Annotated in this window: 402 protein-coding genes, 8 tRNA genes, 1 other RNA gene, 3 pseudogenes and 2 riboswitches (1 of these 416 running past the window's edge); of the genes and pseudogenes, 233 read left to right on the top strand and 181 right to left on the bottom strand. The window is 64.9% G+C overall.

What is annotated here, in order from left to right:
• Together JYK05_RS04420 and JYK05_RS04415 are read left to right on the top strand one after the other, a co-directional pair.
• Nucleotides 1-934, top strand: partial view of a sensor histidine kinase gene (locus JYK05_RS04420; RefSeq protein WP_206467902.1) — the 3' portion only. It extends 527 nt beyond the left edge of the window; only the last 934 of its 1461 coding nucleotides appear in the window; its start codon lies off the left edge, out of view; its stop codon occupies nucleotides 932-934.
• A 153-nt stretch (nucleotides 935-1087) separates the two neighbouring features.
• Entirely contained in the window at nucleotides 1088-1222 is a 135-nt protein-coding gene (locus JYK05_RS04415) for an entericidin A/B family lipoprotein (protein ID WP_175939954.1), read from the top strand.
• Between the two features lie 133 nt (nucleotides 1223-1355).
• Here the strand turns inward: JYK05_RS04415 and JYK05_RS04410 are convergent, their stop codons facing one another.
• The gene (locus JYK05_RS04410; RefSeq protein ID WP_206467901.1) at nucleotides 1356-2138 is read right to left on the bottom strand and encodes a DUF4397 domain-containing protein; all 783 of its coding nucleotides are present in this window, start codon (nucleotides 2136-2138) and stop codon (nucleotides 1356-1358) included.
• 318 nt (nucleotides 2139-2456) lie between these two features.
• Complete coding sequence (locus JYK05_RS04405; RefSeq protein ID WP_206467900.1) at nucleotides 2457-3392, bottom strand: EamA family transporter; 936 nt, start codon at nucleotides 3390-3392, stop codon at nucleotides 2457-2459.
• 306 nt (nucleotides 3393-3698) lie between these two features.
• Nucleotides 3699-3841: riboswitch (TPP riboswitch) on the top strand.
• Between the two features lie 127 nt (nucleotides 3842-3968).
• Between JYK05_RS04405 and thiC the strand changes: the two genes are divergently transcribed.
• The 6 genes from thiC (at nucleotide 3969) to JYK05_RS04375 (ending at nucleotide 10426) form a co-directional block, all read left to right on the top strand.
• Nucleotides 3969-5915, top strand: a complete 1947-nt coding sequence (gene thiC, locus JYK05_RS04400; RefSeq protein WP_206467899.1) for a phosphomethylpyrimidine synthase ThiC — start codon at nucleotides 3969-3971, stop codon at nucleotides 5913-5915.
• Nucleotides 5916-6171: 256 nt separating this feature from the next.
• Complete coding sequence (locus JYK05_RS04395) at nucleotides 6172-6384, top strand: glycine zipper 2TM domain-containing protein (protein WP_175939950.1); 213 nt, start codon at nucleotides 6172-6174, stop codon at nucleotides 6382-6384.
• Nucleotides 6385-6595: 211 nt separating this feature from the next.
• The gene (locus JYK05_RS04390; RefSeq protein ID WP_175939949.1) at nucleotides 6596-7129 is read left to right on the top strand and encodes a hypothetical protein; all 534 of its coding nucleotides are present in this window, start codon (nucleotides 6596-6598) and stop codon (nucleotides 7127-7129) included.
• A 267-nt stretch (nucleotides 7130-7396) separates the two neighbouring features.
• On the top strand, nucleotides 7397-7534 hold the full coding sequence (locus JYK05_RS04385) for a hypothetical protein (RefSeq protein WP_175939948.1): 138 nt from the start codon (nucleotides 7397-7399) through the stop codon (nucleotides 7532-7534).
• A 207-nt stretch (nucleotides 7535-7741) separates the two neighbouring features.
• Complete coding sequence (locus JYK05_RS04380; protein WP_206467898.1) at nucleotides 7742-9343, top strand: L-lactate permease; 1602 nt, start codon at nucleotides 7742-7744, stop codon at nucleotides 9341-9343.
• Between the two features lie 144 nt (nucleotides 9344-9487).
• Nucleotides 9488-10426 (top strand): DMT family transporter, encoded by a 939-nt coding sequence (locus JYK05_RS04375; RefSeq protein WP_206467897.1) that lies wholly within the window; start codon nucleotides 9488-9490, stop codon nucleotides 10424-10426.
• Between the two features lie 1116 nt (nucleotides 10427-11542).
• Here JYK05_RS04375 and arfB read toward each other — a convergent pair.
• The 5 genes and pseudogenes from arfB to recC form a co-directional block, all read right to left on the bottom strand.
• A complete protein-coding gene (gene arfB / locus JYK05_RS04370) occupies nucleotides 11543-11950 on the bottom strand; it encodes an alternative ribosome rescue aminoacyl-tRNA hydrolase ArfB (protein WP_175939945.1) in 408 nt (135 codons plus the stop codon).
• Nucleotides 11951-11980: 30 nt separating this feature from the next.
• On the bottom strand, nucleotides 11981-14536 hold the full coding sequence (locus JYK05_RS26265) for an AAA family ATPase (protein ID WP_241269846.1): 2556 nt from the start codon (nucleotides 14534-14536) through the stop codon (nucleotides 11981-11983).
• Between the two features lie 169 nt (nucleotides 14537-14705).
• A pseudogene (locus tag JYK05_RS04360) lies at nucleotides 14706-14897 on the bottom strand (hypothetical protein); the annotation flags it as partial.
• Nucleotides 14898-15136: 239 nt separating this feature from the next.
• The gene (gene recB, locus JYK05_RS04355) at nucleotides 15137-18859 is read right to left on the bottom strand and encodes an exodeoxyribonuclease V subunit beta (RefSeq protein ID WP_371826413.1); all 3723 of its coding nucleotides are present in this window, start codon (nucleotides 18857-18859) and stop codon (nucleotides 15137-15139) included.
• A 5-nt stretch (nucleotides 18860-18864) separates the two neighbouring features.
• Nucleotides 18865-22257 carry an exodeoxyribonuclease V subunit gamma gene (recC, locus tag JYK05_RS04350; RefSeq protein ID WP_206467894.1) on the bottom strand — a complete coding sequence of 1131 codons (3393 nt, stop codon included), beginning with the start codon at nucleotides 22255-22257 and terminating at the stop codon, nucleotides 18865-18867.
• Between the two features lie 184 nt (nucleotides 22258-22441).
• Between recC and JYK05_RS04345 the strand changes: the two genes are divergently transcribed.
• Complete coding sequence (locus JYK05_RS04345) at nucleotides 22442-24967, top strand: FUSC family membrane protein (RefSeq protein WP_206467893.1); 2526 nt, start codon at nucleotides 22442-22444, stop codon at nucleotides 24965-24967.
• Nucleotides 24968-24977: 10 nt separating this feature from the next.
• Here the strand turns inward: JYK05_RS04345 and JYK05_RS04340 are convergent, their stop codons facing one another.
• Together JYK05_RS04340 and JYK05_RS04335 are read right to left on the bottom strand one after the other, a co-directional pair.
• Nucleotides 24978-25196 carry a hypothetical protein gene (locus tag JYK05_RS04340; RefSeq protein ID WP_206468213.1) on the bottom strand — a complete coding sequence of 73 codons (219 nt, stop codon included), beginning with the start codon at nucleotides 25194-25196 and terminating at the stop codon, nucleotides 24978-24980.
• A 296-nt stretch (nucleotides 25197-25492) separates the two neighbouring features.
• Nucleotides 25493-25960, bottom strand: coding sequence for an Lrp/AsnC family transcriptional regulator (locus JYK05_RS04335; protein WP_206467892.1), 468 nt, complete (start codon nucleotides 25958-25960; stop codon nucleotides 25493-25495).
• A gap of 96 nt (nucleotides 25961-26056) precedes the next feature.
• On the opposite strand from JYK05_RS04335, the gene JYK05_RS04330 reads away from it, so the two are divergent.
• A complete protein-coding gene (locus tag JYK05_RS04330; protein WP_371826401.1) occupies nucleotides 26057-26659 on the top strand; it encodes a cysteine dioxygenase in 603 nt (200 codons plus the stop codon).
• Between the two features lie 13 nt (nucleotides 26660-26672).
• Here the strand turns inward: JYK05_RS04330 and JYK05_RS04325 are convergent, their stop codons facing one another.
• Together JYK05_RS04325 and JYK05_RS04320 are read right to left on the bottom strand one after the other, a co-directional pair.
• Nucleotides 26673-29330, bottom strand: coding sequence for a mechanosensitive ion channel family protein (locus tag JYK05_RS04325; RefSeq protein WP_206467891.1), 2658 nt, complete (start codon nucleotides 29328-29330; stop codon nucleotides 26673-26675).
• A gap of 103 nt (nucleotides 29331-29433) precedes the next feature.
• Nucleotides 29434-29901 (bottom strand): hypothetical protein, encoded by a 468-nt coding sequence (locus JYK05_RS04320; RefSeq protein ID WP_241269845.1) that lies wholly within the window; start codon nucleotides 29899-29901, stop codon nucleotides 29434-29436.
• A 238-nt stretch (nucleotides 29902-30139) separates the two neighbouring features.
• Between JYK05_RS04320 and JYK05_RS04315 the strand changes: the two genes are divergently transcribed.
• The 6 genes from JYK05_RS04315 to JYK05_RS04290 all read left to right on the top strand — a co-directional run bounded on the left by JYK05_RS04315 (nucleotide 30140) and on the right by JYK05_RS04290 (nucleotide 40593).
• Nucleotides 30140-30448: a hypothetical protein gene (locus tag JYK05_RS04315; protein ID WP_206467890.1), complete on the top strand. Its 309-nt coding sequence runs from the start codon at nucleotides 30140-30142 to the stop codon at nucleotides 30446-30448.
• A gap of 452 nt (nucleotides 30449-30900) precedes the next feature.
• Nucleotides 30901-31740: an IclR family transcriptional regulator gene (locus JYK05_RS04310; RefSeq protein ID WP_206468210.1), complete on the top strand. Its 840-nt coding sequence runs from the start codon at nucleotides 30901-30903 to the stop codon at nucleotides 31738-31740.
• A gap of 276 nt (nucleotides 31741-32016) precedes the next feature.
• The gene (locus JYK05_RS04305) at nucleotides 32017-33384 is read left to right on the top strand and encodes an MdtA/MuxA family multidrug efflux RND transporter periplasmic adaptor subunit (RefSeq protein ID WP_206468209.1); all 1368 of its coding nucleotides are present in this window, start codon (nucleotides 32017-32019) and stop codon (nucleotides 33382-33384) included.
• Between the two features lie 16 nt (nucleotides 33385-33400).
• A complete protein-coding gene (locus JYK05_RS04300) occupies nucleotides 33401-36526 on the top strand; it encodes an MdtB/MuxB family multidrug efflux RND transporter permease subunit (protein ID WP_206467889.1) in 3126 nt (1041 codons plus the stop codon).
• 3 nt (nucleotides 36527-36529) lie between these two features.
• A complete protein-coding gene (locus JYK05_RS04295) occupies nucleotides 36530-39865 on the top strand; it encodes an efflux RND transporter permease subunit (RefSeq protein WP_206467888.1) in 3336 nt (1111 codons plus the stop codon).
• Between the two features lie 68 nt (nucleotides 39866-39933).
• Nucleotides 39934-40593 carry an SDR family oxidoreductase gene (locus JYK05_RS04290; RefSeq protein ID WP_175939933.1) on the top strand — a complete coding sequence of 220 codons (660 nt, stop codon included), beginning with the start codon at nucleotides 39934-39936 and terminating at the stop codon, nucleotides 40591-40593.
• A 6-nt stretch (nucleotides 40594-40599) separates the two neighbouring features.
• Here JYK05_RS04290 and kdpE read toward each other — a convergent pair whose 3' ends face one another.
• From kdpE to JYK05_RS04270, 4 genes are read right to left on the bottom strand one after another with little or no spacing between them, the layout of a single operon-like run.
• On the bottom strand, nucleotides 40600-41298 hold the full coding sequence (gene kdpE / locus JYK05_RS04285) for a two-component system response regulator KdpE (protein ID WP_206467887.1): 699 nt from the start codon (nucleotides 41296-41298) through the stop codon (nucleotides 40600-40602).
• 49 nt (nucleotides 41299-41347) lie between these two features.
• On the bottom strand, nucleotides 41348-42322 hold the full coding sequence (locus JYK05_RS04280; RefSeq protein WP_206467886.1) for a quinone oxidoreductase: 975 nt from the start codon (nucleotides 42320-42322) through the stop codon (nucleotides 41348-41350).
• A 32-nt stretch (nucleotides 42323-42354) separates the two neighbouring features.
• The gene (locus JYK05_RS04275) at nucleotides 42355-42744 is read right to left on the bottom strand and encodes a methylglyoxal synthase (RefSeq protein ID WP_206467885.1); all 390 of its coding nucleotides are present in this window, start codon (nucleotides 42742-42744) and stop codon (nucleotides 42355-42357) included.
• 33 nt (nucleotides 42745-42777) lie between these two features.
• Entirely contained in the window at nucleotides 42778-43557 is a 780-nt protein-coding gene (locus JYK05_RS04270; RefSeq protein ID WP_206467884.1) for an SDR family oxidoreductase, read from the bottom strand.
• 277 nt (nucleotides 43558-43834) lie between these two features.
• Here JYK05_RS04270 and upp point away from each other — a divergent pair, with 277 nt between their 5' ends.
• The 9 genes from upp to rng all read left to right on the top strand — a co-directional run bounded on the left by upp (nucleotide 43835) and on the right by rng (nucleotide 51911).
• The gene (gene upp / locus JYK05_RS04265; protein WP_206467883.1) at nucleotides 43835-44488 is read left to right on the top strand and encodes a uracil phosphoribosyltransferase; all 654 of its coding nucleotides are present in this window, start codon (nucleotides 43835-43837) and stop codon (nucleotides 44486-44488) included.
• A gap of 294 nt (nucleotides 44489-44782) precedes the next feature.
• A complete protein-coding gene (locus JYK05_RS04260) occupies nucleotides 44783-45511 on the top strand; it encodes a YebC/PmpR family DNA-binding transcriptional regulator (protein WP_206467882.1) in 729 nt (242 codons plus the stop codon).
• A gap of 198 nt (nucleotides 45512-45709) precedes the next feature.
• The gene (gene purD / locus JYK05_RS04255) at nucleotides 45710-46999 is read left to right on the top strand and encodes a phosphoribosylamine--glycine ligase (protein ID WP_206467881.1); all 1290 of its coding nucleotides are present in this window, start codon (nucleotides 45710-45712) and stop codon (nucleotides 46997-46999) included.
• A 110-nt stretch (nucleotides 47000-47109) separates the two neighbouring features.
• Nucleotides 47110-48069 carry an oxygen-dependent coproporphyrinogen oxidase gene (hemF, locus tag JYK05_RS04250; RefSeq protein ID WP_206467880.1) on the top strand — a complete coding sequence of 320 codons (960 nt, stop codon included), beginning with the start codon at nucleotides 47110-47112 and terminating at the stop codon, nucleotides 48067-48069.
• On the top strand, nucleotides 48060-48758 hold the full coding sequence (locus JYK05_RS04245) for a nicotinate-nucleotide adenylyltransferase (RefSeq protein ID WP_206467879.1): 699 nt from the start codon (nucleotides 48060-48062) through the stop codon (nucleotides 48756-48758). The genes hemF and JYK05_RS04245 overlap by 10 nt, the downstream gene beginning before the upstream one ends.
• A gap of 13 nt (nucleotides 48759-48771) precedes the next feature.
• On the top strand, nucleotides 48772-49233 hold the full coding sequence (rsfS, locus tag JYK05_RS04240) for a ribosome silencing factor (protein WP_206467878.1): 462 nt from the start codon (nucleotides 48772-48774) through the stop codon (nucleotides 49231-49233).
• Nucleotides 49234-49247: 14 nt separating this feature from the next.
• Nucleotides 49248-49718, top strand: a complete 471-nt coding sequence (gene rlmH, locus JYK05_RS04235) for a 23S rRNA (pseudouridine(1915)-N(3))-methyltransferase RlmH (protein ID WP_206467877.1) — start codon at nucleotides 49248-49250, stop codon at nucleotides 49716-49718.
• A gap of 89 nt (nucleotides 49719-49807) precedes the next feature.
• Nucleotides 49808-50434 (top strand): nucleoside triphosphate pyrophosphatase, encoded by a 627-nt coding sequence (locus JYK05_RS04230; protein WP_206467876.1) that lies wholly within the window; start codon nucleotides 49808-49810, stop codon nucleotides 50432-50434.
• Nucleotides 50435-50441: 7 nt separating this feature from the next.
• A complete protein-coding gene (rng, locus tag JYK05_RS04225; RefSeq protein WP_206467875.1) occupies nucleotides 50442-51911 on the top strand; it encodes a ribonuclease G in 1470 nt (489 codons plus the stop codon).
• 10 nt (nucleotides 51912-51921) lie between these two features.
• Here the strand turns inward: rng and JYK05_RS04220 are convergent, their stop codons facing one another.
• From JYK05_RS04220 to msbA, 5 genes are all read right to left on the bottom strand, one after another.
• The gene (locus JYK05_RS04220) at nucleotides 51922-53202 is read right to left on the bottom strand and encodes an O-antigen ligase (protein ID WP_206467874.1); all 1281 of its coding nucleotides are present in this window, start codon (nucleotides 53200-53202) and stop codon (nucleotides 51922-51924) included.
• 58 nt (nucleotides 53203-53260) lie between these two features.
• Nucleotides 53261-54265: a glycosyltransferase family 4 protein gene (locus JYK05_RS04215; RefSeq protein WP_206467873.1), complete on the bottom strand. Its 1005-nt coding sequence runs from the start codon at nucleotides 54263-54265 to the stop codon at nucleotides 53261-53263.
• Between the two features lie 48 nt (nucleotides 54266-54313).
• Nucleotides 54314-55453, bottom strand: coding sequence for a glycosyltransferase family 4 protein (locus JYK05_RS04210; protein ID WP_206467872.1), 1140 nt, complete (start codon nucleotides 55451-55453; stop codon nucleotides 54314-54316).
• Nucleotides 55450-56418, bottom strand: a complete 969-nt coding sequence (gene waaC, locus JYK05_RS04205; protein ID WP_206467871.1) for a lipopolysaccharide heptosyltransferase I — start codon at nucleotides 56416-56418, stop codon at nucleotides 55450-55452. Before waaC ends, JYK05_RS04210 begins: the two co-directional genes overlap by 4 nt.
• Before the next feature lie 71 nt (nucleotides 56419-56489).
• Nucleotides 56490-58208, bottom strand: a complete 1719-nt coding sequence (msbA, locus tag JYK05_RS04200) for a lipid A export permease/ATP-binding protein MsbA (protein WP_241269880.1) — start codon at nucleotides 58206-58208, stop codon at nucleotides 56490-56492.
• Nucleotides 58209-58494: 286 nt separating this feature from the next.
• On the opposite strand from msbA, the gene JYK05_RS04195 reads away from it, so the two are divergent.
• Nucleotides 58495-59262, top strand: a complete 768-nt coding sequence (locus JYK05_RS04195; RefSeq protein ID WP_206467870.1) for a glycosyltransferase family 2 protein — start codon at nucleotides 58495-58497, stop codon at nucleotides 59260-59262.
• Here the strand turns inward: JYK05_RS04195 and dnaE are convergent.
• Nucleotides 59256-62771: a DNA polymerase III subunit alpha gene (dnaE, locus tag JYK05_RS04190; RefSeq protein ID WP_241269844.1), complete on the bottom strand. Its 3516-nt coding sequence runs from the start codon at nucleotides 62769-62771 to the stop codon at nucleotides 59256-59258. The two genes, JYK05_RS04195 and dnaE, sit on opposite strands and share 7 nt — an antisense overlap.
• A gap of 225 nt (nucleotides 62772-62996) precedes the next feature.
• Between dnaE and JYK05_RS04185 the strand changes: the two genes are divergently transcribed.
• Together JYK05_RS04185 and gluQRS are read left to right on the top strand one after the other, a co-directional pair.
• Complete coding sequence (locus JYK05_RS04185; protein WP_206467869.1) at nucleotides 62997-63860, top strand: sulfurtransferase; 864 nt, start codon at nucleotides 62997-62999, stop codon at nucleotides 63858-63860.
• A gap of 10 nt (nucleotides 63861-63870) precedes the next feature.
• The gene (gene gluQRS / locus JYK05_RS04180) at nucleotides 63871-64743 is read left to right on the top strand and encodes a tRNA glutamyl-Q(34) synthetase GluQRS (protein WP_206467868.1); all 873 of its coding nucleotides are present in this window, start codon (nucleotides 63871-63873) and stop codon (nucleotides 64741-64743) included.
• A 51-nt stretch (nucleotides 64744-64794) separates the two neighbouring features.
• Here the strand turns inward: gluQRS and JYK05_RS04175 are convergent, their stop codons facing one another.
• The 4 genes from JYK05_RS04175 to purT form a co-directional block, all read right to left on the bottom strand.
• Nucleotides 64795-66276: a DEAD/DEAH box helicase gene (locus JYK05_RS04175; protein WP_206467867.1), complete on the bottom strand. Its 1482-nt coding sequence runs from the start codon at nucleotides 66274-66276 to the stop codon at nucleotides 64795-64797.
• 436 nt (nucleotides 66277-66712) lie between these two features.
• A complete protein-coding gene (locus tag JYK05_RS04170; protein ID WP_206467866.1) occupies nucleotides 66713-67078 on the bottom strand; it encodes an MliC family protein in 366 nt (121 codons plus the stop codon).
• Between the two features lie 37 nt (nucleotides 67079-67115).
• Complete coding sequence (locus JYK05_RS04165; protein ID WP_175939897.1) at nucleotides 67116-67286, bottom strand: DUF6726 family protein; 171 nt, start codon at nucleotides 67284-67286, stop codon at nucleotides 67116-67118.
• Nucleotides 67287-67317: 31 nt separating this feature from the next.
• A complete protein-coding gene (purT, locus tag JYK05_RS04160) occupies nucleotides 67318-68565 on the bottom strand; it encodes a formate-dependent phosphoribosylglycinamide formyltransferase (RefSeq protein ID WP_206467865.1) in 1248 nt (415 codons plus the stop codon).
• A gap of 281 nt (nucleotides 68566-68846) precedes the next feature.
• Here purT and JYK05_RS04155 point away from each other — a divergent pair, with 281 nt between their 5' ends.
• Together JYK05_RS04155 and JYK05_RS04150 are read left to right on the top strand one after the other, a co-directional pair.
• Nucleotides 68847-69407, top strand: coding sequence for an META domain-containing protein (locus JYK05_RS04155; protein WP_206467864.1), 561 nt, complete (start codon nucleotides 68847-68849; stop codon nucleotides 69405-69407).
• 217 nt (nucleotides 69408-69624) lie between these two features.
• Nucleotides 69625-74376, top strand: a complete 4752-nt coding sequence (locus JYK05_RS04150) for a DNA translocase FtsK (RefSeq protein ID WP_206467863.1) — start codon at nucleotides 69625-69627, stop codon at nucleotides 74374-74376.
• Nucleotides 74377-74392: 16 nt separating this feature from the next.
• Here the strand turns inward: JYK05_RS04150 and JYK05_RS04145 are convergent, their stop codons facing one another.
• From JYK05_RS04145 to JYK05_RS04135, 3 genes are all read right to left on the bottom strand, one after another.
• The gene (locus JYK05_RS04145) at nucleotides 74393-75448 is read right to left on the bottom strand and encodes a transporter (protein ID WP_206467862.1); all 1056 of its coding nucleotides are present in this window, start codon (nucleotides 75446-75448) and stop codon (nucleotides 74393-74395) included.
• Between the two features lie 103 nt (nucleotides 75449-75551).
• Nucleotides 75552-76130, bottom strand: coding sequence for an antimicrobial peptide resistance and lipid A acylation PagP (locus JYK05_RS04140; protein WP_175939892.1), 579 nt, complete (start codon nucleotides 76128-76130; stop codon nucleotides 75552-75554).
• Nucleotides 76131-76211: 81 nt separating this feature from the next.
• On the bottom strand, nucleotides 76212-77540 hold the full coding sequence (locus JYK05_RS04135) for a lactonase family protein (protein ID WP_206467861.1): 1329 nt from the start codon (nucleotides 77538-77540) through the stop codon (nucleotides 76212-76214).
• A gap of 179 nt (nucleotides 77541-77719) precedes the next feature.
• On the opposite strand from JYK05_RS04135, the gene JYK05_RS04130 reads away from it, so the two are divergent.
• Complete coding sequence (locus tag JYK05_RS04130) at nucleotides 77720-77872, top strand: DUF3096 domain-containing protein (protein ID WP_206467860.1); 153 nt, start codon at nucleotides 77720-77722, stop codon at nucleotides 77870-77872.
• A 140-nt stretch (nucleotides 77873-78012) separates the two neighbouring features.
• Here JYK05_RS04130 and JYK05_RS04125 read toward each other — a convergent pair whose 3' ends face one another.
• Nucleotides 78013-78261: a hypothetical protein gene (locus tag JYK05_RS04125; protein WP_175939890.1), complete on the bottom strand. Its 249-nt coding sequence runs from the start codon at nucleotides 78259-78261 to the stop codon at nucleotides 78013-78015.
• 334 nt (nucleotides 78262-78595) lie between these two features.
• Here JYK05_RS04125 and JYK05_RS04120 point away from each other — a divergent pair, with 334 nt between their 5' ends.
• A complete protein-coding gene (locus JYK05_RS04120; RefSeq protein WP_206467859.1) occupies nucleotides 78596-80464 on the top strand; it encodes a glycoside hydrolase family 15 protein in 1869 nt (622 codons plus the stop codon).
• 133 nt (nucleotides 80465-80597) lie between these two features.
• On the opposite strand, the gene JYK05_RS04115 is transcribed toward JYK05_RS04120, so the two are convergent.
• Nucleotides 80598-80777, bottom strand: coding sequence for a hypothetical protein (locus JYK05_RS04115; RefSeq protein ID WP_206467858.1), 180 nt, complete (start codon nucleotides 80775-80777; stop codon nucleotides 80598-80600).
• A gap of 32 nt (nucleotides 80778-80809) precedes the next feature.
• On the opposite strand from JYK05_RS04115, the gene JYK05_RS04110 reads away from it, so the two are divergent.
• Nucleotides 80810-82081: a polyhydroxyalkanoate depolymerase gene (locus JYK05_RS04110; RefSeq protein ID WP_175939888.1), complete on the top strand. Its 1272-nt coding sequence runs from the start codon at nucleotides 80810-80812 to the stop codon at nucleotides 82079-82081.
• Nucleotides 82082-82209: 128 nt separating this feature from the next.
• Here JYK05_RS04110 and JYK05_RS04105 read toward each other — a convergent pair whose 3' ends face one another.
• On the bottom strand, nucleotides 82210-82842 hold the full coding sequence (locus tag JYK05_RS04105; protein WP_175940626.1) for a TetR family transcriptional regulator: 633 nt from the start codon (nucleotides 82840-82842) through the stop codon (nucleotides 82210-82212).
• A gap of 340 nt (nucleotides 82843-83182) precedes the next feature.
• On the opposite strand from JYK05_RS04105, the gene rsxB reads away from it, so the two are divergent.
• The 3 genes from rsxB (at nucleotide 83183) to JYK05_RS04090 (ending at nucleotide 85186) form a co-directional block, all read left to right on the top strand.
• Nucleotides 83183-84037, top strand: a complete 855-nt coding sequence (gene rsxB / locus JYK05_RS04100; RefSeq protein ID WP_206467857.1) for an electron transport complex subunit RsxB — start codon at nucleotides 83183-83185, stop codon at nucleotides 84035-84037.
• The gene (gene nth / locus JYK05_RS04095) at nucleotides 84034-84678 is read left to right on the top strand and encodes an endonuclease III (RefSeq protein WP_206467856.1); all 645 of its coding nucleotides are present in this window, start codon (nucleotides 84034-84036) and stop codon (nucleotides 84676-84678) included. Before rsxB ends, nth begins: the two co-directional genes overlap by 4 nt.
• A gap of 76 nt (nucleotides 84679-84754) precedes the next feature.
• The gene (locus JYK05_RS04090) at nucleotides 84755-85186 is read left to right on the top strand and encodes a DUF1841 family protein (protein ID WP_175939885.1); all 432 of its coding nucleotides are present in this window, start codon (nucleotides 84755-84757) and stop codon (nucleotides 85184-85186) included.
• An 89-nt stretch (nucleotides 85187-85275) separates the two neighbouring features.
• On the opposite strand, the gene JYK05_RS04085 is transcribed toward JYK05_RS04090, so the two are convergent.
• The gene (locus JYK05_RS04085; RefSeq protein WP_206467855.1) at nucleotides 85276-85692 is read right to left on the bottom strand and encodes a c-type cytochrome; all 417 of its coding nucleotides are present in this window, start codon (nucleotides 85690-85692) and stop codon (nucleotides 85276-85278) included.
• Nucleotides 85693-85842: 150 nt separating this feature from the next.
• The gene (locus tag JYK05_RS04080; RefSeq protein ID WP_175939883.1) at nucleotides 85843-86208 is read right to left on the bottom strand and encodes a c-type cytochrome; all 366 of its coding nucleotides are present in this window, start codon (nucleotides 86206-86208) and stop codon (nucleotides 85843-85845) included.
• Nucleotides 86209-86655: 447 nt separating this feature from the next.
• Here JYK05_RS04080 and JYK05_RS04075 point away from each other — a divergent pair, with 447 nt between their 5' ends.
• The 7 genes from JYK05_RS04075 (at nucleotide 86656) to JYK05_RS04045 (ending at nucleotide 92669) form a co-directional block, all read left to right on the top strand.
• Nucleotides 86656-87498, top strand: a complete 843-nt coding sequence (locus tag JYK05_RS04075) for a MoxR family ATPase (protein WP_175939882.1) — start codon at nucleotides 86656-86658, stop codon at nucleotides 87496-87498.
• Nucleotides 87499-87526: 28 nt separating this feature from the next.
• Entirely contained in the window at nucleotides 87527-88117 is a 591-nt protein-coding gene (locus JYK05_RS04070) for a GNAT family N-acetyltransferase (RefSeq protein ID WP_206467854.1), read from the top strand.
• 25 nt (nucleotides 88118-88142) lie between these two features.
• Nucleotides 88143-89318, top strand: coding sequence for a VWA domain-containing protein (locus JYK05_RS04065; RefSeq protein ID WP_206467853.1), 1176 nt, complete (start codon nucleotides 88143-88145; stop codon nucleotides 89316-89318).
• A gap of 25 nt (nucleotides 89319-89343) precedes the next feature.
• A complete protein-coding gene (locus tag JYK05_RS04060; RefSeq protein ID WP_206467852.1) occupies nucleotides 89344-90543 on the top strand; it encodes a benzoate/H(+) symporter BenE family transporter in 1200 nt (399 codons plus the stop codon).
• Between the two features lie 75 nt (nucleotides 90544-90618).
• Nucleotides 90619-90864, top strand: coding sequence for an energy transducer TonB (locus JYK05_RS04055; protein ID WP_206467851.1), 246 nt, complete (start codon nucleotides 90619-90621; stop codon nucleotides 90862-90864).
• A gap of 212 nt (nucleotides 90865-91076) precedes the next feature.
• A complete protein-coding gene (tal, locus tag JYK05_RS04050) occupies nucleotides 91077-92030 on the top strand; it encodes a transaldolase (RefSeq protein WP_206467850.1) in 954 nt (317 codons plus the stop codon).
• Nucleotides 92031-92207: 177 nt separating this feature from the next.
• Nucleotides 92208-92669, top strand: a complete 462-nt coding sequence (locus JYK05_RS04045) for a VOC family protein (RefSeq protein ID WP_206467849.1) — start codon at nucleotides 92208-92210, stop codon at nucleotides 92667-92669.
• A 12-nt stretch (nucleotides 92670-92681) separates the two neighbouring features.
• Here the strand turns inward: JYK05_RS04045 and JYK05_RS04040 are convergent, their stop codons facing one another.
• The 6 genes from JYK05_RS04040 to JYK05_RS04015 all read right to left on the bottom strand — a co-directional run bounded on the left by JYK05_RS04040 (nucleotide 92682) and on the right by JYK05_RS04015 (nucleotide 97944).
• Nucleotides 92682-93788, bottom strand: coding sequence for an FUSC family protein (locus tag JYK05_RS04040; protein WP_206467848.1), 1107 nt, complete (start codon nucleotides 93786-93788; stop codon nucleotides 92682-92684).
• A gap of 130 nt (nucleotides 93789-93918) precedes the next feature.
• On the bottom strand, nucleotides 93919-95469 hold the full coding sequence (gene mctP / locus JYK05_RS04035; protein WP_175940625.1) for a monocarboxylate uptake permease MctP: 1551 nt from the start codon (nucleotides 95467-95469) through the stop codon (nucleotides 93919-93921).
• Nucleotides 95469-95723, bottom strand: coding sequence for a DUF3311 domain-containing protein (locus JYK05_RS04030; protein ID WP_175939874.1), 255 nt, complete (start codon nucleotides 95721-95723; stop codon nucleotides 95469-95471). The genes mctP and JYK05_RS04030 overlap by 1 nt, the downstream gene beginning before the upstream one ends.
• 216 nt (nucleotides 95724-95939) lie before the next feature.
• Complete coding sequence (locus JYK05_RS04025) at nucleotides 95940-96824, bottom strand: spermidine synthase (protein WP_206467847.1); 885 nt, start codon at nucleotides 96822-96824, stop codon at nucleotides 95940-95942.
• Nucleotides 96821-97303: a DNA-deoxyinosine glycosylase gene (locus JYK05_RS04020; RefSeq protein ID WP_206467846.1), complete on the bottom strand. Its 483-nt coding sequence runs from the start codon at nucleotides 97301-97303 to the stop codon at nucleotides 96821-96823. Before JYK05_RS04020 ends, JYK05_RS04025 begins: the two co-directional genes overlap by 4 nt.
• Nucleotides 97300-97944 carry a chorismate lyase gene (locus tag JYK05_RS04015; protein WP_206467845.1) on the bottom strand — a complete coding sequence of 215 codons (645 nt, stop codon included), beginning with the start codon at nucleotides 97942-97944 and terminating at the stop codon, nucleotides 97300-97302. Before JYK05_RS04015 ends, JYK05_RS04020 begins: the two co-directional genes overlap by 4 nt.
• Before the next feature lie 120 nt (nucleotides 97945-98064).
• Between JYK05_RS04015 and JYK05_RS04010 the strand changes: the two genes are divergently transcribed.
• On the top strand, nucleotides 98065-98322 hold the full coding sequence (locus JYK05_RS04010; RefSeq protein WP_175939870.1) for a hypothetical protein: 258 nt from the start codon (nucleotides 98065-98067) through the stop codon (nucleotides 98320-98322).
• Nucleotides 98323-98379: 57 nt separating this feature from the next.
• Here the strand turns inward: JYK05_RS04010 and htpG are convergent, their stop codons facing one another.
• On the bottom strand, nucleotides 98380-100284 hold the full coding sequence (gene htpG, locus JYK05_RS04005) for a molecular chaperone HtpG (RefSeq protein WP_206467844.1): 1905 nt from the start codon (nucleotides 100282-100284) through the stop codon (nucleotides 98380-98382).
• Between the two features lie 177 nt (nucleotides 100285-100461).
• On the opposite strand from htpG, the gene JYK05_RS04000 reads away from it, so the two are divergent.
• Nucleotides 100462-101004 carry a Rhs element Vgr protein gene (locus tag JYK05_RS04000; protein ID WP_206467843.1) on the top strand — a complete coding sequence of 181 codons (543 nt, stop codon included), beginning with the start codon at nucleotides 100462-100464 and terminating at the stop codon, nucleotides 101002-101004.
• Here the strand turns inward: JYK05_RS04000 and JYK05_RS03995 are convergent.
• Nucleotides 101001-102449, bottom strand: a complete 1449-nt coding sequence (locus JYK05_RS03995) for a PLP-dependent aminotransferase family protein (protein WP_206467842.1) — start codon at nucleotides 102447-102449, stop codon at nucleotides 101001-101003. The genes JYK05_RS04000 and JYK05_RS03995 overlap by 4 nt on opposite strands.
• Nucleotides 102450-102636: 187 nt before the next feature.
• On the opposite strand from JYK05_RS03995, the pseudogene JYK05_RS03990 reads away from it, so the two are divergent.
• The 6 genes and pseudogenes from JYK05_RS03990 to JYK05_RS03965 all read left to right on the top strand — a co-directional run.
• Nucleotides 102637-103299 (top strand): annotated as a pseudogene (locus JYK05_RS03990) (VOC family protein); the annotation flags it as partial.
• Nucleotides 103300-103489: 190 nt separating this feature from the next.
• Nucleotides 103490-104443 (top strand): DMT family transporter, encoded by a 954-nt coding sequence (locus JYK05_RS03985; protein WP_206467840.1) that lies wholly within the window; start codon nucleotides 103490-103492, stop codon nucleotides 104441-104443.
• A gap of 85 nt (nucleotides 104444-104528) precedes the next feature.
• Nucleotides 104529-105725 (top strand): PLP-dependent aminotransferase family protein, encoded by a 1197-nt coding sequence (locus tag JYK05_RS03980; protein WP_206467839.1) that lies wholly within the window; start codon nucleotides 104529-104531, stop codon nucleotides 105723-105725.
• A 49-nt stretch (nucleotides 105726-105774) separates the two neighbouring features.
• Entirely contained in the window at nucleotides 105775-106236 is a 462-nt protein-coding gene (locus JYK05_RS03975; protein ID WP_206467838.1) for a RidA family protein, read from the top strand.
• Between the two features lie 81 nt (nucleotides 106237-106317).
• Nucleotides 106318-107208 (top strand): PhzF family phenazine biosynthesis protein, encoded by an 891-nt coding sequence (locus tag JYK05_RS03970; RefSeq protein WP_206467837.1) that lies wholly within the window; start codon nucleotides 106318-106320, stop codon nucleotides 107206-107208.
• 355 nt (nucleotides 107209-107563) lie between these two features.
• Nucleotides 107564-110002 (top strand): EAL domain-containing protein, encoded by a 2439-nt coding sequence (locus JYK05_RS03965; RefSeq protein ID WP_206467836.1) that lies wholly within the window; start codon nucleotides 107564-107566, stop codon nucleotides 110000-110002.
• Nucleotides 110003-110024: 22 nt separating this feature from the next.
• Here the strand turns inward: JYK05_RS03965 and JYK05_RS03960 are convergent, their stop codons facing one another.
• The 5 genes from JYK05_RS03960 to JYK05_RS03940 form a co-directional block, all read right to left on the bottom strand.
• Complete coding sequence (locus JYK05_RS03960; protein ID WP_206467835.1) at nucleotides 110025-110483, bottom strand: CopD family protein; 459 nt, start codon at nucleotides 110481-110483, stop codon at nucleotides 110025-110027.
• A 145-nt stretch (nucleotides 110484-110628) separates the two neighbouring features.
• On the bottom strand, nucleotides 110629-112950 hold the full coding sequence (parC, locus tag JYK05_RS03955; RefSeq protein WP_206467834.1) for a DNA topoisomerase IV subunit A: 2322 nt from the start codon (nucleotides 112948-112950) through the stop codon (nucleotides 110629-110631).
• Between the two features lie 33 nt (nucleotides 112951-112983).
• The gene (locus tag JYK05_RS03950; protein WP_175939858.1) at nucleotides 112984-114963 is read right to left on the bottom strand and encodes a DNA topoisomerase IV subunit B; all 1980 of its coding nucleotides are present in this window, start codon (nucleotides 114961-114963) and stop codon (nucleotides 112984-112986) included.
• 276 nt (nucleotides 114964-115239) lie between these two features.
• Nucleotides 115240-117174 carry an ATP-binding cassette domain-containing protein gene (locus JYK05_RS03945; protein WP_206468207.1) on the bottom strand — a complete coding sequence of 645 codons (1935 nt, stop codon included), beginning with the start codon at nucleotides 117172-117174 and terminating at the stop codon, nucleotides 115240-115242.
• 136 nt (nucleotides 117175-117310) lie between these two features.
• Nucleotides 117311-117712, bottom strand: a complete 402-nt coding sequence (locus tag JYK05_RS03940; protein WP_206467833.1) for a DUF4399 domain-containing protein — start codon at nucleotides 117710-117712, stop codon at nucleotides 117311-117313.
• Nucleotides 117713-117904: 192 nt separating this feature from the next.
• On the opposite strand from JYK05_RS03940, the gene JYK05_RS03935 reads away from it, so the two are divergent.
• Complete coding sequence (locus JYK05_RS03935) at nucleotides 117905-118087, top strand: rubredoxin (RefSeq protein WP_159835653.1); 183 nt, start codon at nucleotides 117905-117907, stop codon at nucleotides 118085-118087.
• 31 nt (nucleotides 118088-118118) lie between these two features.
• On the opposite strand, the gene JYK05_RS03930 is transcribed toward JYK05_RS03935, so the two are convergent.
• The 3 genes from JYK05_RS03930 to JYK05_RS03920 all read right to left on the bottom strand — a co-directional run bounded on the left by JYK05_RS03930 (nucleotide 118119) and on the right by JYK05_RS03920 (nucleotide 120686).
• Nucleotides 118119-118862: a class I SAM-dependent methyltransferase gene (locus tag JYK05_RS03930; protein ID WP_206467832.1), complete on the bottom strand. Its 744-nt coding sequence runs from the start codon at nucleotides 118860-118862 to the stop codon at nucleotides 118119-118121.
• A complete protein-coding gene (locus JYK05_RS03925; protein ID WP_206467831.1) occupies nucleotides 118862-119665 on the bottom strand; it encodes a hypothetical protein in 804 nt (267 codons plus the stop codon). Before JYK05_RS03925 ends, JYK05_RS03930 begins: the two co-directional genes overlap by 1 nt.
• Before the next feature lie 103 nt (nucleotides 119666-119768).
• Nucleotides 119769-120686, bottom strand: a complete 918-nt coding sequence (locus tag JYK05_RS03920; RefSeq protein WP_206467830.1) for a LysR family transcriptional regulator — start codon at nucleotides 120684-120686, stop codon at nucleotides 119769-119771.
• 111 nt (nucleotides 120687-120797) lie between these two features.
• Between JYK05_RS03920 and JYK05_RS03915 the strand changes: the two genes are divergently transcribed.
• The 3 genes from JYK05_RS03915 (at nucleotide 120798) to JYK05_RS03905 (ending at nucleotide 123557) form a co-directional block, all read left to right on the top strand.
• A complete protein-coding gene (locus JYK05_RS03915) occupies nucleotides 120798-121961 on the top strand; it encodes an alpha/beta fold hydrolase (protein WP_206467829.1) in 1164 nt (387 codons plus the stop codon).
• A gap of 103 nt (nucleotides 121962-122064) precedes the next feature.
• On the top strand, nucleotides 122065-122901 hold the full coding sequence (locus JYK05_RS03910; RefSeq protein ID WP_206467828.1) for a helix-turn-helix domain-containing protein: 837 nt from the start codon (nucleotides 122065-122067) through the stop codon (nucleotides 122899-122901).
• Nucleotides 122902-123008: 107 nt separating this feature from the next.
• Nucleotides 123009-123557, top strand: coding sequence for a carboxymuconolactone decarboxylase family protein (locus JYK05_RS03905; protein WP_206467827.1), 549 nt, complete (start codon nucleotides 123009-123011; stop codon nucleotides 123555-123557).
• Nucleotides 123558-123601: 44 nt separating this feature from the next.
• Here JYK05_RS03905 and JYK05_RS03900 read toward each other — a convergent pair whose 3' ends face one another.
• From JYK05_RS03900 to JYK05_RS03890, 3 genes are all read right to left on the bottom strand, one after another.
• Nucleotides 123602-125221 carry a histidine kinase famiy protein gene (locus tag JYK05_RS03900; RefSeq protein WP_206467826.1) on the bottom strand — a complete coding sequence of 540 codons (1620 nt, stop codon included), beginning with the start codon at nucleotides 125219-125221 and terminating at the stop codon, nucleotides 123602-123604.
• 102 nt (nucleotides 125222-125323) lie between these two features.
• Nucleotides 125324-125698, bottom strand: a complete 375-nt coding sequence (locus JYK05_RS03895) for a cupin domain-containing protein (protein WP_206467825.1) — start codon at nucleotides 125696-125698, stop codon at nucleotides 125324-125326.
• A gap of 85 nt (nucleotides 125699-125783) precedes the next feature.
• On the bottom strand, nucleotides 125784-126674 hold the full coding sequence (locus JYK05_RS03890) for a LysR family transcriptional regulator (RefSeq protein ID WP_175939848.1): 891 nt from the start codon (nucleotides 126672-126674) through the stop codon (nucleotides 125784-125786).
• Nucleotides 126675-126800: 126 nt separating this feature from the next.
• On the opposite strand from JYK05_RS03890, the gene JYK05_RS03885 reads away from it, so the two are divergent.
• A complete protein-coding gene (locus JYK05_RS03885) occupies nucleotides 126801-127664 on the top strand; it encodes an SDR family oxidoreductase (RefSeq protein WP_175939847.1) in 864 nt (287 codons plus the stop codon).
• 87 nt (nucleotides 127665-127751) lie between these two features.
• Here the strand turns inward: JYK05_RS03885 and JYK05_RS03880 are convergent.
• Nucleotides 127752-127826, bottom strand: a tRNA-Arg gene (locus JYK05_RS03880).
• A gap of 187 nt (nucleotides 127827-128013) precedes the next feature.
• On the opposite strand from JYK05_RS03880, the gene JYK05_RS03875 reads away from it, so the two are divergent.
• Nucleotides 128014-128325 carry a hypothetical protein gene (locus JYK05_RS03875; RefSeq protein WP_241269843.1) on the top strand — a complete coding sequence of 104 codons (312 nt, stop codon included), beginning with the start codon at nucleotides 128014-128016 and terminating at the stop codon, nucleotides 128323-128325.
• Nucleotides 128326-128337: 12 nt separating this feature from the next.
• On the opposite strand, the gene JYK05_RS03870 is transcribed toward JYK05_RS03875, so the two are convergent.
• Together JYK05_RS03870 and JYK05_RS03865 are read right to left on the bottom strand one after the other, a co-directional pair.
• Complete coding sequence (locus tag JYK05_RS03870) at nucleotides 128338-128520, bottom strand: hypothetical protein (RefSeq protein ID WP_206467824.1); 183 nt, start codon at nucleotides 128518-128520, stop codon at nucleotides 128338-128340.
• An 84-nt stretch (nucleotides 128521-128604) separates the two neighbouring features.
• Complete coding sequence (locus JYK05_RS03865) at nucleotides 128605-130497, bottom strand: bifunctional sugar phosphate isomerase/epimerase/4-hydroxyphenylpyruvate dioxygenase family protein (RefSeq protein WP_206468206.1); 1893 nt, start codon at nucleotides 130495-130497, stop codon at nucleotides 128605-128607.
• Nucleotides 130498-130763: 266 nt separating this feature from the next.
• On the opposite strand from JYK05_RS03865, the gene JYK05_RS03860 reads away from it, so the two are divergent.
• Complete coding sequence (locus JYK05_RS03860) at nucleotides 130764-131630, top strand: shikimate dehydrogenase (protein ID WP_206467823.1); 867 nt, start codon at nucleotides 130764-130766, stop codon at nucleotides 131628-131630.
• A gap of 52 nt (nucleotides 131631-131682) precedes the next feature.
• Here JYK05_RS03860 and JYK05_RS03855 read toward each other — a convergent pair whose 3' ends face one another.
• A complete protein-coding gene (locus JYK05_RS03855) occupies nucleotides 131683-132384 on the bottom strand; it encodes a TetR family transcriptional regulator (RefSeq protein ID WP_206467822.1) in 702 nt (233 codons plus the stop codon).
• 170 nt (nucleotides 132385-132554) lie between these two features.
• On the opposite strand from JYK05_RS03855, the gene JYK05_RS03850 reads away from it, so the two are divergent.
• The 7 genes from JYK05_RS03850 (at nucleotide 132555) to JYK05_RS03820 (ending at nucleotide 138426) form a co-directional block, all read left to right on the top strand.
• The gene (locus JYK05_RS03850; RefSeq protein WP_241269842.1) at nucleotides 132555-132923 is read left to right on the top strand and encodes a hypothetical protein; all 369 of its coding nucleotides are present in this window, start codon (nucleotides 132555-132557) and stop codon (nucleotides 132921-132923) included.
• A 231-nt stretch (nucleotides 132924-133154) separates the two neighbouring features.
• The gene (locus tag JYK05_RS03845) at nucleotides 133155-133658 is read left to right on the top strand and encodes a YbhB/YbcL family Raf kinase inhibitor-like protein (protein WP_175939842.1); all 504 of its coding nucleotides are present in this window, start codon (nucleotides 133155-133157) and stop codon (nucleotides 133656-133658) included.
• Nucleotides 133659-133768: 110 nt separating this feature from the next.
• Nucleotides 133769-135136 (top strand): MFS transporter, encoded by a 1368-nt coding sequence (locus JYK05_RS03840; protein ID WP_206467820.1) that lies wholly within the window; start codon nucleotides 133769-133771, stop codon nucleotides 135134-135136.
• Nucleotides 135137-136247: 1111 nt separating this feature from the next.
• Nucleotides 136248-136799 carry a type 1 glutamine amidotransferase domain-containing protein gene (locus JYK05_RS03835; protein ID WP_206467819.1) on the top strand — a complete coding sequence of 184 codons (552 nt, stop codon included), beginning with the start codon at nucleotides 136248-136250 and terminating at the stop codon, nucleotides 136797-136799.
• A 36-nt stretch (nucleotides 136800-136835) separates the two neighbouring features.
• Nucleotides 136836-137399, top strand: coding sequence for a DUF4142 domain-containing protein (locus JYK05_RS03830; RefSeq protein ID WP_206467818.1), 564 nt, complete (start codon nucleotides 136836-136838; stop codon nucleotides 137397-137399).
• A gap of 83 nt (nucleotides 137400-137482) precedes the next feature.
• Entirely contained in the window at nucleotides 137483-137770 is a 288-nt protein-coding gene (locus tag JYK05_RS03825) for a DUF1488 domain-containing protein (RefSeq protein WP_175939838.1), read from the top strand.
• Between the two features lie 101 nt (nucleotides 137771-137871).
• The gene (locus JYK05_RS03820) at nucleotides 137872-138426 is read left to right on the top strand and encodes a hypothetical protein (protein WP_175939837.1); all 555 of its coding nucleotides are present in this window, start codon (nucleotides 137872-137874) and stop codon (nucleotides 138424-138426) included.
• A 96-nt stretch (nucleotides 138427-138522) separates the two neighbouring features.
• Here JYK05_RS03820 and JYK05_RS03815 read toward each other — a convergent pair whose 3' ends face one another.
• Nucleotides 138523-138780: a hypothetical protein gene (locus tag JYK05_RS03815; protein WP_206467817.1), complete on the bottom strand. Its 258-nt coding sequence runs from the start codon at nucleotides 138778-138780 to the stop codon at nucleotides 138523-138525.
• Nucleotides 138781-138971: 191 nt separating this feature from the next.
• Between JYK05_RS03815 and JYK05_RS03810 the strand changes: the two genes are divergently transcribed.
• Complete coding sequence (locus JYK05_RS03810; RefSeq protein ID WP_206467816.1) at nucleotides 138972-139424, top strand: PA2169 family four-helix-bundle protein; 453 nt, start codon at nucleotides 138972-138974, stop codon at nucleotides 139422-139424.
• 94 nt (nucleotides 139425-139518) lie between these two features.
• On the opposite strand, the gene JYK05_RS03805 is transcribed toward JYK05_RS03810, so the two are convergent.
• Nucleotides 139519-139749, bottom strand: coding sequence for a hypothetical protein (locus JYK05_RS03805; RefSeq protein ID WP_206467815.1), 231 nt, complete (start codon nucleotides 139747-139749; stop codon nucleotides 139519-139521).
• A gap of 288 nt (nucleotides 139750-140037) precedes the next feature.
• The gene (locus tag JYK05_RS03800) at nucleotides 140038-140400 is read right to left on the bottom strand and encodes a BON domain-containing protein (protein WP_175939833.1); all 363 of its coding nucleotides are present in this window, start codon (nucleotides 140398-140400) and stop codon (nucleotides 140038-140040) included.
• Between the two features lie 496 nt (nucleotides 140401-140896).
• Between JYK05_RS03800 and JYK05_RS03795 the strand changes: the two genes are divergently transcribed.
• Entirely contained in the window at nucleotides 140897-142384 is a 1488-nt protein-coding gene (locus JYK05_RS03795; RefSeq protein ID WP_206467814.1) for an RNA polymerase factor sigma-54, read from the top strand.
• 125 nt (nucleotides 142385-142509) lie between these two features.
• Here the strand turns inward: JYK05_RS03795 and JYK05_RS03790 are convergent, their stop codons facing one another.
• The 8 genes from JYK05_RS03790 to JYK05_RS03755 form a co-directional block, all read right to left on the bottom strand.
• Nucleotides 142510-143418, bottom strand: a complete 909-nt coding sequence (locus JYK05_RS03790; RefSeq protein WP_206467813.1) for a YihY/virulence factor BrkB family protein — start codon at nucleotides 143416-143418, stop codon at nucleotides 142510-142512.
• Between the two features lie 136 nt (nucleotides 143419-143554).
• Nucleotides 143555-143917 (bottom strand): chemotaxis protein, encoded by a 363-nt coding sequence (locus JYK05_RS03785; RefSeq protein WP_206467812.1) that lies wholly within the window; start codon nucleotides 143915-143917, stop codon nucleotides 143555-143557.
• Nucleotides 143918-144036: 119 nt separating this feature from the next.
• Nucleotides 144037-145485, bottom strand: coding sequence for an alpha,alpha-trehalose-phosphate synthase (UDP-forming) (gene otsA, locus JYK05_RS03780; RefSeq protein WP_175939829.1), 1449 nt, complete (start codon nucleotides 145483-145485; stop codon nucleotides 144037-144039).
• 192 nt (nucleotides 145486-145677) lie between these two features.
• Nucleotides 145678-145914, bottom strand: coding sequence for a hypothetical protein (locus tag JYK05_RS03775; protein WP_175939828.1), 237 nt, complete (start codon nucleotides 145912-145914; stop codon nucleotides 145678-145680).
• A gap of 211 nt (nucleotides 145915-146125) precedes the next feature.
• On the bottom strand, nucleotides 146126-146332 hold the full coding sequence (locus JYK05_RS03770) for a hypothetical protein (protein ID WP_175939827.1): 207 nt from the start codon (nucleotides 146330-146332) through the stop codon (nucleotides 146126-146128).
• A 232-nt stretch (nucleotides 146333-146564) separates the two neighbouring features.
• Complete coding sequence (locus tag JYK05_RS03765; RefSeq protein WP_175939826.1) at nucleotides 146565-147968, bottom strand: sigma-54 dependent transcriptional regulator; 1404 nt, start codon at nucleotides 147966-147968, stop codon at nucleotides 146565-146567.
• A gap of 623 nt (nucleotides 147969-148591) precedes the next feature.
• The gene (locus JYK05_RS03760; RefSeq protein WP_175939825.1) at nucleotides 148592-148909 is read right to left on the bottom strand and encodes a YqjD family protein; all 318 of its coding nucleotides are present in this window, start codon (nucleotides 148907-148909) and stop codon (nucleotides 148592-148594) included.
• A 69-nt stretch (nucleotides 148910-148978) separates the two neighbouring features.
• On the bottom strand, nucleotides 148979-149335 hold the full coding sequence (locus tag JYK05_RS03755) for a hypothetical protein (protein WP_206467811.1): 357 nt from the start codon (nucleotides 149333-149335) through the stop codon (nucleotides 148979-148981).
• A 581-nt stretch (nucleotides 149336-149916) separates the two neighbouring features.
• Between JYK05_RS03755 and JYK05_RS03750 the strand changes: the two genes are divergently transcribed.
• From JYK05_RS03750 to JYK05_RS03740, 3 genes are all read left to right on the top strand, one after another.
• Complete coding sequence (locus tag JYK05_RS03750; protein ID WP_175939823.1) at nucleotides 149917-150981, top strand: sigma-54-dependent Fis family transcriptional regulator; 1065 nt, start codon at nucleotides 149917-149919, stop codon at nucleotides 150979-150981.
• 257 nt (nucleotides 150982-151238) lie between these two features.
• Nucleotides 151239-151793, top strand: coding sequence for a hypothetical protein (locus JYK05_RS03745; protein WP_175939822.1), 555 nt, complete (start codon nucleotides 151239-151241; stop codon nucleotides 151791-151793).
• The gene (locus JYK05_RS03740) at nucleotides 151790-152314 is read left to right on the top strand and encodes a hypothetical protein (RefSeq protein WP_206468205.1); all 525 of its coding nucleotides are present in this window, start codon (nucleotides 151790-151792) and stop codon (nucleotides 152312-152314) included. The genes JYK05_RS03745 and JYK05_RS03740 overlap by 4 nt, the downstream gene beginning before the upstream one ends.
• Before the next feature lie 176 nt (nucleotides 152315-152490).
• On the opposite strand, the gene JYK05_RS03735 is transcribed toward JYK05_RS03740, so the two are convergent.
• Both JYK05_RS03735 and JYK05_RS03730 read right to left on the bottom strand, forming a co-directional pair.
• Nucleotides 152491-153879, bottom strand: a complete 1389-nt coding sequence (locus JYK05_RS03735; protein ID WP_241269840.1) for an AAA-associated domain-containing protein — start codon at nucleotides 153877-153879, stop codon at nucleotides 152491-152493.
• Nucleotides 153880-153891: 12 nt separating this feature from the next.
• The gene (locus tag JYK05_RS03730; RefSeq protein WP_206467810.1) at nucleotides 153892-155643 is read right to left on the bottom strand and encodes an ABC transporter permease subunit; all 1752 of its coding nucleotides are present in this window, start codon (nucleotides 155641-155643) and stop codon (nucleotides 153892-153894) included.
• Between the two features lie 501 nt (nucleotides 155644-156144).
• Between JYK05_RS03730 and JYK05_RS03725 the strand changes: the two genes are divergently transcribed.
• The 3 genes from JYK05_RS03725 (at nucleotide 156145) to JYK05_RS03715 (ending at nucleotide 158509) form a co-directional block, all read left to right on the top strand.
• Nucleotides 156145-156444, top strand: a complete 300-nt coding sequence (locus JYK05_RS03725) for a hypothetical protein (RefSeq protein ID WP_206467809.1) — start codon at nucleotides 156145-156147, stop codon at nucleotides 156442-156444.
• Nucleotides 156445-156466: 22 nt separating this feature from the next.
• Nucleotides 156467-158149, top strand: coding sequence for a sensor domain-containing diguanylate cyclase (locus JYK05_RS03720; protein ID WP_206467808.1), 1683 nt, complete (start codon nucleotides 156467-156469; stop codon nucleotides 158147-158149).
• A gap of 96 nt (nucleotides 158150-158245) precedes the next feature.
• Complete coding sequence (locus tag JYK05_RS03715; RefSeq protein WP_175939818.1) at nucleotides 158246-158509, top strand: hypothetical protein; 264 nt, start codon at nucleotides 158246-158248, stop codon at nucleotides 158507-158509.
• 24 nt (nucleotides 158510-158533) lie between these two features.
• On the opposite strand, the gene JYK05_RS03710 is transcribed toward JYK05_RS03715, so the two are convergent.
• The gene (locus JYK05_RS03710; protein WP_206467807.1) at nucleotides 158534-159877 is read right to left on the bottom strand and encodes an ATP-binding protein; all 1344 of its coding nucleotides are present in this window, start codon (nucleotides 159875-159877) and stop codon (nucleotides 158534-158536) included.
• A complete protein-coding gene (locus JYK05_RS03705; protein WP_175939816.1) occupies nucleotides 159861-160583 on the bottom strand; it encodes a response regulator in 723 nt (240 codons plus the stop codon). Before JYK05_RS03705 ends, JYK05_RS03710 begins: the two co-directional genes overlap by 17 nt.
• Before the next feature lie 220 nt (nucleotides 160584-160803).
• Between JYK05_RS03705 and JYK05_RS03700 the strand changes: the two genes are divergently transcribed.
• Nucleotides 160804-161388 carry a periplasmic heavy metal sensor gene (locus JYK05_RS03700; protein ID WP_206467806.1) on the top strand — a complete coding sequence of 195 codons (585 nt, stop codon included), beginning with the start codon at nucleotides 160804-160806 and terminating at the stop codon, nucleotides 161386-161388.
• A gap of 64 nt (nucleotides 161389-161452) precedes the next feature.
• Here JYK05_RS03700 and JYK05_RS03695 read toward each other — a convergent pair whose 3' ends face one another.
• Nucleotides 161453-162151, bottom strand: a complete 699-nt coding sequence (locus JYK05_RS03695) for a pirin family protein (RefSeq protein ID WP_206467805.1) — start codon at nucleotides 162149-162151, stop codon at nucleotides 161453-161455.
• 490 nt (nucleotides 162152-162641) lie between these two features.
• Here JYK05_RS03695 and JYK05_RS03690 point away from each other — a divergent pair, with 490 nt between their 5' ends.
• From JYK05_RS03690 to JYK05_RS03670, 5 genes are all read left to right on the top strand, one after another.
• A complete protein-coding gene (locus JYK05_RS03690) occupies nucleotides 162642-163328 on the top strand; it encodes an ABC transporter permease (protein WP_175939813.1) in 687 nt (228 codons plus the stop codon).
• A gap of 54 nt (nucleotides 163329-163382) precedes the next feature.
• Entirely contained in the window at nucleotides 163383-164096 is a 714-nt protein-coding gene (locus JYK05_RS03685; RefSeq protein WP_175939812.1) for an ABC transporter permease, read from the top strand.
• A 28-nt stretch (nucleotides 164097-164124) separates the two neighbouring features.
• Nucleotides 164125-164904, top strand: coding sequence for an ABC transporter ATP-binding protein (locus JYK05_RS03680; protein WP_206467804.1), 780 nt, complete (start codon nucleotides 164125-164127; stop codon nucleotides 164902-164904).
• Between the two features lie 531 nt (nucleotides 164905-165435).
• Nucleotides 165436-166590 (top strand): porin, encoded by a 1155-nt coding sequence (locus tag JYK05_RS03675; protein WP_175940619.1) that lies wholly within the window; start codon nucleotides 165436-165438, stop codon nucleotides 166588-166590.
• Between the two features lie 249 nt (nucleotides 166591-166839).
• The gene (locus tag JYK05_RS03670) at nucleotides 166840-167961 is read left to right on the top strand and encodes a porin (protein WP_206468203.1); all 1122 of its coding nucleotides are present in this window, start codon (nucleotides 166840-166842) and stop codon (nucleotides 167959-167961) included.
• Between the two features lie 122 nt (nucleotides 167962-168083).
• On the opposite strand, the gene JYK05_RS03665 is transcribed toward JYK05_RS03670, so the two are convergent.
• From JYK05_RS03665 to zwf, 3 genes are all read right to left on the bottom strand, one after another.
• Nucleotides 168084-170000, bottom strand: a complete 1917-nt coding sequence (locus JYK05_RS03665) for a bifunctional transcriptional regulator/glucokinase (RefSeq protein WP_206467803.1) — start codon at nucleotides 169998-170000, stop codon at nucleotides 168084-168086.
• Nucleotides 169981-170703, bottom strand: coding sequence for a 6-phosphogluconolactonase (pgl, locus tag JYK05_RS03660; RefSeq protein ID WP_175939808.1), 723 nt, complete (start codon nucleotides 170701-170703; stop codon nucleotides 169981-169983). Before pgl ends, JYK05_RS03665 begins: the two co-directional genes overlap by 20 nt.
• A 133-nt stretch (nucleotides 170704-170836) precedes the next feature.
• Nucleotides 170837-172297, bottom strand: coding sequence for a glucose-6-phosphate dehydrogenase (zwf, locus tag JYK05_RS03655; protein WP_206467802.1), 1461 nt, complete (start codon nucleotides 172295-172297; stop codon nucleotides 170837-170839).
• Between the two features lie 604 nt (nucleotides 172298-172901).
• Here zwf and JYK05_RS03650 point away from each other — a divergent pair.
• From JYK05_RS03650 to JYK05_RS03630, 5 genes are all read left to right on the top strand, one after another.
• Nucleotides 172902-174155 carry an ABC transporter substrate-binding protein gene (locus JYK05_RS03650; protein WP_206467801.1) on the top strand — a complete coding sequence of 418 codons (1254 nt, stop codon included), beginning with the start codon at nucleotides 172902-172904 and terminating at the stop codon, nucleotides 174153-174155.
• Between the two features lie 209 nt (nucleotides 174156-174364).
• On the top strand, nucleotides 174365-175306 hold the full coding sequence (locus JYK05_RS03645) for a carbohydrate ABC transporter permease (protein ID WP_206467800.1): 942 nt from the start codon (nucleotides 174365-174367) through the stop codon (nucleotides 175304-175306).
• Complete coding sequence (locus JYK05_RS03640; protein ID WP_175939804.1) at nucleotides 175296-176153, top strand: carbohydrate ABC transporter permease; 858 nt, start codon at nucleotides 175296-175298, stop codon at nucleotides 176151-176153. The genes JYK05_RS03645 and JYK05_RS03640 overlap by 11 nt, the downstream gene beginning before the upstream one ends.
• Before the next feature lie 49 nt (nucleotides 176154-176202).
• The gene (locus tag JYK05_RS03635) at nucleotides 176203-177321 is read left to right on the top strand and encodes an ABC transporter ATP-binding protein (RefSeq protein WP_206467799.1); all 1119 of its coding nucleotides are present in this window, start codon (nucleotides 176203-176205) and stop codon (nucleotides 177319-177321) included.
• 111 nt (nucleotides 177322-177432) lie between these two features.
• On the top strand, nucleotides 177433-179559 hold the full coding sequence (locus tag JYK05_RS03630; RefSeq protein WP_206467798.1) for a prolyl oligopeptidase family protein: 2127 nt from the start codon (nucleotides 177433-177435) through the stop codon (nucleotides 179557-179559).
• A gap of 431 nt (nucleotides 179560-179990) precedes the next feature.
• Here the strand turns inward: JYK05_RS03630 and JYK05_RS03625 are convergent, their stop codons facing one another.
• Nucleotides 179991-181202 (bottom strand): Bcr/CflA family multidrug efflux MFS transporter, encoded by a 1212-nt coding sequence (locus JYK05_RS03625; protein ID WP_206467797.1) that lies wholly within the window; start codon nucleotides 181200-181202, stop codon nucleotides 179991-179993.
• A 160-nt stretch (nucleotides 181203-181362) separates the two neighbouring features.
• Between JYK05_RS03625 and JYK05_RS03620 the strand changes: the two genes are divergently transcribed.
• The 10 genes from JYK05_RS03620 to JYK05_RS03575 all read left to right on the top strand — a co-directional run bounded on the left by JYK05_RS03620 (nucleotide 181363) and on the right by JYK05_RS03575 (nucleotide 189476).
• A complete protein-coding gene (locus tag JYK05_RS03620; protein WP_206467796.1) occupies nucleotides 181363-181923 on the top strand; it encodes a hypothetical protein in 561 nt (186 codons plus the stop codon).
• Nucleotides 181924-182075: 152 nt separating this feature from the next.
• Nucleotides 182076-183359 carry a glutamate-1-semialdehyde 2,1-aminomutase gene (gene hemL / locus JYK05_RS03615; RefSeq protein WP_206467795.1) on the top strand — a complete coding sequence of 428 codons (1284 nt, stop codon included), beginning with the start codon at nucleotides 182076-182078 and terminating at the stop codon, nucleotides 183357-183359.
• 27 nt (nucleotides 183360-183386) lie between these two features.
• Nucleotides 183387-184508 (top strand): bifunctional diaminohydroxyphosphoribosylaminopyrimidine deaminase/5-amino-6-(5-phosphoribosylamino)uracil reductase RibD, encoded by a 1122-nt coding sequence (ribD, locus tag JYK05_RS03610; RefSeq protein ID WP_206467794.1) that lies wholly within the window; start codon nucleotides 183387-183389, stop codon nucleotides 184506-184508.
• A 29-nt stretch (nucleotides 184509-184537) separates the two neighbouring features.
• Nucleotides 184538-185170, top strand: a complete 633-nt coding sequence (locus tag JYK05_RS03605; RefSeq protein ID WP_175939797.1) for a riboflavin synthase — start codon at nucleotides 184538-184540, stop codon at nucleotides 185168-185170.
• Between the two features lie 89 nt (nucleotides 185171-185259).
• Nucleotides 185260-185505, top strand: coding sequence for a type II toxin-antitoxin system CcdA family antitoxin (locus JYK05_RS03600; RefSeq protein WP_206467793.1), 246 nt, complete (start codon nucleotides 185260-185262; stop codon nucleotides 185503-185505).
• A 180-nt stretch (nucleotides 185506-185685) separates the two neighbouring features.
• Nucleotides 185686-185808 (top strand): CcdB family protein, encoded by a 123-nt coding sequence (locus tag JYK05_RS26260; protein ID WP_241269839.1) that lies wholly within the window; start codon nucleotides 185686-185688, stop codon nucleotides 185806-185808.
• A gap of 297 nt (nucleotides 185809-186105) precedes the next feature.
• Nucleotides 186106-187272 carry a bifunctional 3,4-dihydroxy-2-butanone-4-phosphate synthase/GTP cyclohydrolase II gene (gene ribBA, locus JYK05_RS03590; RefSeq protein WP_175939796.1) on the top strand — a complete coding sequence of 389 codons (1167 nt, stop codon included), beginning with the start codon at nucleotides 186106-186108 and terminating at the stop codon, nucleotides 187270-187272.
• 49 nt (nucleotides 187273-187321) lie between these two features.
• Entirely contained in the window at nucleotides 187322-187831 is a 510-nt protein-coding gene (gene ribH / locus JYK05_RS03585) for a 6,7-dimethyl-8-ribityllumazine synthase (protein ID WP_175939795.1), read from the top strand.
• Nucleotides 187828-188262, top strand: a complete 435-nt coding sequence (gene nusB, locus JYK05_RS03580) for a transcription antitermination factor NusB (protein WP_175939794.1) — start codon at nucleotides 187828-187830, stop codon at nucleotides 188260-188262. Before ribH ends, nusB begins: the two co-directional genes overlap by 4 nt.
• Before the next feature lie 20 nt (nucleotides 188263-188282).
• Nucleotides 188283-189476, top strand: a complete 1194-nt coding sequence (locus tag JYK05_RS03575; RefSeq protein ID WP_206467792.1) for a pyridoxal phosphate-dependent aminotransferase — start codon at nucleotides 188283-188285, stop codon at nucleotides 189474-189476.
• 77 nt (nucleotides 189477-189553) lie between these two features.
• On the opposite strand, the gene JYK05_RS03570 is transcribed toward JYK05_RS03575, so the two are convergent.
• Nucleotides 189554-190702: a lytic transglycosylase domain-containing protein gene (locus tag JYK05_RS03570; protein ID WP_206467791.1), complete on the bottom strand. Its 1149-nt coding sequence runs from the start codon at nucleotides 190700-190702 to the stop codon at nucleotides 189554-189556.
• 587 nt (nucleotides 190703-191289) lie between these two features.
• Between JYK05_RS03570 and JYK05_RS03565 the strand changes: the two genes are divergently transcribed.
• The 3 genes from JYK05_RS03565 to JYK05_RS03555 are packed head-to-tail and all read left to right on the top strand — an operon-like array spanning nucleotide 191290 to nucleotide 194560.
• Nucleotides 191290-192900: a UbiD family decarboxylase gene (locus JYK05_RS03565; RefSeq protein WP_206467790.1), complete on the top strand. Its 1611-nt coding sequence runs from the start codon at nucleotides 191290-191292 to the stop codon at nucleotides 192898-192900.
• Nucleotides 192897-193892, top strand: coding sequence for an asparaginase (locus tag JYK05_RS03560; RefSeq protein ID WP_206467789.1), 996 nt, complete (start codon nucleotides 192897-192899; stop codon nucleotides 193890-193892). The genes JYK05_RS03565 and JYK05_RS03560 overlap by 4 nt, the downstream gene beginning before the upstream one ends.
• On the top strand, nucleotides 193889-194560 hold the full coding sequence (locus JYK05_RS03555; RefSeq protein WP_206467788.1) for a LysE family translocator: 672 nt from the start codon (nucleotides 193889-193891) through the stop codon (nucleotides 194558-194560). The genes JYK05_RS03560 and JYK05_RS03555 overlap by 4 nt, the downstream gene beginning before the upstream one ends.
• A gap of 9 nt (nucleotides 194561-194569) precedes the next feature.
• Here the strand turns inward: JYK05_RS03555 and JYK05_RS03550 are convergent, their stop codons facing one another.
• The 3 genes from JYK05_RS03550 to JYK05_RS03540 all read right to left on the bottom strand — a co-directional run bounded on the left by JYK05_RS03550 (nucleotide 194570) and on the right by JYK05_RS03540 (nucleotide 196462).
• Nucleotides 194570-195535, bottom strand: coding sequence for a threo-3-hydroxy-L-aspartate ammonia-lyase (locus JYK05_RS03550; protein ID WP_206467787.1), 966 nt, complete (start codon nucleotides 195533-195535; stop codon nucleotides 194570-194572).
• A gap of 129 nt (nucleotides 195536-195664) precedes the next feature.
• Entirely contained in the window at nucleotides 195665-195985 is a 321-nt protein-coding gene (locus tag JYK05_RS03545; protein WP_175939787.1) for a hypothetical protein, read from the bottom strand.
• Nucleotides 195986-196300: 315 nt separating this feature from the next.
• Nucleotides 196301-196462, bottom strand: a complete 162-nt coding sequence (locus JYK05_RS03540) for a hypothetical protein (RefSeq protein WP_016344705.1) — start codon at nucleotides 196460-196462, stop codon at nucleotides 196301-196303.
• Between the two features lie 736 nt (nucleotides 196463-197198).
• On the opposite strand from JYK05_RS03540, the gene JYK05_RS03535 reads away from it, so the two are divergent.
• From JYK05_RS03535 to trmB, 3 genes are all read left to right on the top strand, one after another.
• Nucleotides 197199-197759 (top strand): YggT family protein, encoded by a 561-nt coding sequence (locus tag JYK05_RS03535; protein WP_175939786.1) that lies wholly within the window; start codon nucleotides 197199-197201, stop codon nucleotides 197757-197759.
• 62 nt (nucleotides 197760-197821) lie between these two features.
• Nucleotides 197822-197896 (top strand) — tRNA-Gly (locus JYK05_RS03530).
• A gap of 116 nt (nucleotides 197897-198012) precedes the next feature.
• Nucleotides 198013-198762, top strand: coding sequence for a tRNA (guanosine(46)-N7)-methyltransferase TrmB (gene trmB, locus JYK05_RS03525; protein WP_206467786.1), 750 nt, complete (start codon nucleotides 198013-198015; stop codon nucleotides 198760-198762).
• A 67-nt stretch (nucleotides 198763-198829) separates the two neighbouring features.
• Here the strand turns inward: trmB and JYK05_RS03520 are convergent, their stop codons facing one another.
• The 3 genes from JYK05_RS03520 to JYK05_RS03510 form a co-directional block, all read right to left on the bottom strand.
• A complete protein-coding gene (locus JYK05_RS03520) occupies nucleotides 198830-199663 on the bottom strand; it encodes an undecaprenyl-diphosphate phosphatase (protein ID WP_175939784.1) in 834 nt (277 codons plus the stop codon).
• A 61-nt stretch (nucleotides 199664-199724) separates the two neighbouring features.
• Nucleotides 199725-200312, bottom strand: coding sequence for a DUF1439 domain-containing protein (locus tag JYK05_RS03515; RefSeq protein ID WP_206467785.1), 588 nt, complete (start codon nucleotides 200310-200312; stop codon nucleotides 199725-199727).
• A 50-nt stretch (nucleotides 200313-200362) separates the two neighbouring features.
• Complete coding sequence (locus tag JYK05_RS03510; RefSeq protein ID WP_206467784.1) at nucleotides 200363-200644, bottom strand: YkgJ family cysteine cluster protein; 282 nt, start codon at nucleotides 200642-200644, stop codon at nucleotides 200363-200365.
• 123 nt (nucleotides 200645-200767) lie between these two features.
• On the opposite strand from JYK05_RS03510, the gene hemN reads away from it, so the two are divergent.
• The 10 genes from hemN to JYK05_RS03460 all read left to right on the top strand — a co-directional run bounded on the left by hemN (nucleotide 200768) and on the right by JYK05_RS03460 (nucleotide 214023).
• Nucleotides 200768-202150: an oxygen-independent coproporphyrinogen III oxidase gene (gene hemN, locus JYK05_RS03505; protein WP_206467783.1), complete on the top strand. Its 1383-nt coding sequence runs from the start codon at nucleotides 200768-200770 to the stop codon at nucleotides 202148-202150.
• A gap of 213 nt (nucleotides 202151-202363) precedes the next feature.
• Nucleotides 202364-203743, top strand: a complete 1380-nt coding sequence (locus tag JYK05_RS03500) for an amidase (RefSeq protein ID WP_206467782.1) — start codon at nucleotides 202364-202366, stop codon at nucleotides 203741-203743.
• 140 nt (nucleotides 203744-203883) lie between these two features.
• Nucleotides 203884-204402: a disulfide bond formation protein B gene (locus JYK05_RS03495; protein WP_206468202.1), complete on the top strand. Its 519-nt coding sequence runs from the start codon at nucleotides 203884-203886 to the stop codon at nucleotides 204400-204402.
• A 243-nt stretch (nucleotides 204403-204645) separates the two neighbouring features.
• Nucleotides 204646-206172 carry a xanthine dehydrogenase small subunit gene (gene xdhA, locus JYK05_RS03490; protein ID WP_206467781.1) on the top strand — a complete coding sequence of 509 codons (1527 nt, stop codon included), beginning with the start codon at nucleotides 204646-204648 and terminating at the stop codon, nucleotides 206170-206172.
• On the top strand, nucleotides 206169-208562 hold the full coding sequence (xdhB, locus tag JYK05_RS03485) for a xanthine dehydrogenase molybdopterin binding subunit (RefSeq protein ID WP_206467780.1): 2394 nt from the start codon (nucleotides 206169-206171) through the stop codon (nucleotides 208560-208562). The genes xdhA and xdhB overlap by 4 nt, the downstream gene beginning before the upstream one ends.
• Before the next feature lie 46 nt (nucleotides 208563-208608).
• Entirely contained in the window at nucleotides 208609-209625 is a 1017-nt protein-coding gene (gene xdhC, locus JYK05_RS03480) for a xanthine dehydrogenase accessory protein XdhC (RefSeq protein ID WP_175939777.1), read from the top strand.
• Nucleotides 209626-209670: 45 nt separating this feature from the next.
• Nucleotides 209671-210693: an adenosine deaminase gene (locus JYK05_RS03475; RefSeq protein WP_206467779.1), complete on the top strand. Its 1023-nt coding sequence runs from the start codon at nucleotides 209671-209673 to the stop codon at nucleotides 210691-210693.
• Nucleotides 210694-210726: 33 nt separating this feature from the next.
• Complete coding sequence (locus JYK05_RS03470; protein WP_175939775.1) at nucleotides 210727-212097, top strand: NCS2 family permease; 1371 nt, start codon at nucleotides 210727-210729, stop codon at nucleotides 212095-212097.
• Nucleotides 212098-212126: 29 nt separating this feature from the next.
• Entirely contained in the window at nucleotides 212127-213455 is a 1329-nt protein-coding gene (gene guaD, locus JYK05_RS03465; RefSeq protein WP_206467778.1) for a guanine deaminase, read from the top strand.
• Nucleotides 213456-213582: 127 nt separating this feature from the next.
• Nucleotides 213583-214023, top strand: coding sequence for a hypothetical protein (locus tag JYK05_RS03460; RefSeq protein WP_175939773.1), 441 nt, complete (start codon nucleotides 213583-213585; stop codon nucleotides 214021-214023).
• A gap of 9 nt (nucleotides 214024-214032) precedes the next feature.
• On the opposite strand, the gene JYK05_RS03455 is transcribed toward JYK05_RS03460, so the two are convergent.
• The 8 genes from JYK05_RS03455 to JYK05_RS03420 form a co-directional block, all read right to left on the bottom strand.
• A complete protein-coding gene (locus tag JYK05_RS03455; RefSeq protein WP_175939772.1) occupies nucleotides 214033-215097 on the bottom strand; it encodes a 2-aminoethylphosphonate aminotransferase in 1065 nt (354 codons plus the stop codon).
• On the bottom strand, nucleotides 215097-216263 hold the full coding sequence (gene aepY, locus JYK05_RS03450) for a phosphonopyruvate decarboxylase (RefSeq protein WP_206467777.1): 1167 nt from the start codon (nucleotides 216261-216263) through the stop codon (nucleotides 215097-215099). The genes JYK05_RS03455 and aepY overlap by 1 nt, the downstream gene beginning before the upstream one ends.
• Nucleotides 216256-217953 (bottom strand): phosphoenolpyruvate mutase, encoded by a 1698-nt coding sequence (gene aepX / locus JYK05_RS03445; RefSeq protein ID WP_175939770.1) that lies wholly within the window; start codon nucleotides 217951-217953, stop codon nucleotides 216256-216258. The genes aepY and aepX overlap by 8 nt, the downstream gene beginning before the upstream one ends.
• Complete coding sequence (locus JYK05_RS03440; protein ID WP_206467776.1) at nucleotides 217950-218726, bottom strand: NTP transferase domain-containing protein; 777 nt, start codon at nucleotides 218724-218726, stop codon at nucleotides 217950-217952. The genes aepX and JYK05_RS03440 overlap by 4 nt, the downstream gene beginning before the upstream one ends.
• Nucleotides 218727-218751: 25 nt before the next feature.
• Entirely contained in the window at nucleotides 218752-219768 is a 1017-nt protein-coding gene (locus JYK05_RS03435; RefSeq protein WP_206467775.1) for a flippase-like domain-containing protein, read from the bottom strand.
• A complete protein-coding gene (locus tag JYK05_RS03430) occupies nucleotides 219765-220577 on the bottom strand; it encodes a 2OG-Fe(II) oxygenase (protein WP_206467774.1) in 813 nt (270 codons plus the stop codon). Before JYK05_RS03430 ends, JYK05_RS03435 begins: the two co-directional genes overlap by 4 nt.
• Complete coding sequence (locus JYK05_RS03425; protein WP_206467773.1) at nucleotides 220574-221305, bottom strand: CDP-alcohol phosphatidyltransferase family protein; 732 nt, start codon at nucleotides 221303-221305, stop codon at nucleotides 220574-220576. The genes JYK05_RS03430 and JYK05_RS03425 overlap by 4 nt, the downstream gene beginning before the upstream one ends.
• A gap of 95 nt (nucleotides 221306-221400) precedes the next feature.
• The gene (locus tag JYK05_RS03420) at nucleotides 221401-222120 is read right to left on the bottom strand and encodes a DUF4136 domain-containing protein (protein ID WP_175939765.1); all 720 of its coding nucleotides are present in this window, start codon (nucleotides 222118-222120) and stop codon (nucleotides 221401-221403) included.
• Nucleotides 222121-222298: 178 nt separating this feature from the next.
• Between JYK05_RS03420 and pepN the strand changes: the two genes are divergently transcribed.
• The 5 genes from pepN to JYK05_RS03395 all read left to right on the top strand — a co-directional run bounded on the left by pepN (nucleotide 222299) and on the right by JYK05_RS03395 (nucleotide 227821).
• Nucleotides 222299-225055: an aminopeptidase N gene (gene pepN, locus JYK05_RS03415; protein WP_241269838.1), complete on the top strand. Its 2757-nt coding sequence runs from the start codon at nucleotides 222299-222301 to the stop codon at nucleotides 225053-225055.
• A gap of 38 nt (nucleotides 225056-225093) precedes the next feature.
• On the top strand, nucleotides 225094-226113 hold the full coding sequence (locus tag JYK05_RS03410) for a class 1 fructose-bisphosphatase (RefSeq protein ID WP_175939763.1): 1020 nt from the start codon (nucleotides 225094-225096) through the stop codon (nucleotides 226111-226113).
• A gap of 53 nt (nucleotides 226114-226166) precedes the next feature.
• Nucleotides 226167-226242: transfer RNA gene (locus tag JYK05_RS03405), tRNA-Thr, on the top strand.
• Between the two features lie 612 nt (nucleotides 226243-226854).
• Complete coding sequence (locus JYK05_RS03400) at nucleotides 226855-227004, top strand: hypothetical protein (protein WP_175939762.1); 150 nt, start codon at nucleotides 226855-226857, stop codon at nucleotides 227002-227004.
• A 217-nt stretch (nucleotides 227005-227221) separates the two neighbouring features.
• Nucleotides 227222-227821 (top strand): chorismate mutase, encoded by a 600-nt coding sequence (locus JYK05_RS03395; RefSeq protein WP_175939761.1) that lies wholly within the window; start codon nucleotides 227222-227224, stop codon nucleotides 227819-227821.
• Here JYK05_RS03395 and JYK05_RS03390 read toward each other — a convergent pair.
• Nucleotides 227740-228972 carry an exonuclease domain-containing protein gene (locus tag JYK05_RS03390; RefSeq protein ID WP_206467772.1) on the bottom strand — a complete coding sequence of 411 codons (1233 nt, stop codon included), beginning with the start codon at nucleotides 228970-228972 and terminating at the stop codon, nucleotides 227740-227742. The two genes, JYK05_RS03395 and JYK05_RS03390, sit on opposite strands and share 82 nt — an antisense overlap.
• A gap of 655 nt (nucleotides 228973-229627) precedes the next feature.
• Between JYK05_RS03390 and JYK05_RS03385 the strand changes: the two genes are divergently transcribed.
• Entirely contained in the window at nucleotides 229628-229867 is a 240-nt protein-coding gene (locus JYK05_RS03385) for a hypothetical protein (RefSeq protein ID WP_175938248.1), read from the top strand.
• A gap of 528 nt (nucleotides 229868-230395) precedes the next feature.
• Nucleotides 230396-231532, top strand: coding sequence for a porin (locus JYK05_RS03380; RefSeq protein WP_175939759.1), 1137 nt, complete (start codon nucleotides 230396-230398; stop codon nucleotides 231530-231532).
• 81 nt (nucleotides 231533-231613) lie between these two features.
• Here the strand turns inward: JYK05_RS03380 and greB are convergent, their stop codons facing one another.
• On the bottom strand, nucleotides 231614-232165 hold the full coding sequence (gene greB / locus JYK05_RS03375; protein ID WP_175939758.1) for a transcription elongation factor GreB: 552 nt from the start codon (nucleotides 232163-232165) through the stop codon (nucleotides 231614-231616).
• A gap of 154 nt (nucleotides 232166-232319) precedes the next feature.
• Between greB and JYK05_RS03370 the strand changes: the two genes are divergently transcribed.
• Both JYK05_RS03370 and JYK05_RS03365 read left to right on the top strand, forming a co-directional pair.
• Nucleotides 232320-232396: transfer RNA gene (locus JYK05_RS03370), tRNA-Arg, on the top strand.
• Nucleotides 232397-232483: 87 nt separating this feature from the next.
• Nucleotides 232484-232560: transfer RNA gene (locus JYK05_RS03365), tRNA-Arg, on the top strand.
• 66 nt (nucleotides 232561-232626) lie between these two features.
• On the opposite strand, the gene JYK05_RS03360 is transcribed toward JYK05_RS03365, so the two are convergent.
• The 5 genes from JYK05_RS03360 to JYK05_RS03340 form a co-directional block, all read right to left on the bottom strand.
• Nucleotides 232627-233118, bottom strand: a complete 492-nt coding sequence (locus JYK05_RS03360) for a phage protein NinX family protein (RefSeq protein WP_175939757.1) — start codon at nucleotides 233116-233118, stop codon at nucleotides 232627-232629.
• A gap of 63 nt (nucleotides 233119-233181) precedes the next feature.
• A complete protein-coding gene (locus JYK05_RS03355; RefSeq protein ID WP_175939756.1) occupies nucleotides 233182-235578 on the bottom strand; it encodes a bifunctional (p)ppGpp synthetase/guanosine-3',5'-bis(diphosphate) 3'-pyrophosphohydrolase in 2397 nt (798 codons plus the stop codon).
• Nucleotides 235579-235683: 105 nt separating this feature from the next.
• Complete coding sequence (gene rpoZ / locus JYK05_RS03350; protein WP_006025620.1) at nucleotides 235684-235887, bottom strand: DNA-directed RNA polymerase subunit omega; 204 nt, start codon at nucleotides 235885-235887, stop codon at nucleotides 235684-235686.
• Nucleotides 235888-235956: 69 nt separating this feature from the next.
• Nucleotides 235957-236631 (bottom strand): guanylate kinase, encoded by a 675-nt coding sequence (gmk, locus tag JYK05_RS03345; RefSeq protein WP_175939755.1) that lies wholly within the window; start codon nucleotides 236629-236631, stop codon nucleotides 235957-235959.
• Between the two features lie 9 nt (nucleotides 236632-236640).
• On the bottom strand, nucleotides 236641-237570 hold the full coding sequence (locus JYK05_RS03340; RefSeq protein WP_206467771.1) for a YicC/YloC family endoribonuclease: 930 nt from the start codon (nucleotides 237568-237570) through the stop codon (nucleotides 236641-236643).
• A 266-nt stretch (nucleotides 237571-237836) separates the two neighbouring features.
• Here JYK05_RS03340 and rph point away from each other — a divergent pair, with 266 nt between their 5' ends.
• The 7 genes from rph to JYK05_RS03305 all read left to right on the top strand — a co-directional run bounded on the left by rph (nucleotide 237837) and on the right by JYK05_RS03305 (nucleotide 244706).
• Nucleotides 237837-238595 (top strand): ribonuclease PH, encoded by a 759-nt coding sequence (gene rph / locus JYK05_RS03335; RefSeq protein ID WP_206467770.1) that lies wholly within the window; start codon nucleotides 237837-237839, stop codon nucleotides 238593-238595.
• Complete coding sequence (rdgB, locus tag JYK05_RS03330; protein ID WP_241269837.1) at nucleotides 238588-239217, top strand: RdgB/HAM1 family non-canonical purine NTP pyrophosphatase; 630 nt, start codon at nucleotides 238588-238590, stop codon at nucleotides 239215-239217. The genes rph and rdgB overlap by 8 nt, the downstream gene beginning before the upstream one ends.
• Nucleotides 239214-240437, top strand: coding sequence for a radical SAM family heme chaperone HemW (gene hemW, locus JYK05_RS03325; RefSeq protein ID WP_206467769.1), 1224 nt, complete (start codon nucleotides 239214-239216; stop codon nucleotides 240435-240437). Before rdgB ends, hemW begins: the two co-directional genes overlap by 4 nt.
• Nucleotides 240434-241657, top strand: a complete 1224-nt coding sequence (locus JYK05_RS03320) for an MFS transporter (protein WP_206467768.1) — start codon at nucleotides 240434-240436, stop codon at nucleotides 241655-241657. Before hemW ends, JYK05_RS03320 begins: the two co-directional genes overlap by 4 nt.
• A gap of 44 nt (nucleotides 241658-241701) precedes the next feature.
• Nucleotides 241702-241791: transfer RNA gene (locus JYK05_RS03315), tRNA-Ser, on the top strand.
• Nucleotides 241792-242559: 768 nt separating this feature from the next.
• Nucleotides 242560-243627, top strand: coding sequence for a ParA family protein (locus tag JYK05_RS03310; RefSeq protein WP_206467767.1), 1068 nt, complete (start codon nucleotides 242560-242562; stop codon nucleotides 243625-243627).
• Between the two features lie 761 nt (nucleotides 243628-244388).
• Nucleotides 244389-244706, top strand: a complete 318-nt coding sequence (locus tag JYK05_RS03305) for a hypothetical protein (RefSeq protein ID WP_206467766.1) — start codon at nucleotides 244389-244391, stop codon at nucleotides 244704-244706.
• An 18-nt stretch (nucleotides 244707-244724) separates the two neighbouring features.
• Here JYK05_RS03305 and JYK05_RS03300 read toward each other — a convergent pair whose 3' ends face one another.
• On the bottom strand, nucleotides 244725-244883 hold the full coding sequence (locus JYK05_RS03300) for a hypothetical protein (protein ID WP_175939749.1): 159 nt from the start codon (nucleotides 244881-244883) through the stop codon (nucleotides 244725-244727).
• 133 nt (nucleotides 244884-245016) lie between these two features.
• Between JYK05_RS03300 and JYK05_RS03295 the strand changes: the two genes are divergently transcribed.
• Together JYK05_RS03295 and JYK05_RS03290 are read left to right on the top strand one after the other, a co-directional pair.
• Complete coding sequence (locus JYK05_RS03295; protein ID WP_206467765.1) at nucleotides 245017-245526, top strand: TonB family protein; 510 nt, start codon at nucleotides 245017-245019, stop codon at nucleotides 245524-245526.
• A 291-nt stretch (nucleotides 245527-245817) separates the two neighbouring features.
• Nucleotides 245818-247122, top strand: coding sequence for an MFS transporter (locus JYK05_RS03290; protein WP_206467764.1), 1305 nt, complete (start codon nucleotides 245818-245820; stop codon nucleotides 247120-247122).
• A 756-nt stretch (nucleotides 247123-247878) separates the two neighbouring features.
• Here the strand turns inward: JYK05_RS03290 and opgC are convergent.
• Nucleotides 247879-249048: an OpgC domain-containing protein gene (opgC, locus tag JYK05_RS03285; protein WP_206467763.1), complete on the bottom strand. Its 1170-nt coding sequence runs from the start codon at nucleotides 249046-249048 to the stop codon at nucleotides 247879-247881.
• Nucleotides 249049-249283: 235 nt separating this feature from the next.
• Here opgC and JYK05_RS03280 point away from each other — a divergent pair, with 235 nt between their 5' ends.
• Nucleotides 249284-249463 (top strand): hypothetical protein, encoded by a 180-nt coding sequence (locus tag JYK05_RS03280; RefSeq protein ID WP_175939744.1) that lies wholly within the window; start codon nucleotides 249284-249286, stop codon nucleotides 249461-249463.
• A 263-nt stretch (nucleotides 249464-249726) separates the two neighbouring features.
• Nucleotides 249727-251106, top strand: a complete 1380-nt coding sequence (locus JYK05_RS03275; RefSeq protein ID WP_206467762.1) for a chloride channel protein — start codon at nucleotides 249727-249729, stop codon at nucleotides 251104-251106.
• Between the two features lie 106 nt (nucleotides 251107-251212).
• Here JYK05_RS03275 and minE read toward each other — a convergent pair whose 3' ends face one another.
• The 5 genes from minE to map form a co-directional block, all read right to left on the bottom strand.
• Nucleotides 251213-251467, bottom strand: a complete 255-nt coding sequence (gene minE, locus JYK05_RS03270; protein WP_106855712.1) for a cell division topological specificity factor MinE — start codon at nucleotides 251465-251467, stop codon at nucleotides 251213-251215.
• 9 nt (nucleotides 251468-251476) lie between these two features.
• A complete protein-coding gene (gene minD / locus JYK05_RS03265) occupies nucleotides 251477-252292 on the bottom strand; it encodes a septum site-determining protein MinD (RefSeq protein WP_175939742.1) in 816 nt (271 codons plus the stop codon).
• A gap of 78 nt (nucleotides 252293-252370) precedes the next feature.
• Nucleotides 252371-253153, bottom strand: coding sequence for a septum site-determining protein MinC (gene minC / locus JYK05_RS03260; protein WP_206467761.1), 783 nt, complete (start codon nucleotides 253151-253153; stop codon nucleotides 252371-252373).
• A 117-nt stretch (nucleotides 253154-253270) separates the two neighbouring features.
• Nucleotides 253271-253795, bottom strand: a complete 525-nt coding sequence (locus JYK05_RS03255) for a GNAT family N-acetyltransferase (RefSeq protein ID WP_175939740.1) — start codon at nucleotides 253793-253795, stop codon at nucleotides 253271-253273.
• Nucleotides 253796-253955: 160 nt separating this feature from the next.
• The gene (gene map / locus JYK05_RS03250) at nucleotides 253956-254738 is read right to left on the bottom strand and encodes a type I methionyl aminopeptidase (RefSeq protein ID WP_175940617.1); all 783 of its coding nucleotides are present in this window, start codon (nucleotides 254736-254738) and stop codon (nucleotides 253956-253958) included.
• Between the two features lie 220 nt (nucleotides 254739-254958).
• Here map and JYK05_RS03245 point away from each other — a divergent pair, with 220 nt between their 5' ends.
• Nucleotides 254959-255309, top strand: coding sequence for a hypothetical protein (locus JYK05_RS03245; RefSeq protein WP_206467760.1), 351 nt, complete (start codon nucleotides 254959-254961; stop codon nucleotides 255307-255309).
• Nucleotides 255310-255433: 124 nt separating this feature from the next.
• On the opposite strand, the gene JYK05_RS03240 is transcribed toward JYK05_RS03245, so the two are convergent.
• The 3 genes from JYK05_RS03240 to JYK05_RS03230 all read right to left on the bottom strand — a co-directional run bounded on the left by JYK05_RS03240 (nucleotide 255434) and on the right by JYK05_RS03230 (nucleotide 258365).
• Nucleotides 255434-255524, bottom strand: a tRNA-Ser gene (locus tag JYK05_RS03240).
• A 110-nt stretch (nucleotides 255525-255634) separates the two neighbouring features.
• A complete protein-coding gene (gene serS, locus JYK05_RS03235) occupies nucleotides 255635-256930 on the bottom strand; it encodes a serine--tRNA ligase (protein WP_175939738.1) in 1296 nt (431 codons plus the stop codon).
• A gap of 118 nt (nucleotides 256931-257048) precedes the next feature.
• Nucleotides 257049-258365: a replication-associated recombination protein A gene (locus JYK05_RS03230; RefSeq protein WP_206467759.1), complete on the bottom strand. Its 1317-nt coding sequence runs from the start codon at nucleotides 258363-258365 to the stop codon at nucleotides 257049-257051.
• Between the two features lie 230 nt (nucleotides 258366-258595).
• Between JYK05_RS03230 and cytX the strand changes: the two genes are divergently transcribed.
• Nucleotides 258596-259900 (top strand): putative hydroxymethylpyrimidine transporter CytX, encoded by a 1305-nt coding sequence (gene cytX / locus JYK05_RS03225; RefSeq protein WP_206467758.1) that lies wholly within the window; start codon nucleotides 258596-258598, stop codon nucleotides 259898-259900.
• A 248-nt stretch (nucleotides 259901-260148) separates the two neighbouring features.
• Here the strand turns inward: cytX and JYK05_RS03220 are convergent, their stop codons facing one another.
• Nucleotides 260149-260568 (bottom strand): hypothetical protein, encoded by a 420-nt coding sequence (locus JYK05_RS03220; protein WP_206467757.1) that lies wholly within the window; start codon nucleotides 260566-260568, stop codon nucleotides 260149-260151.
• Here JYK05_RS03220 and JYK05_RS03215 point away from each other — a divergent pair.
• Nucleotides 260558-260740 carry a hypothetical protein gene (locus JYK05_RS03215; RefSeq protein WP_206467756.1) on the top strand — a complete coding sequence of 61 codons (183 nt, stop codon included), beginning with the start codon at nucleotides 260558-260560 and terminating at the stop codon, nucleotides 260738-260740. The genes JYK05_RS03220 and JYK05_RS03215 overlap by 11 nt on opposite strands.
• Nucleotides 260741-260785: 45 nt before the next feature.
• On the opposite strand, the gene lolA is transcribed toward JYK05_RS03215, so the two are convergent.
• Both lolA and JYK05_RS03205 read right to left on the bottom strand, forming a co-directional pair.
• Nucleotides 260786-261457, bottom strand: a complete 672-nt coding sequence (gene lolA / locus JYK05_RS03210; RefSeq protein WP_206467755.1) for an outer membrane lipoprotein chaperone LolA — start codon at nucleotides 261455-261457, stop codon at nucleotides 260786-260788.
• A 30-nt stretch (nucleotides 261458-261487) separates the two neighbouring features.
• On the bottom strand, nucleotides 261488-263815 hold the full coding sequence (locus JYK05_RS03205) for a DNA translocase FtsK (RefSeq protein ID WP_206467754.1): 2328 nt from the start codon (nucleotides 263813-263815) through the stop codon (nucleotides 261488-261490).
• A 344-nt stretch (nucleotides 263816-264159) separates the two neighbouring features.
• Between JYK05_RS03205 and trxB the strand changes: the two genes are divergently transcribed.
• The 5 genes from trxB (at nucleotide 264160) to JYK05_RS03180 (ending at nucleotide 267983) form a co-directional block, all read left to right on the top strand.
• Nucleotides 264160-265167, top strand: a complete 1008-nt coding sequence (trxB, locus tag JYK05_RS03200) for a thioredoxin-disulfide reductase (protein WP_175939732.1) — start codon at nucleotides 264160-264162, stop codon at nucleotides 265165-265167.
• Nucleotides 265168-265385: 218 nt separating this feature from the next.
• A complete protein-coding gene (locus tag JYK05_RS03195) occupies nucleotides 265386-266177 on the top strand; it encodes a Smr/MutS family protein (protein ID WP_206467753.1) in 792 nt (263 codons plus the stop codon).
• A 10-nt stretch (nucleotides 266178-266187) separates the two neighbouring features.
• Nucleotides 266188-266808: a trimeric intracellular cation channel family protein gene (locus JYK05_RS03190; RefSeq protein ID WP_175939730.1), complete on the top strand. Its 621-nt coding sequence runs from the start codon at nucleotides 266188-266190 to the stop codon at nucleotides 266806-266808.
• Between the two features lie 115 nt (nucleotides 266809-266923).
• Nucleotides 266924-267577, top strand: coding sequence for a protein-L-isoaspartate O-methyltransferase (locus tag JYK05_RS03185; protein ID WP_175939729.1), 654 nt, complete (start codon nucleotides 266924-266926; stop codon nucleotides 267575-267577).
• Nucleotides 267578-267659: 82 nt separating this feature from the next.
• The gene (locus tag JYK05_RS03180) at nucleotides 267660-267983 is read left to right on the top strand and encodes a rhodanese-like domain-containing protein (protein ID WP_175939728.1); all 324 of its coding nucleotides are present in this window, start codon (nucleotides 267660-267662) and stop codon (nucleotides 267981-267983) included.
• A 109-nt stretch (nucleotides 267984-268092) separates the two neighbouring features.
• Here JYK05_RS03180 and JYK05_RS03175 read toward each other — a convergent pair whose 3' ends face one another.
• Genes JYK05_RS03175 through hemC form a run of 3 tightly spaced genes read right to left on the bottom strand, consistent with a single transcriptional unit; the run spans nucleotide 268093 to nucleotide 272344 of the window.
• On the bottom strand, nucleotides 268093-269286 hold the full coding sequence (locus tag JYK05_RS03175) for a heme biosynthesis protein HemY (RefSeq protein ID WP_206468200.1): 1194 nt from the start codon (nucleotides 269284-269286) through the stop codon (nucleotides 268093-268095).
• Nucleotides 269286-271334: a fused uroporphyrinogen-III synthase HemD/membrane protein HemX gene (gene hemDX / locus JYK05_RS03170; RefSeq protein ID WP_206467752.1), complete on the bottom strand. Its 2049-nt coding sequence runs from the start codon at nucleotides 271332-271334 to the stop codon at nucleotides 269286-269288. Before hemDX ends, JYK05_RS03175 begins: the two co-directional genes overlap by 1 nt.
• Nucleotides 271334-272344 carry a hydroxymethylbilane synthase gene (gene hemC / locus JYK05_RS03165; protein ID WP_206467751.1) on the bottom strand — a complete coding sequence of 337 codons (1011 nt, stop codon included), beginning with the start codon at nucleotides 272342-272344 and terminating at the stop codon, nucleotides 271334-271336. The genes hemDX and hemC overlap by 1 nt, the downstream gene beginning before the upstream one ends.
• A gap of 281 nt (nucleotides 272345-272625) precedes the next feature.
• On the opposite strand from hemC, the gene ppc reads away from it, so the two are divergent.
• Entirely contained in the window at nucleotides 272626-275733 is a 3108-nt protein-coding gene (gene ppc, locus JYK05_RS03160) for a phosphoenolpyruvate carboxylase (protein WP_206467750.1), read from the top strand.
• 25 nt (nucleotides 275734-275758) lie between these two features.
• On the opposite strand, the gene JYK05_RS03155 is transcribed toward ppc, so the two are convergent.
• Nucleotides 275759-276523 carry a class I SAM-dependent methyltransferase gene (locus JYK05_RS03155; protein ID WP_206467749.1) on the bottom strand — a complete coding sequence of 255 codons (765 nt, stop codon included), beginning with the start codon at nucleotides 276521-276523 and terminating at the stop codon, nucleotides 275759-275761.
• A 158-nt stretch (nucleotides 276524-276681) separates the two neighbouring features.
• On the opposite strand from JYK05_RS03155, the gene JYK05_RS03150 reads away from it, so the two are divergent.
• The 15 genes from JYK05_RS03150 to JYK05_RS03080 all read left to right on the top strand — a co-directional run bounded on the left by JYK05_RS03150 (nucleotide 276682) and on the right by JYK05_RS03080 (nucleotide 292675).
• Nucleotides 276682-277506: a helix-turn-helix transcriptional regulator gene (locus tag JYK05_RS03150; RefSeq protein ID WP_175939724.1), complete on the top strand. Its 825-nt coding sequence runs from the start codon at nucleotides 276682-276684 to the stop codon at nucleotides 277504-277506.
• A 54-nt stretch (nucleotides 277507-277560) separates the two neighbouring features.
• Nucleotides 277561-278964, top strand: a complete 1404-nt coding sequence (gene argH / locus JYK05_RS03145) for an argininosuccinate lyase (RefSeq protein WP_206467748.1) — start codon at nucleotides 277561-277563, stop codon at nucleotides 278962-278964.
• Between the two features lie 403 nt (nucleotides 278965-279367).
• Nucleotides 279368-281446: a glycosyl hydrolase family 18 protein gene (locus JYK05_RS26615; RefSeq protein ID WP_371826400.1), complete on the top strand. Its 2079-nt coding sequence runs from the start codon at nucleotides 279368-279370 to the stop codon at nucleotides 281444-281446.
• Between the two features lie 117 nt (nucleotides 281447-281563).
• Entirely contained in the window at nucleotides 281564-282049 is a 486-nt protein-coding gene (gene gspG / locus JYK05_RS03135) for a type II secretion system major pseudopilin GspG (protein ID WP_241269836.1), read from the top strand.
• The gene (locus JYK05_RS03130; RefSeq protein ID WP_241269835.1) at nucleotides 282046-283251 is read left to right on the top strand and encodes a type II secretion system F family protein; all 1206 of its coding nucleotides are present in this window, start codon (nucleotides 282046-282048) and stop codon (nucleotides 283249-283251) included. Before gspG ends, JYK05_RS03130 begins: the two co-directional genes overlap by 4 nt.
• A gap of 4 nt (nucleotides 283252-283255) precedes the next feature.
• A complete protein-coding gene (locus tag JYK05_RS03125) occupies nucleotides 283256-284902 on the top strand; it encodes a GspE/PulE family protein (RefSeq protein WP_206467747.1) in 1647 nt (548 codons plus the stop codon).
• A gap of 13 nt (nucleotides 284903-284915) precedes the next feature.
• The gene (locus tag JYK05_RS03120; RefSeq protein WP_241269834.1) at nucleotides 284916-285716 is read left to right on the top strand and encodes a hypothetical protein; all 801 of its coding nucleotides are present in this window, start codon (nucleotides 284916-284918) and stop codon (nucleotides 285714-285716) included.
• A complete protein-coding gene (locus JYK05_RS03115) occupies nucleotides 285713-286420 on the top strand; it encodes a hypothetical protein (RefSeq protein WP_206467746.1) in 708 nt (235 codons plus the stop codon). The genes JYK05_RS03120 and JYK05_RS03115 overlap by 4 nt, the downstream gene beginning before the upstream one ends.
• Complete coding sequence (locus JYK05_RS03110) at nucleotides 286417-286938, top strand: hypothetical protein (RefSeq protein WP_206467745.1); 522 nt, start codon at nucleotides 286417-286419, stop codon at nucleotides 286936-286938. Before JYK05_RS03115 ends, JYK05_RS03110 begins: the two co-directional genes overlap by 4 nt.
• A gap of 334 nt (nucleotides 286939-287272) precedes the next feature.
• Nucleotides 287273-287497 carry a hypothetical protein gene (locus tag JYK05_RS26245; RefSeq protein ID WP_241269918.1) on the top strand — a complete coding sequence of 75 codons (225 nt, stop codon included), beginning with the start codon at nucleotides 287273-287275 and terminating at the stop codon, nucleotides 287495-287497.
• A complete protein-coding gene (locus JYK05_RS03100; protein ID WP_206467744.1) occupies nucleotides 287494-289446 on the top strand; it encodes a secretin N-terminal domain-containing protein in 1953 nt (650 codons plus the stop codon). Before JYK05_RS26245 ends, JYK05_RS03100 begins: the two co-directional genes overlap by 4 nt.
• A 22-nt stretch (nucleotides 289447-289468) precedes the next feature.
• The gene (locus JYK05_RS03095; protein WP_175940612.1) at nucleotides 289469-289936 is read left to right on the top strand and encodes a type II secretion system protein; all 468 of its coding nucleotides are present in this window, start codon (nucleotides 289469-289471) and stop codon (nucleotides 289934-289936) included.
• Entirely contained in the window at nucleotides 289936-290313 is a 378-nt protein-coding gene (locus JYK05_RS03090) for a type II secretion system protein (RefSeq protein ID WP_371826399.1), read from the top strand. The genes JYK05_RS03095 and JYK05_RS03090 overlap by 1 nt, the downstream gene beginning before the upstream one ends.
• A complete protein-coding gene (locus tag JYK05_RS03085; RefSeq protein WP_206467743.1) occupies nucleotides 290288-290770 on the top strand; it encodes a type II secretion system protein in 483 nt (160 codons plus the stop codon). The genes JYK05_RS03090 and JYK05_RS03085 overlap by 26 nt, the downstream gene beginning before the upstream one ends.
• A gap of 33 nt (nucleotides 290771-290803) precedes the next feature.
• Nucleotides 290804-292675 carry a glycoside hydrolase family 19 protein gene (locus JYK05_RS03080; protein WP_241269833.1) on the top strand — a complete coding sequence of 624 codons (1872 nt, stop codon included), beginning with the start codon at nucleotides 290804-290806 and terminating at the stop codon, nucleotides 292673-292675.
• 44 nt (nucleotides 292676-292719) lie between these two features.
• Here JYK05_RS03080 and JYK05_RS03075 read toward each other — a convergent pair whose 3' ends face one another.
• A complete protein-coding gene (locus tag JYK05_RS03075) occupies nucleotides 292720-293442 on the bottom strand; it encodes a lytic transglycosylase domain-containing protein (RefSeq protein ID WP_241269832.1) in 723 nt (240 codons plus the stop codon).
• A gap of 147 nt (nucleotides 293443-293589) precedes the next feature.
• Here JYK05_RS03075 and JYK05_RS03070 point away from each other — a divergent pair, with 147 nt between their 5' ends.
• Nucleotides 293590-294489 (top strand): 2OG-Fe(II) oxygenase, encoded by a 900-nt coding sequence (locus JYK05_RS03070; RefSeq protein WP_206467741.1) that lies wholly within the window; start codon nucleotides 293590-293592, stop codon nucleotides 294487-294489.
• Nucleotides 294490-294534: 45 nt separating this feature from the next.
• On the opposite strand, the gene JYK05_RS03065 is transcribed toward JYK05_RS03070, so the two are convergent.
• Entirely contained in the window at nucleotides 294535-295992 is a 1458-nt protein-coding gene (locus tag JYK05_RS03065; RefSeq protein WP_206467740.1) for a lytic polysaccharide monooxygenase, read from the bottom strand.
• Between the two features lie 360 nt (nucleotides 295993-296352).
• Between JYK05_RS03065 and JYK05_RS03060 the strand changes: the two genes are divergently transcribed.
• Both JYK05_RS03060 and gstA read left to right on the top strand, forming a co-directional pair.
• The gene (locus JYK05_RS03060) at nucleotides 296353-297282 is read left to right on the top strand and encodes a bestrophin family protein (protein WP_206467739.1); all 930 of its coding nucleotides are present in this window, start codon (nucleotides 296353-296355) and stop codon (nucleotides 297280-297282) included.
• A gap of 141 nt (nucleotides 297283-297423) precedes the next feature.
• Nucleotides 297424-298029 (top strand): glutathione transferase GstA, encoded by a 606-nt coding sequence (gene gstA / locus JYK05_RS03055; protein ID WP_206467738.1) that lies wholly within the window; start codon nucleotides 297424-297426, stop codon nucleotides 298027-298029.
• 76 nt (nucleotides 298030-298105) lie between these two features.
• Here the strand turns inward: gstA and JYK05_RS03050 are convergent, their stop codons facing one another.
• From JYK05_RS03050 to apbC, 4 genes are all read right to left on the bottom strand, one after another.
• Nucleotides 298106-300391, bottom strand: a complete 2286-nt coding sequence (locus JYK05_RS03050) for an arginine/lysine/ornithine decarboxylase (protein WP_206467737.1) — start codon at nucleotides 300389-300391, stop codon at nucleotides 298106-298108.
• A 104-nt stretch (nucleotides 300392-300495) separates the two neighbouring features.
• Nucleotides 300496-301065, bottom strand: a complete 570-nt coding sequence (gene dcd, locus JYK05_RS03045) for a dCTP deaminase (RefSeq protein WP_014190693.1) — start codon at nucleotides 301063-301065, stop codon at nucleotides 300496-300498.
• A 159-nt stretch (nucleotides 301066-301224) separates the two neighbouring features.
• Entirely contained in the window at nucleotides 301225-301770 is a 546-nt protein-coding gene (locus JYK05_RS03040) for a superoxide dismutase family protein (protein ID WP_206467736.1), read from the bottom strand.
• A 119-nt stretch (nucleotides 301771-301889) separates the two neighbouring features.
• The gene (gene apbC / locus JYK05_RS03035) at nucleotides 301890-302978 is read right to left on the bottom strand and encodes an iron-sulfur cluster carrier protein ApbC (protein WP_206467735.1); all 1089 of its coding nucleotides are present in this window, start codon (nucleotides 302976-302978) and stop codon (nucleotides 301890-301892) included.
• A 259-nt stretch (nucleotides 302979-303237) separates the two neighbouring features.
• Here apbC and JYK05_RS03030 point away from each other — a divergent pair, with 259 nt between their 5' ends.
• The 4 genes from JYK05_RS03030 to JYK05_RS03015 all read left to right on the top strand — a co-directional run bounded on the left by JYK05_RS03030 (nucleotide 303238) and on the right by JYK05_RS03015 (nucleotide 307646).
• On the top strand, nucleotides 303238-303894 hold the full coding sequence (locus JYK05_RS03030) for an OmpA family protein (RefSeq protein ID WP_175939705.1): 657 nt from the start codon (nucleotides 303238-303240) through the stop codon (nucleotides 303892-303894).
• Nucleotides 303895-304388: 494 nt separating this feature from the next.
• Nucleotides 304389-306527 (top strand): methionine--tRNA ligase, encoded by a 2139-nt coding sequence (gene metG / locus JYK05_RS03025; RefSeq protein WP_206467734.1) that lies wholly within the window; start codon nucleotides 304389-304391, stop codon nucleotides 306525-306527.
• Between the two features lie 275 nt (nucleotides 306528-306802).
• Entirely contained in the window at nucleotides 306803-307195 is a 393-nt protein-coding gene (locus JYK05_RS03020; protein WP_241269831.1) for a hypothetical protein, read from the top strand.
• A complete protein-coding gene (locus JYK05_RS03015; RefSeq protein ID WP_206467733.1) occupies nucleotides 307188-307646 on the top strand; it encodes a DUF2846 domain-containing protein in 459 nt (152 codons plus the stop codon). Before JYK05_RS03020 ends, JYK05_RS03015 begins: the two co-directional genes overlap by 8 nt.
• Nucleotides 307647-307773: 127 nt before the next feature.
• Here the strand turns inward: JYK05_RS03015 and JYK05_RS03010 are convergent, their stop codons facing one another.
• Both JYK05_RS03010 and JYK05_RS03005 read right to left on the bottom strand, forming a co-directional pair.
• Entirely contained in the window at nucleotides 307774-311916 is a 4143-nt protein-coding gene (locus tag JYK05_RS03010) for a translocation/assembly module TamB domain-containing protein (RefSeq protein WP_241269830.1), read from the bottom strand.
• 7 nt (nucleotides 311917-311923) lie between these two features.
• A complete protein-coding gene (locus JYK05_RS03005) occupies nucleotides 311924-313651 on the bottom strand; it encodes an autotransporter assembly complex family protein (RefSeq protein ID WP_206468193.1) in 1728 nt (575 codons plus the stop codon).
• 463 nt (nucleotides 313652-314114) lie between these two features.
• Here JYK05_RS03005 and JYK05_RS03000 point away from each other — a divergent pair, with 463 nt between their 5' ends.
• The 4 genes from JYK05_RS03000 to panD all read left to right on the top strand — a co-directional run bounded on the left by JYK05_RS03000 (nucleotide 314115) and on the right by panD (nucleotide 316497).
• Nucleotides 314115-314303, top strand: a complete 189-nt coding sequence (locus JYK05_RS03000; protein WP_206468192.1) for a DUF3460 family protein — start codon at nucleotides 314115-314117, stop codon at nucleotides 314301-314303.
• 59 nt (nucleotides 314304-314362) lie between these two features.
• On the top strand, nucleotides 314363-315190 hold the full coding sequence (locus JYK05_RS02995; protein WP_175940607.1) for a ScpA family protein: 828 nt from the start codon (nucleotides 314363-314365) through the stop codon (nucleotides 315188-315190).
• A gap of 72 nt (nucleotides 315191-315262) precedes the next feature.
• The gene (gene panC, locus JYK05_RS02990) at nucleotides 315263-316096 is read left to right on the top strand and encodes a pantoate--beta-alanine ligase (protein ID WP_206467732.1); all 834 of its coding nucleotides are present in this window, start codon (nucleotides 315263-315265) and stop codon (nucleotides 316094-316096) included.
• Nucleotides 316097-316110: 14 nt separating this feature from the next.
• A complete protein-coding gene (gene panD, locus JYK05_RS02985) occupies nucleotides 316111-316497 on the top strand; it encodes an aspartate 1-decarboxylase (RefSeq protein WP_206467731.1) in 387 nt (128 codons plus the stop codon).
• 57 nt (nucleotides 316498-316554) lie between these two features.
• Here the strand turns inward: panD and JYK05_RS02980 are convergent, their stop codons facing one another.
• A complete protein-coding gene (locus tag JYK05_RS02980; RefSeq protein ID WP_206467730.1) occupies nucleotides 316555-317181 on the bottom strand; it encodes a ParA family protein in 627 nt (208 codons plus the stop codon).
• A 177-nt stretch (nucleotides 317182-317358) separates the two neighbouring features.
• Here JYK05_RS02980 and JYK05_RS02975 point away from each other — a divergent pair, with 177 nt between their 5' ends.
• On the top strand, nucleotides 317359-317775 hold the full coding sequence (locus JYK05_RS02975) for a PaaI family thioesterase (protein ID WP_175939698.1): 417 nt from the start codon (nucleotides 317359-317361) through the stop codon (nucleotides 317773-317775).
• A 5-nt stretch (nucleotides 317776-317780) separates the two neighbouring features.
• Here the strand turns inward: JYK05_RS02975 and JYK05_RS02970 are convergent, their stop codons facing one another.
• A complete protein-coding gene (locus tag JYK05_RS02970) occupies nucleotides 317781-319253 on the bottom strand; it encodes a cobyric acid synthase (protein WP_206467729.1) in 1473 nt (490 codons plus the stop codon).
• Between the two features lie 56 nt (nucleotides 319254-319309).
• On the opposite strand from JYK05_RS02970, the gene cobU reads away from it, so the two are divergent.
• Genes cobU through JYK05_RS02950 form a run of 4 tightly spaced genes read left to right on the top strand, consistent with a single transcriptional unit; the run spans nucleotide 319310 to nucleotide 322691 of the window.
• Nucleotides 319310-319858 (top strand): bifunctional adenosylcobinamide kinase/adenosylcobinamide-phosphate guanylyltransferase, encoded by a 549-nt coding sequence (cobU, locus tag JYK05_RS02965; RefSeq protein WP_175939696.1) that lies wholly within the window; start codon nucleotides 319310-319312, stop codon nucleotides 319856-319858.
• 13 nt (nucleotides 319859-319871) lie between these two features.
• Nucleotides 319872-320813, top strand: a complete 942-nt coding sequence (gene cbiB, locus JYK05_RS02960) for an adenosylcobinamide-phosphate synthase CbiB (protein WP_206467728.1) — start codon at nucleotides 319872-319874, stop codon at nucleotides 320811-320813.
• Complete coding sequence (cobD, locus tag JYK05_RS02955) at nucleotides 320806-321801, top strand: threonine-phosphate decarboxylase CobD (RefSeq protein WP_206467727.1); 996 nt, start codon at nucleotides 320806-320808, stop codon at nucleotides 321799-321801. The genes cbiB and cobD overlap by 8 nt, the downstream gene beginning before the upstream one ends.
• Complete coding sequence (locus tag JYK05_RS02950; RefSeq protein ID WP_175939693.1) at nucleotides 321798-322691, top strand: cobalamin-binding protein; 894 nt, start codon at nucleotides 321798-321800, stop codon at nucleotides 322689-322691. Before cobD ends, JYK05_RS02950 begins: the two co-directional genes overlap by 4 nt.
• A gap of 7 nt (nucleotides 322692-322698) precedes the next feature.
• On the opposite strand, the gene cobC is transcribed toward JYK05_RS02950, so the two are convergent.
• From cobC to JYK05_RS02920, 6 genes are read right to left on the bottom strand one after another with little or no spacing between them, the layout of a single operon-like run.
• Nucleotides 322699-323268, bottom strand: coding sequence for an alpha-ribazole phosphatase (gene cobC / locus JYK05_RS02945; protein WP_206467726.1), 570 nt, complete (start codon nucleotides 323266-323268; stop codon nucleotides 322699-322701).
• Nucleotides 323253-324014 (bottom strand): adenosylcobinamide-GDP ribazoletransferase, encoded by a 762-nt coding sequence (locus JYK05_RS02940; protein WP_206467725.1) that lies wholly within the window; start codon nucleotides 324012-324014, stop codon nucleotides 323253-323255. Before JYK05_RS02940 ends, cobC begins: the two co-directional genes overlap by 16 nt.
• Nucleotide 324015: 1 nt before the next feature.
• Nucleotides 324016-325068, bottom strand: coding sequence for a nicotinate-nucleotide--dimethylbenzimidazole phosphoribosyltransferase (gene cobT / locus JYK05_RS02935; RefSeq protein WP_206467724.1), 1053 nt, complete (start codon nucleotides 325066-325068; stop codon nucleotides 324016-324018).
• 12 nt (nucleotides 325069-325080) lie between these two features.
• Nucleotides 325081-325860, bottom strand: a complete 780-nt coding sequence (locus JYK05_RS02930; RefSeq protein ID WP_206467723.1) for an ABC transporter ATP-binding protein — start codon at nucleotides 325858-325860, stop codon at nucleotides 325081-325083.
• The gene (locus JYK05_RS02925) at nucleotides 325857-326855 is read right to left on the bottom strand and encodes an iron ABC transporter permease (RefSeq protein ID WP_206468191.1); all 999 of its coding nucleotides are present in this window, start codon (nucleotides 326853-326855) and stop codon (nucleotides 325857-325859) included. The genes JYK05_RS02930 and JYK05_RS02925 overlap by 4 nt, the downstream gene beginning before the upstream one ends.
• Nucleotides 326856-326890: 35 nt before the next feature.
• Nucleotides 326891-328762, bottom strand: a complete 1872-nt coding sequence (locus tag JYK05_RS02920) for a TonB-dependent receptor domain-containing protein (RefSeq protein ID WP_206467722.1) — start codon at nucleotides 328760-328762, stop codon at nucleotides 326891-326893.
• Nucleotides 328763-328846: 84 nt separating this feature from the next.
• Nucleotides 328847-329142: riboswitch (cobalamin riboswitch) on the bottom strand.
• A 238-nt stretch (nucleotides 329143-329380) separates the two neighbouring features.
• On the opposite strand from JYK05_RS02920, the gene JYK05_RS02915 reads away from it, so the two are divergent.
• The 5 genes from JYK05_RS02915 to JYK05_RS02895 all read left to right on the top strand — a co-directional run bounded on the left by JYK05_RS02915 (nucleotide 329381) and on the right by JYK05_RS02895 (nucleotide 331738).
• The gene (locus JYK05_RS02915) at nucleotides 329381-329770 is read left to right on the top strand and encodes an ATPase (protein ID WP_175939687.1); all 390 of its coding nucleotides are present in this window, start codon (nucleotides 329381-329383) and stop codon (nucleotides 329768-329770) included.
• Nucleotides 329767-330081 carry a cell division protein ZapA gene (locus tag JYK05_RS02910; RefSeq protein WP_175939686.1) on the top strand — a complete coding sequence of 105 codons (315 nt, stop codon included), beginning with the start codon at nucleotides 329767-329769 and terminating at the stop codon, nucleotides 330079-330081. Before JYK05_RS02915 ends, JYK05_RS02910 begins: the two co-directional genes overlap by 4 nt.
• Before the next feature lie 118 nt (nucleotides 330082-330199).
• A non-coding RNA gene (ssrS, locus tag JYK05_RS02905) (6S RNA) lies at nucleotides 330200-330382 on the top strand.
• 92 nt (nucleotides 330383-330474) lie between these two features.
• Entirely contained in the window at nucleotides 330475-330933 is a 459-nt protein-coding gene (locus JYK05_RS02900) for an EVE domain-containing protein (protein ID WP_206467721.1), read from the top strand.
• A 115-nt stretch (nucleotides 330934-331048) separates the two neighbouring features.
• Nucleotides 331049-331738 carry an SIMPL domain-containing protein gene (locus JYK05_RS02895; protein ID WP_371826412.1) on the top strand — a complete coding sequence of 230 codons (690 nt, stop codon included), beginning with the start codon at nucleotides 331049-331051 and terminating at the stop codon, nucleotides 331736-331738.
• A 54-nt stretch (nucleotides 331739-331792) separates the two neighbouring features.
• Here JYK05_RS02895 and lgt read toward each other — a convergent pair whose 3' ends face one another.
• On the bottom strand, nucleotides 331793-332689 hold the full coding sequence (gene lgt / locus JYK05_RS02890) for a prolipoprotein diacylglyceryl transferase (protein ID WP_175939684.1): 897 nt from the start codon (nucleotides 332687-332689) through the stop codon (nucleotides 331793-331795).
• A gap of 36 nt (nucleotides 332690-332725) precedes the next feature.
• Nucleotides 332726-333682: a LysR family transcriptional regulator gene (locus JYK05_RS02885; protein WP_175939683.1), complete on the bottom strand. Its 957-nt coding sequence runs from the start codon at nucleotides 333680-333682 to the stop codon at nucleotides 332726-332728.
• Nucleotides 333683-333788: 106 nt separating this feature from the next.
• Here JYK05_RS02885 and ilvD point away from each other — a divergent pair, with 106 nt between their 5' ends.
• A complete protein-coding gene (ilvD, locus tag JYK05_RS02880; RefSeq protein ID WP_206467720.1) occupies nucleotides 333789-335462 on the top strand; it encodes a dihydroxy-acid dehydratase in 1674 nt (557 codons plus the stop codon).
• Between the two features lie 76 nt (nucleotides 335463-335538).
• On the opposite strand, the gene JYK05_RS02875 is transcribed toward ilvD, so the two are convergent.
• The 3 genes from JYK05_RS02875 to JYK05_RS02865 are packed head-to-tail and all read right to left on the bottom strand — an operon-like array spanning nucleotide 335539 to nucleotide 337925.
• A complete protein-coding gene (locus JYK05_RS02875; RefSeq protein ID WP_241269828.1) occupies nucleotides 335539-335919 on the bottom strand; it encodes a DUF2486 family protein in 381 nt (126 codons plus the stop codon).
• Nucleotides 335920-335959: 40 nt separating this feature from the next.
• On the bottom strand, nucleotides 335960-336376 hold the full coding sequence (locus JYK05_RS02870) for a DNA polymerase III subunit chi (RefSeq protein ID WP_206467719.1): 417 nt from the start codon (nucleotides 336374-336376) through the stop codon (nucleotides 335960-335962).
• Between the two features lie 7 nt (nucleotides 336377-336383).
• Nucleotides 336384-337925, bottom strand: a complete 1542-nt coding sequence (locus tag JYK05_RS02865) for a leucyl aminopeptidase (RefSeq protein ID WP_206467718.1) — start codon at nucleotides 337923-337925, stop codon at nucleotides 336384-336386.
• A 160-nt stretch (nucleotides 337926-338085) separates the two neighbouring features.
• Between JYK05_RS02865 and lptF the strand changes: the two genes are divergently transcribed.
• The 5 genes from lptF (at nucleotide 338086) to JYK05_RS02840 (ending at nucleotide 341711) form a co-directional block, all read left to right on the top strand.
• Entirely contained in the window at nucleotides 338086-339183 is a 1098-nt protein-coding gene (lptF, locus tag JYK05_RS02860; RefSeq protein WP_206467717.1) for an LPS export ABC transporter permease LptF, read from the top strand.
• Between the two features lie 4 nt (nucleotides 339184-339187).
• Nucleotides 339188-340336 carry an LPS export ABC transporter permease LptG gene (gene lptG / locus JYK05_RS02855; protein WP_206467716.1) on the top strand — a complete coding sequence of 383 codons (1149 nt, stop codon included), beginning with the start codon at nucleotides 339188-339190 and terminating at the stop codon, nucleotides 340334-340336.
• Nucleotides 340337-340361: 25 nt separating this feature from the next.
• A complete protein-coding gene (locus JYK05_RS02850) occupies nucleotides 340362-340727 on the top strand; it encodes a sirohydrochlorin chelatase (RefSeq protein WP_206467715.1) in 366 nt (121 codons plus the stop codon).
• 154 nt (nucleotides 340728-340881) lie between these two features.
• Nucleotides 340882-341316: a hypothetical protein gene (locus JYK05_RS02845; protein ID WP_206467714.1), complete on the top strand. Its 435-nt coding sequence runs from the start codon at nucleotides 340882-340884 to the stop codon at nucleotides 341314-341316.
• Nucleotides 341313-341711, top strand: a complete 399-nt coding sequence (locus JYK05_RS02840; protein WP_175939674.1) for a hypothetical protein — start codon at nucleotides 341313-341315, stop codon at nucleotides 341709-341711. Before JYK05_RS02845 ends, JYK05_RS02840 begins: the two co-directional genes overlap by 4 nt.
• 12 nt (nucleotides 341712-341723) lie before the next feature.
• Here the strand turns inward: JYK05_RS02840 and cobA are convergent, their stop codons facing one another.
• The 6 genes from cobA to JYK05_RS02810 all read right to left on the bottom strand — a co-directional run bounded on the left by cobA (nucleotide 341724) and on the right by JYK05_RS02810 (nucleotide 347853).
• Nucleotides 341724-342482 (bottom strand): uroporphyrinogen-III C-methyltransferase, encoded by a 759-nt coding sequence (cobA, locus tag JYK05_RS02835; protein WP_206468189.1) that lies wholly within the window; start codon nucleotides 342480-342482, stop codon nucleotides 341724-341726.
• 24 nt (nucleotides 342483-342506) lie between these two features.
• Complete coding sequence (locus tag JYK05_RS02830; RefSeq protein ID WP_371826398.1) at nucleotides 342507-343820, bottom strand: sulfate adenylyltransferase subunit 1; 1314 nt, start codon at nucleotides 343818-343820, stop codon at nucleotides 342507-342509.
• Between the two features lie 28 nt (nucleotides 343821-343848).
• Entirely contained in the window at nucleotides 343849-344811 is a 963-nt protein-coding gene (gene cysD / locus JYK05_RS02825; RefSeq protein WP_206467713.1) for a sulfate adenylyltransferase subunit CysD, read from the bottom strand.
• 80 nt (nucleotides 344812-344891) lie between these two features.
• Nucleotides 344892-345623, bottom strand: coding sequence for a phosphoadenylyl-sulfate reductase (locus JYK05_RS02820; protein WP_206467712.1), 732 nt, complete (start codon nucleotides 345621-345623; stop codon nucleotides 344892-344894).
• Between the two features lie 3 nt (nucleotides 345624-345626).
• The gene (locus JYK05_RS02815; protein WP_206467711.1) at nucleotides 345627-346166 is read right to left on the bottom strand and encodes a DUF934 domain-containing protein; all 540 of its coding nucleotides are present in this window, start codon (nucleotides 346164-346166) and stop codon (nucleotides 345627-345629) included.
• A 10-nt stretch (nucleotides 346167-346176) separates the two neighbouring features.
• A complete protein-coding gene (locus JYK05_RS02810) occupies nucleotides 346177-347853 on the bottom strand; it encodes a nitrite/sulfite reductase (protein ID WP_206467710.1) in 1677 nt (558 codons plus the stop codon).
• 217 nt (nucleotides 347854-348070) lie between these two features.
• Between JYK05_RS02810 and JYK05_RS02805 the strand changes: the two genes are divergently transcribed.
• The 8 genes from JYK05_RS02805 to JYK05_RS02770 all read left to right on the top strand — a co-directional run bounded on the left by JYK05_RS02805 (nucleotide 348071) and on the right by JYK05_RS02770 (nucleotide 359714).
• Nucleotides 348071-349012, top strand: a complete 942-nt coding sequence (locus JYK05_RS02805; RefSeq protein ID WP_175939669.1) for a CysB family HTH-type transcriptional regulator — start codon at nucleotides 348071-348073, stop codon at nucleotides 349010-349012.
• A gap of 61 nt (nucleotides 349013-349073) precedes the next feature.
• Nucleotides 349074-350243 (top strand): ABC transporter substrate-binding protein, encoded by a 1170-nt coding sequence (locus JYK05_RS02800; protein ID WP_206467709.1) that lies wholly within the window; start codon nucleotides 349074-349076, stop codon nucleotides 350241-350243.
• A gap of 64 nt (nucleotides 350244-350307) precedes the next feature.
• A tRNA-Leu gene (locus tag JYK05_RS02795) sits at nucleotides 350308-350392 on the top strand.
• A gap of 1864 nt (nucleotides 350393-352256) precedes the next feature.
• Nucleotides 352257-353219, top strand: coding sequence for a transporter (locus tag JYK05_RS02790; protein WP_371826397.1), 963 nt, complete (start codon nucleotides 352257-352259; stop codon nucleotides 353217-353219).
• Nucleotides 353220-353655: 436 nt separating this feature from the next.
• Nucleotides 353656-355029: a DUF1214 domain-containing protein gene (locus tag JYK05_RS02785; protein ID WP_206467708.1), complete on the top strand. Its 1374-nt coding sequence runs from the start codon at nucleotides 353656-353658 to the stop codon at nucleotides 355027-355029.
• 804 nt (nucleotides 355030-355833) lie between these two features.
• Nucleotides 355834-357504, top strand: coding sequence for a hypothetical protein (locus JYK05_RS02780; protein WP_206467707.1), 1671 nt, complete (start codon nucleotides 355834-355836; stop codon nucleotides 357502-357504).
• A gap of 398 nt (nucleotides 357505-357902) precedes the next feature.
• A complete protein-coding gene (locus tag JYK05_RS02775; RefSeq protein WP_206467706.1) occupies nucleotides 357903-358613 on the top strand; it encodes a pseudouridine synthase in 711 nt (236 codons plus the stop codon).
• Between the two features lie 924 nt (nucleotides 358614-359537).
• Entirely contained in the window at nucleotides 359538-359714 is a 177-nt protein-coding gene (locus JYK05_RS02770; protein WP_206467705.1) for a hypothetical protein, read from the top strand.
• Here JYK05_RS02770 and JYK05_RS02765 read toward each other — a convergent pair.
• A complete protein-coding gene (locus JYK05_RS02765; RefSeq protein WP_206467704.1) occupies nucleotides 359711-360739 on the bottom strand; it encodes an NAD-dependent epimerase/dehydratase family protein in 1029 nt (342 codons plus the stop codon). The two genes, JYK05_RS02770 and JYK05_RS02765, sit on opposite strands and share 4 nt — an antisense overlap.
• Nucleotides 360740-360820: 81 nt before the next feature.
• On the opposite strand from JYK05_RS02765, the gene JYK05_RS02760 reads away from it, so the two are divergent.
• From JYK05_RS02760 to JYK05_RS02750, 3 genes are all read left to right on the top strand, one after another.
• Nucleotides 360821-361852, top strand: coding sequence for a CDP-6-deoxy-delta-3,4-glucoseen reductase (locus JYK05_RS02760; RefSeq protein WP_175939662.1), 1032 nt, complete (start codon nucleotides 360821-360823; stop codon nucleotides 361850-361852).
• 279 nt (nucleotides 361853-362131) lie between these two features.
• Nucleotides 362132-363316, top strand: coding sequence for an acetylornithine transaminase (locus JYK05_RS02755; RefSeq protein ID WP_206467703.1), 1185 nt, complete (start codon nucleotides 362132-362134; stop codon nucleotides 363314-363316).
• The gene (locus JYK05_RS02750) at nucleotides 363313-363735 is read left to right on the top strand and encodes a GNAT family acetyltransferase (RefSeq protein ID WP_206467702.1); all 423 of its coding nucleotides are present in this window, start codon (nucleotides 363313-363315) and stop codon (nucleotides 363733-363735) included. Before JYK05_RS02755 ends, JYK05_RS02750 begins: the two co-directional genes overlap by 4 nt.
• A gap of 806 nt (nucleotides 363736-364541) precedes the next feature.
• Here JYK05_RS02750 and JYK05_RS02745 read toward each other — a convergent pair.
• From JYK05_RS02745 to JYK05_RS02715, 7 genes are all read right to left on the bottom strand, one after another.
• The gene (locus JYK05_RS02745) at nucleotides 364542-365246 is read right to left on the bottom strand and encodes an ABC transporter ATP-binding protein (RefSeq protein ID WP_159837870.1); all 705 of its coding nucleotides are present in this window, start codon (nucleotides 365244-365246) and stop codon (nucleotides 364542-364544) included.
• Nucleotides 365247-365264: 18 nt separating this feature from the next.
• Entirely contained in the window at nucleotides 365265-366041 is a 777-nt protein-coding gene (locus JYK05_RS02740; RefSeq protein WP_175939658.1) for an ABC transporter ATP-binding protein, read from the bottom strand.
• A gap of 15 nt (nucleotides 366042-366056) precedes the next feature.
• Nucleotides 366057-367226 carry an ABC transporter ATP-binding protein gene (locus tag JYK05_RS02735; RefSeq protein WP_206467701.1) on the bottom strand — a complete coding sequence of 390 codons (1170 nt, stop codon included), beginning with the start codon at nucleotides 367224-367226 and terminating at the stop codon, nucleotides 366057-366059.
• 24 nt (nucleotides 367227-367250) lie between these two features.
• Nucleotides 367251-368201, bottom strand: coding sequence for a branched-chain amino acid ABC transporter permease (locus tag JYK05_RS02730; protein WP_206467700.1), 951 nt, complete (start codon nucleotides 368199-368201; stop codon nucleotides 367251-367253).
• A gap of 221 nt (nucleotides 368202-368422) precedes the next feature.
• On the bottom strand, nucleotides 368423-369640 hold the full coding sequence (locus JYK05_RS02725; RefSeq protein WP_206467699.1) for a branched-chain amino acid ABC transporter substrate-binding protein: 1218 nt from the start codon (nucleotides 369638-369640) through the stop codon (nucleotides 368423-368425).
• Between the two features lie 347 nt (nucleotides 369641-369987).
• Nucleotides 369988-370956 carry a 4-hydroxy-3-methylbut-2-enyl diphosphate reductase gene (ispH, locus tag JYK05_RS02720; protein WP_175939654.1) on the bottom strand — a complete coding sequence of 323 codons (969 nt, stop codon included), beginning with the start codon at nucleotides 370954-370956 and terminating at the stop codon, nucleotides 369988-369990.
• Nucleotides 370957-370958: 2 nt separating this feature from the next.
• Nucleotides 370959-371414 carry a peptidylprolyl isomerase gene (locus tag JYK05_RS02715; RefSeq protein ID WP_206467698.1) on the bottom strand — a complete coding sequence of 152 codons (456 nt, stop codon included), beginning with the start codon at nucleotides 371412-371414 and terminating at the stop codon, nucleotides 370959-370961.
• Between the two features lie 204 nt (nucleotides 371415-371618).
• Here JYK05_RS02715 and radC point away from each other — a divergent pair, with 204 nt between their 5' ends.
• The 4 genes from radC to nadB all read left to right on the top strand — a co-directional run bounded on the left by radC (nucleotide 371619) and on the right by nadB (nucleotide 374948).
• Nucleotides 371619-372482, top strand: a complete 864-nt coding sequence (gene radC / locus JYK05_RS02710) for a DNA repair protein RadC (protein WP_206467697.1) — start codon at nucleotides 371619-371621, stop codon at nucleotides 372480-372482.
• Nucleotides 372483-372721: 239 nt separating this feature from the next.
• Nucleotides 372722-372955, top strand: coding sequence for a 50S ribosomal protein L28 (gene rpmB / locus JYK05_RS02705; RefSeq protein ID WP_175939651.1), 234 nt, complete (start codon nucleotides 372722-372724; stop codon nucleotides 372953-372955).
• Nucleotides 372956-372966: 11 nt separating this feature from the next.
• Nucleotides 372967-373134 carry a 50S ribosomal protein L33 gene (rpmG, locus tag JYK05_RS02700; protein ID WP_007180630.1) on the top strand — a complete coding sequence of 56 codons (168 nt, stop codon included), beginning with the start codon at nucleotides 372967-372969 and terminating at the stop codon, nucleotides 373132-373134.
• 215 nt (nucleotides 373135-373349) lie between these two features.
• A complete protein-coding gene (gene nadB, locus JYK05_RS02695; protein WP_206467696.1) occupies nucleotides 373350-374948 on the top strand; it encodes an L-aspartate oxidase in 1599 nt (532 codons plus the stop codon).
• A gap of 3 nt (nucleotides 374949-374951) precedes the next feature.
• Here nadB and nadC read toward each other — a convergent pair whose 3' ends face one another.
• From nadC to purN, 6 genes are all read right to left on the bottom strand, one after another.
• Nucleotides 374952-375824: a carboxylating nicotinate-nucleotide diphosphorylase gene (gene nadC, locus JYK05_RS02690; RefSeq protein WP_206468186.1), complete on the bottom strand. Its 873-nt coding sequence runs from the start codon at nucleotides 375822-375824 to the stop codon at nucleotides 374952-374954.
• Entirely contained in the window at nucleotides 375824-376951 is a 1128-nt protein-coding gene (gene nadA / locus JYK05_RS02685; protein ID WP_206467695.1) for a quinolinate synthase NadA, read from the bottom strand. Before nadA ends, nadC begins: the two co-directional genes overlap by 1 nt.
• 102 nt (nucleotides 376952-377053) lie before the next feature.
• Nucleotides 377054-378253, bottom strand: coding sequence for an acyl-CoA desaturase (locus JYK05_RS02680; RefSeq protein WP_206467694.1), 1200 nt, complete (start codon nucleotides 378251-378253; stop codon nucleotides 377054-377056).
• Nucleotides 378254-378503: 250 nt separating this feature from the next.
• Nucleotides 378504-379880, bottom strand: a complete 1377-nt coding sequence (locus JYK05_RS02675; protein ID WP_206467693.1) for a mechanosensitive ion channel family protein — start codon at nucleotides 379878-379880, stop codon at nucleotides 378504-378506.
• A gap of 7 nt (nucleotides 379881-379887) precedes the next feature.
• Nucleotides 379888-381195, bottom strand: a complete 1308-nt coding sequence (locus tag JYK05_RS02670) for an RsmB/NOP family class I SAM-dependent RNA methyltransferase (protein ID WP_206467692.1) — start codon at nucleotides 381193-381195, stop codon at nucleotides 379888-379890.
• Nucleotides 381192-381842, bottom strand: a complete 651-nt coding sequence (gene purN, locus JYK05_RS02665; RefSeq protein ID WP_206467691.1) for a phosphoribosylglycinamide formyltransferase — start codon at nucleotides 381840-381842, stop codon at nucleotides 381192-381194. Before purN ends, JYK05_RS02670 begins: the two co-directional genes overlap by 4 nt.
• Nucleotides 381843-382008: 166 nt before the next feature.
• Between purN and JYK05_RS02660 the strand changes: the two genes are divergently transcribed.
• The 6 genes from JYK05_RS02660 to dut all read left to right on the top strand — a co-directional run bounded on the left by JYK05_RS02660 (nucleotide 382009) and on the right by dut (nucleotide 389167).
• Nucleotides 382009-383004 carry a bifunctional riboflavin kinase/FAD synthetase gene (locus JYK05_RS02660; RefSeq protein WP_175939644.1) on the top strand — a complete coding sequence of 332 codons (996 nt, stop codon included), beginning with the start codon at nucleotides 382009-382011 and terminating at the stop codon, nucleotides 383002-383004.
• Between the two features lie 99 nt (nucleotides 383005-383103).
• Nucleotides 383104-385935 carry an isoleucine--tRNA ligase gene (gene ileS / locus JYK05_RS02655; protein ID WP_206467690.1) on the top strand — a complete coding sequence of 944 codons (2832 nt, stop codon included), beginning with the start codon at nucleotides 383104-383106 and terminating at the stop codon, nucleotides 385933-385935.
• Nucleotides 385935-386441, top strand: a complete 507-nt coding sequence (lspA, locus tag JYK05_RS02650) for a signal peptidase II (RefSeq protein WP_175939642.1) — start codon at nucleotides 385935-385937, stop codon at nucleotides 386439-386441. The genes ileS and lspA overlap by 1 nt, the downstream gene beginning before the upstream one ends.
• Nucleotides 386441-387703: a bifunctional phosphopantothenoylcysteine decarboxylase/phosphopantothenate--cysteine ligase CoaBC gene (coaBC, locus tag JYK05_RS02645; RefSeq protein ID WP_206467689.1), complete on the top strand. Its 1263-nt coding sequence runs from the start codon at nucleotides 386441-386443 to the stop codon at nucleotides 387701-387703. Before lspA ends, coaBC begins: the two co-directional genes overlap by 1 nt.
• Nucleotides 387704-387710: 7 nt before the next feature.
• Complete coding sequence (locus tag JYK05_RS02640) at nucleotides 387711-388718, top strand: LLM class flavin-dependent oxidoreductase (protein WP_175939641.1); 1008 nt, start codon at nucleotides 387711-387713, stop codon at nucleotides 388716-388718.
• A 2-nt stretch (nucleotides 388719-388720) separates the two neighbouring features.
• Complete coding sequence (dut, locus tag JYK05_RS02635; protein WP_206467688.1) at nucleotides 388721-389167, top strand: dUTP diphosphatase; 447 nt, start codon at nucleotides 388721-388723, stop codon at nucleotides 389165-389167.
• Nucleotides 389168-389238: 71 nt separating this feature from the next.
• Here dut and clpA read toward each other — a convergent pair whose 3' ends face one another.
• Both clpA and clpS read right to left on the bottom strand, forming a co-directional pair.
• Nucleotides 389239-391542 (bottom strand): ATP-dependent Clp protease ATP-binding subunit ClpA, encoded by a 2304-nt coding sequence (gene clpA / locus JYK05_RS02630; protein ID WP_206467687.1) that lies wholly within the window; start codon nucleotides 391540-391542, stop codon nucleotides 389239-389241.
• Nucleotides 391539-391853 carry an ATP-dependent Clp protease adapter ClpS gene (gene clpS / locus JYK05_RS02625; RefSeq protein ID WP_008351199.1) on the bottom strand — a complete coding sequence of 105 codons (315 nt, stop codon included), beginning with the start codon at nucleotides 391851-391853 and terminating at the stop codon, nucleotides 391539-391541. Before clpS ends, clpA begins: the two co-directional genes overlap by 4 nt.
• Before the next feature lie 515 nt (nucleotides 391854-392368).
• Between clpS and JYK05_RS02620 the strand changes: the two genes are divergently transcribed.
• The gene (locus JYK05_RS02620) at nucleotides 392369-392575 is read left to right on the top strand and encodes a cold-shock protein (RefSeq protein ID WP_175939638.1); all 207 of its coding nucleotides are present in this window, start codon (nucleotides 392369-392371) and stop codon (nucleotides 392573-392575) included.
• 91 nt (nucleotides 392576-392666) lie between these two features.
• On the opposite strand, the gene icd is transcribed toward JYK05_RS02620, so the two are convergent.
• Entirely contained in the window at nucleotides 392667-393923 is a 1257-nt protein-coding gene (gene icd, locus JYK05_RS02615; RefSeq protein ID WP_175939637.1) for an NADP-dependent isocitrate dehydrogenase, read from the bottom strand.
• Nucleotides 393924-394141: 218 nt separating this feature from the next.
• Between icd and JYK05_RS02610 the strand changes: the two genes are divergently transcribed.
• The 10 genes from JYK05_RS02610 to JYK05_RS02565 all read left to right on the top strand — a co-directional run bounded on the left by JYK05_RS02610 (nucleotide 394142) and on the right by JYK05_RS02565 (nucleotide 405238).
• Nucleotides 394142-394708, top strand: a complete 567-nt coding sequence (locus tag JYK05_RS02610; protein WP_175939636.1) for a pseudouridine synthase — start codon at nucleotides 394142-394144, stop codon at nucleotides 394706-394708.
• Between the two features lie 347 nt (nucleotides 394709-395055).
• Entirely contained in the window at nucleotides 395056-395268 is a 213-nt protein-coding gene (locus tag JYK05_RS02605) for a hypothetical protein (RefSeq protein WP_175939635.1), read from the top strand.
• A gap of 333 nt (nucleotides 395269-395601) precedes the next feature.
• Nucleotides 395602-396072, top strand: a complete 471-nt coding sequence (locus tag JYK05_RS02600; RefSeq protein ID WP_371826411.1) for a DUF192 domain-containing protein — start codon at nucleotides 395602-395604, stop codon at nucleotides 396070-396072.
• Nucleotides 396073-396348: 276 nt separating this feature from the next.
• A complete protein-coding gene (gene fusA / locus JYK05_RS02595; RefSeq protein ID WP_206467686.1) occupies nucleotides 396349-398454 on the top strand; it encodes an elongation factor G in 2106 nt (701 codons plus the stop codon).
• 102 nt (nucleotides 398455-398556) lie between these two features.
• Entirely contained in the window at nucleotides 398557-399036 is a 480-nt protein-coding gene (locus tag JYK05_RS02590) for a cupin domain-containing protein (RefSeq protein ID WP_206467685.1), read from the top strand.
• A 114-nt stretch (nucleotides 399037-399150) separates the two neighbouring features.
• The gene (locus JYK05_RS02585; protein ID WP_206467684.1) at nucleotides 399151-400812 is read left to right on the top strand and encodes an ABC transporter substrate-binding protein; all 1662 of its coding nucleotides are present in this window, start codon (nucleotides 399151-399153) and stop codon (nucleotides 400810-400812) included.
• On the top strand, nucleotides 400809-401828 hold the full coding sequence (locus JYK05_RS02580) for an ABC transporter permease (RefSeq protein ID WP_371826396.1): 1020 nt from the start codon (nucleotides 400809-400811) through the stop codon (nucleotides 401826-401828). The genes JYK05_RS02585 and JYK05_RS02580 overlap by 4 nt, the downstream gene beginning before the upstream one ends.
• Nucleotides 401825-402676 carry an ABC transporter permease gene (locus tag JYK05_RS02575; RefSeq protein WP_206467683.1) on the top strand — a complete coding sequence of 284 codons (852 nt, stop codon included), beginning with the start codon at nucleotides 401825-401827 and terminating at the stop codon, nucleotides 402674-402676. The genes JYK05_RS02580 and JYK05_RS02575 overlap by 4 nt, the downstream gene beginning before the upstream one ends.
• On the top strand, nucleotides 402673-404754 hold the full coding sequence (locus tag JYK05_RS02570; RefSeq protein WP_206467682.1) for an ABC transporter ATP-binding protein: 2082 nt from the start codon (nucleotides 402673-402675) through the stop codon (nucleotides 404752-404754). The genes JYK05_RS02575 and JYK05_RS02570 overlap by 4 nt, the downstream gene beginning before the upstream one ends.
• A gap of 76 nt (nucleotides 404755-404830) precedes the next feature.
• The gene (locus JYK05_RS02565) at nucleotides 404831-405238 is read left to right on the top strand and encodes a Rap1a/Tai family immunity protein (protein WP_206467681.1); all 408 of its coding nucleotides are present in this window, start codon (nucleotides 404831-404833) and stop codon (nucleotides 405236-405238) included.
• 130 nt (nucleotides 405239-405368) lie between these two features.
• On the opposite strand, the pseudogene JYK05_RS02560 reads toward JYK05_RS02565, so the two are convergent.
• From JYK05_RS02560 to aspT (JYK05_RS02550), 3 genes and pseudogenes are all read right to left on the bottom strand, one after another.
• Nucleotides 405369-406214 (bottom strand): annotated as a pseudogene (locus JYK05_RS02560) (aldo/keto reductase).
• A 67-nt stretch (nucleotides 406215-406281) separates the two neighbouring features.
• Nucleotides 406282-407970, bottom strand: coding sequence for an aspartate-alanine antiporter (gene aspT, locus JYK05_RS02555; protein WP_206467680.1), 1689 nt, complete (start codon nucleotides 407968-407970; stop codon nucleotides 406282-406284).
• A gap of 22 nt (nucleotides 407971-407992) precedes the next feature.
• Nucleotides 407993-409675, bottom strand: a complete 1683-nt coding sequence (aspT, locus tag JYK05_RS02550; protein ID WP_206467679.1) for an aspartate-alanine antiporter — start codon at nucleotides 409673-409675, stop codon at nucleotides 407993-407995.
• A 509-nt stretch (nucleotides 409676-410184) separates the two neighbouring features.
• On the opposite strand from aspT (JYK05_RS02550), the gene JYK05_RS02545 reads away from it, so the two are divergent.
• Both JYK05_RS02545 and JYK05_RS02540 read left to right on the top strand, forming a co-directional pair.
• A complete protein-coding gene (locus JYK05_RS02545) occupies nucleotides 410185-411192 on the top strand; it encodes a LysR family transcriptional regulator (protein ID WP_206467678.1) in 1008 nt (335 codons plus the stop codon).
• A 69-nt stretch (nucleotides 411193-411261) separates the two neighbouring features.
• Nucleotides 411262-412293 (top strand): 2-hydroxyacid dehydrogenase, encoded by a 1032-nt coding sequence (locus JYK05_RS02540; RefSeq protein ID WP_206467677.1) that lies wholly within the window; start codon nucleotides 411262-411264, stop codon nucleotides 412291-412293.
• Between the two features lie 15 nt (nucleotides 412294-412308).
• On the opposite strand, the gene JYK05_RS02535 is transcribed toward JYK05_RS02540, so the two are convergent.
• A complete protein-coding gene (locus JYK05_RS02535; protein ID WP_206467676.1) occupies nucleotides 412309-412806 on the bottom strand; it encodes a hypothetical protein in 498 nt (165 codons plus the stop codon).
• Between the two features lie 218 nt (nucleotides 412807-413024).
• On the opposite strand from JYK05_RS02535, the gene JYK05_RS02530 reads away from it, so the two are divergent.
• The 6 genes from JYK05_RS02530 to pdeM all read left to right on the top strand — a co-directional run bounded on the left by JYK05_RS02530 (nucleotide 413025) and on the right by pdeM (nucleotide 420411).
• A complete protein-coding gene (locus tag JYK05_RS02530; protein WP_206467675.1) occupies nucleotides 413025-414074 on the top strand; it encodes a ligase-associated DNA damage response exonuclease in 1050 nt (349 codons plus the stop codon).
• On the top strand, nucleotides 414071-415738 hold the full coding sequence (locus tag JYK05_RS02525; RefSeq protein WP_206467674.1) for an ATP-dependent DNA ligase: 1668 nt from the start codon (nucleotides 414071-414073) through the stop codon (nucleotides 415736-415738). The genes JYK05_RS02530 and JYK05_RS02525 overlap by 4 nt, the downstream gene beginning before the upstream one ends.
• A 529-nt stretch (nucleotides 415739-416267) precedes the next feature.
• Nucleotides 416268-418967 carry a ligase-associated DNA damage response DEXH box helicase gene (locus JYK05_RS02520; RefSeq protein WP_206467673.1) on the top strand — a complete coding sequence of 900 codons (2700 nt, stop codon included), beginning with the start codon at nucleotides 416268-416270 and terminating at the stop codon, nucleotides 418965-418967.
• 160 nt (nucleotides 418968-419127) lie between these two features.
• Nucleotides 419128-419283 carry a hypothetical protein gene (locus JYK05_RS02515; RefSeq protein WP_206467672.1) on the top strand — a complete coding sequence of 52 codons (156 nt, stop codon included), beginning with the start codon at nucleotides 419128-419130 and terminating at the stop codon, nucleotides 419281-419283.
• Nucleotides 419280-419729: a hypothetical protein gene (locus JYK05_RS02510; RefSeq protein WP_206467671.1), complete on the top strand. Its 450-nt coding sequence runs from the start codon at nucleotides 419280-419282 to the stop codon at nucleotides 419727-419729. Before JYK05_RS02515 ends, JYK05_RS02510 begins: the two co-directional genes overlap by 4 nt.
• A 13-nt stretch (nucleotides 419730-419742) precedes the next feature.
• Nucleotides 419743-420411: a ligase-associated DNA damage response endonuclease PdeM gene (pdeM, locus tag JYK05_RS02505; RefSeq protein WP_206467670.1), complete on the top strand. Its 669-nt coding sequence runs from the start codon at nucleotides 419743-419745 to the stop codon at nucleotides 420409-420411.
• Between the two features lie 10 nt (nucleotides 420412-420421).
• On the opposite strand, the gene JYK05_RS02500 is transcribed toward pdeM, so the two are convergent.
• Nucleotides 420422-420862: a hypothetical protein gene (locus JYK05_RS02500; protein WP_206467669.1), complete on the bottom strand. Its 441-nt coding sequence runs from the start codon at nucleotides 420860-420862 to the stop codon at nucleotides 420422-420424.
• 279 nt (nucleotides 420863-421141) lie between these two features.
• On the opposite strand from JYK05_RS02500, the gene JYK05_RS02495 reads away from it, so the two are divergent.
• A complete protein-coding gene (locus JYK05_RS02495) occupies nucleotides 421142-422314 on the top strand; it encodes an MFS transporter (RefSeq protein ID WP_175939615.1) in 1173 nt (390 codons plus the stop codon).
• A 19-nt stretch (nucleotides 422315-422333) separates the two neighbouring features.
• Nucleotides 422334-423497 carry an MFS transporter gene (locus tag JYK05_RS02490; RefSeq protein ID WP_206467668.1) on the top strand — a complete coding sequence of 388 codons (1164 nt, stop codon included), beginning with the start codon at nucleotides 422334-422336 and terminating at the stop codon, nucleotides 423495-423497.
• Between the two features lie 15 nt (nucleotides 423498-423512).
• On the opposite strand, the gene JYK05_RS02485 is transcribed toward JYK05_RS02490, so the two are convergent.
• The 4 genes from JYK05_RS02485 to hmgA form a co-directional block, all read right to left on the bottom strand.
• On the bottom strand, nucleotides 423513-425126 hold the full coding sequence (locus JYK05_RS02485) for a hypothetical protein (RefSeq protein WP_206467667.1): 1614 nt from the start codon (nucleotides 425124-425126) through the stop codon (nucleotides 423513-423515).
• A 318-nt stretch (nucleotides 425127-425444) separates the two neighbouring features.
• Nucleotides 425445-426782, bottom strand: a complete 1338-nt coding sequence (locus tag JYK05_RS02480) for an MFS transporter (RefSeq protein WP_206467666.1) — start codon at nucleotides 426780-426782, stop codon at nucleotides 425445-425447.
• Between the two features lie 10 nt (nucleotides 426783-426792).
• Complete coding sequence (gene fahA, locus JYK05_RS02475) at nucleotides 426793-428085, bottom strand: fumarylacetoacetase (protein WP_206467665.1); 1293 nt, start codon at nucleotides 428083-428085, stop codon at nucleotides 426793-426795.
• The gene (gene hmgA / locus JYK05_RS02470) at nucleotides 428082-429419 is read right to left on the bottom strand and encodes a homogentisate 1,2-dioxygenase (RefSeq protein WP_206467664.1); all 1338 of its coding nucleotides are present in this window, start codon (nucleotides 429417-429419) and stop codon (nucleotides 428082-428084) included. The genes fahA and hmgA overlap by 4 nt, the downstream gene beginning before the upstream one ends.
• 190 nt (nucleotides 429420-429609) lie before the next feature.
• On the opposite strand from hmgA, the gene JYK05_RS02465 reads away from it, so the two are divergent.
• Nucleotides 429610-430437: an EAL domain-containing protein gene (locus tag JYK05_RS02465; RefSeq protein WP_206467663.1), complete on the top strand. Its 828-nt coding sequence runs from the start codon at nucleotides 429610-429612 to the stop codon at nucleotides 430435-430437.
• A 15-nt stretch (nucleotides 430438-430452) separates the two neighbouring features.
• On the opposite strand, the gene JYK05_RS02460 is transcribed toward JYK05_RS02465, so the two are convergent.
• Nucleotides 430453-431997, bottom strand: coding sequence for an FGGY-family carbohydrate kinase (locus JYK05_RS02460; RefSeq protein WP_206467662.1), 1545 nt, complete (start codon nucleotides 431995-431997; stop codon nucleotides 430453-430455).
• Nucleotides 431998-432328: 331 nt separating this feature from the next.
• Between JYK05_RS02460 and dalD the strand changes: the two genes are divergently transcribed.
• From dalD to JYK05_RS02445, 3 genes are all read left to right on the top strand, one after another.
• On the top strand, nucleotides 432329-433729 hold the full coding sequence (gene dalD, locus JYK05_RS02455; protein ID WP_206467661.1) for a D-arabinitol 4-dehydrogenase: 1401 nt from the start codon (nucleotides 432329-432331) through the stop codon (nucleotides 433727-433729).
• Nucleotides 433730-433845: 116 nt separating this feature from the next.
• Nucleotides 433846-435327 carry a xylulokinase gene (gene xylB / locus JYK05_RS02450; protein ID WP_206467660.1) on the top strand — a complete coding sequence of 494 codons (1482 nt, stop codon included), beginning with the start codon at nucleotides 433846-433848 and terminating at the stop codon, nucleotides 435325-435327.
• Between the two features lie 71 nt (nucleotides 435328-435398).
• A complete protein-coding gene (locus tag JYK05_RS02445; RefSeq protein WP_206467659.1) occupies nucleotides 435399-436346 on the top strand; it encodes a sugar-binding transcriptional regulator in 948 nt (315 codons plus the stop codon).
• 4 nt (nucleotides 436347-436350) lie between these two features.
• Here JYK05_RS02445 and JYK05_RS02440 read toward each other — a convergent pair whose 3' ends face one another.
• From JYK05_RS02440 to JYK05_RS02410, 7 genes are all read right to left on the bottom strand, one after another.
• Nucleotides 436351-437214 carry an MOSC domain-containing protein gene (locus tag JYK05_RS02440; protein WP_206467658.1) on the bottom strand — a complete coding sequence of 288 codons (864 nt, stop codon included), beginning with the start codon at nucleotides 437212-437214 and terminating at the stop codon, nucleotides 436351-436353.
• A 78-nt stretch (nucleotides 437215-437292) separates the two neighbouring features.
• Complete coding sequence (locus JYK05_RS02435; protein WP_206467657.1) at nucleotides 437293-438447, bottom strand: ABC transporter ATP-binding protein; 1155 nt, start codon at nucleotides 438445-438447, stop codon at nucleotides 437293-437295.
• A gap of 62 nt (nucleotides 438448-438509) precedes the next feature.
• Nucleotides 438510-439178 (bottom strand): HAD family phosphatase, encoded by a 669-nt coding sequence (locus JYK05_RS02430; protein ID WP_206468184.1) that lies wholly within the window; start codon nucleotides 439176-439178, stop codon nucleotides 438510-438512.
• 40 nt (nucleotides 439179-439218) lie between these two features.
• On the bottom strand, nucleotides 439219-440070 hold the full coding sequence (locus JYK05_RS02425; RefSeq protein WP_175939603.1) for a carbohydrate ABC transporter permease: 852 nt from the start codon (nucleotides 440068-440070) through the stop codon (nucleotides 439219-439221).
• Nucleotides 440067-441002, bottom strand: coding sequence for a carbohydrate ABC transporter permease (locus tag JYK05_RS02420; protein WP_206467656.1), 936 nt, complete (start codon nucleotides 441000-441002; stop codon nucleotides 440067-440069). The genes JYK05_RS02425 and JYK05_RS02420 overlap by 4 nt, the downstream gene beginning before the upstream one ends.
• 75 nt (nucleotides 441003-441077) lie before the next feature.
• Nucleotides 441078-442445, bottom strand: coding sequence for a sugar ABC transporter substrate-binding protein (locus tag JYK05_RS02415; protein ID WP_206467655.1), 1368 nt, complete (start codon nucleotides 442443-442445; stop codon nucleotides 441078-441080).
• Between the two features lie 198 nt (nucleotides 442446-442643).
• Entirely contained in the window at nucleotides 442644-443417 is a 774-nt protein-coding gene (locus JYK05_RS02410) for an L-iditol 2-dehydrogenase (protein ID WP_206467654.1), read from the bottom strand.
• A 240-nt stretch (nucleotides 443418-443657) separates the two neighbouring features.
• On the opposite strand from JYK05_RS02410, the gene JYK05_RS02405 reads away from it, so the two are divergent.
• The 4 genes from JYK05_RS02405 to JYK05_RS02390 are packed head-to-tail and all read left to right on the top strand — an operon-like array spanning nucleotide 443658 to nucleotide 446710.
• Nucleotides 443658-444143 carry a Fur family transcriptional regulator gene (locus tag JYK05_RS02405; RefSeq protein WP_175939600.1) on the top strand — a complete coding sequence of 162 codons (486 nt, stop codon included), beginning with the start codon at nucleotides 443658-443660 and terminating at the stop codon, nucleotides 444141-444143.
• On the top strand, nucleotides 444140-445033 hold the full coding sequence (locus tag JYK05_RS02400) for a metal ABC transporter solute-binding protein (protein ID WP_206467653.1): 894 nt from the start codon (nucleotides 444140-444142) through the stop codon (nucleotides 445031-445033). Before JYK05_RS02405 ends, JYK05_RS02400 begins: the two co-directional genes overlap by 4 nt.
• Nucleotides 445030-445929, top strand: a complete 900-nt coding sequence (locus JYK05_RS02395; protein WP_371826395.1) for a metal ABC transporter ATP-binding protein — start codon at nucleotides 445030-445032, stop codon at nucleotides 445927-445929. The genes JYK05_RS02400 and JYK05_RS02395 overlap by 4 nt, the downstream gene beginning before the upstream one ends.
• Nucleotides 445922-446710 carry a metal ABC transporter permease gene (locus JYK05_RS02390; protein ID WP_206467651.1) on the top strand — a complete coding sequence of 263 codons (789 nt, stop codon included), beginning with the start codon at nucleotides 445922-445924 and terminating at the stop codon, nucleotides 446708-446710. The genes JYK05_RS02395 and JYK05_RS02390 overlap by 8 nt, the downstream gene beginning before the upstream one ends.
• A gap of 27 nt (nucleotides 446711-446737) precedes the next feature.
• On the opposite strand, the gene fghA is transcribed toward JYK05_RS02390, so the two are convergent.
• The 4 genes from fghA to JYK05_RS02370 all read right to left on the bottom strand — a co-directional run bounded on the left by fghA (nucleotide 446738) and on the right by JYK05_RS02370 (nucleotide 451474).
• On the bottom strand, nucleotides 446738-447586 hold the full coding sequence (fghA, locus tag JYK05_RS02385; protein WP_206467650.1) for an S-formylglutathione hydrolase: 849 nt from the start codon (nucleotides 447584-447586) through the stop codon (nucleotides 446738-446740).
• 14 nt (nucleotides 447587-447600) lie between these two features.
• Nucleotides 447601-448707, bottom strand: a complete 1107-nt coding sequence (locus tag JYK05_RS02380; RefSeq protein WP_206467649.1) for an S-(hydroxymethyl)glutathione dehydrogenase/class III alcohol dehydrogenase — start codon at nucleotides 448705-448707, stop codon at nucleotides 447601-447603.
• Nucleotides 448708-448741: 34 nt separating this feature from the next.
• Nucleotides 448742-449956 carry an AGE family epimerase/isomerase gene (locus JYK05_RS02375; protein WP_206467648.1) on the bottom strand — a complete coding sequence of 405 codons (1215 nt, stop codon included), beginning with the start codon at nucleotides 449954-449956 and terminating at the stop codon, nucleotides 448742-448744.
• Between the two features lie 96 nt (nucleotides 449957-450052).
• Complete coding sequence (locus JYK05_RS02370) at nucleotides 450053-451474, bottom strand: FGGY family carbohydrate kinase (protein ID WP_206467647.1); 1422 nt, start codon at nucleotides 451472-451474, stop codon at nucleotides 450053-450055.
• Between the two features lie 344 nt (nucleotides 451475-451818).
• Between JYK05_RS02370 and JYK05_RS02365 the strand changes: the two genes are divergently transcribed.
• The gene (locus tag JYK05_RS02365; protein ID WP_206467646.1) at nucleotides 451819-453210 is read left to right on the top strand and encodes a nucleobase:cation symporter-2 family protein; all 1392 of its coding nucleotides are present in this window, start codon (nucleotides 451819-451821) and stop codon (nucleotides 453208-453210) included.
• A 202-nt stretch (nucleotides 453211-453412) separates the two neighbouring features.
• On the opposite strand, the gene JYK05_RS02360 is transcribed toward JYK05_RS02365, so the two are convergent.
• The gene (locus JYK05_RS02360) at nucleotides 453413-454558 is read right to left on the bottom strand and encodes a two pore domain potassium channel family protein (protein WP_206467645.1); all 1146 of its coding nucleotides are present in this window, start codon (nucleotides 454556-454558) and stop codon (nucleotides 453413-453415) included.
• A 172-nt stretch (nucleotides 454559-454730) separates the two neighbouring features.
• On the opposite strand from JYK05_RS02360, the gene JYK05_RS02355 reads away from it, so the two are divergent.
• Nucleotides 454731-457409, top strand: coding sequence for an excinuclease ABC subunit UvrA (locus JYK05_RS02355; protein ID WP_206467644.1), 2679 nt, complete (start codon nucleotides 454731-454733; stop codon nucleotides 457407-457409).
• Nucleotides 457410-457825 lie beyond the last annotated feature (416 nt).

The raw sequence follows: 457825 nt of genomic DNA, 5'->3' as shown, positions 1-457825 counted from the left end.
GCTCTCGCTCTTGCGCCTGAACGAAGAGCAGCGCGCGCAACACGCGCTCGACGCGAGCCGCGCCGATCAGCGCATTTCGACGCTGTGCGTGGCCGCGCTCTGCGCGCTGAACATCGTGTTGTTTCTGCTGCTGTTCCGCAATCTCGGCATCCAGCTCGATAAGCAAGATCGCGTTCAGCGCGAACTCATCACGCAGCAGGAGGAACTGGATCGGCTCGTCTTCGAACGCACGCGGCAACTGGAAGCGCTCGCGTGGCATTTGCAATCGGTCAGCGAGGATGAAAAGACGCAACTCGCCCGCGAACTGCACGACGAACTCGGCTCGATCCTGACCGCGAGCAAGATGGATGTCGCGTGGGTGCGCGGCAAGCTGCGCGAATCGGAGCCGGCAATGGCCGAGAAACTGTCGCGCGCCATCGGCAATCTGGATCAGGGCATCGCGCTCAAGCGGCGGATTATCGAGGACATGCGACCGACGGTGCTCGCCAACTTCGGTCTCGTCACGGCGCTGCGTTCGCTCGTGGACGAAGCCGCGCAGCGCAACGGCTGGACGGTCGAAGCCGATCTGCCGGACGACGAAGTGAAGCTCGGCGAAGCCATCGAAATCGCGCTCTTTCGCGTGGCGCAGGAAACGCTGACAAACGCCGCGAAGTACGCGCATGCGAGCCGCATTCGCATTGCGCTCACGCTCGACCCGGCGAACGTCGCGCTTTCGATCGACGATGACGGCATCGGCATCCGGCCGCAGGATTTGAAGCGCACGCAGACGCACGGACTGGTCGGCATGCGGCAGCGCGTGTCGGCGCGCGGCGGGCGCTTCGAGATAGAGCGCGCGACGCCGCATGGAACCAGCATTCGGGTGTCGATGCCGCGCGACCGCGTGCATGCGGATGCGGACGTGGATGACGGCCCGCCGGCACGCGCCGCCGCGTAGGACGATGCCGACGCGAAATACGGAATCCGCCGACACAAAAAACACATGTGTGCTTACAGCGCGCGCTCCGGCGCTTTTTTAAGATTATTCACACCGGTGAGGCCCATCGATAAGCAGCGGCCAATCCAGACATTTACTTCAAGGGGATTGAACATGACTCGAATCATCGCTTTGCTGCTGATCGCGGGCACCGCTGCGCTGGCAGGCTGCAATACCATCTCGGGCGCAGGTCAGGACATTTCGAAGGGCGGCCAGGCTATTTCGAACTCGGCGGAAGAACATAAATAAGCTGAGGCGCTCTATCAACGTAGCGTAGTTCCTGTCATCTCGCCGCCTTGCGCGGCGAGATTTTTTTTGTGCGTTAAAAAACCCGCCCGAGACCGCTCGGGCGGGTTTTCGTGACGGCCTGACGCGCAAGCGCTTACTGCGTATCCGGCAACTCCAGCGCCGGCGTCTGGGTGTTGCCGCCCTGCGCCACCAGCACCCGAATCTTGTCCGGCACGACCTGCGACAGCGCGTTGCCCGAAGGCAGCGTCGTCACGAGCCAGTCCGCGTTATTGCCGAGATTGAACGAAGCCGACTTGTACACCGGCGTCTTCGAACCCGGAAGCGTCGCGATCAACTGATACGTGCCGCCCGAAACATAGATCGAGTCCTGCGTGCTCGCCGGGACCGCGCTCTTGAAGGCGAGGCTCGGCATCGTCGCGTTGACCGTCGCGATGTTCGTCCCCGGCGCGACCAGATACAGATCGAGATTCTGCGCGTTCGCCGATGCGTTGAAGCCGCGCACGCGCGCGCTCGTCGACAGGAGACCTTTGTCGAACGGATCGTCGATCACGGCGATCGACGGCAGGAAGCCCGCGTCCGGCAGCGCGATGACCGTGTATTCGTGGCCTTTCGCCGCGTTGCTGATGCTCGAATCGGACGCGAGCTGGGTCGTCGTGTTCACGGCCGCGTAGCCGAAGTTGTGCTGGCCCGTGCCGATGTTCGCGAAGTTGGTCACCGCCTTGTAGCCGATGTTCGGTTGCAGCACCTTGCCGTTATCGTAGAAATCGACGTTCGGGCCGCTCGGAATCGCGTGGACGAAATGAACCTGCGCTTGCGTGAGGCCGAGTTCCTTGCCGACGTCGTCCGAACTTCCGCCGCATGCGGACAGGAGCGAAGCGACGGCAGCGAGCGCCGTGACGGTGCGGATGAGCTTCATGTGCCACCTTCCTTTTTGTGATCGTTGATGGTGTCGTGAAGGCTGCGGACGGCGGGCGGATGGCCCGCAACGCCGCGTCCTCGCCGCGAAGAACGCGTCTTGGTTTCATCGGAATGACGCGCCTCGCGGGTGGCGCACATGGAGCAACAGCCGTGCCCTTTTGCGGTGCGCGAGTGGCGCGACTTCGCCAGCAAGCCTTATCGCGCAAGGCTGCGGCTTTCATTAGAGGATTCGTTCGGGGCGCGAGAGCGAGGCGGCATGCGCGCCTCGAATCGCGGCGCGAGCGTGTTTCTTACAAGCGCGGCGAAAGGAAGGCACTCACACCAACCCCCGCCTTCGATAATCGAACCAGAAAGAAAGCCCCACGCTCAGCAGAATGACGACCGTCGCAATGACGGTCCAGCGCGTGATCGCCTCGCCGAGCAACAGCGCGCCGAGTAACACCGCGACCACCGGATTCACGTACATGCAGCTGCTCGCGATGATCGGGCTCGTATGCCGGATCAGAAAGCCGTAAGCGACATACGCGGCCATCGTTCCGACGAGCATCAGATACAGAAACGACAGCCCCGGCACGAAGCCGATGCCCGCCAGCCGCTCGCCCGAGAGCAACGCGACCGTCGTCGAAATGGAACCGCCGAGGCCGATCTGAAGCGCCGTCGACATGAAGAGGTCCGACGGCAGCTTGACGCGGCTCGCGAGGTGCGCCCCGCCCGCCCAGAAGATCGCGCCGCAGAGAATCGCGATGCTGCCCGCGGTCGAGCCGGAGGACGAATCGCCGTGGTTCAGCAACACGATGCCGACGAGCCCGAGCCCGACCGCCACCCACTCGCCCTTCGCGATGCGCCGGCCCGTGAGCGCGGCGATGATCGTCGCGAAAAGCGGCACGGTGGCGACCATCACGGCGGCCGTCCCGGTCTCGACGGTCCGCATGCCGTAGGCGAGCATCCCGCTGGACAAGCCGACGAGCAGCGTGCCGACGAGCGCGGCATTACGCGCTTCGGCCAACGTCGGCCAGACCGGCTTGCGGCGCGCCGCGAACACGAAGAGCCCGATGCCCGCGAACAGATTGCGCAAGCCGGAAAGCAAAAGCGGCGGAAACGACGCGAGCGACAGATGCACGGCGAGATATGTCGATCCCCACACGAGATAGACGACGGCCAGCGCGAGCGCGACTTGTCCCTTGTGCGAACGCGGCGCGCGAAACGGAAAACAATCGGGCAACGAAAACGGCAGGCGCGGCGGCTTGGACATGCGTTATCCGGCCAGCGTGCAAGACCGAGCCGTGTCTTCGATCCGACAGACGGCAATTGAACGGGCGAAAGCTCCGGCGCGACAAACGAGACAGGACGACATGGCGAAACAGTTGGAATGCGAACGCGGACGCAGAGGAGAAACAGCACAAGACGCGGGGCGTCGATTGCGGCTGCCGGGCGGTCAGGGAAAACACGCAGGCCGGGGCGAGCGACATTATGCAGTAAGCGCCCCGCGCGATCGACGAATCGCCGGACGAATTTTCGGATGGTTGCCAACACGCCACGCTGCGGTGTATGGTGGCGGCTGCTAACGCGGGGGTCCTGCGTTGCGCATCGCGATTGCGGCCGGTTTCATCGAGCGCAGTCGCCTCGCGCGGCGCGGGTGAGAAATACCCTTTGAACCTGATCTGGATAATGCCAGCGCAGGGAAGCGTTCGGGTTTCGACAGTCGCGCCGCATCAGACTACTTCTTCCGAACCCGTACCTTTCCGTCTCGTTCCTCCCTGTTTAGCTCCTGAGTCAGCCGAGCGCTGCAACGCTCGCATGTCAACACGTCCCACAGGAGAGACAGCACATGAATGCCAATCCCAAGTTTCTGTCGGAAAACGCCGTCGTCGACGCCGCCGCCATCGCCCCGCTGCCGAACTCGCGCAAGGTCTACGTGACCGGCTCGACGCCCGACATTCGCGTGCCGATGCGCGAGATCACGCAGTCGGACACGCCGGACGGCTTCGGCGGCGAGAAGAATCCGCCGGTGTACGTGTACGACACCTCCGGCCCGTACACCGATCCGGACGCGAAGATCGATATTCGCTCCGGACTGCCCGCGCTGCGCGCCGGCTGGATCGAAAAGCGCGGCGACACGGAAGAACTGGCGGGCCTGTCGAGCGAATTCGGCCGCGAGCGCGCCGCCGATCCGAAAACGGCCGAACTGCGCTTTCCCGGCCTGCATCGCAAGCCGCGCCGCGCCGTCGCCGGGAAGAACGTCACGCAGATGCACTACGCACGCGCGGGCATCGTCACGCCGGAGATGGAATACATCGCCATCCGCGAAAACCAGCGTCGCGCCGAGTATCTCGAAAGCCTGCGCAAGAGCGGCCCGAACGGCGAAAAGCTCGCGCAGATGATGGGCCGCCAGCATCCCGGACAGGCGTTCGGCGCGGCGGCGTTCGGCGCGGCGGCGTTCGGCAAGGACGCGCTCAAGGAAATCACGCCTGAGTTCGTGCGCGAAGAAGTGGCGCGCGGCCGCGCGATCATTCCCGCGAACATCAATCACCCGGAAAGCGAGCCGATGATCATCGGCCGCAACTTCCTCGTGAAGATCAACGCGAACATCGGCAATTCGGCGGTCACGTCGTCCATCGGCGAGGAAGTCGACAAGATGACGTGGGCGATCCGCTGGGGCGGCGACACGGTGATGGACCTGTCCACCGGCAAGCACATCCACGAGACGCGCGAGTGGATCATCCGCAATTCGCCGGTGCCGATCGGCACGGTGCCCATCTATCAGGCGCTCGAAAAGGTCAACGGCAAAGCCGAAGACCTCACGTGGGAAATCTTCCGCGACACGCTCATCGAGCAGGCGGAGCAAGGCGTCGACTACTTCACGATCCACGCGGGCGTGCGGCTGCAATACGTGCCGCTGACGGCGAACCGCATGACCGGTATCGTGTCGCGCGGCGGCTCGATCATGGCGAAGTGGTGCCTCGCGCATCATAAGGAGAGCTTCATCTACGAGCATTTCGAAGACATCTGCAAAATCATGAAGCAATACGATGTCTCGTTCTCGCTCGGCGACGGCCTGCGCCCCGGCTCCATCTACGACGCGAACGACGAAGCGCAGTTGGGCGAGCTGAAGACGCTCGGCGAACTCACGCAAATCGCGTGGAAGCACGACGTGCAGGTGATGATCGAAGGTCCGGGCCACGTGCCGATGCAGCTCATCAAGGAGAACATGGACCTGCAGCTGCAATGGTGCGACGAGGCGCCCTTCTACACGCTCGGGCCGCTCACCACCGACATCGCGCCGGGCTACGACCACATCACCTCGGGCATCGGCGCCGCGATGATCGGCTGGTTCGGCACCGCGATGCTCTGCTACGTCACGCCGAAGGAGCACCTCGGCTTGCCGAACAAGGACGACGTGAAGGAAGGCATCATCACGTACAAGCTCGCGGCGCACGCGGCGGATCTGGCGAAGGGCCATCCCGGCGCGCAGGTGCGGGACAACGCGCTCTCGAAGGCGCGCTTCGAATTCCGCTGGGAAGATCAGTTCAACCTCGGCCTCGACCCGGACAAGGCGCGCGAATTCCACGACGAAACGCTGCCGAAGGACTCCGCGAAGGTCGCGCACTTCTGCTCGATGTGCGGCCCGCACTTCTGCTCGATGAAGATCACGCAGGACGTGCGCGACTTCGCCGCGAAGCAGGGCGTGAGCGAAACCGACGCGCTCACCCACGGCATGCAGACGAAGGCGATCGAGTTCGTGAAGAAGGGCGCGGAAATCTACCAGCCGACGTGATGCGCCGTTTCTGACGGACTGAAACCTCACCGGAAAAACGGCCTGTCGCGCGGCGAGCGCGACAGGCCGTTTTGCTTGCTGCGTTCCGCTCAAAGCCTTCTGCGACAAGGCTGAACGCTCATTCAGACGATTCGGGCATCTTTCCTGCTACCTATCGAACGAACCGGCGAAAAAACGCGGCATGCGCGCCGGACCGTCGTCTTGTCCGGGAAGTCACGCCGCAGCCGATTCGTTCCATCATCACTGGAGAGTCGACATGAAAAACATCAAACAAATCGGCGCCGCAGCACTGCTCATCGCTTCTTTCGCCGGATTGACCGGTTGCGACAACATGACCACGCGTCAGCGCGACACCGCCATCGGCGCGGGCGTCGGCGCAGCGGGCGGGGCCGTGATCGGCGGCAGCGCGCTTTCGACGCTGGGCGGCGCGGCCGTCGGCGGGGTCATCGGCAATCAGGTCGGCAAGTAAGGGCCGCAGCGCATCGAGCGTGCGGCGCGACATCGTCGGGGCCGCACGTGTTTCAAGTCTGTTACAGGAAGCGATACCAGCCATCGTTCCTCACCGGGCGCATGCCACGCGCCATGCATCGATCGACTAAGCTCCTCTTTAACGGACCGGATCGGTTCTATCGAGACCATTGAACCCGAAGAGTCCCGCAGGCAATTCAAGGAGCAGCATCATGACGTCCGCACGCATCGTCCACGCAAAGAGCGGCATGGCCGCGCTCGCTGTGGGACTTCTGGTTAGCGGCTGTTACTACCCGTATCCCGATTACCCCGGCGCGGGTTACCCCACGGTCAGCGCCATCTATGCGCAGCGTGAATTCGCGCTACCGGCCAACGGAGCCTCGGGCGCATCGGCGGTGCCGGGGACCGGCATCGTCTACTCGACCGAACAGGTGCCCTACTCCGCCGTCTACCCTTATGCCGGCTACTACGGCGCTTATCCGTCCTATGGCTATCCGTATTACCCGTACCCGTATCCGGCGTATTACGGCTACGGCTATCCGGCGATCTCGGTCGGCTTCGGCTACTGGGGCGGCGGATGCTGCTGGGGCCACGGATACGGCTGGCACCACGGCGGCTGGCACCACGGCGGCGACTGGCATGGCGGCGGATGGCACGGCGGTGGCGGCTGGCACGGCGGCGGGACGTGGCAAGGCGGCTACGGCGGACATGGAGGCTTCGGCCACGGAGGCGGTCGCGGCCACTGAGTCGGGCGAGCGTGTTCATCTTCGTTACGAAATTGGCGTGTTCACCGGCGTAAGTCCGGTGCCCAGTAACGAACCTGAAACATTTTCCGACGCCGCGCGCCCGATGCGCCGCGTCGCCGGCTCGGTGCGCCTTCTCTCTTTCCTTTTCTGACAAGCCTTTGGCGGAATTGGACAGACAATTGGCACGTTTCTGGCTATTCACCGTCCCTATTTACCGCGATGCGACGGCGCCGCTGTCGCCCACTTCACGTTCTCGGGGAACAGGACATGATGGCCTTCGTGTTTTTTCTGCTTTGGATGCTTGCGTCGATCGCGCTTCTGACTGTCTGGGTGTTCCGGCAGACGCCGCCCGCGAACCGCGACAGCGGCGCAGCAACGGCCGCAGCCGCAGCCGTGGAAGGCTGATTCGCAGCTGACCCAATCCGACGAACCACGGCGCGTACGCGGGCTTTCACCGCTTGACGCGGCTCATCGGTCACCTATTCTTAGTGGGCGTGTTACGCCGGCGCTTAAGACGGCGCACGTCGCCGGCGTGCGCGACTGAAACATCGAACTCCGCGCGCATGGCGGCTGCGGCCGCCGCTTCGCCAACAAGAGAAAAAAGGAGACTCGATGTTCCATCAGCTACTCACACCCATTGCCGATTCACTGGCGCTGTCGTTCATCGTGGCGGCGCTGCCGATCATCATCGTGCTGGTGCTGCTCGGCTGGGCGCGCCGCCCGGCGTGGCAGGCATCGCTCGCGGGATTGATCGCCGCGCTCATCATCGCCGTCGCGGGCTGGAAGTTCCCGGTTGGCCTCGCGCTGAATTCGGTCGCGGCGGGCGCCGTCTTCGCGCTGTGGCCGGTCATGTGGATCGTGTTCGCGGCGATCCTGCTCTACAACGTCGCGCAACGCTCCGGGCGCTTCGAAGCGTTTCGGCTCTGGATGGTCGATAACCTGCCGAACGACAGGCGAATCGTGCTGGTGGTCATCGGCTTCTCGTTCGGCGCGCTGCTCGAAGGCATCTCCGGGTTCGGCACGCCGATCGCGATCACGAGTTCGCTTTTGATCCTGCTCGGCTTTCCGACGCTCGAAGCGCTCACTTTCACGCTCATTTTCAACACGGCGCCGGTGGCCTTCGGCGCGCTCGGCGTGCCGATCACCGTGCTCGGCGCGGTCACGCACCTGCCGACGGACGCGCTTGCGAAGATGGTCGGCCGCCAGTTGCCGCTTTTCGCATTCTTCCTGCCCTTCTACGTGATCGCGGTGTACGCCGGCTTTCGCAACATGATGCGCGTGTGGCCGGTGCTGCTCGTCTCGGGCGGCGCGTTCGCGCTGACGCAGTTCGTCACGTCGAACTACATCAGCTACGCGCTCACGGACGTGCTGTCGTCGCTCATCTCGCTCATTCTGACGATTGCGTTCCTGCGCGTCTGGAAGCCCGCGCCCGACGAACGCTTCGCGGTCAACGTCGATCGCGCGGGCGCCACGCGCGCCGCGCTCTCGGGCGGGCAAGGCTGGCTGCCTTGGATCGTGGTGTCGATCGTCGTGATCGTGTGGACGGTCGCGAAGATCTTCCTGATCGGCGACGTGAAGGTGTCCTGGCCGGGGCTCGACAAGGCCGTCTACATCACGCTGTACAACCAGCCGTACGGCGCGATCTGGGACTTCCAGCCGCTCGCCACGGGCACGGCCATTCTGGTGGCGGCCATCATCACGGCCGCGCTCGTCAAGCTGCCGGCGCGTGAATTCGGCGCGGCGATCGTCGATACGTGGGTGCAGACGCGCATCGCCATCCTGACGGTGGCGACCATCGTCGGTCTCGCGTATCTGATGAACTACTCGGGCATGAACTACACGCTGGGTCTGGGCGTGGCGTCGGTCGGGCCGCTGTTTCCGCTCGTGTCGGCGTTTCTCGGCTGGGTCGCGGTCTTTCTCTCCGGCAGCGACACGTCGGGCAATGCGCTTTTCGGCAACCTGCAAGTGGTGGCGGCGCACCAGCTCAATCTGAATCCGGTGCTGATGGCGGGGACGAACTCGTCCGGCGGCGTGATGGGCAAGATGATCTCGCCGCAGAACATCTCGACGGGCGTGGCGACCACCGACCTGAAGGGCAAGGAAGGCCTCGTCTTCGCGCGAACTTTCAAGCATTCCATTCTGCTCACCATCATTCTCGGCGTGCTCGTCTGGCTGCAACAGAACGTGCTCACGTGGATGATTCCCCCGCACTAACCACGCCCCCGCGCCCCGTTCGGCGACGGGGCGCGTTCCTGCTTTGTTCCTGCTTCTTGCGCTCTCTTTCGACGAACGCTTCCCGGCGCGCGGCGCGGTGTAACATGCGCGGACTTTTATCAGCAGGAAGAAGTCCGCAACGTCATGTCCATCGTCAATTTGTTTCAATTAGTCGTCCTGGCCGCCATGTGGGGCGCGTCGTTTCTTTTCATCCGCGTGGGTGTCGTCGAGTTCGGTGTCGCGCCGCTGATGGCCGTGCGCGTGGGCATCGGCGCGCTGTTTCTGATCGCGATGCTGCTCGCGCGACGCCCGTGGGCCGACACGCTTTCGACGATGCGCAAGCGCGCCGTGCCGCTTTTCGTCGTCGGCATTCTCAATTCGGCCGCGCCCTTCTGTCTTTTCGCATTCGCGGAACTCACGCTGTCGGCGGGCGCGACGTCCGTCATCAACGCGACGACGCCGCTCTGGGGCGCGCTCGTCGCGTACGTGTGGTTGAAGGACCGGCTGACGACGATGCGCACCATCGGCATGGCGATCGGCTTCGCGGGCGTGCTGCTGCTCGTGTGGAACCAGATTGCGACGCCGGGCGCGCACGACGCGGGCGTGTCGGCGCTGCCGGTGCGCGGGCTGCTGGGGGCCGCGGCGGCGCTGGCGGCGTCCGCGCTCTACGGCGTGGCGGGCAACTTCGCGAAGAAGTACCTGATGGATGTCGACGCGACCACGAATGCGGCCGGCAGCATGATCGGCGCGACCATCGCGCTTGCCCCGCTCGCCGCGATGACGTGGCCCGCGACGCCGATCTCCGCGCATGCGTGGGAGGCGGTCATCGCGCTCGGCGTGTGCTGCACGGGCATCGCGTATTTCCTCTACTTCGGGCTGGTGGCGTCGGCCGGCCCGGCGCGCGCGATGACGGTCACGTTCGTCATTCCGCTTTTCGGCATCTTGTGGGGCGCGCTTTTCCTGGACGAGCACGTCTCGCTCGTGATGATGGAAGGATGCGCGGTCGTGCTCGCGGGCACGGCGCTGGCGACGGGCGTGGTCAAGCGGATGCCGTTTGGCGGGAGGAAGTCGCTTGCGCGGTAGTGTGTGCACTCGTCGGACTACGTCGGCCGGGATGGCGCTCTGCGTTGGCGGCGGAGTGCGGGCCGCGCTTCTCTCGATAAACGCGTGTCGCTCGTGATGAAGGATGCGCGGGCACGGCGCTGGCCACCGGATTGTCGAGCGGATGCCGGGTCGGCATCCACGCTTGGCTTTCGCGGCGCTCGTCGCTGAGCGGCTGGCGTCTAGGGCGCGACAGGCGCTTGCCTGCTCATCTTCCTACCCATTCACATGAGTCGCGCGGTTTGCGCTCGGCTTTCGCGACGCCCATTGTTGAGCGGATGCCGTCCAGCGCGCGACAGGCGCTTACCCGCTCATCTTTCTGCGTGTTCGAATGAGTCGCGCGGGTTTGCGCTCCACTTTCGCGGCGCAGCGCGGGCCGCGCTCCGCTCCCGCGACGCCCGTTGTTGAGCGGATGCCGTCCAGCGCGCGACAGGCGCTTACCCGCTCATCTTTCTGCGTGTTCGAATGAGTCGCGCGGGTTTGCGCTCGCACTTTCGCTACGCAGCGCGGTATGCGCTCCGCTCCCACGACGCCCGTTGCTGAGCGGATGCCGTCCAGCGCGCGACAGGCGCTTACCCGCTCATCTTTCTGCGTGTTCGAATGAGTCGCGCGGATTTGCGCTCGCACTTTCGCTACGCAGCGCGGTATGCACTCCGCTCCCACGACGCCCACTGCTGAGCGGATGCCGTCCAGCGCGCGACAGGCGCTTACCCGCTCATCTTTCTGCGTGTTCGAATGAGTCGCGCGGTATGCGCTCCGCTCCCACGACGCCCGTTGCTGAGCGGATGCCGTCCAGCGCGCGACAGGCGCTGGCGCGGTAGTCCTTGTGCTCGTTCGAACGAGCCGGTCGAGTTTTGCGCTCCACTTTCGCGGCGCAGCGCAGCCGCCATTCCCGATGAACACGTGTCGCTCGTGAACTCGGAGAAATGCGCAGATGTGGTCGCGGGCAAGCGGATGCCGGCTCGGCATCCACGCTCGGCTTTGCGGGCGCATTAGAAGCCTCGAGCACGTCCTGCTCGGAATGCTCGCGCGAACGACGCTAGCGACGGACGTCACCTAGCGCATGCCTTCCCACGCGCAAGGATCGGCACCGCCGCCCTACTCGTCCCGCACCCGTCCGCGCCCCGCTTTCACCGCGCCGCGTTTCACTTTCCCTTCGACACGGCGGACCTGCGACGCACGCGTGGGCTTCGTCGCGATGCGTTTGCGACGCGTGACGCTCACGCTGCGAATGAGTTCGTCCAGCCGCGCGAGCGCCGCGGCGCGGTTCATGTCCTGCGTGCGATGCTCCTGTGCTTTGATGACGATGACGCCGTCGCGCGTCACGCGGCTATCGGCGAGCGCGAGCAGACGCGCCTTGATGTGCTCCGGCAGCGACGACGCGCGAATGTCGAAGCGTAGGTGAATGGCGCTCGACACCTTGTTGACGTTCTGGCCGCCCGCGCCCTGCGCGCGCACGGCCGTCAACTCGATCTCGCCCGGCGCGATCGCGAAGCTATCGGTCATGAGAGTGACTCCTTCGAATAGGCACGCGCCTCAAGTCCCAGCGCTGGCGCTCATCAACCGCATCATTCTCGCCGCGAGGCCGGAATCGCGGCGCGTCGGCGCATTCACCGCCTGCGCGAAGATCTCCGCCGAGCCGATCACCTCGATCCGGCGCTTGGCCCGCGTGATGGCCGTGTACACCAGCTCGCGCGACAGCACGCGCACGAAGCTCCCCGGCAAGACGAGCGCCGCCTCGTCGAACTCCGATCCCTGCGACTTGTGGACCGTGAGCGCGAACGCCGTATCGTGCGGCGGCAGCGCGGCGGGCGAGACGTAGCGCACCGAGCCGTCGGCCATGCGGAAGGCCACGCGAAGCGCGCCGTCCGCGCCCGGCAGCGCAATGCCGATATCGCCGTTGAAAAGCCCGAGCGCGTAGTCGTTGCGCGTGACGATCACCGGCCGCCCGGCGAACCATTGTGCGCCGAGCGCAAGCGCAATGCCGGCTTGCTCCCGCACTTTTGCCGCGATGCGGGCGTTCACTTCGTCGACGCCGCGCGGGCCTTTGCGCGTCGCGCACAGCACGCGAAAGCGGTTCAGGGAGTCGAAGAGCCGGGCTTCGTCGGCCTGCGCGGTGATTGAAGCGGAGCGCCGCGCCTCGAGTACCGAGGAGAGCGCGTCGGCGTATGGCGCGAATCCTGTCGCCAGATGCGCGAGCGTGCGCTCGGAAAGCACGGCGTGCGCGTCGTCGAAGAGAACGGCGGCTGCGTCTTCAACTGTCGCGGGCGATTGCCGGATATCGAGCGCTGCGAGGGCAGCCTGCGCATCGCCGTCGCGGATGGCGATCGACAAGCGGCCGATCGCCGAATCCAGCCCGAAGCGGTAATTGCGCGCAAGCCAGAGGACGCAATCGGTGAGCGGGGCGTCGGTGTGGCTCGGATCGTCGGCCGCGGTGCGCCTGTCGTTTTCGCTGGGTTCGTTCAGATTAGCGTGCTGTTTGGGCACGTCGCGTTCCCTTTGGCCGTCATGCTCGTTGTGGCCGTGGTGCTCGTGGTGCCGATCCTGCTCACTGCGTCGGTCCCGCTCGCTGTCGTCGGTTTGCTCGACGCGCTGGTTTCCCTCGTCGCGGTCTTTACGCTCAACTCGACGGTCGCGCTTATCAGACTCATCGGCTTCGCGTTGCTCGTTGAACTCGTCCCGCCGTTCGCACTCGGCGTTGTCGACCCGCTCATTGCGCTTGTCCGGTGCCTTCCGCTGACTTCTCTCGTCGTCGACGTTCCGCCGCGCCCCGTCGCCAGGTTCGTCTTCCGGATACGTCTCCGTATCGATGGTCGCGAAAAGGTCGGCGTAGCCTTCGTCATCGAAAACGGCTTGCGTGCGCGACCCCGATCCCGCGCGCAACGCCGCAGCGCTACCGGCCGGCCCAACGGGAGTTCGCTCATCGCGTCGCGCGTCTCGCGGCGCGAGCAGGTCGCCCTTGTCTGCGCTTTGCTCCGCTCCGACCGCTTCGCCATCCCAATCGTCATCTGTCGACGAAGCCGCAGCCGAGCCCGACGGCAACGCCGCCCGCAAGCGCGCGTAGTCCACGCCGAGCGCCTCGGCGATGCGCCGCGCGCCGCCCTGACTGAACGACGGCTGCGCGCTCAGTTCCGCGAACACCGCGCCCGCCTCGACCGCGGACAGCTGGTCCTTGTCGCCGAGCATCACGAGCCGGCTCGTCGGCGCGACGGCTTCGAGCAAATGCGCCGCGAGCGCGACATCGATCATCGACGCTTCATCGACGACGATCACGTCGTACGGCAGCGGATTGTCCCGATGATGCCGGAAGCCGCCATCCGGCAGCACACCCAGCAGTCGCTGCAGCGTGAAGGACGTGCGCGGCAAGCGTTGCGCGAGTTCGGGCGGGAGCTTGTCCGCGCGCTCGATCAGCGCCTCCTGCATGCGCTGCGCGGCCTTGCCGGTCGGGGCGGCAAGCGCGATGCGCAGGTTGGGATCGGCGTCGAGCAGACAGGCCAGCACGCCGACCACCGTCGTCGTCTTGCCCGTGCCCGGACCGCCGCTCACGATAGTCAGCCGTCCCGCCAGCGCCACGAGCGCCGCGACGCGCTGCCAGTCGATGTCATCGCCCGCGCTCGGCCCGAAATAACGCGTAATGCGCTCGGCGTGCGCCGCAAGCTCACGCCCGGACACCGTGATCCGCGCGGCCCACGCCCGCTCGACGAGCGCGAGCGCGAGACGCCGCTCGTAGTCGAAGTAGCGCGCGAGATAGAGGCGGCCGTCCTCGTCGATGACGAGCGGCAGCAAATCCGCCGCCTGCATCGGCGACTGCGTGCGCGCGAGGCTCGCGACGCCGCTCGCGAGCAGCGCCTCGCGGACCTCGCGCGCGCGTCCGCCGTGACGGCGCGCGACCGCGGCGAGCGGCATGCACACGTGCCCGAGCGCCGTCGCGCTGCTGATTGCGAGCGCCGCGCGTTCGGCCCACGCCACTGCGTTTGCGTTCGCACCGGAACGCCGCGACAGTTCGGCCATGCGCCGCGCGAAACCTTCGGCCAGTGCCGCGCTTTCGTCCGCGAAACGCGATGCGGGCGCGGTCGACTCAATGGTGCTCATGCCGCGCCTCCGGACATCAGCCGGTCGTGCGCGGCGCCTTCGTCTGCGAAGCGCGATGCCGGTGCCTTCAGGTTCATCGTGCTCATGCCACGCCTCCGCACATCAGCCGCCGGAGCGCAGCGCCCTTCATCCGCGAAGCGCGACGCCGGCGCGTACAACGGGACCTTGCTCATGCCACGCCTCCCAACATCAGCCGGTCGAGCGCCTCGACGAGCGCGAGCGGCGGGCGCCCGCGATGCACGCCGCTCGGCGCGCCGCTGTCGTCATCGCGCCAGTTGGGTCGCACGCCACGCACGAACGAATACAGATAGCCGCCGACGTGCGTTTCATAGTCGTATGCAGCGAGCCGCGCGCGCAGATACATGAGCCGCCGGAGCGCAGCGCCTGCGTCCGCGAAGCGCGATGCGGGCGCGTTCGACTCGATCGTGCTCATGCCACGCCTCCACACATGAGCCGCCGGAGCGCAGCCCCTTCGTCCGCGAAGCGCGATACCGACGCGTACAACTGGATCGTGCTCCGCCACGCCTCCGCACATGAGCCGCTCGAGCGCAGCGCCTTCATCCGCGAAGCGCGATGCCGGCGCGTACAACTGGACGTTGCTCATGCCACGCCTCCAAACATCAGCCGGTCGAGCGCCTCGACGAGCGCGAGCGGCGGGCGTCCGCGATGCACGCCGCTCGGCGCGCCGCTGTCGCCGTCGCGCCAGTCGGGCCGCACGCCACGCACGAACAAATACAGATAGCCGCCGACGTGCGTCTCATAGTCGTATGCAGCGAGCCGCGCGCGCAGATACCGGTGCAGCGCGACTACATAGACGAGCGCCTGAAGGTGATACGCGTGATGCGCCATCGCTTCGGCGAGCGGCGCGGCGCTGTAGTCCGCGGCGCGCTCGCCGAGATAGTTCGACTTCCAGTCGATGATCCAATAGCGCCCGTCGTGCTCCACGATCATGTCGATGAACCCCTTGATGAAGCCCCGCAACGCGCCCGCCTCCAGCGCGACGTCGGGATAGCCGTGCGCGGCGAGAATCCGCCGCAGCGCCGCGAAGTCCAGCGACGGCGCGGGAAAGAGAAACTCCAGCTCGTTCATGCGACGCGCGGGCGGAATCTGCGACAGCCGAAGACCCGGCGCGATCTCGGTCGAGAGCGTGTCGGCGAGCAGGCGCTGCATCATCGGCCGAAGACGCCGCGCGAGCGGCTCAGGCGCGGGCGTCGGATGCTCGCGCAACGCGCGGTCGATCGCATCGGCCCACGTCGCAGGCTGCGTGAAGTCCGCCAGTTCGTACATGCGATGCAGACATTCCCCCGCCGCCGCGCCGCGCGGGAACGCGAGGATGTCGTCGTCGGCGAGCGCGGTCTCGTCGCGCGGCGCGGCTTGCTGGAGAACCGGCACGTCGAGGTCGGCGAGTTCGTCGTGATCGGGCCGCGCGTCGACCGGCTGCGGCTGATTCGCCTCGTCGCGGACGCCCGCCGCGATCAGCGAACTGAAGCTCGCCATGCGCCAGCGGTCGCGCAACAGGCGCTGATTGGTGCGCGCGGTCATCTCGTGCGAGCCGGCGGCCTCGGCGGCGAGCGGCTCGCGCGCGCCGATCACCGGCAACGGCGCCACGCCGATCGCGCCATCCGCCTGCGCTTCCAGCGCGTGCCACGCCGCGACGATTCCCGCTTCGTCGGGTGGCTCCTCGCAGAACGCGTCGAAGTCCTGCCCCGCGCCCGCGACGAGCCAGTTGAGCACGCTTCGCCGCGACTCCTTCGTCGACTTGTTCGAGACGTTCGACATATACACGCCCGCGACGACATAGCAGCGATACACCGCCCGCGTCAGCGCCACGTAGACGAGGCGCGCGCGCTCGGCCGCCTGCTCGCGGGCGATGGCGGCGCTCACCTCCTTCGATTCGTCCTCGTCGATGCCGTAGTGCAGCACCGCCTCGCCCGCTTCGTCGTGATACTCCTTCGCGTCGGGCAAGCCGGACTTCGGCGCGTCGCGCGATGCGCCGTCGTTCAGGAACGGGCAGAACACGACCGCGTACTCCAGCCCTTTCGACTTGTGGATCGTCACGATCTGCACGAGATTGCGGTCAGACTCCAGCCGCAACTGCGCGTCCTCGCCGCCGCCTTGCTGGGCGCGCTGCGCGGCCAGCCAGCGCAGCGTCGGCGCGATGCCGGGCTGCTCGGCCGAGCGCGCCTGCAACAGTTCCGCCAGATGGTTGATGTTCGTGAGCCTGCGCTCGCCGTCCGGCCGCGTGACGAGGCGCGCGGCGATCGACAGTTCGCGCGTCAGCGTGCGCCACATCACCGCGAAGCCGCGCTCGTGCCAAATGGTGCGATAGCGCGAGAAACGCTCGACCCAGTTCGTTGAATCATTGGCGCCGTCATTCGAATCCGCTGCGGAGACCGCATGCTCCAGACGCCAAAGCGCGCCGGCATCGAGCCCGAACCAGTCGGTCGCGAGCGCGGCGCGCAGCCGCCGCAAGTCGCCCGGCGTGTCGATGGCGGCGAGCACGCGTTCGATCTGCTCGGCGTCGAGCGAGCCGAACACCGACGCCTGCGCGAGTTCCACGCTACCGACGCCCCACGCCGCGAGCACGCGCTTCACCATGCTGCCCTGCCGGTGCGTCTGCACGAGCACCGCGATATCTCCCGCGCGAAGCGGCTCGTCGCCGATGCTCACTTCGCCGCGTTGCGCGCCGCGCAAGAGCCGCGCGATTTCGGCGGCGCACGCTTCGGCCGCATCGCGCTGCGCGTTCCCCTTCGAGAGCGCCGAATCGCCGTGCGGCAGCATCCACACGCAAAAATCAGCGAAATCGGAGTACGCGGCGGCGGGCGTCGCATCGACGAACGGGCCGCGCGAGCGCGTGCCCGCGCGCACCGGCTGATAGTCGAGCCCTTCGAGGATGAACGCCGACGGATTCGCGCCGAACACGCGGTTGCACGCCTCGATGATCCGCGCCGTCGACCGCTGGTTCACCGCAAGCGTGTAGCGCGCGCTCGCGCCCTCGCGCGCCGCGAGATATGTGTGGAGATCGGCGGCGCGAAAGCTGTAAATGGCCTGCTTCGGATCGCCGACGAGAAAGAGCGGCCCGTGCGGCGCGAAAACGCGATTGAAGATGGCGTATTGCAGCGGGTCCGTGTCCTGAAACTCGTCGATGAGCGCCGCCGGATAACGCTCGCGCAACGCCTCGGCAAGCCATGCATGTTTGACGAGCGCGTGATGCAGGTTCGAGAGCAGGTCGTCGAACGAGACGACGCGGCGCGCGCGCTTTCTTGCCGACAACTCGCCCGGCGCGTAGTCGAGCCACTCGCGCACGAGATCGAGCCACAGCGCGCGCTGCGACGCTTCTGCAGCAGCGGCTGCCGCGGCGAGCGTCTCCGCGTGTTCGAAAAACGGATGCGCGGGCGGCGTGTGCTTGACCTTCGTGCCCTTCGCCAGCGCCGACGCGGTGATCTTCAGCGCGTCTTTCGGCGGCGGCGCGTGACAGTCGGCATCGGCGAAATACTCGGCCCACGCGTCGATGGCCGCTTCGATCATCGACCGTTTGTGCGAGGTCTGCTTCAGCATGGCCTCGGCGTCGAAGAGCAGCTTCGCGATCGCGTCGCGCTCGGCGTGCCACAGCGCGCAGGCTTCGTCGAACAGCGCCTTTGCGTCGGCCGCTTCGGCGGCTTGTCCATCGGCGAAATTGCCCCAGCGCAGTGTCGCGAGCGGTTTCTTCAGGCGTCGCGCGAGCTGTGCATCGAGCGATGCAGGCCCCGCGCCCTTCGCGACAAGCCACGACGCGAACGAAGGCACGCGCGCCGCCGCAGGCTCAACGCGCTCGCGCCAGAAATCGGCGGCGAGTTCGAAGCGCAGCGTGCTGTCGTCGGCTTCCATGTCGAACGCGAACGGCATGGCGGCGGCGAACGGCGCTTCCTGCAATGCGCGCTGGCAGAACGCGTGGATCGTGTGGATCGCGGCCTGATCGAAGCTATGCAGCGCGATGCGGATGCGTTGCAGCGCCTCTTCCGGGTCCATCTGTTCGAGCGTGGTTTCGAAGAGCCGCTCGATGAACGGATCGCCCGCCGCGTCGCCGTTTTCGATGGCATGCGCGACACCCGCGAGCCGCGTGCGAATGCGCTCGTGCAGTTCGGCGGTCGCGGCCTTCGTGAAGGTGACGACGAGGATGCGCTCGACGCTCAACTGCTCTTCCAGCAGCAGGCGCACGTACAGCGCGCAGATGTTCCACGTCTTGCCCGTTCCGGCCGACGCCTCGATCTGGTTGACGCCATCGAGCCCACAGGCGAAGACGTCGAGTTCCCGCACGGTTTCGTGATTCACAACGTCAGTCATGGTGGTCATGCGCCGCTCCGCAGATGCTCTCGAAGCGGTTCGAAGACGATGCGCGCGAGCGCGGCGAAGCGTTCGTCGAGCGCTAGAGATTCACCGCGAAACACGATGCGATACGCCGGATCGTCGGACTCTGCGCGCGTGCGATCGGACTCCCACGCGGCATGCGCTTTGGCATCGCCTTCGGTCAGCTTGAGCCATGCGCTCTTCGGAAAGAAACGCAGCGGCATGCGTCGTCCCGCGCGATACAGCGCCGCGAGCGTGCCGAGATGCGCGAGCGGATCGGCGACGGGCGCAAGTTCGAAATCCGCCGACTGCGCGCCGCGCCCGTGCCAGATGGTGCGGCGCGGACCGTCCGGCAGCGCCGCGCAATAGGCCAGATGCGCGAGCCACGCCGACAGGTAATCGCGGGCGCGCGGCTGATCGTAGCGGTAGATCACCTGCCCTTGCGGCGTCAGTCGACTCAGCGTGCCGGCGAGCGTGAACGGCCGCTCGTCGATGAGCGCGTCGTCGTACTTCGCGAAGAGTGGCACGCCGGCCGTGTCCGGCCAGCGCGGCGCGATGTCGAGCACGAACGGCAGCCGCGTCACGCCTTCCGCCACCGACACGCGGATGCGGTCCGCCAGATGCGCGAGCGCGTGCATCTCGCGCGCCTGCCAGACCGCGCCCGTCGCGCCGCCCGGCATCTCGGGGCTCGTGCGCGCGACGTGGCGGGCGCGTTCGCGGGCGCGCGCGGCGGCATCGTCCGTGGCATCCAGCAGCGACGGCAGCACGCGGGCCGCGAGCGCATCGCGGCCCGCGAAGCCCAGTTCGAACGGCTCGGTGATGTCGAGCTCCGCATCGGCATCGACGAGCGCAATACCCAAGCGATCGCGCAACAGGGCCCGCGCCGGGTGCCGCCAGAAGCGCACGAAGTCGTCGAACGCGACGATGTCTTCGTCCTCTTCCTGCGGCAGCGGCGCATCGAAGAACGGCGGGCTGCCCTGCGTGCGCCCTGCCGCGAGCGCGCGCGCCAGTTCCGCCCGCTCGGGCTCGTACGTGAAAAGGCGGCCGCCGGGCTCGAAATACTCGGGCGCGAACGGCTGAAGCGGATGCTCGTGGACGAACAAGGCGCGCGCCTCGCGCAGCGCTTCCGGCGCCGCATGCTTGCCCACGACCGCCTGCGCCAGATAATCGAGCAATTCGTCGATGAGCGCGGCAGGCGGCAGCACGGCGTTGTCGCGAATGCTGCGCCCCGTGTACGCGATCATCAGCCGGTCGCGCGCGGCCAGCATCAGGTCGAGGAAGAGATTGCGCTCGTCGTCGCGCCGCTGACGGTCGCCGAGCTTGCCGAAGCGCGCCATCAAATCGAACTCGTCGGCGCGCGCGAGGCTCGGCAGCATGCCGTCGTCCATGCCGAGCAGGCACACGACGCGATACGGCAAGCCGCGCAAGCTCGTGAGCGACGAGAACGTGACGCCGCCCCACGGCACGCCGCCGCGCGCCGGATCGTCGAGCGTATCGGTGAGCGCGGTGCGGATGACGGCGGCCGGCACTGGCGTATCGCGCGCGCCTTCGTCGATCGCGGCGATCAGCGCGTCGATGGCGTGGCGCACGTCGCCGATGGTGTCGTTGAACGCGACGCCTGCATCGAAGAAACGTTCGAGCGCGCCTTGCAGCAACTCGCCCCACGCACGCGCGTTGCGCGGCGTTTCGATCTCTTTCGCGAAGGCGTCGATGTCGTCGATGAAGCGCGTCAGCCGCCCGAGCAGTTCGGCCTCCGAGCCTTGCGCGCCTTCCACCGGCAACCAGTCCGCGACCGGCGCGCCGCCGCCGGGCAGCGCATAGCCGAGGTAGAGCCGCGTGAGCGCGTCTGCGAAGGTGTGGCGCGCGGCGGGCACATGCTCGCTCGTGACCTCGTCGGGCCGCAGCCCGCGACGCGCGCCCGCCTGCGCCAGCCACTCCTGCGCCGTTTCGAGCGATGCGGCGTCGATGCCGTAGCGCGTGGCGATCGCATCGACGCGCAGCCATTCGATCAGCTCCGGCGCACCGACGCCGCGCTCGGCGAGCGCGAGCCAGTCGAGCATCGCGCGCGCGACGGGATTCGCCTGCGACGGCGGCAAGCCCGTGATGCGATACGGAATGCGCCGCCGCTCGTGGCTCGCCCCGGCGGGCGCGGTGCCGAAGATGCCGTCGATCAGCGGGCCCGCCGCAGCAAGATCCGGAAAGGCGACGAGCACGTCGGACGGTTCCAGGCCTTCTATCGAGTCGAACCAGTCGAGCAGGCGATCGTGGAGCACTTCCAACTGCCGCGAGAGGCTATGGCAAACGTGGACTTCGACGCCCGTATCGACGATCTCTTCCGGCAGCGGCGAGGCGTTGTCTTCATCGAGCGTGAGGATGCCGTTCTGCACGCGCGCGAGCCACGTCGGCGCGGGGTTCTCTTCGAACAGTTCGCGTTCGCTGGACGCGGTGCTTTCCGTCAGCTCGTTGAGCATATGCAGCTGCGCTTGCGTCTGCCGGCCCCACTCCGCGAGCAGCGGATGACCGACCTCCTGAAAGTCCGCCTCGCCCTTCAGCTGCAATTGCTCGACGCGCGCCTCGCTCACGATGTCGAACCAGAATTCGCCGCACGGATTGAGCGCGTAGATACGCACGTCGATCCAGCGCGACAGCTCGCGCAAGAGCGCGATATGCAGCGGCGGCATGGTCGGCAGCGCGAAGACGCTGATGCGGCGCGGCCACTCGGCGCGCATCGCGGTATCGAGGTCGAAGCGCGGCGCTTCGGCCAGAAAACGGTAAGCGGGCGGCGTCGGGTCATGCTCGCGATCGGGCGCTGCGAGGTCTTCCAGCAACGCGCGCCACAGCGCCGCCTGCCAGTGTTCGTCCTGACGCTGGATGTCGCTTGCGCCGGCAAGACGCGGCCCGCGCGCGTCGATCTGCGCGCCGCCGCCCGCGAGGATCGAGCCGCCTGCCTGCCAGTGCGTGAGCCATTCCGGGCGATACGTCAGATAGTGATCGAACACCGTCGCGATGCGGCGCGCGAGTTCGTAGCGCATTGAATCGTCGGCGGCGTTCAGATACGTCGACAGGCGTGGCGCCTCGCGGAACGCGGGTTCGTCGAACAGGCGATAGCAGCGCCACGCGAGCCGGTCCGGCGCGAACGGCGAATGCGCGGGAACCGGCAGCACGCGCCCGATTTGCGACCATAGCCACTGCGCGAGATAGCAGAACTGCACGTTCGCGCAGATGCCGAAACGCTCGGCCATGTCGAGTTCCAGGCGGCGGCGCACGGCCGCGCTCGGCACGATCACGGCCTCGCTCGCGCACGGATCGCTCTCGCGCATGGCGAAGGCGTCGAGGTCTTCGAAGAGCGCGGCAGCAAGCGTCTCGTGGCGATTCGAGTAGAAGAGTTCGAGCATGGAAGGCGGTCGGGATGCGCGCTGAAAGCCGCGAAAGGCAAAGCTTTGTCAAATCAAGCGCCAGCATAACAAAGGGTCGCGCGTGCCGAGAACTCGGCCATTCGGCCGAGGTCCGAAGGCCCGGTGAGTTGGGTTAGACTCGACAACGCCGTTGCCCGCCCCCGAGCGTCCACACAGGAAGTCGATGCGTTACTCGTTCGAAATCAGGAAGTTCATCTACAGCCAGTACTTCTTTGGCGGCTTGCGCTGCGCGCTCGGCATCTCGCTGCCCGCAGTGCTCATGCTCACGGTGTTTCACAACCGCGAGCTCGGCTTCACCATCGCGACGGGCGCGCTCGGCGCATGCGTCGTCGACATGCCCGGCCCGCTCAAGCACAAGCACAACGAGATGCTGGCGTGCACGTTCATCGGCTTCTTCTCGGCGCTTGCCACCGGCATCGCGACGGCGCATCCGCTCACGCTCTGGCTGACCGTGGTACCGCTCACCTTCGTGCTCTCGCTGATCGTGGTCTACGGCAACCGCTGGCCGCAGATCAGCTTCGCCACGCTCTTCATGATGATCGTGACGCTGGAAGAGCATTTCACGCCGATGCAGGCGCTCATCAACGCGTCGTGGATTCTGCTGGGCGGGCTCTGGTACACGTACTGGGCCACGCTCGTGTCGCATCTGCTCGTCTATCGGATCGAGCGGCAGGCGCTCGCGCAGAGCATCTTCAGTTGCGCGGAGTACCTTCAGGCGCGCGCCGAGTTCTATGACAACGACGCCGATCTCGACGAGTGCTACAGGAAGCTGATCGAAAAGCAGATCGCGGCGGTCGAGCAGCAGGAAGGCGCGCGCGACATCGTGCTGCGCAATCTGCCCAAGGTGAAAAGCGGCAAGCTGGATGCGCGGCGCGCGCGGCTATTCAATCTGTTCATCAACATCGTGGATCTGCACGAGTTCTTCGTGGGCGCGCACACGGACTATCCGCTCGTGCGCAAGACGTTCGCGGGCTCGGACGTGCTCGTGTTCTATCGCGACCTGATGCGCAAGGCGGGCGAGGACTTGCAGGAGATCGGGCTCGCGGTGCTGCAAAATCGTCCGGCGCCGAAGCAGATCAGCACGAAGGCCGAACTGCGCGCGATCGAATACGAACTGGAACTCATGCGCAAGCACGCGCTGCCGGAGAAGAATCCCGAAGCGTATGCCGCGGCGGCGGCAGTGTTCCGGCGGCTCTGGAGCGCGACGCGCCTCATCGACAAAATGCGCCGCCGCACGCGCGACGACGCGAGCCCGACCGAAACCGAATTGCAGATCGACCACGCGCTCTCGCGATTCATCTCCAGCCGGCGCGTGCCGTTCAGGCAGATCTTCTCGAACCTGACCATGGCATCGCCGAGCTTTCGGCATGCGCTGCGCGTGACCATCGCGGTGGGCGTCGGCTTCTGGCTCGGCAGGCTCTTGCCGCTCACCAATGCGTACTGGATCGTGATGACCACGGTCATCATCCTGAAGCCCGGCTATTCGCTCACCAAGCAGCGCAACACGCAGCGGATCATCGGCACGGCGATCGGCTGCGCGGTCACCATCGCGCTCATTCTGCTCGTGAAGGACCCGCACATTCTGCTGGTCGCCATGTTCGCGTCGATGGTGATGAGCTACAGCCTGCTGCTTTTCAATTACGCGGGCAGCGTCGTGTTCACGTCCAGCTACGTGTTGCTGATGTTCCACCTGCTCGCGCCGGGCAGCTTGCGGCTCATAGGCGAGCGGGCCATCGATACCGTCGTCGGCTGCGCGATCGCCATCGCAGCGAGCCACCTGTTCCCGTACTGGGAATATCGGCTGATGGGCAAGCTCGTGAAGGACCTGCTGGCCGCGACGCGTAATTACCTCGAAGCCAGCTGGGGTTGGAAGGCGAAGGCGGCAGCGGGCGCGGCGCGCGCGGCGGCCGCGGCAACGGCAACGGCCGCGGCAACCAGCGCGCCGAGCGCCGTCTTCGCCGACGGTCAGGCGCGCGCCGCGTTCGCCTCGTCGATGCAGCCGGTCTCCGTCGCCGCCGAAGCCGCCAGCGAGCCATCGGAAGCCACCGCGACGGCCGAAGCCGAAGCGGTCGCGGCTAGCGCGATCAAGGCCGCGAGCGCAACGGCCGAGCGGCTGTCGTCGGCGGGCATCGGCGAGAGCACGGCTGCGACCGCGAGCAAGGGCGCATCGGCCGCCGCCACGGTCGTCGCGTCCGCGCTCGATCGCGACTACGGTTATCGCCTCGCGCGCAAGAACGTGCACGTCGCCTTCGCCAATCTCGCGCAGGCATTCCAGCGCATGATGCTGGAGCCGAAGGCGCAGCAACGGTATGTCGCCGAGCTCAACGATCTGCTCGTGCAAAGCCACGTGCTCGCGTCGCAGATCACGGCGGCCGCGCCGCTCTTGCAGTCGCTCAACGGCGCGGACGGCCAGTCATTCGAACCCGTGCAGCGCGCGTTCGCCGTCGTGCGGGACAACTTGGCGGAAGCGCAGGCCGTTGTCTCCGAGGAAGACGGGGCTGCATCGCCCGATGCGATCAAGACGCTCCGTCGCGATCTGGATTCCATGGTCGCCGCAGCGGAACGCGCGCAGAGTCTGCCCGCCGATGCCATTCAGGATCTGAAACTACTCGCGCATCAATGCAAGCAGATGCTCACGGCGTCGGCGCTCATCCGCAAGGACGCGACGCAGATTCATCTACCCGCGTAAATGAAACGCTTTACTGCGAGGCGCCGGTGGCCGGCAGTGCCGGACGCGCGTCGCTCGCGGCGGCGGGCGGAGCGTTGTGTTCGTCAAACTCGCGTTTGTCGCGGATCGCGTTGAAGAGCAGCGTAAAGATCACCAGCAGCACCACGACCACGATAAACACGGTGATGCCCAAGGTCGGATTCTTCTTGCGCGGGAGGTTCGGGCGGTCTTGGCGAGGGTTGTCGGTCATGGCGGGCGGAGCGGCTCGTTGCGGATTTCGAGATAAAGCCAGCATCGTACCCGCACTGCTTTTCAGTTGGATTGCGGGCCGCTCCCGTTATTTCGCCCGGCGAACGGCGTGCGTGAAATTGACTGCTGCATCGCCCGGCTTGTACGAAGCGCGCCCGAATGGCCATACTCAACGCGATTCCATGCGCGTCCGATTCCGGCGAGGGCTTGAAGGGGCAAGACCGGAATACCTAGTGACCGGACGTGTTGCGCCGCCCTCCCCGGGCGGCTTTTTCTTGCGCGTCCTAGGTTGCGAGTTCAGGCGTCGGCGGCGGGCCGCACCGGCAGCGCCGTCGAATACTTGATTTGCTCCATCGCGAAGCTCGAACTGACGTCGTAGAGCGGCACCGCGCGAATGAGCTGCTTGTAGACGCGGTCGTAATCATCGATATCGGATACCACCACGCGCAGCAAGTAATCCGTCTCGCCGCTCATTCGATACACCTCGACCACTTCCGGGATGTCGCGCACGGCGCGCGTGAATTCGTCGGCCCAGCTTTGCGTGTGCTGATTCGTGCGTACCGCGACAAATACGGTCGTGCCGACGCCGAGCTTTTTCGGATCGCACAGCGCGACCTGCGCGCGAATCACGCCGGTCTCCTTCAGACGCTGCACCCGCTTCCAGCACGGCGTCTGCGACAAATTCACCCGCGACGCCAGTTCCGCGATAGGCATCGTCACGTCGCCTTGCAGCAGTTCGAGCAGCTTGCGGTCGATGAGGTCCATTCCCATACTGCACCCCCGATAGGAAAATTTTCTATTTTTGCTTCTCCGAGCGGAATTATATGGAAACCGTTTCCGGATGCAAGCCGGTATAAATTCGTGATCGACATCACCGGCACGCACGTCATCATGAAACCCGAACTCGCCACTCAACGCAGCGTGCATTTCCCGGCTGACCGGAATGCTGCCGTCACCCGCCTGTGTCACGAAATCGATGCCGCGCTCCATGCGGCGCAAGCCGATGGCGGGATGTCGTTCGGCGTGCGTCTGCATGCGGCGCTCTCCCGCGCGATCGCCGATCCGGCGCTTCTGCGTGCCGATCAGCGCGCCGGCAGTCCGCAGGGCTACCAGCGTCATCTGCTCGCCGCCGATCCGCTCGGCCGTTACGCGATCGCCGCGCTCGTCTGGGAGCCGGGGCAGTCGAGCCCCGTGCATGCGCATCGCACATGGTGCGGTTATGCGGTCATCGACGGTGCGCTCGCCGAGACGCAGTATCGCTGGGACGCGAACACGCATCGCGCCGTCGAGACGCGCCGGCATCCGCGCGAAGCCGGCGCCGTGTCGTATGCGGACGCGGGACGCGGCGCGATTCACCAGCTCCGCAATCCGGCCGACGCGGCAACGCGCGCCGTATCGATCCACATTTACGGCGTGGCCGGCGAGCATATCGCCACGCACGTCAACGATCTTCTCGCCGCCTGATCGACCGGTCGACTCAGCCTTTGCCGGGCTCGGGCGCCGTCGTGATCTGCGGCGGAATCGGCACCGAGAGGTCCGTGGCGGGCGGCGCGGGCCGCGGCTCGTGCGATACGTCCACGGCCTTGACCGTCGCCGCCGGGCCCGACTCCGCGTCGGCGAGCGGTGGCTCGTCGTCTAGCCAGATGCGCTTGGCCTTCGCCGCGTGGGCCGCATCGCCCGCATCGTGCACGCCGCGCTGCGCCATCTGCACCTGCATTTGCGGCACGGGAATCTCCATGCCCGCTGCGTCCATTTTCCGCTTGATGCGCAGATTGAACGCGCGCGCGACGCTCCATTGCAGAAGCGGCCGCGTCTTGATCTGGCCTTTGACGACCATCCAGTTCGGATCGAAACGGTCCAGTCCCCACACCTCGACCGGACCCAGCATCTCGCGCCGATAGCGCAGATCGTCCATGAGCTCGGCGCCGACCTCGCGGATCATCTCCGTCACTTCGTCCACGTCCGCCGAGAACGGCACGCGCACTTCGAACACCGCGTAGGCGAAGTCGCGCGACAGGTTCTTCACCGTCTTGATCTGCGAAAACGGAATGGCGTGAATGGCGCCCTGCCCGTCGCGCAGCCGCACGGTGCGTATCGTCAGGCTTTCGACGATGCCCGCGTGACCGCCTTCCACTTCGATCGAGTCGCCGACCGAAATGGTGTCTTCGATGATGATGAAAAGCCCCGTGATGAGATCCGCCACCAGCGATTGCGCGCCGAAGCCGACCGCAAGACCGATCACGCCCGCGCCGGCGAGCAGCGGCGTCACGTTCAGCCCGAGATTGGCCGCCGTCACAATGGCCGCGACCAGGAAGAGCACGACGAACACGACGTTGCGCAACAACGGCAGCATGGTGCGCGCGCGCATGCTCGGCCCGCGTCCGCTGCGCCGCGCGGAATCAGGCTTGAGCGCCTCCTGAATGCCGGTGTCGATCAAAATCCACACGAGCCACACGACGAAGAACGTCAGCACGATCATGCTGACCGCGTGCGTGATGCCGCGCGCCGCCACGCTGCGCTCGGCCATCTGCGCGAGCGAGAAGCCCCAGAAGCGCGACGAGACTTCGAGAAACGCGAGCCAGATGCCGACGACGATCATCGTGCCGACGAACTTCACGAGCCGCCGCACATACGCCGATTGACGGCGCGGCCTGCGCGATTTGGGCCGCGTGATGCGAATGACGATAGCCGAGAGGAAGAACGCGACGACGAGCAAGCCGGCCGTGGCGATCGCCATTTGCAGCACGTTTTCGGACGTGCCGATGCCCGCGAGCGTCGCCACCACCGACGCGCACGCGAGCAGCAAGAGCGGCACTTGCCACAACGACGCGACGACGTCGAAGGTTTCGGTCGCGGCCTTGCGCGTGTTGCGCTGCTCGTAAGTGCGGCTGCGGATCAGATGCGCGACGGGCCGCTGGAACGCGAGCGCGAAGTACGCGGTGAGCCCGGCCGCGACCATGTTCGCGAACGTCGAAATGAGCGCCGACAGATTAGTGCCCAGTTGCTGCGCGACGTCGTAATTGGCCGCGGCATCGCCGAGCGCGCCGAACGTGCCGATAGCGAACAAGAGCCGCCGCGCGTGCAGAATGAGCACGTTCACCGCGACACGCCGGTGCGCCGACCCGAAAAGCGAGAACATGATGAGACAGATCGCCGAGAACACCGCGCCCGCGACGATCGCGTAGGCGGTGACCATCGCGAGCGTCCGGCCGAGCGACTGCGGCATCATGTGCACGAACGTCAGCGCCGCGACGAACGCGAAGAGATAGGGCGCCACGCGCCGCATCGTGAAGAGAAGCAGCTCGCGCGTGGTCGGATTCGAATGCAGGCCGGCTTCGATGCCATAGCGCCTGTGCACGCGGCGCTGCAGGCTCACGAGCACAAACGCGCAGGCGCCCCAGCCCGCGAGCGTCGCGAAGTAGTTGAAGAGCGTGCGGCCGAAGGGCTCGCGGCTCTGGCTCGTGACGATGGTGAAGAGCTCGTTGCCCGCCGCGTTGAAGCGCCCGCTCCAGTACGCGACCGGCGTCTTGCCGCGCTTCACGTCCGCTTCTATGCTCGTCAGCGCCGACGCAATTGCGCCGAGCAAACCGGCGTTCTGCGCGATGGCGGCCACCACGGATGAGGCCGCGTTGGTCGTGGCGATCGGCGGCGTGGTCGGCGACGGCGCGGCAGCGTCCGTCGATGCCGGCTGCGTGGCGGCGGCGGTTGCGGTCGGCGGCGCGGCCGCAGCGGCTTCGGCCGCGCGCTTGGCGTCGCGTAGCTTCTTCAGCTGCGCAACCAGCGCGCTGCGCTGACGGTCGCTGTCGAGCGTCGAAATGACGGTGTCGAGCGAGCGCACCATATCGGCATCGGAGGGAACGGACGCGGATGCGCCCGATGCCGCGTCGGCTGACGCTGCCGGCGCGGGCGGCGCGATCAGTTCCTGGAGCGACGGCAGGTCGAGCGCCGGCGCGGCTTGTGCGGCGGGGATCGTCAGAGAGAAAAACGCGATGAGGATGAGCGTCGTCAAAAACGATATCGCACGGATTCCGGGGATGTCCGTCTGCTGTACGCCGCGCCGCAGCGCGAGAGCGGAGATCCGGGATATCGCGACGAACGCCAGCGCGCCGCGATCCGCGAGCTTGCGTAGTTTCATAACGGTCTCGATTTCCGAAAGACCGCCAGTTTAGCGGCTGAGCTGCGCGCGCCGCGCACTGTCGAGGTAACCGAATGTTAAGCGCGCCTATTCGAGCGGCCGCTTATTTATCCATGTCCGTGCGCGTGCCGGCATCGCTCGCCGAGTCGGAACCCGAGGCCTGCGTGCCCGATGCGCCGCCGTCCTTGGCCGACCACTCCTGCAACTTGCGGCCCGCCGTTTGCAATCCCGCGCCGGTGGCGCTCGCGGCATCGGCGATGGCGGCGTTCGTCGCGCTCGCCGCGTTCTGCAGATTCGCGCGCGCCGACGCGGCCACGCTGCTCGCGGACAAGTCCGGCGCGGAGCCGGCGTGATCGAAACTCTGTTGTGCCGACTGCTTCGCTGCGTCGACCTTCTGGCCGACATAGCTCGCCGCCTGATCGAGCTTCTGCGTCGTCTGACTCGCAAGATTGTTGTAGGCGTTGGCGGCCTGGCCGGCGGCGGCGTCGTGCTTCTCGCATGCGGCGAGCACGCCGAGCACGGCGAGCGCGAATGCGATACGCGCGACCGGAGTCATCGAGTTGGGCTTCATGGTCCTGCCTCCTGCTTCATCCTGAAATTCGGGCGCATCCCGAAACGCGGGCTCATCATACGCCTCGAACCCGGCAACTCGCGAAAGCTTGCATTGCAAGCGAACTGCGGCGACTTCGGCGCGGCGCCGGACGCGCTCAATAGAATGTTTCCTCTACATTTAGGACACTTCTGCTTTTGGCATCGTTCGGTCCGGTCTATATTCGCCGCAGTCTCGCCCCTCCCACCGAAACCCCGCCATGATTTACATGAACCTCGCCATCGCCCTCGTCGCTGGGTTGATGCTCTTCGAACCCTTCACGCGCGCCCCCGTCTCCCGTTTCACCACGCATCGCATGCGCCGCATTCTCGCGAAACGCTCGTACTATCAGGCGGGCGGCGCCTTCTTCGCCGCGCTGGTGGTCGCAACGAGCCAGCCCGCGCCCGAACGCGTATCCCCGCTCCTCGTGATGGGCGTCGCCTCCGCGCTGCTCGCAGCGAGCCTGTACTGGATCGTGCGCGGCAAGCTGCTTCTCCGGCAACGTCGCGTGTTCACCGAACTGCACTGACCTCTCCGCGCGGCGCATTCTGACGCCGCGCTCGCCTGTCGCGCGAATTCAATAAACACTCCATACGTTTTCGGCGTATATTCGTGCCGAACCGGCTCAAAAGCACCCGACGAAAAAAAAGGCGCCACGTTTCCGTAGCGCCTTAAAAGTTCTAGCCATTCCGAGGGCCGTGCTAGAACCTGAGAGACTGTGATCGAAGCCTGGAGCGGAAAGCGGTCGCGCACATCGCCCAGTCCTTTCGAAATCGGATTCCATTTTTTCCGGGATCACTGCTCAAGTCAAGCAAAATTTCAGCGTCCGGGCATCTGCCCAACGATGTCTTTCGGAATCGGTTCCGATTACACCGACTCGGCGCGTGCGGCTTATCATCCGGCCTTGCATCGCTTGCAAGCTTCAGGCGTCGCCTGAATGGAATGTTCCACTCAGCATTCGAAACGATGTTTCACAAAAAGATGCCCACGATGAGCGACCGGTCGTCCAGCCGCACGAAAACGAAAGACAGGGATAGCGACGAAGTCACCGCCCTTGCGCGCGGTCTCGATGTGTTGCGCCGCATTGCCGCTGCGGACGCCCCGGTCAGCAACCGCGAACTGACCGAATGGACCGGCATTCCCAAACCTACCGTATCGCGGATCACGGCGACGCTCGTCGGCGCGGGACTGCTGCTGCGGCTGCCCGACAGCGAGCGCTTCGTCCTGACCGCGTCGGTGCTGGAACTCAGCAACGGCTTCCTGCGCAACTTCGACATCCGGGCGCGAGCGCGGCCGTTTCTGATCGCGCTAGCCGAACGGACCGGGCTCAGCGTGCATCTGGCCGTTCGCGACCGGCTCGAAATGGTCGTCATCGACGCCATCCGGCCGCGCTCCGCCGTGCTCGTCTCGCGGCTCGAAGTGGGCGGCCGAATGGACCTGAGCCGCACGGCGGTCGGACGCGCGTATCTCTCCGTTCTGTCGGACGCCGACCAACAGGCGCTGATCGGCAGCCTACAGACCGCATCCGGCGACGACTGGCCGAGCATCGCCGGCGGCTTGCAGCGCGGTCTCGACGACGCGCGCCGCCGTGGCTTCGCAATTTCGCTCGGGGAATGGCACCACGGGCTAAACGCGGTGGCCGCGGGTTTCGTCGGGCCGTCGGAGGAGCGCTATTCGGTCAACTGCGGCGGCGCGGCGCACCAGTGTCCACACGAGACGCTGATCACGACCGTGGTGCCCGCCCTGCTGGATTGCGTCGCCCAGATCGCGCGCGAGATCGGCGGCACGGCGGGCGCCGCGCCATCTGCCGTAAGCCATTAAACTTACGCGCTTTGCCGCACGCGTCCGGGCCTTTGCCGACGCGTGTAACGCTCGTAATCATCCGAAAGAAAGCCCGGTGGACGGGCATGGGCGCGCGACGTAGCATCATGCTTCGCGCGCACCGGGGCCGCGCCGGACTTCTGACTCAGGCTGTGTCCAGCCTGAAACGCGCGGGCCGCGCCCGCCGCCTTTCCCCGGCTCTCCCCCGACCGCATCGCGAGATGCCGCCCATCCGCGCCCCGTACGACAGACTTGGAAAGACCCAGCCACCACACGATGGACGACCGAAAGAACCCTCCCGCCGAGCCGCGCACGACGCCCGCGCGCCCCGCCGATCCCACTCCGACTGCCCCGCCCGTCACCACCGCCGCGCCGCGCCGCCGCCGTCTCGTGCCGCTCGTCGTGGCCGTCCTGATCGTCGCGGGAGCGGTCGCGTGGTGGCATCCGTGGAATCGCGGCGGCACAGCGGGTTCGCCGCAGCAGGCGAGTCAGGGCGGACGGCGCGGCGGCGCGAATGCGATGAACCAGCCTCAGCCGGTGCATGTGGCGACCGTGTCGCAGGGCGAGATGCCGGTCGTCATCAATGCGCTCGGCACGGTCACGCCGCTCGCGAACGTCACCGTCAAGACGCAGCTCAACGGCACGCTGATGGAAGTCGCGTTCCGCGAAGGTCAGATGGTCAAGAAGGGCGATCTGCTCGCGCAAATCGACCCGCGCCCCTACGAGATTTCGCTGCGCAACGCGCAAGGCACGCTCGCGCGCGATCAGGCGCTGCTGCAAACCGCGCGGCTCGATTTGCAGCGGTATCAGACGCTGCTCTCGCAGGACTCCATCGCCAAGCAGCAGGTGGACACGCAGGCCTCCCTCGTCAAGCAGTACGAAGGCGCGGTGAAGTCGGATCAGGCCAACGTCGACACGTACAAGCTCGATCTCGCCTATGCGCGCATCACGGCGCCGGTTTCCGGGCGCGTGGGCTTGCGCCAGGTCGATCCGGGCAACTACGTGACGACGGGCGACACCAACGGCGTCGTCGTCATCACGCAGTTGCAGCCGATCAGCGTGATCTTCACGACCTCGGAGGACAACCTCGCCGCGATCATGAAGCCGCTGCGCGCGGGCGTGAAGATGTCGGCGACGGCCTATGACCGCGCGAACACCACCGCGCTCGAATCCGGCTATCTCGAAACCGTCGACAACCAGATCGACACGGCCACGGGCACCGTGAAGCTGCGCGCCACCTTCGACAACAAGGAAAACCGGCTCTTCCCGAATCAGTTCGTGAACACGAAGCTGCTCGTCGACGTCATCAAGAACGCGACCATCGTGCCGACGTCGGCAGTGCTCAACGGCTCGTCCGGTTCGTTCGTGTATGTCGTGAAGCCAGACAACACGGTGACCGTGCGCAACGTGAAAACCGGCCCGGTCGATGGCGAGCGCACGAGCATCAAGTCCGGCCTGCAAGTGGGCGAGCGCGTCGTGATCGACGGCTCCGACCGCCTGAAGGAAGGCGCGAAGATCGCGATTCCGGCCGAACGCGCCAAGGCTGCGTCGGGGGCGTCGGGCGCATCGGCCGCGGCGGCAGCTTCGGGCGCATCGGGCGCGCAGCACGGCGGGCATCATCGCCGTCAGCAACAGCAGCAGTGAACTCTAAGCCTCGCGCATGAATCCCTCCCGCATATTTATTCTGCGACCGGTCGGCACGGCGCTGCTGATGGCGGCGATCATGCTCGTCGGTCTCGTCGCGCTGCGCTTTCTGCCGCTGTCCGCGCTGCCCGCCGTCGACTATCCGACGATTCAGGTTCAGACCTTCTACCCCGGCGCGTCGCCGGACGTGATGACGTCTAGCGTCACCGCGCCGCTCGAAAAGCAGTTCGGGCAGATGGCGAGCCTGAACCAGATGTCGTCGCAGAGTTCGGCGGGGGCATCGGTCATCACGTTGCAGTTCAGCCTCGACTTGCCGCTCGATATCGCGGAACAGGAAGTGCAGGCCGCCATCAATGCGGCGGGCAATCTGCTGCCGTCCGACCTCCCCGCCCCGCCGATCTACGCGAAAGTGAATCCCGCCGACGCGCCGATCATGACGCTCGCGATCAGTTCGAAGACGCTGCCGCTCACGCAGGTGCAGGATCTCGCGGACACGCGACTCGGGCAGAAGATCTCGCAGGTCGCGGGCGTGGGCCTCGTGTCGGTGAGCGGCGGCAACCGGCCGGCCGTGCGCATTCAGGCCAATACGCGCGCGCTCGCCTCGTACGGGCTCAATATCGACGATCTGCGCACCACGATCTCGAACCTCAACGTCAACACGCCGAAGGGCAATTTCGACGGCCCGACGCGCGCCTACACCATCAACGCGAACGATCAGCTCACCGACGCGAACGCGTACAAGAGCGCGGTCGTCGCGTACCGCAACGGCCGGCCGGTGATGCTGACGGACGTCGCGACCATCGTGCAGGGACCGGAGAACACGAAGCTCGGCGCGTGGGTCGATTCGACGCCCGCCATCATCCTGAACGTGCAGCGGCAGCCGGGCGCGAACGTCATTCAGGTGGTGGACGGCATCAAGAAGCTGCTGCCGCAGTTGCAGCAGTCGCTGCCGGCCGCGCTCGACGTGCGCGTGGTCACCGACCGCACCACGACCATCCGCGCCTCCGTGCGCGACGTGCAGTTCGAGCTGGCGCTGTCCGTCGTGCTGGTCGTGCTCGTCATCTATCTCTTCCTCGCGAACGTCTACGCGACCATCATTCCGAGCTTGTCGGTGCCGCTCTCGCTCGTCGGCACGCTCGCGGTCATGTACCTGTGCGGCTTCTCGCTCGACAACCTTTCGCTGATGGCGCTCACCATCGCGACGGGCTTCGTCGTGGACGACGCCATCGTGATGATCGAAAACATCGCGCGTTACGTGGAGGAAGGCGAATCTCCGCTCGAAGCGGCGCTGAAAGGCTCGAGGCAGATCGGCTTCACGATCATTTCGCTCACCGTGTCGCTCATCGCTGTGCTGATTCCGCTGCTCTTCATGGGCGACGTCGTCGGGCGGCTCTTCCATGAATTCGCGATTACGCTCGCGGTGACCATCGTGATTTCGGCGATCGTGTCGCTCACGTTGGTGCCGATGATGTGCGCCAAACTGCTGCGCCATACGCCGCCGAAGGACAGCAAGCGGTTCGAGGCGCGCGCGCATCAGTTCATCGATTACGTCATCGGCCGCTATGCGGTGGCGCTCGAATGGGTGCTCGACCGGCAACGTTCGACGCTCGTGGTCGCGCTGCTCACGCTCGTGCTGACCGGCGTGCTGTACGTGTACATTCCGAAGGGCTTCTTCCCGACGCAGGACACGGGCGTGATTCAGGCGATCACGCAGGCGCCGCAGGCCGCGTCGTATCAGGCGGTCGCGGAGCAGCAGCAGGCGCTCGCGGCGAAGATTCTGCAGAACCCGGACGTCGAGAGTCTCACCTCGTTCATCGGCGTGGACGGCACGAACATCACGCTCAACAGCGGCCGCATGCTGATCAATCTGAAGCCGCGCGACGACCGCAGCAATACGTCGAGCGAAATCATCCGCTCCATTCAGAACGAAGTTGCGGACATTCCGAGCATCAAGCTCTACATGCAGCCGGTGCAGGATTTGACGATCGACTCCACGGTCAGCCCGACGCAGTATCAGTTCATGCTGACGGACCCGAATCCTTCCGAGTTCGCGCAATGGGTGCCGAAGCTTGTCGACCGGCTGCAACATACGTCGATTCTCACGGACGTCGCGACCGATCTTCAGCAGAATGGGCAATCGGTGTACGTGGAGATCGACCGCGAAACGGCGGCGCGCTTCGGCATCACGCCCGCGACCGTGGACAACGCGCTCTACGACGCGTTCGGCCAGCGCATCATCTCGACCATCTTCACGCAGTCGAACCAGTACCGCGTGATTCTGGAAAGCGAGCCGACGGACGCGCACTACAGCGAGACGCTCAACGGCATCTATCTGCCCTCTTCCACCGCGACGAACGGACAGGTGCCGCTCTCGGCCATCGCCAAGTTCCACGAACGCGCCGCGCCTTTGCTCGTCACGCACCTCGGGCAGTTTCCGGCGACCACCGTCTCGTTCAATCTCGCGAAGGGCGCGTCGCTCGGCGCGGCGGTGAAGGCGATCGAAGAAGCGAAGAACGAGATCGGCTTGCCGGCGTCGTTTCAGATCCGCTATCAGGGCGCGGCGCTCGCGTTCCAGGCGTCGCTCTCGAACGAACTGTTCCTGATTCTCGCGGCCATCGTCACGATGTATATCGTGCTCGGCGTGCTGTACGAGAGCTTCATCCATCCGATCACCATTCTCTCGACGCTGCCTTCAGCAGGCGTCGGCGCGCTGCTCTCGCTGATGATCACCGGGCACGATCTGGACATCATCGGGATCATCGGCATCGTGCTTCTGATCGGCATCGTGAAGAAGAACGCGATCATGATGATCGACTTCGCGCTCGAAGCCGAACGCGAGCAAGGCAAGCCGCCGCGCGAGGCCATCTTTCAGGCGTGTCTGTTGCGCTTCCGCCCGATTCTGATGACGACGATGGCCGCGCTGCTCGGCGCCCTGCCGCTGATGCTCGGCTGGGGCGCGGGTTCCGAGCTGCGGCATCCGCTCGGCATCGCGATTGTCGGCGGGTTGATCGTGTCCCAGTTGCTCACGCTCTTCACGACGCCCGTGATCTACCTCGGCTTCGATTCGCTCGGACGAAAGCTGCGCGCGCGCTTCGGAGGCGACGGCATGAGCGCGGCGCGTGCGGCCGGCGACGTGGAGTAACGCATGAACCTGTCGCGCCTTTTCATCGACCGGCCGGTGGCGACGACGCTGCTCGCCGTCGGCATCGCGCTCGCCGGCATGTTCGCGTTCGTCAAGCTACCGGTCGCGCCGCTGCCGCAGGTCGATTTCCCGACCATCTCCGTGCAGGCGTCGTTGCCGGGCGCGAGCCCGGAGACCGTGGCGACGAGCGTGGCGAGTCCGCTGGAGCGGCATCTCGGCAGCATCGCGGACGTGAGCGAAATGACGTCGATGAGTTCGGTCGGCAGCACGCGCATCACGCTGCAATTCGGCCTGAATCGCGATATCGACGGCGCCGCCCGCGACGTGCAGGCCGCGATCAACGCCGCGCGCGCCGACCTGCCGACTTCGCTGCGCAGCAATCCGACGTACCACAAGGTCAATCCCGCCGACGCGCCGATTCTCGTGCTCGCGCTGTCGTCGCCCACGCGCACGGCGGGCTCGCTGTACGATTCCGCCGCGACCGTGTTGCAGCAGACGCTTTCGACGGTGCCGGGCGTCGGCGAAGTCGACGTGAGCGGGTCGGCAAATCCGGCGGTGCGCGTGGAACTGGAGCCAGGGGCGCTGTTCCATTACGGCATCGGGCTGGAGGACGTGCGGGCGGCGCTCGCGTCGGCGAACGCGAACAGCCCGAAAGGCGCGATCGAGTTTCAGGGCACGCACGTCCAGCTCTACACCAACGATCAGGCGAGCAAGGCCGCGCAGTACAAGGACCTCGTGATCGCGTATCGCAACGGCTCGGCAGTGAAGCTCTCGGATGTCGGCGAAGTGGTCGATTCCGTCGAGGACCTGCGCAATCTCGGCCTCATCAACAACAAGCACGCGGTACTCGTCATTCTGTACCGGCAGCCCGGCGCGAACATCATCGAGACGATCGATCGCGTGAAGGCGATGGTGCCGCAATTGCAGGCCGCCCTGCCCGCCGACGTCGAAATCACGCCGACGGCGGACCGCTCGACCACCATCCGTTCGTCGCTGCACGACACGGAGCTCACGCTCGTGATCGCGGTCGCGCTCGTCGTGATGGTCGTGTTCCTGTTCCTGCGCAACTGGCGCGCGACGCTGATTCCGAGCGTCGCGGTGCCGATCTCGATCATCGGCACGTTCGCGGCGATGTACCTGCTCGGTTTCTCGCTCGACAATCTCTCGCTGATGGCGCTGACCATCGCGACGGGCTTCGTGGTAGACGACGCGATCGTCGTGCTCGAAAACATCGCGCGTCATGTCGAAAAGGGCGTGCCGCGCATGCAGGCCGCGATCATCGGCGCGCGGGAGGTCGGCTTCACTGTGCTGTCCATCAGCGTGTCGCTCGTCGCCGTGTTCCTGCCCATCTTGCTGATGGGCGGCATCGTCGGGAGGCTGTTCCGCGAATTCGCGCTGACGCTCTCGCTCGCCATCGCGGTGTCGCTCGTCGTGTCGCTCACCGTCACACCGATGATGTGCTCGCGCCTGCTCGAAGAACCCCGCGAAAAGCGCGAGGAAGGACGCGTCGCGCGCTGGCTCGAACGGCAATTCGAGCGCATGCAGCGCGGTTACGCGCGCACGCTCGGCTGGGCGCTCGGGCATCCGCGCACCATCCTGCTGATTCTGCTCGCGACCATCGGACTCAACTTCTATCTGTACGTGATCGTGCCGAAGGGCTTTTTCCCGCAGCAGGACACGGGGCGCATCATCGGCGGCATACAGGCGGACCAGAGCACGTCGTTTCAGGCGATGAAGGTCAAGTTCTCCGAGATGATGCGCATTGTCGAAGCCGATCCCGCCGTGGATAGCGTCGCGGGTTTTACGGGCGGACGCTCGACCAATTCGGGCTTCATGTTCATCTCGCTCAAGCCGAAAAGCGAGCGCAAGATTTCGGCGGATCAGGTCATCAACCGCCTGCGCCGCCCGCTCGCCAATGTCGCGGGCGCGCGCACGTTCCTTCAGGCGGTGCAGGACATTCGCGTGGGCGGCCGGCAGTCGAACGCGCAGTATCAGTTCACGCTGCTCTCGGACACGACCTCCGACCTGTACACATGGGCGCCGAAGATCACCGAGGCGCTGCAACACCGCCCCGAGCTGACCGACGTGAATTCGGATCAGCAACAAGGCGGCCTCGAAGCGATGGTGACGTTCGACCGCGCGACCGCCGCGCGCCTGAACATCAAGCCCGCGCAGATCGACAACACGCTCTACGACGCCTTCGGCCAGCGGCAGGTCTCGACCATCTATAACGCGTTGTCGCAGTATCACGTGGTAATGGAAGTCGCGCCGAAGTACTGGCAAGACCCGGAAATGCTGAAGCAGATCTACATCAGCACATCGGGCGGCACGGCGAGCGGCGCGGCATCGACCAATTCCACGACCACATCGAGCGCGACGAGCACGGCATCCACATCCGCGACGGGTTCGACCGGCGCGGGCGGCTCGTCCACCAGCACGAGCGACACCACCGCCGCGCTCGCGCTCGAATCCGTGCGCAATTCCGCGACCAACGCTATCGCGGCGAGCGGCAAGTCGGGATCGTCGTCGGGCGCGGCGGTGTCCACGTCGAAGGAAACGATGGTCCCGCTCTCTTCCATCGCGAAGTTCGGGCCGGGCAACACGCCGCTTTCGGTGAATCACCAGAGCCAGTTCGTCGCCTCGACCATTTCGTTCAACTTGCCGCCGGGCAAGTCGCTCTCGGCCGCCACCGCCGCGATCTACGAAACGATGGCCGAACTGGGCGTGCCGCCGACCGTTCACGGCAGCTTTCAGGGCACGGCGCAGGCCTTCCAGCAATCGCTCAACGATCAGCCGCTTCTCATTCTCGCGGCGCTTGCGGCGGTGTATATCGTGCTCGGCATCCTGTACGAGAGCTACATCCACCCGATCACGATTCTCTCGACGCTGCCGTCGGCCGGCATCGGCGCGCTCCTCGCGCTGCTGCTCTTTCACACGGAGTTCAGCATCATCGCGCTGATCGCGGTCATTCTGCTCATCGGCATCGTGAAGAAGAACGCGATCATGATGGTGGACTTCGCGATCGAAGCGACGCGCCACGGCGCGAAGACCTCGCGCGATGCCATCGAGGAAGCGTGCCTGCTGCGCTTTCGCCCGATCATGATGACGACCGCCGCCGCGCTGCTCGGCGCGCTGCCGCTCGCGTTCGGCACCGGCGAAGGCTCGGAGATGCGCGCGCCGCTCGGCATTGCGATTGTCGGCGGCCTGATCGTGAGTCAGATGCTGACGCTCTACACCACGCCTGTCGTCTATCTGTACATGGACCGCATCCGCGTGCGCGGGGAAGCGCGGCGGGCGCGTCGCAAGGGCGGCGGGAGTCCTGCAAGCGCGGTCGAATGACGTTACGCTGGCATGGGCCGCGAAAATGGCCTACGGTGTTCTGACCGTCCACGCAAGGAGCGTCTCGAATGAAGGCGATGAAAGTCCTGCTGATCGGCGCGCACGGCCGCACGGGCCGCCATGTCGCGCGGCGTTTGCATGAAGAAGGCATTCCGTTTCGCGCGCTGTTGCGCAAGTCTGCGCACAAGAGCGAGTTCGCGGCGCTCGGCGCGGAGATCGTGCTCGGCGACCTGACGCACGACTTCTCGCATGCGCTGGACGACATCACGCACGTCGTCTATGCGGCGGGTTCGGCGGAATCGGAAGGCGTGAGCGAGGAACGCGATATCGACCGCGACGCCGTCATGCGCACCGCCGATTACGCGAAGCGCCGGCGCGTGCGGCAACTTGTCGTGGTGAGCGCGTTGTCCGCGTATCAGCCGCAGCGCAGTCCGCTCGCGCTGCGCCACTATTCGCGCATGAAGCGCGAAGCCGACGATTACGTCGCCCGACGCGGCGTGCCGTACGCGATCCTGCGGCCGGGCCCGCTTTCGGATGCGCCGGGGCGCGGGACGATCGCGCTCGCCGACGAACGCGTCGAACAGATGCCGGCGGTGTCGCGCGAAGACGTCGCGGAAGTCGCGATGCGCTGCCTGCTGCTCGGCGTGACGAATCGCACGATCGGCTTCGTCGGCGGCGACGTGCCTATCGACGATGCGCTCGATGCGCCCGCTGCCGCTACGGCGTAAGCGCCTTCAGTTCGCGCCGACCAGACGATATCCGACGCCCGTTTCGGTGACGATATGCTCCGGCTGCGCGGCGTCGCGTTCGAGCTTCTGCCGCAGATGCGCCATGTAGATGCGCAGGTAATGCGGACTCTCGACATGCGACGGCCCCCACACTTCGCGCAGCAAATGCCTGTGCGTCAGCACGCGCCCCGCGTCGCGCACGAGCGTCGCGAGCAGGCGATATTCGATCGGCGTCAGATGCACGCTTTCGCCGTTTCGCGTGACGCGGCGTAGCGCGAGATCGACCGTGACGTCGCCGAAGCTCACCACGGGCGTTTCGCTCGCCGCCGTCTGATTGCGCCGCCGCAGATGCGCGCGGATACGCGCCATCAGTTCGGAGACGCCGAAGGGCTTGGTCAGATAATCGTCCGCGCCGGCATCGAGCGCGGCGACTTTCTCCTCTTCCTGCGTGCGCGCCGAGAGCACGATCACCGGCACTTCGGTCCAGCTTCGCAATTCGCGGATCACGTCGATGCCGTCCGTGTCCGGCAGGCCGAGATCGACGATCACGAGATCCGGCTTGCGCGTGGCCGCCGCGACCAGTCCTTGCTGGCCGGTTTCGGCTTCGAACACGGTCATCTGCTGCGCTTCGAGCGACACGCGCACGAAGCGCCGGATCTGCTTTTCGTCTTCGATCAGGACGACAGTGAAGGACGGCTCGCTCATCGCTTGTTATCGGTTATGGAGTCGAGCCGGCCGCGCGGCGTCGTCGCGCTCAAGGCAAAAGTATCGTCGAGCCGGTCGTCTTGCGCGCTTCGAGTTCTTCGTGCGCGCGCGCCGCGTCCGCGAGCGGATAGCGCTGCCGCACGTTGGTCTTCACCTTGCCCGACGACACGACGTCGAACAGTTCGGCGGCCATCGTGTCGAGATCGCTGCGTTTCGCGATATAGCTGAAGAGCGTCGGACGCGTGAAGAAGAGCGAGCCGCGCCCGGCGAGTTCCGACGAATCGATCGGCGGCAGCGGCCCCGACGAATTGCCGAAGCTCACGAAAAGACCGAGCGGCGCGAGGCAATCGAGCGAGCCCACATAGGTGTCCTTGCCGATCGAATCGTAGACCACGGGCACGCCCGCGCCGTTCGTGATCTCGCGCACGCGTTGCGTGAAGTTCTCGCGCGTATAGACGATCGCGTGATCGCAGCCGTGCTCTTTCGCCAGCGCCGCCTTTTCGTCCGATCCGACCGTGCCGATGACCGTCGCGCCGAGCGCCTTCGCCCACTGGCACGCGAGCATGCCGACGCCGCCCGCCGCCGCGTGAATCAGCACGGTGTCGCCCGCCTTCACGCGGTACGTGCGGCGCAGCAGATACTGCGCCGTCAGCCCTTGCAGCATGATGGACGCGGCATCCTCATAGCCGATCGCATCCGGAAGCTTGACGACGTAATCCGCCGCCATCACGCGTTCTTCCGCATACGCGCCCGGCGGACGCGACGCATACGCCACGCGGTCGCCCGGCATGAACTGCGTGACGCCCTCGCCTACCGCGGTCACCTCGCCCGCGCCTTCCATGCCGAGGCCGCCGGGCAGCGGCATCGGATAGAGGCCGGTGCGGAAATACACGTCGATGAAGTTGAGCCCTACCGCATGATGCTTCACGCGGATCTCGCCCTTGCCCGGCTCGCCCACGTTCACATCGACCCATTTCATGACTTCCGGGCCGCCGGTTTTGTCGAATCGGATTGCCTTGGTCATCGCTCGAACGTCTCCTTCGTTTCGTGGATGCTTCAGCGCGCCTTCACCAGCCGGGCGCGCAACTCGTCGAGAATCATGCGCGCGGTCGACACGTTGGTCGCGCACGGCACGTTGTGCACGTCGCAGGCGCGCACCAGCGCGTTGATGTCGGGCTCGTGCGGCTGCGGCGTCATCGGATCGCGCAGAAAGATCACGACGCCGACGCGCCCTTCCGCCAGTTCCCCGCCGATCTGCAAGTCGCCGCCATGCGGGCCGGACAGCTTGCGCTCGACGTCCAGCCCGTGCGCCGCTGCGATGCGCGCGCCCGTGGTGCCGGTCGCGACCAGCTGGCATCGCGCCAAAGTGTCGACATACTCGCCCGCGAGCGCGACGATGTCGTCCTTTTTCATGTCGTGCGCAATCAGCGCGACGCGTGTGCTCATGTGCTGCCTTCTCCCCTCTTTTGGTGTCGCCGGTCAGTAGGTGCCAGGATAAGCGCCGCCGTCGATCAATATGTTCTGGCCGATGATATAGCCAGCATGCACGCTGCACAGGAACGCGCAGGTTCTGCCGAACTCGTCCGGATTGCCGAAGCGCCCGGCCGGAAGGCTCTGCGCGCGACGCGCACGCGCCTCTTCGATGGAGATGTTTTGCGCTTTGGCTTGCGCCTCGAAGGTGACGGCGACGCGGTCCGTATCGAACGTGCCCGGCAGCAGATTGTTGATGGTGACGCCGGTGGCCGCCACCTTACGCGCCACGCCCGCGACGAAGCCCGTGAGCCCCGAGCGCGCGCCGTTCGACAGACCGAGCACGTCGATAGGCGCCTTCACCGACGAACTCGTGATATTGACGATGCGCCCGAAGCCGCGATCGATCATGCCGTCGATCGTCCGCTTGATGAGCTCGATCGGCGTCAGCATGTTCGCTTCGAGCGCCTTGATCCACATGTCATGCGTGAAGTTGCGGAAGTCGCCCGGGGGCGGGCCGCCCGCGTTGTTCACCAGAATGTCCGGCTGAGGACAGGCCGCGAGCGCGGCGTTGTGGCCTTCGGGCGTCGTGATGTCGCACGCGACGGCCTGCACGTTGACGCCGTATTGCGCGCGGATGCTCGCCGCCGTCGCTTCGAGCGTCTCGGCCGTGCGCGCCGTGATGACGAGATTCACGCCCTCGGCGGCCAGCGCCTCCGCGCAGCCGCGCCCGAGTCCCTTGCTCGCGGCGCACACGAGCGCAGTGCGCCCTGCGATTCCCATATCCATCGTCCGTCCTCCATGTTCGTCGTTTAGTGTTCGAATCGGTCTGAAGCGTGGCAGCGTGGCATCGTTGCACGCGTCGAAACCCTCTCGCGCATTCTAGAAGAATCGGGGCGGCAACGTCGGCGCTCGCATGGGCGCGGCGCGGGCGATTATTCTTAGGTCATGGCGGCCTTTTCGGTAAACTGTCGCCACTGTCGGCCCGGCGCTCTCTGAAGCGCGCCGCGCGCGACCGCCCACGGCAGGACCATCACCCGAGCAGGACGCGCACTGCGCGAGACCCATGAAACAAGACAGCCGCTTTCCCAACCTCTTCATCCTCAATCACCCGCTGATCCAGCACAAGCTCACGCACATGCGGGACAAGGACACGTCGACGCGCACGTTCCGCGAGTTGCTGCGGGAAATCACGCTGCTGATGGGCTATGAAATCACGCGCAACCTGCCGTTGACGACCAAGCGCGTGGAAACGCCGCTCGTCGAAATCGACGCGCCGGTGATCGCCGGCAAGAAGCTCGCGATCGTGCCGGTGCTGCGCGCGGGCATCGGCATGTCGGACGGCCTGCTCGACCTCGTGCCGTCGGCGCGCGTCGGGCATATCGGCGTGTATCGCGCGGACGATCATCGGCCGGTGGAGTATCTCGTGCGCCTGCCGCCCGATCTGGAAGAGCGCGTCTTCATTCTCTGCGATCCGATGGTCGCGACCGGCTACTCCGCCGTGCACGCCGTCGACGTGATGAAGCGGCGCAACGTGCAGGACGAGAACATCATCTTCGTGGCGCTGGTCGCCGCGCCCGAGGGCGTGAAGGTGTTTCAGGACGCGCACCCGAACGTGAAGCTCTACGTGGCGTCGCTGGACTCGCATCTGAACGAGCATGCGTATATCGTCCCCGGTCTCGGCGATGCCGGCGATCGCCTCTTCGGCACCAGGAACTGACCGCCCGTCCGCTTTTGCCGCCCGACCGCCGCCCGACCGCCGCGCCCTCGCGCGGCGGTTTCGTTTTCACGGCGGGCCGGCGCGCACGCCCGCTGTCCGGGCTTTGCGCCATGCTAAAATTTTGGTCTGTTTCCCATTCGGAATCGACGCGCGTTCGAGCATCGCGCCGCGTCGCCGGACGGACCCGGCAGCCGCTTTGAAGCACTCAGCGAGGCAGCGCGCAGGCCGGTCGATAATCACGCAACACAGCACACTAGGCGCACGAATTCACGCGGCGCGCGACGGAGAAAGGTAATGGCGGGTCATTCGAAATGGGCCAACATCAAGCATAAGAAAGCAGCGGCCGACGCGAAGAAAGGCAAGATCTGGACGCGCCTCATCAAGGAAATCCAGGTCGCGGCCCGCATGGGCGGCGGCGACATCGACTCGAATCCGCGCCTGCGGCTCGCCGTCGACAAGGCCTACGACGCGAACATGCCGAAGGACAACGTCAATCGCGCGATCCAGCGCGGCGTCGGCGGCGTCGATGGCGCGAACTACGAAGAAATCCGCTACGAAGGCTACGGCATCGGCGGCGCGGCGATCATCGTCGACACCATGACGGACAACCGCACGCGCACGGTCGCGGAAGTGCGCCACGCATTCTCGAAGTTCGGCGGCAACATGGGCACGGACGGCTCGGTGTCGTTCATGTTCGACCACGTCGGCCAGTTCCTGTTCGCGCCGGGCACGCCCGAAGACAAGCTGATGGACGCCGCGCTCGAAGCCGGCGCCGACGACGTCGTGACGAACGAAGACGGCAGTATCGAGGTGCTCTGCCCGCCGAACGATTTCCAGAAGGTGAAGGACGCGCTCGAAGCCGCGGGCTTCAAGGCCGAACTCGCCGAAGTGACGATGAAGCCGCAGACGGAAGTCGAGTTCAGCGGCGATGACGCAGTGAAGATGCAAAAGCTGCTCGACGCGCTCGAAAATCTCGACGACGTGCAGGAAGTCTATACGAACGCCGCAATTAACGACGAGTAACGAGGAGCACGCAGCCGCCGCGCTGGGTGGTTTAGCCGCGCCACGACTGGAACGGCTTTCGCTTTGCTTCGACGATTGGAAGGCGCGTGACGCAGCCGATGTCCGCGCGAGCCGCCTTTCGACCGCTCTGACTGCGCCGCAACCAGGCGCGCACGCGTGCGCGGCCACAGTTTTCATTCAAGCTTTTCGGGGATTCAAATGAAGTTACTCGTCGTCGGTTCGGGCGGTCGGGAACATGCACTGGCATGGAAGCTCGCGCAGTCGCCGCGCGTGCAGATCGTCTACGTGGCGCCCGGCAACGGCGGCACCGCGCAGGACGAGCGCCTGCGCAACGTCGATATCACGGACCCGGCCGCGCTCGCCGATTTCGTCGAGAAGGAGCACGTTTCGCTGACCGTCGTCGGTCCGGAAACGCCGCTCGCGGCGGGCATCGTGAATCTGTTCCGCTCGCGCGGGCTGAAGATCTTCGGGCCGACGAAGGAAGCCGCGCAGCTCGAAAGCTCGAAGGACTTCGCGAAGGCGTTCATGAAGCGCCACAACATTCCGACTGCCGAATACGAGACCTTCACGGACGCCGCCGCCGCGCACGCGTACATCGACGCGAAAGGCGCGCCGATCGTCGTGAAAGCGGACGGACTCGCCGCCGGCAAGGGCGTGGTCGTCGCGATGAGCGCCGAAGAAGCGCATGCCGCCGTCGATTCCATGCTTGCCGACAACCAGTTCGGCGATGCAGGCGCGCGCGTGGTCATCGAAGAATTCCTGACCGGCGAGGAAGCGAGCTTCATCGTGATGGTGGACGGCAAGCACGTGCTGCCGCTCGCCTCCAGCCAGGACCACAAGCGCCTGCTCGACGGCGACAAGGGCCCGAACACCGGCGGCATGGGCGCGTATTCGCCCGCCCCTATCGTCACGCCGCAACTGCACGCCCGCGTGATGCGCGAAATCATCCTGCCGACGGTGCGCGGCATGGAAAACGAAGGCATCCGCTATACCGGCTTTCTGTACGCGGGCCTGATGATCGACGCGAACGGCAATCCGAAGACCCTCGAATTCAACTGCCGAATGGGCGATCCGGAAACGCAGCCGATCATGGCGCGCCTGAAGGGCGATTTCTCGAAGGTCGTGGAAATGGCCATCGACGGCAAGCTCGACGGCGCGGAACTGGAATGGGATCGCCGCACCGCGCTCGGCGTCGTGCTGGCCGCGCACAACTACCCGGACGCGCCGCGCAAGGGCGACCGCATCAACGGCATTCCGGCCGAAACGGACAACGCCGTGACGTTCCACGCGGGCACGACGCTGGCTGACGGCAAGCTGACGACCTCGGGCGGACGCGTGCTGTGCGTCGTCGGGCTGGCGGATTCGGTGCGCGGCGCGCAATCCGTGGTCTACGATACAGTGAATCAGATCTCGTTCGACGGCATGCAGTATCGCCGGGACATCGGTTACCGGGCGGTGAGCCGCAAACAGGCCGACCGCCACGGCTGACGCGGAATTTCCGCTTCGCCGAACCCGCGCTGCCGGACCTCGCGTCCGGCAGCGCGTTTTGCAGAGAACCACGACTTACGCGCCAGCCGGCTGGCGCAGTGCATCCATCGATGAGTGAACCGAAACGCAGCGCGGACCGCGAGGCACAAAGAGACGCATCGCACGATATCGCGGCGGTGCGCGACTATCTGACCGGCCTGCAAACGCGCATCGCCGACACGCTCGGCGCGTTCGACGGCACGCCCTTCGCCACCGACGCCTGGACCCGCGAGCCGGGCGCGCATCTGCGCGGCGGCGGCGTGACGCGCATTCTCGAAGGCGGCGGATTTTTCGAGCGCGCCGGCATCGGTTTCTCGGACGTCGCGGGCGACACCCTGCCGCCATCGGCCAGCGCGGCGCGTCCGCAACTCGCGGGGCGCGGCTTCGAGGCGCTCGGCGTGTCGCTTGTCATGCATCCGCGCAATCCGCACTGCCCGACCGTGCACATGAACGTGCGCATGCTCACAGCCGTGAAACCCGGCGAAGCGCCGATCTTCTGGTTCGGCGGCGGCATGGACCTCACGCCGATCTACGGCTATGAGGAAGACGCGGTGCATTTCCATGGCGTATGTCGCGAAGCATTGCAACCGTTCGGCGCGGACTTGTACCCGCGTTTCAAGACGTGGTGCGACGAGTATTTCTACCTGAAGCATCGGAACGAACAGCGGGGCATCGGCGGGATCTTCTTCGATGATTTCTCCGAGCCCGGCTTCGAGCGTTCGTTCGCGATGATGCGAAGCGTCGGCGACGCATTTCTGGACGCGTATCTGCCGATCATCGAGCGGCGGCGCGACACGCCGTACAGCGAGCGCGAGCGCGAGTTTCAGGCGTACCGGCGCGGGCGCTACGTCGAATTCAACCTCGTCTTCGATCGCGGCACGCATTTCGGTCTGCAAAGCGGCGGCCGCACCGAGTCGATTCTTATGTCGATGCCGCCGGTCGCGAACTGGCGCTACGACTGGCAACCGGAACCCGGCACGCCGGAAGCGCGGCTGTACCGGGACTTTCTGGTGCGCCGCGAATGGCTGTGATCTTAGCCGCCACTCCGGGCGCGCCGTGCGAGAAGCGCGTCGGCCTGCTCGGCGGCACGTTCGATCCGATTCACAACGGACATCTCGCGCTCGCCCGGCGCTTCGCCGCGCTGTTGCAGCTGACCGAGCTCGTGCTGCTGCCGGCCGGCCAGCCGTGGCAGAAGGCGGGCGTATCGGCGCCGCATCATCGGCTGGCGATGACGCGCGCGGCGGCGCAATCGCTCGATCTCGGCGGCGCGAAAATTACCGTCGCGACCGATGAAATCGAGCGCGATGGCCCCACTTACACCGTCGACACGCTCGCTCAGTGGCGCGAGCGCGAAGGCCCGGAGGCGTCGCTTTCGCTTCTGATCGGCGCTGATCAGCTCGTGAAGCTCGACTCATGGCACGACTGGAAGCGGCTTTTCGACTACGCGCACATTTGCGTCGAGGCGCGGCCGGGCTTCGATATGAGCTTGCTGCCTGATGAAGTGGCGCGGGAAGTCGCCGCGCGCAGCGCGCCGGCGGACGTGCTAACCGCGAGTCCGCACGGCCATGTGCTGATCGACGAATCGCTTTCCCTCGACGTCTCCGCCACGGCGATCCGCGAGCACGCTCGCGCGCAAGACGGCACGCGCGAACTGCGCGCTCAGGTCCCATCCGCCGTATGGGACTATATTGTTCAACATCACCTGTACCGGACACGGTAAAGACACAGCAACCATGGAACTTCAAAAGCTGCAACGCGCGATCATCGACGGTCTGGAAGACGTCAAGGCGCAAGACATCAAGGTGTTCAACACGAGCCACCTGACGTCGCTGTTCGACCGCGTGGTCGTGGCGAGCGGGACGTCGAACCGGCAGACCAAGGCGCTTGCCAACAGCGTGCGCGAAAAGGTCAAGGAAGCGGGTGGCGACATCATCAGCACGGAAGGCGAAGAGATCGGCGAATGGGTGCTGGTCGATTGCGGCGACGCGGTCGTTCATATCCTGCAACCGGCGCTGCGCCAGTACTACAACCTCGAGGAAGTCTGGGGCGACAAGCCCGTGCGCGTGAAGCTGCAGAAGCCGAACATGTTCGGCGGCGCGAGCGTCACCGACGACGAAGACGAGGAAGAAGACGAGGCAGACGATAAGCCGGCGGTGAAACGCCCGGCGCGCAAGACCGCGCGCAAGCAGGCCTGAAGGCTCGCGCATTCATGAAGCTCTATATCCTGGCCGTCGGACACAAGATGCCCGACTGGATCGGAACCGGCTTCGACGAGTACGCGAAGCGCATGCCGCCCGAGCTGCGCATCGAACTCAAGGAAATCAAGCCCGAGCAACGCTCGTCCGGACGCAATGCCGAGAGCGTGATGACTGCCGAGCGGCAGCGAATTGAAGCCGCCTTGCCGAAGAACGCGCGCGTCGTCGCGCTCGACGAACGCGGCCGCGACTGGACCACGATGCAACTCGCGAACGCCCTGCCCGGCTGGCAGCAGGACGGGCGCGATGTCGCGTTTGTGATCGGCGGCGCGGACGGCCTCGCGCCCGAAGTGAAGGCCCGCGCCGAACTGATGTTGCGCGTCTCCAGCTTAACGCTGCCTCACGGCATGGTTCGCGTGCTGCTGGCCGAACAGCTTTACCGCGCGTGGAGCATCACGCAGAATCACCCCTACCATCGCGCGTGAGTCGTTGGGCTCTTTGACTCGGGCTTCCCGTCGTGTCGACGATTTGTGCGGTCCGACCGCGCGCGCAATTCTTCGAGACCTTTTCGCCGATGTCCGCTCACTCCTCCGCTTACCCCTTCGTTTATCTCGCCTCGCAAAGCCCGCGCCGTCAGGAGTTGCTTCGGCAACTGGGCGTTCAATACGAACTGCTGCTGCCGCGCCCCGATGAAGACGCCGAAGCACTCGAAGCCGAACTTCCGGGCGAAGCCGCGGACGCGTATGTCGTGCGCGTCTGCGCGCTGAAGGCGAAAGCGGCCCGCGCGCGTTTGCTTGCCGGCGGACACGCATCCGCGCCGATTCTTGTCGCCGATACAACCGTCACCATCGACGGCCTGATTCTCGGCAAGCCTTTGCATGAAGCCGATGCCGTCGCGATGCTCGAACGCCTCGCCGGTCGCGAGCACGAAGTGCTCACCGCGCTCGCCGTGGTGGATGCCGAAGGCACGCTGCTCGAAGTCGCGCTGTCGCGTTCGACGGTGCGCTTCGCCGCTGTGGACCGTGCTGCGCTGCAACGCTATGCCGCGACCGGCGAGCCGCTCGGCAAGGCGGGCGCGTATGGCATTCAGGGCCGCGCGGCGGCGTTCATCGAGCGAATCGAGGGGTCCTATTCGGGTATCATGGGTCTGCCCCTTTTCGAAACCGCAGCACTCTTGCGCGTGGCGCGCGTCGAATTCTAAACAGGCCATGAACGAAGAAATCCTGATCAACGTCACACCGCAGGAAACCCGCGTCGCACTGGTTCAGCAAGGCGCCGTTCAGGAGCTTCACGTCGAGCGCACGCTTTCGCGCGGGCGCGTCGGCAATGTGTATCTCGGCAAGGTCGTGCGCGTGTTGCCGGGCATGCAGTCCGCGTTCATCGATATCGGTCTGGAGCGCGCCGCGTTCCTTCATGTGGCCGATATCTGGCATCCGCGCATCGCGGGCGAGGCGCATGGCTCCGCCGCGCATGTGCCGATCGAGAAGATCGTGTTCGAAGGCCAGGCGCTGATGGTGCAGGTCGTGAAGGACCCCATCGGCACGAAGGGCGCGCGGCTGTCGACGCAGGTGAGCATCGCGGGACGCACCCTCGTGTATCTGCCGCAAGAGCCGCATATCGGCATCTCGCAGAAGATCGAGAGCGAAGCGGAACGCGAGGCGGTTCGCGCTCGCCTCACCGCCGTGTTGCCCGCCGACGAGAAAGGCGGCTATATCGTGCGCACCATCGCGGAAGATTCATCCAGCGAGGAGCTGGCCGCCGATGTCGCCTATCTGCGCAAGACGTGGGCGACCATTGTGACGCAGGCGCAGCGCGTGCCGCCGACCACGCTGCTCTATCAGGATCTGAACCTCGCGCAGCGCGTGTTGCGCGATTTCGTGAACGACGAGACCACGCGCATTCAGGTCGATTCGCGCGAGACGTATCAGATGCTCGCGGACTTCGCGGCCGAGTTCACGCCCGCGGTGGCGTCGCGCGTGCATCACTACACCGGCGAGCGGCCGCTTTTCGACCTGTACAACATCGAGGCGGAGATTCAGCGGGCGCTGTCGCGGCGCGTCGATCTGAAGTCGGGCGGCTATCTGATGATCGACCAGACCGAGGCGATGACGACCATCGACGTGAACACGGGCGGTTATGTCGGCGCGCGCAATTTCGACGACACCATCTTCAAGACCAATCTCGAAGCGGCGCATACCATCGCGCGGCAACTGCGTTTGAGGAATCTCGGCGGGATCATCATCATCGATTTCATCGACATGGAGAATGTCGAGCATCGCGATCAGGTACTGGGCGAACTCAAGAAAGCGCTGTCGCGGGATCGCACGCGCGTGACGGTGAATGGCTTCTCGCAACTGGGGCTCGTCGAGATGACGCGCAAGCGCACGCGTGAATCGCTCGCGCATGTGTTGTGCGAGCCTTGCCCGACGTGTCAGGGCAAGGGACAGGTCAAGACGCCGCGCACTGTCTGCTACGACGTGCTACGCGAGATCATGCGCGAATCGCGGCAGTTCAATCCGCGGGAGTTTCGCGTGGTGGCGTCGCAGCAGGTCATCGACCTGTTTCTCGAGGAAGAGTCACAGCATCTCGCGATGCTGATGGATTTCATCGGGAAGCCGGTTTCGTTGCAGGTGGAGTCGAATTTGAGTCAGGAGCAGTATGACATTGTGTTGATGTAAATCCACGCCCTTACGCCCCGACGCGTTCGCAACGGGGCGCGGCGCTGATCAGTATGCCGATGAGAAAGATGAACAGATTTCCCTCGGTGAAGTTCAGCAACAAAGAATTGGCGAGACAGCCGAAGACGAACGCGAAAAGATAGCCGTTCGCCACATCGCGCGCAGGCTGGACCAGGCGCTGACATTCCCTGGCGACCGCAATCAGAAACCACACGAAGAGCGCGACGCCGATCAACCCGAGCTGTACGCCCATCAAGAAGAACTCGTTGTGCGGATTGCCCGCCATGGCCGCCCGCGCGCCGGTCTGCGCGCTCGCGAGCCGTTCGAACTGGCTGCGCACGCTTCCGACGCCATAGCCTGCAATCGGCCGGTGCGCCATGAGTTCGATGCTGCGCCGATAGAATTCGAGCCGCACGCCCATCGACGTATTCTTGTTTTGCGTCTCGAACTGGGTGATTTCCTGCGCCGTATCGGCAAGACGCGAATCTTTCGAATAGAACACAAACGCGGCGACGCACGCACACACCGTCAATGCGCCGAGCGCCACGACCCAGCGCGTGCGCTTGTCGTAGCGACGAAACCGCGTCGCGTGCACCACCAGAAAAATCGCGATATACGCGATCGCCACCACTTGTCCCGTGCGCCCCTGCAGCACGAAGAGGACGTTCACCATCGCGGCAAGCGCAACCAGATAAAGCGCCTTGCTGCCCACGTTCTTCGTCGCTTTGGCGAGCGAAAACGACAGGCATACGAGAAACGCCATCATGAGGCCGCCTGAAATGTGGTCTTTGAACACCCAAGGTCTGGTCAAGGCGTCAGTGCCGTGCATTGGACCGACCGCCGTCCAGCCGAAGTAGTTCGTGTACGTGAGCACCATCGCCAGAACGAGCGTCGCGAAAAGGCCCCACACGGCCGCCTTCGCCCAAGCGGACGAGTTGTCATCGCCGAAAACGAGAATGAGCAGCGGAATGAACAGGAGCTTGCGGTACTTCATCAGAAAGTCGAAGGCTTCGTGTATGCCGGGCGAGCTATACGCGAGACTCAACGTCAGCGCCAAGAAAAGCACGAGAGCGGCAAAGCCGGCTGTCGAGCGCATGCGCAGCGCCGGCGCGCGCCGCCAGACTTCGGGGGACGTCAATGCGAGCAAGGCGAAGGCGCCCGAGGCGAGATTCACTCCCGCAGTCGAGATGGGTACGAGCCAAAGTGTGACGATGGCGAACCATCTCGCGAGAACCAGTTGGTAGGACTCAGTGCCCGTGCGGCCCAGCCTCGAAATTGTGTTGACTTGCATTATGTTGTTCCGCTACCCCGTTTTTCGGGCGTCGTCGCGTCCGCCTCGATTCTCTTGTTCACTGCGCCGGTCGCAAATAGAAGTCTGCGCGGTGTCGTAACGCTTCATCGGAATATAGCGATTCGACCGTGCGACGAGCGCGTTCCCCGATCGATGCACGCAGCGCAGGATCCGCGAGCAAGCCGTCGACGAGCCCGCGCGCTTGCTCGGTCGTATCGAACAAGAAGCCGTTCTCGCCATGCCGAATCCAGTCTGCGTACCCGCCGCGCCGGTGACATACCACCGGCAGGCCGCATGCCATGGCTTCAAGGACGACGCGCCCGAACGTTTCCACATGGGCGCCCGTCCGATAATAAAAGACATCGATGCTGCGCAGAAAGTCGACTGCCGCAATTGCCCCTTCGGGCAGGATCTCGACGTGCGGTGTACCAGTGAGCGCGCCTGCCGCCGCCGCGCGCAGACTCGTCGCGCCCTGGAGCCGTATGTCCGCGCCCCCGTCGGCCCACGCGCGATAGAGCGGCACGTCGTCGAGATCGTGCTTGTCGAGCGTGTCGCGGCTCAGGCGCCCGATGACGAGCCGTCCACCGGACCGCGGCCGAGACAAGGGCGTGAACCGTGCGATGTCGATAGGAGAAGGCTGCACCTCCCCTTCCACGCCGAGCAGCTTTCGCTGAAACTCGGAAATGAAAACGTACTCGGTCCGCGGCCAGCGAAGCATCGGCCGATGCGTCGCGGTAAGCGTCAGTATCTTCGGGTGAAAAGTGTTGAAGACATAGATCAGGCGTTGCGGCGCCCGGCTCAGATATGGCCACAGCCTGTTGCGCCAGTGCGTGCCGACGAAGACGAACGTACCGCCGTGAGGACGGTTCGCCCCGCCGATACCCATGCGGATGCGTCGAATCCCGTGGCGACGGGCCAGCTCCGGCGAGCACCGCGACGAAGGCGACCACAGCGACAGCTCGCTGCGGTCCCTCAACAGACGCGCGAGATGCAGGGCTTCCTGCTCGCTGCCGCCGTATTCATTCATGAATCCGTTGATGAGGTGAATGACCGGCTTCGGCATTGAGTTGGGCACCCTGTTGGACACTGAAGATAACGATGACCGAGCGCGTCAGCCGGCGAGCGCCGTCGTGGCACGCCGATACACCGCCTCGGTCTCCGCGACGAAGCGGTCGCTCGAAAACTCGCGTACGGCTTTCTCGTGCGCACGAGCGCCCATCACCGGCAGGCGCGCGCGATCGGCGACGATCTCACGCAGTACCGCCTCGATGCCACTTACGTCGCGTGGCTCGACGATCCAGCCGTCGATGCCGTCGTCGATATTCTCAGGCAGGCCCGCGTAACGCGTGACCATTACGGGCTTGCGCATCGCCATCATTTCGCGGCAGGCGAACGACACCGTCTCCACGGCATACGAAAGCACGAAACCAATGTCGAACGCGGCGATATAGTCCGGCACGTTCTCCACGAATCCGACGACGTGCACACTGTCTCGCATGCCGAGATCGTCGATGGTCCGCCGTTGCTCCTCATTCGGCTCAGTGCCGACCACGACCACGATCACCTGTTCGCGCTCTTCGCCCGGAAGGCCCGCGACGGCCGCGATCATGTCCATTGTTCCCTTGTACGAGTCGAAGCCGGTGACGGTGCCGAGCACGAGCCGCCTCGCGCGATCCGGACCGAGCATCGCCAGCCGCTTCGCAGCGGCGCTTGTGGCATCGCGCGGCGCATATTTTTCCATGTCGATGCCGTTTTTCACCACCGTCAGCGGACAATGTGCGTACACCGATTTCCGCACGAGTTCCGCCGTGGAATCCGACACGGCGATCACTTCGTCCGTCGCGCGGGTCGCGCGCAGCCGGGTCAGGAAGTCGCTCTTGATGGCGATGGAGTTGTGCTTCGTGAAAACGATACGCGGCCGCGGGCCCTTCCAGCGCAACATGACGAGCAACAGCAGGCGGTGGTCCGGCGAGCCGTTCACGTGTATGACATCGAATTGCTCGCGCTGAAGCAGCGCTCGCAGCGCGCGCCACGCCGCGCGCATGCGCGAGACGTCCTTTAGCTTCGCGGGAAATTCCATCGGCACGGCCGTGACGCCTTTCACCGCGCACGCATGTTCATAGAGACGACTAGATCCCGGCGCCGCGATGAAGACCTGATGGCCGACAGACAGCCCGCGTGCGATTGCGACGATATACGTATCGTGGCCGCCACCGCGGCCGTAATGGAAGTTAGTGAAAAGAATCTTCAACGACGCTGTCTCACTGAATCAATGGATGAAAGCACCTGATCGACCGATGGCGGATGACCGCTGTCGCCGACTGAAACGGACAAGCCGGGAACATCCACGCCGAAAAGCGGCCGCGAGGTCGCGCTGAATATCATCACGGTCGGTCGCCGAAGTTCGCTTGCGAGGTGCACGAGGCCCGTGTCGGTGCCGACGACGAGCGCCGCGCGCGCAATGTGCTGCGCGACCTCCTCGATGCTCAGCTTCGGCAGCACGTGTGCGCTCGACAAGCCCTCGGCGATGGCTTCCGCGTCCAGGCGTTCGGCATCCGAGCCCCACGGCAGAAGGGGCGTCATGCCTTGCTCGCCGATAGCCTTCGCCACCGCTATCCAGTTCTCGACCGGCCATTTCTTCTCCGGCTTCGACGTCGCGTGGAACAACAGCGCGAAAGGCACGTCGGCCCTCACCGCGAGCGGCTTTGCCGGCTTCGGAATGGCGAACACGCTGGGCGGAGCGGCGTCGATGGAATAACCTAGCGTGTCGGCGAGCGTCTGGCGCATGCCCTGCCACGCATTCGCATCGTGACGCGGCGCGAAGCGATGCGTGTACGCGAACGCGGCGCCGCGCTCGCCGAGGTTGACGTTCGCATAGCCGAAGCGGCGCCGCGAACGTGCGAGAAAAGAGATGATCGCGCTCTTGTAGACGCCGTGCAGGTCGAAGATCGCGTCATAGCGTTCGCGCCGCAAGTCGAGAATCGACGACCAGATGGCTTGCAGATCCGCGAGATTGCGAGCTTTCTTGAAGCGGCGCAACGGCGCGCACAGCACGCGCGCGACGCCGGGATTCCAGCGCGGGATATCGGCGAAGTTTTCATCCACCGCCCAATCCACTTGCACGCCGGGAAATGCGCGATGCAGGTCGCCGACGACGGCCTGCGCCTGAATCACGTCGCCCAGTGAGCTGACTTTCACTATCAAAACCCGCTTCATTCTGCGATCGCTTGCATGTGGTGGAACCGGTCGTTCGGCAAAGGCGAGTGTCGGATGCGGCCGACGATACGTCAGGCCGCCTGCTGCTGGTACTGGATGCGATGAAGATGCGCGTAGAGCCCGTTGTGGCGCAACAGTTCCGCGTGGCTGCCCTGCTCTGCGATCTTGCCCGCCTCCAGCACCAGGATGCGGTCCGCCCGCTCGATGGTCGAAAGCCGGTGCGCGATGACGAGCGTGGTGCGCCCCTTCATCAGCGTTTCCAGCGCGGACTGAACGTGCCGCTCGGATTCCGAATCGAGCGCGGACGTGGCTTCGTCGAGAATCAGGATCGGCGCGTTCTTGTAGATGGCGCGCGCGATGGCAAGGCGCTGGCGCTGCCCGCCCGACAAACGCATGCCGTTGCCGCCGATCAAGGTGTCGATGCCGTCCGGCATGGAAGCGACGACATCGGCCAGATTCGCGGCCGCCAGCGCCGCGAGCACGCGGTCGCGATCCGGCACCGTGCCGTAGGCGACGTTCGCGGCGATGCTGTCGTTGAAGAGCACGACGTCCTGACTCACCATCGCCATCTGCGAGCGCAGATCGGCCAACGCGTAGTCGGTAAGCGGGACGCCGTCGACGAGCACTTCGCCCTCGGCCGGATCGAAGAAGCGCGGCAACAGATTAACGAGCGTGGTCTTGCCGCTGCCCGACGGACCGGCGAGCGCGACCATTTCTCCCGGCGCGACCTTGAACGAAACGTGATCCAGCGTGGCGCGCTCCTGCGTGCCGTAGTTGAACGAGACGTTGCGAAACTCGATGCTGCCCTGCGCGCGGTCGAGCCGCCGCCCGCCGCCCGCCGGCTCCGGCGGCTCGTCGATAAGACCGAAGATGAGTTCCGCCGCCGTCATGCCTCGCTGCAGCGGCTGGTTCACGTCGATCAGATGCTTGAGCGGCGAAATGACGAGCAGCATCGACGTGACGAACGCCACGAAGCCGCCGACCGTCGTCTGATCGCTCGCGGATTGCAGCACGGCGATCGTGATGACGATGGCGAGCGCGATGGAAGCGAGAAACTGCGTGAGCGGCTGAGCGAGACCGCCCGACACCTGCATGCGCATGGCGTAACCGCGCAGGCGGCTGCTCATTTCGGTGAAGCGCCCGATCTCGTACGGCTCGCCGTTGTGGACCTTGACGACCTTGTAGCCGCCCACCGTCTCTTCGACGATGTAGGAGAGGTCGTTCGTGAGCATCTGATGCTCGCGGTTCAGACGCCGCAAGCGCCGGTTGATCTTCGACACGAGCCAGCCGATGCCCGGCAGGATAAGCGCGACGATCAGCGTGAGCCGCCAGTTGAGAATGAAGAGGTAGCCGAGCAGGAACACGACCGTGAGCGAATCGCGCACGAGGGTGACGACGACGCTCGACAGCACTTGCAGGATCTGGTTGACCTCGAACACGATCGCGTTGATGACCGTGCTCGCCGTCTCGCGCTGAAAGAAGCCTGCGCTCGTGTGAATCATGCGCTCGAACATCTGGAGCCGCAGTTGCAACAGGATCTTGTTCGACACGTACGAGAGCAGATACCCCGACGCGTATTGCGCGACGCCTCGCACGAGCGCGAGGCCGATCACCGCGACGGGCACGATCCACTTGGCGCTCTCGCTGCCTCGGGTGCCGAAACCGTGGTCGAGCAGCGGCTTGAGCAGCATGGGAATGCCGGCTTCGCTGGCCGCGACGAAGCCCATCGCCACGAGTCCGAGGAGCACGATGCCCATGAGCGGCCGCAGATACGGCCAGAGCCGCTTCATGACGGCTGCAGGCGTCGTCGTGCTGCCTTCCCCGATGGTCTTTCTCAGTGTCTGCTTTCCGCTCGAGTTCTCGCTCAAATCGTCCTCTGCGTTGCGATGCCCCGGCCGCCGCACCCGCCAGCCAGGAAGAAGGCCGCGCCCGCGGGTAACGCCGGACGCCACAACAATCCGCCATTGTAAACCGCCGGGCGGGCGGGCCTCAGGAAGGCACGCGCCTGGCCGGTCGTTGGTTCTACAATACGCGCCACGAACAACGCAGCCCGAACGGGCGCTTCGGTCCGACGACATGACGCACGACAGCCTCGGCATCGCCATCATCACGCACAATGCAGCGGCGCGGCTCGCGCAATGCCTTGAATCCGTATCGTTCGCCGACGATATCGTCGTCATCGACGGCGGCAGCACCGACGGGACCGCCGATATCGCGCGCAAACATGGCGCACGCGTGGTGAGCGCGCCCGACTGGCCCGGCTTCGGGCCGCAGAAGAATCGCGCGCTCGACGCGCTCTCGACCGACTGGGTGCTATCGATAGACGCCGACGAAGTTGTGACGCCCGAGCTTGCCGCCGCCATTCGGCGCGCCATCGCGAAGCCGGACGCGGACGTCTACGCGATAGATCGGCTCTCCAGCTTTTGCGGCGACTGGATCCGGCACAGCGGCTGGTACCCCGACTGGATTCCCCGGCTTTTCAGGCGCGGCACGGCGCGCTTCTCCGACGATCTCGTGCATGAACGGCTCGTCGTGGCGCCGGGCACGGCGGTGGCGCGGCTCGAAGGCAAGCTGCTGCACTACTCCTACGAAGACTTCGAAACGGTCCTGCGCAAGCTCGACGCTTATTCGACGGCCGGCGCACGACAACGCCATGCAGCCGGCAAGCGCGCCAGTCTCGGCATGGCCGTGACGCGCGGCCTATGGGCCTTCGTAAGAACCTACGTGCTCCGGCGCGGTTTTCTCGACGGGCGCTCGGGTTTCATGATCGCTGTCTTCAACGCCCAGACGGTGTACTACCGATTCGTGAAGCTGGCCTATCTGAGCCGGCGCACGCATCAATAAACAATCTCGATTTCACTCCCCGCGAACTCCCCGCGCAGCGCGCTGATGAGATCGTCGGTCGGCTTGACGCGCCACGCGTCGCCTAAACGCACTTCGCCTTCCGCGTGCTCGCTGCGATAAACGATGCTCACGTTGAGTCCATTCGGAATCGGCGCAGCGCTCTGACGCTGACGGCCGTTGTCCCTGACGGGTATCGGCGGCGGCGCGGCCTGTTCGCCTGCCGCATGCGCCTCCAGCACGCGACGCAGCCGCAATGCATCCGCATTGCCGTTCATCTCCACCTTCACCGACTGCGCGTAGCGGCTACGCGCGCGCTCCAGATCCATCGCCGTATCGACGGTGAAGCGGATGCCGCCCGTGAACGCGTCGTTGCGCGCCTGCCCCTGCACCACCAGCAGTTCGTCTTCCTTGAAAAGCGCCTTGTTCGCTTCGAACTGCTCGTTGAACACGGTCACCTCGCACTGGCCGGTGCCGTCGTCGAGATTGACGATCAGCATCTTGCCGCGCTGAGTCATCTGCGTGCGCATGGACGAAATCACGCCCGCGATGAGCTTGTCGCGCCCTTCCTTCAGCTCGCCGATCTTCTGGCGCACGAAGCGGCGCACTTCGCCCTTGTAGGCGTCGAAAAGATGCCCCGACAGATAGAAGCCGAGCGCCGTCTTTTCTTCCTGCAGACGCTTCTTGTCCGACCACGCAGGCTCGTCGACGAGTTCGTGCTTCTGCAGCGGCGTGTCGCCCATGTCGAAGAGGCCCGCCTGCATCGCGTTGGCGGCGGCCTGTTCGGCGGCTTCCATCGCGAGCGGCACCGATGCGAGCAGTTGCGCGCGATTGGCGTGCAGCGCGTCGAACGCGCCCGCGCGAATCAGCGCCTCTACCGTGCGCCGGTTCACGACGCGCCGGTCGATGCGCTCACAGAAATCGAACAGGTCGGTGAATGCGCCGTCTTCGCGCGCCCGCAGGATCTCTTCGATCGCGTTCTGGCCGCTGCCCTTCACGGCGCCGAGACCATAGCGGATGGTCCGCGAGCGCTTGCCGTCCGCCTCCGCGACCGGTTCGAAGCGATACGCCGACTGATTGATGTCCGGCGGCAGTACGGTCATGCCGTTGGCGATGCAATCCTCGAAAAGGATCTTCACCTTGTCGGTGTCGTCCATGGCGAGCGACATGTTGGCCGCCATGAATTCCGCCGGATGATGCGCCTTGAGCCACGCCGTGTAATACGCGAGCAGCGCATACGCCGCCGCGTGCGACTTGTTGAAGCCGTAGCCCGCGAACTTCTCCATCAAGTCGAAGATTTCGTCGGACTTCTCGCGCGTGAGGCCGTTCTTGGCCGCGCCTTCCGCGAAAATCTCGCGGTGCTTCGCCATTTCCTCGGGCTTCTTCTTGCCCATCGCGCGACGCAGCAAGTCCGCGCCGCCGAGCGAGTAGCCGCCGATGATCTGCGCCATCTGCATCACCTGCTCCTGATAGACCATGATGCCGTAGGTCTCTTTCAGGACAGGCTCGACGCGCGGGTCCGGATACTCGACGATCTCGCGCCCGTGCTTGCGTGCGCAGAAGCTCGGGATCAGGTCCATCGGGCCCGGGCGATACAGCGCCACCAGCGCGATGATGTCCTCGAAGCGGTCCGGCTGCGCGTCCTTCAGCATGCCCTGCATGCCGCGGCTTTCCAGCTGGAACACGGCGACGGTGTTCGCTTTCTTGAGGATGGTGAACGAAGCCGGATCGTCCAGCGGCACCTGCCCGAGACTCCAATTCTCCTTCGACGGATCGAGCCGGCGGATATAGCGTTCGGCCCAGTCGAGAATCGTGAGCGTGGTTAGACCCAAAAAGTCGAACTTCACGAGGCCGACGGCTTCCACGTCGTCCTTGTCGTACTGGCTGACGACGCCGCCGTCCTCGCCCTGCGTATAGAGCGGGCAGAAATCGGTGAGCTTGCCGGGCGCGATCAGCACGCCGCCCGCGTGCATGCCCACATTTCGCGTCAAGCCCTCGACGCGCTGCGCGAGCTCGAGCAACTGATGCACTTCGTCTTCGGTGTCGAAACGCTCCTGAAGCGCCGGCTCTTCCTTCATCGCGTCCGCGATGGTCACGTGCTTGCCCGGCTTGAACGGAATGAGCTTCGCAATGCCGTCCGTGAACATGTAGCCGAGATCGAGCACGCGGCCGATGTCGCGCACCGCCGCCTTCGCCGCCATCGTGCCGAAGGTCGCGATCTGCGAGACGGCGTCCGCGCCGTACTTGCCCTTCACGTACTGAATGACGCGGTCGCGCCCTTCCTGACAGAAGTCGATGTCGAAGTCGGGCATCGACACGCGTTCCGGATTCAGGAAGCGTTCGAAGAGCAGGTTGTAGCGCAGCGGGTCGAGATCCGTAATGCCGAGCGCATAAGCGACGAGCGAACCCGCGCCCGAGCCGCGCCCCGGGCCGACCGGCACGCCATTGTTCTTCGCCCACATGATGAAGTCGGCGACGATCAGGAAGTAGCCCGGAAAGCCCATCTTGATGATGGTCCCGCACTCGAAGTCGAGCCGCTTGTAATACGTGTCGCGCTGCGCGTCGCGCTCGGCCTCTTCCGGGTAGAGCTGCGCGAGCCGCACTTCGAGGCCTTCCTTCGACAACTGCACGAGGTAGTCGTCGAGCGACATGCCGTCGGGCGTCGGGAAAAGCGGCAGCTTCGGCTTGCCGAGTTCGAGCGTGAGATTGCAGCGTTTGGCGATCTCGACGGTATTCGCGAGCGCCGACGGAATGTCCGCGAAAAGCGCGCACATCTCGTCCTGCGTGCGGAAATACTGCTCGGTCGTGAAACGCTTCTGGCGGCGCGGATTGGCGAGAATGTCGCCCTCGGAAATGCACACGCGCGCTTCGTGCGCAGTGTAGTCGTCCGGCGTCATGAACTGCAGCGGATGCGTGGCGACGACCGGCAGGCGCAGCTTCGCGGCGAGCGCGACGGCCTCCAGAATGTACGCCTGCTCGCCGGGCTGGCCGGCGCGCTGCAATTCGATATAAAACGCGTTCGGAAAGAGCTTCGCCCAGCGCTCGGCGTGGCGCTCCGCGCTCGCGGTGTTGCCCGCCGCGAATGCCATGCCGATGTCGCCGGTCTGCGCGCCCGACAGCGCCAGCAGCCCCTCAGCGAGCCCTTCTTCGAGCCATTCGACCATCACTTCCGCGCGGCCGCGATACTGGTTCGTGAGCCACGCGCGGCTCAGAAGTTCGCACAGATTCAGATAGCCGGTCTTGTCGCGCACGAGCAGCAACAGGCGCGAAGGCTTGTCGCGGTCGGCGGGATTCGTGATCCAGACGTCGCAGCCCGCAATGGGCTTCACGCCCTTGCCGCGCGCTTCCTTATAGAAGCGCACGAGGCCGAAAGCATTGGCGAGATCGGTCAGCGCGAGCGCGCCCTGACCGTCTTCGGCGGCCGATTTGACGACGTCGTCCAGCCGCACGATGCCGTCGGCAATCGAGAATTCGGAGTGGACGCGGAGATGAACGAAGCGGGGATCTGACATGCCGATATTGTACATGCGGGCCGTCGCGAAATTGCCCGCGAGGGCCGCGTTGGCCGAACGGATAAGGCGCCCGCCGCTCTCGAAATCGGGCACGCGCTGGGAATCGCCGAGCGGGGCCGCGCGCCGCGTCGGACGCGCCCGCCGTTTGCGGGATAATAGCGGTTTCGCGCGACGCACGCGCGCCGCGCCCGATCCCGTTTCGACTTGTTTCACCCGTATTCGATCATGAGCATACTGAATCTCTCCGCCTACAAATTCGTCACCATCGAGGACGGCGCCGCGTGGCGGCCGCTCGTCACCGAACGCTGCAATGCGCTCGGCCTCAAGGGCACGATCCTGCTTGCGCCGGAGGGCATCAATCTGTTCATCGCGGGGCCGGTTGCGCAAGTGCGCGAGTTCATCGACTACATTCGGACGGACGTCCTCTTCGGCGGCCGTTTCGCCGATCTGCAGTTCAAGGAGAGCTTCTCCGAGACGCAGCCGTTTCGCCGCATGCTGGTCAGGCTCAAGCGGGAAATCATCACGATGAAGAAGCCCGCGATCAAGCCGGAACTCGGCCGAGCGCCGTCCGTGGATGCGCCCACGCTCAAAGCCTGGCTCGACCGCGGTCACGACGACGCCGGCCGCCCCGTCGTGATGCTCGACACGCGCAATGCGTTCGAAGTGGATGTCGGCACGTTCGAGAACGCGCTCGACTATCGCATCACGAAGTTCAGCGAGTTTCCTGAGGTGATCGAGCAGAACCGCGCCGATCTGGAAGGCAAGACCGTGGTGTCGTTCTGCACCGGCGGGATTCGCTGTGAGAAAGCCGCGATTCACATGAAGGAAGTGGGCATCGAGCATGTTTATCAGCTCGAAGGCGGCATTCTGAAGTACTTCGAGCAAGTGGGCGGCGCGCATTACACCGGCGACTGCTTCGTGTTCGACTACCGCACCGCGCTCGATCCGAACCTCCAGCCGACGGCGACCGCGCAGTGCTTCGGCTGCCGCGCGGTGGTGAGCGTCGAAGACCAGAAATCGCCGTACTACAAGCCGGGCGCGACGTGCCCCGCGTGCCACCCGGACGCGAAAGTCGGCCAGGCGGCTTAAGCCTCGTTACATGATCTATCGCGGCCGCTTCGCGCCTTCACCGACAGGCCCGCTGCACGCGGGATCGCTCGTCAGCGCGCTCGCGAGTTTTCTGGATGCCCGCGCGCACTGCGGAACGTGGATCGTGCGCATCGAGGACGTCGATTCGCCGCGCACGGTCCCCGGCGCGGCCGACGACATTCTCGCGACGCTCGCCCGCTTCGGCATGCATTCCGACGAGCCGCCCGTCTGGCAGAGCCGGCGCGACGACGCGTACGCTCGCGCCTTCGGACAGTTGCAAGCCGACGGCCTCGTCTATCCATGCGCATGCACACGGCGCGAGATCGCCGATTCCCTCGTGCATGCGCACGCGCGTCACGCGACGCTCGCGTATCCCGGAACGTGCCGCAGCGGGCTGAACGGCCGCCCCGCGCGCGCGTGGCGGCTGCGCGTGCCGGACGGCGAAGCGGCGCGGGTTACGTTTGTCGATCGCTGGCAAGGGCCGCAGTCGCAAGATCTTGCCACTGAAGTCGGCGATTTCGCCCTGAAACGCGCCGACGGCTTGTGGGCGTATCAGCTGGCGGTCGTCGTCGATGACGCCGACGCCGGCATCACGCACGTCGTGCGCGGCGCGGATCTGCTCGATTCGACCGCCCGTCAAATCTATCTTCAGCAGTGTCTCGGCGTGCCGACGCCCGCCTATCTACATGTGCCGGTCGTCAACAATGAGATCGGCGAGAAACTCAGCAAGCAGACCGGCGCGACGCCGCTGGACACAACCGCTCCGCTCGACGCGCTCAAACAGGCGGCGCGGCATCTCGGCATCGATGCCGCGACCGCGTGCTCGCTGGATGCGTTCTACGCTCGGGCCACTACCGACTGGGCGAAGCGATTCGTGCCCTAAAACGAAAACGGCAGCCGCGAAGGGCTGCCGTTTCGACGAACGCGCGCAGGCTCAGGACGTCTTGCGCGGCATGCCGAGTCCGCCGAGAAGCGCAGCCAGCGGCTGCTTCGAGACGCTCTTGCGCTCGGGCTCGACGGTTTCCTCCTGACGCTTCATCGCCGACGGCGACGGTTCGTACGGCTTCAGGAAGAACTCGTCCACCGGTTGCTGCCGCCCGCGCGGCCGGTCGTAAGCGCTCGACGTGCGGCGGCGCGAACCCGACTCTTCCCGCGTGCCATGCCGATGCTCCGAACGCTCGCCGCGCGAGGGCCGCTCGTCGCGGCGGGATGCGTCGCGCCGCACGGGCGTGGCTACTTGCAGCGTCTCGACTTCGAGCGGACGCTTAATCAGCTTTTCGATATCGGCGAGTTGCTTGCGCTCGTTCGGGCTGCACAGCGATAGCGCGTCGCCCGAAGCGCCCGCGCGCCCCGTCCGGCCGATGCGGTGCACGTAATCTTCCGCGTTGAACGGCAGATCGAAGTTGATGACCGCCGGCAGTTCGGCGATGTCGAGACCGCGCGCGGCGACGTCCGTGGCCACGAGCGCCTCGATCTCGCCGCGCTTGAACGCGTCGAGCGCCTGCATGCGCTCGCTTTGCGAACGGTCGCCGTGAATCGCGGTCGCCACGATGCCGTCGCGCTCCAGCACGCGCGCGAGCCGGCTCGCGCCGATCTTGCTGTTGCAGAACACGATCACCTGCTTCAGTCCGCGCTCGCGAATGATCTGCGCGACGGCGCCCGACTTGTCGCTCTCGTGGACCTCGTAGACGATCTGGCGGACGTTGGTCGCGGTCGAGTTGCTGCGCGCGACTTCGATGGTCTGCGGATTACGCAGGTACGTCGCCGCCAGCTTCTTGATTTCCGGCGAAAACGTGGCCGAAAAAAGCAGCGTCTGGCGTTCCTTCGGCAGCAGATTCAGGATGCGTTGCAGGTCGGGCAGGAAGCCCATGTCCAGCATGCGGTCGGCTTCGTCCAGCACGAGCATCTGCACCTGGCCCAGGTTGAGCGTCTTCTGCTGTACGTGGTCGAGCAGGCGGCCCGGCGTCGCGATGAGAATCTCGACGCCGCGGCGCAGTGCCTCGGACTGCGGATTCATGTCGACGCCGCCGAACACGACCGTGCTGCGCAGCGGCGTGTGCTTCGAATACGTCTGCACGTTCGCGGCGACCTGATCGGCGAGTTCACGCGTCGGCGTGAGCATGAGCGCGCGCACCGGATGCCGCGCAGGCGATGCGCTGGTGTTGGCGTTGGGCAGCAGGCGCTGGATGATCGGCAGCGAGAAGCTCGCCGTCTTGCCGGTGCCGGTTTGAGCCGCGCCCATCACGTCGCGGCCCGAGAGCACGACGGGGATGGCTTTCGCCTGAATCGGCGTGGGCGTCGTGTAGCCCGACTCGCGCACCGCCTTGAGGATCTCGGGGGACAAGCCGAACTGGTCGAACGTCGGTGCGGCCGTGGCTTCTTCAGTGGACGTGTTCGGGGCGACGGAATCAGACATGGTGACTATGTTGGCTTTCGCTATAAAACCGCTGATGCGGCGCGCGTGAACGATCGTTGAATCCGACTCGGCGTTGCACGCGTGTTTCGGTGGCGCGGAATGACCCGCGACGCATTGTGTTAGGGGTTGCACGGTTCTCGTGCGCATGATGCGTGCCTTGGCGCGCGACTGGACAGGCTGCCGGACATCGGGCATCGGCGGCGCGGCTTGTTTCGCACGCTCCTTCGACGCACACCCGAATGGAACACGGCTTCGATGACGCTTTAGCGACACCGGGCGCTGCGGCCGCGCGCGCCACCCGCTGCACAGCGGTTGCCCGGGCGCTGGGAAGGTCCGCTGGCGACCGCCGCCCGCTCACTGCGGGAAAGCCGCACATTGTAGCACCGCCTGTCGAAGGCTTCGGGCGCTCGTCCCGAGGGCGCGCGCTCGCATCCGGCTACTTGCCGCGCGCCTGACAGTCCGCCAGCAGCGGCGGCGAATCCTTGGCGGCCATCTCGTCGTACAGGTTGGCCTGCGGGCCCTTGGTCCACCAGACATATTGGTCGGCGGCGTATTTCGCGCCCGAACCGGCCATCACGTTCACGAACAGGAGCTTGCGCCCGTCGACGGTCAACGCCGCGAAGCTCTGGCGGTTGCGCGTGGTCGTGTACTGCACGGTGACGCTCTTGCCGTCGCGGCAGTCGTAGCGCGTGGATTGGGTCGATGCCGTCTGGATTTGCGGAACCGTCAGCGGCATGGCCCGCGCCGATTGCACGGCCAGCGCTATCGGCAACGCGATCGAGAGTGCGAGAAGCTTGTTCATCGTCTTTTTTTCGGTGTTTGATATTGCTGCACGCCGGTCAGGGATCGATCACGTCGGCGCACGCATCGGTGGGCGCGGCCGCGACGTGACCGACGACCGGCACGATCTTCAGGCCCGCGGATGCAATCCGGCACGGAGCGGCGGCAAGGCCGCAGCCCGACAGCCCCACGCATGCCGCGACAAGCGCGGCGAGAACCAAGCGTTTCACTGGAATGCTCCTGTCTGTCGCACGGCTGCCGTCACTTGATGGAAACCGGACGCACCTTCGATGCCGCGAGCTTTGCCCGCTCGCGCGCCTCGTCCGTATCGACACCCTTCGCCACCGCGACGCCCATGCGCCGCTTCGCGAAGCTCTCCGGCTTGCCGAACAGTCGCACATCCGCGCCCGGCACGGCGAGCGCCTCGCGCACGCCTTCGAAGGCGATGCCCGCTTCGTCCAGACCGCCGTAAATGACCGCCGACGCGCCCGGCGTGGAGAGCGACGGGTCCACGGGCAATCCGAGAATCGCGCGGGCGTGGAGCTCGAATTCGGAGAAACGCTGCGTGGCGAGCGTGACGAGGCCGGTGTCGTGCGGACGCGGACTCACCTCGGAGAACCAGACGTCGTCGCCGCGCACGAACAGCTCCACGCCGAAAAGGCCGCGCCCGCCGAGCGCCGTCGTCACCTTCTCGGCGACCTCGCGCGCTTTTTCCAGCGCCGCCGCGCTCATCGGCTGCGGCTGCCAGGATTCCACGTAATCGCCCGCCACCTGAACGTGCCCGATCGGCTCGCAGAAGTAAGTCTGCGTTTCGCCGCTCGCCGGGTCCGCGGCGCGCACGGTGAGTTGCGTGATTTCGTATTCGAAGTCGATGAAGCCTTCCACGATCACGCGGCCGTGATTGACGCGCCCGCCGGCCATCGCGTACTGCCACGCCGGCTCCACGTCCGCCTCGCTGCGCAGCACGGACTGTCCTTTGCCCGACGACGACATGACCGGCTTCACGACGCACGGAAAACCGATCGTCGCGATCGCCGCTTTCATCTCGTCGAGCGATTGCGCGAACGCATAGGGCGAGGTCGGCAAGCCGAGCGTTTCGGCGGCCAGCCGGCGAATGCCTTCGCGATTCATCGTGAGCTGCGTGGCCCGCGCGGTCGGAATGACGGTCGCGCTGCCCGACGCCTCGATGTCCGCGAGCGCGTCGGTGGCGATGGCCTCGATCTCGGGCACGATCAGATGCGGCTTCTCGCGTTCCACGAGCGCGCGCAGCGCGGCGGGATCGGTCATGTCGATGACATGCGCGCGGTGCGCGACCTGATGCCCCGGCGCGTTCGCGTAACGATCGACCGCGATGACTTCGACGCCGAGCCGCTGTAGCGCAATGATCACTTCCTTGCCCAGTTCGCCCGCTCCGAGAAGCATGACGCGCGTGGCGCCCGTGGAAAGCGGCGTGCCGATGCGCACGGCGATATCGTGCGGTGCGTTCTTGTCGGCTGAGTCGGTCTGCATGCGTGCTCCAGAAGCGTTTCGGTTGTGCGTCGGCAACGAGTCTCTTCGATAACTCGAACGCCGATTATCACGATTCGGCGGCGATGTTAACACGCAGCGCAGCCGCCGACTGCTATGCCATTCGGCCTATTGACAACGCATATGGACTCGCGTCCGCGCCGCGAATTCCCGCGTGCGTCGATGGTCCGCCGCGCGACAAATCATTTGTTGCATCTCGATGCTAGACAAACGATACGACGCCTGCGGTACCCTTACGGCTTTCGCCAGCTCTGGAATTTTCGATGTCTTCGCATTTTCGCCGCGCTTTATCCTCACGCTCGATGCCGCGTCCGCTGGCCATCCTTGCGCCTTGCGCTGGCGTCGCTGTTTTGATGGCAAGCCTCGTGAGCGGGTGCGCCATGCCGAAGCACTCGGACGCGAGCGCGCCGCCCACCGATCCTTACAACCCGGCCGCGACTCAATTGCTCGACGACACGCGGTGGGAACTGACGAGCTGGACCGAGGCGAACGGCCAGCCGCGCGCCGTGCCGAGTCGCGCCGCGGGCAGTCAGCCGATCACGCTCGATCTCTCCACCGAGAGCGGCCGTCGCCGGGCGAGCGGCTTTTCGGGCTGCAATCGCTACACCGGCCCGTACGTCCTCAAGGACGGCAAGTTGAGCTTCGGCCCGCTCGCCGGCACGCGCATGGCGTGTCCATCGAGCGTCGGCGGCGCTCTGGAGCAACCTTATCTCGACGCGCTCGCTCATGTCGCGAAGAGCGGCGTGCAGATGAATCCGCCGCAATCGCTTCAGTTGACGCTCGACAACGGCGGCGTGCTGACGTTCGCGCAGCGCGCTGAGTGATTCGCCGCCGCGCCTCGCTCGCGCGGCGCATGACAGGCTAAGTGTTGCCGACTGTTGCGCGCTTGCGCCATGCGCGTCCGGTTCAGCCCGCAACCGTTAAACTGCTCAGTCGATACGCCCGGCCAGTGCGCGACACACGCACGTCGCCCCCGTTACCGTTACGCGACCGGGCAGCCGTCTCTCACCCGTCTCATCCAACCTTGGTTCGATCCTTAGCATGCACACGGTAGTTCTCGGCTGGTTCGGTGCATCAGTCGTCTGGTTTCTCGCTCTCTTCTGGCGCGTCGTCAAATCGGTGCTTCCGGGCGGCGCGGGGCTGCGCGGTCCCGGCACGATCCGCCTGTGGCTCGGCTTCTTCACCGTCCTGCTGTCGAGCGCGACGCTGGAAGGCGCGCTCGCCGGCGCGCTCGAAGCACAGGAAAATGTCAATCGCGCCGGCCGCGCGCTCGCGGGGGCGCTCGCCGGCCTCGCGCATGCGCCCGGGGCAATCGCCATCGCGGCTGCGGTGCTGGCGATCAGTCTGCCGTGGCTTCTCGAATTCAGCTGGCGTTCGGTGCTCGCCTGGGCCGACGAAGCGTTCGGCTTCGGCCTTCCGCAAAGCTGGTTGACGCCGCGCGAGCCGTCCGAACGCGAGTCGCGCGCTCGCGAGCCCGAGCGTGCGAAGTCGAGGTCGAAGTCGACCTCAAGGCGCAGCGCGCAGGCCAGCGGGAAGCCGACCGGCATGCGTTGGCGCGAGCGCCGAACGCGCGAGACGACTGCGGACGCGCCGTTGCGAGGCATCGGCGGCGAGCGTTTCGATGCCACGGCCTCTCGCGCCTCGCCCGACGAGCCGACGCTCGGTATGCCTACCGGGCAACGCAGCGGACGTTATCAGCGGCCGACGCCGTGGCGTCCGCCAGCGACAGCCGGACGCGTCGCGAAGGGCGCGGAGGCATCGGCGGCGGGCATCGCGGCGACGGCGGAGGCTTATTCGCGCCGCCCCGCGTTCGAGCGCGCCGGCACGCCGGTGTCCACGTTCGTCGAGCCTGTCGCGCCCGACGGATGGCTCAATTCCCTGTCGACGGCAGCGGCGGCGCTCGGCTCGACGGCTTCGCGTGCCAATTTGCCGTCGGGGTCGCCTGGCCGCAGCGAGGCCGGCGCCGCCGGTTCGATGCGTTTCGCAGCCCCCACGGGTTCTGCTTCTTCCGCGTCGGCTGGGGCGCCGCAGCGGCCGACGCCCATGCAAAGCACGCAGACCACGCCAGCACGCGCCGCCATGCCCGGCCGCGGCCCGGCTCCCGCGCCGAGGAACGGCACCCCGGCGCGCAACCTGGTTCCAGCGCCCACCGCGACGCCGACTCAGACATCGCGTGGCCCGATCAGGCGCTCGCTGCCGACTGAGATGACAGGCGATGGACGCTCGTCGGCTTTCGCGCCGCCCGCGTTCTCGCGTCCGCCTTCGCCGCCTGTGCCGCCGCCCGCGCCCGACGCCATTCAGGCGACGCTGCGTTCCATCGAAGAGAAAGCGGCGCTCTGGACGTCGCTCGCAGGGGCGAGTCTCGCGCGCCATCACGAGGCGCAGGCATCGCCGTCGACCGATGCGCCTTCGCTGATTCCGGATCGCGCGGTGGCCGCGAGCGCGTTGGGGGACGGCGTTTCGGGCGATCGTGCGCCGCTCGGGTTGCACGCTTCGCCGGATTCTCAGCGTGACACGCGCGCCACGGCTGCACGGGTCGAAGAAGCGGCTTCGTTCGGCTTGCCTGTTGCACGCGACGCAAGCGTGGATGCGTCCGTTGCGCCACCGACCGATGCGATGCAATCGACGGTGCCGCGAACGCTGCAAAACGAGTCCGCAGGTACGATCCAAGCGCCCGAGGCAAAGCTAGACGCCGATGCACGCGCCCAGCGCGAAGTGAGCGCAACGATGCCTGCGATGCCCTCGCCGGTCTTAGACGAGCCGTCGAGCGAACCGACCAGCAGGGACGAAACGCCGCTGGCAACCTCGGACGCAATCGAGGAGCCGCCCACCATCGGGGGAACGCCCGCGACGTCATCGGCGGGCGCGCCCGCATCCATTCCGCAATCAGCAGTCGTCGACGCGCGCGCCGCTTCTGAGCCAGCCGCGGATAGCCGAGGCGTGACCGACAAAGACAAATCTCGAGTCGACGAGGCCCCGGCCGACGCGCTGGAGCAAGCGACCGCCGCTTCGTCGCTCGCGCAAACGCCGGCATCGCACGAAGCCGTCCACGCGTCTATCAGCGACGTCGCCGCGACCAAGAGGCTCGGCGAGCGACGACCGTCGAGCGAGCCTGCGGCTGCGCCGACGCCCGCCACAGCGGAGTCGACAGCGACCGCGCCCGGGCATGGCGCAGAACCGCTCTCCCCTGCCGACCCGCCAATGATGGAACCGGCGGCAACATTGCCGGCGCACATCATCCCTGACGCACCGGCCACTTTCGAAACACGCCCCGATGTCGAACGTGAGCCGCACGCGCCGTCATGGAAAGTGTCGACGGCGACTGCGGCCGGGCATGCGGCAGAACCGCCCTCCTCTGCTAATGCGCCAAGCATGGAACCGGCGGCAACGTCGCCGGCGCGCATCGTCCCTGACGCACCGGCCACCCTCCAAGCAAGCTCCGATGCCGAACGTGAGCCGCACGCGCCGTCATGGAAAGCGTCTACGGCGACCGCGGTCGGGCGTGGCGCAGAACCACACGCCGGCGTGCCAAGCATGGAACCGGCGGCAACATCGCCGGCGCACATCGTTCCTGAGGCACCGGCGACGCCCGAAGCACGCCCCGATGCCAAACGTGAGTCGCAAGCGCCGTCATGGAAAGCGTCCACGGTGACCGCGGTTGGGCATGGCGCAGAACCGCCCGCCGACGCTCCAAGCATGGAACCAGCGGCAATATCGCCGGCGCACATCGTCCCTGAGCCACCGGCCACGCTTGAAGCACGCTCCGATGCCGAACGCGAGCCGCACGCGCCGTCATGGCTGATGCGCGAACCGCTGGCCGACGAGCCCGCGCGCCCGGGCATGGGCGCAATCGTGACCGCAACCACCGCCCCCGCCTCGCCGAACGGCGCGCCGGAGGCCGTCGCGCCACACGCAAGCGCGCAGGACTTCGCGCCCTCTTCCAGCGTTGACGTCTCGCGAGATGCCCGGCCGATGCCTGCGAGCCCGCCACCGCTAGAAAAGCGCAAAGAACCGCCCTTCGAACCCGCTACAGTGCCGGACCGACCGGACTACCCGTTCGATTCGGCGCCCATCCTGCCGCCGCCGCTGCCCCGCTCGCTGTCCGAGCCTGGCGAGCCGCAGCCGTCGTTCGACGAAGCACCGCCCTGGCTCGATCACGAGCCGCAGACGCCGCCCGCGCCCCCCGCATTCAACGCGCCATCCACGCGCGCAACCATCGCGGAAACGCGCCCCGCCGCCGCTCCCGAGCCGCGTCAGCCGCTGCGCGGCTTCACGCCGACCGAGTTCGAATTCCACGCGCCGCAAGCGTCGGCCGTCGAGTTGCCGACGCTCGATCTGCTCGAACCCGCGTCCGACGAAGTCGAGCCCGTTTCTGAGGAACGCCTAGCCGATACCGGCCAACTCATCGAACAGCGCCTGCAGGAGTTCAAGGTGCCGGTGACGGTGGTGGGCGCGTCGGCGGGTCCGGTCATCACGCGCTTCGAAGTGGAACCGGCGCTCGGCGTGCGCGGCAGCCAGATCGTCGGGCTGATGAAGGATTTGTCGCGCGGGCTCGGGCTCACGTCGATCCGCGTCGTCGAGACGATTCCCGGCAAGACCTGCATGGGCCTCGAGTTGCCGAACGCGCGGCGGCAGATGATCCGCCTGTCGGAGATTCTCGAAGACGACGTGTATCGCGCGTCGAAGTCGAACCTTACGATCGCGATGGGCAAGGACATCGTCGGCAATCCAGTCGTGACCGATCTCGCGAAGGCGCCGCACATGCTCGTCGCGGGCACGACCGGCTCGGGGAAGTCCGTCGCCATCAACGCGATGATCCTCTCGCTGCTCTTCAAGGCGAAGCCCGAGGACGTGCGCCTCATCATGATCGACCCGAAGATGCTCGAACTGTCCGTCTACGAGGGCATTCCGCATCTGCTCGCGCCGGTCGTCACCGACATGAAGCTGGCCTCCAACGCGCTCAACTGGTGCGTCGGAGAAATGGAGAAGCGCTATCGGCTGATGTCGGCCGTCGGCGTGCGCAACCTGCAAGGCTTCAACCAGAAGGTGCGCAATACCGAAGCCGCGGGCAAGAAGCTCACGAACCCGTTCTCGTTGACGCCCGACGCGCCGGAGCCGCTCTCGACGCTGCCGCTGATCGTCGTCGTGATCGACGAGCTCGCGGATCTGATGATGGTCGCCGGCAAGCAGATCGAACAGTTGATTGCCCGCCTCGCGCAAAAGGCGCGCGCCGCCGGCATCCACCTGATTCTCGCCACGCAGCGGCCGTCGGTGGACGTCATCACCGGGCTCATCAAGGCGAACATTCCGACGCGCGTGGCGTTTCAGGTGTCCTCGAAGATCGATTCGCGCACGATTCTCGACCAGATGGGCGCCGAATCGCTGCTCGGCGCGGGCGACATGCTGTTCCTGCCGCCCGGCACCGGCTATCCGCAGCGCGTGCACGGCGCGTTCGTCGCGGACGACGAAGTGCATCGCGTGGTCGAGTATCTGAAGCAGTTCGGCGAGCCGGAGTACGAAGAAGGCATTCTGTCTGGGCCGACGCCCGAGGGCGGCTCGCAGGATCTCTTCGGCGAAACGCCCGATGCGGAAGCCGATCCGCTCTACGATGAAGCCGTCGCGTTCGTCGTGCGCACGCGGCGCGCGTCGATTTCGTCGGTGCAACGGCAGTTGCGCATCGGCTATAACCGCGCCGCGCGTCTCGTCGAACAGATGGAATCGGCCGGGCTCGTCTCGCCGATGGGCAGCAACGGCAACCGCGAAGTACTCGCGCCGCCCGGCCCGGCCGACTAAGCCTCAGATCAGCGCCTCACCAGACGCGCAGCTTGCGCAGCAGGAAGATCGTGATGGCGGCGCAGCCCGCCATCACGCCGATGACGATCCAGAACGACGCCGGATCGTGCGTGCCCGGCAAGCCCGCCACATTCATGCCGAAGATGCCCGTGAGAAGCGTCGCGGGCATCAAGAGCGCAGACATGATCGCGAGCCACAGCAGCTTGCGGTTGATGTCCTCGGAGAGCAGCGCCGCGATTTCATCCTGCAAGAGTTTCGCGCGTTCATAGAGTCCTTCCAGCCCCGCGCCCAGGCCGTTCAGCACCTGAATGGCCTGCACGAGCGCCTCCATGGAACGCGGCTCGGCCCATTCCAGACGGCGCGTGACGAGTTGCGTCAGCGCGTTGCGCTCTGGGTCGATAAAGCGCTTCACCTCGACCAGCCTGCGCCGCACGTCGCCGAGATGCGCGCGCGAGTTCCCCTGACCGTTCTCGAGCACGCCCTCTTCCACGTCGTCGAGCCGGTCGCCGATATCGTCGATGCGATCGACGAAGGTCTCGTTCAGCGCGCGAATCAGGCCCGCGAAGAGGTCGACGGTATCGCGGAACGTCGCGCCTTCGAGCACGGCGTGGCGCAGACGGTCGGTCGATTGCAGCGGACGCGCCCGCACGGTAATCATGCGGTGGCGGTCGACGTAGAAGCGCAGCGCGCTCGTCGCGCGATTGGCCTCGCGCACGCCCGGCGAGGCAGCATCCGGCGCGGCCGCGACGAGTTCGAGGTCCGCCACCACGCCGTACACGAAGTTCGCGCCCATGTGGACGCGCGGCCGCTTGTCCTCGCCGTTCAGGAATTCTCGCGCAACGTCCGGCATCGACGTGACGCCTTCGAGCCAGCTTTCCACGGTGTCGTCGTTGGCCGAAAGATGCAGCCACGTGAAGCCGTCGCCCGCCACGGCCAGGCGCGCCTCGTCCCACGAGAGCCGCAGCGCGTCGCCGCCCGCGAAGTCGAACGCGCTGATGAATCCCGGCGGCGCCGGCTGGTCGTGACCGGCGCGCGCGCGCTCGGCCGGGTCCTGCGTACGGGTCGTATCCAATGTTGCTTCCCTGCTGTTGCCTTACAAATTGATCGGGACACCTTTCGATTCCCAATGCGATGCCACTTCACGTTCGCATGAAGCGAGCCGTCCGGCCATCGTACTAGAACTCGTAGCGTCCCCAGAAGAAGGCGACGTCGCCGTCGTTCAGTCCGGGCAGGCGCGGAATGAACGTGCCCATCAGCGACGCGCGCTTATAGCGGATCGAGCCGATGGGCAACGCAAGCGGCAACGGGAAATAGTGCGCGACGTCCGAGCGCGCGGTGAAGCCCGCGAAAAAGCCGCCGCCGGCTTGCAAGCCGCCCAGCACCGGCTTCGTGAACCACTGCCGCGCATAGCCGCCTATCGGTTCGAAGTTGTGATGCGAGTCCGAGAACGCGAACGCGAACAGCACGTCCTCGTTGCCGTCCGCGTCGGTCCAGTGCTTGCCCGCGCCGCCGCCCCACGACCACGGATTCAGCTCGCTGCGATTCGTGTAACCGTCGATGTGCCAGCCGTAGCCGGTGACATAGAGGTCCCAGGTGCCGTCGCGCGCCACGCGCATCACTCGCTGGCAGGCCGACGACATCCAGTCGCGCTTGAAATCGCATTGCGTGTCGTCGGCTCGGGCCGCGAACGCGGTGGTAAAGCACAAGCTCGCCAACGAAACCGTGACTGCCCTGACCGCTATTTTTTTTGTCATTGTCGATGGACCGCGCATCGCTGTGAAGGTAAGACGCCGGGGCGCCACGCGTCAGATGCCGCGCGGCGCTTCGTCATGAGCTCACGAAGGCGAGACGAATTTGAAGTCGACCGGCGAGCCGATCGACAACTGCTTGGGATCGGACGCGAGTTCGCCCGTCGCCGGATCGCGGCGGAAGAAATACGCGCTGTCGCTCTCCTGATTGCCGACGACGAGCCAGCGTCCGGTCGGATCGATGGCGAATTCGCGCGGCGTCTTGCCGAGCGTCGGATAGCGTTTGAGCAGCTTCAGATGCCCGTTGGCCGGATCGACGGCAAATGCCACGAGCTGATTCGCGTCGCCGCGATTCGTCGCGTAGAGAAAGCGCCCGTCCTGCGACAGGTGCAGCGCGCCCCCGCCGATCTTGCCTTTGAAGCCCGGCGCGGTCATCGGCACGGACTGCGTTTCGGTGAGCTTGCCGTCGGCGTAGTCGAAGACGAGGACCGAAGCGTTCAGTTCGGTCGTCAGATAGGCGTGCTTGCCGCTTGCGTCGAACACCAGATGGCGCGGGCCGGAGCCCGGCTTGATCGGCGTGTAGCGCGACTCGGTCGGGCCGAACAGACCGCGGCTGCCGTCCGGCGTGTAGCGATAGCCGAACACCTTGTCGACGCCCAGGTCCTGCGCGAAAAGATACTTGCCGTCGGGCGAGAAGACCGTCGAATGCACGTGCGAGTTGTCCTGCCGTCCTTTGACGGGGCCGCTGCCTTCGTGATGCACGGTCAAGACCGACGTGCCGACGTGTCCATCGGCGGAAAGCGGAAACACGGCGAAGCTGCCGCCCGGATTCGCCGCGACCGAGTAGTTGGCCGTGAGCAAGTACTTGCCGTCGGGCGAGATGGCGAGATAGCACGGATCGTTGCCGTCCGCCGACACGCGGTTCAGAAAGCTCAACTGCCCGCTCGCGCGATCGAAGCGAAACGCGCTCACGCCGCCGCGCTGCGACGCCGGGCCATTGTCGCCCGGCAATTCGTTCACCGCGTAGACATAGTTTCGATCGCGGCTGACGACGAGATACGACGGATTCACCGTCTGCGCCGATGCAATGCGCGTGAGCTCGCCATTGCCCGCATCGAAACGATAAACGTAGATGCCTTCGCTTTTCCCGCTGCCCGTGTACGTGCCGATGAGCAGGTCGAATACGTCTCCCGAGTTTCCCGTTGCAGCGCCGGTTGCGCTACTGCTCGCGGCGGTCGCCGACGGCGTCGCGTTGCCGGCCGTCTGCGCGAACGACTGCGCGGCGGCAAGAGAGAGCATGAGCGCCACGCCTTTGGCCCAGCGCGCCGGCTTCGCGCGGGCGGGCCATGCGCGCAAGAGCGGGCGCGGCGCTTGCAACAGCGCACGCATCGCGGCGCAGGAACGGCTCGGTTGCATGAGACCTCCTCATCGACTGTTTGCTGCGTGTTATGGATGTCACGCGCGCAGGCGTCGCGTGACCGGCGTGACTGGGGTGCGTGGAGAGCAAGTTGCGGACCGCTCGCGCGAAGCCTGAGTCGATGCGTCGCGCGTTGCGTCCCGCCACAGCACTCTAACCAACAAAAGGAGCTGATGCGATGAACATCCACGTAAGCCTCGGGCCGCTCGTTTCGCTGATCGCGGGCATCCTCATCCTCGTCATGCCGCGCCTGCTCAACTTCATCGTGGCGATCTACCTGATCGTCATCGGGCTGATCGGACTGTTCGGCACGGGCACGACACACTTGTGACGGCGATGCGCGCTCGCGGTTCCGTACGCCGAGCGCCGAACGCAAAAAGGCGCACGCGCGGATAGAACCGCGAGCGTGCGCAGTGTGTGATGGATGGCGGAAGGTGCCGCGCTTCGGACGCGCGCGGCCGGCAACGGCGTTCAGCCGTTTGCAAGCTGATCCAGACGCAGACGCCCTTGCAGCGACAGCGCGCCGACCGACAGCCCGCTCATATCGAAGCTGTAGCGGCTGAAACAGCCTCGTTCGGTGAGAAAAGCGGCAGCCGTGTCCATCGCGTTGCGGGAGAGGCCGAGGCGCTTGTGATCGAGGGGAAGCAGGTTGTCGCTGTCGCGCACGCGGCTCGCAGCGGAAAGAATGGCGATGCAGTCTGCTTTCGACGGATTGAGCATGGTGATGGTTTTCCTCGAAACGCAAAGCAACGAATGATGCCGGCCGCCCCGGCAAGCCGACAGGGGAAAACGAAGCCGAGCGCGCAGTGACGCGCGTCGCGGTTACGTTTAGCTTCCATTCTAAACATCAGCCGAAACGCGTGACAACGGTTTAATCGGCGCTTCGGTAGCGCTTTTCCGCCAACGGGCGCGGCGCGCGGTCGCAGGACGGTTCGCGAGCCACCGCACGCGCCCGGTTTTCTGCTTGCGCCAAGCGAATGCGGCAGAATGCGACCACATAACCGCCAATCGTTCTGCCTCGCGGCGCGTCGCCGCCAGCACAATCACGCTCACTATGCCCGCTCTGATCGAAGACTACGCCATGATCGGCGATGGCCATACCGCCGCCCTGGTCTCCCGCGACGGCTCCGTCGACTGGCTCTGCTGGCCGCGCTTCGATTCGGGCGCGTGCTTCGCCGCGCTGCTCGGCACGCCCGAGCATGGCAGATGGCTGCTCGCGCCCTCGATGCCGGACGGCGAAGCGCCGGTCGTGCGCCGCCGGTATCGCGACGACACACTCATTCTGGAGACGGACTTCGAAACGCCGCAGGGCGCCGTGACGGTGGTCGATTTCATGCCGTCGCGCAACGGTCATTCGGAACTGGTCCGCATCGTGATCGGACGGCGCGGCGTCGTGCGCATGAAGATGGAACTCGTTTTGCGCTTCGATTATGGATCGGTGATGCCGTGGGTCAGCCGCCTGCCGAACGACAGCGGCATCCGCGCGATCGCCGGGCCGGACCTCGCGGTGCTGCGCACGCCGGTGGAACTCGTCGGCGAGAACATGCGGACGACCGCCTGCTTCGACGTGACCGAAGGCGAGCGCGTGCCCTTCTCGCTCTGTTATTCGCAGTCGCATTTACGCTTGCCGCCCGCGCACGATCCGCACACGCAACTCGCGCGCACCGAAAATCACTGGCGCGAGTGGTCCGGCAAGAGCCAACTCGCCGGCCGCTGGGCGGGCGCCATTCGCCGCTCGCTCATCACGCTGAAGGCGCTGGCCTATGAGCCGACAGGCGGCATCGTGGCCGCGCCGACGACGTCGCTGCCCGAGCAGCTCGGCGGCGCGCGCAACTGGGACTACCGCTACTGCTGGCTGCGCGACGCCACCATCACGCTGCTCGCGCTGATGCGCGGCGGCTACTACGACGAAGCCCGCGCATGGCGCGCGTGGCTCGGCCGCGCCATGGCCGGCGCGCCGTCGCAGGTGCAGATCATGTACGGCATCGCGGGCGAGCGGCGGCTCGCCGAATGGGAGATTCCGTGGCTGCCGGGCTACGAGGGGTCGCAGCCGGTGCGCGTGGGCAACGGCGCGGTCGAGCAGTTGCAGCTCGACGTGTACGGCGAAGTCATGAACGCGCTGCATCTCGCGCGCGTCGGCGGCCTGCAAAGCGACGAAACCGCGTGGTCCATCCAGTGCACGATGCTTCAACATCTCGATACGGTCTGGGATCAGCCGGACGAAGGCATCTGGGAAGTGCGCGGCGGCCGACAGCATTTCACCTTCTCGAAGGTCATGACGTGGGTCGCGTATGACAGGGCCATCCGTTCGGCCGAACAGTTCGCGCTGGCCGGTCCGGTCGACCATTGGCGGGATATGCGCGCGCGCATTCACGCCGACGTCTGCGAAAAAGGCTGGAATCCGACACTGAACGCGTTCACGCAGGTCTATCACGGCGACGCACTCGACGCGAGCCTGCTCCTCATACCGCTGCTCGGCTTTTTGCCGCCGGACGATGCCCGTGTGACCGCCACCGTACATGCGATCGAGACCAACTTGACGCACGATGGTCTCGTGAAGCGCTATCACACGACGGAAACAGCGGACGGCCTGCCGCCCGGAGAAGGCACGTTTCTGGCTTGTAGCTTTTGGCTGGTGGACAACCTGGCGTTGCAGGGACGGATCGACGAAGCGCACGCGATGTTCGAGCGTCTCGTCGGCCTCGCGAACGATGTCGGGCTGCTCGCCGAGGAATACGACACGGTGGCAAAGCGCATGGTCGGCAATTTTCCGCAGGCGTTTACGCACGTCGCGTTGGTGCATACGGGGATGAACCTGATGAAGCACGAGCAGGCGATGGCGCATGCGACAGGCCAGCCCTCCCACGCGCAGAGAAGCGCCGCCGGCCGAGAGCCTGCCGTCGGCATGACGGAAGACTCTTGAGAAACGACGAGCCTCGGCTGTATTTGAGGCTAGAATGGTGCGATGCACAACGATGGACCTGTTGCTAGAAAGCCGGCAACTTCGACCGGTCGATTGTGTTCTGCAGACGTTCAGCGGAAACTGTTGCTTGGTATCAAAATTCTGCAGCGCTGGTCGTTAATGTAGAGAACCAGAGAAACACCCCAGCGACGAAGCGCGACGACGCGCCTCGAGCAAGAAACAGCAGCCCCGCGGCGCGGTTCAGCCGCACGGCGGGGATTTTCGATTGCCGTTGGGTCAGCTTGCCGGCCGAATTGCCGGGACCAACGGGCATTACCGGTTCGTACCGAAGTCATTGGGGCCACCATGCTCTATCAAATCCACGAATTTCAGCGGGCCATGTTGTCTCCTCTCACGGCATGGGCCCAGGCCGCCTCGAAGTCGTTCGTGAATCCGGCCAGCCCCCTCGCCTACGTTCCCGGCTCCACGCGTCTCGCGGCCGGCTACGAACTGCTCTACCGGCTCGGCAAGGACTACGAGAAACCCGAGTTCAACATTCACCAGATCGTCAAGGACGGCCACAACATTCCGATCGTCGAGCAGACGGTAATCGAGAAGCCGTTCTGCCGGCTCTTGCGCTTCAAACGGTTCGCCGATGACAGCGCGACCGTGACGAAGCTCAAGGACGAGCCGATCGTGCTGGTGTGCGCGCCGCTCTCCGGGCATCACTCGACGCTTCTGCGCGATACCGTCGGCACGCTGTTGCAGGACCATAAGGTCTACATCACCGACTGGCTCGATGCGCGCATGGTGCCGGTGGAAAACGGCGCGTTCCATCTGGACGATTACGTCGAATATATTCAGGAGTTCATTCGTCACATCGGCGCGAAAGATCTGCACGTGATCTCGGTGTGTCAGCCGACGGTGCCCGTGCTCGCCGCCATTTCGCTGATGGCGAGCCGCGGCGAAGACACGCCGCGCACGATGACCATGATGGGCGGCCCGATCGACGCGCGACGCAGCCCCACATCGGTGAACTCGCTCGCGAGCGAGCACTCGTACGAATGGTTCGAGAACAACGTCATCTACACGGTGCCGGCGAATTATCCGGGCGTGGGCCGCAAGGTGTATCCGGGCTTCCTGCAGCATGCGGGCTTCGTCGCGATGAATCCCGAGCGGCATCTCACGGCCCATTGGGACTTCTATCAAAACCTGCTGCGCGGCGACGACGACGATGCCGAACAGCATCGCCGCTTCTATGACGAGTACAACGCCGTGCTCGACATGGCCGCCGAGTATTACCTCGAAACCATCCGCATCGTGTTCCAGGAGTTTCGTCTGGCCGAGGGCACGTGGGACGTGAACGGCGAGCGCGTGCGCCCGCAGGACATCAAGCATACGGCGCTCTTCACGATCGAAGGCGAGCTCGACGATATCTCCGGCGACGGCCAGACGCGCGCCGCGCATGACCTGTGCACGGGCATTCCGCAGAAGGACAAGCGCCATTTCACCGCGGAAAAGGCCGGCCACTACGGGATCTTCTCGGGCCGGCGCTGGCGCACGATGGTGTACCCGCAATTGCGCGAGTTCATTCTCGAACACGACAAGTCGCCGAAGAAAGAAGCGGTGCCCGCGTAAGTGGATTGATCGCGGCGCAGTGCTTCAACCTGCGCTTCGGTACCGATTCCATTCGCAAAAGAAAAACGTCGCGCCCTTTGCAAGGCGCGACGTTTTTTTTCTTCAGACGGCGCTCTTTTTTAGCGGCGTCAGCGACGTGTCAAGTAAGCAAGCAGCAATTCCGTGTTCATCTTCACCATTTGTTCGCGTTGCGTCGGCTCGCTGAAGTCGAGACCGAAGCTCACCTGAAGCGTAAAACGGTTCGATACGATGTAATAACCGAGGCCCGACAGCGTGATATAGAACTTCAGCGGATCGACGTCGTTGCGAAACAGTCCGGCCTTCTGTCCGCGCTCGAGAATGGTCGCGAGCGTCTCGACCACCGGCGAGATCACCTCGCGCATGCGATTCGATCCCTTGATATATCTCGCCTCGTGCAGGTTCTCGTTGTTGATCAGACGCAGCAGTTCGGGATGGTCACGGTAGTAATCCCAAACGAAATGCGCAAGCCGCGTCATGGCTTCGATAGGGGCGAGGCCCTCGAGATCGAGCGAACGCTCGGCCTCGACGAGTGCGGACAGTGCATGTTCGAGCACGGCTGTGAACAACTGCTCCTTGCTGCCGAAGTAGTAGTACAGCATGCGCTCATTGGTCTCCGCCCGCCGGGCGATTTGATCCACACGTGCGCCAAACAGGCCGCCGGCTGCGAACTCTTCCGCGGCGGCAAGCAGGATACGGCGGCGTGTCCCTTCGGGATCTCTTTTGATTTTCGGCTGATTCATGATGGCATGAGTCGGGAGCCGCGTTGTCCGGATATGCGTCACGCGGCCCGCAGGGGGTACATGACGTGAACGGGCGCTGCCCATGGTTATGGGGGAACACCGTCCTGCGGTCAAACGATAAAGCGCTTCGATTATGCGCACATCACCGGGGCATTGGCAATTAGGATAAGGATCACCTGCGGCGGGTATCGCGCACTTGCGCGATAATCACGTCTGCTGCAATGAATAGCGTGGATAGTGTCGTTGCGCTTCGAACGCCGCGCCGTGCTGAGTCTTGCTGTTTTTCTGCTGCCGTTTCTACTGCTTTTTGCCCGCCTTATTTGCCACCGCGCAATCTCACGTGACCGCAACTGTTTCAAAGACGCTCGCCGAGCGCATCGAAGACCTGCTGCCGCAGACGCAATGCACCAAGTGCGGCTATCCGGCCTGCCGGCCTTACGCCGACGCCATCGCTGCGGGCGAGGCGAGCTACAACCGGTGCCCGCCGGGCGGGCAGGAAGGCGTCGCGCGTCTTGCGGCGTTGCTCGGCAAGCCGGAGATCGCGCTCGATACCACGCATGGCGTCGAGCGCGCGCGACCGCTGGCAGTCATCGACGAGAACCTGTGCATCGGCTGCACGCTGTGCATGCAGGCATGTCCGGTCGATGCCATATCGGGCGCGGCCAAGCAGATGCATACGGTCATCGACGCGCTGTGCACTGGCTGCGACCTGTGCGTGCCGCCCTGCCCGGTCGATTGCATCGCGATGATTCCCGTCACGGGCGACGCCACCGGCTGGGACGCATGGAGCCAGGAACAAGCGGATGCGGCGCGCACGCGGCATGACCGGCGCCTCGCGCGGCTCGAACGCGAGCGCGCGCAGGCCGAAGCGAAAGCGTCCGCGCGGCAGGCGTCGCGCGCGGCGCAGACAGCGGCCGCTGCGGCATCGGCTATGCCGTCCGCATCGACGGAAGACCCTGAAGCGAAGAAACGCGCCATCATTCAGGCCGCGCTCGAACGCGCGCGCAAGAAGAAAGAAGAAATGGCCAAACTGGGCGCAGGTCCGAAGAATACGGAGCACGTCAGCGCCGCCGTTCAGGCGCAGATCGACGCCGCCGAAGCACGCCGCAAACGCCTCGGCTTCGCCGAACAAGCGAGCGGAGCGAGCGATGCAGGCGGCGATCCAAACGAGACGGATTCAGACACGACGCAATGAACGCGAAGAAGCGCCGCGCCATCTTCGAGACGCTGCAAAGCATCGATCCGCATCCGAAGACCGAGCTCGAATACACGACACCGTTCGAACTGCTGATTGCCGTGATGCTATCGGCGCAAGCCACCGATGTCTCCGTCAACAAGGCCATGCGCAAGATGTTTCCAGTGGCGAATACGCCCGAAAAGGTGCTCGCGCTCGGCGAAGAAGGCGTGACGGAATACATCCGCACGATCGGGCTTTATCGAACGAAAGCGAAGAACGTGATCGCGACGTGCCGCATGCTCGTCGAACAATACGGCGGACAAGTGCCGGACAATCGCGAGGCGCTCGAAGGGCTGCCGGGCGTCGGACGCAAGACAGCGAATGTCGTGCTGAACATTGCGTTCGGGCAACCGACGATCGCGGTGGACACGCATATCTTTCGCGTCGCGAATCGCACGGGCATCGCGCCCGGCAAGGACGTGCGCGCGGTGGAAGCGGCGCTCGAAAAGCATGTGCCCAAGGAGTTCATCCAGGACGCGCATCACTGGCTCATCCTGCACGGCCGATACGTCTGCAAGGCGCGCGTGCCGGAGTGCTGGCATTGCGCGATTGAGCCGCTGTGCGAGTATCGGCCGAAGACGCCGGCGCCTGCCGAGTGACACGTCGCCTGCGGGCCGAGCACCGACATGCCGCCGCGATCTACAATGACGAATTCCCGAGCCGAACTTCACTCTCATGTTCAACCCTAGCCGCGACGAAGTCCGCCAGTTCTTCACCGAGACGTGGCGCAAGGAGCGCGCGGGCGAAATCCTGACGCCGCTCGAAAGCATGGCCGCCGACTGGATCCGCGAGCATCCCGAGTATCAGGCCGAACTCGCGGACCCCGACGCGCGGCAGGCCGACTATTCGCCCGACGCGGGCCGCACCAATCCGTTCCTGCACCTGTCGATGCATCTCGCCATCAGCGAGCAGTTGTCGATCGACCAGCCGCCGGGCATTCGCCGCGCGCACGATAAGCTCGTCGCGCGGCTCGGCTCGCCGCACGACGCGCAGCACGCCATCATGGAATGCCTCGGTCAGGTCATCTGGGAAGCACAGCGCAGCAACACGCCGCCGGATACGGACGCGTATCTCGCGCTCATTGAGCGGCGGGCATCGCGCGACTGACGCGCGACTGAGCCCCGACGCACCACGCGCACAAACGAAAACACCCCGCGAAAGCGGGGTGTTTCGTTTCCTGCGATGCGGCGACGCGCTTACTTCTTCAGCACGAGACTGCCATCGAGCGATTCGATATACGCGGCGATGTCCTTCAGGTCGCTCTGCGACAGGTTCTGCACCTGCGCGGCCATGATCGCGTTGTTGCGCCCGAAGTTCGGGTTGCCGTTGCCCATCTGATACTGGCGCAGCGCCCAGTAGATGTAGGTCGCATGCTGGCCGGCCAGCTTCGGATATTCGCCGCTCACCGGCTTGTTGAGGCCGGGGCCGTGGCAGGCCGCGCAGTTGTGGCTTTCGGAAAGCACCTTCCCGTTGCCCGCATCCGCTGCGTGCGCGGTGCCGAACGCTGACGAGCCGATGATCGCGGCGGCGGCGCATGCTGCCTTGAAGCTGAACCGAAATGCTTGAGACTGTGCCTGCGACTGTGCCTGCGACTGTGCCTGATAGGGCTTCATGAATTCTCCTGTCGACCGGTTTTCGAGGCGCGGCGCCAAGAATCCGGTCCCATGCATAGTGATGGCTGCCTGCGTTGTCGGATTGCCGTGCATCGGATCGTCCTCACACGGCGACGGGCGCTTCGGCCCGCTCGATCGCGGCAACGTGAGTTACTTGTCGGGGTTGTTCTTCGACTGCGGCGTCTGCGCGGCGTAGTAGGCGGCGATGTCCGCGATATCCTGATCCGAGAGCGTCACCGCGATGGCGCGCATGGTGTCGAAGTGGCGGTCGCCCTTCTTGTAGGCGTGCAGCGCGTTGGAAATGTACTGCGCGTTCTGACCGCCCAGCATCGGCACCTCGTAGACCTCGGGGTAAGCCGTGCGATAGCCGGGAATGCCGTGGCAGCCGATGCACATCGCGACCTTGCCCTCTGCGGCCTTTGCATTGCCCACGACGTCGGCGGACGCCTGGGTCGCGAAGCCGGCAAGACCGGACAGCACTGCAATCACGGCAAGTTTGCCGACGAAATAGTTCATAGCTTGTAACCTAGCATGAGGGGAAAACCGGCGCTCGAAAGCCGCGGCCCGCGCCGAGCGCATCACAACCTTCTCGGGACTGTTTGCTGCCTTTCACTGCTTCGCAAGCGGCGCATGCGCACCGGAAATGCGGCCGCCTGGCCGCGCAGGCCAAAAAAATCGGGCTAATTGTACCGCGCGACCACCCTAGCGTCCATTCTCCGAGATAGCGCAGAGCCGCCTCTGGCAATGGGAACCGGCTGAAAGACGCCTTCGCGGCCTGCGACAATTCGCCTCTATCCACGCGCCGCGTCGCGCGTCATTGCCTGTTCTCAGCAAGCCGCATGCATCGCTTCCTTCGTGCTTTCGTGGACCGTCGCGGACGGCTGCCACAATACCGGCGAGGCGTCCATCGCAACAGGGCTTCTGACTTATACTGGGATTTTTTTCCTCACCGGAATCTTCGTCATGCGCTTCGAAGGCTCATCGCAATACGTCGCAACGGACGACCTCAAGCTCGCGGTGAACGCCGCGATGACGCTAGAGCGGCCCTTGCTCATCAAGGGCGAACCCGGCACCGGCAAGACCATGCTCGCCGAGGAAGTCGCGGGCGCGCTCGGCATGCCGCTTTTGCAATGGCATATCAAGTCCACGACGAAAGCGCAGCAAGGTCTCTACGAATACGACGCGGTCTCGCGCCTGCGCGATTCGCAGCTCGGCGACGAGCGCGTGAAGGACATTCGCAATTACATCGTGAAGGGCGTGCTGTGGCAGGCGTTCGAGTCGGACCGGCAATCGGTGCTCCTGATCGACGAAATCGACAAGGCCGACATCGAGTTTCCGAACGACCTGCTGCGCGAACTCGACCGCATGGAGTTCTACGTCTACGAGACGCGCGAACTCGTGAAGGCGAAGCATCGGCCGCTCGTCATCATCACGTCGAACAACGAGAAGGAGCTGCCGGACGCGTTTCTGCGCCGCTGCTTCTTCCACTACATCAAGTTCCCCGATGCCTCGACGATGAAGGAGATCGTCGAAGTGCACTTCCCCGGCATCAAGCAGGACCTGCTCGCCGCCGCCATGCAGAGCTTCTTCGAATTGCGCAACGTGTCGGGTCTCAAGAAGAAGCCGTCGACATCCGAACTGCTCGACTGGCTAAAGCTCTTGCTCGCGGAGGACATTCCGCCCGAGGCGTTGCAGTCGTCGGATCAGAAGCAGATCGTGCCGCCGCTGCACGGCGCGCTGCTGAAGAACGAACAGGACGTCGCCCTCTTCGAGCGGCTCTTGTACATGAACCGCCATAACCGCTGATCAGCAAGCCACGAAAAGGAAACCACGCATGAGCCGCTGGATCGAACCCGTCACGCTCGAAGGCGAGCACGTGAGGCTGGTGCCGCTGAGCGTCGAGCACGAACAGGCGCTTGCGGCCGCCGCCGCCGATGGCGAGCTCTGGAAGCTCTGGTACACGAGCGTGCCTTCGCCCGATACGGCGCGCGCCTATATCGACGCAGCCATCGACATGCGCGACCGGCTGGGCGCCCATCCGTTCGCGGTCATCGATGCGAAGACGGGCGATGTCGTCGGCTCCACGCGCTATTTCAACGTCGAAGCGGCGCACCGGCGGCTCGAGATCGGCCATACGTGGTACGCGAAGCGCGTGCAGCGCACGGCGCTCAACACCGAAGCGAAGCGCCTGCTGCTCGGCCATGCTTTCGAGCAACTGAAGGCCATTGCCGTCGAGTTCCGGACGCACTTCATGAACCATCAGTCGCGCGCGGCCATCGCGCGGCTCGGCGCCAAGCAGGACGGCATTCTGCGCAATCACCAGATCGGCCGGGACGGCGCGTATCGCGATACCGTCGTGTTCTCGATCATCGAATCGGAATGGCCGGCCGTGCGCGCGCATCTCACGCACCGGCTCGACCGCTGATTCACGTCATGAAGGAAGGCGCGCCATGCTGATCGACTTCTTCTACTCGCTGCGCGACGCGAAGCTGCCCGTGTCGGTGAAGGAATACCTGACACTGCTGGAAGCGTTGAAGGCGCAGGTCATCTCGCCGTCGCTCGACGAGTTCTACTTTCTCGCGCGCATGACGCTCGTGAAGGACGAGAAGTACTTCGACAAGTTCGACCGTGCGTTCGGCACGTACTTTCATGGCGTCACGCAGTTGCCCGACGAAGCGTTCGACATTCCGCTCGACTGGCTCAAGAAGCGGCTCGACCGCGAGTTCACGCCGGAGGAGAAAAAGCGCATCGAGGCGCTCGGCGGGCTCGACAAGCTCATGGAACGCCTCAAAGCGCTGATGGACGAGCAGAAGGAACGCCACGAAGGCGGCAACAAGTGGATCGGCACCGGCGGCACGTCGCCGTTCGGACATGGCGGCTACAACCCGGAAGGTATCCGCATCGGCGGGGAATCGGCGGGCAATCGCACGGCCGTGAAGGTGTGGGACGAGCGCGCGTTTCGCGATTACGACGATCAGGTGGAAATCGGCACGCGCAACATCAAGGTCGCGCTGCGGCGCTTGCGGCGTTTCGCGCGCGAAGGCGCGGCCGAAGAACTGGATTTGCCCGATACCATCCGCAGCACCGCGGCGAACGCCGGCTGGCTCGACCTCAAGATGGTGCCCGAGCGGCACAACAACGTGAAAGTGCTGATGCTGCTCGATGTCGGCGGCTCGATGGACGACCATATCAAGCGCGTGGAAGAACTGTTCTCCGCCGCGAAGGCCGAGTTCAAGCATCTGGAGTTCTACTACTTCCACAACTGCGTCTACGACTATTTGTGGAAGAACAATCGCCGCCGCCACACCGAGCGCACGCCGACCTTCGACGTGCTGCACAAGTTCACGCCGGACTACAAGCTGATCTTCGTCGGCGACGCGACGATGAGTCCCTACGAAGTGCTTCAGCCGGGCGGCTCCGTCGAATACAACAACGCCGAAGCCGGCGCCGTGTGGCTGCGGCGGCTCGCGGATCAGTTTCCGCATCACGCGTGGCTCAATCCGGAGCCCGAGCGGCTCTGGGAATACCGCCAGTCCATTTCCGCGATCCGCCACGTGCTCGGCAACCGCATGTACGCGCTGACCCTGTCCGGCCTCGAAAGCGCCATGCGCGCGCTGTCCAAATAACACGTTAGAAAGAAGCAGAACCCGCATGAAAGCCACGCCGTCTGTCGCGCACGCCCCGCTGCGCCCTTTTTCCGATACGTCGGTGTCCGCGGTCGTCGCCGGTTTCGTCGCGATGATGACGGGCTACACGAGCTCGCTCGTGCTGATGTTTCAGGCGGGACAGGCCGCGCATCTGTCGGACGCGCAGATTTCGTCGTGGATCTGGGCGCTTTCCATCGGCATGGCGCTGTGCACGATCGGGCTCTCGCTGCGTTTTCGCGCGCCGATCGTCGTCGCGTGGTCGACGCCCGGCGCGGCGCTGCTCGTCACGTCGCTGCCGAACGTGCCGTATGCCGAGGCCATCGGCGCGTTTATCGCCTGCGCGGTATTGCTGACGGCGGTCGGCGTCACCGGCTGGTTCGACGCGCTGATGAAGCGCATTCCGTCGGGCATCGCCGCGGCGCTGCTCGCGGGCATCCTGTTCGAAATCGGCATCGAGATTTTTCGCGCGGCCGAGCATCAGACGGCGCTCGTGCTCGCGATGTTCTTCACGTACCTCGTCGTCAAGCGCGCGACGCCGCGCTACGCCATTCCGGCGACGCTGGCAGCAGGGGTGGCCGTCGCGGACGCGCTCGGGCTGCTCGACTTTTCGCGCTTTCACGTGGCGCTTGCGCATCCCGTGTTCACGATGCCGGCGTTTTCGTTCTCCGCCATCGTGAGCATCGGCGTGCCGCTTTTCATCGTCGCGATGGCGTCGCAGAACGTGCCGGGCATCGCGGTGCTGCGCGCGGACCGCTACACGACGCCCTCCGCGCCGCTCATCGCGACGACCGGCATCGCATCGCTCCTGCTCGCGCCGTTCGGCTCGCACGGCGTGAATCTCGCGGCGATCACGGCCGCCATCTGCACCGGCCCCGAAGCGCACGAGCGCCACGACCGGCGCTATACGGCGGCAGTCTGGTGCGGCGTTTTCTATTTGATCGCCGGCATTTTCGGCGCGACCATCGCGGCGCTTTTCGCGGCGTTTCCGAAGGCGCTCGTCGTCTCGGTCGCGGCGCTGGCGCTCTTCGGCTCGATCATGAGCGGGCTCGCCAACGCGATGCACGACGCCCGCCAGCGCGAACCCGCGCTCGTCACGTTCATGGTGACGGCCTCCGGCCTCACGCTGCTGTCCATCGGGCCGGCGTTCTGGGGCTTGATCGCGGGCGTCGTGACGCACGTGATTCTGAACGCCCGGCGCGGCTGACGCGGCCTACAATGCGGGAATCGGCCGAACGTGCTTCGCGCCGATGCACCACCACCGCATTTCAGAATCACGAAGATGGCTTTGCTCGACAAACTGCTGGCGCGCACCGCGCCGCCCGGCCCCACGAAACGCAAGACGATCGTCCGCGTGCTGCTCGACGACGCCGGCCACGTTCAGGACGTCGTCCTGAAAATGAGCTGCGGCGACACCGCAAAAGACGCGCACGCGCTCGAAGAAGTGCGCAAGATGCGCTTCGCCCGGGGGCAGCTCGGCTCCGGCACCGTGCGGCGCTGGCACGAACTCGCGTACGCCGTCGACTGACGGATGCATCGCGCGCCGACGGAACGCCCCGGCGCGCGCCCGGTCGAACCAGCGACGCGCACGCCCCGAGCGCGAACCGCACGCGCGGGTCTAAAATGAGACATTGGCAATAGGGGCGAGCCCGGCGCTTCAGAGGCGCGCGCCGGCATCGCGATCATGGACACCCGCGGGTTACCGCAATTTGACAAGGCGCTTCGCGCCGACGACTCGACATGACATCCGCTCTCGACCAGCTCAAGCAATACACCACCGTCGTCGCCGATACGGGCGACTTCCAGCAATTCGTTCAGTTCAAGCCGCAGGACGCGACCACGAATCCGTCGCTGATCCTGAAGGCCGTCCAGAAGGACGACTACAAGCCGCTGCTCGAGAAGACCGTCAAGGAGCACGCCGGCAAGCCGATGGGCCAGATCATCGACCATCTGCTGATCGCGTTCGGCACCGAGATTCTGAAGATCGTGCCGGGCCGCGTGTCCACCGAAGTCGACGCGCGCCTTTCGTTCGACACGAAGGGATCCATCGACAAGGGCCTCGAAATCATCAAGCTGTACGAAGCCGCGGGCATCAACCGCGAGCGCGTGCTGATCAAGCTCGCGTCGACGTGGGAAGGCATCCGCGCGGCCGAAGTGCTGCAGAAGGAAGGCATCCGCTGCAACATGACGCTGCTCTTCTCGCTCGCGCAGGCCGCGGCGTGCGCCGAAGCGGGCGCGCAGCTCATTTCGCCGTTCGTCGGCCGCATCTACGACTGGTACAAGAAGTCGGCCGGCGCGGAATGGGACGAAGTGAAGAACGGCGGCGCGAACGATCCCGGCGTGCAGTCGGTGCGCCGCATCTACTCGTACTACAAGAAGTTCGGCTACAAGACCGAGGTCATGGGCGCGAGCTTCCGCACCGTGAGCCAGATCACCGAACTGGCCGGCTGCGATCTGCTCACCATCAGCCCTGACCTGCTGAAGAAGCTGGCCGACAGCGACGAGAAGGTCGAACGCAAGCTGTCGCCGGACGCGGCCGACAACACGGATCTGGAGAAGATCAGCGTCGACGAGCCGTCGTTCCGCTTCGCCGTGAACGAAGACGCCATGGCGACCGAAAAGCTCGCCGAAGGCATCCGCGCGTTCGCGGCGGACGCCATCAAGCTCGAGAAGTTGATCACGGCGCTGCAATAAGAAGATGCGGGGGCGCGGTCGCCGCGCCCTCCGTCGTCTGCCGCAAGGACGTTCAGAAAAGGACGGTTCCAGGCGTCTTTTGACGTAAATTGACCTTCTCCGGGTCGGCGCGGCTTCCGGTTGCAATAGACTTTCGTGCTTTGGCGGGAGCGCCGCCCAAGCTCGGAGAAGCTTTCAATGCAACTGGATACGTATCTTTTCTTCCACGGAGATTGCGCGGACGCCCTCGCGCTGTATCAATCCGCGTTCGGCGCGGAAATTCAGACGCTCATTCGTTTCCGCGACACGCCCGACGCGGCGAACGTGCCGGCGGAGTGGCACGATAAGGTCATGCACGCGCTGTTCAGCGTCGGGGGCACGGCAATCATGGTGTCGGACGGCCAGTTCGGCCAGCCGCACCGCGAATATCAAGGTTTCACGCTATCGATCGGCGCCGAAAACGCCGAAGCAGGCGAGCGCACGTTCAACGCATTGAGCGAAGGTGGCACCGTCCTGACGCCGTGGCAGTCCACATTCTTCACGGCGGGCTTCGGCATGCTGAAAGACCGCTTCGGCGTGCCATGGCTCATCAACGTCGTGAACGCCGTCGAAATGGCCGACGCGCCGCAGCCGTCGCAGGACGCCACGGCGCAGCCCTGAGCGCGCGGGGCGTCAGCCGGGAAGCGGCCGCGCGCCTTCGATATTCCACTGACGCTCAATCTCACTCAGACGCAGCCGCAAGCGATCCACCTGCTCCGCGAAACGCATCGCGAGCCAGTGCATGCCCTGCGTCGATCCATCGCCCTCCTCGGCTTTCGCGCTCGAGTCCGCGTTAGCGTTCGCGTCGGCACGCATGTACAGCAAACCGACGCGGCCGAAACGCAGCGCGCGCGCCATCTTCAGCAGCTTCTGCCGCACCTGCTGCTCGCGCGGCGAGCAGTCGAGTGCAAAACCGCACGTCGCGCGCGGCGTGTCCGGCATCGACGTCACGAGCATCTCCAGCGCGGCGAGAATCGAGCGATGCAGCCGCTGGATCTCTTCGAGCCGCGCGACCGGCACGCGCGTTTCCTTCGCGACGGATTCCATGAGCGCGCGGGACTGCACGAGACGCTGACTCATCGCGAAGAAGCGGCGCGCGGTTTCTTCCGCGAGCAACGGCGTGCCGTCGAGCAACGCGCCGTAGAGACGCGCGCTTTCGCGCAGATTGTCGGCGAGGCGATAACGCCACGAGTACGTCGCGTACTGCGGCAGCACGAACGAGAACGCGAGCGCAATCGCAATGCCGATCAGCACGTTCGCCGTTCGCCACAGGCCCACATCGAACGGCGAATCGCCGTGGCCCGCGACGATGACCATGGTGATCGCCGTCAGCAGCGCGACATAGCCCGCCTTGCCGATGGCGTAATACGCGCACGCCCCGGCGATGGCGGACATCAGAATGAAGAACAGCGTGAGCGAGCCGAAGAGCGTCTCGACCAGAATCAGCGCGAGTCCGATGGCCGCGCCGAGCGCCGTGCCGAGCGCGCGTTCCGCCGCCTTCTTGCGGATATTGCCGTAGTGCTGCAACCCGCCGACCACGACGAGCAGCGAGACCGAGGCCCAACTGCCGTGCGGAATATTGATGCCCGTGGTGACGAGAAACGACGTCGCCATGCCGAGCGCGACGCGCACCGCGTGGATCATCTTCGCGTGCCGATAGCGGAAGAATGGCGACGCCAGGCCGTGCATGAGCCGCATCGCGCGGCTTCTGCGCGCTGACGCCGATGTCGATGAAAACATGAGTCGCTCGCGTCGGTAAGCGGTTTGTCGATCAGCGGGCGTCAAAGAAAAACGCCCGCAACGGCCGATGGCCATTACGGGCGTTAGCGTATCAGAGCCGCCACCGCGTCATGAAACGCGGCGCGCGCTTTCAGCTTTCCACGACGTCCAGATAATCCTCGGGCCGCGTGCGGTCATCCGAGCGCTTCAGGCCGATGGCGCGCACCAGAGCGCTCACGCCCACCGACACGATCAGATTGACGATCAGCGCCCACACCGCCGCGTAGCCCGGCACGGCGTAACCGAACATGTGCACCGTGAAGATCGAGCCCTTCAACTGCAGCGACACGGCCATCCACGTGCCGACGGCAATGCCCACCGCCCAGCCGATCAACAGACCGCGATGATCGAGCACCCGCGTATAGAGACCCAGCACGAGCGCGGGCAGCGTCTGAATGATCCAGATGCCGCCGAGCAATTGCAGCTGAATCGCGTAGGTGAGCGGCAGCGCCAGAATGAACACGACCGCGCCGACCTTCACGATCAGCGACACCAGCTTGGCGACGTTGGTTTCCTGCTCCGGCGTCATCGAGCGATTGAGGAACTCGCGATGCACGTTGCGCGTGTAGAGATTGGCCGCTGCGATCGACATGATCGCGGCCGGCACCAGCGCGCCTATGCCGATGGCCGCGAACGCCACGCCCACGAACCACGACGGGAAATAGTGCAAAAAGAGCGCCGGCACCGCGAAGTTCGCGCCGTAGGCCTTGAAGTACGACGCGTACTCCGGCATGTCCTTCACGCCCGAGGCGAGCGCCATGTAGCCGAGTAGCGCCAACAGCCCGAGCACCAGCGAATACGCGGGCAAGAGCGCCATGTTGCGGCGGATGGTGTTGCCCGAGTTCGACGAGAGGATCGCCGTCACCGAATGCGGATACAGGAAGAGTGCGAGCGCCGAGCCGACCGCGAGCGTCGCGTAGGCGCTGTAGCCGTTCAGACTCGCGGCGTCGGGCGCTTTCAGCAGCAGCTTCGCGGGCGGCACGGTACCGAAGATATGCCCGAAGCCGCCGAGTTGCGCGGGAATCACGATCATCGCGGCGATGATGGTGATGTAGATCAGCACGTCCTTGACGACGGCGATCATCGCGGGCGCGCGCAGGCCGGACGTGTACGTGTAGGCCGCGAGAATCGCGAACGCGATGATGAGCGGCAGGTCGCCCACGAAGCCCTGCGTGCTGAAACCGAGCGCGCCGATCACCACTTCGATGCCGACGAGTTGCAGCGCGATATACGGCATGGTCGCGACGATGCCCGTCAGCGCGATGGCGAGCGCGAGCATGCGGCTGTTGTAGCGCGCGTGCACGAAGTCGGCGGCGGTCACATAGCCGTGGCGCTTCGCGATGCTCCAGAGCTTCGGGAACACGACGAACGCGAACGGATAGATCAGGATGGTGTACGGCAGCGCGAAGAAGCCCGTCGCGCCCGCGCCGAACACGAGCGCCGGCACCGCGACGAAGGTGTATGCCGTATAGAGATCGCCGCCGAGCAGGAACCACGTCACGATGGTGCCGAAGCGCCGGCCGCCGAGACCCCATTCGTCGAGCTGGCCGAGGTCCGCCTTGCGCCAGTGCGCCGCGATGAAGCCGAGAATCGTCACCCCGACGAAGAACAGAACGAATACGAAAGTTGCGGTGACGTTCATCATCGCGCGCCTCCTTGGCCTTGCCCCGCGCGGCCGGACGACAGCGCCTTGGTTTTCTTGTAGACGACGGCCGTGATGACCGCGCTCACCAGCACCCAGAGAAGCTGATACCAGTAGAAGAACGGGAAGCCCCACAGCACGGGCTCGATCTTGTTGTAAAACGGCACCCACACCACGCCGATCCACGGAAGGATCAGAAGCCAGAGCCAATGCTTATTACGCGGTTGTCCAGTGCGGCCCGGATCTTGAGCCATGATGGTCTCCAGTTTGTTTTTGAGCATTCGCTTCGAGCCGTGGCCCGCGGAGCCGTCCGGCGGCCCTCGCGCAGACGACACGCCGCAGAAAGCGCCCCGAAATAACAGGAGGAGTATAGGGACCGCCAAAACACGGTCAAGCAGGGAGAATCCCGAGCATTCCCCAGATGTGAAAGGCGCTGAAACGCTTCAGCGCCCTGCGTGATTCGCTTCGAACTAGATGGAGAAAGAGCCGTTCAACGGCAGGCCCGCGCTTTCGGCCAGCCCCTTCACCCACTTGCGCGCGGGCAAGCCGAGCTCCGCTTCGATCAGCTTCGCGCGTTCGACGAGCGCGGCGAACGGCACGTCGAGCGTCGGACCGGCGAACGCAATGGCCACGCGATTGCCATCATGCACTTCGGGCAGCGCGATCACGCGATGATCGAATGCTTCGTTCAGATGGCGCATGTTGCGCACGAAGCTCGGGTGATCGCCGAAGAGATTGATCGTCACGACGCCCGCTTGCGGCGTGAGACAGGCGCGGCACGCCCGATAGAAAGACACGCTGTCGAGCACGGGACCGCGCGCGGTGGCATCGTAGATATCGATCTGCAACGCGCCGATGCTGCCGTGGTTCGCGCGGTCGTTGACGAACTCCCATGCGTCGCGCTCGGTCACGGTGAGGCGCGCGTCGTCGTAGGGCAGCTCGAACATGGCGCGCGCGGCGATCACGACCGCCGGATTCAGCTCGACCGCTTCGACCTTCGCTCGCTTCAGATACCGATGACAGAACTTCGTGAGCGCCGCCGCGCCGAGCCCCAGTTGCACGATGCGCTCGGGCGTCTCGATGAAAAGCAGCCACGCCATCATCTGCTGCGCGTATTCCAGTTCGATGTGATCGGGCTTTCTAAGGCGCATCGCGCCTTGCACCCATTCGGTGCCGAAATGCAGATAGCGCACGCCGCCCTCTTCCGAGAACGTCACGGGCGCGAAACGCGGCTTGCGCGGCGCGTCGATGCGCGGCGCGTTGGCGAGATCGTCTTCGTCGTGTCGATGCTTGTCGTTTTTCTTGCGGCTGAACGCACGCGCTTCGGCCGATGCGCGCTTGATGAGAGTCGTCATTGTGTGCTGAGAAGGTCGCGCCAGATGCGCAATTTTTGATCGAACGAGAGGATAGCATTGGCGGGACTGGACGACGGCAGCACGAGCGTGGCGTAGCCCGCCGCTGCGATCACGGGCGCGAACTTGCCCGATGTTTTGCCGTTGAAGCACACCTTGCGCAGCGTCGGAAAGCGCTCGCGGAACACGGCGAAATCGTTCGGCGATGCATTGCGGATCGCGCTGTCGAGGCTGCCTTCGCGCTCGCATGCGGCGAGCACGTCCCACAGGCCGATGCCGTGCTTCATCACGCGCGCGAGCCGTTCTTCGTAAGCGAGTTCGTGCAACGGTTCGCCGATGACCGCGCCGACCAGCCGCCAGAACTGGTTGCGCGGATGCGCGTAGTACTGCGTCACCGCGAGCGACGCGACGCCCGGAAAGCTGCCGAGAATCAGCGTATGCGTATGCGCGTCGCCGACCGGCGCAAAGCCCGCGAGCTTCATCGCGCTTCGCCGTGGACGACGCGCTTCGCATGCGAGCTCAGATGCTCGTATGCCCGCGCATGTTCCCGTTGCACCCCATGCGGCGCATCGCGCGATGCGAGCGCGCGCCAGAGCGCATCGAGGAAGCATTCGGTGACCATTAGAGGCGCGCCGTGGCGCAGGAACACGGACCGCCTCGCAACGAGCGCGTGACTCGCCTGCGCCTGCTTCGCCGCCAGCCGATACAGCGGATGCCGCGCCGTCAGCACGCGGCTCGCGAGCATCGAACGGGACACGCTGCTGTCGCTGTAAAGAAGCTCGGCGAGCGGCCGCGTGCGCAGGCGTCGCATGGACTGCCACACGCCCGTGCTGTGCGACAGCGCGACGATGCTGTGCGCCGCGACGAACGGCACGCCGTCGACCTTCAGCACGACTTCGCGCGTCCAGACCGGCGTGCGCGGCGTCCCGCCGAGCGCGCGCCATTCGTCGCGCCACGGAATATCGACGGCTTCGCGCGTGACGTCGACCGTCACCGCGCCGAGCGTGCGCAGATGGGCGGTCAGCGAACCCCCACGCGTGAGCCAGTCTTTCTGATCGTCACTGCAAACAGGATGCGGCGCGATGCGCCAGTGGGCATCGACGGGATCGTTCGGAATCGGCATGGCGGCCATTATAAAACCGGCCTCGGGTTCGGATGAATCGTATGGCAAGCGTGGCGCGGGCGGGTAAGACTATCGAATCCGCGTGCCATCGGCATCGCGAGAAACATTGAGGATATCAAAATGACGAAGAACACGAAGCAAACCTCGCCGAACGTCGCGCACCTTGCCGCCGAAACGCTGCACGATCCGAAGGCGTCCGCTATCGCGAAGAAGTTGGCTGGATCGGCGCTCGCGCAATCGCATTCTTCGAAGCAGACGAGCGCTGAAATGGAGCACAAAGCGGGCGAAGTGCTCCACAGCACGAAGTATTCGCAAGAGACGAAGACGCTCGCCGCATCCGTGCTCGCGCAATCGACCAAAGACCGCAAGAGCAAATAAAAAACGCGCTGCCGGCTTACCCGGCAGCGCGTTCTTCCATGCGCGATTCAGTGCGGCTTAATGCGCCAACAACAACGCGTTCGTCCGCTTCACGAAGCTCGCCGGATCTTCCAGCATCCCGCCTTCGGCCAGAAGCGCCTGATCGAAGAGCAGATGGCACCAGTCCGCGAAATTCGCGTTCTCGGCGTTCAGCGCTTTCACGAGCGGATGGTCCGGGTTCACCTCGAGAATCGGCTCCGCTTGCGGCGCCTTCTGCCCCGCCGCCTTCAGCATGCGCTGCAGATAGCCGCTCATGTCGCCTTCGTCCGCGACGAGACAGCTCGGCGAATCGGTCAGGCGGAACGTGAGGCGCACGTCCTTCGCCTTGCCTTGAAGCGCCTCTTTCATCTTCTCGACGAGCGGCTTCATTTCCTCGCCGACCTTCTCCTGCTGCTGCTTCTCTTCGTCGTTGAGCGCGCCGAGATCGAGGTCGCCGCGCGCCACGCTCGCGAGCGGCTTGCCGTCGAATTCATTCAGGAACGACAGCATCCATTCGTCGACGCGATCGGTCAGCAGCAACACCTCGACGCCCTTCTTGCGGAAAACTTCGAGGTGCGGGCTGTTCTTCGCGGCCTGCCAGTTGTCGGCGGTCACGTAGTAGATCTTCGTCTGCTCGGGCTTCATGCGCGCGACGTAATCGGCGAGCGACACGTTCTGCACGTCGCTGTCGTTATGCGTCGATGCAAAGCGCACGAGCTTCGCGATGCGCTCGCGATTGCTGAAATCCTCGCCGATGCCTTCCTTCAGCACCTGGCCGAACTCGCGCCAGAACGTCGCGTACTTTTCCTTGTCGGCGTCTTCGGTCGCTTCGGCCGAAGACGTCGCCAGTTCTTCGAGCATCGAAAGCACGCGCTTGGTCACGCCTTCGCGAATGGCCTTCACGTCGCGGCTTTCCTGCAGAATTTCGCGCGACACGTTGAGCGGCAGATCGGCCGAATCGACCACGCCCTTCACGAAGCGCAGATACGCGGGCAGCAGTTGCTCGGCGTCGTCCATGATGAACACGCGCTTCACGTAGAGCTTCAGTCCGCCGCGATGCTCGCGGTTCCACAGATCGAACGGCGCGTGCTTCGGCACATACAGCAGTTGCGTGTATTCGCTGCGGCCTTCGACGCGGTTGTGTGTCCACGCGAGCGGTTCGTCGTGATCGTGCGAAATGTGCTGATAGAACTGCTTGTACTGCTCGTCGGTGATCTCGCTCTTGGGGCGCGTCCAGAGGGCACTCGCCTGATTGACGGTCTCGTCCTCGTCCTTCACGACCATCTCGCTCTTCTCGGCGTCCCATTCTTCCTTCTTCATCAGAATGGGCAGCGCGACGTGATCCGAGTACTTCTGGATGATCGACTTCAGGCGATACGACGACAGCAAATCGTCCTCGTCGGCACGCAGATGCAGCGTGATGGTGGTGCCGCGTTGGGCGCGCTCGATATCCTCGACTTCGAAATCGCCCTCGCCCGCGCTCGTCCAGCGCACGCCCTGGCTCGCCGGCAGGCCGGCGCGGCGCGTTTCCACCGTGATCTTGTCCGCGACGATGAAGCCCGAATAGAAGCCCACGCCGAACTGGCCGATGAGCGCGGCGTCCTTCTGCTGATCGCCGGAGAGCTTCGAGAAGAACTCCTTGGTGCCGGACCGCGCGATGGTGCCTAGATGCGATATGGCTTCGTCGCGGCTCATGCCGATGCCGTTGTCGTCGATAGTGACGGTGCGCGCGGCTTTATCGAACGAAATGCGGATGCGCAGGTCGGGATCGTTCTCGTACAGCGCGCTGTTTTCGATAGCTTCGAAGCGCAGCTTGTCCGCCGCGTCCGATGCGTTCGAGATCAGCTCACGCAGGAAGATTTCCTTGTTGCTGTACAGCGAATGGATCATCAGGTGCAGAAGCTGCTTCACTTCCGCCTGAAAGCTCATGGTTTCTTGCGCCATGGTCGGGTCCTCTGGTTGATGTCGTCAGATGCTGTCGTGCCGCCGGGCGATGCGGCCGGCTTTCGGCGCGCCGCCCGGCGAATTCGTCCGATATGAGGGCGGCCCGCGCCATTTCAAGAGCGCGAGCGCCGCTTTCGATAAGATGCGCCTGCGCCACTTTCAAGCTCGCCGAACGACATGCTCAAGCCCGCCCGCCGCTCCCGCCCGCTCACGTCCGGCGAGATCGCGCTGGCGCGACTCGTCTTTCGCGATTCGATCGACTATGCGACGGTCCGCGTGCATGCGCGGGCGTATCTGCCCTTCGGCTTGCAGCCGCCGCATAACGCAATGGCGCCGAACGGCAGCCTCTATTTCCCGCGCGCGTGCCATCGCGACGACTTCTCGGCGTGCGGGATCGGCGATCAGATGTGGTTCATCCACGAGATGACGCACGTCTGGCAGTTCCAGCTCGGCTATTGGGTGCGCCTGCGCGGCGCGATTCGCATCGGGCTCGGCTACGGATATGTGCTCGGACCGGACAAGCGTCTCTCCGACTACAACATGGAAGCGCAAGGCAATCTGCTCGCCGACTACTTCGCGCTGAAGTTCTGCGACGCGCCCGGCGCGCTCTACGAACACCGCTACCGGCACGCGCCGGATGCGCTCGCGCTTTACGAAACCGTGCTCGCGGATTTCATCGACGCGCCGCTCTCACGACGCCATTTGCCGGGCGGCCGCTAGACCGAGCGCCGCGCAACCTTCTCCAGATGGCCCGCGATCAGCGCGGGCAGCGCCGGATCGCCGCAATTGGCGACGTTGAAGCGCATCCATGTGGTCGGCGATTGCTGCGGCGAGAAGAGGCTGCCGGGCGTCATCAGAAAGCCGGCTTCGTGACCCGCCGCCGCCAGACCATCGGAATCGACGCCCGCGTCCGCCCACAGGAACATGCCCGCCTCGGGCGTCGTGAAGAGCCGCAGGCCGGTGCTTTCCAGCATGCGCGCGGTCTTGTCGCGCACGGTATCGAGCCGCGCGCGCAGCCGCTCGACGTGCCGCCGGTAGTGGCCCTCGGTCAGCACCTTGTAGACGACGCGTTCGTTCAGCTCCGGGCTCGTCATGCCGACGAGCATCTTCTGGTCGGCGAGCGCGTTGGCCACGTCCACCGACGCCGCGACGTAGCCCACGCGCAGATTCGCGGCGAGCGTCTTCGAGAAGCTGCCGAGAAAGATCACGCGCTTCAACTGATCGAGCGATGCGAGGCGCGTGGCGGTGAAGCCCGTCGGGCAAAGGTCGCCGTAGACATCGTCCTCGACGACGATGAAGTCGTATTCCTGCGCGAGCTGAAGAATGCGGAACGCCTGCGCGGCCGTCAGCGACGTGCCGGTCGGATTGTGCAGCACCGAATTGACGATGAGCATCTTCGGCCGCCACGTCGCGACGAGCGTCTCAAGCGCGTTCAGATCGGGACCTTCTGGCGTGTACGGCATGCCGACGAGCCGCGCGCCTTGCGACGCGAAGCGGCCGAACATCTGGAACCACGCGGGATCGCCGACGATCACCGCATCGCCCGGCTTGACGTAGATGCGCGCGATCAGGTCGATGGCCTGCGTGATGCCCGATGTCAGCACGATCTGCTGCTCGGATGCGCCGATTTCCAGTTCCGCGAGGCGCGTCTGCAACTGCTGGCGCAGCGGCAGAAAGCCCTGCGGCGTGCCGAGGCCGAGCATTTGCGCGCCGGCGAGACGGCTCATGGAGCGCAGCGCGTTGGTGATCAGTTCGCCGTCGAGCCAGCGCGAAGGCAGGTAGCCCAGGCCGGGCCCCTTCTCGGGACTCGCCGTGTGCAGCATGTTGCGCAAGAGCCAGACGACGTCGATGGTGCTCTGCACCGGCTCGCGTTGCGACGCGGCAAGCGCGCCCGGCGCAGACGGTGTGACGCGATCGCGCACATAGAAGCCCGAGCCGCGCCGGGAATCCAGATAGCCGTGCGCGACGAGCCGCTCGTACGCCTCCACCACGGTGAAACGCGAGACGCCCTTGTCGATCGCCAGCTTGCGGATGGACGGCATGCGCATGCCGGGCCGGAACACGCGCTCGTCGATGCGGCGTCGGCCCCACTGCACGAGCTGGTCGACGAGCGTGAGTTGCTGGGCGTCGTGCGGGGCGGGAATCTGGTCGAGCGGAACGGACATGCGGACCTCGGCGGACGTATCGGCACAGGAGGGGCGAAAACTGTACCGAGTGGGATCAGGCCGATTGTACCGTTACTGTTCTGGTGATTGCCGCTACATTTTCCTTTCCGGCGACCGGTACGGACGCCCGACAGGCCAGAATCACCGGTTATGCTATCGGCCCCCCGATTACCGCCTCACGCCAGCCATGACCGCTCATCCGCTGAAACTCGACCATCTCGTGATCGCCGCGCGCACGCTCGAAGAAGGCGCGCGGTTCGTCGCCGCGAAGTTCGGCGTGGAAACCGCGCCGGGCGGCGCGCACGCGCAGATGCGCACGCACAACCGGCTGCTGAATCTGTGGGGCGGCGCGTATCTCGAAGTGATCGCCATCGATCCGGCGGCGCCGCCGCGCGAGGCGCCGCGCGCGCGTCTCTTCGCGCTCGACGATCCCGCCATGCAGGCGCGCCTCGCCGACGGTCCGCAGCTCGTGCACTGGGTCGCGTGCGTCGAGCGTCCGAAGTCGCTCGCGCGTTGGCGCGAGCAGTATCCGCAACGCATTGCGCCGGTCGTCGCGATGTCGCGCGGCGGCAATACGTGGGGCCTCACCGTTCCCGACGACGGCGCGTTCCCCGCGTGGCAAGGCGCCGGCGACGGCGTGCTGCCCTCGCTGATTCAGTGGGACACGCCGCGCCATCCGAGCGGCGCGCTGCCGGAGACCGGCATCCTGCTGCGCTCGCTGACGGGCTATCACCCGAACGCGGAGGCAGTCGCGGAGCAGCTTGCGTGGCTCGACGCGGCGCATCTGATGCGCGTCGAAGCGACGGCGGGCGCGCCCGCGCTCGTCGCGGAATTCGAGTTGCCGGACGGCTCCGTCGTGACGCTTGGCGAAACCGCCGAATCGTCGGATGCGGCCCGGCGCGCGCAGGAAGAAGCGCAGCAGGCGTCGAACAAACGCCGCCGCGCGAAGGCCCGCAAGGCGGACGAAGACGCGCCGCAGCCGGAACTCCCGCTTTCACCCGAAATACCTGAATGAAGCATAAGAAAGGAGACGCCCCACGATGAGAACCCGCGAAACCGAAGGCATGCTGCTCGGCCTGATCGGCGTCGTCATCTTCAGCCTGACGCTGCCGATGACGCGCATCGTGGTGCAGGAAGTGCATCCGCTTCTGAACGGCCTCGGGCGCGCGCTCGTCGCGGCGATTCCGGCGGCGCTGCTGCTCGCCTGGCGGCGCGAGAAACGCCCGACCTGGCCGCAGGTGAAGAGCCTCGCGGTCGTATCGCTGGGCGTGATCATCGCGTTCCCGGTGTTTTCCGCCTGGGCGATGAAAACCGTGCCCGCGTCGCACGGCGCGGTGGTCAACGGCTTGCAGCCGCTGTGCGTCGCCATCTACGCGGCGTGGTTGTCGCACGAACGGCCGTCGAAGGCGTTCTGGGCGAGCGCCGTGGCGGGCAGCGCGATCGTCGTTGCGTTCGCGTTGCAGGCGGGCGGCGGCGGCCTGCAGGCGGGCGACCTTCTGATGCTCGTCGCGGTCGGCATCGGCGCGCTCGGTTACGCGGAAGGCGCGCGGCTCGCGCGTCAGATGGGCGGCTGGCAGGTCATCTGCTGGGCGCTCGTGCTGTCCGCGCCGTTCCTGCTGCTACCGGTGGGCTGGCTCGCGTGGGCGCATCACGCCGCGCACCCGGAGCCGCTCGCGTTGCGCACGTGGCTCGCGTTCGGCTACGTCACGCTCTTTTCGCAGTTCATCGGCTTCTTCGCCTGGTACGCCGGACTCGCGATGGGCGGCATCGCGCGCGTCGGACAGGTGCAACTGCTGCAGATCTTCTTCACGATGGCGTTCTCCGCGCTCTTCTTCGGCGAGCACGTGAGCGCATCGACGTGGCTCTATGCGGCCGCGGTGATCGTCACCGTGGTGATCGGCCGCAAGACCGCGGTGCGCGCCGCGCCGGCTGCAGTTAGCAGCGTCAGTAAGAGCCCGGCGCCCGTGGCCGCGCATCCCGGCCACGCAAAATAACCCACGCGGGCGATAATCGCAGTTTGCGCGTCTTCCTTGCTCACGCGAACGCAACAACCGAAACCAGAGACAACCGAGACACTTCATGAATCAAGCCGACCTCCGCGCCACGCCGTGGCAACTCTCCGAACGCGCCCGCAAGCTCACCAGTTCGGCGATTCGCGAAATTCTGAAGGTGACGGAGCGGCCCGAAGTCATTTCCTTCGCGGGCGGACTGCCCTCGCCGGCCACGTTTCCGGTCGAGCAAATGCGCGAAGCGTCGGAGCGCATCCTGCGCGATCAGCCGTCGGCGGCGTTGCAGTACAGCGCGACCGAAGGCTTCATGCCGCTGCGCGAATGGGTGGCCGCGCGCTATTCGGTGAACGGCGTGACCATCCGCCCGACGCAGGTGCTCATCACGACCGGCTCGCAGCAGGCGCTCGACCTGCTCGGCAAGGTGCTGATCGATCCGGGCAGCCGCGTCCTCGTCGAAACGCCGACGTATCTCGGCGCGCTGCAATCGTTCTCGCTCTTCGAGCCGAACTACGTGCAGGTGCCGACGGACGAATCGGGCCTGATCCCCGAAGGTCTCGATGCCGCGCTCGTCGCAAATGCGCGGCTCTTGTACGCACAGCCGAACTTCCAGAACCCGACCGGCCGCCGCCTGCCGCTCGCACGCCGCCACGCGCTCGCCGCGTTCGCGCAGAAGGCGGCGTTTCCCGTGATCGAAGACGATCCGTACGGCGCGCTCGACTACGCCGGCGCGCCGCTGCCGACGCTGCTCTCGATGGCGCCGGACCACATCGTGCATCTCGGCTCGTTCTCGAAGGTGCTCGCGCCGGGCCTGCGCGTGGGCTACATCATCGCGCCCGAGGAACTGCACTTCAAGCTCGTGCAGTCGAAGCAGGCCACCGACCTGCACACGCCGAGCCTCACGCAGCGCATCGTGTACGAAGTCGTCAAGGACGGCTTTCTGGATACGCACGTGCCGACCATCCGCGCGCTGTATCGCGACCAGTGCGCCGCCATGCTCGCCGCGCTGGAACGCCACATGCCGGCGGGAGTCGAATGGAACCGGCCGGAAGGCGGCATGTTCGTGTGGGTGAAGCTGCCGAAGCACATCGATTCGATGAAGCTGCTGGAGCAGTCCATCGCGCAGAACGTGGCCTTCGTGCCGGGCGGTCCGTTCTTCGCGAATCAGGCCGAACACAATACGATGCGCCTCTCGTTCGTCACGGTCCCGCCCGCGACGATCGACGAAGGCGTCGCGAAGCTGGGCGCGCTGATTCGCGCGAGCATCTGACGGGATTCACGGGCGCACGGGCGCCCTTCACTCTTGAACAGGAGCAACGATGGCATCCAACGTGTACGACAAGCTGAAGGAACTCGGCATCGACCTGCCCAGCGCGGGCGCGCCGGCCGCCGCTTACGTGATGAGCGCGCAAAGCGGCAACACCGTCTATCTGTCGGGCCATATCGCGAAGAAGGACGGCAAGCCGTACGTCGGCAAGCTCGGCGACACGCTCACGACCGAAGAAGGCAAGGCCGCCGCGCGCAATGTCGCCATCGACCTGATCGCGACGCTGCACGCGCACACGGGCGATCTGTCCCGCGTGAAGCGCATCGTCAAGGTGATGAGCCTCGTGAACTCGACCTTCGATTTCACCGAGCAGCACATCGTGACGAACGGCGCGTCGGAACTGATCGCGGACGTGTTCGGCGAGGCCGGCAAGCACGCGCGCTCGGCGTTCGGCGTCGCGCAGATTCCGCTCGGCGCGTGCGTCGAGATCGAGCTGATCGCCGAAGTCGGCTGATCGCGACGGTTCTTGCGCAGCCCCGCAAACCCGGCCGCGTGAGCGCGCCGGGTTTTTTTATCACCCTTCCAATTTCAAACCATGTCCGCCCGCACCGTCCGCTTCAGTCAGGTCGATGTCTTCACGTCCGTCGCGTTCAAAGGCAACCCGCTCGCGGTGGTCTTCGACGCCGACGATCTTTCCACCGAGCGCATGCAGGCCATCGCGCGCTGGACTAATCTCTCGGAAACCGCGTTCCTCCTGCGGCCGACCGATCCGCGCGCCGATTATCGCGTGCGCATCTTCACGACGGCGACCGAGCTTCCGTTTGCCGGCCATCCGACGCTCGGCACCGCGCACGCGCTGCGTTCGAGCGGCTACGTGCCGAAAGAACCGGGAGCGCTCGTGCAGGAATGCGGCGTCGGGCTGGTGACGCTGCGCGAGCGCGATGACGGATGCTGGGCGTTCGCCGCGCCGCCCGCGCGCATCGTCGAGCTGAATGATTCGCAGCGAGAGCGTCTCGCCGCCGCGCTCGCGCCCGTCGAGATCGACTTCAGCGCGCCGCCGTGCGCCGTCGACAACGGCGCGCCGTGGCTCATCGTGCGTCTGCGCGACGCGCAACAATCCCTCGCGATGTCGCTTCGCGGCGAAGCACGGCAGGCGCTGACGGCGCTCGTCGGCGAAGTCGGCACGCACGGGCTCGTGGTTTATGGCCCGCATGAGAACGGCGTGCCGGCGACCTTCGAGTTGCGCGCGCTCTTGCTCGGCGCGGAGAACGTCGAAGATCCGGTGACGGGCAGCGCCAACGCCGCGCTCGCCATGTTGCTGACGCGTCAAGGCAGGCGGCCGGGCGATGCCTATACGGTGCGCCAGGGCACGGCGCTCGATCGTGACGGCCGCGTGACCGTCATCTACGACGACCGCGCGGACGGCTCTCAGGTGTGGATCGGTGGCGACTGCGTGACAGTCATCGAAGGGACAATCCGCTTGTGAAACAATGACCTGCGCGCGGCTAGCCGTAAACCCCGAGCGGCCATGCTTTTGCTTTCTTAATCGCTGCGGCTTCAGTACTATCCGAACATTCGCGGGCCGGAACAGAGGCGCGGAATCCGGTCCTGCGCTGCGCCACGTCATGCGGCGAGGCCGCAAACGCAAACGAGAATGCAAGCGCCGACGCCTGCTTCGTCATCACGCAAACGGTTAAACGGTTGCCTTCAGGCGGCCAAAGCGCGTCTAGCGGTATATTGAACGGCTTTGGCCGAACGTCTCGAGACATGCATCGCCACTATCACCACGCGCGCTTCGTCGCATGGCGCGCGCTTCGCGGCAGGGCCGCGCCGGACACTCCATGAAGCGTACGCGCTCCCACGCGGCGAGCGATTCGCGCGTCAACGCTCCGTCGGCACGGCGGCGTCGCGCGCTGCTGGCGATTCCGGTGCTCGGCAGCCTGCTGCTGGTGCTGCTGTGGGCGGTCATCTTCGCGCGGCTTTCGGTGGAACGCGACGCCACCACGCACGAATCGACGGCTTCCGCCGCGATTCTTTCGTCCGCGCTCGAACAGCACACGATCAAGGCGATTCATCAGGTCGATCAGATCACGCGCTTCGTCAAATATGAATACGAGAAAGCACCCGACCACTTCAATCTGATCGCCACGGTCGAAAAAGGCGTCGTGCAGAGCGACACGCTCGTGCAGGTTTCGCTGATCGACGAGGACGGCATTCTGGTCGCCAATACGTCCGACTCGCATCCGAAGCCGATCGACCTGTCCGACCGCGAGCACTTCAAGGTGCATCTGCACGCGAACGACGACTTGCTCTACATCAGCCGCCCGGTGCGCGGGCGCGTCTCGAACCTTTGGACGCTCCAGATCACGCGACGGCTCAATCATCCCGACGGCTCGTTCGCGGGCGTGGTCGTGGTTTCGGAAGACCCGACGTACTTCACGAGCGACTTCTATAACGTCGCGTCCATCGGGCGCGAAGGCGTGATCGCCGTGGTGTCGGACAACGGCTCGGTGCTCGCGCGCAGCACGAGCGTCGCGCTCGGAGAGAATCCGGCCGGCAATGCGGCGTCAACAGGCGGCGCGCGCAAAACGGGTGGCGCGTCAGGCTCCGCGCGCGCCGCGTTCAGCGCGAGCGGCGTCTATCCGACTTCCGAACACGCATCGGGCACTTATGTCGATCCGATCGACCATGTGAAGCGCATCGTCTCTTATCGGCATATCGACGGCTATCCGCTCGGCGTGCTCGTCGGTCTTTCGGAGCGGGAGGAGTTCGCCGACTACAACCACACGCGCAATGTCTATCTGCTGATGGCGAGCTTCATCTCCTTCGCGATGCTCGGCTTCTTCGCCGTCGCGACAGGCTTGATCGGCAAGCTGCTCGGACGCGAGCGCGAGATGACGCATCTCGTCGAATACGACTTGCTCACCGGACTGCGCAACCGTTATTCGACGCTGCGCGCGTTGCGGGCCGATGTCGCGCAGACGGACAACATCGGGCGGCTCGCGCTGCTCTTCATCGATCTCGACAACTTCAAGACGGTCAACGACACGCTCGGCCACAACGCGGGCGATATCGTGCTGCAAATGACCGCGTCGCGGCTCGCGGAAACGGTGGGCCACGGCGGGACGCTCGCGCGCATCGGCGGCGACGAGTTCGTCGTGATCGTCAAGGGCGATGAAGTCGAAAAGCGCGCGGTCGGACTCGCCAACGACATCGTGACCATGTTCGCGACGCCCTTCGACGTGCGCGGCAGCGCGTTCGTGCTGCACGCGAGCATCGGCATTGCGCTCTATTCGGTGTCGAACGAAAGCGAGATCGACTTGCTGAAGAAGGCCGACCTCGCGATGTACAGCGCGAAGGACGCGGGCAAGAACTGCTATCAGTTCTACTCGCCGCAACTCTCGCATCGCGCGGACCATCTGATGAAGTGGGAGCAGCAGCTGCGCGTGGCGCTCGCCGAGCGCCAATTGTTCCTCGTCTATCAGCCGAAGATCGATCTGGCCCGCCGCTGCATTACCGGATTCGAGGCGCTCGTGCGATGGAACCATCCGCAGCACGGGCTCATTCCGGCGAACGAGTTCATTCCGGTGGCGGAATCGACCGGGCTGATCGTCGCGGTCGGCGATTTCGTGATTCACACGGCCTGCGCGCAACTCGCGCAGTGGCAGAGGGCCGGCTACACGGGCCTGTCGCTCGCCGTCAACATCTCCGCCGTGCAATTCTGGCGCGGCGACTTGCTCGAAACCGTCGCCCGCGCGATTGAAGCGTCCGGCATTCCGCCGGCCAAGCTCGAACTCGAAATCACCGAGACCGTGATGGTCGAGTATCCGGAACTGGTGCAGGAAAAAATCGTTGCGCTCAAGCGTCTGGGCGTGCGCATCGCGCTCGACGACTTCGGCACCGGCTATTCGTCGCTGTCGTACCTGAACCGCTTTTCGGTCGATACGCTCAAGGTGGACCGCTCGTTCATTCAGGCGATTCCGGAGGACCGCAGCGTCTGCGTGATGGTGTCCGCGATCATCAATCTCGCGCGCTCGCTCGGGCTGACCGTGGTGGTGGAAGGCACCGAGCGCGAGGAACAGATCACCTGGCTCGCGGCGCTCGGTCCGGTGGAAGCGCAAGGCTTCCTGTTCTCGCGGCCCGTTCCCGCCGACGGCGTGCAGGCGCTTCTGGACCGCTTCGGCGTATGCGGCTGGGCGCTCGCCAGCGGCGCGCTCGGGCTCGGCACGCTCGGCCAGGAGCCGTCGAACACCGCGTTGAGCGACGAGCGCGGCAGTTGATCGGTTGATCCGGTTGCTGCGGTTAGATGCCGCGCGACAGCACGGCGGTTCCGATCGTCACGACGCCGAGCACGAGATTGACGACGACGAGCCTCCGAACGGTGCCGACCGCCCGCGCGCCGTCGGGCCAGTTCTGCGCCTGCACCGCGCGGCGGATGCGCGGAAACACGGCAAAGCGGATATGCCCGAAGATCAGCATCATCACGATGCCTAAGCCGGCCATCGCGTGAAGCGGCCATGCGGCATGCGCGCCGCCGTATTGCGCGAGCAGAAAGCCGCCCGTGATCAGGATCACGAGCACGGCGCCCGCGACCCAGTTGAAGAAGCGCGCGAATACGGCTTCCCAGAGCGGCAGGCGTAACTGCGGCGCGAAGTCGCCCAGCGCGGGGCGCAGGCAGAAGTGCGCGAAGACCATGCCGCCTATCCATACGGCCACGCCGAGCAAGTGAAGAAAGAGCGCGGCTTCGATGGCATGAGTCATGGGTGTCGAGGGCAGAAGGTAAGTGAAGTTTGGCCGTTCGACTCAGGCGCGGCGCGTCAGTTCCTAAACGTCGGGCGCGAAGCCAAAAGAAAACGCCTCGCTGCGAGGTTCGCAGCGAGGCGCTTATCTATGCTTTGACGCAGAGTCAGCCTTCGAACACCGGCCGCATTTCGCTGACTTTCAGCGACGTATCCGGCGTGCGGCCCTTTCTCGCCCGCTTGCCGAGATGCTGTTGCAGTTGCGCGCCCGAGAGCTTCTCGTCGCGGATCTTGCCGCCGCGCCCCGCGCCGATCAGCACGACGCCGCGCGCGTCGATGGCGAGCGCCTGACGCAGCGTTTCGTTGGGATCGAGCGTCATCAGCGTGACGCCGCGTCCGCCGCCCGAGAGCGTCTTCATCTCGTCCATGCCGAAGACGAGCAGTCGGCCCGCATTCGACAGGCACGCGACGTACAGCGCGCCCGGCAGCACCGGCATCGGCGCGAGCGGCAACGCGCCTTCGTCGATGGTCATGAACGACTTGCCCGCCTTGTTGCGGCTCACCATGTCGCCGAGCTTCGCGATAAAGCCGAAGCCATTGCTCGACGCCAGCAGCAACGGCTGCTCCGCCGACGCCGCGAAGTAATGCAGCAGATGCGTGCCCGATTCGAGTTCGATCAGCGACGTGACCGGCACGCCGTCGCCGCGACCGCCCGGCAGCGCGGCCACCGGCACCGAGTACACGCGGCCGTTGCTGCCCCACGCGATGAGCGTGTCCGGCGTGCGCGCCTGAAACACGGCGTACAGCGAATCGCCGGCCTTGAACGTGAAGCCGGCCGGATCGAGCCCGTGGCCCTTCAGCGCCCGCACCCAGCCCTTTTGCGAGACGACGACCGTCACCGGCTCGTCGACGACGCGCACTTCGAACGTCGCGCGCTTTTCCTGCTGGATCAGCGTGCGGCGGTCGTCGCCATACTGCTTGGCGTCCGCTTCGATTTCCTTGATGAGCAGGCGCTTCATCGCGGCGTCGCTGTTCAGCAGTTCTTCGAGCTTCTTCTTCTCGTCGCGCAAGTCGGAGAGCTCCTGCTCGATCTTGATCGCTTCGAGCCGCGCGAGTTGCCGCAAACGGATTTCGAGAATGTCCTCGGCCTGACGATCGGAGAGGTTGAAGCGCGCGATCAGCGCCTGCTTCGGCTCCTCGGCCTCGCGGATGATGCGAATGACTTCGTCGATATTCAGGAAGACGATCATCCGCCCTTCGAGAATATGGATGCGGTCGTTCACCTTGCCGAGGCGATGCTGCGTCCTGCGCGTGACGGTGACGAACCGGAAGCCGACCCACTCGTGCAGGATTTCGACGATGCCCTTCTGCCTCGGCCGGCCGTCCGCGCCGATCATCACGAGGTTGATCGCGGCGTTCGATTCGAGGCTCGTATGCGCGAGCAGCGTATTGACGAACTCCGTCTGGTCGATGCGGCTCGACTTCGGCTCGAACACGAGGCGCACGGGCGCGTCCTTGCCGGACTCGTCGCGCACGGTGTCGAGCAGCGCCAGCAGCGTCTGCTTGGTCTGCAACTGATCAGGCGTCAGCGTCTTCTTGCCGAGCTTGATCTTCGGGTTGGTCAGTTCCTCGATTTCTTCGAGCACCTTCTGACCGGACGTGTTCGGCGGCAGTTCGTTGATGACGAGCTGCCACTGGCCGCGCGCGAGGTCTTCGATCTTCCAGCGCGCGCGCACTTTCAGGCTGCCGCGCCCGGTTTCGTAGGCCGCCGAGATTTCCGCCTGCGACGAGATGATCTGCCCGCCGCCGGGGAAGTCCGGGCCGTTGAGCTTCTCCATCACGCCTGCGTGCCCGATCTTCGGATCGCGAATCATCGCGACGGCGGCTTGCGCGACTTCGCGCAGATTGTGCGACGGCACTTCCGTCGCGAGACCGACCGCGATGCCCGATGCGCCGTTGAGCAGCAGGAACGGCAGGCGCGCGGGCAAGAGCTTCGGCTCCTCGAACGAGCCGTCGTAGTTCGGCATGAAGTCGACCGTGCCCTGGTCGATCTCATCGAGCAGCAGGCGCGCGATGGGCGTGAGGCGCGCTTCGGTGTATCGCATGGCCGCCGCGCCGTCGCCGTCGCGCGAGCCGAAGTTGCCCTGACCGTCGATGAGCGGATAGCGCATCGAGAAGTCCTGCGCAAGACGCACGAGCGCGTCGTACGCGGACTGATCGCCGTGCGGGTGATACTTGCCGAGCACGTCGCCCACGACGCGCGCCGACTTCACCGGCTTCGCGGTGCTCGCAAGGCCCATCTCGTTCATCGCGTAGAGAATGCGGCGCTGCACGGGCTTTTGCCCGTCCGATACGTCGGGCAGCGCGCGGCCCTTGACCACGCTCACCGCGTAGTCGAGATACGCGCGTTCGGCGTAATCGCCGAGCGTCAGGTGTTCTCCGTCGGGCGCCGCTTGCTGTTCGGCGAAAAGATCGTCAGTGATTCCCATCGAATATCCGTTATGCGTTTTCCGAAGTCGGCATCAGATGTCCGCTTCCACTTCGTTGCCCTTCTCTTCGAGCCAGCTTCGGCGCGACGCCGCTTCGCCCTTGCCCATCAGCATGGTCATGCGCGAGACGGTGAGGTCGAAGCCGAGATCGCCCAGGCGGACCGGCAAGAGACGCCGCGTGTCGGGGTTCATCGTCGTGTCCCAGAGCTGTTCGGCGCTCATTTCGCCGAGGCCCTTGAAGCGGCTGATGCTCCATTGCGTTTCGCGCACGCCGTCCTTGCGCAGCTTGTCGAGAATCGCTTCGAGCTCGCCTTCGTCGAGCGCGTAGAGCTTCTGCGCGGGCTTCTTGCCGCGCGCGGGCGCATCGACGCGAAAAAGCGGCGGACGCGCGACGCACACATGACCGCGTTCGATCAGTTGCGGGAAGTGCTTGAAGAAGAGCGTGAGCAGCAGCACCTGAATGTGCGCGCCGTCCACGTCCGCGTCGGACAGAATGCAGATCTTGCCGTAGCGCAGATTCGAGAGATCGATCTGATCGTCCGGACCGTGCGGATCGACGCCGATCGCCACCGCGATGTCATGCACTTCGTTGTTGGCAAAGAGCCGGTCGCGCTCGGTTTCCCACGTGTTCAGCACCTTGCCGCGCAACGGCAGAATGGCCTGAAACTCCTTGTCGCGGCCCATTTTCGCGGAGCCGCCTGCCGAATCGCCCTCGACCAGGAAAAGCTCGTTGCGCGTGATATCGGTCGATTCGCAGTCCGTGAGCTTGCCCGGCAGCACGGCCACGCCCGAGCTCTTGCGCTTCTCGACCTTCTGACCCGCGCGCGTGCGCGCCTGCGCCTGGCGAATGACGAGTTCGGCGAGCTTCCTGCCGTATTCGACATGCTGATTGAGCCATAACTCCAGCGCCGGCCGCGAGAAAGACGACACGAGCTTCACGGCATCGCGGCTATTGAGACGCTCCTTGATTTGCCCCTGGAATTGCGGGTCGAGCACCTTCGCCGACAGCACGAACGAGACGCGCGCGAACACGTCTTCGGCGAGCAGCTTCACGCCCTTCGGCTGAAGGTTGTGGATCTCCACGAAGTTCTTGACCGCCTGAAAGAGCCCGTCGCGCAAGCCGGATTCGTGCGTCCCGCCCGCGGGCGTCGGAATCAGGTTCACGTATGATTCGCGCAGCAGCGGCCCTTCCTCGCTCCACGCGACGACCCACGACGCGCCTTCGCCTTCCGCGAACGTCTCCTCCGTCGTGCGCGAGTTGTCCGCGTAACGCTCGCCTTCGAAAAGCGGAATCAGCAGTTCGCTGCCGCCCATGCCTTCGAGCAGATAGCCGCGCAGACCGTCTTCGTACTTCCACGTCTGACGCTCGCCGGTCTTCTCGATGACGAGCACGACTTCGACGCCCGGCAGCAGCACGGCTTTAGAGCGCAACAGGCGCTGCAACTCGCCGAGCGGCAGATTCGGCGAATCGAAATACTTCGCGTTCGGCCAGGCGCGCACGCGCGTGCCGCTCTTCTTCTCGCCGCGTTCGGGCGAACGCGTCGTGAGCGGCTCGATGACGTCGCCATTGGCGAACGCCAGATGCGCGACCTTGTTATCGCGCCAGACCGTGACTTCGAGGCGCGTGGCGAGCGCGTTCGTCACCGACACGCCGACGCCGTGCAGGCCGCCCGAAAACGTGTACGCGCCGCCCGCGGCCTTGTCGAACTTGCCGCCCGCATGCAGCCGCGTGAACACGATCTCGACGACCGGCACGCCTTCCTCCGGATGCAGGCCGAACGGAATGCCGCGGCCGTCGTCTTCCACCGAGACGGAGTTGTCCGCATGGACCGTCACGGTGATCTGCTTGCCGTAGCCGCCGAGTGCTTCGTCCGACGCGTTGTCGATCACTTCCTGAACGATATGCAGCGGATTTTCGGTGCGCGTGTACATGCCGGGCCGCTGCTTGACCGGCTCGAGGCCCTTCAGGACCTTGATCGATGCTTCGCTGTAGCCCGCCGCCTTCGCGCTCATCGCGCGCGGCCTGGCGCCCTCGGCGCGCTGTGGAGTGGCTGCTTGGGCCACACTGGATTTTTTCGTGGACATAGTTGAACGTTGATCCGGCTTGCGACCCCGCGCGGGAATGGTCACCGCACGACGCCGCGATGCCGGCAAATGCTTTATCGAATGCTCAAGATTGCCTCACCGGATAGGCATCGCGGGGGCCTTCGCCCCGTCCGCCCGTCCGGCCGCGCTAGGAGAATAGCGGTTTTCGCCCGCCGCGCCCACCTCGACGGCGTCAAACCGAGCCTATCCGCGCTTCGCTTCGAGCTCTTCCCAGCGTTCCAGCGCGACGAGCAATTCCTCTTCGATGGCCGCGTGGCGCTCGGACAGGCGCGCGCCTTCTTTCGCGTCCGTGGCGAAAATGGAGCCGTCTTCGAGCTGCGCGCCGATGCGCTTCTGCTCGTCTTCCAGTTCCGCGATGCGCGCGGGCAGCGCTTCCAGCTCGCGCTGTTCCTTGAACGAGAGCTTGACCGTGCGCTGCGCGTTGCGGCCCGCCGCGCTTTCCTTCGGCGCGTCTTCCCTGGGCGCTTCCTTCGCGCTTTGCCGCGCCGCTTCCTCCGCGATGCGATCCGAACGTTCGCGCTGAACCTGCCAGTCCGAGAAGCCGCCCACATACTCGCGCCACTTGCCGCCGCCTTCCGCCGCGAACACGGACGTCACCACGTTGTCGAGAAACGCGCGGTCGTGGCTCACGAGCAGCACGGTGCCGTCGTAGTCCGCGAGCAATTCTTCGAGCAGTTCGAGCGTGGGAATGTCGAGGTCGTTGGTCGGTTCGTCGAGCACGAGCACGTTCGCCGGACGCGCGAAAAGGCGCGCGAGCAACAGGCGATTGCGCTCGCCGCCCGAGAGCGACCGCACGGGCGAACGCGCGCGCTCGGGCGCGAACAGGAAGTCGCCGAGATAGCTCATCACGTGCTTCTTCACGCCGTTCACTTCGACCCATTCGCTGCCGGGACTGATGGTGTCGGCTAGAGACTTGTCGAGGTCGAGTTGCGCGCGCATCTGATCGAAATACGCGGTTTGAATGTTGGTGCCGGTGCGCACGCGGCCTGCGTCGGGCTGCAACTCGCCGAGAATCAGCTTGAGCAGCGTGGTCTTGCCCGCGCCGTTCGGCCCGACGAGACCGATCTTGTCACCGCGCATGACCGTGGCCGTGAAGCTGTCGACGATGGTGCGCGCGCCATAACGCTTCGTCACGTCCGTCAGTTCCGCGACGATCTTGCCGGACTTCTCGCCCTGCCCGACGTCGAGCTTCACGTTGCCCTGCACGTTGCGCCGTTCGGCGCGTTCCTTGCGCATTTCGACGAGCCGCGCAATGCGCCCGACGCTGCGCGTGCGCCGCGCCTCCACGCCCTTGCGAATCCACACTTCTTCCTGCGCGAGCAGCTTGTCGAACTTGGCCTGTTCCACTTGCTCGACTTCGAGCTGCTGCGCCTTGCGAATCTGATACGCGCTGAAGTTGCCCGGATACGACAGCAAGCGTCCGCGATCCAGTTCGACGATGCGCGTGGCCACGCGATCCAGAAACGCGCGGTCGTGCGTGATGAAAAGCAAGCCCGTGCGCAGCGTGACGAGCAGTTCTTCGAGCCAGCGAATGCCTTCGAAGTCCAGATGGTTGGTCGGCTCGTCCAGCAGCAACACGTCCGGCTGCACGACGAGCGCCCGCGCCAGCGCGACGCGCTTTCGCATGCCGCCGGACAGCGAGCCCGCGCGGGCCTCGCCGTCGAGGCCGATCTGCGCGAGCGTCGTCGCGACGCGCGTGCGCCAGTTCCAGGCATCGCGCGTATCGAGCGCCGATTGCAGCGTGTTCATACGCGCGAGCAACGCGTCGTGCTCCGCGCCTTCGGGCGTGTCCGCGAGCCGGTGAGCGACGGCATCGTATTCGTCGAGCAGCGTGCGTGCATCGACGAGGCCGGAGGCGACGACATCGAACACGGATGCGTCGAGATCGAACTCAGGCTCCTGCGGCACATAGACGGTCGTGAGTTCGCTCTGGCGCGTGACGAGACCGTCGTCGGGCGCGGCGAGCCCCGCTACGATCTTGAGCAGCGACGACTTGCCCGCGCCGTTGCGGCCGATCAGCCCGACACGTTCGCCCGCTTCGAGCGAGAAGTCGGCGTGATCCAGCAACGCGACGTGGCCGAACGCGAGTTGTGCGTCCGTGATGGAATAAAGCGACATGGGGATGAATGCGAACGAAGGCGATACCGAGGAAGCGGTCATTGTACCGATGTTCCCTCGCGCCGAAGGTCGCATCGGCCGAACGGACAAGGGCGCGCGGGCCGTGGCGCGCGCCCGTCTGCCCCTGCCGTTGGGTCTACTTGACGTGGACCTTGATCGTCTGCGCCATCTCGGGCCCATACGAGCGATGCGCGCCGTCGCCGAGTTGCATCGTCAGCGTGTGGTCGCCGGGCGGCAGCTTCACGTCGGCTTCGGTCTGCGCCTTGCCATAATGCAGCGACGTGTCGCTCGCCGGGATCACGGTTCCCTTGGGCAGCGGTCCGCTGTCGATCAGCAGATGATGATGCCCCGCGCCTTCCGTCATCGTGCCGGCCGGCGCGAGCGTCATGCCCTCGACGCCGAACTTCACATGGACAGGGCTCGTGACGGTGGCGCCGTCTTTCGGCTCGATGAAGTACACGCGCGACTGCGCGTGCGCGTGGCCCGCGAAGGCCGCCGCGACAACGATGGCGCCAGCAAATACGGTCTTGTTCAGCATGGTCTTCTCCTTTTTGGTGGAGCGAGCGTCGCTTCAGGCAGCAACGGCGCCCCAGCATACACCTGCCTTACGGCCAACCGCATCCGACGCGCGTTTTTTGCGACGGCGCTTCGGGTAAGATGCCGGCTCGCCGTTTCCCGAGCCCTTCGCTGGGGCTTGCACGGCCCTTTCCATTTGAATCAAGAGTCTGTCGTGAGCGAAGTCATCGAATACAAAAGCTGGGTATGCCTGATTTGCGGCTGGGTCTACAACGAGCAGGACGGCCTGCCGGGTCAAGGCATCGCACCGGGCACGCGTTTCGCCGATATTCCGGCTAGCTGGCGCTGCCCGGAATGCGACGTCGGCAAGGAAGATTTCGTCGTCGTCGAGTTCTGACGCAGCACGGCGCCGCGCTCGCGGCGCTCTTTCAGCGCGCCACCGCGATCAACTCGCGGCTCGTCTCGTCCACCGGCGCGCGGTTCCAGTCCCCATACCAGTCGATCTGCGAGAAGCCCGCGCGGGTGAGCAGTTGCGCGAGTTCGTCGCGGCTGCGAAAGCGCAGTTCGCTTTCGGCGCGCAGCGTCTCGGTCTCGCCATCGAAGCGCGCGTGAGTCGTGAACGCAACGCGGCCGGTCGCGAGCGGATCGGGGTTCGCGTGCCGCTCTTGCCACACGTCGACGGCACGTCCATCGTCGCTTTGCACGCGACGCAGCGAGCGTTCCGCCGTCCAGTTCTCCCAAGCCCGCGCCGCCGGATTGCGGCTCTCGAACGCGATGAGCCCGCCCGGACGCAACGCGCGTCGCGCGGCGGCAAGCGTCGCCAAGAACGATGCATCGTCGAGAAACACTTGCGCGACGTGGCCGGTCATTACGAGCAGGTCGGCCGCGCCGACGAACGGCAGCGCCGACGCATCGCCTTCGATCCACGTCACGCGGTCGCCGGACGGACGGCCGCGCGCGATCTTCAGCATCTGCGGCGACGGATCGATGCCGGTCACGCGATAGCCGCGCCCGGCAAGCTCGCAGGCAAGCAGACCGGTGCCGCATCCGAGGTCGATCACATGTGCCGCCGACTCGGCGAGCGCCACGTAAAACGCCGTGTCGGCAGCGGCGGGATTGAGCGCGTCGTAGAGCGCGACGAGGCGCGGGTCGTCATAGAGGTTCGTCGGCATCAGCGGGTTTGGTAGGCGAGCGCTTCGCGCATCGGCTGGCTGTGGACCATGATCGGGCCGGTGAACGGCGTATCGAGATCGAGAATGACGAGCACGGCCGACGCGATGGAAAGCGCGCCCAGCATGATCGTCACGAGAGACAGCGCGTTGCGCGGGGCGATCAGCCCGAAGCACAGAAAGATGATGAGCAGCCAGCCGACGAGTATGCGGTCGAACGGATACGAAATGGTGCCGTGCGCTTCCTCGATCAGCTTCCAGCGCAGCGCGATGAGCTGCTCGAAGCGCGTGGCGGTGTTGTCGGCGAGCTTGCGGTGATACGCATCGGCGGGTTGAAGCAACCGGACCTGACGCTGCCCGCGATCGAGCAGTTCGCCCAGCGCGCGACTTTCGAGCTTGCCGCTCGCGTGCGGCGACGGTTCCACTTGCGGATAGTAGTCGCCCGGCGGATGCGGCTCGGCCGGCCATGTGCTCGCAATCGCGGCCGCCGTGTAGCTGCGCAGCACGGCGCGGGTTTCGTCGAGGTCCGCGCCGTAGTCGCGCATCGCCCGGTCGAGTTCGATGATCGCGGCGGCGTAGGCGCGCACGTCGTTATCGGTGGTATCGAACACGGTTTTGGCCGATGCCGTCAGCAAGCCCAGCACGAGCGCCGCGAACGTCACCAGCATGCCGACGAGAAGTTGCACGAGCTGCACCGTTTCCTGCGCCTTGTGCTCCTCCGGCAACAGCGGCCGAATGATCGCGCCGATGCCGGTACTCGCGAGCAGCAGAAAGAACACGAGCAGCGCGGATTCGATTTCCGTCATGAGCGCATGAGCCGCGAGCGAGGATGGGTGTGCTCGCATTATCCGGTGGAAACGGCTCGCGGTCCAATGCCGGCGGCGGCTGAGGCCGACGACTAGCGGCTTGTCATGGCCGCGTTCCCGTGTCCCACGGCGGTTCATCGCCGAACGCGTCCACGAGGTACTCCACGAATCGGCGCACTTTGAGCGGAATGCCCCGCGCGCCCGGATAGACCGCCTGAACCAGCAGTTCGGTCGCGCGGTAGTCGGGCAGCAGCGCGACGAGTTCGCCGCGCCGCACGTGCTCTCCGAAGACGAAGCTCGGGCCGTACGCGATTCCGGCTCCGGCGAGCGCGGCGGACAGCAGCATCTGCGTGTTGTTCGCTGAAATGCGCGAAGGACCGTCGATGACATATGCGCGGTTATCCGCATCGAACAAGGTCCAGTCGCCCGCGGACACGGCTTCGCTGAAGACGAGTCTCGGCGCGCCCAGCAGATCGTCTGGCGTGCGCGGCGCGCCGTGCCGCTCGATGTACTCCGGCGCCGCGCACACGACCATGCGGCATGGCGCGATGCGGCGCGTCACGAGCGCCGGATCATCCAGACGACCGATGCGGATCGCGACGTCGATGCCGGCGTCGAGCAGATCCACGTACCGGTCGCCGAGATCCACTTCCACATTCACTTGCGGATGGTCGCGGACATAGCGCGCGATGACATCGCCGAGATGCATCGCGCCGAACGTGACGGGCGCCGCGACGCGCAGCACCCCGCGCACCGTGGCCTGCGAATCGCTCACCTCGCGGTTGGCTTCGGCGAAGGCCTCCAGAATCTGCTTGCTGCGCTCGTAATAGGTCTGGCCCTCATCGGTCAGGCTGAGACGACGCGTCGTGCGCTGAAGCAGGCGCGCATTCAGCCTTGCCTCGATCTCGGAGACATGTTTGCCCGCCATCGCCGGCGACAATCCGAAACGACGCGCCGCCGCAGCCAGGCTTCCTTCCTCCACCGCCGCGACGAACACGCCAAGACTGGTCAGTCGGTCCATGACTCTCCCCGATTCGATCGCCGCATTATCGACTGCCGCCACTGATCGGGCAATTATCAGCGCGCAAGCGCACGCCTACGATTCACGCATGTCACGAACGGAGGCGAGAAGATGAAGATCGAAACGAACGGCACGCGGATTCACGTCACAGAGCGCGGCAGCGGGGATATGGCGCTCGTGTTTTTGCACTATTACGGCGGCTCGTCGCGGACGTGGGACGGCGTTGCGGACGAACTAGCTGACCGTTATCGCATCGTTGCCACCGATCATCGCGGATGGGGCGATTCCGACGCTCCCGCGAATGGCTACGGCATGGCCGATCTGGCCGCCGATGCCGAAGGCGTGATCGACGCGCTCGGCTTGCGGCGCTACGTGCTCGTCGGTCATTCCATGGGCGGCAAGGTCGCGCAACTGATCGCATCGCGGCGGCCGAAGGGACTCGAAGGACTCGTGCTCGTCGCTCCGTCGCCGCCCTCGCCCATGCGCCTCTCGGAGCAGGAACGCGCGACCTTGTCGGGCGCTTACGCATCGCGCGAATCGGTCGAATTCGTCATCGATCACGTGCTGACCGGAAGACCGCTCGACGCGGCCTGTCGCGAACGAGTCATCGAGGACAGCCTCAAGGGCGCGCCGCAAGCGAAAGCCGCGTGGCCTGAGATCGGCATGAGCGAGGATCTGACGGGCGCGGCGGCGTCGATCGACGTGCCCACCGTCGTCATCTCGGGAGAACTAGACCGGGTCGATCGCATCGACACGTTGCAGAACGAGCTTCTGCCGCGCATCCCGCATGCGGCGATGGTCGTGCTGCCCGGCGTCGGACATCTGTCGCCGCTGGAAGCGCCGAACGACATCGCACGCGTCATCGCGCGCTTTGTCGGCGAGATCAAGAACGGATCGGCGGGCTGTCGTGCGCCGGAGGACGTACCGCTCGCCTTCGATGCGGCGATGAATGCCGGCGATCTCGACCGACTTCTGCGCCTCTTTCGCAACGATGCCACGATGCGTCTGACGAACGGCGTCGAAATCAGCGCGCGCCCGGATGAACTGCGCCGCGCGATGGCGCAACTGCTGACCGCGAAGCCGCGCATTCGCAATACGGTGCGTCGCGTGGTGTCGAGCGGAAACATCGCGCTGGTTCTGGCGGACTGGACGCTGACTGTTACGCTACCCGACGGGCAGCCGCGCGTCGAATCGGGCTGCGCGACTCAGGTCATGGAGAAAGGACCGGACGATGCATGGCGGCTGAGAATCTCGAATCCATCCGGACTGAACTGAGCCAGAAAGCATCGCGTTCTAGCCGCGATTACATGCGATGTCATTGCGCGAGACAGCCACGAGTCGCTAGAGTCGATACGCCACGCCACTTACGAAGGAGACCATGAGCGCATCGAACCTTCGCTATCGGGAATCGAACGATCTGCGCGCCTTGCTGCGCCACTGGCGCGAGGCGCGCGGCTTCAGCCAGCTCGACCTGTCGCTCGTTGCCGGCATCTCGCAGCGCCAGATCAGCTTCATCGAAAGCGGACGCAGCGTGCCGGGCCGGCAAACGCTCATGAATATCGCGCAGTCGCTGGATGTGCCGCTGCGCGAACGCAACGCGCTGTTGCTGTCCGCCGGTTATGCGCCGATGTATTCCGAGACCGAGTGGAGCGACAAAGAAATGGCTGTCGTGATGGGCGCTGCGATGCGGATGTTGCAGCAGCACGAGCCGTTTCCCGCCATCGTCATGGATCGCTATTGGAACGTGCTCCTGACCAATCCCGCAGCGCCGGATTTCTTCAGTTGCTTCATCGACATGGCTGCACGGACGGAACCACGCAACATCCTGCATCTGATGTTCGATCCGCAAGGCATGCGGCCGCATATCGCGGACTGGGAAAGCGTGGCGCTCAGTCTGATACAGCGCGTGCATCGCGAAGCGGTCGGACATGTCATCGACGCCCGGACGCAGCAACTGCTCGATGCGCTGCTCGCTTATCCCGACGTGCGTCCCGAGTGGCGCTCGCAAGCCGTGACGGCGTCTTCTTCCACGCTGCCTGTCGTGCCGTTGAGCTTCGTGAAAGAGGGCGCGGCGCTCAACTACTTCTCGATGATCACGACGGTCGGAACGCCGTCGACGGTCGCTGCGCAGGAACTGCGGATCGAGTGCATGTTTCCGGCGGACAGCGAAACCGAAGCGCGGCACATCGCACTGCTGCAAGCTGCGCGCGAGTAGCGTCGAACTGATGACATGCCATGTAATTGGCCGGATGCTTCCGCGCGACTAAGCTGTGTGTGTCGTTCGGTTGCTCATCCAAGATCGCCACTTCATAAGGACTCCACATGGCTCAGCTTACCGTCTATACGCTCGACTCCGCTCCCGCCGATTCGAAGCCCGCGCTCAACGCCCTCGCTGAGGCGTTCGGCATGGTGCCGAACATCGCGGGCGCGCTCGCCGGTTCGCCCCGATTGATCAACGGGCTCGTAGGCGTATTTCAGCAAGTCCATGGCGGCAGCTTCACCGAAGCGCAGATTCAGGCGCTACTGCTCACGAACGCCGTGACGAACGGTGCTGCATGGCCCGTTGCCTTCCACTCGCATCTTGCGTTGCAGGCAGGCCTGAGCGAAGCGGACGTTCAGTCGATCCGCGAACGCCGCCTGCCGCGCGACGATCGACTCGCGGCGCTGTCGGCCCTGGCGCGCGCCCTCATCGAAAATCGCGGCCGCGTGGACGAACAGGTGATCGCGTCGTTCATCGCCGCGGGCTTCGATCAGGAACGGGTGCTCGAAGTCATTCTCGTCGTCGCGGCATCGACGATGACGAACTACACCGCGAGCGTCGCGCAGCCGCCGCTCGAGGCGCAGTTCGAGCCGCACGCGTGGGCGGCCTAGCGCGACGCGCGGCGAAGCCTGCGCTCGTCGCGCAGGCTTCGCGGTCAACTGTCAGTGCCGGGATTGTGCAGCGCCTGCGAGATCGCCGCTCGCAATTCGATCGCCTGATACGGCTTGTGAAGCACCGGAAACTCGGTGCCGTCGATGTCGTTTCTCGCGATGGACGTGTCGGCGTAACCCGTCGTCAGCAAGACGCGCAGCAGTGGCTTGCGGCGCTTCGCTTCCTGCGCGAGCATCACGCCGTTCATGCCTCCGGGCATGATCAGATCGGTGAAGAGCAGTTCGATCTGCGCGTCCCCGCCCAGTATCTCGAGTGCGTCATGCGCCCCATGTGCGACGCGCGTCTTGTACCCGCCTTGCTGCAGGATCATCGCGGCGACTTCGGCCACGTCGGGTCGGTCATCGACCACGAGGATCGTCTCGTTGTGCGCGGACTCGGCGACACGCCGGTGCCGCTGCTCGATGGATGGTTCCGCCGCCACCGCCGGAAAGTAGAGCCGCACCGTTGTGCCGTGGCCCGGCTCGGAGTAGATATCGACCGCTCCGCCCGATTGTCTCGCGAAGCCGTAGACCATCGACAAACCCAGGCCCGTCCCCTTTCCTTCTTCCTTCGTCGTGAAGAACGGGTCCATCACATGCGCAAGAATATGGGCAGGAATGCCGGTGCCGTTGTCGCTCACCGACACCCAGACGTACTCGCCGGGCGTCAGTTGCGCGAATCCGATGGGCCGTCTATCGGTCAGCGACAGATTGCCGGTGCGCACCGTGACTTGAGGCTTGTCCTTGCCGTGCAGCGCGTCGCGCGCGTTCAGAAGCAGATTGAGCACCGCCACTTCCAGTTGCGAAGCGTCGAGCTGACAATTGCGCAGCGCCGGGTCCGGAACGAAGTTGAGCGCTCCGCTGTCACCGAACGTGTTTTCCGCAAGTTCCCGAATGTCGGCGAGCCGCGCGTTCAAGTTGATGACTCGGCCGCGCAGTTCCTGCTTGCGCGCGAATGCGAGCAGTTGCTGCGTGAGCGTAGATGCACGCGTGATGGCATCGCGCATCCGCTCGACCGGCATCACGAACCGGCTGAGATCGAACCGCTCTTCGATGCCGAGCTTCATCACATCGACATAGCCGCTCATCACCTGCAACAGGTTGTTGAAGTCGTGCGCGATGCCCCCAGTCAACTGCCCGAGTGCTTCCATCTTCTGCGATTGCCTCAGCGCCTCTTCCGCGTCGCGGCGGCGGCTGATATCGAGTTGAGAGGCGAAGAAATACACGATCTCGCCGGCCTCGTTCCTGACCGGCGAGATAAAGAGCGCGTTCCAGAACGTCGATCCGTCCTTTCGATAGTTCAGCACCTCGATATTGATTTCACGGCCCTGTTCGACGGCGTCGCGAATCTCGGACACGGTGGCCTGGCTCGTCTCCGGCCCCTGCAGGAGCCGGCAGTTCTGCCCGATCAATTCCTCGACGCTGAAGCCCGTCAGATTGAGGAATGCGGAGTTCACGAAGACGATCGGGTTGTCCGGCTGATTCGGGTCGGTGACGAGCATGGGCATGCGTGTCGTCGAAACAGCCGCGAAGAAGATATCGTTCGAATGGTCGCTGAAGGATGGCCGTACGTTGCTTACGGTGGGGCGCTCGATGTTCAATTTTTGTCCTCGTTTTAGCCGCATCCACCGTCTTGGCGGTGCGCGAGGACCGCCGAAACCCGGCGATGTGTCGACGAGGATTCTAGCTTGCGGCGCGCAACGTTGTCGCTTTCGCGTAGACGTGAATCACGCTCGCGGCGCGCCGCTCAACTGCTCGTCTATCGTCCGCGTCAGCGGCGACTGCACGTCGCCCGTGTGCTTCGTCTCGACAGGCTCGATCAGCACGATCCAGCATTCTTCGTCGGCGACCGGGTTATGCAGCGTGCCGCGCGGCACGACGTGCATGGAGCCCGCTGGCAAATGCACGGCTCGGCCGCCTTCGTATTCGATGGTGAAATTGCCGCGCACGACGAAGAAAAGCTCGTCTTCGTTCGCGTGGTCGTGCCACGCGAGTTCACCACGCACCTTGGCGACCTTCACATACTGATCGCTGACCTGCGCGACGACTTTCGGCGACCAATATTCGCGGACATCGCTGAACGCGGCATCACGGCAAATCATTAGGTTTACTGAATAACTGGCAAGACGTTTGATAGAGCGTGACGCGGACTCTAGCGCATAAGCGGACGATCTGCCCGATTCACCGTCATTCGATGAGTGCCGCGAGTTCATCCGCCGTGCCCAACGGAAACGATGCCTTGAGGTGCGCGAGAAAGGCCGACACGCGCGTGCTCAACAAACGCCTCGACGGATACAGCGCCCACAACGCAATCTCCGGCCCGTCGACATCGCCCCAATGCGCCAGCTTGCCCGCGGCGATATCCCGGCTCACCAGCGACAGCGGCAGACAGGCGGCGCCCACGCCGAGGCGAACGGTGTCGCGCACCATGACGAGCGACGACAGCTGCGCGACCGGCTCGATGAGGATGCGCGCCTTTCCGCGCGCGCCGATCACGTCCCAATACGCCATGTCTTCGGGCGTGCCCCGAACGACCGCGCGAACGCTGGATTTCGCAGCGGGTCGCTTGAGTCCCGGCTTGGCCACGACGACGAGCCGGTCGCGCAAGAAGATGCGCCCGACGAGCGTCTCGTTCGGTTCGGGATTGACGCGGATCACGAGGTCATACCCTTCTTCGACCATATTGACCGGGCGATCTTCTGTCGTCACCTCGATGCGGACCTGCGGGTACTTGAGGACGAACGACGCGACCAGCTTTCCCATGGCTATCTGCGAGAAGAGCGCGGGCGCGCTTATGCGCAAGCGGCCGCGCGGCTCATCGCTACCGGATGCAATGGCGGCGGCGCTTTCGTTGAGTTCAGCGAGGAGCGCACCTGTGCGCTCGTAGAGCGCGCGGCCTTCCTGCGTGAGCACGACGCCGCGCGGCCCGCGTTCGAAAAGCCGAATGCGAAGGTCGTTTTCGAGTTCGGTGACGCGGCGCGAAAGCGTCGCCTTGGGCCGCTCGGACGCGCGAGCGGCTTCCCCGAAGCTGCCGTAACGCGCGACAAGATTGAAGTCAGCGAGAGCGAGAAGGTCCATGCGGGTCCTAGTCAGCGTTCCATGGGTGTTCCATGAGTGAGACGCCTCGTCTCTATATCACATCTTCCGGACAGTCAGCGGATCACTTACCTTAGGTGCATGCCAACCACTTGAAGGAGTTCCACCATGACTATTCTCGTTACCGGCGCCACCGGCCGCGTCGGCCGTCAGGTCGTCGAACAACTCGTCAGCCGCCATGCGGACGTTCGCGTGCTCGTGCGCGATCCATCGAAAGCGCAATTCCCGGCAGAAGTGACGGTCGCACTGGGCGATATGCTCGATATCGATTCGCTTCGCCGCGCCTTCGCCGGCGTGCGCACGCTGTTCCTGCTCAACGCGGTGGCGGGCGACGAGTTCACGCAGGCGCTGATTACGCTGAACATCGCGCGGGAGTCGGGCGTCGAGCGCGTGGTGTATCTGTCGGTCATGCACGCGGACCGGTTCGTCAACGTGCCGCATTTCGCCGTGAAGTCCGGCGCCGAGCGCATGATCGAGCGAATGGGTTTCAGCGCGACGATCCTGCGCCCGGCGTACTTCATCGACAACGAACTCATGATTCGGGACGTCGTCGTCGATCACGGCGTTTATCCGATGCCGATCGGGAGCAAGGGCGTCGCCATGGTCGACACGCGCGACATCGCGGAGGTCGCGGCCATCGAACTGTTGCGTCGCGACGAGGCGGCCGCGGATCTTCCCGTGGAGGTTATCGATCTCGTCGGACCGGACACATTGACGGGCTCCGCGCTGGCGTCCATCTGGTCCGACGTGCTCGGCCGGCCGGTGGCGTACGGCGGCGACGATCCGGGCGGGTTCGAGCAGAACCTTAGCAGCTTCATGCCGAAGTGGATGGCGTACGAGATGCGCCTGATGGCCGAGCGTTATGTCAGCGACGGCATGGTGCCGGAAGCCGGCGACGTCGAACGCCTCGTGCGCATGCTGGGGCGTCCGCTGCACACGTACCGCGACTTCGTCACGCAACTGGCGGGTTGAGCGGCGCGGTTGCCGATTGACGAGGACGAATCGGCATCCGCGGGTGCCGATGAAGGGAAGCGTCGGCGGCGCGTTGGGAAGCTATCGTGGTCCCCCCGACAGGAATCGAACCTGTATCTAGCGCTTAGGAGGCACTCGTTCTATCCATTGAACTACGGGGAGCGGACCGCACGTCCCGCCTAACCAATGCGCACTAAGCGTCGTCCGGGCGGGCGGGAGCGCAGAGTATAGCAAACGCATTCGACGGCCATGCGCACCCCGACCGAAAAAGCATCGGCGCAAAGGTTTGGCGACACAACTGCGGGTTTGTCCCTATCAAGTTCCACGCGAGCGCGCCGCCATCGGACACATGGACCCCACATCCGATATCAAGCCCCAGGGCGCGTTTTCGGCGTTGCTGGCAGACCAGGACCTCGCGCATCTTCAGAAGGTGCTGCGTCGTTCGCTGTCTTGCGATCTCGGCGGTCCATTGCTGCCGCCCTCGTATTGGCGCGAGCGGCTGGCTGCCATCACGCGGCAGGCACACCTGTCGCATACGCAGATTCAGATCGTCCACCGGCTGTATCTGGTGATCGATGCGTTCGAAGCCGCGTCGGCCAAGAGCGATGCCGATGCCGAACACCCCGCGCCCGACAATCCGCTCGCCGCGTCAGGCGCTTGAGCGGCCCTTCGGTCAGTGCCGGTGCCTGAGCCACCGCTCGCGCAGCGAATGGCCCGGCGCGGCTGCGCGCGTCGGTGCCTTCGCGCGATGCGCCCGCCTCTCGCGATATTCGTCGCGCCAGTCATGCGCGAGCAACACGAGGCCGATCGCGGCGAGCGCCGCGACGCCGATGAGGATGTCGGAGAAATCGAGCATGGCGCCCTCCTGCTTGCGGCTGCCGTCATGCTTTCATGATAGGCGGCGCGCGGCGCAAGTCGATGGCATTTACGCGCCAGGTCCCTACGCCGCCTGCCGAGCGCGCTGTTGCTGCGCGTGCGCCGCGAGCCGCACCGCCGCGTTCGCCGCGCCGTAGCCATCGTAGCCGCCGCGCCGCTCGATCACTTCGAGAAAGAAGCGCTGATCGAGCTGCTCGGTGTAGGCGTGGAAGAACTCGCCGCCGCGCTCGTCCCGGTCGTAAAGGATGTTGTGCTCGCGCATCGCGTCGATCTGCTCGTCGGGCAGGCCGTAGCGCGCCACGAGATCGTCGTAGTAATTGCGCGGAATGCGCAGGAACTGCACGCCGTCCGCCTCCAAGCGGGGAATCGCGTCGAAGATGTCGGGCGTGCTGAACGCGACGTGATTCAACCCAGAGCCGCGATACGTCGAGAGCGATTCCGACACCGCCGTGAAGCGGTCCATCGACGCGTTGAGCGCAATGCGCACCGAGCCGTCGCGGCTTCGCACCGCGCGGCTGCGCACGAGCCCGTAAGGATCGGGCACGAGCACGCTCGCTTCCGTCTCGAAGCCGAACGCGCTGCGGAAGAAAAGCACCCACGTATCGAGCGCCTCGGCCGGCAGCGAAAGGCACACGTGATCGATGCGCGAAAGCGGCCCGACTTCGTAAGGGCCGTCGATATCCGTCAGGACGAAATCCGATTCCCATAACGTCGGCGCGCCGGGCGCTTCATCGACGAAATAATCGAGGCTGCCGTCCGGCGACTGCACGCCCGGCACCACGCGCTCGTTCGGTCCCACGCGGCCCGAGAACGGCTTCGAGCCGTAAGCGGCGGCGCGCTCGAACGCGCATTTGGCGTCATCGACATGAAACGCCGACGCGCACAGCGACAAGCCGTGCTGCTGAAAAAACGCGCTCGCGAAAGAATCGGCTTCCGCGTTCAGCACGATCGATCCCGCGCCGTGCCGATACAGCGTCACGTCCTTCGACCGATGCGTGCCCGCGAGCCGGAAGCCGAGCTTGCGCAGCCAGTCGGCGACGTGCTCGCGCGTCGTGTCGTCCACGGCGAATTCGAGGAACTGGAAGCCGATGTGCGCGGGCGGCGCGGGCGGATCGAAGAGTTCCTCGGGCGCGCGCTCGCCCATGCGCGCGCGCGTCTGCTCTTCGAGAAAGCGCAACGAGCGATGCCCGTCCGCCGCGGTGATGGCGGTCGGCGCGGCGCGAAAGCCGTCGTTGAAGATTTCGAGCGACAGCGGCCCCGTGTAGCCCGCCTCGAGGACGCGCGCCGTGAATCCGGCGACATCGAATGCGCCCTGCCCCGGAAAACAGCGATAGTGACGGCTCCATTCGAGCACGTCCATCGAGAGCACGGGCGCATCGGCGATCTGCACGAAGGCGATGCGATCGCCGGGAATGGCCGCGATCTCATCGACGGAATCGGAAATGGACAGCGTATGGAAGCTGTCGAGCACGAGACCGAGGCTCGGATGATTCACGGCATCCACCAGCCGCCACGCGTGCTTGTACGAGTTGACGTGCCGGCCCCACGCGAGCGCCTCGTAACCGACGATCACGCCGGCTTCCTCGGCGAGGCGCGCGAGCACGCCGAGCTGATCGACGATGAGCGCATCGTCGGCGACGGTGTCCGGCGACACGTTGCTGCACGCGAGCATGCGGTCCGCGCCCAGTTCGTGCATCAGGTCGAACTTGCGTTTCGCGCGCTCGACGTTCTTCGCGAGCCGCTCGCCGCTCACGCCCTCGAAGTCGCGAAACGGCTGGAACAGATAGATGGCGAGGCCCAGGTCGTCGCACAGACGCCGGACGTCGGCGGGCGTGCCGTCGAAGTAGAGCAGATCGTTTTCGAAGATCTCGACGCCGTCGAAGCCCGCCGCGCGAATCGCCTTCAGCTTTTCGACGAGCGTCCCGCTGATGGATACCGTCGCGATGGATGTCGGGATGGAACGCGGCATCGCTGCCTCCTCTGCATTTCGTTGCGGGGTGAACCGTTAGAGTGTAGGCGCTCTGCACGCAGTCCACGTCATTGTGTGCCAGCATAACAAACTAACTAGATGGTACAAAATACGTGAAAATACCGAAGGACAGGATGCGCGCGCACGCGCAAACTGCCCTTGCAATCGCCGCACTGCACCATCGCGCCCTCTTTCACTGCTGTACGCTACGTGCGAGCGTCTAGCCTCAAGCCTCTTCTCGCGGGAGCACTCGCATGACCAGCAAAACTTCGTATCTGATCGGACTGATCGGCTCGGGCATCGCCGGATCGCTGACGCCCGCCATGCACGAGCAGGAAGGCCGCGTGCTCGGGCTGAACTACGTGTATCGGCGCATCGACCTGCAGGCGCTGAAGCTCGAGCCGTCCGCGCTTCCCGACTTGTTGATCGCCGCCGAGCGCATGGGCTACGACGGCCTGAACATCACGTATCCGTGCAAGCAAAGCGTGATCCCATTGCTCGACGAGCTCGACCCCGACGCCCGCGCGCTCGGCGCGGTGAATACCGTCGTGCTGAAAGGCGGCAAGCGCATCGGCTATAACACGGACTGGTCCGGCTTCGCGCGCGCGTTCCAGCGCGGCCTGCCGGATGCGCCGCTCGGCCGCGTCGTGCAACTGGGCGCGGGCGGCGCGGGCGCGGCCGTCGCGCATGCGGCGCTCGTCATGGGCGCGAACGCGCTCACGCTGTTCGATTCGGACGAGGCGCGCGCATCGTCGCTGGCGGCGGAACTGGCGGCGCGCTTTCCGGATCGCGAAGTGACGAGCGGCGGCGACCTGCGCGAAACATTGCGCCCGGCCAACGGCCTGATTCACGCGACGCCGACCGGCATGGCGAAGCTGCCCGGCATGCCGCTGCCCGCGGAGTATCTGCACAAGGACTTGTGGGTGGCGGAGATCGTCTACTTTCCGCTCGAAACCGAGCTGCTCAAGACGGCGAAGGCGCTCGGTTGCCGCACGGTGAGCGGCGGCGGCATGGCGGTGTGTCAGGCGGTGGATGCGCTGCGCATCTTCACGGGACGCGAGCCCGACGCCGAGCGCATGTTCGCCCACTTCCAGACGTTGCTGCCCGCTGACGCGAAGTAAGCGCGGCATCGAAAACAAAACGGCGGCCTCGCGAGATAGCCGCCGTTTGCTTTCAGCCTTCGCGCCGCATGTAGCACAGCACCGCTTCGATAATCATCTCGCGATGCCGCGCCCGCGAGCGCGGCCCGGACGGATCGCGCCCGAACGCGGCGCTCCACGTATGGCGGTTCGCCACGCGATGAAAGCAGAACGAGCTGATCATCAGATGCAGGTCGAGCGGCTCGACATCATCGCGAAAACGCCCCGCCGCGACGCCTCGCGCGATGAGGTCTTCGAGTGTCTTCACGACTGTGGCATTGCGCGATTTGAAGGTCTTCGACTGCTCGACGTACTTTGCGCCGTGCACGTTCTCGATCGTCACAAGACGCACGAAATCGCGATGTTTGTCATGGTAGTCGAACGTGAAACCGATAAGCTCGCGCAGCGCCTCTTCGGGACCCATCTCCGCGAGTTCGAGTTCCTGTTCCAGCGCGCGGATATCGCCATAGACCTGCTCCAGCACCGCCTCGTACAGCCCTTCCTTGCTGCCGAAGTAGTAGTACAGCATGCGCTTGGTGGTGTTGGTGCGCTCCGCGATGGCATCGACGCGCGCGCCCGTGAGGCCCATCGCCGAAAATTCCTGCGTGGCGATGTCGAGAATATTGCGCTTAGTCTCCTCTGGATCGTACTTGCGTCGCCCCTCCGATCCGGCCGGCGTGGACGCAGCACTGGCGGCCTTGCTCACCTCGGTGGCGGCCTTGCTTGCTTTTTTCATGTTTGCGTCTGAGAACGGCATTGGGAAACGATTCTAGCATGGGGGTCATAGCCTTCTTGGCCAAGGAAAGCCCTTCTTTTCAAGGCTTCATCTATACTTTTCTGATGCCCGATTCCCTCATTCGATTCCACTCATTCCGCATGCCGCGTCCCGCAGTTTTCGCTGCATGCTTGGCCCTGTTTTGCACGCTCTGCGCGAGTGCGTCGGCGCAAACGCAGCTTCCGCCGGGCCATCCTTCGAGGCCGCAACTGCTCGCGGCCGAAGGCGTGATGACGAGCGCGAACATCGCGCGCGGCGCGGCCGATATCTGCCACATCGATGCCGCCAAGGTCGCGCGCTTCAAGGACGCTGCGCGCGCCAACTTCGTGGACGCGCCGGACTTCGATGCCGAATGGACGCTCGGTTATCGCCAGGCGCAAGCGACCGTGGACCGCTTCGACAAGCTGAAGACGAGCAATCCGGCCGAGTACAAGAAGGAAATCGACGAGGCGTGTCCCGCGCTCAACCGCGGTATCGACGAAGTCACGCAGCCGCAATAGCGGCGGGCGAACGCGTGCGCTTTGAACGTCGGGTCATCGACGGCCATCTCTTTTAATCCGCGCTATCGACCACGAGCCTGCCGCAGAAATTCGGGGGCGGATGCTACACTCGACGCGCTCCCCCGGCGCTCGCTCCATGGCGGGCACATTCGCTGCGTGGCTTCGCGCAATCGAAGAAGCGCCACGCGCTGCGGGGCACGCTTCTATCGCTCATCAGGAGGCATGACTCTCATGGCTGATTTCCGCATCTGGTCCGACGAATTTCCAGCGAACGGTTTCATGACCCGCGCGCAGGAACTCGACATGCAGGCGTTCGGCACGTCGGGCGAGAACATCTCTCCCGCGCTGCAGTGGGAAGACCCGCCCGCCGACACCAAAAGTTTCGCGCTCACCGTCTACGACCCGGACGCGCCCACGGGCAGCGGCTTCTGGCACTGGGTCGTGGTCAATATTCCGGCCGATGCGCGCTCGCTGCCGCGCAATGCCGGCAAGGCCGACGGCAGTCTGCTTCCTGCGGGCGCGCTGCAACTGCGCAACGACTACGGCACGGTCGGCTTCGGCGGGGCCGCGCCGCCACGCGGTGACAAGCCGCATCGCTACATCTTTCGCATTCACGCGCTTCAGGCGGAAAAGCTGCCGCTCGACCTCAACGCGACCAACGCCGTCGCGCGCTTCATGACGCACCTGAACGAAATCGATTCGGCGACCTACACGGGTCTCTACGAACTCAAGTAACGTGTGACCACGCTGGCCAGGCCGCATGTTCGATCACGCGGCCCGACGCCACAAGCGATTTGAAAACGGCGCGACGTACAATGCGCCGCCTTGCCACTCAAGATCCGTCGATGGATTCCGATCAAGGCCTGCCCCTTCCCCAGCGCTATTGGGCGATTGTCGTCGTCGCGCTCGGCATCACGCTCGCGGTGCTCGACGGCGCCATTGCCAACGTGGCGCTGCCGACCATCGCGCGCAATCTGTCGGCGACGCCCGCCTCGTCCATCTGGGTCGTCAACGCCTATCAACTCGCCGTCACCATCTCGCTGTTGCCGCTCGCCTCGCTCGGCGACCGGATCCGCTACCGGCGCGTGTATCTAGGCGGCCTCGCGCTCTTCACGCTCTCGTCGCTCGGCTGCGCGCTTTCCGGATCGCTGGTCGCGCTTACTCTCGCGCGCGTCGTTCAGGGCTTCGGCGCGGCCGGGATCATGAGCGTGAACACGGCCATCGTGCGCATCATCTATCCGCAGAAGCAACTGGGGCGCGGCGTCAGCATCAACGCCACGGTGGTCGCGATCTCGTCGGTGATCGGTCCGACCGTCGCGTCGGGCGTGCTGTCGGTGGCGTCGTGGCCGTGGCTCTTCGCGATCAACGTGCCGATCGGGCTCGCGGCGCTCGCCATTGGCATGAAGTCACTGCCGCGCACGCCGGGCCACCGGCAGCCGTACGATTACGTGAGCGCCGTGCTCAACGCGCTGTTCTTCGGCATCGCGATCGTCGCGGTCGATGGACTCGGGCACGGCGAGCATCGCCCATTCGTGATCGCAGAATTCATCGCGACCGGCGTGATCGGCACGATCTTCGTGCGGCGGCAACTGAACCAGAGCGCGCCCCTCTTGCCCGTCGATCTGCTGCGCATTCCGGTGTTCGCGCTGTCGATCGGCACGTCGGTGTGTTCGTTCTGCGCGCAGATGCTCGCGTTCGTCTCGCTGCCGTTTCTGCTGCAGGACAGCTTCGGCATGAGTCAGGTCCAGACCGGCTTTCTGATGACGCCGTGGCCGTTCGTGATCGTGTTCGTCGCGCCGCTCGCGGGCGTGCTGTCTGACCGCTATCCCGCGGGGTTGCTCGGCGGCATCGGGCTGGCGGTGCTGACCGTGGGACTCGTTCTGCTCGCGACGGTCGGCGGGCATCCGGGAGCCTTCGACATCAGCTGGCGCATGGCGATCTGCGGGCTCGGCTTCGGCCTCTTTCAGTCGCCGAACAATCGCCAGATGTTGTCGTCGGCGCCGCGTCATCGCAGCGGCGGCGCGAGCGGCATGCTCGGCACCGCGCGCTTGACCGGGCAGACGCTCGGCGCCGCGCTCGTCGCGTTGATCTTTGGCGTGGAGCCGCATCGCGGGCCGTTGATCGCGCTCGGGGTCGCGGCGGTGTTCTCGGCGGCGGCGGCTGTTGTCAGCATGCTGCGGCTTGCCAGCAAGCAGAGCGTCGAAGCCGCGTGACGCGCGGCGCGCTTCTCTTTGACTGAAGCGCCATCGCGGGTCGCTTGATCGCTCGGCGTGGCAGCGGCATTTGCGGCGGCTGTCAGCATGCTGCGACTTGCCAGCAAGCAGAGCGTCGAAGCGGCGTGACGCGCCGCGCTCGTCTTTGACCGAGACCGCATCGCGGGTCGTTGGTCTCGCTCGGTGTCGCGGCCGCTTCTTTGGGGGCGGCGGTCATCAGCATCGTGCGTCTTGCGAGCAACCACAGCGTCAAAGCGGAGTGACGCGCCGCGCTCGTCTTCGACTAAGACCGCATCCTGGGCCATTGGTAGCGCTCGGCGTCGCGGCGGCGTTTTCGCCGGCGGCGGCTGTCCTCACCATTCTGCGGCTTGCCAGCAAGAGTAGCGTCGAAGCGGCGTGACGCGCGGCGCTCGTCTTTGACCGAGACCGCATCGGGGGTCGTTGGTCTCGCTCGGTGTCGCGGCCGCTTTTTTGGGGGCGGCGGTCATCAGCATCGTGCGTCTTGCGAGCAACCACAGCGTCGAAGCGGCGTTACGCGTCGCGCTCGTCTTCGACTAAGACCGCATTGTGGGCCATTGGTAGCGCTCGGCGTCGCGGCGGCGTTTTCGCCGGCGGCGGCTGTCCTCACCATTCTGCGGCTTGCCAGCAAGAGTAGCGTCGAAGCGGCATGACGCGCGGCGCTCCTCATTGACGAAATCCGCATCGCGGGCCGTTGGTCGCGCTCGGCGTCGCGGCGGCATTCTCCGCGGCGGCGGCCGTCAACATGCTTCGTCTTTCCAGCAAGCACAGCGTCGAAGCGTCGTGAGACATGCTGCTCTCGTCCTCCTACTTCGGCCGCATCGCGAGTCGTTGATCGCTCGGCGTCGCGGCGGCATTCTCTGCGGCGGCGGCTGTCGTCAGCGTGCTCCGCATCACCAGCAAGCACAGCGTCGAACCGGCCTGACGCGCACTCCCGCTGCAACTCGCCCGCCATCCATCACGCCCGCTTCTGCATCCATTGCAAGCAATAACGCGATCAATTGGGCACAACCCTTGCTCCCCTTTCGTTCGTGAATCCGCGCGTGAATCTGCCGCGCGACCATCCGAAACGAGCAATAACAGGAGTGTGTTCATGGCGATTTCCCTCAACGGCTACAAGGTAGCGATCCTCGCCGTCGACGGCTTCGAGCAGGCCGAACTCGTCGAACCGCAGCGCGCGCTGAAGGAAGCCGGCGCGCAGGTCGACGTCATCTCGCAGAAACCGGGCGAGATCCAGGGTTTCAAGCACGTCGACAAGGGCGACACCGTGAAGGTGGATCGCACGCTCGACGAAGCGACCGCCGCAGACTACGACGCCGTCGTGTTGCCGGGCGGCGTCGTGAATGGCGACGCCATCCGCCTCGACGCGAAAGCGCAAGCCTTCGTCAAGGAAGCCGATCAGGCGAAGAAGCCGATCGCCGTCATCTGCCACGGCGGCTGGCTCCCGATCTCGGCGGGCATCGTCGCGGGCCGCACGATGACGAGTTGGCCGAGTCTTCAGGACGACGTGCGCAACGCGGGCGGCACGTGGGTCGATCAGGAAGTGCAGATCGACGGCAATCTCATCACGAGCCGCAAGCCCGACGACCTGCCGGCGTTCAATCAGGCGCTCATCGAGGCGCTCAGCAAAGCGCGCGCTGCCTGAATGCGCCGGCTCGACCCACGAACCGGAGCCACGCCGATGCCACGCCAGAGCCGTTTCTTCGCCCGTCTCAGCGCCCTTCTGTTCGCGGCCTGCGCGACCATCGCTCAGGCGCAGACCGAAGACGCCGCGAGCGCCAGCACGCCTGCGAACGCGCCGCCATCGCAGAAGCTCTCGGCGGCCGACCAGCAGTTCATCCAGGACGCCGGCACCGCGGGCGCGACCGAAATCGCGGCAAGCAAGCTGGCGCTCACGCGTTCGGGCGACAAGGACGTGAAGGAGTTCGCACAGCGAATGATCGCGGATCACGCCAAGCTCGCCCGCAACCTCGATGTCATCGCGAAGCGCCACGGCATCACGTCGCCGCCGAGCGCGGATTCGTCGGTCACCGGCAGTCTGCAAAATCTCAAGGGGGCCGACTTCGACAAGGCCTATATTGAGAAAGTCGCGCTCGCCGCGCATCAGAAGGCGGTCGAGCTGTTCGCGAAGGAGAGCGAAAAAGGCAACGATGCCGCGTTGGAGGCGGCGGCGGCGAAGGCACTGCCGATCCTCCGTCACCACTACGCGATGGCGCAGCAACTAGCCAAGGCGAAGGCGTCATGAGCGCCGGGCACCTTCTCGACCGCGCGGACGCACCATGCGTTCGCGCGTCCGCCGGCCCTCGTCCGGCTTATGAGGACTCGACCATGCACATCACGTTTTCCGACGATCCCCCCGTCTACAACGGCGACGATCTCGCCATCCACTTCACGGCGCTCGTCGATGGCGAAGCGGTCGTCTGCTCGATCAGCGCCGAGGCGCTGGAAGACCACTTCGGCGCGAAGTCGCCGCGCGAGGAAGACCTGCTACCCGCGTTCGAAAGCGGCGCGGCGCGCATTCGCGCGGTGTGCGCCGAAGCGCTCGACGACAACGGCGGCCAGTCGGTCGTGCTGCGCAGCGGGCTCTTTCGCGTGGCCGGCATGGAGCCGGAATGATTCCGCGCGCGTCTATGAACGGCTCCGGCGCCGCGCGAGCCGCATTCGCGGGCCACATCCGCGGGCCACATCCGATTAACCGATACTAAAAAGGAGGAAACATGTCCCTGATCATCGCGGGCCGGTTCCAGACTTTTCCTGACGCCGAAACGGCTGCCCAGCGGCTCTTCGCGAACGGCTTCGTGGAAGAGGACGTCACGCTGTTCTTCGTGAACCCGAGCGGGCAGCACGCGCGCTTTCCGATCGGCGGCGACGTCCATACCGACAAGGGCGCGGGCGCCGCGCCCAAAGGCGCCGGCAAGGGCGTGACCATCGGCGCGGTGATCGGCGCGGTCATCGGCGCGGCGATCTTCGCCGTGTTCAAGGCGCCCCTGCTCGTGTCGGTCGCGGCTGCCGGCGTCGGCGCGTATATCGGCTCGCTCGCGGGCGCGATGTCGCACACGAAGAAGAAGCCGGGCGCGGCCGCGCAGCCCGAGGAAGAACCCACGCGTCACTCCGGCGTGCTGGTGGCCGTGCATGTATCGCCCGAGACGTATGACCGCGCCGCGAACATTCTGCGTGAAGCCGGCGGGCTGGACATCGAACGCGCGTCGGGCCGCTGGAAGCAAGGCCGCTGGAGCGACTTCGATCCGCTCAAGCCGCCGCAACCGGTCTGATTGTTACCGTCCGAATCGCATGCAGATAAGCCGAAGCGCCCGGTTCTCACCGGGCGCTTCTTTGTGATTCTTTGTTCTGCGCAGCCATGCGCCGCATCAGAGCCACAGCCGCTCGGTCTGCGTCGGCTCTATATGCGCGCGCGGGCGGCAATCTGCAGGGCGCGGGCGCGCTCGCGTCGAGCCGTGCGGCGACGGCTCGCATAGCTGCGAGTAGGCTGCACGCATAGCCGCAGCAGCCGCCGAAGCAGCGGACCGGTCGATCGCTTCTGCACGTACGTGCAGCGTGATCGCCGACGCCACGATCGCAATGAATACGAGAAGCTCGCGATTGGCGAGCGCGCGTGACCATTTCATCGTTTCTCCTGTTGCCTTGTCGCTGCGCGCCCTGCGTGGGACGCGTCGTGATATTTGCGGCAGACGGCCAGCAATGCCCGTGCCGAAGCATACGTCCGTCCGGGCACGCGACGTGCAATACGTACCCGGCAAGCGCGCGCCTCGCACCGGGGCTGCGTCCAACGCAACTTCGTTACTAAAAGGAGGTGTATATGAGCACGAACGTCGTATCGGTACTGAATGACCTCATCGAAACGTCGAAGGACGGCGAGAAGGGCTTCCTCAAGGCCGCTGAAGACACGCGTGACCCGAGCCTCAAGCTGTTGTTTCAGAACCGCGCGGAAGCCTGCGCGCAAGGCGCCATCGAACTGCAAGGTCTCGTGCAGCGCCTGGGCGGCAAGCCGGAAACGGGCGGCTCGATCTCCGGCGCGCTGCATCGCGGCTGGGTGGATGTGAAGTCAGCCGTGACGAGCCCGACCGATCACGCGGTTCTCGCGGAATGCGAGCGCGGCGAGGACGCGGCGAAGAAGAACTACCGCCAGGCGCTCGACAAGGACCTGCCGGCCGATATCCGCGCCGTGGTCGAACGGCAGTATCAGGGCGTGATCGAGAACCACGACCGCATCCGCGATCTGCGAGATCAGTACGCAGCTGCGAAGTCCTAAGGGCAAACCGCTGTCTTAGGCCATCGCCGCTTTCATGCAGCGATGAAAGCAAAACGGCCACTGACGTGGCCGTTTTGTCGAGCGCACCGCAGGCTTAGTGCGGCTGGCCCTTGTCGTTCGTGCCGAGCGACGAAGCGGCAGCCGCCGCCGACGCGCCCTTCAGCTTGTGGCTCTTGTTCTGCTGATGCAGATACGTGCCCTTCTTCTTCGCATGCGCGCCGGAAGCCGCGTCCGTCGTCGCGGCGCTGTCCGATGCCTGCGCGAACGCCGTTGTCGTGAATGCGAGCGCCAGCGCGCCGACCAATGCCATCTTCTTCGTCTTCATCAAGAGCTCCTTTTGCCGGGGCCTTCCAGCGCCGCAGTACGGCGCTTCTTGCCGCCTCTAGTGACGCCTGAACGGGCCGTCTGTTTTTAGGGTGTCAACGATGCTGCGAGGTGATGCATCTTCTGCTTCGAGCCGCGAGCGGCATGACCGCCTGATGCGCAAACCCGCGCCCGGAGACCGGTGTGCGGCCTTCTTCGGCCACACAACGGACCCCTGCGCGGGTTCGTTTGCTCGCGCCCTGACCCGCCGAGGCAGGCCGGGCATACGAACTATGCCATCACTTTCGTGTTAGTCGGCAGCAATTTTAAGATGGTTCTTCACGGATGCAACACCCGAGACTTCCTTGACAACCTGCTCGGCATTGGTCTTGTCTTCCGCCGACGGCACGGTGCCGGTCAGCGAAACGACGCCGCCGCGCGTCTTCACGTGGATGTGCGTCGACTTCACATTCTTGGCGCTGAGCAGTTCGGCCTTGACCTTGGTCGTGACCGCGCCGTCATCCACCTTCTTGCCGACCTGATCCATTTTCTGGCCGACGGACGATTCCGAGCCCGAGGAGGACGACGTCGAGTTGGTCTGGGCGCCTGCGTTGAGCGCGAACACGACGCACGCGATACCGCCGGCTGCTTTGAGGAATTGAGTCGTCTTCATAGTGATACTCCTTGTTTTCAGTTTTGGTCTTGCGCCCCGGTCTTACCCGCTCGTTGGCGGACATGGATGGAGCGCCCCGTTTGTGTTGCTGGTCTAGTGCGTGTTGCAGCTGCGTCATCTCGGCCGGCGTCGCCGCGCCGACCGCGAGGACCGTGACGCAACATGCGTGCCGGGTCGCGTCCGACGAAGGCAGCGTTCGGCGGCGAACACGTTCGCAAGGCCGAAGTCTGCGGGCTCTCAGCGTTTTCGATGACCTCGCGCGCCATGCCGCCGAGAGCGGCGAAAACCCCGCGCGCCAAGCCTCGCCCGGCGCGGTGCTTTTGTCTGAGCCCGTGTAAAAACTGCGTGAAAGTGGCCTTCCGCACGCATCAATGCGGCGCTCGTCGAGAGAAAAAACTCAAGCTCAGCATGGCTTTAGCAATCGATGGCATAGCTGTTGCTTTAGCTGGTCGACACACACATCGACCCCGTCAAGAACATCGAGGATTAGCAAGCAATGCCGCCTTCACTCGAACTCCGCACCAAGCAAAGCCTTGCGCTCACCCCGCGCCTGCAGCAGTCGGTACGCCTGCTGCAGCTTTCGTCGCTCGAATTTCAGCAAGAGCTGCGTAACGCGCTGGATACCAACCCCTTCCTCGAATACGACGAGTCGCAAACCGAGGACAACGCGCTCGGCGCGGACAACGGCAACTCGATGAGCGACACCGCGCTCTCGCCCGCCGCCGACAGCCCCGCCGAGGCGCCGCTCGCCTCCGAAACCAGCATGGACGGCGATTCGGGCGCGGACAGCGGTTCGCGCGACGACGCCATCAGCGAATTCTCGTCCGACCCGTTCGGACGCAACGCCTCGCGCAACAACGGCGATGGCGAAGGCTCCGATCCGGCCGACTGGGTCCGCATCGAACCGTCGCTGCACGAAACGCTGCACGACGCGCTGCGTCTCTATCAGCTCAACGAACGCGATCGCGCGGTGGCGCAGCTCATCATCGAGGCGCTCGACGACGACGGCTATCTGCGTCAGGAATTGAGCGAACTGGCCGATGTCGTCGACATCGAGCCGGCGATCAACGAGGACGAACTCAATATCGCGCTCAAGCTCGTGCAGTCGCTCGACAAACCGGGCGTCGGCGCGCGCAACCTGTCCGAATGCCTGACGCTGCAACTCGACGCGATGCCCGAAGACACCCCGGGCCGCGACGTGGCGCGCGAAATCGTCGCGCATCATCTGGAGCGGCTCGCGCGCCGCGAGCAGGCCGAGTTGCAGAAGAAGATCGGCTGTAGCGCCGAGGAACTGCGCATCGCGTGCGCGCTCGTGCGCCGGCTCGACCCGAAGCCGGGCGAGAACTACGGCCAGAGCGAAGACAACTACGTGGTGCCGGACGTGATCGTGCGTCAGGTCAAGAAGCAGTGGGTCGTGACGATCAACCCGGCGGTGCTGCCGCGCGCGCGCATCCATCGCATGTACGCGGAACTCTTCGCGCAGTCGGCCGGCGCAAGCCGTTCGCCGCTCGCGCAGCAGTTGCAGGAAGCGCGGTGGCTGATCCGCAACGCGCAGCAGCGCTTCACGACGATTCAGCGCGTGGCCGAATGCATCGTCTCGCATCAGAAGGCGTTCTTCGACTACGGCGAGATTGCGCTAAAGCCGCTCGTCCTGCGCGATGTCGCCGATGAGCTCGGCCTGCACGAATCGACCATCTCCCGCGCGACGGGCAACAAGTACATGTCGACGCCGCGCGGCATCTTCGAGTTCAAGCACTTCTTCCCGCGCGAACTCAGCACGGAAAGCGGCGGCACGTGCTCGGCCGCCGCGGTGCGCGCGCTGCTGAAGGAAATGATCGCGAAGGAAAACACGCGCGATCCGCTGTCGGACGTGAGTCTTGCGAAGATGCTCGCCGATCAGGGCGTGATCGTCGCGCGCCGCACGGTGGCGAAGTATCGGCATCTGATGAAGGTGCCGCCTGCGGAACTGCGCAGGCAGGCTTGAGGCCGAAACGCCGCAAGCAGTTTCCGCGCTCCCTGCACTCAGCGAAGACCCGGTCAAGCGAATCGCAGAGCAGCACAGCAGGAAGCGCCATGTCGGGCCGCCCACATCGGGCGGCCTTTTTTTCGTCAGCGCCAGCCGGACTCGCGATGCGTGCGCTTGCGCGCCGCCGTCGCGGAAAGCTCGGCGCCCAGCAAGAAGACCGCCGCCGAGTAGTAGAGCCACAAGAGGATGACGGCGAGCGATCCCGCCGCGCCGAACATGTTCGCCGTGCCCGCGTGTTGCACGTAGAGCGCGAAGAGCCGCTTGCCGCCTTCGAACAAAAGCGCGGCGGCGGCCGCGCCGAGGGCGGCGTCGCGCCAGCGCATGCGCGTCGTCGGCAGAAACTTGAGCAGAACGGAGAAAGCGAGCATCAACATCGCCAGCGAAATGGCGTGACGCGTGAGGCTCGATAGCACGACGAACGGATTGCCGTCGCCGAGCGCCCAATGGCCGAGCACTTCGACGGCCGCATCGAGCAGCAGCAGCGCGACGACAAGCAGCCCTGCGCCGACCACGAGCGCGAACGACATCACCCGCACGCGCAACAGGCCAACGATGCTCTCGCGCGTGCTGACGAGAGGCGTGGGCCAGATGACGTTCAGCGCGCTGTGCAGCGACGAGAACGTGGCCGACGCGCCGATCAGCACGCCCGCGATGGACAGCACCGCCGTGCTGCGCGCCATGTCCGCGTGCCACGCATTGGCGACGATCGCTTCGAGCGTGTGCGCGGCGTCCGCGCCGACGATGCCGCTGATTTCATCGAAGAGGCGCCCCTGCACGGCATCGGCGCCGAAGAAGATGCTCGCTACCGCGATCACGATGACGAGCGTCGGCGCAAGCGAGAACGCCGCGAAGAACGAGATGGCCGCCGAGAACATCAGGCAGTGGTCCTGAATCCACTGCGTGACGGGATCGGCCACCCAGGAAAGCCAGCCGAAGCGCGTCGTGCGGCCTTCGGCGAGCGGTGTCATTGGCTTGGGAACGTCGCGGTTCATCGGCAGAGGCGGTGCGGGCGTGCGGTTTCGTGATTCGACCGCCGATGTTAGCGTTCCTGCGGGATGGGCGCGTAAAAAAGGCGCGAGCGGAATGATCCGCGCGCGCCTGTTTCTTGCAGCCGGCCGGCCGCAACCGTCAGACGTCTTCCTCGTCCGCGTCGGGATCGACGGCTTCGTCGTCGGCCAGATCGGTGATCTCGGTTTCGTCCTCTACGCCGTCGGGCAGGATGTCCGCGTTCGCGAAGAGGTTGTTGTCGCCGTCGGCCGATGCGTCTTCGCCGGTGCCGGAGCGGTCGCTGTCGCTGTCGAGTTGCGCATCCGACAGGCCGAGCGCGTGAGCGTCGAGTTCGTCTTCGATGTCGCCCGGACGGCGCATTTCGCCCTGCACGTCAGAGCCGGAGTCCGAAGAATCGCTCGGGCCGAGCGCGCCGGTGCCGTGTCCCTTGCCCCATTCCACGCCGCCTTCTTCCGGCGGGTTCAGTGTGCTTCCAGTCATCATCGATCTCCTTCGAGTGTGTCGCGTAGGTGATCGCAAGGACTGTTCCGCTTCGCGACGCCCAAGTGAAAAGCCCCGCGCTTTTCGCAAAGCGCGGGGCCGGGAGGCGTCGAACGGGAGTCTTACGCGCGCGCGGCGCGTTTCGCTTCGGAAGCGCCCTGCTTCACCGTCTTGACCGTTTTCGCGGTGACGGACGTCGCCGTCGCGACGCTGCGCAGATCCGACAGGAAGGAATCGCGCCAGACGGAGAGGTTGTTCTTGCGCAAAGGCGCCATCATGTCGGCGTGGCGCGCCTGGCGTTCGGCGAGCGGCATCGAGAGCGCGCGCTCCAGCGCCTCGGACATCTGCGAGAGATCGAACGGATTGACGACGAGCGCGCCCGGCAACTGATCCGCCGCGCCCGCGAACTGCGAGAGCACCAGCGCGCCCGGGTCCTCCGGGTCTTGCGATGCGACGTACTCCTTCGCGACCAGATTCATGCCGTCGCGCAACGGCGTCACATAGCCGACCTGAGACAGCCGGAACAGCGCCATGAGCAGGTTGCGTTCGTATTTGCGATTGAGGTACTGAATCGGCGTCCAGTCGAGCTGCGCGAAGCGCCCGTTGATGCGCCCCGCCTCGCCTTCCAGATTCTGGCGGATACGCTGGTACGTTTGCACGTCGGCGCGCGTCGGCGGCGCGATCTGCACGAGCGACACGCGGCCGTGCCAGCCGGGCGCGTTGAGCAGAAGCCGCTCGAATGCCTGAAAACGCTCGACGAGACCCTTCGAGTAATCTAGCCGGTCCACGCTCATGATGAGCTTGCGGCCGCGCATGGAGTCGCGCAGGCTCTTGACCTGCTTGCGCGTCGAGTACTGCTCGGCGGCCTTCGCGATCGCGTCCGGATAGATGCCGATTGGATACGCGCCCACCTTCAGCATGCGCCCGAACGCTTGCAACATGCCGTCGTCGCTAAAGTGGCCGCGGCCGCTGCGCTCGATGTAGTCGATAAACGACTGCTTGTCGCTCTCCGTCTGGAAGCCGACGACATCGAACTGGCATAGCGCCGTCATCAGCTCCTCGTGCGGCGGCACCGTGCGCATGACTTCGGGCACCGGAAACGGAATGTGCAGGAAGAAGCCGATAGGGTTCGTCACGCCGATCTTGCGCAACTCCTGCGCAAACGGCAGAAGATGGTAATCGTGGACCCAGATGATGTCGTCCGGCTGCAGGAGCGTCTTCAGCTTCGCGGCGAGCGTCGCGTTCACGCGCATGTAGCCCGCGTACTCTTCGCGGTCGAAACGCGAGAGGTCGTTGCGATAGTGGAAGGTCGGCCAGAGCGTCGCGTTCGAGAAACCGCGGTAGTACTGGTCGTAGTCGCGCCGCGTGAGCCCGACGGTGGCATAGGTCACGTTGCCGTTTTTCTCGACAACGGGGGCGGCCGCTTCGCCGACGATCTCGCCGCTCCAGCCGAACCACACGCCGCCCGTCTCCTTGAGCGCGTCCAGCACGCCGATCGCGAGCCCGCCCGCGCTGGGCTTGCCTTCCTGGACCGGCGCGACGCGATTCGATACCACGATCAATCTGCTCATTACGGCGTCACTCCATCAGTTATTCGTTGCTGCTCGAATTGGCGACGTAGAAACATGCAAGTCTTATGCCTTTTTGCGCCGTTATAGAGTGGGAAATTCGTATCGAGATGTTACGGGCGCACGGAAACACGCGGCGAGACGCGGCCGCGTAGAACTTTATGCTTGTGATGAATATGCCGAATGCGTCGGCGTTCACGCGTCCTGCTCGGAGCCGAGGTCGCGCTGATAGTCGATGCCTTCGGAGCGCACGCCGCCCTGGTTGTGTTCGCCATCGGGCGGAACGCCAGGCGCAGGGCGGTTCTGGCCGGCGGGGTCATGATGCGCAGGCGGCGTGACCGACGTCGGCGCGGCGCCGTTTTTCGCGGCTTCGGCGCGGGCTTCGCGTTTGGACGAATGACGCGCGGAGCGTCGCAGTGCGGGATGCCTCATTGATGCCTCCAGAAAGAAGGCCGTCGCGAATGGACCTCGGCGGCGTCCGACCGATGCTCTACTGGCGTTTGCCAGCAGTGCGTTTCAGAAGAAATGACCGGAAGCCATCGGCGTAGCCGGTCATTGGTACTTTGTCTGTTGTAATCCCTACGTTCGGGATGGAAGTTTGTTCAAGGTTTGCACGGCTTCGGTGAATCGGCCGAATCAAACCTCAGCCGACGTGCGGCGTTTCGTTCGGCCCCGGCGGCGGGTCGCCGATCGGCTGCGTCGGCGGCTCGGGCGGGTCGCGCGTCGGGTCTGGATTCGTATCGGGCGGAATCGGCGTCGGCGGCGGCTGATCGGGCGGCGTCACCGGCGGGTCCGGCGGCTGTGGCGTCTGCGCACTGATCGGCGCGCGGTCGGAGGCGAAATCGGACATTGCGGGCTCCTTGCGGTCTTGTGATCGTGGTTGCATCCTCGTCCGAGGGGCGGCTGCGGTCCGGTCGAACGCGGATGTCGCATGGATCGGCAGCAAGGGTTATGCCCCTGATTTCACCTCGGCCGACGCGTCCATTCGTGTCATTATCGTTGCTGAAAGCGCGCCTGCCAACAAAAACGCCCGCGCTTTTTGCAAGCAGCGGGCGTTATTTTCATGTGAAGATAACCGACGTTCAGCGATTTTCGCTTTCCGATTCGTTCACGTCTCCGCCTTCGCCGACGGCCGCCTTGTTCGCATCTTCACCGTACTCCACGAGCCGGTTGTAGAGCGTTTTCAGGCTGATGCCGAGGATTTCCGCCGCCCGCGTCTTCACGCCGCCGCATTGTTCGAGCGTCGCGAGAATCAGCTGCCGATCCGCCTGCGCAAGCGACGTCCCGAACGGAATCGTCACCGCCGTGCCCGACGAAGGCCGCGATAACGAGATTTGCAGCGGGACGGTCGCCGTGCTGTCGGAATCGGAGCCGGACATGATGTAGGCGCGCTGCACATAGTTCTTCAGTTCGCGCACGTTGCCCGGCCAGTTGTACGACGCGAGCATCTCGCGCACCGCCGGCGGGAAGTCCTTCTTCGTGTTGTAACGGGCGTTCAGCTCGTCGAGGAACGCCTGTCCGAGCAGCTCCACGTCCTTGCCGCGTTCGCGCAGCGGCGGCAGGTTGATCGGGAACACGTTGAGCCGGTGGTACAGGTCGAGCCGCAGCTTGCCTTCGAGCACGGCCTGCTCCGGATCGCGGTTCGTCGCGGCGATCAGGCGCACGTCGGTCTCGATTTCCTTCGTCGTGCCGACGCGCATGAACATGCCCGTCTCCAGCACGCGAAGCAGCTTCACCTGCAACTCGATCGGCATTTCGGTGATTTCGTCGAGGAACAGCGTGCCGCCGTTCGCGCGTTCGAAATAACCCTTGTGCTGACGATCCGCGCCCGTGAACGACCCGCGTTCGTGGCCGAACATTTCGGACTCGATCAGGTTCGGCGAGATCGCGCCGCAGTTGACCGCGATGAACGAATGCTTGCGGCGCAGGCTGAGCTCGTGCAGCGTCTGTGCGGCGACTTCCTTGCCCGTGCCCGATTCGCCGATCAGCAGTACGGAGGCCGCCGTCGGCGCGACGCGGCCGATCTGGTCATAGACCGTCTGCATGGCGGGCGAATTGCCGAGCATCAGCCCGAAACGGCCCATGCGCCGCAACTCGCCGCGCAGCGTGCCGATTTCCGCCTTCAGATCGCCGGCGCGCGGCAGGCGCGACAAAATGGCCTTCACGCGCTGCATGTTGATGGGCTTGACGAGGTAATCGGCGGCGCCCATTTTGAGCGCGCTCACGGCCGATTCCACCGTCGCGTGCCCGGTGATGACGATGAATTCCACGCCGGAGCGCGGATCGAGATCTTCGAACAGGTCGACGCCCGTTCCGTCGGGCAGTTTCAGATCGGTGAAAACGACGTCCGGCGTCTGCCGCACGAGCTGAATGCGCGCTTCGCGCAGATCGCTGGCGGTGGCCGTGGTCAGTCCGTCTTCGCCGATGATCGCGGCTAGCGCCTCGCGGGTACTGGGATCGTCATCGACAATCAATACGTGTGGCATTGCGTCTCGAATTCTTCCAAAGCGTTTCAGGGTCACACGCCGCGTAGCAGCGTGGTCTTCTCCGGGCGACTGGGGCCGTCCGGGCCGGTGCGTCTGGCGGGTCGGGTGCCCGTAAGGCTAAAACCCGACCGCGAAGCGCAGAAAACAGATTAATTTCCGAAAGTTCCGCACGCTTGGGTCTCTGAGCCGTAAGTTTTTCCAATTCGCAACTTATGGCAGAGGTTCAATGATTATAAGGGTTAATCAAGATAAAAACGCACGCCGCGAGGGCGTGCGTTTTATTGCGTGAGGATCGCGAAGGATTCGGCGGATCAAGCCGATGCGCCAACCGCGTGGTGTCGATGCGAATTGCGCGATCAGCTTTTCGGGAAATGCCACGCGTCAGGCGTCCCGCCGACGACGTACTTGCCGCCGCGCGAGCGTGCTCCTTGCCAGCGGTTTGCGCCGCTGACGGCACGCCGCCCGTTTGCGTCCTGCGACTGCATCCATTTCCAGGCGAGTACGCTGCCGACCGCGAAAAGCGCCCCGAACACTCCAATCGATGACCGTGCCATTGTTCTTCTCTCCCGTGTCGTTAAGTTCGATGCCGCACGCCCGCTAGAACGGGCGAACGATCCGCGTGATTAACGCGAAATGATTGCGGCGAGCAGGAAACCCGCGGCAGCCGCCATGCCGAGCGATTGCCACGGATTCTCGCGCACGTACCGCTCGGTGCAGTCGATGCTCGCGCGATAGCGGCTCTGCGCGTTCGCCTGCGCGTCTTCGAGCGCGGCGCGGGCCGTGTCGGCGTGATCGCGCAGACGCGAGCGTAGCGCCTCGACGCCCTCGCCCGGCAGCGCCGACGACAGCCGCAACAACTCTTCCGAGTCGTTCAGCAGCACCTTGATGTCTTCGATGATCTTCTGCTTGCCCAACGCAAGCTGGACAGTCGTGTGACTCATGAATCAGTCCTCGCCAAGTGGGTCTTCCGCAAAATTGCGGATCTCATTAAAGCTACAGCGGCCAGGCGACTACTGCGCCTTCGGCACCGTCACCAGCGGCCGATGCGCGCCGCTCCCCGTCATGCGCGCGCGCAGCCGCCGGATGATGCCGCTCGCCGTCAGCGCGCCGCCTGCCACGCCGAACACGAGGCTCGTCACGTTGGCGGCGCGAGCGAGCGCGGGCGTGCCCGCCGCGTAGCCGAGCACCGCGCACATCAGCGCCGTCACCAGCGCGACGGCCGCCCAGTGATAGATGTCGATCGGTTCGCCCGCCGCGAGTTCCTGCCGATCGCCCGACGGCCGCGCGCCCCTGTCGCGAGCCAGCCGGGTTTGCGCCGAATCGCGGCGCTCGTCGGCGGCAACATCGAAATCGAAAATGTCGTCCATGATGTGCTCGACCTCTCCCGTTGCCCGTTCTTCAGCTTCCCGTCTCGGGCATTCGAATAAGGATGAGTACGGTGAAGCAGCTTCTGTGCCATCCGCGCTAAGGCGGCGCACGCGCGGGCGTCTGCGCAAAAGTCGAAATAGACGCGCGGCTGTCGGGTAACTCTTACGCCGTGGCCTTGTAAATTTGCGGCGCGCACGGAGAACCTTTCCGGATATCGCGCACGGCCCCAAACGCAATCAGACAAATTGCCATCCGACCGACGGCACGCATTGCCGCAATATCGTCGCGAATGGTTAAATAGCGTTTATGAGATAGAGTCGCACGGCGAAACATCGAGTCGCGCCGCGACTCCGGACTGACGCTTTCGAGGGCAACCGGCTCATCGCCATCGGGCGCACGACAGCGCAGCGCGTCAGCACCGCCGCGCCGCTGCCGACGCCCGACGCCACGGACCCGCCCGGCCGCGCCGGACATTCAGCCGATTCGAGCGACCGCGCGCGTCCACGGGCGGCACGTCAGCCGAAGGCGCCGCGCGCCGCTCGCCCATCACATTCGCAGAACTCAGGAACTATCAGGACCTATGGCGTCAACCGATCTTGACCCGCCGCTTGTCGCAGGCGAAACACCGGCGCAGAAAAAGCGCTCTGCGGGGGACGTGCCGGGTTTGAAGTCTTACGGACTACTGTACGGCTCGTCGCCCGTCATGCTGGAGCTGTACGCGCAGATCGAGCGCGTCGCCGCCACCGACGCGACCGCGCTCATCATCGGCGAGTCGGGCACCGGCAAGGAGCTTGTCGCGCGGACGATTCACGACAACAGCGCGCGCAAGGACGCGCCGTTCATCGCCGTCAACTGCGGCGCGATTCCGGACAACCTGATCGAAGCCGAGCTCTTCGGCCACGAGAAAGGCAGTTTCACGGGCGCGGTGCAGGGACGCATCGGCTATTTCGAACATGCGAACGGCGGCACGTTGTTCCTCGACGAAGTGACCGAAATGTCGCCGGTGCGTCAGGTCAAGCTGCTGCGCGCGCTGGAAACCGGCACGTTCTTTCGCGTCGGCGGCAATGATCTGATCAGTTCGGACGTGCGCGTGATCGCCGCGACGAACCGCGATCCGGTCGCCGCGGTCAAGGAAAACGGGCTTCGCGAAGACCTGATGTACCGTCTCGCCGTGTTCCCGCTGCGCGCGCCGCCCCTGCGCGAGCGCGACGCCGACCGCGAACTGCTCGCCCAGCATTTCCTCTCCGAAATGAACGCGCAGGAAGGCACGAACAAGGTTTTCAGCAAGCGCGCGCTCGATGTGCTGCGCACGTATTCGTGGCCCGGCAACGTGCGCGAGTTGAAGAATACGGTCTATCGCGCGTTCATCCTCGCTGAGAAGACGGTCGAAATCGCGCATCCGCACCTGGCGTCGCGGGTGAAGAAGCCCGTCACGCAGGGCGATGCCATGAACGTGTGGGTCGGCACGCCGCTCGCGGACGCGCAGAAGCAGATCATCCTCGGCACGCTCAAGCACTGCGGCGGCGACAAGCGGCGCGCGGCCAAGGCGCTCGGCGTCAGTCTCAAGACGCTGTACAACCGCCTCGGCGCGTATGAAAACGAAGACACCGACGCGAGCGACACCCCTTCAACCAGCGAAAGCTGATTCTCGTCTCACCGCCGCAGGAGGCCGTCGCAGCCTCTCGCGGCGTCCTTCTCAGACGGCCCGCGTTACGAAATCCGCAACGCGTTCCCGCCGCTTGCAAATTCTTGCAATTTTCTCGAAGCGGTAATTAGAGGCATGCTTCAAAATGCCCGAAGCCCGCGACAGGACTCGCATCCGAGTGCCTGCTCGAAGGAACGTCGGCTGCGGCCTTTCGGAAGACCGCAGCGAGAAAAAACGGCAGACGAAGGAAAAGCAATATGCAGATTGGTGTCCCCCGGCGCGGCAAGCGCGCCGCCGCGCTCGCCGCGATCACGAGCGGCGTCATTGCGTGCCTGACGCTCAGCGGATGCAATTCCCTCTATAGCGAAGGCGCGACAGCCGGCGCGGGTATCGCGGGCGCGGCCGTAGCGGCCAAGGTGACGGACAACGCCGCCGTGGCGACCGGCATCGGCTTAGGCGCGGTAGCGGCGGCGCGGGCGGGCGTGCAGTATACGCAGCGCATCGTACACACGGATACGCAGGACAAGATCGCGGCTGTCGCCGGCCCGCTCGCGGTGGGCGCGGTGGCCCCGTGGGTCGTGACGCATTCGATCCCGCTCGAAGAAGACGAAAAAGGCCGCGTGACGGTCAGCCGCACGATCAGCAGCGGCGCGCTCGACTGCAAGGAAATCGTGTTCTCCGTCGATCGCGACGCCACCAAGGACCGCCCCGCCGACAGCGCGTTCTACGTCGCGTCCGTCTGCCGTGACGGAGCCAAGTGGAAATGGGCGTCGGCCGAACCCGCCACGCCGCGTTGGGGCTCGCTGCAATGACGGTGCGGCTCGCAGTTCATCCCGCGCTGCGCTTTTCGCTTGCCGTGGCGGTCGCCGCCGCGTGCGTGACGATGAGCGGATGCGCGTCCATCGGCGCGGCCACAGGCGCGGTCGCGGGCATCGCGACAGGCGCGGTGACGACGAATCCGGCGATCGGCATCGGCGTCGGCATCGCGGTGCAGGCCGCCACCGACGAAGCCGTGAAGCGCGTGTCGAAGTCGCTGCATACGGATCAGCAAGTAGCCATCGCGGCTGCGGCAGGCGTTGCGGCCGTCGGCGAAACGCGCCCGTGGAAGGTCAAGCACACGTTGCCGATTGAAAACGGCCACGGCGATGTGCGCGTGCTGCGCGAGTTCGACAACGCGCTCGCGAGCTGCAAGGAGTTCGCGTTCTCCGTCGTGGACGGCGACGATGCGAACGCGCACGCCGACTGGTTCGTGGCGAGCGCGTGCAAGCAGACGGAAGGCTGGAAGTGGGCGTCGGCAGAGCCAGCGGTCGAGCGTTGGGGGAATTTGCAGTAGGCGTAAAGCACACGCGGCGTACGCAAAAAAGCGCGGCTTCCATTTTCGGAAGCCGCGCTTTTTATTTGGGCTATAGAACCGCGTAATCTGCTTGGGCGTCTACTCGCGTTTTCCGTGGTGAAGGACGACGATGCAGACGCACCCACGCCACAAAAGCCGAGCGACAAACCGCCCGTTCAGGCCTCGACATCCTCCAGACTCAGCATCTCCGTCTGGTCGTTATACGAGAAGATCTCGCCGTAACGTCCCCAGTCGATGACCGCATCGAGCGTCTCCTGCGCGGCTTTATCGGAGAGAAAGTCTTCGAGTTCCTGCTCGAAGCGCACGCGCGGCGCGCGATGCCCCGGCCGCTCGTTGAGCACCTTCTTGATGCGCGCGGCGAGCGGCACGTGCCGCAGCAAGTGCTCGGCGAACATCATCTTGCGTTCCTGCGTGCCGAATTCCGCGAACACGCGGGCCTGCGGCGTCAGATAGATGTCGCCTTCGCGCACGTCCGCGAAACCGAGATGTTGCAACACTTCGGCGATCGGGAACAGGTCGTCCACTTCCAGATGCAGCGTCCGCGCGATCTCCGGCATGTCCGCGCGGCCGTGGTACGGCTCGGCGGCGAGCGTTTCGATGAGACCGGCCATCAGGTTCGTCGACACGGACGGCAGCCAGCTTCCCAACTCCAGCCCCTTCCTCTTCGCGTCGTCGAGCTGACGGGCAGTCATCTTCGCGTAGATGTCGTCCACCAGGCGCCGGAACGCCGGGTCCAGACGGTTGCGCGGGTGCTTGAACGGCACCTTGATCTCGGCCATCACGCGGCCGGGATTCGACGACAGCACGAGAATGCGGTCGCACATGAACACCGCTTCTTCGATGTTGTGCGTCACGATCAGCACGGACTTGATCGGCAGACGGCCCTGCGTCCACAAGTCGAGCAAGTCGGTGCGCAGGTTTTCGGCGGTCAGCACGTCGAGCGCGGAAAACGGCTCGTCCATCAGGAGCAGCGTCGGATCGACGACGAGCGCCCGCGCAAAGCCCACGCGCTGCCGCATGCCGCCCGACAATTCGCGCGGATAGGCGTTTTCGAAGCCGTCCAGACCGATCAGGTCGATAGCGGCGAGCGCCCGCTCGCGGCGCTCTCGCGCGCCCACGCCCTGCGCTTCGAGACCGGCCTCCACGTTTTGCAGCACGGTCAGCCACGGAAAGAGCGCGAAGGTCTGGAACACCATCGCGACGCCCTTCGCCGGGCCGCGCAACGGCTCGTTCAGATAGGTCACTTCGCCGTCGGTCGGCTCGATCAGTCCGGCGATGATGCGCAGCAGCGTCGACTTGCCCGAGCCCGAGCGCCCGAGCAGACCGACGATCTCGCCTTCGCGCAGCGAGAGGTTCGCGTCGTCGAGCACGAGCAGTTCGCCCTGCGTCTTGTTGAAGCCGCGGCTCACGTTCTGCACGCGCAGAATCTCCGCGCCGAGACGCGGCGGCTTCAGCGACGCCGACGCAGGCGCGCCGGCGGGCGTGCCGGGAGTGCGCACCGCCGCCTGCTGGGCGGGCGTCTGAGTGTTTTTAAGGTTCTGCATCGGAACTCGTCCTCAATCCAGTCGAAGCCGCGCTTCGGCGTAGGCGTACAGCGGGCGCCACAACAGGCGGTTGAACAGCGTCACGAAGAGCGACATCACCGCGATGCCGAGAATGATCTTCGGGTAGTCGCCATCGGCCGTGTTCTGCGCGATATAGGCGCCCAGTCCGTGCGCGACGACGCTGGTCTTGCCCCACGACACCGCTTCCGCGACGATGCTCGCGTTCCACGCGCCGCCCGAAGCGGTGATCGCGCCGGTGACGTAGTACGGGAAAATGCCCGGCAGCATGGCCTTCTTCCACCACTGCCAGCCGCGAATCTGGAAGTTCGTCGCGGCTTCGCGGTAATCGTTCGGATAAGCCGACGCGCCCGCGATCACGTTGAAAAGGATATACCACTGCGTCCCGAGCACGATGAGCGGCGACAGCCATATATCCGGGTTCAGATGCCAGCGCACGATCACGACGACGAACACCGGAAACAGCAGGTTCGCCGGAAAGGCCGCGAGGAACTGCGCGAGCGGCTGGAACTTCTCGGCGAGCGCCGGGCGCAGGCCGATGAGCACGCCGATCGGCACCCAGATCACCGAGGCAATCGCGATCAGCACCACCACGCGCAGCAGCGTGATAAAACCGAGCACGAAGACGTGTCCGACTTCGCCCCAGGTGACGCCCGTCGCGACGAACGACACCACCTTCCAGACCACGTACGCGGTAATCACGAGCACCGCCGCGCCCCAGGCGATATCGCCGGCGCGCGTCGACGACACCGGCGCGCGCAGCGGCAGCTTCACGCCTTGCAGCGACGGCAGTCTGATCGGCACGCGCGCCGCTTTGGCGAGAATCCATCCCGCCGGCACGAGCAGGCGGTGAATCAGGCGCGTGCGGCGAATCAGGTCGAGCAGCCACGACTCCGGCGCGTTGCCCGAACTCGTGTTCTCCATGCGGAACTTGTCCGCCCACGCGACGAGCGGGCGGAACATCAACTGGTCGTAGGCGAGAATCACGACGGTCATCGCGAGAATCACCCAGCCGATCGCGCCGAGGTTGCGCTCGCCGATGGCCGCCGCGAGATACGCGCCGATGCCCGGCAGCACGATGCTGCGATTGCCGACCGTGATCGCCTCCGACGCCACGACGAAGAACCAGCCGCCCGACATCGACATCATCATGTTCCAGATGAGGCCGGGCATCGAGAACGGCACTTCGAGCTTCCAGAAGCGTTGCCAGTTGGTCAGGTGAAAGCCGCGCGAGACTTCGTCCAGGTCGCGCGGCACCGTGCGCAGCGACTGGTAGAAGCTGAACGTCATGTTCCACGCCTGGCTCGTGAAGATCGCGAAAATGGCCGCGCACTCCGCGCCGATCACGCGCCCCGGGAAAAGCGCGAGAAAGAACGTGACGGTAAAAGAGATGTAGCCGAGCACCGGCACCGACTGAAGGATGTCGAGAATCGGCACGAGCACGAGCGACGCGCGCCGGCTCTTCGCGGCGAGCGTGCCGTAGGCGAGCGTGAAGACGAGTGACGCGACCATCGCGGCCAGCATGCGCAAGGTCGTTCGCAACGCATATTCGGGGAGATTCGCGGGGTCGAGCGAGATCGCCTGCGTCTGCAGGGTCGAGATAGGCGCGAGCGTTTCGTGAAAGCCGACAGCGGCGAGCGCGATGATGCAGATAATCATCGGGAACGCCACGAAGTCCCAGCGGTTGGGCAGGAGCCGCCAGGCGGACGCGTTCGCCGTGCGATTCAGATTGAAACCAAATTCCATTCAAGGCCCTCCCCGTAAGGCTGTGTTACGACCGCGCACGGCGCGGATGATGCTCGAGACGGCTAGTGCCGTCGTCCGGGCGAGCCCCCTCACCTTCGTTGCCGCGACGGCGCGCGATGGCGCACGACGGGTTCAACAGGTTCAACGCGTCCGGCCGCCCGCCGGACGACACGCGCTCGCGCTGAACCGAGCGACACTACACCACTCACGATGACAGGCACAACCTTCGCGCCGAACTTTGCGCTCGCGGCGTGCGGCTTCTGTTGCTCATCGGCACGGCCGGGCCGAACTGAAGGGCCGGCGCAAACCGGCGCGCGCCGCTTCATCCTTGCAGCGCGCTTTCGGCCCGCCATCGCGCCGAATGCAGGCACAAGCGAGCCGCCGCGGCAAGCAAACCGCGCGGTTGCGAGGCAATGTGTTGGGCGAACGCCGTTCGCATTAATAAGGCGCTTGATAGACGACGAAAAACATCGTCCAATCTGGGCTTGTCACAAACAATAAATGAGCGCCGATGCAATGCGAGACGCCAAGAACGAGTCGGAAGGCCGTCCGACGGACACGAGACACCTTTCTGGCCGCACGCCCGAAGCTCGCGCGCATGCACAGACCGCCGCCGCGCCTGACAGACGCAATGAACGCGCCCGGGCAAGCCGGCTGACCGCCCGCCTCAGGGCGGCGATTATCGCGTTTTTGGCCGGTGTCGGCGAGTCCCCGCGCGAATCGGAATCGGCCACGCTTGGCGCTCAGCTTCTCGCGGCCGCGTCGCGGGCACGCGCCGAACACCCGATGGCCGCGGCGTGACGCCGCGACACGGGCCAGACCGATGAAAAAGCTCCTCCTGCACCGTGCCATCGCGACGCTTTGCCTCGCGTTGCTCGCGCTCGGGTGCTGGGTCGCCGCCGGCCTGCTGTCGGACCGCATGGTACAGCAGGAGATGGCCGCCACCGTGCGCACCGAACGGCAGATGGCGGCTTCCATCGTCGACAACATGGCGCAGATCATCGCGAGCGACCTCGCCATGTCCCGCGCCATTCCCGCGACGCTCGCGCAGATGGACGTCATGCAGCGCGCGCTGTCGGAGTCGCGGCGTTACGCGTCGAGCGTGAAGGCGACGGAAACCGTGCGGCGCGAGCAATGGATGGCCCGGCCCGGACTCGACAAGGTGAACCGCTTCCTGCACGACGCGCAGGGCTTCTCCGGACTCGACTCCCTCTGGCTCGTGAACGAACAGGGTTACTGCATTGCGTCGAGCAACGCGGGCGAAGACAACAGCTTCATCGGCTACGACATGAGCGGCCGGGCCTATGTCGTGCGGGCGCTGCTCGGCGGTTTCGTCGAAATGTACGGCGTCGGCCGGCTGTCGGCCGAACCGGGCATCTTCATCGCCGCGCCCGTGTACCAGGACGGGCTCTTGGTCGGCGCGGTGATCGCGAAGGTGAGCATCGACCGGTTGCGGCACTGGGTGTCGCGCCCCGGAACCTTCGTCACCGACGAGAACGGCGTCGTGGTGATGGCGCACGACGGCCGGCTCGAATATCAGGCGATGCCGGATGCGGCTATCGCGCGCATGACCGCCCGCGAGCGCCTCGAACACTATCGACGCGACGCGTTCGCGCCTTTGCGCATCGAAAACGTCGGCGAGCGCATGCGGCAGTCGGCGCCCTGGCTCGCGCCCGCGCTCGCGAAGGGCTTCTTCGCCGTCAACGGCGAAACCGTGCCCTCGCTGTACGACGAGCGCACCGGCCTCAACTCGGGCTTGTCGGCGCATATCGTCCACCCGCTCACCAGTTGGACCGAAATCACGCGCAACCATAGCCGCGACCGCCTGCTCGTGTTCCTCACGATGCTCGGCGTCGTGACGCTCGCCGTGGTGATCGCCACCTCCTATTCGCGCGAGCGCAGGCTGCATCGCGCAACGCGTGATCTCGCGGAGCAGTTGCAATCGGCCAATACGCTCTTGTCGGCGGAAGCGCGCCACGACGCGCTCACGGGCGCCCTGTCGCGCCGCTATTTCCTCGACACGCTGCGGCAAGAGGTCGAACTGGCTCGCTCGACCGGCACGCCGCTGTCGGTCGCCATCGCCGATCTCGACCATTTCAAGCAGATCAACGACCGCTATGGGCACGCCTCGGGTGATCGCGCGCTCGAGCATTTCGCGGAAGTCTGCCGCGAGCAGCTTCGTCCGAGCGACGCGATCGGGCGGCTCGGCGGCGAGGAGTTCGGCATTCTGCTGCCGCAGACGTCGCTCGCCGACGCGCAAGCCGTGCTCGAACGGCTGCGCAAGCGCTTTCATCACGAGCACTGCGCGCATTTGCCGGACGATGCGGTGCTTTCGGTGAGCATCGGCATCACCGAACAGGCGAGCGACGACGCGCTCGAATGGATGCTCTCGCGCGCCGATCTCGCGCTCTACGAGGCCAAGTCGCGCGGGCGCGACCGCAGCGAAGTGCGCCCCGCCGACCCGCCGGCCACGCGCCACACCGAAGACTCGCTCGCCGGCAAGTAGCGCCGCCGGCTTCCCCCTCGTCGCCACACGGACATGTCCGCGCAGGTATCATCGGTTCTTGGGTATCGACTGCGTGGCTGTTATCGGGAGGAATGCATGAAGGGAAATCTGGTCATCGTGTGCCGCGATCAGGATGCTGAAACGTTCGACCAATTGCTCGCGGAGTACGGGTCGTTCCAGACGCGGCTGTCGTCCACCGCGTGGTATCTGAAAATCGACCTCGCGCCGGAAGTGATTCAGGAGGAAATCCTGTCGCGGCTCGGCAAGTACACGACGCACTACATCTTCGAGGCGTCCACCGTGACGTACAACACGGTAGATAGCGAGGCGGCCTCGGCGCTTCAGACGCTGTTCGACTGAGCCTTGCCGAAGACGCGCGCGTGGTCAGAACGCGCGCTCCTCGTGCGGCGATCCGGCGCGGCGCGCCGTGACCGTCCGCGCGGCGGGATCGAACGGGAAGGTCATCGCGACCCGCAAGCCGCCATCGACCTGATTGCCGATCTCGCACTCGCCGCCCGCGCGCCGCGCGAGCCGCTCCACGATGGCGAGTCCGAGGCCGCTATGCCCGCTGCCGCCGCGCGCCGGATCGAGCCGCACGAACGGGCGGCTCGCCTTGATGAGGTCGTTGGGCGCAATGCCCTTGCCGTGGTCCGACACGGACAGCACCCAGCCTTTCGCCTCGCGCCGCGTCTCGATGACGATGGGCGGCGCGCCGTAAGCGTGCGCGTTATCCAGCAAGTTGGAGAGCAGGCGGTCGAGCGTCGCGGCCGGCAACACGAAGCCCGGCCCCGCTTCGAGCTTCAGGCGCACGGTATCCGCGCCCGGTGCGACCGCGCGATACGCCCGCGCGACGCGCTCGCACTGCTGATCCACCGCGACCGGCTCGCTGCCGTCCGGTCGGTCGTGCGCGAAGACCAGAAACTGATCGACGATATGCGCCATGGAATCGACGTCGCGCACCACGCCGTCGCGCGTCTTTTCGTCGTCCATCATTTCGGCGCGCAGGCGCAGGCGCGCAAGCGGCGTCTTCAGATCGTGCGCGACGCCCGCCAGCATCACCGCGCGGTCGCTCTCGCTTTGCGACACTTCGCGCACCATCTGATTGAAACCGTGTGTGAGCTGGCGCAACTCGCGCGGGCCGCGCTCGGGCACCGGCGGCGTGGGCTGCCCGCGTCCGAAGCGCGCGACCGCCTGCGCGAGCGAGCGCAGCGGCGATTGCAACTGCCACGCGGCGAAGAGCGCCGCCAGCACGGCCGTCGAAAAGATGATGGCAAGCCACACGAGCATGCGGTCGCGCGAGCGCGGGGGGCGCAGCGGCTGCACCGGCACGACGATCCAGCCCGCGTCCTTCGCGCCGTGGACCCAGACGCTCGGCGGCGCGCCGGGCGGGCCGGGGCGCACGTCGGTGCCGTCGGGCAAGCGGTCTTTCATGTCCTCGATGAAACGTGAGAGCGGACGCGGAAGCTCGTCGCCGCTCGCGGGCTGCGGCACATCCGCCGCTTGCAGTGGCACGATGCGCACGCGCGAGGGCAACGGCTGTTCCGGATTGTTCGCGATGTGCTGCCGCACCGCTTCGACCAGGAACGCCGCTTCCTCGACGGCATAGCGCGTTTGCGAGTAGTCGCGCTCGACGCGGATGACGGCGAACCACGCGAGGTGCGAGAGCACCAGCACGCCGATGACCAGAACGACCAGCCGGCCGAACAGCGAATCAATGGGCCGGCGCATTTTGCTCGCCGTCGGGCACGAACACGTAGCCGCGTCCCCGCACCGTCTGGATAAAGCGCGGCGCGGAAGGATCGCTCTCCAGAATGCGCCTCAGGCGCCACACCTGCACGTCGATGCCGCGGTCGGTGCCGTCGTATTCCGGGCCATGCAGCAGTTCGAGCAGGCGCTCGCGCGTGAGCGTGCGCATCGGGTGGTTCACGAAAATCTTGAGGAGCGCGAATTCGCTGCCGGAGAGCGTGATCGGCTTTTCGTCGTGCTGCAGCGTGCGCGACTGGAAGTCCAGGCGGAAGCGGCCGAACGAATACGGCTCGCGCTGCTCGGGCGCGGCGGACGGAATGGTGCGGCGGCGGCGCAGCACGGCCTGCACGCGCGCGAGCAGTTCGCGCGGGTTGAACGGCTTGCCGAGGTAATCGTCCGCGCCGAGTTCCAGGCCGACGATGCGGTCCACGTCGTCCGCGCGCGCGGTCAGCATGATGACGGGAATGTCGTCGCCCGATGCGCGGAGCTTGCGCAGCGCCGTCAGGCCGTCGACGCCCGGCATCATCAGATCGAGAACGATCAGATCGGGGCGCTCGCGCTCGATACGGCGTTCGAGCGAACCGGCGTCGTGCAGCACCGATACTTCGATGCCCTGCCGGACCAGATAGTCGCGCAAGAGATCGCGCAGTTCGGCGTCGTCGTCGACGACAAGAATTTGTGTAGTCATGAGAGGGAGTTTAGCGCGTGAGCCCCGACCGCTCGGCGGCTCTCGCGCCGCAAAGGGTTACGGGGTGTTACCGCGAAAGCAGCGCGTAAACCAGCGTAATACGAAACGCCGCCCCGGTAACACGCGCGCCGGCACGAGCCACTACGCTGTGTCTCACCGACCAAGCGCGGTCTCACGAAATCCGCGCATTCGGCTCCGACATCAATCAGGGAGTCTCACGATGAGCAAGCAATATCGCATTCTCGCCGCCGCTGCTACCGCACTCGCGCTGACCTTCGGCGCGGCCCACGCCGCCACCAACGACGCGCCGAACGCGCCGCCGCCCGGCGCCCCGGCCATGATGGGCGGGCCCGGCGGTCATCACATGGAAATGCGCATTCAGAAGCAGCTGGACGAGCTGCACGGCCAGCTCAAGCTGAATACGGATCAGGAAAGGCTCTGGCAAACGGCCATCGACACGATGAAGCAGAATCACAAGGCCATGCGGGAAAGCCATCGCCAGATGCGCGAGCAGTTCCAGTCGATGCAAAACCAGCCGATTCTGGATCTGAACGCGATGCACGCCGCGCATCAGAAGCTCGAGCAGCAGCAAATGCAGTTGCACGAGCAGACGGCGACCGCCTGGCTCAACTTCTATAACTCGCTGAACGACCAGCAAAAGACGACCGTGAGCACGGCGCTCAAGCAGCACTTCGCCCGCATGCGCGAGCATCAGCAGAAGATGCACGAGCGCTGGGGCAAGCATCGCGGCGGGCCGGACGCGGCTCAGGCCGCGCCGGGCGCATCCGCGACCGCGAAACCGTAAGCGGTACTCGCAGGCGCAAAAAAACCGCGGGCGCGAGCCCGCGGTTTTTCACATCGATAGCCGATCAAGCCAGATCGAACAGCAGCACTTCCGCCCGCTCGCCGCGGTCGATCGTCACTTTGGCGATGTCCTCGATCTTCGCGGCGTCGCCCGCGCCCAGCGCCTCGCCGTTCACCGACACCTTGCCGCGCGCCACGTGCACATACACGCGGCGGCCCGCCGGCACGTCGAACTCGGCGCGCTCGTCGCCGTCGAACAGGCCCGCGAAAATCCGCGCGTCGGCGCCGATCGTAACAGAGCCGTCCGTGCCCTCGGGCGAAGCGATCACGCGCAGGCGGCCGCGCTTTTCGTCATCGGTGAAGCGCTTTTCCTCGTATCCCGGCGCGCCGCCCGGCGCATCCGGAATGATCCAGATTTGCAGGAAGTGCGCCGTTTCGGTCGGCGAGCCGTTGAACTCGCTGTGCCGCACGCCGGTTCCGGCGCTCATGCGCTGCACGTCGCCGGGGCGGATGGTCGATCCGTTGCCCATGCTGTCGCGGTGCGCGAGCGCGCCTTCCAGCACGTAGCTCACGATCTCCATGTCGCGATGACCGTGCGTGCCGAAGCCCTGTCCGCCCGCGACGCGGTCTTCGTTGATCACCCGCAGCGCGCCGAAGTGGACGTGCTCCGGATCGAAATAATCGGCGAACGAGAACGTGTGATACGAGTCCAGCCAGCCGTGGTTGGCGTGACCGCGTTCGTTGCTGCGGCGAATCTCGAACATGTTGTGCTCCCGGTATAGACGTTGAACTGCGATGGAGACAATGTAAGGGCGGCCGCCTGCCGGAACAACGAGCGCGACGGCACTACACCGTCCCGCCGATGGAGGTAATCGGACTTCTCCGGCTATCGCCGCGCGCACGCCGGGTTCGGGTAAAATACCGCGCTTTTCGGGTGGCGGCGTCGCGGCAGCGCCTTCGGAAACACGGGCATTCGGGACATTCGCGGCATCCACGACAATCGCGGCATTTGCGTTTTGGGCGTGCTCGCCAATTTTGGCCACCTAGAATACGGACCGCCGGCGCCCGCGCCACGAGCGGCGCCGGAAAGAAACGAGACCATCCGCGTCGGGGCTTCATCGAGGTAACGCCGGCGAGCCGCGCGTAGGCGGCCAAATTCGGCGGCCAATGCGGCGGCGAATTTCGGCAGCGAAGCGCGGCGGGCGAGCCGCTTCGTGCGCGCGTGGAATGGGCGCACCTTACCAAGGAATCACCATGTTGCAAGGCTACGGTCCGCTGATCCTCGCGGGCACCTGGCAGACCGTCAAGCTCGCGGTGCTGTCGCTGGCGTTCGCCTTCGTGATCGGCCTCATCGGCGCGGCGGCGAAGCTCTCCAAGAGCCGTATCGCGTCGGGCATCGGCACGGTCTATACGACGCTGATTCGCGGCGTACCCGATCTCGTGCTGATGCTGCTGCTCTTCTACAGCATCCAGATCTGGCTGAACCTGCTCACCGACCAGCTCGGCTGGGATCAGATCGATATCGATCCGTTCCTCGCGGGCATTCTCGTGCTCGGCTTCATCTACGGCGCGTATTTCACCGAGACGTTCCGCGGCGCGTTCCTATCGGTGCCGCGCGGCCAGCTCGAAGCGGGCGCGGCGTACGGCATGACGCCGTGGCAGACCTTCTCGCGCATCATGTTTCCTCAGATGATGCGCTTCGCGCTGCCGGGCATCGGCAACAACTGGCAGGTGATGGTGAAGGCGACCGCGCTCGTGTCGATCATCGGCCTCGCGGATGTGGTGAAGGCCGCCCAGGACGCCGGCAAAGGCACGCAGCGGTTCTTCTTCTTCACGCTGCTCGCGGGCGTCGTCTATCTCGCCATCACCACGATCTCGAACTTCGTGCTGATCTGGCTGGAGCGGCGCTACTCCATCGGCGTGCGCAAGGCGGACCTGTAACCAGCGGCATTCGGATATCCAGCCTTATTCCAGTATCAAAGAGCGGCGGACTTCATGATCGAAATCATCCAGGAATTCTGGAAGAACTACCTTTTCACCGACGGCTACCGAATTACCGGTCTCGCCATCACGATGTGGCTGCTCGTGGTGTCCATCGGCCTCGGGTTCTGCCTCTCCGTGCCGCTCGCCGTCGCGCGGGTGTCGAAGAACAAGCTGCTCTCGCGCAGCGTCTGGCTGTACACGTACGTGTTTCGCGGCACGCCGCTCTACGTGCAGTTGCTGCTCTGCTATACGGGCCTTTACAGCCTGCAAGTCGTGCGCGATCACGTACTGCTTTCCGAGTTCTTCCGCAGCGGCATGAACTGCACGCTGCTCGCGTTCACGCTCAACACCTGCGCGTACACGACGGAAATCTTCGCCGGCGCGATCAAGGCGACGCCCTATGGCGAGATCGAAGCGGCGCGCGCTTACGGCATGTCGAGCTTCACGCTGTATCGCCGCGTGATTTTGCCCTCGGCGCTGCGCCGTGCGCTGCCTTACTACAGCAACGAAGTCATTCTCATGCTGCACGCGACGACCGTCGCGTTCACGGCGACCGTGCCGGACATCCTGAAGATCGCGCGCGACGTGAACTCCGCGACGTATCAGTCGTTCCAGGCGTTCGGCATCGCTGCCCTGCTCTATCTCGTCATTTCGTTCGCGCTCGTGTGGCTGTTCCGCCGCGCCGAACATCGCTGGCTCGCGTACCTGCGGCCGCAAGGCAAATAAGTCAGGCAATCGGGCTACAGGACCGCACATGAATTCCCAGAAGCACAAGCTTTTCGTCGATGACATTCACAAGCAGTACGGCAGCAACGAAGTTCTGAAAGGCGTCTCGCTGAAGGCGAACGCCGGCGACGTGATCAGCATCATCGGGTCGTCGGGATCCGGCAAGAGCACGATGCTGCGCTGTATCAACTTTCTCGAGCAGCCGAATCGCGGGCGCATCTTCGTCGACGGCGCCGAAGTGCGCACGATGTTGGACAAGACCGGCGCGTTGAAGGTTGCGGACGCGAAGCAACTGCGGCAAGTCCGCTCGAAGCTCTCGATGGTGTTTCAGCACTTCAACCTCTGGTCGCACATGAACGTGCTGGAGAACGTGACGGAGGCGCCCGTGAACGTGCTCGGCCTGCCGAAGAAGGAAGCCGAGGATCGCGCCCGCACGTATCTGGAGAAGGTCGGGCTCGCGCCGCGGCTGGAGAAGCAGTATCCGTCGCATTTGTCGGGCGGCCAGCAGCAGCGCGTGGCGATTGCGCGCGCCCTCGCCATGCACCCGGACGTCATGCTCTTCGACGAACCCACGTCCGCGCTCGATCCTGAACTCGTCGGCGAAGTGCTGAAGGTGATGCAGACGCTCGCCGAGGAAGGCCGCACGATGATCGTCGTCACGCACGAAATGGCGTTCGCGCGCAATGTGTCGAACCACGTCGTGTTTCTGCATCAGGGGCGTATCGAGGAGGAAGGTCGCCCGAACGACGTGTTCGCTCAGCCGAAGAGCGAGCGGCTCAGGCAGTTTCTTTCGGGTAGTCTCAAGTAGCTGCCGCACACTCTTGGAAAGAAAAAGCGCCCGCGAGGCGCTTTTTTTTCGCCGCCGCGCCCCGCCCGGCGGCCCTTCCAGCCCATTTCTGCCACCTAGCGCCGACACGTTCGCGCGTCAATAGGCGTCAAACCTGACCCCGAAACTTTCCCAAGCGCGGAGCCTTGCTGCATAAGGCTTTGCGGGCCGTTTCCCATGCTTTGGGTCGCGTCCACGCCACAATGGCTTTGCGTTTTTGACACACCGCATCCGTGAGCGTCAAATTCCTTTGGCGAGTGTGACGTAATTTGTTAAATTGGTAACTAAAGTACCAAAACGAAGTGCACAAAAAGTAGTTTTACTTCAAAACAAAGTGAGGAAACGCCAGTCGACGGACCGGCGTCAGATTCGCGCCCACGACGCGCGAGTCGTCACGAGCACTGTCGTTACGCGTGTGTCGTTCCTCGAAAAACAATTTCCGGTTGGATGCGCCCGCATCGAACCGCACACGGCAGCACTTGGTTCTATTTCTTGACAGGGTTGGAGGAGATGATGAAGAAAGCTTTGCTCGCGGCAGCAGCACTGCTGACGTTCAGCGCGGTGGCTCAGGCTCAAAGCAGCGTGACGCTGTATGGCCGCCTGGACGCCGGACTGGAGTACATGAACGGCGTGCCGACCGGCGTCGGCGCCAACGGCGCGGCCACCGGCTCGTCGCACCGCTTCCGTGCGGAAAGCGGCGACTGGGGTACGAGCCTCTGGGGCATGAAGGGCGTCGAAGATCTGGGCGGCGGCTATCGCGCCGTGTTCCAGTTGGAAGGCAGCTTCAACACCATGACGGGTCAAGGCCCGGGCGGCGGCGGCCTCTTCAATCGTTGGGCGACGGTCGGTATCGCGAACAACAACTTCGGTACGCTGCTGTTGGGCCGCGAACTCTTCATCGCTAACGGCGTGTGGGACTTCGATCCGTTCGGTCAGTCGAACTGGTCGTCGGCTTCGCTGGTGCGTGGCCGCAACTGGCCGCAATCGAGCAACAACATTTCGTACCAGTCGCCGAAGTTCGCAGGCTTCGACTTCTACGGCCAGTACGCACTGTCCAACGCAACGAACTGGAACGGCAACGGCACGACGCCGCAAGGCCGCGAAGGTGGCGCGTACATCACGTACACCACGCCGCTCTTCCAGATTCGCGGCATGTACGACGAGATCCGCAACCCGGCCAACGGTACGCTCGGCGGCGCCTACAACGCGCTCAACGGCGGCACGAACAACGGCAACGGCGTCTACGCGTACTCGCGCGAATACACGGCGATGTTCAACCTGTTCCTCGGCCAGTTCAAGGTTCAGGGCGCTTACCAGGCGATCCGTTCGTCCGGCATGGTGGGCCAGTTGCCCGGCCAGCCGACTACGCTCGACCACGAATGGGGCGGCGTGACGTGGCAAGCAACGCCGGCGGCGGCACTGATCGGCGCGGTCTACCACGTGAACGGCAACAACGGCGCGGGTAACGCGACCATCTACACGGTCGGCGGCTCGTACAACCTGTCGAAGCGCACCCTGTTCGACCTGCAGGTCGCGACGGTGCAGAACAGCAAGAGCGCCAACTACGGCCTGAACGCCAACAACTTCGGCACGGCTGCCGCGACGGACAACCCGTTCGCCGGCCACAGCCAGACGGGCGTCTATGCGGGCATTCAGCACTCGTTCTAAGCTGCGAGTCTGAACCAAGAATAGTTCTATAAGGTTTTCACGCTGCTGCGAGAGGCGCGTATCGGTGCGGTGCCCGAAAGGGTGTCGCACCGTTTTTTATTGGCGGCTCGTCTGACGCATGCAAGCGGCGGCTTGTTGCCGCGTTTGTCAAATTGAATCAAAAGTACAAGGCCGACCCTCCGAAAATGTAGTTCTCCTTCAAAATTCCGATGGCAGTTGTTCCACTTTTGACAGGAGCTGGAGGAGATGATGAAGAAGGCTTTGCTTGCAGCGGCGGCGCTGCTGACGTTCGGCGCGGCGGCGCATGCCCAAAGCAGCGTGACGCTGTACGGCCGCCTCGACGCGGGACTCGAATACATGAACGGCGTGCCGACCGGGGCGGCGAAGAACGTCACGGCGAGCCGCATCCGCGCCGAAAGCGGCGACTGGGGCACGAGCCTCTGGGGCCTGAAGGGCGCCGAAGATCTGGGCGGCGGCAATCGCGCCGTGTTCCAGCTGGAAGGCAGCTTCAACACCATGACGGGCCAGGGCCCGGGCGGCGGCGGCCTCTTCAATCGCTGGGCGACGGTGGGTATCGCCAACAACAACTTCGGTACGCTGCTGCTCGGCCGCGAACTGTTCGTGTCCAACGGCGTGTGGGACTTCGATCCGTTCGGCCAGTCAAACTGGTCGTCGGCGTCGCTGGTGCGTGGCCGCAACTGGCCGCAATCGAGCAACAACATCTCGTACCAGTCGCCGAAGTTCGCGGGCTTCGACTTCTACGGCCAATACGCGCTTTCGAACGCGACCAACTGGAACGGCAACGGCACGACGCCGCAAGGCCGCGAAGCAGGCGCGTACGTCACGTACACGTCGCCGTATCTGCAGGTTCGCGGCATGTACGACGAGATCCGCAATCCGGCCAACGGTCAGCTCGGCGGCGGCTATGGCACGACTCAGGGCGTCTACGCCTACTCGCGCGAATACTCCGCGATGGCCAACGTGTTCCTCGGCCAATTCAAGGTTCAGGCCGGTTATCAGGCGATTCGTTCTTCGGGCATGACCGGCCAGTTGCCGGGCGAGCCGACCACGCTCGACCACGAATGGGGCGGCGTGACGTGGCAGGCGTCGCCGGCTGCGGCGCTGACCGCCGCCGTCTATCACGTCAACGGCAACAACGGCGCAGGCAACGCGACCATGTACACCGTCGGCGGCTCGTACAACCTGTCTAAGCGCACGTTGTTCGACCTGCAAGTGGCCACCGTTCAGAACAGCAAGACGGCGAACTACGGCCTCAACGCGAACAGCTTCGGCACCGCTGCGTCGACGGACAATCCGTTCCCCGGCCGCAGCCAGACGGGCGTGTACGCGGGCATTCAGCGCTCGTTCTAAGCAGCGCGTCTGATGCACGAAGCGGCGCGGCTCCCGCAAGGAGCCGCGCCGTTTTCTTGCCCGCCAGAGAAAAGGGCCGCCGATTCACATCGGCGGCCCTTTTCGTTCGAACTGCTCGGGCGTTATTCCTTCGCCATGCCCGACGCACCGTGACTCAGCCAGTCGAGCACGGCGGCGGCTTCGTCGTCGCTGGACTCGCGCGCTTGCGCGACCGTCTCGCTGATCTTCGCACCCGGCTGCGGCGCCGCGCGGCGAATGGCCACGCCGACCGCGAGAATGTCGATGATCACGAGATGCAGAATGCGCGAGATCATCGACAACTGCGACTCGCGAATCTCGATGTGATCCGTCTCCAGCGCCACCGTCGCGCGCTTGGCGAGCGGCGTGTTGCTCGACGTGATCGCGATAACCGTCGCACCCTGCTGCATCGCCACTTCCAGCACGCGCAGCAACTCCGGCGCGCGCCCGGACTTCGACACGGCCACGATCACATCGCCCTTGCCGAGCAGCGCCGCCGACGCCGCCTGCATATAGAGATCGCCGTAGGCAATCGTCGGGATGCCGAAGCGGAAGAACTTATAGTGCGCGTCCTGCGCGACGATGTTCGAATTCCCTAAGCCATAGAACTCGATGCGCCGCGCGCCGTTCAGAATGTCAATCGCGCGCTCGACGTTCTCGAAGTTCAGATGCTCGCGCAGCTGAAGGATGGCCGACACGGTGTTGTCCAGCACCTTCGCGCCGAAGTCGGTGGCCGTATCGCCGAGATGCACCTGGCTGTGGCTCACCGGAATCGTGCCGGTGAGACCCGTCGCGAGCTTCAGCTTGAAGTCGGAGAGGCCCTGACAGCCCAGCGAGCGGCAAAAGCGAATCACCGTCGGCTGGCTCACGTCGGCCTTGCGCGCGATGTCGATGATCGGATCGTTGATGATCGAGCGCGGATGATTCAGCGCGAGATCGGCCACGCGCCGCTCGGCGGGCGTGAGCGCATCGCGCATCTGGCGAATGCGCTCGAACACCGCCGACGATCCGCTGTTCGCGCGATTCGACAACTGCTCGGCAAGAATCGCGGAGACGCCGAGGAACGCCGGATATTCCGCGGTGATGACGTAAGTCGGAATGCCGGACAAATACTGCTGGAAGCGCCCTTTCGATTCGAACCGCTCGCGAAACGGCGACTTGTGGAAGAGCTCGCCCAGCTTCAGCACGATGCCGCCGCCGATATAAATGCCGCCCAGCGCGCCGAGCGTCACCGCGATGTTGCCGGCGAACGTGCCGAGGATCGCGCAGAAGCAGTTCACCGTTTCGAGCGCGAGCGCCTCGCCTTGATGCGCGCGCGTGGTGACGTCGGCGGCGGTGAAGGTGTCGGCCACCGCGACGTTGTCGCGCTCCGCGAACGCCCGGTAGATCAACTCCAGCCCCTGCCCCGCGCACACGCGCTCGAACGACACGTGTGGAAACTTGCGGCGCGCATAGCGCGTGACGAGGTCTTCGCTTTCATCGAACGGCGAGAAGGTCGCGTGGCCGCCTTCGCTGCCGAGCGCGATCCAGCGATCATCCGCGGGAATCAGACCCGACACGCCCAGGCCCGTACCCGGACCCAGAAGGCCGATCACGCTGTTCTGCCGGCGCGCGCCGCCGCCCACCTGCACGCGCTGCGCATCGGTGAGACCGGGCAGCGCCATCGCGAGCGCGGTGAAGTCGTTGACGACGAGCAGTGTGTCGAAGCCGAGCGCGCGGCGCGTCGCTTCGATCGAGAAGCTCCAGTCGTGATTCGTCATCTTCACGTGATCGCCGTCCACCGGATTGGCGATCGCGATCGCCGCGTGATTGACGCGGCCGACTTTCGTGTCCTTCAGATACTGCTGCATGACTTCGGCGATGCCGGGGTAATCGGCGCCCGGATACACGCGAATCTGCCCGATTTCGCCGGGCGCCGTCTCCAGCGCGAAGCGCGCGTTGGTGCCGCCGATGTCGGCGAGCAGCCTCGGTCCATCGGCGTGGCTCGCCGCCGGAGCGGCCTTATGCACACCAGTAGACATCGAGCTTCACTCCTTCATCGTTGGCCAGGGTCGAGATGGCATTCTTTTGGCGCGCGGCGAGCGCCGCGTTCAGCACGTCCAGTTTCTTCTGGCCGGAGATGAAGAGGAAAAGCTGCTTCACCTGCTTGAGCGCGGACATCGACAGGCTTACCCGCGCGTGCGGCGCGCTGCCCGGATGCACGGCGACGAAGCGGTCCTGCGTGGAAATGGCGAAGTCCCATTCGGGCGCGTCCGCGAAGATGGACGCGGTGTGGCCGTCCTCGCCCATGCCGAGCACGGCGACATCCGGCAGACGGCGGCGCGCGTCGGCGTTGAGCGCGGCGACGTGCGCGTCGAGCGTGGCGGACGTATCGACAAGCGGCAGGAAGTAGGCGGCCGCGCCCGCGTCTTGCAGCAGCGTCTCGCGCACGAGGCGCGCGTTGCTCGCGGAATCGGTTTCAGGCACCCAGCGGTCGTCGACGAGCGTCACGTCGATGTGCGCCCACGCGAGCGGCTCGTGCGAGAGCGTCTGCAAGAACGGACGCGGGCTCGTGCCGCCGGACACGGCGAGCGTGGCATGAGCGGACTGTCCTGATGCGGCTGCGCTGGCATCGGCCGATGCGGCGCCTCTGGCCGCGAGCGACGCGGCAAGCGCGTCGCTGACGGCCTTCGCCAGCGCGTCCGAGTGGGCGCGCGGGTCGTCGAAAGTGCGAAGCTCGATCACTGCTCCTCCATCCTGCTTGTCTTGGTTTATCGACCCGCCTTATGCCGCGAAGCCGCGAACGGCCCGCGAAGCGGTCTTATGTGCTGGCGTCGCGCGCGGCGTCTCTCTGAATGGAGCCGTCAGCGCGACGCCCTCAATTCTCTTCTTCCAGCCAGCACGTGCCATGCTGCGCGAGCATCGCGCTCGACGCCGCCGGCCCCCACGTGCCCGCCGCGTACGGCTTGGGCTTGTTCGTCGACGATGCCCACGCGTTCAGAATCGGCTCGACCCAGCGCCACGCGGCTTCCTGCTCGTCGCGACGCACGAAGAGCGCGAGCCGCCCGTGGATCACGTCCAGCAACAGCCGCTGGTACGCCTCCATCTGCCCTTCCTTGAAGAACTGGTCGAACGCGAGGTCCAGATGGACGCTTGCGAGATTCATGCCCTCGCCCGGCTGCTTCGCGAGGCAGTAGAGGCGAATCGTCTCGTTCGGCTGCAAGCGGATCACGAGCCGGTTCGCGCCCGCGCGCAGCGCATTCGCGCCGAGCGCCGAATGCGGCACGGGCCGGAAATTCACGACGATCTCCGCGACGCGGTCCGCGAGGCGCTTGCCAGTGCGCAGGAAGAACGGCACGCCGGCCCAGCGCCAGTTTTCGATCTCGACTTTCAGCGCGACGAAGGTTTCCGTGTTGCTGTCGGGGCGCACGCCGGCTTCCGTCGCGTAGGCCGGCACCGATGCGCCGCGAATCACGCCCGCGTGATACTGCCCGCGCACGGCGACGCGGCTGATGTCGCGCTCCTCGATTGGCTTCAGCGCGCGCAGCACGCGCAGCTTTTCGTCGCGCACGGAGTCGGAATCCATCGAATGCGGCGGCTCCATCGTCACGATGGAAAGCAGTTGCAGCAAGTGGTTCTGCACCATGTCGCGCAACGCGCCGGTGTTGTCGTAGAAGTCGCCGCGCGCTTCCACGCCGAGCTCTTCCGCGATGGTGATCTGGATGCTCTCGACCCATTCGCGCCGCCACAGCGGCTCGAAGAGCGCATTGCCGAAGCGCAGCGCGAGGAGGTTCTGCACCGGCTCCTTGCCGAGATAATGGTCGATCCGGTAGATCTGCTCTTCCTGAAAGATCTCGCCGACCGCGTCGTTGATGGCGTTGGACGACTTCAGGTCATAGCCGAGCGGCTTTTCCAGCACGATGCGCGCGTTCTGGTTCAGGCCGACTTCCGACAGCGCGCGGCAGATGGGCACGAAGAGCGACGGCCCGGTCGCGAGATAAAAGACGCGCGTGCCGTCGTATTTGGCGAGCGCGTCGCGCAGCACCACGAAGTCTTCCGCGCGGCCCAGGTCGAGCTGCACGTATTCGATGCGCTCAAGAAAGCTGCGCCACGCGGTCTCGTCGAGGCCCTTCTTCGACACGTGCGGCTTCACGTGTTCCTCGACCCACGCGAGGTATTCGCCGGGAGCCTGCGCGCCGCGCGCCACCGCGACGATCTTGCCCGACGCGGCCAGCATGCCCGCCCGGTGCGCTTCGAACAGCGCCGGAAGAATCTTGCGCATCGACAAGTCGCCGGTCCCGCCGAAGAGCACGAAGATGAAATTCGAGTCGCTTTGCATGGGTTTTGAGGCCGCCTGTGAAGTCGGTGGGACGTCGAACGAAAGGGTACCGTAGTTCGACAAAATTTTTTTTGACACTGAATTGTAGTTTAACTACAATCCAAATCAAGAGGAAATGTCACCCGGGAAAAAAATGGCTTGTCAATCAGAAGCTGAGTGTTTTCCCTAAGGCGACCGCGTACTCATGTTAGCGAAGACCGGAAATCGCTGCTTCCATGCACCGGCTGCGTTTCACACGTGTACCGCCTCGCGCCTGCGCCCTCTCGTTTCGCGTTGCAATCGCGGCTCGTGTGCGCGGGTAAAAATCAAAAGCAATCACTAGCATGGGCCGGCACAGGCATGACGCCATCGGCTCGCAGAGGAGACAGTCGTTGCGATCTGACCTACTCATCTCTTGAGAGCCGAGCGGCCGACTATCGGATATCGGACTGCCGGCTTCGCACGCGCGCATGCATCGCCCGCGTGGCGCGCTTCTCCGCCGACCCCCCGACACCCGAGTCCCGGCCACCCAAGCATTGCCGTTGTGTAACCACCGTTTTTTCAACGCTTCCTGGCGACATCAGGGGCCACTCGTTACTTGTTCAGGTGCTGGAGGAGATAAACAATGAAAGTCCGTAAGCTCATGGGCGCGCTGTGCGCCGCAGGTCTTCTGTGCGGCGCGACGGCGTCGGCGGTGCAGGCTGCCGAGGCTGTTTCCGTGCTGCACTGGTGGACCTCGGGCGGCGAATCGAAAGCGGTCGGCGTGCTCAAGGACGACATGACCAAGCAGGGCTATCAGTGGAAGGACTTCGCGGTCGCGGGCGGCGCAGGCGCGGCTGCGATGACCGCGCTGAAGACCCAGGTGATCTCGGGCAACGCGCCGTCGGCGGCTCAGATCAAGGGTCCGCTGATCCAGGAATGGTCGGAGCAAGGCGTGCTGGTGCCGATCGACTCGGTTGCCGGCGACTGGAAGAAGAACCTGCCGCCGGAAATCGACAAGATCATCCACGCTGACGGCCACTACGTCGCCGCGCCGTTCTCGGTGCACCGCGTGAACTGGCTGTATATCAACAAAGCAGCGCTCGACAAGGCAGGCGGCAAAGTGCCGACGACCTGGGCCGAGTTCTTCCAGGTGGCCGACAAGATGAAGGCCGCGGGCATCATGCCGATCGCGATGGGCGGCCAGCCGTGGCAAGACCTGACGCTGTGGGAAGACGTCGTGCTGTCGCAGGGCGCGGACTTCTACAAGAAGGCCATCGTCGATCTGGACCAGAAGACGCTGACCTCCGACAAGATGGTTTCGGTGTTCGACACCGTCCGCAAGATCCAGGGCTACTTCGATAGCGGCCGCACCGGCCGCGACTGGAACCTCGCCACCGCCATGGTCATCAACGGCAAGGCCGGCATGCAGTTCATGGGCGACTGGGCGAAGGGCGAATTCGCCGGCGCGAACAAGAAGGCCGGCACGGACTACATCTGCGCCGCCGTGCCGGGCACGGAGAAGGCCTACACCTTCAACGTCGACTCGTTCGTGTTCTTCCAGCAGAAGGGCCAGAAGGCGGCTACGCCGGGCCAGCTTGCGCTCGCGAAGACCATCATGTCGCCGGAGTTCCAGGAGCAGTTCAGCCTGAACAAGGGCTCGATCCCGGTGCGTCTCGGCGTGAAGATGGACAAGTTCGACGACTGCGCGAAGAAGTCCTACGCTGATGAACAGACGGCGATCAAGTCGGGCGGCTATGTTCCGTCGCTCGCGCACGGCATGGCTCAGGGCGACGCTGTCGCGGGCGCCATGACCGACGTCGTGACGAAGTTCATGAATTCGTCGCAGGATTCGAAGAGCGCGGTTCAGGCGCTCGCGAACGCCGCGAAGACGAAGTAAGGACGTAGCAGCGTGACGGGCGGCAGGCGGCGCAGCACGGCCGCCCGCCGCCCGAGCCACAGAAGCGTCACATAACGTCGTACCAAGCGCCGGTCGTGCCGAAGTCAGCCGATCCGAAAGCACACCTTCGCACCGCGCGCGCAAGTCAGCGTCATTCAAGCGCGTCATGGCGCAATCTAAGCGCCGGCGCATCTTCCAGGAGTCGAGTTGTGACTGCCTCCCTCAGCGGTACCGCGGAAAAGAGTCCGCACCAGCCTCGCCGCGCTTCGCCCACGGCGGCGCTCGCCGATCGCTGGATTCCCAAGCTGGTGCTCGCTCCCAGCATCGTGATCGCGCTCGTCTTCGTCTACGGCTTCATCGCCGTGACAGGCTATCTGTCGCTGTCCGAATCGCGACTGATGCCGCGCTACGAGTTCGCCGGCTTCGACCGATACCGGCAGCTTTTCGCCAACGACGTCTGGTGGACCTCCGCCGCCAATCTCGGCTGGTTCGGCATTCCGTTCATCGCCATTTGCGTCGGTCTGGGCCTGTTCCTCGCAATCTTGCTCGACCAGAAAATCCGCAACGAAGGCGCGCTGCGCGCGGTCTTTCTCTATCCGATGGCGCTGTCGTTCATCGTGACGGGCACCGCGTGGCAATGGATTCTGAACCCCGGCCTCGGCATCGAAAAGGTGTTCCACGACTGGGGCTGGACGAGCTTCACGTTCAACTGGCTCGGCGATCCGGACAAGGCAATCTTCTGCGTCGTGATCGCGGCGGTATGGCAATCGAGCGGCTTCGTGATGGCGCTTTTCCTCGCCGGTCTGCGCGGCGTGGACAGCGAAATCTTCAAGGCCGCGCAAGTGGACGGCGCGACGCTGCCGACCATCTACCGCAAGATCGTGATTCCGAGCATGCGTCCGGTGTTCTTCTCGGTGCTGCTGATTCTCTGCCACATCACGATCAAGACCTTCGACCTCGTCGTCGCGTTGACCGCGGGCGGACCGGGCACGTCGTCGTCGCTGCCGGCCATCTTCATGTACACGTTCTCGTTCAACCGGGGACAACTGGGCGTCGGCGCCGCTTCGTCGATGATGATGCTCGCCACGGTCGTCGCGGTTCTCGTGCCGCTCATGTATCTGGAATCGAGGAGCACTCGCAATGCAGCCTAAGATGACGATCAGCCGCGCCGTCATTTACGCGGTGCTGATTCTTTTCGCGCTCTACTTCCTGTTCCCGATCTACGTGATGCTGTCCACGTCGTTCAAGGACCTGGACCAGCTTCGCACCGGCAACCTGCTCACGCCGCCCACGCACTTCACGCTCGCGCCGTGGGTGAAGGCGTGGCAGGAAGCGTGTACCGGCGTGCGCTGCGACGGCATGGAGCCGTTCTTCATGAACTCCGTGCGCATGGTGATTCCCGCCGTGCTGATCTCGTCGATCGTCGGCGCGTTCAACGGCTACGTGCTCACGCACTGGCGCTTCCGCGGCGCGGACGCGTTCTTCACGATGCTGCTCGTTGGCTGCTTCATCCCGTTTCAGGCCATTCTTCTGCCGATGGCGCGGCTGCAAGGCTTCCTCGGACTGTCGAACACGACGAGCGGCCTCGTGCTCGTGCACGTGATCTACGGCATCGCGTTCACGACCATGTTCTTCCGCAACTTCTACGTGAGCATTCCGGCTGAACTCGTGAAGGCGGCGCGCATCGACGGCGCGGGCTTCTTCACGATCTTCACGAAGATTCTGCTGCCCGTGTCGCTGCCGATCTTCATGGTCTGCCTGATCTGGCAGTTCACGCAAATCTGGAACGACTTCCTGTTCGGTATCGTGTTCTCGGGCGTGGATTCGATGCCGATCACGGTGGCGCTGAACAACCTCGTCAATACGTCGACGGGCGTGAAGGAATACAACGTGGACATGGCGGGCGCGATCATCGCGGCCTTGCCGACGATTCTCGTCTACATGATCGCAGGACGTTACTTCGTGCGCGGCCTGACGGCGGGCGCGGTGAAGGGTTGAGCGCAACGAACGCGCTTCCCGCTGAAGAGACAACATAGAGGATTCAAGCATGGCAAGCCTTTCCATCCGTGACGTGTACAAGACCTACCCGAACGGGGTGCCGGTTCTCAAGGGCGTCAACATCGACATCGAGGACGGACAGTTCCTGATCCTCGTCGGCGGCTCGGGCTGCGGCAAGTCCACGCTGCTCAACATGATCGCGGGGCTGGAGACCGTCACCAAGGGCGAAATCCAGATCGACGGCAAGACGGTCAACAACCTCTCGCCGAAGGACCGCGATATCGCGATGGTGTTCCAGTCGTACGCGCTCTACCCTTCCATGAGCGTGCGCGACAACATCTCGTTCGGCCTCAATATCCGCAAGGTGCCGAAGGACGAACAGAAGAAGATCGTCGACCGCGTGTCGGAGACGCTGCAGATCGGCCATCTGCTCGACCGCAAGCCGGGGCAACTGTCGGGCGGTCAGCGTCAGCGCGTCGCCATGGGCCGCGCGCTCGCGCGTGATCCGGTGATGTTCCTCTTCGACGAGCCGCTCTCGAACCTCGACGCCAAGCTGCGCATCGAGATGCGCTCGGAAATCAAGCTGCTGCATCAGCGCCTCGGCACGACCATCGTCTACGTGACGCACGATCAGATCGAAGCGATGACGCTCGGCGACCGCATCGCCGTGATGAAAGACGGCATCGTGCAGCAGTTCGGCGCGCCGCAGGAAATCTACGATTCGCCGTCGAACCTGTTCGTCGCGGGCTTCATCGGCGCGCCGCCGATGAACTTCATCAGCGGCAAGCTGGTCGAGGCCGGCGCGGGCGTCGGACTGGAACTGGACACGGGCGTCGCGCGAAAAGTGCTGAAGCTGCCGTTCGATGCCGCGAAGCTGCGCGGCAAGATCGGTCAGGACGTGGTGCTCGGCCTGCGCCCGGAGCGCATCACCGACGCGCGCAGCGCGCACGACGTCGCAGACGCGAGCCTGCAACCGATAGACGTGCGCGTCGACGTGATCGAGCCGACCGGCCCGGACACGCTCGTGTTCGCGCAGGTGAACGGCAAGCGCATCGTGTCGCGCGTGCACCCGGCGAGCAATCCGCAGCCGCTGTCGAACATGACGCTGCTGTTCGATGTGTCGAAGGCGGTGCTGTTCGACCCGAAGACGGAAGAGCGGCTGGCCTGAGCGCCGTCGTTATTCGTCATGAAAGCCGCGCCTCGTGCGCGGCTTTTTCTTCGATGGCGCGGACACGCCGATGCGGCACAATCAGCGTTTCGCTTTTGAATGCGCCGCGCCATGTCTTTTCTCTCGAAGCACCCCTCGCTCCTCTGGCCGCAAGCCGACAACCCCGATCCCTTCATCGGACTCGAATCGCTCGACGACACCCGCGTGCAAGCCTGGATCGATGCCCAGAATCGCCGCACCGAAGCAGCCTTCGGCGAAACGCCCGACGCGCGCGCGCTCGCCGCGCGGCTCGAGAAGGCGTACACGTCGCAGGATCGCATCGTCACGTGCTCGCGCTATGGCGACTGGGCCTACAACACCTGGCAGGACGACGCGCATCCGCTCGGCATCGTGCGCCGCGCGCCGTGGAGCGCGTGGCTTGCCGGAACGCCCGAATGGGACATCGTGCTCGATGTCGACGCGCTCGACCTCAACACGAACGAGCACGACGACACCCGCTGGGCGCTCGCCGACTTCGACATGCTCTACCCCGGCTACGACCGCGCGCTGGTGTCGCTGTCGCCGGGCGGATCGGATGCGTGCATCGTGCGCGAGTTCGATATCGAGGAACGCCGCTTCGTGGAAGACGGCTTCGTGCTGCCGGACGTCGGCAAGCACGACATTTCGTGGATCGACCGCGATACGGTCTACGTCGGCTGGGACGACAGCAAGACGAGCGACCGGCCCGCGCTCACGACGTCGGGCTTTCCGCGTCGGGCGCGGCGCTGGAAGCGCGGCACGCCGCTCGCGGATGCGCCCGTCGTGTTCGAAGGCGCGCGCCGCGACGTATCGGCGGGCGCGGACTACGATCCGCTCGAAAAGCTGCATCTCGCGTCGCGCGCCGTGACGTTCTACGAGACGCTGCACTTCTGGCTCGACGAAACCGCGAACGAATGGCGTCAGTACGACCTGCCTCAGCACGTCGAGATCGAGCACTGGAACGGCTGGCTCTTCGTCACGCCGCGCAAGCAATGGAACGTGGGCGGCCGGCGTCACGCGGCAGGCTCGCTCACCGTGATCCGGCGCGACGCGTTTCTCGACGGCTCGCGCCATTTCACTGCTCTCTTCACGCCCGCCGAGCGTCGCGTGCTGGCGAGCATCGACTTCACGAAGCAATGGCTGATCGTCTCGCAAATGGACGACGGCACGCCGCGCGTCACGCTCTGGCGCCCGCCCGCCGATAACGACGGCGCGTGGCAATCGCGCGAGTTTGCGTTGCCGGACGCGAGCCAGAGCTATGTCGATTCCGTCGACAGCGAGCGCGACGACACGGTGCTCATTCACGTCGAGCACTTTCTGATGCCGCCGTCGCTCTATCACGCCGATCTTGCCAGCGACGCCCCGTGGACCTTGCTCGCGCGTCTGCCCGCGCAGTTCGACGCGAGCGGGCTCACCGCCGTGCGCCGCCACGCGATCGCGCCCGACGGCGAGCGCATTCCGTACTGGCTGATCGGCCGCGATGTCGATGCGCAATCGCCGCAACAAGCGCGGCCGTGCCTGCTCTACGGCTACGGCGGCTTCGAAGTCGCGCTGGACCCGCATTACGACGCGACGACCGGGATCGCGTGGCTGGAGCGCGGCGGCCTGTACGCGGTGGCGAACATTCGCGGCGGCGGCGAGTTCGGTCCGCAATGGCATCAGGCGGCGCTGCGCGAGAACCGGCAAGTGTCGTTCGATGATTTCGTCGCGGTCGCGCAGGCGCTCGTCGAAAGCGGCGTCACCACGGCGAAGCAGCTTGCCATTCGCGGCGCGAGTAACGGCGGCCTGCTCACCGCCGTGTGCATGGTGCAGCGGCCGGAGTGCTTCGGCGCGGTGCTGTCCGAAGTGCCGCTCGTCGACATGGCGCGGTTCCATACGCTCTTGCAAGGCGCATCGTGGATCGACGAGTACGGCGATCCGGACGACGCCGCCGATCTCCCGCATCTGATGGCCTATTCGCCGTATCAGAACGTGAAGGCGGATGTCGTCTATCCGCCGGCGCTTTTCACGTCATCGACGAGCGACGACCGCGTGCATCCGGGCCACGCGCGCAAGATGGTCGCGAAAATGCAGGCGCAAGGCCACGACAACGTCTGGTATCAGGAAACGGGCGAAGGCGGCCACGGCGCGGGCGTCGAGCCCGAAGCGGTCGCGCAGGCGGAGGCGGCGGCGTTCACGTTTCTCGCGTCGGTTATCGGGCCGCTGCCGCCACAGCCGTGATCGGCACGGGGCGCAACGGCGTGTTTCGGTGAAAAAGCGTCGCTCTCTTACGATTCGAATTCGTTCGATATAGCCGAGCTTACGGCCCGCCTATAGTTCAACCATTCCTTGTTGATCCGGCGAAATGCCTTCGACAGAAGGTTCGCAACAGCGGGAATGGTTTGACTGACTTTCGACCGAAACCACGCGATCGGGAACACCTTTGACCCAGGCACCCGATTCTCGACAGGAGGAGACGCCTATCGCCCAAACCGAATCGAGCGAGTATTCACCTTTGACCCGGACGAATACTGCCCACGAAGAACGAATCGACCGCACTCACTTCTGACCCAAGGCACGTGTGAGCCGAGCTGTAAACACCTTTGACCCAAGGTTGACCTCGCCACTGCGCGAGGTTTTTTTTTGCTTGCGCGCCGCTGACTGCCGCTTTTTCAGGCCTGCGCGGGCGCGGCGTGCGAGCGCATCACGAGCGTGCGACCGGCGAAAGTCAGGACGCCGCACACGCCGATGACGATGCCCATGCCGTGCGGCGAGACGTCATGAAAAAGGCCGACGGCAAGACTCGCCAGCGCGCCGAGCGCGAGCTGCATCGCGCCGAACACGGCGGCCGCCGCGCCCGCGTTGCGCGGATATCGGTGCATGAGTTCGGTCGTGCAGTTCGCCGACAGGAGCCCGACCACGCCGACCACGAAGAACAGGCTCGCGACGATCGACCACAAGCCGCCCCAGCCCGTCAGCGCGACGAGCGCGACCACGAGGGCCGCCACGACGCTGACGAACGCCGCGCCGGAGATCATCTTCATCGCGCCCACGCGCCCGACGAGCTTCGTGTTGAGCACGTTTCCGCCGATGATCCCGACGATATTGAGCCCGAACAAGAGCCCATAATGCTGCGGCTTCACGTGGAAATAGTCGATGTAGACGAACGGCGTCGCGGTGATATACGCGAACATCGACGCGAACGCCATGCCGCCGCAGAGCACATGGCCCCATGTGACGGTATCGGTCAGGAGATGCCCGTACGCCGCGAACGACGTGCCGAGCGCCGCGCCCGCGCGTTTTTCCTTCGGCCACGTTTCGGGCACGCGCAGGAACGCGGTCACCGCGCACAGCGTGCCGAAGAGCGTGAGCGCAACGAACACGACACGCCAGCCGCCGAGCAGCAGCAATTGCCCGCCGATCAGCGGCGCGAGGAGCGGGCCGATGGACGTGACGATGGAGAGCATCGACAGGACGCGGGCGGCGTCGGTCGGCGCGTGGGCGTCGCGGGCGATGGCGCGCGCGAGCACCGACGCCGCGCCCGCGCCGAGCGCCTGCAGGAAGCGCACGAACACGAGTGCGTCGATGGAAAACGCCGTCGCGCAGCCGATGCTCGCGAGCGCGTACAGCGCGATGCCGCCCAGAAGAATCGGCCGCCTGCCGTAGGCATCGGACAGCGGGCCGTACAGCAGCATGCCGAACGAGAAGCCGAACATGAAGCTCGTCAGCGTGCTTTGCGCGGCGGCCGGGCTGGTCCCGAACGCGGCGGCGAGCGACGGGAGGCTCGGCAGATACATGTCGATGGACAGCGGACCGCATGCGGCGAGCGCGCCGAGCAACAGGATCAGCCGGCCATCGGGCCGGCGGCGGGTGGTGTCTGACATCGAGTGTGCAAGGATGAGGACGGGCGCTGCGTGGCCCGTCGCGGTGGTTGCTGCTATCGGGGCGAAGCATTCGAAGCGAGCGGCCATTGTACGCGACGCCACGGTTCAACCGGTTACGCTAAGCTCACCGCTTCCGCCCTTCCCTCCTTGCCTCGACACGATGACCGCCTTTCTGCTGATCTGGAGCCCGAAGAAGTGGCCGTGGCCCGAGTTGACCGAGATCGCGCGCCGCGTGGCCGCAGGCGAAGCCGTCGCCGATGTCTGGGGCTGCGGCACGGCGCGCGGCCTGATGCCGGGCGATCGCGTGTTCGTGCATCGCGTGGCGCAGGAACCGAAGGGCGTGTTCGCCTCGGGCTACGTGACGCGCGCGCCGTACGAAGTGCCCGACGCGCAGTCGAAGCGCGGGTATCGGCTGTGCATCGACTTCGTGTACGACTGGCTCGTCGATGCACACGAAGAAGTCGTCGTCACGCGCGACGAGTTGCGGGCGCACCCGTTCTCCGTGCAGACGTGGGATGCGCAAAGCTCCGGCACGCTCATCAAGCCGATGGCCGAGGGCGCGCTCGAAAAGCGCTGGACCGAGCGCACCGGCCGGCGCGGCCGTCCGCCCGCGTTGAGCCATCCCGCCGCTGCCGCAGTGCCGGGCAAAGCGAGCGCGCGCCAAGCCCGCTCAGCCAACGACGCGCCGCCGCCCAAGCCCCGGCGAACGCGCCAGCCGTAACCGGCTCCCCGTCAACGACTCCGGTACAATTTCATGCAACATTTGTCGCACCGGACGCGCATCGGCAGCGTGCTTTCATCGCGCCGGGCGGCGTCTTTCGCCGCGTAAGCCGGTCGCGTGTCTTGCATCCACTTTCAGCGCAGGCTTTCTCCATGTCCAAGAACCAAGCCCTCTTCGAACGCGCTCAGCGAACCATCCCCGGCGGCGTGAATTCGCCGGTGCGGGCGTTTCGCTCGGTCGGCGGCACGCCCCGCTTCATCGAGCGCGCGCAAGGCCCGTACTTCTGGGATGCCGAAGGCAAACGCTATATCGACTACATCGGCTCGTGGGGGCCGATGATCGTCGGCCACGTGCACCCGGAAGTGCTCGAAGCGGTGCAGCGCGTGCTGGCCGACGGCTTCTCGTTCGGCGCGCCGACCGAAGCCGAAATCGAAATCGCGGAGGAAATCTGCAAGCTCGTGCCGTCGATCGAACAGGTGCGCATGGTGTCTTCCGGCACCGAAGCGACGATGAGCGCGCTGCGTCTTGCGCGCGGCTTCACGAACCGCAGTCGCATCGTGAAGTTCGAGGGCTGCTATCACGGCCACGCGGACAGTCTGCTCGTGAAGGCGGGCTCGGGCCTGCTGACTTTCGGCAATCCGACATCGGCAGGCGTCCCCGCGGATATCGCCAAGCACACGACGGTGCTCGAGTACAACAACGTCGAGCAGCTCAACGAAGCATTCGCGGCGTTCGGCGCGGAGATCGCGTCGGTCATCGTGGAGCCGGTCGCGGGCAACATGAACCTCGTGCGCGCGACGCCCGAGTTCCTGAACGCCCTGCGTGAACGCTGCAACGAGTACGGCTCCGTGCTGATTTTCGACGAAGTGATGTGCGGGTTTCGCGTCGCGCTCGGCGGCGCGCAGCAGGTGTACGGCATCAAGCCGGACCTGACGTGCCTCGGCAAGGTCATCGGCGGCGGCATGCCGGCGGCGGCGTTCGGCGGACGACGCGACATCATGGCGCATCTCGCGCCGCTCGGCGGCGTCTATCAGGCGGGCACGCTCTCGGGCAATCCCATTGCGGTCGCGGCGGGCCTCAAAACGCTGCAACTGATTCAGCGCGAAGGCTTCTACGACGACCTCGCGAAGAAGACGCGCAAGCTCGTCGACGGCCTGACCGCCGCCGCCGGCGAAGCCAAAGTGCCCTTCTGCGCCGACTCGATCGGCGGCATGTTCGGCCTGTACTTCATGGATCAGGTGCCGGGCAGCTTCGCGCAGATCGCGAAGGGCGACACGAAGCGCTTCAACGCGTTCTTCCACGCGATGCTCGATGCTGGCGTCTACTTCGCGCCGTCCGCGTTCGAAGCGGGGTTCGTGTCCAGCGCCCACGACGACGCCGTGCTCGACGCGACGCTCGACGCCGCGCGTGGCGCGTTCGCGTCGCTCGCGGTTTAAGGCCGCGTCGCGCAACGGGCCGCCGCGATGTTCTCGCAATCCGATTTCACCTACATGGAGCGCGCGCTCGCGCTCGCCTCGCGCGGCATGTACACGACGACGCCGAATCCGCGCGTCGGCTGCGTGCTCGTCAAGAACGGCGAAGTGATCGGCATGGGCTTCACGCAGCCGGCAGGTCAAGACCACGCCGAAGTGCGCGCGCTGAAAGACGCCCGTTCGCGCGGCAAGGACCCGCGCGGCGCGACCGCGTACGTGACGCTCGAACCGTGCAGCCACTTCGGGCGCACGCCGCCCTGCGCGCACGCGCTGATCGACGCGCGCGTCGAGAAAGTCATCGCCGCGATGGAAGATCCGAACCCGGCCGTTTCCGGCCGCGGCCTCGCGATGCTGCGCGACGCGGGCATCGACGTGCGCTGCGGGCTGCTCGCGAACGAGGCGCACGAGATGAACATCGGCTTCGTCTCGCGCATGACGCGCCGTCGCCCGTGGGTGCGCATGAAAGTGGCGGCGACGCTCGACGGACGCACGGGCCTGCCGTCTGGCGAAAGCCAGTGGATCACCGGCGAAGACGCGCGCGCCGACGGCCACGCGTGGCGCGCGCGCGCCTGCGCGATCCTGACGGGCATCGGCACCGTGCGCGAGGACGATCCGCAACTCACCGTGCGCGCGGTCGACACGCCGCGCCAGCCGCAGCGCGTCCTAATCGACAGCCGGCTCGACGTGCCGCTGGACGCGCGCATTCTCGACGGCGCGCCGCCGTGGATCTTCCATTCCGCGAATGCCGACGCGCAACGCGCCGAGTTGCTGCGCGACAAAGGCGCGCAACTGATCGAGTTGTCGAACGAGCACGGCAAGGTGGATCTTCCCGCCATGCTCACGGCGCTGGCGGATCGCGGCATCAACGAGTTGCACGTCGAGGCCGGCCACAAGCTGAACGGTTCGCTCTTGCGCGAAGGCTGCGTCGATGAACTGCTGGTGTATCTCGCGCCGAGCCTGCTCGGCAGCGCGCCCGGCATGTTTGACTTCGCGCCGCCCGCCACGCTGGATGCGCGGCCGCACCTCAAGTTTCATCGCATCGACCGGCTCGGCGACGATCTGCGCATTCTCGCGCGCTTCGCCGATGCGCACGTCGCTGGTCCCTTGCTCTAAACACGCTTCGATACAAAGGAACGCGCTTCATGTTTACAGGAATCGTCGCGGCGGTAGGCCGCATCGAAAAGGTCACGCCGCTCGGCGCAGAGCCGCAAGCCGGCGTGCGTCTGCGGGTGGCGGCGGGCGGCCTCGATCTCGCGGACGTCGAACTGGGCGACAGCATCGCGATTCAGGGCGCGTGCATGACGGTGATCGAGAAGACGCCGGATGCGTTCGATGTCGACGTCTCGCGCGAAAGCCTGAACAAGACGGTCGGCCTGGGCGATGCGGGCGCAGAGGTCAATCTGGAAAAGGCGCTGCGCGCGCACGATCGGCTGGGCGGGCATCTGGTGTCCGGCCACGTCGACGGGCTCGGCACGGTGTCGCGCTTCGAGCGCGTGGGTGAATCGCATGAATTGCGGATCGTGGCGCCGAAGGACATCGGCAAGTATCTGGCGTACAAGGGCTCGGTGACCGTGAACGGCGTGAGTCTGACGGTGAACGCCGTGGAGGATCGCGCGGATGGCTGCGAGTTTTCCATCAACCTGATTCCGCACACGGTGGAAGTGACGACGTTGAAGGCGCTTCATGCTGGGGCGAAGGTGAATCTGGAGATCGACCTGATCGCGCGGTATGTGGAGAGGATGATGTCGGCGGGGTCGCTGGTGAATGGCGCGTAGCCTCGAAGCCGCACCATTCTTCGGCGATCGCAGACCGCTGCCGCATGTTGATTCAAATGCGCATAAATCCTTACATGGAGAGAGCGAACATGCGGCATGCGACGAGCGACTCCGTTCCGCGCCGGGCGACGAACATCAGCCTGCCCGAAGACGTCTATAAGGACGCGAAAGCGCTCGGCATCAACTTCTCGCAGACGTGCGAGCGGGCGATCCGGCAGGCAGTACAGATGGAGAAGGATCGCCAGTGGGCGATCAAACATGCGGACTTCATCCAGGCGTACAACGACATGATCGAGCGCGACGGCTTACCGCTCGGGCAGTACCGGACGTTTTGATGGCCCGGTTCGACGTGTTCGCGAATCCAAGGGACACGCCGGTACGCCTTACATTGCCGAGGTCCAGAGAAATCATCTGTCGGGGCTGGCAACCCGCATGGTCATTCCGCTGCGCCGGCTGGACCGGAGCGCTCCGATCCAGCTTCCGCCGATCTGATTCCCGTGTTCGTCATCGAGTGCATGCTCGATACCCCGACGCTTGCCGCCATTCCGCGCAGCGCACTGACCAAGCCAGTCAGCTCGCTCGTACATCGACAGGACGAGATCTTGTCGGCGCTAGACCGGTTGTTCGGCGGATGGTGAGCGTCTCGGCACGGGCATCTGTCTGCGCGGCGCTTGAGAAAGCGCGTCACCAAGGTCTTTCCGACGGCATACCGACGGCATACGCAAACGTCGCTGAAGCGCGCGTTGCCGGACATAGCGCGTTCGTCCGGCGCCGGCGCCTCCCGCAGCCCCACGCTCTACCGTAACCGACGCAACGCTCGGTAGCGTTGCAAGCAGCACGACACCCCGCCCCGCCCCCGCGTTTTCCCGACAACTGTCCATCGGCCGTGGCGTAAAATACAAACCTTTCCCAAACAGACCTGCCGGGACGCCACCATGTCGATCGCTTCCACTCCAGAAATCATCGCCGAGCTCAAGGCCGGCCGCATGGTGATCCTCGTCGACGAGGAAGATCGCGAGAACGAAGGCGACCTGATCGTCGCCGCCGACTTCATCACGCCCGAAGCGATCAACTTCATGGCGCGCTACGGTCGCGGCCTGATCTGCCTCACGCTCACGCAGGAACGCTGCAAGCTGCTCAACCTGCCGCTCATGACCCAGCGCAACGGCACGCAGTACGGCACGGCGTTCACCGTCAGCATCGAAGCCGCCGAAGGCGTGACCACCGGCATTTCCGCCGCCGACCGCTCGCGCACTATCGCCACGGCGGTCGCGGCCCATGCGCGCGCCGAGGACATCGTGCAGCCGGGCCACGTGTTCCCGATCATGGCGCAGCCCGGCGGCGTGCTCGTGCGCGCGGGCCACACTGAAGCCGGCTGCGACCTGACCGCGCTCGCGGGTCTCACGCCCGCTGCCGTGATCTGCGAAGTGATCCGCGACGACGGCGAAATGGCGCGTCTGCCGGACCTTATCGAGTTCGGCGAGCAGCACGGCATCAAGATCGGCACCATCGCGGACCTGATCCACTATCGCAGCCGCACCGAATCCATCATCGAGAAAGTCAGCGAGCGCACCATGCAGACCGCGCACGGCACGTTCCGCGCGGTGCTGTATCGCGATGAACCGACCGGCTCGCCGCATATCGCGCTCGTGCGCGGGACGCCGTCGCCGGATCGCGAAACGCCCGTGCGCGTGCACGAACCGCTGTCGGTGCTGGATCTGCTCGAAATCGACGCGTCCACGCACTCGTGGACCATCGACGCCGCCATGAAGGAAATCGCCGCGCGCGATCTCGGCGCCATCGTGATGCTCAATTGCGGCGACAGCCGCGAGCATCTGGTCGAAACCTTCCGCGCGCTCGACGAAAGCGACAAAGCGGCCAAGCCGCAGCGCCGCCCGATCGACTTCAAGACCTACGGCATCGGCGCGCAGATTCTGCGCGATCTGGGCGTCGGCAAGATGCAGGTGCTCGCCAATCCGCGGCGCCTCGGCAGCATGTCGGGCTACGGGCTCGAAGTGACCGGCTTTATTCCGATGCCCGGCTGCCCCGCGACGGCGGCGAGCGCAACCGACGGCACGGTCGCGCATCTGCGTTCGGCCTGATTCACGACAGCCGCTGCATCCAACTTATTCCAAACCAACGGATCTCTACATGGAAATCGGACAATACCAGCCGAACCTCGACGGTGACGGCCTGCGCATCGGCATCGTGCAGTCGCGCTTCAACGAACCGGTGTGCAACGGCCTCGCGGATGCATGCATCGAGGAGCTGGAGCGCCTCGGCGTGATCGGCGAGGACGTGCTGCTCGTGACCGTGCCGGGCGCGCTCGAGATTCCGCTCGCGCTGCAAAAGCTCGCCGAATCCGGCCAGTTCGACGCCCTGATCGCGCTCGGCGCGGTCGTGCGCGGCGAGACGTACCACTTCGAGCTCGTGTCGAACGAGAGCGGCTCGGGCATTTCGCGCATCGCGCTCGACTTCGGCATTCCGGTGGCGAACGCCGTGCTCACGACGGAAAACGACGAGCAAGCCGTCGCGCGCATGACCGAAAAGGGCCGCGACGCCGCGCGCGTGGCGGTCGAAATGGCGAATCTGTCGGTCGCGCTGGAACAGCTCGGCGGCGACGAAGAAGATGACGAAGACGAAGACGAGGACCGCGCATGAAGAGCGCACGACGCCGCTCGCGTGAACTCGCGACGCAAGGGCTTTACCAATGGCTGCTGTCGGGCGCGCCCGGCGGCGAGATCGACGCGCAACTGCGCAACGCGCAGGGCTTCGACAAGGCCGACCACGAACATCTGGACGCGATCCTGCACGGCGTGATCAAGGAAGCCGATGCGCTTTCCGCCGAACTGCAACCGTGCCTCGACCGCCCGATCGATCAGCTCTCGCCGGTCGAACGCGCGGTGTTGCTCGTCGCCGCGTTCGAGTTCAAGCATCACATCGACATTCCGTATCGCGTCGTGATCAACGAGGCGGTGGAGCTGACGAAGACCTTCGGCGGCTCGGACGGCTACAAGTACGTGAACGGCGTGCTGGACAAGCTCGCCGTCGCGATGCGCCCTGCCGAAGCGCAGGCGCGCGGGCGCGGCTAACGGGAAACGGGATCGACGGCATGAATACCGCTTCGGAGCCGCTCATGCGGCTCGCCTCCCGCGTCGACGCGATCGAGCCGTTCTACGTGATGGAACTGATGAAGGACGCCCAGGCGCTCGAACGCGCCGGACGCGACATCATCCACATGGGCATCGGCGAGCCGGACTTCACCGCGCCCGCGCCTGTCACGCGCGCCGCCGCGGACGCGCTCACGCGCGGCGTCACGCAGTACACGAACGCGCTCGGCGTCACGGCGCTGCGCGAGGCGATCGCCGCGCATTACCGCGACGCGTTCGGCTTAACGGTCGATCCCGCGCGCATCGTGGTGACGGCGGGCGCGTCGGCGGCGCTTTTGCTCGCGTGCATGGCGCTCGTCGACAACGGCGACGAAGTGTTGATGCCCGACCCGTGCTATCCGTGCAACCGGCACTTCGTGTCGGCGGCGGACGGCAAGCCGGTGCTGATCCCGAGCGGCCCGGCCGAACGCTTCCAGCTCACCGCCGATCAGGTCGAAGCGCACTGGACGCCCGCGACGCGCGGCGTGCTGCTCGCGTCGCCGTCGAATCCGACGGGAACCTCCATCGAGCCGGACGAATTGCGGCGCATTGTCGGGAAGGTGCGGGAACGCGGCGGCTTCACCATCGTCGATGAGATCTACCAAGGCCTGAGCTACGACGCGAAGCCCGTGTCGGCGCTCTCCTTCGGCGACGACGTGGTGACGGTCAACAGCTTCTCCAAGTACTTCAACATGACCGGCTGGCGGCTCGGCTGGCTCGTGGTGCCGCACGCGATGGTCGGCGCGGTCGAGAAGCTCTCGCAGAATCTGTTCATCTGCGCGTCGGCGCTGGCGCAGCATGCGGCGCTCGCGTGCTTCGAGCCGGAGACGCTCGCCATCTACGAAGCGCGCCGGCTGGAGTTCAAGCGGCGGCGCGACTACATCGTGCCGGCGCTGCGCTCGCTCGGTTTCGGCGTGCCGGTGGTGCCGGACGGCGCGTTCTACGTCTACGCCGATACGACGAGCGTGCCGCATCCCGCCGCTGGCGACAGCGAAAGGCTCACGCGTTCCATGCTGCACGACGCCGGCGTGGTGCTCGTGCCGGGCGCGGATTTCGGCTTTCACGCGCCGGACCGTTATATCCGGCTCTCGTATGCGACGGCGTATTCGAAGCTGGAAGAAGCGGTCTCGCGGCTCGGGGACTTGTTCAGTCGCTGACTACTACTCGACTCAAATGACAAAAAGGGCACCGCTTGAGGTGCCCTTTTCTTTTGTCCGACCGTTCGACTGACCGATCAGGCGCCCAATTCGGCGGACGCGCCGTGCTTCGACTCGCCGGAATCGCTCTCGTCTTGCGCGTCGGCCTTCTTCGCGCCGTCGATCGTCACGTGAACGCGCTTGGCCGTATCCGCCGAGGTGGACGCCAGCACCTGCTTCGGCGCGGCCTGAACCGGCGCCTGCGGCGCGTTGATGGGCACATTGCGGCCACGCGCGACATCGCGCAGACGCGCACGCTCGGCGAGCACCTTGGCGCCGTAGCCGCCGTCGTCCTGCGAGGTCGAGCCGACGTAGTAGCGCAAACCGCCCGCGACCGAGCCGCCCCGCGCGATGCAATCCTTCAGCACCAGCGCGCCGACCTTGATGTTCGCGAGCGGATCGAGCGCCGCGTGGCTGCCGCCGAAGTACTCGAACTTGTCCGAGTGCACCTTCGACATCACCTGCATCAGCCCTTTCGCGCCGACGCCGCTTTCCGCGTACGGATTGAAACCCGATTCGATGGCCATCACCGACAGCAGCAGCAGCGGATCGAGACCGACTTCGCGGCCGGTGTCGAACGCGGCGCGCACGAGGTCGCTGACCGGCTCTTCCGCCACGCGATACCGCCGCGCGATGAAGTTCGCGACGAGCTTCTGCTCGCGCGTGGAGACGAGCACGCGGTCGTCGCGCGCATCCGCGACGATGCGTTGCGCCGGAATCGCGCTCGCCAGCAAGCTGACCGAAGGCATGGTGCGCGGATCGAGCCCGTTGGGCGACACCGCGAGACTGATGCCGCCGGTCAGTTGGCGCGTGCTCTCGTCGTCCGTGGCGGCGGCGCCGAGCGACGGCACCTGCGCCGCCGGCGCAGCGGCCCGGTCGGGGTTCGCGGCGAGGCTGATCGGCGCGGCGTCGGCCGGCTGGCGATGCACCGCCGAGAACGGCGGAAGCGGCTGGCCGGCCAGAAGCCGCGCAGGCCCCGCCTGGACCGCGGCGGACACGAACGGCATGATCCGTGCGGCAAAGGTGGTGCGCCAGGACGGCAGGAGCCACAGCGCGAGCGCCGTGACGATGGCCGCGCAACCGACCAGGCTGAAGAGATAGTGACTCATACGGCTTCCACGACGCAGCGCGGTGCGCAAACTTTGCGCGACGCGAGTGTCGGGACGCCACGATAACCAAGCGTTCATCGATGCTCCCAATGTTGCATGATTTAGGCTGATGAATACCAATAAACCGGTGTTCGAAAGCGCAAATCAGACACCGCTCGCTCTTGGCAAGGCGTAAGCGGCATCGGGGAAACGGCATGCGCCGTCTGGAAAGCCGAACCGGCAAAAGCGGCCGGAGTGCGCGGCACGAACAGCATGCCCTTGATGCGCAGATGGCTTCCCACGCGAAAAACCGGCGTTCGATAACGCCGGCCCTGACAACCAACAGCCATGAATCGCCGGGCAGGTGCGGCGCAGGCGACGCATAGCGTCTGAGAAAAGACCTGAGGCTAAGGTAAAAAGTTTCAAAACCTGCAATGGATGCGAAGCGATTCTAGCAGGGTTTAATGATCCGTCAATGCTATACCGTTCCGTTTCAATTACTTACAGTAATAATGAACACTGTTTAGGAGCGCCAGCGCACGCCCCAAAGGCGGTTTCCAGCGGAATTTCCTGAATGTCTCCCAGCGCACGGACTGACACGCAGGTAAAATCGACAATCGCCTAGCGCGCAGCCGTCCCGCCCGTCCCGCTCCATGTAGCGGCCTCGAGTCCTCGTCCGACCATCGATGAAATATAAAGATCTGCGCGACTTCACCGCCCGCCTCGAAGCGCTCGGTGAACTGCGCCGCATCCGGCAGCCTGTCTCCCCTGTTCTAGAAATGACCGAACTATCCGACCGCGTGTTGCGCGCGGGCGGCCCGGCGCTGCTTTTCGAAGCGCCGACCGGTCACACCATGCCAGTGCTGGCGAACCTTTTCGGCACGACGCGGCGCGTGGCGCTCGGCATGGGCATCGAAACCGAAGCGCAGGCCGGCGGCGATGCGAGCCTCGGCAGCGACACCGCCGCGCTGAGTTCGCTGCGCGATATTGGCAGGCTGCTGTCCGCGCTCAAGGAGCCGGAGCCGCCGCGCGGCCTGAAGGACGCCGGCAAGCTGCTGTCGCTCGCCAAGGCCGTCTGGGACATGGCGCCCAAGTCGGTGAGCGCGCCGCCTTGCCAGGAGATCGTGTGGGAAGGCAACGACGTGGATCTCGCGCGTCTGCCGATTCAGACGTGCTGGCCCGGCGACGCCGGACCGCTGCTCACATGGGGCCTTACCGTCACGCGCGGGCCGAACAAGACGCGGCAGAACCTCGGCATCTATCGGCAGCAACTCATCGGGCGCAACAAGCTCATCATGCGCTGGCTCGCGCATCGCGGCGGCGCGCTCGATTTCCGCGAGTTCGCGCTCGCCAATCCGGGCAAGCCGTATCCGGTGGCGGTCGTGCTGGGGGCGGACCCGGCGACCATTCTCGGCGCGGTCACGCCGGTTCCCGACACGCTTTCTGAGTATCAGTTCGCCGGCCTCCTGCGCGGTTCGCGCACCGAACTCGCGAAGTGCCTGACGCCCGGCGTCGATACCTTGCAGGTCCCGGCGCGCGCGGAGATCGTGCTCGAAGGCTTCATCTATCCGCAGGAAGGCGCGGTGCCGCCCGCGCCGGAAAGCGCGCCGCCGCTTCCGTCGACAGGCGCCGCCGCGCGTTACGAACACGCGCTCGAAGGCCCGTACGGCGATCACACCGGCTATTACAACGAGCAGGAGTGGTTTCCGGTCTTCACCGTCGAGAAAATCACGCTGCGCCGCGACGCCCTATTCCACTCCACCTACACCGGTAAGCCGCCCGACGAACCCGCGGTGCTCGGTGTCGCGCTCAATGAAGTGTTCGTGCCGCTCTTGCAGAAGCAGTTTCCCGAGATCACGGACTTCTATCTGCCGCCCGAAGGGTGCAGCTATCGCATGGCCATCGTGCAGATGAAGAAGAGCTACGCCGGTCACGCCAAGCGTGTGATGCTCGGCGTCTGGAGTTTCCTGCGGCAGTTCATGTATACGAAGTTCATCGTCGTGGTGGACGAAGACGTCAACGTGCGCGACTGGAAGGAAGTGATCTGGGCGATCACCACGCGCGTCGATCCCACGCGCGACACCGTCATGGTCGACAACACGCCGATCGACTATCTCGACTTCGCGTCGCCGGTCGCGGGCCTCGGCTCGAAAATGGGACTCGACGCGACCAACAAGTGGCCGGGCGAGACGAACCGCGAATGGGGCCGCCCGATCACGATGGATGCCGCCGTCAAGCGGCGCGTCGATGCGCTGTGGACCGAAATCGGACTGGACAACGCGGGGAAAAACGCATGATCGCAGCGACCTTGTATCGGGGAAACGCAGTCGAGAACACGCACGTCGCGCATGTCGCGGTGGTGGATGCCGACGGCCGACTGCTCTATTCGTTCGGCGATCCGCATCGCGTGACGCTGCCGCGCTCGGCCGCGAAGCCGGCGCAGGCGCTTGCCGTCATCGAAACGGGCGCGCTGGAACAGTTCGGCTTCGATGAAGCCGATCTCGCGCTGATGTGCGGCTCGCACAGCAGCGAGCCGCGCCATATCGAACGCGCCCGCGCGATGCTGGCCAAGTCCGGCGCGAGCGAGAGCGATCTGCGTTGCGGCGGCCATCCGCCGATATCGGACGCCGTCTACAAAGACTGGATTCGCCGCGATTTCACGCCGACGCCCGTGTGCAGCAACTGTTCCGGCAAGCACGCCGGCATGTTGGCGGGCGCGCGGGCCATGAACGCGGCGCTCGACGGCTATCACCTGCCGGAGCATCCGCTGCAGGCGCGCGTGAAGCACGCGACGGCGCAGGCAGTCGATCTGCCGTTCGGCGACGTACTCTGGGCCATCGACGGATGCAATCTGCCGACGCCCGCTTTTCCGCTCGACCGCCTCGCGCGGCTTTACATGAAGATCGCCGGCGCGCCGGACGGCTCGCCGCTCGGGCGCATTTATCGCGCGATGACGTCGCATCCCGAACTCGTCGCGGGCGAAGGACGCTTCTGCACGCGCTTGATGCGGGCGTACGGCGGCGCGCTCGTCGGCAAGACCGGCGCGGACGCGAGCTATGCCATCGGCGTGAAGCGGCCGGAAGGCGCGCTCGGCATTGCGGTGAAGGTCGAGGACGGCAACACGAACGTGCTGCATGCGGTCGTCGCGCACGTGCTGGAATTGCTCGACATCGGCACGCGCGAGCAACGCGCCGCGCTCGACGATTTCCGTCACCCGCCGATGGTGAACACGATGGGCGTGCCGACCGGCCGTCTCGACGTGACGCTCGCGCTCACGGAGCACGCATGACGCATTCGTGGTCGTTGATGTCGGACGGCTTCTTCTTGTCGCTGTCGCTGTGTCTGGATATCGGGATCGCCAACGTCGCGATCATTTCGCTCGCGCTGTCGCACGGGTTCAAGCCGGGGCTCGTCCTCGGCCTCGGGACGTGCTTCGGCGACCTGTTCTACGCCGCGCTCGCGCTGGCGGGCATGTCGGCGCTGCTGCAGTTCTCCGCCGTGCGCTGGGTCGTGTGGATCGGCGGGGCCATCGTGCTGCTGTTTCTCACGTGGAAGATGGCGCGCGAGGCGATAAACCCCGCGTCCGCGCCGCCCGTCGAGGGCGAAGCGGATACGCGCGCGCCGCGCCAGAGCCATCTGAAGAGCTTCCTGCGCGGATGCCTGCTTGCGGTTTCATCGCCGAGCGCGATCCTGTGGTTCGCGGCGGTCGGCGGCGCGCTAATCGCGAAAGCCGGCGCGACGAGCCCGATCAGCGCGTCGGTGTTTCTGCTCGGCTTCTTCTGCGGCGGACTCGGCTGGACGCTCTTCGTCTGCACGCTCGCCGCCCACGGCCGCAAACGCGCAGGCACGCGCCTTCTACGCGCGTGCCATGTGATGTCCGCCGTGCTGTTCGCCTATTTCGCGTACAGCGTGATCGTCAACGGCTACCGCGATCTGATGGTGCACGCGGCGTCCTGACGGCCCGCTTCACGCGATGAACTGCGCGAAGCGCGCCAAGTCGACGTTGCCGCCGCTCACGATCACGCCCACCCGCTTGCCTTCCACCGGCACGACCTTCTGAAGCACGGCCGCTGCCGCCAGGCAGCCGGTCGGCTCGACGACCATCTTCATGCGCTCGGCAAAGAAGCGCAGCGTATCGACGAGCTGGGCGTCGCTCACTGTGACAATGCGGTCCACATGCTTGCGGATGATCGGGAAGTTGTATTCGCCGACGTGCGTGGACGCCGCGCCGTCCGCGATGGTGCGCGGCACCTCGATATGCACGATCTCGCCGCGCGCGAGCGACTGCTGGGCGTCGTTGCCCGCTTCCGGCTCGACGCCGATGACCTTGCACGAAGGCGACAATGCCGCCGCCGCGAGCGCGCAGCCCGCGATCAGCCCGCCGCCGCCGAGACACACGAAGAGATAATCGAGCGGCCCGGTTTCTTCGATTAACTCCTTCGCGGCCGTGCCCTGCCCCGCGATCACATGCGGATGGTCATACGGCGGAATCAGCGTCATGCCGCGCTCTTCGGCCAGCACGCGGCCGATCTCTTCGCGATTCTGCGTGTAGCGGTCATACGTGATGACTTCGCCGCCGTAGCCGCGCGTCGCAGCGATTTTCGCGGCGGGCGCGTCCTCCGGCATGATGATCGTCGCGCGAATGCCGGCGAGCTGGGCGGACAGCGCGATCGCCTGGGCGTGATTGCCCGACGAATACGTGATGACGCCGGCCGCGCGCTGAGCGTCGTCGAAATGCGAAAGCGCGTTGAACGCGCCGCGGAACTTGAAAGCGCCCATGCGCTGGAAGTTCTCGCACTTGAAAAAGAGCGGCGCGCCGGCGATTTCGTCCGCCGTGCGGGACGTGAGAACCGGCGTGCGATGCGCGACGCCGTCTATGCGGCGGACGGCATCGGCGACGTCGTCGAAAGTCGGGGCAGGAAGTGGAAGCATCGGATATTAAGTGGCGTCGGAAAAACGCCATTCTCGCCAGTTCCGAAGCGAATCGGAATAGCCAGTTTCATCGATGCCAAAGAAAAGCCCCTTGCGGGGCTCGTGCGGTCGATCGCGGAAAACGGATTATTAGTGCCAGTGGCCGCGACCGTAGCCGTAACCGTGACCATACGGATGGCCATAATACCCGTGCCGCCAATAAGGACGGCCGTAATAACCGTATCCGTAGCCGCCCACGACGACTGCCGGCGGCGGCCCATAGACGACAGGCGGAGGCGGCGCGACATAAACCGGCTGCGGCGGAGCGACATAAACCGGCGCGGGCGGCGCTTGATACACCGGATACGCCGGCACGCTGATACCGACCCCGACCGACACATGCGCTTGCGCCAGACTCGCGACACCCAGGCCGAGGGCGCCGGCGACCAATAAACTACCGAGCTTTTTCACTTTGGTTCTCCTCGCCGCTTGAGGCCGACCGGTCCATCCGGTCGCGCGGCTGCGTACTCTGAATTTAGCGAAAAACGCGCGCGGCCGCTCGGGCCATTTGTTGCAAATTGCAAGGTCTGCGACCGCCGCTCGGGCAGGTTGGCGATGCTGCGGGCGAGGAGCAGTCCGAACGGCAAGGTGGAGGGCGCGCTGATGGTTTGTTTGCGTGGAGACAGCGTGCCGCTCGAGTAACGCATCTTTACAAATCAAATTAAAAGCCCCGCCGGACGGACCGTCCGGCGGGGCTGTGTATTGTGTCGACTCCTTTTGAGGCGATCAGCCTACTTTCACATAAGCGAATTCACGCGTGACATTGGGCGGGACATATGCTCCACCGATCACGACACGCGGCGTCAATCGCTTCTTCTGATCCCACCAGCGACGCCTTTGCGCCTGGCTCAAGAAACGCAGATGCTTTCGATAAGAGAAAATGCTCATGCGACCTCCGAACGTAGCGTTTTGAAAACGTCGAGAAAAGCAGCCGCTTAAAAGCGATGCCTTTCCGTTAATCACTCTTGTCTTTAGTATTCGCGCCCGGTTCGTTCATCAATGTTCGCAAAAGAACTAAAACACGCTAACCGCGTGCGGTGAACCACATAATCAGCAGAAAACATGCCATCGATTAAACGGCGCAATGCCGAAAGATCCGTAACGGCGTCTGATTCAATCGTTTTCTGTCATCCTATCCTGCCATCTTTGCGTGAAACGCGCTCGCGCAAGCGTCGTGCGGCGGCAACATCAGGGTTTGCGGCAATGCGCGCGAGCATGCGCTATGCTTGCGATCGGCTTTCAGTCGACTGTGAGAGGAAACGCTCGTCGTGGTTCGACAACGCGCCCAAGCCGCCCCGCAGCCATGTTAAGGTGACGTCCGGCGCCCCACCGGCATTGACGGTGGGCGGGGAATGCAAGGCGCCATTCGCTCGCAAGAGAAAGAAATCGCGGCGTTCGCGGGCTCCGGCCCGAGCGCGACGACTTCACATGACATCCAGTCCAGAGAACGAACAATGATCAAGGTCACTCACTACGACTCGCGCGACGCAGCGTGCGCGTTCGCGGCGCCAAGCCAGCCTCAGTCCCGGCGGCCGTCTTAGCGGCTGCCAGCGTCGTCTGTTCCTTCGCTTTTCCTGACCCCGGCGCGGCCTTCTCACCGCGCACGTTTTCCAGAGGACCCGAGATGTTCGGCGATATCGCCCGTTTTCTGCTCAATACCGTCTTCACTCTGTTCGGCGCGGCGCTGCTCCTGCGCGCGTGGATGCAGGTCGTGCGCATGCCGCCGTACAACCCGGTTTCCAATGCCGTCATGCAGGCGACCAACTGGATCGTGCTGCCGCTGCGCAAGATTCTGCCGGGCGGCAAGATTGATTGGGCCAGCATTGTCGCCGCCTATATCGCGGCGCTCGTCTATGTGACGTTGATGGTCTATCTCGCCGGTGTCGACCCGACGGTCATGCTGCCGATGCTCCTGCTCGTCGCGGTGCTGACAGTCGTCAAGTGGGCGCTCAACCTCATCATCTGGATGACGATTCTGATGGCGCTGCTTTCGTGGCTGAATCCGCAGTCGCCGGCCATGCCGCTGCTCTATCAGATCACCGCGCCGTTTCTCGATCCGCTGCGCCGCATCTTGCCGCGCTTGGGCGGCATCGATTTGTCGCCGATCCTGCTTTTCGTGATCGTGCAGGTGCTGCTGATGGTGGTGACGCGCGTCGCGGTCTCGATGACGCTCTTCGGCATCTGAGTGAGGCCGCGCCGCCCGCGATTGCGCGGCGGCGCGCGTTGCGCTTACAATAGTCGGCTCACGCGGGCGTCGTATAATGGCTATTACCGTAGCTTCCCAAGCTACTGACGTGGGTTCGATTCCCATCGCCCGCTCCAGATTCACGAGCAACACACAAGCAGCAAACAAGCAGCAAATAAGCGAAAGCCGCCTTCCATACAGCGAGGCGGCTTTTTAGTTTCCGCGCGACGCTTCTTCGCCTTCCGATCCCGCCATGAACGACCAATCCCACGATCCCCACGACGACGACGTGCATGCCGCCGGTGAGCGCACCGAGAGTGCGGCATCGCAGCCGCTGCATCATCGGCGCATTCGCAGTTTCGTGACGCGCGCGGGCCGCGTTTCGCCGGGGCAGCAACGCGCGATGGACGAACTGGGTCCGCGTTTCGTGGTGCCGTACGCGCCGGAACTCGCGGACTGGGACGCCCTCTTCGGCCGGCAGGCGCCGCGCGTGCTGGAAATCGGTTTCGGCATGGGCGCGACGACGGCGGAAATCGCGGCCGCGCGCCCCGGCGACGACTTCATCGGCGTGGAAGTGCATGAGCCGGGCGTCGGCGCGCTGTTGAAGCTGATCGGCGAGCAGCAGCTCGGCAACATCCGCATCCTCCAGCACGACGCGGTCGAGGTGCTCGAACACATGATCGCTCCCGCGAGCCTCGACGGCGTGCACATCTACTTTCCCGATCCGTGGCACAAGGCGCGGCATCACAAGCGCCGGCTCATTCAGCCGAAGTTCGTCTCGCTCCTGAGCTCGCGCGTGAAGCCGGGCGGCTACCTGCATCTCGCGACCGACTGGCAGAACTACGCGGAGCAGATGCTCGACGTGCTTTCGGCGGAACCGACGCTCGAAAATACGGCGGACGGCTACGCGCCGCGTCCGGATTACCGGCCGGTGACGAAGTTCGAGCGCCGCGGCTTGCGGCTCGGACACGGCGTCTGGGATCTGCTGTTTCGCCGCAAGTAAGTCGCGGTGAAAACGACAACGCCACGGCTAGCCGTGGCGTTGTCATTTGTGCGGCAAGCAAGCCGGATCAGTCCGCCCAGCTCAACCCGCCGCTATAGCCGACGATCAGAATCAGCAGCCCGAAGCCGATGCGATACCACGCGAACGCCGTGAAATCGTGCGAGGCGACGTAACGGAGCAGCCAGCGCACGCAGATGAAGGCGCTCACGAACGCCGATACGAGCCCGACGGCAAAGAGCCCGAGATCGTTCACGGTGAGCGCGCGCCAGTACTTGGCCATCTCGTAGAGCGTCGCGCCGAAGATGATCGGAATGGCGAGGAAGAACGAGAATTCGGTGGCCGCGCGGCGCTCCAGCCCGAACAGCATGCCGCCGATGATCGTCGCGCCCGAACGCGAAGTGCCGGGAATCAGCGCGAGACATTGCGCGAGACCGACCTTCAGCGCATCGGCGTACGAGAGGTCATCGACCGAATGCACGCGTGGCGGCGTCCCGCGATCGCGCTGACGCGCCTCCGCCCACAGAATGACGATCCCGCCGACGATCAGCGCGACCGACACCGGCACCGGCGAGAACAGTACCGACTTGATCTTCTTTTCGAGCAAGAGGCCCAGGACGATGGCCGGAATCGTCGCGATGATGACGTTGATTGCAAACCGCCGCGCGTCCGGACGGCTGCCGAGGCCGCCCACCACGGAGCCGATCTTGCCGCGATATTCCCAGCAGATCGCGAGAATCGCGCCGAACTGAATGACGACGTCGAACGTCTTGGCTTGCGCGTCGGTGAAATTGAGCAGACTGCCCGCGACGATCAAGTGCCCCGTGCTCGACACCGGCAGAAACTCCGTCAAGCCTTCCACGACGCCCAGCACGAGCGCCTTCACCATCAGAATCCAGTCCATCCGTCAGCCCTTGTTCGCTTTTTTGCTGCAGGTGTGGAGCACTGCGCGCCGAGATTTCGAATCACTTCTCGACAATCTGAACGCGTATGCCGTTTGTAAGGACTGTGATTGTACCGGGTTCGTAAGACACGCCCGCAAATTGCAGCTCTTCCGGCTTGAACGTGTAGATCGGATAGCGGTCGAGCAATTGCGCGGCGAGCAGCGCGCCGGCCGCCGCGATTTGTTGGTTGTACTGGGCAGCGTCGCCGGTTAGCTGCGAGTCGTCAACCGTTGGCGAGACGAGCACGACCGAGCGGCTCGGGGCGTCGTAGGCCAGTTGCGTCGACAAGGTGAACGCGCCGTTCACCGGGTTCGGCATGAAAGGCGTGGACAGCCGCGCATCCACGCGCACCGTCACGCGATTGCGGTCCGCCGCCATGCCGACCACAGGATTGCTCAGCACGACATCGAAAATCTGCCGCGCGGTGCGTTCCAGCGGAAACTTGCGCGCGACCGCTTCCTGAACCTGCTTTTGCGAAAATGTGTAGTGATCCGGAATAAACGGAAAGATGGATGCGGCATGCGCCGTCGATAGGAGCGCGATTGCCGGCCACGCGGCGAGCGCGCCCAGCAGCAACCGGCGCCTGAGCGGCGCGACGGGTCGTGGCATGCGGGAATCTCCTCTACTGGATGTCGTGACGGTGCTTGGACAAACGAAGTTCATTGCGGTTGCGTGTCGATTTCGAGCCGCGTGAGCCATTGAACGGCGTGCTCGCGCGTCTCGCCGCACATTTCGGCCGACGGCTGCAGGCCGCCGCAGCACGCGGGCCGGCGCGGATCGCCGAAGATCTGACAGCGCAGGTCATCGTCGAGCTGGACGCACCGCTCGCCCGCGGGCTTGCCGTTGGGCATGCCCGGAATGGCGCTCGTGATGGACGGCGCGATGCAGCACGCGCCGCATCGTTCGCGGCAGGCATGAGGGGACGAGGACGCAATTGACATGGCAAAAACGAGACAGCGGACGATCCTCCATTCTCCCATGCCAAGCCAAAGCGGCTGCGACGTTATCACGCAAGGCGCGCGCGCACGCGCCCGCGTAAGATCGCCGCAACTCGAAGGCTGCCCATGACTCTCGCCGACACCATCTTTCGCCCGGACCTGCTCGCGCGCTACGACGCGCACGGCCCGCGGTACACGTCCTACCCCACGGCCGTCCAGTTCACGGAATCGTTCGATCCCGCGCACTACTTCGAAGCCGCAAGCCGAGGCGGCGCATCGGCGGATCTGTCGCTGTACTTCCACATTCCGTTCTGCGACACCGTCTGCTTCTATTGCGGCTGCAACAAGGTCGCCACGAAGAATCGCGCGCACGCCCGCCCGTATCTCGACCGCATGAAGCGCGAACTCGCGATGCAGGCCGCGTGCTTCGATACGCGCCGCCCCGTCACGCAGCTCCACTGGGGCGGCGGCACGCCGACATTCCTCTCGCACGACGAGATGGCCGAGCTCATGGCCGCCACCGCCGAGCATTTCAACCTCGTGCCCGATGCGCGCGCCGAATATTCGATCGAAGTCGATCCGCGCGAAGCGTCCGCCGAAACCATCGCGGTGCTGCGCGAACTCGGCTTCAACCGGTTGAGCCTCGGCGTGCAGGACTTCGACGAGCGCGTGCAGCGGGCCGTCAACCGCATCCAGCCGCGCGCGACGACCGAGGACGTAATGCGCGCGGCGCGCGAGCACGGCTTCGAGTCGGTGAGCGTCGATCTCATCTACGGCTTGCCGCATCAGAGCGTCGAGAGCTTCACGCGGACGCTCGACGCGATCATCGCGCTCGCGCCGGACCGCGTCTCCGTGTTCGGCTATGCGCACATGCCCGCGCTCTTCAAGATGCAGCGTCAGATCGACGAAGCGGCGCTGCCTTCGGCCGCCGTGCGGCTCGCCATTCTGAAGCGCGTGATCGAGCGGATGAGCGATGCGGGCTACGTCTACATCGGCATGGACCATTTCGCGCTGCCCGGCGACGAACTCGCCCGCGCCTTTGAGGCCGGCACGCTCCAGCGCAATTTTCAGGGCTACAGCACGCATGCGGACTGCGATCTTGTCGGCATCGGCGCATCGTCCATCGGCAAGGTCGGCGACGTCTATGCGCAAAACGCGCGCGATCTTGCGGACTACGCAGCCGCCATCGACGCGGGCCGCTTCGCCATTCAGCGCGGCGTGCGTCTCTCCGCCGACGATCTCTTGCGCCGCGACGTCATCATGTGGCTCATGTGCGGCGGCGTGCTGCGGTTTGCGGACGTCGAGCGGGAACACGGCATCGTCTTCGGCGACGCCTTCGCGGCCGAACTCGCGCGCCTGGCGCCGATGGCCGACGACGGCCTCATCGACATCACGCCGGACGCCATTCGCGTGCTGCCGGCCGGACGCATGCTCGTGCGCAACGTCGCGTCGGTGTTCGACCGCTATCTGGGACAGGCCAGCCTCCGCCGCTTCTCGCGGACGATCTAAACACACGACTCATCGCGAGCTCGCGTATTTCTTACTGCGCTGGCTTAGAATGACAGCCACCCTGGGCGTCCGGCTTCACTTCGCCACGACCGCCCGCCCTTTCACCGCCGATGCGTCGCGCCGCCGCCCGCATCGGACCGCCGCCGGCACGATCAACGAAGCCCGCCGCACGCTTCGCCTGCGCCGCCGCCGGCAACGCCACTGCTCGATGCCATGCCGACCACTTCGCCGCAGTTCCCCCCGCTAGCCCTTCTCGCCGCAGAACTGAAGTGCGGCCGCACGACGAGCCGCGCGCTCGTCGAGACCGCGCTGGAACGGATCGCCGATCCCAACGGCCAAGGCTCGACCGTGTTCCTTCAGGTCGATGCCGAACACGCCCGCGCCGCCGCCGACGCGCACGACGCGCTGCGCCGCGCGGGGACGGTGCTCTCACCGCTCGCGGGCATTCCGGTGTCCGTGAAAGATCTCTTCGATGTCGAAGGTCAGGTGACGCGCGCCGGATCGCGCGTGCTCGCGAACGCCGAGCCGGCCCGCGCCGACGCCGTCACGGTGGCGCGCCTGCGCCGCGCGGGCGCGGTGATCGTCGGACGCACGAACATGAGCGAGTTCGCGTTTTCGGGGCTCGGGCTCAATCCGCACTACGGCACGCCCCGCTCGCCGTACCGCGCGAACTTGCCGGACGACGCGCGCATCGCGGGCGGATCGTCGTCGGGCGCGGCGGCATCCGTCGCGGACGGCATGGCCGCCGTCGCGCTCGGCACCGATACGGGCGGCTCGCTGCGCATTCCCGCCGCGTTCTGCGGCCTCACCGGCTTCAAGCCGACCGCGAGCCGCATTCCGAAGCACGGCGGCGTGCCGCTTTCCAGGACGCTCGATTCGTTCGGGCCGATCGGCGCGACGGTCGCGTGTTGCGCGCTCGTCGACCGCATTCTCGCGGGGCGCGAGCCGGATGTGCCCGCCACGCGCCCGCTCGACGGCGTGCGCCTCGGCGTGCTCACGAATTACGTGACGGACGGCGTGGAAGCGCCTGTCGCGCAGGCCGTGCAGGCGGCGGTCGATCATCTCGCCGCCGCGGGCGCGCTGGTGGAAGACGTGCGCTTCGCGCCGCTCGACCGTCTGCCGGAAATCAACCGCTTCGGCTTGGTGGCGATCGAAGCGTACGCGTGGCATCGCAAGCTGATTGCCGAGCACGCGAGCGAATACGATCCGCGCGTGCTCGCGCGTCTGATGCGCGCGGAAACCGCGAGCGCCGCGGACTACATCGAACTGTGCGAGGCGCGCGCCGCCATGATCGAGGCCGCGCGCACGACGCTCTGGCAACGCTTCGACGCCATCCTCTGCCCGACGGTGCCCGTGCTGCCGCCGCGCATCGCGGACCTAGAAGCCGACGACGACCGCTTCGCGCGCACCAATGCGATCGTGCTGCGCAATCCGACGACCTTCAATTTTCTCGATGCCTGCGCGCTGTCGCTGCCGTGTCATCGGCGCGGCGAGGCGCCGGTCGGCCTCATGCTCGCGGGCGCGCCGAACGCCGACGACACGCTGCTGTCCATCGGCCGCGCGGTCGAAGCCGTGCTGGAGACGACGCGCTGACACGCCGCATCGTTCACGAAAACGCGGCTGTGTTTCGCACCGGGCGATCGCGCTAGAATTCCTGCGGGATGCCCGCCCGGTCAGGTGCTTCCTTCTCGAAACGTTGCGAAATAATGAACAACCATCTACATCAATTCACGATGCACGAGGACGACCGCGCGCTGCGCCGCGAGCGGCGGCTCTTGACGCTGCTGGGCTTCGTATGTCTCGGGCTCGTCGCCGGGGCGCTGTATCTGCAGTTCTTCCGTGGCGAAGACCCGTGTCCGCTGTGCATTATCCAGCGCTACTTCTTCGTGCTGATCGCCGTCTTCGCGTTTCTCGGCGCGGGCTTCAACGGCTGGCGCGGCGTCGCGCTGCTGGAGGCGCTCGTCGCGCTTTCGGCGCTCGGCGGGCTGGCCACGGCCGCGCGGCACGTCTACATTCAGGCGAATCCCGGCTTTAGCTGCGGCTTCGACGCGTTGCAACCCGTCGTCGACAGCCTGCCTCCCGCGCGCTGGCTGCCGCAAGTCTTCAAGGTGGCGGGGCTTTGTGAGACGGCTTATCCGCCGATTTTCGGGCTCACGCTGCCGCAGTGGTCGCTGGTCGCGTTCGCCATCATCTTCGCGCTGGTTGCGTTGAGCCTCCGGTCGAGGCGCAAAACGCGGGCGGCGGCGCTTTGATTGCCTTCGGCGCGGGCATTCACGTCCCGCGCGTCTTGCGTTTCTCTCGCATTTCACTTCCCCGCATCACCCCTTCCGCATAATCTGAATACGATGCCAAAAATATTTTTGGGATATTGCGGTGCTATGGTCGAGGCTGGATGGCGATCTACGTGCGCGCAGTCCGCGTGACATGCCGGAATTTCGGGATGCAGGCGGAAACCGCGTAACGCGCGCCTGGTCCGCAATGTCCCTGCCCGGCTCATGACAACGCACACCATCCGCTTTCTGCACCGCGGCGCCGTCCGCGACATCGCCGATGCGCCCGCCACGCGCACCGTGCTTCAGCATCTGCGCGCGAACGACTGCACCGGCACGAAAGAAGGCTGCGCCGAAGGCGATTGCGGCGCGTGCACCGTGGTCGTCGGCGAACTCGATTCAGCGGGCGAGCTCGCGCTCAAGGCCGTCAACGCGTGCATCCAGCTTCTGCCGACGCTCGATTCGCGCGCGCTGTTCACCGTCGAAGACCTGCGCGGCGCCGACGGCGCGCTGCATCCTGTGCAACAGGCGCTCGTCGATTGTCACGGCTCGCAATGCGGCTTCTGCACGCCGGGCTTCGTCATGTCGCTGTGGGCGCTGTATCACGCCCATCCTCGCGATGCCGGCCCGCCGTCGCGCGACGAAATCGCCGCCGCCATCTCGGGCAATCTGTGCCGCTGCACCGGTTACCGGCCGATCATCGATGCCGCCGAGCGCATGTTCGACTATCCGCCGCCCGCTTTCGACCGCGATGCGATCCGCGACGCGCTCGCCGGCCTGCGCCGCACGCAGACGTTCGAATACCGCGCGCCCGACGCGCGCGGCGAAGCCTTCGGCACCCCGGCATTTCATGCGCCCGTCACGCGCGCCGAATTCGCCAGCCTTAGGGCAGCGAACCCGGACGCGCGTCTGCTCGCGGGCAGCACGGATATCGGCCTGTGGATCACCAAGCAGTTTCGCGATCTCGGCGACATTCTGTTTATCGGCAATGTCGAGGAACTGAAGCGCATCGAGCGCGACGCGCAGACGCTGACGATCGGCGCGGCGGCATCGCTCGAAGATGCGTATGCCGCGCTTACCGCCGATTACCCCGAACTCGCCGAACTCTGGACGCGCTTCGCGTCGCGCCCGATCCGCAATGCCGGCACGCTCGGCGGCAACATCGCGAACGGCTCGCCGATCGGCGATTCGATGCCCGCGCTCATCGCGCTCGACGCCGAACTCGTGCTGCAACACGCCGACAAAACGCGCACGATGCCGCTCGACGCGTTCTACCTCGCGTATCAGAAGACCGCGCTTCAGCCGGGCGAATTCATCGCGGCCATCCGCGTGCCGCGCCCTGCCGCGGACTTGCGGTTCCGGACGTACAAGGTGGCGAAGCGCTACGATCAGGACATCTCCGCCGTCTGCGGCGCTTTCGCGATCCGGCTGGACGACAGCCATCGCGTGACGAGCGCGCGGATTGCATTCGGCGGCATGGCGGCGACGCCCAAACGCGCGGCTCAGGTCGAAGCGGCGCTGATCGGCGCGCAATGGAGCGACGACACCGTGCGCGCCGCCATGAACGCGCTCGATGCCGACTTCCAGCCGCTCACCGACATGCGCGCATCGAGCGCGTATCGGGCGAAGGTGGCGCGCAACCTGCTGCGGCGCTTCCATCTGGAGACGCGCGCCGACGCGCCGCTCGCGCTGGCCCAAGTGAACGCGTTCGCCTACGCCGCGCATGCGTCGATCTCCGAGGAGCAGCCATGAACAAGGCCAGCGAACCGATCGCACTGGATGCCGCCGCCCGTCCCGCCAACGTGGACGTCGACGCCGCGGGCGCCGCGCTGCCGCACGAATCGGCGGCGCTGCATGTGAGCGGCGAGGCGGTCTACACCGACGACATCCGCGAATTGCGCGGCACCCTGCACGCGGCGCTCGGCCTGTCGCGATACGCACACGCGCGCATCGTCTCGATGAATCTGGACGCTGTGCGTGCCGCGCCCGGCGTCGTCGCGGTTCTGACCGCCGCCGACATTCGCGGCGAGAACAACTGCGGCCCGGTGCTGCACGACGACCCGATCCTCGCCGCCGACGAAGTGCAGTACCTCGGGCAGCCGGTGTTCGCGGTGATCGCAGAGACGCACGATCTGGCGCGCCGCGCCGCCGCGCTCGCCAAAAGCGACGACGTGGTGCGCTACGAGCCGCTCGAAGCCGTCCTGACGCCGCGCGAAGCCAAGGCGCGCAAGCAGTTCGTGCTGCCGCCGCTGCATCTGAAACGCGGCGATCCGGAAGCGCGCATCGCGGGGGCGAAGCATCGAATTGCTGGGGAATTCGAGGTCGGCGGGCAGGAGCAGTTCTATCTCGAAGGCCAGGTGGCGTATGCCGTGCCGAAGGAATCGGACGGCATGCTCGTCTACAGCTCGACGCAGCATCCGAGCGAAATGCAGCAGGTCGTCGCGCACATGCTCGACTGGCCGACGCACGCGGTCGTGTGCGAATGCCGGCGCATGGGCGGCGGCTTCGGCGGCAAGGAATCGCAATCCGCGCTCTTTGCGTGCGTCGCGGCGCTCGCCGCCCATGTGCTCAAGCGCCCGGTGAAGCTGCGCGCCGATCGCGACGACGACTTCATGATCACCGGCAAGCGCCACGACGCGGTCTACGAATACGAAGCCGGCTTCGACGACGACGGCCGTATCGTCGGCGCGCGCGTCGAGATTGCGCTGCGGGCCGGCTATTCGGCGGACTTGTCGGGCGCGGTCGCGACGCGCGCCGTGTGCCACTTCGACAACGCGTATTTCCTGAGCGATGTCGATATCCGCGCGTTCTGCTGCAAGACCAACACGCAGTCGAACACGGCGTTTCGCGGCTTCGGCGGCCCGCAAGGCGCGCTCGTGATGGAAGTGATGCTCGATGAAATCGCGCATCGGCTCAAGCGCGATCCGCTCGATGTGCGGCGCGCGAACTACTACGGCATCGACGAGCGCGACGTCACGCCGTACGGCCAGACCGTCGCGGACAACGTGCTCGCGCCGCTCACCGACGAATTGATCGCGTCCAGCGATTACCACGCGCGCCGCCAAGCGATTGCCGCGTTCAACGCGACGAACGACGTGCTAAAGCGCGGCATCGCGTTCACGCCGGTCAAGTTCGGCATCTCGTTCAACGTGCCGTTTCTGAATCAGGCCGGCGCGCTCGTGCACGTCTACAAGGACGGCTCGGTGCTCGTCAATCATGGCGGCACGGAAATGGGCCAGGGGCTCAACACGAAGGTCGCGCAAGTGGTGGCGAGCGTGCTCGGCATCGGCCTGGCGCGCGTGCGGGTGACGGCCACCGATACGTCGAAGGTCGCGAATACGTCGGCGACGGCGGCATCCACCGGAAGCGATCTGAACGGCAAGGCGGCGGAAGCGGCGGCGCTGACCATCCGCACGCGCCTCGCGGAACTGGCCGCGAAGCAGCTCGGCGGCGCAGCCGCGGACGTGCGCTTTCACGGCGGCGTGGTCGAGGCGAACGGCGGGCAGATGCCCTTCGATCAACTGGTCGCGGCCGCGTATCTGGCGCGCGTGCAGTTGTGGTCCGACGGCTTCTACGCCACGCCCAAGGTTCATTGGGACGCGAAGACGCTGACCGGTCATCCGTTCTACTACTTCGCGTACGGCGCGGCGGTGTCGGAAGTCGTCGTCGATACGCTCACCGGCGAATGGAAGCTGCTACGCGCCGACGTGCTTCACGACGCGGGGCGCTCGATCAATCCGGCCATCGATTTGGGACAAGTGGAAGGCGGCTTCGTTCAGGGCATGGGCTGGCTCACGACGGAGGAACTGTGGTGGAACCGCGACGGACGCCTGATGACGCACGCGCCTTCCACCTACAAGATTCCCGCCGTCAACGACACGCCCGCCGCGTTCCACGTCGCGCTCTTTCGCGGCGCGGGCAACGAGAACGTCGAGCCGACCATCTTCCGCTCGAAGGCGGTCGGCGAGCCGCCGCTGTTGCTCGCGTTTTCGGTGCTGCTCGCGATCCGCGCGGCCATCGCGGGCGCTTCGCCCGACGCGCCGAACGCGCCGAAACTGCGCGCGCCCGCCACGCCCGAAGCGATTCTCGATGCGCTCGCTTCCGTCCCCGCCGAGGCGGAGGCCGCCGCCCCGGTAAACTAGCGCCTGCGACGACGCAATAACCCGATTCTCTCCCGGAGCCTCATCCATGCAAGTTTGGCTGAACGACCTGCAACACCTGCTCGCGCACGGCGACGCCGTCGTGCTCGTGACGGTCGCGCGTGTCGAAGGCTCCGCGCCGCGCGAGCCGGGCACGAAGATGATCGTCACGCGCGAGGACGCCCGCTACACCATCGGCGGCGGCCATCTCGAATGGAAGGCGATTGAAACCGCCCGGCAAGTGCTGAAGGACGGCATGCGCAGCCCGCGCATGCGCCGGCTCGAACGTTTCGCGCTCGGTCCGAGCCTCGGCCAGTGCTGCGGCGGCGCGGTCGTGCTCGCGTTCGAGCGGCTCGACGTATCGGACCTGAACTGGGTGACTTCGCTCGCCAAACGCACGGCGGCCGGGCTTTCGACGGTGCGCAGCGTCTCCTTCGCGCCGATGCCCGACGCCGTGATGCTGTCCGATCCCGAGCCGGGCGCCGACACCGCCGACTGCCTGTTGTGGGACGGCGCCGGCTTCGACGAGAGCGGCGCGCTGCTCACCGAAACCATCGCGCCGCGCGACTTTCAGGTGGTGCTGTTCGGCGCGGGTCACGTGGGCGCGGCGCTCGTGCGCGTGCTCGCCACGCTGCCCTGTCACGTGCGATGGGTCGACGAGCGCGACGCCGCGTTCCCGGCCGCGCAGTTCGTGCCGGACAACGTGACGATCGAGCCGAACGACGCGCCCGACGAAGCCGTCGACAACGCGCCGGCCGGCACGTACTTCATCGTCATGACGCACAACCATGCGGTGGATCTCGTGCTGGCCGAACGCATTCTCGCGCGCGGCGACTTCGCGTTCTTCGGCATGATCGGCTCGCACACGAAGCGCCGGCAGTTCGAGCACCGGCTCGCGGCGCGCGGCATCGACCCGGCGCGTATTGCGAGGATGGTGTGTCCGATCGGCATCGACGGCATCGTCGATAAGGCCCCCGAAGTGATCGCCGTCGCAGCAGCCGCCCAGCTGCTGCAGGCCGTGGAAGCGCGTGCCGAGCTTTCCGCGTCGTCGCAACAGACCGCTTGACCCCGAGCGGAAGCCCCTAGGCATCGACATAAGAACCCCAAGCCCATGAATCCCACACTCGCCGACAAGATCGCGCGCGCGCCGAAGGCGGAACTGCACATTCACATCGAAGGATCGCTGGAGCCCGAACTGATCTTCGCGCTTGCCGAAAGGAACGGCGTGAAGCTCGCGTACGACTCCATCGACGCGCTGCGCGCCGCGTACGCGTTCACCGACTTGCAGTCGTTCCTCGACATCTACTACGCGGGCGCGAGCGTCCTGCTGCATGAGGCCGATTTCTACGACATGACGATGGCCTACGTCGAGCGCGCGCTCGCCGACCACGTCACGCACGCGGAGATCTTCTTCGATCCGCAAACGCATACGGAGCGCGGCGTCGCTATTGAGACGGTCGTCGCGGGCATCGAGCGCGCGCTCGCCGAAGGCGAGAAACGCGGCCTCACGTCGAAGCTGATTCTGTGCTTCCTGCGTCATCTTTCCGAGGAAGACGCGCTCGCCACGTACGAAAGCGCGCTGCCGCTCTTCGACCAGTACGCGCATCGGCTGATCGGTGTCGGGCTGGATTCGTCGGAACGCGGGCATCCGCCGTCGAAATTCGAACGCGTCTTCGCGAAGGCGCGGGAGCGCGGGCTGAAGCTCGTCGCGCATGCGGGCGAGGAAGGGCCGCCCGCGTATGTCTACGAGGCGCTGGATGTGCTCAAGGTGGATCGCGTCGATCACGGCGTGCGCAGCATCGAAGACGCGGCGCTCGTCGCGCGTCTCGCGGATGCGCGCATCGCGCTGACCGTGTGCCCGCTCTCGAACATCAAGCTCTGCGTGTTCGACGACATGACCAAGCACACGCTGAAAGACCTGCTGGATCAGGGCGTCGCGGTGATGATCAATTCGGACGATCCCGCGTACTTCGGCGGCTACGTCAACGCGAACTACTTCGCCATCGTCGATGCGCTGAAGCTCTCCGACAAGGAGGTCTACACGCTGCTGAAGAACAGCCTGGAAGCCTCGTTCGTCACCGACGAGGAACGCGCCGCGATGGTCGCGCGCCTCGACGCGTACTGGAAGCAGTAAAGCCAAGCACTAACCGTACTAAACGCAATAAAGATGGATACCACAGCAACAACCCAACGCGACACCACCGCCCTCGAACGATTCTTCGGCATTCGCGCGGCCGGCTCGCGCACGAAGACCGAGATCGTCGCGGGCATCACGACGTTTCTCACGGCGATGTACATCATCGTCGTCAATCCCGGCATTCTTTCGCAGGCCGGCGTGCCGTTTCCGGCGGCGTTGACGGCAACGGTCATCGTCAGCTTTCTCGGCAGCTGCGCGATGGGCCTCTACGCGCGCAACCCCGTGCTCGTCGCGCCGGGCATGGGCATGAACGCGCTCTTCGCCTTCGTGATGGTCCACGGCGGCAAGATGCCGTGGCAAACCGCGCTCGGCTGCGTGTTCTGGGCCGGCGTGATCTTCGCGGTGCTCGCGGTGTTCAACGCGCGCAAGCTCGTTGTCGATGCGATTCCCGCGAACCTGCGCCACGCGGTGTCGTGCGGCATCGGCTTGTTCATCAGCCTGATCGGGCTCGTGAACGCGAAGTTCGTCGTCGGCGATCCGGTGACGATCGTGCATTCGGCCTCGCTCAATCCGGTGGTCATCACGTTCCTGATCGGCCTTGCCGTCACGACGATTCTCGTCGCGCGCAAGGTGACCGGCGCGCTGATGCTCGGCATCGTGTTCACGACGATCATCGCCATTCCCATCGGCCGCGTCTGGGGCGACGGCACCGCGTACTGGCCCGCCGCCATCGCCACGAAAACGCTCGTGAACTGGAACGGCCTCTTCGCCGCGCCGGACTTCTCGGGCATCTGGCAACTGGACCTGACGGGCGCGCTCAAGGTGGTCTACTGGCCGTTCATCTTCGTGATGCTCTTCACGTCGTTCTTCGACGCGCTTTCCACGTTCATGGCGATCTCGGAGGCCGGCAAGCTGTTCGACGCGAACGGCAACCCGCGCAACATCCGCCAGTCGATGATGGTCGACGCCTTTTCCGCGCTCGTTTCCGCGCCGCTCGGCACGAGTCCGGCGAACGCGTATATCGAATCGGCGGCGGGCATTTCGGCGGGCGGGCGCACCGGACTCGTCGCCGTCGTCGCGGGCCTGTGCTTTCTGCCGTTCCTGTTTCTCTCGCCGCTCCTGTCGCTCGTTCCGGCAATCGCGACCGCGCCGGCGCTCGTGCTCGTCGGCGTGTTCATGATGGAAGCGATCACGCAGATCGAATGGCATCGCTTCGATGAAGCCATTCCCGCGTTCCTCGCGATGATCCTGATTCCGCTGACCTACTCGATCACCGACGGCGTCGCCTACGGCTTTCTCGCGTTCGTCGTGCTGAAGTCGGCGACCGGGCGCTTCAACGAGATCAAGCCGGCGATGTGGATCATCGCGGCCTTCTCGCTCGTATTGCTTTCGCAGTTGTAGACATCACTAGAAATCGGAGACGTTGCACCATGACTCAGACCGCCTACCGCGCCCAGTTGCTCACCTTCCGCGAAGACCCCGCGCTCGCCGCCGACGGCGCGGTGTACGAGGCGGACGGCCTGTTGATCGTCGAGGACGGCAAAGTGGTCGCGGCGGGCGCGTATGCGTCGCTGCGCGACACGCTCGGCGCGGACGCGACCGTGCACACCATGCGCGACAAGCTGATCGTGCCGGGCTTCATCGACTCGCATATCCACTTTCCGCAGACGGACATGATCGCGTCGCCCGCGGCGGGTCTGTTGCCGTGGCTCAACACGTATACGTTTCCGACCGAGCGCGGCTTCGAGAATCCAGCCGTCGCGCGCGAGACGGCGAGCTTTTTCCTCGACGAACTGCTCGCGTGCGGCACGACGACGGCGCTCGTCTACTGCACGGTACACAAGCAATCCGCCGATGCGTTCTTCACCGAAAGCGAGGCGCGCAATCTGCGCATGGTGGCGGGCAAGGTGCTGATGGATCGCAACTGCCCCGAGTTTCTGCGCGACACGGCGCAATCCGGCTACGACGACAGCGCCGAGCTCATCGCGCGCTGGCATGGCCGCGGACGACAGCATTACGCGCTGACGCCGCGCTTTGCGCCGACATCGACCGAAGCGCAACTGGAAGCGTGCGGCGCGCTCGCGCAGCAACATCGCGATGTGTTCATTCAGACGCACGTCGCCGAGAACACCGACGAGATCAAGTGGGTCGAGAGCCTGTTTCCGGGCCACCGCAGTTATCTGGACGTCTACGATCACTACGGCCTCCTGCGGCGGCGCGCGGTGTACGGCCACTGCATCCATTTCGACGATACCGACCGGCAGCGCATGGCCGAAACGGGCGCGGTGGCGTCGCATTGCCCGACGTCGAACCTGTTTCTCGGCAGCGGTTTGTTCGATTTCGAGAAAGCTGGCGCGTCAAAGATGCCGGTCGCGCTCGCGACGGACGTGGGCGGCGGCACCTCGTTTTCGATGCTCCAGACGATGAACGAAGCGCACAAGGTCGCGCGTCTGACGGGGCATCACTTAAGCGCGACGCGCATGTTCTGGCTCGCGACGACGGGCGCAGCGCAAGTCCTCGAACTCGACGACAAGATCGGCACGCTCGCGCCCGGCAGCGAAGCAGATTTCGTCGTGCTCGATCCGGCCGCGACGCCGCTGCTCGCCCGGCGCACGGCGCGCGTGGAATCGCTCGAAGAACTGCTGTTCGCGTTTGCGCTGCTCGGCGATGACCGCGCCGTATTCGAGACCTACGCGGCAGGCAAGCGCGTGCACGAGCGCGAGCGGCGCAGGACGACGGCGCTGGAACTGGCGGCTTAAGTGTTCGAGAAGCGCCCTTCGCACGAAGGGCGTTTCCCTTTGCGATGCCGAGAAAGCGCTGATCCGAGCACAAATTTTGCGCGCTCGCTAAAGTGCAAGCTTTCGTCCGTCACCGTGAAGATTCGTTATGAAGGCCGCCGCGCTTTTCTTTCGCCTAGCCGCATCCCTCGCGCTCGCCATGTCGGCCGCGCCGTCGCATGCACGCGCAATCGAAGCGCAACTCGACTGCCACTCCACCGCGCACGACTTCATCGCGCCGCTTCAGCAAGAAGGATTGATCGAGAAGAAGCCGATGCGCGTGGAGCCGAACTCGGTCAACGCGTTCAAGGCGGTCAAAGGCGCGACGCTGACGGCATACGGATTCAAGGTGTATGCGGTCGTCGGCTACCAGAAGGACGATCCGATCTTCAAACAGGGCAACGGTGAGCCGATCGCGGATTCGGCTTACGGCGTGGTCGTCTGGGCGAGCGATGACGCCGTGAAGGAAAAGGTCGACGCAGCGGGCAGCGACGCAGACGTACACCACGTCGCGCCCTTCATCACGGCGATCTTCTGCAAAGGCCCCTGACGCTTACGCTCAACGCAGCAGTTCCGCGACGGATGCGATCAGGCGATCCATGTCGCTGGCGTCGAGCGCGCCCATCGTCGAGATGCGGAACAAGGTCTTCGACAAGCCGCCCTGCCCCGCGTAGATCACGAAGCCCTTGGCCTTCAGCGCATCGTGCAGCGTTTCGTAGCTGATGCCCGCCGGCAGCCGGTACGCGCGCAGCACGACCGACGACTCGTCCGCCGGCAACGCGCTCTCGATGCCGAGCGCCGCAAAGCCCGCTCGCACTTGCTCGGCCAGCGTCGCATAGCGCGCGTGGCGCTTGCGCCAGCCGCCTTCGTCCTCGAACTCGCGCAACGCCTCGACGAGCGCGTAGTACGCATGCACCGACGGCGTGAACGGCGTGTTGCGCGCGTCCTGCAACTTCGCGAGCCGCGCGATGCCGAGGTAGTACGTGCGGCTCGCGGCCTTCGCCAGCGCGTCGCGCCGCGCGATCACGAACGCCGCGCCCGGCACGCCGTGCAGGCACTTGTTCGCCGTCGCCGCCACCGCGACGATACCGCCGCCGTCGAAGTCGATCGCTTCGGCGCCAAAGCTGCTCACGCCATCGACCAATAGGCCGACGCCGCGTTCGGCGCACGCCCGCGAGAGCGCATCGAGCGGATTCAGGCGGCCCGTCGTCGTTTCATGATGAATGATCGCGACGTGCGTGAACGCCTTCTCGTCGATCATACGGACGATCGCGTCGGTGTCCGGCGCCTGCATCCATTCGTACTTCAGCACTTCATGCTCGATGCCGTACTGCGCCGCGATCTGCGCGATGCGGTCGCCATACACGCCGTTTTCCACGACGAGCAGCCGCCCGCCTTCCGGCACGAGGCCCGCGATCATGCTTTCGACGGCAGCCGTGCCGGAGCCGGTCATCAGCACCGCCGTCCACTTCGCGGGATCGAGCTCGTATGCCGCGACGAGCCGCGTTCTCGCTTCGTCCTGCAAGTCGAAGAACTCCGGCTCGCGATGGCACAAGTCTGTCTGCAACAGGCTGTTGCGCACGCGTTCGGTGAGCGTGACGGGACCGGGATTGAGCAGCAGCATCAGCGTTCTCCGATGTGTCGTTGCAGACGCGCGCGCACGTCTTCCGGCGTGATCTTCGGGCGCGGCAGGTCGGCGGGCGTGCCGGTGCGGATCGACAGCCGCGCGAAGCGCGCGCCTTCGGGCGCTTGCGCGTCGAAGAGGCGGTCGATCACGCCGATGTCGTCGCCGTCGAGCGCGAGCGCGTAGCCGCACGCCGACGCGATCGACGCGAAATCGACGCCGCGTGAGACGGTCGCCTGTCCGCCGGTCGATTCGTGCGCGCCGTTGTCGAGCAACAGGTGGATCAGGTTCGCCGGGCCGTAGGCGCCGAGCGTCGAGAACGCGCCCATGCGCATGAGCGCGGCGCCGTCGCCGTCGAGCGCGACGACGGTCAGATCGGGTCGCGACAGCGCGAGCCCGAGCGCCATCGGCGTCACGCAGCCCATTGAGCCGACGAGATACAGCTGGTTCTCGCGGTCGTCGATGGCGTACAGCTCGCGGCCGCAGAAGCCGGTCGAGGCCAGCACGACCGTCGAATCCTTAGGCGTGCGTGCGATCACGCGCTCCAGCGCGGCATGACGCGTCACGCGCTCGCCTTCGAATCGGTCGACCGGCGCGTGCGCTTCGGTCGAGCGCACGCCCGACAGCCCGATCTTCTTCAGTTCATACGGCGCGACGCTGCCCTTCTGCATCACGAGCGCATACGGACGGCCGGTGCGGTCCATGTATTCGGTCGCGCGGTCGAGCGCCGGACCGATGGCGTCCGCTTCCGTCGGGAAAAGCTCCCACGGTATCTCCATCGTGTCGAGCATCTGCGGCGTGATCGGGCCCATCAGCGCGTGCTGCGGCTCGTCGGCGACGCCCGGCTGGCCGCGCCACGTCACGATTAGAAGCTGCGGCAGCCGGAACGTCCAAGTGAGCGAGGTCAGCGGGCTCACCGCGTTGCCGAGCCCGGAGTTCTGCATCATCGCGATGCCGCGACGTTTGCGCTCGCCGCTTCCCGCGCCAAGCGCCACGCCCGCGAGCAGCGCGACGGCATCGCCTTCATTCGCCGCCGATACGTAATGGAGCGATTCGTCCTGCAGCACGTAGTTGATGAACGGGGTGAGAAACGAGCACGGCACGCCCGCATACCAGTCGAAGCCGCGCGCGCGCGCCGCCTCGACGAACTGGGCGGCCTCAATCACGCGCGTTCTCCAGACCTTCCGAGCCGATCGGCGTTTGACCGTGCGCGAAGTCGCCCGCGCGGCGGAAATCGTCGAGGTCGTTCACGCCGCGCCAATGGCCGTGCACGTACTGCACCTCGATCTTTTCGCCCGCCGCGACGAGCGCATTCAGCAGCGCGGCCATGTCGAGCGTATCGAAGTCGGGGCGCGCCTGAAGCTGCGCGAGCACCGCGAGCAGACGGTCACGCGCGCCGCCGCGCACATTGATGAGACCCATCCAGCGGCCCTGCGGCGCGCGTCCTTCGGTCAGGGCGTGTCCCGCGCCGACGACGCTTTCCAGCCACACCTTCTGGCCGAAGAGCGCGCGGTCATCCGGTTGCGAGCAGTAAGCGAAGTCGGTCGCGGAGGCGCCCGATTGCGGCGTCTGCGACGAATCGACGACGACGCAGAAGTCGCTCGGCGATTCGACGAGATCGCGCAGGATATAGCTGCGGAACAGCAGGTCGCCGTAGGAGAGCACCGTGTCGCCGGTGATGTGCTTCGCGGCGCACGCGAGCGATGCCAGTTCGCCCGTCGACGCGTGCTTGTCATTCACGACGAGCCGTACGCCCGACGTATCGATCGCATCGGCACGGTAGCCGCCGACGACGGTGATGTCGTTGATGCCTTCCTTCTTGAACGCCTCGACGAGATGGCGCAAAAGCGGCTTGCCCGCGACCGGCAGCATCACTTTCGGACGATCCGCCGTCACGGCTTCGAGGCCCGCGCCGCGGCTCGCCGCCAGCACGACCGCGCTGCGCTTCTCGTTGGCGGCCGTCAGATAGATGTTCTCCGCTGCGGAGTACTCGTCGGCGTCTTGCAGGCGGAAAATCTCGTTGACCGTCGCAATGCGGTCTTCCACATTGACGAGCGTTTCGCTGTCGTGGATTTCCTTTGCGATGGCCTGCATCGCCGAAACGGCGCCGCGAATCAGATGGTTCGCCCAGATCACGCAGCTGATGCCCGCCTGACGGAACGCGTCGGTCGGCGTGCTGTAGTACTTCGTCGGCACGATCACGAGCGGACCGCGCCCGGCCCATTCGCGCGCGAAGGTCAGGATTTCGTCGGGCTTCGAGAGCTTGCTGTGGATCAGGATCGCGTCCGCGCCCGCCTGGCGATACGCCTCGGCGCGCTTGAGCGCCTCCTCCATGCCCCAACCCGCGATCAGCGCCTCGACGCGCGCCACGATCGAAAAGTTAGGATCGCTTTGCGAATCCTTGCCGGCCTTGATCTTGCCGCAGAATTCGTCGATGTCGGCGAGCGGCTGCGCTTCGCCGTTGATGAAGCTGTTGGTCTTCGGGAACTGCTTGTCCTCGATGCACACGCCCGCGATCCCGCGCTGCTCCAGCTTCTTCACGAGCCGGCGCACGTTGTTGAAGTTGCCGTAGCCGGTGTCGCCGTCGAGCAGAATCGGCAGATCGCTCGCGTCGGCCATGAATTCGAGGTTATCGACAACCTGCGTCCAGCTCGCTTCGTTGTTGTCGCGCACGCCGAACTGCGCGGAGATCGATAGGCCCGAGCCCCAGATCGCCTTGAAACCGGCTTCCTTCGCGATGCGCGCGGATATGCCGTTGTGCGCTTCCATCAGGAATTCGAGGCGGCTGCTTTGCAGCATCTCGCGCAGGCGCATGGTGCGCGAGTAGCCGACGGGAATGGTGCGGGGTGCGTTCATTGTTGGGAGGCTCCTGCAAACTGACGTAGCGGTTGCAACTGCGGCAGCACTTCGTCGGCTGCGCGCTTCACGTCGTTCTGAAAGTCGATTTCGATCCACGGCGCGCCGGTCACATCGGCGATATCGAACACGTGGGCTTTTTCCAGCAGCAGGTCGCGCACCGCTTCTTCGTGCGGCATCTTCGCGCGGCCCGTTTCGACATAATCCGCGACGATATCGGCGAGACGCGCGGCCGTTTTCTCGTCGAAGCGGAAGAAGCCGACCGATTCGCCGATGGTGTCGTAGTTCAGGCCCGCCGCGACCTGCTTGCGCAGTTCCACCGGCACGCCGTTCTCGACGCACAGCTTCACCGGCTCGTCGCCGGCTTCGAAGTCACGGTCGATCAGCAGGCGATTCACGGCGCCGCCCGCGACCAGCGGTTCGATGATGCGCTCGTCGTAGAGCACGTCGGCGTCCATCAGCAGCACGTCGCCGCCGCGCGTCATCGCTTCGCGCGCGGTATGCACGGACAGCACGCTGCCGAGCGTGAATTCCTCGTTCACGACGATTTCCGTTTTCGGCTTCCAGTCGATCGACGCGAGTTCGGCCTCGATCTGTTCGTGCTTGAAGCCGGTGACAAAGACGATTTCATCGACGCCCGCGCCCTTCAGATAATGAAGATGGCGTTCGAGGAGCGAGGCGTCGCCAAAGCGCAGCAGGCATTTCGGCTTTTGCTGGCCTTCGGGCTGAACAAGACGCAGTCCCATCCCGGCCGCAAGAATAATTGCGCGCATGGTTGTGGTTCCCTTCGAGGGTGAATCAGTCGATATCCGGCACGCGCGCAAGACGACGGCGCTGCCAGCCTTTTTCAACGAAATGCAGATAGACGATGCCCGGCACGCCGAGCAAGAGCTCGCGGGCGCGCTTGGCGAGCGAGAGCGCCAGCGCCGTTTCGGGCGGCAGGCCGACGAGGCGCGCGAGCAGCAGATAACCGCCTTCCTGCACGCCGAGCGAGCCGGGAATGGCGAACGCCGCGCCGCGAATCGCCTGACCGAGACTTTCGAGCAGCAGCGCTTCGGTCCAGCCGCCCGGATGCCCGAGCAGATCGAGCACGATCCAGACTTCGCCCGTGCCGACGATCCAGCCGAGAAGGCTCAGGCCGAAGCTCGCCGCCACCTTGCCGCGCTCGAGATACAGCGCGTGAACCGCCGTGTCGACCGCCTCGGCCCGCGTGACGAGCGACGACCAGTCGCGCTTCTTCGAAAAGCGCGCGGCGATGCCGGACGCAAAGCGCATCGCGCGGCCGAAGAGACCGCGCCGCTGCGCGAGGTAGAAACCGAAGATCATCGCGCCGATCACGCCGACGACCGCGAGCACCGCAATCGACACGACCGTCGACGAGCCGCCCGCCGCGTAGCTCGTCAACAGCACGACGCCGACGAGGGCGAAAAGGAGCTGCGCGACGGTCTGCATCGTCGTGCTGACGGTGATGACGGCGGCGGCGTCGCGCGCGCGCATGCCGCGCTGCGAGAGATGGCGGACCATCAGCATGGGCCCGCCGATCTGCCCGGCGGGCATCAGGCTATTGACCGATTCGCCCGCCCAGCGCGCGAGCAGCGCGTCGCGCAAGGTGACATCGCGTTCGTTGCGGGAGAAGAGCACGCTGATCGCGCCGGCGTCGAGCACGAGCGGCGCGAAGTGAAACGCGGCCACCGCGAAGAGGCCCCAACCTGCGGCGGCGAGCGTCGACGCGACGGAGCCGAACCCTTGCCAGCCGAGCAGCGCGATGAACAACACCACGCCGATCGACAGCAGAAACGTGCCCGCGCGGCTCATGCCGGCCCGTTCTTGCCGCCTTTGCGGCGAAAGACCTGCTTGAAGCCGAAGTACGCGATCGAGTCCTTCATGTTCGAGATGAACCGCTGGAACGGCCGCATCTCCGGGTTCGTGACGTACTCGAACGTGAGCGACACGCGCATCTCGTTTTCGCCGAGCGGTGTGACGCGATGCCGGAGCTTGTCGCCGTCGAAGAACACCAGCGCGCCCGGCGGATACTGCACCGAGCCGGGCTGCGGCGTCGCGTTCGGCGTGCGCGTGTGCAGTTCGTAGTCGAGACGGCAGGACGAGTCGTCGATCACGCCGAGCAGCATGGTGTAGCGGCGGCCGTTGTAGTAAGACGTGTCGTAGTGCCAGCCGATGTGATCGCCGGGGCGCGTGTAGAAATAGAGCGCGTAGGCGTGGGGATCGTCTTCGGGCGAGAGTTGCAGCTTGTCGCCGCTCACCGCCTCCAGCCACTTGATGAGCGCTTCCGAGCGGTACAGGTCCGCGATGAACGGCGCGAGCTTGTCGAGCGTATGACGGCTCACGCTGCCGCCCGCCTTGTGGCCCGGCAGGTAGTTGCGGTTCACGGCCGGCATCACGTCGTGCACGGCGGAGATCAGCCGTTCCGTGTAGTCGCGCGGCAGGAAGTCGTCGAGATAGAGGAAGGAGCCTTGTTTCTCGTAGTCCGCATGCAGCTTCGGCGTGGGCAGGGAGGCTAGGCGCCCGTTGAGGGTCGCGTCGATATCGCGTGGCGACGGGCGGCCCGCGTGGTCCGCCTGTGCGTGTCGAGGTTGCTGGTTGACCGGAGTTGCCGTATCGCTCATCTCACCGCCTGAAAATCGTTGCCGTCCTTGCGCGCGGCGTGCGCCGTCTGTGCCGTCTGTGCCTTCGCGCGTACGGTGGCTTCGGCGCGCACGCGGCGCGTCACGCGCCGGTAGTCCACCGCGACGAACACCGCGAACAACGGCGCGCCGATGGCCGCCGCGATCAAGAACGGCGTCATGCCGTTCAGCACCGTCACGACCGGCAGCAGATACAGCACGTCTTCGGTTTCGAAGCCGGCGACCGTTGCCTGCTTGGTGCCGGACTTGCCGACCATCGACTCGATGCGCATGCGCAGGAAGAAAATGAGCGCGACCGCGACGCCCGCCACGCCGCCGAGCCACTGCGCGGCCGTCGCGTACGCAGGATGATGCACCGCGACGTAAAAACCGATGCCCGCGAAGAGCAGCACGGTCACGAGCGCGTCGCACGCAAGGTCGTAAAAGTGTCCGATCTTACTCGACTGACCGCTGATGCGCGCAAGCTCGCCATCCGTGTGATCGACGAAATTTGACAGCGCGATCAGAAGCGCGCCGAGCGAGCACAGCCAGAATTCGCCGAGCGAAAGGTAGTACGCGCCGCCGAGCCCGATAGCAAGGCGAACGGTCGTCAGATGATTCGGCGTGACGGGCGTGCCGACGAGCGGCGTGACGAGGCGGCGGGCGAGCCGGGCGTCCCATGTGGCGGGCTCGGGAACGGCTTTCGGACGGGGCGGACACGGTTTTGTCATGACCGCGAATATATCGCTTATTGACCGCCGCTGCATATATTGCGGCGCGGCCGAATGCCCTGTCCTGGCGCGTCTCGGCGTGCCGCGAGCCACCGTCACTCCGCGGTTTTGGGCGCTGTTGCAGGCGCCGGCGCGGCGCCGCTCGCCGTCGAATCGAGCGATGCCGCCGTCTCGTTGCCGACGCCGCCGTTCTTGTCCACCGGCAGCGTCACCGTGCGCACCGTGCCGTTGCCGAGCGGGAAGTCGGCGAGCGCGCTGCGGGCGAGATACGGCATCGCGCGATACAGCGAGGCGTCGTCGGTCGAATTGACCGCTGTCACCTTGTAGACCTCGCGTCCGGTCGCGCGCTCGGTCATGCGGATCTGCAGCGCGTGAATATAGACGGGGTAGCTCTGGTCCACATAGCCCGTCGGGCCCCACGGGCCGTATGGACCGAAGCCGCCCCACGGCCCCCAGAACGGGCGGCCGTAGTAGCCATAGTACGGCCACGGATCGTAATAGACGGGCCTGCGCACCGTCACGAGGTCGCCGCGTACAGAATACGCGAGCGCCACCTGATAATGCGCGCCCGCTTCCGGCGTCTGCTTGAACGCGTATTTCGCCAGTTCGCTCGCGACGAGCGTCTCGTAAGTCTTCTGCTCGATGCTGTTCTGCTGGTCGTCGCCGCGGGCGAACGCATAGGTGCGCGTGGCGTCGCTGCCGGTCCAGTCCGAGAACGCGGTCACCTGCGTCTGGACGTAGGTCGTGCAGCCCGCGAGCCACAACGCGCCGGGCAGGCAGGCGGCGCGCATCAGCCGATGGGTCGAGACGTTCATGGCCATCCTCATTTCGTTGACTGCGCTTGGGCGCGCGTCGAACGGCGGCGCCGGACTCACCGGACTCACGATAGCCAACCGTTTTGTACAATGGTTCGACCTGCGGAGCCCGCGTTCGTGCCGTACATCTGTCGCACATGAGCGAGCGGGCCGCCACTCTCACTGAGATGATCTTGCCATGTCCAACACGCCCGCACCGACCGCGTCCGCTGTGATTCGCCGCGAGGACTATACGCCGCCCGCTTTTCTGATCGATTCGGTCGCGCTGGAATTCGACCTCGTGCCGTCGCGCACGGTCGTGAAGAACACCATGCGCCTGCGCCGCAACCCGGACGCGCCCGGCCATGCGCCGCGCCTCGAACTGATCGGCGAGCAACTGGAGTTCGTGCGCGCCGCGATCAACGGCGCAGCGCACGCGGACGTGCAGACCAGCGAGAACGGTTTGTCGATCGGCGATCTTCCCGGCGACGCGTTCGAACTGAGCATCGAAAGCATCTGCAATCCGGAGCAGAACACGACGCTCTCCGGTCTTTATGTGTCGAGCGGCAACTTCTTCACGCAATGCGAGGCGGAAGGCTTCCGGCGCATCACCTACTTCCTCGACCGTCCGGACGTGATGGCCACCTACATCGTCACGCTGCGCGCCGACAAGGCGGCGTATCCGGTGCTCTTGTCCAACGGCAATCTGATCGAGGAAGGCGATCTGCCCGACGGCCGCCACTTCGCCAAGTGGGAAGATCCGTTCAAGAAGCCGAGCTATCTGTTCGCGCTCGTCGCGGGCAAGCTCGTCGCGCTGGAAGAGCGCATCAAGACCGGGTCGGGCAAGGAAAAGCTGCTGCAGGTGTGGGTCGAGGAACACGATCTCGACAAGACGCGCCACGCGATGGATTCGCTCATTCACTCGATCCGCTGGGACGAGAAGCGCTTCGGGCTGGAACTGGATCTGGACCGCTTCATGATCGTCGCGGTGAGCGACTTCAACATGGGCGCGATGGAGAACAAGGGCCTCAACATCTTCAACACGAAGTACGTGCTCGCCAACCCGGAAACGGCGACGGACACGGACTTCTCGAACATCGAGGCGGTGGTCGGCCACGAGTACTTCCATAACTGGACCGGCAACCGCGTGACGTGCCGCGACTGGTTCCAGTTGAGCCTGAAGGAAGGGCTGACGGTGTTCCGCGATCAGGAATTCTCCGCCGACATGGCCGCGGGCGACGCGGATGGCGCGGCAAGCGCCGCGGCCCGCGCGACGAAGCGCATCGAAGATGTGCGCGTGCTGCGGCAAATGCAGTTCGCCGAGGACGCCGGCCCGATGGCGCATCCGGTGCGCCCGGAGAGCTACGTCGAGATCAACAATTTCTACACGATGACCGTCTACGAGAAAGGCTCGGAAGTCGTGCGGATGTATCAGACGCTGTTCGGCCGCGACGGCTTCCGGCGCGGCATGGACCTCTACTTCCAGCGCCATGACGGCCAGGCCGTGACCTGCGACGACTTCCGTCAGGCGATGGCCGACGCGAATCATCGCGACCTCGCGCAATACGAGCGCTGGTACAGCCAGGCGGGCACGCCGCGCGTCACCGTGCGCGCGTCCTACGACGCCGCGAACAAGAAGTACACGCTGACGCTCGCGCAAGGCTACGGCGAGACTTCGGAAGCCGCCCGCGCGACGCAGAAGGGGCCGCTGCTGATTCCGTTCGCGGTCGGTCTGATCGGCGCGAACGGCGCGGATCTGCCGCTGCGTCTCGAAGGCGAAAAAGAGCCGAGCGGCACGACCCGCGTGCTCGAATTCACGGAACGCGAGCAGTCGTTCACCTTCGTCGATGTCGCCGAGGCGCCCCTGCCCTCGCTCTTGCGCAATTTCTCGGCGCCGGTGATCGTCGAATTCGACTACACGAACGAACAGCTCGCGTTCCTGCTCGCGCACGACAGCGATCCGTTCAACCGCTGGGAAGCCGGGCAGCGCCTCGCCACGCGCGAGTTGCTCGCGCTCGCCGGGCGCGCGGCGAAGGGCGAGACGCTTTCGATCAGCGACGAAGTGATCGCGGCGTTCGCGCAGGTGCTCGACGACACCACGCTCACGCCCGCCTTCCGCGAACTCGCGCTCATGCTGCCGTCCGAGAGCTATCTCGCCGAGCAGATGAGCGTGTCGGACCCCGCCGCGGTGCACGCGGCGCGCGTGTTCATGAGCCGCCGGCTCGCGTCGCAGTTGCGCGACAAGTGGCTCGCCGTCTATGAGGCGAACCAGACGCCGGGCGAATACCGGCCGACGCCCGAAGACGCCGGCAAGCGCGCGCTCAAGAATCTGGCGCTCGCGTATCTCAGCCAAGTCGACGATCCGAGCGACGCCGTGCGTCTCGCGCAAAAGCAGTACGACGACGCGAATAACATGACGGACCGCTCCGCCGCGCTTTCGGCGCTGCTGCTTGCCAGCGCGACGGCAGGCGCGGACCCGACCGTCGCTGATGCGGCGCTCGCGGACTTCTATCGCCGGTTCGAGAAGGAGGCGCTGGTGATCGACAAGTGGTTCGCGCTTCAGGCGACGCAGCGCGGCGGCGACGAGCGTAAGGTGATCGAGATCGTGCGGCAGCTGATGCAGCATCCGGCGTTCACGCTGAAGAACCCGAACCGCGCGCGCTCGCTCATTTTCAGTTTCTGTAGCGGCAATCCCGCGCAGTTCCACGCGGTCGACGGCTCCGGCTACGCGTTCTGGGCCGAGCAAGTGATCGCGCTTGACGCGCTGAATCCGCAGGTCGCGGCCCGCCTCGCGCGCGGGCTCGAAATGTGGCGGCGCTTTACTCCGGCGCTGCGCGAGAAGATGCACGCGGCGTTGAGCGAAGTCGCGTCGAAGGCGAAGTCGCGCGACGGCCATTCTTGTTTATGGCGGCCACGGCCGGTGCTGTCACATAGGCGAGCAGGATCGAGCGGTTAGAATCGTGAATATTCGTCTAACGCTCACCGGAGCCCAGCATGTCCTCCATTTCCAGCCGTACCACGCTCACGAAGTATCTGATCGAGCAGCAGCGCGAACACCAGAACCTGCCGGCCGACCTGCGTCTTCTGATCGAAGTCGTCGCGCGTGCCTGCAAGCAAATCGGCTATCAGGTGAGCAAAGGCGCGCTCGGCGACGCGCTCGGTTCCGCCGGCAGCGAAAACGTGCAGGGCGAAGTGCAGAAGAAGCTCGACGTGCTCTCGAACGAAATCCTGCTCGAAGCCAACGAATGGGGCGGCAACCTGGCCGCGATGGCATCGGAAGAGATGGAAAAGATCTTCCCGATTCCGAACCGCTATCCGAAGGGCAACTATCTGCTGACGTTCGATCCGCTCGACGGCTCGTCGAACATCGACGTCAATGTGTCGATCGGCACGATCTTCTCGGTGTTGCGCTGCCCGGACGGCGCGGACCCGACGGAAGCGGTCTTCATGCAGCCGGGAAGCGCGCAAGTGGCCGCGGGTTATGCCGTGTACGGGCCGCAGACGGTGCTGGTGCTGACCACGGGCAATGGCGTCAACTGCTTCACGCTCGACCGCGAACTCGGCTCGTGGGTGCTGACGCAGCGCGACATGCAGGTGCCGACCGAAACGCGCGAATACGCGATCAACGCGTCGAACAGCCGCCACTGGTACGAGCCGGTGCAGCGCTACGTCAACGAACTGAACGAAGGTAAGGACGGTCCGCGCAAGGAAGACTTCAATATGCGCTGGATCGCGTCGATGGTCGCGGACGTGCATCGCATCCTGAATCGCGGCGGCATCTTCATGTACCCGGCCGATAAGCGCACGCCGGATCGCCCGGGCAAGCTGCGCCTCATGTACGAAGCGAACCCGATGGCGTTCATCGTCGAGCAGGCGGGCGGCGCGGCGACCGACGGCGAGCGGCGCATTCTCGATATCGTCCCGACGAGCCTGCACCAGCGCGTGCCGGTGTTCCTCGGCTCGAAGAACGAGGTCGACCGCGTGACCCGCTACCATCTCGAAAAGAAAGTTTGATTCAGGGTCTTGCCAAATCGAGAATGTGGTCGCTATAATCTTGTTTCTCTGATGCCGGAATAGCTCAGACGGTAGAGCAGCGCATTCGTAATGCGAAGGTCGGGGGTTCGATTCCTCTTTCCGGCACCACAAGATTCGAGCAGCAAACCAAAACCCGCGTTCATGCAAATGACGCGGGTTTTTGTTATTGGCGGTCTCGTACGCCCGGTGCGAGCCGCCCCTCCCCCTCAGCGCGCACTTTCCCACACTTCTCGTCTGACTTCGATTTCGGTTCGCGGCGCAAATACGCAAACGCATTTCGCATTTGCGCAGCCGGCTTCTCTGAATCGCGCGATATGTGCGCTTTCGTACAACGACGAGCCATTTTCCGCTTTGCACCACAGCGTCAACGAAGGTTTCCCGGTATCGTTATATCCATAGAGGAAAGGCTTCGAGTTAGCGTGGACAGAGCGCAGAGCCCGGCGCGACGGGGCTCTCCGGCGTCTCAGCGGCTCGGTCCACTGCGGTTGTTTTTGCTAAAACTTAAGTAAGCTGACTCGCGTATCAGCGCAAATTACCGACCGCCGCACGAACGGTCATATGCTTGATCGGTTCCCGCGGTTTCGCGCTCAAGCCGAACCCACTCCGAACCGATAATGCTTAATCAGAGGATCAGCTAAATCGGTCATTGCGGCGGCGCACGAGAAAGATGGCAGCCGCAATCGCCAGTAATCGATGTCGATGTCACCCGAGGAGAGAACCATGGACGCCAAACCGACGAAAATCCCGACGCCCGACAAGGTGCATTGTCCGGACCCGGAGCCGGTAGCCGTCGAGTTTCTCGCGACCGAACTGCCCGAGCACGTGCGCGCGTTCTTCGACGAACAGCGCAAGCTGGCTTCGGTCAAGTAGGCGGTCGCGCTGAACCATCACGCCGCCGTCGTGAAGACGACGCCCGGTGCGCGCGGCGCGCACGGACTTCGCAGTCCGCATATGGCGCTCGCCAGGAAGCGTCACGCCCTCTCCTTCTGAAACGAGTCGGGCTGACGCCTGGCTTCGCTCGTCCGATCTCCCGCCCGCACGACTCCGCGCCTGCGCTATGCTGGCGCTTTTGCGAGCCGCCCAGACGATGCGCCGATCGGCCCTCTCTCCTCTTTCTCGCCTGACCATCGCCTGCACGCTGCTGTTCGCGGCCGCCGCGCCCGCGCAAGCGGACGGCGACGACACCGCGTTCACCAATCTCATCGCACTGGTCTCGCAACGCTTAGCACTCGCAGAACCGGTCGCCCGCTACAAGTGGGCGCGCCACGAGCCGATCACCGACGCGCCGCGCGAAGCTGCACTGCTCCGGCATGTGGACGAAAGCGCGCGCGCCGCGGACATCGATCCAGAATTCGCGCAGCAGTTCTTTCGCGATCAGATCGACGCGAGCAAGGACGTGCAGAACGCGCTGTTCGCGAACTGGCGGGCGCTCAAGGCCGCGCCCGAAGGTTCGCCGCCCGATCTCGCCACCGAGACGCGCCCGAAGCTGGATCGGCTGACGAGCGCGCTACTGACCGCGCTCTCGCGTATCGAGCCGATGCGCCACGCCGATGACTGTCCGCTGCGCCTTGCCGACAGCCTCGCGCGCTGGAAGCACGTAACGCGTTATGACTCGTCGATGAACGCGCCGCTCGGGCGCGCGTTGTCGCACGTGTGCGCGGCCGGGGGCGTCGGCGCGGTCGGCTGACGTTCGAAAGTCAAGCTCGTCGCCACATCTTGCCGCAACGGCACGAACGCGAGACCGCGAGCCAGACGTTCGCCGAGAATACGGTAGATGGCCAAGTCGAAACGCGCAGGTTCGCCCTTCCCCCGCAACTCGCGCGCTTGATCGAGCGTCCCGGCGGTGCCGAAGTACTGCCAGTTGTCGATCACATGCCATGCTCGTTGCCCGCTCGCCGCGTCGCGTTCCTCGATCGCGATGCCGCCTGCGTGCGGCCACGGCATGCCGCGCGCGTCACCGGCACGGGAATTCGGCGCGCGGTTGAGCGATGGTTGCAGCGTCGCGATCATCTTCGCTTCGGCAAGCATCGCGCCGATTTCGCCGCCCGTCGCCTTCCATTCGACGCGCCGCACGAGGGCGGCCAGGCGCAGGTCCTTCGCTGACCGGCGCGGTCCCGTCAGATGCGAACGCACGCGCTGACGCAAGCGCACGCTGCGGCCGACATAGAGCGGCGCGTCGTCGTCGCCGAAGAACACGTACGCGCCGCAGCCGGCCGGAATGCGCTCGATAGTGTCTTCGTCGATCTGCGCCGCGAGCCGGAAGCGGCGCGTCACCCGGCCCACGTGCTCCGCCAGTGTCTCGGGCGCGTGCGCCCGATGCAGATGCTGCCAGAACTGCCACAGCAGATCCGCATCGGCGAGCGCGCGATGCCGGGCGGCGGGCACGAGCGCGTGACGTTCGACGAGCGCATCCAGACCGTGCCGTGTTTCGGCCGGATACACCGCCCGCGACAGTTGGACCGTGCACAGCACGTCCGGCACGAAGCGCATGCCGATGCGCCTGAACTCGCTCTTCAGAAAACTGTGGTCGAAGTGCGCGTTGTGCGCGACGAAGAGCCGCCCGTCCATCCGGTCGAGCAAGCCGGCCGCGAGTTCGGCGAAGGTGGGCGCGGCTCGCACCATCGCGTCGTCGATGCCGGTCAGCTGCTGAACGAATGCGGGAATCGGGCGCTCCGGATTCACGAGCGACGTCCACTGCGACACCCCTTGCGGCCCGGCCTCGACGATTCCGATTTCAGTGATGCGATCGACGCCGAACGTGCCGCCTGTGGTTTCGAGATCGACGAAAACGAGAGGAGTGGAAGGCAGTGCGAGCGCGGGAGGGAATTGAGGGTGCATCGTGATCGGAGGCAATGCGGCGGCTGTTTGGCCGTGCAACGGGGTTTTCTGAATTGCCCATTCTAACGCACTGGTATCTCGGAGGCGTCGGTCGAGCGGGCGTCGTAGGCATTTCACCGAATATCTTGAGGGTATCAGCGTAAGTAGTTTCACGGATTTACCCGGATATTATGGAGTCGCAGCGGCGAGGGCCTGCGTTGACCAGTTGCGGAATACCTAGGATTTCGTGGTTTGCAATTTCGTATAAACCCCGAGTCGCTAGATTCACACTCGAATACTGTCCGGAAATTCGGCGTGGTAGGGGCGGCGCGGCCTTGCGCGGCCGGAGCCGCCGTACGCTGCAGGCCCACTGGGCCGTTGCCCGTGCGCCGTGACCCCGCAAGGACGAGCGCTAAAATCGCCAGCCCGATTAACTTCGCATTAACCGTGAGCGCGAATATCCGATCTGTCGTTGCTTTGACTCGCTTAATTATCCGGAGCGATGATACACAACGGCTCTAATCGTGTTAATCGATCCAGTCGACTCCTGACCGATTAAGTCTCACAAGTTCTGAATTCCGCTTCGAAAGAATAAGTGTTAACTCGCCTTGCCCGATTCTCTCCGCGAGAGGATCATCGAAATCAGAATGCCATGCAATGAACGGGAGGATCGACGATGAAGCACTTAACGCGATTCGCGCAATGGCTGACATCACTTGTCGGTCCGTCTATTTCGCCGGATGCGCCGTCGATATCGCCATTCGCGTTCGAACCCGGATGGCATGGCGACCACTGGCAGAACCTGCTTGCATCGCCGATGGACGCCCGCCGCTACGTGATGGAGGACTGGGCGACGCCGTTGGACGACGACCTGGTGCCGGACTCGGACCGAGCCGTCGGCTTGCAGCCGCTTTGATGGCGCACCACGCAGAGAAACCGGCAAAAAAAAGCGCGACCGATAGGCCGCGCTGACAAAGTTTGGAGATCTTTTCCGTCAACGAAAAAGTCTGCTTCGAAAAGCAGAAATGACAGTATAGCCACGGCCATCGCAATCATTACCCTCAAGCGCAGCAAACTTCTGTTGCCGATTCCTCAACAATCCCTTTTCTGGACTTGTCCGATTGCCTAAGCGCGCAAACCGTGTCGCACATCTGCAACGCGAATTGGTTGACACTTAATCGCGGGACACTTTATTCGACGATAAATCACTGAAATAAAAGAAGAAAAACGCCTCTTCCGATCATTGCTAATCGGAGAATGATTTATTGCGCGAAGTGGAACGCTCCGTCTGTAACGCCGTCTTTACACTTCGTCTGGTCCGGAAACAAATGTGTCGCCGTCTGCGGCACGTTGCTCCTCCGACCGCGCCTCTCGCAGCCGGTCGCAGCGAGGTTTCCTCAAAGCCTGGGTTCCTTAGGCCCAATCTGCTCTCGGAGTTACAAAGATGAAAAAGACTCTCATGGTCGCAGCCCTCACGGGCGTCTTCGCTACCGCCGCTCACGCGCAAAGCAGCGTCACGCTCTACGGCCTGATCGATGCGGGCATCACCTACACGAACAATCAGAACGGCCACAGCAACTGGAAGGCGACGAGCGGCTCGGTCAACGGCAGCCGTTGGGGCCTGCGCGGTTCGGAAGACCTGGGCGGCGGCCTGAAGGCGATCTTCACGTTGGAGAACGGCTTCAACATCATGAACGGCCAAGCCGGTCAGAACAGCCGTGAGTTCGGCCGTCAGGCATACGTCGGTCTGTCGAGCAACCAGTTCGGCGCCGTGACTCTCGGCCGTCAATATGACTCCGTGGTCGACTTCCTCGGGCCTCTGGCTCTGACGGGCACGCAATACGGCGGCACGCAGTTCGCCCACCCGTTCGATAACGACAACCTGACCAACACGTTCCGCGTCAACAACTCGGTCAAGTACACGAGCGCGAACTACGCTGGCCTGAAGTTCGGCGCGCAGTACGGCTTCTCGAACGCCGCTGGCGGCTTCTCGAACAACCGCGAATACAGCGCGGGCGTGTCGTATAACTATGGTCCGTTGAACATCGCGGGCGCTTACCTGCAACTGAACAACGGTAACAACCCGCTGCAAGCCGGCGGCGCAGTGAGCAACGACGCTCCGTTCGTTGCAGGCCGTCAGCGCATCTTCGGCGGCGGCATCAACTACGCGTTCGGCCCGGCGACGGTCGGCTTCGTCTTCACGCAGACGATGCTCGACAACGCGACGCAGATCAGCTCGGTCGGCACGCAAGGCGCCGCGCCGCTGAACCTGACCAACGGTCACGTCCGCTTCACGAACTACGAAGTCAACGGCCGTTACAACCTGACGCCGGCTCTGTCGCTCGCAGCGAACTACACGTACACGAACAGCCGTATCGACGGCGTGGCGCCGAAGTGGCACCAGGTCGATCTGCAGACGGCATACGCGCTGTCGAAGCGTACGGACGTGTACCTGCAGGGCGAATACCAGCACGTGTCCGGCACGGACGGCACGAACCTGGGCGCGACGATCAACGGCGTTGGCGTGTCGTCGACGGAAAACCAAGTCTCGGCAACGGTTGGCGTTCGTCACCGCTTCTAAGCCTCGACTGCAGTTCTGCTTGGCAAAAAGCCGCTCTTCGGAGCGGCTTTTTTTCGTCTGTACGCCGACGCGACGCGCGAACTAGCGCGGATACCGCACGTCGAGAATATCGATCTGCTGCACGCCCGCCGGCGTGTGCAGCGGCACCGTATCGCCGATACGCGCCTTCAAAAGCGCCCGCGCGACCGGCGAGATCCAGCTCACGTGCCCACGGTCCAGATCGACCTCGTCGACGCCGACGATCGTCACCGTATGCACGATGCCGTCGTCGCCCGCGTAGTCCACCGTCGCGCCGAAGAAGACCTGATCGACGTTCTCCTGCTTGCGCGCATCCACGACCTCCGCGAGATCGAGCCGCTTCGTCAGAAAGCGGATGCGTCGGTCGATCTCTCGCAGGCGCCGCTTGCCGTAGATGTAATCGCCATTCTCCGAGCGATCGCCGTTCGACGCCGCCCACGACACGAGCTTGACCACTTCGGGGCGCTCGTTGTCGAGCAGTTGCAGCAACTCGTCGCGCAGCCGCTGATGGCCTGCAGGCGTGATGTAGTTCTTCGCGCCGGCCGGCACATCCGGCTGGGCCAGTTCGAGATCGTCGTCACTCTCGTCCGATTCTTTTACAAATGCCTTGTTCATGGTGCAAACCGATTCCGGAATTCCGCGCATTGCGCGCTGAGTGTGTAGAGGCGTGTAATCGTCAACTTACCACGACGCTCGCCGGTCTCAGCCACTTTTCGGTCAACGCCTCTTCCCTTTTCAAACAGGCTTGGCTATAATTCCGCTTCTGCGTGCGGCTGTAGCTCAGTTGGATAGAGTACTTGGCTACGAACCAAGGGGTCGTGGGTTCGAATCCTGCCAGCCGCGCCACTTATTCCGGTGTTTCGCTTTCAAGCGGCGCACCAAGCGCTTAACCAAAAGCGCGTTGAAGTCACGAGTAGTAGTACCGTTTTGCGTGCGGCTGTAGCTCAGTTGGATAGAGTACTTGGCTACGAACCAAGGGGTCGTGGGTTCGAATCCTGCCAGCCGCGCCACTTTTGAAGGGCCTTCCATCCGGAAGGCCCTTTTTGTTTTGGCCGCGCGTTTCGCTGCGCTGACCGTCAGGGCCGTGGCGGCGACTTGATATCGCCGATGCGCGCGTTGGGCGCCGGCACGTCCTCCGCCGAAATGAACGCCGTCGGCTCGCTGATCGCTTCCGCGCGCGTGCCGAGCAAGGTCTGCGGATGCCGCAGGTAGACATCCTCGACGGTATCGCCGAACGAATGCCGCACGAACGCGCGCAAGAGCGCCACGCGCAGCGACGGCCCCCGCGCGTGCACCGGCTCGCCGTCCTTGCCGAACGTCGCCGTGCACTCCACTTCCCCGCGTCCCACGTCGCTCATTTCGAGCCGGCAGGCGCGCTCCAGGACGACAGAGGCGGCCTCCCACGACGTCGACGGCAGAAACCGCCCGTCCCACGCCTTGCCGCGGTCATTGCCGCGAATCGAGAGCGTCGTGCCGCTGTCGGTGAAGTGGATTTCCCTGATGAAGTCGTGAAGGCCGCGCGCCACCCAGTAATCGAGCGTGGGGCCTTCGAGGTCGGATGTATTCATATCGGCGCTCTCCATGCTTTCGGTCGACTGACGACCGCATGCACGCCGCGTTCCCGCGCCGGATCAGTAGTCGGCGCGTTCCCGGTCGATGCGCATGCCGCCGTCCTGATTGCGATGATGCGGCTCGTCGCTCGGACGCTCGCGCGCGATGCGCATCACGTCCAGATTCGTGCGCACGCGACGCATCACGTTCGCAAGATGCACGCGATCGCTCACCTGAATGACGAAGCGCAGCAGCTTCGCTTCCTGCGAGACGTCCTCATCCATCGCGATGTGGACGATGTTCGCGTCCGCCGACGTGATATCCGCCGCCACGCGCGCGAACACGCCCTTCGTATTCTTCACGAGCACCTTCACGGCGACGTCGAAGAGACGCCCCGGCTGCGGCGCCCACGCCACGTCGATCCAGCGCCCCGGATCGCGCCGGTGGATGCGCTGCGCGACGCGGCATTCGGTCGTGTGGATCGCCATGCCGAGCCCGATGCCGATATAGCCCATGATGTCGTCGCCGGGAATCGGGCGGCAGCACGGCGACAGTTGAACCGACATGCCTTCCGTACCCGTGATGACCACGGGCGGCGCGGTATTGGTGTTGTGGTGCTCGCGATGCGGATGATCCTCGTCGTCCGCGATGCCGTTCATCAACACTTCGATGCGCTTGGCCATCACGGCCGCCACGCGCCGCCCGAGGCCGATATCCGCGAAGATTTCCTGACGCGTCTTGTTGCCGGTCCACAGCACGAGCTTTTCCCACACTTCGGGCGTCACGTCCGACAGCGCGAGGCCGTAGCCCTTGAGACTTTGATCGACGAGCCGCTCGCCGAGCTGCACGGATTCGTTCAGGCGCATCGTCTTCAGATAGTGGCGGATGGCCGAGCGCGCCTTGCCGGTGCGCACGAAGCCGAGCCACGCGGGATTCGGCTTCGAGTACGGCGCGGTGATCACTTCGACGATATCGCCGCTCTTCAACTCGGTGCGCAGCGGCAGCAGTTCGTTGTTGATCTTGACCGCGACGCACTGATTGCCGAGGTCGCTGTGGATCGAATACGCGAAGTCGAGCGCCGTCGCGCCGCGCGGCAGCGGCATGATCTTCGACTTCGGCGTGAACACGTAGACCGCGTCCGGAAACAGGTCGATCTTGACGTGTTCGAGGAATTCGCTGGAATCGCCTGCTTCGCTTTGAATGTCGAGCAGCGACTTGAGCCATTGATGCGCGCGCTTCTGCACGTCGTTCAGATCCGCGCCGCCGTTCTTGTACAGCCAATGCGCCGCGACGCCCGCCTCGGCGATCTCGTGCATCTTGCGGGTGCGAATCTGGAACTCGATGGGCGCGCCGAACGGCCCGACGAGCGTGGTGTGCAACGACTGATAGCCGTTCACCTTCGGAATCGCGATGTAATCCTTGAACTTGCCCGGCACGGGCTTGTAGAGCGCATGCAGCGCGCCGATGCACGTATAGCATTCCAGCGCGCTTTCCACGACCACGCGAAAGCCGTACACATCCAGCACTTGCGAGAACGACAACTGCTTGTCCCGCATCTTCTTGTAGATGCTGTAGATGGTCTTTTCGCGGCCGGTGACTTCGGCGCTGATCTTCGCGTCCGCGATCGTGCGCTGCACCGCTTCGAGAATCTTGCCGACCACTTCACGCCGATTGCCGCGCGCCGCCTTCACCGCTTTTTCGAGCGTGGCGTAACGGTTCGGATTGAAGTTCGCGAAGCTCAAGTCCTGCAACTCGCGATACGTGTTGTTAAGGCCGAGCCGATGCGCGATCGGCGCGTAGATATCCAGCGTTTCGCGCGCCACGCGCCGACGCTTCTCCGGCGGCACCGCGCCGAGCGTGCGCATGTTGTGCAGCCGGTCGGCGAGCTTCACCAGAATGACGCGCACGTCGCGCGCCATGGCGAGCAGCATCTTGCGGAAGTTTTCCGCCTGCGCTTCCTCGCGGTTGCGGAATTCCATCTTGTCCAGCTTGGACAAGCCGTCGACCAGTTCCGCGACCTTCGCGCCGAACCGCTCGGCGATTTCCGTCTTGGTGACGCCCTGATCTTCGATCACGTCGTGCAGGAGCGCCGCCATGATCGATTGCGCGTCCAGCTTCCAGCCCGCGCAGATTTCCGCGACCGCGACCGGATGCGTGATGTACGGCTCCCCGCTCTGGCGATACTGCCCGAGATGCGCTTCGTCGCTGAAATGGAAAGCCGCTTTGACTTCCTTGATCTCGTCGGCGGAGATGTAGCTTGCCAGCGCGTTCGTCAGATTCGCGATGGAAACGACGTCGTGCTTGCGCGGCTGCTCCGGCGTGGCGGTCGGCCCGAACAGATGGCGGAACGACTGTTCGAGGACCGCGTCGATGTACTTGCGCGCCGCGTGCGGCTTGTCGGCATCGAGAAGCGAATCCTGATCGATCTCGATGTCCGGGTCCACTGAAGCGGAGACGGGCAGCGGTGTCTGACTCATGTTCGCCTCCGTGTTCGTCTGACGCGCCGCTTATCCATCAGTTGCGCCGGGTTTGCAAAAAGTGAAACCGATGAAACGGGTGAAAGAGGTCGAAAGAACCGCCCGTCAGACGGGCACTTTCTTCAGCATTTCGACGCCCACCTGCCCCGCTGCGATTTCGCGCAGCGCGACGACGGTCGGCTTGTCGCGGCTTTCGATCTTCGGGGTGTGTCCTTGCGCGAGCTGACGCGCGCGATACGTTGCCGCGAGCGCGAGCTCGAAGCGGTTCGGAATTTGTTTCAGGCAGTCTTCGACAGTGATGCGGGCCATGTTTGTATCCTTCTCGATGTGGGTTTTATTCTACCTTATGTGACCGATACGACTCGGCCACCGCTCGCGTCATTGCGGGTGCGTGGGATGAATGCCGAGCTCGACGAAAAGCTGCGTGTGACGCGCGTATTGCGAGGTGAAGCGCAGGCGCGTAGCGGCAACCAGACAGCGCAGTTCGTTGAGCGCGCGATCGAAATTCTCGTTGATCACGACATACTCCGCTTCCGACGCGTGCGCCATCTCGCTGCCTGCCGCGAGCAGCCGCCGCACGATCACGTTGGGCGCGTCCTGGCCGCGCTTCTTCAGGCGGTCTTCGAGCGCATCCAGCGAAGGCGGCAGAATGAAAATCTCGACCGCATTGCGAAAGCGTTTCTTGACCTGCTGCGCGCCCTGCCAGTCGATTTCGAGCAGCACGTCGTGGCCCATTTTCATCTGGTCCTCGATCCACAGGCGCGAGGTCGCGTAGTAGTTGCCGTGCACTTCCGCGCTTTCCAGAAACTCGCCCTTGTCGTGCCGCTCCATGAATTCGTCGACGGACACGAAGTGATACTGCACGCCGTTGGTCTCGGCCGGGCGCGGGTCGCGCGTCGTGTACGAGACGGACAGGCGAATGGCCGGGTCCTGCGCGAGCAGCGCGTTCACGAGCGTGGACTTGCCCGCCCCCGACGGCGCGACGACCATGAACAGGTTGCCGGGATAAATGCCCGTGTACGTGCTATGCGAGCGGTGCGTGGTGTTCGGCATGATCGAGCGTTACTCCAGATTCTGTACTTGTTCGCGCATCTGTTCGATGAGCAGCTTCAGCGTCATCGACGCATCCGCGAGTTCCTTGGCAGCCGCCTTCGAGCCGAGCGTGTTCGCTTCACGATTGAGCTCCTGCATCATGAAGTCGAGCCGCTTGCCGACCTTGCCACCCTTTTGCAGCACGTGGCGCGTTTCCGTGAGATGCGCGCTCAAGCGCTGCAACTCTTCCGCGATGTCGATGCGAATGCCGTACATCGTCACTTCCTGACGAATGCGCTCGGCGATTTCATCGCGCGGCACGCTCGTCGTCGTGGCGTTGTCCGACGTCGCGATGCCGAGCGCGTCCTGCAGGCGCTCGACGATCTTCTGCTGATGCTTCGCGATCAGTTCGGGCACGAGCGGCGTGATGCGCGCGACGATCGCTTCCATCTCCGTCACGTTGTTGATGAGGACATTGGCGAGCGCCGCGCCTTCGCGCGCGCGGACTTCGATGAGATCCGCGATCGCCTGCTTGGCGCACGCGAGCACCGCTTCGCGCAGCGTGTCCTGCGAGACGGAGCTTTCCGCGAGCACGCCCGGCCAGCGCAGGATTTCGCCGGTACGCATGCGTTCGGCATCCGGAAAGACGTCGAGCACCGCGCGCTCCAGCGTGGCGAGTTGCGTGAGCGCGTCGCGATTGAGCGCGCCGGCATTGGCCGTCTGCTCGACGCGATTCAGGTTGATGCGAATATCGACCTTGCCGCGCGAGAGCTTCGTCATCAGCATTTCGCGCATTTGCGGCTCGGTGGCGCGCACGTCTTCGGGCATGCGGAAGTTCAGGTCGAGAAAGCGCGAATTCACCGTGCGCAATTCCACCGATACCCCGACGCCTGCGCCGCCCGCGCCGTCCGCTGCGACTTCGCGCGTCGCGCTGGCATAGCCTGTCATGCTGTAGATCATGGTACGTCTCGCGATGTGCGCCTTCGCTTGCCGAAGGCCGGTTCAACGAAACGCCCGGCGCGAATGAAGGTGCGCTGGGATTGGCACGCGTTTGGCCGCCGGGCGATGAACCCGCATTATCCCATTTTTACCGCGCGCGCCGTCCGCCCGAACGCGCGCCGCGCATTCCGCGACCGGCAACGCCGCCCGGTGATTGACGATAAAATCGCACCACCTGGCGCACCGGACATTCGAATCGCGCCCGACTCTTTCTTTCCTCGCTCACCATGACCGACTCTCCCCTGCTCAAGCCTTCCATTGCCCGCCCGAGCGGCCGCCGCGCGAGCCAGTTGCGCGACGTGCGCATCACGCGGCATTACACGAAGCACGCGGAAGGATCGGTGCTCGTCGAGTTCGGCGATACGAAAGTAATCTGCACGGCGAGCATCGCCGAACGCGTGCCGGCGTTTCTCACCGGACGCGAGCAAGGCTGGCTCACCGCCGAATACGGCATGCTGCCGCGCGCGACGCACACGCGCAGCGACCGCGAAGCCGCGCGCGGCAAGCAGACCGGCCGCACGCAGGAGATTCAACGGCTGATCGGCCGGGCGCTGCGTTCCGTGTTCGATCTGAACGTGCTGGGCCCGCGCACGCTGCATCTCGACTGCGACGTGATTCAGGCCGACGGCGGCACGCGCACCGCGAGCATCACGGGCGCGTTCGTCGCCGCGCACGATGCCGTGACGAAGCTGCTCGCGAGCGGACGCATCGCGCAATCGCCGGTGAAGGATTTCGTCGCGGCCATTTCGGTCGGCATCTTCGACGGCTCGCCCGTGCTCGACCTGGACTACGAGGAAGACTCACAGTGCGATACCGACATGAACGTCGTGATGACCGGCGCGGGCGGCTTCGTCGAAGTACAGGGGACGGCCGAAGGCGCGCCGTTCTCGCGCGACGAGATGAACGCGCTGCTCGATCTCGCCGACAGCGGCATCAAGGCGCTGATCGCGAAGCAAAAGGCCGCGCTGGAGATCGAAGGTGTCTGATTCACATGGCATCGGGCATGGCATCGGCCGCGTCGTGCTCGCGTCGAACAACGCGGGCAAGCTGCGCGAGTTCGCGTCACTTCTGAATGCCGCGGGCATCGAACTGATCGCGCAGGGCGAACTCGGCGTGCCGGAAGCCGAAGAGCCGCATCCGACGTTCGTCGAAAACGCGCTTGCGAAGGCGCGTCACGCGTCGGCGTTGACCGGCCTGCCTGCGCTCGCCGACGATTCCGGCCTCTGCGTGCGCGCGCTGAACGGCGCGCCCGGCGTGCACTCGGCGCGCTACGCGATGAAGCACGGCGGCGAAAAAAGCGATGCCGCGAACAACGCGCGGCTCGTCGCCGATCTCGCGAACGAAGCGGACCGCCGCGCGTATTACTTCTGCGTGCTCGTGCTCGTGCGTCACGCGGAAGACCCCGAGCCGCTCATCGCGGAAGGCCGCTGGCACGGCGAAGTGATCGACACGCCGCGCGGCGCGCACGGCTTCGGCTACGACCCGTACTTCTTTCTGCCGGCGCTCGGCGCGACCGCCGCCGAACTGGACCCCGCGCGCAAGAACGCGGTGAGCCATCGGGCGCTTGCATTGCGCGACTTGCTGCAACGACTGAAGGAACTCGCGTGAGCAGCGGACCGAAGACGATCAACATCGTGCAGGCGTTCACGTCGCCCGGAAGCATCCGGCTGACGTCGCTGCCGCCGCTTTCGCTGTACGTGCATTTCCCGTGGTGCGTGCGCAAGTGTCCGTATTGCGACTTCAACTCGCACGAGTGGAAGGACGATACGTTCCCCGAAGAACGCTATCTCGACGCATTGCGCGCCGACCTCGAACGCGCGTTGCCGCTCGTCTGGGGACGGCACGTGCATACCATCTTTATCGGCGGGGGCACGCCGTCGCTGTTGTCGGCCAAGGGCCTCGACCGGCTGCTCTCGGACGCGCGCGCGCTCTTGCCCATCGACGCCGACGCCGAAATCACGCTCGAAGCGAATCCCGGCACGTTCGAAGCGGCGAAGTTCGCGTCGTTCCGCGCGAGCGGCGTGAACCGGCTGTCGATCGGCATTCAGAGCTTCAACGAGGCGCATCTGAAGGCGCTCGGCCGTATCCATGACGCGACGCAGGCTCAGCGCGCTGTCGAGATCGCGGCGAAGCACTTTGACAACTTCAATCTCGACCTGATGTTCGCGCTGCCGCAGCAGTCGCTCGACGAATGCCGGCGCGATATCGAGACTGCGATTGCGTTCGCGCCGCCGCATTTGTCGCTGTATCACCTGACGATGGAGCCGAACACGCTCTTCGCCAAATACCCGCCGGCCCTGCCCGACGACGATGCCGCCGCCGACATGCAGGACTGGATACACGAGCGCACGCGCGATGCCGGCTACGAGCGCTACGAAGTGTCGGCGTATGCGAAGCCGCATCGGCAGAGCCGCCACAATCTCAACTACTGGCGCTTCGGCGATTACCTCGGCATCGGCGCGGGCGCGCACACGAAGCTGTCGTTTCCGTCGAAGATCGTGCGGCAGGCGCGCTTCAAGCATCCGGCGACGTACATGGATCACGCGCTGTCGCCCACGGAAAGCGCGATCCAGGAAGAGCGCGAAGTCGGCCCGCGCGATCTGCCGTTCGAGTTCATGCTGAACACGCTGCGGCTGGTCGAAGGCTTTCCTGTGCATGCGTTCGTCGAGCGCACGGGACTCGCGCTCTCGGCGATCGAGCCGGCGCTCGTGGAAGCGGAAAAGCGCGGCCTCATCACGCGGAATTTCGAGCGCATTGCGCCGACCGAGCGCGGCCAACGCTTCCTCAACGATCTGCAAGAGCTCTTTCTGGACGATTCGACACGATGAGCGCACCGACGATGGCGCCGGGCTCGATCATGCGGCATCGCCCGTTCGCGCTTTTCTGGACGGCGCGCGTGATGTCGTCCGTCGCGTTTCAGATGATGTCGGTCGCCATCGGCTGGCAAGTCTATTCGATCACGCACAGCGCGTTCGCGCTCGGTCTCGTCGGCCTCGCGCAGTTCCTGCCGATGTTCGTGCTGACGCTCGTCGTCGGCCACGTCGCGGATCGCTATGACCGCCGCACGATTGCGTATGTCTGTCAGACGGTCGAGAGCGTCGCGGCGCTCATGCTGTGTCTTTACGCATGGCGCGGCTGGAATCACGCCGGCCCGATCTACGCGATCGCCGCGATCACGGGCGCGGCGCGCGCATTCGAATCGCCGTCGATGGCGGCGCTCTTGCCGAACCTCGTCGCGCGAAACCAGTTGCAGCACGCGAGCGCCTGGTCGACGTCCGCGAACCAGACTGCGCAGATCCTCGGCCCCGCAATGGGCGGCCTGCTCTACGGCCTGGGCGCGCTGACGGTGTACGGCGCGGTGTGCGTGGCGTTTCTCGTTGCCGCGTGCGCGGTCGGCGCGATCAAGATCGAGAACGCCGTGCGTGTGCGCGCGCCGTTGTCCTTCGAGGCGCTGTTCTCGGGCATCGGCTTCATTCGCAGCAAGCCGGTGATTCTCGGCGCGCTTTCGCTCGATCTGTTCGCCGTGCTGCTCGGCGGCGCGACGGCGCTGTTGCCGGTCTTCGCGCGCGACATCCTGCATACGGGCCCGTGGGGACTCGGCATTCTGCGCGCGGCGCCGGCCGTGGGCGCGCTCTGCGGGTCGATCTGGCTCGCGCATTTTCCGCTGCGACGGCGCGCGGGCACGGCGCTCTTTGCCGGCGTGATTGCGTTCGGCATCGCGACGATCGTGTTCGGGCTCTCGCGCAACGTTTATCTTTCGCTGATTGCGCTGGCGGCGCTCGGCGCATCCGATGTGATCAGCGTGGTCGTGCGCATGTCGCTCGTGCAGTTGCAGACGCCGGACGAGATGCGCGGTCGCGTCGGCGCGATCAACTCGCTCTTTATCGGCACGTCGAATCAGCTTGGCGAATTCGAATCGGGCATGACGGCGGGACTGTTCGGCGCGGTGCCGGCGGTGCTCATCGGCGGATTGGGGACGATCATCGTCGCGCTTCTGTGGATGAGGCTTTTTCCCGCGCTCAAGGCGACGCGCACGCTCGAAGGCTGAGGTCGCTCGACGCCGACGAGTTGCGCTACAATACGCGCCTTGCTGGAGGTGTGGCCGAGCGGTTTAAGGCACCGGTCTTGAAAACCGGCGAAGGAGCGATCCTTCCGTGAGTTCGAATCTCACCGCCTCCGCCAGACATTCGTCTTTTCTCGTCTCATTTCATCGCGCCTAACTGCGCAACTTGCCGCCCGACAAGCTTACGCCGTACTGTTCTCTTTCATGCACCTTCACGCGTGAAGTATTCGCTTATGACTAGCGGCCGAACTGTTATCGGATGCTGATTTCCGCTCCGCGAGCGACGGTGGCGACGTGTAAATCAGAGGCGGAAAAAGCTCGTTGCGACGAGGACTTGAGCGAGGCGAGCATGTCCTCGGCGGCATCGACGGCTTTATCAGTGCATCTCCGATATGGGGCCTATGCTGCAAACCGCGCGCGACGCTAGCCACCAGCGGCGCGAGATGCCCTAAACGCGTACGCATCGAAAGTCATAAGCGGAGCTAAGGCGCAACGCCCGTGCTGAAGAAGGGGGACTAGGCTCCTTTCCCCAGCAGTTGAGTGTTTGGCTCAGGGTTGTTGTCCAAGTTCAACGCGCCATGCCGAAGCGTCCGCAAACTTTCGGCCGTTGCAGCCGCCAGACGACCGTTCATCTCATTTCCACGGCGGCGATATTGGAGTCGATCCGGTCTACTCGATAACGGCGCCTATCGATAGCCGTAGTGACGTGAGAACTTAGTTTGCACGGGCTTGAATGCGCAGAACGACTGTTCTTCAATAGTCAGCTACACCTGACGCGACAAGCGCCTCCCGTACGACGCGGCTTAGAGAGACAACTTCGCGCAAGCTTTCCAATGAAGATTCCTTTTTCACGAATATAATTAGACAGCGAACAAACAGGAGAGGGCATGGCAATTAGCAGGTATGTTGTATGGAACAACAAGGGCGGGGTGGGCAAAAGTACCATCACGTTTCACATCGCCTCGCGTTATGCAGAAGCGCATCCCGATAAGCAAGTCCTCGTAATTGATCTGTGCCCACAGGCTAACTCGAGCATGATGCTGCTCGGTGGAGGCACGAGTGGGGAAAATCACGTGCTCGGGTTGTGCACCGAGGCGGTTCCGCGTACTGTGGTTGGGTATATGAGTTCAGTCATCTCTCGCGGTGCCGGCGCCCTCCTGCCGAACCCGCACGACTTTCTCGTGGATGTCGACGCCGTTAACCCTGCTATGCCGCCGAACCTTGTGCTTCTATGCGGCGACGGCAATCTCGAGCCAATGGCTCCGGCAGTAAGTCAAGCGGCGAATGCGCCTCCCCTGACTCCCGCAATCCAGCCGTGGAAATGGGTACACCTGATTTTTCGAGAGCTGATTGATTCATATGCGAAGGAGCTTGGCGATCAAGATCTGACAGTGTTTGTAGACACCAACCCCAGTTTCTCGATTTACACCGAATTGGCAATCTCCGCTGGCGATCGGCTAATCGTTCCAGTCAACGCGGACGATTCGTCCCGAGTGGCCACAAACGCGCTGTTCATCCTCCTTCACGGGCAAGTGCCACCACATCCCATTTACGGATCATGGACGTACGCGGCCAAGGCTCACTCGTTCGGCATGGTGATTCCGCAGATTCACGTCATCGTCGGCAACCGCCTGACGCAATATGGCGGTCCTGCGGGAGCGTTCAGCGCACTCTCGGACGCCACAGCCGACGCCCTCTTCCATGCGTATCGAGCTCACCCGTCGTATTTCACGCGCCGCGGAGCTATCGCTACGAACGTCGAGCAGTTCCGGCAGATGTATGCCGTAGCGCTTCGAGATTTCAATACAGCAGGCGTAGTGTCAGCACATCTCGGCAGGCCGCTAACGCAACTGCCTGGTGGGCACTATCCGGTTCATGGACAGCAGATTCAGGTCAATGCGGATCGAGTGACCGAATGTCTTCGCGCCGTGAACAATCTCGTCGGGATGATCTAGCAGAAGGACGTATCTTTTACGCCGGTTCACTTGCGCGTCGACATGGTGGACATGATGGTGCATGGCAACGTCGCACCGAACCCCCTCGCTGGTTGACCTGCTTGAGAAACGGCCTCCGCCTCATGCGAAGGAGGCGCGCAATCTTCGAGGCTTGCGGCGTTTTGTCGTCCCAGCCCATCGTCGAACCATCGGCGAGCGGCCCTAAGAAGCCGCTTTTTGCCGCGCTCGGGCTGAGCGCGGGAAGTCTGGCGAGGTCACCTTCCGTCAGCACCTACGATGGCACGCAGGAAAAGGGGGCGTTGAAAGCGCTTTGCGAAGGCGTGCAAGAAGCCGCTGGAAGCGGCGATTGAACATCTACATCGGAGTTGGCGCATGGTCGAAAGGTCGGGAGGATCGAGGCGCGACTCCTCTACGCTCGCAGAAAGATTAGCGATGGCTATGGCGCGTTGCTGACAAAGCGTCTGGTTTGGGCACTTATTCGGTTGCTGCGCACCTCATGACGGGTGCTCACCGTTGCATAAAGATAGCTGCAACTTTCAGATAAACCGCATTGCGCCCCCAGTCACCCCCAAGTATCGTCGCAAAGCTTCTTCACGCGTTCCCCCGTATCCGCGTGACGGGAGCCTTCAATGGTAGGTTGGCTTGAGCCTCGCCGAGCGCGAGGCTTTTTTTCGCCGCCACGGTCTGTTCGCAGCACCCATTGAACGCCGCGCCCGCTGCCGCATCTAACCGCGCTCACCACTCAGCGCGGAGACCTGCCGATGCACCGCACTTGCAGCATTCCCCTTCTGTTGGCGCTTGCCTGCTGCGGCGAGGCGTCGGCGCAGGCGAACAGATCGCCTAACGCCCAATGGCGCCGCGCCGACACCACACTCTTCGATCTCGTCCAGAACGGCTACACCATCGTCGCGATGACGAGCGCGCCCGCGCGCAGCCCGGCGTCGCCCGAGGACACGTACATCCTGCAGAAAACCAATAGCGTGTACCGCTGTGTCGAGACACGCGCCGCCGAATCCGCAGCGACGCGTTCGACGCCGCCGCTGCGTTGCACCGAGCTCGTCAAGCCCTACTCCGACTAGCTCGACGCGCCACCGCGCTCAACCCACGGGCGGTTCGCCCTCGCCGGGCTGCTGGCCCGGGTTGTCGTGCGGCGCCTGCTTGCGCCCCTGATCGTCACGCTCCGGCAGCTTGCTCTTCTCGTTGTCGCTGTGTTCGGCAGGCTGCGCGTCGTCGGGACGATTCGTTTCACCAGTCATGGCTCCCTCCTTGTACGTTCGAAGTATTCGAGTAGCGGAGCAAGACCCGCACCCGGAAAGCGCTAATACCGGGCGGCTCCGGCAGCGGCTACTATTTGAGTATCGCCCCGCGCGCCACTCGTCCTCACGAATCATGATCGCGACGTCCGCATCGCCCGTTCGGATCGCCGCTGCCTGGCTAGGCATCGCGCTGATCCTCGCGCTGATCCTCGCCACTTCCGCCTGCACGTTCACGCCGCCGCCGAGCGTCGTTCAGGCGCGCGCCGCCGCGCCGTCGCCGGCGCCGGGGCTGACGCTCGATCAGTACAAGGCGCGCATCGCGGAGAGAATTTTCGAGCGCAATCCGTCGCTCGTGCTGCACGGCACGCCGCAGGCGATGCTGCGGTCGTTCGTGCTCGTCGCGTTCACGGTGGACCGTAGCGGGCGGCTCGTGCAATCGTCCGTGTATCGGACCAACGGCGACGACGAAGCCGAAGCCACCGCGCTCGCCTCCCTGCGCCGCTCCGCCCCGCTGCCCGCGCCGCCCGCCCGCCTGCTGAACGGCAAAGGCCAGGTCGAATTGTTCGAAGGATGGATGTTCAACGACAACGGACAGTTCCAGTTGCAGACGTCGCACTCGCCGCAAGCGACGAGCATCGACTAGTGCGGATCGGCGCGCGTCGGTGCAGATTGGCGCTTGCCGGACACGATCGTTATAATTTTTGGCATCCCCTTGCCGGTTCTACACCGGCCGGCCTTCGCCACGCGCTTACCCCGCGCGCCGTGCGAAGCGCCTCCAGGCATGGCCCGCTCGCCTCCGTCTCGCGCACCACGCCCAGCGCGAGCCCGAGCTATCGCGCCCGATTCCCCAGACGCACGAACGCAGCGCCGATCGAGCACGTCGCGCGAGTGCGAGCGCAGCAACAGACACTACAACGCAATAAACGGAGACAGCATGTCATCACCCTCGCTTTCCGCCGCCAAGCCCGGCGACAAAGCCCAAAGCAGGTCGCGCGTGATTTTCGCGAGTTTCATCGGCACCGCGATCGAGTTCTACGACTTTTACGTCTACGCGACCGCCGCCGCGCTCGTCATCGGGCCGGTGTTCTTTCCGCACGGATCGCCCGCCGCACAGGCGCTCTCCGCGTTCGTGACCTTCGGCATCGCGTTTCTTGCGCGGCCGGTCGGTTCGTTCCTGTTCGGGCATTTCGGCGATCGCGTCGGCCGCAAATCGACGCTCGTCGCGTCTTTGCTGGTGATGGGTCTCTCGACGACGCTCATTGGCTTCGTCCCCGGCTACGCGTCGATTGGCAGCCTGGCGCCCGTGCTGCTGTGCATTCTGCGGTTCGGACAGGGCATCGGGCTCGGCGGCGAATGGGGCGGCGCGGCGCTGCTCGCCACCGAATACGCACCGCAAGGCAAGCGCGGCCTGTTCGGGATGTTCCCGCAACTCGGGCCGTCGGTCGGCTTTCTGGCGTCAAACGGCTTGTTCTTCGGTCTCGCGCTCTCGCTGTCGGACGAGCAGTTTCGCAGTTGGGGCTGGCGCGTGCCGTTCCTCGTCAGCGCGGTGCTGGTGGCGCTCGGCCTTTACGTGCGATTGAAGATCGCCGAGACGCCCGCGTTCCGCGCCGCGCTCCAGCGCCAAGAACGCGTGAAGGTGCCGATCGCGACGCTGTTCAGCCGCTATCTCGGGCCGACGCTGCTCGGCGCGCTCGCGATGGTCGTCTGCTACACGCTCTTCTACATCTCGACGGTCTTTTCCTTGTCGTACGGCGTCGCGACGCTGCACTTCTCGCGCGAGAAGTTCCTCGGTTTGCTCTGTTTCGCGGTGCTGTTCATGGCGATCGCCACGCCGATCTCGGCCATCGCCAGCGACCGGTTCGGCCGCAAGCCGGTGCTCATCGTGAGTTGCATCGCGGCGATTCTGTCCGGTTTCGCAATGGCTCCGCTGCTCGGCAGCGGCAACACGGCTTACGTGGCGCTCTTTCTCACGATCGAACTGTTCCTGATGGGCGCGACGTTCGCACCGATGGGCGCGCTCCTTCCCGAGCTTTTCCCCACGAACGTGCGCTACACGGGCGCGGGCGTAGCCTACAACCTCGGCGGGATTCTGGGCGCGTCGGTGGCGCCGTATATCGCGCAATTGCTCGCCAATCGCGGCGGTCTGGCGTGGGTCGGCGGGTATGTGTCGGCGGCAGCGGCGGTCAGCCTGCTCGCGGTGCTGGCCATGCGGGAGACGCGCGACATCGTGATGGAGTGAGGGCGGCAGCGGCGGTCGCGCGCCGGTCGCGCTAGACGGCGCGGGTCGGCTGTCGCCGTTCTGCGGGCGACGCGGGCGGTCGCGAAATCACGCTATTCGTCGGCGATCGTCTGTCGATCGCTTCCGCAGGCCGTCGCGTTGCCAGGCCGGCGTGTCGGTTCTCGCAGAATCGCGGTCGAACGAATGCGAGGCGGCTTCAGCCATAGCGCCGGACACGGGCCCTCTCTTCTCAGGCGGCGTGCTGGTACTCCTGATATCGCGCCTGAGTGATGCCGTGGCCGCGTCCGACGATCGCGCCGATCGACGTCGTGCGCAGCGCCAGCCGCGCCGTTCGTTTGCGTGCGGCTGAGTGCGCTCCTTGCGCCGCTCGATGAAAGCCGCGGCGCGTCCGACAATCGCGGCGATCAACGTCGCGCGCAGCGCGAGCCCGCGCCGTTCGTATGCGTGCGCCCGAGTGCGCTCTTGTGCCGCTCGATGAAAGCCGCGGCGCGTCCGACGATCGCGCCGATCGACGTCGTGCGCAGCGCCAGCCGCGCCGTTCGTTTGCGTGCGGCTGAGTGCGCTCCTTGTCCCGCTCGATGAGACCTGCACGCCGCTCAACGATCCCGTCAGCTAACGCGGATGTCAGTGCACAAAAGCTCGCCGTTTCTTGACCGGTCCGCAGTTTCCTGAGATGTCGACGGTCGACGCGCCGCGACCGGAGATTCATCGGCGTCTCGCGGCCACCCGCGCTGACACACGCGCGGCCGCTCCGCCTCACCGATCCCGCCGATTGACCGCATGCGCCGGCACGGGCCGCCGTTCGATCAAAGCACGTCGCCGCGCCGTCTCACGACACGCCCGCGCCGCTTTGCGCTCCGCCCAAAATCGCGCGAGCCACAGCAGAAAGCCGACGGCGATCGCATCCGCGACCATCCCCGCCAGCCAGTGCGACGGATACCGCCCGAGGTTCTCGACGCCCATCGCGCGCAACGCCGAATCCAGCACGAGCGACACGGCCGCGCCCGCGATAAAGCATACGAGTCCCTGCTGCCCGACCGTCACGATGCCCGGAAACCTGCGAGCGAGCGTGCCGATCCAGCCTGCATAGACCGCGCGCGCGATGATCCACGCCACTGCGCCGAAACTCACGATGCGCAGCGTCGCGAGGTTCTGCTTCATGTATCCCGGCGGCGCCTGCGTTTCCAGAAAGAGCTTCGCGAACGCGAACGTCAGCGCGAACGCAACCGCCAGGCAAGTCAGCGCCCGCGCGACGCGTCCCGCGTGGAAGTCGTCGCTGATCGGCTGCACGCGCGCGAGCACGCCCGTTACGAACATCAGCTGCCACGCCAACGGATTGAAGGACCACGCCTGCGCATACGAAGCCGGAAGCGCGTTGGCGAGCGGTGCCGCCGCGAGCCAAAGCAGCAGGCTGCCGAACATCGCGATGACCGGCCTGCGCGCGGCGAGCGGCACCACGACGGGTACGGCGAGCGCGAAAAGCGAATACATCGGCAGCACCGACGATAGATACGGCTGCTGCCGCAGCAGCGCGACATCGAAGAGCAGGCCGAACGGGCGCGCGAGAAACGCCGGCCATTCGGTGTACTGGAGCATCGGCGAATCGATCCGCAGCAGCATCAAGAGCGCGCCGCCGATGAGCATCAGCACCGCCGTCAGCAGATACGCGCGATAGATTTCCCAGCTTCGCCTGAAAAAGCGACGGCGAGCGGCCGAACCACTCCGGCGCGTCGCAAGCGCCGTGTAAGCCGCCGCCGACGCGTAACCGCCCAGAAACACGAACACTTCCGCGGAATCGCAAAAGGCGTACTGATGCAGCGTGAAGCGCGACAGCACGCTTCCCGATATGTGGTCCACCGCGATGATCAGAAGCACGATTCCCCGAAAGAAATCGACTTCGAGCGAACGTGCCGGCGGGGAAGTCATCTGTCGAATGCTCCTCGGACTGCGGTCGGGCGCGCCTGTCGGAAGCGATCGCGCGCATACGGGGTTTGTACCTAGCGTCGAAACAAAATTCCCGTGGCAACGTAATCAGGTACGTACTTTCAAGGTAACACCGGCAGACGGTCGGCAAGCTGGCGGCGAGATGGCTTTTTCGCCGGTTTCGCCGTGCGCGGTTCGACTGATCCTGGACAACAACATACGTTGCATCGAGACCATCATGTCCCTTCACCTGACCAGCTCCCATCTCGTCGCGATGATCGCCATCGCGCTCTCGGTCGCGTTGCTGCTCGCTATTAAGTTTCGGCCCGCGACGTGGCGCGGCGTGGTGTGCGAAGCGCTTCTCGCCAACCTGAGCGCGATCGCGGCGGTCGTCGCTTTCGAAATGCTGACGGCCTGACGTTTTTTCGCGAGCCGTCGCGATTCGGTTGAACTCTCGTAAAGAGGCGCGGTCGGAAGAAGTAATGCCGTTTGTGTCGCTGATTGCGGCGCGCCCGGCTCTCTTCTCCTCTCCGCTCCTGATTGATAGGAGCGTTTCCTGGGCGCCTGGCGAAAGCCTCGCGCCTGTTCTTTTTTCCCGCCCGCTTTCTGTCATCAGCCCGGCGACGCGAATTGCGTTTTTGGGATCATCGTTATAATCGGCGCTTTGCCGACGGCCTTCGCATGATCCGCGCGCTTCGTTCCCTCTCGACTGTCACCACGCGCCGAACGCGCAGCCTCTGGCGCCGCTACGGCATCTTCTGGCTGGGCGCGATTCTCGTCGGTCTCGTCGCCGTGTATTACGCGCGGCTCATCGACTGGGGATACGGCCTCTTCATGGGCTTTCGCGCGGAACATACGTGGCTGCCGCTCATCGTGACGCCGGCCGTGGCGGCGCTCTGCGTGCTTGTCACGCGCGCGTTCTTTCGCGGCTCGGAAGGCAGCGGCATTCCACAGGTAATCGCCGTGCTGCATAGCCCGACATCGGCGGCGGGCGGGCGGCTGCTCACGCTCAAGATTCTCGCCAGCAAGATCGCCGTTTCGTTCCTCGCGATTCTCGGCGGCTTCACCATCGGTCGCGAAGGGCCGACGGTGCAGGTCGGCGCGGCGCTCATGTTCAACATGCGGCGCTTCTATCCACGCTCGAATTCGCTGATCGAGCGCCAACTCGTGCTCGCCGGCGCGGCGGCCGGATTGTCCGCGGCATTCAACACGCCGCTCGCGGGCATCGTGTTCGCCATCGAGGAACTCACGCGCAGCTTCGAAGTGCGCGCGAGCGGCGTGCTGATCACCGGCATCATCATCGCGGGTATCGTCGCGCTCGGGCTCAACGGCAACTACACCTACTTCGGCACCATCGACGTCGGCGCGCATTTTCCGAAGATGCTGGCCGTGGCCGTCGTCGTCACGGCGATCGTCACCGGCATCGCGGGCGGCGTGTTCTGCTGGCTGCTGCTCAACACGAGCAAGTGGATTCCCGCGCCGTTGCGCAAGCTCCATGCGTCGCAGCCGGTCGCGTTCGCCGCGCTCTGCGGGCTCGTGATCGCGGCGGTCGGCATCGTGTCGGGCGGCAACACCTTCGGCAGCGGCTACGCGGAAGCGCGCGGCCTGCTGGAAGGACGCGAGCATCTTTCGGCGTTCTATCCGCTCTTGAAGATGGTCTCGATGATCGGCTCGTATCTGCCCGGCATTCCGGGCGGAATTTTCGCGCCCTCGCTGTCCATCGGCGCGGGCTTCGGCAACGTCCTGCACATGGTGTTCTCGGACATGCAGTTGCCCATGCTGATCGCGCTCGCGATGGTCGGCTATCTCGCCGCCGTCACGCAATCGCCGATCACCGCGTTCGTGATCGTGATGGAGATGATCAACGGGCACGCGCTCGTCATCTCGCTGATGGCCACCGCGCTGATTTCGAGCCGCGTGTCGCGCGTGTTCGCCCCGCCGCTCTACGAGGCGCTGTCGGAGCGTTATATGACGCCGCTCGCGCATCCAGCCGCGCCTTCGCCCGAAGTGCCGGACCCGGAGACGGAGGCCGCTGCTGAGGCGGCCGCTTCGCAGAAATAGCGCGCGCAAACGATAGCGCGCCCAAACAAAAAGCCAGGATCGCCCGATCCTGGCTTTTTCGTTTGCGAGTCCGCGACAGCAGGCGCCGCGCGGACCGACGGCGGCGCTAGGCCTGTGGAATCTCGATCTTGACTTCCAGCACTTCGAGATCGTCCTGACGTTCGAGGCTCACCCGAATATCGTCATCGGAAATCTTCACGTATTTCGAAATCACGGCAACGAGTTCTCGTTGCAACGCCGGCAGGTAATCGGCGGCGGCTTTGCCACCCGCGCGCTCGTGCGCAATGATCAACTGCAAGCGTTCCTTCGCGACCGAAGCGGACTTCTTCTTCTCGCCCAGCAAAAACGAAAGAATCGACATTGCGTCCCCTTACTTGGTGCCGAAGATGCGTTGCAGCAGACCAGGCTTCTGATAGTCGGTGAAACGCAGCGCCTTGTCCTCGCCGAGGAAACGCGACACCACGTCCTTGTAGGCTTCCGCGACATCCGTGCCGTCGAGATGCACGGCCGGCAAGCCCTGATTCGATGCATGCAGCACCGCTTCCGATTCCGGAATCACGCCGATCAGGTCGATGCGCAGAATCTCCTGAATGTCGTTGAGCGACAGCATCTCGCCTTCGGACACGCGCTTCGGGTTGTAGCGCGTGATAAGCAGATGCTCCTTCACGGGCTCCTTGCCTTCCATCGCGCGCTTCGTCTTGGAAGCCAGAATGCCGAGAATGCGGTCCGAGTCGCGCACGGACGACACTTCCGGATTCGTCACGATGAGCGCCTCATCGGCGAAGTGCATGGCCATCAGCGCGCCCGACTCGATACCGGCTGGCGAATCGCACACGATGTACTCGAAGTCCATCTTGATGAGTTCGTTGATGACCTTCTCGACGCCCTCGAGCGTGAGCGCGTCCTTGTCACGAGTCTGAGACGCCGGAAGGATGTAGAGGTTCTCGCACTTCTTGTCCTTGATGAGCGCCTGATGCAGGTTCGCCTCGCCCTGGATCACGTTGATGAGGTCGTACACCACGCGGCGTTCGCAGCCCATGATGAGGTCGAGGTTGCGCAGACCGACGTCAAAGTCGATCACGGCCGTCTTGTGGCCGCGAATCGCGAGCGCCGATGCGAAACTCGCGCTCGTGGTCGTCTTGCCGACGCCGCCCTTCCCCGAAGTCACCACAATGATTTTTGCCATACAAGTACCTTGTGTTCGTCAAATGGGTCCGCCTGCGCTCCCTGCATGAGCGCGCGCCATCGCACCGGGCGCGCGGCTTCAGGTCAGCCGCAACGGTTCGATCATGAGTTTTTCTTCGTCCAGCCAGATTTGCACGGGCTTGCTCGCCACGTCGGCGGGCAGCGGGTTTTCGGTCGTCCGGTAGATCCCCGCGATGGAGATCAGTTCCGGTTCGAGACACGTGCAGAAGATGCGCGCGTCGAGATTGCCGTGCACGCCGGCGAGCGCGCGGCCCCGCAGCGGCGCATAGACGTGGATGTTGCCTTCCGCGATGACTTCCGCCCCGTACGACACGAGCCCGAGCACGATGAGATCGCCCTTCGCGTAAACCTGCTGCCCGGAGCGCAGCGGCCGGTCGATGATGGTCGCCGGTTGCGGAACGGCCGGCGGCGGTTCCTTGGCGACAGCCGCTTCGATGACGGCTGCGGCTTCGGTGTTGGGCTTGGCTTCGTCCACCGAGGGCTTCGGCGCGCCGCGGCGATCGCGTGCTTCGAGAATCGGCAGGCCGCCCGCGTTCGCCCATTGAATCGCCCACGTCTGCGCGGGCAGCGCGACGACGCCAACCGGCCGCATGCGCACACTCTTGAGCAGCGCTTCGAGGTCCGCGAGCGAGATGCGTTCGCCTTCGCCGCCATTGCCCGAAGCCGCGAGACGCCGCACGTCGATGGCGACGACATCATTAGCAAAGAATTCGGGAGTCGCCTCGAAGCGCCGCGTGAGTTCGGTGCGCAGGGCATCGAGGTCTGGAGTCTTGACGACGAAGAGAAGCGTGTCGACGGAGCCGCTGCGCAGTTCGAAGAAGGGCGTTTTGTTGAGCGACATAGGAACGGCCAAAAATTTTGCGTATTTTACAGGCGTACACGCTCGCGGCCATAGTTTTTAAGACCGATTTTCAGCCACTGGAAAGGAAGAACGCGCGACGAGATGCGCCCGAAAGTCTCAGGCGTCGTGTCCGGGCTTCACGTGACGCACGTAGAGCGATTCGGCTTCCTGCTCGCTCGGAGGCATGGCGCGGCGATCGCCCGTGGGACCGAAGCCGAGCCGTTCGTAGAAGCGCATCGCGGTGCGGTTTTCATCGGCGATCCAGGCATGCACTTCGGATACGCCCTGCTCGGCGAGCCATTGCGACGCGACGTTTACGAGCAGTTCACCGCCGCGCAGATGACGCACGGCCGGCGCGACCCACAGCGCGCTCACGAACGCGCGCTTGTCGCCGCTCTCCTCGATGTACGCATGCACGAGCCCTGCGGGATGACCTTCGGTGTACAGCAGAAACGTCGCGAGCCGGGGCGAGCTGGCGTGCAGCGCGGCGGTCTGATCGAACGATGCGGGATCGACAAGCAGTGCATCTTCGAGCGTCTCGCCGAACGCGTAGGGCGCTTCGCGCAGCGACGCCGTGCGAAGCTCGCGCAGGACCGAACCCTGTTGCGCGGCAATGCGGCTGACGGTCAGTGAGGGACTCATGCGGGCAATTATCTCTCTGGCTTGCTGGCTGTGCTTCGAACGCTGGCAGCGGCTCGGACACATGGCCCATTGGCGTAGCTTCAACCGAACGGGCGAACCCGTCAATTCCTAAATCGTCGGTAAGTGCCTTACAGCGCACACCGCCTCCTCGCGGCGGGGCTCACGGCATCTGATACGCGCCCGTGCCGTCCGGCCACGGCGTGAGGACCTCGTAGCCGTCGTCGGTGACGGCGACCATGTGCTCCCACTGCGCGGAGAGCGACCGGTCCTTGGTGGTTACCGTCCAGCCGTCGCGCGATTGCTGCGTGGCCGCGCGGCCCGCGTTGATCATCGGCTCGATGGTGAAGACGAGGCCCGGCTTCAGTCGCAGACCGGCGCCCTTCTGCCCGTAGTGCAGCACTTGCGGGTCCTCGTGATACACACGCCCGATGCCGTGCCCGCAGTACTCCCGCACGACCGAAAAGCCTTCGCGATGCGCGACCGACTGAATCGCGAAGCCGATATCGCCGAGCGTCGCGCCGGGACGCACCTCGCGGATGCCTGCGAGCATCGCTTCGTAGGTCGTCTCGGTGAGGCGGCGCGCTTCCTTGCCGGGCGTGCCCGCGTAATACATGCGGCTCGTGTCGCCGAAGTAGCCGTCCTTGATGATGGCGACGTCGATGTTGATGATGTCGCCGTCTTTCAGTTCCTTCGGTCCCGGTATGCCGTGGCAGACGACATGATTCACCGAGGTGCAGACGGTCTTCGGAAAGCCCATATAGCCGACATTAGCCGGCACGGCCTTGAGTTCGTTGACGATGAACCGGTTGCAGATGGCGTCGAGTTCGTCCGTGGTGACGCCGGGGCGGACGTGTTCGGCGATCATCGCGAGAACTTCGGCGGCCATGCGGCCAGAGATGCGCAACTTTTCGATGTCGGCGGGGGTCTTGAGCGTGATGGCCATTGAGCGATGCGGATGGATTCGTGCCGCCTGCATGCGGGCGCCGGGCCGCCGTTCGCGAACGTTCGACGCGCGCCGCGCACGAGGACAATGAGGCCGATGATAGCATTCCCGCTTTCGTCGCCGGCTGCTTTCGGGCTGCATCTCTCGCCCGATCGCTGCCCTTGCGATGCGTCTTCGTCTGTGTTCAAGTGCGACGAATCGACTTCTCGTACGGAGCGTTATGAGCTTGTATCGCTTGAGTTTGGCTTGTGTGTTGGCGTCGGCTGCGGCGGCGCTCGCCGCGTGTGGATCGACGAGTGGCCCGGAACTGCGGGCATCGAAACCTGTAATCTATGTGTCTTCGGCGCGCACGGCGTCGGATGTATCCAGTTGCCTTCAGCGCATGCTGCCGTCGGCGCAGATCACGCGCGATCAGGGCTCGACGGAGCTTCTCGTCGGATCGAACGCGTGGCTCGTGACGCTGACGCCGTCGGGCTATGGGTCGATCGTCAAAGTGCAGCACGCCGCGTCGGACGACGGTGGCGTGCCCGAGCCCGAACTGCGCTTCGATGTGGCGCGCTGCGCGGTTTGAGGGCGCTACAAGCGATACGCGCGCCCGCCTGTTGAAAGATGAACGCATGACATCCATGCGTTCCGACGGCAGCCCCAAAAAGGAAAAACCCCGCAAGCCTGACGACTTGCGGGGTTTTGAATTTTGGCGGAAAGGGTGGGATTCGAACCCACGGTACGGGGAAACCGTACGCCTGATTTCGAGTCAGGTACATTCGACCACTCTGCCACCTTTCCGTCTACCAGCTTGCTGCTGCCGGCCTTCGCTGAACGGGTCGTTGCTCAACGAAGAATCGAAGTATATCGAAGTCGTGAAAGGTTTCCAAGCACCTTTTTGCAAATAAACATCACGCAGCCGGCGCTTCAATCCGCTCCGCGCCGCGCATGTAGGGACGCAGCGCGGCCGGAATGGTCACTGAGCCGTCCGCATTCTGGAAGTTCTCCAGCACGGCGACGAGCGTACGGCCGACCGCGAGCCCCGATCCGTTGAGCGTGTGCACGAACTCCGGCTTGTTCTGCGCGTTGCGAAAGCGCGCCTGCATGCGCCGCGCCTGGAACGCTTCGGTGTTCGAGCAGCTCGAGATCTCGCGATACGTGTTCTGCGCCGGCAGCCACACTTCCAGATCGAACGTCTTCGCTGCCGAGAAACCCATGTCGCCCGTGCAGAGCGTGATCACGCGATACGGCAGTTCGAGCTTCTGCAAAATGGCTTCGGCCTGGCCGACCATCTCGTCGAGCGCCGCGTACGAGTGTTCGGGCGCGACGACCTGCACCATCTCCACTTTGTCGAACTGATGCTGGCGAATGAGGCCACGCGTATCGCGACCGTACGAACCCGCCTCCGAGCGGAAGCACGGCGAATGCGCCGTCAGCTTCACCGGCAGCGCGCTCGCTTCGAGAATGCTGTCGCGCACCGTATTCGTCAGCGAAATCTCGGACGTCGAAATGAGGTACTGCGTGACCGTATTCTCGTCGCCGCCCTTCTCCACGCGGAACATGTCGTCGGCGAATTTCGGCAACTGGCCCGTGCCGTAGAGAATCTCCGGGTTCACGATGTACGGCGTGTACGCCTCGGTGTAGCCGTGCTGTTCCGTATGCGTGTCGATCATGAACTGCGCGAGCGCGCGATGCAGCCGCGCAATCGGCCCGCGCAGCAGCGTGAAGCGCGCGCCCGAGAGTTTCGCGCCGGTCTCGAAATCGAGTCCGAGCGGCGCGCCGACGTCCACGTGGTCCTTGACCTCGAAGTCGAACGCGCGCGGCGCGCCCCAGCGCCGCACTTCGACGTTCTGCGTCTCGTCCTGGCCGACGGGCACGCTTTCATGCGGCAAGTTCGGCACCGTCAGCATGAGGTCCGACAGGCGCTTCTGAATGTCTTCGAGCTTCGCCGCCGATTCCTTCATCGTGTCGCCGATGCCGCTCACTTCCGCCATCACCGCCGACGTGTCCTCGCCGCGGCCCTTCATCGCGCCGATCTGCTTCGACAGGCTATTGCGGCGCGCCTGCAGTTCTTCGGTGCGCGTCTGTATCTCGCGGCGCTCGGCTTCGAGCGCGGCGAAGGCGGCGACGTCGAGCGTGTAGCCCCGATCGGCGAGGCGCTTCGCGACGCCGTCCAGGTCTTTGCGGAGGAGTTGAATGTCGAGCATGGCGGGGCTGCGTTTGTTGAGTATTCGGAAACGCCGATTCTAGCGCACGGGCTCAGGCGTTCGCGGGCATCGCGGGATCGCTTCGCGAAATGCGCGTCGTGCCGCCGCGAAACGGCGCTTAACGCTTCTTCGGGTCCGGATGCTCGCGGCGCCAGGCTTCGTCGAGCTCGGAAAGCCGCGCGAGCTTTTCGCCGATCTTCCCTTCGAGGCCACGCGGCGTCGGCTGATACCAGTGCGGATCGCGCATGCCGTCCGGCAGATACGTTTCGCCCGCGGCGTACGCGTCCGGCTCGTCGTGCGCGTAGCGGTACTCGTGACCGTAGCCGAGTTCTTTCATCAGCTTGGTCGGCGCGTTGCGCAGATGCACCGGCACGCCGCGCGACTGGTCCCGGCTGACGAAACGCCGCGCCTCGTTGTACGCGTTGTAGCCCGCGTTCGATTTCGGCGCGACGGCGAGATAAATGAGCGCCTGCGCGACCGCGAGTTCGCCTTCCGGCGTGCCGAGACGCTCGTACGTTTCGGCGGCGTCGAGCGCGATGCGCGCGCCGCGCGGGTCGGCGAGCCCGATGTCCTCCCACGCCATGCGTACAATGCGCCGCACGAGATAACGCGGGTCCGCGCCGCCGTCGAGCATTCGGCAGAACCAGTACAGCGCAGCGTCCGGATTGCTGCCGCGCACCGACTTGTGCAGCGCGCTGATCTGGTCGTAGAACGCGTCGCCGCCCTTGTCGAAACGGCGCAGATTTTCGGCAAGCGCGCTGCCGAGCAGCGCGCCGTCCACCTCGGTCTTCTTCTGCTGCGCCGCCGCCCGCGCGACGATCTCCAGATTGTTCAGCAGTTTGCGGCCGTCGCCGTCGGCCGAACCGACGAGCGCCTCGCGCGCTTCGTCCGTGAACGTCAGTCCGCCGAGCTCGGCCGTCGCCCGTTCGAGCAGTTCCTTCAGCTCGTCGGCATCGAGACTCTTCAGCACATATACGGCCGCGCGCGACAACAACGCGCTGTTCACTTCGAACGACGGATTCTCCGTCGTCGCGCCGACGAACACGAAAAGCCCCGACTCGACGTGCGGCAAGAACGCATCCTGCTGGCTCTTGTTGAAGCGATGCACCTCGTCGACGAACACGAGCGTCTGCCGCCCGTTCGCGCGATGAATCTGCGCCGTCTCGACCGCCTCGCGGATGTCCTTCACGCCGGAGAGCACCGCCGACAGCGAGATGAACTCGGCGTCGAAGGCTGCTGCCATGAGGCGCGCGAGCGTGGTCTTGCCGACGCCGGGCGGGCCCCACAGAATCATCGAGTGCGCCTCGCCCGACTCGAACGCGACGCGCAGCGGCTTGCTCGGCCCGAGCAGATGCTTCTGCCCGATGACTTCGTCGATGGTGCGGGGACGCAGACGCTCCGCGAGCGGAACGGTGCCACGGTTTTCTTCGAACATGTGCTGTGGACGCAATTGGAGCGATTGAAGCAAATGGATGCGGGCTCTCCCGCAGAATCCGCAGGCGGCGATAATGTTGCGCTTTTTACCGGGCGCTTGGCATCGGCCGTTCGGCCTAGTTTTCAAGCCGAGCGACGGCAGGCACAATCGCGCACGATTCGGGTGATTATGACAGCCGCGCGCCGGGCGCGAACGGCGCCGCTCCAACCGACTTCCATAGGAACTACTCGATGCAGCAAGAGAACGACTCCACCTACGCGCCGCTCGTGCCGGTGCCCGCCGAGCGCCGCGCCTTCGGGGTGAGCGATGCCTTCGCTTTGTGGTTCTCGCTCGGCATCGGCCTGCTCGTCGCGCAGGCGGGCGCGCTTCTGGTGCCGGGCCTCTCGCTGCCGCACGCGCTCGCCGCGATCGCCATCGGCACGGTGATCGGCGTCGTGCTGCTGGCGCTCGCGGGCGTGGTCGGCACGGATACCGGGCTCGCGGCCATGTCCTCGCTGCGCCCGACGCTCGGCGTGCGCGGCGCGTCGGTGCCCGCCGTGCTCAATGCCGTGCAACTGGTCGGCTGGGGGTCGTTCGAGATCATCGTGATGCGCGATTCCGCCGACGCGCTCGCCAAACAATCCTTCCATCTCTCGATGCCGCTCGTCTGGACGCTCCTCTTCGGCGCGCTTGCGACGCTGCTCGCGGTGAGCGGGCCGCTCTCGTTCGTGCGGCGCTTCTTGCGCACATGGGGCATCTGGCTCCTGCTCGGCGGGGCCGGCTGGCTGACGTGGAATCTGCTGTCGAAGCACGATCTCGCCGCGCTGATGGCGCGCCCCGGCACCGGCGAAATGGCGTTCGGCGCGGGCATCGACCTCGTGGTGGCGATGCCGCTGTCGTGGCTGCCGCTCATCGCCGATTACACGCGCTTCGGCCGCAGCGCGAGCGGCACGTTTCGCGGCACGCTGCTCGGCTACGGCATCGCGAATCTTTGGTTCTATGCGCTCGGCGCGGTGTATGGGCTGGCGGCGGGCGGCGGCGACACGCTGCTCACCGTCGCGCTCGCGCAGGCGGGCGGCGGCATTGCGCTGCTGCTGATTCTGATCGATGAAATCGACAACGCCTTCGCCGACATTCACTCGGCGGCCGTGTCTACCGGCACGTTCTGGGCGCGCGCGAGCGTGCCGATGCTGTCGGCGGCGTTCGGCGCGCTGTGCACGCTGGTCGCGCTCGTCGTGGCGATGGGCAAGTATCAGAACTTCCTGCTCTTGATCGGCTCGGTGTTCGCGCCGCTTTTCGGCGTCGTGCTGGCGGACCACTTCATCGTGCGGAAGCGCCGCGTGGATGCCGCCGCGGTCGGCCGTATAGACGGGCGCTACGGCTACTCGGGCGGCTGGCACGTGAGCGCGTTCATCGCGTGGGCGGTCGGCATCGCTGTCTATCACGCCATCAACGCATGGTTGCCGAATCTCGGCGCGACGCTGCCGGCGCTCGCGCTCGGCGCGGTGTGCTATCTGCTGCTGGTATCGACGCGGCGGGCTGCGGTCGCTTCGTGATCTCAACGCCAGCGCGCGCGGATTCGGCTCGCGAATCAACGCGCTAGGCGACTTATCAGGCGCTTTTCCACAGGGCGCTGCACAGAAGCTGTGGAGAAGTGCTTGGGTGCGCTGTGATTTCCGTTGAGGCGGTTGAGAAGCGATGCCTCCATCGCGAGTCTAGCGACGGCGCTCGCGTATCGTGATTGCAGCTTCTTAGCAGTCGAAACTATCTAACATCTGCCTGGGCAACACGCACCGCACTTTTTTCAACCGTGCAAACGAAAAGTCATTGCCGAATCAATCGGAGTCCTCTTATTATCGTCTGACGCATTGAAGGATCGAGTAAGGCCGTATCCGCCGATGCGCGTCGTATCGAACCGCGATAACACGACCAATAAGGGGAACACGATGAGCAACATGACGCTGCGCAGAGCGGGAAACTGGCGAATCGCAATGGCGGGCATGACGGCCTGCTTCGCCCTATCGGCGAACGCGTACACGATGCCGGGCGGCACGATCACGTTCCGAGGCGCGCTAGTGTCACCGCCGTTCGCAGTATCGGCCGGACCAGCTATGCACGCAGGCGCATCGACCACGGTGAGGCAAAACGGACGAACAGCCACCGTCGCGTTCGCCGCTTTTCCGAACAGCACCCCGAAAGCCGTCGTTTCGCTGATGGTCGACAACCATCATGCAAAACCGGATGCCTTAGTCGCGGATTTCGTGGACGGCAACGGCCATCGCATCGCGGCAGCGAGCGACGGCGCATTTCGCGTCGGCGCCTCGGGCGGACTGTTGTCGATGCAAAACAGAGCGCCGTCCGCGATGCGCGTGACGCTCGTCACGGAATATCGCTAGACGCGGCGCAAACGACGCGCGGCTCCGAAGAGCCGCGCCGCGACATCATCCGTTGATGACATCCGCGCCTTTCGGCACGCTGAACTTGAAGGTGTCGGCCTTGACCGGCGGATTCTTCTGGATGTTCGAGAACGTGAGCAGCGTCACATTGCCGAATACGTCGTGCAGTTCCATCGCTTCGAGATTGCCGTCCTTGAAGCCGATGCCGACCGTCTGGAACTGCGTGTCCTTCGCCTTCGGCGTGAGTTCGAGCCAGTCGATGCCGCCCTTCATGCCCGCATCGCGCAACGTGAAGTTCTTCTCCAGATCGTTGCTGCCGAAGAGAATGGCCGCCGGGCTTGCGCCGAGCGCGCCGCCGAGATTGCGCACCGTCACCTGGTTCAGGTCCTTGTCGTAGACGTAGAGCTTGTCGCCGTCAGCCTGCAACAACTGCGAATACGGCTTTTCGTAGGACCAGATGAACTTGCCGGGCCGCGCGAACATGAACGTGCCGCTCGATGTCGCGCCCTTGGTCGGCGTCGTGGTGCTGCTCGCGCCGTTGTTGACCTTGCCGGGCGCCTTCACTTCCTGCTGCGTGAAGTCGCCGCGCGCCGCGTGAACTTGCGACACGAACATCTTCAACTGCTCGGTGCCGCTCGCGAATGCGTGCGATGCAAACAGCATCGACGCCGACAGCAGCGCCGCGCCGAGTGCCTTCTTCCCCGTGTACTGCTTCATGCTGTTGTTCTCCTTCCGTAGCCGCCCGCGCTATTCCGACTCGCGCGCGGGCGTGAGGATCTCGCGGTTGCCGTTCGACGACATGGCGGACACGAGACCCGAATTCTCCATTTGCTCCAAGAGGCGCGCGGCGCGGTTATAGCCGATGCGCAAGTGCCGCTGCACGAGCGAAATCGACGCGCGCCGGTTCTTGATCACGACCTCGACCGCCTGATCGTACAAAGGATCGGACTCGCCATCGGTCGAGCCGGTTCCGCCCGCGCCCGCCGCGCCTTCGTCGCCCTCGCCCGCCAGGCCGCCTTCAAGAATGCCTTCGATGTAATTCGGCTCGCCGTGCTCCTTCAGCTTGTCGACCACGCGATGCACTTCCTCGTCCGACACGAACGCGCCGTGCACGCGCACCGGCAGGCCCGACCCCGGCGGCAGATAAAGCATGTCGCCCATGCCGAGCAGCGATTCGGCGCCCTGCTGATCGAGAATCGTGCGAGAGTCGATCTTCGACGACACCTGAAACGCCATGCGCGTCGGCACGTTCGCCTTGATGAGGCCGGTGATTACGTCCACCGACGGGCGCTGCGTCGCGAGAATCAGATGGATGCCCGCCGCCCGCGCCTTCTGCGCGATACGCGCGATGAGTTCTTCCACCTTCTTGCCGACGACCATCATCAGATCGGCGAGTTCGTCGATCACCACGACGATGTTCGGCAGGCGCGTGAGCGGCTCAGGATCGTCGGGCGTCAGGCTGAACGGATTCGGGATCTTCTCGTCGCGTTTCTTCGCTTCGTCGATCTTCGAGTTGAAGCTCGCGAGATTGCGCACGCCCATCTTGCTCATCAGCTTGTAGCGGCGCTCCATCTCGGCGACGGCCCAGTTCAGCGCGTGACCGGCCTGCCGCATGTCGGTGACGACCGGGCACAGCAGATGAGGAATGCCTTCGTAGACGCTCATTTCGAGCATCTTCGGATCGATCAGGATGAGCCGCACCTGCTCCGCGCTCGCCTTGTAGAGCAGCGAGAGGATCATCGCGTTGATGCCGACCGACTTGCCCGAACCCGTCGTGCCCGCGACGAGCAAGTGCGGCATTTTCGCCAAATCGGCGCAGACCGGATTGCCGCCGATGTCCTTGCCGAGGCCCATCGTGAGCGGCGAGGCCGCCGCCGCGTAGACTTCGGAACCGAGAATCTCGGAGAGCTTGACCGTCTGGCGGCGCTGATTCGGCAACTCCAGCGCCATGTAGTTCTTGCCCGGAATCGTCTCGACCACGCGAATCGACACCAGCGACAGCGAGCGCGCCAGATCCTTCGCGAGCCCGACGATCTGGCTGCCCTTCACGCCCGTCGCCGGCTCGATTTCATAGCGCGTGACGACCGGCCCAGGATACGCCGCGACCACGCTCACTTCGACGCCGAAGTCCTTCAGCTTCTTCTCGATCAGGCGCGACGTGTATTCGAGCGTATCGGCGGCAATGGTTTCCTGCGTCTTCGGCGGCGGATCCAGCAACGCGATGGCCGGCAACGTGGAATCGCCCGGCAAATCGGCGAAAAGCGGCACCTGCTTTTCCTTCTCGACGCGCTCCGAGCGCGGCGGCGTCGCGACCGGCGGCACGATCACGATCGGCTCGTGATCCTCGCTCTTCACGCGCGAACGCACGACCTTGCCTTCGCGCTTCGATGCGGCTTCTTCGCCGAGCTTGCGATCGCGGCCCGCTTCGCGGCGCAGTTGCGCGCCGGTAATGGCATTGAGAATGCCCTCGCCGACCTTCTCGCACACCGAGAGCCACGAGAAGCGGAAATACAGCGACAGACCGATGGCGAGCGCAATCAGCAGAAACAGCGTCGCGCCCGTGAAGCCGAGCGCATGCGACACGTGACGCGCGATCATGTCGCCGACCACGCCGCCCGGCGCGCGCGGCAGCGGCACCTTGAGCGACCACATGCGCAGCGCCTCGATGCCGTCCGTTGCGAGCAGCACGAGCACGAATGCGAACGCTTCGGCAAGCCAGGTGCGGTCGCGCGGCGCGTTTTCATCGTCCGACGATGCTTGCGCCGCCGGCTCCGCGATGCGCCGGTAATTCGCGACGATGCGCCGCCCGAGCAGCACGACGAGCCAGTACGACGACAGCCCGAACACCAGCAGCAGAATGTCCGACGTGTACGCGCCGACGCGCCCGGCCCAGTTGGAAATGTGATCGACGCTCACCGCGTGCGTCCAGCTCGGATCTTTCCGGCTGTACGAAATGAGCGCCATGACGAGGAAGAGCCCGAGGGCGACCTGGAGAATCCAGCGAATCTCGGTGAAGAGCCGCGACATGCGGTGCGGCAACGCCTGCGGGCTCGCGGAATAGGATGCTTTGGCCATTGATTCGGTGTCGCTTGTCGCGGCCTTCGTCAGTTAGATCGGGGCCGCATGAACGGTGACCTATTGTAAACGCTGCATTGCGGTGAAAGGCGCAAAAACGGCCGCGTTCTTGCAACCTGTAACACTCCTCACATGCCGTTCATCGCCCGTTTCTGCGTGAAATCTGCGACGCGCGCCTATCAAAGCGATTGAAAGGTTCACTGGGAACGCTTTCGCAGCGGCCTTTATAATCGAGGTTTCGCATCCAACTACGGGTCATCGGCGGCACGCATCGGGTGCCGAACTTGCTGCGCGAAGCAGAGCGCATGCACTGCCGATCCGACCATCCATAACGGACCACCATCATGTCATCACCGCAACCCGCGCCCAAACACGCCAAAGTGCTGATTCTCGGTTCCGGCCCCGCCGGCTATTCCGCCGCCGTCTACGCGGCCCGGGCGAATCTGGCGCCGCTGCTCGTCACCGGCCTCGCGCAAGGCGGCCAGCTGATGACCACCACCGACGTCGAGAACTGGCCGGGCGATCCCTCGGGCGTGCAGGGTCCGGAACTGATGCAGCGCATGGAAGAGCACGCGCGCCGGTTCAACACCGAAATCGTCTTCGACCACATCCATACCGCAAAGCTCAACGAGCGTCCGCTGCGGCTGATTGGCGACGCCGGTGAGTACACGTGCGATTCGCTCATCATCGCGACGGGCGCGTCGGCGCAATATCTCGGCAATCCGTCGGAACAGGCGTTCATGGGCAAGGGCGTGTCGGCCTGCGCGACCTGCGACGGCTTTTTCTATCGCAACGGCGAAGTCGCTGTGATCGGCGGCGGCAACACGGCGGTCGAAGAGGCGCTGTATCTGTCGGGCATCGCGAAGAAGGTGACGGTCATTCACCGCCGCGACAAGTTCCGCGCCGAGCCGATCCTGATCGACCGCCTGCTCGCGAAAGAGAAGGAAGGCGTCGTCGACATCAAGTGGAATCACGTGCTCGACGAAGTGACCGGCGACGAATCCGGCGTCACGGGCCTGCGCGTCAAGCACACGCAGACCGGCGAAACCACCGACATTCCGCTGCAAGGCGTGTTCGTCGCGATCGGCCACAAGCCGAACACCGAGCTCTTCGCGGGTCAGGTGGAAATGAAGAACGGCTACATCATCACCAAGGGCGGCACGAGCGGCAACGCGACGGCAACGAGCATCCCCGGCGTGTTCGCCGCGGGCGACGTGCAGGACCATATCTACCGCCAGGCCATCACCAGCGCGGGAACCGGCTGCATGGCCGCGCTCGACGCGCAGCGTTATCTCGAAGCCATCGACGAAACGCCGACGCCGCACTCGATGAGCCACGAAAAGGATCGGTAAGCACGAGGGCGCGGCGCGCCTTCACCCTTGACGACCCATTTCGTCGAAGAACGGGCCCCGGTTCGCGCCGCGGCCCGTTTTTTGTTTCCAGCATTGTCGAAGGCTATTTCCCGCCGGCGCATTCGGCGACGACCGCGCCCGTGGCACAATCGGCGCGCTGCGTCGGATCGCGTCTCCCGTCCGCCGCTGCCCGCGCAGTCGTACTTTCTGGCCGAACGATGCCGAAAAATCATCCTCACCCGAACGAACCGAAGCCTCGCCGTCCGCAGACGCCGCGCGCGGCCGCTGTCGAAAAGCCGCCGGCCGCCGATCCGCGCGATGTCAAGGACGCCGTCAAGCGCGACGGGCTCGCGGGCCTCGCCGGGCTGAAGGACGCGCTGAAGGCCGACGCCGACAAGCGTGCCGCCGAACGCGCGGCGGCGGCGCTCACCGAGCGTGAAGCGGCCGCGCACGCGGACGAGTTTCGCCGGTCCATCGGCCAGATCGAGCCGCTCAAGACGCCGCCGCGCATGACCGTGACGCGCGTGCCCCCGCCGCCGCTTCCGCTGCAAAGTCGCCGCGACGAGGAAGCCGTGTTGCAGGAGGCGCTCTCCGATGAGTACGACCCGGAAAGCCTGCTCGATATCGACGAGACGCTTTCTTACTGCCGGCCGGGCATCAGCCAGGAAGTCGTGAAGAAGCTGCGGCGCGGCGCGTGGATCGTCCAGGCGCAGCTCGATCTGCACGGCATGCGGCGCGAAGAAGCGCGCGAGGCGTTGGCGGAATTCATCCGCGAATCGGTGAAGCGCGGCCTGCGCTGCCTGCGCGTGATTCACGGCAAAGGGCTCGGCTCCATCGGCAAGGAACCGATTCTCAAAGGCAAGGTGCGCGCGTGGCTCACGCAAAAGGCGGAAGTGATTGCCTTTTGTCAGGCGCGCCCGCACGACGGCGGCGCGGGGGCCGTGCTCGTGCTGTTGCAGCCGGGCGGCACGCCGCGGCATCTCAATCATCCCCAAGACAAGACCCGCTGACTGAACGACCGTGCATCCGAGACTCACCCTCGCCATTTCCATCATGGAGGCGTTCGCGATCTTCGCGTATGCGCTCTCCGGCCTCATCGAAGCGAGAAAGCGGCGGCTGGATGCCGTGGGCGCGTTTCTCGTCGCGCTCGCGACCGCGTTCGGCGGCGGCACGGTGCGCGACGTGCTGCTCTCGCGCCGCCCGTTCTACTGGGTCGAGCATCAGGATTACGTGCTCGCAATCTTCGCGATGGCGATCTTCGCGCCGCTCTTTCTGCGCCTGACTTCGCGCCTGTTCGACCAGCGCGCGCTGCTCGTCACCGATGCGATCGGGCTCGGCCTTTTCAGCGTGTCGGGCACGTCCATCGCGCTCGATGCGCAGATGCCCGCGTTCACCGCGACGATGATGGGCGTCACGACCGGCGTCTTCGGCGGCATCATGCGCGACGTGCTGTGCAACGAGATTCCGCTGATTCTGCGCGATTCGCGGCCCTACGCGGTGTGCGCGTTCGCGGGCTGCTGGATCTATCTCGGCCTCGCGCAACTGGACGTCGACACCATCTACAACGTGCTGCTTTCGACTGCGTTTATCCTCGTCGCGCGGCTCGCCACGTTCAAGCTGGACATTCGCCTGCCGCATTAGGGCGGGCGGGAAAACCCGTCCGTTTGCTACAATCGCGAAGTCAATCCGCCCCGTCCGGCCGCTCGCGCCGGGGCTTCGGGGCACCGGTTTCCTGTCGTCAACACGCACACAGAACATGAACATCGAGCAAGCGCGTTTCAACATGATCGAGCAACAGATTCGTCCCTGGGATGTGCTGGACCTGGACGTGCTCAACCTGCTGTCGATCGTCAAGCGCGAGAACTACGTTCCCGCCGCCTATCGCAACATCGCTTTCGCGGACCTCGAAATTCCGCTGCCGGGCGGCGAGCGCATGCTGGCCCCGAAGATCGAAGCGCGCATCCTGCAAGAACTAACGGTGCACAAGGGCGAAACGGTGCTCGAAATCGGCTCGGGCTCGGGCTACATGGCCGCGCTCCTCGCGCATCGCGGCCGCAGCGTGACGACCGTCGAGATCTCGCCGGAACTGGCGGAATTCGCGAAGCAGAATCTCGCGGCCAATGGCGTGACGAATGCTGAAGTGGTCGTCGGCGACGGCGCGCGCGGCTGGAGCCAGGGCGCGCCGTTCGACGTGATCTGCGTGTCGGGCGGCCTGCCCGTGATGCCGCAGGAATTTCTGGAACTGCTGAACATCGGCGGGCGCATCGCGGCCTTCGTCGGTACGGCGCCGGTGATGGAAGCGCAGATCATCACGCGCATCGACGAGAAGCAGTTCCGCGTGTCGGCCGTGTTCGAGACGTTCGTAGCGCCGCTGAAGAACGCGCTGCATCCGCCCGCGTTCAAGTTCTGAGCGTTCGACTTTCGCCACCGGGCCGCCGGGGTTTCCCGCGCCCGGCGTCCGCTTCGCCCACATCCTCCGCGCCCGATATTCCATGCAAAACCTGACCGCATCCGAACTCGCCGCGTGGCTCGCGGATTCTTCCCGCCCCGCTCCCGTTTTGCTCGACGTGCGCGAGCCGTGGGAACTGCAAACCGCGAAGATGGAGAACGTCGTGTCCATTCCGATGCGCGACATTCCCGCGCGCAGCGAGGAACTGGAAGACGACGCGCAGATCGTCTGCATCTGCCATCACGGCGCGCGCAGCGCCCAGGTCGGCATGTTTCTCGAATCGCGCGGCTTCACGAACATCTTCAATCTGTACGGCGGCATCGACGCGTGGTCGCGTCAGGTGGATCCTTCGGTTCCGACGTATTGAAGCTCGGCGGGCGTCCTCGCCCGCGTCTCATACTGCTATTTCGGCGCTCCACAAAACTAAGGCCGCATACGCTCTGACGCATGCGGCCTTGTCACGCTGAACCCACGCCCTAGACGACGTTCATCGCCAGCGCGCTCGCCCGATAATGCTCGGCGGCCTTCTCGGCATCGCCCAGTTGCTCATGCAGGCGCGCGAGCGCGCGATGCGTCCGGATCTTGAGCGGCTCGTTGTCGGCCAGTTTGAGCGCCGACTCCAGAAACGCCTGCGCCTTGCCCCACAACTGCTGATGCAGGCACAAGCGCCCGAGCGTGAAAAGCAGGTCCGCGTCCTCGGTGCGCTCCTTCTGCCACGCCTCGGCGCGCTGAATGAGCGGGAACGCATCGCCGCCCACCACGCAATCCGGATAGCGCCGCAGCAGGCGCGCGTCCCAGTTATGCGCGAGCGCCTCCTCGACGATCTTCCTCGCCTCCGCGCGGCGGTCCAGCGCGATCAGCAGTTCCGCAGCGAGATCCGCGAGACGCGGCGACTGGCGCTCCGTCGCGGAGAGCGACTGCCAGAATTCGAGCAGCGCGTCCGGATTGTGCCGCCGGTCACGCAGCAGATTCTCCGCCGCCACCTGCCGCAAACGCACGGCGACCGCCGGATGCAACGCCTCGCGCTTCTCCAGCATGCGCACGAGCTTCAGCACTTCGGCCCAGTTCTTCAACTGCTGCTGCGCGCGCAGCGCGATCTGCTGCGCGTGAATGCGCCGCCCGCCCTGCGCCTGAATCTCCGTCAACGCGACGAGCGCGCCGTCCGCGTCGCGGCCATCGGCGCGCATGTCGGCGGTAGCCATCAGACGCGCGTCCTGCCAGTCTGCGCCGCTGATCTGCGCGAGCCATTCGTCGCGACGCCCGTACTCATGCAGCCGATGCGCCGCATTCGCGCCGATCAGCCCCGCCGCGCCCTGATTCTCCGCGACGGAAAGCGCATCGCGCGCGGCCTTCTCCGCCTTCGAGAAACGCCCGGCGTACAGGTGGCCGATAGCATCGCGCAACGAAGCGTTCGCCTTCGCGAGCCGGCTGCGAGCGCGGTAAGCGGCCACGCGCTGCGGCATTTTCCAGACGCCGCGCGCCGCCCGAATCAGCGCGTACAGCGCGATGAACAGCACGACGAGCGCCACCGCGAACAGATTGAGCGACACGTCCACGCGATACGGCGGAACGACGATCAATACCTGCCCGCCATTGAAGCCGCCGACCGTCGCGACGATCACCGCGACCGCGAACAGCAGCGCGAGCCAGATGAGTCCTCGAATCGTCATCATCCGCCTCGCTTGAACTGATGAACGGCGGCAAGGCTCGCGTCCAGGTTCGGCACGGCGACCGCGAGCGACGCCTGATCGACCTGCTTCACGAGATCGCGCACGGCGGCGACCTTTTTGGACGACGGATCGAAGTAGCGGCCGAGCGCGGCATCCGCTGCCGCGAGATCCGACTTCAGCGTGGATTCGCTGCGCGAAAGCAGCGACAGACGCGCCGACAACAGGCGCAGCTTCACGTTCTCCCGCACGAAGTAGCCCTGATCGGGCGACGTCAGCATGGCGTCCGCATTGTCGATGCGCCGCACCGACACGAGACTCGACAACTGCTGTGCGATGCCGCTCGTGATCTGCCGCCACAGCACCTTCCAGCGCGGCTCGCCGGTGGCCGCCGCGATCGACGCGCTGTCGCCCGGCGCGGCGGCCTGCGCCCGCGCGCGCTCGATCGGCGCCTCGCCCGCGAGCGGCAAGCCGTCGATCTGCTCGATGGCCGTGTCCAGCTTGATGGCGAGACCAGTGAGGTCGGTGGTTTGCGTCGACTTCAGCTTGTCGATGTCCTGCGCGATGGCCTTGCGGATCGTCACGACTTGCGGGCCGGTCGTCGCGGCGAGGCGCGTGTCGGCGCTTTGCAGCGCGAAGAGCGCGAGCTGGACATTGCCGGTCAACTGCAACTGCTGGCTTGCGCTGGAGAGAATCTGCTCGACTTCCGCGATCGTCCAGTCGTCGCGGTTGCTCGCGAGATCCTGATACTGCTGCTGCAACGCCTGGCTGTGCGCTTCCGCATCGGCGAGCTTGCCCTGCAACTGGATCAGCTGCGTGTTGAGCGCGGACGTGGCGCTCGCCGCCTGGTCGGCCTTCGCGCGGAGCGTGGCGTTCTGCGCATCGGCTTCTTCGACGCGCTGCGCCATTTCCTGTTCCTTGCGGTCCATTTTGCGGTTCAGCGCGTAGCCGCCCGCGCCCGCCGCCACCGCCAGAATGACGACGAGAAACCACAACAACACAGTGCCCGCGCCGCCGCGCCGCTTCTGCTGCTCATACGGCGTAAAGGGCGTGTTCGGCGGCAAGGGCGGTGTCACGTTCGGCTGAGGTGAAGCTTTCTTGGAATCGTTCGAGTCAGTCATGCGTGATTGAGCCGTTTGGTGGGCCGGCGGCGTGGCCGGCGATGTGTCGGTCGCTCGAGAGAATGCGCCGGCCGTCGCCTGCGCGTCGGGCTCCCGATTCGCTGCCGAGGCGTACGGAAACAGCGCCTCCAGCGTATGCACGATGCGTTCGTCGCCGGCGCCGGACACCGTAATCCTATCAAAACCCGTTTGGCGCGCGGCTTCGGCAATGCGAGGGTGTGGGCAGACGACGGGCGCGTGCTTGAGCCGCGCGATCTCGTCGGCGGTGAGATGCTCACGGGCGAGCTCGTCCAGATTGCGCACGCCTTCCGAACTGGTCAGCAGCCACGCGTGATCCCCGCCAAGCAGCGCGTGGATGCGCTCCCACTTTCGCATCGACGGCTCGGGCAGCAGACGCCGGTAGGCCGCGACCTTCGTCACCCGGGCGCCGGCCTGTTGGAGCCGTTCGGCGAGCCACTCGCGCCCGCCGTCGCCGCGCACGATCAGGACGCGCCGGCCGTCGAGCCCGTTGGCGCCAAAGTGCGACTCGATGGCGGCGTAGAGCGCCTCGGAATCGAAACGTGGATCGTCTGCTTCTTCCGACGGGCTGATCACGCGATGCGCCGGCGCATGCACGCCTTGCCGCGCGAGCGCCGCGACGCTGCCCGGGCCGACGACCGCCACCGGCACGTCCGCCGGCCACGGCGCGAAGAGGCGGCCGAACGCATGATCGACCGCGTTCGGCGACACGAACACGACAAGCGCGTAGCGCTCGGGCGCGTACAGCTCGTCGAGCGCGGCGCGAAGGGGCGCGTCGTCGGCGACCGGCGCGATGTCGATCAGCGGAAACTCGAACGCATTGAAACCGGCGCGAGCGAGCCGCTCGACGAGCGCCGACGACTGCCCGCCCGGACGCGTGATGACGACGGTGGCGCGGATCGCGCTCGCCATCAGATTGCGTTCGCCGCGGGCGGCGGCTGGTTGGGCGCGTCGGCGCGGCTCATCGTCGAAAGCGCGTTGACGATGTCGGCCGCGCCTTGCGCTTCGAGATCGGCCGACACCCGCTGACCGAGCGCGAGCGCGCCGGCCAGATCGGGCGCGCGCACCGCTTCTTCGGCGCGCAGCATGCGTTTGCCGTCAGGCATGGACACCGCGCCGCGCAAGAACAGCGCGCCGTCGCGCCATTGCGCGAACGCGGCGAGCGGAACTTCGCAGCTTCCGCCGAGCGCGCGCGACACCGCGCGCTCCGCTTCGACGGCGAGCGCGGTGGCTTCGTCATGCAGCGGCGCGAGCCACGCCGCGAGTTCCGGGCGATCCGCGCGAATTTCGATGCCGAGCGCGCCCTGCCCCGCCGCCGGCAAGCTCTCCGATTCATCGAGCAAAGCGCGAATACGCGATTCGAGCCCGAGCCGCTTCAGACCCGCCGCCGCCAGAATGATCGCCGCGTAATCGCCGCGATCGAGTTTGGCCAGGCGCGTGTCGAGATTGCCTCGCAGCGGCCGCACGTCGAGATTGGGGAAGCGCGCGCGGATCATCGCTTCGCGGCGCAGGCTGGACGTGCCGACGACACTGCCCGCAGGCAACGCATCGAGCGATTCGAAATGCGGCGACACGAACGCATCGCGCGGGTCTTCGCGTTCGAGAATGGCGCCGAGCGTGAAGCCTTCGGGCAACTGCATCGGCACGTCCTTCAGCGAATGCACCGCGAGGTCGGCGCGGCCTTCCGCGAGCGCGGCTTCCAGTTCCTTCACGAAAAGGCCCTTGCCGCCGACCTTGGACAGCGTGCGGTCCAGAATCTGATCGCCACGTGTCGTCATTCCGAGAATTTTGACGTCGCAAGATGGATATAATTTGTGCAGCGCACACCGCACATGCTCGGCTTGCCACATCGCGAGCCGGCTTTCCCGCGAAGCGATGACAAGCGTGGCGGGCGGTGTCGTTGAATGCGTCTCGGAATTCATTGATGCTCGATCGAATGACGGGATGAAATAACAAACAATGGTAGCACGCACGCCACGGTCCATTCGGGCATGGGCGGCGCGCGAGAGCCTTGTCCGGCGCGCCTTTCCGAGCGCCGGGAAGCGGGCTCGGCGCATGGGGAGACACATGCGCCGGGCGCGGACGCCTCGCACACGTTCATCTTGCTGGTCCGCATGACTTGCTTCGCGCGGCGCCGCACAGGCCGCCGTTTCGCCGATGGTCCCTGGCTTCGCCTATCAGAGAGCAGAGAGAGGAACTCAACGTGACGTCTTCCGCATCGGCCCGCCCGGCGCGCCGCAACGCCGCATCGCCCGACTCATCCTCCGACACGTCCATCACGGCTGCGTCGCCTTCCATTCCGAAGACGCGGGCCGCAGGCGCCGCGAAAGCGTCCACGGCGGCCGTCGCCGTCCAGGAGAAGCCGGGCGTCGAAGTGCTGGTGAAAGCGCCGAAGCCGGCGAAGGCGTCGAAGAAGGCGAAGGCCTCTTCGCCCGCCGATGACAGCGCCGCCGTCGAGTTCGCCGATTCCGCCGACCGCGCGAAGCCCGCGAGCCGCGCCCGCGACGACAAGGATCGCCCGCTCTTCGAAGACATTCGCTTTCTCGGCCGCGTGCTGGGCGAAGTGCTGCGCGAGCAGGAAGGCGACGCCGTGTTCGACATGGTCGAGGCGATTCGCCAGACCGCCGTCAAGTTTCGCCGCGAGGACGACGTGGACGCCTCGCAGACGCTCGAAAAGCGCCTGCGTGCGTTGTCGCCGGAGCAGACAGTGTCCGTCGTGCGCGCGTTCAGCTATTTCTCGCATCTCGCGAACATCGCGGAAGACCGTCACCACAACCGCCGCCGCCGCATTCACGCGCTCGCGGGCTCGGCGCCGCAGCCGGGCACCATCGCCTATGCCATCGAGCGCATGCGCGAGCAGAAGAACGTCAGCGCCACGCGCAAGATGCTGCAGAAGTTCTTCGACGACGCGCTGATCGTTCCGGTGCTCACCGCGCATCCGACCGAAGTACAGCGCAAGAGCATCCTCGACGCGCAGCACGACATCGCGCGTCTGCTCGCCGAGCGCGATCAGGAACTGACCGCCCGCGAACGCGCGCAGAACGAGGCGGTGCTGCGCGCGCGCGTGACGTCGCTCTGGCAGACGCGCATGCTGCGCGACGCGCGCCTGACTGTCGCCGATGAAATCGAGAACGCGCTCTCCTACTATCGCGCGACTTTTCTCGCGGAGATTCCCGCGCTGTACGCCGACATCGAAGCCGCGCTCGCCGAGCACGGCCTGCCCACGCGCCTGCCGCCGTTCTTCCAGATGGGAAGCTGGATCGGCGGCGACCGCGACGGCAACCCGAACGTCACGGCGGAAACGCTCGACGCCGCCATCACGCGGCAGGCGACCGTGATCTTCGAACACTATCTCGAAGAGGTGCACAAGCTCGGCGCGGAGCTGTCGGTGTCCAATCTGCTGGCCGGATCGAGCGATGCGCTGCTCGCGCTCGCCGATGCGTCGCCGGACCACTCGCCGCATCGCACGGACGAGCCGTACCGGCGTGCGCTGATCGGCATTTACACGCGGCTCGCCGCGAGCGCGCGCGTGCGGCTCGGCGAAGGCGTGGTGGCCGTGCGCAGCGCCGGGCGCGGCGCGGCCCCGATCCGCGCGACGCCGTATGCCGACGCCGCCGAATTCACGCGTGATCTGAATGTGCTGATCGAATCGCTTGCGCAGAACCACGGCGCGTCGCTGGCGGCGCAGCGCCTGTCGCCGCTCGCGCGGGCGTCCGAAGTGTTCGGCTTTCATCTGGCGAGCATCGATTTGCGGCAAAGCTCGGATATTCACGAGGCGGTCGTCGCGGAACTGCTCGCGCGCGGCGGCGTCGTCGCCGATTACGCCTCGCTCGACGAAGCGCAGAAGCGCGACGTGCTGCTGAAGGAGCTCGGCCAGCCGCGGCCGCTGCGCCTGCCGTACGCGCAGTATTCCGATCTCGCGAAAAGCGAACTCGGCGTGCTGGAAGCGGCGCGGGAAATCCGCGAGAAGTTCGGCGCGCGGGCGGTGCGCAACTACATCATTTCGCACACGGAAACCGTCAGCGATCTGCTGGAAGTCATGCTGCTGCAGAAGGAAACCGGCGTGCTGCAAGGCTGTCTCGGCAGCAAGGACGACGCCGCGCGCGACGGCCTGATGGTCATTCCGCTCTTCGAAACCATCGCGGATTTGCGCAATGCGCCCGTCATCATGGGCGAATTCTTTGCGCTGCCGGGCATCGACAAGCTGATCGAGAATCAGGGCCAAGAGCAGGAAGTCATGCTCGGCTATTCGGACAGCAACAAGGACGGCGGCTTTCTCACGTCGAACTGGGAGTTGTATCGCGCGGAACTGGCGCTCGTCGCGCTGTTCAAGGAACGCAAGACGACGCTCAGGCTCTTTCACGGGCGCGGCGGCACGGTCGGGCGCGGAGGCGGTCCCACGTATCAGGCGATTCTTTCGCAGCCGCCCGGCACCGTCGACGGCCAGATTCGCCTCACCGAGCAGGGTGAAGTGATCGCGAGCAAGTTCGCGAACGCGGAAATCGGACGGCGCAATCTGGAGACGGTCGTGGCCGCGACGCTCGAAGCAACGCTCTTGCCGCACGAAAACGCGCCCGCGCAACTGCCGCAGTTCGAAGCGACGATGCAGACGCTTTCGGATGGCGCGATGTCGGCGTATCGCGCGCTCGTCTACGAGACGCCCGGCTTCACCGACTACTTCTTCTCCTCGACGCCGATCGCGGAAATCGCGGAATTGAACATCGGCAGTCGGCCGGCGTCGCGCAAGCTGCAAGACCCGAAGCATCGGAAGATCGAGGATTTGCGCGCCATTCCCTGGGGCTTCTCGTGGGGCCAGTGCCGGCTGCTCTTGACCGGCTGGTACGGCTTCGGCAGCGCCGTGACCGCTTATCTCGATGAAGCCGGATCGGATGCCGAGCGCAGCCGGCGTCTCGCCGCGCTTCGCAAGATGCACAAGACCTGGCCGTTCTTCAAGAATCTGCTTTCGAACATGGACATGGTGCTCGCGAAGACCGATCTCGCGGTGGCGTCGCGTTACGCGCAGCTCGTCAGCGACAAGAAGCTGCGCAAGCTCGTGTTCGACAAGATCGTCGCGGAACACGAGCGCACCTGTCACGTGCTCACCGAGATCACCGGCCGGAGCGAGCGGCTCTCGGACAACCCGCTGCTCGCTCGTTCGATCAAGAACCGCTTCCCGTACCTCGATCCGCTGAATCACTTGCAGGTGGAACTGCTCAAGCGCCACCGCGCGGGCGATCAGAACGTGCGGCTGCGGCGCGGTATTCACTTGACCATCAACGGTATCGCGGCGGGCCTGCGTAATACCGGCTGATGGTCGCCGCGAGGCAAGGCGGCTTTCAGTCGCGCCGCTTTGCCTCGATCATCAACGCGTCCAGCTCGAACGAGAAGTCTTCTTTCACGCCGAAGTACTGGCGCACTTCCTCGGGCGCGCTCGTCCACATCGACTTGATCGCCGTCACGCGCTCGGCCGGCGTGCGCATTCTCGTCACCCATGCTTCGAATCCCAGCGGAAGGCGCCAGCGTTCGGTCACGCGCGCGTCGAAGCCGGCGGCGTCGAGCATCGCAATCCACTCGTCCGCGCGATAGTCGCGGATATGCGATGCGTCGCGCAGCACTTCGATCGCCTGAATGTGCGTGTCGAAAAGCGGATCGTCGATGCCCGCGATGTCGATGAACTTGAGCCGCCCGCCCGGCTTCAGCACACGATGCACTTCAGCGAGCGCCTTCGGCACGTCGCGCCAGTGATGCGCGCTCATGCGGCTGATCGCCCAGTGAAACGAGGCGTCGTCGAAAGGCAGCGTTTCGGCCGCGCCCTGCTGCGTGCGGATGGTCGTCAGCCCGCGCTCTTTCGCGGCGGCTTCGACGGTGGCGAGCATCTGCGGCGCGATGTCGTAGGCCACGACTTGCTTCACATGCGGCGCGACCGCGAAGCTCGCGTGACCCGCGCCGCAGCCCATGTCCAGCACGGTCGCGTTGCCGCACGTCGCGGCGAAGGTCGCGGCGAGGTTCTGCAAATCGGCGCCGGTCGCGTGAACCTGACTCGTGAGATACGCGGCGGCAGTGCTGCCGAACGCGTCGGCGACCTGTTCGTGGTGTTTCATCGTGACTCCGCATGGTGGACGTGTTGTGCATCGGATACCGGTCGTCGCAGCGCCGGCCTGCCGATACAATAGAGCCCGCCTTGTACCGGTACAAGTTGACTGGTTATCCTGGTATCCGAAACACCCGTCGCGCGCCGACGTTTGCGTCCGAAGTCCGCATGAACCGAACCGAAAACAAGCCCGCCGAACCGCTCGCCGGACCGCTCCCTGATACGCCCGCCCGCGCGCTCGGCGATTTCATCCGCACGCATCGCGAGCGTCTGTCGCCGCTCGCGGTCGGCTTGCCGCCGGGTCCGCGCCGCCGCACGCCCGGCCTGCGCCGCGAGGAAGTCGCGCAACTGTGCGGCGTGAGCCCGACCTGGTACACGTGGATCGAGCAGGGCCGGCCGGTGTCCGCCTCGGCCGACGCACTCGCGCGCATCGCCGTCGCGCTGCAACTGTCGCGCGCCGAACGCGCGTATCTCTTCGAACTCGCCGCGCAGCGCGATCCCGCCGAGCCCGATCCCGCCGCGCAGGACGTGCCCGCCGCGCTGTTGCAGACGGTCGGCCTGATCGACGCGCCCGCCTACGTGCTCGACCGCCAGTGGAACGCGCTGCGCTGGAACGCGCCGGCGGCGGACCTTTTCGTCGGCTGGCTCGACGGCGAGCACGACCGCAATCTCTTGAGCTACACGTTCACGTCGCCGGCGGCGCGAACGCTCATCGTCGACTGGGAAACGCGCGCGCGGCGCCTCGCCGCCGAATTTCGCGCCGATTCCATCCGCCATCTGAACGATCCGCCGACGCGCGCATTGATCGACGCGCTGAGCGCCGCAAGCGATGCCTTCGCGCGCTACTGGGCCTCGCAAGACGTGTTCGAGCGCGAAGGCGGCGAGCGCGCGTTCGACCATCCGTCGCGCGGGCGCGTGGTGTTCAATCAGATCACCTTCAAGCCGGCGCATCGCGAAGACCTGAAGCTCGTGATTCTGGTCGGGGACGCGTAGCCCCGAATGTTAAAATTCTCGTCTTTCTGACGCCTCGAACGCCGAAAACACACCATGACGTCCCAACTTCACAAAAAAGGCGAAGCCTGGTCGGCTCGCTTCTCCGAGCCGATGTCCGAGCTCGTCAAACGCTATACGTCGTCGGTGTTCTTCGACAAGCGGCTCGCGCTCGTCGACATTCAAGGCTCGCTCGCGCATGCGTCGATGCTCGCGGCGCAGAAGATCATTGGCGCGGACGACCTCGCGGCCATCGAGCGCGGCATGGCGCAGATCAAGGGCGAAATCGAACGCGGCGAGTTCGAATGGAAGCTGGACCTTGAGGACGTGCACCTGAACATCGAGGCGCGGCTCACCGCGCTGATCGGCGATGCGGGCAAGCGGCTGCACACCGGCCGCTCGCGCAACGATCAGGTCGCGACCGATATCCGCCTGTGGCTGCGCGGCGAGATCGACCGCATCGGCGAGTTGCTGAAGGACCTGCGCCTCGCGCTCATCGACATGGCGGAGAAGCACGCGGACACCATCATGCCCGGCTTCACGCATCTGCAAGTGGCGCAGCCGGTGACGTTCGGGCATCACCTTCTCGCCTACGTCGAAATGTTCACGCGCGATGCCGAGCGCATGCGCGACTGCCGCCGTCGCGTGAACCGGCTGCCGCTCGGCGCGGCGGCGCTCGCGGGCACGAGCTATCCGATCGACCGTCACGCGGTGGCGGCCTCGCTCGGCTTCGACGGCATCTGCGCCAATTCGCTCGATGCGGTATCCGACCGCGATTTCGCGATCGAATTCACGGCCGCGGCCGCGCTCATCATGACGCACGTCTCGCGCTTCTCCGAGGAACTGGTGCTGTGGATGAGCCCGCGCGTCGGCTTCATCGATCTGGCGGACCGCTTCTGCACCGGTTCGTCCATCATGCCGCAGAAGAAGAACCCGGACGTGCCGGAACTCGCGCGCGGCAAGACGGGCCGGGTGAACGGGCATCTGATGGCGCTGCTCACGCTGATGAAGGGTCAGCCGCTCGCGTACAACAAGGACAATCAGGAAGACAAGGAACCGCTGTTCGACACGGTCGATACGGTCGCCGATACGCTTCGCATCTTCGCGGAAATGGCCGCGGGCATCACGGTGAAGCCGCAGGCCATGCGCGCCGCCGCCCTGCAAGGCTTCGCAACCGCCACCGATCTCGCGGACTATCTCGTGAAGCGCGGCCTGCCCTTTCGCGATGCGCACGAAGCGGTGGCGCACGCGGTGCGCATCTGTGACGAGCGCGGCTGCGATATCGCGGACCTCTCGCTCGACGCGATGCGCATCGAACTGCCGAACGTCGCGCATCTCATCGGCGAGGACGTGTTCGACTATCTGACGCTCGAAGGCTCGGTCGCGAGCCGCAATCATCCGGGCGGCACCGCGCCGGATCAGGTGCGCGCGGCGGCCAAGGCGGCACGCGAGGGGCTCTGAACGCCGTCATCTACCACGCATCGGAAGTGACATGACCCGCGCAACGCGGGTCTTTTTTTGGCGGCATTCGCGCAACCGAGCGCGCCTTGCCATGCGCGCGATTGCGTTTCGCAGGTTCGTTGTGCGATTGCATTCACGTGTATATCGACGTGTTCCGAATCCGCCAACCTGCGCCTTCGCCATAAGATCGAATCGATAAACGGATGCGCGGTACGTGGCGCGTCGACGCTTGGATTCGAATTCCAGCGATGCCTGTTCTTCTTTTGAAACTTGCTTAGCGTAGGTCGTTCGGCTATCAATACATCGCACGATCTTGCGCCGGCGATCCGCATATCAAGTCGAACACCACGGCTAACTCGAAGATCGAAACGAACAACGCAGAATAAAGTGGCAGGGGCGTTCCATGAATCGTCTTGTTAAGCAATCCAAACTTTTATCGCTGATCTTGTCTGCGCTCGTCGCCTACTCGGGGCCCGCATCAGCTGCCGAGTGGCAAGAAGGTGCTACCTATCCGGCAGGCACGACGGTCACATACAACGGCCACACGTATCAGGCGCTGCAAACACACACGGCTTATGCAGGCGCCGGGTGGACGCCGTCTTCCACGCCGACATTGTGGAAAGACCTGGGGACGTCGGGCGGAACGCCTGCGCCTGCGCCTGCGCCAACGCCAACGCCAACGCCAGCGCCAGCGCCAACGCCAACGCCTTCTCCAACGCCAGCGCCAACGCCCACGCCAGCGCCAACGCCTACGGCGTGCTTCACGGCTTGGTCGGCATCGCAGGTTTATGCGAACGCGGGCAGTCGTGTGACGTACAACGGGCGCAACTATCAAAACAAGTGGTGGACCCAGGGCGAAAACCCGGCACAGTCGGGGCAATATGGCGTGTGGCAGGACATCGGCGCATGCTCCGGCAGTTCGACGCCGACGCCAGCGCCAACACCAACGCCAACACCGACGCCAACCCCAACGCCAACACCAACACCAACACCGACACCAGCGCCGACGCCGACGCCAACACCGACGCCAACGCCAACGCCAACACCAACACCAACACCGACGCCGACGCCAACACCAGCACCAACACCAACACCGACACCAACCCCAACGCCGACACCAACTCCGGCCCCCGCTCCCGCCCCTGTCGGCGGCCGTGAAATCGGTGCGTACTTCGCGCAGTGGGGCATCTACGACCGCAATTACAAGGTGAGGGACGTCGACGCGTCCGGCTCCGCGAAACTGCTCACGTTCATCAACTACGCGTTCGGCAACATCTATCAGAAGAACGGCGGTTTCGAGTGCGGAATCGTCAACAAGGCAGAACCCGGCGCGTCGAATCCGAGCGCGCCGGATGCAGGTACCGGCGGCGATGCATGGGCCGACTATCAGAAAGGCTTCTCCGCCAACGAAGCCGTCAGCGGCCAGTCCGATGCCTGGGACTTCCCGCAAAACGATCCGCGCTACGGCAGCGGCAAGGCGGGGCCGCTCAAGGGCAACTTTAACCAGCTGAAACAGTTAAAGGCCAAATACCCCAACTTGAAAGTCATCATCTCGATCGGCGGCTGGACGTGGTCGAAGTGGTTCGGCAAGGCGGCATCGACCGATGCGATGCGCAAGCAACTCGTCGCCTCGTGCATCGATGTCTACATCAAGGGCAATCTGCCGTTCGATGCCGGCTCCAACGCGGGCGGCGAAGGCATCGGCGCGAACGTGTTCGACGGCATCGACATCGACTGGGAATTCCCCGGCGGCGGTGGCCAGCCCTACAACATCGTCGATCCGAACGACAAGAAGAACTACACGCTCCTGCTCGCCGAATTCCGCAAGCAGCTGGATGCGATCGGCTCGCAGAACGGCAAGCACTATTACCTGACCGTGGCCATCGGCGCGGGCGGCGACAAGATCGCGATGACCGAACCCGGCGAGTACAGCAAGTCGCTCGACTGGATCAACATCATGTCCTACGACTTCCACGGCGGCTGGGAAGCGAACGGCCCGACGGACTTTCAGGCGCCGCTCTATGGCGATCCGGACAGCCCGAGCTACAAAGCCGGCCAATACGCGCCGACCTACAACGTCGACGGTGCAGTGAAGAATCTGCTCAACGCGGGCGTGCCGACCACGAAGATCGTCGTCGGTATCCCGTTCTACGGACGCGGCTGGTCGGGCGTGAGCGCGGGACCGTCCGGCAACGGTCTGTATCAGAAGGCGACGAAACCCGCGCCGGGAAAGTACGAGGAAGGCATTCAGGACTACCGCATTCTGAAGAGCGCGGCGGGCACACTCTACGAGCACCCGGTCGCGAAGACGTCCTACAAGTTCGACGGCAACAACTGGTGGTCCTACGACTCGCCGACTGCCGTGCGGCTGAAGATGGACTACGTCAAGGCGCAAAGCCTGCGCGGCTCCTTCGCCTGGGAACTGGACGGCGACGGACCCAACGCTGAGTTGCTGAAGATCATGAGCGACGGACTGAAGTGATTCGTCGCGGAAAGCGCGCGTCTCGCACGCACTGACGCGGCGGCCGCGCGTATTGCGACGATGTATCGCGATGTATCGCGACGCATCGCGCCGTATCGAATTCTGCCGGGAGCAGCCATGCACGGACCTTCTTTCAATATCGCAGGCGCGACGGCGGCGGGTGCGCGCGCGCGGCTCGCGCATCGCGCAACCGGCTGGCGGCAGCGCGGATTCACGCTGCTCGAACTGCTCGTGGTGCTGCTCATCATCGCGCTGCTGGCGGGGTATGTCGGCCCCAAGCTCTTCGGCGAAGTGGGCAAGGCTCGCAGCAAGACGGCCGCCTCGCAGATGAAAGGCATCGAGAGCGCGCTCGACCGCTACCGGCTCGACACCGGACACTTTCCGGGCACGGACGCCGGCCTCGCGGCACTCATGACCAACGTGGGCAACGCGACCGGCTGGGAAGGCCCTTACATGAGCAGCGCAATTCCAAACGATCCGTGGGGCAAGCCGTACATCTATCGCTCGCCGGGCGAAGGCGGCAAGGACTACGACCTGATGACTTACGGCGCCGACGGCAAGCCCGGCGGCTCGGGCGAGGACGCGGATATCGTCAACAAATGACGAGCGCACCGGTCATCATGCGATATCGCGCCCGGGTGGATACCGAAAGCGGCCCGCAGGATCTCGAACTCGACGCCGACGACGAGGCGCAGTTGCGCATGCGGCTCGCGGAGATGGGTCTGTCGCTCGTCGATGCCACGCCGCTCGGCGCGAAGAAGCGCGGCTTCTCATTGCGCAAGCCCGTGTTCGAGCGCGCGCTCTTCACGCAGGAACTCATCGCGTTGCTCGAAGCAGGACTGAGCCTCGTCGAAACAGTGGAAACGCTGCGCGACAAGAGCAAGGAAGGGCTGAACCGGAACGTGCTGCAAGGCATCGTCGCTGCGCTTTACGAAGGCGAGCCGCTCTCACGCGCGCTCGAACGTCAGCCGGACCACTTTCCGCCGCTCTACGTGGCGACAGTCGCATCGGCGGAGCAGACAGGGCACCTCGCCGAGGCACTCAGGCGTTATCACCACTACGACGCGCGGCTCTCCACCGTGCGCAAGAAAGTCGTGTCGTCGATGGTGTATCCGTGCATCGTCATCGGAACGGGCGCCATGATCATCCTCTTCATGGCTTTCTACGTGATCCCCAAGTTCAGCCAGGTGTTCGCGACAATGAAGGACATGCCCTTCACGGTGCGCTTGATGCTCGCGTGGGGCAATCTCGTGGAAGCGCACGGCGGCGTGCTGCTTGCGGCGCTCTTCGCGGCGATCGTCGGCGCGGGTCTCTCGCTGCGCAGCGCGGCAGTGCGCGAGCGGCTGATGTCGGCGCTCTTCAGCCTGCCGAAGCTCTCGGATTATCAGCGCCTCTTCGGCCTCACGCGTTTCTATCGCACGCTCGGGCTGCTGCTCGCGGGCGGCATGTCGATGGTGACGTCCCTCGAACTGGCCGCGCAGGTCTTGCCCGCGCAGTTGCAAAACGCACTGTCGCAGGCGCTCGACGAGATTCGCGCAGGCAAGCCGCTGTCCGGCGCGCTGCCCGCCGCGAACCTGACGACGCCCGTCGCCGAGCGGCTGATTCGCGTAGGCGAACAGAGCGGCGAACTCGCCGGCATGGTGACGCGCTCGGCCGAGTTCTGCGACGAGGAACTGGACCGCGCCATCGACACGCTCATGCGAGTGGTCGAGCCGGTGCTGATGCTCGCGGTGGGCGGCATCGTCGGAACCATCATCTTCTTGCTGTACATGCCGATCTTCCAACTGGCCGGCGCCGTGGGGTGACATCATGAACGAGGTCGCAAGCGCACCGGCTCGCCCGCGGCAGCAACAGGTCTGGGACGACGCCGGGCACGACTCCGCCGACTACCTGGCGACGGTCGCGCGCATGTTGCACCTGCGCGGCTTCGACGCCGCCGCGCTCGAAACGCTCGAGCCTCGCTTCGACCTGCTCGCTTTCGGCGACGCCGTATCGCGCAAATGCGTGCTCGCTGCCGATTCGCAAAGCACGGAAGCGAAACTCTGGCTGGTGCTTGCCGATCCCTTCGATCCGCTGCTGCGCGCCTGGGCGATGAACCGCGTCAAGAAGCCGTTCGCGTTCGCTTTCTGCGTGCCGTCGGAGTTGATGGCGTTCCTCGCGCTGCACGAGTCGGCGCATCAGGCGCTCACGCAGATCAGCGTCGAAGGCCAGCCGGCGGCCATCGCGGATGCGGGCGTCGAGATCACGCTCGCGACGCTCGCCGCCGACGTGCATCCGGTCATACGGCTCGTCAATTCGTCGCTGTACGACGCGCTCAAGGCTCGCGCATCGGATATTCACATCGAGAGCACGGCGACGGGACTCGTCATCAAATACCGCATTGACGGCGTGTTGCAGGAGACCGCGACCGCGAGCGGCATCGACACGGCGGAACAAGTGCTCTCGCGCCTGAAGGTGATGGCGGACCTCGACATCGGCGAGCGCCGCATTCCGCAGGACGGGCGCTTCAAGGCGATCATCAATAAGCGCGAGATCGATTTTCGGGTGTCCATCATGCCGTCGATTCACGGCGAGGACGCTGTCTTGCGCGTGCTCGACAAACAGCGCGGCGAGGCGAGCGCGAGCGCGCTGCGGCTCGATTCGATCGGCCACGAGCCGGAGATCGTCAGCGCGATCCGCCAGATCGCGCGCGAGCCGTACGGCCTGCTCCTCGTGACCGGACCGACCGGCTCCGGGAAGTCGACGACGCTCTACGCCACGCTCACCGAGATCAACACCGGCGACGAGAAGATCATCACCATTGAAGATCCGGTGGAGTACGAACTCGCGGGCGTGCTGCAGATTCCGATCAACGACAAGAAAGGACTGACGTTCGCGCGCGGGCTGCGCTCGATTCTGCGCCACGATCCGGACAAGATTCTCGTGGGCGAGATTCGCGACGGCGAGACGGCGAACATCGCGGTGCAGGCGGCGCTCACCGGACACCTCGTGCTCACCTCCGTGCATGCGAACAACGTGTTCTCCGTGCTCGACCGTTTCCTGCACATGGGCGTCGACATGCACAGTTTCGTCGACGCCCTGCTCGGCGCGGTCGCGCAACGGCTCATGCGCAAGAACTGCCCGCATTGCATTCGCGACGACGATCCGCCCGACGACGCGCTGCTGCGCGCCTCGGCGCTTACCCGGGAACAAGTCGCGCACTGGCGCTTCAGGCGCGGCGCGGGCTGCGACATGTGCCGGCGCACGGGCTACCTCGGGCGTCAGCCGATCGCGGAGGTGCTGCGTCTGAACGATGCGATCAAGCAGTGCTTCGTCGAACGTCGCCCGATCATGGAACTGAAGCGGCTCGCGCTCGACAGCGGCTTCGTGCCGATCCGGCAGATCGCGTTGCGCGCGGTGGCGGACGGGCGCACGACGCTCGCCGAAGTCAATCGCGTCACGATCGTCGAAAACTAGGCGAAAAGGCGCAATGATGACGCGTTTCTCCGATCACATCGATTCCCTGCGCGCGAAGGCGGCGGCATCGACGGCCGCCGCTTCCGGCCTTTTCAGCCGCACGACGATACTGCTCGAAGGCGGTCGTGCGCGCGTGCCCGGCACGGCCCGCATCGCCGGTCCGTTCACGCCGGGCGATGCCGCCGCAGCGCTCAAGGCCATTGAAACACTGGCGCCGAAGCCGGCGGGTTTCGGCGTGCATATGCTGCGCGTGGTGGCCGGCGCGCCGTTCGCCCGCTATCACGCCCTGCCGTGGCAGCCGCTCCCGAAGCCGCAGGACTGGGTAGCCCTCGCACGCGTGCAGGCGATGCAGACCGGCGCCGGCAACGAAGCATCGCGCTTTGCCGTGACGGACGAAAACTGGCAGCGCGGACGCCTCGCCGCCGCGATGCCCGAGGCTCTGTGCTCCGGCATCGAGAAGACATGCAAGACCCGCAGGCTGATGCTGAGCGGCATCGAGCCGGCTTACACGTTCGCGCTGCAGCGGCACGCCGCGCGGATTCGCGACGGCTCCATCGCCATCGTCACGCTGGACACGGTGGACGGCGGCGCGGCCATCGCGCAGATCGGACTACGAAACCGCGGCGGCTGGACCGGATTCATCGCGCTGCCGGTCGCGGGCACGCTCGACGACGTGCTGCGCGATGCCTTCGCGCTCTGCGCCGATGCGCCGCCCGAGCGCCGCTACGTGATCGGCCCGGGCGACGGCGCGCGCTGGCTGGCGCAGGCGCCGGGCATCGAATGGCTCCGCGTTCCGTGGGACGACGCGCCATGAAAGCGCCGCGCATGGACCTGCATCGCGCGAATCGTCCAGGGGCGGCGGCGGGACTGCTCGCGCTGATCGTGGGCGCCGCCGCCTTGATCGCGGCGATGCAGGTGCGCGATGCGCTTCACGCGCAAGGCGAGACGCTCGACGAACGGGAGTCGGTCATCGCGAAGAAGGAGGCGCACTTCACGCGCATCAGCAACGCGCATCGCGGCGGCACCGACGCGCGCAGCGCCGCGCTCATGGCTCAACAACGCTATGCGGCCGAACCGGCGCGCGATCTGATCGAAGCGGGATGGCATCCGAATATCGCGTTCCTCACCATCGACATCGTGACGGCATCGCGCCAGATCAACATGCAGTTCGAGACGCGCTCGGTGCAGGAAGCGATCTCTTACGCCGACTGGTTTCAGGCGCAACCCCAAACCGAAAGCGTGACGCTCAAGCGGCAGACGCAGAAGCCAGGGCCGCCGGCGCCGTCGGTGCAGACGTCGTTGCAGGTGATATGGAAGCCTTTCGGCGGTGCCTTTGCGGCGCTGCCCGCGCCGATATCTTCCACGACTGCCTCGCCGGCATCTTCCGCGAGCGCCTCGCCGGCATCTGCGCCGGCTTCTTCTCCCGCATCCGCGCCAGTGTCCGCGTCACCCGCGCCAGTGTCGAACCCGCCCGCCCGGCAGCCGCCCATGGGACACACATCCGGAGGACGTCGATGAACCGCTGGCTCTGGGAACTGCGCCGCCTGCAATGGCGTCTTGGCACGTTCGGGCTGATCGCGCTGCTGCTGCTCGGCGGCGCAGCAATGATCGCGCTCGCGGACATTCTGCCGCTGCGCCGCGACATCGCCGCGCGCGAAGCCGATCTGAACGCGCGCGCAGCGAAGCTCACGCAACCGCCGCCGTCGTCGCCCGACGAAGCCGTCGCGCCCGTTAGCGCCGAGCAGCGTTACTTCGTATTCCTGCACAGCATGCACGCCATCGCCGCCAGGAACGGCCTGTCCATTCCGCAGGTCACGTATCAGCTCTCCGCGCAGGACAAGGAATCGTCGCTGCGCCGGTATGTCGTGGAGGCGACGTTCACGAGCCGCTATCTCCCGCTGCGCGATTTCGTCTTCGAGATGCGGACCTTGCCGGGCATCCGCTGGGAGCGCGTCACGATCTCGCGGCCCAACATCGGCGCGACGGATCTGGAAGTGCGTCTGCAATGCGCGTTCGTCGTGGAAGCGTCGAAATGAATGCACGCGACGTCCGCGCCTTGAAAGTCTCGACGCCGGTCTTGCTGCTGCTCGCGCTGACGCTCGGGCTGATGGTGTTCGTGCACTTTCGCGGCGAAAGAGACGAAGCCGCGCCGCCATCGACGCCATCGACGCCTCATGCAGCCGCGCCGGCGTCCGCCGCCAGCGTGCCTGACGCCAGCGCGCCTCAAACCGTCGCGGATGCCGCGAGCGCGCCGGTCGATCTGTTTCCGAGCCAGAACTGGCAACCGCCTCCTCCCCGCCGCCGCCCCCGCCGCCGCCCGGTTCGGTCAAGCCGCCTCCACCGCCCGAACCGCCGCCGCTGCCGTTTACCGTGCGCTCGCTGTGGCTGGATTCGCGCGGCGTCTTTTATGTCGTGCTCGCCGGCACCGGACGCGAGTTCCGGCTCTGCGCGGACTGCCAGAACAAGGGCTTCCTGCACCGTGGCGACACGATTCTCAACGCCTACCGGATCGACGAACTCGATCGCAAGCAAGTCCGCTTCACGTATCTGCCGCTCAAACGACAGCAAACGCTGCCACTCGGAGACATCAAATGATCCGGCTGAAAGACGTGGCCGTATGGCTGCTGCTGCCGCTTCTGACCTCGTGCGCGGGAGAACTGCATCGCCAGGGCCTTCAGAATCGGCTCGCCGGCATGCCGCCCGATGCGCAGCTCGATCTGCTCGCGCAGCAGACGGCGGAATATCCCGACGATCTGGAGATCAGGAACTGGTACATGGGCCTGCGACGCCGTCTGTCGGCCGAATACCTGCAACGCGCGACGGTCGCGTACCGCGCGGGCGACTCGGCGCAGGCGCTCGCGTGGGCGCGCCGTGCGCAGGCCGCCGCGCCCGGCGACGATCAGCCTCGCGAGCTGATCGAGTGGATAAACCGGCAGGCGGCTATCGACGGCGCGCTGCGATACGCCGAGTCGATCTGGATGGAACAGCCGCAGGCGGCACTCGCCATCGCCACGGACACGCTCGCGAAGCAACCGGAAAACGCCCGCGCCGCGCGCCTGCGCGACGAACTGCTCACGCCGCGAGCAGCCGATCTCGCGCCCAAGCTGAACAAGGACATGGATCAGCCGATCACCGTGCAATTTCGCGATCAGCCGCTCATCAGCATCTTCGAACTGATGTCGAACATCACGGGGCTCAACTTCACCTTCGACCACGACGTGCAGTCGAGCGCGCCGACCACCATCTACGCCAGCAACACGCCCGTCAAACAGGTGCTCACGATGGTGCTCCAGGCGAACCAGCTTTCGAGCAAGGTCGTGGGGGACAACGCGATCCTCATCTATCCGAAGCGGCCGGACAAGGAAACGGAGTACCGCGACCTCGTCGTGCGCACCTTCTATCTCACGAACTCGTCCGCGGCGCAGGTGCTCGGCGTGCTCAAGCAGATGGTCAAGACGCGCGATGCCGTGCTCGACGAGCGCACCAACGCCATCGTCATGCGCGACGCGCCGGAGACACTCAAGGTCGCCGAGCGCATTATCCGCGCGCTGGACGTGACGCCCGCCGAAGTCGTGATCGATGCGCAGATTCTCGAAGTGTCGTCGTCCGACTTGCTGCATCTGGGCATTCAGTATCCGGACAGCATCGTGTTCGGATTGCAGTCCGGCACCGCCGCCGATCAGACCACGCTGCCGCAGAACACCGTCACGCTCCAGCAACTGCATAACCTCAACAGCAGCGATGTGCTCGTGCGCATCGGGCCGGTGGGCATCGACTTTCTGCAGACGCAGGGCAAGACGCGCACGCTGGCGAATCCGAGCATTCGCGTGAGAAACCGCGAGAAGGCGAAAGTGCTGATCGGCGATCGTCTGCCGGTGGTGACGACCACGCTGTCGAGCAACTTCAGTTCGGAGAGCGTCAACTATCAGGATGTCGGGCTGTCGCTGGAAGTCGCGCCGGTGATCGCCGGCAACGACGAAGTGCAGGTGAAGCTGCACATGGAAGTGTCGAACGTGACCGATACGATCACGACATCGACTGGACTCGTCGCCTATCAGATCGGCACGCGATCGGCGGATACGGTGATGAGCGTGCGCAACAACGAAACGCAGATGCTCGCCGGGCTGTTACAGCGCAACGAGCGCGCCGCCGCGAGCGGGCTGCCGGGACTGAGCCGCATTCCGGTGCTCGATCGTATCTTCGGCGACCGCACCAACGACGCTCACGAGACCGAGCTCGTGCTCTTGCTCACACCGCGCATCGTGCGCGGTCAGGCAATGCCGGCGGGCAATGTCGTGCAATTCGATTCAGGCACGGAAAGCCGCATCACGACCGAGCGCGATGTCGTCGGTGGCAATGCGGCCGCGCGCCTGCCGCCGCCCGTCGCGCCGCAGATGCCCCCGCCGCCTCAGCCTCAGCCGCCGCAGCCGCCGCAGCCGCCGCAGCCCGCGAGCGTGTTGCCGCCGCCTTTGCCGCGCGTATCGCCGGCCGACGCGCCCGATGCGCCCGACGCGCCCGATACGCCGCGGCCCACGCAGCCTTGAACTCCGACATGAGCCGATGACGATGCAACGAGGCTTCACGATCATCGAACTGCTGGTGACGCTCGCGATTCTCGCCGCGCTCGCGATGGTCGCGGCTCCGCTCGTCCAGGTCGCGGCCCAGCATCAGCGGGAAGACGAGCTGCGTCGGGCGCTGTGGAGCATTCGTGACGCGATCGACGCGTACAAGAAAGCCGGCGATGAAGGAAAGATGGATCGCGCGCCGGGCGATTCGGGCTATCCGCCGAAACTCGAGACCCTCGTCGAAGGCGTGGTCGACAAGACCAATCCGACGCACGCGCGCATCTACTTCCTGCGGCGCGTGCCGCGCGATCCGTTGTGCGACTGCCCAAGCCGTTCCGACGAAGCGACGTGGGGCAAGCGCAGCTACGCGAGCGACGCGGAATCGCCCGCCGAAGGCGACGATGTCTACGACGTCTATTCGCTTTCGGAAGGCACGGGGCTCAACGGCGTCCCCTACAGGAGATGGTGATGCTCGGAAAGCTGCGTCGCGCGTTCACCCTCATCGAGCTGCTCGTCGTGCTGGCGATCATCGCGACGCTGCTCACGGTCGTCGTGCCGCGCTACTTCGGCCAGGCGGACAAGGCAAAGGAAACCGTGCTGCACGAGAATCTCGCCGCCATGCGCGATTCCATCGACCACTTTCGCGCGGATCAGGGCCGCTATCCGCAATCGCTCGACGAACTGGTGCAGAAGCACTATCTGCGCGAGATTCCGCTGGACCCGGTTTCCATGAGCCGCGCGACGTGGACGGTCGAGCAGCCCGCCGACGGCACGCCGGGCGTCTACAACGTGCGAAGCGGCGCGAAAGGCAAGGCGAAAGATGGGACCGATTACAGCGCGTGGTAGGCAAGGCGGCTTCGGCATGTTGTGGGCGCTCATGTCCGTGGCGCTCATCAGCATCTGTCTGATGAAGGTCGGCGAGGTCTGGAGCACGCAGGCGCAGCGCGCGAAAGAAGACGAGCTTCTGCGTCGCGGCGACGCGATACGCGCGGCCATCGAAGCCTATGTCAAGGCGGACAAGGGCGGTGCGTTCCCGAGGGATTTGAAAGACCTGACGCGCGATCCGCGCGCGTCGTTCGTGCGGCGCTATCTGCGCCAGGCCTATGACGATCCGATGACCGGCGGCGAGTGGCAGACCGTGCGCGGGCCGGGCGGCGAACTGTACGGCGTCTACAGCGCATCGACGGAAGCGCCGCTCAAGAAGGACGGATTTTCCGACAGCGACGCGAGCTTCGCGACGCAGACGAGCTATTCGGAGTGGAAGTTCACCCACTTCCCCGACAGAGGCATGACCCGGCGTTGATGGACGCCGGGCGTTCGCGTGTGGAGGACCGAGATGTCATCGATTGGAAGAAAACTGGCCGTGCTGCCCGCCGCGTTGCTGCTCCATGCCGGCGCGGCGCTTGCACAGGAAGCGTGGCGCGAGGGCGCGACGTATCCGTCCGGCGCGACCGTGACCTACAACGGGCGCGTGTATCAGGCGTTGCAGACGCACACGGCGTATCCCGGCGCGGGATGGACGCCGCCGTCGACGCCGACGCTATGGCGTGATGTCGGCGCTGCGGGGGGGACGCCAGCGCCCGCGCCAGCGCCCACGCCAACGCCAACGCCGACGCCGACGCCGACGCCGACGCCGACGCCGGCAGGATGCTATGCGGCGTGGTCGGCGAGTCAGACGTATGCGCAACCCAACATGCGCGTGACCTATGGCAGCCGGAATTATCGCAATAAGTGGTGGACGCAAGGCGACAACCCCGCGCAATCCGGCGCGTATGGGGTCTGGGAAGACCTCGGCGCGTGTGGTGGAGCACCGGCGCCGGCGCCTGCACCTGTCCCCGCACCTGCACCGGCGCCTACGCCCGTGCCGACACCATCGCCAACCCCGGCGCCTGCGCCGAGCCCGGCTCCAACGCCCACGCCCGCGCCCGCCCCAACCGCCGCGTACAAACCGAAGATCACCTACATCCCCGAACCTGCGGGCTATCCGACGCCCGCCCAGTTCAGCGCGACCGAGAAAAAGCTCGTCGATCAGACCAACGGCCTTATCGCGATCGTGCGCGACGCCCTGCGCGTCCTGCCCGACGACGACGTCAACGCTGTCGTTCCGGGCCGCGCGGCGAATCCGTCGAACGTGCGGCGCGTCGAGTCGATCGTCGACGAGCAGAAGTTCGATCAGCTCTTTCCCGTGCGCGACATCCACTATTCGTATGTAAACTTCCTGCGCGGTGTCGCCAAGTTCCCGGCGTATTGCGGCGACTATTCGGACGGACGCGATGCGCTCGCCATCTGCCGCAAGCTGCTCGCGACGTCGTTCGCCCACTTCACGCAGGAAACGGGCGCGAACTGGCCGTCGCTCACGCCCGCGCAGGTGCGCTCGGGCTATCCCGATCACAACAACGCCGTGCTCTCGAAGATGCCGCAGGACACGCCTATCCCGTTCTGGCAGCAGGCGCTGTGGTTCCTGCGCGAGTCGGGCTATCAGGAGGGCTCGGCGGTCGGCGCGTACCAGCAATGCGAGCCGGGCTCGCATGCGACCAACTGGATCTTCTACGCGTGCGCGAAGAATGCGGCGGGCCGATATCTCGATTACTTCGGACGCGGCGCGAAACAGTTGTCGTGGAACTACAACTTCGGGCCGTTCTCGCAGGCGCTCTATAACGATCCGGCCATCCTGCTCGACAACCCCGGCCGCGTCGCGGACACCTGGCTCAACTTCGCGTCGGCGGTGTGGTTCGCGGTGACGCCGCAAACGCCCAAACCGCCGATGACCTGGGCCATCGACGGCACGTGGAAGCCGAACGCCGTCGATCTCGGCAACAACATGAAGCCCGGCTTCGGCGCGACGGTGTTCATCATCAACGGCGGCATCGAGTGCGGCAAAGGCGGCGCGGAGCAGCCGCAGGTGACCAACCGCATCAACGCGTACAAGGAGATGGCGCGCGAACTCGGCGTCACGATCCCGCCAGACGAACCGCTCGGCTGCGCCAACATGCGCGGTTTCAACGAAGGCTCGGCGGCGGCGCTCAAGGCTTATCTCGACAAGGACTACGCCTGGGCCGACGGCAAGCCCGTGACCGCATGCAAGGTCGTCGATTACGGCATGCCCTTCTCGCTCGTCAATCCGGGCGACTACAAGGCCTGCACGGACTACTTCTTCCGCGGCAAGGTCGAGTACAACGGGCAGATCGTGATCGACAACACGAAGTAAGACGCGACGCGCCGCGCGTTCGAGAAGACGAATCGGAAGTACGGCTAGCGCGCGGCGCGATAACGATCCACTAGAATTTTCACGCGCGACACGTACGCCTCAGTCTCGGCGTAAGGCGGCACGCCGTCGTAACGCGCGACCGCGCCCTCTCCGCTGTTGTACGCGGCCAGCGTCCGGTCGATGTCGCCGTGAAAGCGCCGCAAGAGCCAGGCGAGATAGCGCACGCCGCCGCGAATGTTCTGCGCCGCGTCGAACGCGTCTTCGACCTGGAAGCGCGCCGCCGTCGCCGGCATCAGTTGCATGAGACCCTGCGCGCCTTTTCCCGAGATGGCGTCGGCGCGATACCCGGATTCCGCGTGAATCACGGCTCGCACCAGCGCGCGATCCACGCCGAACGATGCCGCCGCCGCGTCGATCTCGCGTTCGTATGCACGCGTGTCGAGCGAAAGCGCGGCGACGTTCACGTCGGCGGCCTCGCACAAGTTGCAGGTCTCGATGAAATGCAGCTCGATCACCGACACGCTTGCCTCGATACCTTCCGGCTTGCGCGTGAGATAGTGCCGCACGCCATTCTCGATGTAGCTGTAGATGCGCGCCGTGGCTTCGCGCCGCCGCAACGCGACGGGGCGCGGCACGACAGGCGAAGACGCGCTCGGCGCCGACGACGCCGGCTCGCGCCAGTTCATCGGCAAACGCGTGCATCGCGCGTGTTCGATGCGCTCGGTGACGTAGCTCACCGCGTTGTCGTCGGACTCGCAGCGGAGCATGCTCGCCGCGTGCGCGTGGCAAGCGCACGTCGCGCAGGCGACCACGCACGCTCGAAATATGCCGCGCGCTGTTTCAAGAGGATCGTTGTGACGCGCGCGCTTTTGTGCTTCGATGAATGGGCGTTCCGTCATTCCCGACAGGCTGCCATGAACTCCCTTCCCCGCTTCGACGCCGCGTGGAAAACGTGGCTGGACCAGAACATTCATCGCGGTTGCACGCATCAATCGCTGATCGACGCCATGGTCGCCGCGGATTTCCATCCGAACACCGCGCGGCTGATTCTCGCGCGTCATCTCGCGGGTGATGCGTTCGACACGCCCGCTGCCGACGCTGCCGCCGCTGCCGCCGATGCCGCCGACGCCGCCGACGCTTCCGGCTACGTCTACGGCACGCCGATGCTGCCACCCGGCCGCGTGCTCGTGGCGAGCGACTGCGAAGCGCCCAAGCTCTTGAGTTGCGCACAGCCCGTCGTCGCGCTGCTTGCCAATGTGCTCACGCACGACGAATGCGACCGTCTCATCGAGATCGGTCGCGAACGGGTGCGACGCTCGTCCGTCGTCGATCCGGATTCGGGCAACGAAATCACCATCGACGAACGCCAGAGCGAAGGCGCGTTCGTCAATGCATCGACGGATGCGCTTGTCGGCACCATCGACCGGCGGCTCGCGGAACTGTTCCAACAGCCCGCCGAGAACGGCGAGGACCTTCATATTCTTCGTTACGGCGTCGGCGGCGAATATCGTCCGCATTTCGACTATTTTCCCGAGGAGCAGGCCGGCAGCCGGCACCACATGCAGCGCGGCGGACAGCGCGTGGCGACAGTCATTCTCTATCTCAACGAACCGGCGCGCGGCGGCGACACCACATTTCCGGCCGCCGGACTCACGATACATCCGCGGCGCGGCTGCGCGCTCTATTTCGAATACCTGAACGAATTGGGCCAGAGCGATCCGAAGACGCTGCATGCCGGCACGCCCGTCGAACAGGGCGAGAAATGGATTGCGACGAAATGGATTCGACGCGAACGCTTTCGGGCGCAGCAGTAAGCGCATCGCGCGGGACGCTTCCCCCGCGCGCCGCGCCCTTCGGATTCACTTGCACGGTCCGATCTTCTCCCATGCGCCGTCGGAGTTCGTCGCTGGATCGATATTGGCCGACCACCACTTGTTGCGATAGTTGGAGCCGTTGTAACTCACGGTGGTTCCGGCGTTCGCGTAGGTCTTGCTCGCGCTCCAGGGCGCCGCGCACGATAGTGACGTTTGTCCCGAACATGTGCCGAGGTCCTGCCAGGCCTTGCCGCTGCCGGAGTTGGTAACCGGGTTGTCGCCGTTTTCCCAGCGCGCGGTGTAGTTGTGTCCGTTGGCCGAGACCTGTTCCTTCGACTTGTAGATGGTGCCCGCCTGCCACGGCACCGCGCATGTGCCGCCCGCGCTCGGCGAAGGTGCGGGCGTCGGTGCTGGTGCGGGTGCTGGTGCTGGTGCCGGCGCCGGTGCGGGCGTCGGTGCCGGAGATGGCGTCGGTGTCGGTGCCGGTGCTGGTGCCGGTGCGGGTGCCGGAGATGGAGATGGAGATGGAGTCGGTGTCGGAGACGGCGCGGGTGTCGCCGAGCCGGTGTAGTCCACCATGAAGGTGTAGTCCGTCGGACCATCGACATAGATCCGGTTAGCCGACGGCTCCTTCTGCGGCACGATATTGCCGTTGTTATCGATCAAACCCACGTGCACTCGCTTCGACTGGTTGTTGATGGTCGTTGCCATCGCATACATCCAGTCCGCGGCGTTCGTGGTCTGAGTCGTGACGGTGTAGCTGATCGATTCGAGATCGTGACCGTCCGGGTCGAATACGCGCAGGGTGATCTTCATGCCGGCCGGCTGGTTCTGCGCGGTCGTGGGCACGGGGCGCAACTCGCGCCACGTCGACTTGACTCCGTTGATGACCACGTCCGTGCATGCATAAAACGCCTCTGCGCTGTCGTTGCGCTGCCAGATCACGTAGACGATGCGCTTGCCCGTCTTCCCCGCTGGCAGTTTGCACTGCATCTTGTAGCGGCCGTTGTCGAGCGTGACGTTGTTGATTTCGCAAAACGGCTTGCTGTCGAGATCGGACCATTTCAGCGGCTGATTGAAGTCGTAGTTGTCGTTCGTCATGTAGAACTGGAAGTACCGCGTGACGTGCGGCGCCGTTGCATTCCAGACGAACGTGAAGTTGCCGCTGAGATCGGCGGCGATCGAGGTCGCAGGCCAGTCGTTGCGGGCGAGGTCCAGTCCGTAGTAGTTGGACTTGTTGCCGCTGCATAGATGCCCATCCGGCACGAACGCCTTGTGATCGCCATTAGGTAACTGGTTGACGCCCGCCCAGTCGTACAGGAAAGCCGGCCCCGCGACAGCCACTGCCGCCTGGCATGCGGCGGACTTCGGATTTTCAGGCCCTTCGAGGTAGCACGAATACACGCGGCTCAGCGGCGTCTCGAGTGTCCCGTGCGCCGATACGGCACACGGAACAGAAAGGGGAACCAGCACCAGAAACACGTTGCGCCTGACTGCGAGCATGAATGCCTCCTTGTTGTTGTCGGCAGAATGGCTTCTCGAAAGGTGTCGCGATTCGTTCATCGCCGCAATCATCGGCGAATTTATTTCGAATACCTAACTTAATAGCTGCAGCTGAATTTGGCTGCCTTTCATTCTAGTAGGTGCTCGAACGAGGCGTTAGCACGAAGACGTCGAGAAGGACCGTCATCGACTCGCGCGGCGCATCAGTCGCGCGGTATCGCGCCGCGAGTCGATTCATTGCAGGCGAACGCACTCGGGACCGATAGTTTCAACATCCCGATACGGCGGCGCGCTGACTTAGAATGGATGTCCCGCTGCGCCAGGCCGCGTCGTCATTCATTCCGAGAGTTGACCCCAAACATGATCATCCGCCCCAGGCTCAACTGGTTCCGACTCCTGTTCGTGTGGCGCGGCTCGGTGCTCCCGCAACTGCTGCCGCGCCTTGCGCTGATCTTCGCGCTGTCGGTGGCGGCGATCTTCATGCACGATCACATGCGCCACTATCCGATCGGGCTCGGCACGCCGCCGTTCGCGCTCGTGGGTATCGCGCTCGCCGTCTTTCTCGGCTTTCGCAACAGCGCGAGCTACGAGCGTTGGTGGGAGGGCCGCAAGCTCTGGGGCGCGCTGCTCAATACGTCGCGCGCGCTCGCGCAGCAAGTGCTCTCGTTGCCGGAGCCACGCGAGCCCGGTCATTCGCGTCGTTTTCTCGCGGCGCTCGGGGCCTTGGCGCATGCGCTTCGACATCAACTGCGCGGCACCGACGCGCTGACGGATCTCGCGCTGCGACTGCCATCCGATTTGCATGCGCGCGCGGCGGCAGCGAAGTATCGGCCTGCGCTCATCCTGCTCTTGCTCGGCGAATGGGTGGCCGAGCGCAGGCGGGAAGGCGCGATCGACGGTTATGCGATGCTCGCGATTCAGCACAACCTGAACGCGCTTTCCGACGTAATCGGCGGGTGCGAGCGCATCGCGACCACGCCGCTGCCGTTCTCGTACTCGGTGATGATTCACCGCACGATCTATCTGTTCTGCGTGCTGCTGCCGTTCGGCCTCGTCGATGGCGCGGGCCTGTTGACGCCGCTCTTCTCGCTGCTGGTGGCGTATGCGTTCATGGCGCTGGAGGCGATTGCCGCGCAGATCGAAGACCCGTTCGGGCAGGAAGAAAACGACCTGGCGCTGAATGCGATGTGCGCGACGCTCGAAGCGGCGCTGCATGACATGGCCGCCGATCCGGAGTTTGCTCTCGCGCCGAAGCCGGTCTCGCCTTCTCGCCACTTCATTCTCGACTAACGAGCGTCTGACGCGCTTCAGCCGGTAGGCGTTTCGCAACGCGATCTTTCGCCGAACGAGATAAGTCGTTTCGTCGCCCAGGATATTTTGGGCGCCGGGGATCGGTCATAATGTCCCGCGGTTCAACCTGGAGAATCTGACTTGAAACTGTTTTACAAAGCCGGCGCCTGTTCGCTTGCCTCGCATATCGTCCTCGAAGAATCCGGTCTGCCTTACCAGATCGAAGCCGTCGACCTGAAGACGAAAGTCACCGCAAGCGGCGCCGATTTCATGGCGATCAATCCGAAGGGCTACGTGCCCGCGCTTCAGCTCGATAGCGGCGACGTGCTGACCGAAGGCCCGGCGATCATGCAGTACATCGCGGATCAGGTGCCGGCGAAGCATCTGGCGCCGCTCGCCGACGCCATGTCGCGCTACCGCCTGCAAGGGTGGCTGACGTTTATCGGCACCGAGTTGCACAAGAACTTCTCGCCGTTCTTCAACCCGGCCGCGACGAGCGAGTGGAAAGCCGCCGCGATGGCCAATCTGGAGCGCCGTCTCGCGTACGTGGCGAAGCATATCGACGACAAGCAGTATCTGTTGGGCGACGAATACGGCATCGGCGACGCGTATCTCTTCACCGTGCTTGGCTGGGCGCCGTTCATCGACCTCGATCTGAACAAGTGGCCGGCGTTGACCGCGTATCAGGCGCGCGTCGCGGCGCGCCCGGCGGTGCAGGCGGCGATGAAGGCGGAAGGGCTGATCTAAGCGATCGGCGCTTGCCCCGAACGACAAACGGCCCTATGAAGGGCCGTTTGTCTTTGCAGCAGCGAATCACGCGCTATCAATCGCGCACGCAATCGACAAAATACTCGATGCGCCCGTTGATCATCTCACCGACGAGCCCGTGAATATCCGTGTGGAAGCCCGGGAAACGCTCGTTGAACTCCCGCGCGAAACGCAGGTAATCGACGATCGTGCGGTTGAACCGCTCGCCCGGAATCAGCAACGGAATGCCCGGCGGATACGGCGTCAGCAGAATGCTCGTGACGCGTCCCTCGAGTTCGTCGATCGGCACGCGATCGATCTCGCGGTGCACGAGCTTCGCATACGCTTCGGACGGTTTCATCGCGGGCTCCATGCTCGACAGATACATCTCGGTCGTGAGCCGCGCGATGTCGTTCGCGCGATAGACGCTGTGGATCTGCTCGCACAGATCGCGCAGGCCGATGCGCTCGTACGACGGATGCTGCGCGATGAACTCCGGCAGCACGCGCCACAGCGGCTGATTGTTGTCGTAGTCGTCCTTGAACTGCTGAAGCTCGGTGACCATCGAGTTCCAGCGGCCCTTCGTGATGCCGATCGTGAACATGATGAAGAACGAGTACAGCCCCGTCTTCTCCACGATGATGCCGTGCTCGGCCAGATACTTCGTCACGATGGCGGCCGGAATGCCCGTTTCACCGAATTCGCCGTCCACGTCGAGCCCCGGCGTGATGATCGTCGCCTTGATCGGGTCGAGCATGTTGAAGTTCTCGGCGAGCGCGCCGAAGCCGTGCCACCGGTCGTTCGGCTTCAGCATCCACTCCTCACGGTCGCCGATGCCCTCTTCGGCCAGCGCGTCCGGGCCCCAGACCTTGAAGAACCAGTCGTCGCCGTATTCGGCATCGACCTTGCGCATCGCGCGGCGGAAATCGAGCGCCTCGGCGATCGATTCTTCCACGAGCGCGGGGCCGCCCGGCGCTTCCATCATCGCGGCGGCCACGTCGCACGACGCGATGATCGCGTATTGCGGCGACGTCGACGTGTGCATCAGATACGCCTCGTTGAAACGATGGCGGTCGAACGTGCTGTTCTCGCTGTCCTGCACGAGAATCTGCGATGCCTGCGAGATGCCGGCGAGCAGCTTGTGCGTCGAGTGCGTGGCGAACACGAGCGCGCCGGTGCGCGGCCGGCCCGCGCCGATCGCGTGCATGTCCTGATAGAACGAGTGGAACTCGGCGTGCGGCAGCCACGCTTCGTCGAAATGCAGCGTGTCGAGCATGTCGCCGAGCAGATCCTTGATCATCTCGACGTTGTAGATCACGCCGTCATACGTGCTCTGCGTGATGGTCAGGATGCGCGGCTTGACCTTCGGGTTCTTCGCGAGCGCCTCGCGCGCAAACGGATTCGCTTCGATCTTGCGGCGAATGTTCTCGGGCTTGAACTCATCGCGCGGAATCGGCCCGATGATGCCGAAGTGATTGCGCGTCGGCGTGAGGAACACCGGAATCGCGCCCGTCATCGTGATGGCGTGCAGAATCGACTTGTGGCAGTTGCGGTCCACGAGCACGATATCGCCCGGCGCGACGGTCGCGTGCCACACGATCTTGTTCGACGTCGACGTGCCGTTGGTCACGAAGAAGAGATGATCCGCGCTGAAGATGCGCGCCGCGTTGCGCTCGGAGGCCGCGACCGGCCCGGTGTGATCGAGCAGCTGGCCGAGTTCATCGACCGCGTTGCACACGTCCGCGCGCAGCATGTTCTCACCGAAGAACTGGTGGAACATCTGCCCGAGCGGATTCTTCAGAAACGCGACGCCGCCCGAGTGCCCCGGACAGTGCCACGAATACGAACCCTCTTCCGCGTACTGCACCAGTTCCTTGAAGAACGGCGGCGCGAGCGAATCGAGATACACCTTGGCTTCGCGAATGACGTGACGCGCGACGAACTCCGGCGTGTCCTCGAACATGTGGATGAAGCCGTGCAGCTCGCGCAGGATGTCGTTCGGCAAGTGCCGCGAGGTGCGCGTTTCGCCATACAGGAAGATGGGGATGTCGGCATTGCGGCGGCGCACGGCGTTGATGAACGCGCGCAACGCGACGATGGCCGACGCCAGTTCGGGCGTGTCGCCTTCCACAACGACATTGTCGGCGTAAGGCAGCAGCTCGTCGTCGTCGATCGACAGAATGAAGCACGACGCGCGGCTCGACTGCTGCGCGAAGGCGGCGAGATCGCCGTAGCTCGTGAGACCGAGCACTTCGGCGCCTTCGCCCTCGATCGCCTCGGCCAGCGCGCGAATGCCGGAACCCGAGATGTTCTCGGAGCGAAAGTCTTCGTCGATGATGACGACGGGGAAGCGGAACTTCATGAGGCGAATCTCCAAATGGAACGACCGCTGCCCGAGACTTTTTCCCGGAGCCAGCGGTCCTTCGACAAGCGCGTGCCGTGTGCGGTTCTAGGGACGCTAAGCGATCAGGTTTTCGGCAGCGTCACGCCGTGCTGCCCTTGATACTTGCCGCCGCGGTCGGCGTAGGACGTCTCGCAGATCTCGTCGCTTTCGAAGAAGAGAACCTGCGCGACGCCTTCGTTCGCGTAGATTTTGGCGGGCAATGGTGTCGTATTCGAGAATTCGAGCGTCACGTAGCCTTCCCACTCCGGCTCGAACGGCGTGACGTTCACGATGATCCCGCAGCGCGCGTAAGTGGACTTGCCGAGACACACGGTCAGGCACGAGCGCGGAATGCGGAAATATTCGACCGTGCGCGCGAGCGCGAAGGAATTCGGCGGAATGATGCAGACATCGCCCTTGAAGTCCACGAACGATTTCTCGTCGAACGCCTTCGGATCCACGATGGTCGAGTTGATGTTCGTGAAGATCTTGAATTCGTCAGCCACGCGGATGTCGTAGCCGTAGCTCGACGTGCCGTAGCTCACGATCTTGCGGCCGTCCTCGGCCACGCGCACCTGATCGCGCACGAACGGCTCGATCATCTTGTGCTCTTCGGCCATGCGCCGAATCCACTTGTCGGACTTGATGCTCATAGGGGACGTACCCAACGTTGCGGCGTGAAGTCGCGCACTTGGCGCGACTGCAGGCCTGCGGTGAAACGGCGCATGGCCTCGTGCGGCCAGACGAAAATGGAAGCGCGTATTTTACGCGGAACGACGCCCGCCGCGAGATCGGCCGTTCGGACGATGCCGTTATCGCCTGATGACGCCGCACGCAAGCGTCGGACCCACGTTGTGCGGACTCAGCGCGTAGGGGTCGGCCGCTTCCCGGTGCAGCATGATCGCGCGGGAGATGACCGAGCGCACGCCGTCGAGCGACACGTCCGTCGCCACCATGAAGCCGGTGGCCGCGCCCGTGGCGTCCGCGTGAATGTTGCCGAGTTCGCCTTCGAGCCGGCTGCCTGCGCGTCCGCGGTCGGAGGGCAGCGCGAAGACCGGGCTAGCGTCTCCGTTCACCGCGATGCAGTCGCCGCGTTCGTGGACTTGCAGAGCGTGGTCGCTGTTGGGCGGCATGTCGACGAGGTTGTACGAAATCTGCACGCCGTCGGCGCGCTCGATGAGCGTCACCGTGCCGCGCGCGGTGTTGCCGGGCGTGGGCGTCAGCGTGGCGTCCGCGCGTTTCTCGTGATTCTGGAAGACGATGCCGCAGCCGCCGAGCAGCACGCTGCACACCGCCGCGGCCACGGCGAACAAGGCGAACCAGGCGGAGCGCGTCCGCCCGTTGACTCTGTCTCTCATGCGATCCTCTCGGCGGCCCGCCGACACCCGTTGCGTCGACGCTGCCGCGTCTCGAAGGCGACATGATACCGCGAGCCGCGCTGCACAAGGCTCGCGCGAGAGGGCCGCTTTGCGGCGGATCAGGTGTTCTGCACGACGATGCTCGGGAACTTCGAAGTCATGTCGCGCTGACGCTCGGCAACCGAAATCGCGACGCGCCGCGCAATCGCGCGATACGTCTCCGCAATCCTGCTTTCCGGCTGCGATACGACGGTCGGCTGGCCGGCGTCGGTGCGCTCGCGGATCGAGATGTCGAGCGGCAAGGAGCCGAGAATCTGCACGCCATATTCTTTCGCCATGCGCTCGCCGCCGCCCGCGCCGAAGATATGCTCCTCGTGGCCGCAGTTCGAGCAGATATGCGTGCTCATGTTTTCGACGATGCCGAGAATCGGAATGCCGACCTTCTCGAACATCTTCAGGCCCTTCTTCGCGTCGAGCAGCGCGATGTCCTGCGGCGTCGTCACGATCACGGCGCCCGTCACCGGCACCTTCTGCGACAGCGTGAGCTGGATGTCGCCCGTGCCCGGCGGCATGTCGACGACGAGGTAATCGAGATCCTTCCAGTTCGTCTGGCGCAGCAGTTGTTCGAGCGCGGACGTGACCATCGGGCCGCGCCACACCATCGGGTTGTCCTGCTCGATCAGAAAGCCGATCGAGTTTGCCTGGATGCCGTGGCCGGTCAGCGGATTCATCGACTGATTGTCGGGCGATTCGGGCCGGCCGGAAATGCCGAGCATCATCGGCAGCGAGGGGCCGTAGATGTCGGCGTCGAGCATGCCGACCGAGGCCCCTTCCGCCGCGAGCGCGAGCGCGAGATTCGTGGCTGTCGTGCTCTTGCCGACGCCGCCCTTGCCCGACGCCACCGCGATGATGTTCTTGACGTTAGGCAACAGCTTCACGCCGCGCTGCACCGCATGCGCGACCACTTGCGAAGAAACGTCGACGGCGGTATCGGTGACGCCTGGCACCTGACGCAGCGCGTCCTCGACGAGTTTGCCGATCAACGCAAACTGCGTCTTGGCCGGATAGCCCAGCACGACGCTCACCGACACCTTGCCGCCTTCGACCGATACGTTGCGGATGCTCTTGGTGTCGACGAACTTGCGGTTGGTGTTGGGATCGGTCAGGTTAGCGAGTGCAGTGTCGATCTGCGCGCGGTCAATGCTCATTGATACTCCGTGGAACGAGGGTTGCTGCCGTGCGTCGCCGTGCAACAAACTGAGGAATTTGCAAGTAATTGTTAGCGCCGTTGCGCGCGACTTGCTTCGCGCTGCACTATGCCGCTGCTGTCGTTTTCCGGGGACGTATCGCCGCGGGAAAAAGGACGTTTATCAATATTGTAGAGGCTCGTCCGAAAGCCCGTCCGAAGACCCTTTCGCACTGTCGGCGCGTGCGCGTCGAATCGCTTGTTGAATTAAGGAGATCAAGATGAAGATGAAGATGTTGACCCGTTTGTCCGTGTTCGCCGTCGCGGGCGCGCTCGTCGCAGGCTGCGCGACGCAGCAAGGCAATAACGCGGCGGTCGGTACGGGCGTCGGCGCGGCCACGGGCGCGGGCATTGGCGCGATTTTCGGCGGCGGCAAGGGCGCGGCGATCGGCGCGGCCACGGGCGCAGCGGTCGGCGGCATCACCGGCTATAACTGGCAGGCCATCCGCAACAAGATTTCCGGCGACTCGAAGGGCACCGGCACGCAGGTGACCGAGCAGCAAGACGGCTCGCTGAAGGTCAACATCCCGAATTCCATCTCGTTCGATACGAACAGCTACGCGATCAAGCCCTCGTTCGACCCGGTTCTGAACTCGGTCACGCAAACGTTGCAGCAGCATCCTGAGTTGATCGCGAGCGTCATCGGCCATACGGACAACACCGGCACGGCCGCGTACAACCAGACGCTGTCGCAGAACCGCGCGCAGAGCGTGGCGTCGTATATTTCGAGTCACGGCGTCGCGGCGCAGCGTCTGTCGGCGCAGGGCATGGGCCAGAACCAGCCGATCGCCGACAATTCGACGGAAGCCGGCCGCGCGCAGAATCGTCGCGTGGAAATCTATCTGCGCGCGACGGCGCAGCCGGGCCAGGTTCAGTAAGGCTCGAATATGAGGCGACGACCGACAAGCGCGTGATCTGACACCGTTTCAGAGGCGAGTGAAAAATTTTTGAAACTTGCCGGCGCGCCGCTTGTCTGTCGTTATGGTGGGTGGATGGCTGGGCCATCGCCTGCCATTCTCCTCTTGTCGTTGTTGCTCCGGGGCCCGATTGGACCCCGGTTTTTTTTGGGCGGCGAATTCTGCCCACTTTCGTTCGTCGATCCCGGAGCGGAGCGAACGAAGCAATCCGCTGGCCGACGACAGATAATCGCGCCTGCGCACCTTCGCAGACTGTCTGTTTGGCCAGCAAGACTTCGGCTCGATCACCACGCACCGCTGTTGCCTTCGCGAAGCACATGGCGCTTTTATTCGTCGCTCTTCCTGCACGGACTCGCTACTGGCAGTGCGTGCCGCAGCGGCGCGTGCTGCCCGCCCTGCTAAAATCGACATTCCCCTTTTCATCCGCTTCCAGCACTCCTCCGGGCCGCGCCTCCATGTCAGCATCGTCAGCACCGATTTCCGCCACCGCGTCCGCCGCTTCGGCCAACGAAGGCGGCCGCCGCCAGATTCTCGTCACGTCCGCGCTTCCGTATGCGAACGGCCAGATTCATATCGGCCACATGGTCGAGTACATCCAGACCGACATCTGGGTTCGGACGCTGCGCATGCACGGCCACGAGGTCTACTACGTCGGCGCGGACGACACGCACGGCACGCCGATCATGCTGCGCGCCGAAAAGGAAGGCATCACGCCGAAAGCGCTGATCGAGCGCGTCTGGAAGGAGCACAAGCGCGATTTCGACAGCTTCGGCATCTCGTTCGACAACTACTATTCGACCGACGCCGAAGAAAACCGCGTGCTGTGCGGCTCCATCTACACCGCGCTTCAGCAAGCCGGGCTGATCGAAGCCCGCGATATCGAGCAAGCCTACGATCCAGTCAAGGAAATGTTCCTGCCGGACCGCTTCATCAAGGGCGAATGCCCGAAATGCGGCGCGAAAGACCAATACGGCGACAACTGCGAAGTCTGCGGCTCGACGTATCAGCCGACCGAGCTCATCAATCCGTATTCGGTGGTGTCCGGCGCGACGCCCATCCGCAAGACGTCGACGCATTACTTCTTCCGCCTGTCCGATCCGCGTTGCGAAGACTTCCTGCGCGGCTGGGTCGGCGGACTCGCGCAAGCGGAAGCGACCAACAAGATGCGCGAATGGCTCGGCGACAAGGGCGAAGCCAAGCTCGCCGACTGGGACATTTCGCGCGACGCGCCGTACTTCGGCTTCGAAATTCCCGGCGCGCCGGGCAAGTACTTCTACGTGTGGGTGGACGCGCCCGTCGGCTATTACGCGAGCTTCAAGAATTTGGCGGATCGCATCGGCGTGGATTTCGACGCCTGGGTGAAGCCCGGCTCGAAGGCCGAGCAGTATCACTTCATCGGCAAGGACATTCTGTATTTCCACACGCTGTTCTGGCCCGCGATGCTCCAGTTCTCCGGCCACCGCACGCCGACCAACGTGTTCGCGCACGGCTTTCTGACCGTGGACGGCGCGAAGATGTCTAAGTCGCGTGGCACGTTCATCACCGCGCAAAGCGTGATCGACACGGGCATTAATCCGGAGTGGCTGCGCTATTACTTCGCGGCGAAGCTGAACAGCACGATGGAAGACATCGACCTGAACCTCGACGACTTCCAGGCGCGCGTGAACAGCGATCTGGTCGGCAAGTACGTGAACATCGCGAGCCGCGCGGCGGGCTTCCTCATCAAACGCTTCGATGGCCGCGTGCAGGACAGCGCGATGCAGCATCCGCTTATCGCGCAACTGCGCGGGGCGATTCCGCAAATCGCGGCGTTCTATGAATCGCGCGAATACGGCCGCGCGCTGCGCACGACGATGGAACTGGCCGATGCCGTCAACGCGTACGTGGATACCGCGAAGCCGTGGGAACAGGCGAAAGATCCCGCGAATGCGGTCGCGCTGCATGAGACGTGCAGCGTGAGCCTCGAAGCGTTCCGGCTGCTTTCATTGGCGCTCAAGCCTGTGATGCCGAAGCTCGTCGAATCCGTGGAAGCGTTCCTCGGCATCGCGCCGCTCGCATGGGCCGATGCCGAGCGCCCGCTCTCGTCCGCGCATGCGATCAACGCGTACAAGCATCTCACCACGCGCGTCGATCCGAAGCAGATCGAGGCGCTGCTCGCGGCGAACCGCGAATCGCTGCAACCGGCCGCGCCGGAAGCGAGCGCAGCTGCGCCGAAGGCCGCGGCAACAAAGGAGCCGAAGCAACAGGACAACGGCGTCATTTCCATCGACGATTTCGCGAAGGTCGATCTGCGCATCGCGAAGATCGTCGATTGCAAGGCAGTGGAAGGCTCCGACAAGCTGCTGCAACTGACGCTCGATATCGGCGAGGAGAAGACGCGTAACGTGTTCTCCGGAATAAAGTCGGCATATCAGCCGCAGGACCTCGTCGGCAAACTGACGGTGATGGTCGCCAATCTCGCGCCGCGCAAGATGAAGTTCGGCATGTCGGAAGGCATGGTGCTCGCCGCGTCCGCCACGGACGAAAAGGCGGAACCGGGCCTCTACATTCTGGAGCCGCATAGCGGCGCGAAGCCGGGGATGCGGGTGAAGTAACGCGTATCGGCAGACAACAGGCAAAGGGCACGCGAGCGATCGCGTGCCCTTTTGTTTTGGTTCTTCGTGGATTTGCGGGGATGGACGCAACGCGACCATGCACGGCCAGTCAACTCGTCTCGAGATAGGCGGTCATTTCAGGTTGAAGCAGTCATTCGCCGGGTCGCGAGCAAGCGCAATGGAACGCCCCGATAACTGAAACAAGCAAATATTTCTAAAGTTTTCCGTCGAAATGTCGAAAAGACGGGCTGGAAGAAAAACTCCTGAGGTCAATCTTGCTCAACATCCGAGGATTCGCACTCGCATTGGTCGCCGTTTCGGCGCTCTCTGCATGCGCACCGACAATTCAGGTTCAGACATCGCAATTGACGGCTCAGAGTACGCCGCAGCAGGTGATTCGCATCGTCAGGCCGGCAGTCGTAAGGCTCGCGACCGGATACTCGCGCAAGCTGCGTGCGGGTTCCACTTGGCGTTCCGTCGGGGTGCTGCCGCAAGGTTCGGTCTATCGGCCAGTGGGCTCCGAATTCACCATCGAAGGACGTCAGGTGCATGAAGCGTATCTCGTCATCGACGCAGATCGGCTGGTGGGTTTCTACTTGCCCGGCGAGTCCAATTTCTCCGCGTTAGAACCACCTCAATCCATACAAATCGAGAAAATGAATGGCTAAGCTGTTTCGTGCATTGTTGACCGGCTCCTTCGTGGCGCTCGTAGCATCCGGGTGCGCCAGCGGTCCGCAATACAAGGAGCTCGCCTCGTCGATTCCGACATTGAAGGAATCGCAAGGCCGGATTTACTTCTACCGCTCGAATTCGATGGTCGGCTCGGCCATGCAACCGAACATCCGACTGAACGGCACGGTAGTGGGCGAATCGAAACCTGGCGGCTTCTTTTATGTAGATGAGCCCGCCGGCACGTACGTCGTGTCGACGGCAACGGAGACCGAAAAAACCGTCACGTTCACGCTTGATGCAGGCGAGACGAAATACGTGAGGACGCGCATTGGCTTAGGCTTGCTCGTTGGACGCATCATCCCTTCGCTGGAATCCGCCGAGGAAGGCGAGAAGGCCCTGCAAGACTCGCATTACATCGGCACGCCGATGACTGCTGCGTCGAAGTAATCACGTAGATGCCCTCGTCGCGAGGGCATCTACCACGCGTCAGCTTCAGCGGCGAGTCGGTCGACAACGTCACGCTCTCCCACGATCCGCGCGCCTCCTACAACGCCGCGAGCGCGACGCGCGCCGCTCACTCCGAATCCACCGCCGTCGCCGATGCCCCGAACGGCGCCGACACGCCCGACGCGCCCGATGCCGCCGAAGGCTGCTCCGCCGAACGCGAGTCCGACGAGCTCGACGCAAAGAGCCGCATCCACGAATTGAAGCGCCGCGTATAAGACAGATCGACGCCCTGATACGTGCCGCCATACGCCGTCACGGACCAGAAGCGCGACAGGCTCAACGTCGCCTTGACCGCGTTGGCCGCCGACTGCAGCCCCTGCTCGTAGCCGATCACGAGCCGCTCGTTGATCGCTTTCGAAATCAGCACGACCTGCTGGTCGGTCAGGCCGACTTCGCTCGATCCGATGGAGAACTCGTCCAGCCCGAAGGTCTGCGCGATGCGCTTGCCGCTCGACCCGCCGAGGAGCGCGAGCGCGCTCGTCATCGCGCTTTGCTGACCGATGTTGTTGCCTTGATCCGTGCCGTGGCCGAAGAGCAGCCACGAGAGCTTTTCGTTGTCCGGCACGTTCGGCTCCGAAATGAGCTTCGCCACCGGCGACTGCACGGTGCCCGTCACCTGCACGCCCGCCTCGATTTCCTGATTGCGGCGCATCGCGAGAATATTCAGGCCGGGATTCGTCACCGGGCCGTTGAACGTGAAGAAGCCGTTCTCGATGTTCAGCTTGCGGCCAAACGCCGTGTAGGTCGATCCGGGCGTCACGCGCACGTTGCCCACCGCGCGCAGCGGCATGTTCGGCGCGCTCATCGCGGTGATCGTGCCGGCAAGCCCGAGGTCGGCGCCCGCGCCCTTGAAGCGGAACCGCTGCCCGAGGTCGATATCGATATTCGCGCGCGGCGTGAACGGCCCAACCGGTTTCTCCGTCGCGGCTTCGAACGATTTCCCGTTCTCGCCCTTCACCGTGCCGTCCGGACGCATGACCACGACGTCGTCGCCGAGCGCTGGCGCGGAGCTTTCCGGCAAGTCGAACAATCCGTGATCGACGGTGAACTTGCCGTTGATCGCCATGCCGCCCTGCAGGCCCGCATTCGCGATGCTCGCGCTGCCCGAGAGCATGAGTTGCCGGTCCGGCGACGCGAAGAGTTCGAGCTTGTCCGCGATGATGCTCGCCGTCAGATCGGGCTGCTGCTGATCCAGCCGCACCTTGCCGGTCGCGCGCAAGGTGCCGCTCGCGCCGTGGAACTCCACCTGCCGGAAGTCGACGAGATTCTCCGACAGCGCAATCCGGATGATGCCGTCCTTCAACTGCACGCCCTGATCCACGACCGTCGCCGACACGTTGTCGCCCGTCAGCGAACCGGAGAGCGTGGGCTTCGCGACGATGCCCGCGATCGTCAGTTTCAGCGCGAGTCTGCCGCCGAGCAGATAGTTCGCGCCGAGCAAGCCGCCGGTCGTGCGCAATTCGGGAATGTTCGCGTCGATGGCGCCGGTGAGCGGCGCTTCGTCCGCGACGGTGAGCGCGCCGTCGCGGTTGACGAGCGTCGTGTGCGCGTTCGCGTCGATCACGCCGATGCGGCTCGCCTGCGCGTGCAGCGTCGCGTTCAGGCGATTGCCGCCGGTGAAATCCGCGCGCGCGACGATATCGGAAATGCCGAGCGCCGCGACGCCGCGCGTGCCGTCGATGGTCACGTCGCCGGCGCGGCGTTTGATCTGCGCGTAGCCGGTCGCCGTCGAGCCGAGCGAGAAGTTCCAGTCGCCGTCGAAAACGAGGTCCGTGCGCAGCGACGATTCCTCGCCGGTCATCTCGCGCCGCACTTCCATCAAACGCGGCACCGAGAGATTCGTGAGCGTGCCGGCCGATTGCATGCGCCCGTTCTCCAGCGCGAACGACTTGAGATCGAGCACCGCGCCCTCGGCGACGAGCCGCGTCGCGCCGAGCACGATGCGCTTCGGCCCGTAGCTCACCGCGAGCGGCGCTTCGAGATTCACCGACGGCGTGCCCTTGTTCGACAGCTTCGTGATGGTGCCGTCCCAGTGCGGGCCGTCGGCGGCGTCGGTGAACTTGCCGTTCGCGCCGAGCGCCAGGTTCACGGCCTGACCCTGAACCTTGCCGGTGGCGGTGACCGCGAGCGTGTGCTGCATGCGCGTGCCGTTCAGATTCGCGTCGAGCGTGGCGACTTCGATGCCCGTCGTGCTCGCGTCGCGCGCCTTCAGCGTGAAGTTCAGCGCGCCGTTTGCGCCGTCGCGGATATCGGCGCGGCCTTCCGCGTGGCCGAGCCGGTTGGCGCCGAACACCACGCCATCGGCCTGATAATTCGCGGCGACATTCGGGTGCGCGAGCGAGCCGGTGAGATCGCCGTCCGCCTTCACGGTGCCCGCGATGCCGAAGCCGAGCCGCTCCAGCTGCGGCGCGTCGACGCGAAAGCGCAGCCGGTCGCCCGGCGCGCCGAAACTGCCGTTCAGATCGACATCGTTGCCCGCAATCGAAAGCTGCGCGGTGCTCGGCAGCAGGCGCATGCCCGCCACCTGCACCGTGCCTGCGCCGGTGAGCGGCAGGTTGTCGTATGTGCTGTCGTTCAGCTTGAACGTGGCTTTCGTCGCGAGCGTCGGCGCGAGCATGCCCGTCGCCGCGAGCGTGCCGTTCACGCGGGCCTCGATCGCGCGCGGCGGCGGTCCTTTCTTCGCGGCGGGCTTCGGCTGAATGAGTTGCTGCGTCAGTTGCAGCGGATTGAAGTCGATGAACTTCGCTTTCACGTCGTAGCTCGAATTCGCGTCTTTCTTCAGCGCGCCGCTCGCCTCCACGCGGCCTTTCCCGACGATGAGCTTCACGTCGTCGAGCGTGGTCGCTTTCGGATCGAGTTTCACCTTCGCCTGCGCGCGGATCGCGGCGCGCGGATCGTTCAGATCGGCGGTGACGGTTTGCGTATCGCCCGCCAGCACGACGCGCACCGGACCCGCGAAGTCCGTCGGCCGCACGCTCGGCTCGATGGCGTTCAGGTCGAGCTTCGCCACGTTGAGGTCGAACTGTCCGTTGCCGCCCGATAGCGCGCCGCCGCCCGTGATCGTCGCGTTCTTCAGAAGGCGCACGTTCAGGTCCGCGATGCGCTGCGCCGACGCGTCGAGCCGCACGTTCGCCCGCGCGTCGATAAGCGGCAGCAGTTTCTTGTCGATGGAACCGGGCTTCGCATTGACGATCGACACCGGCCCGCTCACCACGAAGGTTTTCGCGTCCGGCTCAGGCTTCACTTCGGCGCGCACGGCGAGATCGGCGGCGGGCGCGCCGGCGCTGAACGCCTGCGGATTGATGTGATCGGCGGTGACGATGGCGAGCTTGAGCGGCACGTCGGCGAAGGGCGTCGCTTCGACGTGCGCCTGGCCCGCGAGCTCCAGGCCGCTCGCATTCACGTCGGCGACGAGGTCTTCGAGCGAACCGGAAAGGCGCGCGCCGACCTGCACCGTCTCGCCGCTGACCTTGCCCGCGTAGGTCACGTCGCCCGCGAGCGGGAACGGCCGCGCGCCGCCGTCGAGCTTCGCGGCCGCCGTCACCGCGCCGAACGGCGTGTCGAGACGCTGCACCGTCGCCTCGTGATGCCGGCCGTCGCTGCGCCCGTTGAAGAGCAGGCGCGAGAATTCGGTGGTCGTCGTCCCTTGATGCAGCCGCAGCTTCTCGACGCTCAGATCGCGGACCACGAGCTGGATCGGCAGGCGCAAATCCTTCGGCAGTTCAGTCTTCTTGCTCGGCTCATTCGATGGCGCGATGCGCGCGTCGATGGTGCCGACATGCAGATAGTCGATCGTGAAGCGCAGCGGTTCGCGCGTGAGCGACCAGCGGCCCGAGACGCTGTCGACGGCGATGTCGGTGCCCTTGCCGTCGAGACTCTTCCAGTGGACATCGCGCAGTTGCAGGCCCGTGGCGACCGCGCCGCCGTCCAGCTTGCCGGTGAGCCGGCCGCCGAGGAGCGAGGTCGCCGCCTCCCACAAATAGCGCGTGCCCGGCTCGGTCGTGAGCGCGAAAAAGACCGTGCCGAGCGCCAGCACGACGACGATCAGAACGACGAGCACCAGCGCCGCGAGCCAGCGCAGCGCGCGCCGCCCGCCGCTGCGGCGCGGCGGCGTTTTCGGAGTTTGCGGCGCGTTGTCAGGGTCATTGCCGTTGCCGGCGGCCTCCGCGTCGGGTTCCGTCATGCGTTCGTTGTCGGGAAGATCGCTCATGGCGTGCTCAGAACGCGATGCCGAGCGTCAGATACGGCTTGATGCTCTTGTTCTTCAGGCCGTATGCGACGTCCACGTTGACCGGCCCGACCGGGCTGCGCCAGCGCGCGCCGACGCCCACGCCCGGCTGGAACACGCGCTCGTGCCATGTATCGGTCGCCGTGCCGATGTCGAAGAACACCGCGCCGCCCCAGTCGTGCGTGAACCAGTGCTGATACTCGCTGCTGCCCGTCACCATGTACTTGGTCGGCAACACCGAACCGGACACATTGTGGCCGATACCCAGATAGCTATAGCCGCGCACCGAATTCGCGCCGCCCGCGCGGAACAGCAGCGACGCCGGCACGCCGCTCGACGGCCCGGTGGTGAACACGCCGCCGAACTCGGCGCGAAACACCAGCAGATCGTTCTTGCCGAGCGGCAGGTACTGCTGCGCGTTCGTGTAGAGACGCGCGAACGTCTGATCGGTCATGACATTCTTCACCGCAAATCCCGCTTCCGCCCGTATCACGTTGCCGCGGCGCGGGAACAGCGGATCGTCGACGTCGCGGCGCACCCACGTCCACGCCGGCACGAGCGCGCGCGCGGTCGACGGGTTCGGCTCGTTCTGCGTGAGACGGTCGTCGTAAAAGGTCAGCGAATACGTGGTGTCGATGTTCTGCGTCGAACGCGAACGCTGCACGCCGACGCGCGCGCTGTAGATCTTCGTATCGGATACGTCCGTGATCGTGTAGGAGCCGAACACGGCGTTGACCCAGCCGCGCGAATCCGGCGGCATGGCGAGCTGCACGCGGCCGTACTGCTGCGTCTGGTCGAGGCGTCCGGAAATGGTGAACGGATACGCCGCGCCGAACGTATTCAGATAGCTGTAAGCGCCCTGAATGTGAAAGCCCGTGTCCGTCGCGTAGCCGACGCCGTAGCGCACGCTGTTGTACGGATACTCGCTCACCTTGATATGCAGCGGCGTCTCGATAGGCTTCGTGACGTCGTTGCTCGCGTCGATCGCGACGCTCGCGTAATACGGCGTGTTCTGCACCTGCCGCTGAAGCTCGTTGACGCGGGCGATGTCGTAGATCTCGCCTTCGTGGATCGGATTCACGTTTTCGATGATCTTCTGCGGATAACGCTTCGTGCCGCTGATATCGAGCTTGCCGAAGGTGAAAGTCGGGCCGCTGTCGAACGTGACCGAGAGATCCGCCATCTGCGTGCGCGGATTGATGCGCGCCTGCGACCGCACGATGCGCGCGCCGAGATAGCGGCGCGATTGCAGCGCGCGCAGCGCCGCGCTCTTTGCGTCGTCCCAGGCGTGCTGCGAGAAGGCGTCGCCTTCGTTGACCGAAAACGCGAAGCGCGCGGCGTTTTCCTGCGCGCGGTCTTCCGTCGTCACCGCGCCCGTGAACTTCAGCTCCACCGAAGCGACTTTCGTCTGCGGACCGGGATCGACGCTGACTTTCACCGAACGCTTCTCGCCCGCCGTGTTGACGTCCGTGCGCACGACCGGCGTGAAATAGCCCTCGGTCGCGACGAGATCGCGCACGTCTTTCGGCGTCGCGGTGACGAGGAACTGGAACTGGTCGTCGCTCACGTCGTCGCGCTTGGCGAAACGCGCGAGGTCGAGATGATCCTGCAACAGCTTCTTGATGCTGCGCGGGGCGTCGATGTCCACGTCGTATTTCGCGAAGGCGGGCGTCGCGGCCGCGAGCAATGCAAGCACCGCGAGCGCAGCCGACGCCAGACGGAACCCGGCGACGGCGGCCGGGCGATGGCGGCCAGGAGGCGCAAACGGTTTCGCTGTGCGCGGGGTTGCGGCCAGGTTGCGCAGCGCGCGCAGCGAATCAGACAAACGCCCCGCCAAACGTGACCTCCGGCATCGGGATGAGTGGGAATCGAAAGGTGAAGCGGTCCAGCGAGTGCGGCTTCGGCGCGGTTCGCGCGGCTTCGGTGCGGCTCGCGCCGCACGGCGCAGGCGCTATTTCACCACATCGATGCGCGCAGGCGACGTAAAAAAGCACGGTACGGCGCGAGAGCCGTGCGCCGTTGGACGGCGCGAGACCCCGGCGGGTTCCGTACGCGAGCGCGGCAAGCGCCGATATGCGTGGACCGCGCCTCTCCTTGCGGTAAAATCGCCGACGAACTCGCGCGCCCGTTTGCCGGGGCGCGCCGCCCTCATCGAACCGAATCGACTCAACGGAAGCCGGATCATGTATCAGTCGGACATCACCCAGTTCATCAGTCAGCTGAAAGCGCAGAAACCCACGCTGGAAGACGAACAGCGCCGCGGCCGCGCGCTCCTGTGGGACAAACAGCCCGTCGATCTGGACGAGCGCGCGCGTCAGCAAACCTCGCGCGTGAAGCAGACGCCTTACGTGTACTACCAGAACTTCTGAACGTGAGCGCCGGCCAGGAGCCGCAAGCAGCGCGGGAAGGTGCACGCGAAAATCGCGACGTGGCGCTCGCCGCGCCCGCGACCGATTCGACGCCCGACACCATCGACGGCGTCGCGATCGCGCATCTGTACGGCGAGCCGCTCTGGAAGCTGCCGACGGATCTCTACATTCCGCCGGACGCGCTCGAAGTGTTTCTGGAAGCGTTCGAAGGCCCGCTGGACCTGCTGCTCTACCTTATCCGCAAGCAGAATTTCAACGTGCTCGACATTCCGATGGCGGATGTCACCGCGCAGTATCTCGGCTACGTGGACCAGATTCGCCAGTCGAATCTGGAACTGGCGTCGGAATATCTGCTGATGGCGGCCATGCTCATCGAGATCAAGTCGCGCATGCTGCTGCCGGTCAAGAAGGCCGACACCGGCGAGGACGCCGAAGACCCGCGCGCCGAACTCGTGCGCCGCTTGCTCGAATACGAGCAGATGAAGCTCGCGGCGCAGCGCATCGACCAGTTGCCGCAACTCGGCCGCGACTTCCTGCGCGCGGAGGTGTATATCGAGCAGGCGTCGGTGCAACGCTTTCCGGACGTCGACATGAACGACCTGCGCGCCGCCTGGGCCGACGTCATCAAGCGCGCGAAGCTCGTGCAGCATCACAAGATTTCGCGCGAAGAGCTTTCGGTGCGCGAGCACATGAGCATCATCCTGCGCCGCCTGCAAACCGCGCGCTTCATGGAGTTCACGGAGCTTTTCGATACGTCGCGCGGCGTGCCGGTGGTCGTCGTGAACTTCATCGCGATGCTGGAATTGTCGCGCGAATCACTGCTCGAAATCACGCAGGCCGAGCCGTATGCGCCCATCTACGTCCGGCTGGCGTACTCTCCTGCCTAAGAACCCGCTTTTCTCCCACATTTGCCTCGGGGCAGCCGATTTTCACGCCGCCCGCCAGGAGACACCCGCTCGATGAAAGTCATCAGCTCGATCCATGAACTGCGCGACCAGTTGCGCGGCCAGAACCGAACCGCCTTCGTCCCGACGATGGGCAATCTTCACGAAGGCCATCTCTCGCTGATGCGGCTCGCGCGTCAGCATGGCGATCCCGTGGTCACGAGCATCTTCGTGAACCGCCTGCAATTCGGGCCGAACGAAGACTTCGACAAGTACCCGCGCACGTTGCAGGACGACATCGAAAAGCTGCAACGCGAGAACGTCTACGTGCTTTTCGCACCGACCGAAAAAGACATGTACCCGGAGCCGCAGCAGTATCGCGTGCATCCGCCGCACAATCTCGGCGACATTCTGGAAGGCGAATTCCGCCCCGGCTTCTTTCATGGCGTGTGTACCGTCGTGATGAAGCTGATGTCGTGCGTGCAGCCGCGCGTCGCGGTGTTCGGCAAGAAGGACTATCAGCAGCTGATGATCGTGCGGCAGATGTGCCACCAGTTCGCCCTGCCGACGGAGATCGTCGCTGCCGAGACCGTGCGCGACGAAGACGGCCTCGCGCTGTCATCGCGCAATCGCTTTTTGTCGCCTGCTGAACGCGCCGAAGCGCCGCAGCTTGCCGCGCAACTGCAGCGCGTGCGCGAAGCCGTGTTGTCGGGCAATCGCGATATCGCCGCGCTCGAACGCGACGCCATGAACGCGCTCGCCGAGCGCGGCTGGAAGCCCGACTACGTGAGCGTGCGCAAGCGCGCCGACCTGCTCGCGCCGGGCGAGGCGGACGCGGATGCGCCGCTCGTCGTGCTCGCGGCGGCGAAGCTCGGCGCGACGCGCCTCATCGACAATCTGGAAATCTGAAGGAAGTCCGCAACATGCAACGCACCATGCTCAAATCGAAGATTCATCGCGCGACGGTCACGCACTGCGAGCTGCACTACGAAGGCTCGTGCGCCATCGACGAGGATCTGCTCGAAGCGGCGAATCTCCTGGAGAATGAGCAGATCGACATCTGGAACGTGAATAACGGCGAGCGCCTGACCACGTACGCGATCAAGGGCGAGCGCGGCAGCGGCATGATTTCGCTGAACGGATCGGCCGCGCGGCGCGCGCAACTGGGCGATCTCGTCATCATCGCGGCATTCGCGCAGGTGGACGAACAAGAGATCGCGGCGGGCTGGAAGCCGAATCTCGTGTTCGTCGATGAGAACAACCGCATCAAGGGCAGCCGCGACCACGTGCCGACGCAGAACTGGACGTAAATCGTCGGAGCTTTGCCCGCACGAAGCCGGCGCATCCGTCATGGAGCGCCGGCTTTTTCATTTCTTCTGCGCCCAGTCGATGATCGGCTGCCACTGCTCCAGGTCTTTCTCGACGCGGCTTTGCGCGACATCCCAGATGGTGAGACCGTGCGCGGCGAGCTGCACGTAGTTCTGCGTGTCGCGCAGAAACGCCAGCACCGGCAGATCGAGCCCTTCCACGAAACGATGCAGCTGGTCTGCCGAGCGCGTGCGCGCATCGACGCGCATGCCGACCACGCCTACCTGAATCGAGCCTTTGCGCACCGCCTTTTCCTTCGCCAGCTTCGCGAGAAAGTCCTGCGTCGCGAGAATGTCGAACATGGACGGCTGCAACGGCACGATGACCTTGTCGGCCAGTTGCAGCGCGAGCGCGAGCCGGTTGCCGTGCACGCCGGCCGGTGTATCGACGATGGCTTTTTCCAGACCTTTCGGCGGCTTCGTAGGGGCATCGGGATTCACGCCCCATTCCTCGATTTTTGGCAGGGTGTCGACGCGCAGCGAAAGCCAGCCGTGCGCCGAGCGCTGTTTGTCGAGATCGGCGAGCGCGACCCATTCGCCGTTCGCGGCGAAATAGCCTGCCAGGTTCGTTGCGAGCGTGCTCTTGCCGACGCCGCCTTTCGGATTTGCCACCACGATCACGGTCATGGAATGTCCTGATATTTGTACGGCGCGCGAGAAAGTGCGGAAGCCGCGCGCACGGTTTCGTCGTTATAGAACGGATACATGATTCGAGCCGTTGATAATATCGGCAAACGACACGCGCGGCACGCTGGCCGGTTGGCCAATGGCGCGCGCTTTCTCTACTCGACCGGATGACCGCTCATGCCCCTTCGCCCCGACGTCACGCTCGATTTCCTGCGCAACCGCCAGAAAGGCCGTCTGCCCGATCTGCTCGGCATCCAGTTGCTTTCGCTCGATGAAGGCGCCCTCACCGGTGAACTCGTGATTCGCCCGGAACTGCTCGCGCCGAACGGCTTTCTGCACGCGGCGACCGTCGTCGGGCTCGCGGATACGTGCTGCGGCTACGCATGCATCGCGCATCTGCCGGAGAAGGCGCAGAACTTCACGACGCTCGAACTCAAGAGCAACCACGTTTCGACGGCGCGCGAGGGGAAGATCGTCGCGAAGGCGAGCGCCGTGCATCTCGGACGCAGCACGCACGTCTGGGACGCGACGGTGACGAACGGCGACGGCAAGCTGATCGCGATGTTTCGGTGTACGCAGATGATTTTGTATTGACGCGTTCAGGCGAACAACGCCGCCACCGCATCCAGATCGAGCGACTTCGCGAACGCATCCGCGAGCCGCTCCAGCGACGCCTCGCGCAGCGCGGGATAGTCGAGCGGCACGGCATCATCGACGCCCGCCCACGCGAGCAGCGCGGCGCAGGCTTCGGGCGTATCGAAGACGCCGTGCAGATACGTCGCGGCGATTTGTCGATCGTCCGATACGGCGCCATCGACGCGCCCCGAATCCAGCGCGACCAAAGGCCGGTCCAGCGCCGCGCCGCTCGTGCGGCCCATGTGAATCTCGTAGCCGCGCACGGGCGCTTTCATCGTGCCGATCAGGAGCCGTCCAGTGACGTTCTCCAGCTGCTTCTGCGGCGTGAGCACCGTGTACAGATCGAGCAGGCCGAGACCCGCAACACGCCCCGCCGCGCTTTCCACGCCATCCGGATCGTCGATCTCGCGGCCGAGCATCTGCATGCCGCCGCAAATACCGAGCACTTTCCCGCCGTATCGAAGATGCCGGGTAATCGCGCGATCCCAGCCGTGCTCGCGCAGCCACGCGAGATCGCGCTGCACGCTTTTCGACCCCGGCAGCACGATCAGATCCGCAGGCGGCGGCGCGACGCCCGCGCGCACATACTCGAAATCGACCTGCGGATGCGCCCGCAGCGCGTCGAAGTCCGTGTGATTGCTGATGCGCGGCAACGCGGGCACGATCACCTTCAGCGCCGTGCTTTCGCTCGGCGTATGGGAATCACGCGGCAGCATGTCTTCGGCATCGAGCGTGAGGCCGTGCAGATACCGCAGCACGCCGAGCACGGGCTTGCCAGTCTGCGCTTCGAGCCAGTTGAGCCCCGGCTTCAAGAGGCCGATATCGCCGCGAAACCGGTTGATGACGAAGCCGCGCACGCGCGCCCGCTCGCTCTCCGACAAGCACGCGAGCGTGCCGACGAGATGCGCGAACACGCCGCCGCGATCGATGTCCGCCACCAGCACCACCGGACAATCGACGCGCTCGGCGAAGCCCATGTTCGCGATATCGCGGTCGCGCAAGTTGATTTCGGCGGGACTGCCCGCGCCTTCCACGATCACCGCGTCGAAGTCGGCCTGCAAGCGCGCGTAGGACTGCAAGACGGCATCGAAGGCAATGCTCTTGTACGCGTGGTAAGCGCGCGCGTCGAGATTGGCGTGCGCGTGGCCGTGGATGATGACCTGCGCGCCGCGATCGCTCGTCGGCTTGAGCAGCACCGGATTGAAGTCGATGCGCGCCGGCACGCCCGCCGCCACCGCCTGCAACGCCTGCGCGCGGCCGATCTCACCGCCGTCAATCGTCACCGCGCTGTTGAGCGCCATGTTCTGCGGCTTGAACGGCGCGACGCGCGCGCCGCCGCGCCGCGCGAGACGGCACAGGCCCGCGACGAGCGTGCTCTTGCCGGCATCGGAGGTGGTGCCCTGAATCATCAACGTGCCGCGCGGAGTGAAGGGCATCGGAGGATTCCCATGAAGAACGACGCGCTATCTTAGCCCGTCAGTACAATATTGCGATGATCCCCGACATCACGTTCATCCTCGGCGGCGCCCGCTCCGGCAAGAGCGCGCACGCCGAACGCCTCGCCGACGAAAGCGGCCTGCCCGTCACCTACATCGCGACGGCGCGTATCGGCGATGCCGAGTTCGCCGAGCGCGTGCGGCATCATCGCTTGCGCCGGCCCGCGCACTGGACGCTCGTCGAAGCGCCGCTCGACCTCGCGGGCGCGTTGCGCGAGGCGGATCGCGCGGGACGGTGCGTGCTGATCGACTGCCTCACGCTCTGGCTCGCCAACTTGCTCTGTCCTCCCGATTCCTCCTTCGACGAGCCCGCCACGCTGCCGCCCGCCGCCACCCAAGCATTCGATGCCTTCGACCGCGCCCTCGCCGATGCGCGCGGCAAGGTCATCGTCGTGAGCAACGAGATCGGGCTCGGCGTGGTGCCGCTCGGCTCGGTCACGCGCCTTTACGTGGACGAGCTCGGCCGGCTCAATCAGCGCGTCGCGGCCGCCAGCACGCGCGCCATGTTGATGGTCGCGGGCCTGCCGCTCGCGCTCAAAGGCTGAAGGGCGGAACGTCATGCTTCTTCTTTCCGTCTACGCGATGTCGCTGCTCGCCGTGCTCGGCGTGATCGTCGATCGCATCGTCGGCGAGCCGCGCGGGCGGCATCCGCTCGTCGCGTTCGGCCAGTTCGCGACGAAGCTCGAGGCGCGGCTCAACACGGGGCGTCGCGCGCGGCCGGCGGGGATTCTCGCGTGGATCGTCGCGGTCGCGCCGCCTGTTTGCATCGCGTGGCTCGTCGTGAGCGTGCTGCCGTTCGCGTACGCATGCATCGTTCACGTGATGCTGCTGTGGTTCGCGCTCGGCGCAAAGAGCCTGCGCGAACACATCGCGCCGATCGCGCGGGCGCTCAGTCTCGGCGATCTCGACAGCGCGAGAACGCTCACGTCGCGCATCGTGTCGCGCGATACGTCGCAGGCGGACGAGCTGGCGTTGTCGCGCGCGGCGGTCGAATCGGCGCTGGAGAACGGCAACGACGCCATCTTCGGCGCGCTCTTCTGGTTCGCGATCGCGGGCGGTCCCGGCGCGCTCGCGTTCCGCCTTGCGAACACGCTCGACGCGATGTGGGGTTATCGCACGCCGCGCTATCTGCGCTTCGGCTGGGCGGCGGCGCGCTTCGACGACGTGCTCAACTTCGTTCCCGCGCGTCTCACGGCCGCGAGCTACGCGCTCACCGGCGACACCGGCATGGCGTGGCATTGCTGGCGCACGCAGGCGCGTTCGTGGGACAGTCCGAACGCCGGCCCGGTGATGGCCGCGGGCGCGGGCAGCCTGAACGTGCTGATCGGCGGCGCGGCGATCTATCACGGCGTGCTCGAAGCGCGGCCGACGCTCGGCGCGGGCCATAACGCGACGCCACGGCATGTCGTGGCGGCGCTGCGGCTCATCGACCGTTCGGTGCTGCTGTGGCTCGCCGTGTTTCTGGTCCTCCCCATCCTGAGTGTGACGACGAATGCCTGATCCGATTCCGCACGGCGGCAATTTGCGCTACGCCGCGCGCCGCTATTCGATACCGCTCGACGACTGGCTCGACCTCTCGACGGGCATCAATCCGCGCGGCTATCCGGTGCCGCCCGTGCCGCCGGACGCCTGGCGACGCCTGCCCGAAGACGACGACGGCGTCGCCGATTGCGCCGCGCGTTACTACGGCGCGCCGCTCGCGCTGCCGGTGGCGGGCTCGCAAGCGGCGATCCGCGCGCTGCCGTATCTGCTCGATCGCGGCACGGTGGGCGTCGCGCCGCTGACGTACGGCGAATATGCGCCGGCGTTCGCGCGCGCGGGGCATCGCGTCGTGCCGCTCGATATCGCTTGCGCGGAGTTGCCTGCGTCGCTCGATCACGTGATCGTCGCCAATCCGAATAACCCGACGGCCGAGCGGCTCGACCGGGAGACACTGCTGCGCTGGCACGCGCGGCTGGCTTCGCGCGGCGGCACGCTGATGGTCGATGAAGCGTTCGCCGACGCCGATCCCGCCGCGTCGCTCGCCAGTGACACCGCCCGCGATGGTCTCATCGTGCTGCGTTCGGTCGGCAAGTTCTTCGGGCTCGCGGGCATCCGCGCGGGCTTCGTGCTGGCCGCGCCCGCGTCGCTCGACGCACTGCGCGACATGCTGGGCGCGTGGACGGTCGGCGGGCCGGCGCGGCATGCGGTGATGGCCGCCTTTGCCGATCATGCGTGGCAGGCGGAGACGCGCGAGCGTTTGCAGCGCGACGGCGCGCGACTCGCTGCAATCCTCGCGCGACATGGGTTCGAGGTGCGCGGCACGCCGTTGTTCGCATGGACGCAAACGCCGCGGGCGCGGTCGCTGCAACACGAACTGGCGATGCGCGGAATCTGGACGCGGCTGTTCGAGCCGTCCGATATGACGCCGAGTGTGCGCATCGGTTTGCCGGGCAGCGAAGGCGATTGGGCGCGGCTCGAACGGGCGCTTGCGGAGATCGTCGGATGAACGTACGGCTGTATCTTTGCGCATGCGCCGCCCTCTTCGCGATGAATCACGCGCACGCGTCCATAACCGTCACTGACGACACGGGCGCTCCCGTCACGCTGCCTGCGCCCGCGACGCGCGTCGTGAGTCTCGCGCCGCACGTCACCGAGTTGCTGTTTGCGGCGGGCGGCGGCGCGCGCATCGTCGGCACGGTGAGCTATAGCGATTATCCGAAGGAAGCGCAGTCGATCCCGCGCGTCGGCGACAACAAGGCGCTCGATCTCGAGCGAATCGTCGCGCTGCATCCGGATCTGATCGTCGTGTGGCGGCATGGCAATGCGGCGCGTCAGACGGATAAGCTCAAGGCGCTCGGCATCCCGCTCTTCTTCAGCGAGCCGAAGCACCTCGCCGATATTCCCGCGAGCATCGACAAGCTGGGCGCGCTGCTCGGCACGGAAGACACGGCGCGCGCCGCATCGACGGCTTTCACTCGCGATATCGCGGCACTGCGCGCGCAGTACGCGCAACTGCCGCCGGTGCGCGTGTTCTATCAGGTCTGGGACGATCCGCTGATGACGCTCAATCGCGACAATGTGTTCAGCGAAGTGATCGCACTATGCGGCGGCGTGAACGTGTTCGCTGCCGAAGCGCCGCGCGTGCCGACCGTTTCGACCGAAGCCGTGCTCGCGGCGAACCCCGAAGCGATCGTGACCGCGACGCCCGGCGCGACGAAGCCCGAGCGCCCGTTGCCCGCGCTCGACCGGTGGAAGCAATGGACGTCGCTGACGGCGGTCGCGCATGGCAATTTGTTCGGCATCGACGGCGATCTGATCAATCGGCCGACACCGCGTCTTGCGCTCGGCGCGGCGCAGCTTTGTCGTGATCTGGATTTGGCGCGGAAGCGGCGTTAGCAAAGCGCTACACATTCCACCGCACGAGCCCCCACCCCATATCAAACCGCCGAAGCTGCACGATCCCACCGAACGCGAGCGGCCATTGCAACACGCTCGCCCGATCTACGCGCAGCAGATACGCCGCGAGCACCCGCACCACGCCCGCGTGCGCGACCACATGCACCGCATTCGACGCGTTCGCGCACGTCTCATCGAACCAATTCGTCAGGCGCTCGCTGAACTGCGCGAGACTTTCCCCGCCGTGCGGACGCGCGTGCTCGATATCGGCGGCCCACGCGTCGATGAGCGTGCGGTCGATATCGTTCCACGCGCGGCCTTCCCATGCGCCGAAATGCAGTTCGGAGAGCCGCGTGTCGATGCGGGCCGCGCCGAGCGCCTCGGCCAGCAAAGCGCATCGACGCAAAGGACTCGTGTGCCATCCATCGACGCATGCGGGAACATCGAGCGAACGCATGCGCGCGTCGATTTCATGCGCCGAAGCGCGCGCATCGCGGGCAAGCGGCACATCGGTTTGCCCGTAGCACGTGCCTTCATCGACCGCGACGGCCGGGTGACGAATCAATACGAGGTCCATGCGAGCCCGACGAGATAGATCGCGATTTCGAAAACCTGCTGCGCGCAGCCGAGGCAATCGCCCGTATAACCACCGATGCGCCGCACGAAGTACCGCCCCGCGACCGCGCGCAGCAACCCGAGCACGGCAATCGCGACGCAGGCGAACGTCCAACCGAAGCACAAGAGCCACGGCAAACCGAAGAGCATCGCGGTCGCGAAGGACATCGCGCTCATGCGCTGCGCGACCGGCTTCGCCTTGCCTTCGGCGCGCACGTAATCGAGCGTCAGGAGATAGCTGATCGCGAACGCACGGCTTGCGGCGTGCGCCGCGATCATCAGACCTACTGCACGCATCGGCGACAACGCGGCGAGGCTTTGCCATTTCAGCGCAAGCGCGATGACGAGCGCAATCGCGCCAAACGCGCCGATGCGCGAATCGTGCATGATGCGCAGCACGTCGTCGCGCGTGTAGCCTCCGCCGAAGGCATCGGCGCAATCGGCGAGTCCGTCTTCGTGGAAAGCGCCGGTGAGGGCAAGCGTCGCGGCCATCGAAAGCAGCACCGCAATGCCTGCGGGAAACACGCGCAGCGCGGCGAGATACACGAGCGCCGCGACGCCGCCGACCATCGCGCCGACGAGCGGAAAGTAGCGCGCCGCCGCGTTCAGATAGTCGCGCTCGAAGCCGACCCAGCGCGGCACCGGCACGCGCGTGAAATAGCCGAGCGCGGTAAAGAAATAGCGCAGTTCGTCGAGCGGCCGGTTCATGTCAGGCTTGTTTGTTCGAGACGCCCGCCGCATCGAAGCTCGCCATCTCATCGACGAAAGCCACGGCCGCGCGCAGGATCGGCAGCGCCAGCGCCGCGCCCGTGCCTTCGCCCAGACGCATGTCGAGTTGCAAGAGCGGCGCGGCGTTCAGATGCGCGAGCATGCGCTGATGCCCCGCTTCGTTCGATGCATGCGCGAACACGCAATACTCGCGCGCGTCCGGCGCGATTCGCGACGCGACGAGCAGCGCGGACGTCGCGATAAAGCCATCGACGAGAATGGTCAGGCGCGCTTCTGCCGCCGCGAGATACGCGCCCGTCATCATCGCGATTTCGAAGCCGCCGAACGTGGCGAGCGTGTCGATCGCGTCGCCGCTCGCCGCATGGGATGCGAGCGCGCGCCCGAGCACGTCGCGTTTGTGCGCGAGGCCGCGATCGTCGAGGCCCGTGCCACGGCCGACGCATTCGTCGATAGGCAGCGCGCACAAGCGGCTCATCAGACACGCCGCCGCCGACGTGTTCGCAATGCCCATTTCGCCGAAGCCGATCACGTTCGTCCCGAGCGACGCGTGGTGTCGCACGCGCGCCGCGCCCCGCGCGATGCCTTCGAGCGCCGTCTCGCGCGACATGGCCGGTTCGCGCGCGAAGTTGCGCGTGCCGAGACCCAGCGACAAGCGCTCGTAGCCGTGATCGACCGGAATCGGCGTCGCGACGCCCGCATCGACCACTTCGAGCGCCATGCCGACCGAGCGCGACAACGCATTGATCGCCGCGCCGCCCGCCAGAAAATTCGCGACCATCTGCGCCGTCACTTCCTGCGGATACGGGCTCACGCCTTCGGCCGCGATGCCGTGATCGCCCGCGAAGACGATCATCGCGGGACGCTCGATGCGCGGCTTCGTCGTCTGCTGGATCAATCCCATTTGCAGCGCGAGCGTTTCGAGCCGGCCAAGGCTGCCGGGCGGCTTCGTCTTCATGTCGATGATGCGGCGCAGCTCCGGTTCGATGCTGCGATCGAGCGGGCTAGGCTTGGGCAGCGCGTGGGCAGTGGACATCGGCGTTCCTCGTCAGAAAGGGTGAAGCGAAGGCACGAGCGCTTCGTGCTCGCCATCGCGGATCAAGACCAGCGGATAGCCGAACGCCGCGCTCGCGCGCGCGGGCGTCAGCACGTCGGCGACAGGACCGACATGCGCGCCGCCCTTGCCGTCGAGCAAGAGCGCATGCGTGGCGAAGCGGCGCGCGAGATTCAGGTCGTGGCACGAAAAGACGATCGCGCGTCCCTCGTCGCGCGCGGCGGCGGCGAGCGCATGCAGGCAGTCGATCTGATGATGCAGGTCCAGATGCGCGAGCGGTTCGTCGAGCAGCAAGAGCGGCGCTTGCTGACACAGCGCGGCGGCAAGCGCCACGCGCTGCCTTTCGCCGCCCGACAACGTGAGCACGTCGCGCGAAGCCAGGTCGGCGAGACCGAGCGCATCGAGGGCGGCATGCGCGGCGGCGCGGTCGTCTTCGCTCTCCCAGCCCCAGCCCGTCAGATACGGAAAGCGGTTGAGCAGCACGGTGTCGAGCACGGTCGCGCTGAAGGCATCGTGCGTGCTTTGCGGCATCAGCGCGCGTTCGCGCGCGAGGTCCGCCGCGCGCCACGACGCGAGCGCGCGGCCGCCGAGCGTGATCGCGCCCGAGGCCGGCTTCGCGAGTCCCGCGAGCACGCCGATGAGCGTGGTCTTGCCCGCGCCGTTCGGCCCGGCGATACACCAGACTTCGCCCGCCGCGATGGTCGCAGAGAGGCCATCGACGAGCGTTCGGGCGCCCGCGCGCAACACGAGATTGTCGATCGAGAGCGGCTTCATCGCGGCCTTCGCAGCAGCATCCACAAGAACATCGGCACGCCGATCAGCGCCGTGACCACGCCGACCGGCAACTGCGCCGGCGCGATGACCGTGCGCGCGGCGAGGTCCGCGCTCATCACGGCGAGCCCGCCCGCGAGCGCGGCGGCAGGCACGAGCATGCGCTGGTCGTTGCCGAACGCGAGCCGCAGCAGATGCGGCACCACGAGCCCCACGAAGCCGATAGTCCCCGCCGTCGTGACGGCCGCCGCCGCCGCGAGCGATGCCACGAGATACACGCGCAGCCGCACGCGTTCCACCGGCACGCCGAGCGAACGCGCCGTGGCTTCGCCGCGCAGCAGCACGTTCAGTTGCGGCGCGCACGGCACGATCAACGCGAGCGCCACGCCGAGCGCGACCATCGCGGGCCACGGCGTCGATGCGCCGTTGAGGTCGCCGGTCAGCCAGAAGATCATGCCGCGCAGCCGGTTCTCGGGCGCCACGCTGAGTATCAGCGTGATGAGCGCGCCCCAGCCCGCCGCGACCACGACGCCCGTGAGCAAGAGCCGTGGCGATGCGTCCTGTTCGCCGTGCCACACGTGCGTGCGCGCGAGTCCGAGCACCAGAACGATGGATGCGAGCGCGCCCGCGCACGCGGCGAGATCCACGCCCCACCACGGCATCGACGCGAGCATCGCCGGAAGTGCGAACGCCGCCGCGCCGCCGGAGACGCCAAGCACGTAGGGTTCAGCGAGCGGATTGCGCAGCAGCACTTGCAGCAGCGCCCCGGCGAGCGCGAGCAGCGCGCCCGACGCGAAGCCCGCGAGCGCGCGCGGCAATCGCAGGTTCAGCACGATTTCATCGGCGATATCGGGCGTGGCCGCATGCGCATGCAGCAGCGCGGCGATGGCGCGTGATGGCGGCAGCGCGACGCTTCCGAGCGCGAGCGACGCCGCTAGCACGCCAAGGGCCGCCGCCGCGAGCGCGAGCCAGATCGCGGCGGCGCGCGTTGCGTGCATCGCCTTCATCGGGCGGCGCGCGTCAGCGGCGTGGCTCACGACGGATGCCAGCCGATCGTGACGTAAGCGCCGCGACGCGGCGTGTTGTACGAGTAAGCCAGTTCATAGTTGCGGTCGAACAGGTTATCGATGCGCGCATTTACGTACCACGACTTCGTGATGTCGTATTGCGCCGAAAGATTGACGACGCCGTAGCCCGCGAGCGTGGAATCGTAATCGCTGCGCGCGCCGCTCACGATCCACTCGCCGCCCACGCGCCAGCGCCCGATCGACCGATGCGCCGACAGCGACGCAAAGCGCCTTGCGCGACGCGTGAGGTCTTCGTGATTCGTCTCGTCGACGGGGTTCTGGAACGTCACGCTCGCGCGCACGTCGGTTGCGCCCACGTGTCCCGCCCACGATCCCTCGACGCCCTGCACCTTCGCGCGCCCGACGTTCTGCGCGGTATAGAAGCCGCTGCTGTCGCCCACGTAGTCGATCAGATTCGAATAGCGCGTCTCGAACGCCGTCACGCGCACCACGCCGATCTGGTCCGATGCGTACTGCAACGCGGCCTCGGCCGAATGGCTGCGCTCCGGCTGTATCGACGGATTGCCGCTGAACGGATAGTAGAGATCGTCGAAGCTCGGCGCGCGAAACGCCGCCGCGTAGCTCGCGCTCGCGCGCCAGTGCGAATCGAAGTTGTACGTGTAGCCCAGATAGTAGCTGTTCGCGCCGCCGAAGTCGGAATACTGGTCGCGGCGCACGTTGGCCTGCACTTCGCTCGGACCGAAGCGGCCGACATAGCCCGCGAAGACCGAGTTCACATGCCGGTCGGGCGCGCTGAACTGGTCCGAATCGAGCGACTGGTCGAGATGCTCGTAGCCGAACATCAGCTTGTGCGCCTCGGTGAGGCGGAAGTCGTTTTGCCACAGATACTGATGATTCTCCGAGTCGAAGCGGCTCGTATAGACGCCGTTGTGTTCGATGTTCGCGCGGTCTTGCCCCTGCGCGACGGTGAAGTGCGTCGTCCAGTTGTCGGTGAGCTTGCCGTTCGCGAATACCGACGCCGAGCGCACGCGATCATGCGATTCATTGAGATCGGTCGGCACGCCGTACGGATCGTCGAAGCTGTTCACGCCGTTCGATTGCAGAAAGCGCACGCCTGCGTCCCACTTGTCGCTGAACTTGTGGCGCAGCGTCGCGGCGACGCTTTCGTTCAGATAACCGTTCGCGTTCGGATTCGCGGCGGGCGCGAGCGCGGGATCGATCGCCGAGAAACCGTCGGTCTTCTCGCGCGAGACGTTCACGCTGAACGTGGTGCGGCCCTCGGCATCGAGCGCGCCGTCGACGCCCGCCGACTGCCGCTGCGTGTGATAGCTGCCGTATTCGGCTTCGAAGTGAAAGCGCGGCGGATGTGCTTCGCCCTCCTTCGTGAAAATCTGCACGACGCCGCCGATCGCGTTCGATCCATATAGCGCCGACACGTTGCCGTTGACCACTTCGACGCGGCCGGTCTGATCGAGCATCAGTTGCGACAACTGCGCCGCGCCGAGCGACACCGATTCAACGCGCACGCCGTCGATCAGCACGAGCGACTGCGTCGACGACGCGCCGCGTATGAACACGCCCGAGGTCGCGCCCGGCCCGCCGTTGCGCGTGATCTGCACGCCGGGCGCAAGCGCGATGAGCCCGAGCACATCGTTTGCATTGCTGTCGGCGATGTCCTGCGCGTCGAAGAGCGTCGCCTGCGGGATGGAATCGGCGAGCGGTTGCGCGCCGCGCGTCGCCGTGACGACGACGGGCGCGAGTGTCTGCGACGGAGAATCGGAATCGGCGTGCGCGACCTGGACAAGCGGCGCACTCGCGGCGGCGCACATCACGACGCGCGCCGCGCGACGAATGAGGCCCGACGAAGGCAAGAGCATGGGTGAAGCGTTTCCGTTGGAGACTGGCGCGTGCCCCGCTCCCCGCGAAGTCTGTGCGCGACGCACGCGCCGACTTGCAAAGCATCGGCGCGCTGGACGATTGGCCGGTATCCGGGCTGGCGACGCATCGTCCCGCCTTCCCGCGCTTCGAAGCGCAGTGGCGCCGACACGTTTCTTGCAGTCGCGAGTCCGATGGCAAACGACCACGGAGCAACACGAAGAAACGCGCGAGGGACGACTTGCAACTTGCGTTGCGGTCGCTTACCGTTGCGGGGGCAGCACAGGTTGGCGAGCCGCGCGAGGCGAGACAGCGCTTCCTGTTTCCCGTTTGACTGCGCCGCAAGAAAGGCGGCGCGAGCACCAAAAGTGCGGCAAGTGTAGGAGCGCGCATGGGGGCCGTCAAGAAGGCGCGCGCCCGTCATCGCGAGGCTTGAGCGACGAGCGAGCAACGAGCAAGCGTCGCCATCCGCGCATCCGAGTGCGTCACGCGCGGCCATTCCGCACATGAATACGCGGCGATGCGCGCAAGATCGCGTGTTGTTACGTCTCGAAACGAGACAATTATCGGAAGCACCGTTGAACCGCGCTAAAATGCCAGGTCTTTAGAGGACGCAGCACATGCTCAACGAACTCGAATCACTGTCAGGAAACATCGGCCGGCTGATCAAGATCAGCGAGCGCCACAATCAGGCGCGTCTCGCGCTCGAAGCACAAATCGAACAGCTGCGCGCCGATTACGCCGGCGTTCAGGCCGAACTCGCGCAGGTTCGCCACGAGCGCGACACGCTGCAAGGCGAACGCGATTCGCTGTCCGCGAAGATCGACGACGCGCAAGTGCGCCTCAACGCGATCCTCGAAAAGCTGCCGCGCGGCAAAGCGCATCATGCCGAAAGCGACAATCAGCTCGATCTTCTGAACGCCGAATCCAGCGCGTCGCGCGAAGCGCAGCACGAACATGCGCACGCGGAAGAAGTGCACGGCGAGCACCATCAAGGAGAGAAGGCATGACGACCACGCAGATCGAAGTATCCATTCTCGGCCAGCAGTATCGCCTCGCGTGCTCGCCGGAGACCGAGGCCGCGCTGCGCGAAGCCGTGGCCCGCGTCGATGCCGAAATGAACAAGGTACGCAACGCAAGCAGCGTGCGCGGCACGGACCGCATCGCGGTGATGGCCGCGCTTTCGCTGGCGTCCGAACTGCTCAAGCTGCAGGAAAGCGTGCGTCACGGCGAAGCGTTCCCCGCCGAGGAAATCCGCCGCACCATGCATTCGATGAACGAGCAGCTCGGCGCGGTCATTGCGCAATATGAAGCGCACTGAGCGAAGCGCACTGACGGTCATGCGCTGATCTAATCAGCGTTGCGGTATCCATCAAAAAAAGATACCGCGAGAAACGCAGGCAAGGGCTGCAAGGACCAAACGTTTGGTGTACAGTGAGGTCTCCCTGCCTGGTACGCCAAGGTCATATATTCCTTGAACCAATGCTACATTGGCACGGTTGCGGAACGTTGCAGCACGGGCGCGCGCGTCACTCTGTCTGATGTACCCGAAGTGTTGCTTACCGCGACCAATCTTGAACCCAGGTTCAGGATGCCGGCCTAGCGGCTGAGGCGGGGACCTTATTTCTGGAAGCACGAACGGCATCGGTTCTTACCGGTGCCGTTTTTGTTTGCATCGCCCAAAACCGCACGCACACTCCTTCACGCCGAACTCATGCGCTACTGGCTGATGAAGTCCGAACCGGACGAAGCGAGCATCGATCATCTCGCGCACGCGCCCAAGAAGACGCTGCCGTGGACCGGCGTGCGCAACTATCAGGCGCGCAACTTCATGCGCGACCAGATGCAGATCGGCGACGGCGTGCTCTTCTACCATTCGAGTTGCCCCGAGCCCGGTATCGCGGGAATCGCGAAGGTCTGTTCGACGGCGTATCCCGACCCCACGCAGTTCGATCCCAAGAGCGCCTACTACGATCCCAAGTCCAAGCAGGACACGCCGCGCTGGATGCTCGTGGATGTGAGCTTCGTGAAGAAGACGCGGCTCATTCCGCTCGCCGAACTGCGCGAGCATCCGGAACTCGCCGGCATGCAGGTGCTCGCGCGCGGCAACCGCCTGTCGATCACGCCGGTCACCGAGAACGAATGGCGCTTTATTACCGAACGCCTCGTCTAGAGCAGGAACTAAGGACTGGAGGCGGACGCCTAAGTGCGGTCGCGAATCACGCGACGCCTTGCGTTGGAGTCCTTCGATGATGAACAAGAAAATCGCCGCCGCCCTCGCCCTCGCGATGTCGAGCGTCACCCTCGCCTATTCCGCCTCCGTCGCCGCGCAGACGGTCATCGCCAATCCGCAGCCCGCGGGCGTGCTTTCGCTTTCGGCGCAGGCGAGCGCGCAAGTGCCGCAGGATGTCGTCACCATCACGCTCTTTTACGAGCAGGAAGCCGCCGATCCTTCATCGCTCACCGCGACGCTCAATCAGCGCGCCGAAGCTGCGTTGCGCGAAGCGAAGGGTGTCGATGGCGTCACCGCGAAAAGCGGCTCGTTCACGGTGTATCCGTCCACCGACCGGGACGGCAAGATATCCGCATGGCGTGGGCGCACGGAGATCGTGCTCGAATCGCACGACTTCGCGGCGGCCTCGAAGCTCGCGGGCAAGATGAGCTCGTCGATGCAAGTTGGCAACGTCACGTTCTCGCTGTCGCCGGAAGCGCAGCGCGCCGCGGAGCAGAAGCTCTCGACGCAGGCCATCGATTCGTTCCGCAAGCAGGCGCAAGCCGCCTCGCAGGCGTTCGGCTACAGCAGCTATTCAATTCGCGAGGTGAACGTCGGGCATAGCGGCGTGGCGCCGCGCCCGGTGATGATGATGCAGTCGCGCGCCATGGGCGCCGATGCCAAGATGGCCGCGCCGATGGCGCTCGAAGCCGGCACGACGACCGTGACCGTCGATGTGTCCGGCTCGGTGCAGATGGGCCGCTGACCGAGCGAGGCCAAGCGAACCCAAGCGGGACCGCAAGCGCGGCCCCGCGCGAAATCACGCCGCGTTCGCCGCCACGCGACGATGCCGCTTGTACGCCCACACCATCATGATGACGCCGGCGACGATCATCGGCAGCGAAAGCCACTGGCCCATCGAGAGGCCGAGCGCGAGCAGGCCGAGATAGTCGTCCGGTTCGCGGGCGAATTCGACCGTGAAACGCGCGAGTCCATAGCCAATCAAAAAGAGCGCGGAGATGGCGCCGACCGGGCGCGGCTTACGCGAGAACGTCCAGATCACGATGAATAGCACGATGCCTTCCAGCGCAATCTCATACAACTGCGACGGATGGCGCGGCAGCATGTGATAACGCTGGAAGATGTCCATCAGATGCCACTTCGCGTCGAGTTGCGGGTTCTTCGCGAGCCAGATGGCGTCGTCGTTCGTCGAGTTCTGGAACAGCATCGCCCAGGGCGCGGCCGGGTCGGTCACGCGGCCCCACAGCTCGCCGTTGATGAAGTTGCCGAGACGCCCCGCCGCTAGGCCGAGCGGCACCATCGGCGCGACGAAATCGGTCACTTGCAGCCACGTGCGTTTGCGCTGGTACGCGAACAGCACCATCGCGAAGGTCACGCCGAGAAAGCCGCCGTGAAACGACATGCCGCCTTCCCACACCTTGAAGATATCGAGCGGATGCGCCGCGTAATAGCTCGCCTTGTAGAACAGCACATAGCCGATGCGCCCGCCGAGAATCGTGCCGAGCACGCCGTAGAACAGCATGTCGTCGATGTCCTTCGCGCTCCAGCCTTGCGCGGCGACATACGGCAGCCGCAGCCGCAGTCGTCCGATGACGATGGCGGAAATGAACGCGACCAGATACATGAGGCCGTACCAGCGCACGGCGAGCGGTCCGAGGTGAATCGCGACGGGATCGAAATTGGGGTGAATGAGCATCGTAGAGTTCTAGAGCCAAGCGAAGTCAGGCACGAATCATAAAGCAGAGACGGCGGCGGCCCGCGCGCGCACGATCTCGATGAAGCCGGCGAGCACCGGGCTCACCTCGGCCGCGCGCCACACGAGGCCGGTTTCGACGACCGGCGCATCCGCCACCGGCCGCAGCGGTCGATACACCACGCCCGTGCGCCGCAAATGCCGCAGCGACTGCGGCACGAGCGCGACGCCCATGCCGGCGGACACGAGGCTCACGATGGTCTGCATCTGGATCGCCTCCTGCCCGATGCGCGGCGTGAGTCCCGCCGCGCCGTAGCAGCCCATAATGATGTCATACAAACCCGGCGCGAGACGCCTCGGAAACACGACAAGCGGCGCGGCGGCGAGATCGCGCAGATCGACGGGCGTGTCGGCCCATTCGGCCGTGCCCTGCTGCAATTGCTCGGCGGCGTCCGAGGACATCGCGACGACGAGCGGCTCGCGGGCAATCGCAAGATACGACAGCGACATCGCGTGCCGCGGCGGCAGCGGCGGAATGACGAGCCCCGCGTCCACGCGACCGGCGACAAGTTCTTCGATCTGCACGTCGCTCGTCGCTTCGGTCAGTTGCAGGCGCACGCCGGGATAGCGCGCGCCGAAGTCGCGCAGCAGCGCGGGCAACAGGCCGTAGTCCGCGGTGGACACGAACGCCAGCGACAGCACGCCCGCCTCGCCACGCGAAAGCGACTGCGCGAGCGGACGCAGCGCATCGGCGGCGGCGAGAATGCGCCGCACCTCTGGCAGCAGATCCTTGCCGACCGGCGTCAATTCGACGGTCCGTTTCGTGCGCGCGAACAGCGCGACGCCAAGCGCGTCTTCGAGCGCGCGAATGGCCTGCGAAAGCGGCGGCTGCGTCATCGCGAGACGCGCGGCGGCGCGGCCGAAATGCATCTCTTCGGCCACGGTCACGAAATAGCGCAGCAAACGCAGTTCGATCGGCGCGTTTCGCTCGTCCATCAATATCTTCTCCGACCTAATAGACCCTGAATAATATATTGGACAGATACAAGCCGACGCTGCATTCTTGCGCCACTAGACAAAAGAATCTTCAAGGAGCCCCAACATGGCCTTCAATCGCCGCTCGAAAAACGTGACGCAGGGCGTCGCGCGTTCGCCCAATCGTTCGATGTACTACGCCCTCGGCTACAAGGAAGAGGATTTCGACAATCCGATGATCGGCGTCGCCAACGGCCACTCGACCATCACGCCGTGTAACGCCGGCCTGCAGCGCCTCGCCGATGCCGCCATCGCGGCGATCAAGCAGTCGAACGCGAATCCGCAAGTGTTCGGGACGCCGACGATCTCCGACGGCATGTCGATGGGCACCGAAGGCATGAAGTACTCGCTGGTGTCGCGCGAGGTGATCGCGGACTGTATCGAGACGGCCGTGCAGGGCCAGTGGATGGACGGCGTCGTCGTGATCGGCGGCTGCGACAAGAACATGCCGGGCGGCATGATCGGTCTCGCGCGCATGAACGTGCCGGGCATCTACGTGTACGGCGGCACCATTCGTCCGGGCAACTGGAAGGGCAAGGACCTGACTATCGTGTCGTCGTTCGAGGCGGTCGGCGAGTTCACGGCGGGCCGCATGTCGGAAGAAGACTTCAAGGGCGTCGAGAAGAACGCGTGCCCGTCCACCGGCTCGTGCGGCGGCATGTACACGGCCAACACCATGAGCTCGTCGTTCGAGGCGCTCGGCATGTCGCTCCTGTATTCGTCGACCATGGCGAACCCCGACGACGAGAAAGTGGACTCCGCCGCCGAATCGGCGCGCGTCCTCGTCGAAGCCGTGAAGAAGGACCTGAAGCCGCGCGACATCATCACGAAGAAGTCGATCGAGAACGCGGTCGCGCTCATCATGGCGACGGGCGGCTCGACCAACGCCGTGCTGCACTACCTCGCCATCGCGCACGCGGCGGAAGTGGAATGGAGCATCGACGACTTCGAGCGCATGCGCAAGAAAGTGCCGGTCATCTGCGATCTGAAGCCCTCGGGCCAGTATGTCGCGACGGACCTGCACAAGGCCGGCGGCATCCCGCAAGTGATGAAGATCCTGCTCGACGCAGGTCTGATGCACGGTGACTGCATCACGATCACGGGCCGCACGCTCGCGGAAGAACTGAAGGACGTGCCGAGCAAGCCGCGCGCGGATCAGAAGGTCATCTACCCGATCGAGCAGGCGCTCTACAAGGAAGGCCACCTCGCCATTCTGCGCGGCAATCTCGCGGAAGACGGCGCGGTCGCGAAGATCACGGGCCTCAAGAATCCAGTCATCACCGGCCCGGCGCGCGTGTTCGACGACGAGCAAACCGCGATGGAAGCGATTCTCGCCGACAAGATCAAGGCCGGCGATGTCGTCGTGCTGCGCTATCTCGGCCCGCAGGGCGGCCCGGGCATGCCCGAGATGCTGGCGCCGACGTCGGCGATCATCGGCAAGGGACTGGGCGAATCGGTCGGGCTCATCACCGACGGGCGTTTTTCCGGCGGCACGTGGGGCATGGTGGTCGGCCACGTCGCGCCGGAAGCGTACGCGGGCGGCACGATCGGGCTGGTGCAGGAAGGCGACTCCATCACCATCGACGCGCACAAGCTGCTGCTTCAACTGAACGTGGACGACGCGGAAATCGCGCGCCGCCGCGCCGCCTGGAAGAAGCCCGCGCCGAAGTACACGCGCGGCGTGCTGGCGAAATTCGCGGCGCTGGCGCTGCCGGCAAATCGCGGAGCGGTGACGGGCTGAAGCTGACCGGCATTCGGTGATGCAAGCAAAAGGGGCGCTCGATGCGCCCCTTTTGTCGTTCCTGGCAACGGGAGACTCAGCCGCCCCGCTGCCGCTGCAACTCTTCCTCGACCGCCACGGCCACCCACTCGCGCATCTTGCTTTCGAGCGCCAGCGACACTTCGCGCGTGATCTCCTGCACCATCTTCGCCGAATGCTCGCGCAGCACGTCCTGGCAACGCGCCTCGATGATCGCGCGGGCATCGCCGCTCAGGAACTGCGTGACACGGCCTTGCAGCCGCTCGCCGACGCGTTGCGCTTCGTAGGCCGCAGCGGCGTCGTTGACGCCCGCGGCGCGCGCGAATTCCGGCTTGCCGGGCACGACGACATCGGTGAGAACGGGAATGGACGAATCGAACGATTCAGGCGTGTGCGTGTTGTCGGTCATGATGTCGGAATGGTCTTCAGTGGTCTCCACGCGCCGATGCTAACGCGGCGCGAGATTACGCACTGTTCGCTCAACCGCCTTGCTTGTGCGTTTCGATGGCGTAGCCGCGATCGCGATAGAAGCGAAAGCGCTCGCGCCCCGCCGCGAGTTCGTCGGCGTCGTCGCCGATGATTTCCACCAGACGCTCGAAGCGCGCGAACTGCGCGGGCACCGGCGCGCCCAGATTCACGAGCACCTGATGATGCGGCACGTCGTCGAGATCGGCGGCGAGCACGACCGGCGTTTCCTGCGCGAGCGCGCTCTTCGCCATGCAATGCGGCACGAACTCGAGCGGCGCGAAGGTCCACAACTGTTCGTCGAACGCGGCGAGGCGCGCCGGGTCCGCGAGCACGACGAGCGAGCGCCCGCTCGCATACGCCTTGCGCGCGAGGCGGCAGGCATAGGCGAGCGGATCGCCGACGTTCGTGTGAAAGTCGATGCGCGTCATGGCGCGATCACTGCCCCGCGCGGTCGATCAGGAACTGCGAGAGGAGCGGCACCGGACGTCCGGTCGCGCCCTTCGCCGCCCCGCTCTTCCACGCGGTCCCGGCGATATCCAGATGCGCCCACGGATAGTTCTGCGCGAAGCGCGACAGGAAGCACGCCGCCGTCACGCTGCCCGCCGGACGCCCGCCGATGTTCGCGACATCCGCGAAATTCGACTTGAGCTGATCCTGATACTCCTCGTCGAGCGGCAGACGCCACGCCGGATCGACCGCCTCGCGCGATGCGTCGAGCAGTTCGCCCGCGAGCGCGTCGTCTTTCGAGAAGAGGCCGGTGTTGTGATGGCCGAGCGCGATGATGCACGCGCCCGTCAGCGTGGCGATATCGACGACCGCAGCCGGCTTGAAGCGGTCTGCGTAAGTGAGCGCATCGCACAGAATGAGGCGGCCTTCGGCGTCCGTGTTCAGCACTTCGATGGTCGTGCCGTTCATCGCGGTGACGATGTCGCCCGGTTTCAGCGCGTTGCCCGCAGGCATGTTCTCGCACGTCGGCACGATGCCGATCACGTTCAGCTTCAGGCCCATTTCGGCGACGGCGCGCATAGTGCCGAAGACCGAGCCCGCGCCGCACATGTCGTACTTCATCTCGTCCATTGCCTCGCCGGGCTTGATCGAGATGCCGCCCGAATCGAACGTGATGCCCTTGCCCACGAGCACGATCGGCGCGTTCTTGTTCTTGCCCTTGCCCGATTCGCCCGAAGCCGCGCCCGCGCCCTGATACTGCATGACGATGAACTGCGGCGGCTGCACCGAGCCCTTCGCCACGGAAAGGAACGAGCCCATGTTGAGCGCCTCGATCTGCTTGAGGCCGAGCACGTCTACTTTCAGCTTCCAGTCGCGGCCGAGCTGCTTCGCGGTCTGGCCCAGATAGGTCGGCGTGCAGACGTTCGGCGGCAGATTGCCGAGATCGCGCGTCAGGTCCATGCCGTTCGCGATCGCGACGCTCTGCTTGATCGCGGTGCGGCCGGCTTTCTCGTCCGCTGCGTCGATGCTGAAGACGATCTTCTTCAGCGAGCGCGCGCCGTTTTCGGGCTTGCTCTTCATCTGCGTGAACTTGTAGGTAAGTTCACGCAGCGCGAGGATGGCGGCGCGCACCGCCCAGTCGCCGCTGCGCTCCTGGATGGGCAGTTGCGCGAGCGTGAACGTGACTTGCGCGATCTTCGTGCCGAGAATGAGGCGCCACGCGGCGCGAACCGCTTCGCCATACGCTTTCTGATTAAAGGCGTCCTGCTTGCCGAGGCCGACGAGCAGCACGCGCGCCGCGCCGATGCCCGTGACTTCCGGCACCAGCAGCGTGGTGCCCGCGCGACCGTTCATGTCGCCTGCCTTCACGATGCGCGAAATCAAGCCTTTCGTCGCGAGATCCAAGGCGAGGGCCGCGCCCGAGAGCGTCTGCGCTTCGAAGACGCCGAGCACCACGACATCGGCCTTTCCGGTCAGGAAACCATTTGACTCGCCTTTGCTCCAATCACAGGCTTTTATGCTAAAGTCCATCGCGCTTATCCTCGGTAAAATCCAGGCTGAAGGATGAAAGCCGCAATTATCCGCTATTTTTACCGCGGCGGTCACAGGCTCGCGGCGCCGGGGAACGAAGCTGCGTTTCCCGGGTCAGTCAACGCGTAGCCGCATCGCCGCCGGCCTCAAGCAGAAATCAATGATCTTCGAACGCTCCCTGCAGCGCGAACTCGCGTATACGGCCGGCGCCGTATTCATGGTGCTGCTCACGATCATGCTCACGACGATGATGATCCGCATCGTCGGCTTCGCGGCTCAAGGTCAGGTCGACCCGCGCGATGTCGTCGTGCTGATCGGGCTCACCGTCATCGGCTATCTCGCCGTCATGCTGATCGTGACGCTCTTCGTCTCGATTCTTTTCGTGCTCACGCGCTGGTATCGCGATTCGGAGATGGTCGTGTGGCTCGCCTCGGGCGTGAGCCAGACCCAGCTCATCAAGCCGATCGCCGTTTTCTCCACGCCGATCATCATTCTCATCATCTTCTTCGCGTTCATCGGCTGGCCGTGGTCGAACCAGCAAAGCAAGCTCATCAAGGCGCGTTTTCAGCAGCGCGACGAAGTGTCGCTGCTCGCGCCCGGCCAGTTTCGCGAGTCGCCGTCGAGCCATCGCGTGTTCTTCATCGAGAAGATGTCGCCGGATCAGGGGCACGTGGAAAACGTGTTCGTCACGAGCACCGAAGGCGGCAAGGTCAACGTGATCGTGTCGAAGAACGGCCACACGGAAACGCGCGCGGACGGCGACCGCTTCATTGTGCTGGAAGACGGACGGCGCTACGACGGCACGCCCGGCCAGCCGAACTTCCGCATCACGGAGTTCGCGCGGTATGGCGTGAAGATCATGAGCCATCAAGTGGTCAATACGCCGACCACGACCGGCATCTCCACGCCCGATCTTCTCGCTAATCCGACCAAGGAAAACCTCGCGGAATTCGCCTGGCGCATGGGCCTGCCGCTCATCGCCATCAACCTGATGCTGCTCGCCATTCCGCTGTCTTATCAGAACCCGCGCCGCAGCCGGACCATCAATCTCGTGATGGCCGTGCTGATCTATCTCACGTACTCGAACTTGCTGAACGTCGTGCAGTCGTGGATCGAACAGGGCAAGCTCTCGTTCGGCGTCGGCATTGTCGGGCTGCATGTGCTGGTGCTCGCGCTCGTCGCGTTCATCTTCTGGCTGCGCGTGCGCAACCGGCCGCTCTTCACGCGAGCGAGTTTCACGCGCTCGAAGGGAGCCTGAGCCCATGCGCATCTACGAACGATACTTCGCGCGCCAGATTTACCTCGCCTTCATCTTCATTCTGTTCGCGTTCTCGGGCCTGTTCTTCTTCTTCGATCTGATCAACGAACTGAACACGGTCGGGCACGGCAACTACAAGTTCACGCTCGCGGTGCTGCGCGTGGCCTTGCAGACGCCTTCGCGCTTCTACGAAATCATTCCGGTCGCCGCGCTCATTTCCGCCATCTACGTGTTCGCGCAGATGGCGGCGGCCTCCGAGTTCACCATCTTTCGCGTGTCGGGGCTCTCGACCGGCGCGGCGCTGCGCTCCCTGCTGAAGATCGGCGTGCCGCTCGTGCTGGTGACGTACATCATCGGCGAAGTGGTCGGGCCGTATGCGGATCAATTGTCCGAGCGCGTGCGGCTGGAGGCGCTCGGCTCGTCCGTGTCGTCGAATTTCGAGTCGGGCGTGTGGGTGAAGGACACGCTCTCCGCGAAGGAAAACGGCGAACAGGTGACGCGCTTCGTCAATGTCGGCACGCTGAACCCGGATACGACGATCGCCAACGTGCGCATCTACGAATTCGATTCGAAGTTCCGGCTTTCGAGCGTGCGCATTGCGAAAAGCGGCGTGTATCAGCCGCCGGGCCACTGGAAGCTGACGGGCGTAACGGAGACGCAACTGGTCGATGCGCAACCGCAGAGCGCGAACGCCGGCGACGCGCTCAACCCCGTGTATCGCGCGAAGGAGACGACACTGCCGCAGTTCTCGCTGCGCTCCGAGCTGACGCCGCAGATTCTTTCGGTGCTGCTGGTGTCGCCGGATCGCATGTCGATGTTCAATCTCTTCCGCTATATCCAGCACTTGACGGAGAATCATCAGGACACGCAGCGGTATCAGATCGCGTTCTGGCGCAAGATTTTGTATCCGTTCGCGGTATTCGTGATGCTGGTGCTGTCGCTGCCGTTCGCGTATCTGCATACGCGCGCGGGCGTGGTGGGCGTGAAGGTGTTCGGCGGCATCATGATCGGCATGAGCTTCCAGTTGTTCAATACGCTGTTCTCGCATATCGGCACGCTGAACACATGGCCCGCGCCGATTACGGCGGCGGCGCCGGCGCTGGCATACCTGGCAATCGGCTTGCTGGGTCTCAAATGGGTCGAGCGGCACTGACGGCCGCTTAGCGGAGGACAACGCGATGGGCAGACACGGCATCATCCTCTTCGGACACGGCGCGCGCGATCCGCGCTGGGCTGAGCCGTTCGAACGCCTCGCCGTGAAGCTGCGCGCGTTGCGGGGCGATCCGGTATCGCTCGCGTTTCTCGAATTGATGACGCCGGATTTGCCCGCAGCGGTCGCCGCGCAAGCTTCGGACGGGTGTGATGCGATCACCGTCGTTCCGGTGTTCTTCGGGCAAGGCGGGCACGTGCGGCGGGATTTGCCCGAAGTGGTGGCGAAGTGCCGGGAGGCGCATCCGGGTGTGGTCATCCACTGCGCGACGGCGGTCGGCGAGGATGATGCGGTGCTGGATGCGGTGGCTCGATATTGCTTGAAGCAGACTTAAGGCCGCCTTAACCGCCGCTCTTAGCGCGATCAAGGAAAGATTCGGATTGCGGCAGTTATTTAGGGATGCAGACGATGCTAGGATCGACTACCAGATGTCGACGTTATCACTGCGTCGACGAAACAGCCGTTTCTGATCACTGTTCCCTACTCGCATGGAACGTTTGCTTTACAACTGCTTCGTCCGAGTCTTCACGTACACGCTGCCCTTCTGGCTCGGCGTTTTCGAACTCACTGTGCACCAGGCAATGAAAGAAAGAAGCCCGGCAGCGTTTCTTCCGCCGGGACTCATGCTCAGTTCCATTGCAATGCTCATCCCGCTTTGTCTCGTCGGGGCTGCGCCAGGACTCTGCGCGACGCCCGTCGACAAGTTCCGATACCGGTGCGACGTTGCGCTCATCGCCGTTGCGGCGAGTCTGGCGGTGGGAGGGATGCCTCTCTGGCACCGCATGCTGGGCGCCTCGTTGTCCGAGGTTCAGGACATTGGCATACCCTTCTCCCTGTTCGGTTGGGGAGCGGCCAAGACCGTCGCGGTCGTGTATTATTTTCTAACGGTCGGCTTGTCCGAAATTAAACGTCTGACGACATGATCGATATTCTGGCATCGCTTCGGCAAGGCTACGGCGTCTTCGTTATCGCTAGCGTCACGCTTTTGACGGTTTGGAGCGTCGCTTATTTCTTTCGAAGACAGGTAGCGCGGTTAGAGGCTTGTCGCCCGGCCACGCAGACGGCATCACTGTCCGAGATCTGGCGGGATGAACAGCATGTGGTGATCGGCGACCTTAGCCAGAAGTTGCAGGAAATGACTCGCCTGCAGAACGACCTGCTCAGCTTGCGGGATGAGTTGGTCGGCGTCGAAGCGCGATTGGAAGCCGAAGCTGTCTCGTTCTCAAGAAGCGGCGCAAAGACGTCCGCGGCGACAACAAAAAGTCGATATGTCGGCGCTCTGCGGCATAAGCGAACCCGCGTCTCCTCAGCCGGCTAGCGTCCCCACAACTTAAGCCGCCGCCTGCATCCCCTTAAGATGCACCTTCGGCTTTCCCGCCGACGCCCTTTCCTTGAACGCCTCGCCGATCATCAACAGACTCGGCTGCGACGGGTCCAGCCACGCCTGCGCCTCGCCGAGCGCCATGCGCGCGAGCGTCAGCGTGAGCGTGCGTTCGCGCGGCGTGCTGCACGCCTCCACGATCGCCACCGGCGTCGAACCCGGCCGCCCCGCGTCGATCAACTGCTGCGCGATATCCGCCGCGCTGTCGCGGCCCATGTAGAAGACGAGCGAATCGGCCTTCGCCTGCTCGCGAATGTCCTCGCTGTCCGCCGCGCGGCTGTGCGTGGCGAGCGCGACACTGCGCGACACGCCGCGCAACGTCAGCGAGCGCCGCAGCGTCGCAGCACTCGCGAGCGCCGCCGTGATGCCCGGCACCACTTCGTACTCGATGCCAGCCGCTTCGAGCGCGCGCATCTCCTCGTCAGCACGGCCGAAGAGCATCGGATCGCCGCCCTTCAGCCGCACGACGACGCCATGCTCGCGCGCCGCATCGACGATCTGCTTGTTGATGAAATGCTGGGCGGTCGACCGCTGTCCGCAGCGCTTGCCGACCGCGATCCGCTTCGCATTCGGCGCGTAGTCGAGCATCGCCGGCTCGATCAGCGCGTCGTGCAGCACGACATCCGCCTGTTCGAGCAAGCGCATGCCGCGCACGGTGATCAGATCCGCCGCGCCCGGTCCCGCTCCGATCAGATAGACCTTACCCATGTGCATTTCGTCCGTCATCAAGCATCAAGCCGCGATTTCGCGAATCATACCGGCCGCAACCGTGTGATGCGTCGCCTCGTCGATCAGCACGAACGCGCCGGTGCCCTGATGCGTATCGTACTCGTCCGCCACGATCGGCTTTTGCAGCGTGAGCGCCACGCGGCCGATGTCGTTCATCGCGAGCGTCGTGCGGTCCACCGAGTGCGACAGCGTGTGCACGTCCAGCACCTCTTTCACCGCACCGATGCGCGCGAACACGGTGTTGGTCGTCTGCTTCAGCAGATACTTGCGCTGCGGCGAAAGCGGCTCTTCGTCGAACCAGCACAGGTCGGCTTCGAGCTTTTTCGCCGGAGTCACAGCAGCCGTCGCCGGGACGAACGTATCGCCGCGCGACACGTCCACGTCTTCCGTGAGACGAATGGTCACCGTCTGCCCCGCGAACGCGCGATTCACCGACGCCACGCCGCCCGGCACCGGCGCGATGATTTCCGCGACCGTCGCCTGGCGATTCGCCGGCAGCACGTTGATCGCATCGCCCACGCGCACCTCGCCCGCCTCGACGCGGCCCATGTAGCCGCGGAAGTCGTCGGCCTGCGAGCCGTCCTGACGCGCGACCCATTGCACCGGGAATCGCAGCGCCTGTTCGTTCGGCTGCGCGACCGGCAGCGATTCGAGCAGATCGAGCAGCGGCTCGCCCGCGTACCACGGCATGCGCTCGCTCGCGCTCACGATGTTGTCGCCCTTCAGCGCCGACACCGGCACGAAGCGCACATGCTCGAGACCGAGTTGACGCGCGAGCGCGACATACGCGTCGCGAATCTCGTTGAAGCGCGTCTCGCTGTACTCGACCAAATCCATTTTATTGATCGCGACGATCACGTGCTGCAAGCCCAGCAGCTTCACGATGGCGCTGTGGCGCTTGGTCTGCGGCAGCAGTTGCGCTTCGCCGTTTTCGAACGTGACGCGCGTCGCGTCGACGAGAATGATCGCGGCGTGCGCCGTCGATGCGCCCGTCACCATGTTGCGCGTGTATTGCTCGTGGCCCGGCGTGTCCGCGATGATGAACTTGCGCTTGGCGGTCGCGAAGTAGCGATACGCGACGTCGATGGTGATGCCCTGCTCGCGCTCGGCTTCGAGACCGTCGGTCAACAGCGACAGGTCGATTTCATCGCCGACGGTGCGCTTGTTTTTCGCGCGCGAGATGGCCGACAACTGGTCCGAGAGAACCGCCTTGCTGTCGTACAGCAGGCGGCCGATCAACGTGCTCTTGCCGTCGTCGACGCTGCCCGCCGTGATGAAGCGCAACACGCCCAGGTCTTCCGCTTGATAGATGCTCATGATTCGTTGGTTCCTCGGAGCGTGATGCTTAGAAATAGCCTTGCTTCTTGCGCTGTTCCATCGCGGCTTCGGACGCTTGGTCGTCCATGCGCGTGGCGCCACGCTCGGTAATCTCGGTCACGGCCGTTTCGGCGATGATCTTCTCGACGTCGTCGGCGTCGCTCGCCACCGGGCACGTGCAGCTGATATCGCCGACGGTACGGAAACGCACCTGCGCGATCTCCGGCGTCTCGCCTTCGCGCACCGGCGTGAGCGGCGTTACCGGCACGAGCAGCCCGTTGCGACGCACGATTTCGCGATCGTGCGCGTAGTAGATGGACGGCAGTTCGAGCTTCTCGCGCGCGATGTACTGCCACACGTCGAGCTCGGTCCAGTTCGAGATCGGGAACACGCGCAGATGCTCGCCCGCATGCAGACGCGCGTTGTAGATGCTCCACAGTTCCGGGCGCTGCGCCTTCGGGTCCCACTGGCCGAATTCGTCGCGGAACGAGAAGATGCGCTCTTTCGCGCGCGCCTTCTCTTCGTCGCGGCGCGCGCCGCCGATCATCGCCGTGTAGCCGTATTGCTCGATAGTTTCGAGCAGCGTGACCGCTTGCGCGGCGTTGCGCGAATCCGTCTCGCGGCGCAGGCGCACGGTGCCCTTCTTGATCGAATCCTCGACGTGGCCGACGACCAGTTCCGCGCCGATTTCGGCCGCGCGACGGTCGCGGAAGTCGATGACTTCCTGGAAGTTGTGGCCCGTGTCGATATGCACGAGCGGGAACGGCAGCACCGTCTTGCGGTTGCCGCCGAGGCCGAACGCCTTCAACGCGAGCGCCAGCACGACGACCGAATCCTTGCCGCCCGAGAACAGCAGCGCGGGCTTGCTGCACTCCGCGACGAGTTCGCGCAGGATGTGGATCGACTCGGCTTCGAGCCAGTCGAGGTGGTCCATCCGCGTCGCCTGATTGACGATCGGGGCGGTGACGTTGGGGTCGAGCGTGGTGCTCATGTTCGTCGATCCTTTTTTGTGCGGCATGGTTCGCCAAGCCGCGTTCAGTAACAGGGTTCAGGCGGCGTCTGTGCGCCTTGTCAGATCGCGGAGCTCGGCGCTTCCTGGACGATCTTGATGCTGCTGATGTTGGTCATGTGCAGACCGCATTCCTTCGTATCGCGCGATTCCCACCACCAGCGGCCCGCGCGGCTGTCCTCGCCGGGGCGCACGGCGCGCGTGCACGGCTCGCAGCCGATGCTCGGATAGCCGCGCGCATGCAGCGGGTTCACCGGCACGTCGAAGGCTTTCAGGTAGTCCCACACGTCCGCTTCGGTCCAGTCCGCGAGCGGATTGAACTTCGCGATGCCGCGCGGCGCGTCGTGCTCTTCCTCGTGCAGTTCGGCGCGCGTCACCGACTGCTCGCGGCGCTGGCCCGTGACCCACGCGGAGACATCGGCGAGCGCGCGGTTGAGCGGCTCGACCTTGCGGATATGGCAGCAGCTCTTGCGCAGGTCGATGCTCTCGTAGAACGCATTCAGACCATGATCGCGCACGTATTCATCGACAGCGGCTTGCTGCGGATGAAACTGCTCGATGTCGTAGCCGTAGCGTTCCTTCACGCGGTCGATCATGCCGAGCGTTTCCGCATGCAGACGGCCCGTGTTCAGCGAGAAGATGCCGATGCCGACCTTGCGCGAAAGAATGGCGTGCGTGAGCACCATGTCTTCGGCGGCGAGGCTGCTGGCTAGCTTGACGCGCTCGTGGCGCGCTGCGATCGAATCGAGCAGCGCGTCGAGGCGTTCAACCTTGGCTTGCAGTTCTGGCGTCATGCCTCAGGCTCCGAGCGTGGCGAGCACCGCGGCGCGGCGGCGGAACAGCGGTTCCCGATTGTCGGTCGCGCCCTGATACAGCTCGCTGAATTCGTTGAACGCGTTGAGCGCGTCGTTGATGTCCTTGTCCGCGCGCACGGCAAAAGCGTCGAAGCCGCAGCGGTAGTGGAAGAACACCTGATCGCGCAGCACGTCGCCAATGGCGCGCAACTCGCCCTTCCAGTTGTAGCGCTCGCGCAGCAGGCGGCCGATGGAAAAGCCGCGGCCATCGCGAAACACCGGGAAATCGACCGCGATTACTGCGATCTTGTCGAAATCCGGCGTGAGGTCGGCGGGTTCGTCGTCAGGCGCGAGCCACACACCGATCGATTCCTTCGCGCGCGATGCCACGAGCGCGTCCTTCGCGTCCTTCCACAGCGCGAACGGCACGATCACCTTGCCTGCGGGAAGCGCATCGACTGTCGGCAGCGCGCCGTCTTCAGCAGCGCGCACGACGGTGAAATCGTCTTCGACGACCGCGCGGTTTTTGATAATCAACGTCATCTGCAGATCCTTAAGCGTGGGCTTGGCGCGATGCGTACACGCGCTCCTTGAACGGCGCGATGCCGATGCGGCCGAACGTCTCGATGAAGCGCTCGCCTTCCAGGCGGTTCTCGACGAAGGTGTCGATCACGCTCGAGACGACGTCCGGCATTTCATGCGCCGAGAACGACGGCCCGATGACCTTGCCGAGGTGCGCGCCGGTCGCGCCCGAGCTTTGCTCGCCGCCGAGCGTCACCTGATACCACTCGGAGCCGTCCTTATCGACACCCAGCACGCCGATGTTGCCGACGTGGTGATGACCGCACGCGTTCATGCAGCCCGAAATGTTGATCGACAGGTCGCCGAGGTCGTAGACATAGTCGGCGTTGTCGAAGCGTTCCTGAATCGCTTGCGCGATCGGAATCGACTTCGCATTCGCGAGCGAGCAGAAATCGCCGCCCGGGCACGAGATGATGTCCGTCAGCAGGCCGATGTTCGCCGCCGCGAGACCGATCGCCTTCGCGCGCTCCCAGACGGCGTACAGATCGCGCTTCTTCACGTTCGCGAGAATCAGGTTCTGCTCGTGCGAGACGCGGATTTCGCCGTAGGAGAACTCATCGGCGAGATTGGCGACTTCGTCCATCTGTTTGTCGGTGGCATCGCCGGGCGCAACGCCCGTCGGCTTCAGCGACAGCGTGACCGCCGCGTAGCCGGCAATCTTGTGCGGGCGCACGTTGCGCTCGACCCAGCGCGCGAACGGCTTGCTTTCGATCAGATGCTTCTCATACGAGGCGTCCGTGTCGGACAGCTTTTCATAGATGGGCGGCGCGAAGAACTTCGACACGCGGTCCACTTCGTCCTGCGTGAGCGTCGAGGGACCATCCTTCAGATGCGCCCACTCTTCTTCCACCTGCTTCGCGAACTTCTCGGGCGACAGCGCCTTCACGAGAATCTTGATGCGCGCCTTGTACATGTTGTCGCGGCGGCCGTAGCGGTTGTACACGCGCAGCACGGCTTCGCAGTACGTCAGCAGATGCTGCCACGGCAGGTCTTCCTTGATGACCGCGCCGATGATCGGCGTGCGGCCGAGCCCGCCGCCCGCGAGAATGCTCGCGACGACTTCGCCCTGCGCGTTCTTCTTCAGATAAACGCCGAGATCGTGAATCTGCACGGCCGCGCGGTCTTCAGCCGAGCCGCAGACGGCGATCTTGAACTTGCGCGGCAGCCACGCGAATTCCGGGTGGAACGTGGACCACTGGCGCATGATTTCGGCCCACGGACGCGGATCGACGGTTTCGTCCGGCGCCACGCCCGCGAACTGGTCCGCCGTGATGTTGCGGATGCAGTTGCCCGACGTCTGGATCGCGTGCATCTGCACCGATGCCAGCTTGCGGAGGATTTCCGGCGTTTCTTCCAGCTCGATCCAGTTGAACTGGATGTTGGTGCGCGTGGAGAAGTGGCCGTAGCCGCGGTCGTGCTCCCGCGCGATGGTCGCGAGCATGCGCAACTGGTCGCTGCGCAGGTTGCCGTACGGAATCGCGATGCGGTGCATGTATGCGTGGCGCTGCATGTACAGGCCGTTTTGCAGCCGCAGCGGACGGAATTCTTCCTCGCTCAACTCGCCCGACAGACGCCGGCGAACCTGATCGGCGTACTGCGCGACTCGTTCGTCAACGATTCGCTGGTCGATCTGATCGTATTGGTACATTCGGGGGCCCCAAGTTTTTGTTTAGCCGCCGGCGCCCTAGGTTGCGCCGCGCGTCAGATATCCATTGATTCGCCGGCGCGCACAGCGTTCAGACGGAACGCTCATTTGCTAATGACGAAAACAGCTATGGATATTGGAAAAATTGGACTGATAGTAATAAACCTGCTATATGTTGCAAACGACTGAAAAATTACTTTGATATGCGCGTGGGTTATAAATGAATCTGCATCAGTTCCGCTTCGTGCGCGAGGCCGTGCGGCAGAACTTCAACCTGACCGAAGCCGCGAAGGCGCTGTATACATCGCAGCCGGGCGTGTCGAAGGCGATCATCGAGCTGGAAGACGAGCTGGGCGTCGAGATCTTCACGCGGCACGGCAAGCGCGTCCGGTCGCTGACGGAGCCGGGGCGCATCATTCTCGCTTCCGTCGAGAAAATCCTGCAGGAAGTGGAAAGCCTGAAGCGCGTCGGCAAGGATTACGCGGCGCAGGATCAGGGCAATCTCGTGATCGCCGCGACCCACACGCAGGCGCGCTACTCGCTGCCGTCGGCCATCGCGGAATTCAAGAAACGCTTCCCGAAAGTGCATCTGTCCATCCTGCAAGGCAGCCCGACGCAGGTCGCCGAGATGGTCATTCACGATCAGGCGGACATCGCCATTGCCACCGAAGCCATCGCCAACTATAAGGAACTGGTGTCGCTGCCCTGCTTCCAGTGGCAGCATCTGGCGGTCATGCTGCCCGAGCATCCGCTCCTCGAACGCAAGCTTCTCACGCTCGACGATCTCGTGCAGTACCCGCTCATCACGTACGAAGCGGCGTTCGCCGGGCGCACGAAGATCAACCACGCGTTTCAGCTGCGCAATCTGACGCCGGATATCGTGCTCGAAGCCATCGACGCGGACGTCATCAAGACTTACGTCGAACTGGGGCTCGGCGTCGGGATCATGGCGGATATCGCGTTCAATCCCGAGCGCGACCGCCATTTGCGCGCGATGCCGGTCGGGCATCTGTTCGGCACGAACGTCACGCGGCTCGCGCTCAAGCAAGGCGCTTATCTGCGCAGCTATGTGTATACGCTCGTCGAGCTGCTTTCGCCGTCGATGAACCGGAAGCTGATCGAGCAGGCGCTCTCCGGCGAGCACGAAAGCTACGAACTCTGACTCTGAAGGCGACGGCGCAACGCCGATCACAAAAACACGAACTTCCCTGGAGAGCTTTCCGATGACGTTGTCGAAATTCACGCGCCGGCTCTTCGCCGGCGCCGCGCTGGCTGTGCTGTCCGTGTTGCCCGCCGCCGCGCACGCGCAGATCAAGGTAGGCGTGGACTTGTCGAGCACGGGACCTGCCGCCGCCATCGGCATCACGAGCAAGAACGCGATGCTGATGTGGCCGAAGACCATCGCGGGACAGGACGCGCAGTACATCATTCTCGACGACGGCTCGGACCCCGGCGCGGCAGTGCGCAATATCCGCAAGCTGATCACCGAGGACAAGGTGGACGTGATCGTCGGGCCGAACATCACGCCGGCCGCGCTCGCGGCGCTCGATCCGGTCGCGGAATATCAGACGCCGATGATTACGCTGATCGGCTCGGCGTCGGTGGTCGAACCGCAGGAAGGCAAGAAGGTCTGGGCGTTCAAGATGGCGCAGACCGACCGCGCGATGGCCGACGTGATGACGCGCTACATGTCCAACCACGGCGTGAAGACGGTCGGCTTCATCGGTTTCGCGGACAGCTACGGCGATAGCTGGCTCTCCGAATTCACGAAGTTCGCGGATCTTCGCCACATCAAGATAGTCGCGACCGAACGCTTCAACCGGACGGACGCGAGCGTCACCGGCCAGATTCTGAAGCTGATGGCCGCAAAGCCCGACGCCGTCTTGATCGCGGGCGCGGGCACGCCGACCGTGCTTCCGCAGCGCACGCTCGTCGAGCGCGGCTACAAGGGCGCGATCTATCAGACGCACGGCATCGCGACGCCGGAGTTCATCAAGCTCGGCGGCAAGGACGTCGAAGGCACGCTCTTTCCGACGCAGCCGGTGGTCGTCGCGCGCACGCTGCCGGCCGATCATCCGTCGAAGAAGGCCGCGCTCGCATTCGTCGATGCTTACGAGGACAAGTACGGCAAGGGCACGGTGACGCAGTTCGCCGGCGACGCGGCGGGCGTGTATCCGCGCTTGCAGGACGCGGCGACGCGCGCGCTGAAGGCGGGCAAGCCGGGAACGAAGGAATTTCGCGTCGCGCTGCGCTCGGAACTGGAGCACGCGCATGAGCTGGTGGTGCCGAACGGCGTCGTCAATACGAGCGCCAGCGACCACGTCGGACTGGATCAGCGCGCGAGCGTCATGGGCATCGTCCGCAACGGGGCGTTCACGTATCTAAGCCAGTGATCCGCGGACAACCGGCGCTGCTTGCCGAGCGCGCGGTTTTGGGTCATAATCGCCGACTCAGCGTGCCCAGGTGGTGAAATTGGTAGACGCAGGGGACTCAAAATCCCCCGCCGCAAGGCGTGCCGGTTCGATTCCGGCCCTGGGCACCATCCTCTTAGAGCCTTGCGCCGTAAGGCTTCTACAGCGTCAGTAGCTTCTCGCGCTTTGCACTGTTTTCCCCTCGCTTAACCTTTCCGCTTTTTTAGCAGACTGCGAAGGCGCGACTATGTCCGACGCGCTCGTGCAGCGTTCGTCATTCGCCTACTTGCGGCGTAAATGTTGCCGCGTGCCTGTCTATCCCTGCGATACGGACGCGTCGGCGGCTTGGAACGGTACATTCCGGTCGTTCGTCGCCCTTGCACGCACACGGTATCCGTGAACGTCGATATGGGCCGTTGTTTCTCGCAACCTTCTTCAGCCTCGGGATTCCGCCGATGACGTTGGCATGACAGTCGCTAAAGTATTTACAACCGCCTGAATGTGTATCGGGCTTCAATGAAACGCGGCGTATTGGAAAATCGCAAGATCACGTTATCGCTCTCATTGAATCGAGGTAGATCTTCTTCAAGTGCGACAGCGGTGATGCGGCCTGAAATAACTACCTTCAGCACCTGAGCGATACGCGAGAAATCGAAACGCCGGCATGCGCGAGAAGAAAGGCCGCATATTGACCGTGCTGAGACTTGAAATACCGGCATTCGATGTTTCAATGGCGGGTGCTCACCGAACGGTTGGTCGCACAGGGAAAGGTTGGAATTCCAGTCACGACTTGTCGGAATGCATTAGAGTGTTCCTCGTATTGGCTGAAAGGTTGACGCAACTCGATTCTCACACGCTTCGACCGCCAGGCAGTGAAAACGGGCGGGGTGTGGAATAACCGCTGAGCCCAAATAGCCGGAGGCGCGCAAGAGTCGGGACTCGAATCAACAAACGGTGCCAGTCGTCGGTCCTAGGGCGGCCAGAAAGCGCCATCACAAAAAGGACCGTTATCCCGCCGGAAGCTGGCATTCTTAATACTGGAATATCAGCAGCAATCACTCCGTTTCGTGCGCCATATATCAACGGTCACATTATTGCAAGATGCAGCCGTTGCTAAAAGGCAGTGCATTTCGCGTTCGGTGTCGAATTTGGCACGCTGGTCTCGCACAGTAAGATGCTCAAAACTCGACGACCGTGCTTGCGTTTCACAAAACGTTTGCTAACCTATATTGGCTAATTCAGATGCCGCGACGGCTTATAAGCGGCCCGCTAACTTTTTGAATCTGGCAAATGACGGCATTTCATTGCGCAAGATTGTGAATAGTGGCGATGACCATTGCCGGTCGACCTCTTGAACGCGTGTCAGTCGGATCGGGGATACGGCGGCGTCAGTGCCGCGCATAGTGGTTTGACTGGCCAAAGGGCCATCTACATTCGTCGCGTCGGAGGGCTCAGATGACATCCAGCAGCGTTTTGCTTAGCAGAAGCTCATTCGCACCTGCTTTGGCGCAACATCCAGCCGCCTATTCGGCCTGCGGGCAAAGCGTGCAGGCTCAACAGGCGAACGACGGCACCTGCCGTCCAAGGGCGGAACAAGATAGCGACGGTGGCCCGGCAGCCGTGGCAAACGCCCCAGCGGTACGCCATGGACTCATGGGCGCGAGCGTAGGCGCCATCATCGGTACCGGGAATCGTCACTATTCGGGGCGCGGTGTAACGGTAGGCGCCACTGCGGGCGCTGTCGCGGGTGGCGAGCGCAGTCGCCGCGAACGCGTCGCGCAGGCTCGAGCAGCCCAGTCGACGAAGCAATCTCTCTGAATATGTGTAGGCGCTGATCACCGCCTACATGCGGGGAAGGAAACACCGGCCGAACGGCAGCCAGTCGAAGCAGCGCCGCTAACAAGAAAGCGGACGGTTCGCGACGGCGCCTTCGCCGCCTCGATATCACACTACGCAGGTAACTTCACGAGGTGACGGATGTGCGTGCGTCTAACCATGGAAGCATCAGCGCCCAATACCGCGACTCGCTTCGCGGCCGCGATGCTGGCCGCAATGATGAGTTGGCCTGCTGTTGCGACGGAGGGCGGACTCGGAAGGTCCGTCACCGGCATGACAGTCCTTCCCGATGCGGGCATTGTTCCGTCCGAGCCTTTGACGATCTTTAGCGTTGAGCAGATCTACATCGACGGATCTATCGGCGCAAGTCGTCAGGTTCCCGTCTCCGGAAGAACTTCGCTGGGCATTGAGGGCGAAGTCGCCTTCACCTTGGCATCTGTGCTGCGTACATGGGGTTCTGTTGGAGGATGGAGTTTCGCATCCGGCATCACACTCCCATACGTCTGGTCGGAGGTGACCGGCTCCCTATCTGCCGGACCCGGGGCGAGATCGGCCACTGACAGAACATCCAATCTTTTCGACCTGTACTTCACGCCAGTGCTCGCTGGCTACCACCTGTCCCAGACCGATCACGTGGCCCTGAGCTTTAATTTCTGGGCACCCACTGGTGAGTACGAAGCTAACGCGCTCGCCAATCCGAGCCTGAACAACTGGACGTTTGTGCCGCAGATCGCCTACACGAAGCTCGTACCAAAGTACGACATGGAGTTCGATGTAACGCTAGGCCTGCAGCTCTACACGCGCAATACCGCGACGGACTACCATAACGCTCCACTGCTGACCCTTGACGTGATGGGACTGAAGAAGTTCAACAATGGGCTCGGTGTCGGGCTGGTCGTGGGAACAACGCAGCAACTTGGCAACGATAGCGGCCCGACAGCCGACCGGCTCAATGGTTTTGTCGGTCGTGACGTTTCGGTCGGACCCGTCGTCACCTTGAACACCAAGCTATTCGGCAAGAACGCCCTGTCCGCGTCCCTGCGCTGGGTGCCGAACGTCATGAGCGTGAATCGCCTCAAGAGCACGAGGAGCTTCCAGGCTGGAGCCACGGTCGCCTTCTAGATTCAGCCTGAAAGGGGCAGCCAGTGCGCGGACGCAGTAATCGCAGGCCCGGAGACACGCATCGCGTGAGGCTTCTCATCGTTGGCTCGGATGCTATGTCGCAAGAACGAAGTCTTCTTTCGCGCCCCCCCAAACCGAGGGGGGCGAGCACGCTTCCAAGCTTTAGAGTGACAGCTAACCGTTTTTGTCAGGCGACGCAGTTTTCAGCGGCACAGACGACGAACCACCGCAGACAGCGCTTGATTAGACCTAGCCCGCGTCGTCAGGCAAGCAGTCGTGACTAGATCGGGAGAGGAGCGTAAGAAAACTGATGCACGCTGCCCTGGCCTCGAGTCGCATCTGTGCGGCCGAGGCACACTGGCACCGGTCATCGTCGCGCATGAGCTTTACACGTCGTTCGATTCCGAGACTCGTCTTCAACAGGGGAACCCAGGCCATGAAATCGATTCGGGCTTCAGTAATAGTGATCGCAGCAACGGCGCTAGCATTCGCTTTGCAGGCGCAAGGTGCTACGGCGCAGAACAATGCCACGGATGGCACGCATTCCGCACAGGCGCCCAGCGCGGGCCCGCTGTCCGACGAGCAGATCAGTCAGGCTTACATCTACCTCCTTGCCCGGTTGTTCGTGACACGCCAGGAACAACTGGACTTTCAGGAAGGTTTCCACTGGAACCAACTCAACCACCGAAAGCCTGGGGCGGTGGACTGGCCGAATCCGAATCTCGATGTGGCCTATTCGGAAGCGTGGGTCGCCGTGGACGACAGCAGTTGCACGGTCGTAACTGTCCCACAGGTCAAAGGCAGGTACTTCACCGTCCAGGTGCTGAGCGGATGGGGCGAAACGCTTGCCAATATCAATGAGCGCGTTTTTCCCAGGAAACCCTATGGCGACTTCGCGTTGTGCCTGAATGGTTCGAAAGTGCCGACCCCCACGGGTGCCACGCGGATCGACCTTCCAGTCAAGTACTCCCGGATTCTTACGAGAGTCGCGCTCGGCAGCGACGTTGAAGGTGCGGTCGCGCTACAGCATCAGTTCCGCTTGACGACAACTGGATCACCCGCGCTTCCTTCGATCCCGAAGACTCCCCTTTTCGGGCTGGAAGACTTTCCCGGCGTCGAGGCTTTCGACGCGGCTGCCGTGGCACTGGATAGCGACCCAGACCGCAACGCGGGGCTGGAAGGCATGAGCGCGCTTGTTCGGCACGTTGCGAACGCAGCGAGAGATCCGTCGCAGCGGAAGCGGATCGATCATGTGGTCCGTACGAAGGCGCTCGCTGAAATCGCGGAGGCGGGCGAGATCATCGGGCATGGAACCGCGCAGAGCGGCTGGGCTCGGCCAGGGGTGGTCGGTGAGTACGGGACTGACTACCTCACGCGTACGCTCGTGAACTACCGCGGCATATGGGCGAATATCAAGCCGGAGGTCCTTTACTATCGTGGCGCCAAGGATTCGACGGGCGCGGAGTTGAACGGCGATAACGTCTATACGTTGACCTTTCCGAAGGATGCGCTGCCGTCGCGCTTCGCCAACTATTTCTGGTCCGTGATCGCAGTGGACAGCGCCCGGTTCCGCGTCTTGCCCAATGCACTGAACAAGTACCTGATAAACGAGGCCTCTGGTCTCACCTACGCTGACGATGGCTCCTTGACGCTCTACTTCGCCGCCGAAAAGCCGGCGAATGCCCCTCAGGGCAACTGGCTACCGACGCCACGCGGCTCGAAGTACCGCTTGACGTTCCGCTATTACGGGCCAATTGACGCAGTAGCGAATGGAACCTATTTCCCTCCCGCATTGAAGCGTGTTCCCTGATCACTGCGCTACGTTCTGCATCGACATGGCAACTGCGGCGGGTTCGCGCTACTGCGGCAGCTTCGCCGAGAGTAGCGCGTGATGAGACAGTCGCCTCCGACCTCTCAAACGGTCAGCAAGACATCGGACGCTTACGGACCGCTTTGGGTCGGGTGCCGACTTTCGCCACCTGCATGGGGTCGGCAGCCCTCACCGGATCTGCCGCATTTGTTCGATGACGTCTTGACTTATACGGTTCAGCCGCCCTTGACTTTTGCCTTGGGGTACTCCCGCGACGTTCCGAAGGCTGCTGCGGCTTGCGTAAGGGTATCGGGATGCCCGCCTGCCTTCGATCATGACATCGCGACGAACGAGACGCGTGCAGGTTCTAGTTCGCCAGAGTCCATCGACACTGTCCCGGCACGACTAATCGCTGCCCGGATCGCCGCCACTTCGACGCACGACGACGGCGCCCCGTCGGCGCGACGTTCCCGACGCGCGTGTCCCCATCCAGCAAAGCGAAGGCGTACTCATCGTATCCGTCCGGTCGTGCGATCGATCCACACTACTGACGCGCGACCTCCAGAACCGCACGCACCGCCGTATTCCGTGACGCGAACATTACGCTAATGTGCGCAATCGCTTAGACGTACGGCACCCGGCGTCGCAAGAATGGGCTTCGAATCGGCGTCGCGGCATCCCGGCGCGGGGCGCGTCACGAGGACGCGCGCCCGCGCGGCAATCCGGCTTCGGGTTGCACTGGATGCACCACTGCCGTGACTTTGCTTCGCGCGCTGCGCAAGCCATAAATCTAACGAGTGCGCCATGACGCAACCCGAATCTTCGCTGACGCTGGATGCCGTCATCTGCGGCCGCTGTCACGCCATTTCGCCGGCCGACGAGCACACCTGTCCCTACTGCGGCGCGGACCGCCACGGCGCAGTGTTCACCAGCGTGGCCGACGCGGCGGCTATTTCGCCGGTCGAGGAACCGTACGATATCGTTGATCTTCGCGACACCGGGTGGCTCACGCGGCTCGCGCGCCGCAAGATGGTGACGTCGTATCCGAGCCTCGTCGAACCGGGCGATGAGCTCGCCGCCCCGGTGCGAACGCCCGCGCGCAAGATACTCGCGGTGCTGGTGGGTGGCGTCGTGGCGGCGGCGGCCGGTGCATACTTTTATGCGCAGCAAGCCGCGGTCATCGTGCCGACGAAATCGGGCGCCACGGCGGGCGTTGCCGGTGACGGTGCCTTGCTGGCGGCGCAGGGCCGTGGCGACGCGGGACGTCCGACGCTGGCGCGTCACGGTAGCGATGCATCGAGCGACGACGCGCGCGACGACAACCAGGCGCGCACGTCGGTTGCAACTCCGGGCGCGAGGAGCGACGCATCGCCGGGCGCGTCGGCGGCGGCGACTGCGACCGAAGGCGCACAGGCATCGCAAGGCGATACCGCGACCGGGCGCGTCGTTTCGCAGACACGCTCGCCGGCGACATCGGCGCGCGCTCGCACGTTCGCATCGGCCAGCGCCGTGGCGGCGGGGCAGTCTGCGATTCCGCAACAGACGGACAAGAGTGCCGCCATATCAACCGCCGCGTCGCCGACGATGACAGCCACCGCACCGCGCCCGCCCTCGCAAACAACGGTGGCCAACGTGGCTACGGCGACCGCTTCGGGCATCTCCGCACCCGCCGCCGTGCCGGTGACTCGTGCCGCTCCGACTGCCTCCGCGCAATCCGCGCCGGCGGCATCGGCACACGCGGCCAGTGTTCCGATGGGCCTGGCTTCTAGCGATCCGGCGCAGGCAAAAGCCAGTCCGACGCCGATCCTCTCGCCGCAGCCGAAGGCCGCGACGACGACGCCGACGCCGACGACGGCGACAGTCGCGACCGACAAGTCGCCACCCTCGTCCGCCACCGCGACCGCGACCGCACGCCCGAATGGCAACCCGCCGCAAGCATCCACGTCCGTCGCCCAGACGGAACGAACGACTCCGCCAGCAGTGGCGCGAAGCATCGTAGCGGTGAGGCAGGCCCTCGCCGCTCACGACCTTTCCGCTGCGCGCCGCCACCTGCGCGGCCTGTACGCGAATCAGGCCTCGAGCCCGGAAATCGCGCAGCTCGCCGCCGATGTGTCGCGTCAGGAACGCGCACGCGACAGCGCGATAGCGAGCGCCCGCGCCTGTTCGGCAAAGCAGGAACCCGCCTGCGCCGTGCGCAACGCCCGCCGCGCGGTGGCGCTCGATGCGCGCAATCCGCAGGCGCAGACGCTGCTGCGTCAGGCCATGGCCGCGCAAGCCGAAGCCAACACCGCGTACTTCCGTCAGGCGAGCGCCCTGCCCGCGCCCGTGCCGGCGGCCATGACCTTCGACGGACGCTGGAGCGCCGCAGGCAGGCACGGCGCCACGGCGAGCCAGCAGGACCGCTCGCCGTCGACGTTCACGATCTTCGGCTTGGGCGTGCCGACGGTGGCGAAGGGGCGCGGCGACGCGCATTAAGGGGAGCCGCGGTTCGCGCGCCTGTTCGACGCGGACAACTGCCGCCGCGGGGCTTCGCCGACAAATACGAACGCGCATGCCATGCGGCGACGGTCGTGCGCGCGCCTGTTCGACGCGGACAACCCGCAGCCGCGCGGCTTAGCCGACAGATCCGAACGCGCATTGCCAAGCGGCGATCGGCCGTCCGCGCGACTATGCAACGGGGGCCAACTGCCCGCCGCGCGGCTGCACCGAGAGCTTTGAACGCGCATGCGATGCGGCGATCGGCGGTACCTGCGCCTGTTCGACGCGGGGAACTGGCCGTCGCGCGGCTGAGCCGACAGCGCATGCCGGTGACGGAGCTCGCGCGTTCACGACTTCCCGCTTGCTAAAATGCGCCCTCCGTCCCCATTCGTCCGATGGACCTCGAATCACTCCTCTTCTCGCAAGGCTTCGGCTCGCGCCGTCAATGTCGCGGCATCATCGCGGAGGGCCGCGTGCGCATAGGCGGTGACGTTTGTAACGATCCGAATGCCAGCATCGCGGTCGCCGAATCGCCGGCCTTCGAAGTCGACGGCACCGTCTGGACGTATCGCGAGAAGGCGTATATCGCGATGAACAAGCCCGCGGGCTACGAATGCTCGCGCGATCCGCAACATCACCTGAGCGTGTTTCACCTGTTGCCGCCGCAGCTCATCGAGCGCGGCGTGCAGCCGGTCGGCCGGCTCGATCAGGATACGACCGGCCTCCTCCTCTTCTCCGACGACGGCGCGTTCGTCCACGCCTTCACTTCGCCGAAGCGCAAGGTGCCGAAGGTCTATCTCGCGACCCTGCGCCACCCGCTCGACGACGCCCAGCTCGCCAGCCTGCGCGACGGCGTGTTGCTGCACGGCGAAACGAAGCCCAGCGCTGCGCTCGCCGCGCATCGCCGCGACGAACGGCTGCTCGAACTGACGGTGCTCGAAGGCAAATACCATCAGGTCAAGCGGATGGTTGCGGCAGCGGGCAATCGCGTGGAGAAGCTGCATCGGGAGCGCGTGGGCGGCTTCGCGTTGCCGGCGTCTCTCGCGGAAGGTGAATGGCAATGGCTCGGTGACGAGGATCTCGCTGCACTGCGCGCGCAGGGCTGAGGCGCTGCGCCGCAGCGATAGTAGCTGCACCCGGAGCGCGTGGGCGGCTATGCGCTGCCGGCGTCTCTCTCGCGGAACGCGCAAGGCGCTGGCTCGCTGGCGGGCTCTCGGTGAACTGCGCGCCCAGCGCGAAGGCAATGCCCGCCGGCCGCAGCAGATAGAACTGTATCGGGAACGCGTGGGCAGCTATGCACTGCCGGCGTCTCTCGCGAAAGGCGAATGGCAATGGCTCGGTGACGACGATCTCGCAGCATTGCGCGCGCCGCAGCAATAGAAGCTGCACGCGGACCGCGTGGGCGGGTCTGCGCTGCCGGCATCTGTCGCCGAGGGAGAATGGCAATGGCTCGGTGACGAGAATCTCGCTGCAATGCGCGCCCAGCGCTAAGGCGATGCCCGCCGGCCGCAGCAGATAGAAACTGTATCGGTAGCGCGTGGGCGGCTATGCGCTGCCAGCATCTCTCGCAGAGGCGAATGGCAATGGCTCCGTGACGAGGATCTCGCAGCACCGCGCGCAAGACTAAGGCGATGCCCGCCGCCCGCAGCAAATAGAAATTTGTATCGGGGAGCGCGTGGGCGGTATTGCGCTGCCGGCGTCTCTCGCGCAACCCGCATGGCGCTGGGGCGGCGACAGCGAACTGGCTGCACTGCGCCCAGCGCTGACGCGCCCCGCTCCGCCCCGCAGCAACAAAAGCTGCATCGGACCGCGCGGGCGGCTTTGCATTCTCGGCGTCTCTCGCGGAAGGCGAACGGCGCCGGCCCGGCGACAACACCTCGGTGCCCTGCGCGCCCCGCAGCGATCAATCTTCACGCCAATCGGTACAAGCCCCGATGCCTCGCCGCTGCGCCGCAGCATGCCTTCCGCGCGCGGCGCTCTTATACTCGTCTTACGGATTCAAAATCACTAGAAGAAAGCAGGAGGGCATCATGGCTTCCCACATGAGCGTCGCGCTGATCGCGTTCGTGGCGTTGAGCGCGGTCGTGATCGGGGTATTGGGTGTTGTCATGCACGTGCGTCACCGCTACTCGCCGAACCTCATCGGCGCATTGATCGGCGCGCTGATGTGCTTCGTCCTGCTCGAAACGATTCCCGCGCTGATCTAGCGCCGCGTCGTGCCGACGCGCGAGCGCAAGAAGTCGTCCACGGTCGGATGACGCAGCGCGTAGCCTAACTCGTGCTTCATGCGTGCGTTGCACAGACGGCGCGACTCGCGCATGAACGAGAGCGTGAGCGGTTCCAGACGCGTTTCCGCCTCCTCGCGCGTGATGCGCGGCACGCGCGGCAAACCGTACGCGTCGGCGACGCGATCGAAATAGTCGGCCATGCGCAAATCCGTGTCGTCCGACGCGTTCACGACGCGCTGCGCCCGCCCGCGCCCGAGCGCGCGCATGAGAATCGCGGCGAGATCGTCGGCGTGAATGTGATTCGTGTAGACGTCGTCGCGTTCGATGAGCGCGGGCATCGCCCGTTCGATGCGCGCAAGCGGCAGGCGATTCTCCGCGTAAATGCCGGGAATCCGCACGATGGAAACGCGCCAGCCGCTTCGCGCGCCCACGTGGCGCAACTGCTCTTCGGCCGACACGCGCCGCCGTGCGCGCTCGTTGTCCGGCCGCGCGGGCCGCGTTTCGTCGATCAGCGCGCCGCCGCAGTCGCCGTAGACGCCCGTCGTGCTCGCATACACGAAGCGCACAGGCACAACGCGCGATGTGGCTCTCGATGTGGCTCCAAAAGGGGCGTCGGGTACAATGAAAGTCGATGCGCGCCAGGTACGATGCCGGGCAACGGCGGCCTGAGCGCCACGCGCAACCGAACGGCGCGGCGCGCGCAAGGCCGCGAGCAACGCACGCGTGCGGCGGTCGGTGTCGCCTTCGCGCTGAGGCGGCGCAAGATGCAGCACATGCGGCGCGATGCCCGCGAGCCTGCGAAGGCTGCGCTTCGCATCCAGGTCGCCGGCGATCGGCGAGGCGCCCGCTGCGCGGAGTTCAGCGGCGCGTTCCGGATGATGCGTGAGGGCGATCACGCGCGGCGACGCGGCGCGCGAACGCAAGAGCGGCAGCACGCGCAGCCCGACATCGCCGCATCCGACGATCAGCACGCGCGGGCGGCGCAAGGTTCGAGTGGCGATCATGCGAAGCATTGTATCCGCCGCTTGCGTGACGCGTTCCGGCGTCATCGTAAGACACATTCACACATCGCAAGAAATCGATCTATGGCATTCAACGTAACGCTCCGGCAAAGCGGCCGGCAGTTTCAGGTGGAACCCGACGAGCCGGTGCTGACCGCGGCGCTGCGCCAGGGCATCGGCTTGCCTTACGGCTGCAAGAACGGCGCGTGCGGTTCCTGCAAGGGCGCGGTCGTCGAAGGCGAAGTCGAGCAGGCGCCGCATTCGTCGTCCGCGCTCTCCAACGACGAAAAAACGCGCGGCATGGCGCTCTTCTGCTGCGCGACCGCGCAGAGCGATCTCACGATCGACGTGCGCGAAGTCGCGGGCGTCGGCGACGTGCAGGTGAAGAAGCTGCCGTGCCGCGTGAACGCGCTTCAGCGCAAGGCCGACGACGTCATCGAAATGAAGCTGCAACTGCCCGCTAACGAGCGCCTGCAATATCTCGCGGGGCAGTACATCGAATTCATTCTGAAGGACGGCAAGCGCCGCAGCTATTCGATGGCGAGCCCGCCGCACCACGAAGGCCCGCTCGAACTGCACATTCGCCACATGCCGGGCGGCACGTTCACGGACCACGTGTTCGGCGCGATGAAAGAGCGCGACATCCTGCGTTTCGAAGGTCCGCTCGGGACGTTCTTCCTGCGCGACGAATCGGACAAGCCGATCGTGCTGCTCGCATCGGGCACGGGCTTCGCGCCGATCAAGGCGATCATCGAACATGCGGTCTTCAAAAACCTGAACCGCCCGATGACGCTCTATTGGGGCGGACGCCGAAAGAAAGACCTGTACATGATGGACCTCGCCGAGCAATGGGCGAAAGAAGTGCCGAACTTCAAGTTCGTGCCGGTGCTGTCCGAACCCGATCCGCATGACGGCTGGACCGGCCGCACGGGCTTCGTTCATCGCGCTGTCATCGAAGATCTGCCAGACTTGAGCGCGTATCAGGTCTATGCGTGCGGCGCGCCCGTGATGGTGGAATCGGCGCAGCGCGATTTCACGCAGCATCACCGCTTGCCGGAGGACGAGTTCTACGCGGATTCGTTCACGAGCGCAGCGGACCTCGCGCATCCGGTCTGACGGCCTGCGCGGTTCACGCATGCCGCCGGCGCGCAACAAATCGACGCCGGCGGTTTACATGCACGAACGTCATCACGTATCCTTCGCGAATGAACCGAATCGCAACCATCGTCCGACGCCGCCGCTCGCCGCTTCCCTAGGGATGCCGCTGGCTCGTCATGCATTCGCGCACATGTTCGGTTAGTCTGAAGCGCAGAGAATGAAGCCACGGAAACACCGTGGCTTTTGTTTTTTGCGCGCCGTTTTTTTCACCTGAGTCCACGCCCGGAGCCTGCTGTCATGAATTTCAATGAGTACCCCGTCGATTCGCTGATGTACATCACGAACCGCCCCGAGATCGTGTTCACGCACGGCAAGGGCTCCTGGCTTTACGACAACACCGGCAAACGCTATCTCGACTTCATCCAGGGCTGGGCCGTGAATTCGCTCGGTCACTGCAACGACGGCGTGATCGAGGCGCTCGAGAAGCAGGCGCGCACGCTGATCAATCCGTCGCCCGCGTTCTATAACGAGCCGATGGCGAAGCTCGCCGCGCTGCTCACAAAGCACAGTTGCTTCGACAAGGTGTTCTTTGCCAACAGCGGCGCGGAAGCGAACGAAGGCGCGATCAAGCTCGCGCGCAAGTGGGGCCGCAAGTTCCGCAACGGCGCGTACGAGATCATCACGTTCGACCACAGCTTCCACGGGCGAACGCTCGCGACCATGTCTGCGAGCGGCAAGGCGGGCTGGGACACGATCTACGCGCCGCAGGTGCCGGGCTTTCCGAAGGCGGATTTGAACGATATCGCATCGGTCGAGAAGCTCATCAACGAGAAGACCGTGGCCGTGATGCTGGAGCCGATTCAGGGCGAAGGCGGCGTGATTCCCGCGACGCGCGAGTTCATGCATGAGTTGCGCGCGCTGACGAAGCGGCACAACATCCTGTTGATCGTCGATGAAGTGCAAAGCGGCTGCGGTCGCGCGGGGACATTGTTCGCGTACGAGCTGTCGGGCATCGAGCCGGACATCATGACGCTCGGCAAGGGCATCGGCGGCGGCGTGCCGCTCGCGGCGCTGCTGTCCACGGCGGATGTGGCGTGCTTCGAAGCGGGCGATCAGGGCGGCACGTACAACGGCAATCCGCTGATGACGGCGGTGGGCTATTCGGTGATTTCGCAACTGACGGCACCGGGCTTTCTCGAAGGCGTGCGCGAGCGCGGCGAGTATTTGCGTTCGGAATTGCTGAAGCTATCGGACGAACGCGGTTTCAACGGCGAGCGCGGCGAAGGTCTGTTGCGCGCGTTGCTGCTGGATCGCGATCAGGGGCCGCAGATCGTCGAGAAGGCTCGGCTGATGCAGCCTGATGGACTCTTGCTGAACGCGGCACGGCCGAATCTGCTGCGCTTCATGCCCGCGCTCAATGTCACCAAGGACGAGATCGATCAGATGATGTCGATGCTGCGCTCGGTGCTCGATTCGCTGTGATCATCCGCACGTTCGATGCGAGCGATCGCGATGCCGTGATCGCTCTGTGGCGCGATGTGTTTCCGGAGTACGCGGATGCATCGCGGCCGCAGCGCGATCCGGCGTTGTCGATTGCTAATAAGCTGCGCACGCAGCCGGAGTTGTTCTTTGTCGGAGCGCTCGACGGGGATGTCGTCGGCACTGTGATGTGCGGGTATGACGGGCATCGCGGGTGGATTTATTCGCTCGCCGTTTCGCCTGCCATGCGGGGGCGCGGGTATGGGCGCGCTTTGATGCTTCATGCGGAAGCGGCGCTTTCTCGTGCTGGATGTCCTAAGGTTAATTTGCAGATTCTTTCTGCTCGGCGGGATCTCTTGCCCTTTTATGAGCGGCTTGGGTATCGCGTTGATGAGGTTGTCAGTCTCGGGAAGCGGCTTTAGTTTTGTCTCTTCGTTCTCCCGTTTCCGTCTATCAGCGTGCCCCTTCCCGGGGCGGGGTTGCTGGCTGCTTTCTTCGTGGAACTTGTTTTCGTCTCGGTCTATTTGCTTTGCCCCTCCCCGGGGCGGGGGTGCCCGCTGCTTTCTTCGTGAAACTTGTATTCGTGTCGGTCTATTAGCGTTGCCCCTCCCCGGGGCGGGGGTCACTTTCTTTGCTGCTGCAAAGAAAGTAACCAAAGAAAGCAGCTTTTTTCTGGCCCGCAGCATCAAGAGCGTGATCACTTCGCAGAAAAGCATTGGCACTCAGTTTAAATCAACCCTGAATCACCTTCCACGCCCACTAAGCACCACGTCCTCCGAGCCCCTTGGCTCGTTAACACCGAACGTTTGCATAGGTACGCGCGCTTGTCCGCGCGAATGCGCGTCCGCATAACGTTAGTATTCCGAACAGCGTTTGCGCGGTCGTCAACTAAGCCTGGATCGCAGGCGGAGCATAAAACGGGGGGTGTGGTGTTGACGAGCCAAGGGGCTCGGAGGACGTGGCGCTCAGCGGGCGCGGAAGTTGATTCAGGGCTGCCGATTAGCTGAGTGCCACGGTTCTTCTGCGGAGTGCCCACGCTGTTATTGCTGCGGGCCAAAAAGCTGCTTTCTTTGGTTACTTTCTTTGCAGCAGCAAAGAAAGTGACCCCCGCCCCGGGGAGGGGCAACGCTAATAGACCGATACGAATACAAGTTCTACGAACAAGCAAGAAGACCGAAGAGAGCGGGAGCAAACAAAACCCCCGCCCCGCGAGGAAAGAAAAAGACCCTCACTCGCCCAAATAAGCCGCCCGAACCTTAGGATCATCGAGCATGACCTTAGCATCGCCGGACATGGTGACGGTACCCGAATCCATCACATACCCGCGATTAGCGGCCTGAAGCGCCAGCCGCGCGTTCTGCTCGACGAGCAGCACCGTCAGCCCTTCGCTAGAAATCTCCCGAACGACTTCGAAGATCTTCTCGACCATAATCGGCGAAAGTCCCATCGAAGGCTCATCGAGCAACAGCAGCTTCGGACGCGACAACAACGCCCGCGCCATCGCCAGCATCTGCTGCTCGCCGCCGGACAGCGTACCCGCATACTGCGACGCCCGCTCCTTCAGGCGCGGAAAGAAGCCGAACATCCGTTCGGTGTCCTTCTGAATGCCATCAGAATCGTTGCGCAGATACGCGCCCATCTGCATGTTCTCGAGAATCGACATGCGCGCGAAAATGCCGCGGCCTTCCGGCACCATCGCGAGGCCGCGCTTCAACAGCTCGTGCGTTGGCACGCCCTTGATCGACTGGCCCATGTACTCGATATCGCCGCCCGAGAACGGCTTCAGGCCCGTGATGGCCTTCATCGTCGTGGTCTTGCCCGCGCCGTTCGCGCCGATCAGCGTGACCAGTTCGCCCTGCCCGACTTCCAGATCGACACCCTTCACCGCCTGGATGCCGCCGTAGTTCACCTGCAGACCCTTGACCTTCAACATTGCGCTTGTGGTCGCCATTTAGTGCACCCCCGCACCCAGATATGCTTCGATCACCTTCGGGTCCTTCTGCACGTCCTGCGGCAGACCCTCGGCGATCACCTTGCCGTAATCGAGCACCGTCATGCGGTTGCACAATCCCATCACGAGTTTCACGTCGTGTTCGATCAACAGAATCGTCTTGCCGTCCGCGCGAATCTTGTCGAGTAGGCGCGTGAGTTCGACCTTCTCCGTCGCGTTCATGCCGGCTGCGGGCTCGTCGAGCGCGAGCAGCTTCGGATCGGTCGCCAAAGCACGCGCGATCTCCAGACGACGCTGGTGGCCATACGACAGATTGCGCGACGTGTAGTCCGCGTATTGCAGCACGCCGACGTACTCCAGCAGTTCCAGCGCGCGCTCCTTGATTTCCTTCTCTTCACGACGTTCGGCGGGCGTCTGGAACACCGCGCCGATCAGGCCATGCTTCGTGCGCACATGGCGGCCGACCATCACGTTCTCCAGCGCGGTCATGCCGCCGAAGAGGCGAATGTTCTGGAACGTGCGCGCGATGCCCGCCTTCGCCACCTGATACACGGCGGTCGGCGTGTAGGCTTCGCCGTCGAGCTTGAATTCGCCGGAATCAGGCGTATAGAGGCCCGTGATGACGTTGAAGAACGTCGTCTTGCCCGCGCCGTTCGGGCCGATCAGGCCGTAGATTTCGCCTTCCTTGATTTCGAGGCCCACTTCCGACAGCGCCTGCAAGCCGCCGAAACGCTTGTTCACGCCCTTCACGGACAATCGAGTACGTTTGTCGCTCATTTTTGATTCCCCCGCTTAGGCGCGCACCGGCTTCTTGCCGTTGCGCTTCGCGATCTTCGCGATCTTGTCTTCGTGTTTCGCGGCGGGCCACAGGCCTTCCGAGCGATACAGCATGATCAGCACCATCGCCAGACCGTACAGCAACTGGCGGATGACTTCGGTATCCACGATCTGATGGCCGAAGACGGCGTTTTGCAGCGGGCCCATCGTCGAGCGCAGGAATTCGGGGAACACGGCGAGCAGCACCGCGCCGAGAATCACGCCCGGAATGTGGCCCATGCCGCCGAGCACCACGCACGCCAGCACGACGATCGATTCCCAGAACGTGAACGATTCCGGCGACACGAAGCCCTGGAAGGCGCCAAACATCGCGCCCGACAGGCCGCCGAACGATGCGCCCATCGCGAATGCGAGCAGCTTCACGTTACGCGTGTTGATGCCCATGGCCTTCGCGGCGATTTCGTCTTCGCGGATCGCGGCCCATGCGCGGCCGATACGCGAGTGTTGCAGGCGCGTACAGACCCAGATCACGATGAGCGCGCCGAGCACGAACAGGTAGTAGTACATGTACACCGACGGGAACTTCATGCCGAACAGCTCGTGCGTCTGCGACAGATTGAAGCCCGCCACCGTCACCGGATCGATGCCCGTGATGCCCTTCGGACCGTTCGTGATGTTCACCGGACGGTCGAGGTTGTTCATGAAGATCCGCACGATTTCACCGAAGCCGAGCGTCACGATAGCGAGGTAGTCGCCACGCAGACGCAGCGTCGGTGCGCCGAGCAGCACGCCGAAGGTGGCGGCGAGCGCCATCGCGACCGGCACGATCAGAAGGAACGGCACATGCAGCCCGCCCGGCGCGAGATGCGCGATCCATTCGAACTGCGAGGTAAGCTGCGGCGAAGACAGGAGCGCCGCGACGTACGCGCCGACTGCATAGAACGCGATGTAGCCCAGGTCGAGCAGGCCGGCGAAGCCGACCACGACGTTGAGGCCGAGCGCGAGCATCACGTAGAGCATCGCGAAGTCGAGCACGCGGACCCAGTAGTTGCCGCCGGCTGCGCCGATCACCATCGGCGCGGCGATCACGAACGCGGCGACGATGATGCCGACGACGAGCGTCTTGCCCGTGTTCTTCTCGGGGATGAGCGTCGTGGACGGCTCAATCGGTTGAATCGAAGTCATTTTGTAGAGCTCCTCACACGGTCTTTAAGCGCGGTCCGCGACACGTTCGCCGAGCAGACCCGACGGACGGAACACGAGCACGATGATCAGCACGACGAAGGCGAACACGTCCTGATAGTTGCTGCCGAAGACGCCGCCCGTCAGATTGCCGATGTAACCGGCGCCCAACTGCTCGATGAGGCCGAGAAGCACGCCGCCGACCATCGCGCCGCCCAGGTTGCCGATGCCGCCCAGCACCGCCGCGGTAAACGCCTTCAGGCCGGGAATGAAGCCCATGTAGAAGTGCGCGTTGCCGTATTCGGACGCGATCATCACGCCGGCGAGCGCAGCAAGCGCCGAGCCGATCATGAAGGTCGCCGAGATCACGAAGTTCGGGTTCACGCCCATCAGCGATGCGACGCCGGGGTTTTCCGCGATCGCGCGCATCGCGCGGCCGAGCTTGGTCTTGTGCACGAGCAGCAGGAGGCCGCCCATCACGAGGAACGCCACCACGATGATCACGATTTCCGTCATCGAGATGACCGCGCCGGGACGCGTTTCCGTCGCGGTGATGACGTTGATCGGGTCGGTCGGCAGCAGCTGCGGGAACGCGAGCGGGTTGCGGCCCCAGATCATCATGGCGACCGTTTGCAGCAAGATCGACACGCCGATTGCGGTGATGAGCGGCGCGAGACGCGGCGCCTTGCGCAGCGGCCGGTAGGCGACGCGTTCGATGGTGTAGCCGACGATCGCGCAGACGATCGCCGCGACGATAAGCGCGATCGTCAGCATGATCGGGCCGGGCATCGAGGGAAAGTGGTTCTGCATGACGCCGATGGCTGAAAGCGCCACCATTGCGCCCACCATCAGCACGTCGCCGTGCGCGAAGTTGATGATGCCGAGAATGCCGTACACCATCGTGTAACCCAACGCGATGATGGCGTAGACGCTGCCAAGCACCAGACCGTTGAGGATCTGCTGGATGAAAATATCCATTTAAAGCTCCTTAGCCCCGTGCGACCGGATGACGCTTTTATCACCGGCCGATAAACCGGTGTGAAGCGAAATCTGGAGCGGCACTGCGCGTACTTTTAAAAAAACCGGTAAGGGTTAATCGCCTGTCGTTGCGCCCGCCGCCGGATAGGTGCGGGCGTCCGCCAGACGGATGCGAAACGGCGCTTGTCGGATAGGCGCCGCAAGACTGCAAACGCCTGCTGCTACTGCTTCACGACGTCGAGCACATCCTTCTTTTTGTCCTTGAAGTCGTAAAGCGTGATGGTGCTGGTCTTCAGATCGCCTTTGTCGTCGAAAGCGATATGCCCCGTCAGACCGTTGAAATCCGTCGTGGCCATCGCCGCGAGCACCTTGCTCGCTTCGATGGAATTGGCGCGCTTCATCGCATCGACGATCACGTACACCGCGTCGTACGTGAACGGCGCGTAAATCTGCACTGGCGTGTGAAACCGTGCCTCGTACTTCTGCGCGAAGTCCGCGCCCTTGTCCATCTTCGCGAGCGCGGGTCCCGCTTCCGAACACACGACGTTCTGCACCGCGTCTCCCGCCAGTTCGGGCAGTTGCTCCGTGCAGACGCCGTCGCCCGCCAGAATCTTCGCCTTCACGCCGAGCGCCGCCGCTTCTTTCGCGAACGGGCCGCCCGTTGCGTCCATGCCGCCGTACATCACGGCGTCCGGCTGCATGCGCTTGATCTTCAAAAGGATCGCCCTGAAGTTGCGCGCCTTCTCCGATGTCGTCTCGCGCGCGGCGACCTTCACCCCGCCCGCCTGCGCCGTCTTGGCGAACTCGTCGGCGAGGCCGCGGCCGTAGGCGGTCGCGTCGTCCACGATCACCACTTTCTTCGCGTGCAGCGTCTTGATCGCGTAGCCGGCCAGCACGGGGCCTTGCAGCGCATCGGTTGCGACCACGCGGAAGGTCGTCTTGTAACCCTGCTTCGTGTATTGCGGGTTCGTCGTCGACGGCGAAATCTCCGCGATGCCCGCATCGCTATAAATCTTGGACGCCGGAATCGATACGCCCGAATTCAAATGGCCGATCACCGCGACCACATGGTCATCCACCAGGCGCTGCGCGGCTTCTTCGCCGGTGCGCGGGTCGGCTGCGTCGTCCTGGCTGTCTAGCACGAGGCGAATGGAGCGGCCGTCGATGGTGAGACCCTGCGCGCTGATTTCCTCCAGCGCGAGCCGCGCGCCGTTTTCGTTGTCTTTCCCTAAATGCGCCTGCGTGCCGGACAACGGCGCAACATGGCCGATCTTCACCACCGTCGCTTCGCTCGCCGGTGCCGGCGCAGCCGTCGCCGCCGTCGGGGCGCTTGCCGCCGGTGCTGCTCCGCTCGCTCCGCCTTCGTCCTTCTTGCCGCATGCGGTTGCCATTGCAACCGCAGCCGCGATGGACACGGCGTAAGCAAACTTGAATCGCATCAAATGAGATCTCCTGCGCCTTTCAGAACCGTTGCCAGAGGCCCTTCCGGACTCAGGACGCGCGAATTGTAACGCTAAATATGAGACGAGCAATATTCTTGCGTGGCGGGGTTTTCCAGCATTGCAACCCGCATTTTTCGGCGATTTTCGCGAAAAAGCGCAACCCGGTTGCGATCCGGTTTTGTGCAGCAGTTGCACCATTCCGGGAGCGGGGTTTTATCGAGGCTCGGCCGAACACGTTTGCGGCGCTTTGCGACGATGCACTGAAATGGTTCACGCGCCGCCGGCCGCATGTGCCTGGGCGAAAAAAAAGCGCCCGCAGGCGCTTTTCGAAGGTTTCGTCTAACTTATTGCGGCAACGACAATCCGCGCGGCAGCGGAAAAGAAATGGTCTCTTCGATGCCTTCCAGCGAGCGCACGCTGCGCACGCCGAGTTCGCGAAGCCGCGCGATCACAGCCTGCGCGAGCACTTCCGGCGCCGACGCGCCCGCCGTCACGCCGATGCGCTTCTTGCCTTCGACCCAGTTCGGATCGATCTGCGTCGGCGAATCCACCATATAGGCGGGGATGCCGCTGCGCTCGGCCACTTCGCGCAGCCGGCTCGAATTCGAGCTGTTCGGGCTGCCGACCACGATCACGACATCGCACTGCGGCGCAAGGAACTTCACCGCGTCCTGGCGATTCTGCGTCGCGTAGCAGATGTCCTGCTTCTTCGGCTCCTTGATCGCGGGATACTTGTTCTTGAGCGCGTTGATGATGGCGGAGGCGTCGTCGACCGAGAGCGTCGTCTGCGTCACGTACGCAATGCGGTTCGGGTCGGGCAGATCGAGCTTCAGCACGTCCTCGATATCTTCGACCAGATGCATGCCCTCGCCGGACTGCCCCATCGTGCCTTCGACTTCCGGGTGTCCCTTGTGGCCGATCATCACGATATCGAAGCCTTCCTGACGCATCTTCGCGACTTCCATGTGCACCTTGGTCACGAGCGGGCACGTGGCGTCGAACACGCGCAGCCCGCGCGTTTCCGCTTCGACGCGCACGGCTTTCGAGACGCCGTGCGCGCTGAAAATCAGCGTGCTGCCCTCGGGCACGTCCGACAGTTCCTCGATGAAGATCGCGCCCTTCTTGCGCAAATCGGCGACGACGTACGCGTTATGCACGATCTCGTGGCGCACATAGATCGGCGCGCCGAACAGCTTGATCGCGCGCTCGACGATTTCGATCGCGCGGTCCACGCCCGCGCAGAAGCCGCGCGGCTGCGCGAGCAGGATTTCGACGTCGGTTTCGATATCGGTGAGGCTTTCGATCAGGCTCATGGCTACAGAATTCCGATGATTTTCACTTCGAACGCCAGCGTCTGGCCGGCAAGCGGGTGATTGAAGTCGAAAAGCGCCGACGTCTCGCCCACTTCCTTGAGCACGCCCGCGTAGCGCCCGCCGTTGGGCGCGTTGAATTCGACGAGATCGCCGGGAGAAAAATCCTCGCCGACCATGCTGTTTTCGCGCAGCGTCGCGAGCGACACTCGCTGCAGCAGCTCAGGGTTGCGCGGCCCGAACGCCTGTTCCGGCGTTAGCCGAAAGGTCGAATGGTGGCCGACCTTGAGCCCGAGCAGAATTTCTTCGAGCGGCGGGGCGAGCTGGCCTGCGCCGAGCAGAAGCGTGGCGGGCTTGTCGGTGAAGGTGTTGACGATGTCGGCGCCGTCGGCCAGTGCCAGCCGGTAATGCAGCGTGACATGGGAGCCGGGCTTGACCTCGGAGATATCGATGATGCTCATGAGTATTGGATGTGGCGGTTCAGTCGAAAGCGCGGCGTGGGCCGGGCGAGCGGCGGCTCGTCGGCGCGAAGCTGCGAACCGCGGGGCGCAGGGTCGAAACGGGCGCCAAAACCGCTATTGTAAGACAGAGTGGTCCGGCGACGCGTCAGGCACGTGCGGCGTTGGTGCGGCGGCGCGCGGAACGCGGTCTCTTCGGAGCGGGCGATGACGGGCGTCGTCTCGCTGGATACTGCGCCGGAAGTCGCGCCGGTTTGTGCGCCGGTTTGTGCGTCGGTTTGTGCGTCGGTTGCCGCGACCGATGCGGTGCCGGTTGCAAGCACGAACGTCGCGCCTGTTGCGGAGTCCGTTCCCGCCGCGCCATCGGAGACTTCCGAAACCGTCCGGCTCGCGGCACTAGCCATCTCGAAATGGGAAAAGGCCGACCGGCCGCGTGAACGCCTGCTCAGTTCGGGTGCCGAGAAGCTAGCCGATGCCGAATTGCTCGCGCTTTTCTTGCGCACCGGCGTGCCGGGTCGCACCGCCGTCGATGTCGCCCGCGCGCTGTTGCGGCGTTTCGGCTCGCTGCGCGCCATGCTCGATGCATCCGCCGCCGAGTTGCAAGCCGAACGCGGCATCGGCGAGGCGCGCGCGGCGACGCTCATCGCGGTTTCCGAACTGTGCCGGCGCATGCTGGCGGAGAAAGCGCGAAACCGCATGCTGTTGAATTCCCCCGGCGCCGTCGAAGACTTTCTGCGCCTGAAAATCGGCACGCGTCCGAACGAAGTGTTCATTTGCATCTATCTCGACGCGCGCCACCAGTTGCTGGACATTTGCGAGGAGGCGCGGGGCTCGCTCACGCGCGTGGCCGTGTATCCGCGCGAAATCGTCAAGCGCGCGCTGGCGCTGAACGCGGCCGGACTGATCGTCGCGCATAATCATCCGTCCGGCGGCATCCAGCCGAGCGCGGGCGACCGCAAGCTCACGCGCACGCTCCAGGACGCGCTCTCGCTCATCGACGTAAAGCTGCTGGATCATATGGTCGTCGCGTCGAATGACATTTTTTCGTTCGCGCGCGAGGGTTGGCTGTGACGCTGGCTTTGAGGTCGGTCTGCCGAATAGGAAAAGGAGCAAAACGCCTTGATAACGCACGGCTTTTCCTGCTAGAATCCGCGTTTGCTTTTCTCAACCCACCTGTTCTGAGCTTACGCGGTCCTCATTGGCATAACCGTGCTGCCAAGTTCCCGGTAAAGGCAACCAGGGAAAAAGAGGTCGGCTTGCAGCATCCGCTGCGCCGAGCGTAGGAATCAGACTGTATTAGGAGTGCTCGCATGGCACGCGTATGCCAAGTAACTGGGAAAGGGCCGATGTCCGGCAACAACGTTTCCCACGCCAACAACAAGACCAAGCGTCGTTTCCTGCCGAACCTGCAGAACCGCCGTTTCTTCGTTGAAAGCGAAAATCGCTGGGTCCGTCTGCGCGTTTCGAACGCCGGTCTGCGCCTGATCGACAAGAACGGTATCGACTCCGTGCTCGCAGATCTGCGCGCACGCGGTGAAATCTAAGGAGCACGCACATGGCCAAGGGCGCACGCGACAAGATCAAGTTGGAATCGACCGCAGGCACGGGTCACTTCTATACGACGACCAAGAACAAGCGCAACATGCCGGAAAAGATGCTGATCAAGAAATTTGATCCGGTCGTCCGCAAGCACGTTGAGTACAAGGAAACCAAGATCAAGTAAAGCGGCGTTGTTCCGCTCACGCGGAAGACGTACCGCACTTGAGATTGAGTGCCTGACGAAGACAGCAAAAAGCCCCGCTCATGCGGGGCTTTTTGTTTTGCGGCGCGGTTTTCATGCGGGTTTCACATGGTCGTGCATGGGTTTTCGCGGTTTTCCGGCGCTCGCGCGTTATGCTTGCCGGCTATCGACAACGACAGCGACGGAGACACGGCGGCATGAACTTCGATGTAGCGATCGTGGGGAGCGGACTCGCGGGCCTGAGCGTCGCGCTGAATCTCGCCGAGACGCGGCGCGTGGCGATCATCGCGAAGCGCGCGGCGAGCGAAGGCGCGAGCGACTGGGCGCAAGGCGGCATCGCGGCGGTGCTGGACTCGGCGGACAGCGTCGACGACCACGTGGCCGACACGCTCATCGCGGGCGGCGGCCTGTGCGACGAAGCGGCGACGCGCTACATCGTCGAAAACGGGCGCGCCGCGATTCAATGGCTCATCGACGAAGGCGTGCCCTTCACGCGCGATGTCTCCGCCGAACTCGGCTTCCATCTGACGCGCGAAGGCGGGCATAGCCATCGCCGCATCATCCACGCTGCGGACGCCACCGGCCACGCGGTCGTCACGACGCTCGGCGAGCGCGTGCGCAATCATCCTAATATCACCGTTCTCGAAGACCACTACGCGATCGACCTGATCACGTCCGACCGGCTCGGGCTGCCGGGCCATCGCTGCCACGGTCTGTACGCGCTCGACCTGAAAAGCGGCCGCACCGTCACGATCGAGGCGCCGCACACGGTCCTCGCGACGGGCGGCGCGGGCAAGGTCTATCTCTACACGACCAATCCCGACACCGCGACCGGCGACGGCATCGCGATGGCGTGGCGCGCGGGCTGCCGGGTCGCGAACATGGAGTTCATCCAGTTTCATCCGACCTGCCTCTTTCACCCGTACGCGAAGTCGTTCCTGATCTCGGAAGCCGTGCGCGGCGAAGGCGGCGTGCTGCGCCTGCCGGACGGCACGCGCTTCATGCCCGCGCACGACGAACGCGCCGAGCTCGCGCCGCGCGATATCGTCGCCCGGGCGATCGACTTCGAGATCAAGAAGCGCGGCATCGACTGCGTGTATCTCGATATCAGCCACCAGCCGCGCGCGTTCCTCGAGGAACACTTCCCGACAATCCTCGCCCGCTGCCGCGAGTTCGGCATCGATATCGCGAAAGAGCCGATTCCGGTCGTGCCGGCCGCGCACTATACCTGCGGCGGCGTCGTGACCGATCTCGCCGGGCGCACCGACCGTCCCGGGCTGTATGCGGTCGGGGAAACGTCGTGCACGGGGCTGCACGGGGCGAACCGGCTGGCGAGCAATTCGCTGCTGGAATGCATCGTGGTCGGCCGAGCGGCGGCGGCGGCCATCGAAGCGGACGGTTTCTCCGCCGGATGCCACGCGCCCCTGCCCGACTGGGACGAAAGCCGCGTGTCGGATCCCGACGAAGAAGTCGTCGTCGCGCATAACTGGGACGAGTTGCGGCTTCTGATGTGGAACTACGTCGGCATTGTGCGCACGGACAAGCGGCTCGCGCGCGCCCGGCATCGCATTGCGCTCCTGCGTGACGAAATCCACGAGTACTACGCGAATTTCAAGGTGAGCCGCGACCTGCTGGAACTGCGCAATCTGGTGGATGTGGCGTCACTGATCGTCGAAAGCGCGTGTTCGCGACGCGAAAGCCGCGGCCTGCACTACAGCCGCGACTGGCCCGAAACCTTGCCGAAGGCGCTGCCGACCGTGCTGACGCCGCCGGCGGCGCGGCGGCGCGCGGTCTGACGGCTAGATAAGGCGCATCGAATAATCGGTGGCGCGCACGTCTTTCGTGAGCGCGCCGATCGAAATGCGGTCGACGCCGGTCTTCGCAATCGCCCGCACGGTTTCGAAATTCACGCCGCCCGACACTTCCAGCAATGCGCGGCCCGCCGTCACCCGCACGGCGTCGCGCATGGCGTCGAGCGTGAAGTTGTCGAGCAGAATGGACTCCGCGCGGTGCGCGAGCGCCGTCTCGAGCTGCGCGAGCGTCTCGACTTCGATCTGAACCGGCACGCCCGCGTTCAGCGCGAGGGCCGCGTCCATGGCCGCGCCGACGCCGCCTGCCGCCGCGATGTGGTTTTCCTTGATCAGAATGCCGTCGTAGAGCGCGAGCCGCTGGTTCGCCCCGCCGCCCACGCGCACCGCGTATTTCTGCGCGAGCCGCAGGCCCGGCAGCGTCTTGCGCGTATCGAGAATGCGCGCGCGCGTGCCTTCGATCGCGTCGACGTAACGGCGCGTCGCGCTCGCCACGCCCGAAAGCAATTGCAGGAAGTTGAGGCCATTGCGCTCGGCCGTCAGCAGCGAGCGCGCGGGGCCGTGCAGCAGCGCGACGGGCGTATCGGCGCCCATGCGCTGCCCTTCGCGATACTGCCATTCCACTTCGATGGACGCGTCGACGCGCCGCATCACCTCGTCGAACCACGGCGCGCCGCACAGCACGGCTTCTTCCCGCACGATGATCCGCGCCGTGCGCCGCGCATCCGCCGGAACGAGGCGGCCGGTCACATCGCCGGGGCCAATGTCTTCGGCGAGCGTATCGGCGACATTACGCGCGAGCGCCGCGTCGAATGCTTCGCCGTACTGCGATCGGACTTCGTCGAAAATCGGTGAGTACGGCATCATGCGGCTCCCACGTTCGAGAACAACGCGCTGTCCTTCGCCAGATCGCCGCTCGCCTGCACGCGCTTCTTGTGACGCGCGGCGAAATCGAGCATGCGGTCGATCGGCACGCGCGCGCGTTGCCCAATGGCGGCGTCGACGTGAATCTCGTTATGCCCACGCTCGAGGACGTCGGCGAGATTGGCGAGACCGTTCATCGCCATCCACGGACAATGCGCGCAGCTCTTGCACGTGGCGCTGTTGCCGGCCGTCGGCGCTTCGATGAACGTCTTCCCCGGCGCGGCGAGCCGCATCTTGTGCAGAATGCCAAGATCAGTCGCGACGATGAAGCGGCTCGCGTCGAGGCGCACGGCGGCGTCGATCAGCTGCGTGGTCGAGCCGACGACATCGGCCAGCTTCACAACCGCTTCCGGCGACTCCGGATGCACGAGGATCTTCGCGCCCGGATACTCCGCGCGCAACAGGTCGAGTTCGATGCCCTTGAACTCGTCGTGAACGAGACAGGAGCCCTGCCACAGCAGCATGTCCGCGCCCGTCTTCTTCTGAATGTAGCCGCCGAGGTGACGATCGGGCGCCCACAGAATCTTCTCGCCGCGCGCGTGCAAGTCCGCGATGATCTCCAGCCCGATGGACGACGTGACCATCCAGTCAGCGCGCGCTTTCACGGCGGCGCTCGTGTTCGCGTACACGACGACCGTGCGGTCCGGATGCGCGTCGCAGAACGCGGCAAATTCGTCGGCGGGACAGCCGAGATCGAGCGAGCATGTGGCGTCCAGATCCGGCATCAGCACGCGCGTGTCCGGGCTCAGAATTTTGGCGGTCTCGCCCATGAACCGAACGCCCGCGACAACCAGCGTTCTTGCCGCATGATCCCGGCCAAAGCGCGCCATTTCGAGCGAATCGGCGACGCAGCCGCCTGTTTCGTCCGCGAGTTCCTGTAGCTCCGCATCGACGTAGTAGTGCGCGACCAATACGGCCTGTTCCCGCCGCAACAGCGCGCGAATGCGCTCCTTCAACGCGCGCTTTTCCTCCGGCGACGGCGCCTGCGGCACGCGCGCCCACGCCTCGCCTACTCCACACGTCAGCCCTTGCGGCCGGTCGTACTCGACGCTTTTGATCGCCTGCATGTCCCCTGTCTCCTGCCGAATCCAGCGAAAATCCGTCGCCCAAAAACAAAAACCCCGCCAGAGCGGGGTCTTGTGACGTCTTCGAATTTTAGCGGATATCGCTTACAGGGCGTAGCGGCGCAGACGCAACGCGAAGTCCTGCAACGCCTTGATGCCGCTTTGTTCCGCGCGATGACACCAGTCCTGCAACTGCGCCAGCAGTTGCTCGCGCGATGCGTTCGAGCGGTCCCACATCGCCGCCAGATCCTTGCGCAGTTCGATGTAGGTGCGCAGCTTCTGGTTGTCCGAGAACAGTTCCGGCAGTTGCTGACGCTGCGGTTCGTTCAGGCCGTCTTCGTCCTTGTGGAACCACTTGCGCGCGCCGCGCATCAGCTGATACTTCTCGCGCGCGCCGGCTTCCTTCAGCTTGACGAGTTCCTGCTTGTACGCACGCTTGAGCGCCTTGCCGTAACGCGCCATGACTTCGTAACGGTTCGCGAGCACGGCTTGCAGGGTATCGTGATCCGGCACCGACTTCGATTCCGACAGGCGCGGCGTGGGCGCGAGCTTCTTCACCTTCGCGAGCCCAACTGCCGACAGAATGCGGATGTACAGCCAGCCGATATCGAACTCGTACCACTTGCTCGAGAGCTTCGCCGACGTCGCGTACGTGTGGTGATTGTTGTGCAACTCTTCGCCGCCGATCAGGATGCCGAGCGGGAAGATGTTCGTGCTCGCATCGCTCGAATTGAAGTTGCGATAACCCCAGAAGTGCGCGAGACCGTTGACGACGCCCGCCGCCCAGAACGGAATCCAGATCATCTGCACGGCCCACACCGACAGCCCGACGATGCCGAACAGCGCCACGTCGATGACCATCATGATGCTGATGCCGAGGATCGGATAACGCGTGTACACGTTGCGCTCCATCCAGTCGTTCGGCGTGCCGTGGCTGAAGCGGCGCAGCGTTTCTTCGTTCTTCGCTTCCGCGCGATACAGTTCCGCGCCTTCCAGCAGCACCTTCCAGATGCCGCGCGTCTGCGGGCTGTGCGGATCTTCTTCGGTCTCGCACTTCGCATGGTGCTTGCGGTGGATGGCCGCCCACTGGCCGGTCAGCATGCCGGTGGTCATCCACAGCCACAGGCGGAAGAAGTGGCTTGCGATGGGGTGCAGGTCCAGCGCGCGATGCGCCTGGCAGCGGTGCAAATAAATGGTGACGCCCGCGATGGTGACGTGCGTCATCGCCAGCGTGAACAACAGAATCTGCCACCAGGAGAAGTCCAGCAATCCGTTGGCGAGAAATTCGAGGGAGGAATTCAGCAAGGCAATTTACCTATGTAGCTGTGAAATTCGGAAAAAATGGCCGACGAAGAATGTCAAGAATCGACTTATCGCCGCATGTCGGGCGCGTGAAAGGTCAGCGCCGAAGTTCGATCGCATTCTACTGCATGCGTTCCAAGTCGTTGTCGTAAAGGTGAATTTTTTTGAATCTCGGCCCTACGAGAAAAATCTCACGCGGCCAAAACTTGCGTCACCCTTGCAAAAACGGAAGGAATGGCGCACTGCCGTTGCTTCAGGCGGCGCTTCCAGCCGTTGACGAGGGTGCATCGCCAGGAAAACCGGCATTTCCTACCGATTCGCTTGCCGCACCGCCGACGATTCGCACTTCGCGCTGCGCGTACGGAATCTCGATGCTATGCTCGCAGAATAAACGCCACACGCTGCGATTGACTTGCGACTTAACGCCGCCCGTGCCCTTCGCCGCGTCCTCGATCCAGAAGCTCAGTTCCAGATTGATGCCGTCCGCGCCAAAACTCGCGAGCAGCGCCGCGGGCGCCGGATCCTGCAACACACGCTCGACGCCGTACGTTGCTTCGACGAGAAGTCGCATCGCGCGTTCCACGTCCGAGCGATAACTCACCTGCACCGCGATTTTCGCGTTGCCGCGCGTCAGATACGACGAGTGATTCTGTACGACATCGGTAATCAGCTTTTCGTTCGGAATCAACGTTTCGATGCCGTCCAGCCCGCGCACGACGGTGTATCGCGTCCGAATCTGCGTGACGGTGCCCTGAAAGCCGCTGACGTTGATCATGTCGCCGAGCCGCAGCGACCGGTCGAGCAGAATGATGAAGCCCGACACGTAATTGCTGGCGATCTTTTGCAAGCCGAAGCCGAGCCCGACGCCGAGCGCGCCGCCGAACACGCCGAGCACCGTGATGTCGATGCCGACGATAGACAGGCTCACGAGAATCGCCGCGAGAATCAGTAGTGCCCGCGCGACGCGCCCGAGCACCACTTTGAGATTCGCGTCGAGCGAGCGCGAACGCATGAGGCGGTCGTCGAGCAGCGCGCCGGCCCACATCGCGACGATCAGCGTCACGCACACCCAGAGCACGCCCGAGGCGAGCGAGAGCAGCGTCATGTGTGCGTTGGCGAAGTTGAAGCGCACGCTCGCCATCCAGCGCACGACGTCGTCCTGAATGCCCATCACCGTGAGCAGCATCGCGACCCAGACGAGCACCGTCACGACTTTCTCGAACAGAAACAGCAGCGCGCCGGCCTCGTGGTCCGCGCCGCCCGTGGCGCTCTTGCTGAACACGCGGCGCACCGCGTAGAACATCGTGTAAATCACGGTGATGCCGCACAGCGGCACCAGCGCGAGTTGCCGCAGCGCCGTGTGCATGATGGGCGCGAGCGCCAGTCGCGCGACGGAGACGAAGACGGTCCCGAGCAGCGGAAACAGCGCCTTGTTGAGACTCTCCGCGCCGAAGCGGACGGCTTCGAAGCGCGACTGCCGCCGCGCGTCGAGCTGTTTGCGCAAGAAACCCGCGCACCACCACGCGATGGCGACGAGCGCGATCAGCGCGCCGACTTGCCACAGCACTTCCGGCTCGCCGAAGTCCCGGACGAGCCGTTCCGACAGGTGGCTCAGGAAGCGGTTCTGCATCGCGCGCTTAAGCGCTTACTTCCCCGGCGCCTTCTTCTGCCGCTTGCGCCTTCGCACCGGGCACGCGCTCCAGCACGGCCGCGAAGAAGCCGTCCGTGCCGTGCTTGTGCGGCCACAGCGACAGATACTCGCCCGTGTCGAGTTCGATGCGCTGCTCGGCCAGCACGTCGCGCGCGGGCACCACGCGGAAGTTCGGATGCGTTTCCAGGAACTGCGCGACGACGCCTTCGTTCTCCGCTTCGAGCATGCTGCACGTCGCGTAGACGAGACGGCCGCCCGCCTTCACGAGCCGCGCGGCGCTCGTGAGAATCGAAAGCTGCTTCGGCGTCAGTTCCGCGACGGTCGCGGGCGACTGCCGCCACTTGAGGTCGGGATTGCGGCGCAGCGTGCCCAAGCCGGAGCACGGCGCATCGACGAGCACGCGGTCGATCTTGCCCGCGAGGCGCTTGATCTTCGCGTCGTGTTCGCTGTCGATCAGCACCGGATTCACGTTCGACAGCCCGCTGCGTGCAAGACGCGGCTTCAGCTTCGCGAGCCGCCGGTCGGACACGTCGAAGGCATACAAACGGCCGGTGGAGCGCATCATCGCGCCGAGCGCGAGCGTCTTGCCGCCCGCGCCCGCGCAGAAATCGACGATCATCTCGCCGCGTCGCGGGGCCACCAGCGAGCACAGCAACTGGCTGCCCTCGTCCTGCACTTCGATCCAGCCTTCCTGAAACGGCTGCAGGCGCGTGAGCGCGGGCTTGCCTTCCACGCGGATGCCGAACGGCGCGAACGGCATGTCGAACGCGTCGATGCCCGCGTCGATGAGCGCCTTGCGCACGACGTCGCGGCTCGCCTTGATCGGATTCGCGCGCAGGTCGAGCGGCGCGGGATAGTTCAGCGCGGCGGCAAGCTGCGCGAGCTCGTCCGGCTCGAAGCGCTTGGCCATCGCGTCGTAGATCCACTGCGGCAGGTTCGTGCGCACGCGCACCGGCAGGCTCGCCGGATCGATCTTCGACACTTGCGCGAGCCACTGATGCTCGTCCGCCGAGACGAACGGCTTGAGCGCGGTGAGGCCCGCGGTCTGCATCAGCCCGAGCAGCGCGAGACGCCGCGCCTGATTGCCGGTGCCGCTTTCCGCGAGATGCGAGAACTCCATCTTCCGCCGCAGTACGGCGAAGACCGCCTCGGCAATCACGCCGCGCTCGCCGTGACCGAGCTTCGGGTGCGCGCGGAAGAAACGGCTCGTCGCCGCATCGGCGGGACCGGAAAAGCGGAGCACGTCCGCGAGCAACGTTTCGGTTTGACCAATCAGAAATCCATGCAGCCTCATGCGCCCTCCCCGGCAATGTCGGCAAAGAGCCACTGCGGCTCAGACGGCGTGAGGGCGACTCGTTCGCCCTCGATAGAAAGACGCCCTTCCACGAACCAGCGCACCGCGCGCGGGTAAATGATGTGTTCGACAGCGAGCACGCGCGCGGCGAGCGCAGCGGCGTCGTCGCCCGCGATGACCGGCACCGCGCCCTGCGCGACGATCGGCCCGTGATCCAGCTTCGCCGTCACGAAATGCACGCTCGCGCCGTGCACGCGCACGCCGGCATCGAGCGCCTGCTGGTGCGTGCGCAGACCGGCAAAGCACGGCAGGAGCGACGGATGCACGTTCAGCATGCGCCCGGCGTAGCGCTCGACGAACGCATCGGTTAGCACGCGCATGAAGCCGGCCAGCACGACGCAATCCGGTTCGAAGCGATCGATTTCACGCGCGAGCGCGGCGTCGAACGCTTCGCGGCCGTCGAATTCGCGATGATCGACGACCACAGTCTCGATGCCGTTCGCGGCCGCGAAGCCGAGCCCGGCGGCATCGGGCCGGTTCGAAATGACCGCACAGACGCGCGCCGGCCAGCCCTCGCGCGCGCAAGCACGCACGACGGCCTCCATGTTGCTCCCGCGTCCGGAGATCAGAATGACGATTTTTTTCATCCGCGGATTTTATCATTCCGAGGACGGCGAAAATCGTGCCAGTAAGACGACGGCGGCGCGCCGGGCGCTCCGGCGCCGCTGCCCGGCACGCGCGCCCGTGCATCCGTGCGAGCGTTTATAATCGAACGCTTTGCAGCATCAGCCCTCCCACCGACCAACGCCTATCGTGAGAGTCTTTCGCGGCCTCCCCAATGCCGAAAGCCGGGCGCCCTGCGCACTGACCATCGGCAACTTCGACGGTGTCCATCGCGGGCACCAGGCGCTGCTCGCGCGCGTGCGGGCCGCTGCGGACGCGCGCGGGCTGCCGGTCTGCGTGATGACCTTCGAGCCGCATCCGCGCGAGTTCTTCAATCCGGCCGGCGCGCCGCCGCGCATCGCCATGCTGCGCGACAAGCTGGAAGCGCTGCGCACGAACGGCGTCGACCGCGTGGTGGTCGAGCATTTCAATCACACGTTCGCGAGCCAGCCGCCGGACACGTTCGTGAAGAACGTCATCGTCGACGGCCTGCACGCGCGCTGGGTCATGGTCGGCGACGACTTCTGCTACGGCGCGAAACGCGCGGGCAATTTCGATTCCCTCAAGGCCGCAGGCGACAAGTACGGCTTCGAAGTCGAGCAGATGGCCACCGTCGCGCATCCGAACGGCGCGCGCATTTCGTCCTCGTCGGTGCGGGCGTCGCTCGTCGCGGGCGATCTCGACGCCGCGAACGTCGCGCTCGGGCGTCCGTACATCATCAGCGGCCACGTCGTGCATGGCGCGAAGCTCGGCCGCGATCTCGGCTTTCCCACGCTCAACCTTCCGATTGCCCACAAGCGCCCGGCGCTCGCGGGCATTTTCGTCGTGCGCGTGCACGGCCTGGCGGACGAACCGCTGCCCGCCGTCGCGAGCCTCGGCCTGCGTCCGACCGTGGACGATTCCGGCCGCGTGCTGCTCGAAGTCTTCGTGCTCGACTGGCACGGCGACGCGTACGGCAAGCTCGTGCGCGTGGAGTTTCTGAAGAAGCTGCGCGACGAGGAGAAGTACGTCGACCTCGAAACGCTGTCCGCCGCCATCGCGAGGGACGTCGACAACGCGCGCGCCTACTTCGGCCTGCCGCCCGCCAGCAACGCCGGCAGCCGCGCGACGGGCTTCGCCATTTCGGCCACCGACCGAATTAGGTGAGCGCGCCGTGCCGCATGATCCATGCGCGCATCGCCCGCTGCCCCGCCTCCGAATCATCGCGCGCCAACGCGCCGTCTCACCGAATTCACTGAGTCACCCATGAGCGACAAGAAAGAGAAAGCCTCCTCGAAGTACCCGGTCAACCTGCTCGACACGCCGTTCCCGATGCGCGGCGATCTGCCCAAGCGCGAACCCGCGTGGGTCAAGGAATGGCAGGAGAACAAGGTCTACGAGAAAATCCGCGCGGCGAGCCGCGGCCGCAAGAAGTTCATCCTGCACGACGGCCCGCCGTATGCGAACGGCGACATCCACTTGGGCCACGCGGTCAACAAGATCCTGAAGGACATGATCGTGAAGGCGCGCAATCTCGCGGGCTTCGACGCCGTGTACGTGCCGGGCTGGGACTGCCACGGCATGCCGATCGAAATCCAGATCGAGAAGCAGTTCGGCAAGTCGCTGCCCGCCGCCGAAGTCATGCAGAAGGCGCGCGCCTACGCGAGCGAGCAGATCGAGAAGCAGAAGGTCGGCTTCCGGCGTCTGGGCGTGCTCGGCGACTGGGACAATCCGTACAAGACGATGAACTTCGTCAACGAAGCGGGCGAAATCCGCGCGCTGGCGAAGATCATGGAAAAGGGCTTCGTGTTCCGTGGCCTGAAGCCCGTGAACTGGTGCTTCGACTGCGGCTCGGCGCTGGCCGAAGCGGAAGTCGAGTACAAGGACAAGACCGATCCGACGATCGACGTGCTGTTCCCGTTCGCGGAACCGGAAAAGACCGCGCAGGCGTTCGGCCTGCCCGCGCTGCCGAAGACGGAAGGCGGCATCGTGATCTGGACGACGACGCCGTGGACCATCCCCGCGAACCAGGCGCTCAACGTCCATCCGGAGATCGTGTACGCGCTCGTCGATACCCCGCGCGGCTTGCTGATTCTCGCGGCCGAGCGCGTCGAAGCGTGTTTGCAGAACTACGGTTTGCCCGGTGAAGTGATCGCCACGACGACCGGCGCGAAGCTCGCCAACGTGCGCTTCCATCATCCGCTCGCGGCGGCGCATCCGGGCTACAAGCGCACGTCGCCCGTCTATCTCGGCGAGTACGTCACGACTGAAAGCGGCACGGGCGTCGTGCATTCGTCGCCGGCCTATGGCGTGGAAGACTTCGTATCGTGCAAGGCGCACGGCATGGCGGATTCGGACATCATCAACCCCGTGATGGGCGATGGCCGCTACATCGAATCGCTGCCGCTGTTCGGCGGCTTGTCGATCTGGAAGGCGAATCCCGAAATCGTGGAAGCGCTCAACAACGCCGGGTCGCTGCTCAAGACCGAGAAGTACACGCACAGCTACATGCACTGCTGGCGTCACAAGACGCCGATCATTTATCGCGCGACGTCGCAATGGTTCGCGGGCATGGACGTCACGCCGAAAGACGGCGGCAAGACGCTGCGCGAAACCGCGCTCGAAGGCGTCGAGAACACGGCGTTCTATCCGTCGTGGGGCAAGCAGCGCCTTTTCAGCATGATCGCGAACCGTCCGGACTGGACGCTCTCGCGTCAGCGTCAATGGGGCGTGCCGATGGCGTTCTTCGTGCACAAGGAAACGGGCGAACTGCATCCGCGCACCATCGAATTGCTGGAGGAAGTGGCGAAGCGCGTGGAGCAAGGCGGCATCGAGACGTGGCAAACGCTCGACGCGCGCGAGTTGATCGGCGACGACGCCAACATGTACGAAAAGAACCGCGACACGCTCGACGTCTGGTTCGACTCCGGCACGACGCACTGGCACGTGCTGCGCGGCTCGCACAAGGACGAGCTGCAATTCCCGGCTGATCTGTATCTGGAAGGCTCGGACCAGCATCGCGGCTGGTTCCATTCGTCGCTGCTCACGGCTTCGATGCTCGACGGCCGTCCGCCCTACGACGCGCTGCTCACGCACGGCTTCACCGTCGATGGCGAAGGCCGCAAGATGTCGAAGTCGCTCGGCAACGGCGTCGATCCGCACGAAGTGGCGAACCGCCTCGGCGCGGAAATCATCCGCTTGTGGATCGCGTCGACGGACTATTCCGGCGAGCTCGCCATCTCCGAGGAAATTCTCAAGCGCGTGACGGAGACGTATCGCCGCATCCGCAACACGCTGCGCTTCCTGCTCGCGAATCTCTCGGACTTCGACTTTGAGAAGAACGCGGTGCCGGTCGCGGATTGGCTCGAAATCGACCGTTACGCCGTGGCGCTCACGCGCAATTTGCAGGACGACGCGCTCTCGCACTACGAGAAGTACGAGTTCCATCCGGTCGTCGCGAAGATCGCGACGTTCTGCTCGGAGGACCTGGGCGGCTTCTATCTCGACGTGCTGAAGGACCGTCTCTACACGACGAAGCCCGATTCGCGCGAGCGCCGCAGCGCGCAGACCGCGCTCTTCTACATCGCGCATGGCTTGCTGCGACTCGTCGCGCCGTATCTCTCGTTCACGGCGGAAGAAGCGTACAAGGTGCTGAAGCCCGGCCAGGACACGATCTTCGCCGAGGTCTACGCGACGTACCCGGACATTCCGAACGGCGGTGAGTTGCTGGACAAGTGGTCGCTGATCCGCTCGGCGCGCGGCGACGTGACGAAGGCGCTGGAAGAAGCGCGCACGGCGAACCTGATCGGCTCGTCGTTGCAGGCGGAAGTCGTGGTCCGCGCGAGCGGCGCGCGTTATGACGCGCTAGCGAGCCTCGGCGATGCGCTGCACTTCGTGCTCATCACGTCGCAGGCGTCGGTCGAGCGTGTGGCGAGCGAAGCCGAAGAAGGCGTCGATGTGGCCGCGTCCCGCTACCTGAAGTGCGAACGCTGCTGGCACTACTGCGCCGACGTCGGCTCGCACCCTGAGCATCCGGGTCTCTGCGGCCGCTGCTTCTCCAACCTCTTCGGCGCTGGCGAAACGCGAGGCGCAGCATAATGGCAAGGACTATGGCGAAACAAAGTACTTCGAGCGGTTCGCTCGCGCCGTGGATCGGCGTTGCGCTCATCGTGATTCTGTTCGACCAGTTGACGAAGATCGCAGTGCAGAAGGTGTTCGCGTACGGCGAGCCGCACGCGCTGGCGCCCTTCTTCAATCTGCTGCTCGTCTATAACCGCGGCGCCGCGTTCAGCTTTCTCGCGGCGGCGGGCGGCTGGCAGCGCTGGGCGTTCACCGCGCTGGGCGTCGTGGCGGCGGCCGTGATCTGCTATCTGCTCAAGAAGCATTCGGCGCAGCGGCTCTTCTGCACGGCGCTCGCGCTCATCATGGGCGGCGCGATCGGCAACGTGATCGACCGGCTGGCTTACGGTCATGTGATCGACTTTCTCGACTTCCACGTGAAGACGTGGCACTGGCCGGCGTTCAATCTCGCTGACAGCGCGATCACGGTCGGCGCGGTGCTGCTGATTTTCGACGAACTGCGGCGCGTACGCGGCTCGAAGTGATGTGCTCAGGCGCGGCTCCCTTTGCGGAGCCGCGTTTTTTTTGCGACGGAGGCAAGTTGGAACTCGCAGGCAAACATCTCGTGCTGGGACTGACCGGCGGCATTGCGTGCTACAAGATCGCGGAGCTCACGCGGCTACTCGTGAAGGCAGGCGCGACCGTGCAGATCGTGATGACGGAAGCGGCCACGGAATTCATCACGCCCGTCACCATGCAGGCACTGTCCGGCCGTCCCGTGTATGTGTCGCAATGGGATGCGCGCATGCCGAACAACATGGCGCATATCGATTTGTCGCGCGAGGCGCATGCCATCGTCATCGCGCCCGCCTCGACCGATTTCATCGCGAAGCTCGCGCACGGCATGTGCGACGACCTGCTCTCCACGCTCTGCGTCGCGCGTGATTGTCCGCTGCTCGTCGTGCCCGCAATGAATCGCCAGATGTGGCAGAACCCGGCGACTCAGCGCAACGTCGCGCAGATCCGCGCGGACGGCGTGGAAGTGCTCGGGCCGGATTCGGGCTCGCAGGCGTGCGGCGAAGTCGGCGACGGTCGCATGATCGAGCCGGAAGCCGCGTTCGAAGCGATCTGCGCGTCATTTCAGCCGAAGATTCTGCGCGGCCGCCGCGTGCTGATTACCGCCGGCCCGACGTTCGAGCCGCTCGATCCGGTGCGCGGCCTCACGAATCGCTCGTCGGGCAAGATGGGCTTCGCGCTCGCGCGCGCGGCGGCGCAGGCGGGCGCGGACGTGCATCTCGTCGCCGGGCCGGTTGCGCTGCCCACGCCGTGGGGCGTCTATCGCGAAGACGTGCAGACCGCGCAGCAGATGCACGATGCCGTCATGCAGGCCGCGTCCGATGCCGAGATTTTCATCGCGGTGGCGGCGGTGGCGGACTGGCGCGTCGATCACGCGAGCGAGCACAAGATCAAGAAGTCGGGCGATGCGTTGCCGGCGTTCAACTTCGTCGAGAATCCGGACATTCTCGCTTCGGTCGCAAACCTGCCGAATCCGCCGTATTGCGTCGGCTTCGCGGCCGAAAGCGGCGACCTCGACTTGCACGGCGAGGAAAAACGCAAGCGCAAGAACGTGCCGCTCTTGATCGGCAATCTCGGGCCGCTCACCTTCGGCCGCGACGACAACGAAGTCGTGCTCTTCGAGGCATCGGGCAGAACGCCGTTGCCGCGCGCCGATAAACAGTCGCTCGCGCGCACGCTGATCGCGGAAATCGCCAAGCGCGCGCCGAGCGGCGGCTCGCTTCTCTCGTAGGCTCGACATGACGAAGTTATCCGTTCTCGACCAGACGCCGGTCATCCACGGCCACACGACGGCGGACGCCATCGCCGCGACGCTGGACCTCGCGCAACTCGCCGACGATCTCGGCTACACGCGCTACTGGTGCGCGGAGCATCACGGCCTGTACGGCGTGTCGAACCCGTGCCCGGAAGTGATGCTCGCGCGTATCGGCAGTCTGACGAAGCGCATTCGCATCGGCTCGGGCGGCGTCATGCTGCCGTACTACAGCCCGTTCAAGGTCGCCGAGCAGTTCCTGATGCTGGAGGCGTTGTTCCCGAATCGCGTCGATCTGGGCGTCGGCCGCGCGCCGGGCGGCGACATGCGGACCGCGCAGGCAGTGGCTGCCGGGTCGTACAATCGCGGCGATATCTTTCCGCAGCAAGTGGCCGAACTGATCGCGCTCTTCGACGGCAAGATTCCCGACGATTCGCTCGCCAGAGGCGTGCTGCTGCAACCGCAGATCGACACGCGCCCCGAACTGTGGATGCTCGGATCGAGCGATTTCGGCGGTCTGCTCGCCGCGCAACTCGGCATCCGTTTCGCGTTCGCGCATTTCATCAACGCGCACATGGGGCATCACGTGGCGGAGGCGTATCGCGAGCGGTTCGTCGCGGGTCACGAAGAGAAGCCGTATCTCGCGGCGGCGGTGTTCGCCATCTGCGCCGATACCGAAGACGAAGCCGTGGCACTGGAGAAGGCCGTCGATCTGCGTCGCGTGCAGATGGCGTATGGCCTGAACCAGCCGATTCCGTCGATCGCGCAGGGCGTCGCGCAGCAATACGGCGAGCGCGAGCGGGCGGTGATCGCGCATGAGAAGGCGCGCAGCATCATCGGCACGCCGGAGCGCGTCACCGAAAAGCTTCACGCGCTGCAAGAACAATTCGACGCCGACGAACTGATCGTTCTGACGGTCGCCGGCAGCTACGCCGCACGCACGCGGTCCTATCAACTCCTCGCCGACGCGTTCGCGCTCGGCCGTTCAGCCTGACCATGAAACTCGACGTCAAGATTCTCGACGCGCGCATGCGCGATTTCCTGCCCGCTTATGCTACGCCCGGCAGCGCCGGCCTCGACCTGCGCGCGTGTCTGGATGCGCCGCTCGTCATCGAGCCGCATCAGACGGTGCTCGTGCCCACCGGCCTCGCCATCCACCTCGCCGATCCCGGCTATGCGGCGCTCATTCTGCCGCGCTCGGGTCTCGGTCATAAGCACGGCATCGTGCTGGGCAATCTGGTCGGCCTGATCGATTCCGATTATCAAGGGCAACTGATGGTTTCGACGTGGAATCGCGGCGACACCGCGTTCAGGCTGAATCCGATGGAACGGCTCGCGCAACTGGTCATCGTGCCGGTGGTGCAGGCGCAGTTCAATATCGTCGATGACTTCGAGGCGAGCGAACGCGGCGCGGGCGGATTCGGCAGCACGGGCAAGCACTGAGCTTTCCGAAGCCCAAAAAAACGGCGCGTTCTCGAAAGAACGCGCCGTTTTTCTTTGAGGCTAACTCACGATCAGTCGACTTCGATCGCTTCCGGATTCGGATTACGCGGCGGCGCCGAGTTCTCGTCGAACGTCAGCTGCACCTTGTCTTCCGCATCGACGTCCACGGTCACGCGGCCGCCGTTGAGCAGCTTGCCGAAGAGCAACTCGTCGGCGAGCGCGCGGCGAATCGTGTCCTGAATGAGACGCTGCATCGGACGCGCGCCCATCAGCGGATCGAAACCGTGCTTCGCCAGGTGCTTGCGCAGCGCATCCGTGAACACCGCATCGACCTTCTTCTCGTGCAGCTGATCTTCCAGTTGCATGAGGAACTTGTCGACCACGCGCAGGATGATTTCCTCGTCCAGCGAGCGGAAGCTGATGATCGCATCCAGACGGTTGCGGAACTCCGGCGTGAACATGCGCTTGATGTCGGCCATTTCATCGCCCGACTCGCGGCGCGACGTGAAACCGATCACCGCCTTGCCCATCGCCTCGGCGCCCGCGTTCGTCGTCATGATGATGATGACGTTACGGAAATCCGCCTTGCGCCCGTTGTTATCCGTCAACGTGCCGTGGTCCATCACCTGCAAGAGCACGTTGTAGATGTCCGGGTGCGCCTTCTCGATTTCGTCCAGCAGCAGCACGCAATGCGGCTTCTTCGTGACGGCCTCGGTCAGCAGGCCGCCCTGATCGAAACCGACGTAGCCCGGCGGCGCGCCGATCAGCCGGCTCACCGCATGGCGCTCCATGTATTCGGACATGTCGAAGCGCAGCAGTTCGATGCCGAGCGTGAACGCGAGCTGCTTCGCCACTTCCGTCTTGCCGACGCCCGTGGGGCCGGAGAAGAGGAACGCGCCGATCGGCTTGTCCGTCTTGCCGAGACCCGCGCGCGCCATCTTGATCGACGCCGACAGCGCGTCGATGGCCGGATCCTGACCGAACACGACGGCCTTCAGATCGCGGTCCAGCGTCTGCAGCTTGCTGCGATCGTCCTGCGACACGCTTTGCGCCGGCACGCGCGCGATCTTCGAGATGATCTCTTCGATCTCGCTCTTGCCGATGGTCTTCTTCTGCTTCGACTTCGGCAGAATGCGTTGCGCCGCGCCCGCTTCGTCGATCACGTCGATCGCCTTGTCCGGCAGATGACGGTCCGTGATGAAGCGCGCCGACAACTCAGCCGCCGCCAAAAGCGCACCCGACGAGTACTTCACGCCGTGGTGTTCCTCGAAGCGCGACTTGAGACCGCGCAGAATCGCGACCGTCTGCTCGACGGAAGGCTCGGTGACATCCACCTTCTGGAAGCGCCGCGACAGCGCCGCGTCCTTCTCGAAGATGCCGCGATACTCCGTGAACGTGGTCGCGCCGATGCACTTCAGCTGCCCCGACGACAACGCCGGCTTCAGCAGGTTCGAAGCGTCGAGCGTGCCGCCCGATGCCGCGCCCGCGCCGATCAGCGTGTGGATCTCGTCGATGAACAGAATGGCGTGCGGACGCTCCTTCAGTTCCTTCAGCACCGTCTTGAGACGCTGCTCGAAATCGCCGCGATACTTCGTGCCCGCGAGCAACGCGCCCATGTCGAGCGAGTAGACCTGCGCATCCGCGAGGATGTCCGGCACTTCGCCGCGCGTGATGCGCCAGGCGAGACCTTCGGCGATGGCCGTCTTGCCGACGCCCGCTTCGCCCACGAGCAGCGGATTGTTCTTGCGGCGGCGGCAGAGCACCTGCACCACGCGCTCGACTTCCAGCTCGCGGCCGATCAAAGGATCGATCTTGCCGTCCTTCGCCTGCTGGTTCAGGTTCTGCGTGAATTGCGCGAGCGGCGTTTCCTTCTGCGCGGCGGCGTCTTCCGATTCCGGATTCGCTTCGCTGTTCGCCTTCGCGGCGTCGCCGCTGTTCGTCTTCGCGATGCCGTGCGAAATGAAATTCACGACATCCAGACGCGTCACGCCCTGCTGCTGCAGGTAGTAGACCGCGTGCGAGTCCTTCTCGCCGAAGATCGCGACGAGCACGTTCGCGCCGGTCACTTCCTTCTTGCCGTTCGAAGTCGATTGCACATGCATGATCGCGCGCTGAATCACGCGCTGGAAACCAAGCGTCGGCTGGGTATCGACGTCGTCCGTGCCGGGCACGGTCGGCGTGTTGTCATGAATGAAATTGCGCAGGTTCTGACGCAAATCCTCGATATTTGCTGCGCAGGCGCGCAGCACTTCAGCCGCGGTCGGATTGTCCAACAAGGCCAGTAAAAGATGCTCGACCGTTATGAACTCGTGCCGCGCCTGACGTGCTTCCATAAACGCCATGTGCAGACTGACTTCCAGTTCCTGGGCAATCATGCTTCCTCCATCACGCACTGCAGCGGATGCCCCGCTTGCCGTGCATGGCTAACGACTTGCTCAACTTTGGTCGACGCAATATCCCGCGTGTAGACCCCACAAACTCCCCTGCCCTCGCGATGAACCTTCAGCATGATCTGCGTCGCAGTCTCACGATCTTTATTGAAGTATTCCTGCACGATCATCACGACGAATTCCATCGGCGTGAAGTCGTCATTCAGCAGCACCACCTTGTACATCGCCGGCTTTTTGAGCTTCTGCTCCTGCCGCTCGAGTACCGTGCCATCCTGCTTGTTGGGATTTATCGCCATACACCCATTCTAAACAACACGGACGCCTTCGCAATTGCCGCTCCAGCACTGGCCGCACGGCCCTATGGTATGGCTGGAAAACACGCGTCGCGCAGCGACCGTCCATCGAATCCTGCCGGCGCCCAACCTTCGGCGCGGCCCGCTTGCACCTCGTCGAATCCAGTATCGCACAGCTTCAAAAAAAACAAACCGCACGACGGTGGCGCGCTGCCGGGCGTATCACACAAGTGAGACGATTATGCGACTTTTCAAGATGCCTTGCTTGGACGGCGGCGCACACGGGAAAGCAGGAATTACCCTACGAATGTGGACTTTGCAACGAGCTTAACGGCCATCCCAAAAATTCCTTGACACTCGATTTAAGAGATTTAACAATCAAACTGGCACTTTTTTCCGGGGACATCGGGCAAAAAAGGCCGAGGGGAGCAGTGAGGAGGAGGCGGTTCGCTGTGGGGTGGGCCGTCGAGCTTTTCGAGCGTGCTCTGGTTGCGACGAGAGTTAGAGGGGAAGTACGAATGTCTACTGGTACGGTCAAGTGGTTCAACGACGCGAAAGGCTACGGATTCATCACGCCCGACGAAGGCGGCGAGGATCTGTTCGCACATTTCTCGGCGATTCAGATGAACGGTTTCAAGACGCTCAAGGAAGGCCAAAAGGTCACTTTCGAGATCGTCCAGGGGCCGAAGGGCAAGCAGGCATCGAACATCCAGGACGCAGCCTGACCGTTCGGGTGCCATGAGCCCGTAAAACCCGGCTTCGCGCCGGGTTTTTTTATGCTTGCTCGACCGTCGAATGTGCGCGGCCAGGACGGCGTCACATGTTCTCGATCATGACCTCGCCGAATCCCGAGCACGACACCTGCGTCGCGCCTTCCATCAGCCGCGCGAAGTCGTACGTGACGCGCTTCGAAAGAATCGACTGCTCCATCGACGCGATGATGCGATCCGCCGCCTCGGTCCAGCCGAGATGGCGCAGCATCATTTCGGCGGACAGAATTTCCGAGCCCGGATTCACGTAATCCTTACCGGCGTACTTGGGCGCGGTGCCGTGCGTGGCCTCGAACATTGCAACGGAGTCCGACATGTTCGCGCCCGGCGCAATGCCGATGCCGCCGACCTGCGCCGCGAGCGCATCCGAGATGTAATCGCCGTTCAGGTTGAGCGTGGCGATCACGTCGTATTCGGCCGGACGCAGCAGGATCTGCTGAAGGAACGCATCGGCGATCACGTCTTTCACGACGACATCCGCGCCCGTCTTCGGGTTCTTCACCTTCATCCACGGGCCGCCGTCGATCAGTTCGGCGTTGAACTCCTTTTGCGCGAGGGCGTAGCCGTAGTCGCGGAACGCGCCTTCGGTGAACTTCATGATGTTGCCCTTGTGCACGAGCGTGACCGAGCGCCGGTTGTTGTCGATCGCGTATTGAATCGCCTTGCGCACGAGCCGCTCCGTGCCCTCGCGCGACACCGGCTTGATGCCGAGCCCGGACGACTCCGGGAAGCGGATCTTCTTCACGCCCATTTCATCGCGCAGGAACGCAATCACCTTCTTCGCTTCCGCCGATTCGGCCGGCCATTCGATGCCCGCGTAAATATCTTCCGAGTTCTCGCGGAAGATCACCATGTCCACCTTGTCCGGCTCGCGCAGCGGCGACGGCACGCCCTTGAAGTAGCGCACCGGGCGCAGGCAGACATATAGGTCGAGTTGCTGCCGAAGCGCAACATTCAGCGAACGGATGCCGCCGCCGACGGGCGTCGTGAGCGGTCCTTTGATCGAAACGACGTATTCCTTCACGACGTCGAGGGTTTCGTCCGGCAGCCAGACGTCCGGACCATAGACGCGCGTGGCCTTTTCGCCCGCGAAGATCTCCATCCAGTGAATCTTGCGCTTACCGCCGTACGCCTTCTCGACTGCCGCATCCACCACCTTGAGCATGACCGGCGTGATATCGACGCCCGTGCCGTCGCCCTCGATGTACGGAATGATCGGCTGATCCGGAACGTTGAGCGAGAAATCCGCGTTGACGGTGATTTTTTCACCGCCCGCCGGAACCTGGATGTGCTGATACGACATGGTCGACTCCAATGAAGGCCGGACTTGATGATTGGTTGCGCGGACGCTCGCTGCGCCAGCGCTTTCATTTTATCCACGGCGGGCGGACGGAAGGCCCTCGCCGGCGCGGCAATGAGAGAAACGGATCGCGATCCATTATGCATTAAGATGCCGCATTCACGCCCCGGCGCCTTGCCGCGCGGCGTGCCTCGCCTGCCACCCGTTCCGCATGTCTGCCGATGCCGCTCATCGCTCTGAATAAACCGTTCGGCACGATCTGCCAGTTCTCCGCGCACGAAACGCGCGCGTCGCTCGGCGACTTCGTGTCGGTGCCGGGCGTCTATCCGGCGGGCCGGCTCGATGCGGACAGCGAGGGCCTTCTCCTGCTCACCGACGACGGCGCGTTGCAGGCGCGCATCGCGGAACCGCGCCACAAGCTCGTCAAGCGATATTGGGCGCAGGTCGAAGGCGCGCCCACTGGCGATACGCTCGCGCGTCTCGCGAAAGGCGTCGATCTCGGCGATTACGTGACGCGGCCCTGCAAGGCCGCTTTCGTCGCGGAGCACGACGCCGAGCGGCTGTGGCCGCGCAATCCGCCGATCCGCTATCGCGCCGCCATCCCGACGACGTGGATCGAGCTCGCCATCACCGAAGGGAAGAACCGCCAGGTCCGGCGCATGACGGCGGCAGTCGGCTTTCCGACGCTGCGGCTCGTGCGCGTGTCGATCGGCGCGCTCGACGTCTTCTCGCTGCGGCTCGCGCCCGGCGAAAGCGTGGAAGTGCCGGCGCAATCGCCATGGCGTTGAATCGCATTCAAGTATCGTCGACGGCGCTTTGCTGTAAACGCACGATTAGCCGCGTACCTACCCGCGAAGATTTTTTGCATCTCGGCAGCGAATCCCTGCGAAATCGCGTCAACCGACTCTTTCGGCGACGCGTTAAGGGCCACAGATGCCGCACAAAGCTATCCGGCATGAACGAAACACCCTTTCGATTAACCTGTGTGCTCCAGGCTTTTTGAAAGGAACAAGCGTTCACAGCCGTATCGAGTTTTTGCCGATACGACTGTCAACCGAAAGGTGGATGGCTCGTTTACCGACATGACTCATTGACCGGGTCGTTTGGTTAATTAACTCAAGCTGAGGATTCACAAATGAACAAACTGATCGCTGCTCTCGTCGCTGGCCTGTTCGCAACGGCTGCATTCGCACAAGCTTCGGCTCCGGAAGCCGCTGCTCCGGCTGCTGCGTCGGCTGCTTCGGCACCGGCTCACAAGGCTGCCAAGAAGCACTCGCACAAGAAGTCGCACAAGAAGTCGCACAAGGCTGCCGCTTCGGCACCGGAAGCTGCTTCCGCAGCTCAGTAAGTTCGTTGTAAGACGCGGTATAGCGAAGCTAAAAACGAGCATTACCGCCGTCTTCACGGCGTTAAAGGGCAGATCGCCGAATGGCAATCTGCCCTTTTGTTTTGCATGCGGCCTTTGCGTCGTTTCGTATTTGCGCCACGAGCTACATTCGCCGCCTTCGCTCGCGCTTTTTACATTCGCGTCGTGCTTCAAGTAACATGCGCGGGGCTGCTGTTTCTTTCTTAGCGCGGACGACCGATTTCTAAGGAGCATCGTGTGAATTCGCTGTTGCTTTCTCTGCGCGCGTTGCGCGCGCCATTCCCTTTTGCTGAATCGATTCGCCGCGCGACTGCCATTCGACGACTGCGCGCGCTCGTCATCGCCATTTTGCTGCCGTTCGCCGCGCTTTCGCTCGCGCAGGCCCAGACGATGCCGCCCGGCGCGAAGCAGCCGTCGGAGTTTCCGCGCGCGAAGCTCACGGCCGGCATGTTCGTGATCGACGCCGCCGTGGCCGCCAACGACGCGGACCGCGAGCAAGGTCTCATGTATCGCACGCAACTCGCCGCGAACGAAGGCATGCTTTTCGTGTTCGACGAGAACGCCGTGCATTGCTTCTGGATGAAGAACACGCTGATCCCGCTGTCGATCGCGTTCATTCGCGCGGACGGCACGATCACCGACATCGACGAAATGGATGCCGAAACCACGAATAACCATTGCCCGCGCAACAACGGCGTGTACGCGCTGGAAATGAGCAAGGGCTGGTTCACGGCCAAGGGCATCAAGCCGGGCATGAGAATCAAGGGACTGCCGGGCGCGCACTGAGCGCAAGTCTGGATGAACGATAGAAACGGCGTGTCGCCTGACGCGCCGTTTTTTTTCGCCCGTGCGGGGCGGCGGCGGGACAATCCGGAAGCGTTTGTCGCAACGTTCGGCAGGGCTGGCAAGATTCCTGCAAGAAGCTGGTCTACGCGCTATCCTAAAAAGATTGCATGGGACCGCAGCAAGGGCTGAAGCCCGATACGGTCGACAGCTTTGCATGGGACCGCAGTAAAGGGCTGAAGCCCTAACTGCGGTCGCAATTACCCACAGGAGGTTCACGTGCCCCGCAAGACTCCCATCGAGCGCTATCGCAATATCGGTATTAGCGCCCACATCGATGCCGGCAAAACGACCACTACCGAACGCATCCTTTTCTACACCGGCGTGACGCACAAGATCGGCGAAGTGCACGACGGCGCGGCGACGATGGACTGGATGGAGCAGGAGCAGGAACGCGGCATCACGATCACGTCCGCCGCGACGACCGCCTTCTGGAAAGGCATGGCCGGCAATTATCCGGAACATCGCATCAACATCATCGATACGCCGGGACACGTCGACTTCACCATCGAAGTCGAGCGTTCCATGCGCGTGCTCGACGGCGCGTGCATGGTCTACGACTCGGTCGGCGGCGTGCAGCCGCAGTCCGAAACCGTGTGGCGTCAGGCGAACAAGTACAAGGTGCCGCGCATCGCGTTCGTCAACAAGATGGACCGCGTCGGCGCGGATTTTTTCCGCGTGCAGCGGCAAATCGGCGAGCGTCTGAAAGGCGTCGCGGTGCCGATCCAGATTCCGATCGGCGCGGAAGAGCATTTCCAGGGCGTGGTGGATCTCGTGAAGATGAAGGCCATCGTCTGGGACGACGAGAGCCAGGGCATCAAGTTCACGTACGAAGAGATTCCCGACAATCTCAGGGACGTCGCGCATGAATGGCGCGAGAAGATGGTCGAGGCCGCGGCCGAATCGAGTGAAGAACTGCTCGAAAAGTATCTCGAAGACCACGAAAGCCTGACCGAAGAAGAGATCAAGACGGCATTGCGCCAGCGCACCATCGCGAACGAAATCGTGCCGATGCTTTGCGGCAGCGCGTTCAAGAACAAGGGCGTGCAGGCGATGCTCGACGCGGTGATCGACTATCTGCCCTCGCCGGTGGATGTCCCCGCGATTCTCGGCCACACCGAAGACGACCAGGAAGCGGAGCGCCATCCGAGCGACGACGAGCCGTTCTCCGCGCTCGCGTTCAAGATCATGACCGACCCGTTCGTCGGCCAGCTGATCTTCTTCCGCGTGTATTCGGGCGTCGTGAATTCGGGCGATACGGTCTACAACCCGGTGAAGGAAAAGAAAGAGCGGCTTGGGCGCATCCTTCAGATGCACGCGAACGAACGCAAGGAAATCAAGGAAGTGCGCGCGGGCGATATCGCGGCGGCGGTCGGCCTGAAGGAAGCCACGACCGGCGACACGCTGTGCGATCCGGGCAACATCATCATTCTCGAACGGATGATCTTCCCGGAGCCGGTGATCTCGCAGGCCGTCGAGCCGAAGACGAAAGCCGACCAGGAGAAGATGGGCATCGCGCTTAATAGACTTGCGCAGGAAGACCCGTCGTTCCGCGTCACGACCGACGAGGAATCCGGCCAGACCATCATCTCCGGCATGGGCGAGCTGCACCTCGAAATTCTCGTCGACCGCATGAAGCGCGAGTTCGGCGTGGAGGCGACGGTCGGCAAGCCGCAGGTCGCGTATCGCGAGACCGTGCGCAACAAGGTGACGGATGTCGAAGGCAAGTTCGTCAAGCAGTCGGGCGGGCGCGGCCAGTACGGACACGCCGTCATCACGCTGGAACCGGACCCGGGCAAGGGATACGAGTTCGTCGACGCCATCAAGGGCGGCGTGATTCCGCGCGAGTACATTCCGGCGGTGGACAAGGGCATTCAGGAGTCGCTCAAGTCGGGCGTGCTGGCGGGCTATCCGGTCGTCGACACGAAAGTGACGCTGACCTTCGGCTCCTATCACGATGTCGATTCGAACGAAAACGCGTTCCGCATGGCCGGCTCGATGGCCTTCAAGGAAGCGATGCGCCGCGCGAAGCCCGTGCTGCTCGAACCGACGATGGCCGTCGAAGTGGAAACGCCCGAGGAATTCATGGGCAACGTGATGGGCGACTTGTCGAGCCGGCGCGGCATCGTGCAGGGCATGGAAGACATCGCGGGCGGCGGCGGCAAGATCGTGCGCGCCGAGGTGCCACTTGCCGAAATGTTCGGCTACTCGACGTCGCTGCGCTCGCTGACGCAAGGCCGCGCGACCTACACGATGGAGTTCAAGCACTACGCCGAGACGCCGAACAACGTGTCGGAAGCGATCATCAACTCGAAGGGGAAATGATCGCCGCCCGCTTTGGGCGCTTCGCCGTGTAATATCGGAAGTCCGTTGCTCGCGCGGTGTCGGCGGCAACGGACTTTGTCTATCCGAGAGACCAGAGGCACCATGAGCGACGCACATCATATCGATTGGCGCGAGAACGGCGTCAAGGTCATCAAGGGCGATCAGCTCGACACCAACACGCCGCAGACGCCGGGCATGAACCGCGCGGCCGCCATCGACGCCGCGCGCGTCGGGGCGCAGAAGATCTGGGCGGGCACGGTCACCATTCATCCGAATGCGAAGACCGGCGCGCACCATCATGGCGCCCTCGAAAGCGTGATCTACATCGTGCGCGGCCAGGCGCGCATGCGCTGGGGCGAGCACCTCGAATTCACGGCGGAAGCCGGTCCGGGCGATTTCATCTTCGTGCCGCCGTACGTGCCGCATCAGGAAATCAACGCGAGCACAGACGAGCCGCTCGAATGCGTGCTCGTGCGCAGCGACAACGAAGCGGTCGTCGTGAATCTGAATATCGACGCGGTCGAAACGCCGGAAGAAGTCTTCTGGGTCGATCCCATTCACAAGCATCCGCACGAACATTGACGCGCCGCCGAACGGAGCGGCGCGTTCCTTGCTTCCACGCCGAGACGCGCTGACTTCGCGTCACTTCGGCGAAGCGCGGCGAACAACGACAACACGCACAGGAAACGATCACCGATGAAGAAAGCATCGACGGACGCGCATCACCTGGAGCTTGCGCGCGGCAACGCGGGCGAGCTGGGCAATCACGCGATCGACGAGTTCATGGCCGGCCGCCTCACGCGGCGCGAACTGCTGCGGCACGCGAGCGTGCTCGGCTTCGCGCTGTCGGCGGGCGGGCTCTTCGGCATGCCGGCGGCGCGCGCGCAGAGCGCGGGCAAGCCCGGCGGCACGATCCGCGTCGCGCACATGACGCCTGCGGGCGCGGTCGATCCGCTCACCGTCACCGATGCGGCCGGTCTCGTGCTCATCAATCAGACGGGCGAATTCCTGATCGACGACGACAGCGAGACGCTCACGCTGCGCCCTGCCCTCGCGCTCTCGTGGTCGTCGAACGCAACGGGCGATGTCTGGACCTTCAAACTGCGCCCGAACGTCAAGTTCCACGACGGCCAGCCGATGACCGCGAAAGACGTCGCGGCGACTTTCAACCGCCTGGCCGATCCGGGCGCGGGCTCGGCGGCACTCTCGGTGCTGAAGGGCGTGCTGTCGAAGGATTCGGCGAAAGCGGTAGACGATCACACTGTCGAGTTTCATCTCGACGCGCCGAACGGCAATTTTCCGTACTACGTTTCCTCCGACAACTACAACGCGGTGATCCTGCCCGCGAACTTCAGCGGCCCGTACGAGAAGTCGTTCATGGGAACGGGCGCGCTGAAGCTGGAAAAGTACACGCCGAAGGTCGGCGCGTCGTTCGTGCGCAATCCGGACTACTGGGGCGACAAGTCGCTGCCCGACCGCGTGCAGTTTTCGTTCTACGCCGACCAGCAGGCGCAACTCCTCGCGATGCAAGGCCGCCAGGCCGACGTGATGGGCGACTTCACCGTGCAGGGCGGCGTCTCGATGCTGTCGAACCCGCAGTTCAAGGTGCTGGGCGCGAAGTCGAGTTCGCATCGGCAGATTCACATGCGCTGCGACATGGGCGCGTTCAAGGACAAGCGCGTGCGTCAGGCGCTCGCGCTCGCGATCAATCGCGAAGTCATCGTGAAGGGCCTGTTTCGCGGGCGCGCGGTCGTCGGCAACGACAGCCCGTTCGCGCCGGTCTTCCCGTCGAGCGATCTCACCGTGCCGCAGCGGCATCTCGACATTGCGAAAGCGAAGCAGCTGATGAGCGAAGCGGGCGTGGCCAACGGCTTCGACGTGACGCTCACGACCGAGAAGTACATGGAGATTCCCGATCTCGCCGTGGTCGTGCAGAACGCGGCAAAGGCAATCGGCATTCGCATCGCGCTGAAGGTGGAGAGCCAGGACCTGTATTACGGCTCGGGCACGTTCGGCAAGTCGGACTGGCTGGATTCGCCGCTCGGCATCACGGATTACGGACATCGCGGCGTGCCGAACGTGTTTCTGAACGCGCCGCTCACGAGCAGCGGCACGTGGAACGCCGCGCATTTCAAGAACGCGGAATACGACAAGCTCGTCGCGCAGTTCGTCGCGGCGCTCGACGTGGCCTCGCAGAAGAAGCTCTCCGGCCAGGTTCAGCGCCTTCTGCTCGACGAAACGCCCGTCGTGATTCCGTACTTCTACGACCAGTTGATCGTCACGCGCGCGAACGTGTCGGGCGTGCGCTTCAACGCCATTTCGCAGATGTGGTTCGACCGCGCGACGGTGGCCGCTTGAGCACGATCACGTCACCGGCGGGAATCGGCGGCAAGCGCAACGGCACGGCGAAGGCGCGGCGCGTGCTGCGCTTCGTCGGCGTGCGGGTGCTGCTCGCGCTCGTCACGCTGTGGCTTCTGTCGATGATCGTCTTCGCGGGCGGCCAACTCTTGCCCGGCGACGTGGGCCGCGCGATTCTCGGCCCGCTCGCCGATGCGCGCGCCGTCGCGGCGCTCAATCATCAACTGGGCGTGGACCGGCCGCTTCTCACGCAATACACCGGCTGGATCACGCACTTTCTGCGCGGCGACATGGGCGAGTCGTATGCGTTTCGCGCGCCGGTCGCGCCGTTCATCGGCGGCGCGCTGTGGAATTCGGCGAAGCTCGGCGCGCTCGCGTTCGTGGTCGTGGTGCCGCTCGGCATCGCGGGCGGCGTGTACGCGGCGCTGCACGCGGGGCGCTGGATCGACCGGTTCATCAGCATCGGCGGACTCACGGCGACGGTCGTGCCCGAGTTCGTGTCGTCCATCGTGCTGATTCTCATCTTCGGCGTGTGGCTGCAATGGCTGCCGATCGAAGCGAGCGCGCCCGCCAATGCGAGCGCGTTCGTGCAACTGAAGCATCTGATTCTGCCGGTGCTGCCGCTCGTCTTCGTCTTCTTCGGCTATATCGCGCGGATGGCGCGCGCAGGCACGGTCGAGGCGCTCGACGCCGACTACACCCGCACCGCGATACTCAAAGGCTTGCCGCGCCGCGTCGTGATTCTGCGGCATGTGCTGCGCAATGCGCTTCTGCCGACGGTCACGGTCGCCGCGACGCAACTCGGCTATATGATCGGCGGGCTCGTCGTCGTGGAGACGCTCTTTCACTATCAGGGCATCGGCTCGTTGATCTACAACGCCGCGAAGGCGAAGGACTTTCCGATGCTCGAAGCCGGCGTGCTCACCATCGGCGTGATCTACACGGCGGCGAATCTCATCGCGGATGCGCTCTACGTCGTGCTGAATCCGCGTCTTCGCACCGGAGGCGCGCGATGAGCACGGTCGCCGCCGTCAAACCGAAGCGGTTCGACGCCCTCGGTGCGCTCGCGCGCTCCGCCACGTTCGATGTCGGCGTGCTCATCCTGCTGTTCTGGGTTGCGTGCGCGCTGTTCGGGCACTGGCTCACGCCGCAAGACCCGTACGCCTCCGATCCGTTGAACTCGCTCACCCCGCCTTCCGCCGACCACTGGTTCGGCACGGATCAACTCGGCCGCGACGTGTTCGCCCGCGTGATCGTCGGCTCGCGCGACATTCTCACGATTGCGCCTTTGGCGACGCTGCTCGGCACGGCGGCGGGCACGGCGCTCGGGCTCGTCGTCGGCTATTTCGGCGGCTGGGTGGATGCCGTGGTCGGCCGCGCGATCGACGCGCTGCTCGCGTTGCCGCTCGTGATCGTGGCGCTGCTCGCGCTGGCCGCCGTCGGCGCGAGCAACACGACGGTGATTCTTGTCATCGGCCTCACCTTCGCACCGATCACCGCGCGCACGGTCCGCGCGGCCGTGCTCGGCGAGCGGCATCTCGACTATGTGCTCGCGGCGCAACTGCGCGGCGAAAATGCGTTCTACATCATGTTCGCGGAGATTCTGCCGAACGTGCTGCCGCCTATCATCGTGGAAGCGACGGTGCGCCTCGGCTACGCGATCTTCGCGGTCGCGACGCTGTCGTTTCTCGGCTTCGGCATTCAGCCGCCATCCGCCGACTGGGGCCTGGCGCTCTCAGAAAGTTACACGCTGATGGCGGGCGGCGCGTGGTGGACGGTCGTGTTCGACGCGGCGGCGATCGCGTCGCTCGTCGTCGCCGTGAACCTCGTCGCGGATGCCGTGCAAGGAGTGCTTGACCGATGAACGGACCGCCGCCATCGGCCTTCCCCGCGTTCGGCGCGGCCAAGGGCAGCGAGACGGACGCGCTGACGGTCGTCGGCCTGACGGTCGCGTATCGCACGCGCTGGCACGACCGCGATGTCCTGCAAGACGTGACGCTGCGCGTGCGGCGCGGCGAAGCATACGGGCTCGTCGGTGAATCCGGCTGCGGCAAATCGACGGCCGCGCTCGCGATCCTGCGCTATCTGCCGCGCAACGGCCGCGTGAAGGCGGGCCGCATCACGGTCGGCGGACACGATGTGGCGTCGCTGCCCGCCGAAGCGCTTCGCGTGCTGCGCGCCAACGCCGTGTCGATGGTCTATCAGGACCCGGGCCGCGCGCTCAATCCATCGCTGACGATTGCGCGTCAGGTGTCCGAAGCATTCGAAGCGGCGGGCGCCTCCGCCGACGACGCGCTCGCCCGCGCCGCCGACATGCTGCGCCGCGTGCGCATCGCGTCGCCGGAGCGGGTGATGGAGAGTTATCCGCATCAATTGTCGGGCGGCATGCAGCAGCGCGTCGTGATCGCGATGGCGCTCGCGTGCAATCCCGAACTGCTGATTCTCGACGAACCGACGACCGGACTGGATGCCACCGTCGAAGCCGAAGTGCTCGATCTGATCGCGCAGTTGCGCGCGGAACTCGGCACGGCGGTGCTGTTCATCAGCCACAACCTCGCGGTGATCGGGCGCATGTGCGACCGCGTCGGCGTGCTGTACGCGGGCCGATTGGTGGAAGAAGGCGCGACCGCCGACGTCTTCGCGAAGCCGCGCCATCCGTACACGGTCGGCCTCTTGCGCTGCCTGCCGACGAGCACGCGCACGAAGGAAACAGGCCGCCTCGACACGATTCCCGGCTCGCTGCCGCTGCCGGGATCGGTCGCGCAAGGCTGCATCTTCGCGCCGCGCTGCAAGATGGCGGACGAACGCTGCGTGAAGGAAGCGCCGCCGCCGTATCGCGTGGCATCGCTTCACGGCGATCAGATGTCGCGCTGTCATTACCACGAGCGCGCGCACCTGTTGCCTCGCTCGACCGACGAAACGCCGCCGCCCGCGCCGCCGCCCGAGGACGCGCCGCTCGCGCTGTCGGCCCGTCACGTGTCGAAGACCTTCCGTGTCGGCGATGAAGACGTGCGCGCCGTGCACGATGTGTCGCTCGATCTCGCGCAGGGCGAAACGCTCGGGCTCGTCGGCGAATCCGGCAGCGGCAAGACGACGCTCGCGAAACTGCTACTCGGCCTCGTCTCGCCGGATGAAGGCGCGACGCTCGAACTCGACGGCCAGCGCCTCGCCGAGCGCGTCACGCGGCGCAGCGGCGAGCAGGTCAAGTCGCTGCAAATCGTCTTCCAGAATCCGGATTCGGCGCTGAACCGCGCGCATTCGGTGCGCAGGCTCATTGCGCGGTCGCTCGCGAAGCTCGGCGCGTTGCACGGCGAAGCGAAGGAACGGCGGCTGCATACGCTGACCGAAGCGGTGCGGCTGCCCGAGCGTTATCTCGGCTCGCGCACGCGGCAACTGTCGGGCGGACTCAAGCAGCGCGTCGCGATTGCGCGGGCTTTCGCGGGCGATCCGCGCGTGGTGGTCTGCGACGAGCCCACTTCCGCGCTCGATGTCTCCGTGCAGGCCGCGATACTTAATCTGCTCGCCGACTTGCAGCGCGAGCGGCGCGTGAGCTATGTGTTCATCTCGCACGATCTGCATGTGGTGCGCTATCTGTCGGACCGCATCGCCGTGCTGTATCTCGGGCGCATCATGGAAATCGGCCGCGCCGCCGATGTGTTCGACGGGCCGCAGCATCCGTACACGGAAGCGTTGCTGTCGTCGGCGCCATCGCTCGACGACGCGCACGCGGCGCATCAGCGCATCCGGTTGTCGGGCGAGTTGCCGAGCGCGGCGAATCCGCCGTCGGGCTGTGTGTTTCACACGCGCTGTCCGCGCAAGATCGGCGAGATTTGCGAGCGCGAGACGCCGCCCAACCGCGATGCGGGCAACGGTCACGTCATCCATTGCCATATTCCGGTCGCTGAACTGCGAGCGCTGCGATCGCGCGAAAACGTGACCTGAAGCAAACGGTCGCCGGAACCAAAGCGCGCCGCTTCGCCTCTCAACGGTTCACTGTTCATACAAGAGGATACTCACGATGAAACGCGCTCTCTCGCTCGCCGCTTCCCTCGCGCTTTGCGCAGCCACGGCCGCTCACGCGCAATCCGCGCCGACGCCCGGCGCATCCGATCCGAGCTTTTCCGCGTGGTCGCTCGCGCAGCAGTGCGGCCAAAAAGGCGACAACGCCGCGCAGGGACAATGCGTCGGCGCGGTGCGGGGCATCGTGCGCGGGTATCAGTACGGCGTGCTGTTCCTGTCGCAACGCGCGTCGATGCCGGCGAACGAAACGCGGCGCGTGTCGCTGTGTTTGACGGATACGACGGTGTCGTCGATCGTCGATGATTTTCTCGCGGACGCGAAGCAGGTCAGTGAGGCGGATCTAAGGCGCACGCCGGCCGAAGTGGCGGTGCTGGGGTCGGTGCATGCGCATCATGCGTGCTCGTGAGTAGGAGCGGTTAGCGGGCGCTCTTGAAAAGCCCGCTGAACCCAACAAGGTGGTCACGTCGCATTGCTGCCTGCGAGCAATAATCTGGATGACAGACTGTTCTGCTCGCTGCCGTTCTTCAGCAACGCCACTAAAGCATTTCCAATCCCCTCTTTCTCGTGGGCGGCGCGAACTCCCCATCGATCTCCGCCAGTTCCTCCGCCGACAACCGCAACTCCGCCGCCGCGCGATTCTCCCGCACATGCGCGAGATCCGCGGCCTTCGGAATCGCGAAGACGTCGGGCTGTTGCAGCACCCACGCAAGCGCCACCTGAAACGCCGACACGCCGCGCGCCGCCGCGATCTTCGCGAGCACGCCGCCGCGCGGCAGCCGCGCATGATCGACGGGGCTGTACGCCATCGCGGGCAGCCGGCGTTGACGCAGCCACGGCAGCAAGTCGAACTCCGGCCCACGTCGCGCGACGTTGTAGAGGATCTGATTCGTCGCGCAGGCATCGCCGCCATCGAGCGAGAAAAGCTCCTCCATGTCGTCGGTGTCGAAATTGCTCACGCCCCAATGCCGAATCTTGCCGTCGCGACGGAGCTTCTCGAAGCCCGCGACCACGCCCTACAAGTCTTCGCCGCCGCGCCAGTGCAGCAAGTACAGATCGATGCGATCGGTCTTCAGCCGCTTCAGACTCCGCTCACACGCCGCCTGCACGCCGCGCTCGCTGCCGTTGTGCGGATACACCTTGCTCACGATAAACACGTCGTCGCGCACGTCCGACAGCGCCTCGGCGATGAGCTTCTCGCTTTCGCCGTCGCCGTACATTTCGGCGGTGTCGATGAGCGTCATCCCCAGTTCGACGCCTTCACGCAGCGCCGCGATTTCCGCCTTGCGCGCGTTCGGACGCTCGCCCATTTCCCATGTGCCCTGACCGAGTTTCGGGATCGCTTCGCCGTCGGGCAGCGTCACGACGGGTAAGGTATTCGCCATGAAATGCCTCCTTGTTCGCCCGCCGATTACGGCGCAAGGAGCACGCCCGAGCCGCTACACCAGCCCCTTACACCGGCCCAACCACGAGCGGCCCGAGCAGCGTCAACAGCACGTTCGCGAGCGCATACGTCACCGCGAAGGCGGCCGTCGGGACCGGGCTTTCCGCCTTGTCGAGCACGCCGCCGAACGCCGGGTTCGCGCTGCGCGAACCGGAAAGCGCGCCCGCAAACACCGCCGCGTTGTCGTAGCGCAGCACGTAGCGGCCGAAGAGCATCGTCAAGAGCAGCGGGAACAGCGTGACGAACACGCCGAGCAGGAAGATCGTGAGGCCGCTCTGCTTCACGGTGACGACGGCCTGCAAGCCGGAGTTCAGCCCGACCACCGCGACAAACGCCGCGAGTCCGAAATCCTTCAGCAACTGCGACGCGGCAGGCGGCATGACGCCGTACATCGGATGCTTGCCGCGCATCCAGCCGAAGACGAGGCCCGCGAGCAGGCAGCCGCCGCCCGAGCCGAGCGTGATCGGAATGCCGCCCACGCGCACGACGACGAGCCCGAGCAACAGCCCGATCACGATGCCCACGCCCATATAGATGAAATCGGTCTTGTTGCTGTACGGCAGTTCGTAGCCGGCTGCGTCGACGGCGCGCTTCGTGTCCTGCGGCGAGCCGTAGAACGTGAGCACGTCGCCATGTTCGAGCCGCGTTTCCGGCAGCACGGGCAGCGGCATGCCGGCGCGCGAAATCGCCTGCAAATAGACGCCGTGGCGCATGTCGCGGTCGACCGTCGCGCGCACGTCGGCGATCGTCGTGTGATTCATGCCGCGTCGCGCGAAGACGCCCTGGCGTGTTTGCATCACGATGCTGATGCCGTCGCTGTCCGCGACTTCCTCGCCGATGTGCGACGCCGCGCCGGCCATCGCCTCGCGTCGCCCGACGACGAGCACGATATCGCCCGCTTCGAGCATCACGTCCGGGCGCGGTTCCAGCGCGTGGCCCGCGCGCCGCACGCGCTCGACGGTGATCAAGTCCTGATGCGTCATCTCGATCTGCGCGACGGTGCGCCCCGCCGCGCCGGCCGCCGTCACGCGATACGCGCGCCCGACGAGCGGCGGCAACGCGGAGACTTGCCCCGGCGCGGGACCGGCATCGCCCGCAAGCGACTTCTCCGCCTCGATCGACGCGTCCTTCAGGCTCTGCCCCATGAACTTCGGCAGGATGTTCACGCACACGATGATCGCGCCGAGCGAGCCGAACACGTAGGTCACCGCGTAGGCAATCGCGACGTCGCCCTGCAGCGCCTTCGTTTCGGCCGCGGGCAAGCCGAGCCGCGCGATGGCGTCGCCCGCGGTGCCGATGATCGCGGATTGCGTGAGCGCGCCGCCCGCGAGTCCCGCCGCGAGCCCTTTGTTCAGGCCGAACACCTTCGCGCAGACGATCACCGTGACGAGCGCCGTCACCGCGAGAAAAACGGCCATCGCGATTTCGCGCAAGGTCCGCCGGTTCAGTGAGTTGAAGAACTGCGGCCCCGAGTCGTAGCCGACCGCGTAGATGAATACGGCGAACATCACGGACTTCACGCCGTTGTCGATCTGCACGCCGACCTGACTCACGACGACCGCCGCGATGAGCGAGCCGCCGACGCCGCCCAACTGGAACTTGCCGAAGTTGATCTGGCCGATCAGATAGCCCGCCGCGAGCGACAGAAACAGCGCCGTTTCGGGCGACTTCGCGAAAATCGCGTGAAGCCAGTCCATTGAACCCCCGATGTTCATCGTTCTAGCCGAGCTTGCTCACCAGTCCGACGACGAGCGGCCCGAGCAGCGGCAGCAGCACGTTCGAAATGGCGTAGGTGATGGTGTAGCCGATGACGGGCGTCGCGTTGCCCGTCACGCCGACGAGCGCGCTGATCGCCGGCGTGCTGCACTGCTGGCCCGCGATCGCGCCGAGCAGCATCGGCACGTCGAGCTTGAGCAGCACGCGCCCGACGACGAGCGACGCGAGCGCCGGCACGAGCGTGATGACGATGCCCGCCAGCGGCAGCGCGATGCCGAATTCGCGAATCAGCCGCAGCGCATCCGCGCCCGCCGACAGCCCGACCGCCGCGATGAACGTGCATAGCCCGAAGTCCTTCAGGATTTGCGCCGCCGCCGACGGCAGCGAGCCGATCACCGGATAGCGCGAGCGAATCCACCCGAACACGAGCCCCGCGAGCAGACAGCCGCCGCCCGTGCCGAGCGACAGGTCGATGCCGCCGATGTGCGCCGACAGCCGCCCGATGCCGATGCCGACCAGCACGCCGAGCCCGAGGAACACGAAGTCCGTCTTCTGCGTCGCGCGGATGATGTAGCCGAGCTTCGTCGCGCCGCGCGTCACGTCCTCCTTGCTGCCGACGAGCGTGAGCACGTCGCCGCGCTGCACCTGCGTGCCGGGCAGCGCGGGCACCGTGCTGTCGAGACGCGTGACGGCCGCGACGAACACGCCGCGTCCATCCGCCGGATTCGCGCGGGCGCGCGCCTGCGCGAGCGTGAGTCCGTGCAGCGCGCGGTTCGTGAGCATCACGTCGACTTTCTCGACGAAGTAATCGGAGCCGCCGCCGTTGAACACTTCCTCGCCAATCCACGGCATGGCTTCGACGAGCGCCTCGCGCCGCCCCGCGATCACGATGCGATCGCCCGCCTTCAGCGTCACCGAAGGCTGCCCTTTGATGACGGAGCGGTCGCGCACCACGCGCTGCACGCTGATGTTGTGGCCGAAGCGCTTTTCCAGCTCACCGATGCTGCTGCCGGCCGCGGCCATCACTTTCAGTTCGCGCGCGGCAAGCGGCATGATGGCGGGCGTCTGCCCTTCCGCGAGCGCGCCGTCGCCGCCGAGCTTGCGCCAGACGCGCTCGGCTTCGTCGCGCAGATTCACGCGCAGGATGAGCGGCGCGAACTGGCTCGCGAAAAGCACGATCGTCACGAGCCCGAAGAGATAGCTGACGCTGTACGCGGTGACGATATTCGCCTGCAGGCGCGCAGTCTCGGCGGCGGGCAAGCCGAGCCGCGCGACCGCTTCGGACGCCGTGCCGATCACCGCCGACTCCGTCGCGCCGCCCGCGAGCAGGCCGGCCGCCGTGCCCGGGTCGAGCTTGAGCATCGCCGCGATGCCGAGCACGAGCGCGACTACGACAATGACCTCGACAAGCGAGAGCGCGCCGTACCGCCAGCCGCGCCCGATGTTCGCGAAAAATTGCGGACCGCCCGTAAAACCGAGCGCGAATATGAACAACGCAAACGCAATGTTCTTAAGGTCCGGCGATATACGCGCGCCGCTCTGTCCGAGAATGAGCGCGACGATCAGCGTGCCGCAGACGCCGCCAAGCTGAATTGGACCAAACTTGAACGAACCGATAAAGAACCCAATAGCCAGGCTGGCGAAGAGTGCAATCTCGGGTTGTGTCCCAAGCAGATTCCATAACATAAGTCGGGCTATCCTTTCGGGTTTTTCGAACACGTTCGCGGCCTGCGCCTTATTCCTGAAATGTTAATGACTTCTGAAATGACGGCGCCTAAACCGGAATACACTCATTTTTTAAAATCTCCTATTTCGCGAAGCGAAATATCGCGACTTGATAAGGCGTTTGCTCGACGGCACAGCGATGCAATTAAGTACGTCCGTATAGAATCAACTCTTATATCGTTTTCCCGCATGAAACAAGCGCTAACTGACAGCCGTTTCGCAAGACATACCGTTGTTTCGTTCCATTATTCTTCAAATTTCTAGCATACCGTTCTCTTCAAATGCCTTTCGGAAGCACGCAACTTGTCATTCGGAAACTATTTCCTCGGCACGACCAATTATTTATTCTGATATTGCAGTTTCTTCATTCTGTCAATATTATGCAGTAGTGGTACCTCAAAAGGTGAGCACGCCACGCGGGGTTTAGGCCAGCTCACATCACCGTGGCACAACAGAGAGAGGGCATTCAGATGAACCAGATTCATGCTATACGCGTCTTTGTACGGGTCGCCGACACCGAAAGCTTCAGACGTGCCGCGCAGCAACTCGACGTTTCGAATGCGCTCGTTACTCGCGCAATTGCGATGCTCGAAGCACATCTCAGGACACGCCTCATTAACCGCACGACTCGGAACTTATCATTGACTGAAGCCGGTACCCGTTATCTCGAGGGATGCCGCGCATTACTCGAAGAATTGGATCATTTGGAATCCGCCGTTACGCATACCGAAGGCGAACCGAGCGGAACACTGCGTGTTGTCGCATCCAGCGCGCTTTCGCTTCTTACTTTGACGCCGCTCATCGACGGCTTCCGCCAGCTTTATCCGAAGGTAAATGTGCGCCTCACGCTCGCCGAACGTCACGTCGATCTTGTCGAGGACGGATACGACGTGGGTATCGTCGCGGCGTTCATGGTGTCGAGCACGGCGCTCGTCGAACGGCCCATCGGCGTGAGCGCGCTGATTCCGGTCGCCACGCCCGCGTTCCTGGCCGAGCACGGCATGCCCGCGAGCCCGTCGGACCTGCAAGGCATGCCGTCGGTCGCGCTGCCCAACGACATTCGCAGCTCGTCGTGGCATTTCAGGCATCGCCTCGGCACGTCGGAACAGGTGACGCTCTCGGCGGTCTACTCCGTCAACAGCGCGCTCATGGTGCGTCTCGCGACGCTGCGCGGCATGGGCTTCTCGATTTTGCCGGAAGGTATCGTCTCGCAGGACATCAACGACGGCACGCTCGTGCGGCTTTTGCCCGACTATTCGGTCGACGACCCGGAGATGAAGTTGTCGATCGTCTATCCCGGGCGGCAGTATCTGCCCGCGAAGACGCGCTTTTTCATCGACTACGCGCTGGAGAGACTGACGAAGGAAGTGAACGCCGCGAACACCAGGCCCGACGATATCTATCGCAAGACGCCGGCTGCTTTTCAGACCTCCGGCGCAAACGTTAGCGTGACCTCGGGCAGCCCCACGACGCACTGACGCGCACCGCCGGCTCCGGGCATTCCGGGCCGGCGCGCGTTCCCTCAACCTGAACGCTGCCGGCCCGCCATGACACACGCAGACCATCGCTCAGACTCCCAACGCCTCATTCTCTTCAGCGCGCGCCCGTACGACGCGGACACGTTCCGCCAGGCGAACGAAGCCTTCGGCATCGAACTCGACTTTCAGGAAGCGCATCTCGACGCGCAGACGGCCGTCCTCGCGCAGGGCTACACGGCCGTGTGCCCGTTCGTGAACGACAGCGTGGACGAAGCCGTGCTCGAAAAGCTGCACGCGGGCGGCACGCGCCTTCTCGCGTTGCGTTCGGCGGGCTTCAATCACGTCGATCTGAATGCCGCAAAGCGCCTCGGCATCACGGTCACGCGCGTGCCCGCGTATTCGCCGCATGCGGTGGCGGAACACGCCGTGGGCATGATTCTCACGCTCAATCGCCGGCTGCATCGCGCGGTGGCCCGCACGCGCGAAGGCGACTTCTCGCTCAACGGCCTGCTCGGCTTCGATCTGCACGGCAAGACTGTCGGCGTGATCGGCACGGGCATCATCGGGCGCGTGTTCGGCAATATCATGGCGGGCTTCGGCATGCGAGTGCTCGCGTACGATCCCGGCCCGCCCGCGCAAGACCTGCTCGCGCGCGGCGCGCGCTACGTGCCGCTCGACGAACTGCTCGCGAACTCGGACATCGTGTCGCTGCACTGCCCGCTTCTGCCTTCCACGTATCATCTGATCGACGAACGCGCGCTCGCCAGCATGAAACGCGGCGCCATGCTCATCAACACCGGGCGCGGCGGGCTCGTGGAAAGCAATGCGCTCGTCGGCGCGCTCAAGAGCGGCCAGCTCGGGCATCTGGGCCTCGACGTGTACGAGGAAGAAGGCGGCCTCTTCTTCGAGGACCACTCGGACCGCCTGTTGCAGGACGATGTGCTCGCGCGGCTACTCACGTTTCCGAACGTCATCATCACCGCGCATCAGGCGTTTTTCACGCGCGAGGCGCTCATCGAAATCGCGACGACGACGCTCGGCAACGTAAAAGCGTGGGCCGAAGGCGCGCCGCGCAATGTCGTCGACGCGTCGCCTTCCTGACACATCGCTCAGGCATCACACCTCGCCGTACTCCGCGACCGCATCGCCCGGCGCGGCGCACATCGCGCGCAAAAGATCGGCTTCGCGCTCGTGCACTTCCACCGGCATGCAAAGCGCGCCGGCGTGCGCCATATAGCGCGCGCGATGCTGTCCGTTGCGAAACGCGACGACGCCTTCCCGATGCACGCCGATCAGCCCGAGCAAACCTTCCGCGCGCCGCACGCTGATGGTCACGTACGGCATTTCGGGCACGCGCGGGTTGTCCGGATCGAGGAATTCGCGGATGCCGCGCACCTTGCCCGCGTGCCAGTCGTCGACGGCCTTGAGCACGTAGTCGGTGTCGTCGCGGTCGGCGCATTGCAAAAGCCGCCTGACATCGACCAGGACGACCTGATGGCGCGAGCCGGGCTCGGCAAACACCCGCTTCAGACGCACGAAGTCATACTGCGGATGGCTCCTGAGCCTGACAATCCAGACCGCCTCTGCGGCAGTCGGCGCAACCATCGTGTCCATATTCGGCTTCATTCCAAAACACCAGCGGAAGATCACGTGAGACAAGGCACTGCAGCGAAGCTCGCGGCTCGAACCGGCTCTTTCGTTCTCGGACGAAAATAAGACGATGCTGAACAAACCTTTTACACCGTAGTCGCTCTTCATGAAAGCGCCATGACGGGCATGTCACGTGCTTTGTTGCCTGCACGACACTTCTCAGGAGCACGACAGAAAAACCCGTGAACACATCCGCCGATCTCATCGTCGCGCGTCCCGAGGGCCTGTACTGTCCGCCGGGCAACTTTTATATCGATCCGTGGCGGCCCGTCGAGCGCGCGGTCATCACGCACGCCCATGCCGATCACGCGCGCTTCGGTCACGCGCGCTATCTCACGGCCGAAGCGGGACTCGGCGTGCTGCTCTCGCGGCTGCCGGGCATCGACGTGCAAGGGCTCGCTTACGGCGAGCGCATCGACGTGAACGGCGTGCGGGTGTCGCTGCATCCGGCGGGTCATGTACTCGGCTCGGCGCAAGTGCGCGTGGAGCACGGCGGGCGCGTGTGGGTCGCGTCCGGCGATTACAAGGTCGAGCCCGATCCGACCTGCGCGCCGTTCGAGCCCGTTCGCTGCGATACGTTCATCACCGAATCGACCTTCGGCCTGCCGATCTACCGATGGGAACCGTCGCGCGCCGTGTTCGAAGGCATCGACTCATGGTGGCGGCACAACGCGGCAGAAGGCCGCGCGTCGGTGCTCTTCTGCTATTCGTTCGGCAAGGCGCAGCGGCTCTTGGCGGGCATCGACGCGGGCATCGGCCCGATCTTCTGTCACGGCGCGGTGGAGCCGCTCAATCGCGCGTACCGTGAATCCGGCGTCGCGCTGCCGGAGACGCGGCTCGTGAGCGAAATCGCCGCGCGCGACAAGGCGGCGTTCCAGGGCGCGCTGATCGTCGCGCCGCCGTCCGCGCAGGGCAGTACGTGGATGCGCCGCTTCGGCGATTACAGCGATGCCTTCGTCTCCGGATGGATGCGCCTGCGCGGCACGCGGCGGCGCAAGGGCGTCGATCGCGGCTTCGTGCTGTCGGATCACGCGGACTGGCCCGGCCTGCAAACGGCCATCGGCGCGACGGGCGCAGAACGCGTAATCGTCACGCACGGCCAGATCGAGCCGATGGTGCGCTGGCTGTGCGAGCAAGGGCTCGACGCGGGCGCGTTCAAGACGGAATACGGCGACGACGCCATCGAGGCCGACATGCCCACCGAAACCACGACGGAGACGCCGTCGCAATGAGACGCTTCGCGACGCTCTATGCCGCGCTCGACGCGACGACTTCGACCAACGAGAAGCTCGAAGCCCTGATCGCGTATTTCTCCGGCGCGGAACCGGAAGACGCGGCGTGGGCCTCGTATTTTCTCGCGGGCGGCAAGCCGCGCCAGTCGGTGCCGACGCGTCTTCTGATCGAATTCGCACGCGAGCGCGCGGGCTTGCCGGAATGGCTCTTCGAAGAGTCGTATCAGGCGGTCGGCGATCTCGCGGAAACCATCGCACATGTGCTGCCGCCGCCGCAACGCGAATCGGAGCTGGGCCTCGCGCAATGGATCGAGGATCGCGTGCTGACGCTGCGCGGCGCGAATCCCGTCGAGCTGCGCGAGCGCATGCTCGGCTACTGGGACGAACTGAACTGGAGCGAGCGGTTCCTGCTGATCAAGCTGATCGGCGGCGGCTTTCGCGTGGGCGTGGCGCGGCAACTCGTCGTGCGCGCGCTCGCGCAAGTGGCGGGCGTGGATCACAAGCGCATCGCGCAACGGATGGTCGGCTGGACCGATTCGCGGCAGGCGCCGAGCGCCGCGCGCTATCTTCGGCTGATCGCGCCGGCGGCCGAGGGCGACGACATCGACACGCCGCATGAGAGCGACATCGGCTTGCCGTATCCGTTTTTTCTCGCGCATCCTTTGCAGGCCGATCCGGCGACGCTCGGCGCGCCCGCTGACTGGATCGCCGAATGGAAGTGGGACGGCATTCGCGCGCAACTCGTGAAGCGCAGCGGCCGCGTGTGGATCTGGTCGCGCGGCGAGGATCTGCTGACCGAGCGCTTTCCCGAACTCGCGTCGCTCGGCGCGGCGCTGCCGGACGGCACGGTGATCGACGGCGAAATTCTCGCGTGGGAGCCGGGCGCGACCATGCCGTTGCCGTTCGCGCGCCTTCAGCCGCGCATCACGCGCAAATCGCTGACGAAGAAAGTGCTCGCCGATTCCCCGGCCGCGCTGCTCGCCTACGACCTGCTCGAAGCCGATGGACGCGACCTGCGCACCGAACCGCTGCACGCGCGCCGCGCGAAACTCGATGCGCTCGCGCATACGCTTTCTTCGACGCTCGCGGTCGATTTGCTGCGCGTGTCGCCGGTTGTCGAAGCTGCGGACTGGGACGCGCTCGCCGCGTTGCGCGACGAGAGCCGGGCGCGCGGCGTCGAAGGGCTGATGTTGAAGGAGCGCGCGTCGATGTACGGCGTCGGCCGCACGAAGGCGTCCGGCACGTGGTGGAAGTGGAAGATCGACCCGTATTCCGTCGATGCCGTGCTGCTCTACGCGCAGCCGGGCCACGGCCGGCGCGCGAGCCTTTACACCGATTTCACCTTCGCGGTCTGGGACGAAGCGGACGGCGTGCGCACGCTGGTGCCGTTCGCGAAGGCGTACTCGGGCCTGACCGACGAGGAGATGCGCCAGGTCGACGCCATCGTGCGCAAGACGACCGTCGAAAAGTTCGGGCCGGTGCGCAGCCTGACGCCGACGCTCGTCTTCGAGATCGGCTTCGAAGGCATTCAGGCGAGCCCGCGCCACAAGTCGGGCATCGCGGTGCGTTTTCCGCGCATGTTGCGCTGGCGGACGGATAAAAGCATCGACGATGCGGATACGCTCGACATGCTCAAGGGCTTTTTGAACGAGGCGATGGCATGAGCGGGCGCTGTTCATGTGACGAGGCGGGGAAGCGCGGAAGGTCGTCGCATGCGACGGGATCGGGCGGCGGGGTTCGCATTGGCGGTGGGCTTGGCGTTTGGGACTGCGCTCGGTTTCGTGGCGGCTTTCGTGTTCGTGTCGGTCTTCGCATTCGCGACGGCTATCGCGTTCCCGGCAGTTTTCGCATTCGCGACGGCTCTTGCGTTCGTGGCGGGCTTCGCGTTCGCGGCGGGTCTCGCATTCGCGGTTGCGCTGGCGTTCGTAGGGGGCTTTGCGTCCGCGACGGCTCTCGCGTTGGCGGCGGTCTTCGCGTTCGCGACGGCTTCCGCATGCGCGATTGCTCTGGCGTTCGCCGTGGCCGTCGCGTTCGTGGCGGTATTCGCATTCCCGACGGCTCTCGCGTTCCCGGCGGGTTTAGCATTTGCGGCAGCTCTTGCGTTCGCGACGGCTCTCGCGTTCGCGAGTGCTTTCGCGTTCCCGGCGACCGTCGCGTTTCTGATCGCTTCGACTGCGCAAGCGAGGCGGCCGCATGAACCGCGACGATCAACTCTCAACCGAATATGGCGACGAGCAACCGCCCGAACCGGCGGCCCGCCCCAAACGCCGCGCCCCGCGCCCCCGCCGCGTGCCGCGCACGCAGGCCGCGCAAGCCAAGCTCGATGCCGCCGCCGAGCTCTTCCGGCCCGCGCCGTTCGTGTACGACGCGATAGAAGCCGCCAAGCCGATGGACGAACGCATCGCGCGCTGGTTCGATGCACGCGGCTGGCAGCCGTTTCCGTTTCAGCGTGAAGTGTGGCGCGAGGTCGAGCGTGGCGCGAGCGGCCTGCTGCATGCGACCACCGGCGCGGGCAAGACATGGGCGATCTGGCTCGGCGCATTGAGCGCGTTCGCCGGCCCGCCGAAGGGGAAGGCAAACCGCAAGCGCCGCCAAGATGCGCATGCCACGGACGACATCGCCGACATCGCAAAGACGCCGCTCCCCGCCCCGCTCACCGTGCTCTGGATCACGCCGATGCGCGCGCTCGCCGCCGACACCGCCCGCGCCCTGCAAACCGCGGTCAGCGCGCTCTCGGTGCCGTGGACCGTCGGGCTGCGCACGGGCGACACGTCGTCGACGGAACGCGCGCGGCAGAACCGCCGCATGCCATCGGCGCTCGTCACGACGCCCGAAAGCCTCACGCTGATGCTCACCCGCGCAAACGCCCGCGAAGAACTCGCGCACGTGCGGCTCGTCGTGATCGACGAATGGCACGAGCTGCTCGGCAACAAGCGCGGCACGCAGACGCAACTGGCGCTCGCGCGCCTCGCGCACTGGCGGGCCGATCTGCAAATCTGGGGCTTATCCGCGACGCTCGGCAATCTCGCCCTCGCGCACGACGCGCTGCTGCATCCGGTGAAGACGCCGCGCGTCGTCGTGCAGGGCGCGCAGCCGAAAACGCTCGTCGTGGATACGCTGATTCCCGAGACTATCGAACGCTTTCCGTGGGGCGGGCATCTCGGCGTACGCCAGGTCGGGCCGGTCGCCGATGAAATCGAACATGCGCAAAGCTCGCTCGTCTTTACCAACACGCGCTCGCAGTCGGAGATCTGGTATCGCGCGCTGCTCGATCTACGGCCGGACTGGGCGGGGCTCATCGCGCTGCATCACGGCTCGCTCGACAAGGAAGTCCGCGACTGGGTCGAACTCGGGCTCAAGAACGGACAACTGAAGGCGGTCGTCTGCACGTCGAGTCTCGATCTCGGCGTCGATTTTCTGCCGGTGGATCGCGTGTTCCAGATCGGCTCGCCCAAAGGCGTCGCGCGCCTGATGCAGCGCGCCGGGCGCTCCGGACACGCGCCGGGCCGCGTGTCGCGCGTGACCATCGTGCCGACGCATGCGCTCGAACTGGTCGAAGCGGCGGCGGCGCGCTGGGCGATCGGCGAGCATCGCATCGAAGGGCGCGACATGCCGCTCAAGCCGCTCGACGTGCTCGTGCAGCATCTGGTCACGGTGGCGATCGGCGGCGGGTTCAAAGCTGCCGAGATGTTCGACGAAGTACGCACCGCGTACGCGTATCGCGATCTGACCCAAGCCGAATTCGACTGGGCGCTCGCGTTCGTCGAGCGCGGCGGCGCGTCGCTGGCGGCGTATCCGGACTATCACCGCGTCGTTCTGGGCGATGACGGCGTGTATCGCGTGCCGCGCGAAGACCTCGTGCGACGGCATCGGAACAATGTCGGCACCATCGTCGCTAATGCCACGATCAACGTTGCGTATATGACGGGCGGGCGCATCGGCGCGATGGAAGAATCGTTCATCTCGCGCCTGAAGCCCGGCGACGTCTTCACCTTCGGCGGACGCGCGCTGGAGCTCGTGCGCGTGCGGGACATGACCGCTTACGTGAAGCGCGCGACGTCCTCGCGCGGCGCCATGCCGCAGTGGGCAGGCAGCAAGATGCCGCTCTCCTCCGAACTGGCGGAAGCCGCGCTCGTGATGCTCGCCCGCGCCAACGACGGCATCTACGACGAGCCCGAGATGCAGGCCGTCAAGCCGCTCCTCGACTTGCAGGCGAAGTGGTCCGCGCTGCCGGGACCGGGCGTGCTGGTCGTGGAGACGGTGCGATCGCGCGACGGGCATCACTTCTTCTGCTATCCGTTCGCGGGGCGCATGGCGCATATCGGGCTGGGATCGCTGATCGGCTGGCGGGTGGCGCGCGATCAACCGAGCACGTTTTCCATCTCGATGAACGACTACGGCTTCGAGTTGCTGTCGGCGCGTCCGTTCGACTGGGAAACGCTGATCGCGGAAGGACTCTTCTCGCCCGACAATCTGGAGCACGACATTCTCGCGAGCCTGAATGCATCGGAACTCTCGGCGCGGCGCTTTCGCGAGATCGCGCGTGTGTCGGGGCTGATCTATCAGGGCCACCCGGGACAGCAGAAAAGCGCGCGGCAATTGCAGGCGTCGAGCGGGCTCTTCTACGAAGTCTTTCGCAAGCACGACAGCGGCAATTTGCTGCTCACGCAAGCCGATCAGGAAGTGATGCTTCAGGAGCTCGAACTCAGCCGCCTGCGCCACGCGCTCGTGCGGATGAGCGAAAGCCGCCTTGCGCTCACGCATCCGAAGAAGCCGACGCCGTTCGCGTTCCCGCTGATCGTCGGGCGGCTGCGGGAAAAGGTGAGCACGGAGAAGCTCGCGGATCGCGTCGAGCGGATGCTGGCGGAGTTGGAGAAGGCGGCGCAAGCCTGAAGCATCGCGCGGACGGTCTTTGACCCGGCCGCTGCGAGACATTTCGAACTCCTTCGAATGACGTGCGACGGCATCGGCCTTTATGCTGTCGCGCTGGCCGCTTCGGCCGTCTGCCGACATTCGAGCCGCGGCTTCTCAGTCGAACCACGCATCATTCAACATGAAAAGAACAATACGTACGCTCGCTCTCGCGCTCACCGCTTTAGCCACCGCCGCCTGCGCCAGCGATCCGCGCCTGCTGGATCAGCACGCGCTCTATGAATCCGCCAAGAGGCCCGCGACGAAGGTGCTCATCGTCGTGGATAGCAAGCAGTGAGCGATCCGACGCTGACCGACGAAATCCACGCTTACACGCAGTACATGAGCGAGGCCGTGCAGGAAGCGCTCACGCCCATGCGTACCCAACTGGTCGACGTCACCGCGACGACGGACAGCCGCCCTCCGGCGAAAACGCTCGTCGATGTGCGCCCGAGCCATCTCATCCGCATCGCGCCATCGGCGAGTTCGTCGGTGAATGGGATGCCGGTCCGCTACACTTGGGTGCTCGAAGTCGCCGATGTGTCGATCAGGCGATTCGCGGCCATCGACGGAAAGCCGTCCGGCACGAGCATCAAGACGATCCCGATCTACGAAATGCACGCCGAAGGCGACGCGTGTTTTCTGACCGCGCGCCGGGCGCAGGAATGCGGCGCGGCAATGGGCAAGCTGCTCGGCGAGACGCTGCGCACCGCGCCCGAGTCGCCGTTCCGTTCCGGCTCTTGAATCTACGAGGACAATGGCAGTAGAAGCCCTGACCATCGATGTGAACGGCCACGCGCTCGTGCTCTCAGCCGAGCGAGCCGCGTTCGATCCGCTCGAAAAGAGCCTCTTCATCGCCGATGCGCATTTCGGCAAAGACGCCGTGTTTCGCGCGCGCGGCATTCCGGTGCCGGCGGGCGCCACAGCCGACAACCTGACGCGGCTCGATGCGCTCATCGCGACGCATCGCCCGGAGTCGATCGTCTTTCTCGGCGACTTGCTGCACGCACGCGAATCTCACGCCGATGAAACCCTCGCCGCGCTCGATGCGTGGCGCGCGACGCATCGCGCGTTGCGACTGGTGCTCGTCGAAGGCAATCATGACCGTCATGCGGGCCAATTGCCGTTGCGCTTCGGCGTGGAACTGGTGCAGGAGCCGTATCGGCTCGGACCGTGGGCGCTGTGCCATCACCCGCAAAACGTGGACGACGGCTACGCGCTCGCCGGTCACGAGCATCCGGTGTATCGACTCGCGACACGGGTCGACAGCGTGCGGCTGCCGTGCTTTCGCTTCGGCCGGCGCGCGGGCGTGCTGCCGGCGTTCGGCGCGTTCACCGGCGGCTTCGAAGTCAACGACGCCGTGCGCCGCGCGAACGAAGCCGTGTACGTGGTCGCGGGCGAGCGCGTGTTCGGCGTGCGGACCTGACCGCGTACGCTCAGTGATACGTCTTCGTCGATGATTGCAGCTTCGTGAGCGCCCCGCGTTCCAGCTTGTACCAGCCCGCCGTGGTCTGCATGACGACTTCGTCGCCTTGCCAGAATACGCGCTGCACCGTCATGCGCTTGCCCGCGCGCTGAACCAGCGGCGGATTGCGGCGGAAGTCGTAAAGCACCGGGCCGGTGTCCGTTTGCATCAAGGCGCGCGTGATGGAACCGTTGCTGCCCGCTTCGTCGAAATGCGCGAGACGGCGGGCGTCGAAGCGGTCGAACGCCTGGGTGCCGAGCATCGCGGCAAAGCCGGACTCGTCGCGCAGGAAGTAGACGGTGCCCGCTTGCGTCGCGACGGGACCGGCGGCATCGCTCTGGGCGTGAACGTGCGTGACAAGCAGGACCGCGCAGGCGATGGCCGCGCGCAGGCAGGTTTTCAAAGGCGACATATCTCTTCAGTCAGTGCTGTGTTTTTCCAACACCCGCGCCGCGCAACGAATGGCGCGTGTCGGGCAAAAATGCGAAGCGTGAGCCGCGCCGCTAACGTGAATCATGAAAGATCCCAGCGCCGCGCGGGCCGATCATAAAAGGAACCGCCCATGATCCGGCATTGTCGGCGCGGCGCAATCTCAGGGTTTCTACCAGCACCAAAAATCACCTTTCGGTAGAATTCGAGCCTTCCCTGCGCCCGATTCAGGCCGGCGCGCCCATTTTCCCCGCCTTTTGCCATGCCCTTGCCTCTCCTCGCTCTTGCAATTGCCGCGTTCGGCATCGGCACGACCGAATTCGTCATCATGGGCCTCTTGCCCAACGTCGCGCGTGATCTCGCCGTGTCGATTCCCGCCGCCGGCATGCTCGTCTCGGGCTATGCGCTCGGCGTGACCATCGGCGCGCCGATTCTCGCCATCGTCACCGCGAAGATGCCGCGCAAGAAGGCACTGATGGGCCTGATCGGCGTGTTCATCGTCGGCAATCTGCTGTGCGCGCTCGCGCCGAATTACTGGGTGCTCATGGGCGCGCGCATCGTCACGGCGTTCTGCCACGGCGCGTTCTTCGGCATCGGCTCGGTGGTCGCCGCCGATCTCGTCGCGCCGAACCGTCGCGCGCAAGCCATCGCGCTCATGTTCACGGGCCTCACGCTCGCCAACGTGCTCGGCGTGCCGCTCGGCACCGCGCTCGGTCAGGCGGCCGGCTGGCGCGCGACGTTCTGGGTCGTGACGCTCATCGGCATCGCGGCGGCGGGCGCCCTGGCGGTGTGCCTGCCCAAGCACATCGAGATGCGCGAAACCAGCATCCTGCGCGAATTCAACGTGCTCAAAAACCCGCAAGTCCTGATGGTGCTCGGCATCAGCGTGCTGGCTTCGGCGAGCCTCTTTTCCGTTTTCACGTATATCACGCCGATCCTCGAAGACGTGACGGGCGTTTCGCCGCACGCGGTCACGTACGTGCTGCTGCTCTTCGGCCTCGGGCTGACGGTCGGCAGCACGCTCGGCGGCAAGCTCGCGGACTGGAAGCTGCTGCGCTCGCTGCTGTCGTTCCTGCTGTCGATCGTCGTGATCCTGACGGTGTTCGCGGCGACGATGCACGAATCGATCTCCGCGATGATCACCATCTTCCTGTGGGGCGTGCTCGCGTTCGCTATCGTGCCGCCGCTGCAAATCCTGATCGTCAACCGCGCGAGCGATGCGCCGAATCTCGCCTCCACGCTCAATCAGGGCGCGTTCAATCTCGGCAACGCGACGGGCGCGTGGCTGGGCGGCTGCGCGATCAGCGCCGGCGCGCCGCTGACCTCGCTGCCGTGGGTCGGCGTCGCGATGGCGTGCGGCGCGTTCGGGCTGACGCTGCTCTCCGCGACGCTCGACAAGCGCGCGCGCCGTCTCGCCATCGGGCAGGCTGCCTGAGTCTCGCTGGACGCAGTCGATGAGAGGCGTCCTCTCGCGCGACTTCTTCGCGCTGATTTCGAGCGTCGCGGTGGTGGGCCTGGGTCTCGGCGCGACGCTGCCGCTCACCGCGCTCGCGCTGACGCAGGCGGGCTACGGGTCGGACGTCGTCGGCATCATGACGGCGATGCAGGCCGGCGGCGGACTCGTCGTCGCGCCTTTCGCGAGCCGCATTGCGTCGCGATACGGCGCGCGCGGCACGATCATGGGCGCGGTCGTCGTCGCGGCGCTCGCGACCATCGCGATGCAGTTTTCCATCGACCTGCGGCTCTGGGCCGCGCTGCGTTTTGCGTGCGGCGCGGCACTGATGCTGCTCTTCACCATCGGCGAGGCGTGGGTGGCCGCGCTCGCGGACGATTCCACGCGCGGCCGCGTCGTCGCGCTTTACGCGACGAATTTCACGCTGTTTCAGATGGCCGGGCCGGTGCTCGTGAGCGTGGCGGGCGGCTGGCAGTCGACGCGCTTCGCCCTCTGCGGCGCGATCTTTCTTCTTGCCTTGCCCGCGCTCGCGACGATCCGCGTGTCGCCACAGGGGCTGGCTGCCGACGGCATCGAGCACGCGGGACACAGCGACTGGCGGCGCGTGCTGCCGCGCATGCCGGCGCTCGTGATCGGCACGGGCTTCTTCGCGCTCTTCGACACGCTCGCGCTTTCGCTGTTGCCGCTGTTCGCGATATCTCACGGCGTGAGCGCGAATACCGGCGTGCTGTTTGCCTCCGCGATCCTGCTCGGCGACACGACGATGCAGTTCCCGATCGGCTGGCTCGCCGATCGCATGGGGCGCGCGAAGGTGCACATGGGCGCGGGCGTCGTGGTCGTCGCGCTGCTGCCGGCGCTGCCGTGGGCCGTCGCCTATCCGTGGCTCTGCTGGCCGCTGCTGTTCGTGATCGGCGCAGCGGCGGGCAGCGTCTACACGCTGTCGATCGTCGCGTGCGGCGAACGCTTTCGGGGCGCGGCGCTCATATCGGCGACGGCGATCGTCGGCGCTTCGTGGAGCGTCGCGAGTTTCGGCGGGCCGATCGTCGCGGGCATGCTGATGCGGCGCGCGGGCGCAAACGCGCTGATCGCGGTGCTGGTCGCCGCGGCGCTCGCGTTCGTGGCGGCGGCCGCGTGGGAACGGCGAGCGGCCGCCAGCGTCAGTTGATGCGGCCCTCGCGACTCAAAGCGGCAAACCGGCCGGATAGATCAGCCCGCTTGGCAACTGAACGCGAATGAAGCCGAGAATGCCGTTGAAGAACAGATCGCCGTCCGGCAGAAACTCGATCGGCGCATACATTCCGTTCCCGTAAATGCTGGTGCCGAGAATCGTGCGATGCACGGTCTGCCCGGTGTTCCAGTCGAGCCCCGCGATTTCCCATCCGCTATTGTTCGTCCGGTAATAACCGCTGACAAACACCGTATTTGACGCGATGCTCTTTCCCGGAATCATCGTATTGGACGAGATATCGCCGCGCGCCCAAACCGAAGCCCAGTTATGCGTCGACGGATTCCACTCGAATCGCTCGACGCCCAGCGGCGAATCGAGAATCGGCCCGCGCGCGATCGCATCGGGAATGATGGTGCCTATGCTGTCTCGCAGTCCGCCCGGACCCACGTTATTCACGACGAAAGCGCCATAACCATCCACCGTGACGGATTGATCGGACTGGATGGTTTGCGTATCGGGCGGCAAGCCTGCCGTCACCGAAATTTGCCCCGCAATGCGATTAGTGAATCCTGAAGGAATGGCATCTCGCCAGAATGCGACGAGACTCATGCGCTTGAGGCCGTCTGTAATGACGACGAGTTTGTCCGGATCGCTGCCGAATCCCATCAGCGTGGGCGTCGAACCGGAGCCTGAACCGAATAGCGTGGGATACGTGTCGCCGGTCGGATACGGCGATTCCCACGCGCCGTCCGTCGACTGATTCGACAAGACACTGCCGGTCCAAATGACCTTGTGCATCTTCTTGTCGCTGACGATATAAATGCCGTTATTCTCGTCGATGGCCAGTGAATTGGAGATGGTTTCGTCGTTGCCGAAGCGAAGCGTTTGCGGCGTCGAATTGAAATTGCGATCCACCACGGAAACGGAGCGCGTTCCCTGCACGACGAGTTTGCCGTCGTAAGTCAGCGAAAGCCCCGTGACGGACTCGCCCGACTGAACGAATGCGGATGACGGCATCGAGCGCAATATGCGGACGCCCAACGCGGGCACGTCCGGCGAAATCAGGCCCACGGCGACAATGCTGTTGACCGCGCCGGAATACAGCACGTTGTCCGCATCCACGAGGCTATAAGCCGGACCGAGGGATTGTCCCGCGGTCAAAAGCCCGAGCGACTGAAGCGCGGCCTGAACCTGCTGCACGGTCGTGAAAGGCTGCGTTAAAACGGCCGTCAAAAGATTTTGCGCAACGAAGACGGCTCCCGGAAAAACCAGCGTTGCGCCCATTTGCGTCACGGCGTCGTTCGCGACTTTGAGATAAGACACGCCTGTGCTCGACACCGCCCACACATAATCGGGCGAAGTCGATTTGAGCGTGACGAAGTTCAAAAATCCATTCGATGCTTGCGGCGTGACGCCGAGCGGTCCATAAGCGGTGCGCGTGCCGGCGGGTATCGCTTGCGTGAAGGCATCGGTTTGCGCGGGATCGAAGTGTGTCATTGCGCCTTTGGGCGCGGATAAATACGGATTCGGTGTGGGATTGCCAGCCATGCCGCTTATCGGCATGAACGCCGTGCCGACGACAGCCGCAGCCATAATGAGCGCCTTTCTCATGCGGTCGGTTTTCATTTTCTTCCTTATGGGTGTGATTCGACGAGGCATTGCCATGCAAGACCTGCGTACTACTAAACGAACGCCGAAGATCGCGTTCGATATTCACTTTCCGGAAAGACCGATGTTGAATTGGCGACTCAATGCATCGCGTTCATGCGCTCTTGCTTGCGCATGTTTCGCGTTGAATCACGGCATGGCATTGATATGACGCAGCCGGGTCTGGCGCCCGGCTGTCAAGATGGCTTTATTGTTGGCTACCGACCGTGCGTTTTCAAGCACGAATCGGCGTATCTCTGGGCTGTCTTTTTCGATTGATGGAATAGCGCTTCGGGTTCAGGCTGCCGTCACCACTCCACGCTTTTCTCTGCGCACCGCGGCCAGCGCCACCACCAGCAGCGCCGAACAAAACACCGGCACGGCCGCCGCGTGAAACAGTTCGACGTTGCTCCATCCGAGCGCGATCATCTGCCCGCCGACGAGCGGCCCGATCACAGATCCCACGCGCCCGATGCCCAGACTCCAGCCGATGCCGGTGGAACGCAGCGTCGTCGGATAGTAATGGCCGGCGAGCGCGTTGACGGCAGGCTGGCCGCCGACGATGCAAAAGCCCGCGGCGAACACGGCCACGAAGAGCCACATCTGAACGTGCGCGACGCCGCCGATCACCCCAACGCAAACCGCGCCGACACCGAAGCACCCGAGCAGCACGCGCACGAAGCCGAAGCGCTCGATGAACCAGCCGAGCAGCAAGGTCCCGAGCACGCCGCCCGTTTGCAACAGCGTGCCGACGAGCACCGCCATGCCGGGCGAATACCCCGCATCGCGCATGACGGTCGGCAGCCAGTTAGACAGGAAGTACAGGTCGATCAGGTTCATAAAGCTGATCGCCCACAAAATCAGCGTAACGGGCGTGCGCCCCGCGCGGAAGAGCTCGGCCACCGGCGCGCCTTCGCCGCCCTTTTCTCGCACGATAAGGCGCGTCGTGGAATCGATGCGCAGCGACGGATCGAACTTCGCGAGCCACGCGCGCGCCCGGGCTTCATGCCCCTTCAGCACGAGAAACTGCAGCGATTCGGGCAGCCCGACGAACATGGCGAGCGCGAGCACGATCGGCACCGCGCCGCCGACCCAGAAGACCGAGCGCCAGCCGAGCGACGGAATCAGCGCCGCGCTCAGGAAACCGCCGAGCGCCGCGCCGAGCGTGAAGCCGCAGGAGACCAGCATCATGCGCTTGACGCGGTGCTGAGTGCTGGAGAATTCGCCGACCAGCGCCATCGCGTTCGGCATGATGCAGCCGAGCCCGAGGCCGGTCACGAAGCGCAGCGCGGTCAGCACCGGCAGGCTGTGCGTGAAGGCGGTCGCGATCATCGTGAGTCCGAAGAACAGCGTCGCGCCGATCAGCACCGGCCTGCGCCCGATGCGGTCGGCCAGCACGGACAGGCCGAGCGCGCCGAGCAGCATGCCGAAGAGGCTCGCGCTGAACACCGGCCCGAGCGCGGACTTCGGCACGCCCCATTCGGCGATGACGGCCGGCGCGACGTAGCCCATCGCCTGCGCGTCGAAGCCGTCGATCACGAGGCACAGCCCGCACAGCGCGAGCAGCATGAAGTGAAACGCGGGCCGGTGCGCATCGCCGAGCGCGCGCTCGACGTCGATTGTCGTCTTTGTCATGTTCTATGCCTCACGTCAAGGAACGCGCCGGGAGGATGCGCCCCACGCAGTCGCCGAAGCCCACGCGATAACCGTCGCCCTGACACCAGCCGCGTAGCGTGATCTCATCGCCGTCCTGAAGGAACGCGCGCTCGCCGCCTTCTTCCAGTCGCACGGGTCGCTGGCCATTCCATGTCGCTTCCAAAAGGCTGCCGCACGAGTCGGGCGTCGGCCCGCTGATCGTGCCGGAGCCCAAGAGGTCGCCCACGCGCGTGTTGCAGCCTGACACCGTGTGGTGCGCCAACTGCTGCGCCATCGACCAGTACATCAGCCTGAAGTTGGTGCGCGAGATCGTCGTCGCGGTGGCCGCGCCTTCGGGCCGCAGGTCAACGGACAGCTCGATATCGAAAGCGTGATCGCCCGCGTGTCGCAGATACGCGAGCGGCTCCGGCTCCTGCGCGGGCGTCGCGGTGCGGAACGGTTCGAGCGCATCGAGCGTGACGATCCACGGCGAGATGGTCGTCGCGAAGGTCTTCGAGTTGAACGGGCCGAGCGGCACGTATTCCCATTGCTGAATGTCGCGCGCGCTCCAGTCGTTGAGCAGCACCATGCCGAAGATATGCGCCTCGGCTTCTTCGCACGCAATCGGTTCGCCGAGCGCATTGCCTTGCCCGACGATAAAGCCCGTCTCCAGTTCGATATCCAGCTTGCGGCATGCGCCGAAAATCGGGCGCGGCTCGTCCGGCAGCTTTAACTGGCCGTTGGGCCGGCGCACCGGCGTGCCGCTCACGACGACCGACGACGCGCGTCCGTTATAGGCGATCGGCATTTCGGACCAGTTCGGCAGGAGCGCGTTCTTCGGATCGCGGAACATGGAGCCGACGTTCGTCGCGTGCTCCTTCGACGAATAGAAGTCCGCATAGCCGGGAATCTCGACCGGCAGATGCATCGTCGCGGTCTCGCGCGGCACGAGCGCGCGGCGGCGCAGCGCGGCATCGTCGCGCAGCGTCGGCGTATCGCGTGCGAGCAAGACGGAGAGCGCGACACGCACCGCGCGCCACGACTCGCGTCCCTGCGCGATGAACGCGTTCAGGCGCGGCTCGCTGAATGTGCCGTCAGCGTCGATCAGCCGCGCGTCTTCCAGCGCCGCCAGATCCACGATCCAGTCGCCGATCGCCACGCCCGCGCGCGGCCGCTCGTTCACCGCGTCGCTGAAGACGCCGAACGGCAGGTTCTGAATCGGAAAGTCACTTCTGGGATCGTTCGCGGATTCGATCCAGCTTTTCAGCGTCGGGGCGAGCGTCGCCTTGAGCGCATCGTTCATCGTTGCTCCGGGTTGAAGTGTTTCTTGAGGCCCTGCCAGCACTCGTAGTAATGCGCCTGCAACTGCGCGGTCTTCAGCGCGAACTGCGTGGGCTTGATGAGCGTGCGCGTTTCGAACATGAAGGCCATCGTGTCGCCGACTTTCGCGGGCTTCGACGTATCGCTCGCGGATGCCTTCTCGAACGTATCCGCGTCCGGCCCGTGACCCGACATGCAGTTGTGCAGGCTCGCGCCGCCGGGCACGAAGCCTTCCGCCTTCGCGTCGTACACGCCGTGCACGAGGCCCATGAATTCGCTCGCGACATTGCGGTGAAACCACGGCGGCCGGAACGTGTCCTCGGCGGCGAGCCAGCGCACCGGAAAAATCACGAAGTCGATGGAATCGACGCCCGGCGTGTCGCTCGGCGATTGCAGCACGAGAAAGATGGACGGATCGGGATGATCGAAGCTGATCGAGCCGATGGTGTTGAAGTGCCGCAGATCGTACTTGTACGGCGCGTAGTTGCCGTGCCACGCGACCACATCCAGCGGCGAATGGCCGATGTCCGCGCGCCACAGCACGCCGTTCAGCTTCGCGACGAGTTCGAAGTCGCCCTCGCGGTCCTCGTAGGCGGCATGCGGCGTGAGAAAGTCGCGCGGATTCGCAAGACCGTTGGAGCCGATCGGCCCGAGATCCGGCAGTTGCAGCAACGCGCCGAAGTTCTCGCAGATGTAGCCGCGCGCTTCGCCGTCGGGCAGCGTGACGGCAAAGCGCACGCCGCGCGGAATCACCGCGATCTCGAACGGCGCGATATCGAGGCGGCCGAGTTCCGTCGCAATCGAAAGCCGCCCTTGCTGCGGAACGATCAGCAGTTCGCCGTCCGCGTTGTAGAAGAAGCGGTCGCTCATCGGGCGGTTGGCCGCGTACAGATGAATCGCGCAGCCGGTCATCGACTCGGCCGCGCCGTTGCCGGCCATCGTCACCCAGCCGTCGATGAAATCCGTCGGCGCGTCGGGCATCGGCAGCGGGTCCCAGCGCAATTGATTGGGCGGCGTCGGCGGAACGTCGGCGAAATTGGCGACGAGCCGCGCCCGCAACGCATCCCCCATCACGCGCGTGAACGGCTTGTGAACCGCCGCCGGCCGGATGCGATACAGCCACGAGCGCCGGTTGTGCGCGCGCGGCGCGGTGAATGCCGTGCCCGACAACTGCTCGGCGTAGAGACCGTACGCCGCGCGCTGCGGCGAGTTACGACCGATAGGCAGCGCGCCGGGCAGCGCCTCGGTGGCGAAGTCGTTCACGAAGCCGGACTGATAGTGCCGGCTCGCGTCGGTGTGCGTGTCGAACGGGGGCATCGTCGGATCTCCTCGACAAGGTTTTACGAATGTTAAACGGATTACGTTTAGTGAAATAGCTCGTATACCCTGATTCGATGCGACCCGGCGGCATATCAATATGTCAGTTCGGTGCAAGCGGCCATCGCGCGCGCTGATACCATCCAAATAATCACAAGCGTCCGGTCGGCCCGCACCCGAACCCACATCCATGATCTCCCCGTCCCTGCCGGAACTCGTCGCCCGCGCCGCCGAACATCCGTTTCTCGGCGCGCATATCGTGCTGGACGGCGACGGACAGGCGCGGCAGGCCATCGCGCGCTACGGCGAACTGACGGTGGCGAGCGCGTACGAACCGATCTTCGATGTCGGCACACACAGCTTTCCGCAAACGCTGTCCGCGTCGGCCGAAAGCGCGCAACGCTTCGGCGACGAACTCGGTTTGCAGGCGCTGACGTTGATCGAAGGCGACATACCGCGCGATCCGTTCGCGCACCTCGAAGACGACAACGAGCTCGTCACGCTGGACCGGCTGTCCCGCGCGCTGCATGCGTTCAATTTCTTCGGTCCGCAGCGGCCGGGCTTGCTGTTCCTGCGCGTGCACGAGCGGCTGCTCAAAAGCGTGAAGTACGACCACGGGCTGGTCTTCTCGTCCGTGCTGCGCAAGTTCGGCATGAATCCGGCGCGCGTCGTGATCGAGCTGCCCGCGGCGGCGGTCGCGCACAAGACGTTTCTCGGCTATCTGACCAAGAGCTATCAGCGCTACGGATTCAAGGTGGCGGGCAATCTGCCCAATGCCGGGCAGATCATGGCGGTATCGGAGATGGCGCGGCTCGATTTCATCAAGATGGATGCGGGGGCCGCGTTGCGCGATTCGGTCGTGAAGCATCTCGTCGCGTATGCGCACCGGCTGAAGATTCCGCTCATCTTCTCGAACGTGTCCGACGAAGCGCAGTTCGACGCGCTTCAACAGTTCGATGTCCACTTCGTGCAGGGACCGGTGTTCGACGCGCATCCGACGCAGATGCGCGAGCCGTGAACGTGAAGGCCGGCGTCAGGCGTCGCGCAGCCGATGCATTGCGTCCTTGAGCGCCGGATAAAGGTCGAGGTACACGCCGAACCGCGCGTCGTACACGCGTTGTCGCGCGGCATCGGGCGTCGCGCGCTCGACGAGCGTGACCCAGCCGCCCTCCGCCGTTTCGCGCGAAATCAGCCCCGCGCCGAGCGCCGCGAGCAGCGCCGCGCCCATCGCGGCTTCCACTTCCTGTTCGATCGACAAGACCGGAAAGCCCGTCACGTCCGCGATGATCTGCATCCATAGATCCGAATGCGCCGCGCCGCCGACGACGATCAGCCGGTCATCCAGCGACTGCGCGCCGCGCCGCCCCGCCTCCATGTTGTGCCTGAGCGCGAACGCGACGCCTTCCAGCACCGCGCGATACAGCGTGGCGCGCGTATGAAAGAGATTCAGGCCGACGAACGTGCCGCTCGCATGCGCGTCCCACACGGGACTGCGCTCGCCCATCAGATACGGAAGGAACACGACGCCGTCCGCGCCCGCCGCCACGTTCGCTGCTGCTTCCTCCAGCAGCCGATGCGGGTCGCCGTGCGGCGTCGCTTTCGCGGCTTCGATCTCCGCCTGACAGAACTGGTCGCGATACCACGCCACACACGCGCCCGCCGTGCTCGCGCCGCCGAACACGTAGAGATCGCGCTTGCCGTTGTAGACGTGCGGCATCGAAACGAGGCCGTGCCGCGCATCGACGCTCTGGTTGACGTAGCCCCAGCACATGCTCGTGCCGATCATCGCGACGTGATGGCCCGCCTGCGTGACGCCCGCGGCGAATGTCGCGACGGCCGCATCGACGCCGCCCGCGACGACCGGCGTGTTCGCGGCGAGCCCGAGCTTCTCGGCCCATTGCGGCAACAGGCCGCCGACCACCTCCGACGATTCGACGAGACGCTCGGGCATCATCGAAACAGGAATGCCGAGCATCTCCAGTGCTTCATGCGACCACGCGCGCGCGTTGACGTCGTACACGCCGCCGAGATTGCCCGCCGAACTGTGATCGACGGCGAGCTCGCCCGTGAGCCGCTGGATCACGAAGGCGTTGGGCGGCAGCAGATAGCGCGTCTTCTGCCAGACATCGGGCTTGTGCTCGCGCAGCCACAGCATCTTCGTGAAGCCGTAATAGCTGTCCACGCCGTTGCCGGTGATCGCTTCGAGGCGCGGCACGTCCACTTGCTCGCGCACCCACTTCACGTCGGCGGTGGCGCGGCGATCCATCCAGATGAGGCACGGATGAAGCGCCTCCATGTGCTCACCCACCGGAATGCCCGAGCCGCCGTACAGACTGCTCACGCACAGCGCCTTGATCTGCCCCGCGTCGATGCCCTGCGCCTTCGTCTTCTCGACGCATCCGGCGATGCACTCGGTCACCGCATCGAACCAGACGGACGGCCATTGCTCGGCCCAGAGCGGCTTGGGCGTATCCGGATGATAGGCGCTCGAATGCTGCGCGACGATCGCGCCTTCCGTATCCACGACGAGCGCCTTCGTGCTCTGCGTGCCGATGTCGATGCCGATCACATAGTCCATGTCCGTGTCTCGCGTTATGGTTGTGCTTGCCGCTGCCGCTGCCGTTGGTTTCGTCAAAGCCGCATGCACCTTCCGTCAATGCGAGCCGCGTTGACTATCCGGGTATGTCCCAATCCGTGTGCCCGCGTTCGATGCTGCATTGCAACGCGCCCCGCGAAGCTCGCGTGCAAGGCGTAGCGCGGCGATTCGCGCCGCACCGCAGCGACGACGCGCCCGCCGCGCGCCTTGACTTTCAACCGGCCGAATACGATCATTCGACCACCCATCGAGCAAATGCTCACGAACCGTCCGCGCAGAACGGGCGCATCAGCCAATCAGAGGAAGACAAGACATGAGCAGCGTATCCAGCGAAGGCACGGCGAGCGCGAACGTGATCCTGCATATCGGCGCGGGGTCGTTTCATCGCGCGCATCAGGCGTGGTATCTGCACAAGCTGATCGAATCGGGCGATGCGCAGTGGTCGCTCGCCGTCGGCAACATTCGCGGCGACATGAACGCCGTGCTCGACGCGCTCGCCGCGCAACACGGCGAATACACGCTGGAGACGGTCACGCCGCAGGGCAAGCGCGAGTACGAAGTCGTGCGCTCCATCAAAAAGGTCGTGCCGTGGTCGGCTGATCTCGGCGAACTGATCGCGACCGGCGCGGCGCCCGCGTGCAAGATCGTCTCGTTCACCGTAACCGAAGGCGGCTATTACCTCGACGAGCACGACAAGCTCGACACCGCCAACCCCGATCTCGCCGCCGACCTCAACGGCGCGAAAACGACCATCTACGGCGCGCTCGCGGCGATTCTCGAAGCCCGCATGCAGAACAATGCGGGCAAGGTCTCGCTGCAAAACTGCGACAACCTGCGCAGCAACGGCGACCGCTTCAAGGCCGGCATGCTCGAATTCCTGCAACGGCGCGGACAGACGGCGCTGCGCGACTGGATGATCGCGAACACGTCGTGTCCGAACGCGATGGTCGACCGCATCACGCCGCGCCCGACGCCCGATGTCGCCGAGCGCGTGAAAGCGGCCACCGGCTTCGACGACCGCGCGCCGGTGATGGGCGAGAAGTTCATCCAGTGGGTCATCGAAGACAACTTCTGCGCGGGACGTCCGGCGTGGGAGAAGGTCGGCGCGGAGATGGTCTCGTCGGTGCATCCGTATGAAGAGGCGAAGATCCGCATTCTGAACGCGAGCCATAGCTGCATCGCGTGGGCGGGCACGCTCGTCGGCCTGCAATACATTCACGAAGGCACGCAGGACATGGAGATTCGCGCGCTCGCCGAAGCCTATGTCACCGAAGACGTGATTCCGAGCCTCACGCCGAGCCCGATCGACCTCGCGAAGTATCGCGACGTGGTGCTCGACCGCTTCAGCAATCCGTATATCAAGGACACGAACCAGCGCGTCGCGGCCGACGGCTTCTCGAAGCTGCCGGGCTTCATCGCGCCGACGCTCTCGGAATGCTTCGCGCGCGGCATCGATCCGAACGCGACGGCCATGCTGCCCGCGCTCTTTTTCCGCTTCCTCGAACGCTGGCACGAAGGCAAGCTGCCGTACACGTATCAGGACGGCGTGATGGACCCGGCCGTCGCGCACGGCTTCTTCACGGCAGCCGATCCGATCAAGGCGTTCACCGGCGACAAGCTGCTCTGGGGCAGCATGGCGCAGAGCGAAAGCCTCGAACGCGTGATGCGCGCGGCCATCGCGCGCGTCGATGCATGGCTCGCGAACCGTCCATAAGTTCATCCGCAAGCACCTGAAGCTCCGGTATTGTGCTCATGGCGCGCAGCCGCGCCGGGCGGTAAATTCCACGTTTTCGCCGGACATGCGCTCCGGCAACGACCAAGGGCTCGTTCATGTACTTAGGCATCGACCTCGGCACCTCCGAAGTGAAAGTGCTGCTGCTCGCGAGCGACGGCAGCGTCATCGGCACGGCGGGCACGCCGTTCACCGTCTCGCGTCCGAAGCCGCGCTGGTCGGAACAGAATCCGCTCGACTGGTGGGAAGGCACGCGCGCCGCGCTCGTCCAGTTGCGCGAGAAGTTTCCGTCGGAGTTCGCGCAAGTTCGCGGCATCGGCCTGTCCGGTCAGATGCACGGCGCGGTGCTGCTCGATTCGAGCGATCGCGTGCTGCGTCCCGCGATTCTCTGGAACGACATGCGCAGCGACAAGGAATGCGCCGAGTTGTACGAACGCGCGCCGAACCTGCATGAAATCGCCGGCAATCTCGCGATGCCCGGCTTCACCGCGCCGAAGCTGCTGTGGGTCGCGCACAACGAACCCGCCATCTTCCATCAGACGGCGTGCGTGCTGTTGCCGAAGGACTATCTGCGCATGCATCTGACGGGCACGAAGGTGTCCGATCCATCGGATGCCGCCGGCACGCTCTGGCTCGATGTCGCGCGCCGCGACTGGTCCGACGAGCTGCTCGCCGCGTGCGGCATGTCGCGTCAGCAGATGCCGTCGCTCGCGGAAGGCAGCGAGCCGTCGGGCACGCTGCGGCCCGAGCTTGCGGCCGAACTCGGCTTGCGCGATGACGTCGTCGTGGCGGCAGGCGGCGGCGACAACGCGGCGAGCGCGGTCGGCATCGGCGCGACCGAACCGGGCGATGGCTTCCTGTCGCTCGGCACGTCCGGCGTGCTGTGCGTGGTCGGCGACCGCTTCCGGCCGAATCCGGCGTCCGCCGTGCACGCGTTCTGCCACGCGATTCCGGACCGCTGGCATCAGATGAGTGTGGTGTTGTCGGCGGCGAGTTGCCTGCGCTGGGTATGCAAGCTGACGTCAACCGACGAGCCCACGCTGCTCGCCGAAGTCGAGGCCTTGCCTCCCGACGCGCTCGCGACCGCCCCGCTCTTTCTGCCGTATCTCAGCGGCGAACGCACGCCGCACAACGACCCGTACGCGCAAGGCGTGTTCTTCGGCATGACGCACGCAACGGACCGCGCGCTGCTCGGCTATTCGGTGCTCGAAGGCGTGACGCTCGCGCTCACGGACGGGCTCGATGCACTGCAATCGGCGGGCACGCAGACGCGCGCATTGTCGATGCTCGGCGGCGGCGCGAGAAGCGCATACTGGGGCCAAATGTTCGCCGATGCCTTCGATACCCCGACGCGCACGCACGGCGGCGGCGAAACCGGCGCGGCGCTGGGCGCGGCGCGCCTCGGCTGGCTGGCGGCGGGCGGCGATCCGTCGGTCGTGCTCGCGAAACCGGCGGTGAAGCAGGAGTTCACGCCGAACGGCGAACGGCATCAGGCCTTGCGACAGCGGCTGAAGAGCTTCCGGGAGCTGTATCAGCACGTGCGGCCGCTGTTCGATCCGGCGCGCCCTCGCCTGGCGTAGCTGACGCACGGCAACCGCCACGCCGCGCACTGACGAACCAGCGAAATCGCGAAGGAAAAGAAAAGATCTCAGTGCCTAAATCAACCGAAAAACTCGACCTGGCGACCCGCGCGGCGTGGCTGTACTACGTCGCCGGCAACACGCAGAACGAGATCGCAGAAAAGCTCCAGATCTCGCGTCCCGTGGCGCAGCGGCTCGTCGCGTTCGCGGTGGAGAAGAACCTGATCCGCGTGCGGGTGGATCACCGCATCGCGGATTGCCTGTCGCTCGCAAAGCAACTGTGCGACCGCTATGGCCTCGCGATGTGCGAAGTCGTGCCCATCGACGGCGATTCGAAAGAACAAGTCGACCGCAAGCTCGCCGTCGCGGGCGCGCAGGTGATGGAGCGCTATCTGGTCGATGAGAAGCCGATCGTCGTGTCGATCGGCAGCGGGCGCACGCTGAAGGCGGTCGTCGAGCAGATCGGACAGATCGACCGCCCGCAGCATCGTTTCGTGTCGATGGTCGGCGCGATCGCGCAGGACGGATCGTCGAACCGCTACGACGTCGCGCAGCAGCTATCGGAGAAGACCGGCGGCAAGCACTTCATGCTGCCCGCGCCGCTCATGGCCGACAACGAAGCCGAGCGCGCGCAATGGGTCAATCACCGGCTGTACCGTATCGTCGATGAACTCGCGCAGAAAGCGGACGTGGCGTTCGTCGGCATCGGCAATGTGGGCGTCAATTGCCCGCTGCATCAGGACGGCTTCATCACGCGCGCCGAAGTGGACGAGATGATGAAGGCCGGCGCGATCGCGGAATGGCTCGGCTTGCCGATCGACGTGAACGGCAAGCGCGTGCAGTCGAAGACCGGCGCGCGCGTCACGAGCCTGAAGCTCGACGCGCCGCCGAAGCGGCCGACCATCGGCTTCGCGGGCGGCGAGCGCAAGCGCGAAGCGTTGATCGCGGCGCTCAAAGGCCAGTGGCTGTCGGGACTCGTGACCGACGAGCTGTGCGCGAAAGCCGCGCTCGACGCCTGAGCCTTTAGAACGCGACCTGCGCGTCAACGGCCTGCCCGGTTTCGAGCATCGCGCCTTCGCCTTCCACCACCACCGCGTTCTTGCCGAACGTGAGCTTGCCGTCGTGCTGCGCGCTTGCGCGATACGTGGTCATGGTGTCGAGCGGTTCGTGCGGCCAATCCGGATTCGGCGCGCCGGTCGACTGATCGATGGTCGGCACCGGGCAGCGCGTGCAGAGCTTCACGAGCCGCAGTTGCACGTCGCGGCCGTCCGCGCGAATCAGCATGTCTTCGACGAAATCTTCCTCATAGGCATCCAGCCCGCCGATCACGAGATTCGGGCGGAAACGGTTCGCGGCAATGGCGGGCGCGCCCTTCTGCGCGAGCCGTGCGTTGAGATCATCGAGCGATGCCTGGCCGAGCAGGAGCAGCGGAAAACCATCGGCGAAACGCGTGTGGGTGGTGAGCGGCGCGGTCCACTTTTGATCGACGTTGCGCCGCGCCTGCGGTGCGAAGCGCGCGAGGCGCGTCGGCATGCCGAGCAATTCGCTGAACCACTGCGCGGTCTGCGCGCCGGTGTCCAGCGCATCGACGGTGTCGCGCCAGACGGTGGCGCGCATCGGTTCGGCGTTCGACAGAGCGGCAGCATCCAGCGGCGTGCGCAGCGTCGGCATGCCGGGGGCGTCGATGACGAGATCGCCACCATCGAACGCGGTGCGGATCAGCGCCATGCGCGGATGCGTGCGCTGCGTCAGCATGCCGCCCGACGCGTCGGTGACCATCCAGTTGCGGTCGTATTCGAGACCGGTTTCCCGCAGCATCGCGCGTTGCAGCGCGATGCCGGCGCAGGACTTGATCGGATAAACGTAGAGCTCGTTCAGAACGTGCATGGCGCGTGTCAGTGCGGTGGCGGGAGGAGCCGCATTATCGCCTGCCGACACGCGAAGAAACTACGCGTCGCGTCAGGCCTACGCGCTTTGCACGCGCGGCATCTTCACCTCGGGATGCTCCGCGAGATACGCCTGCACCGCATTGCGCGCGAATGCCTGCCCTGCTGCGTCGAACATATGGCAGTGGTCCGGCTCCGCGCCGAGCTTCAGCTTCTGGCCGCGCGCGTGCTTTTCCAGCGGCGGAATTCGCGAGATGAGGCCATCGGGCGCCACTGATGTTTCCGCATAGAGATAAGCGGCATCGCCGAGTGTTTCGACGGTCATCGTGCTCGCGGACACGCCGTAGTCGCTCGTGGCGGGCATCGGCTGCAAGTGCTCCGGACGAATGCCGACGGTCACCGCATCGCCCGGTTTCGCGTTGCCCGGCAGCACGCCGACCAATTGCGTCTCGCCGGTTTCGTACCTGACGAGCACGCCGTCGCTCTGAACCTGCGCGACCGTGCCCGACAGGAAGTTCATTTTCGGCGAACCGATGAAACCCGCGACGAACTTGTTCGCCGGCGCGTGATACAGCGTGTTCGGCGTGCCGACCTGCTCGACGTTGCCCGCCGACAGCACGACGATCTTGTCCGCGAGCGTCATCGCTTCGACCTGATCGTGCGTCACGTAGATCATCGTCGTCTTGAGATCATCGTGAAGGCGCGCGAATTCGAGGCGCATCTTTACGCGCAGCGCGGCGTCGAGATTCGAGAGCGGCTCGTCGAAGAGAAAGACTTTCGGCTTGCGCGTGATCGCGCGGCCGATCGCCACGCGCTGGCGCTGACCGCCGGACAGTTGCTTCGGCTTGCGGTCGAGCAGATGGTCGATATGCAGAATCTTCGCGGCCTGCTTCACGGCTGCGTCGATGGCGGGCTTCTTCTCGCCCGCGAGCTTCAGGCCGAAAGCCATGTTGTCGTACAGCGTCATGTGCGGATAGAGCGCGTACGACTGAAACACCATCGCGATGCCGCGCTTCGCGGGCGGCAGGTCGTTCACGCGCGCGCCGTCGATCATCAGGTCGCCGCCGCTGATGTCTTCGAGACCCGCGATCATGCGCATGAGCGTGGACTTGCCGCAGCCCGACGGCCCCACGAACACGACGAACTCGCCGTCTTCGATATCGAGGTTGACGCTGCGCATCACCTCCGTGTCTTCATAACGCTTGTTGATGTTGCGTAACGTCAGGCTAGCCATGATGTGTCTCCTGTCGGCCTTGCTTTCGCCGAGTCATGTGCGGCGCACGGTCGCCGTGCGCGCTAATTCGTTTCGAACGACGCGTGTTGCAGCCAGCGATCGACGAGCGCGGGCAGGCGCGCCATGTCGTCGAACACGATCGCCGCGCCCGCGCGCCCGAGCGTGTCCACCTGGCCTTCGCTCGCGTGCCCGCCGCCGATGAAACCGAGCACCGGCATGCCCGCCGCCCGCGCCGCCGTGACGCCGGTCACGCTGTCTTCGACGACGAGGCACATCGACGGCTCGACGTTCATTGCGCGCGCCGCCGCCAGATAGACGTCCGGCGCGGGCTTCGGATTGGCGACCATGTCCGCGCAGAAGCGCCGCTCGCCGAAGAAGCGCACGAGGCCGGTGCGTTGCAGCGCGGTATCCACGTACGACGAGAAGCTGTTGCTCGCGCAGGCTTTCGTGAGCGGCACGGCGGCCAGCGCCTCGGCGATGCCCGCGACGGGCGGCGCCTGCACCGCCGCTGCCTCGACCGAACGCCGGATCGCGACAACCTGCTCGGGCGTCAGCGTGCGGTTGACGCTGTCCGCGGCGCTCGCGAGCACGGCTTCGATGCGCAGCCCAAGCAGCGGCAGCACCACCGGCTCGACATCGACGCCCGGCCACAGCGCCTGCAATTCGGTGACGAGCATGCGCGCCGCCACGGCTTCGCTGTCGATCAAGACGCCGTCGCAATCGCAGATCATCAGGCGGTCGTGTGGAAAAGTCAGGTTCACGAGCCCGCCCTCACTTGACCGCGCCGAACGTGAGACCGCGCACGAGCTGCTTCTGCGAGAGCCAGCCGACGATCAGGATCGGCGCGACCGCGAGCAGCGAAGCCGCCGAGAGCTTCGCCCAGAAGAGCCCTTCCGGACTCGAATACGACGCGATGAACACGGTGAGCGGCGCGGCATTCGAGCTCGACAGGTTGATGCTCCAGAACGCCTCGTTCCACGAGAGGATCACGAGCAAGAGCGCGGTCGATGCGAGGCCCGGCAGCGCCATCGGCATCAGCAGATAGACGATCTCCTGCCATGTCGTCGCGCCGTCGATACGGCCGGCTTCCAGAATGTCCTTCGGCACTTCGTTGAAGTACGTGTAGGCCATCCACACGGCAATCGGCAGATTGATGAGCGTGTACACGATGATGAGACCGCTCACCGTATCCAGCAGCCCCGAGTTCTTCCACAGGAGGTAGATGGGCACGAGCACGCCGACCGACGGCATCATCTTCGTGGAAAGCATCCACAGCAGCAGCTTTTGCGTCTTGCGCGTGGGAAAGAACGCCATTGCGTAAGCGCACGGCACCGCGAGCAACAGGCAGACCACCGTCACGCCGAGCGAGATCAGCACCGAATTCCACGCGAAGCCGAAGTAGTTGCTGCGCGCGAAGACTTCGCGAAAGCTGTCGAGCGTCGGCGAAAAGATGAGCGACGACGAATACGCCTGCTGCTCGGTCTTGAACGCGGTGATCGTCATCCAGAAGATCGGGAAGAACAGCAGGATGGAGACGAGCCACGCGAGGACGCCGGGCACGATGCGCTTTACATGATCCAGCACGGGCACCGAAGTCGTGGAGGTAACGGGATGCGTGCTCATGACTCGTACTCCCCTTTGAGGTTCTTCGCGAGCATTCTCACGAGGAAGAACGCGACGATATTGGCGAGAATCACCGCGAGAATGCCGCCCGCCGATGCCAGGCCGACGTCGAACTGTTGCAGGCCGAGCGCGTAGATCAGGTACGACAGGTTGGTCGTCGCGGTGCCGGGGCCACCGCCCGTCGTCGTGTAGATCTCCGCGAAAATCGAGAGCAGAAAGATGGTTTCCATCATCACGACGACCGCGATCGCGCGCTTCAAGTGCGGCAGCGTGATGAAGAAGAACATCGCGAACGGACCCGCGCCGTCGATGCGCGCGGCTTCCTTCTGTTCCTGATCGAGCGACTGAATCGCGGTGAACAGAATGAGGAACGCGAACGGCAACCACTGCCACGCGACGATCACGATCACCGCGAAGAGCGGATACTCGGCGAACCAGTCGATAGGCTGCATGCCGAGCGATCGCATCAGCGAGGCGACGAGGCCGTACACCGGATGCAGGATCATGTTCTTCCAGATCAGCGCGGAGACCGTCGGCATCACGAAGAATGGCGCGATCACCAGCAGCCGCGCGATGCCCTGCCCGATGAACTTGCGGTCGAAGAGCACCGCGAGCAGCACGCCGCCGATGACCGTGATCGCCAGCACCGACGCGATGAGCGTCAGCGTATGCGCAATGGACGGCCCGAACGCGGGATCGGTGACGAGGAACTGGAAGTTGTCGAGTCCCGCGAAGCCTTTGACATCGGGATTCAGCAGGTTGTAGCGCGAGAACGAGTACCAGATGGTCATCGCGAGCGGAATGGCCATCCACAGGAACAGCAGCCCGGACGACGGCGTGATCAGCCAGCGGACCGACTTCGCGCGCTTTTTGTCGCGCTCGGCAGCGGACACGTCGAAGTGATCGGCGATGGGGGGATTCAGTTGGCGCATGATCGTGTCACCTCTCGATGATGCCGGCGGGCCGATCTGTGTGAACGGCCCGCTTGCTTGCTGCTTATCTGCTGCTTACTTCTGATAGCCGGCCTGTTTCACCGCGCGATCGGCGGTGGCGTTGGCGGCCTTCAGCGCATTGTCGACGCTCGTCTGTCCGGCGACGACGCCCGCGATGGACTGCCCGACCACCGTGCCGAACGACTGGAACTCCGGAATGCCGACGAACTGGATGCCGCTATACGGCACCTTCTTCTGCGTCGCGTCATTCGGATTCGCGGATTCGATCGCCTGCAACACGAAGTCGCCGAACGGCGCGGCCTGCTTGTACTCGGGGCGAGCGTAAGTCGACTTGCGCGTGCCCGGCGGCACCGAGGCCCAGCCTTCGTCCTTGCCGACCATCTCGATGTATTCCTTCGACGTCGCCCATGCGGCGAACTTCTTCGCGGCGTCCTGCTGCTTCGACGTCTTCGGAATGGCGAGCGACCACGACCAGAGCCAGTGCGAGCCCTTCGGCGTGACTTGCGTCGGCGCGGCCGCGAAGCCGATCTTGTCGGCGACCTGCGACTGCTGCTTGTTGTAGAGCATGCCCGCGGCAACCGTCGCGTCGATCCACATCGCGCACTTGCCCGAAGACATCAGCGTGAGGTTTTCGTTGAAGCCGTTGGAGCTCGCTCCCGGCGGGCCGTCGTTCTTCAGCAGGTCTGCATAGAACGACACGGCCTTGTGCCATTCCGGCGTGTCGAGTTGCGCCTTCCACTGCTCGTCGAACCAGCGGCCGCCGAACGTGTTGACGACCGTCGAGACGTACGCCATGTTCTCGCCCCAGCCCGCCTTGCCGCGCAGACAGATGCCGTACTGGCCTTTCGACTTGTCGGTGAGCTTGTCGGCGAACTGCTTGATCTGGTCGTAGGTCGGCTGATCCGGCATCTTCAGGCCCGCGGCCTGGAACAGATCCTTGCGGTAATACGTCATCGAGCTTTCGACGTAAAACGGCAGCGCGTAAAGCTGGCCGTTGTACGAGAGACCGTCGCGGGCCGTCTTCACGACATCGTCGAGATCGTAGTTCGAAGGCAGATTCGACATCGGCGACAGCCAGCCGCGCTTGCCCCACTGCGGCGCTTCGTACGTGCCGATGGTCAGCACGTCGAACTGGCCGCTATTGGTCGTGATGTCCGTGGTCGCGCGCTGGCGCAGCACGTTCTCTTCGAGAATCACCCACTTGAGCTGAATGTCGGGATTGGCCTTCTCGAACGCCGGCGAGAGCTTTTTCAGCTCGATCATGTCCGGATTGTTGAGCGTGGCGATGGTGATGGTCGTCGCGGCGTGCGCGCCGAGCGGCGCGAGCGCGGCGGCGGCAAGCGCGGCCGAAACCGCCGCGATGGAACGCCGCGTGCGCGGCTGGGGCTGGACGGTGCGTCGGGTGCGTTCGGTGCGTTTCATTGGTTCGTCTCCTTTTTCGTTTGCACGGTGCAGCGGATCGTGCATGCATGGCGCACGTGCCGTCTGTGCCGCTGCCTGATTCTGCTGCGCTGGGAACCGCGTGGTTGCTCGTTTTCGTAGGCGTGCCCGCGTATGCTTCACCGCGACGCCGTTTCACTATAGACGGTGCGCCTCATGCTGCAAGGCGCGCGCGCCGGGTCAACTCATCCAGTTGCCGCCATCGACGTTGATCGTCTGCGCGGTGATGTAATCCGAATCCGCCGATGCGAGAAAGAGCGCCGCGCCCGTCAGATCGTCCGGCACGCCCATGCGTCCGAGCGGCACTTCCTCGCCGACGATGCGTTTCTTTTCGCCGAGCGGCCGGTTTTCGTAACGCGCGAAGAGCGCATCGACCTGTTCCCACATCGGCGTATCGACGACGCCCGGCGCGATGCCGTTCACGTTGATGCGCGATTTCGCGAGCGCGAGCGCCGCCGATTGCGTATAACTGATGACCGCCGCCTTGGTCGCGCAGTAGTGCGAGACGAGCGCTTCGCCGCGCCGTCCGGCCTGCGACGACATGTTGATGATCTTGCCGCCGCGCCCCTGCTCGACCATGCGCCGGGCGACCGCCTGCATCAGAAAGAACATGCCCTTGACGTTGACCGCGAAGAGGCGGTCGTAGACGTCCCAGGACTCGTCGAGGATCGGGCGCATGTCGAAGAGCGCCGCGTTGTTGAAGAGAATGTCGATGCCGCCGAAGCGCTCCACGGCGCTCGCCACGATGCGCTCGATGTCTTCGCGGCGCGTGACGTCGGCTTCGAGCGCGAGCACGCGGCCGGCGGCGTTCTCATAACGCTGCGCCATGCCTTGCGCGTCTTTCACGTCGACCACGACGAGCTTCGCGCCTTCGTCGAGATAACGCCGCGCGACTGCCTCGCCGATTCCGCTCGCGGCGCCTGTGATGACCGCGACCTTGTCTTTCAGTCTCACCGATGTCTCCGATTCTCTGCCCGACCGGCGCGAAAGTGAGCGAACGCTCGACGGCCGATCAATTGCTCTATGTTTGATCGAATGATCGGTGTTGCGGAGGCGCGTGTCAAGGCGTGGTTTCGCGGTTTCGATGCTGCAATGCGCAACGCGTTTGCGGCGCATCAACGATGCAAACCACCGTGATACGTTATATCATCGCCCACTCGCTCGTATGAAGCCGCCTCGCGCGGCCACGATCACATGACCGCATCCGTTGAAACCATGCTCGCCCGCGCCGAAGCGTTAGCCGACGAGCGGGGCCTGGCGCTCACGCCGCTGCGCCGCCACGTGTACGAACTCGTGCTGAAGGCGCACAAGCCCATCGGCGCATACGACCTCATCGACGCGCTCGAACCGCAGCGCGGCGCGCGCGTGCCGCCGACCACCGTGTATCGGGCGCTCGACTTTCTCGTCGAGAACGGGCTCGTGCATCGCATCGAGTCGAAGAACGCGTTCGTCGCGTGTTGCGACGCCGGTAGGCCGCACGAAAGCCAGTTTCTGATCTGCGACGAATGCGGCGCGACGCTCGAAATTCAGGGACGCGAACTCGCGTCGTCGCTGTCCGCGAGCCCGCCCGCGCACGGTTTCCAGTTGCGGCATCAGGTCGTGGAACTGAGCGGCCTGTGCAGCGACTGCCAGCGCAAGCATCACGCGAACGAGCACGCTCACACAGAAGGAAGCCGATGAAACGCGCGTACATCCTGAGTTGCGTGGTGGCCGCGCTTTGCATCGGCCAGAGCGTGCTGGCGCATGCCGCTGGCGTGCCGGTGGTCGCGGCGGAGAACTTCTATGGCGACGTCGTGCGCCAGCTCGGCGGCGATCACGTAGAGGTCACGAGCATTCTCAACAATCCGGATGAAGATCCGCATCTCTTCGAAGCCAGCCCGAAGACGGCGCGCGCGCTGCAGCATGCGGCGCTCGTCGTCTATAACGGCGCGGACTACGATCCGTGGATGGACAAGCTGCTCGCGGCATCGAAAAGCAACGGCAAGAGCAGCGGCAAGCGCACGGTGATCGTCGCGGCGCATTTGACCGGCAAGAAGTCCGGCGACAATCCGCATCTCTGGTACGACCCGCCGACGATGCCCGCCGTCGCCAAAGCGGTGAGCGCGTATCTGGCGAGCGCGGACCCGGCGCACAAGAGCGATTACGACGCGCGCCTCGCCGCGTTTCTGGCGTCGCTCAAGCCTATTGACGCGCGCATCGCGCAGTTGAAGTCGCGCTATCGCGGCGTGCCCGTGACCGCGACCGAGCCGGTGTTCGGCTATACGGCCGATGCCATCGGCTTCGAAATGCGCAACCAGCGGTTCCAGACCGCCGCGATGAACGAGACGGAGCCGAGCCCCGCCGATATCGCCGCGTTCGAGAAAGACCTGCGCGAACGGCGCGTGCACGTCCTGATCTACAACAGCCAGGCGACCGGCGCGCTCACGCGGCGTCTGCTCGGCATCGCGAAAGACGGGCATGTGCCGAGCATCAGCGTGACGGAGACGCTGCCCGCCGGCAAGACGTATCAGCAATGGATGGAAACGCAGCTCGACGCGCTCGCGGGCGCGCTGCAAGGATGGCAGCAATGATCCGCGAGTCGAAGGCCGCGCTGGAAGTCGATCGCGTGACGCTCGAGCTCGGCGGACGCGCGATTCTGAACGATGCGAGCTTCGCCGTTCACACCGGCGAATTCATCGGCGTGCTCGGGCCGAACGGCGCTGGCAAAACTACGCTGATGCGTGCGCTGCTCGGCCTCGTGCCCGTCGCGTCCGGCGCGATTCGCGTGAACGGCGAAGCGGTCGTGCGCGGCAATCCGTCCATCGGCTACATGCCGCAGATTCGCGCGGGGCTCGCCAATCGCCGCGTGCTCGGGCGCGATTTCGTCGCGATGGCCGCCGACGGGCATCGCTGGGGCCTGCCGCATCGCGACGCGCGCACCCGCGCCGATGTCGAGCGCGTGCTCGATCTCGTCGGCGCGCGGCAACTCGCGGCGCGGCCGCTGTCGGAGCTATCGGGCGGCGAGCGCCAGCGGCTCTTGCTCGCGCAGTGTCTGCTCGGCAACCCGCGTCTGTTGTTGCTAGACGAGCCGCTCATCAGCCTCGATCCGCGCCATCAGACGAGCGTCGTGGAACTCGTGCGGCGCGTGCAGCGCGAACTCAATATCACGGTGCTTTTCTCCGCGCACGAACTGAATCCGCTTCTGAATTCGCTCGATCGCGTGCTGTATCTCGGCAACGGGCGCGCGGCGCTCGGCACCGTCGATGAAGTCATCACGAAGCCCGTGCTTTCGCGTCTCTATGGCTCGACCATCGACGTCATGCGCGTGAACGGCCGCATTTTCGTGATGTCGGGCGACGTGGAAATCGACAAGCTCGATCACGCGCATGAAGAAGGCGGCGAGCATCAGCACGAACATGAGCACGAGCACGACCACGCTCATACGCACAGCCACGGCAAGAAGGGAACGCACACGCACGATGTTTGAATACGACTTCATGGTGAACGCCTTCGCGGCGTCGGGCATCGTCGCGGTGCTAGCGGGAATCGTCGGGTATTTTCTGGTGATGCGCGGGCAGACGTTCGCGGGACACGCGCTGTCGCACGTGGGCTTCACCGGCGCGACGGGCGCGGTGCTGCTCGGCGTGCCGCCCATCTGGGGCATGGTCGGCTTCACGCTCGCGGCGGGCGTCGGCATGGGCGCGCTCGGCGAGCGGCTGTCGGGGCGCGACGTCGCCATCGGCGTGATTTTGTCGCTGTCGCTCGGCTTCGGGCTGCTGTTTCTGCACTTCTTCACCGCGTACGCGACGCAGGCCACCGCGCTTCTCTTCGGCAACGTGCTCGGCGTGAGTCACGAAACGCTCGTGGTGCTCGCCGGACTCGCGGCGGTGAGTCTCGTTGCGCTGGGCGTCATCATGCGGCCGCTGCTCTTCGCATCGTTGCAGCCGGAACTGGCCGAAGCAAAAGGCGTCTCGCTGCGCCTCGTCTCTGTGCTGTTTCTCGCGATCACCGCGCTCGCGGTGGCGGCGTGCACGCAGATCGTCGGCGTGCTGCTGGTGTTCGCGCTGATGGTCGGGCCGGCAGCGGCCGCGCAGAACGTGACCACGCGCCTGTCGACGGGCCTGCTGCTCGCCGCGCTATTCGCGCTGGGACAGGCGTGGGCGGGCCTCACGCTCGCCTATTACACCGACTGGCCGACGAGCTTCTGGATCACGATGCTCGCCGCCGTGGTCTATGCGGCGAGCCTGCTGGCGCGGCGTGGAAGCTGACCGACCGCTGCCGCAACCGCGCCGCGCTCAACGGCAGAGCACCCGCGCATGATGCGCGATGTGCTCGCCGATGAACGTCGAGATAAAGAAGTACCCGTGGTCATACCCTTGGTGACGACGCACCGTGACGCTATGCCCCGCCTCGCGCGCGTTGCGCTCGAACACATCGGGATGCAACTGCTCGGCGAGAAACTGATCGGCTAGTCCTTGATCGATCAGAATGCCGCCTCCGAAGCGTGACGCTGCATCGCCCTTCACGAGTTCGCTCGCGTCGTACTGTTTCCACGCGTCGCGGTCGTCGCCGAGATAGCCGGTGAACGCCTTCACGCCCCACGGACATTGCGAGGGCGCCGCAATGGGCGCGAACGCGGACACGCTGCGGTACATATCCGGATTGCGCAGCGCGAGCACGAGCGCGCCGTGCCCGCCCATCGAATGCCCGAAGATGCCGAGCCGGTCTTCGCGTACCGGCAAGTCCGCCAGCACCGCTTCGCGCAGATCCTGCGTCACGTACGAATACATGCGATACCGCTCGCGCCACGGCTCGCGCGTCGCATCGACATAGAAGCCCGCGCCGACGCCGAAATCCCACGCGTCCTTCTCGCCGGGAATGTCCGCGCCGCGCGGCGACGTATCCGGCGCGATCAGCGCGATGCCATGCTCGGCCGCGTACCGCTGCGCGCCGGCCTTGATCGGAAACGTCTCTTCGGTGCACGTAAGACCGGCGAGATAGAAGAGCGCCGGCACTTTCGACGCCGACGCAGCAGCGGGCAAAAACACCGAGAAGCGCATCGGCAGGCTGATGGACCGCGACTCGTGCCGATAGATGCGCTGCACGCCATCGAAACAACGGTGTTCCTCGACGAGTTCGAGCATGGCGTCCTCCGCGCTCAATAGATGACGACCGAGCGGATGGACTCGCCCTTTTTCATCAGGTCGAAGCCGTCGTTGATCTGATCGAGCTTCAGATGATGCGTGATGAGATCGTCGATATTGATCTTGCCTTCCATGTACCAGTCGACGATCTTCGGCACGTCCGTGCGGCCGCGCGCGCCGCCGAACGCCGAGCCTTTCCACTCGCGGCCCGTGACGAGCTGGAACGGCCGCGTGCTGATTTCCTCGCCCGCCGCCGCCACGCCGATGATGAACGACTGTCCCCAGCCCTTGTGCGTGCATTCGAGCGCCTGACGCATCAGCTTCACGTTGCCGACGCATTCGAACGAATAGTCCGCGCCGCCATCGGTCAATTGCACGATGCGATCGACCACGTTCTCCACTTCGTTCGGGTTGATGAAGTCCGTCATGCCGAACTTCTTCGCCAGCTCGACGCGGCCCGGATTGATATCGACGCCGATGATTTTGTCCGCGCCGACCATCTTCGCGCCCTGAATCACGTTCAGGCCGATGCCGCCCAGCCCGAACACGACCACGTTCGCGCCGGCTTCGACCTTCGCCGAATACACGACTGCGCCGACGCCCGTCGTCACGCCGCAGCCGATGTAGCAGATCTTGTCGAACGGCGCGTCCTCACGAACCTTCGCCACCGCGATTTCCGGCACCACGATGTAGTTCGAGAACGTGGACGTGCCCATGTAGTGAAAGAGCGGCTTGCCGTCGAGCGAGAAGCGCGAGGTCGCATCCGGCATCAGCCCCTTGCCCTGCGTCGCGCGAATCTTTTGGCAGAGATTCGTCTTGCGCGAGAGACAGAACTTGCACTCGCGGCATTCCGGCGTATAGAGCGGAATCACGTGATCGCCCTTCCGGAGCGTGCCGACGCCCGGCCCCACGTCCACGATCACGCCCGCGCCTTCGTGGCCGAGAATCGCCGGGAAGATGCCTTCCGGGTCCGCGCCCGAGAGCGTGTAGTAATCGGTGTGGCAAATGCCCGTCGCCTTCACTTCGATCAGCACTTCGCCGGCGCGCGGCCCTTCGAGATCGACTTCCTCGATGGTGAGCGGCTGGCCTGCTTTCCATGCGATTGCGGCTTTTGTCTTCATCGTTCGGTTCCTCATTTCAATGGCAATGTTTGGTTCAGCGCACGACGTTCAGGACTTCGTAACATGCGCCCATCGTGTGATAGTCGGTCTTGCCGGCGGGGCTTTTCTCGTCGCTGTACTGGCGGTTGTCGCGCGTCAGGATGCGATACCACGCGCCGTAATGATGATCGACGAAATGCGCCCAGCTATAGTTCCACAAGCGGTCGTAATCGCTCCAGTAGCGCGCGGCGGCCGACTGATCGCCATCGCGAGCCGCGCGATCGGCGAGCAGCGCCGCCGCCGCGAGCGATTCCGCCTGCACCCAGAAATACTTGTCTTCGTCGTAGAACTTGCCGTCCGGATCGAAGCCGTAGACCATGCCGCCGTGCTCGTGATCCCATGACAGTTCGAGCGCGCGATCGAACAGCTCCCTCGCGCGCTCTGCATGCCACGCTTCCGGCCGATGCCGGTCGAGAATCAGCAAGAGCTTCGCCCATTCCGTCTGATGTCCCGGCTGGAATCCCCACGGGCGAAAGATGTTGCTGCGGTCGCCCTTGTTGTAGTCCCAGTCGATCGACCAGTCCGGCTTGTAGTGCTCCCACACGAGACCGCCCGCGAGCGCGGCCTGACGGTTCACCATGTTGTCGGCCAAAAGCGCCGCGCGGTCCAGATAACGCGTCTCGCCGGTCGCTTCGAACGCGGCGAGAAACGCCTCACACGCGTGCATGTTCGCGTTCTGCCCGCGATAGTCGGACACGTTCCAGTCCGCGCTCGCCTCGTCTTTATAGAGCCCGTGCGGCGCGTCCCAGAAGTGCGTCTCCATCAGGTTCCACGTTTCGTCGAGATAGGCGCGCGCCTCGTCGAAGCCCGCTTCCACCGCCTTTGCATACGCGAGCACGACGAACGCGAGGCCGTAGCAATGGTTGGTCGCATCCGTCACTTTGCGGCCGTTGAGCGTCCACGCATAGCCGCCCGTTTCCGGATTGCGATGAACCTCGCGCAAATAGTCGATGCCGTGCCGCACGCCGCCGCGATATTCGTCGAGACCGTAGTGCTTGTACGCCATCGCGTAGTTGAAGACGAAGCGCGTGCTCGACACGAGATGACGCAACTTGCGGTCGTAGATGGTGCCGTCGTTCTTGTAGAAGTGATAGAAGCCGCCTGCCGGGTCCATGCAGTGCGGGTGATAGAAGATCATCGTGCGCAGCGCGTGATCCAGCAGAAACTGGCGCGAGCGGAAATCGGGTTGCGGCGTGACGGATGCGGACATAGCGGATGTCGTTGATGTTGTGATGAGCCGACGGCGCGGCCCTTGCCTGATGCCGATGTGAATCGCACGTCAGTTTAAGGGCTCGCGCGCAAGACGTCAGAACCAGTCTTCGACGCGCTCGTAAAGAGCGATGAAACGCGCGTGCCTTTCGTCAAGCGCGGCGTTGCTTTGCGGGCTCGCGACGCGCGTGCTGGCGGGCACTAGCGACGAGAGGTCATCCGCGCGCCAATGCCCCGCCGCCATGCCGCCGATGATCGCCGCGCCGCGCGCCGCCGCGTTCGGGCAATCGCAGGCGTGCAGTTCGACATGCAGCGCATCGGCGAGCAGTTGACGCCAGCGCGCGTCGATGGAGCCGCCGCCCGCAAGCCGCATCGACGACAAGGGCGTGCCGCTCGTCCGGATAGCGTCGAGTCCCGCCCGCAATGCGAATGCCACGCCTTCGAACGCCGCACGCATCATCGAGCCGCGTGTGTCGTCGAGGCCGAGGCCGAGCCAGCCGCCGCGCGCGGCCGGGTTCAGCCACGGAGAACGCTCGCCGCTCAGGTACGGCAGAAAGCTCACGGACGCGCTTGCATCCGATGCGAACGCGTCCTCGTAAGCGGCGGGCCACGCTGCATAGCCGAGCCAGCCGCGCACCGTCTCCAGCGCGACGCCCACGTTCTGCATCGCCGCCATGCGATACCAGCGCGCGCCAGTGTTGGCCGCGCCGCGATACGTGTGCAGTCCGCGCACCGGCGACGGCGCTTCGTCGCTCATCACGACGATCTGCCCGCCGCTGCCCGTGGTCAGCAGCGCGTCGCCATCCGCGATCAGGCCGCTGCCGAGCGCGGCGCATGGGGTATCGCCCGCGCCGATGGCCATCGGAATGCCCGCGCGCAGGCCGAGCGCCGAAGCAGCTTGTGCCGACAACGCGCCCGCCGGCGCATCCGATGCCGCGAGCGGCGCGAACCACTCGCGCGACAAGCCGAGCCTCTCGATGAGCGCCTCGTCCCACTCGCCCGATGGGGCAGCGAGCGCGGTCGCGCACGCGTCCGACGGATCGGTCACGAACGCGCCGCCGAGCTTCGCGCGCAGCCAGTCCTTCGGCTGCAACGCCCAGCGCATGTCGGCGGCAAGCGCGGGTTCGTGCGTCGCGAGCCAGCGCAGGAGCGGTCCGGCCATGCCCGGCGCGACCGGGTTCGGCTGCGGCTCCGGCCACGCGTCGAGCAGCGCGCGGGCGCGCGTGTCCGGCCAGAGCATGGCGGGACGCAGCGCGCGGCCATCGGCGGCGGTCGGCACCACGCCGTGCATCTGCCCTGAGAAGCCGATCGCGCTCACGGCTTCGCGTTCGTGCGCGGGCAGGCGAGAGGCGGCATCGACGACGGCGGCATACCACGCATCGGCGGATGTCTCGGCCCAGCCCGGCTGCGCGCTCGTCACCGCATACGCCGCGCTCGACGCTGCGACTTCGCGCGCGTGTTCGTCGACGATAGCCAGTTTCACTGAACCCGTGCCGAGATCGATGCCGAGAAAACGCATGGATGAGCCGCTCGAAAAGACGTTAGGGAAAACGCGGAAAGCGTGGAATAACGCGGGTTAACCCCGCCGCTCGCCGCGATGAACGAAAAACGGACTATACGCGCGCCGTGATGAACATCATAACGACGCGCCCCTTCAGGCGGCCTTGCAGCAGCCGACAAAAATCCCTCGCGATGCGTCAAGTCCCTTGCAGCAAGGGCCTCCGCGCGGTTCGGCTCCGCTCTTCGCGCTGTTTCCATATCGCCCCGCGAACGCGACGTATAGCGCCGCGTGGTCTTGTTCGCGCTTTTTGTCGCACTTACCTTGGAGGCCATTCAAATGGAAAGGCAATCAAGGAGACACATATGGCATCGAGCACGAGCCACCCGAAGGTTCATCCGTGCGACGAACGGCTGCCGACCGGCCAGTTGCTCACGCTCGGCATACAGCACGTCCTCGTGATGTACGCGGGCGCCGTCGCGGTGCCGCTCATTCTCGGCGCGGCCATGCATCTGTCGAAGGATCAGGTCGCGTTCCTCATCAGCGCGGACCTGTTCTCTTGCGGTGTCGCGACGCTGATACAAACGCTCGGCCTGTGGATCTTCGGCATCCGGCTGCCGGTCATCATGGGCTGCACCTTCGCCGCAGTCGGACCGATGGTCGCTATCGGCACGAATCCGTCGCTCGGCATTCTCGATGTGTTCGGCGCGACGATCGCGGCCGGCGTCATCGGCATCTTTCTCGCGCCGATGATCGGCAAGCTGCTGCGCTTCTTTCCGCCGGTGGTGGTCGGCACGGTGATCGCGGTAATCGGCCTGTCGCTGATGGGCGTAGGCATCAACTGGGCAGCGGGCGGCGTCGGCAATCCCGATTACGGCAATCCGGTGTATCTGCTGCTGTCGCTCGTCGTGCTCTCGCTCATTCTGCTCATCAACAAGTTCGCGCGCGGCTTTATCGCGAACATCTCGGTGCTGCTCGGCATCGTCGCGGGCTTCGTGATCGCCGCGATGCTCGGGCGCGTCAACATGGACGGCGTCGCGCATGCGCCGTGGGTCGGCATCGTGCTGCCGTTTCACTTCGGCATGCCGCACTTCGATGCGCTCTCCGTCGCGACGATGGTCATCGTCATGTTCGTGACGTTCATCGAATCGACGGGCATGTTTCTCGCCGTCGGCGATCTCGTCGAGCGTCCGGTCGATCAGAAGGCGCTCGTGCGCGGCTTGCGCGTGGATGGTCTCGGCACGCTGATCGGCGGCGTGTTCAACTCGTTTCCGCATACGTCGTTTTCGCAGAACGTGGGCTTGATCGGCGTGACGGGCGTGAAGAGCCGCTTCGTCTGCGCGACGGGCGGCGTGATTCTCGTCGTGCTCGGCCTCTTTCCGAAGATGGCGCAGGTGGTCGCTTCGGTGCCGCCGTTTGTGCTCGGCGGCGCGGGCATCGTGATGTTCGGCATGGTCGCGGCGAACGGCATCAAGGTGCTGTCAAAAGTGGACTTCGTGAAGAATCACCACAACTTGTTCATCGTCGCGGTGAGCGTCGGCCTCGGGCTCGTGCCGGTGGTCGCGCCGAAGTTCTTCTCGCAACTCCCGCACGCGCTGGAGCCGATTCTTCATAGCGGCATCCTGCTGGCGTCGGTGTCGGCGGTCGTGCTCAATATCGTGTTCAACGGCGTGCGCAAGGAACGCGAAGCGCGCTGCGAGATTCGGCAGGCCGGACATGACTTCGACGGAGCGGCGCGCGCTTCGGAAGCGCAATGATGGCTTGAAGGAAGCTTGCGGGTTGTGATGGGTTGGCGCCGCGGTGGGAATCGCGGCGCTTTTTTGTTTCTCGCTCCGCGGGTCGATGCGCGACGAAGCCGGCAACTTAACCGCTTGCAGATTGATTCGGATTACCGATTACCGAACGGTCGATGCCACTCGAACGAATGACTCTGACGACGCGGGTAGCCGTTGCGATACATCAGGAACGCAGCCGTCTTTCTCGCGTCGACTGCTCTGACGACGCGCCGAGGTTGTCAAGATCCACCGCCGAATACTGCGCGATGCTCATCACCAGACCGTTCCAGACGGCACGCTGTCTAACGTACTCGTCGGCTCCGCCGTCATCGATCAGCTGCTTCAGTCCCGCGCCGCGCAGCTTTTCCGCCGCGCGACCGTAGTGCTCGGCCCATGCGGCACGCGTGTCATCGTCCAGGTCTGCATCGGCGCGTCGAATGCGGCGGCCCGAGCGTACGTACGCGCCATCCAGTGTGTCCAGCGTGGACAACGCGGCCCGCCAAAGCAGTTCGACGGCACCGCCATGCTTCAGCAAGTCGGGCGCGTCGTCGCGCAGGCAGGCTCTGAGCAGTGACACGGTTTCGAGCGCCATGAACGAAATCGCAGCGAGTGAGAAGTGCGGCTCGGGATACCGGAAGAAGAAAGTGATCGGGTAAATCCTCAGCGACTCGTGCACCGATGACAGCGACTGGGCAGCGTCGGCGAGCATCGAATAGGCCGTCTCCGGATGCTGCCCGACCGCGAGCCCTCTAATGAGCTCGACTGCATCGCCTGTTTCTCGCGTGAGGAAGAAAAGCTGCTGCCCCAATGTATTCTGCCGCTGCAATGCGCCGTATAGTTGCAGCAAGTACGATAGCGTCAACGTCACGACCGCCGTGCCGATGAACGAGCCGACGAGGTAGATCATCCTGTAGCCGTTGGTGTGCGGGATGAAGTCGCTAGACCCGGTGATCGACAGGCTCGTCGCCGCCGCGTAGACGGCTGCCGGGAATCCCGTCGGCGTCGGGCCCGAACTGGAGCGCACGCTGTCTCCGAGGGCGGGCCACAACAGCAGCGCATCGCCGAGCGTCAGGCAAAGCGTCCACGTGACGAGCAGCAAGACGAGAATCAGAGGACCCGCGAATGACAGCGTCTCCTGTTTGGGGCCGTCCTTCAAGGGCAGACGACGGAACGCAGCCCAGACTCCCTGTGCGATGGCAAGGCTGATGAGTCCCGCGCCGAGCCGCTTCGCTCGTCCCCGGCCGACGCGCGCGTACAGGATCGTGAGAAAGATGTCGGCGAGCGTGCAGATCATGATCGCAGCGCCCACGAGCTGGCCGAACAACCTCATATGCGCACCACCGTGAGGTAGACCCGCTACGAGAGCGTCGCGGGACAAGAGATGGCAGCAACCGATGTGCCGCCGGTGTTCGCTTCGTAGCCAGCTTCTGCGCGTCGATGATGGCACGCGACATGCTGCCGACCCGTTTCATCACCCGCTTCATGGATGCTCCGACGAGTGGATGCCAGCACCTAAAACACTGAGGAAGACGCGGTCGTCGAAAGGCGACGGGAGCGACGCTCCGACGGGCTTCGTGCGTGTCCGTGGCGCGCGCGAGCACAATCTAAAGAACGTCGATGTCGATGTTCCCCGCGATGCGCTCGTCGTCTTCACGGGCGTATCGGGCTCGGGCAAGTCGTCGCTTGCGTTCGGCACGTTGTACGCCGAAGCGCAACGGCGTTACTTCGAATCCGTCGCGCCTTATGCACGCCGTCTGATCGAGCAAGTCGGCGTGCCGCAAGTCGGGTCGATCGAAGGTCTGCCGCCTGCCGTCGCACTCCAGCAGCAGCGCGGCGCACCGAATGCGCGTTCGTCGGTGGGGAGCATCACGACGCTCTCCAGTCTCGTGCGCATGCTCTACTCCCGCACGGGCAGCTATCCGGCCGGGCAGCCGATGCTCTACGCCGAAGACTTCTCGCCGAACACCGTACAGGGCGCGTGCCCGGTCTGTCACGGCCTCGGCCGCGTCTACGAGGTCACGGAAGCGTCGATGGTCCCCGACGATACGCTGACCATCCGCGAGCGCGCCGTGGCGGCGTGGCCGCCCGCGTGGCAAGGGCAGAATCTGCGCGACATCCTCGTGACGCTGGGTTACGACGTGGACAAGCCGTGGCGTGATTTGCCGAAGAAGGATCGCGACTGGATTCTCTTCACCGAAGAACAACCGACCGTGCCGGTCTATGCGGGCCTCACGCCGAAGGAGACGCAAGCGGCGCTCAAACGCGGCGCGGAGCCGAGCTACCAGGGCACGTTTACCAGCGCGCGCCGTTACGTCCTGCACACCTTCGCTCACACGCAAAGCGCGCTGATGAAGAAGCGCGTGTCGCGTTTCATGGTGGGCAAGGATTGCGCCGCGTGTCACGGCAAACGGCTGAAGCAAGAGGCGCTGTCGGTGACGTTCGCCGGACTCGATATCGCCGAATTTTCGCGGCTGTCGCTCAACCGGCTGGCTGAACTGCTCGAACCGATCGCACGCGGCGCGTGGCCCGAGATAGACCGTGACGGTCATGTGCTCGACGAGCACGCGCGGCGCGCGGCGACGGCGAAACGCGTGGCCGCCGGCGGTTCGGCGCACAAGGCGGCGCCGGACGTGCGGCGAACGCCGAACCTCTCGGACGAAAAACGCGCGGCCGCCGAGCGCATCGCCGCCGATCTGCTGGAGCGCCTCGTCACGCTGACCGATCTGGGCCTCGGCTATCTTTCGCTCGATCGCGCGACGCCCACGCTCTCGTCGGGCGAGTTGCAGCGCTTGCGGCTGGCGACTCAGCTTGCGTCCCAGCTCTTCGGCGTCGTCTATGTGCTGGACGAACCTTCCGCCGGTCTGCATCCGGCCGACAGCGAAGCGCTCTTCGTCGCGTTGCAGCGCTTGAAGTCGGCGGGCAATTCGCTCTTCGTGATCGAACACGATCTGCACATGATGCGGCGCGCAGACTGGCTCGTGGATGTCGGCCCCGCAGCCGGCGAAGCGGGCGGCGAAGTGCTGTATAGCGGACCACCTGAAGGTCTGGCCGCGATAGAGGCATCGCAGACGCGAAGGCATCTGTTCGCCGACGGTTCGCCCTCCATGCGCCGGCCCCGTGCCGCGCGCGACTGGTTGCGGCTTGCGGGCATCACGCGGAATAACCTGCATGACATCGATGTCGCGTTCCCTCTCGGCTGCTTTACGACAGTGACGGGGATATCCGGCTCCGGAAAGTCGAGCCTCGTGAGTCAGGCGCTGCCCGAACTCGTCGCCGCGCGGCTCGGCCGCCTGCTCGACGACGACGGCGATGAAGAGCAGGACCCGCTGCTCGCGCGCGTGGAAGCGCCCGCGGACGGACATATCGCGGCAGGCATGGAGACCGTGAAGCGACTGGTGCGCGTCGACCAGAAGCCGATTGGCCGGACGCCGCGCTCCAACCTCGCGACCTACACCGGCCTCTTCGATCACGTGCGCAAGCTCTTCGCCGATACGCCTGCCGCGCGCAAACGCCGCTACGGCGCGGGCCGCTTCTCGTTCAACGTGGCGCAGGGGCGTTGCCCGACGTGCGAGGGCGAAGGGTTCGTGAGCGTCGAGCTTCTATTCCTGCCGAGCGTCTTTACCTCGTGCTCCACATGTCACGGATCGCGTTACAACCCGCAGACGCTGGAAATCGAATGGCAAGGCAAGAACATCGCGGATGTGCTTGCGATGAGCGTGGATAGCGCATGCGCGTTCTTCGCCGCCGAGCCTGCCGTGATGCGCGCGCTCACCGTGCTGCGCGACATCGGGCTCGGTTATCTGCGTCTCGGCCAGCCTGCGACGGAACTCTCGGGCGGCGAGGCCCAGCGCATCAAGCTCGCGACCGAACTACAGCGGGCGCATCGCGCGGACACGCTTTACATTCTCGACGAACCGACCACCGGCCTCCACCCCGCGGATGTCGACCGCCTGATGGCGCAACTGCAAGGGCTCGTCGATGCGGGCAATACCGTGGTGGTTGTCGAGCACGACATGCGCGTCGCGGCCGACAGCGACTGGGTCATCGACATGGGTCCGGGCGCGGGAGAAGATGGCGGCAGGATCGTCGCCGCGGGCGAACCGCGCGCGGTTGCGCGTCACGAGGAGAGCCGCACGGCGCGGTATCTGCGTGAAGCCATTCGACCGATGCGCGGGGGGTAATCGACGCCAGGCGGTCGACCATATTTCCACGGAAGGTCGAAGCGCTTGCAACACCGCCTCGGCATGCAGTAAGTCGTCTCGCCAATGCGCAAAGACGGCACCTGAATCTGCAACGAACCTCAGGCGTCGCGGCCGCTTTGTTCCGGGCAAACACGATCGTTCGAGCGCATGCATTGCGACCCATACGGCGACTCTGTACCTTCCAGCGAGTGCCGCGTTCTTGCAGAGACCGCTGAATGCGCCCCTAGACAATTTCGTGCGCAGTGCATCGACCGGGAGGCTATTCGCGAACAACAAAGACAGTGGCTACGAGTGCCAATTCGCGCATCCCTGAGTGATTGCGGTGATCGCCCTTCGAAGCGAAGCCGGATGTCAGGCCCACATGTGGGGCGTCGTTAGCGAGGTTAACGGCTGTC

Source organism: Caballeronia sp. M1242, from assembly GCF_017220215.1.
In the GTDB taxonomy this organism is placed as follows: Bacteria; Pseudomonadota; Gammaproteobacteria; order Burkholderiales; family Burkholderiaceae; genus Caballeronia.
The sequence above is the reverse complement of the archived record's forward strand: the minus strand, read 5'-3'. Positions and strand labels throughout refer to the sequence as shown.

Excerpts from the sequence above, each read along its gene's own strand:
- JYK05_RS03985 (WP_206467840.1), top strand. The coding sequence starts at position 103,490 with ATGAGAACCCGCGAAACCGAAGGCATGCTGCTCGGCCTGATCGGCGTC.
- JYK05_RS03815 (WP_206467817.1), bottom strand. The coding sequence starts at position 138,780 with ATGAAATGGTCACGCGCGCTCGCCAATCGCGAGCTTCTCGTATTCATT.
- JYK05_RS03385 (WP_175938248.1), top strand. The coding sequence starts at position 229,628 with ATGAAGCACTTAACGCGATTCGCGCAATGGCTGACATCACTTGTCGGT.
- JYK05_RS04315 (WP_206467890.1), top strand. The coding sequence starts at position 30,140 with ATGATTTACATGAACCTCGCCATCGCCCTCGTCGCTGGGTTGATGCTC.
- JYK05_RS02415 (WP_206467655.1), bottom strand. The coding sequence starts at position 442,445 with ATGAAACGCACCGAACGCACCCGACGCACCGTCCAGCCCCAGCCGCGC.
- JYK05_RS03475 (WP_206467779.1), top strand. The coding sequence starts at position 209,671 with ATGAATCCCACACTCGCCGACAAGATCGCGCGCGCGCCGAAGGCGGAA.
- JYK05_RS03255 (WP_175939740.1), bottom strand. The coding sequence starts at position 253,795 with ATGAGTCCCTCACTGACCGTCAGCCGCATTGCCGCGCAACAGGGTTCG.
- JYK05_RS03905 (WP_206467827.1), top strand. The coding sequence starts at position 123,009 with ATGGCTCAGCTTACCGTCTATACGCTCGACTCCGCTCCCGCCGATTCG.
- hemF (WP_206467880.1), top strand. The coding sequence starts at position 47,110 with ATGAGTGAACCGAAACGCAGCGCGGACCGCGAGGCACAAAGAGACGCA.
- JYK05_RS02780 (WP_206467707.1), top strand. The coding sequence starts at position 355,834 with ATGACGCAACCCGAATCTTCGCTGACGCTGGATGCCGTCATCTGCGGC.
- JYK05_RS02590 (WP_206467685.1), top strand. The coding sequence starts at position 398,557 with ATGAGCGACGCACATCATATCGATTGGCGCGAGAACGGCGTCAAGGTC.
- JYK05_RS03665 (WP_206467803.1), bottom strand. The coding sequence starts at position 170,000 with ATGTCTACTGGTGTGCATAAGGCCGCTCCGGCGGCGAGCCACGCCGAT.
- aspT (WP_206467679.1), bottom strand. The coding sequence starts at position 409,675 with ATGTTATGGAATCTGCTTGGGACACAACCCGAGATTGCACTCTTCGCC.
- JYK05_RS02805 (WP_175939669.1), top strand. The coding sequence starts at position 348,071 with ATGAATCTGCATCAGTTCCGCTTCGTGCGCGAGGCCGTGCGGCAGAAC.
- JYK05_RS03560 (WP_206467789.1), top strand. The coding sequence starts at position 192,897 with ATGATCGCAGCGACCTTGTATCGGGGAAACGCAGTCGAGAACACGCAC.
- JYK05_RS04030 (WP_175939874.1), bottom strand. The coding sequence starts at position 95,723 with ATGGCTCAAGATCCGGGCCGCACTGGACAACCGCGTAATAAGCATTGG.
- JYK05_RS03680 (WP_206467804.1), top strand. The coding sequence starts at position 164,125 with ATGAATTCCCAGAAGCACAAGCTTTTCGTCGATGACATTCACAAGCAG.
- JYK05_RS03435 (WP_206467775.1), bottom strand. The coding sequence starts at position 219,768 with ATGAGCCGCGCGGGCACGTTTCTGCTGTCGATCGGCGTGGTGTTGTTC.
- JYK05_RS04065 (WP_206467853.1), top strand. The coding sequence starts at position 88,143 with ATGCTGATCGACTTCTTCTACTCGCTGCGCGACGCGAAGCTGCCCGTG.
- JYK05_RS02610 (WP_175939636.1), top strand. The coding sequence starts at position 394,142 with ATGCCGCTCATCGCTCTGAATAAACCGTTCGGCACGATCTGCCAGTTC.
- JYK05_RS02840 (WP_175939674.1), top strand. The coding sequence starts at position 341,313 with ATGATCGATATTCTGGCATCGCTTCGGCAAGGCTACGGCGTCTTCGTT.
- JYK05_RS04040 (WP_206467848.1), bottom strand. The coding sequence starts at position 93,788 with ATGTTTTCATCGACATCGGCGTCAGCGCGCAGAAGCCGCGCGATGCGG.
- JYK05_RS03720 (WP_206467808.1), top strand. The coding sequence starts at position 156,467 with ATGAAAAAGCTCCTCCTGCACCGTGCCATCGCGACGCTTTGCCTCGCG.
- JYK05_RS02390 (WP_206467651.1), top strand. The coding sequence starts at position 445,922 with ATGTTTGAATACGACTTCATGGTGAACGCCTTCGCGGCGTCGGGCATC.
- JYK05_RS03425 (WP_206467773.1), bottom strand. The coding sequence starts at position 221,305 with ATGACAAAACCGTGTCCGCCCCGTCCGAAAGCCGTTCCCGAGCCCGCC.
- purN (WP_206467691.1), bottom strand. The coding sequence starts at position 381,842 with ATGAAAAAAATCGTCATTCTGATCTCCGGACGCGGGAGCAACATGGAG.
- JYK05_RS02870 (WP_206467719.1), bottom strand. The coding sequence starts at position 336,376 with ATGACGCGCATCGACTTTCACACGAACGTCGGCGATCCGCTCGCCTAT.
- JYK05_RS03295 (WP_206467765.1), top strand. The coding sequence starts at position 245,017 with ATGATCGCGACGTCCGCATCGCCCGTTCGGATCGCCGCTGCCTGGCTA.
- JYK05_RS04385 (WP_175939948.1), top strand. The coding sequence starts at position 7,397 with ATGATGGCCTTCGTGTTTTTTCTGCTTTGGATGCTTGCGTCGATCGCG.
- ispH (WP_175939654.1), bottom strand. The coding sequence starts at position 370,956 with ATGAGCCTGATCGAAAGCCTCACCGATATCGAAACCGACGTCGAAATC.
- JYK05_RS03635 (WP_206467799.1), top strand. The coding sequence starts at position 176,203 with ATGGCAAGCCTTTCCATCCGTGACGTGTACAAGACCTACCCGAACGGG.
- rlmH (WP_206467877.1), top strand. The coding sequence starts at position 49,248 with ATGAAGCTCTATATCCTGGCCGTCGGACACAAGATGCCCGACTGGATC.
- rsfS (WP_206467878.1), top strand. The coding sequence starts at position 48,772 with ATGGAACTTCAAAAGCTGCAACGCGCGATCATCGACGGTCTGGAAGAC.
- JYK05_RS02400 (WP_206467653.1), top strand. The coding sequence starts at position 444,140 with ATGAAACGCGCGTACATCCTGAGTTGCGTGGTGGCCGCGCTTTGCATC.
- JYK05_RS03110 (WP_206467745.1), top strand. The coding sequence starts at position 286,417 with ATGAACCGCTGGCTCTGGGAACTGCGCCGCCTGCAATGGCGTCTTGGC.
- JYK05_RS02850 (WP_206467715.1), top strand. The coding sequence starts at position 340,362 with ATGGGCAGACACGGCATCATCCTCTTCGGACACGGCGCGCGCGATCCG.
- JYK05_RS03340 (WP_206467771.1), bottom strand. The coding sequence starts at position 237,570 with ATGATCTACAGCATGACAGGCTATGCCAGCGCGACGCGCGAAGTCGCA.
- JYK05_RS03420 (WP_175939765.1), bottom strand. The coding sequence starts at position 222,120 with ATGAACGTCTCGACCCATCGGCTGATGCGCGCCGCCTGCCTGCCCGGC.
- JYK05_RS04070 (WP_206467854.1), top strand. The coding sequence starts at position 87,527 with ATGAGCCGCTGGATCGAACCCGTCACGCTCGAAGGCGAGCACGTGAGG.
- JYK05_RS03010 (WP_241269830.1), bottom strand. The coding sequence starts at position 311,916 with ATGAGCGATCTTCCCGACAACGAACGCATGACGGAACCCGACGCGGAG.
- JYK05_RS02915 (WP_175939687.1), top strand. The coding sequence starts at position 329,381 with ATGCTCAACGAACTCGAATCACTGTCAGGAAACATCGGCCGGCTGATC.
- JYK05_RS04060 (WP_206467852.1), top strand. The coding sequence starts at position 89,344 with ATGAAAGCCACGCCGTCTGTCGCGCACGCCCCGCTGCGCCCTTTTTCC.
- fahA (WP_206467665.1), bottom strand. The coding sequence starts at position 428,085 with ATGAACGATGCGCTCAAGGCGACGCTCGCCCCGACGCTGAAAAGCTGG.
- JYK05_RS03630 (WP_206467798.1), top strand. The coding sequence starts at position 177,433 with ATGTCTTTTCTCTCGAAGCACCCCTCGCTCCTCTGGCCGCAAGCCGAC.
- JYK05_RS04215 (WP_206467873.1), bottom strand. The coding sequence starts at position 54,265 with ATGCCGAAGCCGGTCATTCACCTCATCAACGGATTCATGAATGAATAC.
- JYK05_RS03840 (WP_206467820.1), top strand. The coding sequence starts at position 133,769 with ATGGATTCCGATCAAGGCCTGCCCCTTCCCCAGCGCTATTGGGCGATT.
- JYK05_RS04270 (WP_206467884.1), bottom strand. The coding sequence starts at position 43,557 with ATGGATATGGGAATCGCAGGGCGCACTGCGCTCGTGTGCGCCGCGAGC.
- clpS (WP_008351199.1), bottom strand. The coding sequence starts at position 391,853 with ATGGCGATAAATCCCAACAAGCAGGATGGCACGGTACTCGAGCGGCAG.
- zwf (WP_206467802.1), bottom strand. The coding sequence starts at position 172,297 with ATGCAAAGCGACTCGAATTTCATCTTCGTGCTCTTCGGCGGGACCGGC.
- JYK05_RS04340 (WP_206468213.1), bottom strand. The coding sequence starts at position 25,196 with ATGACCGACAACCCTCGCCAAGACCGCCCGAACCTCCCGCGCAAGAAG.
- JYK05_RS03120 (WP_241269834.1), top strand. The coding sequence starts at position 284,916 with ATGATGACGCGTTTCTCCGATCACATCGATTCCCTGCGCGCGAAGGCG.
- JYK05_RS03995 (WP_206467842.1), bottom strand. The coding sequence starts at position 102,449 with ATGTCCGTTCCGCTCGACCAGATTCCCGCCCCGCACGACGCCCAGCAA.
- JYK05_RS03070 (WP_206467741.1), top strand. The coding sequence starts at position 293,590 with ATGAACTCCCTTCCCCGCTTCGACGCCGCGTGGAAAACGTGGCTGGAC.
- gluQRS (WP_206467868.1), top strand. The coding sequence starts at position 63,871 with ATGATCTATCGCGGCCGCTTCGCGCCTTCACCGACAGGCCCGCTGCAC.
- JYK05_RS04075 (WP_175939882.1), top strand. The coding sequence starts at position 86,656 with ATGCGCTTCGAAGGCTCATCGCAATACGTCGCAACGGACGACCTCAAG.
- JYK05_RS03915 (WP_206467829.1), top strand. The coding sequence starts at position 120,798 with ATGAAGATCGAAACGAACGGCACGCGGATTCACGTCACAGAGCGCGGC.
- JYK05_RS03065 (WP_206467740.1), bottom strand. The coding sequence starts at position 295,992 with ATGCTCGCAGTCAGGCGCAACGTGTTTCTGGTGCTGGTTCCCCTTTCT.
- hemC (WP_206467751.1), bottom strand. The coding sequence starts at position 272,344 with ATGAATTCCGAGACGCATTCAACGACACCGCCCGCCACGCTTGTCATC.
- JYK05_RS02640 (WP_175939641.1), top strand. The coding sequence starts at position 387,711 with ATGACGAAGTTATCCGTTCTCGACCAGACGCCGGTCATCCACGGCCAC.
- JYK05_RS02785 (WP_206467708.1), top strand. The coding sequence starts at position 353,656 with ATGAAATCGATTCGGGCTTCAGTAATAGTGATCGCAGCAACGGCGCTA.
- JYK05_RS03860 (WP_206467823.1), top strand. The coding sequence starts at position 130,764 with ATGACCAGCAAAACTTCGTATCTGATCGGACTGATCGGCTCGGGCATC.
- rph (WP_206467770.1), top strand. The coding sequence starts at position 237,837 with ATGACCGACTCTCCCCTGCTCAAGCCTTCCATTGCCCGCCCGAGCGGC.
- JYK05_RS03670 (WP_206468203.1), top strand. The coding sequence starts at position 166,840 with ATGAAGAAGGCTTTGCTTGCAGCGGCGGCGCTGCTGACGTTCGGCGCG.
- JYK05_RS03075 (WP_241269832.1), bottom strand. The coding sequence starts at position 293,442 with ATGCTCCGCTGCGAGTCCGACGACAACGCGGTGAGCTACGTCACCGAG.
- JYK05_RS04335 (WP_206467892.1), bottom strand. The coding sequence starts at position 25,960 with ATGGACCTCATCGACCGCAAGCTGCTCGAACTGCTGCAAGGCGACGTG.
- fghA (WP_206467650.1), bottom strand. The coding sequence starts at position 447,586 with ATGCTCGAACTCGTCGAGGAACACCGTTGTTTCGATGGCGTGCAGCGC.
- JYK05_RS03785 (WP_206467812.1), bottom strand. The coding sequence starts at position 143,917 with ATGATGACTGGAAGCACACTGAACCCGCCGGAAGAAGGCGGCGTGGAA.
- JYK05_RS04020 (WP_206467846.1), bottom strand. The coding sequence starts at position 97,303 with ATGAAGCTCGCGGGCTTTGCGCCGGTCGGCGACGCGCATACGCATACG.
- purD (WP_206467881.1), top strand. The coding sequence starts at position 45,710 with ATGAAGTTACTCGTCGTCGGTTCGGGCGGTCGGGAACATGCACTGGCA.
- JYK05_RS02620 (WP_175939638.1), top strand. The coding sequence starts at position 392,369 with ATGTCTACTGGTACGGTCAAGTGGTTCAACGACGCGAAAGGCTACGGA.
- JYK05_RS03795 (WP_206467814.1), top strand. The coding sequence starts at position 140,897 with ATGCCGCCTTCACTCGAACTCCGCACCAAGCAAAGCCTTGCGCTCACC.
- JYK05_RS04140 (WP_175939892.1), bottom strand. The coding sequence starts at position 76,130 with ATGACAAAAAAAATAGCGGTCAGGGCAGTCACGGTTTCGTTGGCGAGC.
- JYK05_RS02895 (WP_371826412.1), top strand. The coding sequence starts at position 331,049 with ATGTCGAGCGTCACCCTCGCCTATTCCGCCTCCGTCGCCGCGCAGACG.
- JYK05_RS04405 (WP_206467900.1), bottom strand. The coding sequence starts at position 3,392 with ATGTCCAAGCCGCCGCGCCTGCCGTTTTCGTTGCCCGATTGTTTTCCG.
- JYK05_RS03765 (WP_175939826.1), bottom strand. The coding sequence starts at position 147,968 with ATGCCACACGTATTGATTGTCGATGACGATCCCAGTACCCGCGAGGCG.
- JYK05_RS03540 (WP_016344705.1), bottom strand. The coding sequence starts at position 196,462 with ATGAGCATTTTCTCTTATCGAAAGCATCTGCGTTTCTTGAGCCAGGCG.
- JYK05_RS26265 (WP_241269846.1), bottom strand. The coding sequence starts at position 14,536 with ATGAGCACCATTGAGTCGACCGCGCCCGCATCGCGTTTCGCGGACGAA.
- JYK05_RS04110 (WP_175939888.1), top strand. The coding sequence starts at position 80,810 with ATGCTCTATCAAATCCACGAATTTCAGCGGGCCATGTTGTCTCCTCTC.
- JYK05_RS02435 (WP_206467657.1), bottom strand. The coding sequence starts at position 438,447 with ATGGCTAGCCTGACGTTACGCAACATCAACAAGCGTTATGAAGACACG.
- msbA (WP_241269880.1), bottom strand. The coding sequence starts at position 58,208 with ATGAAGCGGCTCTGGCCGTATCTGCGGCCGCTCATGGGCATCGTGCTC.
- JYK05_RS03015 (WP_206467733.1), top strand. The coding sequence starts at position 307,188 with ATGGCTAAGCTGTTTCGTGCATTGTTGACCGGCTCCTTCGTGGCGCTC.
- JYK05_RS02920 (WP_206467722.1), bottom strand. The coding sequence starts at position 328,762 with ATGCTCTTGCCTTCGTCGGGCCTCATTCGTCGCGCGGCGCGCGTCGTG.
- JYK05_RS02845 (WP_206467714.1), top strand. The coding sequence starts at position 340,882 with ATGGAACGTTTGCTTTACAACTGCTTCGTCCGAGTCTTCACGTACACG.
- minE (WP_106855712.1), bottom strand. The coding sequence starts at position 251,467 with ATGTCGATTCTTTCGTTTTTGCTGGGCGAGAAGAAGAAGTCCGCTTCG.
- JYK05_RS02500 (WP_206467669.1), bottom strand. The coding sequence starts at position 420,862 with ATGTCGCCTTTGAAAACCTGCCTGCGCGCGGCCATCGCCTGCGCGGTC.
- JYK05_RS03950 (WP_175939858.1), bottom strand. The coding sequence starts at position 114,963 with ATGAGCGCGAAGGCGGCGGGCTACAGCGAAGCATCGATCAAGGTCCTG.
- JYK05_RS03900 (WP_206467826.1), bottom strand. The coding sequence starts at position 125,221 with ATGCGGCTAAAACGAGGACAAAAATTGAACATCGAGCGCCCCACCGTA.
- JYK05_RS02830 (WP_371826398.1), bottom strand. The coding sequence starts at position 343,820 with ATGAGCATCTATCAAGCGGAAGACCTGGGCGTGTTGCGCTTCATCACG.
- rpmB (WP_175939651.1), top strand. The coding sequence starts at position 372,722 with ATGGCACGCGTATGCCAAGTAACTGGGAAAGGGCCGATGTCCGGCAAC.
- ileS (WP_206467690.1), top strand. The coding sequence starts at position 383,104 with ATGAGCGACAAGAAAGAGAAAGCCTCCTCGAAGTACCCGGTCAACCTG.
- JYK05_RS03705 (WP_175939816.1), bottom strand. The coding sequence starts at position 160,583 with ATGACTACACAAATTCTTGTCGTCGACGACGACGCCGAACTGCGCGAT.
- JYK05_RS03870 (WP_206467824.1), bottom strand. The coding sequence starts at position 128,520 with ATGCTCGATTTCTCCGACATCCTCATCGGCGTCGCGGCGCTCGCCGCG.
- radC (WP_206467697.1), top strand. The coding sequence starts at position 371,619 with ATGACGGGCGTCGTCTCGCTGGATACTGCGCCGGAAGTCGCGCCGGTT.
- JYK05_RS02480 (WP_206467666.1), bottom strand. The coding sequence starts at position 426,782 with ATGACAAAGACGACAATCGACGTCGAGCGCGCGCTCGGCGATGCGCAC.
- dcd (WP_014190693.1), bottom strand. The coding sequence starts at position 301,065 with ATGAGCATCAAGTCCGACAAGTGGATTCGGCGCATGGCCGAAGAGCAC.
- rpmG (WP_007180630.1), top strand. The coding sequence starts at position 372,967 with ATGGCCAAGGGCGCACGCGACAAGATCAAGTTGGAATCGACCGCAGGC.
- JYK05_RS03060 (WP_206467739.1), top strand. The coding sequence starts at position 296,353 with ATGATCATCCGCCCCAGGCTCAACTGGTTCCGACTCCTGTTCGTGTGG.
- JYK05_RS03310 (WP_206467767.1), top strand. The coding sequence starts at position 242,560 with ATGGCAATTAGCAGGTATGTTGTATGGAACAACAAGGGCGGGGTGGGC.
- JYK05_RS02465 (WP_206467663.1), top strand. The coding sequence starts at position 429,610 with ATGATCTCCCCGTCCCTGCCGGAACTCGTCGCCCGCGCCGCCGAACAT.
- recC (WP_206467894.1), bottom strand. The coding sequence starts at position 22,257 with ATGCTCGAACTCTTCTACTCGAATCGCCACGAGACGCTTGCTGCCGCG.
- JYK05_RS03910 (WP_206467828.1), top strand. The coding sequence starts at position 122,065 with ATGAGCGCATCGAACCTTCGCTATCGGGAATCGAACGATCTGCGCGCC.
- JYK05_RS02775 (WP_206467706.1), top strand. The coding sequence starts at position 357,903 with ATGGACCTCGAATCACTCCTCTTCTCGCAAGGCTTCGGCTCGCGCCGT.
- JYK05_RS02765 (WP_206467704.1), bottom strand. The coding sequence starts at position 360,739 with ATGATCGCCACTCGAACCTTGCGCCGCCCGCGCGTGCTGATCGTCGGA.
- JYK05_RS03520 (WP_175939784.1), bottom strand. The coding sequence starts at position 199,663 with ATGGACTGGATTCTGATGGTGAAGGCGCTCGTGCTGGGCGTCGTGGAA.
- JYK05_RS03755 (WP_206467811.1), bottom strand. The coding sequence starts at position 149,335 with ATGGACGACATTTTCGATTTCGATGTTGCCGCCGACGAGCGCCGCGAT.
- JYK05_RS03685 (WP_175939812.1), top strand. The coding sequence starts at position 163,383 with ATGATCGAAATCATCCAGGAATTCTGGAAGAACTACCTTTTCACCGAC.
- JYK05_RS04045 (WP_206467849.1), top strand. The coding sequence starts at position 92,208 with ATGCAACTGGATACGTATCTTTTCTTCCACGGAGATTGCGCGGACGCC.
- JYK05_RS03970 (WP_206467837.1), top strand. The coding sequence starts at position 106,318 with ATGTCCGCCCGCACCGTCCGCTTCAGTCAGGTCGATGTCTTCACGTCC.
- opgC (WP_206467763.1), bottom strand. The coding sequence starts at position 249,048 with ATGACTTCCCCGCCGGCACGTTCGCTCGAAGTCGATTTCTTTCGGGGA.
- JYK05_RS04305 (WP_206468209.1), top strand. The coding sequence starts at position 32,017 with ATGGACGACCGAAAGAACCCTCCCGCCGAGCCGCGCACGACGCCCGCG.
- cobC (WP_206467726.1), bottom strand. The coding sequence starts at position 323,268 with ATGGACCTCGTATTGATTCGTCACCCGGCCGTCGCGGTCGATGAAGGC.
- JYK05_RS03715 (WP_175939818.1), top strand. The coding sequence starts at position 158,246 with ATGAAGGGAAATCTGGTCATCGTGTGCCGCGATCAGGATGCTGAAACG.
- ribBA (WP_175939796.1), top strand. The coding sequence starts at position 186,106 with ATGTCGATCGCTTCCACTCCAGAAATCATCGCCGAGCTCAAGGCCGGC.
- JYK05_RS03565 (WP_206467790.1), top strand. The coding sequence starts at position 191,290 with ATGAAATATAAAGATCTGCGCGACTTCACCGCCCGCCTCGAAGCGCTC.
- pepN (WP_241269838.1), top strand. The coding sequence starts at position 222,299 with ATGTCCAACACGCCCGCACCGACCGCGTCCGCTGTGATTCGCCGCGAG.
- metG (WP_206467734.1), top strand. The coding sequence starts at position 304,389 with ATGTCAGCATCGTCAGCACCGATTTCCGCCACCGCGTCCGCCGCTTCG.
- JYK05_RS02430 (WP_206468184.1), bottom strand. The coding sequence starts at position 439,178 with ATGATCTGCGATTGCGACGGCGTCTTGATCGACAGCGAAGCCGTGGCG.
- JYK05_RS03730 (WP_206467810.1), bottom strand. The coding sequence starts at position 155,643 with ATGGAATTTGGTTTCAATCTGAATCGCACGGCGAACGCGTCCGCCTGG.
- JYK05_RS03620 (WP_206467796.1), top strand. The coding sequence starts at position 181,363 with ATGACCGCCTTTCTGCTGATCTGGAGCCCGAAGAAGTGGCCGTGGCCC.
- JYK05_RS02715 (WP_206467698.1), bottom strand. The coding sequence starts at position 371,414 with ATGAGCATCATCGATATCTCCGAGGTCAAGCCCGGCTCCCATGTCACG.
- JYK05_RS04310 (WP_206468210.1), top strand. The coding sequence starts at position 30,901 with ATGCCCACGATGAGCGACCGGTCGTCCAGCCGCACGAAAACGAAAGAC.
- JYK05_RS03215 (WP_206467756.1), top strand. The coding sequence starts at position 260,558 with ATGGTCGACAACCATCATGCAAAACCGGATGCCTTAGTCGCGGATTTC.
- JYK05_RS03100 (WP_206467744.1), top strand. The coding sequence starts at position 287,494 with ATGATCCGGCTGAAAGACGTGGCCGTATGGCTGCTGCTGCCGCTTCTG.
- JYK05_RS02495 (WP_175939615.1), top strand. The coding sequence starts at position 421,142 with ATGCCCTTGCCTCTCCTCGCTCTTGCAATTGCCGCGTTCGGCATCGGC.
- dnaE (WP_241269844.1), bottom strand. The coding sequence starts at position 62,771 with ATGTCAGATCCCCGCTTCGTTCATCTCCGCGTCCACTCCGAATTCTCG.
- JYK05_RS02570 (WP_206467682.1), top strand. The coding sequence starts at position 402,673 with ATGAACGGACCGCCGCCATCGGCCTTCCCCGCGTTCGGCGCGGCCAAG.
- JYK05_RS04410 (WP_206467901.1), bottom strand. The coding sequence starts at position 2,138 with ATGAAGCTCATCCGCACCGTCACGGCGCTCGCTGCCGTCGCTTCGCTC.
- JYK05_RS04320 (WP_241269845.1), bottom strand. The coding sequence starts at position 29,901 with ATGAAGCCCAACTCGATGACTCCGGTCGCGCGTATCGCATTCGCGCTC.
- JYK05_RS02800 (WP_206467709.1), top strand. The coding sequence starts at position 349,074 with ATGACGTTGTCGAAATTCACGCGCCGGCTCTTCGCCGGCGCCGCGCTG.
- JYK05_RS03700 (WP_206467806.1), top strand. The coding sequence starts at position 160,804 with ATGAGCAAGCAATATCGCATTCTCGCCGCCGCTGCTACCGCACTCGCG.
- clpA (WP_206467687.1), bottom strand. The coding sequence starts at position 391,542 with ATGATTGCCCAGGAACTGGAAGTCAGTCTGCACATGGCGTTTATGGAA.
- coaBC (WP_206467689.1), top strand. The coding sequence starts at position 386,441 with ATGTGCTCAGGCGCGGCTCCCTTTGCGGAGCCGCGTTTTTTTTGCGAC.
- gmk (WP_175939755.1), bottom strand. The coding sequence starts at position 236,631 with ATGCCGAACACCACGCACCGCTCGCATAGCACGTACACGGGCATTTAT.
- JYK05_RS03550 (WP_206467787.1), bottom strand. The coding sequence starts at position 195,535 with ATGCTTCCACTTCCTGCCCCGACTTTCGACGACGTCGCCGATGCCGTC.
- JYK05_RS02380 (WP_206467649.1), bottom strand. The coding sequence starts at position 448,707 with ATGAAGACAAAAGCCGCAATCGCATGGAAAGCAGGCCAGCCGCTCACC.
- ribD (WP_206467794.1), top strand. The coding sequence starts at position 183,387 with ATGTTCTCGCAATCCGATTTCACCTACATGGAGCGCGCGCTCGCGCTC.
- nusB (WP_175939794.1), top strand. The coding sequence starts at position 187,828 with ATGAAGAGCGCACGACGCCGCTCGCGTGAACTCGCGACGCAAGGGCTT.
- JYK05_RS03510 (WP_206467784.1), bottom strand. The coding sequence starts at position 200,644 with ATGTCAATTGCGTCCTCGTCCCCTCATGCCTGCCGCGAACGATGCGGC.
- JYK05_RS26615 (WP_371826400.1), top strand. The coding sequence starts at position 279,368 with ATGAATCGTCTTGTTAAGCAATCCAAACTTTTATCGCTGATCTTGTCT.
- JYK05_RS03825 (WP_175939838.1), top strand. The coding sequence starts at position 137,483 with ATGCACATCACGTTTTCCGACGATCCCCCCGTCTACAACGGCGACGAT.
- JYK05_RS04290 (WP_175939933.1), top strand. The coding sequence starts at position 39,934 with ATGAAGGCGATGAAAGTCCTGCTGATCGGCGCGCACGGCCGCACGGGC.
- minC (WP_206467761.1), bottom strand. The coding sequence starts at position 253,153 with ATGTCGCTCAACAAAACGCCCTTCTTCGAACTGCGCAGCGGCTCCGTC.
- JYK05_RS04150 (WP_206467863.1), top strand. The coding sequence starts at position 69,625 with ATGCACACGGTAGTTCTCGGCTGGTTCGGTGCATCAGTCGTCTGGTTT.
- rng (WP_206467875.1), top strand. The coding sequence starts at position 50,442 with ATGAACGAAGAAATCCTGATCAACGTCACACCGCAGGAAACCCGCGTC.
- hemN (WP_206467783.1), top strand. The coding sequence starts at position 200,768 with ATGACTCTCGCCGACACCATCTTTCGCCCGGACCTGCTCGCGCGCTAC.
- lgt (WP_175939684.1), bottom strand. The coding sequence starts at position 332,689 with ATGCTCATTCACCCCAATTTCGATCCCGTCGCGATTCACCTCGGACCG.
- JYK05_RS03275 (WP_206467762.1), top strand. The coding sequence starts at position 249,727 with ATGATCCGCGCGCTTCGTTCCCTCTCGACTGTCACCACGCGCCGAACG.
- JYK05_RS02745 (WP_159837870.1), bottom strand. The coding sequence starts at position 365,246 with ATGTTGAAGGTCAAGGGTCTGCAGGTGAACTACGGCGGCATCCAGGCG.
- JYK05_RS03895 (WP_206467825.1), bottom strand. The coding sequence starts at position 125,698 with ATGATTTGCCGTGATGCCGCGTTCAGCGATGTCCGCGAATATTGGTCG.
- purT (WP_206467865.1), bottom strand. The coding sequence starts at position 68,565 with ATGCAGACCGACTCAGCCGACAAGAACGCACCGCACGATATCGCCGTG.
- JYK05_RS04015 (WP_206467845.1), bottom strand. The coding sequence starts at position 97,944 with ATGCCGATTCCGAACGATCCCGTCGATGCCCACTGGCGCATCGCGCCG.
- lptG (WP_206467716.1), top strand. The coding sequence starts at position 339,188 with ATGCGCATCTACGAACGATACTTCGCGCGCCAGATTTACCTCGCCTTC.
- JYK05_RS02725 (WP_206467699.1), bottom strand. The coding sequence starts at position 369,640 with ATGCGATTCAAGTTTGCTTACGCCGTGTCCATCGCGGCTGCGGTTGCA.
- JYK05_RS03430 (WP_206467774.1), bottom strand. The coding sequence starts at position 220,577 with ATGAGCGATACGGCAACTCCGGTCAACCAGCAACCTCGACACGCACAG.
- JYK05_RS04175 (WP_206467867.1), bottom strand. The coding sequence starts at position 66,276 with ATGTCTGATTCCGTCGCCCCGAACACGTCCACTGAAGAAGCCACGGCC.
- JYK05_RS02535 (WP_206467676.1), bottom strand. The coding sequence starts at position 412,806 with ATGGACACGATGGTTGCGCCGACTGCCGCAGAGGCGGTCTGGATTGTC.
- JYK05_RS03515 (WP_206467785.1), bottom strand. The coding sequence starts at position 200,312 with ATGCCACGACCCGTCGCGCCGCTCAGGCGCCGGTTGCTGCTGGGCGCG.
- JYK05_RS03535 (WP_175939786.1), top strand. The coding sequence starts at position 197,199 with ATGTTCGGCGATATCGCCCGTTTTCTGCTCAATACCGTCTTCACTCTG.
- JYK05_RS02940 (WP_206467725.1), bottom strand. The coding sequence starts at position 324,014 with ATGAACCGGCCGCTCGACGAACTGCGCTATTTCTTTACCGCGCTCGGC.
- JYK05_RS03855 (WP_206467822.1), bottom strand. The coding sequence starts at position 132,384 with ATGAAAAAAGCAAGCAAGGCCGCCACCGAGGTGAGCAAGGCCGCCAGT.
- dut (WP_206467688.1), top strand. The coding sequence starts at position 388,721 with ATGAAACTCGACGTCAAGATTCTCGACGCGCGCATGCGCGATTTCCTG.
- JYK05_RS02760 (WP_175939662.1), top strand. The coding sequence starts at position 360,821 with ATGGCATTCAACGTAACGCTCCGGCAAAGCGGCCGGCAGTTTCAGGTG.
- JYK05_RS02370 (WP_206467647.1), bottom strand. The coding sequence starts at position 451,474 with ATGCGTTTTCTCGGCATCGATCTCGGCACGGGTTCAGTGAAACTGGCT.
- JYK05_RS03245 (WP_206467760.1), top strand. The coding sequence starts at position 254,959 with ATGAGCTTGTATCGCTTGAGTTTGGCTTGTGTGTTGGCGTCGGCTGCG.
- JYK05_RS04055 (WP_206467851.1), top strand. The coding sequence starts at position 90,619 with ATGGCTTTGCTCGACAAACTGCTGGCGCGCACCGCGCCGCCCGGCCCC.
- JYK05_RS03080 (WP_241269833.1), top strand. The coding sequence starts at position 290,804 with ATGTCATCGATTGGAAGAAAACTGGCCGTGCTGCCCGCCGCGTTGCTG.
- JYK05_RS03600 (WP_206467793.1), top strand. The coding sequence starts at position 185,260 with ATGCGGCATGCGACGAGCGACTCCGTTCCGCGCCGGGCGACGAACATC.
- JYK05_RS03360 (WP_175939757.1), bottom strand. The coding sequence starts at position 233,118 with ATGAATACATCCGACCTCGAAGGCCCCACGCTCGATTACTGGGTGGCG.
- kdpE (WP_206467887.1), bottom strand. The coding sequence starts at position 41,298 with ATGAGCGAGCCGTCCTTCACTGTCGTCCTGATCGAAGACGAAAAGCAG.
- JYK05_RS03090 (WP_371826399.1), top strand. The coding sequence starts at position 289,936 with ATGCTCGGAAAGCTGCGTCGCGCGTTCACCCTCATCGAGCTGCTCGTC.
- JYK05_RS03390 (WP_206467772.1), bottom strand. The coding sequence starts at position 228,972 with ATGCACCCTCAATTCCCTCCCGCGCTCGCACTGCCTTCCACTCCTCTC.
- JYK05_RS03115 (WP_206467746.1), top strand. The coding sequence starts at position 285,713 with ATGAAAGCGCCGCGCATGGACCTGCATCGCGCGAATCGTCCAGGGGCG.
- JYK05_RS03770 (WP_175939827.1), bottom strand. The coding sequence starts at position 146,332 with ATGTCCGATTTCGCCTCCGACCGCGCGCCGATCAGTGCGCAGACGCCA.
- JYK05_RS02375 (WP_206467648.1), bottom strand. The coding sequence starts at position 449,956 with ATGTCCGCATCCGTCACGCCGCAACCCGATTTCCGCTCGCGCCAGTTT.
- cbiB (WP_206467728.1), top strand. The coding sequence starts at position 319,872 with ATGCTTCTTCTTTCCGTCTACGCGATGTCGCTGCTCGCCGTGCTCGGC.
- JYK05_RS03180 (WP_175939728.1), top strand. The coding sequence starts at position 267,660 with ATGCAAAACCTGACCGCATCCGAACTCGCCGCGTGGCTCGCGGATTCT.
- JYK05_RS03030 (WP_175939705.1), top strand. The coding sequence starts at position 303,238 with ATGAAGATGAAGATGTTGACCCGTTTGTCCGTGTTCGCCGTCGCGGGC.
- JYK05_RS02755 (WP_206467703.1), top strand. The coding sequence starts at position 362,132 with ATGAATTTCAATGAGTACCCCGTCGATTCGCTGATGTACATCACGAAC.
- guaD (WP_206467778.1), top strand. The coding sequence starts at position 212,127 with ATGACTCAGACCGCCTACCGCGCCCAGTTGCTCACCTTCCGCGAAGAC.
- JYK05_RS03300 (WP_175939749.1), bottom strand. The coding sequence starts at position 244,883 with ATGACTGGTGAAACGAATCGTCCCGACGACGCGCAGCCTGCCGAACAC.
- JYK05_RS02440 (WP_206467658.1), bottom strand. The coding sequence starts at position 437,214 with ATGCACGTTCTGAACGAGCTCTACGTTTATCCGATCAAGTCCTGCGCC.
- JYK05_RS03760 (WP_175939825.1), bottom strand. The coding sequence starts at position 148,909 with ATGAGTCACACGACTGTCCAGCTTGCGTTGGGCAAGCAGAAGATCATC.
- JYK05_RS04275 (WP_206467885.1), bottom strand. The coding sequence starts at position 42,744 with ATGAGCACACGCGTCGCGCTGATTGCGCACGACATGAAAAAGGACGAC.
- JYK05_RS03290 (WP_206467764.1), top strand. The coding sequence starts at position 245,818 with ATGTCATCACCCTCGCTTTCCGCCGCCAAGCCCGGCGACAAAGCCCAA.
- JYK05_RS03040 (WP_206467736.1), bottom strand. The coding sequence starts at position 301,770 with ATGAGAGACAGAGTCAACGGGCGGACGCGCTCCGCCTGGTTCGCCTTG.
- JYK05_RS03495 (WP_206468202.1), top strand. The coding sequence starts at position 203,884 with ATGCACGAGGACGACCGCGCGCTGCGCCGCGAGCGGCGGCTCTTGACG.
- JYK05_RS02930 (WP_206467723.1), bottom strand. The coding sequence starts at position 325,860 with ATGAAGCCGCTCTCGATCGACAATCTCGTGTTGCGCGCGGGCGCCCGA.
- gspG (WP_241269836.1), top strand. The coding sequence starts at position 281,564 with ATGCACGGACCTTCTTTCAATATCGCAGGCGCGACGGCGGCGGGTGCG.
- trxB (WP_175939732.1), top strand. The coding sequence starts at position 264,160 with ATGTCATCACCGCAACCCGCGCCCAAACACGCCAAAGTGCTGATTCTC.
- JYK05_RS03640 (WP_175939804.1), top strand. The coding sequence starts at position 175,296 with ATGCAGCCTAAGATGACGATCAGCCGCGCCGTCATTTACGCGGTGCTG.
- JYK05_RS03975 (WP_206467838.1), top strand. The coding sequence starts at position 105,775 with ATGGCATCCAACGTGTACGACAAGCTGAAGGAACTCGGCATCGACCTG.
- parC (WP_206467834.1), bottom strand. The coding sequence starts at position 112,950 with ATGGGAATCACTGACGATCTTTTCGCCGAACAGCAAGCGGCGCCCGAC.
- JYK05_RS02900 (WP_206467721.1), top strand. The coding sequence starts at position 330,475 with ATGCGCTACTGGCTGATGAAGTCCGAACCGGACGAAGCGAGCATCGAT.
- JYK05_RS02515 (WP_206467672.1), top strand. The coding sequence starts at position 419,128 with ATGAAAAGAACAATACGTACGCTCGCTCTCGCGCTCACCGCTTTAGCC.
- JYK05_RS02565 (WP_206467681.1), top strand. The coding sequence starts at position 404,831 with ATGAAACGCGCTCTCTCGCTCGCCGCTTCCCTCGCGCTTTGCGCAGCC.
- xdhA (WP_206467781.1), top strand. The coding sequence starts at position 204,646 with ATGACAACGCACACCATCCGCTTTCTGCACCGCGGCGCCGTCCGCGAC.
- JYK05_RS03875 (WP_241269843.1), top strand. The coding sequence starts at position 128,014 with ATGGACCCCACATCCGATATCAAGCCCCAGGGCGCGTTTTCGGCGTTG.
- JYK05_RS03280 (WP_175939744.1), top strand. The coding sequence starts at position 249,284 with ATGTCCCTTCACCTGACCAGCTCCCATCTCGTCGCGATGATCGCCATC.
- JYK05_RS02520 (WP_206467673.1), top strand. The coding sequence starts at position 416,268 with ATGAACCGCGACGATCAACTCTCAACCGAATATGGCGACGAGCAACCG.
- cobT (WP_206467724.1), bottom strand. The coding sequence starts at position 325,068 with ATGTCCACTGCCCACGCGCTGCCCAAGCCTAGCCCGCTCGATCGCAGC.
- JYK05_RS03410 (WP_175939763.1), top strand. The coding sequence starts at position 225,094 with ATGTCCTCCATTTCCAGCCGTACCACGCTCACGAAGTATCTGATCGAG.
- JYK05_RS02360 (WP_206467645.1), bottom strand. The coding sequence starts at position 454,558 with ATGAGGTTGTTCGGCCAGCTCGTGGGCGCTGCGATCATGATCTGCACG.
- JYK05_RS04300 (WP_206467889.1), top strand. The coding sequence starts at position 33,401 with ATGAATCCCTCCCGCATATTTATTCTGCGACCGGTCGGCACGGCGCTG.
- JYK05_RS02365 (WP_206467646.1), top strand. The coding sequence starts at position 451,819 with ATGGCATCGAGCACGAGCCACCCGAAGGTTCATCCGTGCGACGAACGG.
- JYK05_RS04170 (WP_206467866.1), bottom strand. The coding sequence starts at position 67,078 with ATGAACAAGCTTCTCGCACTCTCGATCGCGTTGCCGATAGCGCTGGCC.
- htpG (WP_206467844.1), bottom strand. The coding sequence starts at position 100,284 with ATGGCGCAAGAAACCATGAGCTTTCAGGCGGAAGTGAAGCAGCTTCTG.
- JYK05_RS03835 (WP_206467819.1), top strand. The coding sequence starts at position 136,248 with ATGGCGATTTCCCTCAACGGCTACAAGGTAGCGATCCTCGCCGTCGAC.
- JYK05_RS03395 (WP_175939761.1), top strand. The coding sequence starts at position 227,222 with ATGCGCCGATCGGCCCTCTCTCCTCTTTCTCGCCTGACCATCGCCTGC.
- serS (WP_175939738.1), bottom strand. The coding sequence starts at position 256,930 with ATGCTCGACATTCAACTCCTCCGCAAAGACCTGGACGGCGTCGCGAAG.
- minD (WP_175939742.1), bottom strand. The coding sequence starts at position 252,292 with ATGGCAAAAATCATTGTGGTGACTTCGGGGAAGGGCGGCGTCGGCAAG.
- JYK05_RS04345 (WP_206467893.1), top strand. The coding sequence starts at position 22,442 with ATGCGTTACTCGTTCGAAATCAGGAAGTTCATCTACAGCCAGTACTTC.
- JYK05_RS02405 (WP_175939600.1), top strand. The coding sequence starts at position 443,658 with ATGACCGCATCCGTTGAAACCATGCTCGCCCGCGCCGAAGCGTTAGCC.
- JYK05_RS03805 (WP_206467815.1), bottom strand. The coding sequence starts at position 139,749 with ATGAAGACGAAGAAGATGGCATTGGTCGGCGCGCTGGCGCTCGCATTC.
- JYK05_RS02740 (WP_175939658.1), bottom strand. The coding sequence starts at position 366,041 with ATGAGCGACAAACGTACTCGATTGTCCGTGAAGGGCGTGAACAAGCGT.
- apbC (WP_206467735.1), bottom strand. The coding sequence starts at position 302,978 with ATGAGCATTGACCGCGCGCAGATCGACACTGCACTCGCTAACCTGACC.
- JYK05_RS02540 (WP_206467677.1), top strand. The coding sequence starts at position 411,262 with ATGACACACGCAGACCATCGCTCAGACTCCCAACGCCTCATTCTCTTC.
- JYK05_RS03125 (WP_206467747.1), top strand. The coding sequence starts at position 283,256 with ATGAACGAGGTCGCAAGCGCACCGGCTCGCCCGCGGCAGCAACAGGTC.
- JYK05_RS03965 (WP_206467836.1), top strand. The coding sequence starts at position 107,564 with ATGAAGCGTACGCGCTCCCACGCGGCGAGCGATTCGCGCGTCAACGCT.
- JYK05_RS03750 (WP_175939823.1), top strand. The coding sequence starts at position 149,917 with ATGGCGTCAACCGATCTTGACCCGCCGCTTGTCGCAGGCGAAACACCG.
- JYK05_RS03695 (WP_206467805.1), bottom strand. The coding sequence starts at position 162,151 with ATGTTCGAGATTCGCCGCAGCAACGAACGCGGTCACGCCAACCACGGC.
- JYK05_RS02460 (WP_206467662.1), bottom strand. The coding sequence starts at position 431,997 with ATGGACTATGTGATCGGCATCGACATCGGCACGCAGAGCACGAAGGCG.
- JYK05_RS02605 (WP_175939635.1), top strand. The coding sequence starts at position 395,056 with ATGAACAAACTGATCGCTGCTCTCGTCGCTGGCCTGTTCGCAACGGCT.
- lptF (WP_206467717.1), top strand. The coding sequence starts at position 338,086 with ATGATCTTCGAACGCTCCCTGCAGCGCGAACTCGCGTATACGGCCGGC.
- hemL (WP_206467795.1), top strand. The coding sequence starts at position 182,076 with ATGTCCAAGAACCAAGCCCTCTTCGAACGCGCTCAGCGAACCATCCCC.
- JYK05_RS03050 (WP_206467737.1), bottom strand. The coding sequence starts at position 300,391 with ATGAAGTTCCGCTTCCCCGTCGTCATCATCGACGAAGACTTTCGCTCC.
- JYK05_RS02730 (WP_206467700.1), bottom strand. The coding sequence starts at position 368,201 with ATGGATATTTTCATCCAGCAGATCCTCAACGGTCTGGTGCTTGGCAGC.
- JYK05_RS03735 (WP_241269840.1), bottom strand. The coding sequence starts at position 153,879 with ATGCAGAACCTTAAAAACACTCAGACGCCCGCCCAGCAGGCGGCGGTG.
- JYK05_RS04130 (WP_206467860.1), top strand. The coding sequence starts at position 77,720 with ATGAACATCCACGTAAGCCTCGGGCCGCTCGTTTCGCTGATCGCGGGC.
- panD (WP_206467731.1), top strand. The coding sequence starts at position 316,111 with ATGCAACGCACCATGCTCAAATCGAAGATTCATCGCGCGACGGTCACG.
- JYK05_RS03570 (WP_206467791.1), bottom strand. The coding sequence starts at position 190,702 with ATGAACGCTTGGTTATCGTGGCGTCCCGACACTCGCGTCGCGCAAAGT.
- JYK05_RS04245 (WP_206467879.1), top strand. The coding sequence starts at position 48,060 with ATGGCTGTGATCTTAGCCGCCACTCCGGGCGCGCCGTGCGAGAAGCGC.
- JYK05_RS03775 (WP_175939828.1), bottom strand. The coding sequence starts at position 145,914 with ATGAGGCATCCCGCACTGCGACGCTCCGCGCGTCATTCGTCCAAACGC.
- JYK05_RS03690 (WP_175939813.1), top strand. The coding sequence starts at position 162,642 with ATGTTGCAAGGCTACGGTCCGCTGATCCTCGCGGGCACCTGGCAGACC.
- JYK05_RS04185 (WP_206467869.1), top strand. The coding sequence starts at position 62,997 with ATGAGCATACTGAATCTCTCCGCCTACAAATTCGTCACCATCGAGGAC.
- JYK05_RS02585 (WP_206467684.1), top strand. The coding sequence starts at position 399,151 with ATGAAGAAAGCATCGACGGACGCGCATCACCTGGAGCTTGCGCGCGGC.
- JYK05_RS03555 (WP_206467788.1), top strand. The coding sequence starts at position 193,889 with ATGACGCATTCGTGGTCGTTGATGTCGGACGGCTTCTTCTTGTCGCTG.
- JYK05_RS03205 (WP_206467754.1), bottom strand. The coding sequence starts at position 263,815 with ATGGCCAAAGCATCCTATTCCGCGAGCCCGCAGGCGTTGCCGCACCGC.
- cysD (WP_206467713.1), bottom strand. The coding sequence starts at position 344,811 with ATGAGCACCACGCTCGACCCCAACGTCACCGCCCCGATCGTCAATCAG.
- rpoZ (WP_006025620.1), bottom strand. The coding sequence starts at position 235,887 with ATGGCCCGCATCACTGTCGAAGACTGCCTGAAACAAATTCCGAACCGC.
- JYK05_RS04025 (WP_206467847.1), bottom strand. The coding sequence starts at position 96,824 with ATGACGACTCTCATCAAGCGCGCATCGGCCGAAGCGCGTGCGTTCAGC.
- panC (WP_206467732.1), top strand. The coding sequence starts at position 315,263 with ATGAAAGTCATCAGCTCGATCCATGAACTGCGCGACCAGTTGCGCGGC.
- JYK05_RS04260 (WP_206467882.1), top strand. The coding sequence starts at position 44,783 with ATGGCGGGTCATTCGAAATGGGCCAACATCAAGCATAAGAAAGCAGCG.
- icd (WP_175939637.1), bottom strand. The coding sequence starts at position 393,923 with ATGTCGTATCAGCACATCCAGGTTCCGGCGGGCGGTGAAAAAATCACC.
- JYK05_RS03380 (WP_175939759.1), top strand. The coding sequence starts at position 230,396 with ATGAAAAAGACTCTCATGGTCGCAGCCCTCACGGGCGTCTTCGCTACC.
- JYK05_RS02975 (WP_175939698.1), top strand. The coding sequence starts at position 317,359 with ATGCCCCTTCGCCCCGACGTCACGCTCGATTTCCTGCGCAACCGCCAG.
- JYK05_RS04085 (WP_206467855.1), bottom strand. The coding sequence starts at position 85,692 with ATGAAGCCCTATCAGGCACAGTCGCAGGCACAGTCGCAGGCACAGTCT.
- xdhC (WP_175939777.1), top strand. The coding sequence starts at position 208,609 with ATGCAAGTTTGGCTGAACGACCTGCAACACCTGCTCGCGCACGGCGAC.
- xylB (WP_206467660.1), top strand. The coding sequence starts at position 433,846 with ATGTACTTAGGCATCGACCTCGGCACCTCCGAAGTGAAAGTGCTGCTG.
- JYK05_RS03320 (WP_206467768.1), top strand. The coding sequence starts at position 240,434 with ATGAGCGCACCGACGATGGCGCCGGGCTCGATCATGCGGCATCGCCCG.
- cobU (WP_175939696.1), top strand. The coding sequence starts at position 319,310 with ATGATCCCCGACATCACGTTCATCCTCGGCGGCGCCCGCTCCGGCAAG.
- JYK05_RS04295 (WP_206467888.1), top strand. The coding sequence starts at position 36,530 with ATGAACCTGTCGCGCCTTTTCATCGACCGGCCGGTGGCGACGACGCTG.
- JYK05_RS02865 (WP_206467718.1), bottom strand. The coding sequence starts at position 337,925 with ATGGACTTTAGCATAAAAGCCTGTGATTGGAGCAAAGGCGAGTCAAAT.
- JYK05_RS03130 (WP_241269835.1), top strand. The coding sequence starts at position 282,046 with ATGACGAGCGCACCGGTCATCATGCGATATCGCGCCCGGGTGGATACC.
- JYK05_RS03155 (WP_206467749.1), bottom strand. The coding sequence starts at position 276,523 with ATGAAACACCACGAACAGGTCGCCGACGCGTTCGGCAGCACTGCCGCC.
- JYK05_RS03675 (WP_175940619.1), top strand. The coding sequence starts at position 165,436 with ATGAAGAAAGCTTTGCTCGCGGCAGCAGCACTGCTGACGTTCAGCGCG.
- JYK05_RS03460 (WP_175939773.1), top strand. The coding sequence starts at position 213,583 with ATGAAGGCCGCCGCGCTTTTCTTTCGCCTAGCCGCATCCCTCGCGCTC.
- JYK05_RS04135 (WP_206467861.1), bottom strand. The coding sequence starts at position 77,540 with ATGCAACCGAGCCGTTCCTGCGCCGCGATGCGTGCGCTGTTGCAAGCG.
- JYK05_RS03925 (WP_206467831.1), bottom strand. The coding sequence starts at position 119,665 with ATGACGGAAATCGAATCCGCGCTGCTCGTGTTCTTTCTGCTGCTCGCG.
- tal (WP_206467850.1), top strand. The coding sequence starts at position 91,077 with ATGACATCCGCTCTCGACCAGCTCAAGCAATACACCACCGTCGTCGCC.
- upp (WP_206467883.1), top strand. The coding sequence starts at position 43,835 with ATGAAACAAGACAGCCGCTTTCCCAACCTCTTCATCCTCAATCACCCG.
- JYK05_RS03605 (WP_175939797.1), top strand. The coding sequence starts at position 184,538 with ATGTTTACAGGAATCGTCGCGGCGGTAGGCCGCATCGAAAAGGTCACG.
- JYK05_RS02790 (WP_371826397.1), top strand. The coding sequence starts at position 352,257 with ATGGAAGCATCAGCGCCCAATACCGCGACTCGCTTCGCGGCCGCGATG.
- JYK05_RS03745 (WP_175939822.1), top strand. The coding sequence starts at position 151,239 with ATGCAGATTGGTGTCCCCCGGCGCGGCAAGCGCGCCGCCGCGCTCGCC.
- JYK05_RS04325 (WP_206467891.1), bottom strand. The coding sequence starts at position 29,330 with ATGAAACTACGCAAGCTCGCGGATCGCGGCGCGCTGGCGTTCGTCGCG.
- JYK05_RS03455 (WP_175939772.1), bottom strand. The coding sequence starts at position 215,097 with ATGCTGCTGCTCAATCCCGGTCCCGTCACGCTCACCGAACGCGTGCGC.
- dalD (WP_206467661.1), top strand. The coding sequence starts at position 432,329 with ATGAGCAGCGTATCCAGCGAAGGCACGGCGAGCGCGAACGTGATCCTG.
- JYK05_RS03820 (WP_175939837.1), top strand. The coding sequence starts at position 137,872 with ATGTCCCTGATCATCGCGGGCCGGTTCCAGACTTTTCCTGACGCCGAA.
- arfB (WP_175939945.1), bottom strand. The coding sequence starts at position 11,950 with ATGACCGATAGCTTCGCGATCGCGCCGGGCGAGATCGAGTTGACGGCC.
- JYK05_RS02770 (WP_206467705.1), top strand. The coding sequence starts at position 359,538 with ATGGCTTCCCACATGAGCGTCGCGCTGATCGCGTTCGTGGCGTTGAGC.
- JYK05_RS02925 (WP_206468191.1), bottom strand. The coding sequence starts at position 326,855 with ATGCACGCAACGCGCGCCGCCGCGATCTGGCTCGCGCTCGCGGCGGCG.
- cobA (WP_206468189.1), bottom strand. The coding sequence starts at position 342,482 with ATGGGTAAGGTCTATCTGATCGGAGCGGGACCGGGCGCGGCGGATCTG.
- map (WP_175940617.1), bottom strand. The coding sequence starts at position 254,738 with ATGGCCATCACGCTCAAGACCCCCGCCGACATCGAAAAGTTGCGCATC.
- JYK05_RS04380 (WP_206467898.1), top strand. The coding sequence starts at position 7,742 with ATGTTCCATCAGCTACTCACACCCATTGCCGATTCACTGGCGCTGTCG.
- cytX (WP_206467758.1), top strand. The coding sequence starts at position 258,596 with ATGCAGCAAGAGAACGACTCCACCTACGCGCCGCTCGTGCCGGTGCCC.
- JYK05_RS03980 (WP_206467839.1), top strand. The coding sequence starts at position 104,529 with ATGAATCAAGCCGACCTCCGCGCCACGCCGTGGCAACTCTCCGAACGC.
- JYK05_RS03945 (WP_206468207.1), bottom strand. The coding sequence starts at position 117,174 with ATGTCGCTTTATTCCATCACGGACGCACAACTCGCGTTCGGCCACGTC.
- JYK05_RS03470 (WP_175939775.1), top strand. The coding sequence starts at position 210,727 with ATGGATACCACAGCAACAACCCAACGCGACACCACCGCCCTCGAACGA.
- JYK05_RS02735 (WP_206467701.1), bottom strand. The coding sequence starts at position 367,226 with ATGACTTCGATTCAACCGATTGAGCCGTCCACGACGCTCATCCCCGAG.
- JYK05_RS04090 (WP_175939885.1), top strand. The coding sequence starts at position 84,755 with ATGTTCAACCCTAGCCGCGACGAAGTCCGCCAGTTCTTCACCGAGACG.
- JYK05_RS03230 (WP_206467759.1), bottom strand. The coding sequence starts at position 258,365 with ATGTTCGAAGAAAACCGTGGCACCGTTCCGCTCGCGGAGCGTCTGCGT.
- JYK05_RS03085 (WP_206467743.1), top strand. The coding sequence starts at position 290,288 with ATGGGACCGATTACAGCGCGTGGTAGGCAAGGCGGCTTCGGCATGTTG.
- JYK05_RS04415 (WP_175939954.1), top strand. The coding sequence starts at position 1,088 with ATGACTCGAATCATCGCTTTGCTGCTGATCGCGGGCACCGCTGCGCTG.
- JYK05_RS04105 (WP_175940626.1), bottom strand. The coding sequence starts at position 82,842 with ATGAATCAGCCGAAAATCAAAAGAGATCCCGAAGGGACACGCCGCCGT.
- hemDX (WP_206467752.1), bottom strand. The coding sequence starts at position 271,334 with ATGGCGAGCGCGATCCGCGCCACCGTCGTCATCACGCGTCCGGGCGGG.
- JYK05_RS02885 (WP_175939683.1), bottom strand. The coding sequence starts at position 333,682 with ATGGACGAGCGAAACGCGCCGATCGAACTGCGTTTGCTGCGCTATTTC.
- JYK05_RS04395 (WP_175939950.1), top strand. The coding sequence starts at position 6,172 with ATGAAAAACATCAAACAAATCGGCGCCGCAGCACTGCTCATCGCTTCT.
- JYK05_RS03500 (WP_206467782.1), top strand. The coding sequence starts at position 202,364 with ATGCCGACCACTTCGCCGCAGTTCCCCCCGCTAGCCCTTCTCGCCGCA.
- mctP (WP_175940625.1), bottom strand. The coding sequence starts at position 95,469 with ATGAACGTCACCGCAACTTTCGTATTCGTTCTGTTCTTCGTCGGGGTG.
- JYK05_RS04220 (WP_206467874.1), bottom strand. The coding sequence starts at position 53,202 with ATGCAAGTCAACACAATTTCGAGGCTGGGCCGCACGGGCACTGAGTCC.
- JYK05_RS02810 (WP_206467710.1), bottom strand. The coding sequence starts at position 347,853 with ATGTACCAATACGATCAGATCGACCAGCGAATCGTTGACGAACGAGTC.
- recB (WP_371826413.1), bottom strand. The coding sequence starts at position 18,859 with ATGACTGACGTTGTGAATCACGAAACCGTGCGGGAACTCGACGTCTTC.
- pdeM (WP_206467670.1), top strand. The coding sequence starts at position 419,743 with ATGGCAGTAGAAGCCCTGACCATCGATGTGAACGGCCACGCGCTCGTG.
- nth (WP_206467856.1), top strand. The coding sequence starts at position 84,034 with ATGAACGCGAAGAAGCGCCGCGCCATCTTCGAGACGCTGCAAAGCATC.
- JYK05_RS03940 (WP_206467833.1), bottom strand. The coding sequence starts at position 117,712 with ATGCTGAACAAGACCGTATTTGCTGGCGCCATCGTTGTCGCGGCGGCC.
- JYK05_RS02950 (WP_175939693.1), top strand. The coding sequence starts at position 321,798 with ATGAACGTACGGCTGTATCTTTGCGCATGCGCCGCCCTCTTCGCGATG.
- JYK05_RS02490 (WP_206467668.1), top strand. The coding sequence starts at position 422,334 with ATGAGAGGCGTCCTCTCGCGCGACTTCTTCGCGCTGATTTCGAGCGTC.
- JYK05_RS02670 (WP_206467692.1), bottom strand. The coding sequence starts at position 381,195 with ATGAGGCTGCATGGATTTCTGATTGGTCAAACCGAAACGTTGCTCGCG.
- JYK05_RS03195 (WP_206467753.1), top strand. The coding sequence starts at position 265,386 with ATGCCGAAAAATCATCCTCACCCGAACGAACCGAAGCCTCGCCGTCCG.
- JYK05_RS03845 (WP_175939842.1), top strand. The coding sequence starts at position 133,155 with ATGGCTGATTTCCGCATCTGGTCCGACGAATTTCCAGCGAACGGTTTC.
- JYK05_RS03810 (WP_206467816.1), top strand. The coding sequence starts at position 138,972 with ATGAGCACGAACGTCGTATCGGTACTGAATGACCTCATCGAAACGTCG.
- JYK05_RS04280 (WP_206467886.1), bottom strand. The coding sequence starts at position 42,322 with ATGACCAAGGCAATCCGATTCGACAAAACCGGCGGCCCGGAAGTCATG.
- JYK05_RS03575 (WP_206467792.1), top strand. The coding sequence starts at position 188,283 with ATGAATACCGCTTCGGAGCCGCTCATGCGGCTCGCCTCCCGCGTCGAC.
- aepX (WP_175939770.1), bottom strand. The coding sequence starts at position 217,953 with ATGAACGCACCCCGCACCATTCCCGTCGGCTACTCGCGCACCATGCGC.
- JYK05_RS02820 (WP_206467712.1), bottom strand. The coding sequence starts at position 345,623 with ATGACGCCAGAACTGCAAGCCAAGGTTGAACGCCTCGACGCGCTGCTC.
- JYK05_RS02910 (WP_175939686.1), top strand. The coding sequence starts at position 329,767 with ATGACGACCACGCAGATCGAAGTATCCATTCTCGGCCAGCAGTATCGC.
- JYK05_RS02425 (WP_175939603.1), bottom strand. The coding sequence starts at position 440,070 with ATGAGCACGCATCCCGTTACCTCCACGACTTCGGTGCCCGTGCTGGAT.
- JYK05_RS04080 (WP_175939883.1), bottom strand. The coding sequence starts at position 86,208 with ATGAACTATTTCGTCGGCAAACTTGCCGTGATTGCAGTGCTGTCCGGT.
- JYK05_RS04195 (WP_206467870.1), top strand. The coding sequence starts at position 58,495 with ATGACGCACGACAGCCTCGGCATCGCCATCATCACGCACAATGCAGCG.
- JYK05_RS02575 (WP_206467683.1), top strand. The coding sequence starts at position 401,825 with ATGAGCACGGTCGCCGCCGTCAAACCGAAGCGGTTCGACGCCCTCGGT.
- aspT (WP_206467680.1), bottom strand. The coding sequence starts at position 407,970 with ATGGACTGGCTTCACGCGATTTTCGCGAAGTCGCCCGAAACGGCGCTG.
- JYK05_RS02395 (WP_371826395.1), top strand. The coding sequence starts at position 445,030 with ATGATCCGCGAGTCGAAGGCCGCGCTGGAAGTCGATCGCGTGACGCTC.
- JYK05_RS04120 (WP_206467859.1), top strand. The coding sequence starts at position 78,596 with ATGCCCGCTCTGATCGAAGACTACGCCATGATCGGCGATGGCCATACC.
- nadB (WP_206467696.1), top strand. The coding sequence starts at position 373,350 with ATGAACTTCGATGTAGCGATCGTGGGGAGCGGACTCGCGGGCCTGAGC.
- JYK05_RS03150 (WP_175939724.1), top strand. The coding sequence starts at position 276,682 with ATGAACCGAACCGAAAACAAGCCCGCCGAACCGCTCGCCGGACCGCTC.
- JYK05_RS04125 (WP_175939890.1), bottom strand. The coding sequence starts at position 78,261 with ATGCTCAATCCGTCGAAAGCAGACTGCATCGCCATTCTTTCCGCTGCG.
- JYK05_RS02420 (WP_206467656.1), bottom strand. The coding sequence starts at position 441,002 with ATGCGCCAACTGAATCCCCCCATCGCCGATCACTTCGACGTGTCCGCT.
- JYK05_RS03175 (WP_206468200.1), bottom strand. The coding sequence starts at position 269,286 with ATGACGATTCGAGGACTCATCTGGCTCGCGCTGCTGTTCGCGGTCGCG.
- JYK05_RS03710 (WP_206467807.1), bottom strand. The coding sequence starts at position 159,877 with ATGCGCCGGCCCATTGATTCGCTGTTCGGCCGGCTGGTCGTTCTGGTC.
- xdhB (WP_206467780.1), top strand. The coding sequence starts at position 206,169 with ATGAACAAGGCCAGCGAACCGATCGCACTGGATGCCGCCGCCCGTCCC.
- JYK05_RS02675 (WP_206467693.1), bottom strand. The coding sequence starts at position 379,880 with ATGCAGAACCGCTTCCTGAGCCACCTGTCGGAACGGCTCGTCCGGGAC.
- JYK05_RS03885 (WP_175939847.1), top strand. The coding sequence starts at position 126,801 with ATGACTATTCTCGTTACCGGCGCCACCGGCCGCGTCGGCCGTCAGGTC.
- JYK05_RS03920 (WP_206467830.1), bottom strand. The coding sequence starts at position 120,686 with ATGGACCGACTGACCAGTCTTGGCGTGTTCGTCGCGGCGGTGGAGGAA.
- JYK05_RS02485 (WP_206467667.1), bottom strand. The coding sequence starts at position 425,126 with ATGAAAACCGACCGCATGAGAAAGGCGCTCATTATGGCTGCGGCTGTC.
- JYK05_RS04390 (WP_175939949.1), top strand. The coding sequence starts at position 6,596 with ATGACGTCCGCACGCATCGTCCACGCAAAGAGCGGCATGGCCGCGCTC.
- JYK05_RS02545 (WP_206467678.1), top strand. The coding sequence starts at position 410,185 with ATGAACCAGATTCATGCTATACGCGTCTTTGTACGGGTCGCCGACACC.
- JYK05_RS03800 (WP_175939833.1), bottom strand. The coding sequence starts at position 140,400 with ATGAAGACGACTCAATTCCTCAAAGCAGCCGGCGGTATCGCGTGCGTC.
- JYK05_RS03960 (WP_206467835.1), bottom strand. The coding sequence starts at position 110,483 with ATGACTCATGCCATCGAAGCCGCGCTCTTTCTTCACTTGCTCGGCGTG.
- JYK05_RS03400 (WP_175939762.1), top strand. The coding sequence starts at position 226,855 with ATGGACGCCAAACCGACGAAAATCCCGACGCCCGACAAGGTGCATTGT.
- ribH (WP_175939795.1), top strand. The coding sequence starts at position 187,322 with ATGGAAATCGGACAATACCAGCCGAACCTCGACGGTGACGGCCTGCGC.
- argH (WP_206467748.1), top strand. The coding sequence starts at position 277,561 with ATGACGTCCCAACTTCACAAAAAAGGCGAAGCCTGGTCGGCTCGCTTC.
- thiC (WP_206467899.1), top strand. The coding sequence starts at position 3,969 with ATGAATGCCAATCCCAAGTTTCTGTCGGAAAACGCCGTCGTCGACGCC.
- trmB (WP_206467786.1), top strand. The coding sequence starts at position 198,013 with ATGAACGACCAATCCCACGATCCCCACGACGACGACGTGCATGCCGCC.
- nadA (WP_206467695.1), bottom strand. The coding sequence starts at position 376,951 with ATGCAGGCGATCAAAAGCGTCGAGTACGACCGGCCGCAAGGGCTGACG.
- JYK05_RS03930 (WP_206467832.1), bottom strand. The coding sequence starts at position 118,862 with ATGCCGACGAACCTCTATGACGACCCGCGCCTCGTCGCGCTCTACGAC.
- JYK05_RS02970 (WP_206467729.1), bottom strand. The coding sequence starts at position 319,253 with ATGCCCTTCACTCCGCGCGGCACGTTGATGATTCAGGGCACCACCTCC.
- nadC (WP_206468186.1), bottom strand. The coding sequence starts at position 375,824 with ATGCCGTACTCACCGATTTTCGACGAAGTCCGATCGCAGTACGGCGAA.
- hmgA (WP_206467664.1), bottom strand. The coding sequence starts at position 429,419 with ATGCCCCCGTTCGACACGCACACCGACGCGAGCCGGCACTATCAGTCC.
- JYK05_RS03790 (WP_206467813.1), bottom strand. The coding sequence starts at position 143,418 with ATGAACCGCGACGTTCCCAAGCCAATGACACCGCTCGCCGAAGGCCGC.
- JYK05_RS03650 (WP_206467801.1), top strand. The coding sequence starts at position 172,902 with ATGAAAGTCCGTAAGCTCATGGGCGCGCTGTGCGCCGCAGGTCTTCTG.
- JYK05_RS02525 (WP_206467674.1), top strand. The coding sequence starts at position 414,071 with ATGAGACGCTTCGCGACGCTCTATGCCGCGCTCGACGCGACGACTTCG.
- JYK05_RS03625 (WP_206467797.1), bottom strand. The coding sequence starts at position 181,202 with ATGTCAGACACCACCCGCCGCCGGCCCGATGGCCGGCTGATCCTGTTG.
- JYK05_RS03185 (WP_175939729.1), top strand. The coding sequence starts at position 266,924 with ATGAACATCGAGCAAGCGCGTTTCAACATGATCGAGCAACAGATTCGT.
- JYK05_RS02815 (WP_206467711.1), bottom strand. The coding sequence starts at position 346,166 with ATGACGTTGATTATCAAAAACCGCGCGGTCGTCGAAGACGATTTCACC.
- JYK05_RS04230 (WP_206467876.1), top strand. The coding sequence starts at position 49,808 with ATGTCCGCTCACTCCTCCGCTTACCCCTTCGTTTATCTCGCCTCGCAA.
- JYK05_RS03095 (WP_175940612.1), top strand. The coding sequence starts at position 289,469 with ATGCAACGAGGCTTCACGATCATCGAACTGCTGGTGACGCTCGCGATT.
- JYK05_RS04375 (WP_206467897.1), top strand. The coding sequence starts at position 9,488 with ATGTCCATCGTCAATTTGTTTCAATTAGTCGTCCTGGCCGCCATGTGG.
- JYK05_RS03830 (WP_206467818.1), top strand. The coding sequence starts at position 136,836 with ATGCCACGCCAGAGCCGTTTCTTCGCCCGTCTCAGCGCCCTTCTGTTC.
- JYK05_RS03725 (WP_206467809.1), top strand. The coding sequence starts at position 156,145 with ATGAGCGCCGATGCAATGCGAGACGCCAAGAACGAGTCGGAAGGCCGT.
- JYK05_RS03890 (WP_175939848.1), bottom strand. The coding sequence starts at position 126,674 with ATGGACCTTCTCGCTCTCGCTGACTTCAATCTTGTCGCGCGTTACGGC.
- JYK05_RS02355 (WP_206467644.1), top strand. The coding sequence starts at position 454,731 with ATGCCAGCACCTAAAACACTGAGGAAGACGCGGTCGTCGAAAGGCGAC.
- JYK05_RS26260 (WP_241269839.1), top strand. The coding sequence starts at position 185,686 with ATGCTCGATACCCCGACGCTTGCCGCCATTCCGCGCAGCGCACTGACC.
- JYK05_RS02980 (WP_206467730.1), bottom strand. The coding sequence starts at position 317,181 with ATGACCGTGATCGTGGTGGCAAATCCGAAAGGCGGCGTCGGCAAGAGC.
- lspA (WP_175939642.1), top strand. The coding sequence starts at position 385,935 with ATGGCAAGGACTATGGCGAAACAAAGTACTTCGAGCGGTTCGCTCGCG.
- cobD (WP_206467727.1), top strand. The coding sequence starts at position 320,806 with ATGCCTGATCCGATTCCGCACGGCGGCAATTTGCGCTACGCCGCGCGC.
- greB (WP_175939758.1), bottom strand. The coding sequence starts at position 232,165 with ATGAACAAGGCATTTGTAAAAGAATCGGACGAGAGTGACGACGATCTC.
- ilvD (WP_206467720.1), top strand. The coding sequence starts at position 333,789 with ATGGCCTTCAATCGCCGCTCGAAAAACGTGACGCAGGGCGTCGCGCGT.
- JYK05_RS03740 (WP_206468205.1), top strand. The coding sequence starts at position 151,790 with ATGACGGTGCGGCTCGCAGTTCATCCCGCGCTGCGCTTTTCGCTTGCC.
- JYK05_RS04000 (WP_206467843.1), top strand. The coding sequence starts at position 100,462 with ATGCTCAAGCCCGCCCGCCGCTCCCGCCCGCTCACGTCCGGCGAGATC.
- JYK05_RS04115 (WP_206467858.1), bottom strand. The coding sequence starts at position 80,777 with ATGCCCGTTGGTCCCGGCAATTCGGCCGGCAAGCTGACCCAACGGCAA.
- JYK05_RS04155 (WP_206467864.1), top strand. The coding sequence starts at position 68,847 with ATGTCTTCGCATTTTCGCCGCGCTTTATCCTCACGCTCGATGCCGCGT.
- JYK05_RS03355 (WP_175939756.1), bottom strand. The coding sequence starts at position 235,578 with ATGAGTCAGACACCGCTGCCCGTCTCCGCTTCAGTGGACCCGGACATC.
- JYK05_RS03440 (WP_206467776.1), bottom strand. The coding sequence starts at position 218,726 with ATGCGCGCAATTATTCTTGCGGCCGGGATGGGACTGCGTCTTGTTCAG.
- otsA (WP_175939829.1), bottom strand. The coding sequence starts at position 145,485 with ATGAGCAGATTGATCGTGGTATCGAATCGCGTCGCGCCGGTCCAGGAA.
- waaC (WP_206467871.1), bottom strand. The coding sequence starts at position 56,418 with ATGAAGCGGGTTTTGATAGTGAAAGTCAGCTCACTGGGCGACGTGATT.
- lolA (WP_206467755.1), bottom strand. The coding sequence starts at position 261,457 with ATGAAGCAGTACACGGGGAAGAAGGCACTCGGCGCGGCGCTGCTGTCG.
- JYK05_RS03305 (WP_206467766.1), top strand. The coding sequence starts at position 244,389 with ATGCACCGCACTTGCAGCATTCCCCTTCTGTTGGCGCTTGCCTGCTGC.
- JYK05_RS04010 (WP_175939870.1), top strand. The coding sequence starts at position 98,065 with ATGACGAAGAACACGAAGCAAACCTCGCCGAACGTCGCGCACCTTGCC.